Source organism: Nocardioides sp. Soil805 (assembly GCF_001429625.1).
In the GTDB taxonomy this organism is placed as follows: domain Bacteria; phylum Actinomycetota; class Actinomycetes; order Propionibacteriales; family Nocardioidaceae; genus Nocardioides.
This window is the reverse complement of the sequence record NZ_LMSU01000001.1, coordinates 265-451036: the sequence shown is the minus strand read 5'-3', so window position 1 is coordinate 451036 and position 450772 is coordinate 265. Positions and strand designations below refer to the sequence as shown.

Below are 450772 nucleotides of genomic sequence, written 5' to 3'. Positions count from 1 at the left end.
GGCGGGGCCCGTGCCGTGATCACCAGCCTGGACAACATCGTCGAGGCGGTGACGGGATCCCCGACCGGCAGCGCCGGCACCGTCGTCGTACCGAGCTAGACGCACCCACCGAGAGGAACACCCATGCCCAGTGCCATCGAAGTCCGCAAGGTCCCGATCCACTCCGTCGCCGACGCCAGCGAGCTCGCGAAGCTCATCGACGACGGCGTGATGGCGGCCGACCGCGTCATCGCCATCATCGGCAAGACCGAGGGCAACGGCGGGGTCAACGACTACACGCGGATCATCTCCGACCGTGCCTTCCGCGAGGTGCTGGTCGCCAAGGGTGCCCCCGCCGAGCAGGTCGCCCAGGTGCCGATCGTGTGGTCCGGCGGGACCGACGGGGTGATCAGCCCGCACGCCACGATCTTCGCCACCACCGACGCCGAGCCCACCGAGGAGTCCCGGCTGACCGTCGGCTTCGCGATGAGCGAGGTGCTGCTGCCCGAGGACATCGGCCGGGTCGCGATGGTCACGAAGGTGGCCGACGCGGTCCGGGTCGCGATGGGGAAGGCAGGCATCACCGACGTCGCTGACGTGCACTACGTCCAGACCAAGACGCCGCTGCTGACCGTGCACACCATCCGCGACGCCACGTCGCGCGGCAAGACGGTGTGGACCGAGCACACCCACGAGTCGATGGACCTCTCCAACGGCTGCACGGCGCTGGGCATCGCGGTCGCGCTCGGCGAGATCGAGATGCCGGCCGACGAGGACGTCATGCACGACCGGTCCCTCTTCTCGGCGGTGGCGTCGTGCTCCTCGGGGGTCGAGCTCGACGTGGCCCAGGTCGTCGTCGTCGGCAACGCCACCGGCGTCGGCGGGCGCTACCGCGTGGGCCACTCGGTGATGAAGGACGCCCTCGACGCGGACGGCATCTGGGACGCGATCCGGTCGGCCGGCCTCGAGCTGCCCGAGCGTCCGCACCCCACCGACCTCGAGGGCCGCCTCGTCAACGTCTTCCTCAAGTGCGAGGTCTCCCACGACGGGCAGGTCCGCGGGCGGCGCAACGCCATGCTCGACGACTCCGACGTCCACTGGCACCGGCAGATCAAGGCGGCCGTGGGGGGCGTGGCGGCGGCGGTCACCGGCGACCCGGCCGTGTTCGTCTCCGTGTCCGCCGCGCACCAGGGTCCCGACGGTGGCGGACCGGTGGCCGCGATCGTGGACCTGGGGTAGTCCCGGGGTCCTGCCCGCCCGGGCGTGCGACAGGATGACGCCATGCGCGTCCTGATCGCGCCGGACAAGTTCTCCGGCACCCTCACCGCGGTCGAGGCCGCCGAGGCCATCGCCACCGGGTGGGCCCGGCACGCGCCCGACGACGTGCTGGACCTGGCCCCGATGGCCGACGGGGGACCCGGGTTCGTGGACGTCCTGCACGCCGCTCTCGGCGGCGAGCTGCTCGCGGTGACGGTCGAGGCGCCGCACGGCGAGCGGGTCCCGGCCACCGTGCTCTTCGTGGACGACGTCGCCTACGTCGAGAGCGCGCAGGCCGTCGGCCTGCACCTCATCGACGGGGGCGTGGAGTTCGCCAGCAGCAACGGTGTGGGCGAGCTGGTGATCGCCGCGGTCGAGAGCGGGGCCTCGACGGTGGTCGTCGGCCTCGGCGGCTCGGGGACCAACGACGGGGGCGCCGGCGTCCTCGCCGCGCTCGGCGCCGTCTCCGACGGCATCCTCGACAGCGGGGCGATCGCCCTGGACACCGTCACCACCGTCGACCTCGGCCCGGCGCGTGAGCGGCTCGCCGGGATCACCCTGGTCGCCGCCACGGACGTCGACAACCCGCTCACGGGGCTCTTCGGCACGACCAAGTCCTTCGGGCCGCAGAAGGGCATCGCCGAGGAGCAGGTCGCCGAGATCGACGGGTGGCTGGAGGCGTTCGCGATCGCCACCGATCGTCGTACCTCGCTCGAGAAGGGCGCCGGCGCCGCCGGCGGCATCGGCTACGCGCTGCTGGTCCTCGGCGCGCGCCGCGAGCCCGGCATCGCCCTGGTCGCCGAGCACGTCGGCCTCGCCGCCCGCGCCCGGCAGGCCGACCTGGTCATCACCGGCGAGGGGGCCTTCGACTTCTCCAGCCGCTCCGGCAAGGTCCCGTACGGCGTCGCGGAGATCGCCGCGGAGGCCCTGCGGCCGTGCGTGGCCCTGGCCGGGCAGGTGCTCGTGGGCTCACGCGAGATGCGCGCGCTGGGCATCGAGTCGGCGTACTCGCTCGTCGACCTGGTGGGGGAGGAGCGCGCGTTCGGCGACCCGTCCGGTGCTCTCAGCGACCTCGCCGAGCGGGTCGCGCGCACCTGGTCGCGGTAGGGCGCAGCGACTCAGTCGTCGGCGCCGGACTCGTCGTCGCCGCGCTCGGACTCGGTGCCCACGACGGCGAAGTCCTCGTCGAGCTGGACGTCCACCTGCGTCCCGTCGTCCAGGGTGACCTCCACCTCGTAGTAGCTCTCCTCGTCGCCCTCCTCGGTCGCGGTCACCTTCCCTCCGCCGGTCTCGGCCAGCGCGGCGTCCTCGGCCTGCTGCAGCGCGGGCCCCTCGATGGCGGTGTCCGACGCGTCGTCGTCGCCGCCACCGGCGATGGCGACACCGCCGCCGCCGAGGACGAGCGCGGCAGCCGCGGCCCCGGTCAGGGCGAGCTTGGTGCGGTCCATGGGGTGCCTCCTGCAGTGGAACGGGTGGGGAACGTGCCCATCATGCGCTCCGGCGCCTGAATCCACGCTGAAGGAACGCTCGGCCGGCCTTCAGCGCGCATTCAGCCGCGACGTGCCACGGTGTCCTCGTGCGCATCCTGGTGGTGGAGGACGACAAGCGGGTCGCGCGCGCGCTCAAGCGGGGTCTCGAGGGCGAGGGGTTCGCCGTGGACGTGGCCCTGACGGGCGAGGACGGCCGATGGCTCGCCGGCGAGAACCCGTACGACGCCCTGGTCCTGGACGTGATGCTCCCGGGCCTGGGCGGGCTGGAGCTGTGCGCCGTCCTCCGCGAGGCGGGCAACTGGACCCCGATCCTGATGCTCACGGCCAAGGACGCCCCCGAGGACGAGGCGCGAGCCCTCGACGGGGGAGCCGACGACTTCCTGGGCAAGCCCTTCTCGTACCCGGTCCTCGTGGCGCGCCTGCGGGCCCTCCTGCGTCGCGGCGGCGTGGCGCGCCCCGCCGAGCTGGTCGTGGGGGACCTGCGCCTCGACCCGGCGGCCCACCAGGTGTGGCGGGGCGCCACCGAGGTGCCGCTCACGCCGCGGCAGTTCTCCCTGCTCGAGCTCTTCATGCGCCGACCGGGAGAGGTGCTTCCCAAGGCCGAGATCCTCGAGCACGTCTGGGACTTCGCCTTCGAGGGTGACCCCAACATCGTGGAGGTCTACGTGCGCCAGCTGCGCCAACGGATCGACATCCCGTTCGACCGGGCCGCGTTGCAGACCGTGCGCCTGGCCGGCTACCGGCTCGACGCCCATGGCGGCTGAGCGGGACACCGAGCAGACGCGGAGGCGCCTGACGGCGCTCTCCGCCGTGGTGCTGGCGACGATCCTCGTGCTGGCCTCGGTGCTGATCGTGCTGGTCTTCCGGCACTCGGTCCACGCCGCCGCCGACGACCTCTCCCGCACCCGGGCCCTCGACGTGGCCGCCGCCGTCGAGGCGGGCACGCTCACCCGGGTGGTCACCGAGGTGGGTGACGACTCGGTGGCCCAGGTGGTGGCCGCCGACGGCCGGGTGCTGGCCGCGTCGGCGAACCTGGGCGACTCGGGCCCGATCACCGACCGCGTCCCCGACGGTGACGATGCCGAGCAGTACGACCTCCAGGACGTCCGCGACGACGACGAGACCGAGGACTTCCGCGTCTGGGCCGTCAGGGCACGTGCCCCCGGTGGTGGGGCCGTCGTGTACGTCGGCCACAGCACGGAGGCGACCGGCGAGGCGGTGATGAGCCTCCTCGCGTCGCTGGCCCTGGGGCTACCGCTGGTGCTCGTGGCCGCCACCGCGCTGTTGTGGATGCTCATCGGCCGCGTGCTGCGGCCGGTGGAGGAGGCGCACCGTCGCCAGCGGGCGTTCGTGGCCGACGCCGCCCACGAGCTGCAGAGCCCGTTGGCGGCGTATCGCACCTCGCTCGAGGTCGCCCTGGCACGCCCCGGGACCACCGACTGGCCACGCACGGCCCGCGCGCTCCTCGCGGACGGGACGCGGATGGAGCAGCTGGTGCGCGACCTGCTCTTCCTGGCCCGGCAGGACGACGGTCCCGCGCGCCACCGGCTGGTGGACCTCGACGACGTCGTCCTCGAGGAGGTGCGTCGCCTCCGCGCCAGCGGCCGGGTCGACATCGACACCTCGGGGGTCAGCGCGGCCCCGGTGGCCGGTTCGCCGGGCGACCTCGGACGGCTCGTGCGCAACCTGCTGGCCAATGCCGACCGGTACGCCGCCACGCGCGTCACCGTGACGCTGGACACCGACGGCGGCACCGTACGGCTCACGGTGGCCGACGACGGGCCGGGAGTGCCCGCCGATCAGCGCGACCGGGTCTTCGACCGCTTCTTCCGTGGGGACGGGGCCCGGTCCCGCGAGGTGCCCAGCACCGGCCTCGGCCTCGCGCTCGTGCGGTCCGTGGCGGAGCGGCACGGCGGCACCGCCGCTCTGGAGGTCGAGGCGGGGTGGACCGTGTTCGTGGTGGTGCTGCCGGGCGCCTGAGCGGTGGCAGCCGGGCAACGAGGGAATATCCGGGGGTGTGCGACCATTGGTGAGGTAACGAGCACCATTCGACTTCTGAGGAGCACCGCATGACCGAGCAGGTCGAGACCGCCACTGACCGCCGCACCGACCAGATCAACCTGAGCGACGTCGCCGCCTCGAAGGTCAAGAGCCTCCTCGAGCAGGAGGGCCGCGAGGACCTCGCCCTGCGCATCTCCGTCCAGCCCGGCGGCTGCTCGGGCCTGCGCTACCAGCTCTTCTTCGACGAGCGCACCCTCGACGGCGACGTGACCACCGACTTCGACGGCGTGACCGTGGTCGTGGACCGGATGAGCGTCCCCTACCTCAACGGCGCGATGATCGACTTCGTGGACAGCATCGAGAAGCAGGGGTTCACGATCGACAACCCCAACGCCACCGGCTCCTGCGCCTGCGGCGACTCGTTCCACTGATCGAGGCCGCGCCAGCGGACTCGATCGATGGTGGTTGAGCAGCGACCGCGACTGAGGAACGAAGTCGCGACGGAGCGTGTCGAAACCCGGTGAGACGAAGAACCACCTGAACCACGCGAAGGGCCCCCGCCATCGGCGGGGGCCCTTCGTCGTGGATGCGTGCGCGGGGCTACTTGCCGTAGAGCGCCTCGGCCAGCCGCGCGGCCGCCTCGCTGACCCGGATGTCGCGCTTGGCGACCTCGCGCGGGTAGTCCTCGTAGCGCAGGCTCGGGGCCGCGGAGACGGCGGCGCGCGCCGCGCGCTCGAGGCGCAGGTTGCGGGTCGTCGCGCGGCAGTCGTCGGCCATCTCGCTGGTGCTCGCGAGCGGGGCGTGGGTGAGGCGGGCGGCGCCGTCGGGAGGGGTCATGGCGCCGACGCTAGTGGCTACCGTGAGGTATCCCCAGCAGTACTCAGGGGTAGTGTTCGCGCGTGCCTCTGCTGATTGCCGGATCCATCGCGACCGACCATCTGATGTCCTTCCCGGGCAGGTTCTCCGACAGCCTGGTCGTCGACCAGCTCGACAAGCTCTCGGTGTCCTTCCTGGTCGAGGAGCTCGAGGTGCGCCGCGGCGGGTGCGCCGCCAACATCTCCTTCGGCCTCGGCAACCTGGGCCTGCGCCCGGTGCTGGTGGGGGCCGTCGGCGAGGACTTCGCTGAGTACCGCTCCTGGCTCGAGCGCCACAACGTCGACTGCACCGCGGTCCACACGTCGCAGACGCGCCACACCGCCCGGTTCGTCTGCACCACCGACTCCGCGCACGCGCAGATCGCCTCGTTCTACGCCGGCGCGATGAGCGAGGCACGCGAGATCGAGCTGAAGCCGATCGTCGACCGGGTCGGCGCCCCCGACTACGTCCTCATCGGCCCCGACGACCCGCAGGGCATGCTGCGCCACACCGACGAGTGCCGCCAGCGCGGCTACCCCTTCGTCGCCGACCCGTCCCAGCAGCTCGCCTTCGGCGACGGGGACCTCATCCGGCCGCTCATCGACGGCGCCGAGATCCTCTTCTCCAACGAGTACGAGGCCAGCCTCATCGTCCAGAAGACCGGCTGGTCGGCCGAGGAGGTCCTCGAGCGCGTCGGCACGTGGGTCGTGACGCTGGGTGCCGAGGGCGTGCGCATCGACCGCAAGGGCGAGGAGTCGGTGACCGTCCCGGCGGTGCCCGAGATCCGCAAGGTCGAGCCCACCGGCGTCGGCGACGCCTTCCGGGCCGGCTTCCTCGCCGCCCTGGGCTGGGGACTCGACCTCGAGCGCGCCGCCCAGCTCGGCTGCCTGCTGGCCGTCTACGTCGTCGAGCAGGTCGGCACCCAGGAGTACACGCTCTCGCGCGCGGCCTTCCTGCGACGTCTCGAGGCGGCGTACGGCGCGTCCGCTGTCGCCGAGGTCGAGCCGCACCTGCGCACCCTGCACCCCTGACGAGGACGCGCCAGCGGACTCGTCGATGGTGGTCGAGCGAGCGGCGCGCCTGAGGGACGAAGGCGCGACCCGCGTGCCGAGACCCGTCAGGCGCTGCGCCTGACCAGGTAGCGCGGCGCCCCGTCGTCGGCCAGGTCCTCGCCGACGTACTCCTGCCCGCGCATCCGGCACCACGCCGGCACGTCGACGCGCGCGGCGGGGTCGTAGGCCACGACGGCGACCACCCGCCCCGGCTCGACGTCGCCGAGGTGGCGGGCCAGCTCGATCACCGGCATCGGGCAGCGCAGGTCGCGGCAGTCGAGCTCGAGGTCCGGCGCGGTCACAGGCCCACCCGCGCGCGGATCTCGCGGACGACCTCCGGCAGGACGTCGCAGAAGGCGTCCACCTGGGCGCGGGTGGCGTCGCGCTGCAGCGAGAGCCGGACGTTGCCGTGGGTCAGCACGCCCATGGCCTCCAGCACGTGGCTCGGCGCCAGGGTGGACGACGTGCAGGCCGAGCCGCTGGCGATGCCGAAGCCGCGGCGGTCGAGCTCGAGGACCAGCGCCTCGCCGTCGACGTACAGGCAGGAGAAGGTTACCAGGTGGGGGAGTCGCGCATCGGGGTCGCCCACGACCTGCACGTCGGGGACCTCGGCCGCGACCCGGCGGCGTACGACGTCGATGAGCCGGTGGTGGCTGGCGTTGACCTCGTCACGCTCGGCCACCACCGCCTGGAGGGCGGCCGCCGCGGCCAGGGCGGCCGGGACGTTCTCGAAGCCCGAGGAGCGCTCGTCGACGCGGTCGTCGCCGGGGAAGGGGTTGCGCCAGCGGGCGCCCTTGCGGACCAGGAGCACGCCGACGCCGGCGGGCCCGCCCCACTTGTGCGCCGAGCCGGCGGCCGCCGCCCACCCGTCGGGCAGGGGGAGCCGTCCCATCGAGGCGCAGGCGTCGGTGAAGAGCGGGACGTCGTCGGGCAGCTCGAGGGCGCCCACGCCCTGGAGCGTGCCGACCTCGTGGTTGGCGGTCTGCACCGCCACGACCCCCACCTCGGGGGCGGTCGCCTCCCGCGCGAGGTCGCCGAGGTGCACGCGGCCGGTCTCGTCGCAGCCGACCGGGACACCCCGCGCGCCCCACCGGACCGCGTGCAGGACCGCCGAGTGCTCGACCGCGGGGTGGACGACGACGTCACCGCGCCGGGAGCCGCGCACGAGGCCGAGCAGCCCCCGGTGCACGGCGTCGGTGCCGCTGCTGGTGAAGCTCACCTCGTCGGGGCGGACGCCCAGGGCGTCGGCCGTCGCCTCGCGCGCGTTGTCGAGCAGGAGGCGGGCGTCGCGCGCGTGCCGGTGCAGCCGGCGGGGGTCGGCGTACCCCCGCTCGAGCGCGGCGACGAGCACCTCGCGGGCGGCCGGGTGGAGCGGTGTCGAGGAGGCGGCGTCCAGGTCGACCGGGCGCCCGCCCCCGACGTCCGCGGGACCGGCGCCGGACGCATTGCTCACTCGTCGAACCTAGACCATGGGCGGCGGGCCGGGCCGCTGCCGGCTCGTGTGCGCCGCGACACCCCACCCGCCCCTCGCCACCACCCATATTGGCGATAGTGTTCCTCCCGTCGAGACTGACCGAAAGAGAGGCTCGTTCGTGGGTCTGCAACTCCCCAAGCGTGCAGCCGTGCCCGTACGTCGGGTCGCGACTGGTGTGGCGCTGGCCGCCGTGCTGTTGTTCCTGAGCGCGTGCGATGCCGCCGACAGTGACCAGATCGCGCGTCTGGCGATGCCGGAGCCGATCACCGAGCAGGGTCCGGCGACGTTCGACCTGTGGAAGTGGGCGTGGGTCGCCGCCATGGCGACGGGCATCATCGTCTGGGGCCTCATCGCCTGGGTCGTGATCCGCTTCCGCCGGCGCAGCGACGACGAGATCCCGGTGCAGACGCGCTACAACCTGCCCCTCGAGATCTTCTACACGATCGCCCCCATCATGATGGTGATCGTCTTCTTCTACTGGACCGTCAAGGTGCAGGACGACCTCGTCGAGCTCGACCCGCAGCCCGACGTGACCGTGGACGTCGTGGGCCAGCAGTGGTCGTGGACGTTCAACTACACCGAGCAGGGCGAGGGCGGTACGACGCCGTACACCTCCGGCACCGCCACGCAGATCCCGACGCTGGTCCTGCCGGTCGACCAGACCGTGCAGTTCAACCTGCAGTCCCCGGACGTCATCCACGACTTCGGCGTGCCGTCGTTCCTCATGAAGATGGACGTCATCCCGGGCCGGGTCAACAAGTTCCAGGCCACCCCCACGGTCATCGGCGAGTACCGCGGCAAGTGCTACGAGCTCTGCGGCACCTACCACTCGCGGATGCTCTTCAACGTCCGTGTGGTCAGCCAGGCTGACTACGACACCTACCTCGCTGACCTCGCCGACCAGGGCTTCGTCGCCGACGAGCCCCTCCTCGGTGGGGCCGACGCGACCACGCAGGCCGGTCTCGGCGAGGACGACGACCAGGAAGGGAGCCAGGAGTGACCGCCACCGCGACCCCCGGCACCGCCACCACCCCGGCCCCGAGCAAGACCCTGGGCCAGCAGCTGGTCCGGATCATGACCACGACCGATCACAAGCTGATCGGCAAGATGTACCTGATCACGTCGTTCGCCTGGTTCATGGTCGGCGGCCTGATGGCCATGCTGATCCGCTCCGAGCTCGCGTTCCCGGGCCAGCAGGTCGTCAACGACGAGCTCTACAACCAGCTCTTCACCATGCACGGCACGATCATGCTGCTGCTGTTCGCGACGCCGCTGTTCTTCGGCTTCGCCAACGTCATCATGCCGCTGCAGATCGGCGCCCCCGACGTGGCGTTCCCGCGGCTCAACATGTTCAGCTACTGGCTGTTCCTGTTCGGCGGGCTCATCGCCGCCTCGGGCTTCCTGACCCCCTCCGGCGCTGCGAGCTTCGGCTGGTTCGCCTACACCCCGCTGTCCGACGGCGTCCGCTCGCCGGGCGTGGGCGGTGACCTGTGGATCATGGGTCTGTGGATGGCCGGCCTCGGCACCATCCTCGGTGCGGTCAACTTCATCACCACGATCATCTGCATGCGCGCTCCCGGCATGACGATGTTCCGGATGCCGATCTTCGTCTGGAACGCCCTCATCACCTCGCTGCTCGTGCTGATCGCGTTCCCGATCCTCGCCGGCGCGCTGCTGTCCCTCGAGGCCGACCGACTTCTCGGGGCGCACGTCTTCGACCCGTCCCACGGCGGCCCGATCCTGTGGCAGCACCTGTTCTGGTTCTTCGGGCACCCGGAGGTCTACATCATCGCGCTGCCGTTCTTCGGCATCGTGTCGGAGATCCTGCCGGTCTTCAGCCGCAAGCCCCTGTTCGGGTACGTCGGCCTCGTCGGCGCCACGCTCGGCATCGCGATCCTCTCGGTCGCGGTCTGGGCGCACCACATGTTCGTCACGGGCGCTGTGGACCTGCCGTTCTTCTCCGGCATGACGTTCCTGATCGCGGTGCCCACCGGCGTGAAGTTCTTCAACTGGATCGGGACAATGTGGGGGGGATCCCTGTCCTTCGACACCCCGATGCTGTGGTCGATCGGCTTCCTCACGACCTTCCTCTTCGGTGGCCTCACCGGTGTCATCCTGGCCAGCCCGCCGCTCGACTTCCACGTGTCGGACTCCTACTTCGTGGTCGCGCACTTCCACTACGTCGTCTTCGGCACCGTGGTGTTCGCGATGTTCGCGGGCTTCTACTTCTGGTGGCCCAAGATGACCGGCCGGATGCTCGACGAGCGCCTCGGCAAGCTCCACTTCTGGCTGCTGTTCGTCGGCTTCCACACGACCTTCCTCGTCCAGCACTGGCTCGGCGTCGAGGGCATGCCCCGTCGCTACGCCGACTACCTGCCCGAGGACGGCTTCACCACGCTCAACCAGGTCTCCACCATCGGTGCGTTCCTGCTCGGCGCCTCGACGTTGCCGTTCCTCTACAACGTCTACGTGTCGGCGAAGTCCCCGATGGTCGGCGTCGACGACCCGTGGGGCTGGGGCCGCTCGCTCGAGTGGGCGACCAGCAGCCCGCCCCCGCGTCACAACTTCCACACCCTCCCGCGGATCCGCTCGGAGTCGCCGGCCTTCGACCTCCACCACCCGGAGATCGCGATGCTGGAGCTCGCCGAGAACGACGCCGAGCGCAACGGGGGACCGGCCGACGCACCCGAGGTGCACGGTCGCGAGGAGATGCTGCGCGAGCGCGTCAGCGACGACGACACGACCGAAGGAGACGCCCGGTGAAGGCCGAGTCCTGGATCTTCATCATCACCACCATCTTCCTGGTGCTGGTGACGCCGGCCTACTGGCTGCTCGCCGGCGACTGGACGGGCACGTCCGCGCTGACGATGACCACGCTGCTGACGCTGATGATCTCGCTCTACCTGGGGTTCCACGCGTCGAAGATGGACCCCCGCCCCGAGGACCGCAAGGACGGCGAGATCGCCGACGGCGCGGGCGAGCTGGGCTTCTTCCCGCCCTACTCGTGGTGGCCGCTGTGGTGCGCCGCGACGCTCGGCGTGTGCGTCTTCGCCGTGGCGATGGGCGCGTGGTGGCTGTTCATCATCGGTGGCGCGATCGGCATGATCGCCCTCTGCGGCTTCATCTTCGAGTACTACCGCGGAGAGCACGCGCACTGAGCGTGTCGGTGGTGCGTTGATTCTGTGCCCTTCGGGGTCGCGGTTACCCTTGCAGTGACCTGGCACCGCGTCACTCATGGGGGATCGTCCACGCATGCACTCTCTGCTCCGACCCACCACGTCCTCGGTACGTCGTCTCGGTGCGACGCTGGCCGGCGTGCTGCTCTGCACCTCGCTGGCGGCCTGCGACGCGGGCTCCGGCCAGGAGCCGGACGCCGCACCGGGTGACGGCGGCGCCAGCGAGGCCGTGGACAAGCCGGACCCGGTGCGCTTCGCACTGGGGGTGCGCAACGCGCGCGCCGTACCCATCGGAGAGCCGGTCGAGCTGAGCGCCGAGGGTGGCGAGCTCACCGAGGTGAGGGTCGCCGCCGCCGACGGCACCCGCGTCGACGGCACCCTGCGCGACGGCACCTGGCGCTCGACGGGCCGCTTGGAGCCCGGCACCGACTACGTGGCCCGCAGCACCGCCGAGCGCACCGACGGCCAGGCCGTGACGCGTCCCGTGCGGTTCCACACCCAGGACCTCACCCTCGACGAGCAGACCTACCCCTCGGTCGCCCCGCTCGCCGGCGAGACCGTGGGCGTCGGGATGCCCGTCGTCGTCACCTTCGACGTCCCGGTGACGGACAAGGCGAGCTTCGAGAAGCACATGACCGTCACCAGCACGCCGGCGCAGCCGGGCACCTGGCACTGGATCAGCGACAACGAGGTGCACTACCGGCCGCGCACCTACTGGCAGGCCGGCACGGACGTCTCGGTCGACATCGACGTCAACTCGGTCCCCGCCGGCAACGGCGTCTACGGCCAGGAGAGCCGCACCGTGGACTTCCAGGTCGGCGACGCCCACGTCTACAAGGTCAACGCGCAGACCCACCAGATGCAGGTCTTCTCCAACGGCGCGCTCCTGCGCACCCTCCCGATCACGACCGGCAAGCCGGGCTTCACCACCCGCTCGGGCACCAAGGTCATCATCGAGAAGTTCGACGAGAAGCGGATGAACTCCGAGACCGTCGGCATCAACCGCGACGACCCGGAGGCCTACGACATCGACGACGTCCAGTGGGCCATGCGGGTCACCTACTCCGGTGAGTTCATCCACGCCGCCCCGTGGTCGGTGGGCTCTCAGGGCAGCGCCAACGTCTCGCACGGCTGCACCGGCATGTCCACCAGCGACGCCGCCTGGCTCTACGCGATGACGCGGCGCGGCGACGTCGTGGAGTACACCGGCACCGACCGGGGGATGACCCTCACCAACGGCTACGGCGACTGGAACGCCTCCTACGCCGACTACAAGGCCGGCTCCGCCCTGTCCTGACCGGGCACTTCCTGACCGCTCACGACCGCCGACCGGGCACTTCCTGACCGCTCACGACCGTCGACCGGGCACTTCCTGACCTCTCACCACCGCCGACCGGGCACTTGATGACCGCTCGCGACGGGCTCACGTGCACGGATGTGGCCGCTCGACGGGCTCACGTGCCTGGAAGTGCCCGCTCGACGGGCTCACGTGCACGGAAGTGCCCGCTCGGTCGGCTCAGGTGTCGGGAAGTGCCCGCTCGACCCGCCTCAGGTGTCGGGAAGTGGCTGCTCGACCGATTCACGTGCCTGGAAGTGCCCGCTCGGCCGGCTCAGGTGTCGGGAAGTGCCCGCTCGGTCGGCTCAGGTGTCGGGAAGTGCCCGCTCGACCCGCCTCAGGTGTCGGGAAGTGCCCGCTCGGCCGGCTCAGGTGTCGAGAAGTGCCCGCTCGACCGGCTCAGGTGTCAGGAAGGGCCCGCTCGGCCGGCTCCTGCGCCGAGGCCCAGTAGCGGTAGAGGCAGTACGCCGAGACCGCGGTGAGCAGGTGCCACACCGCGTGGCCCTGGACCCACGCGTCGGGGTCGCACAGCGGCGCACCGGTGCGCGACAGGGTCCACGTCACCAGCGCGACGACCATGGCGCCGAGGGCGCCGCCGATCCAGACGAGGTCGCCCGGACGGCCGGCGCTGCCCCGCAGGCGGGCCTCGACGGCCACGGCCACGACCAGCAGGACGCCGAACGCGGCGTTGCCGGCGTTGTTGACGACCGGGAGCGACCCGGCCCGCCCGATCGTGTCGCAGAGGGCCACCAGGGCCCCCAGCAGGACCACGAGGGTGACGACGCCCCGTCCGGTGGCGCGGATGCCGGCGTACGCCACGGCGAAGCCCGCCACGAGGTACATCGAGAGCTGGTCGAGGCGACCGCCCAGCTCGCTCCGGGTCGCGTGCATGGCCATGCTGCCGGGACCGAGCAGGACCACCACGACGGCGTACGTCGTGGCGAGACCACGCCGCGCCAGGCGGCCGCGGGGGCGCCCGGCGTACCAGCCGACGGCCAGGCCGGCCAGCACGAACCCGAGGTTGCTCTGCGTGTTGGCGGGCTGCCGGAGCGCGCCCGGGTGCGGGGCCTCGCAGAACTCGGCTCCCCGGCCCACGTCCGCGCCCAGCCATCCCAGCCGCAGCGCGACACCCAGCAGGAGCAGGGAGAGCACCGCCGACGCCGCGGCGACGAGCAGCGGCCCGGGGGAGCGCCGTGCTGGACGGGGGTCCGACGACGACTCGTCAGCCTGCCCGGAGACGCGACGTGCCCCGGACCCAGTCGGGTCCGGGGCACGCACGACGCTGCTGTGCTGTCCGCTAAGGGTCAGTGACCGCTGCGCAGCGGGGCTTCCTCGACCGTGTGGTCGCTGTGCCCGTCGAACTGGTGACCGTCGGCCGGGTGGTCGAGGCCGGCCTCGAGCTCGTGCTCGTGGGCCGCGTGGTGGTGCGCCTCCTCGATCTCGGCCGCGGTCGGCTTCTGCACGTTGTAGCCGTACATCTTCTCCGACAGCTTGGCCCGCAGCGCCTGGACCCGGGAGCCGGGAGCCGTGACGCCGTTGGCGTCGGTGTCGCCCTCGACCGTGTAGATCTCGTCGCGGTCACGCGCCGTGAGGGTGTACGCCGCCGTCTCGCTGATCGGCAGGTGGCGCTCGGAGTAGCCGCCGTCGGGGGACCGCATGATGATGCCGGTCTCGTAGCCGTGCAGCAGCTTCTCGTTGTCGTGACGCTGCAGCGAGATGCACCAGCGGCGGGTGACGAAGAACGCGATCGCCGGCCCGAGGAAGATCATCACCCGCATGAAGTAGGTGATCTGGTTGATGCTCAGGTCGAACTTGATGGCGATCAGGTCGTTGCCGCCCGCGGCCCAGGCGAGACCGTAGAAGGTCATCAGGGACACCATCACCGCGGTGCGGGTGGGGGCGTTGCGCGGGCGCTGGAGCAGGTGGTGCTCGCGCTTGTCCCCGGTGATCCACGCCTCGATGAAGGGCAGCAGCATCAAGATGACCAGCATCAGCGGCGGCACGATGAGGATCGGGATCATGACGTTCCACGAGATCGTGTAGCCGAAGATCACCGACTCCCAGCCGGGCATGATGCGCAGCAGGCCGTCGGGCCAGCCCATGTACCAGTCGGGCTGCGAACCGGCCGTGACCTTGGTCGGGTCGTAGGGGCCGAACTTCCACACCGGGTTGATCGACAGCAGACCACCCATGAGGGCGGTGACGCCGAAGACGATGAAGAAGAAGCCGCCGGCCTTCGCGGCGTACACGGGCAGCATCGGGAAGCCGACGACGTTCTGCTCGGTGCGGCCGGGGCCGGGCCACTGCGTGTGCTTGTGGTAGACGAGCAGCAGCATGTGCGCGGCGATCAGGCCCAGCAGCAGGCCGGGGATGAGCAGCACGTGGATGATGTAGAGCCGCGGGATGATCGAGTCACCCGGGAACTCGCCGCCGAACAGCAGGAACGACATCCAGCTGCCCAGGACGGGCGTGGCCTTGAGGAAGCCGTCCGCGGCCCGGACGCCGGTGCCCGAGAGCAGGTCGTCGGGCAGCGAGTAGCCGGTGAAGCCCTCGAGGGTGCCGAGGAGCAGCAGCAGGCAGCCGATGACCCAGTTGAGCTCGCGCGGCTTGCGGAAGGCACCCGTGAAGGCGACGCGGAGCAGGTGCACCATCATCGAGGCGACGAAGAGCATCGCGGCCCAGTGGTGCATCTGGCGCATCAGCAGGCCGCCACGCACGTCGAAGGAGATGTTGAGCGTGGAGGCCATGGCCTCCGACATCTCGATGCCACGGAGCTGGTCGTAGGAGCCCTCGTAGTGGACCTCGCCCATGCTGGGGTTGAACCACAGCGTCAGGAAGACACCCGAGAGCAGCAGGACCACGAAGCTCCACAGGGCGATCTCGCCCAGCATGAAGGACCAGTGGTCCGGGAAGACCTTGCGGAGGTTCTTGCGCATGGCACCGGCGAGACCGAGGCGGTCGTCGGCCCACGTGGCCACGCCGCCGATCTTCGACGGCTTGGACGGGGTGGCCGCGCTCGAGCCGTTGCTGCTGGCGACCTTGCTCGTGTCGAGACTCATTCCTTCTCACGCTCCCAGTAGCTGGCCCCGACGGGCTCAGTGAAGTCGCTCTGTGCGATGAGGTAGCCCTCCTCGTCGACTGCCAGGGGCAGCTGGGGGAGGGGTCGGTGAGCGGGTCCGAAGATGACCTTCGCCGCGTCGGCGAGGTCGAACGTGGACTGGTGGCACGGGCAGAGCACGTGGTGCGTGGTCCGCTCGTACAGCGAGATCGGGCACCCGACATGGGTGCAGATCTTGGAGTAGCAGATGATGCCGTTGACGGTCCAGTTCTCCCGTCCCTTGGCGGGGACGATGTCGCCGGGCTCCATCTTGACGACGATGATCGCGCCCTTGGCCTTCTGGACCTGGAGCTCGACCCCCTCGATCTCGGGGTAGCCGTTCTCCTCGGTGGGGAACAGCGCCTCGGGCGCGGCGTTGACCAGGTCGCCGATCTCGAGCTCGGAGGCCTTGATCGGGGTGCCGACGACGTCGCGCACGACACGCATGCCCTTGGTCCAGATGGTGCTGGCCAGCTTGTCCTCCGGGGCGGGACCCAGGTCGCGCAGCAGCACGACTGCCGGCAGGCCCAGGAGGCCGACGGCGCCGAGGAGTGTGTTGCGCACCAGCGGACGACGCCCGATGCCGGACTCCTCGCCGCCGAGGGCGAGCGCCTCGAGCGTGGCCGCGCGGTCGTCCTCGGAGGAGGCGGCCGGGTGGCGCAGCTCGGAGATCTCGTGGTCGCCCATGAGCTTGCGCGCCCACTGGATGATGCCGATGCCGATGAACAGCAGGGCGCCGCCCAGCGCGAGGCCGAGGGCGACCGTGGAGGCACCGAGCCCGAGGAAGGTGTCGAAGTTGTCACCGATCTCGAGCGTGAAGTAGGCGACGACGAAGAGGAACGCGCACACCATGGACAGCGCGAACATCCCGGCGATCTGTCGCTCGGCGCGCTTCTCGGCGCGCTCGTCGACGTCGGTGGGACGCCACTCGTGGGCGGGGAGGCCGGGGTTGGCGATCGGCTCCTCCGGCACTGCCGGAGTGTTGTCGTGCGAGTCGGTCATGCCTTGGCCCCTTCCTTGGTCTTCGAGCTGCGGGTGCTGTGGGCGGCGATCCAGACGCAGAAGCCGACCAGCCCGCCGATGCCGGCGATCCAGGCGAACAGTCCCTCGGAGACCGGGCCCAGCCCGCCGAGGCCGAACCCGCCGTACTCGGGGGTCTCCTCGAGACTACCGAGGTAGGCAATGACGTCGCGCTTCTCGTCGGGGGAGAGGTTGCCGTTGCTGAAGGTCGGCATCGACTGCGGACCGGTGAGCAGGGCCTCGTAGATGTAGCGGGGCTCCACGCCGTGCAGGGTCGGCGCGTAACCGCCCCGCGGCATGGCGCCACCGGCGCCGTTGAAGTTGTGGCAGGCGGTGCAGTTGGTCAGGAAGATCTGGCCACCGCGGGTGATGGCCTCCTCGCGCTCCTGCTCGGAGAGCCCGTCGATGGAGTAGTCCTCCGAGCTCGGGATCGCCGGGCCGGGGGCCAGCGAGGCGACGTACGCGGCGAGAGCGGCGGTCTCCTCCTCGCTGTAGACCGGCTTCTTGCGCGGGGCCTGCTGGCCCGGGTTGGCCAGCGGCATCCGGCCGGTGCCCACCTGGAAGTCGACGGCGGCCGCGCCGACGCCGACGAGCGAGGGGCCGATCTGCTTGCCCTCGCGGGCGGTGGAGATGCCCTCACCGTTCTGGCCGTGGCAGAACGAGCAGCCCACCAGGAAGAGCTCGCGGCCCTGGGCGACGAGCTCCTCGTCGCTGGTGGAGTCGGCCTGGGCCGGCGAGAACGCGGTGTAGAGGCCACCGGTCATGAGCAGGCCGAGCAGCAGCACGACGAGTCCTGCAAGGGGGCCGCGACGGTGCCGGGAGATCCGACCTGCGGAGCGGTTCAACAAGCGCACAGTGAGTCCTAGCTGTCCGGGTCGGGGGGCTTACTTGATGAGGTAGATCGTGGCGAACAGCCCGACCCACACGACATCGACGAAGTGCCAGTAGTAGGACACGACGATGGCGCTCACCGCCTGCTCGTGGGTGAAGCGGCGCGCGATGTAGGTGCGGCCGAGCACGAGGAGGAACGCGATGAGGCCACCCGTGACGTGGATGCCGTGGAAGCCGGTGGTGAGGTAGAACATCGTGCCGTACGCCGAGGACGGGATCGTCACGCCCTCGTGCACCAGCTCGGCGTACTCCAGCGCCTGGCCGCCGATGAAGACCGCGCCCATGACGTAGGTCAGGATGAACCACTCGCGCAGGCCCCAGCCGCTGACCTTGAAGACCGAGCCGGAGCGGCCGACCTGGCCGCGCTCGGCGGCGAAGACGCCCAGCTGGCAGGTGAGCGAGGAGAGCACCAGGATCGCGGTGTTGGCCGTGGCGAACGGGACGTTTAGCAGGCCGGTCTCCTGCGCCCACAGCTCGGGGCTGACGGCGCGGATCGTGAAGTACGCCGCGAAGAGGGCCGCGAAGAACATCAGCTCGCTGGAGAGCCAGATGATCGTGCCCACGCTGACCATGCTCGGTCGGTCGTGGTGCCCGTGCAGTCGGGATGCCGGAATCGCTGTTGCTGTCGCCACGACGCCATTATGTCGGTAGCCGCCCCGGAGGGCACCCCGACCCCCTCACTATCGGCGTCATAAAGTTCACATCGTGATGACCACCGCCTGGACGACCGACCCGGTCCTGCCGAGATTCGCCGTCAGCCGGGTCTTCACCGACTGGGGGATCGACCCGGTGCCCTTCGTCCTGGCCGTCTGGGTGGCGGGCGTCTACCTGGTCGGGGTCGTGGTGCTGACGCGGCGCGGCGACCGCTGGCCGATCGGTCGCACGCTGTCCTTCGTCGGGCTCGGGATGGGCTCGTTCGTCTTCGCCACCGCGTCCGGCCTGGCGCGCTACGACACCACGCTGCTGAGCGTGCACATGGTGCAGCACATGGTCCTGTCCATGGTGGTGCCGCTGTCCCTCGCGCTGGGGGCTCCCGTCACGCTGGCCCTGCGGACCCTGCCCGCCGCGCCGCGGCGCTGGCTGCTCGTCGTGCTCCACTCCCGCGTGGCCCGCGTGCTGTCGTTCCCGCCGCTGACCTTCCTGCTCTACATCACCGCGCCGTGGGCGCTCTACTACACGTCCTGGTACGACGCGTCGCTCGCGTCGCCGTTCGTCCACGAGATGATGCACGTCCACCTCGTCACGGTGGGTGCGCTCTTCTTCTGGCCCCTCATGGGCATCGACCCGTTGCCGGGCCGGGTGGGCTACCCGTTCCGCGTGCTGCTCACGGTGATGACCCTGCCGTTCCACGCCTTCCTCGGCGTCACGATCATGGGGCAGACGACCCTCATCGGGGAGTCGCACTACCTCGCGCTGCGCGAGGGGCCGATGGGGGCGTGGCTCCCGCCCGCGCTGGACGACCAGCACGTCGCCGGCGGGATCCTCTGGGCTTCCGGCGACCTGATCGGCCTCGTCTTCTTCGCGGTGCTGTTCGTGCAGTGGGTGCGCTCCTCGCACAAGGAGGCCGCCCGTGAGGACCGGCGCCTCGACCTGATCGAGGCGCGCGCGGCCCGCAGCGCCGCGTCGCCCGAGCCGCACGGGTAGCATCCGGCACGTGAGCCAGACCACGTCCGACCGCAAGCCGCTCAAGGTGCTCGTCTACAGCGACGACATCGACACCCGGCAGCAGGTCATCCTCGCGCTGGGGCGCCGCCCCCACCCCGACCTGCCCGAGCTGGAGTACGTCGAGGTGGCCACCCTGCCCGTCGTCCTGCAGAACATGGACGCCGGCGGCATCGCCCTGGCGATCCTCGACGGCGAGGCCGTGCCCGCCGGCGGCATGGGGATCGCCAAGCAGCTCAAGGACGAGATCTTCCAGTGCCCGCCCGTGGTGGTGCTGACCGGCCGCCCGCAGGACGCGTGGCTGGCCACGTGGTCCCGGGCCGAGGCGGCCGTGCCCCACCCGATCGACCCGGTGCAGCTCGCGGAGGCGGTCGTCTCACTGCTGCGCCCCCGCGTGCCCGCCACGTCCTGACCCCACCATCATGGTGGCCATGTCCTCCGGCTCGACTCCCGTCCCCACCTGGCCCGACGTCCTCACCACGCTCGTGGCCGGCACGGACCTGACGGGCGAGCAGGCGCGCTGGGCGATGGACCAGGTCTTCGCCGGCGAGGCGACGCCCGTCCAGGTCGCCGGCTTCGTGGTGGCCCTGCGTGCCAAGGGCGAGACGGTCGACGAGCTGTCCGGGATCGCCGACGCGATGCTGGCCGCGGCCAACCCGATCTCCGTGCCCGGGCGGCTGCTCGACATCGTCGGCACCGGGGGAGACCGGTCGATGTCGGTCAACATCTCGACGATGGCCGCCATCGTCGCGGCCGGGGCCGGGGCGACCGTCGTCAAGCACGGCAACCGCTCGGCGTCCTCGAAGTCCGGCTCGGCCGACGTGCTCGAGGCCCTGGGCATCCGGCTCGACCTCCCGGTGGCCCGCGTCGCCGAGATCGCGGGCGAGGCCGGGATCACGTTCCTGTTCTCGGCGGCCTTCCACCCGGCGATGCGGTACGCCGCCGTGCCGCGTCGCGAGCTCGGGATCGCGACCACCTTCAACGTCCTGGGACCGCTCACCAACCCGGCGCGGCCCCAGGCCCAGGCGATCGGGTGCGCCGACCCGCGGATGGCTCCGGTGATGGCGGGCGTGCTCGCCGGGCGCGGCATCGACGCCTGGGTCTTCCGGGGGGACGACGGGCTCGACGAGCTCACCACCACGACGACCTCGACCCTGTGGGCGGTGCGCGACGGCGCGGTGTCGACCCGCACGGTCGACCCCGCGACGTACGGGCTGGCGCTGGCGACCACCCACGACCTGCGAGGAGGCGACGCCGCGCACAACGCCGAGGTCGTACGCCGCGTGCTGGCGGGCGACCGTGGCCCGGTGCGGGACGCCGTCGTCCTCAACGCGGGAGCCGCCCTGGCGGTGTACGACGCACCGGGGGAGCCGGTCGAGGACGCCCTGGCGACGGGCATCGAGCGGGCCGCCGCGGCGATCGACGCCGGCGACGCGCAGGCGGCCCTGGACCGGTGGGTCGAGACGTCCTCGCGCTGACGTCCTAGGCGTAGAAGCCGTAGGCGATCGCGTAGGCGTTGACGACGATCAGGACGGCGAACATCGCGCCGATGATGCGGTTGTCGTTGAGCCAGGCGACGGGGAACATGAGCACTCCTTCGGGTTGGCGTCCTGACCGCCTACCCGAGGTCGTTGAACGTCAAACCTCGACGCGCGTCACACCGACCGCCTCAGAGCGCGAGGACCCACGCGGCGCCGTCGCGCTGGAAGCCGAGCCGGTCGTAGTACGGGCCGACCATCGAGGGTGAGGTGACCACGCGCCGGTAGCCGTGGTCGACGAGCATGCCGCTGCGGCGCCAGACGAACTCGCCGGGGGAGAAGTCGCGGTAGCGGGGGGTGACGTAGTCGAGCAGCACGTGGGCGGTGTCGCCCTCGGCCCGCAGCAGCACCACCCCGACCGTCTCGTCGCCGCGCTGGACCAGGAACGCGTCCTGCCCCTCCGCGGACGGGTCGTGCACGAAGTCGGGGTTGAAGCGCAGGATGTCCGAGCCGTGCACGCGCAGCACGTGCCGGAGGTACTCGTCGTCGCCCCGGACCTCGAGCACCTCGAAGGCCTCGGCGTCGTGGCGATCACGCAGCAGCTGCACGATGAACCAGATGTTGATGGCGCACAGGACGGCGTTCATGCCGACCATCGGCCAGACGCCCACGAAGGCGTTGAAGGCGACCAGGATGACGCACGCGGCGAGGTTGAGCACCCGGAAGCGCAGCACCCTCGTCTGGAGCAGCGAGTACACCAGGAGGGCGCTGCCGCCCCAGCCGAGGATGTCGAGCCAGTGGTCTTCGAGCCAGGTCACCCGCGGAGGTTACTGGCCCCCGCGGGTGTCCGGTGATTCAGCGCGTCAGCGCACGACGTACAGCTTGGTGATCTTGGACTTGGAGCCCGCCGTCGAGCCGTTGCCGATGTAGACGGCCTTGATCTTGTGCTTGCCCTTCTTGAGCTTGGGCAGCTTCCACCCGATCTTGCCGTCCCGGGTGCTGACCAGGGTCAGGGTCTTGAGCTTCTTGGCGCCGTCGAAGACCTTGATGGCCCCCGTCGGGCCGGCGACGCCCGCGACCGCGACCGTGATGCCGATCTTGACCCGCTTGCCGACCGGGACCCGGGTCTTGGACAGCGTCGCGGTGGTCTTCGACGCCATCTTCGGGACGCTGACCGCCACGGCGGTGGCACCGCCGTCGGAGTACCCGGTGCGGGCGGCCAGCACGACGACGGCGATCGAGGTGCCCGCGTCCTCCGGCACGAGGCGGTACGACGAGCGGGTGGCGGACGGGATGAGTGCCCCGTTGCGCAGCCACTGGTACGTCAGCGAGAGCTGCGTCGGCGACCAGGTGCCGGGGGAGACCTGGAGCGTGCTCCCGACCACGGGGGAGCCCGAGATCACGGGGAGCGTGGTGGACACCAGGGCGCCGCCCGCGCTGACCACCAGGCCGTCGCTGACCGACGTGCCGCTGGCGTAGTTGGGCTTGGTCCCGGTGGCCTTGACCGTGATGGTCTTGCCGTAGTCGAGGGCCTGGACGACGTAGCTGGTGCCCGTCCCGCTGCTGGGCGCGGCGCCGTAGATCGGCTGTCCGTCGCGCAGCCACTGGTAGGTGACCGTGACGTCGGTGTGCCCGCCCGCCCAGGTGGGCGCCTGCACCGTGAGGGTGCTGCCCACACCGGTCCCCCCGGGAGCGAGGATCGCCGGCTTGGCGTCGGCGACCAGGACGGCGTTGACGGTGAAGACCGACGAGGCCGTGCCCAGGACGTTGCCGCTGGCGTCCTTCGCGGCCAGGGTCCACCGGTAGTCGCCGCTGGTGAAGCGGCTCGTCGCCGCCCAGGCGGTGGAGACCGTGTTGGCGACCACCGTCGAGCCGCCGGAGACCGGGGTGACGGTGACCGTGTAGAGCGCGGCGGTGGGGATGGGGTCCCACTCCAGGACCGGCCCGTCGGGCGGCTGGATCGCACCGGTGCCCGGGGCGGTGATGGTGGGCGTGCCCGCGGTGACGAAGAAGCGGCCGCCGGCCGACCAGTCCCCGGGGTTGCCGGACGCGTCCACGCGACGCACGCGCCAGCGGTACGCCGACGCGCTGGGCGCCAGGGCCTTGTTCCACGTGTAGGCCGTGGTCAGCAGGCCGGTGCCGCTCGCGACCTTGTTGGCCGCGGAGTAGGTCAGGTCGTCGTTCTTGTAGACCTCGACGTCGTAGCCCTTGGCGTACGGCTGGGCCTGCCAGCGGAACGCGGTGGTGCCCGCGGCGGCGACGCTGTTGACCGGGGCGAGGAGGGTCACCGGAGGGGTCTCCCGGACGAAGGTGGCCTCGCTCGTCGACCACGTCAGGCCGTTGCCGTCGGAGTCGATGGCCTGCACCCGCCACCAGTAGGTGCGGTTGGCGTAGATCTTCGCGGTGCTGGTGAAGGTCGCCTGGTCCACCTCGGCAGAGTCGATGACCGTCGAGGGGGAGAAGGAGGAGTCGGTCGCCACCTCGATGCGGTACTTCATGGCCGACTGGGGCAGGGACTCACCGGTCTGCGCCCAGGTGTCGGTGGTGGCGGTGGACGCGGGGTCGTGCCAGTAGTTGTCCCACGTGAAGGTGGCCTCGGTCTTCTGGGTGAGGCTGCTCCGCAGTCCCGACACGGGCGGGGACTTCTTGAAGAACGTGTGCTGCGCGGAGCCAGACACACCGACCGGGCTGGCGCCGCACTGGCCGACCGCCCGGCACGGGCGCACGAACCAGTAGTAGGGCCGCTCGGTCTGGTTGTCGGCGTAGGTCCAGTCCCGGTTGTCCAGGGCCGGCATGTAGATCGTGTTGGTGGTCGCCGGGAGGGCCGTGGTCGGCTCGAGCAGGTTGGAGAAGCTCGGGTCCTCGGACACGTAGACCATGTAGAAGGCCGTGCCCGGCTCGCGGGACCAGCGGAGCACCGGCGTCGCCGGGACGGTGCACACCCCGGTGGTGGGGGTGCAGGGGGTCTGGCCGGGGTTGTTGGCGTCGAGCGCCCGCCCGCCCAGGGCGACCTTGTGGCCGGTGGCCGGTGCGATGGCGCGGATCTGGAAGGTGCTGGTGGGACCGGCGCCGCCGATCTGCGCGCCGGTGGAGGAGTGCGCGGTGACCCACCAGGTGTAGGTCCCGGCGCGCTTGAGCTCGCTCGAGATGTCGGTCATCGCCGGGAAGGCCACCGGCTTCTCGAAGAGCCCGGACGTCACCAGGATGTTGGTGCCGGGCTTGAGGGCGTGCACCCGGTAGTAGGCCGCGGTCGGCTCGTGCTCCCACGACAGCGACGGGGGGCCGTTGAACTGGGTGGCGGGTGAGGGGCCCAGGGGCGTCAGCGGTGCCGCTCCGGTCGCCGGGATCGACGCCGCCACGTTGAACCTGCGCTGGGGGGCGAGGGACGTGGTGCCCTCGCCCGTGACGGCGTACACCGACCAGGTGTAGGGGTTGTTGGCCGCCGGGAGCCGGGTCTGGCCCTTGGGCGTGTACGACGTGGCGTACGTCGTCTCGGAGTCGACGACCTGGCCGAGGCCGTTGGTGATGGTGACCTTGTAGGTCAGGGCCCCCGGCGCGGAGTCCCAGCTGAGGGTCGGCACCGCGACGGTCGCACCGTTGACCGGCAGGAGGTTGGTCATCGCCAGGCCGGTGTAGGTGAAGCTCCACGTCGGGGACCACAGGCCCTGGACGCCGGGCAGGTCGCCGCCGCCGGGCTTGACGTACGGCCGGTCCAGCGGGCGCACGCGCCAGTAGTTCACCTTGCCCGGCTCGGGGTCGCAGTCCTCGTTGATGCGGTTGGGGAGGACGTTGATCAGGTCGGTGTCGTTGATGGCGAAGATCCCCGGGGTGTACGTGGTGGCGGCCACCCGGCAGGAGTTGTAGGTGTTGGGGGAGAACTCGGCGTCCGTGCCCACCCAGATCTCGTACTCGGAGGCGTTGGTGACCGCGTCCCACTGGAAGTAGAGCGGGTCCGGCACCGTGGTGGCGCCGTTGGCCGGGAACACCAGGTCGGGCGAGATGTCGTAGTGCCGGTTGAAGTCCACGCTGGAGCGGGCCCACTGCGAGGAGTTGCCGGCGGTGTCGACGGCGCGCACCCGCCAGTAGTAGCCGTTGTTGTCGTAGGTGATGGCCGGTGAGAACCGGGTGCCCAGGACGCGGTTGCTCGCTCCGGTCCGGTCCTCGAGCACCGAGCCGGCCGTGAAGTCGCTGTTGGTGGACACCTGGAGCTCGTAGCCGATCGCGCCGGCGACGGGGTTCCAGTCGAGCACGACGTCGATGACGTCGGGGGACACGTTGGCCTGCGGGCCCAGCGGGCCGGTGATCACCGGCGTCGCCAGCGGGTCGATCCAGAAGGTCGAGGTGGTGCTGGGCTGCGACACGATGCCGGGTCCCTTGGACGCGATGACGCGCCAGAACCAGTCCCCGAGCCCGAGAGGCCTGGTGACCACGAGCGAGGTGGTCTCGGTGGTGAACTCCGTGGCGCCCACGAAGTCGCTGTCGCTCGCCACCTGCACGGTGTAGGACTTGGCCCCCGGGGACGCCGTCCAGGAGAGCAGCGGGGCGTTGTCCGGCTGCTGGAGGTGGGCGCCGTCGACGGGGCTGGACGGGACGGGGACGCCCACCTGCGGCGGGTCGAACGGGAGTCCGGTCGCCCAGTCCGACCGGTCGGTGCCCTGGACCGCTCGCACGCGCCAGTAGTTGGTCGCGAGCTTGAGGGCCACCTCGGGCACGTAGACGGAGTTGACCGTGGCGGCGCTGACCTCGGGCGTGCCGAAGCCGGGGTCGTCGTCCACCTGGATCTCGTACTTGTCCGCGCCGGCGGACCGGTTCCAGTTGAACTTCGTCGTCGACGGCAGCGGCTGCGCGACGTTGAGCCCCGAGGGGGCCCCGGGCGCCACGGCGTAGGAGCCGCTCGGCACGGCCAGGACCGCTGCCGCGGCCAGGACCATCAGGGCAGATGCGCGGGCAGTGGCCCGACGTGCGGCAGTGGTGCGTGACATCCCGTGATTCCCCTCGTACGGCCTACGGCGCAGACCCGGGTCACGCTAGGAGCGGCTGCGCGTTTGCGGAGGCGAATGGCGCCGCGTGACCCGAAATGACTAGTCAGGTGTGACCGATCGGGTCGGGCGCCCATCGGCGCTACGGTGGGCACATGATCACCGCCATCGTCTTCGTGAAGGCCGACGTCGCGCGCATCCCGGAGGTCGGCGAGGCGATCGCCGCCCTGGACGGCGTCAGCGAGGTCTACTCCGTGACCGGCCAGATCGACCTGATCGCCCTCGTGCGCGTGAGCAGGCACGAGGACATCGCGGCCGTGGTCGCCGACTCGCTCAACAAGGTCGACGGGGTCACCGGCACCGAGACCCACATCGCGTTCCAGACCTTCTCCCAGGTCGACCTGGAGTCGGCCTTCTCCCTCGGCCTGGACTGACGCGTCACCGCACGGGGCGGTGCACCGTGGCCGGGAGACGGTGCTCGTCGAACGGCACCAGCGAGAGCCGTGACTGGTTGACCGCGTCGTAGAGCGGCAGGTGGCGCGTGGCACCGGCGACGGGGCAGATCCACTCGCCGTCGACGTCGACCAGCCGGATGCCGGGGGACTCGAGCCAGCGCAGGACCTTCTCGGTCTCCTCGGCGGTGGCGGCCGGGACCGGTCCCGGCGCCGTGCGGACGCTCTCGGCGCTCGCCCGCAGCTGACGGACGTAGGTGTGGGCGTCGGTCCCGGGCGGGATCACCCCCGCCGCGGCCAGCCGGCCGTGGCGGACGACGTGGACGCTCCAGCGGCCGTCGTCCTCGCGCCTGGCGGCGACGACCTCGGGGCAGCGGGTGAGGGCGGACAGCCGCTGGGTGCGCGCGGCCGCCCGCACGAACGTGGCCAACCGGTCGCGGTGCACACCCGCCTCCTCGAAGCGCTCGAGCGCCGCCAGGGACGCCATCCGCCGGTTGATCGCGTCGACGACCTCGTCGGGTCGGTGCAGGAGCGTGTCGCGCAGCTGCCGGACCACGGCGGCGTACGTCGCGGTGTCGACGCTGCCGTCGCACGGCGACAGGCACCGGCCCATCTCCGCCAGGACGCACGCCGACCGGGAGGGCTGCCGGGCGAGCTTGTCGGAGCACTGACGGACCGGGAAGGTGTCGTGCAGTGCTGCCAGGCACTTCTCCGCCGTCTTCTTCGACGAGAAGGGCCCGAGGTAGTCGGCGTCGTCGTCGAGCACGCGCCGCACGAGCGACAGGCGGGGCCAGGCCTCCCGGGTGAGCTTGACGAAGTGCACCTTCTCCGGGAAGCGCGAGCGGCGGTTGTACTTCGGCTTGTGCTCGGCGATGAGCCGCAGCTCGCGCACCTCCGCCTCGAGCGGGGTGGCGCAGGGGATCGCGTCGACCGACTCGGCCAGCCCGACCATCTCGCCCATCCTGGTCCGGCTCTCGGAGGCCGTGAAGTAGGAGCGCACCCGGCTGCGCAGGTCCTTCGAGGTGCCGACGTAGAGCACGCGCAACCGCTCGTCGCGGAACAGGTAGACGCCGGGCAGGTGGGGGAGGCCCTCGGCGAGGTGGCGCTTGCGGCGCTGGGCCTGCGAGACCCGCGACGAGAAGGTGGCGAGCTCCTCGAGGGTGTGCACGCCCTGGCCTCCGAGCCGCTCCATCAGCCCGTGCAGCACGTCGACGGTGGCGCGTGCGTCGGACAGGGCCCGGTGGTTGGGCGTGGTCGTGGCGTTGAAGAGCTGGGCCAGCGAGCTGAGCTTGCAGTTGGGCGCGTCGTCACGGGTGACGACCCGACGGGCGAGCTTGGCCGTGTCGAGGACCTCGAACCTCGGCCAGGGGTGCGCCTGCTCGGCGGCGAAGTGCTTGAGGAAGCCGACGTCGAACGGTGCGTTGTGCGCGACCAGCACGCAGCCGGCCGCGAACTCGAGGAAGGCGGGCAGCGCCGACTCGATGGGCGGTGCGTCGCTCACCATCGCGTTGGTGATGCCGGTGAGCACGGCGATGAACGGCGGGATCTCCGAGCGCGGGTTGACCAGGGTCTGGAACTCGCCCAGCACCTCGCCGGCGCGCACCTTGACGGCGCCGATCTCGGTGATCATCGAGCCGCCCGCCGCGGAGCCGCCGGTGGTCTCGAGGTCGACGACGCAGAACGTGACGTCGCGCAGCGGCCGGCCCAGCTCGTCGAAGCTGCGTTGGGCCTCCCAGCGGGAGGTGGTGGGGGCGGCACTGCTCATGGTCGCGACGCTAGATCGCGGCACCGACAACGGACGGGAGGACGCGCCCCGCGCGTCGGTCACTAGGCTGCTCCGGTCGGTCCGACCCACGTCCGTCCCTGCCTGACCCTGTCTGCCCCCTGGAGGCACCGTGCCCGCACAGATCCCCGACGCGACGCACCGCTGGCGCTGCGGAGGTTGCGGCAACCTCACGCGCTTCGACGTCACCCGCACCCGTCGTACGACGGAGTTCTGGCACTTCGACCTCGCCGGCGACCACGTCGTCGAGGAGGAGACCGTGCGCGAGGAGAGCGTGGAGGCGGTGTCCTGCCGCTGGTGCGGACGTGACGACGCGATCGAGCTGGTGGCCCGCAACGAGGCCGGGGCCGACCCGCACGAGCAGCGCTGAGGGCGACCCTCGGCACGGGGTGCTGTGCACCGTGCGACGCACCGCGCGACACGCCCTCCGACACGCCCTCCGACACGGCGGCGACCCCGTTGTCGGTGGCGCCTGTCAGCGTGCGCCGCATGACGACACGCATCGACTGTGACACCTGTGTGGTCCGCGCGCTGGCCTGCCACGACTGCGTGGTGACCGTGCTCCTCGGACCACCCCCCGAGCTCACCCTCGACGACGACGAGCGCGAGGCCCTCGCCGTGCTGGCCCAGGGCGGGCTGGTCCCGCCCCTGCGGCTGGTCGAGCCCGTCGCGGGGCCGGTGGTCGAGTCCGCCTGAGCGGTGTGATCCACCTCACGCGCAGAACACGTTTGAGACTGTGGACCAAAGATTGGTGGACGGTCCCCGGCCGGTCTACAGTGTCGGCTGGTGTGCGTGGCAATGGGCCATACGGGTCCATGCGCAGACCGCGTCTAATCCACACGCCACCGGCGCGAGCCGGGGGTGCCAGGAGCCGGGGAACCACGTCCCACCTGGGGTGAATCGTCCTCGAGAGCAGCCACCGCTGCGGAGGGGACGTAGGGCATGTCGTTGCCCGAACCCGTCAGCTCACCCGGTAGACGTGACGACAATGAGGGAGAACGCCCGCTCGTGACACACGACCGGAAGCGACTCGGCAGCGCCCTGCTGGGAATCACGGCGATCGCCGCCATCGGATTCGTCCCTGCCTCGCCCGCCCAGGCCGAGCCGGACATCAGCGACGTCGAGCAGCGTGTCGACCGGCTCTACCACGAGGCCGAGCAGGCGCAGGAGCGCTACAACGACGCCAAGCTGGACCTCGCCGACCTGCGCGACGAGCTCGGCTCCCTCCGCGCCGACGAGCGCCGTCAGGACGCCCGGCTCGAGGCAGTCCGCGCACAGGTGACCGACTCGGTCCGCCGCCAGTACGAGGGCGAGAGCATCTCCACCGTCGGCCAGGTCGTCGTCTCCGACGACCCCGCCGCCTTCCTCGGCCAGCTGTCGACCATGTCGTCGTACACCCAGCTCCAGGACACCCTCTTCGCCGACTACTCCACCGAGGTCGAGGCCCTCTCGCTGCGCGAGGAGGCCACCGCCGACCGCACCGCGGAGATCGCCGCGACGACCGAGCAGCTCGGCAAGGAGAAGGCGGCCGTCGAGTCCAAGCTCGACGAGGCCAAGGACCTCCTGGCCGACCTCGAGGCCGAGGAGCGCGAGCGCCTCACGAGCACCTCCCGCTCGACCTCCACGAGCCGGATGCCGGCCTCCGTGCCCGCGTCGGGCCGGGCTGCGGCCGCCGTCAGCTACGCCATGGCCCAGGTCGGCGACGCCTACGTCTACGGCGCCACCGGCGACAGCGCCTTCGACTGCTCGGGCCTCACCATGCGGGCCTGGGGCGCCGCCGGCGTCGGGCTCCCGCACTCCTCGAGCGCGCAGTACGGCTCCGGCCCGCACATCGCGGCCAGCGCCCTGCAGCCGGGGGACCTCGTCTTCTACTACAGCCCGATCAGCCACGTCGGCATGTACATCGGCAACGGCATGATCGTGCACGCCGCCAACCCGAGCACCGGCGTCCAGGTCGCCGGCCTCTACTCGATGCCGTACGTCGGCGCGGTCCGCCCTGGCTGATCGCACGACCCCGAGGACCGGTCGCCCACGATGGTGGGTGGCCGGTCTTTCGTTGTCCGCCGGCCTGCTGGTCGTCGTCGCACTGGTCGCGGGCTCGGGTGGGGACACCCGGCGGGTCACCCCGGACGCGCCCGCCTCGGGCGGGCCCCGTCCCGGCGCCGCGTCGGCCACCCTCCACCTGCTCGAGGAGGCCGTCGAGTCGCACGACCCCGACGCCGCACGTGACCTGGCCCCGTCCGGCGACAGCGAGGCCGAGGCGCTGCTGGGCGCGGTGGCCGACAACGCCGAGGACCTCCGGGTCAACGACTTCTCGGCGCGCTACGTCGACGAGACGGGCCCGGTCGCCGACGACGGCTCCTGGACCGCCCAGGTCGCGCTCTCGTGGGCCTTCGAGGGCTTCGACCGCGAGCCCGCCGACGCGGAGGTCGTGGTGACGTTCGCGACGGACGGCGACGAGGTAAGGATCCGCCGGTTCGGCGGTGCCGGCGACGGCATCGAGCCGTTGTGGCTTCAGGGGCCCCTCGAGGTGCGCCGTACCGACGACGCGCTGGTGCTGGTCTCGGCGGGCCGGCCGGGCGCCGCACGCGAGGCCGCGTCGTACGCCCGACGGGTCGGTCGTGGCACGGAGGTCGTCCGCCACGTCCTGCGGGACTGGCGGCCGTCGGTCGTCGTCGAGGTGCCGGCGTCGGCGGCGGCCCTCGATGCCACCCTCGACGCGGCGGACGGCACCTATGCCGGCATCGCCGCGGTCACGACGACCGTCGACGGGTCGGGCAGCCCGGACGCACCGGTCCACGTCTTCGTGAACCCGGACGTCACCCGCGGTCTGCGTGGTGCCGGGGCCCAGGTGGTGATGAGCCACGAGATCACCCACGTGGCGACCGACGCGGCGACCAGTGCCGTGGACCTGTGGCTGCTGGAGGGGTTCGCCGACTACGTCGCGCTGCGCGACGTGCCGCTGCCGCTCACGACCACCGCCGGCCGGGCCATCGACCTGGTGCGGCGGGACGGTCTGCCCCGCAGCCTGCCGGGGCCGGCGGAGCTGGACACCCGGGCCACGGACCTCGAGGCCGCCTACGAGCTGGCCTGGCTGGCCTGCGACACCCTGGCCGACGAGCTGGGGGAGCCGGCGCTGCTGGACGTCTACCGACGCGTCTCGGGAGGCGTGTCCCTGCAGGCGGCCCTGCGCCGGCACGGCACCACCAGCGAGACTCTCGTCCAGGCCTGGAGGGACCGGCTGGCATCGTTGGCGTCGTGAGCGGCTGGGGCGAGCGACGTACGGCGGTGGTCGTCGCGCTGGCCGCCGGTCTCGCCTTCGCGGCACTGGCCGTCCTCGTGCTGCCGTGGCACCCCGTGCCGGGCGGCTCCCCACCCCCCGTCGAGGCGCGCAGCCTGTTCACCGACGCGCAGCTGGCCCGTGCCGAGACCTATGCGCGCTGGAGCCGCGTCTGGGGCTGGAGCGCCCTCGCGGTGTCGCTCGCGGTGGCCTGCGCGCTGGGCTTCAGCCGCTGGGGGCGCCGGCTGGTCGACCGGCTGCCCGGACCCTGGTGGGTGCAGGCCGTGCTCGCGGTGGTGCTCCTGGGACTCCTCGGCCGGCTCGCGACGCTGCCGTTCTCCGTCGCCGGCTACCGCCACCGGCTCGACTACGGCCTCACCACGCAGAGCGCGGTGGGGTTCACGGCCGACGTCGTGCGCAGCGAGCTGGTGGGCGCCGTCGGGACCTCGATCGGCGTGCTGGCGCTGCTCGCCGTCGCCCGGCGCTGGCGACGCGCCTGGACCGTCGCCGCCGGGCTCGCGATGGCTGCCCTCGTGGTGCTGGGGTCCTTCGCCTACCCGCTGGTGGTCGAGCCGGTCTTCAACCACTTCGAGCCGTTGCCCGACGGGGAGCTGCGCACCGAGATCCTGCGGCTCGCGGACGCCGAGGGCGTCCCGGTCGAGGAGGTGCTCGTCGCCGACGCCTCGCGGCGTACGACGTCCCTCAACGCCTACGTGTCGGGCTTCGGCGGCACACGGCGGGTGGTCGTCTACGACACGCTCGTCGCGTCCCTTCCCCAGGACCAGACGCTGGTCGTCGTTGCGCACGAGCTGGCGCACGCGCGCCACGACGACGTGGTCGTCGGTACGGCGCTCGGCGCGCTCGGCGCCGCGGCCGGCGTGGGTGTGCTGGGCCTGCTGGTCGGGTCCCGGCTCAACCGTGGGGGAGCGCGGGCCTCGGAGGCGGCGGTCGTGCCGTTCGTGCTGGCGGCGCTGGCCGTGGGGACGGTGCTGGTGAGCCCCGTGCAGGCCGGTGTCAGCCGTCAGATCGAGGCCCGGGCCGACGTCGACGCGCTGGTCGCGACGCGCGCCCCGGACGCGTTCGTCGAGGTGCAGCGCACGCTGGCGCTGCGGTCGATCGCGGATCCCATCCCACCGGCGTGGTCACAGTGGTGGTGGGGGAGTCATCCGACGGTGCTGGAGAGGGTGGCGGTGGCGCGACGCTGACGTGGCTGCGGCACGACACCGGGCGGAGCCCGTGCTACAGCGAGGACAGGACCGGGGCGAAGAGTGCCGCGATCTGGGTGCCGAACACGGCCACGCTGCCCGAGATGACGACGGCGATCATCGTGCACATGAGCGCGTACTCGACGGACGTCGCTCCGTCCTCGACATCATGTGGTGCCATGGCGATCTCCTGGTCGTGTGGTGGGAGGAAAGGCAAAGGCCGGCGCCGCGAATCCGCGGCGCCGGCCTTGAGGCGCGTCAGCTCAGAGGCTGGAGGTGACCGTGCCGAAGAGGGTGTTGAGGCCGCCGCCCAGCGCCTGGACGGTACCGATGATGGCGACCGCGATGAGCGCGACCATCAGGCCGTACTCGACGGCGGTAGCGCCCTTCTCCTCGTCGCGACCGATGAGCATGAGGGTGATGAACTTCTCGAGCATGATGTATCCCCTGGTTCGTCTGGATGAGTCCGGTTCCGAGCCCCATGTGGACCCGTCATGAAGAATCTTCGTCGTTCCGCCGCAGTGGCGGATCAGGTGATCGGCCGTGAGTGGCTAGTCCCATCTGACTAGCGCCACACCCCCCTCGGGACCCACCGGATGGCCCTGTGGGAGGGCTCTGTGCGAACCCGCACGACGGGACCCCCGACGTGGTAGAGGCGCCCGCCCCACAAGCAGGGGACGGGCGCCTCGAGAGCGGGGGAACGGGCCTCAGAAACGCTGCGGCGAGAGGTGGTCGAGCAGTCCCATCCGCATGGCCGTCACCAAGGCCTGCGCCCGGTTGGCGGCGCCCAGCTTCTGGTAGATGTGCGTGATGTGCGTCTTGGCCGTGGACTCGCTGAGGTACAGGCGACCCGCGATCTCGCCGGTCCCGAGACCATCGGCCAGCAGGGCCAGCACCTCCTCCTCGCGGCCCGACAGTCGCGGCGTCGCAGGTGTCGTGGCGCGACGCACCATGGCGGCGCTGAGCCCGGAGCACAGGAAGGTGCGGGGTGCCACGGCGGCGTGCTTGGCGGCGCTGATGACCTCGGCCGCCCGGCTGTCCTTGCCGACGAAGCCCGACGCGCCCGCCTCCATGGCGGCGAAGATCTGGTCGTCGCCGGCGTGCATGGTGAGCACGACCACCCCGGTGGCGTCACTGACCTCACGCACCGACCGGACGACGTCGAGGCCGTGGCCGTCCGGCAGCTGGAGGTCGGTCACGACGACGTCCGGCGAGAGCTCCGCGTAGGCCGCCCGCGCCTGGGCGACGTTGCCCGCCTGGCCGATCACGGTCATGTCCTGGTCGCGCTCGAAGGCGCGCGCCAGGCCCTGCCGGATCAGCTCGTGGTCATCGACGAGCAGGACTGTGGTGCTCATGGGAGCGGTTCCCTTCTGATGGGGCGTGGTGACGTGTCCGGAGGTCGACGGCGGTGCCGCCGTCGGGCCGCGCGGAGATGCTGAGCTCGGCGCCGATGGTCGCGGCGCGTTCCTCCATGGTCTGCAGGCCCCAGTGACGTTCCTTGGGCAGCGCGTTGCCGACCCCGTCGTCCTCGATCGAGAGCCGCACGCAGGAGCCGTCCGAGACGAGGGTGACCCACAGGTTGGTGGCGTGCGCGTGCCGACGTACGTTGCCGATGGCCTCCTGGGCGATCCGCAGGAGCTCCAGCTCGGTCCGGGACGGCAGGGCCGGACCGGACTCGTCCAGCACGAGGTGGACGCGCAGGTCGCTGCCGTGGCTGACCTCGCGGACGTACTCCGCCAGCGCACCGGAGAGGCGGTGGTCGGCGATCTGGTGGCGGAGGTCGAAGATCGAGAAGCGCAGCTCGGTCACCACCCGGGTGATCTCCTCGCGGAGCGAGGCGGCCAGCTGCTGGGTCTCGGGCTGGTCGGAGACCGACTCGATCTCGTCCACGATGTAGCCGAGGGCGACGATCTCCTGCGCCACTCCGTCATGCATCTCGCGGGCGATGCGGTTGCGCTCCTCGGCGGTGGCCATGAGGCGGACGTCGTCGAAGAGCACCGCGGTGTCGAGGCGCAGCACGAACTCGTCGGCGACCGTGCGAGCGCGAGCCCTCAGGTCGTCGGTCCACGCGGCATCGCGGGCCAGGACGACCGAGCCGAGGCGCTGCCCGCCGCCGTGCAGCCACACGGTCTCCACCATCGGGTCGGACGCCGTGGACTCGCTGGGAGGAGCGAGGACCTCCGCGCCGTACGACGACAGGAGGTCCGGGTCGGAGCGATGCCCGTGGATGAAGACGGCGGACCGGCTCGCACCTGTCTCGGCCCGCAGGGTCGACTCCATCTCGGCGGCCAGCTGCACGCTGTCCAGGCCGACGCTGCCGCGGCTCGCGAGGTTGTGCAGCTGGGACAGGAGCTGGTTGGCGGCGGCGTACGGCGCCTGGCGCGCCTCGACGTCGCGCATCGACCGGGACTGCCAGCTCGCCAGCAGACCGACGCCCATGCCCACCACGACCCACGGTGCCGACTCGGCCACCCGGTCGGGGACGACTCCGGTGTCGGCCACCAGCGCGAGGGTGGCGAGCGTCGTGACCCCGGAGACGAACCCGGCGTTGACCGTGGTGACCCAGCCGTGCCGCACGCCCGCCACGATCGGGGGGACGGCGAGGTAGACCAGCAGGCTGGGCTGGAGCGGGGCGCTGGCCAGGAGGACGGCGACCAGGAACGCCTCGCCGATCGGGATCCAGGGACGGCTGTGGGCAGGAGCGTTCCACTCCAGGGCCGACGAGACGGCACCGATCACCACCAGGGCGACGAGGAGCGGGGCGCCCTCGGTCGCCGACTCCTCGCCCAGCAGGGTGCCCACGATCAGGGCCAGCGCGAAGGCGCGCGCCGCCGTCGTGACCCTCCAGGGCCCGAGGGAGGGGGACGCGACGTACTCGTGCGGCTGCTGGAGCGCCCGAGCCCTCATCGTCACAGGTTGGCGAAGGTGTCGGCGATCTGGATACCGGCCGGGCCGAGGATCACGATGAAGAGGCACGGCAGGATGAAGAGCACCAGCGGGATCATGATCCGCACCGGCACCTGCTGGGCCTTCTCCTCCGCGCGCTGCCGGCGCTTGGTGCGCATCTCCTGGCTCTGGATGCGCAGCACGCGGCCGATCGGGATGCCCAGGCTGTCGGCCTGCACCATCGCGAGGCAGAAGGACTTCAGGTCGGCCAGCGAGGACCGCTCGGCCATGGCCCTCATGGCCTGGGTCCGGCCCACGCCGATCTGCATCTCCTGGAGCAGCCGGGCGAACTCCTGCGACAGCGGACCGGTCGTGTTGCGGGCCACCCGGGCCACGGCGGCGTCGAAGCCCAGGCCCGCCTCGACGGACACGGTGAGCAGGTCGATGGCGTCCGGCAGGGAGTTGCGCATCAGGGTCTCGCGCTTCTGGCCCGCGTTGAACAGCAGGATGTTCGGCAGGACGTAGCCGAAGGCACCCGCGCCCACGGTGCCCAGGATGACGCGGTAGAACGGCCAGTCGGTGCCCGAGATGTAGAGGAAGCCGAGGACGGTGAAGACTCCGAGCCCCAGCACCTTGAGGCCGATGATGCGGTCGACGTCCCAGGCCGGGGGATTGCCGGCGATGTCCAGCCGGTGCTGGAGCTTCGTGGCGGTGTCGGCCCGGACGAGCCGGACGCCGGTCTTGACGAGCCGGTCGCCCAGGGGACCGAGGACCCGCTCGGCGAAGGGCCTGTTCAGCTCGGCCGTGAGGACGTCGGGCGCCGAGTCGAGGGCCTGGATGGCGGCGACGGAACGGGCCACCCCCCGGCGCTCGCTCGTCACGACCCCGATGGTCGCCAACGAGAGCGTCAGGGCGAGGAAGACGAGGCCCGCGCCGAGGAGCAGGATCATGGTGCTCGACATGCTCAGACCTCGACCTTCGCTAGACGTGACATGGCGAACGCGCCGACGCTCAGGAAGACGAAGGCCACGGCGAGGAGGATCATCCCCACGGTGGTCGTGTAGAGCACTTCCAGGTAGGCACGGTTGGCAAAGTACATGTACAGGCCGATCAGGGGTGGCAGGCCCGTCAGGATGTAGCCGGAGAGCCGGCCCTCGGCGCTGAGTGCCTTCACCTGACGACGCAGGTACTCCCGTTCGCGCAGGGTGTCCGCCACGGTGTGCAGGATCTCGGCCAGGTTGCCTCCGACCTCGCGCTGGATCCGGATGGCCATCACGACCCAGCCGAAGTCCTCGCTGTCCATGCGGTGGCCGACCCCCTCGAGCGCGTCGGAGATGTCGATGCCGAGCCGCTGCTCCACCAGGGCCCGCCGCAGCTCGCCGGCCATCGGCTCGTGACCCTCCCTGACCACGCTGTCGACCGCCTGGGGCAGCGACAGCCCGGCCTGGAGGCCTCCGGCCATCAACCCGAGCGTCTGCGCGAGCTGGCCGTTGAAGCGGCTGAGACGGCGGCGGTGCCGCCACTTGAGGTAGACCCACGGGAGCACGAGACCCAGGACCAGGCCGAGCACGGTCATCGGGGGGCCTCCCATGATGAACCCCACGGCCGCACCAGCGACCACCAGTCCTGCGTGCAGCAGCACCCACTCCGACGCGGTGAGCGCGGACCCGGCGCCCGCCAGGCGCTGGGAGATCCGGGTCTCGAGGTCGGCGTTGACGACCTTGGAGGTCATCGCCACCGCCGACTCCCTGAGGTCGGTGGGGCTGTTGCCCGAGGCGCGACGCCGTCCCGGTCGAGCGCCGTCCTCGGCGCCCTCGAAGTACGCGTCGAGCCGACGCTCGGCGTGGGACCGGCCCGGCGTGAGGACGATGACCAGCAGGACGAGCATGCCGAGGAACAGTGCGACGGCGCCGGCCAGCATCACCGGTCGGCTGACGAGTGCCTTGCCCGGCTCGACGACCTCGGGGACCGAGAACCCGGTGTCCGCGAGGGTCACGAAGGCCGAGTCGACGTACGTCGAGCCGTCGGCGTCGGCGCTGACGGTGATCGTGGCCTCGCCGGTGATGTCGGCGGGGGAGTCGAACGTCAGCAGCATCTGCTCCGCGAGGGCATCCGCCTGGGCGGTGAAGACCGCGTCGAGGGCGGCCGGGTCCGCGGGGATGACCGCGCCGCCGGTGTCGTCGGCCAGCGCCGACAGGGCCTCGGCCTTCGCGGCGGTCCCGATGGACACCACGTCGACGACGACGCCGGCCTCGCGGGCGTCGTTGATCGCGACGTCCAGGGTCGCGTCGCTGCCGGTGTCGGCACCGTCCGAGAGGACCAGGAGGGAGCGCGAGCCGTCGTCGCCGACGAGCGCGACGCCCTCGCGGATGGCGTCGTACACGCTGGTGCCCCGGGTCAGGGACACGGCGTCGAGGGCGTCGGCCACGGAGGAGTGGTCGGTGGTCGGGTCGATGGTGTCGACGACGTCGCCCGCGAAGGTGACGAGCCCGATCTTCACGTCCTCGGGAGCGGCGCCGAGGTAGGCGCCGACGGCCGCGGTGGCGGCGTCGAACTTGCCCGCCTGGGCCATGCTGTTGCTGGCGTCGAGCACCAGGACGGTGGACCGCGAGATGTCACCGGCGGCGACGGTCTTCGCCTGCGACGTGACCTCGCGACCGTCCACCTCGACCACGACGCTCGAGGGGTCCACGGTGCCGCTGGGGACACCGTCGACCGACAGCACCATGGAGACGGTGCCGTCGGCGGCCTCGACGTGGTCGATGGTGATCTCGTCCTCGGCGTGCGCCGGCGCGGCGTACAGAAGCGTGCCGAGAGCGACGGCGACCAGCGGGGCGGCGAGGCGGCGCACCCGCAGCGACCGCGTCGTCACAGCCCGCCCCCGGTGGCGAAGACGGACGGGTCGACGTGGACACCGTGGTCGGTGAGCCGCTCGAGGAAGCGGGGACGCAGGCCCATCGACTTGAGGCCACCCTTGAACTTGCCGTTCTCGTCGACGCCTGCGGCGTAGTCGAAGAGGAAGACGTCCTGGGTGGTGATGATGTCGCCCTCCATCCCCACGATCTCGGTGATGGCGGTGATGCGGCGGGTGCCGTCCTTGAGGCGCGTCTGCTGGATGATGAGGTCCACGGCGCTGGCGACCTGCTCGCGGATGGCGCGCACCGGGAGGTCCATGCCCGCCATGAGGACCATGGTCTCGAGCCGGGCGAGGGCGTCGCGCGGCGTGTTGGCGTGCAGGGTCGAGATCGAGCCGTCGTGACCGGTGTTCATGGCCTGGAGCATGTCGAGCGCCGCAGCGTCACGGATCTCACCGACGACCACCCGGTCGGGCCGCATGCGCAGCGAGTTCTTGACGAGGTCGCGGATGGTGACGGCGCCCTTGCCCTCGATGTTGGCGGGGCGGGACTCGAGTCGCAGCACGTGGTCCTGGTGCAGCCGGAGCTCGGCGGCGTCCTCGATCGTGACGATCCGCTCGTCCGCGGGGATGAACGACGACAGGACGTTGAGGGTGGTCGTCTTGCCGGCGCCGGTGCCGCCGGAGACCAGGATGTTGAGGCGGCCCTTGACGCAGCCCTCGAGCAGGTTGGCCGAGGGACGGGTGAGGGACCCGAAGTTGATGAGGTCCTCGACCGTGTAGGGGTCCTCGGAGAACTTGCGGATGGTGAGCTTGGAGCCGTCGAGGGCCAGCGGCGGGATGATCGCGTTGACGCGGCTGCCGTCGGGGAGACGCGCGTCGCACATCGGGCTGGTCTCGTCGACGCGACGGCCGATCTTGCTGACGATCTTGTCGATCGTGCGGCGCAGGTGGGCCTCGTCGTTGAAGGCCGCGTCGGTCTTGACCAGCTTGCCGCTGCGCTCGATGTAGATGCTGTCGAAGGCGTTGACCATGACCTCGGAGAGGTCCGGGTCGCGCAGGAGGGGCTCGAGCGGGCCGTAGCCCAGGATGTCGTCGGCGATCTCCTGCGAGACGCGCGCGCGGTCGGCGCTGGACATCGGCTGGTCGGTCTCGGCCAGCGCCGTCTGGAGCGCGAAGTGCACCTGCTGCTCGAGCTCGGACTGCGTCATGTGCGCGTCGTACAGCTTGGGGCCCAGCGTCTCCACGAGCCGGGCGTGCACGATCCGCTTGACGTCCCCGAAGGGGTCCCGTCCCGCTGTGCGCTTGCCGACCTCGGCCGAGGTGCGGGCGGCGAGGGACCCGCCCGCCGGGGCGGGAGCGCCGGCAGCCTGCTTCGGTTCCGACGCCACGGGTGCGCCGGGCGTCGCGGTGGGGGCGTCGGTCGTGGAGTGCTGCGAGCGCGATCGCTGTGCGGCCGCCAGCCTGTCCGTGAGACTCATGTCATGCCTTCCTCAATCGACGACGGGCGCCCTTCTTGCCCGACACGGCGTCGGAGCGGGTGAACGTCCTGGCGAACTCGACGATGGCCTTGCTGTTCGCGTGGCTCGGGTAGGCCTTGACGAGGGCCTCACCACGGTTGACCGCGGCCAGGACCTCACGGCTGGACACCAGGGTGGCGTCGGCCTTCAGCCCCAGGGTGGACTCGAACTCGGCGACGGTCAGGCCGACCTTGCCGTCGGCCCGGTTGAGGACGAACTTCCAGCTGTCGCGACCGAAGTTCAGCAGGTCGAGCGTGCCGGTCGCCAGCTTGAGGGCCTTGAGCGCCGGGATGTCGAGGGTGCCGACCAGGACGATCGTGTCGGTCCGGTCCAGGGCGGTCAGCGCGTGGTCGTCGAAGACGCCGGAGGTGTCCACGACGATGAAGTCGAACATCCCCTTGAGGGTCTCGATCATGAGCCCGACGTCCGTCGCGGCGGCGTGGTCGGGGGAGTCGAGGCGGACCGGGGCCGCCATCAGGGAGAGACGGTCGGACGCGGTGGTGAGGATCGTGGACAGGGAGTCCGGGTCGATCTGGCCGTTGAAGGCGACGAGGTCGTTGATGGTCCGGGTGGGCGTGAGCTGCAGCATGATCGCGACGTCGCCACTGTTGACGTCGAGGTCCACCAGGCAGACGCGCTGGCCGGCATCGCTGAGCGCGACGCCCAGGTTGGTGGCGACCAGGCTCTTGCCCACGCCTCCCTTGGTGGAGAAGACGGTGATCACCTGCGCCTGCGGTGCGTCCGCGGCGGCCTGGGCGGCGGCCCGGGCGGCCGCGGCCTCGGCGATCGCGGCCTCGGCGGCAGCCCTGGCGTCCTCCTCCAGGGCCTGCGAGATCTCCTTGGCCACGCTGCGCGCCCGGTGGACGGCCGTAGTGAGACCGGCAAGGTCGCGGGCCTCGACGACCTCACGCATGCCGCTGCGCAGGGCGACCGAGAGGGTGTCGCTGTCCACTCCGTGACGGAGCAGGATCACCCCCAGGTCGGGACGGTTGATGCGGGCGTGCTGGGCGAACTCCGTGGCCTCGTGGATGGGGACCGAGGGGCCGAGGACGACGGCGAACTCGTGCGGGCTGTCGTCGAGGTGCCCCTTGAGCTCGGCCATGCTCGTCGTGGCCGTGGAGCCGTGCAGCATCGCGTTCATGATGCCGAGCTGCGCCACGTCGGGCTCGAGGATGGTGGTCACGGCAGGTTCCGGAAGGTCTCGGGGAAGATGTCGCCCGGCGTGGCACCGGGGCCGTCCTCGGTCTTGGTGTCACCGGTGAGGAGCGCGAACGTCAGGTCGGCGCCGCGGTCAGCCTGGATGAGCTTCTCGGCCTCCTCCTGGGTCACCGCCAGGGTGAGGATCGTCTGGGCGACCTGCGCGGTCTCCTCGCCCTCCTCGGTCTTGGTCGTCCGGGAGGTGACGCTGGTGGTGCCGACACCGATGACCGGCGACCGGGGCAGGACGATCCGGGTGACGCTCCCGAGCTTGACCTCCTTGCCGTCCGGGGTGAGCCGGACCGGCGAGAGGGCGGTGGCGAACACCGCGACCTCGGCACCGGGGTTGACGAAGCCGGCGACGCGCTCGAAGTCGGTGAGCTCCACCGACACGGCCATCTTGTCGTCCGGGATGATCAGGTTCTCGGCGGCACCGAGGTTGCCGAACTTCTTGGCCAGGACCTGCTCGCCCGGATAGATCGTGTTGATGGCGACCAGGTCGGCGATCGAGCTGGTCGAGGTGAGCGCACCCTCGACCAGGTCCTCGCGGCGGACCTCGGTCTTCTCGAACTTGCCGGCCTCCTGCGCGACGGAGACCTCTTCGCCCGGATCGATGGTGTCGGTCGCGGTCAGGACCTCGACGAGCTCCTGGCCCGCGGTCGCGCGGGAGTCGATGCCTTGGACGTACAGGACGATGAGCGATGTCCCGACCAGCGCGATCAGGACGGCGACGATGAGGAGGACTGGACGACGGGCCATGAGGCGATCCTTCGCAGAGCAGTGACCGGGGGTTCTGGGGATGCTCAGGTGTGGTGCCCTGTGGGAGAGGTCCCAGATCCCTTCCCGATGCGCGAATCTAGGCAGGCCGGGACCGGCGCGTGGGCTAAACCGGACAAACAGCCCAGAGGTGGCCCGGACACCACCCGATGTGACTAGTCGACCTGGTGGTCGCGTAGCCCGGACGAGGGATTCCGTGCGATCGGCGCGTGGGAGCGCCCGGAAACCGGCTCAGCTGAGGTAGAGGGCCTCGACGTCTTCGCGGAACTCGCGCATGACCACGTTGCGCTTGAGCTTGAGGCTCGGCGTGAGGTGGCCGCCCTCCTCGGTCCACTCCTCGCGGAGGATGGTGAACTTGCGGATCGCCTCGGCCTTCGACACCGCCTTGTTGGCGTCCTCGACGGCCGCCTCGACGGCTGCGTGGAGCTCGGGGTCGTCCAGGAGGTCCTCGAGGGCCCCGGACCTGCCGTGGGCCTCGGCCCATGCCGGGAAGGACTCCCGGTCGATGGTGACGAGCGCGGCGATGAAGGGCTGGCCGTCCCCGACGACCATGCACTGGTCGATCAGGGCGTGCGCGCGCAACCGGTCCTCCAGGACCGCGGGAGCGACGTTCTTGCCGCCGGCGGTCACCAGGATCTCCTTCTTGCGCCCGGTGATGCGGACGAAGCCCTCGTCGTCGACCTCGCCGACGTCGCCGGTGTGGAACCAGCCGTCGCGGGTCAGCGCCTCGTGGGTGGCGTCCTCGTTGCGCCAGTAGCCGGCGAAGACCTGTCCTCCCCGGAACAGCAGCTCGCCGTCGTCGGCGACGCGCACGGACGTGCCCGGGATGGGGCGCCCGACGGTCCCGATCTTCTGCGCCTCGGGAAGGTTCACCGTGAGGGCGGCCGTCGTCTCGGTGAGGCCGTAGCCCTCGAGGACGGTCACGCCGATGCCGCGGTAGAAGTGACCGAGCCGGTCGCCGAGCGGCGCGCCGCCCGACACGGCGTACTGGCAGCTGCCGCCGAGGGCGGTGCGCAGCTTGCCGTAGACCAGCCGGTCGAACAGCGCGTGCTGGGCCCGGACGCGCAGGGGCACCCGGCCACCGTCCTGCGCCCTCGACCAGGTGATGGCGGTCTCGGCGGCGCGGTCGAAGATCTTGCCGCGGCCGTCGGCCGTGGCGCGCTGCGAGGCGCTGTTGAAGACCTTCTCGAACACCCGCGGCACGGCCAGGATGAAGGTGGGCTGGAAGACCTCGAGGTCTCCCAGGAGGTTCTTGATGTCGGCGCTGTGGCCGACCCGGACCCGCTTCTTGATCGCGCCGACCTGGATGATCCGGGCGAACACGTGCGCCAGCGGGAGGAACAGCAGCGTCGAGGCGCCGTCGGTGTCGAAGAGGTGGTGCAGCTCGTCGGTCGCCACCCCCAGCTCGAACATGAAGTTGCCGTGCGTGAGCATGCAGCCCTTGGGGCGGCCGGTGGTCCCGCTGGTGTAGATCAGCGTCGCGAGGTCGAGGGGCGTCACGGACGTACGACGCTCCTCCAGGGCCTCGTCGGAGATGTCCTGGCCCAGTCGGCCCAGCACGTCGACGGCGTTGTCGTCGATGGACCAGACGTGGTTGAGGTCGGTGCCGGCCCCCGCCTGGCGCGCCTCGTTGACGCGGGCCAGGTGCTCCTTGCCCTCCGCGACGACCGCCTTGGCGCCCGAGTCGGTGAGGATCCAGGCGACCTGCTCCGCGGAGGAGGTCTCGTAGACGGGGACGGTGGCGGCCCCGGCGAACCAGATCGCGTAGTCGAGCAGCGTCCACTCGTACCGTGTCTTGGAGATCAGGGCCACGCGGTCGCCCGGCTCGATCCCGGAAGCCATCAGCCCCTTGGCGACGGCGCTCACCTCGGCGAGGAACTGTGCAGCGGTGACGTCGCTCCACGCGCCGTCGACCTTGCGGCTGAAGACCACGGCGTCGGGAGCCTGCCGGGCGTTGGTGACGACGTCGTCGGTGAGGTTGCCCGTCGCGGGGATCTCGATGGTCAGGGGCGTGGAGAACTCACGCACGGGGAACCTCCTAGCTGCGGCCGAGTGCCGGGACGAGCATAGGGGTGCGGCTCTTGTAGTCGGCGTACCCGGGCAGCTCGCGCGACAGCAGCTCCTCCTCCCGCCGCGCGCGCACGACCTGGAAGGTGACGAGCGCCACCATGACGACCCAGGGTCCTGGACCGGTCGCGGCCAGGCACAGGCCCAGCACGTTGACGAGCTCGGCGGCGTAGAGCGGGTGACGGACGCGTGCGTAGGGACCGTGGCTGACGACCTTGCGTGCCTGCGGGACGACGCTGATGTTGGTGCCGAGCGAGCCGAGCGCCCAGAGCATGGCCACGAGACCCAGGCCGAGCACCACGGCAGCCACCAGGGCGAGGGGACCTCCCTCGCGGGGGCCCTGGGAGACCAGCGGGATCGCGAACGGGGCGCACGTGCCCAGGAGCGCCACCAGCCAGGAGCTCCAGCGCATGTCGGTCCGGGAGCTGGGCGCCCGCCGGAGGTAGGCCGCGATGAGCAGGAGGTAGAAGACCAGGGCGAGTCCGGTGTTGACCATCATGAACGCGTGGCCGAACGGCTCCCCGCTCGTGAGGCGCAGGACGTTGAGGGTCAGCAGCAACGTGAACAGCGTCACGGCGACGACCCGTCCCACGTCGATGCGCCGGGTGTCCTGGGGCGCCGGGGCGTGGTCCATGGTCGGTCTCCTCGTGGCGGGGTGGCTCGCGAGGAACGGTAGTGGCGCGAGCGGAGCGTCGGAGGCGTTTCTGGGCACTCCGGCGTCCGGTAGGTTGCGCACATGGCCGAGCAGACCACTTCGTCGATCGTCATCGATGCACCCCCGGCGCAGGTCATGGCGGTGATCGCGGACTTCGAGTCCTATCCCTCCTGGGCCAAGGGCGTGAAGACGGCGCGCGTGGTGGAGCCCGACGCGCTCGGCGGTGACCGGGCCGAGCAGGTCTACTTCGAGCTCGACGTCTCGCCCATCAAGGACGAGTACACCCTCGCCTACGACTGGGACGGCGACCGCGAGGTCACCTGGACCCTCGTCGAGGGCAAGATGCTCAAGGCGCTCGACGGTGCCTACGAGCTGCGCGACCTGGGCAACGGGGCGACCGAGGTGACCTACCGACTCGCCCTGGACGTGTCCATCCCGCTCATCGGCATGCTCAAGCGCAAGGGCGAGAAGATCCTCATCGACACCGCCCTCAAGGGGCTGAAGAAGCGCGTCGAGACGCACTGAGCGCGCCCCGACCTCGTCCTCCACGGCCTCGATCTCCCACGGTGCGCATCCTCCTCTTCACCGGCAAGGGCGGCGTCGGCAAGTCGACCGTCGCGGCGGGCACGGCGGCCCTCGCCGCCGCTCGCGGCCTGCGCACGCTCGTGCTGTCCACGGACGCCGCGCACTCGCTGGCCGACGCCTTCGGCGTCGAGGTCGGTGCCGAGCCCACCCGGGTGGCGCCCGGCCTGCACGTGCAGCAGGTCGACGCCCAGCTGCGCTTCGAGCAGTCCTGGGCGGAGATCCAGGGCTACCTCCTGAGCGTGCTCGACGTCGCGGGCGTGGACCGGGTCGCTGCCGAGGAGCTCGCCGTCCTCCCCGGCGCCGAGGAGGTCCTCGCCCTGCTGGAGCTGCGGGTGCACGCGCTGTCGGGGGAGTGGGACGTCATCGTCGTCGACTGCGCACCGACCGCCGAGACGCTGCGGCTGCTCGCGCTCCCGGAGGCGCTCGGGTGGTACATGGAGCGCGTCTTCCCCGTGGAGCGACGCATCGTCAAGGCGCTGCGTCCGGTCCTGAGCCGGGCCGCGGGGGTCCCGATGCCCACGGACACCGTCTTCGACGCGCTCCAGCGCCTCCACGACGAGCTCGACGAGGTCCACGCACTGCTCACCGGTCCGGAGTCCAGCGTCCGGGTGGTGCTGACCCCGGAGTCCGTCGTGCTGGCCGAGGCCCGGAGGTCGCTCACGATGCTGTCGCTCTTCGGCTACCGCGTCGACGGAGTGGTGGTCAACCGCATCTTCCCGGACGCCGAGGCCGACGAGTGGCGGGCGGGATGGGTCCGCGCGCAGCGGTCGGTGCTGGCCGAGGTGAGGGAGTCGTTCGCCGGAGTGCCGCTGTGGCGCTCCCTCTACCGGGCGGGAGAGCCGATGGGCGTCGACGCCCTGCGGGAGCTCGCCGACGAGGTGTACGACGGGTCCGACCCGCTCGCCGTACCCGCCGGCCGTGGCCCGTTCACGGTGAGTCGGACGGCCGCCGGGCCGGTGCTCGGGCTGAGCCTGCCGCACGCGTCGCTGGACGACGTCGACCTCGCGCGCCACGGCGACGAGCTGGTGGTGACGGTGGGGTCGTATCGTCGCCTCCTGACCCTCCCGCCGGGGCTGGCCCGCCATCGGGTCGCCGCAGCCCGCGTGCAGGACGGGGTGCTGCAGGTGAGGTTCGAGGAGGAGACCGCGTGACACGCCCACACGGTGACGACGGCGCTCCGGACCCCGAGGTCGGCAGCCTTGCCGAGGAGACGGCCAAGCTGCTCGGCGCCCTGTCCGGCTGGGCCCGCGAGCACGGCGCCGATGCCGCCCACGGGACCAGCGGCCTCGCCGACCACCTGGTGGACCAGGTCGCCGGCGCGGCCCACCAGGTCGGCGAGCACCTCGACACCGGGGCCCCCGAGTGCACCGTGTGCCCGATCTGCCGGACCGTGCACGCGGTCCGTCAGCTGAGCCCCGAGGTGAAGGCGCACCTGGCCGTGGCAGCCTCCTCGCTGGTGCAGGCCGCGGCCGGCGTGCTCGCGACGGTCGCCCCCGACCCCGGGAGCGGTCCGGACGCCGAGCCGGACGCCCACCCGCGGCGCAGCAGCGGGCGTCGTACCGACCCTGTGCAGAAGATCGTCCTCGACGAGGACTGGCCCGAGGAGGACTCGTGAGCAGCAACGGACTGGCCTGCGGCATCGACGTCGGCGGCACCAAGATCGCCGGCGGTGTCGTGGACGGTGACGGCCGCATCCTGGAGGAGCTCAAGGTGGAGTCCCCCGCGGAGGACGTCGAGGCCATCGAGCGCGCCATCGCCGGCCTGGTCACCGAGCTCAGCTCGCGCCACGACGTCACCTGTGTCGGGGTCGGCGCGGCGGGCTACGTCGACAACACCCGCTCGCGCGTCTACTTCGCCCCCAACCTGGCGTGGCGCGACATCGACCTCAAGGCCGAGCTCGAGCAGCACGTGGACCTCCCGGTCGTCGTCGAGAACGACGCCAACGCGGCGGCGTGGGGCGAGTTCGCGTTCGGGGCGGGCCGGCACGTCGACGACTTCCTGCTCGTGACGGTCGGCACCGGCGTCGGCGGTGGGATCGTCCTGGACGGCCACCTGCACCGCGGTGCCTTCGGGGTCGCCGCGGAGATCGGCCACATGCGCGTCGTCCCGGGCGGCGTCATGTGCGGCTGCGGCAACCGTGGCTGCCTGGAGTCCTACGGCTCGGGCACGGCGCTCGTCCGCGCGACGCGGGAGGCGGCCCAGGGGCCGTCGTTGCTCGCTCGCGGACTGATCGATCGTGCCGGGGGCGACCCGGCGGCCATCGACGGTCCGATGATCACTGCGGCCGCGCAGGACGGCGACCCGTTCGCGATCGACCAGCTCGCCGACCTCGGCACCTGGCTGGGGGAGGGCATCGCCTCCCTCGCCGCCGTGCTGGACCCGGCCATGGTCGCGATCGGCGGCGGGGTCAGCGAGGCCGGCGACCTGCTCGTCGAGCCGATCCGGACGGCCTTCCGCCGTCAGCTCACCGGCCGGGGGCACCGGCCGGTGGCGGAGGTCGTGCTGGCCGAGCTCGGCAACAAGGCCGGGCTCATCGGTGCGGCCGACCTGGCCCGACGCTGACGGTGGCGGAGCTGCCTCAGCTGGTCAGTCGGCTGCGCCGCAGGCCGCCGTCGCAACCGGCACCCAGCGCACACTCGGACTCGCTGTTGGACCCGCTCGTCCGCGCCTGCGTCAGCTTGATGACGAGGTAGTTGTTGGCGTTGCTCCCGTCGGGGTCCGCGGCCGCGAGGTACGGGTTGCCCGCACACGCCCCGGTCGTGCGGTGGTACTTCTCCCGGTCGCTGAAGTGGTAGCCGCAGACGACGGCGGAGACCAGCTTGTAGACCGGAAAGACGGTGTTGGTGCCGGTGCCGCTGGAGGTGTCGTCGGAGCACTGCGGTGACACGCAGAAGACCGGGAAGATGCTCTCGGTCGAGTTGTCGACGAGGTACTTCCACGACTCGGCGATGTGGCCGGAGTCGAGGCTGCCGGGGTCACCGCTCATGCACGTCTCGGACCCGACGGGGGCCGAGGGGCACGCGTCCTCGAGCACCACGGTGAGGGTGCCCGGGGTGGAGGCGTCCGCCTGTCCCGGGATCACGGAGACGGGCTCACTGCACCCGTTCTTGATCTGCGTCTCGAGCACGGTGGTGGCGCCGCCGCGCTCCTCCGGGCAGTCGAGGGTCCACCAGTTGCCGGCACTCCTGGGCTTCGGGCACTGGGCGGGGGACCGGGTGCCGTTCTCGGGGTAGAAGATCCTGATGAAGTCGCCGGTCTGGTCGACGTACGGCGGCGCCAGGGCGGCCGAGCACAGCGCCAGCGGGCGCACGTTCTGGGTGGCGATGGGTGCCACGTCGACGGTGGCCTCGGCCCGACGATCGGTCCGGATCGTGTTCCCGCTGCCGGCGAGCGGGCCGAAGGAGGACGAGGTGGTGCCCTCGACGCCGTACTCGACGACGAGCACCCTCAGCGCCGGGTCGCAGCGGACCCTGAACTCCGTCTCCGCGGACGCGGGCAGGTAGGTCTCGCGGTTGAGCCGGCGGTACTCGTCCGCGGCGGCGTGGGCCCGGGTGATCGCGGCGGAGTTGGAGATCACGTTGTTGCAGGTGCCCGGGTACTGCGTCAGCACCTGCGCCGCGGCGAGGGCGCCGGCGTCCGCCGCCTTCTGCAGGTTGCGCTTGCTCATGTAGGCCTGTCCCAGGTCGATCGTGAACCCGGACAGCACGAGCAGGATGGTCGCCAGCAGCGCGACGAGCACCAGGGTCGCGCCCTGCTCGTCCCTGGGGCGGCGCCTCATGAGTACTCGCACTGGAACTCCCCCCGGCTGGTCCACGTCATCGTCCTCGGGACTCCCGGCAGCATCCACGGGAAGATGAACTTGGACTTGAAGGTGCCGACGACCGTGATCCGGTCGCCGAAGGCGCTGCCCTCGCAGGTGTTGCGGCCCGAGAACGAGATGGACACGACCTCGCCCTGTCGCGCGATCGCAGAGTCGTTGAAGGACGACGTGGCCTCGGTCGTCGGAGTGGTTCCCGTGTCGACCACGGCGGCTCGCGCCGCCTGGCGCACGGCGTTGTCGAGGGCGAGCTTCTGCGAGAACGCCATCCCGAAGTTGACGATGCCGCCGAGGATCATCAGGAGCGGGATCACGACCAGCGCGAACTCGAGCGCCGCGGCCCCGCGTTCACCACGTCTCCGACGTGAGAGCACTGTGCGCATTCCGACCCCTCGATCACCATGTCCGGCGGATATCAGATCGAGAGTAGGGAGCGCCGGGCGCACCCGGCAGGCATGCGACCCGAAATGACCCGGGTGACCACCCGCAGTAGTCACTTCGGGCCATGCCCGCGGTCCCGGCGGTCTGGACATCGCCGCATGCGACAGGATCGGGGCCGTGACAACCGCGATGGAACGGGTCTGGATCGGCGTCGACGTCGGGGGCACCAAGGTGCTCGCCGGGGTGGTCGACGAGCACGGACGCGTCGTCCGCACGGCACGCCGGGCCACTCCCGGTCGCCGGGTCGACACGGTGCGGGTCGAGGACGCCCTCGTGCAGGCCGTGCTCGAGGTGGCCGGCGGCTCGCCGATCGCGGGCGTGGGCGTGGCCGCCGCCGGGTTCGTCGACGCGTCGGGTGGTCGCGTCATGTTCGCCCCGCACCTCCCGTGGCAGGGCGACGCGGTGCGGGACAGGCTGGCGGACCGCTGGGGCGTTCCGGTCACCCTGGACAACGACGCCAACGGCGCCGCCGTCGCGGAGTGGACGTACGGCGCGGCGCGGGGTGCGCGGTCGGCCATCGTCGTCACCCTGGGGACAGGCATCGGCGGCGGCATCATCATCGACGACCACCTGGTGCGCGGCGCCAACGGCATGGCGGGCGAGTTCGGCCACATGCAGGTCGTCCCGGGCGGCCAGGCGTGCGAGTGCGGCGGGCGGGGCTGCTGGGAGCAGTACTCCTCCGGCAACGCGCTGGTCCGCTTCGCCCGCGCCAGGATGGGGGAGCAGCCGAGCGTGCTGGAGGAGGCGACCGGTGGCAATCCCGAGCTGGTGACCGGTCCGATGGTCACCGCGGCCGCCGAGGACGGCGACCTGGTGGCCCGCCAGGCCTTCGCCAGCGTCGGGGACTGGCTCGGTGTCGGCGTCGCCAACCTCGTCGCGGCGTTCGACCCCGAGGTGGTCGTCATCGGCGGTGGCGTCTCGGCCGCGGGGGACCGGCTGCTCGAGCCGGCCCGCACCGCGCTGGTGCGCTCGCTGGTGGGCGCGGCGCACCGCACGGTCCCGCCACTGGTCGCGGCGCAGCTGGGCCCCGAGGCCGGCCTGGTGGGGGCCGCCGAGCTGGCCCGCCGCCAGGCTCAGGCGCGGCGGTAGTCCGGGACCAGCTCGCCCGCCAGCTGCTCGAGGAAGAGGCCGACGTCGGTGACGATGCCCTTGGCGTGGCTCGACCCGCGGTCGGCGAGCTTGGTCACCGTCGCCGGGTTGATGTCCACGCACACCAGCGGGATCGACGCGGGCAGGATGTTGCCGGTCGCCACCGAGTGCAGCATGGTCGCCACCATCAGGCAGAAGCCGACGTCCTCGAGCTCGGCGCGCATCGCGCGCTGACCGACGATGACGTCGGTGTGGACGTCGGGCAGGGGGCCGTCGTCGCGGACCGAGCCGACGAGGACGAACTTCTTGTCGTGCTTCACCATCGCGTGCATGATCCCGCCGGTCAGCACGCCGGAGTCGACGGCCGCCTTGATGGACCCGGCCTTCCGGATCGTGTTGAGCGCCCGGATGTGGTGCTCGTGCCCGTGCTCGACCCCCTGGCCCTTGGCCAGGTCGACGCCGAGGCTGGTGCCGTACAGCGAGGACTCGATGTCGTGGGTGGCCAGCGCGTTGCCGGCGAAGAGCACGTCCACGAAGCCCGCGTCGACCATCGCCACCATCGCGGGGGCGGCACCAGTGTGCACGACGCCGGGGCCCCCGACCCACAGCACCTTCTTGCCCTCGGCCTTGGCCTCGCGCATGCCGTCGGCGACCTGGCGCACCAGCACGGCCTGCGGCTTCTCCGAGGACACGTCGGACTCCATGAAGCCGAACGCGTCGCTCGCCTTGTCCACCACGGGAGCGGTGACCCGGATGCCGGAGGCGCCGGTGACGACCTGCATGCCGACCTTCACGTCGGACATCGGGAGGGTGTGGATGCGCTCGCCCTCCACGACGAGGCCGCAGTCCATCTCGGGGTTCTCGACGTCGTACCAGCGGCCCTCGAGGCGCACCCGCGTGGGCAGGTTCGTCGTGGAGTAGAAGCCGTCGGGGAAGACGCCGTCCATGTCGGCCTCGGCGGTGCTCGCCTCGCCGGGGTCCGTCTGGTTGACGGCATGGGTCTGCAGCCGCATGAGCAGCCGCTGGAGCGCCTCGTCGTCGTCGGCCGTGACGGTGATCGTGGCGTGGCTGGTGTCGGTCTGCTCGTGCCCCAGGTCGATGTCCTTGATGACCCAGTCGCCGCCGTACTGGCGGATGTCGTCGAGGACGCGCGACAGGATGCCGCTGTCCATCAGGTGGCCGGTGACTTCGACGTTCTCGCTCACACTCACGCGGCCGACGATAGCGCCCGCGGGTCCGGTCAGATGCGGGAGCCGTCGTCCCAGGGCTCGCGCGGCTCGCGCGACATCGTCGCGACGAGGTAGACGAAGCCGCCGACGAACCACCCGAGCAGCAGGTAGTCGATGAGCGTCGGCAGGTCGAGGGTCGCCATGAGGCACACGAGCAGGATCACCGGGACCCCGAAGAGCCCGGCCCAGGCGATGGCCCGCGGGGGCGCCGGGCGGGGGATCGGAGGGGGCGGGGGTGGGACGTAGCGCTCCTCGGCGGCGGGACGCACGACCGCCACCTCGGCCACCGGCTCGGGATCAGGCTCGGGCTCCGGCGCGACGACCCGCGGCTCGGGTGCGGGGGCGTCGTCCACCTCGGGACGCTCGCCGTAGTTGTCGACGATCTCGCGCCAGGCCGCGTCCTCGCGCGTCCGCCGCTCGTCGTCGCCCCGTCCGCTCACGCACACACCGTAGCCCGCTCCCGGTCGTGGCGAGCGGGTCGACGAAGGTGACCTCGTCAGCCGGCGCTCACCCTGGCCACGAAGTCGGCGGACTCGGCGAAGATCGTCTCCGCGTCGTTGTCCAGGGTCGCGACGTGGTAGCTCTCGGTCAGCATCCGCTCGGTGAAGTCCCGCGAGGAGACGTTGCTGCGGATGATGTCCAGCGACGACGGGTCGACGACGTGGTCGACCGTCGACTTGAAGAGCAGCACCGGGGCGGTGACCCGGGCCAGGTCCGAGCGCAGCGGCTTCCAGCCCTCACGCATCATCGAGTCCGCGGCCCGCAGCGGGGTGCGCGTGTAGCCCAGCTCCTCGACGCCCGGCTTCTTGATGTCGTTGGCGATGCCCGGCATCGACGCCACGACCCGCTTGAGGACGGGCAGCGCCTTGACATCGAGGCGGGTGGTGTTGACGGCCGGGTTGACCAGCACCACGCCGGCCACCTCGTCGGGGTGGTCGGCGGCCAGTCGCAGCACGAGCGAGCCACCCATCGACAGACCGCCCACGACGACCGCGTCGTTCTCGGCGCGGAGCCTGGCGAACGTCCGCGACACCGCGTCGTACCAGTCCTGCCACCCGACCGTGTTGCAGTCCTGCCACGACGTGCCGTGCCCGGGCAGCAGCGGCACCTCCACGGCGTACCCCCTCTCGGCGAGGGCGGACCCCCACGGCTTCATCGAGTACGGCGAGCCGGTGAACCCGTGCTGGAGCAGCACGCCGACGCGACGACCGCCGGTCAGCTCGGGGCGCGCGGGCGCCGAGAAGGGGCGGGTGACCTCGGGGTCGACGGGCTCGACGGGGGCGGCCGCGCCGCCGCGCTTCAGGGGATTCCTCACGGGGGAAGTGTGCACCACGTACGGGCCCCCGAGGAGGCGCTTTCGGGGCTAGGCTCACCCCGTGCTGTATTGGTTCCTCAAGTCGGTCGCGCTCGGGCCGATCCTCCGCGTGGTCTTCCGCCCCAAGGCGTACGGCGTCGCCAACGTCCCCGAGGAGGGGGCCGCCATCCTGGCGAGCAACCACCTCTCGTACGCCGACTGGCTGTTCATGCCGCTGACGCTGAGCCGGCGCGTCACCTTCGTCGCCAAGGCGGAGTACTTCACCACCCCCGGCATCAAGGGCTGGTTCCAGAAGAAGTTCTTCTCCGGGGCCGGCCAGGTGCCCATCGACCGCTCCGGCGCCAACGCTGCCGAGGGCGCGATGAAGTCCGCGAAGAAGATCCTCGAGGCGGGCGGCCTCTTCGGCATCTACCCCGAGGGCACCCGCTCCCACGACGGCAAGCTCTACCGCGGCAAGACCGGCGTGGCCCGGCTCGCGCTCGAGACCGGCGCCCCGGTCGTCCCGTGCGCCGTCGTCGGCACCGACGTGGTGGCGCCGACCGGCAAGATCTTCGGCTCGTGGACCCGCCCGGTGGTGCGCTTCGGGCCGCCGCTCGACTTCTCGCGCTACGAGGGCCTGGAGAACGACCGCTACATCCTGCGCTCGATCACCGACGAGATCATGTACGAGATCATGCGGCTCTCCCAGCAGGAGTACGTCGACATGTACGCCAGCAAGGCCAAGGAGCTCTCCAAGGAGCAGGCCAAGGACCAGGCCGCCAAGGACCAGGCCGCCAAGGACCAGGCCGCCAAGGACCAGGCCGCCAAGGACCAGGCCGCCAAGGACCAGGCCGCCAAGGACCAGGCGCCCGAGAAGCAGGCGTCCTGACCGGCACCGCTCCGGGCGTCGACGAGCGGGCCGCGGTCGCGGTCGAGGACCGGCTCCACCGCGCGCTCGCGCTCGTCCGCGTCGTGGTGAGCATCAACATGGTCGCGCTCAACCTGTGGCGGCGCGACAACTTCGACCACCCGGCCCTCGGCGCCGCTGTGGTCGTCGTGGCCGTCGCGTGGACCGGTGTCGCCCTGTGGGGCTACGCCGAGGCACGACGTCGTACGCCGCTGCTCCTGGCCGTCGACCTGGCCGTGGCCGTGGGGGCGGTGGCGCTGACCCCGCTGGCGAAGGGGCCGGACTTCAACGCCACCATCCCCGGCTTCTGGGTGATCGGCGCGCTGCTCGCGTGGGCCGTGCACTGGCACTGGAAGGGCGGTCTCGCCGCCGCGGTGCTCCTCTCCGCGGCTGACATCGCCATCCGGGTCTCGGTGGACCAGCCGCTCGACCAGGGCAACTACGGCAACGTCTTCCTGCTCATGATCGGCGGTCCGATCGTGGGCTACATGTGCGCCTCGCTCCAGCAGATGGCCGTGGAGCGTGACGCCGCCCAGCGGGCCGCGGCGGCGGCCGAGGAGCGCACGCGACTGGCCCGCGCGGTCCACGACGGCGTGCTCCAGGTGCTCTCGCTCGTGCAGCGACGCGCCGGCGAGGCCGGGGGCGACCTCACCGAGCTCGGCCGCCTCGCGGGCGAGCAGGAGCGCAGCCTGCGGTCGCTGATCCGGCAGCAGGACACGGTGACGGCTCCGGGCTCCACCGTCGACCTGGCGGGCGCGCTGGAGCGACTGGCCACCGCGCACGCCGGCCGCGTCGACGTCGCCACCCCGGGGACCCCGGTGCCGGTCCCGGCCCACGTCGGGCACGAGGTGGTGGCGGCCGTGTCGGCCTGCCTGGACAACGTCCGCGTCCACGTCGGCGACGGCGCCCCCGCCTGGGTGCTGCTCGACGCCGTCCCCGGCGAGGTGGTCGTCTCGGTCCGCGACGACGGTCCGGGCATCCCCGCCGGCCGGCTCGAGACCGCGGCCGCGTCCGGGCGCCTCGGCGTGGGCCAGTCCATCCGCGGCCGCATCGCCGACCTCGGCGGCACGGCGCGGCTGGACACCGGGTCGTGGGGGACCGAGTGGGAGCTGACCGTGCCGCTGGAGGCGACCTCGTGACCATCCACTCCGACCACCCGTTCGCCGACCCCGAGGGCTCCCGCGACGCCGCGCGCCGGCTGCGGGGCCGGCTCTCGGCCCGGGTCGGCCTGTGGACCACCGGTTCCGGCCGGACGCGTTGCGGGCTCACCGTCTCGTCCATGCTCGTCGTCGGCGGGGAGCCACCCCTCGTCGTGGGGCTGGTCGACCCCGACTCGGACCTTGGGGAGTCCCTCGAGGTGGGGGACAGGGTCGTCGTGCACCTGCTGGAGTGGCAGCACCGCGACCTCGCCGAGCAGTTCGCCGGCCTGATGCCGGCGCCCGGCGGGACCTTCGCGGCCGCCACGTGGGAGCAGACCCCGGCGGGGCCGCGGCTGGTCGACGCGTCCACGTGGGCAGCCTGCACCGTGACCGACGTACGGCTCCTCGGCTGGTCGCTGGAGGTGGTGTGCACGCTCGACGAGGTCGTCATCGGCGCCGACGAGGAGCCCCTGGTCCACCGGCGAGGACGCTATGTCCGCCCGGCCGCCGAGGACTGAGCGATCACTCCAACGTCACCTGGGCGAGCACCAGGTCGTCGGCCCGCTCGCCGGTGAGGTCGACGGTCCACGCCGTCGCGTCGTCCTGGGTCCCGCACGGTGTGGACGCGGCCCCCGGCACCGGTGGCGAGCAGGCCAGGGACAGCACCTCGGCGGCGAGGACCGAGCGGGTGACGCGCGCCGATGGGGGCTCGTAGGTGACGTCCAGCGACGAGACGCGCACCAGGCCCCGGCCGGGTGCCGACGTGCTGGTCTCGACCGCGCCGGTCAAGCGGTAGCGGACCTGGACCGAGCGGGTCCCGAGGAACGTGTAGGTGCGACTCGGCCCGTCGACGAGGGGAGGGGTCGTCGTCTCCTCTCCGTCCACCGTCACGTGCACGTCCTCGACGCCGACGGTGCCGGTGCCGGTCGCGGACGGCACGGTGAGCTGGACGGTGAACAGCAGCACGCTGCTCTGGATCCACTGGGTGACCTCGAGGTCGCCGGACGGGAGCACCTCGGTGCGGACGTAGGTCTCGTCGGGGGAGAGTGGTCGCGGGGGCGTGGCTGCCCGGGCGGCCTTGCTGCTGAGGGTGAGGGCCGGGGTGTCGCCGGAGGTCAGGCGGACCGCGAGCATGACGAGCGTGGTGACCAGCAGGCCGAGGAACACGGCGCCCACGAGGAGGACGCGCGGGGTTCCGAGGCCGTCGACGTCGCTCATCTGCCCGCGCCCCGGGTGGCGGCGGACACCGGCACGGCCGTGACCACCGCCAGCCGCTGGTAGCCGCCGCGACTGCGGACGTACGGCGGCGCGCAGGTGACCATCGTGAGCCGCCGCGGCCCGCTGGGCGCGAAGAGACCTGTACGACGGGTGAGCGGCCCCTGCGGGACCAGGCGCAGCGAGCGCACCTCGAACGTCTGCGTCAGCCCGTCCGAGTCCAGGCGGACGCGCTCGCCGCCGGCCAGGGTGAGCAGCTCGGCGAACGGTCCGAGGCCCTGCGTGCGCGAGTCGACGTGGGCGGCCACCAGCGTGGAGCCGAAGGGGTCGCCCAGCCGGGCACCGCCGTCCCACCATCCCGCCACCGAGATGTCTCCCGGCACGCCCAGCAGGCCGCTGCGCGTGGTCGACGCGGACCGGACGGGTACGACGACGCCGCTGGGCAGCCGGACGGCCACCGGCCGCTGGGGCCGGACCGCGGAGGTCGCCCGCTGCGCGGGCGTCACCGGCACGGTGGACGCGGATGCGGTGGACCCCGACGCGGGGGCCGGCGACGCGGACGCTGCCGCGGCCGGCTCCCGCGCCTCCTGCCCCTGGCCGGGGCCGGGGGTGCAGCCGGCCAGGGCGAGCAGCACGAGCACCGGGACGGCCGCGGCGCGGCCCCCGGACACGTTCATCTGCCCGGGTGGAAGGCCGTGACCGCGAGGTCGCCGGCAAGGCCCGCCGAGCCGGTGTCGATGGTGGTCGGGCGCACGGCGCCGTCGGCGGCTAGCGTCGAGGTGTGCGCGATGACGTTCATCGAGCCGTCGCGCGGGTTGCCGTAGGCGTAGATCATCGACAGGGTGCGCGCGTCGAGGGGCACCTGCAGCGGTCCGAGGATCGGCTTGCCGGTGCCTCCGGTCGGCAGCAGCGCGACCTCGTGGGTGCCCGCCGGGACCTCGGCCTCGGCGTACTCGCCGTTGGCGATGTTGGTGAAGACGGTCTCGCCGTTGACCTCCACGTCGGCCGGGGCGACCGTCGCGGTGTGCGCGAGCACGACGCGGGCCTTGCCGGGGCCGATCTCGCCGGTCGGGGCGGCGTAGGAGTGGACGACGGGGTCGCCGCCGACCTCCGCCGGCAGGTGCAGCACGACGTCGGTGCTGTCGCCGGCGGTGACGTCCAGGCTCGAGGCCACCTCCATGCCGTCGCCGGTGAAGGTCACCTCGTGGCTGCCCGGTGCGAGGTCGAAGGGCCCCAGCAGGTCACCGACCACGGCGCCCCGCGCCACCGAGCGGCCGTCGACGGAGACGTCCACCGTGGCTCCCGGCACGGCCTGCACGACGGTGAGGTGCGCCGGGGTGGCCTTGCCCGACTGGCCGGCGTGCGCCGAGGGGCCACTGGCCTGGCCCGGCGGGCCGACGCCGATCAGGAGCAGCAGCAGGGCCGACGACGCGGCCAGGGCCAACGACAGTGCACGCCTCATCCGAACATCCCCCGGCAGATGACGGCCCGCGTCCCGAGCCCCGGCCTTCACCACACCACCGGCGGCGTGGGCCGGACAACCCCACGATGGGGTAATCCGCCGCTGAGCGAGCGCCACTGGAGCGGTCGCGGCTCCGGTTGGCGCGGCCTCAGCTGGCGGCGTACGACAGGGCCGGCCGACCGCGGGGGCGGGCGTGGTCTGAACCCAGGGTGGCGGCAGATCGCTGGGTGGTCGTCCAGAGTGGCGGCACATGCTCCGGACGGGGCGGTCATCCCTGCAATGTGCCGCCACCTTGCCGTCGCGCGGGACGGGATCCCGAGCGTGGCCAGACCCAGGCGGCGTACGACGTCTGGAACGCCGATCGGCCAGTCACCGTGGTGTGGACGCCCGACCGGCGTGTGTAGGTTCGCGGTCATGACCAGCGGGACGACCAGTGGGACGACGAGTGGGACGACGAGGGTGATGGTCGTCGACGACCACCCGATGTGGCGCGACGCGGTCGAGCGTGACCTCGCGGCGGCCGGGTTCGAGGTGGTGGCCGTGGCGGCCGACGGGCACCAGGCGCTGGCGCGCTTCCCCGCCGCCCGCCCGGACGTCGTGGTGCTCGACCTGCAGATCCCCGGACCGAACGGGGTCGAGGTCACCGCCCAGGTGCTCCGGCACGACCCGGCGGCGCGGGTGCTCATCCTCTCCGCGTCCGGCGAGCAGTCCGACGTGCTCGAGGCGGTCAAGGCGGGTGCCACCGGCTACCTCGTCAAGAGCGCCTCGCGCGAGGAGCTGCTCGACGCCGTACGCCGCGTAGCCGCCGGCGACACGGTCTTCACCCCCGGCCTCGCCGGGCTGGTGCTCGGCGAGTTCCGCCGGATGGCGGAGGGCCCGACCGACGACCCGCGCGACGAGCTGACGGAGAGGGAGACCGAGATCCTCAAGATGGTCGCCAAGGGCCTGTCCTACAAGCAGATCGCCGAGCGCCTCGTCATCTCGCACCGCACCGTGCAGAACCACGTGCAGAACACCCTGCGCAAGCTCCAGATGAACAACCGTGTCCAGCTCACCCGCTGGGCGATCGAGCACGGCCTCGACGACGATGAGTGACGCCTACCTCGCGCGCCTGGGCATCACCACGCGACCGGCGCCGACGCTCGAGGCGTTGCGCGCGCTCCACCGGGCCCACGTCGAGCGGATCCCCTACGACAACCTCTCCATCATGCTGGGCCGCCCCGATCCGGCGGACGTCGACGCCTGCGTCGAGCGGGCCGGCGGCGGGGGCCGGCTCGGCTACTGCTTCCAGCACAACACCGCGCTGGAGGCCCTGCTCGTCGACCTGGGCTACCGGGTGAGCCGCCGGCACGGCCACGTGTGGACCCGCCCCGAGCAGCGCCTCGACGCCGCCCTCAACCACCTCGTCCTCGTCGTCAGCGGCCTGCCCGACGAGGACAACCCCGGCGGGCACTGGTGGGTCGACGCCGGTCTCGGCGACGGCTTCGCCGAGCCGCTGCCCCTGGTGCGGGGCGAGCACCACCTCGACGGTTTCCGCTACACGATCGGGGCCGGGTACGGCGCCCAGGCCGCCGGTCGTCCCACGGGACCGGCGGCGTGGACCTTCGACCACGACCCGTCCGGCGCGTTCACCGGCGTCGTCGTCACCGAGCGCCCGAGCGACCCCGCGGCCGTCGCCGCGGCGCACCAGCGGCTGAGTGCCGGACCGGACTCGCCGTTCCTCACCAAGCTCGTCGTCCAGCGACGTGACGGCGGGGCCACCCTCACACTCCGCGGGTGCCTGCTCACCGAGCAGACCGCCACCGGCCGCGTCGAGACCGAGCTGACGTCGTACGACGAGTGGCGCGACGCCCTGGTCGGGCGCCTCCTGCTGCCGGTCGGCGCCCACGAGGACCTCACCGGCCTGTGGGACCGGACGCGCGCGAGCCACGCGGCCTGGACCGCGGCGGGACGCCCGTGACGGCCGCGAGCGGCTGGCGCACGGCCGGCCCCGGCGACGCGCCCGGGCTGCGCGACCTCGAGCGGGCGGCCAACCTGGTCGGGCTCGCGCACGTCTTCCCGGCCGACCGCTTCCCGTTCCCCGACGACGCGGTGCTCGCGCGCTGGGCCCTGGTGCTCGACGACCCCGGGGTGGTGGTCGAGGTGGTCGACGGGGAGGCCGGGCTGCTCGCGCTCGCGGCGTACGACGACGGGTCGCTGCGCCACCTCGCCGTGCACCCGGACGCCTGGGGGACCGGGCTGGGCCGCGCCGGCGTCGCCCGCGCGGTGGCGCACGGTGCGCGACGGCTCTGGGTGCTGGACGACAACCACCGGGCCCGGCGTCTCTACGAGCGCCTCGGCTGGGGGCCGACGGGGGTGGAGCAGGAGTGCCCGTGGGTGCCGCACCCCACCGAGCTCGAGTACGCGCTCCTAGGATCGACGGCGTGACCGACCCGCTCCTCGAGCTCGCCGACGGGCTCTACACGCTCCCGCTCGGGGAGTTCACCCCGGCGCGGGACGCGCTGGTCAAGGAGCACAAGGCCGACAAGGAGCTGGCCGCCCGGATCAGGTCGCTGCGCAAGCCGTCGCTCGCGGCGTGGGTCGTCAACCTGCTCGTACGCCGCGACGCCGGGCAGGTCGACCAGGTCCTCCAGGTCGGTACGGCGCTGCGCGAGGCCCAGGCCAACCTCGACGGGGAGGAGCTGCGCGCCCTGACCCGACAACGCCGGCAGCTGACGGCGGCCGTCACCACGCAGGCGCGCGGGCTGGCCCGGGAGGAGGGCGTCAAGGTGACCCCGGCGGTGGCGGACCAGGTCGAGGCGACGCTGACGGCCGCCATGGTCGACGAGGGAGCGGCGCAGGCGGTCCGCAGCGGGATGCTGGTCGCGGCGCTGGTGGCCACCGGCGTCGGCGAGGTCGACGTGGCGCCCGCGCTGGCCGTCCCGGAGGCGCTGGGCTTCACCGCCACGGCGCGCGAGCCGGAGCCGGTCGGACGTCCCGAGCTGCACGTCGTACCCGACCCGGAGGCGGACGCCAAGGCGGTCCGGGCCGCCGAGGAGCGGCTGGAGGCCGCGACCTCCGAGCAGGCCGAGGCGCGTGAGGCGGCGGCCGCGGCGGCGCAGGACGTCGAGGAGCTGCAGGCCCGGTCCCTCCAGCTCCAGGCGGAGCTCGACGAGCTGCGGCGCAAGGTCTCCGAGCTTGAATCCGCCCAGGAGGAGAACGACGACGAGCTGGCCGACGCCGAGGACGTGCGCTCGGAGGCCGACGACACCCTGCGCGAGGCGGAGCGGGCCGTGGCCGCCGCCGAGGCCGCGCTGGAGAAGCTCAGCCGCTGACCGGCTCGAAGCGGCGGTCCAGCGCCCACACGTCGCGCACGCCGTCGAGGGAGTCCCACACCCCGTCGCCGAGCCCGGCGAGCAGCGCGACGCCGAGTGCGGGCGTCCCGCCGGCCTGCCCTCGCTCGACCGGCAGTCCCGTCCGGTCGGCCATGGCCTGGCACGCCACGTCGTCGCCGGCCCCCGCGCCGTCGACGCGCAGGCGCCGCACCGAGGGCACCGCCTCCAGCACGTCCCGCCCACCGAGCGGGCCCTCGAGGGCGTAGGTCGGCTCGCCGACCGGCGAGCGCCACGCGACGGTCGGGAGCAGCCCGGCTACCGGCTGCTCGAGGACGGGGCCCGTGCTGAGGAGGATCGACGGGTCGGGGCCGAGGGCGCACAGGGCGTCCCCGGGCTCGAGGCACCCCCGGGCGACGAGCGCGGCCGACCGGTCCCCGGCGACGCCCGCGATCGGCAGCTCGAGACCGAGGAAGACCCGCGGCTCGGACGCGGCGACCTCGCCCCAGGAGGGGACGAGGTCGGGCAGGGCGTCGCGGGGGACGCCGAACACCCCGCACAGCTCGTCCGACCAGCCGCCGGTGCGCAGGTCGAGGAGGCCGGTGCTGCTCGCGTTGGACACGTCGCTCGCGTGCCAGGTGCCCCGGGTCATCCGGGCGACGAGGTAGGAGTCGAGGGTGCCGACGGCGTACCGGCCGGACTCCACCAGCGCCCAGGTGTGGGGCTCGTGCTCGGCCAGCCACGTCAGCGTGCTGGCGAAGGACGGGCCGAGGCGCAGTCCGGCGACGCGCTCCTGGACTCCCTCGGCCCGCATCCGCGCGACGATCTCGGTCGTACGCCGGTCCTGCGACCCGATCGCGGGTCGCGGGGACCCGAGGGTCTCGCGGTCCCACAGCACCACGGTCCCGCGCTGGTTGGTGACGCCGAGGGCCGTCACGTCGGTGGCGTCGGTGGAGGCGAGGACCTCCCGGGTCGCGCGGAGGGTCGCCTGCCAGATGTCCTCGGGAGCGTGCTCGACCCACCCGGGACGGGGGGCGTGCCGGACCAGCTCGTGGCCGGCGGTGCTGACGATCCGGCCCCGGGGGTCGACCACGACGGCGGTGACCTCCGTCGTGGCGGCGTGGATCGCCAGGAGGCTCACTGCGGGTCGCCGCGCAGGATGGCCAGCACGCGGCGGTCGATCCAGGTGCCGCCGTCGTCGACGCGCATCTCGTAGTTCTCGCTGCCGACCCACGAGCGCAGGTCCGGGTGGCCCTGCGCCTGCACGAGCCCGGCGATCTCGTCGTCGAGCTCGGGGGTGATCGCGACCTTCTCGTCCTCGGTCGAGGCGGTGAGGTAGAGGTCGTTGAGGTCGAGCAGCCGGGCGAGCTCGCCGACCGGCGCCGGGTGGTCGTCGACCCGCAGGTCGACGGCGACGTCGTCGCCCGCGCCGTACCCCGCGTCCTCGCGGACGACGAGGAGGGCCGCGGCCTGGCGTCCCCGCCTGTCGCCGCCGGCCTCGTCGCCGGCGCGCAGCGCGTCGAGCAACCGCCGCTCGATCGGCCGGCCGGCCGACCCCTGCCAGGAGAGCTCCATGGCCCGGACGACCTCGGGCCCGGTGAGGATGTTGCCCTGGATCGCGTAGCCGGGCCCGGTCACGCCGCCCGCCCAGTCGTAGCACTCCGCGCCGGTGTGCGTCGCCGCGTTGCCGTCGGAGTCGACGATCCCGGCCTGGCGGTGCTCGGGCTTGTCGTCCTCCTCGACCAGCCGGGCCAGCGCCACCTCGGCGGTCGCGCCGTCGTCGAGGTGCGCCAGCGCCACGAACTTCCAGGCCACGTTGGCCTCGGCCTGCGTCGCGATGGCCCCCACCTTCGCCACGGCTGCGGGGACGGCCGACCCGACCGCGAGGAACTTGGAGGCGACGGCCACGCCCCAGGACTCGCCGTCGTCGGAGCGGGCCACGATGGAGAACGTCATGGCCCGACCCTAGTGGCGTGGGCCGAGGGGTCGGGAGGCGACACAATGGCGCCATGACGACCCAGGTGCCGCTCGAGTCCCGCCCCATCGAGACGTGGTTGACCGACATGGACGGCGTGCTGGTCCACGAGGAGCACGCCATCCCCGGCGCCGCCGACTTCGTCGAGGCGCTCAAGGCGTCCGGTCGCCGGTTCCTGGTGCTGACCAACAACTCGATCTTCACCCCGCGCGACCTGCGAGCCCGGCTGCTCGGCAGCGGCATCGACGTCCCCGAGACGGCGATCTGGACCTCCGCGCTGGCCACCGCCCAGTTCCTCGCCGACCAGCGGCCGGAGGGCACGGCGTACGTCGTGGGGGAGGCGGGGCTGACCACCGCGATGCACGACATCGGCTACGTGATGACCGACCGCGACCCCGACTACGTGGTGCTGGGGGAGACGCGCACCTACTCCTTCGAGGCGATCACCCGGGCGATCCGGCTCATCGAGGCCGGCGCCCGCTTCATCGCCACCAACCCCGACGTGAGCGGTCCCAGCCAGCAGGGCACCCTGCCGGCCACCGGCTCGGTGGCCGCGCTCATCACCACGGCGACCGGTCGGGCGCCGTACTACGTGGGCAAGCCCAACCCGCTGATGATGCGCAACGCGCTCAACCGCATCGACGCCCACTCCGAGACCACCGTGATGGTGGGCGACCGGATGGACACCGACATCGTCTCGGGCCTCGAGGCCGGGCTGCGCACCATCCTGGTCACCACCGGCTCGACCCGTCCCGACCAGGTCGAGACGTTCCCGTACCGCCCCAGCCAGGTCGTGGACTCGGTCGCCGACCTCGTCGCCATGGTGGCGCCGCCGGCCGAGGACTGACCCGGACCGGCGAGGGTGCGGCCCGCACTTCCGAGCGAGTGCGTGGAAGTGCAGGGTCCTGGCGGGCTGCCGGGGTGTTCTTCCGCTCAGGTGAGTGGAAGTTCAGGGCGGCGTCCGGGCGGCGGGACGGACCCGTTGGCAGCGGAGGTGAGGAGTGACTACGCTCACAAGGTCTTTGATCGATCCAACACGGTCGGCGACCCAGCCAACACAGAGGAGATCAGCATGCGCGTCGGAGTGCTCACCGGAGGTGGGGACTGCCCCGGCCTCAACGCCGTCATCCGGGCGGTCGTCCGCAAGGGCGTGCAGGGTCACGGCTTCGAGTTCGTGGGCTACCGCGACGGCTGGAAGGGCCCCCTCGAGGGACTCACCATGGAGCTCGGCGTCGAGCAGTGCCGCGGCATCCTCCCGCGCGGCGGCACGATCCTGGGCTCGAGCCGCACCAACCCCTTCAAGGTGGACGGGGGCGTGGAGCGCATCAAGGCCAACCTCGAGCGCGACGGCGTCGACGCGCTCGTGGCCATCGGCGGCGAGGACACCCTCGGTGTCGCGACCAAGCTCGCCGACCTCGGCGTCGACGTCGTGGGCGTGCCCAAGACGATCGACAACGACCTGTCGGGCACCGACTTCACGTTCGGCTTCGACACCGCGGTCAACATCGCCACCGAGGCCATCGACCGCCTGCACACCACCGCGGAGTCGCACCACCGCGTCCTCGTCGTCGAGGTGATGGGTCGTCACGCCGGGTGGATCGCGCTGCACTCCGGGATCGCGGGCGGCGCGAGCATGGTCCTCATCCCCGAGCAGCCCTTCGACATCGACGACGTCTGCGCCCGGGTCGAGACGCGCTTCGAGAGCAAGTACGCCCCGATCATCGTGGTCTCCGAGGGCGCCGTGCCGCGCGACGGTGGCGACATGACGCTGGTCAGCGGCGAGCTCGACGCCTTCGGGCACGTCCGCCTGGGCGGCATCGGCGACCGGCTCGCCGGCGAGATCGAGCAGCGCACCGGCAAGGAGGCCCGCGCGGTCGTCCTGGGCCACATCCAGCGCGGCGGCACGCCCACGGCCTTCGACCGCTGGCTGGCCACCCGCTTCGGGCTCAACGCCATCGACGCGGTCGCCGACGGGGACTTCGGGACGATGATGGCGCTGCGCGGGACGAAGATCGAGCGACTCCCGCTCATCGAGGGCACCGGCGAGCTCAAGCTGGTCAGCGAGCAGGAGTACGCCGAGGCGCAGGTCTTCTTCGGCTGACCGCGTCAGCGGGGGTGCTTGCCTTGACCCCCTCGCGAGTCCAGAGTGAGGGAATTCATCACGACTCTCGAGGGGGAGTGGCCATGAGCAGCCGCACTGCCGAGCCCGACGTCAACGGCCCGGAGCCCGACCTCAAGCGGGTGATGGGCCCCAAGCTGCTGTTGCTGTTCATCGTCGGCGACATCCTCGGGGCGGGCGTGTACGCCGTCACCGGCAAGCTGGCCGGGCAGGTCGGCGGCATCGCCTGGCTGCCCTTCCTGGTCGCCTTCGCGGTGGCCACGGTGACGGCGTTCTCCTACCTCGAGCTGGTCACCAAGTACCCCCAGGCGGCCGGTGCCGCGCTCTACACGCACAAGGCCTTCGGCATCCACTTCGTCACGTTCCTGGTGGCGTTCACGGTGGTCTGCTCGGGCATCACCAGCGCGTCGACGTCGTCCAACCTGCTGGCGGCCAACCTGCTGATCGGCTTCGGCAACGACAGCCCGTCGACGACCACCACGCTGATCACCGCGATGCTCTTCATGGTGCTGCTGGCCGCGATCAACCTGCGCGGCGTGGGCGAGAGCGTGAAGTTCAACGTGCTGCTCACCATCGTCGAGATGACGGCACTGGCCATCGTCATCGCCATCGGCTTCTACGTCGTCGGCAAGGGCGACGCCGACCTGGGACGCATCACGGTCTTCGAGAACCCCGATGACAAGGGCCTGTTCATGGCCGTCACCGTCGCCACCGCCATCGCGTTCTTCTCCATGGTCGGCTTCGAGGACTCGGTCAACATGGTCGAGGAGACCCAGGACCCGATGCGCATCTTCCCGCGCACCATGCTCACCGGGCTGGGCATCGCGGTCGTCATCTACATGCTCGTCGCCGTCTCGGTGGTGGCCGTCATCCCGGCGGGCCAGATCGCCGAGCCGACCAACGCCGAGGCCGGGATCCTGCTCGACGTGGTCAAGATCGGGGTGCCGGACCTGCCGATCGACAAGCTCTTCCCGTTCCTCACCGTCTTCGCCGTCGCCAACACCGCCCTGATCAACATGCTGATGGCCAGCCGGCTCATCTACGGCATGGCCCAGCAGGACGTGCTGCCGCGCAGCCTCGGCAAGGTGCTGCCCGGACGCCGCTCGCCGTGGACCGCGATCCTCTTCACCACGCTGCTGGCGCTGGGCCTCATCACGGTGGTGACCCTGATGTCCGACAACTCGGTGGTCGGTGCCCTGTCGGGCACCACGGCCACGCTGCTGCTGGCGGTGTTCACGGTCGTCAACATCGCCTGCCTCGTGCTGCGCCGGGACCCGACACCGGAGAAGGCGTTCCGTGCCCCGACGTTCCTGCCGGTGGTCGGCGCCCTCTGCTGCGCCTACCTGCTCGGCCCCTGGGCGCGCACCGAGGCGGACATGATCCAGTACAAGATCGCGGGCGGCCTGCTGCTGCTCGGCATCGTGCTGTGGGCGCTCACGTGGCTGACCAACCGCGGCATCCGCGCCAAGAAGACCGGCTTCCGCGACATCGAGCGCATGGAGGATGACGCTCGCTGAGCGTGCCGGGCGGGCCGGGGGACCGCCCACCGGTCACGAGTCGGGCCGCGGCGCCCACCCGCCGTACCCTTGAGGGGTGAGCACCATCCCCACCCTCGACCAGCTGCACGCCCTCGGCGCGGCCCAGCAGCCGACGTACCCCGACCAGGCGGCGGTCGGCAAGGCCGTGGCACGGCTGCGCACCGCGCCCCCGCTCGTCTTCGCGGGCGAGTGCGACGAGCTCAAGGACAAGATCGCGGCCGTGAGCCGGGGCGAGGCGTTCCTGCTCGCCGGCGGCGACTGTGCCGAGACGTTCGACGGCGTGACCGCCGACAACGTCCGCAACAAGCTGCGGGTGCTGCTGCAGATGGCCGTCGTGCTGACGTACGCCGCGTCGGTGCCGGTCGTGAAGCTCGGCCGCATGGCCGGCCAGTACGCCAAGCCCCGCTCCAGCGACCTCGAGACCCGCGATACCCCCGACGGCCCGGTCACCCTGCCGGCCTACCGCGGCGACGCCGTCAACGGCTTCGAGTTCACCCCCGAGTCGCGCATCCCGGACCCCCAGCGCCTCGTGGACGTCTACAACTCGTCCGCGGCGACCCTCAACCTCGTCCGCGCCTTCGTGACCGGCGGCTACGCCGACCTGCGCCAGGTGCACACCTGGAACAACGACTTCGTCCGCGAGTCGCCCTACGCCCAGCGCTACGAGCTGATGGCCGGCGAGATCGAGCGCGCGCTGACCTTCATGAAGGCCATCGGCGCCGACCCCGACGAGTTCCACCGCGTCGACTTCCACGCCAGCCACGAGGCGCTGCTGCTGGAGTACGAGCACGCGATGACGCGCATCGACTCGCGCACCGAGCAGCCCTACAACGTCTCGGGCCACATGGTCTGGATCGGGGAGCGCACCCGCCAGATCGACGGCGCCCACGTGGAGTACTTCCGCCACATCCGCAACCCCATCGGGGTCAAGCTCGGCCCGACGGCCACCCCCGACGAGGCGCTCGCGCTGGCGGCCCGGCTCAACCCCGACAACGAGCCCGGCCGGCTCACCTTCATCACCCGCTTCGGTGCGGGCAAGGTCCGCGACGGCCTCCCGCCGCTGGTCGAGAAGGTCACCGCGGAGGGCGTGCAGGTGGCGTGGGTGAGCGACCCGATGCACGGCAACACCTTCGAGGCGTCGACCGGCTACAAGACGCGACGCTTCGACGACGTGCTGGACGAGATCCAGGGCTTCTTCGACGTGCACCGTGCTCTCGGCACCGTGCCCGGCGGGATGATGGTCGAGATGACCGGCGACGACGTCACCGAGATCGTCGGCGGTGGCGAGGAGATCGACGAGCACGGCCTCGCGCACCGCTACGAGTCGGTCGTCGACCCGCGGCTCAACCGGGTGCAGTCCCTCGAGCTCGCGTTCCTCGTCGCCGAGATGCTCCGAGCGCGCACGTCCTGAGGAACGAAGGACGGGCGCGACCGAGGAGGGTCGAGCCAGCCCGCTCGGGCGAGCTCGCGAGCACGGGCGACGGCGGGTCGAGACACAGAGCGCGCACGGCCTGACCCACGCGGATGTCGGCGTTCCCGCCCCGCGGTCGCGACACTGACCCACACTGGGCGCCATGGCGCGCGCACGGGGGACCGAGGTGGCCCACGCCCTCCGGGCCCTGGCCGCGCCCGCGTCGGTCCTCGCGCTCGTCGTGCTGGTCCTCAACGACCACGTCCTGAAGCAGGCGTACCCCGGGATCCTGACCGGCAAGCTGAGCGACGTGGTGGGCCTGGTCGTGGCCCCGCTGCTCCTCGCGGTGCTCCTCGCCGCGCTCGGCCTGCGCCACCCGGCGCCGACCGCGACCATCCTGACCGGGGTCGGGTTCGTCGTCGCGAAGACCTCCGCCACCGGCGCGGCCGCCACCAGCGCGGCCTGGAGCCTGAGCGGCGTGCCCACCCTGATCCGACCCGACGTGACCGACCTCCTGGCGCTGCCCGCGCTCGGAGTCGCGTGGTGGGTCGACCGACAGGTACGACGGTCGCCGGCGCTGCCGTGGCGTCGAGTGGTGGCGGTCGGGTCCGGGATGGCGGTCCTGCCCGTCGCGGTGCTGGCCACGGCTGCGACCGGCTGCGCCGAGGGCATGGCCCTCACCTCGGCGTCCCGCGTCGAGGGCGACTTCCCGGGACGTCCTCGCCGGGTCGAGCAGCGGCTGACGATCGGTGAGCACTCCTCGATCAGCTACACGATCGACGCGACGCGGACGATCGAGCGCCCCGAGGTCCAGCTGTCGTCCGCGGAGCGGAGCGGGCTCCAGCAGTGCGACCCCACCGAGCCGGAGATGTGCTGGCGGATCCTCGACGACGGTGTCACGGTCGAGCACAGCGTCGACGGCGGCCGCGACTGGGAGCCCGAGCTCGACCTGACGCAGGACCAGGTGGAGGCCCTGGTCGAGGAGGTGGGCGACGACTGCGGCGACGAGGCGCACGTCGCGGCGTTCGACCTCGCGCTGCTGCCGACCGACGGGGAGCCCGTCCTGGTCGTCCCCATCGGGCAGGCCGGCGTGTACCTCCGGGGGGAGGACGCGGCATGGGTGCGCTACTCGATCCCGGAGCTGTACGACCTCGTGGCCACGAGCACGATCGAGCCCCCGCGGCCCCGCGTGACGCCGCTGGACCAGCCGCAGGAGGAGCGGGAGCCGGGGGAGCCCGACCCGACCGACGAGCAGACGCCGACGTGCGCCCGGCCGACCCCAACGACGGTGACGCCCCACCCCAGCAACGGCCCGCCGACGACGTACGACGTCTGTCCCTGAGCCACGTGATGGGATGGGCGCGTGATCGACCTGCGCTCCGACACCCTGACCCGTCCGACCGAGTCCATGCGGGCCGCGATGGCGACCGCGGAGGTGGGTGACGACGTCTACGCCGAGGACCCGACCGTCAACGCGCTGGAGGACCGGGTCGCCGCGATGTTCGGCCACGAGGCGGCGCTCTTCACCCCGACCGGGTCGCTGGCCAACGTGCTGGCCGTCCGCAGCATCGTCGGGGTCGGGCAGGAGGTGCTCTGCGAGTCCAGCGCCCACATCGCCCGCGCCGAGCTGGGCGCGCACGGGGCGATCACCGGACTGACCATGCGCACCTGGACGGACCCGCGCGGACAGGTCGACCTGCCCGCGATCGAGCGGCTGTACGCCCCCGACATGGGGCCCTTCTTCGTCGCCACCGCCGCCGTGTCGGTGGAGTGCACGCACAACTTCGCCGGGGGGACCGTGCTGCCCGTCGAGGACCTGCGCGCGCTGCGCGCCTGGGCCGACGGCGTCGACACCCGGATCCACATGGACGGGGCCCGCATCTGGAACGCGCACGTCGCCTCCGGCACCCCGCTCGTGGAGTACGGCGCGGTGGCCGACGTGATGGCCGTGTGCCTGTCCAAGGGACTGGGCGCCCCGGTGGGCTCGCTCATGATCGGCAGCCGCGACGCGATCGCCGAGGCCCGGGTGTGGCGCAAGCGGCTCGGGGGCGGGATGCGCCAGGTCGGCATCCTCGCGGCGGCCGGCCTGCACGCCCTCGACCACCACGTCGAGCGGTTGGCCGACGACCACGCGCACGCCCGGCTGCTCGCGGAGGCGTGCGGCGTCGACCCCGCCACGGTGGACACCAACATCGTGGTGGTCGAGCGCGACGACGCGGCGCGCTTCGTCGCACGGGCCGCCGAGGAGGGCGTGCGGGTCGCGCCCGTCGGACCACGCGCCGTACGCCTCGTGACGCACCTCGACGTCAGCACCGACGACGCCCGGCGCGCCGCTGCCGTGCTCAGCCGGGTCGCCGCCACTCCAGGCGGATGATCTCCTCGCCCTCGTGCAGGCTGGCCCGGTCCCCGGTGTCCACGAAGCCGCACGAGCCGTAGAGGCGCAGTGCGCGGCGGTTGGTGGCGCGGGTCCACACGCTGAGCCGCGTCCACGCCGTGCCCTCCGGCGTCGCCTGCAGCGCCCGGACCAGTGCGCCACCGATGCCGCTGCCCCAGTAGCGGGGATCGACGAAGACCATCGCCACGTGCCCGCAGGCGGGGTCCTCGACCCCGCCCTCGGCGTACGGCTCGGCGACCACCATGCCGGCCGGACGGGCGCCGTACGTCGCGAGCAGGGCGACCGGGCTGTCGCGGACCTTCGCCTCCACCCGCGCGCGACGCTGGCCGGTGGGCGTGCCGCCGACCGCCTCGCGGGCCGAGGCCCACACCTCGACCGCCGCGGCGAGCTGCTCGGGGCCGCTGATGGAGGTGATGACGGTGCGCGGCACGGGACCAGCCTAGGAGGAGCACCTCGGGGGCGACCCCGAGACGACCTCGGGGTGCGGCCGTGGTCGTTCCCAGCGTTGTCCCCGATGTGCGCGGGTGCCCGCCCGGGAGAGCGTGGGGCCCATGATCACAGTCGAGTCACTCACCCGGACGTACCCTTCGACAGGCTCAGGACGGCGCGGCGGCTTCACGGCCGTCGACGACGTCACCTTCACCGCCCGGCCCGGCCGGGTCACCGGCTTCCTCGGACCCAACGGCGCGGGCAAGTCCACCACCATGCGGATCATGGTCGGCCTCACCCCGGCCACCTCGGGCTCCGCCCTCATCGACGGCGTCCGCTTCGTCGACCTGACCAACCCCGGCCACGAGGTCGGGGTCCTCCTCGATGCCTCGGCCCAGCACGCCGGGCGCACCGGTCGCGAGATCCTGACCATCGCGCAGCGCACCATGGGGCTGCCGAAGGGGCGCGTCGACGAGATGCTCGACCTGGTCAGCCTCACGCCGCTGGAGGCGGGCCGCCGGGTCCGCAACTACTCCCTCGGCATGCGGCAGCGGCTCGGCATCGCCGCCGCCCTCATCGGCGACCCCCGGGTGCTGATCCTCGACGAGCCGGCCAACGGCCTCGACCCGGCGGGCATCCGCTGGATGCGCGACCTGCTGCGCGACTTCGCGCAGCGGGGCGGCACCGTGCTGCTGTCCTCCCACCTCCTCCACGAGATCGAGGTGATCGCCGACGACATCGTGGTCATCGGCCACGGCCGGATCGTCGCGCAGGGCACCAAGGCGGAGCTGCTCGCGGGGGCCGGCACCCTGGTCCGCACCCCCGACGCCGAGGTGCTCGGGCAGGCCCTGGCCGCCGCGGGCGTCTCCTGCAGCGCCGTCGACGGCGGACTGCGCACGGACGCCACCCCCGATCTGGTCGGTCGCGTCGCCCTCGGCGCGGGCGTCCCCCTCACCGAGCTGAGGTCCGGCGACGGCGCCGGCCTGGAGGACATGTTCCTCGAGCTCACCTCCGACACCCAGCGAGAAGGAGCAGCGGCATGACCGCCACGACCGTCCAGCCCACGACCCTCCCCACCACGGCTGCCCCGCGCGAGCGCAGGGCGGTCCCACCGATCGGCATGGGCCGGATCGTCGGCGTCGAGCTGCGCAAGATGTTCGACACCCGCGCCGGCTTCTGGATGCTGATGAGCATCGCGATCCTCTCGGTGCTCGCCACCGGGGCGGCGATCCTCTTCGCGCCCGACGCGGACATCGACTTCCAGCTCTTCGCCAGTGCCATCGGGATCCCGATGTCGATCATCTTGCCGATGATCGCGATCCTGTCGGTCACCGGTGAGTACACCCAGCGCACCGGCCTCACGACGTACACGATGATCCCGCGCCGCGGCCGCACGATCGCCGCCAAGGCGATCTCGGCCGTCCTCGTCGGCGTGGTGTCGATGTTCGTCGCTCTCGTCGTCGGAGCGCTCGGCAACGTGGTCGGCTCCGCCATCGCGGGTGTCGACACGACGTGGAACGTGTCGGTGTCGGAGTTCGCCGGCATCGTGCTGGCCCAGGTGCTGGGCATGACCGTCGGCTTCATGCTGGGCGTGCTGCTGCGCAGCTCGGCGGCCGCCATCGTTGCCTACTTCGTCTACTCGCTCGTGCTGCCGAGCCTGCTGATGCTGCTCGCCGGTGCGCAGTCGTGGTTCGCCGACCTCCAGCCGTGGGTCGACTTCAACTACGCCAGCTCCCGGCTCTACGACGGGACCATGACGGGCGAGTACTGGGCCCAGCTCGGCACCAGCAGCGTCGTCTGGCTGGTCGCGCCGCTCGCCGTGGGCCTGGCCCTGGTGATGCGCTCCGAGGTGAAGTGACGCAGGTCGTACGACGCGCGGCCGGGCCCCGGTGGGGTCCGGCCGTCGCGCTGCTCAGGCGGGCGTGCCGGAGAGGACGACCTCGCTGATCGCGGTGTAGTCGCGACCCAGGGGCCCCGCTCCGGGCGGCGTCACGGTGGCGATGCGGAGCTCCACGGTCCGGGTCGTGACCGGGTCGATCCGCACCCGCTGGAGCCGGCGCACCTCGCGGAGGTCGTGGCCCACCGTGGAGCCGTCGTCGAAGACCCACAGGACGCGGGTGATGCGCCGGTTGAGCGGGTACCAGTCGACGAGGGACGACCCGTCGGGCACGGTCTTGGCGTAGCCGTTGACCAGCCCGACGGAGGTCAGTGTGGTGGGCCGCCGCAACGTGAAGGTGATGGTGCTGCCGGTGGCGTCCCCGCTGACGCGCCACGAGGTCTGGGGGACGCCGTCGACCATCTGGTCCGCAGCGAATCCCACGGTGCTGCCGTCGAGGTCGGTCGTGACCGGCGCCGGCGCCGGGGCCTCGATGCGGGCGCGGGGTGCGACGTCGACCGGCCGGCGCTGCCCACCGGCGGTCTCGGGACCCTCGGTCGACGGGCCGCCCGGGGTGCCGGCGGGCTCCGCGGCGTCCTCGTCGCCCCCCAGGCAGGAGACGAGAACGACGAGGAGCAACAGGGCCAGGACCGCGCCGACGACGGCCAGCAACCACGGCGGTCGCAGCGGGCGCGGGGCCGGTCCGGGCGTCGCGGACGTTGCCTCGTCGAGACGGGGGAGCACCTCGGACTCGGGGACGGGCTGGCCGATCGGGTGCCCGCAGTTGGTGCAGAAGCGGCCCACCCCGAGCTCATGGCCGCACCGTGCACAGGTGCTCATGACCCCAGCCTAGGGTGCCGTCCGCGACCCGTCCGCCGATCGCGACGCTCACACGGCGATGTGCGAGACCTCGGCCTCCACCTTGCGCCGCGGCACGAGCTCGACCACCAGCATCGCGGTGAGCACCATCAGCCCGCCGACGACGAGTCGCGCGGTGACGTCCTCCCCGCCCAGCCAGACCGCGAAGGACGCCGCGAAGACCGGCTCCATGCTCATGATGATCGCGGTGCGCGTGGGTGGCAGGTGCGCCTGGGCCCAGGTCTGGCCGAGCATCGCCAGGGCGCCGGCGAAGAGGGCCATGTAGACGACCGAGAGCCAGTCCCGACCGGTCGAGGGCAGCACGATCCCGTCGGGCACGGTGGCGACGAAGCACACGACGGTGATGACGACGATCTGCAGGATCGACATCCCGACGGCGTCCCGCGGGGTCGACCAGGCGCCCAGCCCGACGATGTGGAGCGCGTAGAGGACGGCCGACACCAGGGTCACCGCCTCGCCGTACCCCAGGCTGAGGCCGCTCAGCGTCAGCACGGCGAGCCCGGCGGTCGCGAGGGCCACGGCCGCCCACGTCATCGCCGTGATCCGGGTGCGCAGGATCGCCGCGGCCAGGACCGGGGTCAGCACGACGTACATCCCGGTGATGAAGCCGCTGACGCTGGCCGGGGTGTGCGCGAGCCCGCCGGTCTGGAGGATCTGCGCGACGCCGTACACGAGGCCCAGCACCACCGCGTGACGGCGCACCGTCGGGGACAGCCGGGCGATCGCCCGCGGCGCGACGAGCAGCATCGCGACGCTGGCGATCGCGAACCGCACCGCCAGGAAGTCGAGGGTCGGCACCCGGTCCAGCAGGTCCTTGATCAGGATGAACGTGGATCCCCACATGGCCGTCATGGCCAGCAGGGCCAGCGCGGCGAGGATCGAGGTACGCCGCTCGCTCACGCCGCCGCCTCCGCCCGCAGGCGCCGCAGCACGTCGAGGTCCGGGTTGCCCACGTCGCGCGAGCCCGGCGTCTCCAGGATGAACGGGACGCCCTCGGTCGCCGGGTGCGCGAACAGCTCGCGGAACGCGTCGGTGCCGATGTGTCCCTCACCGATGCGCTGGTGCCGGTCCTTGAAGGCGCCGCGCACGTCCATCGAGTCGTTGGCGTGGATCAGCCGTAGCCGGCCGGGCCCGCCGATCTCCACGATCCGGTCCACCGTCGCGGTCGCCCCGCCGGGCTCGTCGAGGGGCGCGCCGGCGGCGAAGACGTGACAGGTGTCCAGGCAGATGCCCGCCCTCGGGTGGAGGTCGAGGGCGGCGAGGTAGGGCTCGAGGTCGTCGACCCCGGCGCACAGCGACCGCCCCTGGCCCGCGGTGGGCTCGAGCAGCAGCCACGGCGCGTGATCCGGGTCGAGCGTGTCCAGCACCGGCAGCAGCCCCTCGCGGACCCGGCGCATCGCGGCGTCGTACTGCTCCCGCGACCCGGTCGAGTCGACGTACGAGCCTGTGTGGACGACGACGCCCTCGGCACCGATCTCGACCGCACGGCGCAGGGTGTGGGCCACGACGCCGACCGAGCGCTCCCAGGTGAGCGGGGTCGGGGAGCCGAGGTTGACGAGGTACGGCGCGTGGATGAAGGCGCGCAGCCCGCGCCGCGCGCACTCCTCCCGGAAGCGCTCGTCCTCCGCGGGCCTGCCCGGGGAGTGGGCCCAGCCGCGCGGGTTGCCGGTGAAGACCTGGAGCGTCTCGTGGCCCACCGCCTCCACCTGCGCGAGGGCTCCCGCGACGAGCCCCTTGCCGACCGTGACGTGGGTGCCGATCGGGTTGCGGAGCTCGGGTGTCACAGGGGAGAGGCTAGGGGCTCAGATCAGGTAGAGCGTGATCGTGGAGCCCTTGGGCGCCATCGTCCCGGCGGACGGGTCGGAGCTGAAGACGAAGCCGACCCCGATGTACTGGTCGCTGTTCTCGACCTCCACGACGAAGCCGAGGGCCTCGAGCTCCTCGGTGGCGGCGTCGACACCCTTCGCGACGACCCTCGGCACCTCGACGAGCTCCGGGCCACGGGACACCACGAGCTGCACGGTGTCGCCCTTGAAGAGCGGACCGACGGTCGGCTCCTGCGAGATCACGTCGCCCTCGTCGACGGTGTCGCTGTACTCCTCGCCGGTGACCTCGACCACCAGCTTGCGCTTCTCCAGGGCCGCGGTCGCCTGGTCGGCGTCCTTGCCGGTCCAGTCCTTGATGTCGATGGGCCGGCGACCCTTGCTGAGCACCAGGTCGACGGGTGCGTCGGGCTTGAGGACCTCGCCCGCGGGCGGGCTGGTCCGCAGGACCTGCCCCGCGGGCACGGTGTCGCTGAACTTCTCGGTGCTCTCGCCGAACGCCAGGTTGCCCTGCTCGAGCGCGTCCTGCGCCTGGTCCTCCGTCATGCCGGCCAGGGCCGGCACCTCGTAGCGCTCGGGGCCCAGGGACACGACCAGGGTGACCGTGCCGCCGTCGAGGACGCGGTCGCCGGGATCCGGGTCGGTGCCCAGCACCAGCCCGGCGGCCACCGTCTCGGAGTAGCGGGGATCGCCCTCCTCGGCGTCGAGCCCGGCCTTGGCGAGCTCGGCCGTCGCGGTGGTTGCGTCGACCCCGAGCACGCCCGGGGTCACGGTGTAGCGCTCCCACCCGAACCACCACGCACCGCCGCCGAGGCCGGCGACCAGCAGCACGACGAGAACCAGCGCGAGCGGGCCCTTGAGCGACCGCGACCGGGCCGTGGTGACCACGGGCGCGGCGGCGCTGGGCTGCCGCGACGGCCGGCGGGCGGTCGGGGCAGGTGCCGCGGGGGAGGACGTCGGGCCGGCGGCGGGCACCGCCGCCGCGGCCACGGCGGTCCGGTCGAAGGCGGTCGTGTGGTGGCTGTCCCCGACGATCTCGGCCCGCGGGTCGCCGGGGGGCGGCTGCAGGCGGGCGCTCAGGTTGGCCATCTCGACCGGGTCGAAGGGCTCCGGCGTCGTGTCCTCGTCCTGCTGGTCGCTGCCGGCGTCCACGTACGCCGAGGGCGCCAGGTCGGCGGTCAGGTCGGCGTCGTCGGTGACACCCTCGCGCAACGCCTGGGTGACCCGGTGGATCTGGTGCAGCAGCACCCCCGCGTCGGCGGGTCGCTGGGTGCGGTCGCGGCAGGTGGCCCGGGCGACGAGCGCGTCGACGTACGCGGGGAGGCCCGGCTGGACCGTCGACGGCGGAGGGACGTCCTCGTGCACGTGGCGGTAGGCGACCTGGATCGGGCTCTCGCCCTCGTGCGGCTTGCGGCCGGTGAGCAGCTCGTAGAGGACGACGCCGGCGGCGTAGACGTCGGCGCGCGCGTCGGCACGGCCGTCGACCACCAGCTCGGGGGCGAGGTAGGAGACCGTCCCGATCAGGACGCCGCCGGTGGCGGTGTGCTGGGTGTCGGCGCTGACGGCCTTGGCCAGCCCGAAGTCGGCGACCTTGACGCCGCCGCCGTGGGCCTCGTCGGCGATGAGGACGTTCTCCGGCTTGACGTCGCGGTGGATCAGGCCCGCGCGGTGGGCGGCGGCCAGCGCCGAGACGACCGGCTCGAGGAGCGCGAGGGCCCGCAGCGGCGCCATCGGCGGCTCCTTGCGGATGACGTCGCGCAGCGTGTGCCCGGGCACGTACTCCATGGCCAGGAAGACCGTGCCGTCGTCGTCGCCCTGGTCGTAGACCGCCACCACGTGCGGGTGGTTGAGCCGCGCGGCGGCGCGGGCCTCGCGCACGAAGCGCTGGGCGAAGTCGTCGTCGTCCCCGAGGCCGGGGTGCATCACCTTGACCGCGACGGTCCGGTCGAGCCGGATGTCGGTGGCCTCGTAGACGCTGGCCATGCCACCGCGGGCGATGCGTCCCCCGATGCGGTAGCGGCGGTCGAGGAGGCGACCGACCAGCGCGTCGGCAGCACCGCGCGCCGGGCCGCGACCGGGCCCGGTCGGCTCGTCGCGTGACTCCACAGCTCGACCTCCATCGCCGGACGGGGAAGGATCCGGTGGCCCCATCGTACGAATCCGGCGCGCGGACGCGGCCGCTGCGCCCCGCCCCGGCGTGGCGCAGGCCCGCCCGGGGTCGCTGATCGCCCGGGGCGCGTCGTCCGTCGGTACGCCGCTCAGGCCGGCGGGCGGCCGGCCTCGAGGCGCTCCTTGATCGCGAGCACGTTGGCGACGTACGCCTTGGTCTCCCCGTAGAGGCCGTGGGCCTCGAGCGCACCGAGCCCCTGGTAGTAGGCGCCGACCTGGTGGCGGCGGTTGCGGGTGTGGTCGTCGAGCACGCCCAGCAGCAGCACCCCCGCGGTGGCGTTGTCCTTGAGGACCCGCAGCCGCAGGTCGCGACCGGCGTACTGCTCCATCCAGCGCCCGGTGTCGGGCAGGACCTGCATGGCGCCGACGGCGCCGGCGCTGGAGACACGGTGCATCTGCCACCCGGACTCCTGCCAGCTGACGGCCAGCGCGAGCTGCGGGTCCACGCCGCGGTAGTTGGCGGCCCGGGTGATGGTGCGGCGCACCCGGTCGCGCGACGGGTGGCCGGCGGACCCGCCGTCCGAACCGCCGCCGGTGCCCCCGCCGTGCTGGGGCTTGCCCTTGTCCTTGCCCCCGCCGCCCTTGCCCTTGTCCTTGCCCCCGCCGCCCTTGCCCTTCGACGGACCCCTGTCCTTGTCCCGGGCCTTCGTGACGACCGGGATCTCGATCCGCTGCCCGACGCGCAGCCGGCCGGAGGAGTCGAGGTGGTTGTGGGAGATCAGCTCCGCGGTCCAGGCGTGGAAGCGGACGGCGAGCCCGGTGGCGGTGTCACCGGCCTTGACGGTGTAGGTCTTGAGATGGCGTCCCTGGGGGAGTCGCTCGTGGTCCGCGGCGGCCGGCGCGAGCGGCGCGAGCATCAGGGCCGCCGTGGCGGCCGTGGCCGCGATCAGGGGTCGTCGCACGTCGGTTCTCCTCGTCCTCGCCGCGGCGCCCGGTCTCGTCGGAGACCGAGGGGAAGGCATCGCGGCGAGCGCTCGACGTTACGCACCGCGACCCGGTCCAGACCAGCCGACACCGGGTCGGGCGTGTCGGGGACGGCCTCGATCACCCCGCGTGGGCCCGCTCGTGGAAAACTGCGTCCCATGAGCGACGTACCCCTGTCCGAGGCGGATCTGGACGCCCTCGTCCCCGAGTGGCTGAGCTGGGACCAGGCCGGCGCTGCCCTCGGTGTCACCCCCGCCAAGGTGCGCACGATGATCCGCGACCACGAGCTGGCCGGGGCCGTGCCCCGCCCGGGCGCCGGCCCCCAGGTGCCCGCCGACTTCATCCAGGACGGCCTCGTCGTCAAGGGCCTGCCCGGGCTGCTGACCCTGCTGCACGACCGCCACTTCGACGACCGCGAGTGCATCGCGTGGATCTTCACCGACGACGACCTCCCTGGTCGCCCGATCGACGCGCTGCGCGAGAACCGCGGCTCCGAGGTCAAGCGCCGCGCCCAGGTCCTCGGCTTCTGACGCCGGCGGGCTGAGCGGATCATGCGCACGGGGCAGCGGAGCACGATCGCGCTGGTGGTCGCCGTGCTCCTCGCCGCCCTGGTGTGGTGGACCCAGGGCAGCGGCGACACCTCAGCCGACGACGGGGCCCGGCCCGGGACGGACCCCTCGAGCGGGCTGTCACTGGTGCGGCTGGCCGACCTCCCGCCCGAGGCGACCGACACCGTCGCGCTGATCGACGCCGGCGGGCCGTTCCCCGAGGACGAGGACGGCGGCACCTTCGGCAACCGCGAGGAGCTCCTCCCGGACCGCCCCGAGGGCTACTACACCGAGTACACCGTGCCGACCCCCGGCTCGGACGACCGTGGCGCGCGGCGCATCGTGGCCGGACGCGACGGCGAGCTCTACTGGACCGAGGACCACTACGCGTCCTTCGAGAGGATCGAGCGATGAGCGGTCTCGCGGCCCTGCTGGCCGGCCGGGTCGACCCCGGCACCTACCTGTGGCACGGCGCCTTCGACGTCGACGACGTACGCCGCACGGTCGAGCACGCCGGCTGGGCGCTCGCCCACGTCGACGGCTGGGTCGCGGACGGCAAGGCCGAGTTCCTGGCGGCGGTGGGGGAGTCCCTCGACTTCCCCGACTGGTACGGGCAGAACTTCGACGCCCTGGCCGACTGCCTGCACGACATCGGCGCCGGTGCCGAGGGAGTGGTGCTGCTGTGGGACGGCTGGGCGACGCTGGCGCGCGGGGACGAGAAGGCCTTCGGCATCGCGCTCACCGTCCTGGGGTCGCGGGTGCACGCCGACCGCGGGGTGCCCTTCGCGGTGCTGCTGCGCGGCGAGGGGCCCGAGGTGGCCGGGCTGCCCAGCCTGGACTGAGCGGCCGGTCGGCCTCGCCGGGCGTGTACCGCCCATTGCGGGGTGAGTGACGCGATCACCGTGCCGGGCGAGTCGCACGTCGGCAGATCGGCTCGCTCATCGCGCCAGGTCCGCGCATCGCGGGCGACTCAGCAGCTTGATCAGTGCGGCTTGTGCGCGAGCCAGACGGCTCCCGACGCGGGATGCCCGGGGCCGAGCGAGATGGTTGCGTCGACGGCTGGTCCGGCGTCGCGCAGTAGGGCCGCGTAGGAGCCCGGGGAGCGCCGTGCGAAGAGCACGCGCATCGAGAGTCCGCCGTAGCCCTCGGTCTTGACGTACGCGCTGTCGCCCACCGGCGGCGCAAGGTGGTCGATAGGAGCGCTCCCGCGAAGCAAATGCGTGGCCTCTCAGCCCGCTGTGCGTCTAGTCTCGCGCGATGGTCTCAGAATGGGAGCAGGCGATCGTTCAGCCCGCCGTAGGATCGCCGCCGGCATACACCTGCCACGCCCGGACGTCCGCTCCCCGGGGCGGCGTTGAACTACGCCACCTCATCGGGTGCCCGAGGCGCCTGCCGTTGGCGGTCTCGTCGGGGTCGCGCTTCGGCACCGCTTGCCACGTCCGCTGATGGGCTCCAACCTCGCTAGCCGCACCGGGTCGGCCGCGCGGTCTGACGCACGTCTCCTTCGCAGGCCACAAGCCGCAACGACAGACAGGGTTCGATCGTGCTGACGTTCCCCATCCGCACCGAGCGACTGGAGCTCGCACCGCTCACACACCCGGACCGCGACGCCTTTGTTGCGTATCGCCGTATCCCGGAGGTGGCACGCTGGCAGAGCTGGACCCCGGACTTCTCCGAGGCAGACGCGGACAACCTCATCGCCTCCCAGCCCAGCTCGATCGAGTCCAAGTCCGGGCGTTGGCTGCAGATCGCCGTTCGACGCGACGGCACGCTGGTCGGCGACGTCGCCGTACACGCGCTCGCCGAGCAGCCCGACAGCTACGAGGTCGGGGTCACGATCGCGCCAGCCTCCCACGGCTCGGGGTACGCCACCGAGGCGCTGGGTGCTGTGATCGGCGGGCTCTTCGACGCGCAGGGCGCCCATCGGGTGTTCGCTGTCACCGATGCGCGCAACGAGCCAGTCGCCCGGCTGTTCCGGCGGCTTGGATTTCGACACGAAGGACGCAACATCGCCGCTGACTGGTTCAAGGGCGAGTGGACGAGCGTCGACACCTGGGCGGCGCTGCGGACCTAGATCTGCTCCGCGCACGTGCTGCGCCCCGGCTGGGAACCGACCTCGACGTCGCTGGGACCTCAAAGCAGCCAACGCCTACAAGAGCGGCCCCACGGCGGGCGCTCCGAGCGTGGCTATCGGCACGAGTTCAGGAGGTCACGTCCGACACATCGGCGGAGACCGGCGAGCGACTTGGCCGTCTCGGGTACGGGGAGTTCGAGGACTACACGCCTTGGCCCAACATCCGGATCTCGGCGGATCCGTGCGCACCGTGTGACGGTGCCCTCAAGTGCACCCGCGCGAGCTGGCTCCCCGACCGCGGGCGCTGAGGTGAACCGGACGGTGCCGTGGCGATCGACCATCGGGAGCACTTGCGACGTCACGTGGCGGACAGCACCAGATCGGCCGACCGGGCCGGGTCCACCTCTGCCGCGTACGCATGTCCTTCCGGGATCCATTTCGTGTCCCAGAGGTCGAGCTCGGCCTGGTCGTCGCCCTGAAGCAGGTTGCGCGCCTTCGCCCTGGCGCCGGCGACGTCCGGGTCGAGGTCGATCCACACGGTCAGGTCGAACCAGCCGTGCGTGCGGTCGTGGATGAGTCGGATGCCCTCGATGATGAGGACCGGGGGCATCACGTGGTCCTCGACTCCGGTCTGGCCCGTCCACCAGCGATAGTCGAAGCGGAGCCGATCAGGCGCAGGGACGCTGCGTACGGCCTCGACCAGCTCCTCGATGAGTCGCCAGTCATGCTGCTCCCACATACCGGCGCGCGGGCCGCACGTCGTGGCGTAGAAGCAGTCGGTCGGGACGACCTGGTCGGGAGCGAGGCCCAGGTCGGCGCCGAGCCTCTCGGCCAGGGTCGACTTGCCGGAGCCCCCGTGCCCGCTGATCCCGATCACTGGGATGCGATCGGCGGACGCGACCAGCGCTCGGGCCCGTGCCAGGAGGTCGTCGTACGTCGTCGAGGTCGCCATCGCGCGTCATGTTGCCGGGTCGCAGCGGCGATCGCCAGCGGTTTCGTTCGGCGGCGCACGCAGGGCGTCAGCCGGAGAACCGGGACCTGTTCGCCTCGATCCACGCGATCTCTGCCAGCTCTTCCCTCTCGACGCTGCCCTCAGCGACCCAGGTCTTCTGCGGTTCGTGCCCCTGATCCGCGAGGAAGCGGACGTGCTCGATGGTGGCGTGGATGCGTCGAACGACGGCGTCGGCAACGTCGAAGTCGGCCGGAATCCCATACGCGTCGAGGAAGGCCTCGATGCGCGCCCGGCGGTCGGGGACGTGCGGGAAGTGGTGCCATTCAAGGGCCGATTCGTCGTCTCGCATGGGAGCGAACCACCGGAGGGCGTACACCACGTCGTCGAGCCGTGGCGCGCGGTGGAGGAAGTCCCAGTCGATGAGCGCGACTGCCTCTCCGTTCCGCCAGACAAAGTTCCAAGGTCCCGGATCGCCATGGACGAAGACGTCCCCGCCGCCTTCGGCCGCCGGGGCGGCGAAGACCGCGTCGTCAGGTGGGACCCAGCCGGCAGAGGCGTCGTGGATGCGCCGCAGCAAGCGCGCTGCCGACCGCAACCCCTTCTCGTCGTGCTGGTTCTTCCAACCGTCGCCGCCGCTTTCGCCACCGATGAAGCGAAGCGTCTCCGTCTCCTCGTCCAGCGACAGCGGCTCGGGCACGCAGTCCAGGTCCTTCTCGCGAAGATGCCGCAGGAACGAGTGCACGGTCTGGGTGTGCGGCCCGGCCGGTCGAGTGACCGTCTCGGCCGTCAGCTCGATCGGCCGGAACTGCTCGTTCACCTCTGCCGCCCTGCTCCGTGCCTCGTCGTTCGTCATGACGGCACCCTCACACGAGCAGCGGCCGAGTCACGACCGAATTCTCGGCAGCGCGCACGCTCCTCGCCGGATCCGGTCACTGGCGTCGTCGACAGGGACCTACCCGGTCACACGGTGCGCTGGGTGGCGGAGGCGGCCAGCTCGCGCAGCACGCCGCGGGCGACGTCGTCCACGGTGGGCGTGTCCAGGGCCGAGACCGCCCGCTCCGCGAGCGCGCCGATGACCTCCTCCACCTGCGCGTGCGCGCCGGAGCGGTCGATGATGTCGCGCAGCTCGGCCACCGCGGCCTCGTCGAGGCGGGTGCCGAGGGACGCGTCGAGGCGTCGGGCGCCGTCGCGGTCGCTGCTGTCGAGGGCCAGGGCCACGAGCACCGTGCGCTTGCCCTCCACGAGGTCGTCGCCGGCCGGCTTGCCGGTCGCCACCGGGTCGCCGTAGACGCCGAGCAGGTCGTCGCGCAGCTGGAACGCCTCGCCGAGCGGCAGGCCGAAGCGGCTCAGGTCCTCGAGCTGGGCCGGCGTGGCCCCGGCCAGGGCGGCCCCGACGTGCAGGGGCCGCTCGATGGAGTACTTCGCGGACTTGTAGCGCAGCACCGTCATCGCGGTGTCGACGTCCGCGTGCCCGCGCGCCTGGACCGACACGTCGAGGAACTGCCCCGCGATCACCTCGGTCCGGCACAGGTCGAAGACGTCGAGGGCCGGTACGACGCTCGCGAGCGGCAGGCCGCAGCGGCGCAGCAGCTCCTCGGACCAGCCCAGCAGCAGGTCGCCGAGGAGGATGGCCGCGGCGGCGCCGTACTGGTCGGCACGTCCGCGCCACCCGGCGCCGCGGTGCTCGCCCTCGAAGGCGCGGTGGGTCGCGGGCCGGCCGCGGCGGGTGTCGGAGGCGTCCATGTAGTCGTCGTGCACCAGCGCGCTCGCGTGCAGCAGCTCGAGGGCCGCGCAGGCGCGGGCCAGGGCGTCCTCGTCCGGGACGTCGGGCCGGATCGCGCGGTAGCCCCAGTAGCAGAACGCGGCCCGGAAGCGCTTGCCGCCACGGACGCTCGTGCGGGCCTCGGCCATCAGCCGGGAGGCGTCGTCGCCCAGCGGGGCGAGGAGTGCGGCCTGCTCGTCGAGGAAAGCGTCGAGCACCGCCTGGATGCGATCTCGGAAGTCGGCGGGGTCCCACGACGTGCTCACCGGGCTGGTCACCCGGGGAGCCTAACCAGTGGACGCATGCGGTCCGGCACCCGTCGGATACCTAGGCTGGGCGCCATGACCCAGGGACGCGGCCGGATGCGCGCACGCCTCGAGAGCGGCGAGCCCTCCTTCTCCTTCGAGTTCTTCCCGCCCAAGGACGCCGAGGGCGAGGAGCAGCTCTGGAGGGCGATCACCGAGCTCGAGCCCTACGACCCGACGTTCGTCTCCGTGACGTACGGCGCGGGCGGCAGCTCGCGCGACACCACGGTGCGGATCACCGGGCGGATCGCCCGCGAGACGTCCCTCGTGCCGGTCGGCCACCTCACCTGCGTCGGCCACACCCGCGACGAGCTCGAGGGCATCCTCGACAGCTACGCGGCGGCCGGCGTCGGCACCGTGCTCGCCCTGCGGGGCGACCCGGAGGATGGTCCGCGCGCCGAGTGGGTGCCCACCGCGGGCGGGCTCGCCCACGCCAGCGACCTGGTCGAGCTGGCCAGCCGGCGGGGGGACTTCGCGGTCGCCGTCGCGGCGTTCTCGCTGGGCCACCCGTCCGCCGAGTCCCTCGAGCACGACGCCCGGGTGCTGCTGGCCAAGCAGCAGGCGGGTGCGGAGTTCGCGATCACCGACATGGTGTTCTCGGCCGACGACTACGCCGGCCTGCTCGAGCGCTCGAGCGCCGTCGGGGTGGACATCCCGGTGCTGCCGGGGATCATGCCGATCCTCAACCTGCGCCAGGTCTCGCGGATGGCCGAGCTCTCCGGGCACCCCGTGCCGGAGGCGGTGCGCCGCCGCCTCGCGCCCCACGAGCAGGACCCGGCCGCGCTGCGTGCCGAGGGCATCGCGATGGCCGCCGAGCTGTGCGAGGCGCTGCTCGCCGCCGGGGCCCCGGGGCTGCACTTCTACACGCTCAACCGCTCCAAGGCGACGCGCGAGATCTTCACCGCGCTGCGGATCACCGTCTGAGTCGGGCGGGCCTCGACACGGTCGCTACGGTGCATCCATGACCGCCCCCCGCACCGTCACCGTGACCGGTCACGGAGTCGCCACCGTCGTCCCTGACTCGGCCATGGTCCGCGTCTCCGCCGTGCACCGCGCGGCCGGTGTGGCCGAGGCGTTGTCCGGGGTGTCCGCGTCGGCCGAGCGCATCGGCGACGTGGCACGCGAGCGTGGCCTGATGCCCGGCTCGACCGGTCTCAGCGTCTGGCCGTGGCACGACCAGGAGAGCCGCCCCGGCGGCTTCGAGGCCCGGCACTCGCTCGCGGTCCGCTGCCCGACGGTCGCCGAGGCGGGCGACCTGCTCTCCGCGCTGGCCGACGCCGTCGGTGACGCCCTGGTCGTGGACGGCGTCTCCCTCGACGTGAGCGACCCCTCCGACGCCCGGAGCACCGCCGCCGAGGCCGCCTGGGACGACGCCCGCGCCCATGCCGCGCACCTGGCCGCCCTCGCCGGTGCCGAGCTGGGGGACGTGGTGGCCATCGCCGAGGGGATGTCCTCCGCGGGCGGTCCCGTGGTTGCCGGTGCCCAGCTCGGCGCGCGCCTCGAGCCGGGGGAGTCGGCGGTGCAGGGCGCCCTGACGGTCACCTGGGCGCTGGCCTAGTCACACCCCCCGGGGTTCGGCGCCCGCTCTCAGGCGGGGCCGACGGCCTGCGCGACCAGCGCCGCGGAGAGCCCGACGAACGGCAGCCCGGACCCGGGCGTCGCGTGCGCCCCCGCGGCGTACACCCCCGGCACCGGCGTCGTCGGGCCGAGCCGCGCCCGGACCGTCGCCCGTCCCTGCCAGAGCACGCCGAGCGGCGAGCCGCCCCAGGCGTCGACGAGGTCGCGCGGCGACCGGTCGACCCGTACGACGACCCGGTCGCGGACGTCGAGCCGGTGCCGCGCCAAGGCCAGGAGGAGGTCCTCGGCGAGCCGGCCGCGGCCGTGCACGGTCCAGGCGGCCGCCCCCTCGGGCGCCCGCCCGCCGGTGCGGACCACCAGCATCGGGTCGCCGTGCAGGACCACCTCGTGCGGCAGGTCCGGCAGGGCGTCGGCGTCCGAGAGCCCGAGGTGGCAGACCACGGGCGGGATGGCGGGCATGGTGCGCGCGACGTGGGGGGCCAGGGCCGGGAGGCGACGGGGGTCGACGGCGCAGACCACGACGTCGGCGTCGAGCTCGCCGGCGGACGTGGCGACAGCGGCCACGCGCCCCTCGCGCACCACGAGGTCGTGCGCGGTCGTGCCCGTCAGCACGGTCACTCCGCGCGTGCCCAGCCGTTCGGCCAGCACCGTGCCGAGCCGGGCCATGCCGCCCGGGACCGTCCAGGAGCCGAACCGCTGCTCGACGTACGCCAGGACGCCCTGCCACGCCGGGACGTTGCGCAGGTCGTGCCCGTCGGCGACGAAGGGGTGTCCGGCAACGAGCCGCAGCCGCTCGTCGCGGAACGTCCGGCGCAGCCGCCGGTGCAGCACCTCGCGGCCGGTGAGCAGGTCCGTCAACGCCTTCGGGGCCAGCGCCGCGTCCCACGGCCGCTCGAGGTGGTCGCGACGCAGCAGGTCCCAGGCGTCGGAGTAGGACGCGACGTGCGCGACCCACTGCTCGCCCAGCCCCGGGCCCAGTGCGTCGAACGCGGCCAGCTGGGCCGAGCGCGAGCCGCCCGGCAGGCGCAGGACGGACCCGTCCTCGAAGCGGTGCTCGCGGACCAGGTCGCGGGCCACCAGGTCGACGTCGCCGGGCTCACGCTCCAGCGGCCGGCCGGTCTTGCGGAAGAGGTCGCGGACCACGGCGGGCAGCAGGGTGCTGGTCGGCCCGGCGTCCCACCCGAAGCCCTCGTCGGTCGAGACGCTCGACAGCGCGCCACCGAGCGACGGCGACCGCTCGACGAGGGTCACCTTGTGGCCCAGCTTGGCCAGCCGGGCGGCCGACGCGAGCCCGCCGAACCCGCCACCCACCACCACCACCACGCGCGCCATGGCGAGCAGACTAGGCGGCGAGACCCCGACGCACGCCCGGCGGCCCGCCTAGGTCGGGACGGGTTCGCGCTTCTTCCACCGTCGCCAGCCGCGGCGCACGAACCGGCCGACGACGACCAGCATCATCAGGCCCACGGCCAGGAGCACCGCAGCGACCGCCGCGGCCAGCTGAGGGTGCTCGAGCGCCAGCCACACCACGCCGAGCACGGTGAGGTCCTCGGTGACACTGGCGGTGACGTTGGTGACCGGCTCGGGGGAGGAGTTGATGGCCAGCCGGCCCCCGGCCTTGACCAGGTGCGAGAGCAACGCGGTGCCACCGCCGACGACCCCGAGGACGGCCTGGTCGAGCGACGTCGCGTCGCCCGCGAGGAGCACGCCGATCACCGCACCCACGGTCGGCCGGATCGCGGTCGAGATCGCGTCCCACGTGGAGTCGAGGTAGGGGATCTTGTCGGCGACGAACTCGACGGCGAACATGAAGCCGGCCGCCGCGAGGACGTCCCAGCGTCCCAGCACGTCGGGGATGCCCGCGACGTCGCCGACCCGGTCGGCGATCCCCAGCACCAGCACGACGAGGTAGGCGTTGACGCCGCTCGCCCAGCCGCCGGTGAACGCCAGCGAGAGGGACTCCATCAGGCGACGGCGATCTCGGTGGCACCGGTCATCGCGACCAGCTCGTCGTACGTCGTGGAGAAGACGGCGGCGGGGTGGCCCGCGGCGGCCCACACCACGTCGTACGCGCGCAGGTCGGTGTCGATCCAGGTGCCGACGGGCGCCGGGTGGTCGAAGGGGGAGACGCCGCCGATGACCTGGCCGGTGTGCCGACGCACGAAGTCCGGCGTGGCCCGCGCGAGCTCCTGCACGCCGACCGTGGCCGCTGCCTTGCCCACGTCGACCCGGTGGGCGCCCGAGGTGAGGAGGAGCACGGGCACGCCGCCGGCGTCGAAGAGCAGGCTGTTGGCGATCGCGCCCACCTCGCAGTCCAGCGCCGCCGCGGCGAGTGCGGCCGTGTGGACCGCATCGGGCAGGATGACCACGTCACCGGTGCCGCCGCGCCGGGTCAGCTCGTCTCGAAAACTGATGACCGACGGATGCTCGCTCGCCATGCCGGGAGCCTAGCCACCGTTCGACTCCTGAGGGGAACAGCCTTGTTGCGTCGCCAGGTGCCCGCGTCCGTCGACCACGCGCTGAAGGTGCTCATCGCCATCGTGCTCGCCAGTGCGGTCACCGCGCTGATGACGTGGGTGCAGCGCGACGAGGTGATCCTCTCGTGGGCCAAGGGCAACCCGTCCGCCCAGGAGATCCTCAACGCCGGCGGCCTGGAGGCGCTGCGCGAGAGCGCGATCGTGCCCAAGTTCGTGCCGCTGGCCGTGGTCTGGTTCGTCGTCTTCCTGCTGCTGGCGATGGTGCTCGCGGCGTTCCTGGTGGACGGGCACGGCTGGTCCCGGCTGGTCCTGACGCTGATGGCCGTCTTCGGGGTGCTCGTGGCCGCGCTGGGCCTGCTCAACCACCTGCCGGCGCTGTTCGTCGCGCTCTCGGTGCTGACCATGGTGCTCAACGTGCTCCTCGTGTTCTTCCTCTGGCGCAGGGACACCAGCGCCTACCTGCGCGCCCACTGAGGTTTCTCCACCTGCTGCCGTTCGCCTCTTGACCCGCTGTCGGTGGGGGCGTGTACCTTTGGCCGTGTTCGAACACCTGTTCGGACGCGGCCTCGGTGGCGGTGACCTCGACCCCCACCGCCACCGAGGCCGGTGGCGGGGTCGACGAGTGGGCAGGAGGCACGCATGAGGCTGTACGACGACCCCGTCGAGGTGCGACGGGGAGAGACCGAAGGGCCCGACCAGTTCCTCTGGCACGGTCGGTTGTGGAAGGTCCGCGCGGTGCTGGCGCACTGGGTGGAGACGGCGCCGTGGTGGCAGTCCTCCGGGGCCCGCGCCGTGATCGGCTCCGACGACGCCGGCGCCACCCTGACCGCGTCCCCGCCCACGACCGGCGACGACCTGCTCGTCGAGCGTGAGCTGTGGCGGGTGGAGGCCGGCCGGGGCTCCGGGGCGACCGGCGCCGAGCGGTCGGGCGTCTTCGACCTGTCCTTCTCCTGGACCGACGGCACCTGGCAGCTCGTCGGCTGTGCGGACTGAGGTGGACGAGGTGACCCGAGCGACGGCCCCGACCCTCAACCCGCACCTGCTGCCCGCGACCACCCACTCCTACCTCGCCCGCGCGGCCGAGTCCCTGCAGGAGTCGATCTCGGCGCGTGACGTCCCGACCCGCTACGCCTGCGCCCACGTGGCCGCCCTGCGCGCGGCCGCGGCGCTGCTGGCCGCTCGCGCCCACCCGGCTCCCCGGGCCCGCCGCCAGAAGAACGCGTGGGTCCTGCTGGCCGAGGTGGCGCCCGAGCTGGAGGAGTGGGCCCGGTTCTTCGCCGCCGGCGCGAGCAAGCGTGCCGCGGCCGAGGCCGGCTCGACCCGGGCGGTGAGCGAGCGCGAGGCGGACGACCTGGTCCGTGACTCCGACCGCTTCCTGGCCGTGGTCGAGCAGGCGCTGGGCCTCGTGCCCCACGCGCCGGCCCGGACCAGCAGCCTGCCCGGCCACGGCCGCTTCGGAGAGAGCGGTGTCGCCTGACCCGTTCGTCCATCTCCACGTGGCGTCCGGCTACTCCCTGCAGTACGGCGCCTCGCACCCGCACGTCCTCGTGGAGCGCGCCGCGGAGCACGAGATGGACGCGCTCGCCCTCACCGACCGCGACGGCACCTACGGCGCCGTCAAGTTCGCCCAGGCCTGCAGCCAAGCGGGGATCCGGCCGGTCCTGGGGGTCGACCTGGCGGTCGCCCCCGTCGGTCCCGGCGGCCTCGCGGGTCCGGGGGGACGCCCGGGGGCTCCCGGGCGTCCCACGCCCGCGACGGCCCGGGAGCGCGCGCCGGTGCGCGGCGGCGCCCACCGCGACCTGCCCGTCCATCGCGGCGGCCTGCCGCGGGTGACGTTCCTGGCCGGCGGCAAGGCCGGCTGGGCGGCGATCTGCCGGATGGTCTCCGAGACCCACCTGGCCGGGGAGCGGGGCCGGCCGGTGGCCACCCTCGACCTCATCGCCCCGCACCTGGGCGCCGGCGACGTCATGGTGCTCCTCGGCCCCACCTCCGAGCTCGGGGTCGCCGCGGCCCGTCGCCGCGACGACCTCGGGCTGGCGGCGCTGGCGCCGTGGCTCGAGGTGGTGCCCCGCGACAACCTCGTCGTCGAGCTGGTCTCGCACCGGCTCCCCGGCGGGGGCAGTGGCGGCGGTGGCTGGGGTCCCGGCACCTCGCCGCACGCCGCCCGGATGGCCGGGATCGCCCACCGGGCCGGGCTCGGCACGGTCCTGTCCAACGCGGTGCGCTACGCCGACCGCCTCGACGCCCCGACCGTCGACGTGCTCGACGCGGCACGCCGGCTGGTGGCCCTGGACCGGCGCCACGTCGACCGGGCCAACGCCGAGGGCTTCCTCAAGTCCGGCAAGCAGATGCACGAGGTGGCCGAGGAGGTGTGCCGGCTGGCCGGGCTGGCCCACGACAGCGGCACCGAGGCCCGGCGGCTGCTGGCCCGCACCCGCGCCGTGGCCGACCGGTGCGCCCTCGACCCGCGCAGCGACCTGGGGCTGGGCGAGGTGCACTTCCCCGAGTTCGACCGGACGGGGGAGTCGGGCCGGTCGGCGCACGCGGTGCTGCGCGCGCGCTGCGAGGCCGGGATCGGCCGGCGTTACGGCCAGGCCCCCCGCCAGCGCATCTGGAAGCGCCTCGACGACGAGCTCGAGCTGATCCGCGGGCTGGGCTACGCCTCCTACTTCCTCACCGTCGCCGACATCACCGACCTCATCGGCGAGATGGGCGTACGCCGCGCGGCGCGCGGCTCGGGTGCCGGCAGCCTGGTCAACTACCTCCTCGGCGTCTCCGGGGTGGACCCGATCCGCCACGGGCTGCTGATGGAGCGCTTCCTGTCCCCGCTGCGCGCGTCGCTGCCCGACATCGACATCGACGTGGAGTCCGCCCGCCGCCTCGAGGTCTACGAGGTGATCCTCGCCCGCTACGGCGGGGACCGCTGCGTGTGCGTGTCGATGATGGACACCTATCGCGTGCGGCACGCGGTCCGCGACGTCGGTGCGGCCCTGGGCATGCCTCCCGGCGAGGTCGACGCGATCGCCAAGGCGTTCCCGCACATCCGGGCGCGCGACGCCCGCCAGGCCCTGCGCGACCTCCCCGAGCTGCGGGCCAGCGGGCTGGCGAGCGAGCGCCTCGACCTGATGTTCCGGCTGGTCGAGCGCCTCGACGGCCTGCCCCGCCACATCGCCGTCCACCCGTGCGGGGTGCTGCTCTCCGACGACACCCTGCTCTCCCGAACGCCCGTGGAGGCGTCGTACGCCGGGTTCCCGATGAGCCAGTTCGACAAGGACGACGTGGAGGCGCTGGGGCTGCTCAAGCTCGACGTGCTCGGCATCCGCATGCAGTCGGCGATGGCGCACGCGGTCTCGGAGATCTCCCGCGTCGACGGGGTCGAGCTCGACCTCGACGACGAGGTGCAGGTGCCCTTCGACGACGAGGTGACCTACACGATGATCAGCTCGGCACGCACCCTCGGCGTCTTCCAGATCGAGTCGCCCGGCCAGCGCGAGCTGGTGGGCAAGTCGGGCATCGAGTCCTTCGGCGACATCATCACCGACATCTCGCTCTTCCGTCCCGGACCGGTCAAGAGCGACATGATCACCCCCTACCTCGAGGCCAAGCAGGGCTGGAGGACCGTCCACTACCTCCACGACGACCTGCGCCCGATCCTGGAGCAGACCCAGGGCGTGGTGGTCTTCCACGAGCAGGTCATCGAGATCATCGCCCGGTTCGCCGGGGTCTCCTACGCCGAGGCCGACGAGAAGCGCCGCGCGCTCGGCGACGTCGAGGGGATGGCCGAGACCCGGGTGTGGTTCTTCCCGCGGGCACTCGCCCGGGGCTACGACCTCCCCCTGGTCACCCGCATGTGGGAGGTCGTCGCGGCCTTCGCGTCCTTCGGCTTCTGCAAGGCCCACGCGGCCGCGTTCGCCCTGCCCACCTACCAGTCGGCATGGCTCAAGGCGCACTGGCCGGCGCACTTCCTGTCCGGGGTGCTCACCCACGACCCGGGGATGTACCCCAAGCGACTGATCCTCCAGGACGCCCGCCAGTTCGGGGTCGGGGTGCTCGGGCTGGACGTCAACGCCTCCGAGACCTCCTACGTCGTCGAGCGCCTCGAGGACCACACCTACGCCATCCGGCTCGCGCTGGCCGAGCTCAAGGGGATCAGCGAGGCCGAGGTGTCGCGCATCGTCACTGCCCGCGGCGGCACCGGGCCGGGCTGCACGACCCCCTACGTCTCGCTCAGCGACTTCCACGCCCGGGCCCGGGTGTCCCGGCCGGTCCTCGAGCGGCTCGTGCTGGCCGGCGGCTTCGACGACCTCTACCGCATCGCGGGCGGCGACCACGAGGTCCGGCCCCGCGGACGGCTGACGCGTCGCGACCTGCTGCTCCAGGTCGCCGAGCTCGACCGGCACTCCCGGATGCTCGACCGCACCTCCCGCGGCCGCGGCCTGGCGGCCCGCCGTGTCTCGGCGCTGGTGCGTCCCGACGAGACCGCGCAGGACGCCGCCCGGCGCACCAGCTCCGACCCCGCCGTCCGGGCCGCGGCCCAGTCGCGGGCCGCCCGGCCGGTCCGCGAGGCCGACTCGGTCCAGCTCACCCTCCAGCTCGGTGACGAGCCCGGGGCGGGGGAGGTGGTCACCGGCCTGCCCGAGATGACCACCGACGAGCGGATGCGGGCCGAGCTGGAGATCCTGGGCCTCGACGTCAGCCAGCACGCGGTCGCCGCCTACGCCGACTTCCTCGACGCCCTCGGGGCCACGCGCAGCCGCGACCTGCTGCGTCGGCGCAGCCGGGCCGAGCTGCTGGTCGCCGGGGTCAAGGTCGCCACCCAGACCCCACCGATCCGGTCCGGCCGGCGGGTCGTCTTCCTGACCCTGGACGACGGGACCGGTCCGGTCGACTGCACGTTCTTCGAGGACGCCCAGGGCCCGTACGCCGCCACCGTCTTCCACTCGTGGCTCCTGGTGGTGCGCGGCGAGCTGCGACGCACCGGCCGCCGCGGGGTCTCCCTGCGCGCCACCGGAGCCTGGGCCCTGCCCGACCTGCACGCGTTGTGGCAGCGCGAGCGCAGCCGCGACGCCGCCCTGGCCGCGGTGCGCGCCGAGATCGACCGGGTCCCGGTCGGACGGGCCGACCCCGACGAGCCCCCGCACCGGCGGGTGCTGGTGCACTCCAGCGGGTTCCGGCTGTCGCCCTACGCCGACATCAAGCCGGCCGGCGACGACACGAGGGACGTCGCCCGCACGCTGTGGCACCGGAGTCCGGGGAGCCCGGGATGACGCCGGACGTGCCGCCGGCCCGGCCGGCGGCCACACTAGGGTTGCCCCCATGTCAGCCAGCGAGCGCCGCCAGTCCGTCCGCACCGGCGTGGTGTGGACGGCGGTCCGCGAGCTGCTCGACGCACCGGGTGCGTTCCACGAGCAGCAGGCGCGGATCGTCGACATCGGCGGCGGCACAGGCGGGTTCGCCGTCCCGCTGGCCGAGCTCGGCCACCACGTCCGGGTCATCGACCCCAGCCCCGACGCCCTGGCCGCCCTCGACCGCCGGGCCCGGGAGAGCGGCGTCGCCGGCCGGGTCACCGGCCAGCAGGGCGACCTCGGCGACCTCCCGGGCCTCGTGGAGGCCGGCAGCGTCGACCTGGTCCTGTGCCACGGCGTCCTCGAGGTCGTCGACGACCCCGCCGCCGCGCTGGCGGCCATCGCCGGGGTGCTGCGTCCCGGCGGGCACCTCAGCCTGCTCGTCGCCCAGCGCCACGCGGCCGTGGTCGCACGGGCGATGGCCGGTCACTTCCAGGCCGCCCGCGACCTGCTCGACGCGGGCACGCCGAGCGGCCACGCCGGCCGGGGTGGGCATCGCTTCACCCGCGAGGAGCTGGAGCCGCTGCTGTCCGCCGCCGGCCTGGGGACCAGCTCGGTCCAGGCCGTGCGTGTCTTCGCCGACCTCGTCCCCGGCTCGCTGCTGGACCTCGAGCCGGGCGCCACGGCGGCCCTGGTGGCCCTCGAGCAGGCGGTGGCGACCCGTCCCGAGTACTTCCCCCTCGCCACCCAGCTGCACGTCGTCGCCCGCGCCTGAGGGCGGTCCCGCCCGGGCGCCCGACCCCGGGTGGTCGCCGTGACGGCCCGGCCCGTCGAGGACGACCACCTCGACCCCTCGTGGCGCGCCCCGCTGCTGCACGTCGACATGGACGCGTTCTACGCGTCGGTGGCCACCCGCGACCGCCCCGACCTGGCCGACGTCCCGGTGGTCGTCGGCGGCGGCAGCCGCGGTGTGGTGCTCTCGGCCAACTACCTCGCCCGCCAGTACGGCGTCCGCTCGGCGCTGCCGATGACCCGCGCCCGGCGGATGTGCCCGCACGCCGTGGTGATCGCCCCCGACTTCGAGACCTTCGCCGCGGTGTCGTCCTCGGTCATGGAGAACTTCCGCAGGATCACCCCGCTGCTGGAGGTCGTCTCGCTCGACGAGGCCTTCCTCGACGTCCGCGGATCGACCCGGCGCCTCGGCTCCCCACGTGACATCGCCGGGCTGCTGCGCGCCACCATCCAGGACGAGCAGGGCATCACCTGCTCGGTGGGGGCGGCCGCCTCGGTGTCGGTGGCCAAGCTGGCGAGCCGGCGGGCCAAGCCCGACGGAGTGGTGGTCGTGCCTCCCGAGCGCGTCACCTCGTTCCTGCACCCGCTCGACGTGGGCGAGCTGTGGGGGGTGGGCGAGAAGACCCGCGAGATGCTGCACCGGCTCGGGCTGGTCACGGTCGGGGACGTCGCCCACGTGCCGCTGCGCACCCTGCAGCGCGCGGTCGGCGTACACCTCGGGAGCCAGCTGCACGACCTGGCCTGGGGCACCGACCGGCGGACCCTCACGCCGCGCTCGGGACCCTTCGAGCCGGACCGCTCGATGGGGGCCGACGAGACCTTCGCCCGCGACACCGACGACCGGGAGGTGATCGTCCGCGAGCTGCTGCGCCTGTCCCACCGGGTGACCGGTCGGATGCGCACGGCGGGGGTCGCCGGCCGCACGGTGTCGATCAAGGTCAGGTTCGCCGACTTCACCACCATCACCCGCTCGCGCACCCTGCCCGAGGCCACGGACGTCACGGTCGAGGTCTACCGCGCCGCCACCCGTCTGTACGACGCCCTGGGCCTCCAGCGCGCCCGTCTCCGGCTGGTGGGGGTGCGGCTCGAGGGCCTGGTCCCGCGGGACCAGGTGCACCGGCAGCTGGTGCTGGGGGAGCCCGAGCACGGCTGGGCGGAGGCCGACCGGGCGGTCGACCGCGCCACCCGGAGGTTCGGTGCGGCGGCCGTCCGGCCGGCGAGCCTGATGTGATCGGCATCCGAAAGGACCCAATTTCGGCAGGCGCCTACCCGGTTGCCCACCGCGTGCCTAGACTTGTGCACACGGCTGGCACGTCGATGTGTTGGTGGAGGAGGTCGTGATGCCGCTGTCCGAGGAAGAGCTGCGGATGCTCGAGCAGATGGAGCGCGCGCTCGTCGCGGAGGACCCCAAGCTCGCGTCCACGTTGCGCGGCACGGCGATGCAACGCGCCGCCCGTCGTCGCGCGATCGCCTCGGGCGTCGTCTTCGTCGCCGGCATGGCCCTGCTCACCTGCGGTGTCATCTTCACCCAGACGGTCCTGGGCATCGCCGGCTTCCTCGTGATGCTGGCCGCCGCGGCCGTCGCGGTGACCGCGCTCCGCAATCCCGGCGCCTCCGCGCCGCACCGCCGCGACACCCGCCACACCGGCTTCGGCGTGGTCGACGGTGGCCGGGCCGGCAAGTCGTCGCGCTTCTCCCGCACCCGGCGTACCAAGTCCTCCGGCTCCTTCATGGAGCGCATGGACGAGCGGTGGCGCCGGCGCCGCGACAGCGGTCCCTACTGACCCACCCGGCTCCGCCCGCCCTGTCCCGCACCCCGCCGGACGGGGCGCTGCGCAACGTCGTGGATGCGGTCGGTCCCGGCAGCCAGGTCCCACGACGCCGTGACCGTCGCCCTGCCCCCTGACGAGACGTCAGACGTCCGTCACTGCGCGTGGTCGACGAGCTCCCGCTGCTCCTCGGGAGCCCGGACGACGACCTCGGTGGCCGGGCGGTGCGGCGTCGGCCGCAGGGAGCGCGGCCAGCGGCGGGCGCGCCGTGCCACCCGCGGCGAGACGCCGGCGACGAGGGCCTCCTCGACACGGGCGAAGTCCGCCGCCCGCTCGGCGGAGTCACCCTGGGCCGGTGTCCGTGCGTAGCGGCTCTGCTCGACCTCGAGGACCAGCCGGTCGAGTGCCGCGGCCCCCTCCGGCGCCAGCTCGCGCCCCCGGCGCGGGCGGTCCGAGCGCTCGGACTCCTCACCGGGAGCCCCGAGACGCTCGCCGAGCCACGCCCCGATCGCCCGGGGCGAGCGCCCTCCGGGCCAGCCGTGACCGAGGTCGACGCAGAGGTCGCGCAGCTCCTCCCACACCTCCTCGACGCCGGCGACCAGGCGGCGCTCGCGGCGTTGGCGGCGCAGCACACCGGGCAGGAGCAGGACCAGGGCGGCGATGAGCAGCACCGCGAGGGCGATCACGATGGTCGCCCACGGCACCTGGGTGCCCTGGTCGTCGGCCGTGGCGGCCGGGTCCGCTGCCGGGCTCTCGCCACGGTCGGGCAGCGCCTCGGACGAGCGCGTGGCGCCGGGGGAGGCCGACGGCTCCTCGATGGTCGGCAGCTCGCCGCGGGTGTACGTCGGGACGTTGTCGGCGCGCTGGCCCGGGGTGGGCTCGAAGCGCACCCAGCCCGAGCCGGGGAAGTAGAGCTCGGGCCACGCGTGCAGGTCGTGGGAGGAGAACTCCCAGGTGTTGGGACCGGCCGACCGGGGCTCGAGGAAGCCGACCGCCACCCGCGCCGGGATGCCGATGATGCGCGCCATGATCGCCATCGAGGCGGCGAACTGCTCGCAGTAGCCGACCCGCCCGGACTCGTCGAGGAACGAGTCCAGGTCACCGGCGTCGGCGTCGTCGATCGCGGTGTCGTCGTACCGGAAGCCACCGTCCTCGCGGAACCACTGCTGCAGGGCCCGCGCCTTGCGGAAACGGGTCTCGGCGCCGCCCGTGACCGCCGCCGCGAGGCTGCGCACATCGCTCGACACGCTGCTGGGGACCTCGAGGTACGCCGAGCTCACGTCGGCCGCACCGGACACGGCCCGGTCCATGGCGGCGCCGTCGAGCTCGAGGGTGACCCCGGTGAAGTCGTAGGCCTTGCCGGCCGTGGTCAGCTCGTCGTCGGCGCTGATGAAGTCCATCGTCGAGGAGTCGTAGCGCCAGTCGCCGCTCGCCCGGATGTCGCTGACGAGCGCGGTGGTCGGCAGCCACGTCGACTCGAAGTCCGAGGTGATCCGCACGTGGTACGGCGACTCCTGACGCGGCACCGAGACGCCGACCCCGTCGAGGGGCGGCATCGTCCCCAGCGCCACCTGGGTCTCGGGGATGTCGCGGTCGCCGGGCGTCCAGGTGTCGCCGTTGAAGCGGGTGAGCACCGAGAGCCGGAGGTAGGTCGGGCGCTCGTCCGGCGTGGTGACGTACACCAACGGGATGTCCTGCCCGCGCGACAGGTCGCGGCGCAGGTCCACCATCGGGTCGGCGACCTCGATCTCGCGCTTGCCGGGTCCGGCACCCTCGAAGAGGGCGACGTCGAGCGTCGGGATGAGCACCGGCAGTGCGATCGCCATCGCGGTCGCCGTGGCCCCGATCGTGATCGCCGAGCCGCGCACGGCGCCCGTGCGCACGCCGAAGCCGGTCGGGTCCGCGTCCTCCTCGTTGACCTCGCGGCCCCACCGGGTCACCTGCTCCTCGTGCGCGATGAACAGCATCGCCATGAAGCCCCCGGAGGCCAGCACGAAGGTCCACAGCGAGGTGCCCTCGCCGGTCACCGAGACGGGCACGGAGTACGCCGTGAGCAGGACGAGCCCGGCCAGCGGCACCCGCCGCACGGTGCAGGCGAGGAAGTCCGTGGCGAGCAGCGTCAGGGTGCCACCGACGAGCAGCAGGGCGTGGACCGGCGGCACGTTGGGCGGCACGGGCGCCTCGTAGAGCCGCGCCGACTCGAGGCCGGACGAGAACGCGTCGCCGAACGAGGCGAGGGTGGCTCCCGTCGGCAGCGCGGACCCGGTGACGACGAAGAGCAGCCACAGGCCCGAGAGGAGGACCTGCCCCGCCACGATGGCGGTGGCGGGGACCCGCATCGAACGGGCGGTCGCGCCACCGACGGCGATGGCGACGGCCAGCATCAGCAGCGGCATCGTCACCGACGCGGCGTCGGAGGTGAGGATGCGCCACGACAGCAGGGTGAGCCACGTCGTGCCCGCCGCGAGGGCGGCCAGCGTCAGCGCCGGGGCGAACCGGGTGCGGTGGCTCATGCGCCCACCCGCTCCCGCTTGCCGAGCCGCCCGAGCTCCTGCCAGACCACCTCGAGGCGGTCGCGCGGGGTGAGGGTGACGGCCCTCCAGCCGTGGGCGGCCAGGGCGTTGGCGGTGCTGCCGGTGGCCGACGGGGGCAGGTGGGGCGCCCACTTGTCGACGTCGAGGGCGATCGCGGCCGTGGTGCTCGCGTGGTGCTGGAGCCGTTTGAGGAACGGGGCGTCCGCGTCGCCCACCTGGCCGACGACGGCGACCAGCAGGCCGCCCTGGCCGGCCTCGGCCAGCCAGCTCGTGTCGAGGCGGGGGGAGTGGTCGATCTGCACCACGGCGAGGGCCTCCAGCAGCGGGGCGGTGTTGACGGCCGCGCTGCGGGAGTGCCAGGCGGTGCCGGGCTCCTCACCGGAGGCGGTGACGAGGCGCACGGCGTACCCGCGCTGCGCGAGGTGCACGGCGACCGACGCGGCGGTCGAGACGGCGGCCTCCAGCGAGGAGGCGACGCCCTGTCCGCGGTGGGAGACGAGCCGGTTGTCCAGGAAGACGGTGGCCCGCGACTGCCACGGCTGCTCCTCGCGGCGCACCATCAGCTCGCCGACCCGTGCCGAGCTGCGCCAGTGCACCCGGCGCAGGTCGTCGCCGCGGCGGTACTCCCGGACGGTGACGTCCTCCGCGCTCCCGGTGGCGAACGAGCGCGGCCGGTTGTCGCCGGAGCCGGTCCAGGCGCCCCCGAGCATGATCCCCGGCAGCGGGACGGTGCGAGGGGTGACGGTGAGTCCGGCCGTGGTGTGGAAGGCGCGGCCGAGCTCGACGAGGCCGAAGGGGTCGGTGACCCGGACGGTCATCGGGCCGACGTCGAAGTGGCCGCGGACGTCGGAGCGCACCGTGTAGCTGACGTGCCTGCGCCAGCCGTGGCCGATGCCCTCGAGGACGAAGCGCGGGCGCGGGCCCAGCACGTAGGGGAGGTGGTCCTCCAGCAGCAGCACGCCGGTGGGCGTGCGCGCCTCGTTGGTCAGCGTGAGCTGGATCCGCGACGGCTGGCCGGCGGCGACCAGCTGCGGCGAGACGGTGCGCACCAGGGCGAGGCGGTAGCGGGAGCGGCCGATCCACAGCGCCGTGAGCAGCGGCAGCGCGGTGACGAGCACGCCGACCCGCACCAGCGCCGGGTGGCCGACGATGATCGAGCAGACGATCGTGGTGACGCCGGCAGCCAGGAAGGCCCGTCCGCGGACGGTCAGTCCGGCGAGGGCCTCACGCACGGTCCGGCTCGGGGACGGGGACGCCGGCCACGATCCCGTCGAGGATCTGGGTGCTCGAGCGACCACCCATCGCCGCCTCGACGCTCGGCAGCAGGCGGTGGGCCAGCACCGGCTGCGCCAGTCCGTGGAGGTCGTCGGGCAGCACGTAGTCGCGCCCCCGCATCGCGGCCGCGGCCTTGGCCGCCCGCACCAGGTGCAGGGTCGCGCGGGGTGAGGCCCCGAGGTGCAGGTCGGTCGAGGTCCGGGTGGCGGTGGCGAGCGCGACGGCGTACCGCTGGACGGCGGGGGCCACGTGCACCTGCCCGACGATCTCGGTGAGCTTGCGGATCTCACCGGCGTCGGTGACCGCCTCGAGGTCGTCGAGCGGGTTGGCGGTGGTGTGCGAGCTGAGCATTGCCAGCTCGGCCGACGCAACGGGGTAGCCGACCGAGACGCGGGCCATGAAGCGGTCGCGCTGCGCCTCGGGCAGGGCGTAGGTGCCCTCCATCTCGATGGGGTTCTGGGTCGCGATGACCATGAACGGCTTCTCGAGCTGGTACGTCGTGTTGTCGACGGTGACCTGGCGCTCCTCCATGCACTCGAGGAGGGCGGACTGCGTCTTGGGGGAGGCGCGGTTGATCTCGTCGCCGACCACGATGTTGGCGAAGACCCCGCCGGGCCGGAACTCGAACTCGCGGGTGTCCTGGTTGAAGACCGAGACGCCGGTGACGTCCGAGGGCAGCAGGTCCGGGGTGAACTGGATGCGCCGCACGCTGGAGTCGATGCTGCGGGCCAGCGCCTTCGCCAGCTGGGTCTTGCCGACGCCGGGGACGTCCTCGATGAGGAGGTGACCTTCCGCGAGCAGCACGACCAACGCCGCGTTGACCACGTCGGGCTTCCCCTCGATGACGTGCTCGATGTTGGCGCGGACCCGGCCGACCACACGCGCCAGCGTGTCGAGGTCGGCCCCACCCTGGATCGACGTACTCACGTGCTGTTCCCCATTCCTTGGCGGAGGAGGGATTCGGCACGACGCCGGTCCCACGTCCCTCCCACCGTATGACGTGCGCGCAACATACCCGCGCCGTCGCTGTCAGAGGGACGGGCGAGGACGAACTGCGACCGATTCGTTGCCTGGGTCGGCAGCCTGCTCCCCAGTCTGCTCCCCAGCCTGCTCTCCGTGGCGGTCGCCCGGTGCGGTCGCCACGCGAAGTCATCAGGTTGGGGGAGCGCGGGGGAGGACGCGCTGCCGGACGCGGTTCCCCACGATCCGCCCCACTTTCCCCCACCACCGCCCCCCGGTCGCCCCCCTTTCCTCCCCACCGGCGCTCCACCCGGACACCCCCGGACGTCTCGACAGCACCCGGGCAGGGCCCTGACCTGCGGTTTCGCCGTCGTACGCCGCCCGAGCCGCTGGCCGGTCGTCGTACGGCAGGTCCGGCCCGCGGTCGTGGGGGAGCGGCCGATCCGGGCGTGGAAACACGCGTGGAATGGTTGACGGTGGAGCGATGTGGAGTAGAGTGGTGGAAAGTGGGGAACAGGGACGGAGAGGTGGGTGCCAGATGTTCTTCGGCACCTACACACCGAAGCTCGACGAGAAGGGCCGGCTCTTCCTCCCCGCGAAGTTCAGGGACCAGCTGACGGAGGGACTCGTGGTGACCAGAGGGCAGGAGCGCTGTCTGACCGTCTGGTCGATGGACGACTTCTCCGCCCTGACCGACCGGCTCCGCGAGGCGCCGGTCACCAACAAGGGCACCCGTGACTACGTCCGCATGTTGTTCGCGGCGGCGTCGCAGGAGGTCCCGGACAAGCAGGGCCGCATCTCCATCCCGGGGCCGCTGCGGGAGTACGCGTCGCTCACCAAGGACGTCGTGGTCATCGGCTCGATGAACCGCATCGAGATCTGGGACCCGACCGCCTGGACGACCTACTCGGAGGAGCAGGAGCAGAAGTTCTCCGAGCTCAGCGACGAGGTCTTCCCCGGTATCTAGCAGCACCAGCAGCACCCGGCACCGCCGCAGCACCAACTCAACAGCTGATCCGGCACCACAGCACCAGGTCTCGTGCCCGCTCTCCCGTCGCCTTCTGGGGCACTTCCCCGGCACCAGACGGCCTTCCCCATCGAGGGAGCGGGCAGGGACCTGGCGAGGTGGCACCGGATCGGCGGCACACCAGCAGCACCCAGCCAGCACCAGCCATCACCAGCAACGCACCAGTGGGGTCGAGACCATGAGCACCAGCAGCCTGAGCCCCGTCGGGGGGCAGTCCGTCGCCGGCGGTCCGCCGCGCGTACGCGACCAGGCGCGCGACGCGGTCACCCTGATGGCGTTCTCCGCGGCCACGTCGGCCGCACTGGCCATCGGCCTGGTCCTGCTCTCGCACCTGGGCCGTCAGGGCTGATCGGTGACGACCCCCCAGCACGCCCCGGTGCTCCTCGACCGGGTCGTCGCTCTCCTGCAGCCTGCGCTGGAGCGCCCGGGCGCCGTCCTCGTCGACTGCACCCTCGGCCTCGGCGGCCACAGCGAGGCGGTCCTCCAGCGGATCGAGGGCGTCCGCGTCATCGGCATCGACCGTGACCCGGCCGCGCTGGCGCTCGCCGGCGACCGGCTGCGACCGTTCGGCGAGCGCTTCACCGCCGTGCACGCCGTGTACGACGAGATCGCCGACGTCCTCGCCGACCAGGGCCTGGAGTCGGTGGGTGCGGTCCTGTTCGACCTCGGCGTCTCCTCCATGCAGCTCGACGTGCGCGCGCGGGGCTTCGCCTACGCCGAGGACGCCCCCCTCGACATGCGCATGGACGACACCACGGGCACCACCGCGGCCGAGGTCCTCAACACCTACTCCGTCCCCGAGCTGACCCGGGTGCTCCGCGACTACGGCGAGGAGAAGTTCGCCCGCAAGATCGCCCGCGCGGTGGCCCGCGAGCGCGAGGTCGAGCCGTTCACCACCAGCGCCCGCCTGGTCGAGCTGCTGTACGCCGAGATCCCGGCGCCGGCGCGGCGTACCGGGGGACACCCCGCCAAGCGGACCTTCCAGGCCCTGCGCATGGAGGTCAACGACGAGCTGGCCGTCCTCCACCGGGCGATCCCGGCGGCCCTCGACGCCGTCGACGTCGGCGGCCGGGTGGTCGTCGAGTCCTACCACTCGCTCGAGGACCGGCTGGTCAAGCGGGCCTTCACCGCGGCCACCCGCCTCGACGTGCCGGACGACCTGCCCTTCATCCCCGAGGGGAGCGAGCCGGCCTTCCGCAACGTCACCCGGGGCGCGGAGCAGGCCGACGAGCAGGAGATCGAGCAGAACCCCCGAGCAGCCTCGGTGCGCCTCCGCGCACTCGAGCGTGTCCTTCCCCCACGAGGTCCCCACCGAGGAGCCGTCCGATGAGCAGCCCCGCCGTCCAGATCCGTCACCGCGTCCCACGCATCGCCCAGGAGGCCGTCGAGCGGGCCCGGCTCTCCGTCGTCCCGCGGGCCCGCACCCGGGCACCCAAGGTCCCGTTCGTGACCCTTGTCAGCCTGGTGCTGGTCGGGGGCATCGTCGGGCTGCTCCTGTTCAACACCTCCATGCAGCAGGCGTCCTTCGCGGCGACCTCGCTGGAGGACGAGGCCACCAACCTCGCCGCCCGCGAGCAGACCCTGCAGATGGAGCTCGACGAGCTCCGCAACCCGCAGCGGGTCGCCACCCAGGCCCAGCAGATGGGCATGGTCGTGCCGGCCGCCCCGACCTTCCTCACCCTCGACGGCGACGTCGAGGGCGTGAAGACGCCGGCGACCCCCGAGGACCGCCTCAACCTCACGCCGCCCGCGCCGGTCAAGCCGCAGATCCTCGCCCCGGCCCCGACGATCGTGAAGGTGCCGGCGACCGAGGTCCCCGTGCCCGATGCGACCGTGGACGGCACGACGTCGGCCCGCAAGGGCAACCGCAACCGTCGCTGACGGCGCGGCCTGACGGCCAACCCCGGTCCCTGCCGGTAGACATGGGACCAGTCCCACCAGCCACACCAGTCACCAGACACACAGCCAGAGAGCACAGAAGGACGGAGTCGGAGTGCCCGCCAACCGCACCGCACGACGCGGGTCGCCCCAGCTGCGACTGCGCGTCGGGCTCATCCTGATCGCGATGGTGCTGAGCTTCTTCGGCGCCCGGTTGGTGCAGCTGCAGGGCATCGACCCCAAGTCGTACGCCGCGATGGCCGCCAAGGAGGGTGTGCAGACGGTCCTCCTCCCCGCGGAGCGCGGCGACATCCTCGACCGCAACGGGGTCCCGCTGGCCGACTCGATCCAGGGCAAGATGGTCGTCGCCGACCCGCTCATGACCGCCGACGACGCACCGGCGATCGCCCAGATCCTCTCCACGGGACTGGACATCGACTACTTCCGCACCCTCAACGCACTGCGTGGACGTGACGAAGGAAGCCGCTTCGAGTACGTCGCCCGGCGGGTGCCCAGCACGGTGGCCACCGACGTGCTCTCCCAGGTCCAGGAGGCGGGCTACAACGGCGTCGCCGTCGAGGACGACCCCATCCGTGACTACCCGGCCGACGACGTGGCCGCCAACCTCCTCGGCTTCATGGGCACCGACGAGCCGCTGGGCGGCTTCGAGCGCACCTTCGACGAGCAGCTGTCCGGCAAGGACGGCTCGGCCCGCTACACGATCGGCGGCGGCAACCGCGTGCCCCTGGGGGAGAACAGCGTCGTCCCCGCCCGCAACGGCGAGGCACTGCGCACCACCATCGACCTCGACCTCCAGTGGTTCACCCAGCGGGTGCTGACGCAGACCCTGCAGAAGTACCGCGCCGAGAGCGGCGTCGCCCTGGTCATGGACACCCGCACCGGCGAGCTCCTCGCCCTGGCCGACGCGCCGACCTTCGACGCCAACAAGCCCCTCGAGGCCGACAAGGAGGACCTCGGGTCGCGGGCGCTCAGCGACGCCTACGAGCCCGGTTCGGTGGAGAAGGTGCTCACCGCCGCCTCCCTGATCGACGCCGGCAAGGTCACGCCTCGCCAGAAGTTCCGCATCCCCTCGCAGCTCAACCGGCAGGACCGCCCGATCGGCGACTGGTTCGACCACGGCAACATCCGGCTCACGATGACCGGGATCCTGGCCAAGTCCTCCAACATCGGCACCGTCCTGGCCGCCGACGCGTTCACGCCGCAGGAGCTCACGACGTACCTGCGTGCCTTCGGCCTCGGCCAGCGCACCGACGTCGGCGTCCGCGGGGAGTCGCCCGGCATCCTCACCGACGGTGACGTGATGACGTCCCAGACCAAGGACCGCGTGGCGTTCGGCCAGTCGCTGTCGGTCAACGCCGTCCAGATGGCCGCGGCCGTCAACACGATCGCCAACGGCGGCGTCCGCATCGCCCCCAGCCTCATCCAGGGCAGCGCCACCACCGACGAGGGCGTCGCGGTCGGCACCGACAACGCCGAGGCGACCCGCGTGGTGAGCGAGCGGGCCGCTCGCCAGACCGCCCGGATGATGGAGCGCGTCACCCACGAGGGTGCCGGTGTCGCTCCGATGGCCGCGGTGCCCGGCTACCTCACCGCCGGCAAGACCGGCACCGCGCAGCGTGTCGACGACGAGTGCGGCTGCTACGACGGCTCCACCACCGTGTCCTTCGGCGGCTTCGCGCCGGCCGACGACCCCCGCTTCACCGTCTACGTGGCCGTGCACTCGCCGGGCATCGACGGCGGTGGTGCGACGGTGGCCGGCCCCGCGTTCGCCCGGATCCTCGGCTACGCCCTGGGCCGCTACGGGGTCCCGCCGACCGGCGGCAAGGCCTCGCGCCTGCCCGTCGAGTGGTGACCGGACGAGACTAGTCTCCATCCGTGATCGGCAACCCCCAGATCGGCTCCCGGCCCCGTCGGCCCGTCGTCACGCGACTGGCCGACCTGGCCGACTGGCTCGGCACCCTGACCCCCGACCCCGTCGACGTGCGCCGTGAGGGCGACCTCGCGGTCGAGGTCTCCGGCATCTCGCTGAGCACCCAGCGCGTGGTCCCCGGCGACCTGTACGCCGCCCTCCCGGGCTCGCGCGCGCACGGCGCCGAGTTCGCGGACCGGGCCCTCGCCGCGGGAGCGGTGGCCGTGCTGACCGACGAGGACGGTGCGTCCCGCCTCCCGGCCGGCACCCCCGCGCTGGTCGTCGAGCGGCCGCGTGCCGTGCTCGGTTGGTTGGCGGCGCGCGTCCACGGCGATCCCGCCGCCGACCTCACCGTGATCGGCGTGACCGGCACCCAGGGCAAGACCACCACCACCCGGCTGCTGGAGGCTGGCCTCGAGCAGGCCGGCGTACCCGCGTCGGTCGTCGGCACCGTCGGCACCCGCATCCGGGGCGTGGACGTGAAGACCTCCCTCACCACCCCCGAGGCGCCCGACCTGCACGGGCTGTTCGCGGTGATGCGCGAGCAGGGGGTCGTCGCGTGCGCCATGGAGGTCTCCAGCCACGCCCTGGTGATGGGCCGGGTCGACGGCGTGGTCTTCGACGTCGCCACCTTCCTCAACCTCGGACGCGACCACCTCGACTTCCACCCGACCGTCGAGGACTACTTCTCCGCCAAGGCCTCGCTGTTCACCCCCGAGCGCGCGCGCCGGGGCCTGACCAACGTCGACGACGAGCACGGCCGCCTGCTGCTCGAGCGGGCCACGATCCCGATGCAGACCTTCTCCACCGAGGGCCGGGACGCCGACTGGCGCGCGGTCGACGTCGAGCTGGCCGGGGACGGCGCCCGGTTCACCGTCGAGGGGCCCGACGGCCTGCGGGTCGACGCCGGGGTCCCGGTGCCGGGCGCCTTCAACGTCTCCAACGCGCTGGCGGCCATCGCCTCGGCGGCGACGGCGGGCCTCGACCCGCACCGGGTCGCGCGCGGCATCGCCGAGGGCGGGGGAGTGCCGGGCCGCCTCGAGCGGGTCGACGTCGGCCAGGACTACACCGTGGTCGTCGACTACGCGCACAAGCCGGACGCCGTGGAGGCGGTCCTGGCGACCCTGCGCCCCCTGACCGACGGGCAGCTGGTCGTCGTGCTCGGGGCCGGCGGGGACCGGGACCCGGGCAAGCGGTCGATCATGGGCGAGATCGCCGCCCGCCTCGCCGACGTCCTCGTGGTCACCGACGACAACCCCCGCACCGAGGACCCGGCCGCGATCCGGGCCGCCGTGGTGGCGGGCACCACCGGTGGTCGCGCCGAGGTGGTCGAGATCGGCGACCGGCGGGCCGCCATCCGCGACGTCGTACGCCGCGCGCGCCCCGGCGACGTCGTGCTCATCGCCGGCAAGGGGCACGAGACGGGCCAGGAGGTCCACGGCGAGGTCCATCCGTTCGACGACCGCGTGGTCGCCGCCGAGGAGATCGGGCGGGCCCGCCGATGATCGAGATGACCCTCGCCGAGATCGCCGAGGTCGTGGGCGGCGTCGCCCACGGCGAGGCCACCGTCACCGGCGGCGCGTTTATCGACACCCGCACCCCCGAGCCCGGCGGCCTCTTCGTCGCGATCGAGGGCGAGCGGGTGGACGGCCACGCGTACGCCGCCACGGCGCGCGAGGCGGGCGCGGCCGCGGTCCTCGGCAGCCGGCCGACCGAGGTCCCGACCGTGGTGGTCGACGACGTCGTCCGCGCCCTCGGGGTGCTGGCGCGCCACGTCGTGGACCGGCTCCCCGACACCACCGTGCTGGCCCTCACCGGCAGCCAGGGCAAGACCGGCACCAAGGACTACCTCGCCCACGTGCTGGAGGCCGCCGGCCCCACCGTGGCGACCCGTGGCAACTTCAACAACGAGATCGGCGTCCCGCTCACCGTCCTCCGCGCCACCGAGGAGACCCGCTACCTCGTCGTCGAGATGGGGGCCCGGGGGATCGGCCACGTCGGCTACCTGTGCACCGTCGCGCCGCCCTCGGTCGCGGCCGTCCTCAACGTCGGCACGGCCCACATCGGGGAGTTCGGCAGCCGCGAGGCCATCGCGCAGGCCAAGGGCGAGATCGTCGAGGCACTGCCCGCCGACGGCACCGCCGTGCTCAACGCCGAGGACGCGCTCGTCGCGGCGATGGCCGAGCGCACCGTCGCCCGGGTCTCCACGTTCGGTCCCGCCCCGGCCGACGTCGCGGTCAGCGACATCACCAGCGACGAGCTCGGCCGCCAGTCCTTCGACCTCACCCACCGCGGGTCCGGAGCGACCGTGCACCTGGCCCAGGTGGGCGCCTTCCAGTGGCGCAACGCCGCCGCCGCGGCCGCGATGGCGCTGGCCGCAGGGGTCGACCTCGACACGGTCGCCGACGCGCTGGCCGACGCGCGGTCGGCCAGCCGGTGGCGGATGGAGGTCACCGAGCGCGCCGACGGGGTGGTCGTGGTCAACGACGCCTACAACGCCAACCCCGAGTCGATGGAGGCCGCGCTGGAGTCCTTGCACGTCATCGGCCAGCGGTCCGGGCGTCGTACCGTCGCCGTCCTGGGGGAGATGCTCGAGCTCGGCCCCGACGCCGATCTGGCCCATGCCCGCGTGGGCGCCTACGCCCGCTCGGTCGGCATCGACGTGCTGGTGACGGTGGGAGCCGCCGCGGCCGGGACGGCGGCCGGGTTCGGTGGTGAGGCGATCATCACGGCGGGGCGTGACGAGGCACTGCAGTGGTTGCGGGAGAATGTCTCGGCCGCCGACGTCGTCCTGGTGAAGGCGTCGCGGGGGGCGGCCCTCGAAGTCGTCGTCGAAGCACTGTTGGCCCCCGACCCGGGTGGCACCGAAGGGAGCAACGCATGAGAGCGATCCTGCTCGGTGGCGGGCTCTCGCTGCTGATCTCGCTCATCGGCACCCGTTACGCGATCAAGGTGCTGGCGCGCCGCGGCTACGGCCAGGAGATCCGCGACGACGGGCCCACGACCCACCACACCAAGCGCGGGACGCCCACCATGGGCGGCATCGTCATCATCCTGGCCACGGTGGTCGGCTACTTCGGCGCCGCGCTCATCACGCTGCAGGTGCCGTCGGCCTCCGCGATGCTGCTGCTGTTCCTCTTCGTCGGACTGGGCACCGTGGGGTTCCTCGACGACTTCATCAAGATCAGCCGGCAGCGCAACCTCGGCCTGCGCAGCCGCGCGAAGATGATCGGGCAGACCGTGATCGCGGTGGTGTTCGGCTTCCTGGCGCTCTCGCCCGCGTTGGAGGACGACCGGGGCCGCACGCCCGCGTCCGACCACATCTCCTTCATCCGCGACTACGAGGCGTTCGCGCTGCCGACCATCGTGGTCATCGTCCTCATCTGGTTCTTCGTGACCGGCTTCAGCAACGCGGTCAACCTCACCGACGGCCTCGACGGCCTGGCCACCGGGTGCAGCATCCTGGTCTTCGCCGCCTACACGCTGGTCAACATCTGGCAGAACTCGCAGTCCTGCGCCCTCGAGGCCGGCCCCAAGTGCTACGAGGTCCGCGACCCGCTCGACCTGGCGGTGGTGGCGGCGGCGATCACGGGGGCCTGCTTCGGCTTCCTGTGGTGGAACGCCTCCCCGGCCCAGATCTTCATGGGCGACACCGGCTCCCTCGCACTGGGAGGCGCCATGGCCGGCTTCGCGATCATGACCCGCACCGAGCTCCTGCTCGTCATCATCGGCGGGCTGTTCGTCGCCGTCACCCTCTCGGTGATGATCCAGGTGTCCGTGTTCAAGGTGAGCCGCGCCAGCGGGGCGTTCCGCGCGGTCTTCCGCGTCCAGCCGGGCCACCGCGTCTTCCGGATGACGCCCCTGCACCACCACTTCGAGATGCTCGGGTGGGAGCAGGTCACCATCGTCATCCGCTTCTGGATCATCACCGGGCTGTGCGTCGCGGCGGGGATCGGCGTCTTCTACGCCGAGTGGGTCGCGGGCATCGGATGAAGCACCCCATGACGTCCTCCGTCTCCTCCGCTGCGCTCCTCCGACGCACGACGCCCCGGGGACCCCGATGAACCACCCCGACCCCGCCCGCCTCGGCCGTCGCGACTCCTGGGACGGCGTGCGCGCCGTCGTCGCCGGCTTCGGCGTCTCAGGCTTCGCCGCCGCCGACAACCTGCTCTTCCTCGGCGCCGACGTGACCGCCCTCGACGAGGCCACCAGCGACGAGAAGGCCGAGAAGGCCACGCTCCTCGAGAGCCTCGGCGGGCACATCCGCCTCGAGCCCGGCGCCACGGCGACGCTGCCCGACGACGTCGACGTGCTCGTCACCTCGCCCGGGTGGCGCCCCGACGCGCCGCTGCTCGCCCAGGCCGCCGCCCGCGGCGTACCCGTGTGGGGCGAGGTCGAGCTCGCCTGGCGGCTGCGCGACACCGACGACGCCGGGCGCGCGACGCCCTGGCTCGCGGTGACCGGCACCAACGGCAAGACCACCACCGTGCAGATGCTCGACTCGATCCTGCGCGCCGCCGGCCTGCGCAGCGCCTGCGTCGGCAACGTCGGGCGCCCGATCGTCGAGGCGGTCATGGACCCCGAGCCGTACGACGTCCTCGCCGTCGAGCTGTCCAGCTTCCAGCTCCACTACACGCACTCGATGGCCGCGGAGGCCGCCGCCGTGCTCAACGTGGCGCCCGACCACCTCGACTGGTACCCCGGCGGCATGGGCGACTACGCCGCCGACAAGGGCCGGGTCTTCGAGCGGGTCAGCCGCGCGTGCGTCTACAACGTGGCGGATCCCGAGACCGAGCGCCTGGTCGCGGCGGCCGACGTGGTCGAGGGGGCGCGGGCCGTCGGCTTCACCCTCGGGATGCCGTCGGTCGGCATGGTGGGCGTGGTCGAGGACATCCTCGCCGACCGCGCCTTCATCGAGGAGCGCGCGACGAGTGCCGCCGAGCTCTGCACCATCGGCGACCTGGCGTCCCCGGCACCCCACTTCGTGGCCAACGCCCTGGCGGCCGCCGCGCTGGCCCGCTCGCACGGCGTCTCGCAGGAGGCGGTGCGCGACGGGCTGCGGGCCTTCCGCCCCGACGGGCACCGCATCGCCCACGTCGCCGAGCACGGGGGAGTCACCTGGATCGACGACTCCAAGGCCACCAACCCGCACGCCGCCCAGTCGTCCCTCCAGGCCTACGACCCGGTCGTGTGGATCGCCGGCGGGCTGGCCAAGGGGGCCCGCTTCGACGACCTCGTGCAGGCCGTCCGGGGCCGGCTCCGGGGTGTCGTGCTCCTCGGCGCCGATCGGCACGTCGTCGCCGACGCCCTTTCGCGACACGCGCCCGATGTTCCCGTCATCGAGATCGGCGACGGGGAGACTGGGGACCCGATGGAGCGCGTCGTCGACGCGGCTGCCCGGCTCGCCCGCGAGGGCGACACCGTGCTGCTGGCGCCGGGATGTGCCTCCATGGACATGTTCGCCAACTACGGCGCCCGTGGTGACGCCTTCGCCGCCGCGGTCCACCGCCGGATCGAGGGACCCGGCAGCTGAGCCGGGGGGAGGGACCGCCGCGATGACCACCCTGTCCCCGGACGCGGCGCCCGCGGCGAGCCCGGGCGAGGCGGCCCCGAGGGGTTCCGCGCGCGGCCTGCCCCGCCTCCGTGCCCCGCACGCGCTGCCCGGCGTGCGTGGCTTCCGCAGCCTGCGTGACGCGCTCGACCGCCCCCTCTCGTCGTACTACCTGCTGCTCGGCGCCTCCACCCTCCTGCTCACCATCGGCCTGATGATGGTGCTGAGCTCGTCCAGCGTCGACGCCTACAAGACCACCGGCGACTCCTACGCGATCGTCAAGCGCCAGCTGATGTGGGTGCTGCTGGGACTGCCGTGCGCCTTCATCGCGTCGCGGATGTCGCCGCGGTGGATCCGCCGCATGGCGTGGCCGGCGTACATCGTCTCCCTCTCGCTGCTGCTGCTGACCGCCTTCCTCGGCGTCGAGCGCAACGGCAACCAGAACTGGCTGGCCGTCGGGCCGCTGGCCATCCAGCCCTCCGAGGTCGCCAAGCTCGGCCTGGTGCTGTGGGCGGCCAACATCTACGCCCGCAAGGAGCGCCGGCTCGGCCGGGTGCACGAGATCATGATCCCGGTCGTGCCCGGCATGCTGATGGCCACCGGGCTGGTCATCCTGGGCCGCGACCTCGGCACCGCCCTGGTGCTCTTCGCGATCCTGCTGGGGATGCTCTGGGTGGTGGGTGCCCCGCCGCGCTTCTTCGTGCTGAGCATCTCGATCATCGGGGTCGCGGTGATCTTCCTGGCCGCCATGGACACCGAGCGGCTCCAGCGGATCACCAACTTCTCCGACCCGTTCAAGGACTACCTCGACACGGGCTGGCAGCCCGCCCACGGCCTCTACGCGCTCTCCACGGGTGGGTGGTTCGGCCAGGGCATCGGCGCCTCCACGCAGAAGTGGGGCGGCCTGCCCGAGGCCCACAACGACTTCATCTTCGCCGTGCTCGGCGAGGAGCTCGGGCTGGTCGGCACCCTGCTCGTCATCGGCCTGTTCTTCACGATCGCCTTCGCCGCGATCCGGATCGCCTCGCGCACCGCCGAGCCGTTCGTGCGCTACATGTCCTTCGGCATCGTGGTGTGGCTGCTCGGCCAGATGATCATCAACGTGGGCATGGTCCTGGCCGTCATGCCGGTCATCGGCATCCCCCTCCCGCTGGTGTCGTACGGCGGGTCGGCGCTGCTGCCGTCGCTGGTCGCCCTGGGCCTGCTCGTGGGCTTCGCGCGGCGCGAGCCGGAGGCCGCCGCGGCCCTGGCCGCGCGCCGTCGCAACCGGTCGGCGGGGCTGTCGGCTCCGGCCGCGCGCTGACCCGGCACCGGCGATAGGTTTGTCCTGATGCGCGTACTCCTCGCCGGCGGTGGCACCGCCGGCCACACCTCGCCCCTGATCGCCACCGCCGACGCCCTGCGGCGGCTCGACCCGACCGTCGAGGTCCACTGCCTCGGCACCCCCCGCGGGCTGGAGAACACCGTGGTCCCGCGGGCGGGCTACCCGCTGCACCTGGTGCCGCCGGTGCCGCTGCCCCGCAAGCCCTCCGGAGAGCTCCTGCGGGTGCCGCTGCGGCTGCGCGACGCCGTACGCCGCACGCTCGAGGTCTTCGACACCGTGCAGCCCGACGTGGTGGTCGGCTACGGCGGCTACGTCTCGGTGCCCGCCTACCTCGCCGCGCGGCGGCGTGGGGTGCCGGTGGTCGTGCACGAGCAGAACGCCCTGCCCGGCCTGGCCAACAAGCTCGGGGCCCGGCTCGCCGAGCGCGTCGCGGTGAGCTTCAACGGGACGCCGCTGCCGAAGGCCGAGTACGTCGGCCTCCCCATCCGCCGGATGATCTCCACGCTCGACCGGGCCGCTGCCCGGGACGGGGCGCGACGGTTCTTCGGCCTCGACGCCGACCGGCCCACGCTGCTGGTCACCGGCGGCTCCCAGGGCGCGCGCCAGATCAACCAGTCCGTCTCCGCGGCCGCCGAGGCGCTCGCCGCCGCCGGGGTGCAGGTCCTGCACGTCGTCGGACCGAAGGGCGAGGCCGACCCCGTGCCCACCGACGTCCCCTACAAGGTGCTCGACTTCGTCGACCGCATGGACCTCGCGTACGCCGCCGCCGACCTGGTGGTCTGCCGCTCCGGTGCGTCCAGCCTCACCGAGGCGGCCGCGGTCGGCCTGCCGGCCGTCTTCGTCCCGCTGCCCATCGGCAACGGCGAGCAGACCCTCAACGCCCGCACCGTCGTGGACGCCGGGGGAGCGCTGATGGTCGGCAACGACGCGCTGACCCCCGAGTGGGTCCGGGCCACGATCCCGACGCTGATGGGTGATCCCGACCGCCTCGCCCGCATGGGTGCGGCGGCGGCCGCGCTCGTGCCCCGCGACGCCGACGAGGCGCTGGCGCGCATCGTCCTCGAGGTCGCCCGATGAGGGTGCCCGTCCCCGACGTGCTGCTCCCGGCCCAGGCGCTGGGGAGGGTCCACTTCACCGGGATCGGGGGAGCCGGCCTGTCCGCGATCGCCCGGATCATGGCCCTGCAGGGCGTGCCGGTGAGCGGCAGCGACGACCAGGACACCCCCTTCCTGCCGGCGCTGCGCGAGGTCGGCGTCACCTGCCACCTCGGCTACGCGGCCGAGCACCTCGCGGACGCCGACACGGTGGTGGTCACCACCGCCGCCCGCGAGGACAACCCGGAGGTGCTCGCGGCCCGCCGCCGGGGACTGCGCGTGCTCCCGCGCTCGGCCGGCCTTGCCGCCGTGATGGCCGGCCACCGTGTGCTGGCGGTCGCGGGCACGCACGGCAAGACCACGACCACCGGCCTGCTCACCAGTGCGCTGGTCGCGGCGGGTGCCGACCCGACGTACGCCGTGGGCGGTGTGCTCACCGCGACCGGTCGCAACGCCGACGCCGGCACCGACGACCTCTTCGTGGCCGAGGCCGACGAGAGCGACGGCGCCTTCCTGGTCTACCGGCCCCACGCCGCCATCGTGACCAACGTCGAGGCCGACCACCTCGACAACTGGGGCACCGAGGAGGCCTACCACGCCGCCTTCGAGGAGTTCGCCGACACCATCGACCGCGACGGCTTCCTCGTCGTGGTCGGCGACGACCCCGGCGCCGCCGCCCTGGCGACGTACGCCCGCTCGCACGGCCTCGAGGTCGTCACCGTGGGCGAGGGGGAGACGTGCGACCTGCGCCTCGTCGACCTGGCCTTCGAGGGCTCGACCTCCCGCGGCCGCGTGCTGCGCGACGGCGTCGTCGTCGGCGACCTGGTGCTGGCCATCCCCGGTCGCCACTACCTGCTCGACGCGCTGGCCGCGCTGGCCGTCGGGCTGCGCCTGGGGTACGACGCGCCCCGGCTGCTCTCCGGGCTGGCCGGCTTCACCGGCACCGGTCGGCGGATGGAGCTGAAGGGCGAGGAGGCCGGCGTACGCGTCTACGACTCCTACGCCCACCACCCGGTCGAGATCGCCGGGGACCTCCAGGCCGCCCGTGCCGTGGTCGGTGACGGTCGGCTGGTGGTGGCCTTCCAGCCGCACCTGGTCTCCCGGACCCGGATCTTCGGCACCCAGATGGGGGTCGCGCTCGGCGCGGCCGACGAGGTGGTCGTCCTCGACGTCTACCTCGCCCGCGAGGACGCCGACCCGGCGGTCACCGGGGCGCTGGTCGCCGACGCCGTGCCCCTCGACGCCCAGCACGTCGTGTTCGAGCGCGACTTCGACGCCGTGCCGGCGGCGCTGGCCGCCCGGGCCCGCCCCGGGGACCTCGTGCTGACCCTCGGCGCCGGGAGCATCACCGAGCTCGGGCCCCGGGTCCTCGACCTGCTGCGGCGTGACCATGGCTAGCGCGACCAGCACCCGGCCCACCGACGAGGAGCGCCGCGAGCAGCGCGACCGGCAGCGCTTCGCCCGGCGGCAGCGGGCGCGTCGCTGGATGCACTGGCGGGTCCTCGTCGCCGCGTTCGTGGTGCTCGCGCTGGTGGTCACGTCGATCTGGCTGGTCTTCTTCTCCGCCGTCCTGTCCGTCTCCAAGGTGGACGTCGAGGGCAACCGGCTGCTCGGACCGGACCGGATCCGCGCGGTCGCCGACGTGCCGATGGGCGAGCAGCTCGCGCTCGTCGACCTCGAGGCGATCTCGCGCCGGGTCGCGGCCCTGGCCGAGGTCTCGGACGTCGACGTCACGCGGTCGTGGCCCGACGGGGTCTCCATCGACGTCACCGAACGCACCGCCGTCGCGGTCGTCGAGCTCGGCGGCCAGCTGCGCGGGCTCGACGCCGACGGGGTCGTGTTCCGCGACTACCGGACCGCGCCCAAGGGTCTGCCCCGGGTGCGACCCACCACGTCCACCGGCGCGGACGCGCTCGCGGAGGCCGCGGGTGTCGTCGCCGTCCTCCCCGCGGAGCTCGCGGCGCGGGTCGACCACGTCGAGGTCCAGACGATCGACCAGATCACGCTGGTGCTCCGCGACGGGCGCCAGGTGCTGTGGGGGAGCGCGGAGCAGTCCGAGCTCAAGGCACGGGTGCTGCCGCAGCTGCTGGCCGCGCAGCGCGCCCAGGTGTACGACGTCAGCGTCCCCGAGAGCCCGATCACCCGGCCCAGCTGAGGCCGCCCCGCCTCGCCCTTCGGGCCGGCGCGCCCGGACCGCTCGGTCCGACTCGTCCGGCCGGTCCGGCTCGTCCAGGCGGTGCCCACGACCCGACTCGATCGGGGACGCGGAAATTCGCAGTGGCGTGGGCGTGTCGGCGACATCCGTCCTTGCGCCCTGCCTATGGTCTTCTGCAACGCGAGGTTGACATAACTATAACCCTCAGGTTCACGGTTAGAGTTCCGGGTTTCCGAGGGCACCACGGTCGACCAGCACGACAACCCAGCACGACAACGCAGCACGACAACCCAGACTTCGATCCGGCACCCGGCCGGACCAGACCCGAGAGAGGCCTGCAGCCGTGGCAGCAGCACAGAACTACCTGGCGATCATCAAGGTCGTGGGTATCGGTGGAGGCGGCGTCAACGCCGTCAACCGGATGATCGAGGTCGGCCTCAAGGGTGTCGAGTTCATCGCGATCAACACCGACGCCCAGGCCCTCCTGATGAGTGACGCCGACGTCAAGCTCGACATCGGTCGCGAGCTCACCCGCGGCCTCGGTGCCGGCGCCAACCCCGACGTGGGCGCCAAGGCCGCCGAGGACCACGCCGACGACATCGAAGAGGTCATCAAGGGCGCCGACATGGTGTTCGTGACGGCCGGCGAGGGCGGCGGCACCGGCACGGGCGGCGCGCCCGTCGTGGCCCGCATCGCGCGCTCGCTGGGCGCCCTGACCATCGGTGTGGTCACCCGCCCCTTCGCCTTCGAGGGCCGTCGTCGCGCCAACTCCGCGGAGGAGGGCATCAGCCAGCTCCGCGAGGAGGTCGACACCCTCATCGTGATCCCCAACGACCGGCTGCTGTCGATCACCGACCGCAACGTGTCGATCCTCGACGCCTTCAAGCAGGCCGACCAGGTGCTGCTCCAGGGTGTCTCGGGCATCACCGACCTGATCACCACCCCGGGCCTGATCAACCTCGACTTCGCCGACGTCAAGTCCGTCATGGCCAACGCCGGCTCGGCCCTCATGGGCATCGGCTCGGCCCGTGGCGACGACCGCGCGGTCCAGGCAGCCGAGATGGCCGTCTCCTCCCCGCTGCTCGAGGCGAGCATCGAGGGCGCGCACGGCGTGCTGCTCTCCATCGCCGGCGGCTCCGACCTCGGTCTCTTCGAGATCAACGAGGCCGCGGCGCTGGTGTCGCAGTCGGCGCACGCCGAGGCCAACATCATCTTCGGTGCGACCATCGACGACGCCCTCGGCGACGAGGTGCGGGTGACGGTGATCGCCGCCGGGTTCGACGGCGGGATGCCGAAGCGTCGCTCCGAGGGCAACGTGCTGCGACCCCAGGCCCCGGTGCAGACCCAGGCCGAGACCCGGGCCGCCGCCCAGCAGGTCGCCTCCCAGCGGCCCGCGACGCCGGCGCCGACGAGCTTCGAGCCCTCCCGGCCCGCGGCCCAGCCGACCCAGCAGTCCGCGCCGCCCGCGCAGCAGCCGTCCCAGCAGTCGGCCCCCGCGCGCCAGGAGCCGAGCCGCCCGAGCCGTCCCGTGCAGTTCGACGACGACGACCTCGACGTCCCGGACTTCCTGAAGTAGCACGTGTTCGCTTTCCGCGACTCCCGTGAGGGCGACGTCTCCCGGCTCCGGGTGGACGTCGCCTTCACTGATTCCTCCCTCGACCTCCAGGGGCTCCGGGAGGACTTCCCCGAGCTGCTCGCGCGGGTCGAGGACACCGTCGGCGTACCGCTCGCCCGCCTCTCGCAGGTGCACGGCGACGAGGTGCTGGTGGTGGACGCCCCGATGCCGCTCGGCGCGGTGCCCGACGGCGACGCGCTGGTCACCACGACGCGTGGCCTGGGGCTGATGGTCCGGGTCGCCGACTGCGTGCCGGTCGTGCTCGCCGACGCCGAGGCCGGCGTGGTGGGCGCCGTCCACTCGGGCCGCCCGGGGATGGTCCTCGACATCGCCACCCGCACCGTCGAGGTGATGCGCGCCCAGGGGGCCACGGACCTCGTCGCGTGGCTGGGACCGCACGTGTGCGGCTCCTGCTACGAGGTGCCCGAGCAGATGCGGGCCGAGGTCTGCGAGGTCGTGCCCGAGGCGTACGCCGAGACGTCCTGGGGGACGCCCGCGCTCGACATCGGCGCCGGCGTGCGCGCGCAGCTGGAGCGGGAGGGCGTCGAGGTGGTCGACGTCGCGGGCTGCACGCTCGAGGAGCGCGGCCTGCACTCCTACCGCCGCGACGGCGCCGCGGCGGGACGCTTCGCCGGCCTGGTGTGGCTCTCGTGAGCCGCGCCGAGGACGTCGCGGCCCGCCTCGCCGTCGTACGCCGTCGCATGGCGGACGCGTGCGCTGCCGCAGGTCGCGGGCCGGACGAGGTGTCGCTCGTCGTGGTGACCAAGTTCTTCCCGGCCTCCGACGTCCGGGTGCTCGCCGACCTCGGGGTCACCGACGTGGGGGAGAACCGTCACCAGGAGGCGTCCGAGAAGGCCGCCGAGTGCGTCGACCTCGGCCTTCGGTGGCACTTCATCGGGGCCCTGCAGAGCAACAAGGCGTCCGCTGTCGCGGCGTACGCCGACGTCGTCGAGTCCGTCGACCGCCGCAAGCTGGTCGCGCCGCTGGCGCGGGGGGCGGGGGAGCGCGTCGTCGACGTGCTGCTCCAGGTGAGCCTGGACCCGCCGGGTTCCGGGCACCGCGCCGGCGCGGACCCGGCCGGCCTCGCCGAGCTCGCCGACGCGGTGGCGGCGACCGAGCACCTGCGCCTGCGCGGCCTGATGGCGGTGGCGCCCCTCGGGCAGGACCCCGACGCCGCCTTCGCCCGCCTGGCCGCGATCCACGCCGACCTCCTCACCAGCCACCCCGGGGCGACGACCCTGTCGGCCGGGATGAGCGGAGACCTCGAGCAGGCGATCGCCCACGGCGCGACACACGTGCGTGTCGGGTCCGCGGTCCTCGGTCCGAGGCCCGCGGTCCAGTAATGTCCACACCAGTCAAGTGGCGCCCGGACCCGGGCGCCCGGTCTACCGAAGGATCTGTCTCATGAGCGGCGCGATGCGCAAGATCGGCGAGTACCTCGGCCTGCTCGAGGACACCGGCCAGTACGACGAGTTCGACGACGAGACCACCAAGCACGACGTGGTCGCCGAGCAGCCCGCTCGCGAGTCCCGGGACCGCCGTCCCGCCCCTGTGTCCGACATCTCCGAGCGCCGTCGTCCGGCCTCGGTCACCCCTGGAGTGGTCGCCGAGTTGAGCCGCATCACCACGCTGCACCCGCGCAACTACAACGAGGCGCGACTCGTCGGCGAGAACTACCGCGACGGCACGCCCGTCATCATGAACCTCTCCGAGATGGACGACAACGACGCCAAGCGCCTCGTCGACTTCGCCGCCGGCTTGATCTTTGCCACGCGTGGCACCATCGAGCGCGTGACCAACAAGGTCTTCCTGCTCTCCCCGCCCAACGTCTCGGTCTCCACCGAGGACAAGGAGCGGATCGCGGAGAACGGTTTCTTCAACCAGAGCTGAGCGTCAGTCGTGAATATCGTCGGCGAGGTCCTCTACGGACTCGTCTGGGCCTTCATCGCCCTGCTGTGGGTCCGCTTCGTCGTGGACTGGGTCCAGGTGTTCGCACGCCGCTGGTCCCCGACGGGCATCCTGCTGGTCGTGCTCGAGGTCGTCTACACGATCACCGACCCGCCCATCAAGGCGCTGCGGAAGGTCATCCCTCCGCTGCGCCTGGGCTCGGTGATGCTCGACCTGAGCTTCCTGCTGGTGATGCTCGGCGCCTACCTCCTCCTCGTCGTGATCCGTTCGGTCTTCTCCTAGGATCCGTGCGAGGGTGACCCGACCCAGCAGCCCCATGGGTCACTGACACTGCGCCGCGCCGTGGCGCTAGTGTGTCCGGGAACAGCCCGGTTTGCCATCAACGTGAAAGTTTGGGTGACGTCATGCCGCTGACGCCTGAGGACGTGAGCAACAAGCGCTTTACGCCCGTGCGCCTCCGCGAGGGGTACGACATGGGCGAGGTCGACCAGTTCCTCGACGAGGTGGAGGCGGAGCTCGCCAGGCTCACCAAGGAGAACGACGACCTGCGGTCGAAGCTCTCCGCGGCCCAGAGCGGCAGTGCGCCGGCCCCGGCCCGCACGCCCGAGCCCGAGCCCGAGCCGGTCAAGGTGGAGGAGAAGCCCGCCCCGGCGCCGACCCCCACCCCGGCCCCCGCCCCCGTGGCGGCCCCCGCCGCCGCTCCCGCGCAGGCCGCGGGTGTCGAGACCATCCGCGTCGAGACCGTCCCGCAGGCCTCCAACGCGGCCGCTCGACTGCTCGAGCTCGCGACGCGCAACGCCGACGAGCTCGTCGACGAGGCCAAGAACGAGGCCGACGAGATCGTCGGTGCCGCCCGCACCAAGGCCGAGCGCCTCGAGGCCGAGTCCAAGACCAAGGCCGACCGCCTCGAGGCCGACGCCCGTCAGCGCTCGCAGATGCTCGACTCCGAGACGGCCGAGCGTCGCCAGCAGATGTTCGGCGACCTGGAGAAGGAGCGCGACAAGCTCAGCAGCGAGGTGGAGACCCTCCGCTCGTTCGAGCGCGAGTACCGCTCCCGCCTCAAGAGCTACTTCACCCAGCAGCTCGAGGCCCTGCAGGGCTCCAGCTCGATCGCCGACATGCCGGCCGACGGTGCTCCGGCGCCGAAGCGCCTGCGCTCGATCCTGGGCGAGGACGAGAACAACTGACCCACCGGGCCGCGCGGCCCGTCGTACGACCTCGAGAGCGGCCGGTTCCCTGTGGGGCCGGCCGTTCTCCACCCCTGTGGGCGAGCCGCTTGGATGGGTCCACGGCCAGGGGCTACCCTCCCTGCCACTGTGTGGGAGACACCACCACACCTCGGCCCCTAGGAGGCCCGCTGATGGCCAGCACCCGCAAGTCCCTCGCCGGTAGTGCTGCAGCCGCGGCCAAGAAGGTGATCGGACGCCGCTCCGCTACCGCTGCCGCCGACGCGGACACCCCGGCCTCCGCGAAGAAGAGCACCGCGAAGAAGACGCCCGCGAAGAAGTCTCCCGCGAAGAAGTCGCCCGCCGCGACGAAGGCCCCGGCCGCCACGGCGCCCGCGAAGAAGGCTCCCGCGAAGAAGGCTCCCGCCAAGAAGGCGCCGGCCACCAAGGCCTCGGCCACGAAGGCGCCGGCCACGAAGGCGCCCGCGAAGAAGGCTCCGGCGGCGAAGACCGCCAGCGCGACGTCCGCAAGCAAGAAGACCGCCAGCAAGAAGACCGTGACGAAGAAGGCCGCCGTGAAGAAGACCGACACCAAGGTGAGCGCCAAGAAGGCTCCGATGTCCTCCCTGGTGGTCAAGGAGGGTGAGGGCTCCTGGACCAAGGCGGAGCTCGACGAGGTCGTCGCCGACCTCAACACCCAGCGCGACAAGCTGGTCCACGTCCTCGACGAGGCCGAGCACGAGCTGGCAGGCCTCATGCGTGACGCCGGCGACGGTGCCGGCCACGACCAGGCCGACATGGGCGCGACGAGCTTCGAGCGCGACCACGAGCTGACCGTGCTCAACAACGAGCGCGAGATGCTGGCCCAGATCGACCGTGCCCTGGGCCGCATCCACGACGGCAGCTACGGGATCTGCGAGTCGTGCGGGGAGCCGATCGGCAAGATGCGTCTCATGGCTTTCCCGCGTGCCACACTGTGCATGACATGCAAGCAGCGCGAGGAGCGTCGCTGAGCTCCAGCGACCCGGGTACCCACGAAGCGACCGCGCGACCCCGCAGGACCTGGGGGCTGTTCGCCCTCGTGGCCGCTGCGGCGTACGCCGTGGACCTGGGCACCAAGCAGTGGGCCCTGGCCAACCTCGACGACGGCGACATCTCCGTCGTCGGTGACTGGCTGGTGCTTCACCTCACCCACAACCCGGGGGCCGCGTTCAGCACCGGCACCGAGTTCACCATCGTCTTCAGCTGCCTGGCCCTCGTCGCCGTGCTGGTCGTGCTGTGGCTCAGCCGCCGGCTCGGCAGCCCGTTGTGGGCCGTGGGCCTCGGGATGCTGTTGGGCGGTGTGGCCGGCAACCTGACCGACCGGATCGTGCGCGATCCCGGTGTCATGCGCGGCCACGTGGTCGACTTCCTGATGCTGCCCAACTGGCCGGTCTTCAACGTCGCCGACATCTGCATCAACGTCGCGGCCGGCGTCATCATCCTCCAATCGTTCCGGGGCGTGACGCTCGCGGGCGGTCGCGTCCGCAAGGACGAGTCGTGAGCGCGTACGTCGACCAGCGCACCGTGCTCGTGCCCGAGGGGCTCGCGGGTGAGCGCGTCGACGCCGCGATGGCCCGGATGTTCGGCTTCTCCCGGACCCGCGCGGCCGACCTGATCGCCGACGGGCACGTGCGCGTCGACGGCGGCGACGTCGGCAAGAGCGACCGGCTGCACGCCGGCTCGCTGCTCGAGGTCTCGATCCCGGCCGAGGCCGACCCGCTCGAGGTGGTCCCCGAGCTCGTCGAGGGGATCAAGATCATCCACGACGACGAGTCCATCGTGGTGATCGACAAGCCGGTCGGTGTCGCGGTGCACCCCTCGCCCGGGTGGTCGGGCCAGACCGTCGTCGGGCACCTCGCCGGTGCGGGCTTCCGCATCTCCACCAGCGGCGCCAGCGAGCGGCAGGGCATCGTGCAGCGCCTCGACGTCGGCACCTCCGGCGTCATGGTGATCACCAAGTCCGAGCACGCCTACTCGGTGCTCAAGAACGCCTTCCGCCACCGCACGGTCGACAAGACCTACCACGCGCTCGTGCAGGGGCACCCGGACCCGTGGCAGGGCACCGTGGACGCGCCGATCGGTCGTCACCCCAAGCACGACTACAAGTTCGCGGTGATGGCGGACGGTCGCCAGTCGGTGACGCACTACGAGACGCTGGAGGCGCACCGTTTCGCCTCGCTGCTCGAGGTGCACCTCGAGACCGGTCGCACCCACCAGATCCGGGTCCACATGTCCGCCCTCAAGCATCCCTGCGTCGGCGACCTCACCTACGGCGCGGACCCGTCGCTCGCGAAGCGGGTCGGGCTGGAGCGGCAGTGGCTGCACGCCGTCAAGCTCGGCTTCGAGCACCCCGAGACGGGCGAGTACGTCGAGTACGAGTCCGGCTACCCCGACGACCTGGCCCACGCGCTCGAGGTCATCCGTGATGCCCACTGAGGTGTCGCTCCGCCTGGCCGGGCCGGACGACCTGCCCGCCGTCGCCGAGCTCCACCTCGCGGCCCGCCGCGCCGCCGCGCCCCACATGCCTCCCGGCGTGCACCCCGACGACGACGTCCGCCGCTGGGTCGGGTCGTGGGACCTCTCGTCGCTCGAGGTGTGGCTGGCCGAGGCCGACGGCACGGTCGTCGGCTTCGCGGGCCTGACCCGCACCTGGCTGGAGTCCCTGTACGTCGATCCCGCCGCCCAGCGCTCCGGCGTCGGGGCTGCGCTGCTCGAGCTCGCCAAGGCGCAGCGCCCCGACGGCTTCGGCCTGTGGGTCTTCGAGGCCAACGTCCCGGCCCGTGCCTTCTACGCCCGCCACGGCCTGGTCGAGCTGGAGCGCACCGACGGCTCGTCCAACGAGGAGCGCGAGCCGGACGTGAGGATGGTGTGGCCCGGCTCGGACCCGCTCGGGTTCTACCGCGCGATGATCGACGAGGTCGACCTGCTGATCGGCGACGCGCTGGCCCGCCGGGTGGCGCTGACACGGGTGGTCCAGGACCACAAGCGTGAGGTGTCCGCCGTCGCCGACCCGGAGCGCGACGCCGCCCGGGAGCGCGACATCGTGGCCCGCGTCGCCGAGCTCGCCCCCGAGCTGGGCGAGGCGCGGGTCGCGCGGATCATGCACGCGGTCATCTCGGAGTCGCTCGACGCGGCCCGCTCCGGCCAGTGACAGCTCGGCTGGTCCACCTCAACGGGGCGCCGGGGGTCGGCAAGTCCACGCTGGCCCACGCGCTGGTCGCGTCGCGGCCCGGCTGGCTCGACCTCGACATCGACCTCCTGCGGAGCCTGGTCGGGGGCTGGGAGGGTGACTTCGTCGCGACCGGCAGCGTGGTCCGTCCCCTCGCCTTGGCGATGATCTCGGCGCACCTCGACGCGGGGCGCACCGTGGTGCTGCCGCAGCTGCTCGCGGACCCCGTCGAGCTGGAGCGGTTCGTCGCCTCGGCCACCGCGGCCGGGGCGGCGTACACCGGGCTCCTCCTCGACCTCCCCGACCCGACACTGGCTGCTCGCTGGCGTGAGCGGGACACGTCAGGACCAGTGACGTCGGCGAGCAACCGCGTGATCGCCGGCGACGGTGGCGACGCCGTGGTGCTGGGGTGGGCGCAGCGGTTGCGCGAGACCTACGCCGCCCGGCCGGACGTCACGACGATCGGCATCGGGGGACTCGACGTGCACGAGGCGCTCGGGCTCGTCGTGGCCGAGATCGACGGCGGGAGGAGTGCGGCCCGTGGATCGTGACGAGGTCCGGCCGATCCGCCGCCCTGCGCCGTTGCCCCCTCGCTCGGCGGGCGACGCCGGGGGCCTGCCCGAGGGAACGCTAGCGTCCACGGACCGGACCACCCGGGCCGGTCAGGTGCTCGCGCTGCTGGACGCCGACATCCGGGGGATGCGGCGGCAGCTCGAGGTCGAGATCCTCGAGGCTCGCGCGACCGGGGCCGACACCGTCGAGGTCGTCTACCGACACCCGTTGTACGACGGCGTCATCGGGTTGCGGCGAGACGTCAGCGAGCAGGACGTCGACCTCGCTCCCGAGGACCCGTACTACGCCCTCGCGGTCAACGAGAGCTCGCCTCGCGAGATGGCCACCATGCTGCGCGTCGAGCTCGAGGAGCCGCTGGGTCGCACTCGCCTCACGCCGGACGCTGCGGGCATCCAGTGGTGGGGGGAGCCCGCCGGCGGCTAGAAGGTCCGCGGCGTACACGCACGTCCACGACGCCTGGTGGGCTTCGGTGGGTCGGTCCGGACGCGCCGGTTACCCCGCCGGGTGCTGCTGTGGCGGGGTGCGGGGCGTGGTGGTCAGAAGTCCGGCGGGTGCACAGTGTGGGGCTCGGGGCAGGCGCGTCCGAGGGGGCGGCTGCCGGTGTGGTCGCGGAGGTAGGTGTATCCCAAGGGACTGGTCCAGGTGAACACGCCGGGGTCGGTCATCTCGTAGCGCCACCGGCCGTGGGTCTTCAACCGATGATGTCGCCGGCACAGGGCGGCGAGGTTGTCGGTGGACGTCGAGCCGCCCTGGTCGGGGTGCTTGTGGTCGTAGGCCACGATGTGGTCGAGGTCGCAGTGCCTCGCGTTGCGGCCGCACCACGGGAACACGCAGGTCCCGTCGCGGACGATGACGTGCTCACGGATCTTGTCGGTCGGCTGGTAGCCCTTGCACTCGAGGCGCTCGCGCAGGTCGATGACGGGCTTGACGATGACCTGGGCGTCGGGGCGTCCGCACCAAGCGCGGATCTGCTCGACCGACAGCACTCGCTGGCCGGCCTGCTCGATCCGCCCGACCTGGAGCACGACCTGCGTCACGGGAGCAGCGGGCTGCGGGGTCCGATGTCCCTCGACCACTGCGTCACCGTCGTCGTCGAAGCCGATGGTGAGCTGGTGACGCGCCAGGTCGCCGAGTGTGGTGGCCCGGCGCCCGTCGACGGTGTCGGTCGACCCGAGACGGGCGAGGTGCTCCGCCCCTGACTTCACCGCCGCGGCGAGGGCGAGGGCGTCGGGGATCTCCAGGCTGGCCTCCAACGACATGGTGCCGTCGTAGGACGTCTGCTGGGTGTCGAAGGTGACGTGCCGCTTGTCCGCGCTCTTCTCCAGCGACTCCTCGACGGCGTCAGGCATGAACCGGACCCTCGCCTCGTCCACCACCCGACCCAGCTGGGCGGGCGTGAGCCGGGAGGCGCACCAGAACACCTGCCCGTCGACGTACGCGGCCGCTTCAAGCGTCAGGTCGATGGTCGTGTCGGCGACGAGTCGTGCCCGCCACCCCGCGACCAGGCCCGCCTGTGCCCCGCGGAGTCGTTGGTGCGACCGAGCATGGTCGCGAACTCCGGGACGCAGAACTCGTCGATCGCCGGCGACCCCTCACCCGCGAACGTCTTCGGGGAGGTGAAGCAGGCCTCCGCGAACTCCGGGTCCGCCAGGTGCAGGTCGGCCCAGTGCATGCCGAGACGCATCATCTCGACGTCCTCGGCCGCGGCCCGATCACGCGACTCCTTGACCGCGCGCAGCAGCGCGGCCGGGGTTTCCGGCAGCGCGGGTGCGGCGGTCGATGTCATGGCTCAAGCCAAGCAGGGACCACCGACAACGAGACCCCGGAAACAGCCCCCTCGACCGACATGTGGACACCACCGTCGAACAGTTCTTGTCGACCCCGAGAGCGGGGAGCCGTGCGCTGGACGACGTACCGACGTACGAAAGCGCCCGCTCGGCGCGATCCAGGTGACAACAAGTGCCCGCTCGGCATGTCCTACACGCCAGAAAGTGCCCGGTCGGCACCGTCCACGCGCCAACAAGTGCCCGCTCGGCACGTCCCACGCGCCAGGAAGGGGGGAGGTCGGCATGATCCGTCGGGTCGCTCGACGCGGGCCTCGCACCACGCGAGGATCGCTTATGTGACCTGTGAGCTGGAGATCGGAAAAGCAGCGTGACGAGCAGCCTCACGATCGTCTCCGGCGGCCAGTCCGGGGTGGACCGTGCCGCCCTCGACGTTGCCGTTGGGCTCGGGCTGCTGTACTCCGGCTGGTGCCCGGCGGGTGGGGCGGCCGAGGACTCGGCGACGGCGCCAGGCCTGCTGGCGGCGTACCCACACCTGCGCGAGGCCCCGTCCGCCGACCCCGCCGAGCGGACGCGCCTCAACGTCCGCGACAGCACCGCGACCCTCGTCGTGTCGCCGCCGGAGCTGGTCGCCGGAGGCACCCTGCTCACGGTGGACGAGGCGGACCGCCTCGGGCGGCCCTGCCTGGTCACGACCGGACCGGCGGTGCACGTCGCGACCTGGCTGGAGACCCTGGCCGAGCCGCTCGTCCTCAACGTGGCCGGGCCCCGGGCCTCGGAGTGGCGCGAGGGGTACGACGTCGCGCGACGGCTGCTGGACGAGCTGCTGCGGGACCGGTGAGCATGGGCGCGAGCGGCCTCGCCGTCGTACGGACGGCTTCGTAGGATCGGGCGATGCTGCCGGCACCGGGGGAGCTCCTCCACTTCAGCGAGGACGCCGAGATCACCGACTTCGTGCCGCACGTGGCCGCGACCGCCCGACAGTCGGAGGCGTACGTGTGGGCCGTCGACGCCCTCAACGCGCCCTGCTACTGGTTTCCCCGGCAGTGCCCCCGGGTCTGCGCCTGGGGTCCGGACGGCGTGCGCGTCCACGCGGTCGAGGAGGCGTGGCTCCCGGCGATGGCCGAGGTCCCGCTCCACGCCTACCGTTTCGCAGCGCGCGACTTCGAGCCCTTCGGGGATCGCCCGCACGCCTTCGTCGCCACCACCCCGGTGACCCCACTGGGTCCGCCCGTGAGGGTGGCGGACACCCGCGGGCTGCACGAGCAGCACGGGATCGAGCTCCGCGCCGTCCCGGACCTGGAACGGCACTTCGACACGGTGCGGGCCGACGGGTGGGACTTCTCCGCCATCCGGATGCGCAACGTCGGGCGGGGGCCGGCCGCCTTCGGTCACTGACCGCGGCGGCTAGCGTGACGGCCATGCAGATGCGCGGGAGATCGCCGACCGCTACCGGGACTTCGCGACGTACGCGCGCGGCGACAGCCCGACCTTCGTGGCCTGGGCGCTCGGCGTCGCCGACGACCCGGAGGTGCACGCCTGGCTCGCCGACCTGCCCCGCATCAAGCAGCAGCCCAACCTCGTCTTCGCGGCGGCCCGCTGGCACGGCGCACCGGCGCCGGGGAAGTACGCCGCGTTCCGGGCCGTCCTGCTGGAGCGCGAGGAGGCCGTCAAGGCGACGATCCGGGCCCGGGCCACCCAGACCAACGAGGTGGGCCGCCTCGCCGCCCTCACCCCGGTCCTCGGGACCCTCGACGGCCCGCTCGCGCTCGTCGAGGTGGGGGCCAGCGCCGGCCTGTGCCTGTTCCCGGACCGCTACGACTACGACTGGCCCGGTGCCGGTCGCCTCACCGGCAGCGGGGGACCGACGCTGACCGCGACGGCGACCGGACCGGTCCCCGTGCCAGCCACGCACCCGGACGTCGCCTGGCGAGGCGGCGTCGACCTCAACCCGCTCGACGTCACCGACCAGGACGCCACGTCGTGGCTGGAGAACCTCGTCTGGCCCGAGCAGGACGAGCGCCGCGAGCGCTTGCGCGAGGCCGTGGCGGTGGCCCGCCGGGAGCCGCCGTACGTCGTCCGCGGCGACCTCCTCGAACGGCTGCCCGACCTCCTCCGCGAGGCCGGGCGCCACGGCACCCCCGTGGTGCTGCACAGCGCGGTCATCGCCTACCTCGAGGACGACGACCGCGAACGCTTCCACGACGTGATGACCGGCCTGGTCGCCGACGGCGCCTGCCACTGGGTCAGCAACGAGGCTCCCCGGGTCCTGCCCCGGGTGACGGGGGACTTCGCCGTGGGTCCGGGCCGGTTCGTGCTCGCCCTGGACGGGGTGCCGGTCGCTGCCGCGCACGGCCACGGGCACGCCCTGGAGTGGCGTACGACGGGTGGCGCGGGCGGCTGAGGAGGGGCCGGGACGGCACGCCGGAAGCGATGTCGGAACCCCCTGTCACACTGACGTAGGCTGATCGCTCTTCCCCTCCGCGATGATCCCGCGTCCCTCCAGCGAGGTCTGCTGGGCCGTCAGTCGCGACCGTTCCTGCGACCCGTGAAGAAGGTGTGGAAGACCCCGATGTCGGCCGGCTCCAACGACAACTTCGTGCACCTGCACGTCCACACCGAGTACTCCATGCTCGACGGCGCGGCGCGCCTCGGCGACCTCGCCAACCACACCGCCGAGCTGGGCATGCCGGCGATCGCGATGACCGACCACGGCAACGTGTTCGGCGCCTACGAGTTCTACAAGAAGGCCACCGCGGCCGGGGTCAAGCCGATCATCGGCATGGAGGCCTACTTCACCCCCAACATCAGCCGCTTCGAGCGCAAGCGCGTCAACTTCTACAAGGGCGGCCCCGACGACGTCTCCAGCCGCGGCGCCTACACCCACATGACGCTGCTCTCGGAGTCGACCGAGGGCATGCACAACCTGTTCCGCCTCTCGACCGGGGCGTGGCGCGACGGCTTCTTTCAGCACCCCCGCGCCGACCGCGAGCTGCTCTCGCAGCACAGCGCCGGCATCATCGGCACCACCGGCTGCCCGTCGGGCGAGGTGCAGGTCCACCTGCGCCACAACAACTACGACGCCGCCCGCCAGACGGCCGCGGACTACCAGGAGATCCTGGGCCGCGACAACTACTTCCTCGAGCTCATGGACCACGGGCTCGACATCGAGCGCCGCGTGCGCGACGGCCTGCTGCGCCTCGCCAAGGACCTGCGGATCCCGCTGCTGGCCACCAACGACTCGCACTACGTCCACCAGCACGACGCCAAGAGCCAGGAGCACCTGCTCTGCATCAACTCCGGCTCCACGATGGACATCCCGGCCGGCGACGGTCCGGGCCAGCGCTTCGCCTTCTCCGGTGACGGCTACTACATCAAGTCGCCCGCCGAGATGCGCTCCCTGTGGGTCGACAAGTACGACCTGCGTGAGGCCTGCGACAACACGCTGTGGATCGCCGAGCGCTGCGACGTCAAGTTCACCGAGGGCAACGGCACCTACATGCCGCGCTTCCCCTGCCCGCCCGGTGAGAACGAGGACTCCTGGCTGGTCAAGGAGGTCGAGCGCGGCCTCGCGGTCCGCTACCCGGGCGGCGTCCCGGACAACGTCCGCAAGCAGGCCGAGTTCGAGCTCGGCGTCATCACCCAGATGGGCTTCCCGGGCTACTTCCTCGTCGTCGCCGACTTCATCAACTGGGCCAAGGACAACGGCATCCGCGTCGGTCCCGGCCGCGGCTCCGGTGCGGGCTCGATGGTGGCCTACGCGATGCGGATCACCGACCTCGACCCGCTCGAGCACGGCCTGATCTTCGAGCGCTTCCTCAACCCCGACCGCGTCTCGATGCCCGACTTCGACATCGACTTCGACGAGCGCCGGCGCGGCGAGGTCATCCGCTACGTCACCGACAAGTACGGCGACGACCGGGTCTCCTACATCGTCACCTACGGCACCATCAAGGCCAAGCAGGCCGTCAAGGACTCCAGCCGCATCCTCGGCTACCCGTTCGCCATGGGTGATCGCATCACCAAGGCGATGCCGGCCGCGGTGATGGGCAAGGACGTCCCTCTCAAGGACATCTTCGACGCCAACCACAAGCGCTACGGCGAGGGCGGCGAGTTCCGCGGCCTCTACGAGAACGACAACGACGTCAAGCGCGTCGTCGACACCGCCATCGGCATCGAGGGCCTCAAGCGCCAGTGGGGCGTGCACGCGGCCGGCGTGATCATGTCCAGCGAGCCGCTCATCGACGTCATCCCGCTGCTCAAGCGGCCCGCCGACGGCGCCATGATCACCCAGCTCGACTACCCGACCTGCGAGGCCCTCGGCCTCATCAAGATGGACTTCCTGGGGCTGCGCAACCTCACGGTCCTCGACGACGCGGTCAAGAACATCAAGGTCAACAGGGACGAGACGGTCGTCCTGGAGGACCTCACCCTCGACGACCCCGCGACGTACAACCTGCTCCAGCGCGGCGACACCCTCGGCGTCTTCCAGCTCGACGGCGGCCCCATGCGGGCCCTGCTGCGCTCGATGCGGCCCGACAAGTTCGAGGACATCTCGGCCGTGGGCGCGCTCTACCGCCCCGGCCCGATGGGTGCCGACTCCCACAACAAGTACGCCCGACGCAAGACCGGGCGCGAGCCCGTGGAGGCGATCCACCCGGAGCTCGCCGAGGCGCTGGAGGAGATCCTGGGCGAGACCTACGGCCTGATCGTCTACCAGGAGCAGGTCATGGCGATCGCGCAGAAGCTCGCCGGCTACACGCTCGGACAGGCCGACCTGCTGCGCCGCGCGATGGGCAAGAAGAAGAAGGAGGAGCTCGACAAGCAGTTCGAGATCTTCTCCGGCGGCATGGTCGAGCGCGGCTACTCGATGAAGGCCGTGCAGACCCTGTGGGACATCCTGCTGCCGTTCTCCGACTATGCCTTCAACAAGGCGCACTCCGCCGCCTACGGCCTGGTCTCCTACTGGACCGCCTACCTCAAGGCCAACTACCCGGCCGAGTACATGGCGGCCCTGCTGACCAGCACCAAGGACGACAAGGACAAGTCGGCCATCTACCTCAACGAGTGCCGCCGGATGAAGATCCAGGTGCTCCCGCCCGACGTCAACGAGTCGCACGCCAACTTCACACCGGTCGGTCACGACGTCCGCTTCGGCCTCACCGCCGTCCGCAACGTCGGCGCCAACGTCGTCGACGGCATCGTCAGCGGGCGCGAGGAGAAGGGCCGGTACGCCGACTTCAACGACTTCATGGAGAAGGTCCCTGCCCACGTGTGCAACAAGCGCGTGGTCGAGTCGCTCATCAAGGCCGGTGCCTTCGACGAGATGAAGCACAAGCGCCGGGCGCTGGTGACCATCCACGAGACGGCGGTCGACCAGTACATCGACATCAAGAAGAACGAGGCGATCGGCCAGGACTCGCTCTTCGGCGGCCTCGACGAGGCCGACGGCGGGTTCGGCACCAGCATTCCGATCCCCGACATCGACGACTGGGACAAGATGACGCTGCTGGGCCACGAGCGCGAGATGCTCGGCCTCTACGTCTCCGACCACCCGCTCCTCGGGCTCGAGCACGTGCTCTCCAACGGCACCGACTGCACGATCGGCCAGCTCATGCTCGACGAGGAGCGCGCCCACGGCAGCACCCTGACGATCAGCGGGCTGGTGACCAGCGTCCAGCGCAAGATCACCAAGAAGGGCGACGCCTGGGCGACCATCACCCTGGAGGACCTCGACGGCGCGATCGAGGTGCTGCTGTTCCCGAGCGCCTACCAGCTGGCGTCCAACCACCTCGTGGAGGACGCCATCCTCCGGGTCAAGGGCCAGCTCTCCCGCGACAAGGACCAGCCCGAGCTGCGCGCCCAGGAGGTCTCGGTCCCCGACATCTCCGACGGCCCGAGCGGGCCGGTGGCCGTCAACCTGCCGCACACCCGGGTCAACCCCGGCACCGTCGACAGCCTCAAGGACGTCCTCGCCACCCACCCCGGCGTCACCGAGGTGATCCTCCACGTGCGGATGCGCGACCGGACGATCGTGCTCAAGGTCGGCGACCACCACCGGGTGACGCCGAGCCCGGCGCTCTTCGCCGACCTCAAGCAGCTGCTGGGTCCCGGGTGCCTCGCGGGCAAGGACCTGGCGGGATGACGGATGGACGGCTGACGCACGGCGGGACGACCAGCGACGGGCTGCGCGCCGTCGCGGTCCGGGTCGCGGTCGTGCTGGGCACGTTCGCGGTGGTGGGAGCGATCGCCGGGGTGGTGTGGGAGTGGCTGTGGACCCCGCCGCTGGGCATCGTCTACCGCGGTGAGTGGCTCTTCGAGCCCGCCGGTCCCGACTACGCCTTCTCCGGCACCGGCTGGTACGTCGTGGTCGCCCTCGCCGCCGGGCTGATCACCGCCCTCGTCCTCGGGTGGGTGCTGGTGTCCGGCGAGCTGACGACCCTCGCGGCCGTCCTGGTGGGCTCGGTGCTCGCCGGGTGGCTGATGTTCACCGTCGGCCACACGCTCGGCCCGCCCGACCCGCGGCCGCTGGCCGCGGCGAAGGACGACCTCGAGCGGCTGCCCAGCGACCTGCGGGTAGCCACCGACGACCCGGACGGCGCGTCGTACTCCCTCACGTCGAGCGCGTTCGTCGCCTTTCCGCTGGGAAGCACGCTGGGTCTCGTGCTGGTCTGGTTCACCACACGCGGTCGTCGCGTCCGTGGGGTTGATCCCGGTCCTGCTGGGTAGGCTGCGCGTCGTCATCACGTCGCACCACGGGGGTTCCACATGTCGTCCACCACACCGCAGGGCCCCTCGGGTCCCGAGTACCTCGAGTCCTCGTCGGGCAGCCCCGTCGCCGGGTCGTCGGCACACGGCGCCGACCACCGCAAGCGCCTTATCGTCCTCGGCGGCCTGCTCGGCGTCCTGGCGGTGGGTGGCGGTGCGGCCTGGGCCGCGTCGAGCTTCCTGAGCACCGGCTTCCAGCCGGCCGAGGCCCTTCCGGCCGGCACCATCGGCTACGTCAGCGTGGACCTCGACCCCAGCGGTGGGCAGAAGATCGAGGCCATCCGCACGCTGCGCAAGTTCCCCGCGTTCGCCGACAACGTCGACCTCGACACCGACGACGACCTGCGCGAGCGGCTCTTCACCGAGCTGACCGACTCCGGCGAGTGCGAGGGCCTCGACTACGCCGCCGACGTCAAGCCGTGGCTCGGGGACCGGGCCGCGGTCGCCGCCGTCGACACCGGCGCCGAGAGCCCCTCGCCGGTCCTGGTCGTCCAGGTCACCGACGCCGGCGAGGCCGAGGACGGCCTCGCCACCCTGCAGGAGAGCTGCGGCAGCGACGCGGTTGACGCGGCGACCGGTGGCTGGGCCGTCGAGGGCGACTGGGCCGTGATCGGCGAGTCGGTGGAGATCGCCGACCAGGTGGCCGCCGACGCCGGCGAGGACAACCTCGCCGACGACGCCGACTTCCAGCGCTGGACCGAGGAGGCGGGCGACCCCGGCATCGTGAGCCTGTACGTCGCACCGGCCGCCGGGCAGTACATGGCCGACATGATGGGCCTCTACGGCGACTCGCTCGGCTCGATGGGCGGCATGGACGGCATGGGCGGCGAGGGACAGGACCCGCTCACGCCCGAGATGGAGCAGTCGCTCGCCGACTTCCAGGGTGCCGCGGTCACCGTCCGCTTCGACGACGGAGCCCTCGAGGTCGAGACGGCCGGCGACCCCGGCCAGTCGATGATGGCGCTGTCCGGTCTCGACCAGAGCGCCTCCGACCTCGTGGCCGGTCTCCCCGACGACACGGTGGCCGCCTTCGGCGTCGGGTTCTCCGACGGCTGGTTCACGCAGATGGTCGACAACGTTGCCACGCTGGGCGGCAGCGACATGACCTCCGAGGAGATGATGTCGGAGATGTCGCAGGCGTCCGGGCTCGACCTGCCGGCGGACGCCGAGGCCCTGGCGGGTGACGGCGTCGCCGTCTCCATGGGCTCCGGCTTCGACCTCGAGGCGTTCTTCAACGGCGGGCCGGGCGAGCTCCCGGTCGGCGTGACCATCCAGGGCGACCCCGACGCCATCCTGGCCGCGCTCGACAAGGTGAAGGCCCAGATGGGTCCCGACGCCGACATGCTGGAGACCGAGGTCGACGGCGACCGGGTGACGATCAGCCCCAACGCCGACTACCGGTCCAGCCTCGTCGAGGGCGGTTCGCTGGACGAGTCGGAGGCCTTCGACGAGGTCGTCGCGGACGCCGACGAGGCCTCGGCCCTGTTGTTCGTCGACTTCGACGCCGACGACAACTGGCTGGCCCGCCTGGCCGGCGAGGAGGACCCGGAGATCGCCGAGAACATCGAGCCGCTCTCCGCCTTCGGCGTCACCGGCTGGATCGAGGACGGCGTCTCCCACTCGGTCGTCAGGCTCACGACCGACTGAGCGTCACCACCGATCGAGGTTCACCGGCCGATCGGGGCCGTGGTCGCCGAGGTGATCGCGACCAGGTCGGCCGGTGACAGCTCCAGGTCGAGCCCCCGCCGGCCGCCGGAGACGAAGATCGTCGGCCAGGCGGTGGCCGACTCGTCGAGGACCGTGGGATGGGCCCGCTTCTGCCCGACCGGTGAGATGCCGCCGGCGACGTACCCCGTCGCCCGCTCGGCGGCGGCGACCTCGGCCATCACCGCCTTGCTGCCTCCCAGCGCCCGGGCGAGCGCCTTGAGGTCGAGCTGGCGCTCCACCGGCACGATGCCGACGACCAGGGCGCCGCGCCGTCCTGAGCCTGTCGAAGGGTCGAGCGAGGCCATCAGCGTCTTGAACACCCGGGCGGGCTCGACGCCGAGCGCCTCGGCGGCCTCCAGCCCGAACGACGCGGCGCGGGGGTCGTGCTCGTAGGCGTGCAGGGTGACGTCGATGCCCGCCGCGGCCAGCGCGACGGTGGCCGGCGTACCGCCACCGGCCCTCTTCCTGGCCATCCTGCCGGAGCCCCTAGTTGGGGGACCACGCCGTGCGGGCCACCTCGGTGGCCGGCAGCGACGGGATGACGTTGATGGCACGCAGCTCCTCGCGCAGCAGCGAGGTCACCAGCTCCAGCCGCTCCCGCGGCGAGTCGGCCTCCAGCAGCGACTGCCGTTCGGCCATCGGCAGCGGCGCGAGGGCGGCCAGCGTCCACGACAGGTAGCCGGGGTCACGGGGGAGGGAGCCCGAGAACGTGGTGCCCTGCAGCTCGCTGACGGCCGCGCGGTACGCCGTGAACGTCGCCCGTGCCCGGCCCAGCACCTCGTCGGGGACCGGTCCCTCGGCGTCCGGGTGCTCGGCGACGTCACCGACGGCGAACTCGCCGGACGCGTCGAGGCCCTGGAGCACGATGCGCTCGCGCGCGACCGCCTCGATCTCGTAGGTCCCGTCGTCGTTGGCCTCGACGTCGGTCAGCTGGAGCCGGACCCCCACCCGGTACAACGACTGCGAGCCGTGGTCTCCCACCTCGTAGCCCTCCCGGACCGCGACCGTGCCGAAGACGCGCTCGGCGGGGTCGTCGATGCGCAGCAGGTGCTGGACCAGCGCGCGGTAGCGGTCCTCGAAGACGTGGAGGGGCAGCGAGACGCCCGGGAACACCACCGTGCTGAGGGGGAACATCGCCAGGGGAGTGCTCACGCACCGACCCTAGCGCTGTCCGGGCACCGTGCGGGTTCGGTCGGCGCGTGGCCCGGTCCCTAGACTTGGGGCCATGATCCGTCGCATCGACCTCAGGGGAGCAGACCGTGCCTTGGTCGACTACCGCGCCGCCGTGCCGCGCGCGGAGTTCGACGTGGAGGCGGCGACGCATCTGGTGGCCCCGGTGCTGCACGCGGTCAAGGCCCGCGGCGTCGAGGCGATCCGGGAGTTCTCCGCCGAGTTCGACCGGATCGAGATCGAGGACATCGCGGTGCCCCGTGAGGCGATGACCCGCGCCCTCGAGGAGCTCGACCCGACGATCCGGCAGGCGCTCGAGGAGTCGATCCGTCGCCTGCGCGCCACCTGCGAGGCCGAGCTCGAGCACGACGTCGTGAGCAGCCTCGGCGACGGTGCCACCGTCACCCACCGCAAGGTGCCCATCGACCGGGTGGGCCTCTACGTGCCCGGGGGACTCGCCCCGCTGGTGAGCAGCGTGGTGATGAACGTCGTCCCGGCCCAGGTCGCGGGCGTGCGCAGCATCGCGCTCAGCAGCCCGCCGCAGAAGAACACCGGCGGCCTGCCCGAGCCCACCATCATGGCCGCGTGCGAGCTGCTCGGCGTCGACGAGGTCTACTCCGTCGGCGGGGCCCAGGCCATCGGCATGTTCGCGTACGGCGCCGGGCCGTGCCGCCCGGTCAACCTGATCACCGGACCGGGCTCGATCTACGTCGTGGCCGCCAAGCGGCTGGTCAGCGGCAGCGTGGCCATCGACTCCGAGGCGGGACCGACCGAGATCGCGATCCTGGCCGACGACTCGGCCGACGCGGCGTACGTCGCCTCCGACCTCATCAGCCAGGCCGAGCACGACCCGCTGGCCGCGTCCGTGCTGGTGACCGACTCCGAGACGCTGGCCGACGACGTCGTCGCCGAGCTGGAGAAGCAGGTCTTCGCCACCCGCCACACCGGCCGGATCCAGCAGGCCCTCGCCGGTCCCCAGTCCGCGATCGTCATGGTCCACGACATGGAGCAGGGCCTCGACGTGGTCAACGCCTACGCCGCGGAGCACCTCGAGATCCAGACCCGCGACTCCGCGGCGTACGCCGCTCGCATCACCAACGCCGGTGCCGTCTTCGTCGGTCCCTGGGCCCCGGTCTCGCTGGGCGACTACTGCGCCGGGTCCAACCACGTGCTGCCGACCGCCGGCTGCGCGTGCCACTCCAGCGGCCTCAGCGTGCGCGCCTTCACCAAGTCGATGCACGTCATCGACTACTCGCGCGAGGCGCTGGCCGAGGTGGCCGGCCACGTCGTGGCGCTGGCCGACGCCGAGGACCTGCCGGGTCACGGCGCCGCCGTCTCCGTGCGGTTCGAGCAGTGAGGGCGGGCCCTGCGCAGGAGCGGTCGTGGCTGCCCCTGCGGGAGGAGCTGCACGGGATCGAGCCGTACGGCGCACCCCAGCTCGACGTACCGGTCCAGCTGAACGTCAACGAGAACCCCTACGGCCCGTCGCCGGAGGCGGCGGCCGACATCGCGGCGTCCGTGGGACGGGCGGCGACGACCCTCAACCGCTATCCCGACCGCGAGTTCACCGAGCTGCGCGAGGCGCTGGCGGCGTACCTGAACACCTCCGGCGGCCACGGCATCACCGCCGAGCAGGTGTGGGCGGCCAACGGCTCCAACGAGGTCATGCTCCAGCTGCTCCAGGCCTTCGGTGGTCCGGGGCGGACGGCGCTCAGCTTCGCGCCGACGTACTCGATGTACCCCGAGTACGCCCGCGACACCGTCACCGAGTGGGTGGCCGGGCGGCGCGAGGAGGACTTCTCCCTCGACCTCGGGGCCGCCCGTGCGCTGATCGAGGAGAGGCGCCCCAGCGTCGTGCTGCTGCCCTCGCCCAACAACCCGACCGGCACGGCGCTGCCGCCCGAGGCGGTCTCGATGCTGTGCGAGGCGGCTGCCGGTGACGGACGCAACGGCCTCGTCGTCGTGGACGAGGCGTACGGCGAGTTCCGCCGCGCCGGCGTGCCCAGCGCGCTCGAGCTGCTGGACACCCACCGCAACCTCGTCGTCACCCGCACCATGAGCAAGGCGTTCGCCCTGGCCGGGGCCCGGGTGGGCTACCTCGCCGCGGCGCCCGAGATCTGCGACGCGATCCGCGTCGTGCGTCTGCCCTACCACCTCTCCGCGGTGACCCAGGCGACGGCGCTGGCCGCGCTGCGGCACGCGCCCGAGCTGCTGGGCAGGGTGGACGAGCTCCGCGTGGAGCGGGACGCGACGGTCGACTGGCTGCGCGGGCGTGGCCTCGCCGTGGCCGACAGCGACGCCAACTTCGCGCTGTTCGGCACCTTCGAGGACCGCCATGCCGTCTGGCAGGCGCTGGTCGAGCGGGGCGTGCTGATCCGCGAGACGGGGCCCGCCGGCTGGCTGCGGGTCTCGATCGGGACCGCCGCCGAGATGGACGCATTCAAGCAGTCACTGATCCAGGTCATGGAGGACCACCGATGAACCGCACCGCCAAGATCGAGCGGACCACCTCGGAGTCCCAGGTCTCCGTCGAGGTCGACCTCGACGGCTCCGGCCGCGCCGACATCAGCACCAACGTCGGCTTCTACGACCACATGCTCACCGCCTTCGCCCGCCACTCGCTGGTGGACCTCACCGTGCACTCCAACGGCGACACCCACATCGACGCCCACCACACCGTCGAGGACACCGCGATCGTCCTCGGCCAGGCGCTGCGCGAGGCGCTCGGCGACAAGCGCGGCATCCGCCGCTTCGGCGACGCCACCGTGCCCCTCGACGAGGCGCTGGCGCAGGCGGTCGTCGACGTGTCCGGTCGCCCGTACTGCGTGCACACCGGCGAGCCCGAGGGCCAGGTCTACGTCGCCATCGGCGGCAACGACGTCAACGGCGCCGCCTACCAGGGCTCGCTGACCCGGCACGTCTTCGAGACGATCGCCTTCCACGCCCACCTCGCGCTGCACGTGCGGGTGCTCTCCGGCCGGGACCCGCACCACCTCGTGGAGGCGCAGTTCAAGGCGTTCGCCCGGGCCTTCCGCGACGCGATCGCCCTCGACCCGCGCGAGACCGGCGTGCCGTCGACCAAGGGCACGCTGGGAGACGCCTCTTGAGCCCCGCCCCCCAGCAGGTCGTGGTCCTCGACTACGGCTCGGGCAACCTGCGCTCGGTCGTGCGCGCCGCCGAGTGGACCGGCGCCGAGGTGACGTTGACCAGCGACTTCACCACCGCGCTGGAGGCCGACGGGCTCATCGTCCCCGGCGTCGGGGCGTACGCCGCGTGCATGGCCGGCCTGCGCGCCATCAAGGGCGAGCGGATCATCGGGCGCCGCCTGGCCGGTGGCCGCCCTGTGCTCGGCATCTGCGTCGGCATGCAGGTGCTCTTCGCCCGTGGCGTCGAGCACGGCGTGGAGACCGAGGGCTGCGACGAGTGGCCCGGCACGGTCGAGCGGCTCCAGGCACCCGTCGTGCCGCACATGGGCTGGAACACCGTCGAGGCACCCGAGGGCTCTGAGCTCTTCGCCGGCGTCGAGGGGGAGCGGTTCTACTTCGTGCACTCCTACGCCGCCCGCCGGTGGGAGCTGGTCACCAACGACCGCACCCGCGCGCCCCTCGTCACCTGGACCACGCACGGCGGCGACCGCTTCGTCTCCGCGGTGGAGAACGGCCCGCTGTGGGCCACCCAGTTCCACCCCGAGAAGTCCGGCGACGCCGGCGCAGCGCTGCTGCGCAACTGGGTCCGCACGCTCTGAAGGTTGCCCGAAATGCGGGTCGCGCGGGCCGTGGGTCCCGGTCTAGCGTCCGTGGCATGGCCACGATGAGCATGAACAAGATCATCCACGCCGCCGTACGACGCGACGTGTCCCGGACCGAGCAGGCGCTCCGGGCGCTGCCGGAGGGGGACCGGGTCCGGGCCCGGCAGGTGCAGCGCGCGTGGCAGCACCTCGTCAAGGAGCTGACCCACCACCACGAGGCGGAGGACGCCCTGGCGTGGCCCTTCCTGCTGTCCCGGGGCGTGGACCCCGCTCTGATGGCGGCGATGGAGGGCGAGCACGGGGCGATGAAGCTGGCGCTGGTGCGGGCGACCTCGGCCATCGACGCTGTCGTCGCCGATCCCACTACCGTCCGCGCTGCGGGCGCGGCCGACGAGGTGGCGCGCACCCGCACCGTGGTCGATGCCCACCTTGCCCACGAGGAGGAGGACGTCGAGCCGCTCATCGAGGCCTACGAGGACGATCCCGAGTGGAAGGCCGCGGCCAAGGGGATGCGCCCCGCGCGGATCAGCGACGCCGCCGATGCCCTCGTCTGGATGCAGGACGGTGCCGACGAGCGGGAGCGGGCCGCGCTCCGTGCGCACATCCCCGGTCCGGTGATCGCCGTGGTCACGACGGTGTTCGGGCGCCGCTACCGGCGCGAGGTCGCGCCGACCTGGCAGGCCGGCTGACCCCGCGGACGCTCCCCGGCGGGGGTACGCACCCGACCCGGGCCGGGACCCTCAGGAGCGGACCCTGCGCACGAACGACTGGAGGTTGTCGACCAGGCGCTCGACCCGCTGCTCCACGGTGAGCGTCTCGTGCATGCCCGGGGTGCCGGTCTGTCGCTTGCCGCGCACGTAGTGCGAGCAGCTCAGGTCGGAGCAGATGTAGGTCCCGACCGAGTTCCCCTGTTGCCCCGACTTCCCGGCGCGGGGGGCCACCATCAGCGAGACGCCGCCCGACTGCACGGTGATGCACAGCGAGCACATGGCCCGCCGCGCGGCGCCGACGCCGGCCTCGTTGATGCGGAGCACCAGACCGTACGTCGCCCCGTCGACGTCGGCGACGAGGTAGCGGCGCGACGGCGAGCGCGGGTCGGTCCAGCCGAGGTAGTCCAGGTCCTCCCACGGCTGGGTGGCGAGGTCCTGCGGGACGTGGAGGCGCTTGGCCTCTCCCTTCGAGCAGTTCACGAAGGACGCGCGGATCTCGGTCTCGGTCAACGGTTTCACGAGGACGACGCTAGACTACCTACACATATTAGGCAAAAGACTAAAGGAGGCAGGATGGCGCGCGCAGGACTCTCGCCGCAGGTCGTGGTGCGAGCCGGGGCGGACCTGGCCGACGAGGTGGGCTTCGACGAGGTGACGCCCTCGGCGCTGGCCCGGCGCCTCGGCGTCCGCGCGGCGAGCCTGTACTCCCACGTCGGCGGGGCCGACGACCTGCGGACCCGGATCGCCCTGCTCGCGCTCGACGAGCTCGCCGACCTCGCGTCCGAGGCGCTCGCCGGACGGTCGGGCAAGGACGCGCTGGTCGCCTTCGCGGGGTGCTACCGGGACTTCGCCCGCGAGCACCCGGGCCGGTACGCCGCGATGCAGGTCCGGCTCTCGCCGGAGGCCGCTGCGGCGGGGCCCGGCGGCCGGCACGCCGACCTCACCCGGGCGATCCTGCGCGGCTACGGCCTGACCGGGGTCGACGAGACGCACGCCGTGCGCCTGATCGGCAGCGTCGTGCACGGCTTCACCACCCTCGAGCTGGGCGGCGGCTTCGACCACAGCGCACCTCCTCCCGACCGGACCTGGTCGCGGATCCTGGACGGCGTGGACACCGTGCTGAGGTCGTGGGCGGCACCCTCCTAGGATCGGACCCATGTCCTCCCACCTCGAGCTCCTGCCCGCCGTCGACATCAAGGGCGGCCAGGCCGTCCAGCTCGTGCAGGGCGTGGACGGCTCGGAGAAGCGCTTCGGCGACCCGATCGAGGCGGCCCTGCGCTGGCAGGAGGCCGGCGCCGAGTGGATCCACCTCGTCGACCTCGACGCCGCCTTCGGCCACGGCCACAACCGGGAGCTCCAGGCCCGGATCGTCGGTGCACTGGACATCCAGGTCGAGATGAGCGGCGGCATCCGCGACGACGAGTCGCTCGCGGCCGCCATGGCCACGGGCTGTCGTCGCGTCAACATCGGCACCGCCGCGCTGGAGCAGCCCGAGTGGTGTGCCCGGGCCATCGCCGAGCACGGCGACCGGGTCGCGGTCGGCCTCGACGTCAGAGGCCGCACCCTGGCCGCCCGCGGCTGGACGAGGGAGGGCGGCGACCTCTACGACGTGCTCGCCCGCCTCGACTCCGAGGGCTGCGCCCGCTACGTCGTCACCGACGTCAACAAGGACGGCATGCTCCAGGGCCCCAACCTCGACCTGCTGCGCGACGTGTGCGCGGCGACCGACCGCCCGGTCGTGGCGTCCGGCGGCGTCACCACGCTGGCCGACATCGAGGCCCTGATGGGCCTGGTCCCGGACGGGGTCGAGGGCGCGATCGCGGGCACGGCGCTCTACGAGGGCCGCTTCACGCTCGAGGACGCCCTCGCGCTGGCAAAGGGCCGGCCGTGACCCTCGCCGTACGCGTCATCCCGTGCCTGGACGTCGACGGCGGCCGGGTGGTCAAGGGCATCAACTTCACCGAGCTGCGCGACGCCGGCGACCCGGTCGAGCTCGCCCGCACCTACGACGCCGAGGGCGCCGACGAGCTGACCTTTCTCGACATCTCGGCCTCCCACCAGGGTCGCGCCACGACCATGGAGGTCGTCTCGCGCTGCGCGGAGGAGGTCTTCATCCCGCTCACGGTCGGCGGGGGAGTCGGCAGCGTCGAGGACGTCGACCGCCTGCTGCGCGCGGGCGCCGACAAGGTGGCGATGAACACCGCGGCGATCCGCCGCCCCGACCTGATCGCCGAGGTGGCCGACCGGTTCGGCAGCCAGGTGCTGGTGCTGAGCGTGGACGCCCGTCGGGCCCCCGGCACCGACTCGGGCTTCGAGGTGACCACCCACGGGGGTCGCACCAGCGCCGGCATCGACGCGGTCGCGTGGGCGGCCCGCGCGGCCGAGCTGGGGGCCGGGGAGATCCTGCTCAACGCGATGGATGCCGACGGCACCCAGGACGGCTTCGACCTCGAGCTCATCGCCGCCGTGCGCCGCGAGGTCGGCATCCCCGTGATCGCCAGCGGCGGAGCGGGGGCCGTGGAGCACTTCGCGCCGGCCGTGGAGGCAGGGGCCGACGCCGTGCTCGCGGCCACCGTCTTCCACTTCGGCACGCTGCGGATCGGTGAGGTCAAGGCAGGTCTGGCAGCTGCAGGCCACCCGGTGCGCTGAAGCGCCCGCGGCGGTCCGGGCGGACACAGCCGGCCATCGTCCCGACCTTCTCGAAGCCGGTGAGGTCCCCGGCGCCCCACTGGTAGTCGGGGACGTCATACGACGCCGGGTGCATCACCTGTGCCGGGTCCGACACGTGACCGAGGCCCATCGCGTGGCCGAGCTCGTGCATGAGCACGTGCAGGGCCGCGCTGGCGTCCATGTACGGCGTCTGCGAGTCGATCACGACGCCTGCGTTGCGAGCCAGCGCGATCCGGCGACCGCGGGCGTCGCGACCCCACACGGCCTTGCCGGCCCCGCCGCGACCGGCGGTGCCGGGACCGATGTCCAGCGCCGTCTCGGCGTCCGTGGCCCACGAGATGAGCACGTCGGTGTCCTTCGGGACAGACCCGCCGCCACCCTGGAAGACCGCCCCGGTGGGCCCGAGGTAGCGGAACTCCACCCCGGTGGCCTGGGAGATCCGGGCGATCGCCGCGTGCGACAGCGTCTCTGCGGTCGCGGGGTCGGGCAGGCCCTGGGCGGCGTTGACGCGGTAGGTCAGCCGCTGGCAGGGGTTGAGCCGCACGGGGTAGGAGCTGATGTGCGCCCACGCCGCCGGGTCGCCGCCGGCGGCGTAGGGCTCCACCACGGTGACGCGCTGGGCCCGGGTGGCGTCGGCGCGGGCCCGGCCCGTGCGGGCGGCCAGCACGCGGACCTTCGCCGAGCGGGTCCACCACGTGGGGACGGCGAACGAGTAGTCGCCCGCGCTGGTCGTGCGGGCCTTCTCCTGGGTGCGCCACCCGGAGGCGGTCCGCAGCTGGAGGCGCACCGTGCGCCTGCCCCGGACCCGGTCCTTCACCGTGCCGGTGACCGAGACCGGGGTGTCGCGCACGGTGCTGGTGCTCGACCAGCTCGCCGTGGTCTTCGTGCGGGCGGGGCGTCCGGCGTCGGCCGGGGCGCCTGCCAGCAGGCCCGCGACCAGGGCCGTGGTCGCCACTCCGGCGGCGGCCGAGCGGCGTCGTACGGACGGGCGGGCGGTGGACGACCGGGCGGTCGGCGGCATGGTGCTCCCTGTGGGGTGGGTTGGTCGGTGGCGTCGGGCTGGCCTCCTACCCACCGTCGACGAGTTCACACGGTGGCATCGGCACGCATGTGCCCCGTCGCGGACTTACGATTTCGCCATGCGCACCCTGACCCGACCCCTCGTCGCCACCTCGCTGGCCGCGGCCGTGCTCCTGACCGCCTGTGGCGCCCCCCGCGACGAGGCCGACTCCGCCTCCGACTCCTCCACCACCGAGGAGACCGACGCGGCCGCGTCGTGCGACAAGGACTCGCTCGAGACGCGCTCCGACGGCGTGCTGACCGTCGGCACGGACTCCCCGGCGTACGAGCCGTGGTTCGTCGACGACGACCCCACCAACGGCGAGGGCTACGAGTCGGCCGTCGCCTACGCGATCGCCGAGCAGCTCGGGTACGCCGAGGACGAGGTCGAGTGGGTGACCGTGCCGTTCAACGCGGTGGTCAGCCCGGGTGAGAAGAAGTTCGACTTCGACGTCAACCAGGTCTCCATCACCGAGGAGCGCCGCAACGCCGTCGACTTCTCCAGCGGCTACTACGACGTGCGCCAGACCGTCATCACCAACGCCGGCAGCCCCATCGACGGGGTCACCTCGATCGCCGACCTCGCCGACGCCAAGCTCGGCGCCCAGGTGGGCACCACGAGCTACAACGCGATCAGCGACCAGATCGGCAGCAGCCAGCAGGCCGCCGCCTTCGACACCAACGACCAGGCGGTCCAGGCCCTCAAGAACGGCCAGATCGACGGCATCGTGGTCGACCTGCCGACCGCCTACTACATGACGGCCGTCCAGCTCGACGACGGCGTGATCGTCGGCCAGCTGCCGCTGCCCGACGGCGAGGTCGAGCAGTTCGGCGCCGTGCTCGACAAGGACAGCCCGCTCACCGACTGCGTCTCGCAGGCGGTCGACGCGCTGCGCGAGGACGGCACCCTGGACCAGCTCGCCGACGAGTGGCTGGCGCAGCAGGGCGCTCCCGAGCTCTCCTGATGTCGGCCCGGGAGGCCGACGCCGCGCCGCCCGACTGGCAGCCGTCGGAGGTCCAGCGCGAGCGGGACGCCTGGCGGCGCCGACAGACGGTGCGCAGCGCGGCGATCGCTGCCACGTCGACGGTCGTGCTGCTCGGGGTGGTGGCCGCGCTGGTCGTCACCTCGCCCGGGTGGGAGCGGGTGAAGGAGACGTACTTCGACTGGGACAAGGCGGTCGACTCGTTCCCGGCGGTCCTGGCGGGGCTGTGGCTCAACATCCGGGTGATGGTGGTCTGCGCGGTCGTCATCGTGGTGCTGAGCCTCGCGATCGCGGTGATGCGCACGATCCGGGGACCGGTGGCCTTCCCGCTGCGCCTGCTCGGCACGGTGTACGTCGACGTCTTCCGCGGGCTGCCGCTGCTGCTCGTGCTCTTCCTGCTCGGCTTCGGCGGCCCGGCCCTCGACCTGACCGGCCTGCCCACCTCGGCGCTCTTCTGGGGGTGCGCGGCCCTGGTGCTGTCCTACTCGGCGTACGTCGCGGAGGTCTTCCGGGCCGGTATCGAGTCGGTGCACCCCTCCCAGCGCCTGGCGGGACGGTCCCTGGGGCTGTCCTACGCCCAGACGCTGCGCCACGTCGTCCTGCCGCAGGCGTGGCGCCGGGTGCTGCCGCCGTTGATGAACGACCTGGTGTCGCTGCAGAAGGACTCCGGCCTCATCGCCGTCCTCGGCGTCATCGACGCCATCCGGGCCGCCCAGATCGAGACGGCCCGCGACTTCAACTACACGCCGTACGTCGTGGCGGGCTTCCTGTTCATCTGCCTCACCATCCCGATGGCGCGGCTGACCGATCGGTACGCCCGCAAGCAGGGCTTCCACGGCGCGGGAGGAATGCTGTGAGCGACGGAGCCGAGCGAGGGACGAGCGAGCGACCGAGCTCACCCTCGGGCGCTGTGAGCGACGGAGCCGAGCGAGGCACGAGCGAGCTCGTGCTCGAGATGGCCGGCGTGCGCAAGGTGTTCGGCGACCACGTGGTGCTGCGCGACGTCGACCTGTCGGTCGCGCGCGGGCAGTGCGCGGTGCTGATCGGGGCGAGCGGCTCCGGCAAGTCGACCCTGCTGCGGTGCGCCAACCTCCTCGAGACCGTGGACGACGGCGTCATCACCTTCGAGGGGCAGGACGTCACGGACCCTCGCGTGCACGCCGACGCGGTCCGGGCCCGGATGGGCCTGGTCTTCCAGGCCTACAACCTCTTCCCCCACCTCACCGTGCTCGGCAACGTGACGCTGGCGCTGCGCAAGGTGCACGGGGTGGCGAGCGCCGAGGCGGACGCCCGCGGGCTGGAGATGCTGGACCGGGTCGGCCTCGCGGCCAAGGCCGGGGCCCGGCCCGACGACCTCTCCGGCGGCCAGCAGCAGCGCGTCGCGATCGCCCGGGCGCTGGTCGCCAACCCGCGGCTGATGCTCCTCGACGAGGTGACCTCGGCCCTCGACCCCGAGCTGGTGGGCGAGGTGCTGGACCTCCTCACCGACCTCAAGTCCGACGGCGTGACCATGGTCCTCAACACCCACGAGATGGGCTTCGCCCGCGACGTGGCCGACACCGTCAGCTTCCTGCACGACGGGGTCATCCACGAGTCCGGGAGCCCGGCGCAGGTGATCGGCGACCCCCAGCAGGAACGCACCCGTGCCTTCCTGTCGCGGCTGCGGCTGGTCTAGGGACCGGCCGCGCGAGGGCTAGATGCCCCGCTCGGCTCCGCGCAGCCGGGCGATCCGGTCGAGGGGGCCGGTGAGGTCGACGCCGAAGGTTTCGTCGCGCCCGTGCAGGAAGAGCACCAGCTCGCTCGGCAGGCCGTGGACGGTCACCGGCTCGTCGCCGCGGCGCAGGGTGGCCGTCTCGTGGGTGTCGGTGCGTTCGATCCGGACCGGCACCCGGGCCCGGGCGACGAGCCCGCGACCGAGCAGGCGCAGCATGGTCCACAGGACGTCCTCGTCGTGACGGGTGAGCGCGCGCGGCTGCCAACCCGGCTGGGCGCGGCGCAGGTCCTCGTGGTGGACGAAGAACTCCACCGGGTTGACCCGGTCGTCGACCACCTTGAGGGCGACGGGGGTGAGGCGGGGGTGCGGAAGCGCTCGACGAGGACCTCGAAGTCGTCTGACGCCGTACGCCGCATCGCGCGCTCGGTGAGCCCGGCGAGGGGCGGCAGGGCGATGCCGGCGGCGCCCAGCGGGCTGTGCTCGCGCACGAGCAGGTGGGCCAGCAGGTCCTGGGCGTCCCACCCGTCGCACAGGGTCGGGGCGTCGGGGCCGAGGGCTCGCGCGGTGTCGGCCAGGGAGTGACGCTCTGCACGGGCGAGGCTCATGCGTCCACCCTAGGGGCGACCCCGTGAGCACGGCCGCGCGATTGGGCCGCTGTCGGTGGCGGGGAATAGCCTGACCCGTCGGGATGGTTGCGCCGAGCAACCTCCCCAGTGGCGGTCGTGCCTGCGCGCGACGACCCCGCGGGTGGCGATGCGCACGACGGTGGCGCGACGACGGTGTGCAGGACGACGGTACGAACGACGAGGGGGCGGGCGACACAGGTGGCAGGCGAGGACGCGGAGCTCCGGGGATCCACGACGTGGGAGGGCTTCGCCGTACTCGGCCACGCCATCCGGCGCGAGCCCGCCATCTTCATCCTGTCTACCCTGGGCTCGGTGCTCTTCGCGGTGCTGACGGTCGCCGACGCGTGGGTGCTGGGCTGGGCGACCGACCACGTCGTCATCCCCGCCTTCGAGAACGGCGAGATCGCCACCGGCCTGCTCTGGGCGGTGCTCGGGCTGTTCCTGGGCGTCGCGGTCCTGCGTGCCGTGGGCATCGTCGCCCGCCGGCTCGGGGCCGGGGTCATGCAGTTCCGCATGCAGGCCCACACCCGCCGGGCCGTGACCAGGCAGTACCTCACCCTGCCGATGGAGTGGCACCAGCGGCACCCGACGGGGCAGCTGCTGTCCAACGCCTACTCCGACGTCGAGGCCGCCTGGGCGCCCATCGCACCGCTCCCGATGGCGCTCGGGACGGTCGTCATGATGGCCATCGCGGTCGTCCAGATGATCCTCGCCGACATGGTCCTGGCCCTCGTGGGGCTGCTGGTCTTCCCGGCCGTCGTGGTCGCCAACCTCGCCTACCAACGGCTCGCGTCGCCGCTCATGACGCACGCGCAGGCCCTGCGGGCCGAGGTCAGCGAGATCGCCCACGAGTCCTTCGACGGCGCGATGGTCGTCAAGACCCTGGGCCGTGAGGGCGAGGAGACCGACCGGTTCCGCGCCAAGGCTCACGAGCTGCGCGACGTCAACATCCGCGCGGGCCGCATCCGGGCCGCCTTCGACCCCACCCTGGCGTCGCTGCCCAACATCGGGGTGCTCATCGTGCTGGCCGTGGGCACCTCCCGCGTCATGGCCGGTCAGACCGACGCCGGTGACGTCGTCACCGTCGCCTACCTGCTGACCATCGTGGCCTTCCCGATCCGCGCGATCGGCTGGCTGCTCGGGGAGTTCCCCCGCTCGGTCGTGGGCTACCGCCGCACCGAGGCGGTCATCGCCGCGACCGGCTCCATGGAGTACGGCGCGGCGACGCTGCCGTCGGCCGGCCGCGGCGCCGTCCTGGAGGTCGACTCCCTGCACTACGCCTACGACCCCGCCACCCGGCTGCTCGACGGCGTGACCTTCGACGTCCAGCCGGGACGCACGGTGGCGCTGGTCGGCCAGACCGCGTCGGGCAAGAGCACCCTGACCAACCTGCTCACCCGTCTGGTCGACCCCGACGAGGGGCAGGTCCGCATCGACGGGGTCGACCTGCGCGACCTGGCCCGCGGGGAGCTCGCCGGGGCCGTCGCGCTGGTCCCGCAGACGGCGTTCCTCTTCGACGACACCGTCCGGGGCAACATCACCCTCGGGGCCGACATCCCCGACGACGTGGTGTGGGCGGCGCTGCGCGACGCGCAGGCCGACGGCTTCGTCGCCGCGCTCGGAGACGGCCTGGACACCCAGCTGGGGGAGCGGGGGACGTCGCTGTCCGGTGGCCAGCGCCAGCGCATCTCGCTGGCCCGGGCCCTGGTCCGGCGCCCGCGCCTGCTGATCCTCGACGACGCCACCTCCGCGGTGGACCCGGAGGTCGAGGCACGCATCCTCGCGACGCTGCGCGACGGCTCCACGGACACGACCCTGGTGGTCGTGGCCTACCGCAAGGCCACCATCGGCCTCGCCGACGAGGTGGTGCACCTCGACGAGGGCCGGGTCGCGGACCGCGGCACCCACCGCGAGCTGCTCGGCCGCAACCGCGACTACGCGCGGCTCGTCAACGCCTACGAGCAGGCTGCCCACGAAGAGGCCGCCGGCTCCGCCACCGTCCCGAGCAGCGCCGGAGGTGCCCAGTGAGCTCCACGACCACGACCCGCAACCCCACCGCCGGCACCCGCATGGACTCCGGCGAGGACATCGGCGCCATCGAGACCATCCGCCGGGGCATGCGCATCTCGCCCGAGCTCAGCGAGGGCCTCCGTTTCACCCTGTTCCTCGCGATCGTGGCCGCCTGCGGCCAGGTCGTCGTGCCGATCGCCGTGCAGCAGACCCTCGACCGGGGGCTCAACGGCCCCGACGGGCCCGAGCTGGCGTACGTCGTGTGGCTCGGCATCGGCTGCGCGGTGGTGCTCACCATCACCAGCCTCGCGTCGTACACGATGACCAGCAGGCTGTTCTCCACCTCCGAGCGCGGCCTCGCCACGTTGCGCGTCAAGGCCTTCCGCCACGTCCACGACCTGCCGCTGCTCACCCAGAACACCGAGCGCCGCGGTGCGCTGGTCTCCCGGGTCACCAGCGACGTCGACCAGGTGAGCCAGTTCCTCGTGTTCGGCGGCCTGATCTTCGTGGTCAGCATCGGCCAGATGCTGGTCGCCACCGTGATCATGGTCATCTACAGCTGGCAGCTCGCCCTGGTCGTGTGGCTGTGCTTCGCACCGCTCTTCATCTCGATCCGCTACTTCCAGCGCAAGCTCTCGGAGGCCTACGGCGTCGTCCGTCACCAGGTGGGCGTGCTGCTCGGCGCCATCTCCGAGCCGGTGGTCGGCGCCGCGACCGTGCGCTCGTACGCCGTCGAGGACCGCACCCAGCACCGCATCGACTCGGCCATCGACGACTTCAAGTCGGCCAGCACGCGGGCCCAGAAGTTCACCGTCGTGTCGTTCTCCCTCGGCGGGATCTCGGCCGGGCTGGCCAACGCCGGCGTGCTCATCGTGGGCGTGCTCCTGGGCTTCACCTCCGACATGACGGCCGGCAAGGTGCTCGCCTTCGCCTTCCTGGTGACCCTGTTCGTCGGTCCGGTGCAGATGGGCACCCAGATCCTCACCGACGCGCAGAACGCGATCGTGAGCTGGCGTCGCGTGATCGGCATCCTGGAGACGCCGGCCGACCTCGTCGACCCCGGCCCGGACGCCGAGGTGCTGCCGCGGGGACCGATCGACGTGACCTTCGACGACGTCACGTTCGCCTACCCCGGCGGTCCGTCGGTGCTCTCCGACGTCTCCCTGCACATCGACGCCGGCACCCGGATCGCGATCGTGGGGGAGACGGGTTCGGGCAAGTCGACCTTCGCCAAGCTGCTGACGCGACTCATGGACCCGGTCGAGGGCGCCGTCCTGCTGGACGGTCTCGACGTACGCCGCATCGCGCCGGCCTCGTTGCGCCGCAGCGTCGTCCTGGTCCCCCAGGAAGGGTTCCTCTTCGACGACTCGCTGGCGGCCAACGTGCGCTACGGCAAGCTCGACGCGACGGAGAAGGACATCCTCGCTTCGGCCGACGAGCTCGGGCTGCGCGACTGGCTCGACGCCCTGCCGGGTGGGCTCGCGACCCGGGTGGGCCAGCGCGGCGAGTCGCTGTCGGCCGGGGAGCGCCAGCTGGTGGCTCTGCTGCGCGCCCACCTCGCCGACCCCGACCTGCTGGTGCTCGACGAGGCCACCAGCGCCGTCGACCCCCAGCTCGAGATGCGCATCGGGCTCGCGCTGGAACGGCTCATGCAGTCACGCACGTCGGTGACGATCGCCCACCGGCTCTCGACGGCCGAGCAGGCCGACGAGGTGATCGTGGTGGACCGGGGCCGCGTGGTGCAGCGGGGCCCGCACCGCGAGCTCGTCACCCAGGCGGGCACGGTGTACGCCGGGCTCCACGCCTCGTGGGTGGCCCAGCACGACACGCACTGACACCGGTCGCGAGCCCGGCTCCGACCACCGAGGTCGGGAGCCGGGGTCAGATCTCCAGCAGCTGCGCGATCATCTGGTCGACGTCGAGGTGCTCGGCCTCGACACCCGGCGGGCACACGTCGACGGTGCGCCCGATGAAGTGGGTGATGTCGTCGGTGCGGGTCTCGAGGAGCAGGTGCCCGTCGGGGCTGCAGAGCTCGATCTGGACGATCGCGACGCCGTCGTCGTTGAGCGACGGGCAGATCCGCACGTCACCCTCACCGATCGGGTGGGTGATGCCGCGCATCAGCAGGTCGCGACCGAAGGTCCAGGTGACCAGGGGGTCGACGTCGCCGAACGTCATGGTGACGGCGAAGGCGTCGGAGCGGGCGTACCCGAGGACGGCGTCCAGCTCGTAGCACTGGCCGTCGAGGTCCCGGCAGTACATCGTCACGTCCACGGCGACGTCCGAGATGATCTCGCGCATGTGTCTCCACTCTCTCTCGAGGTGCCCGACCACACGGACCCTCCCTCGGTGGGTAGGACGGCGGGGGGACCGACCTATGACGTGGGTTCAACGACCCAGTCCGTGGTGGGCTACGTCTCACGTTGAGCCGTACCCGTAGGGTCATCACGTGAGCGCAGCAAAGCAGGCAGATGCCATCTTCCCTGCACCGACACGCTGGATGAAATCCTGATGGCCGTCCCGGGCGGCGGCGCCGCCAAGCGGCTGGTGCTGGAGACGCTGGGGTGGGTGCTGCTGCTGGCCGGAGTGGCGGCGATCTTCCTGCCCGGACCGGGGCTGCTGGGCATCTTCGCCGGGCTGGCCCTGCTGTCCCAGCAGTACGACTGGGCCGAGCGGCGGGTGGAGCCCGTCCGCATCCGTGCGCTGCGGGGAGCGGCCGAGGGAGTCGAGACCTGGCCGCGCATCGTCGCCTCGGTCCTGGGCGCCCTGGTGCTGGCGGCCTGCGGCGTGCTGTGGATCTACTACCCCCCGGCCCCCGACTGGTGGCCCCTCGCCGACTCCTGGTGGCTTCCCGGCGGACTGTGGACCGGCATCACGCAGATCGCCTCCGCGTTCATCGCCGTGGCGCTCATCGTCTACAGCTACCGGCGCTTCCACGACAAGCCCGAGGCCGTGGCCGCGCTGCGTCGCGAGGGCGATTCCGAGTCGCCTGCGACGATGGGTTAGAGTTCCCCGGCACCCGCACAGCGGGCGATTGGCGCAGTGGTAGCGCGCTTCGTTCACACCGAAGAGGTCACTGGTTCGAACCCAGTATCGCCCACCATCCCCACGCAGCCCCCGACCCGCGAGAGCGCCGGATCGGGGGCTCTTGCGTGGGGTCGCGAGCGGTCACTCCTCGTCGGCGGCCTGCTCGGCCCACCACTCCGCGTCGCGGGCCTCGAGCACGTCCTGGAGGTCGCGCCAGGCCTCGTACTCGTCGTCCTCCGCTGCGGGTCGGATCACGGTGTCATCGTGCTCCTCCAGGACACCGCGCTTCAAGGCCTGGTGCCCACCGGTCCCGGGTGCTGGTCCAGACCGGTGGGACGTCGCGAGCAACCCTCGCGCACCGTGCAGGCGTCCTCCTGCTGCCCCGACACGACGGGGCCAGTACACGAGAAACGGAACACGCCCATGCGCACCACGATCCTGAGCTCGGCCGCCCTGTCGGTCGCCGCCCTGACCCTGACCGTGTCCCAGCTCGCGCCCGCGAGCGCCAACGCCATCGGCGTCGAGGATCCCGCCGACATCGGTCACGGGGTCGACCTGCGCTCGGTCGTCGTCGACCACCGCGCCGACAACGTGGTGGTCACCACCACCCACACCAACCTGCGTCCCTCGTTCCGCACCGGGTCGGCCGGCGCGGTCTACCTCGACACCGACGAGTCGGCCGCGGGTCCGGAGTACGTCTTCGTCGGCGGCTACTTCGACGGCACCGACTACCAGCTGCTGCACACCGACGGCTTCGGCCACAGCTTGTGGGGCGCGCCGGTGGACGGCTCCTACCGGATGCGACTGGACTACGCGAAGGAGCAGGTCCGGATGCGGATCTCGCGCGAGGCGATCGGATCGCCCGAGCAGGTCCGGGTGGCCGTCCGCGTGTCCGGCACCCGCAGTGACGGCACCAGCACGGGCCTCGTCGACTGGCTCGGCGAGCCGCGCAGCTTCACCGAGTGGGTCGCGCAGTAGGCCGGAGCCGGCACTCAGAGGTCGAGGCGCGTGCGCTCGAGCGTGGCGAGGTCGACCGCCGTCGCGGTGTCCTCGGGCACGGGCGTCCAGCCCTCGGGGTCGATCCCGCTGGAGATGACGTGCACGGCGTCGGGGGTGACCCGGAAGTCCATCGCGAAGTAGTCGTCGGTGTGCCGGGGCGGGATCTCGTCGTCGTCGGCGAAGAGCTCCTGCAGGCCCTCGACCGGCGCGGGCGCCCGCGAGTTGATGTGCACCCCGAACATGTGGGTGGGGGTGAGCAGCAGCGCGTTCAGGCTGGCTCGCGGGAAGTGCTGCACCAGCACGCCGAGGGCCTGGCGCAGCCCGTCGGCGTCGTCACCGCGGTCGGCGACGTGCTGGAGGACGAACCGGAAGTACCGCTCGCTGTCGGTGGTGCCGCGCAGTGCCGCGCGCGAGCGCTCGGTGAGCAGGCCCTCGAGCCGGTCGACCGGCGAGATGTGCCCGTTGTGCGCGAACGCGTAGCCGTCCTCGACGAACGGGTGCGTGTTCTCCGGCGTCACCGGGAGCCCCGGGGTCGCCCAGCGCAGGTGCAGCATGCCGGCCCGGCCCAACGACTGGTGGGCCAGTCGCGAGTACGCCGGGTCCTGGGTCGCCGACGAGGCGGACGTCCGGCGGCGGATGGTGTGGTCGTCCGGGTCCTGCCAGGCCATGCCCCACCCGTCACCGTGCACCGCGGTCAGCGCGGTGAAGGCCTCGAACTCGTCCTCGCCGAGCACGTCGACGACCGACGTCGGGCGCCGTGCGACGTAGCCGAGCAGGCGACACATGCGTCCGCGCCCTTCCTGGTCGTCGAACCGGGGACCCCACCCTCGAGCATCCTCGCCGGGCGGCCACGGGGCAACAACGTGCTGACCACGACTCTCCGCCGGACTTGCACGACGTGCGCCGGTCCGTCAGGGTATGCTTGACGCAGTCGTGGGTTGGGTTTCACGGGGGTGAGCCCGACCCACGACTGTCTTCTCAGGCGGTGCTGCTGTTCTTGCGCACCTTGCTGCCGGCGAAGCGCTCCCAGGCCGCCTGGCGGGACACACCGAGCGCCTGGCCGATCTCGGCCCAGGAGAGGTTGCGCTCCCGGGCCATCTGCACCCACTCGCCGAGGAAGCCGTTGACCTGCGTCGCCGTGTCGGCGATCAGCGGGAGCTTGGCCAGGATCTCGGTGTCGGACATCTTGTCCCACGGGGGACGCGAGATGGTCTCGAGGCGCTCCGGCGAGCTGAACTTGTGGTGGTAGAACTCCAGGCAGTCGACGCACATCATGGCGCCGAGCCCGCCGGCGAACCGCGTCTCGGACGTGCCCTGGAAGCCGCAGAAGGAGCACGACTTGTTGGCGGAGTCGAAGTCCATGTCGTGTCCTTTCGAGCGAGCGGGCTGTCCGGAGCGGCAGGTGTGCCCGAGGTCGCCCGCCTGTCCTCCAGCATGGCACAGCGGTGGCCGCGACCACGTACGGCGAGCGGTGTGATCTCGTCCGGTCCACAGAGGTGTGGACCAGGCCCGGTCGGGCAGGGTGGAGCCGTGCAGAGCGCAGCGGAGCGATCAGGGCTGTGGTCCTCGACATCGGGGGAGTCCTCGAGGTGATCGACGACACCGTCTTCCCGGGGCCCTGGCCCGCACGGCTGGGCTTGTCGGCGGACGAGTTCGCCGACCGCCTCGACGGCCTGCCCGGGGACCCGGCGATCGGGGAGGTGACCTGGCCCGAGGTGCTGGACCACTGGCGCATCCGCCTCGGGCTCACCCCGGAGGACGCGGCCGGCCTCGAGGAGGACTACTGGCGCTGGTACGTCGGCACGCTCGACCAGCCGCTGTTCGACTGGTTCGTGGCGCAGCGGCCGCACCGGCTCACCGCGATCTTGTCCAACTCCAGCCCGGGGGCCCGGGAGCGGGAGCGGTGCCACGGCTTCGAGGCGGTCGTCGACGAGCTCGTCTACTCCCACGAGGTCGGGCTGGCCAAGCCGGACCCGGCGGTCTACGCGCTGACGGCGGACCGGCTCGGCGTACGACCCGAGGAGGTCCTCTTCCTCGACGACACCGTGGAACGGGTGGTCGGCGCGCGCGCCGTCGGCTGGCACGCCGTGCACCACGTGTCGACGACGCGCTCCATCGCCGCCATGGAGCGGATCATCGCCGGGCGCGCGTAGCCGTCAGGTGTGGTCGCCGGCAGCGCCCTCGTTGCGCAGCCGCGGCTCGGTGCGCTTCTCGGGGTGCAGGCCGTGCTTGTCGGCGTAGAAGGCGCGGATCAGGTCCATGTCGGCGGCCAGGTCGCCGGTCGGGGTGAACGTCGGGCCCGAGCCGACCGTGCGCGACGGTCCGTCCATGAAGGCCAGCGTGATCGGCAGGCCGGTCTGCTGGGAGAGCCGGTAGAAGCCCGACTTCCAGTGGTCGGTGCGGCTGCGGGTGCCCTCCGCGGCGATGGCGAGCAGGAAGTCGTCGGAGGCCCCGATCTCCTCGATCAGCGCCCGGATGTCGGCGGCGGGGTCGGACCGGTCGATGGACACCGCGCCGGTCGCCCGCATCACCGGGGCGAGCGGACCGCGGAAGAACTCCTGCTTCACCATGATGCGCGGCTGTCGGCCCTGGCTCCAGGCGAGGAGCAGCGAGAAGACCCAGTCCCAGTTGGAGGTGTGCGGGGCGCCCACCACGATGCCGTGGGAGGGCAGTGTCCCCTCGGTGCGCCAGCGCACCAGTCGCAGGACGGCGCGGGCGAGACGGGGGCGGATCACCATGCGGGACATGGGCGCAGGCTACTGGTGGCCGCGCCGAGCCGGGACCGGGCGGCGAAACCGGGGTGAGCCCCCTCCGGTCCGGCCGATAGCATCGAGGAGCCCGCTCACCGAGCCGGCAGTCACGCCACGCCACCACCGCAAGGAGCACCCCGTGTCCGAGATCAAGGTCGTCCGCACCCACGCTGGTCAGCGTGAGGAGCAGACCCTGACGACGGGCACCAAGGCCTGGGAGCTCTTCTCCGACGACGCCGACGTCATCGCGGCCCGCGTCGGCGGGGACCTCAGGGACCTGGCCCACGTGCTGCAGGACGGGGACGAGGTCGAGGGTGTCGAGATCGGCAGCCAGGACGGCCGCGACATCCTGCGGCACTCGACCGCGCACGTGATGGCCCAGGCCGTGCAGCAGATCTGGCCCGAGGCGCGCCTGGGCATCGGCCCGCCGGTGGAGAACGGCTTCTACTACGACTTCGACGTCGAGACCCCGTTCGTGCCGGAGGACCTGGTGAAGATCGAGACCGCGATGCGGAAGATCATCAAGGCCAACCAGCGCTTCGAGCGCCGCGTCACCACCGACGCCGACGCGATCAACGAGCTCCGCGACGAGCCGTACAAGCTCGAGCTCATCGGCCTCAAGGGCGGGGCCGGCACCGCCGACACCGAGGGCGCCAGCGTCGAGGTCGACAGTGGTGAGGGGGCAGAGCTCACCATCTACGACAACATCGGTCGCGACGGCCAGGCGGCCTGGTCCGACCTGTGCCGCGGTCCACACCTGCCGACCACCAAGCGGATCCCGGCGTTCAAGCTGATGCGCAGCGCGGCGGCGTACTGGCGCGGCGACGAGAAGAACAAGCAGCTGCAGCGCATCTACGGCACCGCGTGGGAGTCGAAGGAGGCGCTCGAGGAGCACCTGCACCGGATCGAGGAGGCGGAGCGCCGCGACCACCGCCGGCTCGGCCGCGACCTCGACCTCTTCAGCTTCCCCGACGAGATCGGCTCCGGCCTGCCGGTCTTCCACCCCAAGGGCGGCGTGATCAAGCGCGCCATGGAGGACTACGTCCGCCAGCGCCACATCGACGAGGGCTTCGAGTACGTCGGCACCCCCCACATCGCCAAGGAGGGGCTGTTCCACACCTCCGGGCACCTGCCGTACTACGGCGAGGGCATGTTCCCGGCCCTCGACGTGGACGGGATGGACTACCGCATCAAGGCGATGAACTGCCCGATGCACAACCTCATCTTCCGGTCCCGGCAGCGGTCCTACCGCGAGCTGCCGCTGCGGCTCTTCGAGTTCGGGTCCGTCTACCGACACGAGAAGTCGGGCGTCATCCACGGCCTCACCCGGGTCCGGGGCTTCGCCCAGGACGACTCGCACTCCTACGTCACCCCCGAGCAGGCCCCGGCCGAGGTCCAGCACCTCCTCGAGTTCATGCTGAGCCTGCTGCGCGACTTCGGCATCGACGACTTCTACCTCGAGCTCTCCACCCGGGACGCCTCGAAGGACAAGTTCATCGGCTCCGACGAGGACTGGGCCGCCGCGACCCGGGTCCTCGAGGACGTCGCCACCGCCACCGGCCTCGAGCTCGTGCCCGACCCGGGCGGGGCGGCCTACTACGGCCCGAAGATCTCGGTCCAGGCGCGCGACGCCATCGGTCGCACCTGGCAGATGGGCACCGTGCAGTACGACTTCAACCAGCCCTCGGCGGAGCGCTTCAACCTCGAGTACGTCGCCGCCGACGGCTCCAGGAAGCAGCCGGTGATGATCCACTCGGCCAAGTTCGGCTCGATCGAGCGCTTCCTCGGCGTGCTGGTCGAGCACTACGCCGGCGCCTTCCCGCCCTGGCTCGCGCCGGTCCAGGTCCAGGCGATCCCGATCGCCGAGCGGCACAACGACTACCTGTACGACGTCGCGCGGCAGATGAAGCTGGCCGGGCTGCGGGTCGAGGTCGACGACTCCGACGACCGGATGCAGAAGAAGATCCGCAACGCACAGCTGCAGAAGGTGCCGTTCATGATGATCGCCGGCGACGACGACGTCGAGAAGGGCGCCGTGTCCTTCCGCTACCGCGACGGGCGCCAGGACAACGGCGTGCCCCTCGAGGAGGCCATCGCCCGCGTCCAGCAGGCGGTCGCGTCCCGCGAGCAGGTCTGAGGGCACCGGTCGTCAGTCGCGGGCGAGGTCCTTGACGTAGCGCCGGCACGGCGAGGTGAAGCGCTCGCCGAGGGCGACGACCTCGTAGGGCAGGTCGCCCTCGTCGCGCCATCCCCGACGGGCGTAGAACGACCGGGCCCGCGCGTTGCCGACCACGACGGCGAGCCAGGCCGTCGGGTGGCCCGCCTCGGCGACCTGCCGCTCGGCCTCGTCGAGCAGCACCTCGGCCAGCCCGGTGCCGCGCCACGCCCGGTCGACGTAGACCTGCTCGACCTCGTCCCCCGAGACCATGACGAAGCCCGCCACGACGCCGTCGACCTCGGCCACGGTCGTGTCGGTCGTCTCCGCGATCCGCAGCGCCACGCGCGCGCCGAACGCCTCGGGAGTACGCCGCTGGGTCAGGCCGTCCGGGACGTGGCCACGGTGGCCGTCGTGCCAGCCGCGGTGGAACACGGCGGCGACCTGGTCGGCGTCGTCCGCGGTGGCGGGGCGCAGGACCGGGGTCACGAACGGACCCTACCGGCCCACTAGGCTCCCGGCATGGGTGACAACGGTGAGGAGACGTCCGCCGTGCCGGATCCCGACGGCCTGACCCGGCTGTGGACGCCGTACCGGATGGCCTACGTCCGCTCGGACACGACCGCCGACGGCTGCCCCTTCTGCCGCATCCCCGAGGGGGACGACGAGGGCAGCCTCGTCGTGGCGCGGGGCGAGGCGACGTACGCCGTGCTCAACCTGCACCCCTACAACCCCGGACACCTGATGGTGCTGCCCTACCGGCACGTCGCCGACCTCGAGGACCTCACCGATCAGGAGTCCGCCGAGCTGATGGGGATGACGCAGCGGGCCATCCGCACCATCCGCAGCGTCAGCGAACCGCACGCCTTCAACGTCGGCATCAACCTCGGCGGCCCGGCCGGGGGATCGCTGGCCGACCACCTGCACCAGCACGTCGTGCCGCGCTGGTCGGGGGACGCCAACTTCATCACCGTGATCGGCGGGACCAAGACCCTGCCGCAGCTGCTCGAGGACACCCGCGCACTCCTCGCGGAGGCCTGGGTCGACTGACCAGCCCTCAGGACCGCTCGACCGGGTGGGGGTACTCCGCCGCACGTCCCTGGAAGGACAGGATGGCGGGGTTCTGGATGCGGCCGTCCCGGATCTCGATGGCGCGGCTGATCGGCTCGTTGGCGTCCCAGGCATCGGGCCCGGACATGACCGTCTCCACGAACGGCAGCAGCGCCTCGCTGTTCTCCCAGGTCGCGGAGTTCCACAGGTACGACGGGCTGTGGTCGACCGCGTAGTAGTGCACCCGGTCCGCGACGTCGAACATCGGCTCGTCGAAGGTCGTGGGGACGGCCCACGAGAAGCCCATCCCCTCGTCGCACGAGACGTCCACGATGAGGCTGCCCTGTCGGAACGCGGCGAGGTCCTCGGTGCGCAGGTAGGTGAGCGGCGCGGCCGGGTCCTGGAGCGTGCAGTTGACGACGATGTCGTTCTCGGCGAGGTAGGCGGCCAGGGGCTCGCGGCCCCGGTCGGTGATCACGTGGCTCACGGACGTGTCGACCGGGTCGCGGTCGAACTGGCGGATCAGCACCGAGTGGATGGGGGAGCCGACGGCGGCGACCCCGCGGTTGGTGAGCACGGCAACGTCGCTGACCCCGTGGGCGTTCAGCGCCGTGACCGCCCCGCGGGCGGTGGCGCCGAAGCCGATCACCACGGCGCTGAGCCGGCGACCATAGGTGCCGGTGATGCCGGTGAGCTGCATCGCCTGCAGCACCGAGCAGTAGCCCGCGAGCTCGTTGTTCTTGTGGAACACGTGCAGCCCGAAGCGACCGTCGACCGTCCAGTGGTTCATCGCCTCGAAGGCGATCAGGGTCAGCTCGCGGTCGATCGCCAGCTGCGTCAGCTCCGGGTCCTGCACGCAGTGCGGCCAGCCCCAGAGCACCTGGCCGGGCCGCATGCTCGCCACGTCCTCGTGCTGGGGCTTCGGCAGGACCACCACGTCGGAGCCGGCGATGATCTCGTCGCGGGACGCGAAGCCGGCGACGTGCTCGGCCAGCTCCGCGTCGGATCGCCCGAAGCGCTCGCCGTACCCGTGCTCGAGCGTGACCCGCGCGGCGATCTCGGGAGCGAGCCGGGGCAGGTGCTCGGGGTGGACGGGGAGGCGGTGCTCGTTCTCCTTGGCGGAGGTCCCGATGACGCCGAGGCTGAGCAGGCTCACTGGTGCGGACTCACTTCTTCTTGGGAGTCAGGCCCTCGACGGCGGTGCTCGCCCCGGCGGCCTTCGCGTGCTTCTCGGCCCGCTTCTCCTTGATGGACTTTCCGGACTTCTTGGACATGCCCTGCCGTGGCGACTTGTCGGCCATCGGGACTCCCTGGTCGGAAGCCTGGATGGCTCCGTGCGGCCACAGTACGCCGCCCCGCCACCCGCCGGTCACCGCGTCGACGTCGCGGACCGGTAGCGTCGCGGTCGTGGATGACGCGGACCTGGCCGGATTGCTCGTCCGTGAGGCCGGCACCCTCGCCGCCCGGATGCGCCGGGAGGGCCTCGAGGCCCCCGGCGGCCTGGAGACCGAGCAGAAGTCGCACGTGTCGGACATCGTCACCGCGGCGGACAAGGCGGCCGAGGCCCACGTCGTGGAGACCCTCCGGCGCCGGCGACCCGACGACTCGGTCGTGGGGGAGGAGGGCACCGACGTGGCCGGCGCGAGCGGCCGGGCGTGGGTGATCGACCCGGTCGACGGGACCTACAACTTCCACCGGGGCCTCGACTGGTGGTGCAGTGCCCTCGCCCTGGTCGACGGTGAGGACCTGGTGCTCGGCGCCGTCCACCACCCCGCCCTGGCCGAGACGTTCACCGGCGGGCCGGGCCTGCCGACGACGTGCAACGGCACACCGCTGGCACCGCTCGAGGACCGACCGCTGGCGGAGTCCTGCGCGACGACGTACCTCCACCCGCCCTTCTACGACGGCGAGGTGGGCGCGGCCTTCCAGCGCGCCGTCTCCGGCGTGGCGACCCTGCGGATGATGGGGTCGGGGACCATGGACGCGGTCGCGATCGCCCGCGGCCGGTGCGACGTCCTCTTCCAGCACTCGGTGCCCGACTGGGACCGGCTGCCCGGGGAGGCCCTCATCCGCGGCGTCGGGGGCGATTCCCGGGTCGTGCGCGCGGGCGGGGTCGACTGGTACGTCGCCGGGGTGCCCACCGCGGTGGCCGAGGTCTGCGCGGCGCTCTCGGCCGGGTAGCCTGCCGCCTGTGCTCGAGAGGTTCAAGGCGTTCTGGCAGGGCAAGGCCCTGGCCCCCTTCGTCGACCTCTTCATCCGGCTCGGCATCAGCCCCGACGTCGTGACGCTGGTCGGCACCCTCGGGCTGAGCGTCGGCGCGCTGTGGTTCTTCCCGCAGGGGATGGTGTGGCAGGGCGTCCTGTTCATCACCGCCTTCGTCTTCAGCGACCTCATCGACGGTGCGATGGCCCGCAAGTCCGGGCGCACCGACGACTTCGGGGCGTTCCTGGACTCGACGCTGGACCGCATCGCCGACGGCGCCCTGTTCGCCGGCGCGGCGCTCTACTACGCCTGGGTCGTCGAGGACCAGCTCTTCACGGCGCTGTGCCTCGTGATCCTCGTGATGGGCGCGGTCACCTCCTACGCCCGCGCCAAGGCCGACGTGCTGGCGTACGACGCCAAGGTGGGCATCGCCGAGCGTCCGGACCGCCTCGTGGGCTTCCTGGTGCCCGCCTTCTTCGCCGACGTCCTCGACCTGCCGTGGCTGCTCCAGGCCGCGGTGCTGGTCCTGGCGGTGGCGGCGACCGTCACCGTGTGCCAGCGCATCTGGACGGTCCGCCGGCAGGCCCTCGCCCGGGCGGCCTCCCAGCCCTGATCCCGACGTGGGGTCCGGCGCGTCGCCGCCCTAGGATTGGGGCATGTCCGACTCCCTGCAGACCCCCACCACCGGCACCTCGCGCGTCAAGCGCGGGATGGCCGAGATGCTGAAGGGCGGCGTCATCATGGACGTCGTCACCGCCGACCAGGCCAAGATCGCCGAGGACGCCGGCGCCGTCGCCGTCATGGCCCTCGAGCGGGTCCCCGCCGACATCCGCGCCCAGGGCGGCGTGTCGCGGATGAGCGACCCCGACATGATCGACTCCATCATCGAGGCCGTGTCGATCCCGGTGATGGCCAAGGCCCGCATCGGCCACTTCGCCGAGGCCCAGGTGCTGCAGTCCCTCGGCGTCGACTACATCGACGAGTCCGAGGTGCTGACGCCGGCCGACTACGCCAACCACATCGACAAGTGGCACTTCACGGTGCCCTTCGTGTGCGGTGCCACCAACCTCGGCGAGGCGCTGCGGCGCATCACCGAGGGCGCGGCGATGATCCGCTCCAAGGGCGAGGCCGGCACGGGCGACGTGTCCAACGCGGTCATGCACATGCGCACCATCGGTGCCGAGCTGCGCCGCCTGCACGGCCTCCCCGAGGACGAGCTGTACGTCGCTGCCAAGGAGCTCCAGGCGCCGTACGACCTGGTCAAGGAGGTGGCGCAGACGGGCAAGCTGCCGGTCGTGCTCTTCACCGCCGGTGGCATCGCGACCCCGGCCGACGCGGCCATGATGATGCAGCTCGGCGCCGAGGGCGTCTTCGTCGGCTCGGGCATCTTCAAGTCCGGCAACCCCGCCCAGCGCGCCGAGGCGATCGTCAAGGCCACGACGTTCTTCGACGACCCCGACGTGGTCGCCAAGGTCAGCCGCGGTCTCGGCGAGGCCATGGTCGGCATCAACGTGGACGAGATCCCGCAGCCGCACCGGCTCGCCGAGCGCGGCTGGTGAGGTCCGCCTGACGCGCTCCACCCTGCTTCGACCAAGCCCCGACGCCCTCGGCGTCGGGGCTTCGTCGTACCCGCACCCGCTCGACGTGGAGCTCCACGACGCCCCGCAGATGCCCGCGACGGCCACATGGTCCAGACCACTTCGCGGACGAGGACCACAGCCCGGGAACAGGCGCTCCACGAGCCGTGCACCGGATGACAGCCGCGCCGTCGCGCTCGGTCGCCGGCCACAGGCTTCCGGTCGGGAGCCCGGACCTGGGGCTCCGACGGGGGCACGCTTCTCGGCCCTTGGACCTCATCCGAGTCGAAGGAACTTCCATGAACAAGACGACCAAGGGCGCGTTCGCGGCCTCCGCTGCTGCCGTCCTCCTGCTCGGCGGCGCCGGCTCGCTGGCCTACTGGAGCGACGGCGAGACCATCAAGGGCGGCGACGTCACCGCCGGCAACCTGTCGCTCGACACCCCGTCGTGCGACGCGGACTGGACCTACGCGGGCAGCGTCGCGAACACCGGCACGGTGGTGCGCTTCGTCCCCGGCGACGTGGTCACCAAGAACTGCACGTTCGTGGTCCGCGGCGCGGGTGACAACCTGAAGGCCACCCTCACCGCTCCGCAGACCGTCGCCACCGGCGCCAACGTGAAGGCCGACGTCACCGTCGCCTACAAGCTCGGCGCGGCCGACATGACGTCCCCGGCGGTCGTGACCGCGGCCGACAACGGCAAGACGGTCACGGCGAAGATCACCGTGACGTTCCCGTTCGGGACCGCCGAGACCGGTTCGCCCGCGGTCAACATCAACACCATGCAGGGATCGACCGCGGCCCTCGACGACATCGCCGTCTCCCTGGTCCAGATCGACCCGAACGCCTGAGTCCGGGCCGAGGGGGATCGAGCCGATGAGGTCCGTGCTGGGATGGGCCGGCCAGGTGTTCGCCTGGCTGGTCATCCTGGTCATGGTGTCGCTCCTCGCCGTCGCCGTGGTCGTCCCACGGCTCGGCGGCGCGACGCCGTACACGGTCCTCACCGGCTCGATGCAGCCCGGGATGCCTCCGGGCACCCTGGTCGTCGTCAGGCCCATCGAGCCCGCCGACATCGGGGTCGGGACGGTGATCACCTACCAGCTCGAGTCGGGCAGGCCGACCGTGGTCACCCACCGGGTGACCGGCGTCGGGGTCGACGCCCGCGGCGAGCTCCGCTTCACCACCCAGGGCGACGCCAACAGCGCGCCCGACGCGCGCACGGTCCGGCCGGTCCAGGTCCGGGGCGCGCGCTGGTACTCCGTGCCCCACCTGGGTCGGGTCAACCTCCTCATGAGCGGGCAGCAGCGGCAGCTGGCGGTGTACGTCGCGGCGGCCCTGCTCCTCGGCTACGCCGGCTACCAGTTCGTCAGCGCCTCGACCCGGCCGCGCCGACGGCGCCAGGATGCCCTCGCGGAGAGTGCCGCGTGAGGCGCCTCGTCGCAGCGACGGCGCTGGGCCTGCTGGGCCTGCTGGCGACCGTCCTCCCGGCCGCCGCCGCCGATGAGCAGCTCGAGCTGAGCCGCGACGGCCGCTCCTGGTCCCACACGCTCGGCGGAGGCGTCCTCGACGCCGGCGTCCGCTGGGTGCCGGGGGACACCAGGGTGGTGGCGTTCCACGTCCGCAACGGCGGCGAGACGTCCGCGGACTTCTCCCTGGCGGTCCTGAGCGACGACCCGGACGGACTGCTCGGCCACGGGCTGGTCACCATCCACGCGCGGCTCGACGACCAGGCGTGGACCGCCGTCGAGGACCTCGACACCGACTACCGGCTCTCGACCGAGGACCTGCCCGTCGACGGGAGCGCCCGCGTCGAGGTGCGGCTGGCGTTCACCGACGCCGGCAACGAGGCGCAGGACCTCGTGCTCCCGGTCGACTTCCGGCTGCGGCTCACCGACGCCACCGTGCGGCAGGACGACGGCACCGAGGACGGGACCACCGAGGGTGGGGCGACCGGCGGCGGGTCGACCGGCGGCGGGTCGACGACGCCGGACGGGGTCCTGCCGGCGACGGGAGCACCCGAGGTCCGGGCGTCCCTGCTCGGCGCCGCGGCGCTGATCGGCGCCGGTCTGGCACTCGTCCTCGCCCGGCGTCGTCGCGAGGGCGACGTGGACGGGACCTGGCATGCGACTGCCTGAGCTCCGCCGTCCCCGGCACGTGCCCGGGACCATCCGGTCGGTACGGTTCCGTGCCGTCCTCGCGCTGGGCGTCCTCGTCGCGCCGCTCGGGGTCAACACCATGGCCTCCTGGTCGTCGAGGGCCGTGATCAGCGCGGGCCCCGTCGTCGCCGGCTCCTTCGACCTCAAGGTCAACGGCGGCGACGCCCTGGCCGAGGCCGGCCTCCGCGTCGACGCGATGATCCCCGGCACCAGCACCGCCGCCGTCTTCACGATCAGCAACGCCAGCGTCGCCGACCACGCGACCATGCTCTACACGATCGCTGCCACCGCCGCGGACGGCTCCCCGGCCGGGACCACCGCCGCCCTCACCGCCAAGGTCACGACCGACGGTGCGACCACCACCACCGGCGGCGGCCTCACGTGCGCCGGCACCGGGATCCAGACGGGCACGTCGTTCAACGGGACGCTCGTGGGCACGCCCCGCACCCTGGTCCCCGGCGCGAGCCAGAAGATCTGCATCCAGGCCACTCTCGCCCCGACCGCACCCGCGAGCGGCTCGTCCACGATCACGGTCACCTTCCGTGCGGTTCAGAAGGACCCCCAGACGCCATGACCGACACGTCCTCCACGGTCGACCCGACGACCACCCACGGCCTTCCCATCGAGCTGACCACCACGCCGACGACGTCGTACCCCCGCAGGGTCGGCGGCCTCGCCCTGACGGTCGCCGCCGTCGCCGGCGCGCTCTCGCTCGCCGTGGCGCTGCTCTTCGCCGTCACGGGGGTGACGCCGCTGGTCTTCCAGTCGGGCTCGATGGGCCCCGCGATCCCCACCGGCTCCCTGGCGCTGGCCCGGACCGTGGACGCGGAGGACCTCACGGTGGGCGACGTCGTCTCCGTCCGGGACGACGCCGGGACCCGGGTCACCCACCGCGTCGCCGCGATCGCCGCCGACGGCGCGCTCACGCTCAAGGGCGACGCCAACCTCAGCGCCGACGCGGAGACGTACCTCCTCGGCTCGGCGGACAGGGTGTTCGTCTCGGTGCCGCGTGCGGGAGCGGTCCTGTCGGCACTGACCGGACCCGCGGGCCGCGGACCGGCCGCGGTCCTGGGCGTGGCCGTCGTGCTGGTGCTGGTGTCCCTTCGCGCCGGGGCTCGTCCGGGGCGGGCGGAACGGGTCACGGTGCTCGGCGCCCTGGTCGTGGTCCTGGGCGTGGGGGTCGGGGTGGCCCGCGCGCCCGAGGGCACCTCCGCCTTCTGGACCGACAGCGTGGCGGGCACCAGCAGGATCACCGTGGCGGCCCCGGCCCTGCCCGAGAAGCCCGTGCCCACCTCGTGCACCCGCACGGGCAGCTCGATCAGGCTCACGTGGACCTCGACGTCGAGTCCCCAGGGCTTCCAGATCAGGCACACCAACCCCACGACCGAGCCCACGATCGCCGGGACCCTGCGCGCGGCCACCACCCAGAACGCCAACTTCAACAACTCGGTCGGGGAGGTGTGGGTGGTGGCGATCTCGAACGGGCTCGAGTCGGAGTCCGCCCACTACCGCTTCAGCGGCAACGGCAGCGGCGCGAGCTGCGCACCGGTGCGCTGACGACCCGTGGTCAGCGCAGCGCCTCGGTGACGACGCGCGCCGCGTCCGCGAAGCCGTACGCCGCCCGGTCCGACAGGTCCGGCCGGCCGAGGCGCACCACGACGGTGCCCGAGCGCGGGTCCACGAGCAGCACCTGGCCGCCGAGCCCCAGGGCGGCGTACGTGGAGGCGGGCGCCCCGGGCGCGAGCTGCCCGGTCATCGGCGCCACGGGCTGGCCCTGCGCGTCGACCGCGTCTGTGGCACCACGCAGCGGCCCGGGTCGGTTGAGCCACCACAGCAGTCCGTACGCCGCGTTGTGCACGGTCGACGAGACGCCGACGGACCGGCGCACCCAGCCGCGCGACAGGATCCGCCGGCCGTCGACGGCCCCCCGGCCGAGGTAGAGCCGCCCGAACCGGGCCAGGTCGAGGCAGGTGGTCTGGAGGCCGAAGAACACCGAGGTCGAGCGGCCGCTGGCGTCGCGTCCCATCCGGGTGTGGCGCATGGCGAGCGGCGCGAAGAGCCGTCGTGCGGCGTACCGGTCGACGGGCGTGCCGGTCGCGCGGCGCAGCACCGCCTCGAGCACCTGGATGGCCGCGTTGTTGTAGGCCCAGGCGCTGCCGGGCGGGTACTGCTGGGGCAGTCCGACGGCGTAGCGGGTGCGGTTGCGCGCCTGCACGAGGGCGCCGTAGTCGGAGTCGAGGGACCAGAATCGGCCGCTGTCGTTGGAGAGCAGGTTGCGGACCGTCACGGTCTCCGACGCCGTGCCGCGCCACTGCGGGACGTAGCGCGAGACCCGGTCGTCGAGCCGCAGCGACCCGTCTCGCACCGCGATGCCGACCAGGGCGCTGGTGACCGACTTGGTGATCGAGAAGACCTCACGCGGGGTGGTGCGCGCCGTGCCCCAGTTCCAGTCCCGGGCCAGGCGGCCGTGACGGACCACGGCGTAGCAGGTGGAGTCGGCGGCCCGCGCCCCGGCGGCCAGTGCGTCGAGCCGGGCGGGACGCAGGCCCAGCGACGAGGGGCTCGCGGTGGCCCAGCCGTCGACCCGGTCGCGTGGTGCCGCCGGTGCCGCTGCTGCCGCTGCCGAGGCCGGGACCGCCGGGGCGGCGCCGAGGACGAGCAGCGCCGACGCGACCACGGCTGCGGGGCCGCGCAGGAACCTCATGGGGGTGAGGATACGGACGAGGCGGTCCGTAGGATCCCCGGTCGTGACCCAGACGATCGGCGTGCTCGCCCTCCAGGGCGACGTGCGCGAGCACCTGCGGGCCCTCGCCGCGTGCGGCGTCGCCGCGACCGCCGTACGACGCCCGGCCGAGCTCGCGGCCGTCGACGGCCTGGTCCTTCCCGGGGGGGAGTCCACCACCATGGTCAAGCTGGCCCGCATCTTCGAGCTGCTCGAGCCGCTGCGGACGCGGGTCGCCGAGGGGTTGCCGGTCTTCGGCACCTGCGCCGGGATGATCCTGCTGGCCGACCGGGTCGAGGACGGTGCGCCGGGCCAGGAGACGATCGGCGGCCTCGACGTCACGGTGCGGCGCAACGCGTTCGGCCGCCAGGTCGACTCGTTCGAGGAGGACCTGCACGTCGAGGGGATCGCCGACCCGGTGCACGCCGTCTTCATCCGCGCCCCGTGGGTGGAGGAGGTCGGTCCGGGCGTCGAGACGCTGGCACGCGTGGCCGCCGGTCCGGCCGCCGGTAGGATCGTCGGCGTTCGCCAGGGTCACCTCATGGCGACCTCCTTCCATCCGGAGGTCGGCGGGGACACCCGGGTCCACGAGCTGTTCGTGGACCTCGTGCGCAGGGGCTGACCGCGCGGACCACGCCGTACTGCACCGGAAGAAGAGGGACCCATGTCTGGCCACTCCAAGTGGGCGACCACGAAGCACAAGAAGGCCGCGATCGACGCCAAGCGCGGCAAGCTGTTCGCCAAGCTCATCAAGAACATCGAGGTGGCGGCCAAGCAGGGCGGCCCCGACCCCACGGGCAACCCGACGCTCTTCGACGCGATCCAGAAGGCGAAGAAGAACTCGGTCCCCAACGACAACATCGACCGCGCGCTCAAGCGCGGCTCGGGTGCCGAGGCGGGTGGCGCGGAGTACTCCACGATCATGTACGAGGTCTACGGCCCTGCCGGCGTCGCCTTCCTGGTCGAGTGCCTCACCGACAACAAGAACCGCGCGGCCATGGAGGTCCGGACGGCGGTCACCCGCAACGGCGGGACGCTCGCCGACCCGGGCTCGGTGTCGCGCCTGTTCGCCCGCAAGGGCGTCGTCGTCGTGCCCAAGGCGCAGGAGACCCGCGAGGTGTCCGAGGACGACGTCCTCGAGGCGACCCTCGACGCGGGTGCCGAGGAGGTCAACGACCTCGACGAGGCGTTCCAGGTGCAGTCCGAGGCCACCGACGTGGTCGAGGTGCGCACCGCGCTCCAGGCGGCCGGCATCGACTACGACTCCGCCGACGTCGAGTTCGTGGCGAGCATGGAGATCCCGGTCGGCGACAGCGACGCGGCCGGCAAGGTGTTCCGCCTCGTCGACGCCCTCGAGGACCTCGACGACGTCCAGAACGTCTTCACCAACGTCGACGTCCCCGACGAGGTGCTCGCCCAGCTCGAGGACGCGTAGCGCCGGACCGGCGTGTCGGCGCCCGGCCGTGCGGTCGCCGAACGTAGCGTGGGCGACCGAACACCTGTTCGTACGGAAGGGTCCCCATGCGCGTGCTCGGCATCGACCCCGGCCTCACCCGCTGCGGCGTGGGCGTGGTCGAGGGATCCCTCGGGCGACCGCTGACCCTCGTCGACGTCAACGTGCTGCGCACCAGCGCCGGCATCCCGGTCGCCGAGCGGCTGGTGACCATCGAGAAGGGCCTCGACGCCTGGCTCGACGAGTTCCGGCCGGACGCGGTGGCGGTCGAGCGGATCTTCGCCCGCTCCGACGTCAGCACCATCATGGGCACCGCGCAGGCCAGCGGCATCGCGCTCGTCGTGGCCGCCCGCAGGGGCCTGCCGGTCGCCCTGCACACCCCCAGCGAGGTCAAGGCGGCCGTCTCCGGCAGCGGGCGCGCCGACAAGGCGCAGGTCACCGCGATGGTGACCCGCATCCTGCGCCTCGACGCACCGCCCAAGCCTGCCGACGCCGCCGACGCGCTGGCGCTGGCCATCACCCACATCTGGCGCGGCAGCGCCCAGGCACGCATCGACGCCGCGCTCGCCGCGGCCGGGAGGAAGCAGTGATCGCATTCGTCCGGGGCGAGGTCGCCGCCGTCACCCTCACCAGCGCCGTCCTCGAGGTCGGCGGGGTGGGGCTCGAGCTGATGTGCACGCCCGGCACGCTGGCCACGCTGCGCGTCGGCCACCAGGCCGTCCTGCCCACGAGCATGGTCGTCCGCGAGGACTCGCTGACCGTCTTCGGCTTCCTCGACGAGGACGAGAAGCAGGCCTTCGAGCTCGTCCAGACCGCCTCCGGCGTCGGTCCCAAGCTGGCCCAGGCGATGTTGGCGGTGCTCACGCCCGACGACCTGCGCCTCGCCGTGGCCACCGAGGACGTCAAGACGCTCACCCGGGTGCCCGGCATCGGCCAGAAGGGCGCCCAGCGGATCATCCTCGAGCTCCGCGACCGCATCGGCCCGCCGGTCGGCCCGACCGGTCGTACGTCGCCCGCAGCGGGCGGTGCCCCGTGGCGCGACCAGGTGCAGCAGGGTCTCGTGGGCCTGGGCTGGTCGGCCAAGGAGGCCGACAAGGCGGTCGAGGCGGTCTCCGACCAGGCCGGCGCGAGCCCCGACGTCCCCGCCCTGCTGCGTGCCGCGCTGCGCACGCTGAGCAAGGCCTGAGGGGGCGGCCGCGATGCCCATCGACTGGGACGACACCGACGACGGCGACCTCGATGTCTCCGACGCCGACCTGACCGCGGCGGAGGCCGCGCACTTCCGGCGCCTGACCGACGCCGACGCCGACGGGGACGAGCGCGCGGTCGAGGCCGCGCTGCGCCCCCGCAGCCTCGACGAGGTGGTCGGCCAGACCCGGGTCCGCGACCAGCTCGGCCTGGTGCTGGAGGCGGCGCGCCGACGGGGCAAGGCCCCCGACCACGTGCTGCTGTCCGGACCTCCGGGCCTCGGCAAGACCACGCTGGCGATGATCATCGCGGGGGAGATGTCCTCACCCCTGCGCCTCACCAGCGGTCCCGCCATCACCCACGCCGGCGACCTGGCCGCGATCCTCTCGGGCCTCAACGAGGGCGACGTGCTGTTCGTCGACGAGATCCACCGGATGTCGCGACCGGCGGAGGAGATGCTCTACATGGCGATGGAGGACTTCCGGGTCGACGTCGTCATCGGCAAGGGGCCCGGTGCCACCGCGATCCCGCTGGAGATCCCCCCGTTCACCCTGGTCGGCGCCACCACGCGGGCCGGCCTGCTGCCGGGACCGCTGCGCGACCGCTTCGGCTTCACCGCCCACCTCGAGTTCTACGAGCCCCACGAGCTCGACCTCATCGTGCACCGCTCCGCCGGCCTGCTCGGCGTCGAGCTCACCTCCGAAGGCTCCTCGGAGATCGCCTCCCGGTCGCGGGGGACACCCCGCATCGCCAACCGCCTGCTGCGCCGGGTGCGCGACTTCGCGCAGGTGCGCGCCGACGGCGTGGTCACCCTGCCGGTGTCCCGCTCGGCCCTCGAGCTCTACGAGGTGGACGAGTCCGGCCTCGACCGGCTCGACCGGGCCGTGCTCGACGTGCTGTGCCGTCGCTTCGGCGGCGGGCCCGTCGGGGTCGCCACCCTGGCCGTCGCCGTCGGCGAGGAGCGGGAGACCGTCGAGGAGGTCGCCGAGCCTTTCCTGGTCCGCCTGGGCCTGCTGGCCCGCACACCGCGCGGCCGGGTCGCCACGCAGGCCGCGTGGCGCCACCTCGGCCTGTCGATGCCCGCCGGGGCCGGCGTCGAGGGCTCCTTGTTCGACGAGCCGTGACCCGGCTCGCGCCCTGACACGTACACTCCTGCGTTGGTCCGCCCCGTGCGCGTCAGCAGCCCGTCCGGACCGCCGTCTCACTCCCTGACTCGCGAGGTACTCGACCGTGACGGAGCTCGTCTCCTTCCTGCCCCTGGTGGCCATTGCCGTCCTCTTCTGGCTGATGGTGGTGCGCCCCGCATCCCGTCGCCAGAAGGAGCTGGCCCGCATCCAGTCCGCGCTCCAGCCCGGCCAGCGCGTGATGCTGTCCTCGGGAATCTTCGGGACCGTGGTGTCCGTGGTCGACGACCGCGTCCGGGTCGAGATCGCCCCCGGCGTCGAGGTCGAGGTCGTCCGGCCCGCCATCGGCTCGGTGGAGCCGATGGCCGAGGACGACGCCACGACCCCGCCGACGACCCCGCCGACGACCCCGCCCGCCTCGCCCGACGGCGAGGCCTGAGGTGGCGCGTCGCCCCCATCCCGGTCGCACGCTGGTCGTCTTCTTCCTCGGCCTGCTGCTGTCCTACGGGCTCGTCGCCGTCGCCGGCGTCTGGACGCCCAAGCTGGGTCTCGACCTGCAGGGCGGCACCCGGATTACCCTGATCGCCCAGGGCGACGTCTCGACCGACCGCCTGGCCGAGGCGCGCGGCATCATCGAGGACCGCGTCAACGGCTCGGGCGTCGCCGAGGCCGAGGTGTCCACCCAGGGCAACAAGTACGTCGTCGTCGAGATCCCCGGGGAGAGCCGCCGCGACCTCGTCGAGACCGTCAAGCGCCAGGCACAGATGCGCTTCCGCCTCGTCGCCGCGCAGGCCGCCGGGACCGCCGGATCGGGCACCGGAGCCGGCACGGGGCAGGGGACCGTGCCGGGCACCCCCGACACGGGTACGGGCACCCAGCCGCAGGTCACCCCCTCCGGCGCGCCGACGTCGGCGCCCAAGCGGCGTGCGCCGTACGCCTGGAGCGACCAGACCTCCAGCGAGACGCCGAGCCCCAGCGGCACGCCCACCCCCGCGCCCGAGCAGGGCGCCGGCGGGGACACGGGCGGTGGCACCGGGTCGCAGGGCGCCGTCGACGACCCGCTCACCTGGATCGACAACCCCGACGCCGCGTCGCTCAAGGCGTTCGAGGAGTTCAGCTGCCCGACCGACGGCCAGCCGGCAAAGGTGGTCGACGACCCGGACAAGCCGCTCGTCACCTGCGACCAGTCCGGCCGCAAGCTGCTGCTGTCGGTCGCCATGATCGAGGGCACCGACCTCGCGGGCGCCAGCACGCGTCCGCCGGACAGCCAGAGCGTCGAGTGGGGCGTCGACCTCGACTTCGACCGCCAGGGCACCGAGACCTTCGCGGAGATCTCCCGGGCCCTGGTCAACACCCAGAAGCAGTTCGCGATCGTCCTCGACGGGCAGGTCATCTCGGCGCCGACGATGAACGGGTTGATCCTCGACGGCAACGCGCAGATCACCGGCCAGTTCACCCAGACCGAGGCCGACAGCCTGTCGACCAGCCTCAAGTACGGTGCGCTGCCGATCGCCTTCGAGAAGGACCCGCCGGTCGAGCTGGTCGGTCCCTCGCTGGCCGGCAACCAGCTCCAGGCGGGCATCACCGCCGGGCTCGTCGGCCTGGTGCTGGTCATGCTCTACTGCCTCGCCTACTACCGGGGCCTGGGACTCGTGGTCATCGCCTCCCTGCTCGTGGCGGCCGCGCTGACGTACGCCATGGTCGTGTTGCTGAGCGAGGCTGCGGGCTTCACGCTGTCCCTGCCCGGCATCGCGGGACTCATCGTGGCGGTGGGCATCACCGCTGACTCGTTCATCGTCTTCTTCGAACGCATCCGGGACGAGATGCGCGACGGCAGGTCGATGCGGGTCGCGGTGGAGGCCGGCTGGGTCCGGGCCCGCAACACCTGCCTGGCCGCCGACGCGGTCTCCCTGCTCGCCGCGGTGGTGCTCTACGTCTTCGCCGCGGGGGTCGTGAAGGGCTTCGCGTTCGCGCTCGGCCTCTCCACGGTCATCGACCTGGTGGTGTTCTTCTGGTTCACCAAGCCGGTGGTGTCCTACCTGGCCCGCTACCCGTTCTTCAACCGCGGGCACGCCCTGTCCGGCCTCAGCCGCGACACCCTGGGCCTCGAGCCCCGCCCGGCAGGAGGGACCGCCTGATGGGCGCCTTCTCGAGGCTCGGCAACGAGCTCTACACCGGCAAGCGCTCGATCGACTTCGTCGGTCGCCGCTGGCTCTGGTACGCCGTCTCCGCCCTGATCGTGGCGGTGGCCGTGCTCGGCCTGTGGTCCAAGGGCCTCAACATGGGCATCGAGTTCACCGGCGGCGCGGAGTACCGCGTCACGCTGCCGGCCGACCAGGTCACCCAGGACACCGCCGACGAGCTGCGGACCGCCGTGGCCGGTTCCGGGGTCGAGAGCGCCAGCGCCCCGGTCGTCACCACGTCGGGCTCCGAGGCGATCATCGTCCAGACCGAGCCGGTCGACGACGCGGAGAGCCAGGCGATCGTCACCACGATCCTGGACACCACGGGCGCGAGCTCCCAGGACATCTCCCAGACCGAGATCGGCCCCAGCTGGGGCAAGGAGGTCGCGCAGCGGTCGCTGCTGGGCCTCGCGGTCTTCCTGGTCCTGGTCGTCCTGTTCATCTGGGCCTACTTCCGCGAGTGGAAGATGTCCGTGGCCGCGATCGTGGCCCTGGCCCACGACGTCCTCATCACCGTCGGCGTCTACGCGCTGTCGGGGTTCGAGGTGTCGCCGGCGACGGTCACCGGCCTGCTCACGATCCTGGGCTTCTCGCTCTACGACACCGTGGTGGTCTTCGACAAGGTCCGGGAGAACACCCACCAGCTCCGGAAGAGCCGGCTCTCGTACGCCGAGGCGGCCAACCTGGCGGTCAACCAGACGCTGGTCCGCTCCATCAACACCTCGATCGTGGCCCTCATCCCGGTCGCCGCGATCCTGTACGTCGGGGTGGCCCAGCTGGGCTCGGGCTCGCTCAAGGACCTGGCCCTGGCCCTCTTCGTCGGCATGGCCGCCGGCGCCTACTCCTCGATCTTCATCGCGACCCCGCTGCTGGTGCAGCTCAAGGCCCGCGAGAAGGACGTCGACCACGACGAGCGTCGGGCCGCGGCCCGGCGCCGCGAGGCGGCCGCGGACCCCTACGCCCGGGTCAGCGCGGCCGACCGCGACGCCACCCCGCCGCCGGACCCGCGCAACGTGGACGCCGACGGCACCGTGCGGCGCCGTCCGGTCACGGCGCCGCCGCGCCGCCAGGAGGCCTACGGCAAGGGCCGCGTCGCCCCGCCCGCCCACGGTCCGGTCAAGCAGAGCGCCGCGTCGGGCCGCGTGCAGCCCACCCGGCAGTCCCGGTCCAAGCGGGGCAGGAAGTGAGCACCGAGGCCCGCGAGCACCTCGACCGGCTGATCGTCGACGTCCCGGACTACCCGGAGCCGGGGGTCGTCTTCAAGGACATCACCCCGCTGCTGGCCGACCACGAGGCGTTCGGCTCCGTGGTGAGCGCGCTGGCGGCCGCCGGACGCGACGGCTCGGGCGGCCGCGCCGTCGACAAGGTGGTCGGGATGGAGGCCCGCGGCTTCATCCTGGCCGCGCCCGTCGCCCTGGAGCTGGGGGCGGGCTTCGTGCCGGTGCGCAAGGTGGGCAAGCTGCCGCGTGCCACGCACGCCGTCTCCTACTCCCTGGAGTACGGCGAGGCCACCCTGGAGGTGCACCGCGACGGAATCGCCCCCGGCGACCGGGTCCTCCTGGTCGACGACGTGCTGGCCACCGGCGGCACCGTCGCGGCCACCCGCGAGCTCGTGGAGCGGTGCGGCGGGACCTGCGTCGGGGTCGCGGTGCTGATGGAGCTGAGCTTCCTGCCGGGGCGCGACGGCGTCGGTGGGCTGCCGCTCACCGCCCTGATGACGGTCTGACCTCGACGGTCCGGCGTCCGCGCCCTCGCGGTCGTCACTAGACTGGTCCAATGGCCGAGGACATCACGACACCGGTGCCGCGGGAGCGGTCCGCGGACGTGCCCGTCTCGGCCCGGAGCATGCGGGCCCGGCTGGCCCGGATCGGGGCCAAGGCCCCGTCCGGCAACCCGGTCCTCGAGCCGCTCTTCCGTGCCGTCCGGGCCAACCACCCCAAGGCCGACCTGGCGTTGCTGGAGCGGGCCTACGGCATCGCCGAGCAGATGCACGGCTCGCAGATGCGCAAGAGCGGCGACCCCTACATCACCCACCCGCTCGCGGTCACCACGATCCTCGCCGACATCGGCATGACCGAGCCGACCCTGGTGGCGGCGCTGCTGCACGACACGGTCGAGGACACGCCGTACACCCTCGAGCAGCTGCGCAAGGACTTCGGCGACGAGGTCGCCGTGCTCGTCGACGGGGTCACCAAGCTCGACAAGGTCCAGTACGGCGACTCGGCGCAGGCCGAGACCATCCGCAAGATGATCGTCGCGATGTCGCGCGACATCCGGGTGCTGGTCATCAAGCTGGCCGACCGACTCCACAACATGCGCACCCTGCGCTACCTCAAGGCCGAGACGCAGGAGCGCAAGGCCCGCGAGACCCTCGACATCTACGCCCCGCTCGCGCACCGCCTCGGCATGAACACCCTCAAGTGGGAGCTCGAGGACCTCGCGTTCGCGACGCTGCACCCGAAGATGTACGACGAGATCGTCCGCCTCGTCGCCGAGCGCGCGCCCTCTCGCGACCAGTTCCTCGCCGAGGTGATCGCCGACGTCGAGTCGGACCTGCGCGACGCCAAGATCAAGGCCAAGGTCACCGGGCGCCCGAAGCACTACTACTCGATCTACCAGAAGATGATCGTCGGCGGCCGGGAGTTCTCCGACATCTACGACCTGGTCGGGATCCGGATCCTCGTCGAGGAGGACCGCGACTGCTACTCGGTGCTCGGCGTCCTGCACTCCCGGTGGAACCCGGTGCTCGGGCGCTTCAAGGACTACGTCGCGATGCCGAAGTTCAACATGTACCAGTCGCTGCACACGACGGTCATCGGCCCGCAGGGCAAGCCGGTCGAGCTGCAGATCCGCACCTTCGCCATGCACCGTCGCGCCGAGTACGGCGTCGCGGCGCACTGGAAGTACAAGGAGGACGGCAAGGCCGGCGTCGACACCGACCGGCCCGGCGACCTCGACGACATGTCGTGGCTGCGCCAGCTCATGGACTGGCAGAGCGAGGTCGAGGACCCGGGGGAGTTCCTGGAGTCGCTGCGCTTCGAGATGAACCGCGCCCAGGTCTACGTCTTCACCCCGCGGGGCGACGTCATGCCGCTGCCCGTCGGCTCGACCCCGGTCGACTTCGCGTACGCCGTCCACACCGAGGTCGGCCACCACACCATCGGGGCCCGGGTCAACGGGCGCCTGGTGCCGCTGGAGTCGTCGCTGGACAACGGTGACGTGGTGGAGGTCTTCACCTCCAAGGCGCCCGGCGCCGGCCCCTCGCGCGACTGGCTCAACTTCGTCAAGTCGCCCCGCGCGCGCTCCAAGATCCGCCAGTGGTTCACCAAGGAGCGGCGCGAGGAGGCGATCGAGCGCGGCAAGGAGCAGATCGGCCGGATGATGCGCAAGGAGGGCCTGCCCCTCAAGCGCCTCATGACCCACGAGTCGCTGTCCCTCGTCGCCGCGCACTTCAACCATGCCGACGTGTCGGCCCTGTACGCCGCGGTGGGGGAGGGCAACCTCAGCGCCCAGGCCGTCGTACGCAAGGTCATCGACCTGCACGGGGGCGACGACGGCGCCGCCGAGGACCTTGCCGAGGGCGTCACGATCACCGGCCGCCGCGGCCGCACCAAGCCGACCTCCAGTGACGCGGGTGTCATCGTCAAGGGCGTCGAGGACCTGTGGGTCAAGCTGGCCAAGTGCTGCACCCCGGTGCCGCCCGACCCGATCCTCGGCTTCGTGACCAAGGGCGGCGGCGTCTCGGTGCACCGCAAGGACTGCACCAACGCCGGCGACCTGGAGAACCAGCCCGAGCGGCTGCTCGAGGTCGAGTGGGCGCCGACGTCCCAGTCGACCTTCCTGGTCAACATCCAGGTCGAGGCCCTCGACCGGGCCCGGCTGCTGTCCGACATCACCATGGTGCTCTCGGACGCCCACGTGAACATCCTCAGCGCCACCCTCTCCACCACCCGCGACCGGGTGGCCAAGAGCCGCTTCAGCTTCGAGATGGCCGACGCCTCGCACCTCGACAGCGTCCTGCGTACCGTGCGCTCGGTGCCGGGGGTCTTCGACGCCTACCGCGTCACCAGCTGACCCACGACGTCGGTCCTTTCCGGTGGTTGAGGTGCGAGCGGCCCCCCGGTGGTTGAGGTGCGAGCGCAGCGAGCCTCGAAACCCCGGCGTCGGTCCTGTCCGGTGGTTGAGGTGTGAGCGGAGCGAGCCTCGAAACCCCGGCGTCGGTCCTGTCCGGTGGTTGAGGTGTGAGCGGAGCGAGCCTCGAAACCCCGGCGTCATCTGTCCCGAGGCCGCCCGGCCCGCCGCCGCGCGGCTGCCACGACCTCGTCGTAGTCGCCCCTGATGAGCGCCTCACGCTTGCGCCGACTCCATCCCTGAATCTGCTTCTCGAGCCGGAACGCCTCTCCGATGAGCTCGGTCTCGGCGCTCCAGACGAGCATCACGGGCCGTCTGCGACGGGTGTACGCAGCACCGAGGTCGGGGGAGTTGTGCTGGGAGATGCGCGCGTCGAGATCGGTGGTGCTTCCGACGTAGAACGAGCCGTCGGAGCAGCGGAGCATGTAGACCCAAGGCATGCGTACGGGTCTGCCTCCGGAGCGCGGCTCGCACACCTGGGGCTTCACATCTGTGGATGACTGGGTTTCGAGGCTCGCTGCGCTCGCACCTCAACCATCGGGATGGCGGGCTCGTGCTTCGACTACGGGGGGCCGACGTCGTGGGGTTTCGACGCTCGCTGCGCTCGCACCTCAACCACCGGGGGCCGCTGACACCTCAACCACCGGAACGGACCGACGCCGGGGTTTCGAGGCTCGCTGCGCTCGCACCTCAACCATCGGGGTGGCGGGCTCGTGCTTCGACTACGGGGGGCCGACGTCGTGGGGTTTCGAGGCTCGCTGCGCTCGCACCTCAACCACCGTGGTGCCGGGCTCGCACCTCAACCACCGGAACGGACCGACGCCGGGGTTTCGAGGCTCGCTGCGCTCGCACCTCAACCACCGGGGTGGCGGGCTAGCACCTCAACCACCGGGGTGGGGGCTCGCAGCCCTACCGGAAGGCCGTCAGGCGCCGAACTCCTCGGACGCCTTGCGGGCCATGTCGAGGAAGGCCTCCTTGTTGGCCAGCTCGGACTCGAGGTCCTTGGCCCGCTTGGCGTCGCCCGCCGTCTGGGCCTTCTCCAGCTTGGTACGGGTCTCGGCGATGCCGGCCTCGAGCTTGGAGACCAGGTCGTCCGCGCGCGCCGACTTCTCCGGGTCCGAGCGCTTCCACTGGTCGTCCTCGACCGAGCGGATGGCCTGCTCGACCTTGCGGATGCGGCCCTCGAGGTCCTTCATCCGGTCGCGGGGGACCTTGCCGGCCTCGTCCCAGCGGTCGGCGATGTCGCGGAACGCCTTTTTGGCCGCCTCGAGGTCGGTCACCGGGAGGAGGGCCTCGGCCTCGACGAGCAGGGCCTCCTTGACCTCGGCGTTGGCGGCGAACTCCTGGTCGAGCTCGGCGTTGGCCGCATCGCGGGCACCGAAGAACGTGTCCTGGGCGCCCCGGAAGCGCTGCCACAGCTGGTCGTCGACCTCGCGCGGCGCGGGTCCGGCGGCCTTCCACTCGCGCATGAGGTCGCGGTAGCGGCCCGCGGTCGGTCCCCAGTCGGTGGACGTGGCGAGGGCCTCGGCCTCGGTTGCGAGGCGCTCCTTGACAACGCGGGCGCTGTCGCGGCGGCCGTGCTCCTCGGCGAAGTGCGCCTTGCGGCGGCGCGTGTACGTCGTCCTGGCCGAGGAGAACCGGCGCCACAGGGCGTCGTCGGTGGCCCGGTCGAGCCGGGGGAGTGCCTTCCACGCCTCGAGGAGGTCCCGCAGCCGGTTGGCGCCGTTGCGCCAGTCGTTGCCCTCGGCGAGCTTCTCGGCCTCGGAGACGATCTTGTCCTTCTCGGCGCGCGACTCGGCGCTGCGCTGCGCCTTCTCGGCGCGCTTGGCGTCGCGCTGGATCGCGATGACGGGGCCCGTGGCGTCGAGCCGGGCGGCGAGGCCGTTGAGGTCACCGACGGCGTTGGCCTCGACGACCTGCTCCCGCAGCGCCTTGACCGTCGTCGTGGCCTCCTCGGGGCTCAGCTTGCCCGCCCCGATGCGCTGCTCGAGGAGCTGCACCTCGAAGGCGAGGGCGTCGTAGCGGTCGGTGAAGAACTTCAGCGCCTCCTCGGGAGTCCCCTCGGGGTACTGCCCCACGGAGCGCTCCCCATCGACGGTCCTGACGTACACGGTGCCGTCCTCGGTGACCCGGCCCCACTCGGAAGCCTGCGGCGAGGACTGCTTGTCGGCGCTCATGGTCGCCCATCGTAGTCACCCCCCTCTCGGGCCTCGGTAGGCTGACTCCTCGCCGTACCCACCGACTCGCTGCTGAGGACTGTTGCCCCGTGCTGATCGCCGGCTTCCCCGCTGGACCCTGGGGCACCAACTGCTATGTCGTCGCCACCGGAGCGGGCAACGAGTGCGTCGTGATCGACCCCGGCAAGGACGCCGCCGCGGGCGTGGCCGAGGTCGTGCGCGAGCACCGGCTCAAGCCGGTCTCGGTGCTGGTGACCCACGGCCACGTCGACCACATGTGGTGCGTCGCTCCCGTCGCCGGGACCTACGACGCCACGGCCTGGATCCATCCGGCCGACCGGCACCTGCTGACCGACCCGATGGTCGGGATGAGCCGGGAGACCACCGCGATGCTGCTCGGCGGCAGCTACGAGTGGGCCGAGCCCGACGACGTCCGCGAGCTGTCCGACCTGCAGGAGGTCGAGCTGGCCGGCCTGCGCTTCGTCGTCGACCACACGCCGGGTCACACGGAGGGGTCGGTCACCTTCCGGACGCCGTACGGGCAGCAGAGCATCAGCGACCTGATGTTCTCTGGCGACCTGCTCTTCGCCGGCTCCATCGGCCGCACCGACCTGCCGGGGGGTGACCACGCCACCATGCTGCGCAGCCTCACCGACAAGGTCCTCCCGTTGGCCGACGACGTCGTGGTGCTGCCCGGCCACGGCGAGCAGACGTCCATCGGCCGCGAGCGCGCCACCAACCCCTACCTGCTCGACCTCCAGCGCGGGGACGAGACAGGGCGAGTCACACGAGGTCTGTAGACACCATGAGCAAGCCCACGCCCCTCAGCGGGTTCCCCGAGCTGCTGCCTGCGCAGCGCGTCGTCGAGCAGGAGGTCATCGACACCCTGCGCCACACCTTCGAGCTGCACGGCTTCGCCGGCATCGAGACCCGGGCCGTCGAGCCCCTCGACCAGCTGCTGCGCAAGGGCGACACCTCGAAGGAGGTCTACCTGCTGCGCCGGCTCCACGAGGAGTCCGCGGAGGGCCACGCCGGCCTGGGCCTGCACTTCGACCTGACCGTGCCGTTCGCCCGCTACGTCCTGGAGAACGCCGGCAAGCTGGACTTCCCGTTCCGCCGCTGGCAGATCCAGCGCGCCTGGCGGGGCGAGCGTCCGCAGGAGGGCCGGTTCCGGGAGTTCACCCAGGCCGACATCGACATCGTGGGACGGGACTCGCTGGCCTTCCACCACGACATCGAGGTGACCCGGGTGATGGTCGACGCCCTCACGCGCCTCGACTTCCTGCCGGCCTTCCGCCTCCAGGTCAACAACCGCAAGCTCATCCAGGGCTTCTACGCCGGTCTCGGCATCCACGCCTCCGACGGCCAGGGCGACGAGGTGATGCGCCTGGTCGACAAGCTCGACAAGCTGCCCGTCGACAAGGTCCGCGACCTGCTGCTGCAGGACGCCGGTCTGTCGGTGGAGAACGCCGACCGCGTCCTCGAGCTCGCCACCATCCGCTCCGACGACGACGGCTTCGTGGGCGCCGTGCGCGCCCTCGGCGTCGAGCACGAGCTGCTCGACGAGGGCCTCGCCGAGCTGTCGGAGCTGGTCCGCGGCTGCGCCGACCTGGTCTCCGACCGGGTCCGGGTCACCGCCGACCTGTCGATCGCCCGCGGGCTCGACTACTACACCGGCACCGTCTTCGAGACCCGTCTCGACGGCTACGAGTCGATGGGCTCGATCTGCTCCGGCGGGCGGTACGACGCGCTCGCCAGCGACGGCCGTACGACGTACCCGGGCGTCGGCATCTCGCTCGGGGTGAGCCGGGTCGTCGTACCCCTGCTCGCGCGCACCGGCCTGACCGCCTCCCGCTCGGTGCCCAGCGCCGTGCTGGTCGCCGTCGCCGACGAGGGCTCGCGCCCCGCGAGCAGCGCCGTGGCCGCCGACCTGCGCCGCCGCGACGTCGCGTGCGAGGTCGCCCCGGACGCCGCGAAGTTCGGCAAGCAGATCCGCTACGCCGAGCGCCGCGGCATCCCGTTCGTCTGGTTCGTCCAGACGGCCCCCGACGGAGGCGTCACGCACCAGGTCAAGGACATCCGCTCCGGTGAGCAGGTCGAGGCCGACCCCGCCACCTGGACCCCGCCGGAGGCAGACCTCCGGCCCGGCATCAGCCCCCCGGGTTTCGAGGCTCGCTCCGCTCGCACCTCAACCACCGACAACAACACCGAGGAGAACCAGTGATCCGCACCCATGACGCCGGCGCCCTGCGCGCCGAGCACGTCGGCCAGACCGTCACCCTCGCCGGGTGGGTGGCCCGGCGCCGTGACCACGGGGGAGTGGCCTTCCTGGACCTCCGCGAGGCGAGCGGGGTCGTGCAGGTCGTCGTCCGCGACGAGGCCGTGGCCCACTCGCTGCGCAGCGAGTACTGCCTGAAGGTCGTCGGCGAGGTCGTGGCCCGCAAGGCCGGCAACGAGAACCCCCAGCTGGCGACGGGCGACATCGAGGTCGTCGCGACCGACATCGAGGTCCTGAGCGCCGCCGCACCGCTGCCCTTCCCGATCGACGACCACGTCGACGTGGGGGAGGAGGCCCGGCTCAAGCACCGCTACCTCGACCTGCGGCGCAGCGGTCCCAACGAGGCCCTGCGCCTGCGCTCGAAGATCAACAAGGCCGCGCGCGACGTGCTGGACGCCCACGCGTTCGTCGAGGTCGAGACGCCCACGCTGACCCGGTCGACGCCCGAGGGCGCCCGCGACTTCCTGGTGCCCGCGCGCCTGCAGCCCGGCAGCTGGTACGCCCTGCCGCAGAGCCCGCAGCTGTTCAAGCAGCTGCTGATGGTCGCCGGCATGGAGCGCTACTACCAGATCGCGCGCTGCTACCGCGACGAGGACTTCCGCGCCGACCGGCAGCCGGAGTTCACCCAGCTCGACATCGAGATGAGCTTCGTGGACCAGGACGACGTCATCGCGCTCATGGAGGACGTGCTGGCCGCGATGTGGCGCCTCATCGACGTCGAGATCCCGCGCCCGCTGCCCCGCATGACGTACGCCGACGCCATGCGCCGCTTCGGCTCCGACAAGCCCGACCTGCGCATGGGCCTCGAGCTCGTCGAGTGCACCGAATACTTCAAGGACACCCCGTTCCGGGTCTTCCAGGCGCCGTACGTCGGCGCGGTGGTCATGCCCGGTGGCGCCGGCCAGCCCCGCAAGAAGCTCGACGCGTGGCAGGACTGGGCCAAGCAGCGCGGCGCCAAGGGGCTGGCCTACGTGCTGGTCCAGGAGGACGGCGAGCTCACCGGCCCGGTGTCGAAGAACATCACCGACGAGGAGAAGGCCGGCCTGGCCGCCCACGTCGGCGCCGAGCCGGGGGACTGCATCTTCTTCGCCGCCGGTCCCGCCAAGTCCAGCCGGGCCCTGCTGGGTGCCGCGCGCCTCGAGATCGGTCGCCGCGGCGGCCTGATCGACGAGTCCGCGTTCGCGTTCACCTGGGTCGTCGACGCCCCGATGTTCGAGCCCAGCTCGGACGCCGTCGAGAGCGGCGACGTCGCCGTCGGTGCCGGGGCCTGGACGGCCGTGCACCACGCCTTCACCGGCCCCAAGCCGGAGTTCGCCGACACCTTCGACACCGACCCCGGCAGCGCCCTGGCCTATGCCTACGACATCGTCTGCAACGGCAACGAGCTGGGCGGTGGCTCGATCCGGATCCACCGCGAGGACGTCCAGAAGCGCGTCTTCGCGGTGATGGGGCTCACCGAGGACGAGGCGCAGGAGAAGTTCGGGTTCCTCCTCGACGCCTTCAAGTTCGGCGCCCCGCCGCACGGCGGCATCGCGGTGGGCATGGACCGCATCTGCGCGCTCCTCGCGGGCACCGACTCGATCCGCGACGTCATCGCGTTCCCCAAGTCCGGAGGCGGCTACGACCCCCTCACCGCGGCCCCTGCGCCCATCTCGCCCGCACAGCGCAAGGAGGCCGGTGTGGACGCCGAGCCGGCGGAGGATGTGTCGTCCCCGGCCTGATCCGGGAGTGATTCTGCGGCGATCCGGACACGGTGGTCGTGTCCGGATCGTTACGCGTCAGTGATCGCCTGTGCGGTACGCGTCACATAGAGTCCCGTCTCGGCAAGCCCCCCGACGACCTGTCAGGGCAGCCCGGACACCACCGAGAGACCCCCCCGAGAACCCCCCCAGCATCCCGGCCAGATAGGGAGAGCATGTCGCAGCCGACTGCACCCGAGACCTTGGGCTCGTTGACCGACGAGACCCCGGTCGACCCGAACAGCAAGGCCTCGCAGGAGATCGCCGGCAAGTCGCCGCTGCGGATCGCCGCCGGCCGACTCCTGAAGGACAAGATCGCGATGGCCTGCGCCTTCGTCATCCTGTTCTTCATCCTGATCGCGATCTTCGCCGGGGTGATCAGCGACTTCTTCGGGGTCAACACGGACACGCAGTCCCCGAGCCAGTTCCTCGACGTGCTCAACGGCGGCATGCCCAAGCCGGAGTACGGCCCGCCCAACGGTGGGTTCACGATGGACCACCCGTTCGGCATCGCGCCCCGCTCGGCCGACGACAACCTGGCCTACTGGCTCTACGGCGCTCGCACGTCGCTGATGATCGCCACCGGTGCGACGCTGTTCGCCACGATCGTCGGCATCGTCGTCGGCCTCCTCGCCGGCTTCCTCGGCGGCGTCGTCGACCGCGTCCTGTCGTTCTTCGTGGACACCTTCCTCACGGTCCCGTTCATCCTCGCCGCGCTGACCATCGCGCCGATCCTCAACGAGCGGTTCAACGACAGCGACAACTACCCCACGATCCAGAAGTTCAGCCTGGTCGCCGTCCTGGCGCTCTTCGGCTGGATGGGCATGGCCCGCCTGATCCGTGGCGAGGTGCTGTCGCTGCGCGAGCGCGAGTTCGTGCAGGCGGCCCGGGTGCTCGGCATGCCGACCTCGCGCATCCTGTTCAAGGAGCTCATGCCCAACCTCGCGGCGCCGATCATCATCAGCGTCTCGCTCATGCTGCCGGCCTTCGTGGCCGCCGAGGCCGGCCTGGCCTTCCTCGGCATCGGTGTCACCGACGGCGCCTCGTGGGGTCGGACCATCAGCTTCGCGACCACCTACTTCGAGCAGTACCCGCTCTACCTGTGGGAGCCCCTGATCGGCGTCGTGCTGCTGGTCCTCTCCCTCAACCTCCTCGGCGACGCCATCCGCGACGCCCTGGACCCCAAGACTCGTCGCTGACCACTCGGTCTCGACGCGGAACGCTGCCGACAGCACCTGCCGCCGGCACGATCACAGATAAGAAAGGCTGGACAGCATGAAGCGGAACAAGCCGCTCGCGCTCGTGGCCGGCGTTGCTCTCCTCTCCCTTGCTGCCTGTGGCGGCGGGGGCGACGACAGCAGCTCCTCCGGCTCGGGTAGTGACAGGAGCTTCGGCGAGCAGACCGGGGGCACCAAGGACGCCAAGCGTCAGGGCCCCGCGGCCGAGGTCGACGGAGCCACCGCTGGTGGGACCGTCACGGTCTACCTCCCCGGTGACCCCGGCCCCAACTCGCTGGACCCGACCGACGGCTGGTCCGTCACCGGCAACTCGATCCAGCAGGCCCTCACCCACCGCTCGCTCACGCAGTACGTGCGTGACAGCGAGACCGGTGACCCGGTCCTGGTCCCCGACCTGGCGACCGACCTGGGCACGGCCAACGAGGACTACACCGAGTGGACGTTCACGATCCGTGACGACGCCACGTGGGAGGACGGCAAGCCCGTCACCGCGGAGGAGGTCGCCTTCGGCATGCAGCGCTCGCTCGACGCCGACACCTTCCCCTCGGGCCCCGGCACCGAGTACTCCAAGCAGTACTTCCTGGACGGGGACTCCTACGGCGGTCCCTACACCGACAAGGGCAAGAAGTACGACGGCATCACCGTCAACGGCCAGGACGTGACCATCAAGATGGCCACCCCCTTCCCGGACATGGACTACTGGGGCGCCTTCATGGCGATGGGCCCGGCCCCGCTCGGCAACGCCTCCAAGCCGCCGAACTACGGCCAGGACCCGCTGTCCAACGGTCCCTACATGATCGAGGACTTCCAGCCCAACCAGGAGCTCACCCTCGTCAAGAACGAGCAGTGGGACCCGAACTCCGACCCGGGCCGTCACCAGTACGTCGACAAGTGGGTCTTCAAGTTCAACCAGGACCAGGCCAAGGTCGACCAGATCATGCTGTCGGACAACACCGACTCGCAGACCGCGATCTCGACCGCGCTGGGCTCGGACAAGTACACCGAGGCCAACGACGCCCTGGGTGACCGCCTGGTGCAGCAGACGTCGCAGTGTGTCTCCACGCTGACGCCGGACTACACCAAGATCACCGACATCAACGTGCGCAAGGCCCTTGCCTACGCCTACCCGTACGAGGACGTGTGGTTCGCGACCGGCGAGGTTCCCGGCGTCACCCGCATCCCGGCCAACTCCGTCATGCCCCCCGGCATGGCCGGCAAGAAGGACTTCCAGGTCGACGGTGAGCAGATCACCTACAACCCGGAGAAGGCCAAGGAGCTGCTCGCCGAGGCCGGCGAAGAGGGCTACGAGATCACGATGGTCTACTACGAGGTCGACCCGCTCGCCGTGGCCGGTCAGAAGCAGATCACCAAGGGCTTCGAGGAGGCCGGCTTCAAGGTCAAGGCGATCCCGGTCCAGGTCTCGCCGTACGACATCTGGCTCGACCCCGACAACAAGACGAACAAGCAGCTCAACCTGCGTGGCGTCAACTGGTGCTCGGACTGGCCCGCCGGTTCGACGATGCTCCCGCCGCTCCTCAAGACCGACGCCGTGTACAACACCGCGCAGTTCTCCGAGGACGCGATCGACCAGAAGATGAAGGACATCGCCACCTTGCCGCTCGACGAGCAGGGCGACGCCTGGGGTGCGCTGGACGAGGAGATCATGACGGACTACTTCCCGATCATCCCCACCGCGTTCCGCAACGACCTGTTCGTCTTCGGGTCCAAGATCGGCAACCCGACCGGCGACGGTGCCCTCGGTGCCCCGAACTACAAGGACGTCTTCGTGATGCAGTGAGCCTTGCGCCCACGCACCATCAGATGAACCCTGTAGTGCCAGCACCACTGCTTCACGCAACGCTGTTCGACACATAGCAAGAACTGACGGGTGGGGGTCCCAGACCGGGGCCCCCACTCGGCAGCCCAGACACTTCCACCACCCCCGGAGAGGCTGAGATGTTCGCCTATCTCGTCAAGCGGTTGATCTCAGGTGCGCTCGTCCTCACCTTGGTCTCGATGGCCATCTTCCTGCTGTTCTGGTACGGGCCCTCGAGCCCGGCGCAGACCATCTGTGACCGTGAGACCAGCAACCGGTGCGGCAACCGCATCGAGATCTACGAGCGGACCCTCGGCTTCGACAACCCCGTCCACGAGGAGTACCTCAAGTGGGCCAAGGGCGTCTTCGTCGGTCGTGACATCCAGATCGCGTCCACCACCTACGAGTGCGACGCTCCCTGCCTCGGCGTCTCCTACCTGACCAAGCAGCCGGTCTCCGAGGAGCTCGTCGAGCGCCTGCCCGCCACCGTCTCGGTGGCCATCGGCGGCGCCTTCCTCTACCTCCTGTTCGGCATCCCCATCGGTGTGGCGGCCGCGCGAAGACGCGGCAGCGTCGCCGACAAGGCGCTGGTGTCGAGCTTCCTGTTCCTCAGCTCCATCCCGTACTACCTCTTCGCGCTGCTGACCTGGCTCTACCTCACCGTGCTGTGGGAGGCGCCGTTCGTCAGTGACACCGGCTACTTCCCGATCACCGAGAACCCCGCCAAGTGGTTCGGTGGCATGTTCCTGGCCTGGGTGGCGCTCGGCATCTTCGGATGCACGCAGTACACCCGGTACTCGCGCGGGTCCATGGTCGAGGCGCTCAGCGAGGACTACATCCGTACGGCGCGGGCCAAGGGCCTGCCGGAGCGCACCGTGGTCTACAAGCACGGCCTCCGTGCGGCCCTGGTGCCCGTCGTGACGATCTTCGGCATCGACTTCGGCACCCTGCTCGCGGGCACGATCTTCACCGAACGTATCTTCGACATCAACGGCATCGGCTTCTGGAGCCTCCAGGCGGTCCAGGCAAAGGACCTCCCCGTGGTGGCTGCCACCGCCCTGTTCAGTGCCGTACTCCTGATCATCTCCAACTTGATCGTCGACGTGATCTACAGCGTCCTCGACCCGAGGGTGAGGCTTTCGTGACCACGACCCCTTCCGAGACCCACGTCGGGCAGCGCGAGCGCCCGCAGTCCGACGGCCCGATCCTCGTGGTCGAGGACCTCTCCGTGACGTTCCCGACCCAGGACGGGCCGGTGACGGCCGTCAAGGGACTCAGCTACTCCGTCGAGATGGGCAAGACCCTCGGCATCGTGGGTGAGTCCGGCTCGGGCAAGTCGGTCTCCAGCCTCGCCGTCCTCGGCCTGCACGACGCCAAGGCGAGCAAGATCACCGGCTCCATCCGCGTCGCCGGCACTGAGGTCGTCGGCCTGTCCGAGGCCCGCATGCGCAAGCTGCGCGGTAACTCGGTGTCGATGATCTTCCAGGACGCCCTCGCCGCGCTGCACCCGTTCTACAAGATCGGCAACCAGCTCTCCGAGGCCTACCTCGTGCACCACCCGAGCGCCTCCAAGCGCGACGCGCGCCGCAAGGCCATCGAGATGCTCGACCGTGTCGGCATCCCGCAGCCGGACCGTCGCGTCGACGACTTCCCGCACCAGTTCTCGGGCGGTATGCGCCAGCGGGCGATGATCGCCATGGGCCTGATCAACGACCCGTCGCTGCTCATCGCCGACGAGCCGACGACCGCCCTCGACGTCACCGTCCAGGCGCAGATCCTCGACCTGCTGCAGGACCTCCAGCGGGAGTTCAACTCCGCCGTCGTGATCATCACCCACGACCTCGGCGTCATCGCCGAGACGGCCGACGACGTGCTGGTCATGTACGCCGGTCGCGCGGTGGAGTACGGCACGGTGAAGCAGATCCTGACCAAGCCCGAGATGCCCTACACGTGGGGGCTGCTCTCCAGCATCCCGGACGTGGCGGCCAGCACCGACGCGCGGCTCATCCCCATCCCGGGCAACCCGCCGAGCCTGCTCAGCCCGCCGTCCGGGTGCTCCTTCCACCCGCGCTGCGCGCACGTGGACAAGGTCCCCGGTGGCCTGTGCGCCACGGAGCTCCCCGCCCTCACCGCCGCGTCCGGGGCCAACCACCTCAAGCGCTGCCACCTGCCCAACCCCGAGCTGATCTACCGGACCGAGATCCTCCCGGAGATCGCGCCCGACCTGGTCGAGGAGATCCGATGACCCAGGACCCCAACGTCCGCGCCGAGATCGAGCCCACCGAGCTGGGTGCGGACGCGGCCGAGAGCGGCGAGCGTGACCTGCGCACCGACGAGCACGCCGACGCCTACAGCGACAACGAGGTGCTCGTCCCGGGTGCCTTCGAGGGCCACGTCGCCAGCCGGCTCGACCCGGACGCGCCCGCGGTGCTCGAGGTCGAGGACCTCAAGATGTACTTCCCGGTGAAGTCGTCGGGACTCGTGCGCCGCACCATCGGCCACGTCCAGGCCGTCGACGGCGTCTCGTTCCAGGTGCCCAAGGGCGGCTCCCTGGGCCTCGTGGGGGAGTCGGGCTGCGGCAAGTCGACCACCGGTCGCCTCATCACGCGCCTCTACACGCCCACCGCCGGGTCGATGATGTTCGAGGGCCAGGACCTCGCCAAGCTGTCCAGTCGCGCCATGAAGCCGCTGCGCCGTGACGTGCAGATGATCTTCCAGGACCCCTACACCTCGCTCAACCCGCGGCACACCGTCGGCGCGATCGTGGGGGCGCCGCTCCAGGTCCACGGCATCGTGCCGAAGAACAAGGTCCTCTCCCGCGTCCAGGAGCTGCTCGAGGTCGTCGGCCTCAACCCGGAGCACTACAACCGCTACCCCAACGAGTTCTCCGGCGGCCAGCGCCAGCGCATCGGCATCGCCCGCGCCCTGACGCTCAACCCCAAGCTGCTCGTGGCCGACGAGCCCGTGTCCGCGCTCGACGTGTCGATCCAGGCGCAGGTCATCAACCTTCTGCAGGACCTGCAGAAGGAGTTCGACATCGCGTTCCTCTTCATCGCCCACGACCTCGCGGTGGTGCGCCACTTCTGTCCCGAGGTCGCGGTGATGTACCTCGGCAAGATCGTCGAGATCGCCGACCGCGAGACCCTGTACGCCGCGCCGTTCCACCCCTACACGCAGGCGCTGCTGTCGGCGGTGCCGGACGTCAAGCAGGCCGCCATCGGCGGTCGTCGCGAGCGCATCCGCCTCGAGGGCGACGTTCCGAGCCCGATCAACCCGCCGTCCGGGTGCCGGTTCCGCACCCGGTGCCCGCTGGCCCAGGAGATCTGCGCCAAGGTCGAGCCGCCTCTGCTCCAGGTCGGCCCGCGCCACAAGGTCGCCTGCCACTTCGCCGGCGAGCTCGGTCAGCACCCGGCCACGCCGGTCACCGCGGGCCTGCTCGGCGTCGACGACCAGGGCAGCCCGTCGTCCACCGGTCCCGAGGCCGTCCAGGTCCCGACCGGTCCCGGCTACGAGAAGGACTGGTTCGACGTCAAGACCCGCCGGATGACCTCGCAGGCGGGCCCCGCCTGACGGTGGAGGGCCTCTTCGACATTCCCGGGTCCGGGGGACCACCCCCGGGCACGGGATCTCTGTCGGCCAACACGCACTCGTCTGCGCCGCTGGCGGTGCGGATGCGTCCGCGCACCCTCGACGAGCTCGTCGGGCAGTCGCAGCTGCGGGCTTCCGGCTCGCCGCTGCGCCAGCTCATCGAGGGCGACCGGTCGATGTCGCTGCTCCTGTGGGGCCCGCCCGGCACCGGCAAGACGACGATCGCCTCCATCGTCAGCCAGCAGACGCAGCGCCGCTTCGTCGAGGTGTCGGCGGTGGCCGCCGGCGTCAAGGAGGTCCGCGCCGCCATCGACAGCGCCCGCGCCGAGCTGGCCCGGGGCGGGCAGGAGACGGTGCTGTTCGTCGACGAGGTGCACCGCTTCACCAAGGCCCAGCAGGACGCCCTCCTGCCCGGGGTGGAGAACCGCTGGGTGACGCTGGTGGCCGCCACCACCGAGAACCCTTTCTTCTCCGTCATCTCCCCGCTGCTCTCCCGCAGCCTGCTGCTGCGCCTCGAGTCGCTCACCGACGACGACGTCTCCGCGGTGGTCGACCACGCGCTGGCCGACGAGCGCGGCCTGGCCGGCGACTACACGCTCGACGACGACGCCCGGGCGCACCTCGTCCGGCTTGCCGGGGGAGACGCCCGTCGCGTGCTCACCTACCTGGAGGCCGCGGCCGGCGCTGCCGCCGAGACGCACATCGACCTGGCCACCGCCGAGACCGCGGTCGACCAGGCCGCGGTGCGCTACGACCGCCAGGGCGACCAGCACTACGACGTCATCAGCGCCTTCATCAAGTCCATCCGCGGCTCCGACGCGGACGCCGCGCTGCACTACCTCGCCCGGATGATGGAGGCAGGGGAGGACCCGCGCTTCATCGCCCGCCGCCTGGTCATCTCGGCGAGCGAGGACATCGGCCTGGCCGACCCCACGGCGCTCACCACCGCCGTGGCGGCTGCCCAGGCGGTGCAGCTCATCGGGATGCCCGAGGCACGGCTCAACCTGGCGCAGGCCACGATCGCGCTCGCCGTGGCGCCCAAGTCCAACGCCGTCACCATGGCGATCGACGCCGCCAGCGCGGACGTGCGGGCCGGGCGGATCGGGCAGGTCCCCCCGCACCTGCGCGACGCCCACTACGCCGGCGCGCAGAAGATCGGGCACGGCAAGACCTACGTCTATCCCCACGACGAGCCCTTCGGCGTCGCCGAGCAGCAGTACGCCCCGGAGGTCGTCGAGGACGCGACCTACTACCGCCCGACGGCGCTGGGCGCGGAGGCCGCGGTCAAGGAGCGGTGGGAGCGGATCCGGCGCCTCGTGCGCGGACGATAGGGTCGCCGGGTGAGCTCCGAGCAGATCTGGCCGGCAGCAGGAGGCGCCGTGGCGCTGCTCCTGCTCGTCGTCGTGCTCGCCCTCGCCCTCGCCGTACGACGCTCCGGCCGGCGGCAGGACGCGCTGGCCGATCGCGTCGCCGCCCTCGAGGCCGCGCTCGCCGAGCGGGGCGAGCGCGCCGCGGCGCGCGAGCCGCACCCGGCCGAGCCGGCGGCGTCGTACGTCATCACCGGCATCACCGACCCCGACGACGACCGCGACGGGGGCTTCGACGACCGGCGCCCCGACGCCGTGCCGGGGCGCATCGACCGGGCGGTCTTCGCCGACATCGTGGCCCGCGAGGGCGTCATCAAGGCGGCCGGCCTCGCCCACGGGCTGCGGCGCGCGATGGCCCCCGAGGCGCGCAACCGCATCCGCTTCGAGGTGCGGCGCGAGGTCAAGCGGTCGCGCAGGCAGCGGCGCAGCGACCTCAAGGCGGCGCTGCGCGACCTGCAGGCACGCGAGCGAGCCCGGATGGCCGGGGCACGCGACGAGGGGGACGCTGCCTGATGGCCAGGACGTTCTGGTTCGTCGCCGGAGCGGGAGCAGGTGCCTATGCCCTCACCCGCGCCCGCAGGGTGGCCGAGTCCCTCACCGCCGACGGCCTCCGGGACCGCCTCAGCGGTCTGGCGGTCGGCGCGCGGATGTTCCGCGACGAGGTCGCGGCGGGACAGGCCGAGAAGGAGACCGAGCTGCGCGAGCGCCTGGGCCTGGTGCCCCACGGCATCCCCGAGCTGACGGGTGCTCGCACCACCACGACCGACACAGAGGAAGACACCTGATGGACACGTCCGAGATCCGCCGCCGCTTCGTCTCGCACTTCGAGGCGGCAGGGCACACGGCCGTGCCGTCCGCGAGCCTCCTCGCCGACGACCCCAACCTGCTCTTCGTGCCGGCCGGGATGGTGCCCTTCAAGCCCTACTTCCTGGGCCAGGAGACGCCGCCGTACACCCGCGCGACCAGCGTGCAGAAGTGCGTGCGCACGCCCGACATCGAGGACGTCGGCAAGACCACCCGGCACGGCACGTTCTTCGAGATGTGCGGCAACTTCTCCTTCGGCGACTACTTCAAGGAAGGTGCCATCGAGCTGGCGTGGGACCTGGTCACCAAGTCCGTTGCCGACGGCGGCTTCGGCCTCGAGGCGGACCGGCTGTGGCCGAGCATCCTCCAGGGCGACGACGAGGCCCTCGAGCTGTGGATGAAGGTCACCGGCCTGCCGTCCAGCCGGATCGTCAAGCTCGGCCCACGCGAGAACTACTGGTCGATGGGCGTCCCCGGCCCCGGCGGCCCGTGCTCGGAGATCCTCTACGACCGCGGCGACGAGTACGGGCCCGACGGCGAGTTCGCGACGACCACGCGCCTGTCGATGCCCGAGAAGCTCGAGGACCGCTACCTGGAGATCTGGAACCTCGTCTTCATGCAGGACGAGCTCTCCGCGGTGCGGTCCAAGGAGGACTTCGACATCGCGGGCTCGCTGCCGAAGAAGAACATCGACACCGGCATGGGCCTCGAGCGGGTCGCCTACCTGCTCCAGGGCAAGGCCAACATGTACGAGATCGACGTGATGTTCCCCGTGATCGAGCGCGCGATGGAGCTCTCCGGCAAGCGCTACGGCGTCGACCACGACGACGACGTCCGCTTCCGGGTGGTCGCCGACCATGTCCGCTCCTCGATGATGCTCATCGGCGACGGTGTGACCCCGGGCAACGAGGGCCGCGGCTACGTCCTGCGCCGGCTGCTGCGCCGGGCCGTGCGCTCGATGCGCCTCCTCGGGTACGACGACCCGGCGCTGCCCGAGCTGATGCCGGTCAGCCGCGACAAGATGGCCGAGACCTACGGCGACCTGACCCGCGACTGGGAGCGGATCGCGCGGGTGGCCTACGGCGAGGAGGAGACGTTCCGCAAGACCCTCCAGGCCGGCACCCAGATCTTCGACCTCGCGGCCGGCGAGGTGAAGCAGACCGGAGGCACCACCCTGTCCGGGGAGCGCGCCTTCGCCCTCCACGACACCTACGGCTTCCCGATCGACCTGACCCTGGAGATGGCCTCCGAGCAGGGTCTGTCCGTCGACGAGGTCGGCTTCCGGGGCCTGATGGCCGAGCAGCGCGAGCGCGCCAAGGCCGACGCCCGCGCGAAGAAGGGCGGGCACACCGACACCGGCCTCTACCGGGGCATCCTCGACGCGCACGGCCCCACCGAGTGGTTGGCCTACGAGACCCTCGAGACCGAGTCGCGGGCCCTGGCCGTGCTGAGCGGCGCCTCCGCCGTGCCCGCGCTCGCCGAGGGCGAGGTCGGCGAGCTGGTCCTGGACCGCACCCCGTTCTACGCCGAGTCCGGTGGCCAGGTGGCCGACGCCGGCACCATCGACTTCGACGGCGGCCGCCTCGAGGTCCTCGACGTGCAGCGCCCGGTGCGCGGCCTGGTCGTGCACCAGGTGCGGGTGGTGGAGGGCGAGCTCCACCCCGACGCCCTGCTCCACGCCCGCGTCGACCCCGAGTGGCGCACCGGTGCCCGCCAGGCGCACTCCGGCACGCACGTGGTGCACGCCGCGCTGCGCGAGGTGCTCGGCCCCACGGCGCTCCAGTCGGGCTCGTACAACCGGCCCGGCTACCTGCGCCTGGACTTCGGGTGGACCCAGGCGCTGAGCCCTGAGCAGGTCCGCGACATCGAGCAGGTCTCGCAGCAGGCGCTGCGGGCCGACCTGCCGGTGGGCTGGCAGTACATGACCCTGGAGCAGGCCAAGGAGTGGGGCGCGATCGCGCTCTTCGGCGAGACCTACGACAACACCAAGGTGCGGGTCGTGGAGATCGGCGGCCCCTGGTCGCGCGAGCTCTGCGGCGGCACGCACGTCGAGCACTCCTCGCAGATCGGCACCGTCGTTGTGACCGGTGAGGCGAGCGTCGGCTCCGGCAACCGCCGCATCGAGGCGCTGACCGGGGTGGAGGGCTTCGCCTACCTCGCCCGCGAGCGCGACGTGGTCGCGCAGCTCACCGGGCTGCTGAAGACCCAGCCCGACGACCTCGTCGGTCGGGTCCAGGACCTCACCGAGCGGCTGCGCGCCGCGGAGAAGGAGCTGGACCGCGCCCGCACCTCCCAGCTGCTCGCCGGCGGCGGCCAGCTGGCCGCGCAGGCGGTCGACGTCGACGGCGTGGCCGTCGTCGTGCACCGGGCCGAGGGCATCGGCGGCGGCGACGTCCGCACCCTGGCCCTCGACGTGCGCGGGCGGCTCGAGCGCGCCGGGGCCGTGGTGGTCGCCGGAGTCGTCGACGGCAAGGTGGCGCTGGTCGCCGCGGTCAACGACGCCGGGCGCGAGCGCGGGGTCAGCGCCAACGAGCTGGTCCGCACCGTGGGCGGCCTCATCGGCGGTCGCGGCGGTGGCAAGGACGACGTCGCCCAGGGCGGTGGGTCCGACGCGACCCGCCTCGACGAGGCCCTCGGCCTGGTCCCGGGCGAGGTCGCCCGGATGGCCGGCCAGGGCTAGAGGCGGGAGAGGGACGTGCGCACCGGCGTGAGGGTCGGCATCGACCCCGGGGACGCCCGGATCGGGGTCGCGCGCAGCGACCCCTCCGGCTTCCTGGCCACGCCCGTGGAGACCGTCCGCCGCGGGCGGGGCGACCTGTCCCGGCTGCGCCGGATCATCGCCGAGGAGGAGGCCGTCGAGGTCGTCGTGGGGCTGCCCCGGTCGCTCTCCGGCGGCGAGGGCCCGGCGGCGGCTAAGGTCCGCGACTTCGCGGCGCGGCTGGCGCGGCAGATTGATCCCGTGCCCGTGAGGCTGTGTGATGAGCGCTTGACCACGGTGTCGGCGGAGTCCATGCTCCGCGACCGGGGTCGCAAGGGAGCAGCACGGCGTGCCGTGGTGGACCAGGCGGCTGCCGTCCTGATCCTCCAGCACGCCTTGGACACCGAACGGGCCAGTGGCAACGCGCCCGGAGAGATCGTCGAGGTCAGCGATGAATGACGAGCAGCAGTACTCCGACGAGGTCGTCGAGACCGAGGAGGCCGACGAGGCCCTCGAGACCGACGAGACGGTCCCCTACGAGGGGGGCCGGCGCCGCAAGAAGCGCGGCGTCTCCGGCTGCCTCGCCGTCATCGTCGCGCTCGCGGTGCTCGTCGGCGGGTTCTACGTCGCCGTCACCCGCGGCGTCGACTGGGTCTCCGACCAGTTCTCCTCCGCCGAGGACTACCCGGGCCCGGGCCGGGGCTCGGTGACCTTCGAGGTCGAGGAGGGCGACACCACCGCCGAGATGGGCCGCAACCTCAAGGCCAAGAACGTCGTCGCGTCCGTGCAGGCGTTCCTCGACGCGGCCGCTGCCGACCCCGACTCCGCCGGCATCCAGGTGGGCTTCTACGAGCTGAAGAAGGAGATGAAGGCCGACGACGCGCTCGAGGTCCTCCTCGACCCGGGCAACCAGGTCAAGAGCACAGTCACGGTGCCCGAGGGCATGCGTGTCGAGGACGTCGTCACGCTGCTCGGCGAGGAGACCGACTTCGGGGCCGCGAAGTGGCGCAAGGCCCTGACCCAGGACATCGGGCTGCCCGACTACGCCGGCGGCAACCCGGAGGGCTACCTGTTCCCCGCGACGTACGAGATCGGTCCGAAGGACAAGCCCAAGGACGTCCTCACCGCCATGGTCGCCCGGTGGCGCCAGGCCGCCGACGACGCGGGCCTGGAGGAGGCCGCCGCCGAGCTGGGCAAGACGCCGGCCGAGCTGATGGTCATCGCCTCGCTCGTCGAGGCCGAGGGTCGCGGCGACGACATGCCCAAGATCGCGCGGGTCATCTTCAACCGCCTCGACGGTCCGGGCGACAAGGCCGGCACCAACGGGCTGCTGCAGATCGACGCCAGCGTCAACTACGGACTCGACCAGGAGCTGGGGGTGGCGCTGACCACCGAGCAGCTCCAGCAGGACACGCCGTACAACACCTACACCCGGGCCGGACTGCCCCCGACGCCGATCGAGGCCCCGGGCGACGACGCCATCGCGGCAGCGGCCGACCCGGAGCCGGGGGACTGGTACTACTACGTGACGGTCGACCTCGCGACCGGCGAGACCAAGTTCGCCGAGACCTACGACGAGTTCCTCACCTACAAGGACGAGTACACGGAGTACTGCACCACCTCCGACGCCTGCTGATGGGGGTGCTGGAGGGCCGGGCGCGCCGGTGCGGCGTGCTGGGCGACCCGATCGCCCACTCGCTGTCGCCGACGCTGCACCGGGCCGGCTACGCCGAGCTGGGACTGGACTGGGAGTACGACGCGCACCGCGTCGCCTCCGGCGGGCTCGCGGACTTCGTGGCCGGCCTGGGGCCGCAGTGGCGCGGGCTGTCGCTCACCATGCCGCTCAAGCGTGAGGCCGTCGCGCTGGTCGACGACCTCACCGAGCGGGCCCGCCTCGCGGGCGCGGTCAACACCGTCCTGCTCGAGGACGGCCGCCTGCTCGGCGACAACACCGACGTACCGGGAGCCATCGCCGCGATCCGCCAGCGCACCGGCGCCCACCTCGCCTCCGCCGCGATCCTGGGCGGGGGGGCCACGGCGACCTCCGTCGGCCTGGCCCTGGCCGACCTGGGGGTGCGGTCGCTGGCGCTGCTGGTCCGCGACCCGGCGCGGGCGGCGGAGACGCGCGAGGCGCTCGCCGGCCACCCCGGCCGGCCCGACGTGGTGGTCGGGCTGCTCGACGACCCCGCCCCCCTCGAGGTCGACCTGGTGGCCTCGACCGTCCCGGCCGACGCCCAGGACCACCGACTGGTGGCGCGGTGCCGAGACGCCGGCGTCGTCTTCGACGTGCTCTACCACCCGTGGCCCACGCCGCTGGCCGCGTCGGCGGGCGATCGGGTCCTGGTCAGCGGTCTCGACCTGCTCATCCACCAGGCCGCGGTGCAGTTCGAGCTGTTCACCGGCCAGCCCGCCCCGGTGGCCGCCATGCGGGCGGCCGGGGAGCGGGCGCTCGCCGAGCGGGCGGTCCCGTGAGCGACGTCCTGCTCGCGGCCGTCGTCGCGGGCGTCCTGTCCGGCGCCCTCGGGCTGCTGGTGCCCCGGTTGGTCGCCGCGATCCCGGAGCCGGCTCCGCGCGATGACCCCGGACCCGAGCCCGTGGACGCCGGGCTCGAGGACGCCGGGTCCGAGGACGCCGGGTCCGAGGACGCCCGGCCCGAGCCGGCACGCCCGGTGGCCGAGGACCCCAAGCCGCTGTACGCCGACCTCGCGGCCCGGCCGCACCTGGCCGTGACGGCGGCGCTCGTGTCACTGGTCTCCGGCGCGGTGATCGGCGCGGCGACGGGGTGGGACTGGCCGCTGGTGTGGCTGGTGCCCCTCGTGCCGGTCACCGTGGCCCTGTCCTGGATCGACTGGCACACCCGGCTGCTGCCCCGGGTCGTCGTGCTCCCGGCCACCCTGGCCGCGGTCGTCGCCGTGGTCGCGGTCGGGCTGGCGACGGGGGAGCGGGACGCCCTGGTGCGGGCGCTGGTGGCGATGGTCGCCGTCCGCTCGTTCTTCTGGCTGCTGTGGTTCGTGCGGTCGGCGGGCATGGGGTTCGGCGACGTCCGCCTGGCCGCCCTGGTGGGCCTCGTCCTCGGCTGGGTCGGGTGGGGGACGGTGGCCATCGGGGTGTGGGTGGGCTTCGTGGGCTTCGCGGTCCCCGGCCTGCTGCTCGCCGTCGTACGCCGCGACCGGGCGCTGCTGCGCCAGGCGTTCCCCTTCGGCCCCTTCATGGCCGGGGGCGCGCTCGTCGGCCTGGTCTGGGGCCCCGCGCTGGCCGGCGTCCTCTGGGGCTGATCTCGCCGCCCGAGGACGGGCGTCGGCGCCGTCGTACCGCGTGAAAGACTGACCGCATGCTGCGTTGGCTCACCGCGGGCGAGTCCCACGGCCCCTCCCTGGTCGCCATCCTCGAGGGGATGCCCGCCCATGTCCGTGTCACCTCCGACGACATCTCCGACGCCCTGGCGCGACGCCGGCTGGGCTACGGCCGGGGCGCGCGGATGAAGTTCGAGGCCGACGAGGTCACCGTCGTCGGCGGCGTCCGCCACGGCGAGACCCAGGGTGGGCCGGTCGCCATCCAGGTCGGCAACACCGAGTGGCCCAAGTGGGACAAGGTCATGTCGGCCGACCCGGTCGACCCCCTCGAGCTGGACGCCCTGGCCCGCAACGCGGCCCTCACCCGGCCCCGTCCCGGCCACGCCGACCTCGTCGGCATGCAGAAGTACGACTTCGACGAGGCCCGGCCCATCCTCGAGCGCGCGTCCGCGCGCGAGACCGCCGCCCGGGTCGCCCTGGGTCGCGTCGCCACCCACTTCCTGCACCAGGCGGTCGGCGCCGAGGTGGTCAGCCACGTCGTCGAGCTCGGTGGCGTGGCCGCGCCGGCGGGATCGGTGCCCGGGCCCGGTGACCAGGAGCGGCTCGACGCCGACCCGGTGCGCTGCCTGGACCCCGAGGCCAGCGCGGCGATGGTCGCCCGCATCGACCAGGCCCACAAGGACGGCGACACCCTCGGCGGCGTCGTCGAGGTCGTCGTCCACGGCCTGCCGCCGGGCCTGGGCTCGCACGTCCACTGGGACCGGCGCCTCGACGCGCGGCTGGCCGGTGCCCTCATGGGCATCCAGGCCATCAAGGGCGTCGAGGTCGGCGACGGCTTCGACCTCGCCGCCACGCCGGGGTCGCTGGCCCACGACGAGATCGTCCCCACCCCCGACGGGCTCCGCCGCACCACGGGGCGCTCCGGCGGCACCGAGGGCGGGATGACCACTGGCGAGGTGCTGCGCGTGCGGGCCGCGATGAAGCCGATCGCGACCGTGCCGCGCGCCCTGCGCACCGTCGACGTCGCGACCGGCGAGGAGGCGGTGGCCCACCACCAGCGCTCCGACGTCTGCGCCGTGCCCGCCGCCGGGATCGTCGCCGAGGCGATGGTCGCCCTGGTGCTCGCCGACGCCGTGCTGGAGAAGTTCGGCGGGGACTCCGTGCGCGAGACCCGGCGCAACGCCGAGAGCTACCTGGACACGCTGAGGTTCCGATGACCCACCCCGTGAGCGAGCCCGTGTCCGAGCCCGCCACCGGTCCCCGGGTCGTGCTCGTCGGGCCGATGGGAGCGGGCAAGTCCACCGTCGCGGCCCTGCTGGGCGAGGCCTGGGGGCTCGAGGTCCGCGACACCGACACCGACATCGAGGCGATCTCCGGCCGCACCATCGCCGACATCTTCGTCGAGTCCGGTGAGAAGCACTTCCGCGCCCTCGAGGCGATCGCGGTCGCCGACGCCCTCGCCACACACGACGGCGTCCTCGCCCTGGGCGGCGGGGCCGTGCTGGACCCGGCCACCCGGTCGATGCTGACCGGCCACCGGGTCGTCTTCCTCCGGGTGGGCCTCTCCGAGGCCGTCAAGCGCGTCGGGCTCGGGGTCGGCCGGCCGCTGCTGCTGGGCAACGTGCGCTCGCGCATCAAGACGCTGCTCGACGAGCGCACCCCCGTCTACGAGTCGGTGGCCACCCTGGTCGTCGACACCGACGACCGCACCCCCGACGAGGTCGCGGCCCGGATCACGGAGGCCCTGTCATGACCACGAGCGACACCGTCCTGCACGTCGGCGGCGCCTCGACGCGCCGTCCTGAGCCCGCCGAAGGGTACGACGTGGTGGTGGGCCACGGCCTCGCCGACCGGCTGCCGGAGGTGCTGGGCACGTCCGTCCAGCGGGTCGCGGTCCTGTACGCCGGACAGCTCGGCGAGCTCGTGCAGCCCGTCGTCGACGCGCTCGTCGACCACTACGACGTGCTCGCCCTGGGCCTGCCCGAGGGCGAGGCGGCCAAGACCGCTCCGGTCGCCTCCGACTGCTGGGAGGCCCTGGGGGAGGCGGGCTTCACCCGCTCGGACGCCGTGGTGACCTTCGGCGGTGGCGCGACCACCGACCTGGGCGGCTTCGTGGCCGCGACCTGGCTGCGCGGCGTACGCGTCGTGCACGTGCCCACCACCGTGCTCGGCATGGTGGACGCGGCCGTCGGGGGCAAGACCGGCATCAACACCGGCGCCGGCAAGAACCTCGTCGGCTCCTTCCACGAGCCCGCCGGGGTGCTGTGCGACCTGGACCTGCTGGCGTCGCTGCCCGCCGAGGAGCTGGCGTCCGGCCTGGGGGAGGTCGTCAAGTGCGGCTTCATCGCCGACCCGGCGATCCTCGAGCTCGTGGAGACCACCGACCCCGCCGACCTGACCGCGGGCTCGGCGGTGCTGCGCGAGCTCGTCGAGCGCGCCATCCGGGTCAAGATCGACGTCGTCGTCGACGACCTGCGCGAGACCGGCGGCCGCGACGGCCACCCCGGCCGCGAGGTCCTCAACTACGGGCACACGCTCGCGCACGCGATCGAGCGGGCCAGCGGGTACGCCGTCCGGCACGGCGAGGCCGTGTCCATCGGGAGCGTGTACGTCGCCGAGCTGGCCGCCCGGGCGGGGTCCCTCGACCCTGCCCTGGTCGAGCGGCACCGTGCCGTCTTCGGCCGCGTCGGGCTGCCCACGGGCTACGCCGGCGCCTCCTTCGACGAGCTGCACGCGGCGATGAAGGTCGACAAGAAGTCCCGCGGCGACCAGCTGCGCTTCGTGGTGCTCGACGACCTGGCCGTGCCGCGGATCCTGGCGGGCCCCTCGGAGGAGCACCTGCGTGCCGCGTGGACCGCCATCGGCGGCGACCGGTGACGTCGGCGCGCACCGTGCTGGTGCTCAACGGCCCCAACCTCGGACGCCTCGGCCGCCGCCAGCCGGAGATCTACGGGCGCACCACCCACGACGAGCTCGCCGCGCAGTGCGAGGCGTGGGGCCGCGAGCTCGGGCTCGCCGTCGAGGTGCGCCAGACCAACCACGAGGGCGAGCTGCTCGACTGGCTCAACGCCGCCGCCGACGAGGGCCACGCCGTGGTCCTCAACGCCGGCGCCTGGACGCACTACTCGCTCGCACTGTGGGACGCGTGCGCCCAGCTGACGGCGCCACTGGTCGAGGTGCACATCTCCGACCCGAAGCAACGGCCCGAGGAGTTCCGGCACCACTCGGTCGTGGAGCCGCACGCGGTGGCCACGATCGCGGGACAGGGAGTCGACGGCTACCGGCAGGCGCTCGAGCTCGTCGTCCGTCCCGCCTGAGCGCCACGAGCCGGTTCGTGGATTCGCCGACGCGTCGATAGACTTCGCGGTCGGCGCCGACGCGCGCCGTACTCCCGTTTGACAACAGACAACCGATGGCGAAGGCAGGCCGGACCCCACCATGGCAACCACCAACGACCTCAAGAACGGCATGGTCCTCAACATCGAGGGCCAGCTCTGGACCGTCATCGAGTTCCAGCACGTCAAGCCCGGGAAGGGCCCGGCCTTCGTGCGGACCAAGCTCAAGAACGTCGAGTCCAACAAGACGGTCGACAAGACCTTCAACGCCGGCACCAAGGTCGAGACGGCCAACGTCGACAAGCGGACCATGCAGTACCTCTACAACGACGGCACGTCCTACGTCTTCATGGACACCTCGACGTACGACCAGATCGAGATCGCGCCCGAGATCGTCGGCGCCGCCAAGAACTTCATGCTGGAGAACCAGGACGCCATCGTGGCGACCAACGAGGGCCGCGTGCTCTTCGTCGAGCTCCCCGCCTCCGTCGAGCTGCTGATCAGCCACACCGACCCGGGCCTCCAGGGCGACCGCTCGACCGGTGGCACCAAGCCCGCCACCCTCGAGACCGGCCACGAGATCCAGGTGCCGCTCTTCATCACCAGCGGCGAGAAGGTCAAGGTCGACACCCGCGACTCGTCGTACCTCGGCCGCGTCAAGGGCTGACGCGTGTCAGCTCGCGGCAAGGCACGCAAGCGCGCCCTGGACGTCCTGTACGCCGCCGAGATGCGCGGTGAGCGGCCGGTCGAGGCCCTCGAGCGCACCATCGAGGCGGGCGACGGCCCGACCAACGACTACACGTCGGTCCTCGTCCACGGCGTCGCCGAGCACCAGGCGCGCATCGACGAGCTCCTCGGCACCTACGCCCAGGGGTGGACCCTCACCCGGATGCCGGCGGTGGACCGCAACGTCCTGCGCCTCGGTGTCTACGAGCTGCTGTACGTCGAGGACGTGCCCGACGGCGTGGCGGTCTCCGAGGCGATGAACCTCGTCCGCGAGCTGTCGACCGACGACTCCCCGAGCTTCGTCAACGGTCTCCTCGGCAGCATCGTGCGGGACAAGGCCGACCTCGTCTGATCCGCCCGCGCGGCGCCTCCCCAGGGTGAGGCGCCGCAGCGGTGGCGGCCCTAGGGTGTCCCGCATGGGAGAGGTCGCCGACAAGGCACAGCACGCAGGTCAGCAGGCGCACCACAGCGAGTGGCTGGACCACGCGATCCGGGCGGGACTGGTCGCCTACGGCATCGTCCACCTGATGGTCGCCTGGCTCGCGGTCCAGCTGGCGCTGGGGGACAAGTCGGAGAACGCGTCCAACTCGGGTGCGCTGCACGCGCTCGCCGAGCAGCCGATGGGCGGCGTCCTCATCTGGATGATCGCCGTCGGCATGATCCTGCTGGTGGTGTGGCGCCTCCTGGAGTTCGCGATGGGCTACCAGGACGAGACCGACGACGCCAAGCGGTGGCGCAAGCGGGCCGGCTCGCTCGGCAAGGCGATCCTGTACGGCGTCCTGGCCTGGAGCGCGATCAAGGTCGCGGTGGGCGAGGGGTCGAAGGGCGGCACCGACTCCACCACCTCCAAGCTCATGCAGCTGCCGGGCGGGCAGCTCATCGTGGGCGCCGTCGGGCTCGCGATCATCGCCTACGGCGGCCTGCTGGTCTACCGCGGCTGGAGCGAGAAGTTCACCGAGCACCTCGACGCCCAGGGCCAGTCCGGCAAGGACGGCTCGGCGTACGTCATGTTCGGCAAGGTCGGCTACATCGCCAAGGGCATCGCCATCGCGATCGTGGGCGGCCTGTTCGGCTACGCCGCGATCACCCACGACGCGAAGGAGTCGGGTGGCCTCGACCAGGCCCTGCAGACCGTGCTGGCGCAGCCTTTCGGACAGGTGCTGCTGATCGCGATCGCGATCGGCATCGCCTGCTACGGGCTGTTCTGCTTCGCCCGCGCCAAGCACCTGTCGCGCTGACGTGGGGACCCGCGTCGCCTGTGACGTCATCGTTCTCGGGCTCGGCCCCGGTGGGCAGGAGCTGGCCACCGGGCTCGCGGAGGCGGGCCTCGACACGGTCGGCGTCGAGATGCACCTCGTGGGCGGGGAGTGCCCGTTCTACGGGTGCACCCCCACCAAGATGATGATCCGGGCGGCCGACCACGTCGCCATGGTGCACCGCGCCGACCACCTCGCCGGCCCGGCCACCGTCGCGCCCGACTGGTCGCGCCCCGCGGGCCGCATCACCGACGAGGCCACGAAGGGCTGGACCGACGACGCCAACGCCAAGGCCGTCCAGGAGGCCGGGGTCCGGCTCGTGCGCGGCCACGGCCGGCTGGTGGCGCCCGGCGTGGTCGAGGTCGAGGGCGTGGAGTACGAGGCGTCGCGGGGCGTGGTGCTCAACACCGGCACCGAGCCCCTGGTCCTGCCGATCGACGGGCTGGCGGACACGCCGTACTGGACCAACCGCGACATCGTGCAGCTCACCGAGCTGCCCCGCAGCCTGGCCGTGCTCGGCGGCGGCCCGATCGGGTGCGAGATGGCGCAGGCGCTGGCCCGCTTCGGGGTCGAGGTGACGGTCATCGAGTCCGCCGACCGGCTCGCGGCGGTCGAGGAGCCCGAGTCCAGCGCGCTGATCACCCGCCTCTTCGAGGCCGAGGGGATCACCGTGCACACCGGGGTCGAGGTCGACCGGGTCGAGCACGACGGCGACTTCGTGCTGACCGCCGGCGACCTGGTGGTGCGGGCCGAGCGGCTGCTCGTCGCTGCCGGACGCAGCAACAACATCCGCGACGTGGGCCTCGAGACCGTGGGGCTGGACCCGGACGCGGACACGGTCGAGACCGATGAGCGGATGCGTGCCGGCGACCGGCTGTGGGCCATCGGCGACATCACCGGCCACGGTCGCTACACCCACGTCTCGAGCTACCAGGCCGAGGTGGCGAAGGCCGACATCCTCGGTCAGGACGGGCCGGTGGCCGACTACCGGGCGGTGAGCCGGGTGACGTTCACCGACCCCGAGATCGGCTCGGTCGGGCTGACCGAGGAGCAGGCCCGCGAGCAGGGGCTGGACGTCCGTACCGGCTTCGCGGACCTCAGCGGCTCGGCCCGCGGCTGGCTGGACGCGGAGGGCAACGAGGGGCACGTCAAGCTGGTCGCCGACGCCGGGTCGGGACTGATCGTCGGCGCGACCGCCATGGGGCGCACCGGGGGAGACCTGGTCGCGATGCTGGCGCTGGCCGTCCACGCGAAGGTCCCGCCGTCCGTCGTACGCCGGATGCACTTCGCCTTCCCGACCTACCACGGGTCGGTGATGACGGCCCTGGACGACCTGGGGTTGTGAGGCCCGGCCCCCCGGCGCTGCACTTCCACGCCCGTGCGTGGAAGTGCAGGGGAGGATCCGCGACCGGGCACGAAGATCCACGCAGGTGCGTGGATCTTCAGGACCGGCGGGTCGAGGCCGAGAGGGCGGTCGCGACGAGGAAGTCGCGCACCTGCTCCGGCGACACCGCGCCGACCGTCGGGATCCCCGGCGCGGACTCGCCGACCAGGATGCCGACCCGGGCCAGCTGGAGGCCGCCGAGCGCGCTGGCGTAGAGCTGGTTGGCCAGCAGGTTGGTGTCCTCTACCTCGAAGTCGCCGGCAGCGACCCCGTCGTCGATGACGCTGGACAGGACCGAGAGGCAGCCGGAGATGCTCCGGCCGAGGCGGAAGAGCGCGCTCTCGCTGATCTCGTCGAGCAGCTCGGGGCCGGTACGCCGCATCAGCGTCTGCGCGCAGTCGACGAACGCGGGGTGGGCCAGGCCGTAGTCGACGAAGGCTGTGACGAGGGCGGTCAGCCGGGCCGCCGGATCCCCGTCGTGGCCGGCGCCCTCGGCCAGGGCGTCGCGCAGCTCGTCCAGGTAGCCGGTCAGGGTGAGCGCGAAGAGCTCCTCCTTGCCGGTGAAGTGCCGGTAGACGATCGCCCGGTTGATGCCCACCGCCCGCGCGATGTCCTCGATCTGGGCGTCCCGCACCCCACGCTCGTCGAAGAGGGCCCGGGTCGCGTCGAGGATCTCGCGCTCGCGCTGCCGGCGACGGGCCGCTGCCGCGGAGCGGCGCCCGTCGACCCGGGGTGCCTGCTCGCTGGACGTGGACGCCATGGGAGAAGTGTAGGGCGCGTGCAAACGGGAGTTGCACGACTGTGACGCCCTCCGCGGCGGGTCCCGACGGGGTCCCGGGCCCCGAGCCCGCTGTAACGCGCCGTGACAGTGACTCCACACCCCACCGGTGGGGTGTGGAGGTTGGTGGACGGCGCGTTACAGCGACAGAGCGGGGTCCGGGGACGGCCCGTCGGGGGAGACTGTGCAGGTGTCCGAGGACCGCACCACGGAGATCGCCTGGAACCGGAGGCTCTGGGCGATCGTCAACGAGCGCTTCACCGACGGCGCGGCCGAGGGCATGTGGCGCCGGCCGGAGATGGTGTGGGGCCTGTTCTCCGCACCCGAGCGAGAGCTCGGGGTGCTCGGTGACGTGCGCGGCCTGGACGTCCTGGACCTCGCGTGCGGGACGGCGTACGTCGCCGCCTGGCTCGCGCGCGCAGGAGCCCGGCCGGTCGCCCTGGACTTCTCGGGTGAGCAGCTCGCCACCGCCCGGCGCCTCCAGGCCCGGCTGGGTCCCGGCTTCCCCCTCGTGCAGGGCGACGCCGAGCGGGTCCCCCTGGCCGACGGGCGCTTCGACCTCGTCGTGAGCGAGCACGGGGCGGCCGCCTGGTGCGACCCCGAGCGGTGGCTGCCCGAGGCCGCGAGGGTCCTGCGGCCGGGTGGGCGCCTGGTGTTCCTGACCAACAGCACCCTGTCGACGCTCTGCGTCCCGGCGGACGGCGGGGTGGCGGGGGACCGGCTGCTGCGCGGCCAGCGCGAGGCCCACCGCGTGGAGTGGCCCGGAGGCGGTTTCGAGTTCCATCCCTCGCACGGGGAGTGGGTCCGGCTGCTCCGCGGTGCGGGCTTCGTCGTCGAGGCCCTGCACGAGATGTACGCACCGGCGGACGGCCTCGACCACCCGTTCTACGAGATCGTGTCGCAGGAGTGGGCGACCCGGTGGCCGGCCGAGGAGCTGTGGGTGGCGACCCGCCGGTGACGCCGCGCGCCGGGGCGCGTTCCGCGAGCCGTCAGCGGGCAGGATCGGGCCCATGACGTCCCAGCCTCCCACCATCGTCTCCGTCGCCGAGTACGACGGCGAGGAGGCGATCCGGGTGCGGGCGACGCAGCTCGGCACCGGGTACTCGGCCTCAGCCGCCCGTCGTGTCGTGGCGGACTGGGTCACGTTCCTCGCGGCGGGGTCGTCGCCGATCAGGCGACTGGAGCTCACCAGCCGGACTCCGGCACGGCTGTTCGAGGCACTGGCCGGGCAACAGCAGCTGGAGTCCCTCTCGGTGAAGTGGGGTGACTACTCGGACCTGTCGCCCCTGGGCGGCATGTCGCACCTGCACGACCTCTCCCTGCGAGGCGCGTCGCGGGTGACCACGGTCGAGCCGCTCGCCGTCCTCCCGGAGCTGCGGTCGCTGGCCATCGAGGGCTTCCGGGAGATCGAGCACCCGTCACCGATCGGTCGGTTGACGACCCTGACGAGGCTCGAGCTCGGTGGCAGCTGGACGACGCCGAGGAACGCCCACCTGCCGTCCATCGGCTTCCTGCGCGAGCTGCGCGTGCTCACCGACCTGCTGCTCCACACGGTCGTCGTCGACGACAAGGACTATTCGCCCCTGATGGACCTCCCACGCCTGGAGCGGGTCCGGGTCATGGCGGTCGACGGCATGGATCCGTCCATCGAGGACCTCACGGCGAGCCTGCCGTGGGACGGCTGATCAGAGGAGTGCGCGCACGTCCTCGATCGTGTCCGCCTCGTGCGCCTGCTTGTCGTCGCGGTAGCGCAGCACCCGCGCGAACCGCAGGGCCACACCGCCGGGGTAGCGGGTCGAGCGCTGCAGGCCGTCGAAGGCGATCTCCACGACCTGCTCGGGACGCACGTGCACGACGTACTCGCTGCGGTCGGCGGGGGATGTCGCCAGCTCGGTGAAGCGCTCGGTCTGCCAGGCGAGCATCTCGTCGGTCATGCCCTTGAACGTCTTGCCCAGCATGACGAAGCCGCCGCCCTCGGGGTCCCGGGCACCGAGGTGGATGTTGGAGAGCCAGCCCCGCCGCCGGCCGCTGCCCCACTCGACGGCGAGCACCACCAGGTCGAGGGTGTGGACCGGCTTGACCTTGATCCAGCCGGCACCGCGGCGACCGGCCTCGTAGCGGGCGTCGAGGTCCTTGACGACGACCCCCTCGTGGCCGGCGGCCAGGGTGGCGGCGACGAACTCCCGGGCCGCGTCCGCGTCGTCGGTGACCAGCCGGCCGACGCGGTGCTGCTCGGGGACCAGGCCGTCGAGGACCGCGAGGCGCTCGTGGCCGGGCTCGTCGAGCAGGTCGCGGTCGTCGACGTGCAGGACGTCGAAGAAGTACGGCGCGACGACGCCGCCGCCGGCCTGTGCGGTGCGGGACGAGGTCTCCTGGAAGGGCCGGGGGCGGCCGTCGTCGGCCAGCACCAGCGCCTCGCCGTCGAGGACGAACCGGCGCGCGGGCAGCGAGCGGGCGATCTCCACGACCTCGGGCAGCCGGCCGGTGATGTCGTCGAGGCTGCGGGTGACCACGAGGACCTCGTCGCCGTCGCGGTGGACCTGGATGCGGATGCCGTCGAGCTTGGCGTCGATGGCGACCGGGCGGCCGGCCATCTTGTCGAGCGCCGCCGCCACGTCGGGGGCGCTCGAGGCCAGCATCGGCAGCACTGGGCGACCCACCTCCAGGCCGATGGCGGCCAGCGCCTCCTCGCCCCCGTGGAAGGCGGCGACCGCGGCGGCGAGGGTGCTGCCGGCGAGCATCGCGGCGCGGCGGACGGACGCCAGGGGGACCTCCGCGACCGCGGCCACGGCCTCCTGGACCTGCGCGTCGAGGGCGCCCTGCCGGACCTCGCCGGTGACGAGGCCGCGCAGCCACGCCTGCTCGTCGACGGTGGCGCGGCCGAAGAGGTCGGCGACGGCAGCCTTGCGCCGCGCCTGGGACCCGGCGCCGGCGATCCGGCTGATGTCCTCGAAGGTCTGGTGCACCTCGCTCACCGTCAGGGTCGGTGCGTCGGCGGGCTCCGGGAGGTCGCTGACGCCGCGCCACCCCAGGCCGGTGCGCCGCTGGCGCAGGGTGCCGCCGAGGTAGGCCACCACGGTCTCGAGCTCGTCGGGCTCGGCGCGCCGCAGCGCCGCGGCGAGGGACTCGGCCTTGGCCTTGCGCGAGCGGGTGGCGCCCACGGCCTGCGAGGTGGCGACGAGGTCGGCGAGGAACATGGGGCCATCCTGCCTCCGACCACCGACAACGGGGCTCACCCGCCGGGACCGTCGGGCCACGCCGTTCGCCGGGGTGGCACGATGCGGCGCGTGCGGAGGACGACGAGGGTGCGGGAGCGCTTCAGCGGCCGGATCGCCGGCGTCGGCAGCGCGAGCGGCGTACGCGTCGTCGTCGGCCGCTGGGACGACGGCCCGTGGGGACCCTTCGCCGACCTGATGGTCGAGGACGCCGCGGGGCACCGGGTGCTCCTCGCCCCCGACGAGCGCACCCGGGACTTCGTGTCCGCGACCTACACCTTCGACGAGGTCGTCATCGCGCCCGTCGAGGTCCGCGACACCCAGCACGGGTGGCGGGTGGGGTCGGGACCGCTGGCCCTGGACCTGACCATCGGTGGCCGCACTCCGGTCGGCGTGCTGCTGGGGCTCGTGCCGGCCCGGGTCGCCACCTCGCCCGCCTGGTGCGCCCTGACGGACCCGGTCGCCCGGGTGGTGATGCGTGGCGTCCGCACCCGCGGGACCGCGGGTCAGGAACGCCGGGAGTGGTACGGCGCGACGTCGGCGCGGGCGGTGACGGCGCTGGCCGGCACGTGGCACGGCCGGGACCTCGGCGCGCTCGCGCCCGTCGACCCGCCGTGCCGCTTCGGCTTCTCCTCGGCCCCGCGCCGCCCGTCGGTCACCGACGTGGTCACCACGATCGAGCGCGGCGCCTGACTCACTCCCCGACGCGCGTGCGCACCGCGAACAGCTCGGGGAAGAACGTCAGGTCCAGCGCCCGGCGCAGGAAGTCGACGCCGCTGGAGCCGCCGGTGCCGACCTTGTGGCCGATGGTCCGCTGCACGACCTGCAGGTGGCGGAAGCGCCACTGCTGGAAGTTGTCCTCCACGTCGACCAGCTCCTCGCAGGTCTCGTAGATGCCCCAGTGCTCCGACGGCGCGGCGTAGACGGTCGCGAAGACGTCGACGAGGCCGGGGGAGAGGGCGTGCGGGACGGTCACGTCGCGGTCCAGGACGTCGGCCGGGACGGCGTACCCCTGCCGCGCGAGGAGGCGGAGGAACTCGTCGTACAGCGAGGGCTCGGCCAGCAGCGCGGAGAGCGCGCCGTGCGCCGTGGGGTCGTGGCCGAAGACGCGGACCATGTCGGCGTCCTTGTTGCCGAGCAGGAACTCGACCTCGCGGTACTGCGCGGACTGGAAGCCCGACGAGGTGGCCAGGAAGGGCCGGATCTCGGCGTACTCGCTCGGGGTGAGGGTGGCCAGCACCGCCCACTGGTCGGTGAGCACCCGCTGGATGTGCTTGACCCGGGCCAGCCGCTTGAGCGCGGGCGCGAGGTCGTCGGAGGCCAGCAGGTCCCGCGCGGAGCGCAGCTCGTGGACCATCAGCTTGAGCCACAGCTCGCTGGTCTGGTGCTGGACGATGAACAGCAGCTCGTCGTGCTGCGGCGGGTCGCTCTGGGGCCGCTGGGCGGCGAGGAGCAGGTCGAGGCGCAGGTAGTCGCCGTACGACATCTGGCTGCTGAAGTCGCGCTCGATGGTCGGCTCGATCTCGCGCCGGTTGCCGCTCTCGCCGGTCCTGGATTCACCCATGGCAGGAAGGTAGTCGGTGGGGTCGTCTACCGTCGCGGTGTGGGTGAGGCACTGACCAGGGAGTGGCGGCCGGAGTGGCCGTGCGACGCGACGTCGGTCCTGGCCCAGCAGCGGCGCGGGGCCGGGGACCCGACCCAGCGCACCGACCTGCGCGGGCGCGTGTGGCGCGCCACCCGCACCCCCGACGGGCCCGCGACGCTGTGCGTGGAGCCGCGTCCCGCCGACGGCGTCGTGGTCGGTACGGCGTGGGGCGCGGGCGCGTCGTGGGTCCTGGAGTCCATGCCCTCGCTGCTGGGCGCGGCGGACGACCCGGAGGGCTTCGAGCCGCTCCACCCGGCCGTGGCGGAGGGCTGGCGGCGGCGGCCGCACTGGCGCCTGGGCGCCAGCCGGCGGGTCATGGAGGCGCTGGTGCCCTCGATCCTGGAGCAGAAGGTGACCGGCAAGCAGGCGTTCGGGGCGTTCCGCCAGCTGGTGGTGCGCCACGGCGAGCCGGCTCCCGGGCCGGCCGCGGTGGTCGGGGAGCTGCGCCTGCACGTGCAGCCCGAGCCGGAGGCGCTGGCCCGGATCCCGTCCTGGGAGTGGCTGCGCCTGGGCGTCGAGCCGGCCCAGTCCCGCACCCTGGTCACCGCGTGCCGGGTCGCGGCCTCCCTCGAGCGGCTGGTCGACGCACCGCCCGCCGAGTTCGACCGGCGGATCCGGTCGGTGCGGGGCATCGGCGTGTGGACGAGCGCCGAGGTGCGCCAGCGGGCGCTGGGTGATCCCGACGCCGTGAGCTTCGGCGACTACCACCTGGCCAACCACGTCGGCTGGGCGCTCTTCGGGCACGACATCACCGACGAGGAGTTGGCCGTGGCGCTCGAGCCCTACCGTCCGCAGCGCGGGCGGGCCGCCGCGCTGGCGTGCGCCGGCGGGCAGTCCCGGCCGCGACGGGGTCCGCGGATGAGCGTCCCGACGCACCTGCCCACCGGCGGCACCGGGCGTCGTACGCCCTGACGACCCCCATTTGTGGGGTCGCTGCGACCCGACCGCGCGAGTAGCGTCGACGCCACTGCTGGAGGCGTCGGAGGGGGGCCCACCATGGAGGACCTCGATCCCGTCCTGCTGCTGGCCACCACCGACCCCACCTCCCGCGAGGTGCTCGCCGCGGAGCTGCGCCGGCGCTACGGCGGCGACTACGAGGTCGTCGTGTGCGCCGACTACGCCCACGCCCGTGCGGTGCTGGAGGGGTTGCGGCGGTGGCACCGCCAGGTGGCCCTGGTCATCGGCTGCTACGGCCCCGGCGACCGCGACGGGCTCGACTTCCTGCGCCGCGCCTACGCCCTGCACCCGTCCGCCAAGCGGGTGGTCGCGGCGGTCTGGGGTGACTTCGAAAGCACCTCCACGGTCTTCGCGGCGATCGCGCACGGCCATGCCGAGCTGCTGGTGCTGCGGCCGGAGCGACGCCGCGACGAGGAGTTCCACGGCGCCCTGGTCGACGCCCTCGACGACTGGCACCTCGCCCAGGGCATCGGCTTCGAGGCGGTGCGGCTCATCGGGGAGCAGCGCGACGAGCGCACCCACTCCCTGCGCGACTCCTTCGGGCGCAACCACATCCCGCTCGCCTTCCACGACGCCGGCACCGACGCGGGCCAGCGGATGCTGGCCGACCTCGGCCTGGAGGACCCGGACCTGCCGGTCGTGGTCCTGGCCTTCACCTCGCCGCCCACGACGCTCGTCGCGCCCACCGACCTGGAGATCGCCGACGCCTTCGGGCTCACCCGCCCGCCCCCGGCCGACCACGTGTACGACGTCGTGGTCGTCGGCGCCGGTCCGAGCGGCCTCGCCGCGGCGGTCTACGCCTCCTCGGAGGGCCTCTCCACCCTGGTCGTCGAGCAACAGGCGGTGGGGGGTCAGGCCGGGACCTCGTCGCTGATCCGCAACTACCCCGGGTTCTCGCGCGGGGTCAGCGGGGCGCACCTGGCCTACCGCTCCTTCCAGCAGGCGTGGGCCTTCGGGACCGAGTACTCGTTCATGCGGCAGGTCCAGGGCCTGGGCGCGGAGGGGATGCTGCGCACCGTCTCGATGTCCGACGGCAGCGTGGTGCGGGGCAGGAGCGTGGTGATCGCCACCGGCGTCGACTACCGCCGCCTCGACGTCCCCGAGCTCGAGGGGCTCGTCGGCCGCGGCGTCTACTACGGCGCCGCCGTCTCCGAGGCGCCGTCGATGACCGGACAGGAGGTGTACGTCGTCGGCGGGGGCAACTCGGCAGGCCAGGCGGCCCTGCACCTCGCCCGCTACGCGCGCCACGTCACGCTCCTGGTCCGTGGTCCCACGCTGGCCGCGAGCATGTCCGACTACCTCATCGCCCAGCTGGAGGCGACCCGCAACGTCGCGATCCGCTACCGGTCGGCCGTGCTGGGCGGACGCGAGGCCGACGGCTGCCTGGCCGGCCTCACCGTGGGGGACCCGCGCGGCGGCGGGACCGAGGAGGTCCCCGCGGCGGGCCTCTTCGTGCTCATCGGGTCGGTGCCGCGCACGTCCTGGCTGCCCGACGAGGTCGCCCGTGACGACGCCGGCTTCGTGCGCACCGGCCCCGACCCGGCCGACGCCGCCGGGATGGCGCAGGGACAGGCCCGGCTCCCGCTGGAGACCAGCCTGCCCGGGGTCTTCGCCGTCGGCGACGTGCGGTCCGGGTCGATCAAGCGGGTCGCGACCGCGGTGGGGGACGGGGCCACGGTGATCGCCCTGCTCCACGGCTACCTGGCGGCGCACCCGCTCGAGCGGTCCGCCGCCGCGTCCTCGGGGGCGCACCCGTGACCGGGCGGGACGTCGCGGTCGTCCGGCCGATGCGGGTCATCCTGGTGGTGGCCGCGGTCCTGGTGTTCCTGGCCGGGCTCCAGCTCACCGTCTTCCCGCTGCGCACGGCCGACTGGTTCGCCTGGACGATCGACGTGCCGATGACCGCGGTCTTCCTCGGCGCGGCGTACTGGTCGAGCGCGGTCCTGGAGATCGCCGGAGCGCGGTCGCCGGGGTGGGGACGGGCGAGGCTCACCGTGTGGACGGTGCTGGTCTTCACCTCGCTCACCCTCGTCGTGACCCTCGTCCACCTCGACAAGTTCCACCTCGGCCCCGGCTTCGCCACCAGCGCGCGGCTGGTGACGTGGGGCTGGCTGGCGATCTACGCGGGCGTGCCCGTCGCCATGCTCGTGGCCCTCGCCCTCCAGGCGACGACCCGCGTCCCCGGCCCGCGCGCGACCCTGCACCGGCTGCCCGCCGGGCTGCGGCTGCTGCTCGTCGTCCTGGCCGTCGTCCTGCTCGCGGGCGGGGTGGCGCTGCTGCTCGCGCCCGGGTGGGCCGCCGACGGCTGGCCGTGGGCCCTCACCGACCTCACGGCGCGCGCCGTCGGTGCCTGGCTCGTCGGCCTGGGGTGGGCGGCGGCCCACGCCCGGCTGATCGACGACGTCGACCGGGTGCAGCCGCTCGGCCTCACCGGGGTCGCGTTCCTCGTCCTCGAGGTCGTCGCCCTGCTCCGGTACGGCGACGCGCTGGACTGGACGGGAGGGCCCGGCGTCGCCTTCGTCCTCGTCCTGGCCGCGATCGGGGTCGCGGGGACCTGGATCCTGGTGCTCGGCCGGAGCGTGCGGCGTACGCACCGCGACAACAGCGGCGGTGTCGGCGGCAGTGGCGTCGGCGGTGTCGGCGGCGGCGGGGCGGACGAGGTCAGAGAAGGGGACGCAGCGGCGCGAGGACGTACTCGGTGAACTTGCGGTGCAGGTCCCGCGCCTCCCACTCGCCGAGCGTCAGCTCCAGCGAGTTGGACTCGTCGGCCAGGAAGATCTCCTCCAGCACGGCCGCCATCGACTCGTCGATGACCTCGACGTTGATCTCGTAGTTGCCCTGCAGGCTGAGCCGGTCGACGTTGGCGGTCCCGACGGTGGACCAGTTGCCGTCGATGGTCGAGGTCTTGGCGTGCACCATCGCGTCGCGGAAGCGCAGGATGCGCACCCCGGCCTGGAGCAGCTGGCCGAAGTAGCCGCGCGAGATCCAGTCGGCCACGATGTGGTTGGACTTGAGCGGCAGCAGCAGCCGCACGTCCACCCCGCGACGAGCGGCGTCGCGCAGGGCGTCCACGAAGTCCTGGTCGGGGATGAAGTAGGCGTGCGTCATCCAGATGTTCTTGGTGGCGCGGTTGATCGCGTCGAGGTACATCGACCGGATGGGGAAGACCCACAGTCGCGGGACGTTGCGCGCGAAGCGGATCCGCGGCTCCCACACCGAGGCCGTCTCCAGCAGCAACGGGCGCTCGGAGCGGCCGATGCGCTTGCGGCGGTTGAGGTTCCAGAAGTCGGCGAACGCGCGCTTGAGGTCCCAGACCCCGGGGCCGGTGATCCGGACGTGGGTGTCGCGCCACTCGGTCGCGTAGGCGGTGCCGATGTTGTAGCCGCCGACGAAGCCGACCTCCTCGTCGACGACGAGGATCTTGCGGTGGTCGCGGCCGTAGCGGCGCAGGTCCCAGAAGCGGAAGCCCGCCGAGTAGACCGGGTAGCGCAGCACCTTGAGCGACGCCGGGAAGCGCCGGAAGCGCGGGGAGACGACGAGGTTGGCGAAGCCGTCGTAGATGCAGTAGACCTCCACGCCCCGGTCCGCGGCCGCGACGAGGGCGGCCTTGAAGCGCTCGCCGACCTCGTCGCCCTTCCAGATGTAGGTCTCGAGGAGCACCTGCTTCTGGGCGCCGTCGATGGCGGCGAGCATGTCGTCGAAGAGGTCCTGCCCGAAGGTGTACGTCGTGAGGGTGCCGTCACCGACCTCGACGGTCCGCGGCGGCGTGACCGGGAACGGCTTGGGCTTCTTGCCGCGCCGGCGGTAGGAGTCCACCAGGGACAGGGCGAGGGCGAGGAGGAGCTGGAACCCGACGACCGACAGCAGCGTCCGGCGGACGACGGTCAGCACGCGGGCGGCAGTCACACGGACAAGATAGCGACGCCGCGCGAGGGGTGCTCCGGGGCCGGTACGACGCGCCCCACCGTGGCTGGCAGCATGACGGCATGCGCCGACTCGTCTACCTCGTCGCCGTCACGCTCGACGGCTTCATCGCCGGACCCGAGGGAGGGGACCCGAGCGGGAGCGACGCCTTCCCGATCACCCCGGACCTCGTGGAGCTCCTCGCCTCGACCTATCCCGAGACCCTGCCCGGCCCCGCGCGCGCCGCCATGGGGATCGAGGGGCCGGGACGCCACTTCGACACGGTCGTGGAGGGTCGCGCGTCGTACCAGCTGGGGCTGGACGCGGGCCTCGACGACGCCTACCCGCACCTGCGTCACCTCGTGGTCTCCCGCTCGCTGGCCGGGCGCGACGACCTGCCGGTGGAGGTCGTCGCCGACGACCCGCTCGCCCGGGTGCGCGAGCTCAAGGCCGAGGACGGTCTCGACGTCTGGCTGGTCGGCGGCGGCACCCTCGCGCACGCGCTGCTGCCCGAGGTGGACCGCCTCGTGCTCAAGGTCAACCCCACTGTCCTCGGCTCGGGCATCTCCCTGTTCGCGGGCCCGGAGACGTCCGCGCGGTTCACGCCCGTCGACCAGGTCGACCTCGCCGGCGGGGTCCGGGTCGTCACCCTCGACCGCGTCCGCTGACCGAGGCCGGGAACGGCGGGGCCGCCGCGCTCGTCCGACCGGCGTGAGACGCCCACCGCTCCTCCTCGTCCTCGGGCTGCTGGGCCCGTTGCTCGCTGCGCTCCTGGTCGCGTGCGACTCGGGCGCCGAGGTGGTGGACGCGCCCGGACCGGGGAGCAGCACCGACGCCGGCGACGGGTGGGTGCGTCTCCCCGACGCGCCGCTGTCAGCGCGGAGCAGGTCGCTGGTCGAGGCCGTGGGGGACCGGGTGGTCGTCGTCGGGGGGTGGGAGCTGTTGTGCCCGCCCACGGCGGACTGCGCCTTCCCCGAGGAGCCGCTGCACGCCGATGGTGCCGTCCTCAACACCCGCACCGACGAGTGGTCGCCCATGGCCCCGGCGCCGTTCGGCCTCGTGGGGGAGCAGCGGCAGACCGCTGCGCTGGGAGGCTCGGTCTTCACCGTGACCGGCTGCCGCACCGGCATGGGCTGCGCGGGCGCCCCCGAGCTCCTCGAGTACGACGTGGCCGCCGACCGCTGGCACGAGCACGGCCGGGTGCCCGGGTTCCGTTCGTCGTACGTCGCCCTCGTCCCCGTCGGGGACCGACTCGTGGTGCACCGGGCGTCGGACGAGCAGGGTCGTCCCGCCGATCTCGTCTTCGACCCCGGCGCCGGGTCCTGGGACAGGCTGCCGGCCGATCCGCTGCCCGAGGTCTACGACCGGTTCGCCGTCGCGGTCGGCGACGACCTCGTCCTGGCCGGCTCGCCCACGGCCGCCCTGGACGACGGCGGGGTGCCCGACACCAAGCTGCTGGCCCGGCTGGACCTGGAGACCGGGACGTGGACGCGGCTCCCGGACGCCCCGGGCCCCGGCTACCAGCTGTGGGCGGCCGGGGACGAGCTGCTGCTCAACGGTCACTACCGCCCGGTCTGGCTGCTCGACCCGGAGACCGGTCGCTGGCGCGAGGGACCGTCCGTGGAGGGCGATCGCGGCGTCGACGTCTACGGCGCCGTCGACGGCGACCGCTCGACGTACGAGCTCTACTCCGTCGGGTCGCTGGGGAGCGACGGGCGGGCGCGTCTCTACAACGTCGGCACGGGCGACCTGCTGACCGTCGCGGCGCCACCGGGGCGCGAGGACGCGTACGACGACACCTCGACCGCCGTGGGGTCGTCGCTGTTCGTCTTCGGCGGGCAGGAGTGGACGGGCTCCCGCGAGGGGACGCTGCTGCACGACGCCTGGCTCTGGACCCCGCCGGAGGGGTGACCCCCGAGCCTCGCTGCCGAGCCCGTTGTCGGTGGTCGGTCGTAGGCTCGACGCATGCGTCCAGTCACAGACCTCGAGCGCCGCGTCGCCCCCTTCAAGGTCGTCTCCGACTACCAGCCGTCCGGCGACCAGCCGGCGGCCATCGAGGAGATCACGCAGCGCATCCAGGGCGGCGAGCAGGACATCGTGCTGCTCGGTGCGACCGGCACCGGCAAGACGGCCACCGTCGCGTGGGTGGCCGAGCAGCTGCAGCGGCCGATGCTGGTGCTCCAGCCCAACAAGACGCTGGCCGCGCAGTTCGCCAACGAGCTGCGCCAGCTCTTCCCGGACAACGCCGTGGAGTACTTCGTCTCCTACTACGACTACTACCAGCCCGAGGCCTACGTCCCCCAGACGGACACCTACATCGAGAAGGACTCCTCCATCAACGAGGAGGTCGAGCGACTCCGGCACAGCGCGACCAACAGCCTGCTGACCCGGCGCGACGTGATCGTTGTCAGCACCGTGTCCTGCATCTACGGCCTCGGCACCCCGCAGGAGTACGTCGACCGGATGCTGCGGCTGCGCGTCGGCGAGGAGCACGACCGCGACTCGATCCTGCGCCGCCTCGTCGAGATCCAGTACACGCGCAACGACATGTCCTTCACCCGCGGCACCTTCCGGGTCCGCGGCGACACCCTCGAGATCTTCCCGGTCTACGAGGAGCTCGCGGTGCGCATCGAGTTCTTCGGCGACGAGGTCGAGCGGCTGATGACCCTGCACCCCGTCACCGGCGAGGTCATCACCGAGGACCAGGAGCTGCACGTCTTCCCGGCCACCCACTACGTCGCCGGCCCCGAGCGGATGGAGCGCGCGATCAAGGGCATCGAGCTCGAGCTGGAGGACCAGCTGGCCACCTTCGAGCGGCAGGGCAAGCTGCTCGAGGCCCAGCGCCTGCGGATGCGTACGACCTACGACATCGAGATGATGCGGCAGGTCGGGTCCTGCTCGGGCATCGAGAACTACTCGATGCACATGGACGGCCGCTCCCGCGGCTCGGCGCCCAACACGCTGCTCGACTACTTCGCGGAGGACTACGTCCTCGTCGTGGACGAGTCGCACGTGGCGGTGCCGCAGATCGGCGGGATGTACGAGGGAGACATGTCCCGCAAGCGCAACCTCGTCGACCACGGCTTCCGGCTGCCCAGCGCGATGGACAACCGGCCGCTGCGCTGGGAGGAGTTCCTCGAGCGGATCGGCCAGACGATCTACCTCTCCGCCACGCCCGGCAACTACGAGCTCGACAAGGTCGGCGGCGTCGACAACACCGTCCAGCAGATCATCCGCCCCACCGGCCTCATCGATCCCGAGGTCGTGGTCAAGCCGACCAAGGGCCAGATCGACGACCTCATCCACGAGATCCGCACCCGCTCCGACAAGGAGGAGCGCGTCCTGGTCACGACGCTGACCAAGAAGATGTCCGAGGACCTCACCGACTACCTCCTCGACGCCGGCATCCGCACCCGCTACCTGCACTCCGAGGTCGACACCCTCAAGCGCATCGAGCTGCTGCGCGACCTCCGGCTGGGGGAGTACGACGTCCTGGTCGGCATCAACCTGCTCCGCGAGGGCCTCGACCTGCCCGAGGTGTCGCTGGTGGCGATCCTCGACGCCGACAAGGAGGGCTTCCTGCGCTCCGACAAGTCACTCATCCAGACCATCGGTCGTGCCGCCCGCAACGTGTCCGGCCAGGTCCACATGTACGCCGACAAGATCACGCCCTCCATGGAGGCCGCGATCGACGAGACCAACCGACGCCGCCAGATCCAGGTCGACTACAACACCGAGCACGGCATCGACCCGACCCCGCTGCGCAAGAAGATCGCCGACATCACCGAGATGCTCGCCCGCGAGGACGAGACCACCCAGGAGCTCCTCCAGACGTGGGCCGACGTCGGACAGAAGGGCCGGGCCGGTGGGGTCAAGGCCAAGTCGCCGACCCCGTCGCTGTCCAAGATGCACTCGGACCTGCCCGACACGGCCGGGATCCCGTCCAGCGACCTCGCCGAGCTCATCCAGGGCCTCACCGAGCAGATGAAGACCGCGGCCGCCGAGCTCCAGTTCGAGGTGGCCGCGCGGCTGCGCGACGAGATCAGCGAGCTCAAGAAGGAGCTCCGCCAGATGATGGAAGCGACCAAGTGAACGTCCGGCACGCACGCACCGGACCTCCACTCCGGGGTGGCTCGGCCTGATGGACGTCGCCGACCTCGAGGCGCACTGCGCGGCCAAGCCGGGCGCGTGGCCCGACAACCCGTGGGACCACGAGCTGCCGGTCTACAAGGTCGGCGCGGGGGAGCGCGGCAAGATCTTCGCGTTCCTGGGTCGCGACGGCGTCGGCGTCAAGGCGGGGGCCAGCCGGGAGGCCGCCGACGAGTGGCTCGACCGCTACCCAGGGGCGGCCTCGGTGATGGCCTACATCGGCCGGAGCGGATGGAACGACCTCTCCCTGGACGGCACCATCCCCGACGACGAGCTCCTCGAGGCTGTCGACGAGTCCTACCGGCTGGTGGTCTCCAGGCTCCCGGTGAAGGTCCGCCCTGCGGGTTGGGACGGCTGACCCCGGGCGGTCGCCGGGCTCAGTCGTCGCCCGGCCCGGCGTCGGTGTCGGGTCCGAGCTCGGTGGTCCGCTTCCGGAGCAGCCTGCGTTCGTGCCGCTCGACGATGTCCTGCTTCTGCAGCTGGGTGCGCAGCAGGACCGCGGCCTGCGCCACCATCGGGAAGACCGGCCACGGGAAGCCGCCGAACATGACGACGGCCCAGATCGTCCAGCAGATGAGGGAGACGGTGAGCAGACCGGTGACGGCCTCTCGCCGGTCCCGGGCCCAGCGGTCCACGGCCTGGCGGTGCAGGTCGCTCGCGGGCTGCAGCGTGCCCCGGTCGGGGACCGGGAGTCCGGCGGCCGGCACGAGGTCCTCCAGCTGCGGCGGCAGCTCACCGAGGGTCTTCGCCGAGACCACCGCGGCCGCACGGTCGTCGTACTCCTCGCGCGCGAGCCGTCCGTCGGCGTACGCCTCGCCGAGCACCTCCAGCGCCACGTCGCGGTCCCGGTCCGAGGCACGCAGCCCGGCTGCGTCCGCCGAGCGCGGGTCGTGCTCGAAGCGGTCCCAGGAGCTCGACGCCATGCGGCCAGCATAGGCAGCGATCCGCTCGTTACGGTGTGGCCATGAGCACCTCCATCGACCTCGGTCGCCCGGTCTCGGGCGACGTCATCGACCTGATCCTCGACGACCACCGGCGCTTCGAGGCGCTGCTGCGCGACCTGCGCGACAGCACCTCGGACCGCGACGCCGTGCGCCGGGCGCTGGCCGCCCTGCACGTCGCGCACGCCGAGGCCGAGGAGAAGCACATCTATCCCACGCTGAAGCGCAAGGACGCCGTCAGCGAGCGCGAGGCGGAGCACGGCGAGGAGGAGCACGCCGAGGGCCACGAGGCGATGCTCGCCGTGCTGGAGCTCAAGGGCACCGACACGCAGGCGTTCGACGACGCCGTCGAGGAGCTCGCCCAGGCGCTCAACCACCACCTGACCGAGGAGGAGCTCACCATCCTCAACCCGGCCCGCGAGGAGGTCTCCGAGCGGGTGCGCGCCGACCTCGGCGCGGCGTTCGCCACCGAGCGCAACGCCCGGCTGGACGCGGACTGCGGCAACATCGACAACGTCCGCCGGATCGTCGCCGCCGCCGAGCGCGAGGGGCTGCTCGACGACGACGAGGAGTGACCCGGGCGGTCGCCGCCCGTTCGGGCCCGTCACCTGCCACGATGCCCCCATGACCCGACCGAGCGGCGGTGCCGCCTCGTGAGCGCCCGCGTCAACGTCGGCCTGGTGGTGCTGGTGCTCCTCCTCGGCGCCGCGCTCGCCACCCTGGCCCTGCGTGAGCAGGACACGACCGCGGCGGCCCCCGCCGACTCCGTCGCCGTCCGGCAGGACGCTGCGCAGCGGGCGGCCGCCGACCAGGTCCGGGCCTTCCTCGACATCGACCACACCGACGTCGACGCCCAGCTGGAGGAGATGCTCGAGACCACGACTCCGCGGTTCCGGCGCCAGTTCGCCCCTCAGGTGCGCACCATCACGGCCGAGACCCGCCGCCGGCAGTCCACCGCCGACGTCACGCTGCTCCGCGTCGGGCTCAGCAGCTGGGCCGACGGCGCCGCCACCGCCCTGGTCGCGGCGGACACCGCGGTCACGAGCGCGGCCGGTGGGACCGACGGGCGCCGTACCGTGCCATGGCGCATCGAGGTCGACCTCGTCGAGGACGGTGGCCGCTGGCTCACCGACGGCCTGAGGTTCGTGAACTGACGTGCCGGACCAGGCTCCCCGCACCAGCGAGACCTCCGCGCTCGCCAGCCCCTGGCTGACCGCGCTGCTCGGCGTCACTGCCACGGTCCTGGCCGTCCTCGTGGCCCTGCAGGTCCACGACGACCGCCAGACGGCACCGACGCGGGTCGCGACGGGCGCGGCCCTGACCGACGCTGGCGCCCGCGATCGGCTCCTGGACGTGGCGGCCACGGCCGGGACACGGGTGCTCAGCTACCACCACGACACCTTCGACGCCGACGTCACGGCGACGCAGCGTTCCCTGACCGCGGACTTCGCCGACGAGTACGCCGCGGCCATGCAGCAGGTCCGCGCCGACACCGTGCGCGACGAGATCGACCAGGAGACGACCGCCGTGTCGTCGGCCGTCGTGTCGGCCACCGACGCGCGCGCCGAGGTGCTCGTCTTCGCCAACCAGCAGACCACCGCGGGCGCGAGCGGCGCCCGTCGCGTCCGACGCACGCGGCTCGTGGTGCGGCTGGTCCGGGAGGAAGGTCGCTGGACCGTGGCAGGGGTCACCGCGCTCGGCTAGGTTGGCAGCGTCCTGACGGCGACGAAGGAGTGACCGGGTGCCCGAGGTCGATCTGCTCATCATCGGGGCCGGTCCCACCGGGCTCTACGCCGCCTACTACGCGGGCTTCCGCGGGATGAGCGTCGCGGTCGTCGACTCGTTGCCCGAGCTCGGCGGGCAGATCACGGCGATGTACCCCGAGAAGGCGATCCTCGACGTCGCCGGCTTCCCGACGATCAAGGGCCGCGACCTCGTCGAGGGGCTCGTCGCCCAGGCCGCGACCGCGGACCCGCACTACTTCCTCGACCGCACCGCGCAGACCCTCGCCCACGGCGACGGGCACGTGGTGGTCGGCCTGGACGACGGTACCGAGATCACCGCCAGCGCGCTGCTGGTCACGGCCGGGATCGGCAAGTTCAGCCCGCGCCCACTGCCGGCCGCCGATGGCTGGGTCGGGCAGGGCGTCGAGTTCTTCGTGCCGTCCTTCGCGCCGTACGCCGGCAAGGACGTGGTCATCGTCGGCGGCGGCGACAGCGCCTTCGACTGGGCCCAGCACCTCGAGCCGGTGGCCTCCTCGGTGACCCTCGTCCACCGCCGGGACGCCTTCCGCGCCCACGAGCGCACGGTCAAGGCCGTGCGCGACTCCAGCGTCGAGATCATCACCCGGGCCCAGGTCACCGCGCTGCGCGGTGCGGACGCCGACGGGGGCGGCCACGTCGCCGAGGTCGAGATCACCGTCGACGGGCAGGACCCGCTCGTCCGACCGGCGCAGGCCGTGGTGGCCGCGCTCGGGTTCGTCGCCGACCTGGGCGCCCTGCAGACGTGGGGACTGGAGACCGACAAGCGGCACGTGGTCGTGGACAGCGCGATGCGCACCACCGTCGAGCGCGTCTTCGCCGCCGGCGACATCACCGAGTACCCCGGCAAGGTCCGGCTCATCGCGGTGGGCTTCGGCGAGGCGGCGACGGCGGTCAACAACGCGGCCGTCGTGATCGACCCGTCGGCGCACGTCTTCCCCGGCCACTCCAGCGAGGCCTGAGCCCCTCGGCCTCGCCGGACGGGTGCTGCGGCGGGAGGTCCCGACCGCTCGTCGACCGCGCTCCGGAGTGCCCCGACGACGTTGCTACGGTCGACGCCACGGAGGCGTCGTCCGACGGCTCCGGGGCAGATCCCGTTTCCCGTCAGAGAGTTGGTCCGGATGCCTCAGCGCGTCGCCGTCGTCGGAGCCGGGATCGTCGGCCTCTCCACCGCCTGGTTCCTCCAGGAGCACGGGGTCGACGTCACCGTCCATGAGCGCCGGCACGTCGCCGCGGGCTCGTCGTGGGGCAACGCCGGGTGGCTCAACCCCTCGATGACCGCGCCGATGCCGGAGCCGTCGGTCCTGCGCTACGGCGTGCGCGCGATGCTCAGCCCCTCGTCGCCGGTCTACGTCCCGCTGCGCCCCGACCCGCACCTGCTGCGGTTCCTGACCGGGTTCGCGCGCCACAGCACCGCTCGCCGGTGGGCGACTGGGATGCGTGCCTACGCTCCGGTCAACCGGGCCGCGGTGGCGGCCTTCGACGAGCTCACCAGTGGCGACGTCGACGCGAGCACGTACGCGGCGGACCCGTTCCTCGCCTGCTTCCGCACGCCGGAGGAGAACGCGGGACTGCTGGAGGAGCTCGAGGACATCCGGGCGTCCGGCCAGGACGTGGGGTACGACGTCCTCACCGGGTCCGAGGCCCGCGACGCGGAGCCGAGCCTGTCCACCGCGATCGGCTCCGCGGTGCTGCTCCACGACCAGCGCTACGTCAACCCGCCGGTGTTCCTCGCGGCCCTCGCCGACGCGGTCCGGAGGCGTGGCGGGCGCATCGTCGAGGGCGCCACCGTCACGGACGTGCAGGACGTCCCGAGCGGCGTCGTCGTCACCACCGCGGAGCAGGGCGGCGAGCAGTTCGACCAGGTGGTGCTCGCCCACGGCGCCTGGCTGGGTGGCCTGGCGCGCCGCTTCGGGGTCCGGCAGCCGGTCCAGTCCGGGCGTGGCTACTCGTTCAGCGTCGCCGGGGACCAGGTCCCGCGCGCGCCGCTCTACTTCCCGAGGCAGCGGGTGGCGTGCACCCCCCTCTCGACGCCCGAGGGCACGCGGCTCCGCGTCGCCGGGACGATGGAGCTCCGCGACCCCGACGCGGCAGCGGACCCCCGTCGCATCGAGGCGATCGTCGAGGCGGTCCGCCCCCTGCTGAGGGGTGTGGACCTCGACGATCGGGGCGAGGAGTGGGTCGGTGCGCGACCGTGCACGGGCGACGGGCTGCCGCTGGTCGGCCCGACCCGGTCACCCAGGGTCTTCGTGGCGGGCGGCCATGCGATGTCGGGGATCTTCCTCGGCCCCGTCACGGGCAAGCTGCTCGCGCAGGGGCTCGTGACCGGCCACACCCCTGCCGAGCTGGTGCCCTTCGACCCGCTGCGCTGATCGCCGCGAGGCGGGTGCTGCGCGGGCCGACCTCAGCGCAGGACGAGGCGCACCGCACGCTCGAGGTGGGCCTGCGTCTGCTCGGCGTCGCTGCGGCCGGTCACCCACGCCATCAGCGACGCCAGCCACACGTCGCCGATGACGCGCGCGATCGCCAGCTCCTCGTCGGTCGCGTCCCGCTCGGGATCGACGACGTCCGAGCGCACGGCGCGGGTCAGGATCCGCGCCAGCAGTGTCCCGACGTGGTTGATCTCGTGCCGGGCCGACCGGTCGGCGAACATGAACGCCCGGGTGAGGGCCTCGGTCAGGTGCGGGTCGTCCTGGAGACCGCGGGTCATCGCGCGCAGCACGTGGACCACGCGGTCCGCCGCGGTGTCGCCCGGCACCGGGTTGGCCGCCATCGCGGCGTCGGCCCGCTCGAACTCGCGGGCCAGCGCGGAGACGAGCAGGTGGATCTTGGAGGGGAAGTAGCGGTAGAGCGTCCCCAGGGCCACGTCGGACTGCTCGGCCACCGCTCGCATCTGCACCGCCTCGAAGCCACCCCGGGACGCCAGGGTGATCGTGGCGTCGAGGATGCGGGTACGGCGCTCTCGCTGGACGGGCGATGCTGGGTCGTCGTTGGCCACGTGCGCCATGATAGGAACACGTTCCACTTCGAGAAAGGTCGCAGCACGTGCGCATCGCCATGCTGTCCTACCGCAGCAAGCCCCACTGTGGCGGCCAGGGGATCTACATCCGGCACCTGAGCCGCGAGCTCGTGCGGCTCGGCCACGACGTGGAGGTCTTCTCGGGGCAGCCCTACCCGGAGCTGGACGAGGGCGTGCGGCTCACCAAGGTGCCCAGCCTCGACCTCTACCGCGAGCCCGACCCGTTCCGTACGCCGCGACCCAGCGAGATCCGCGACCTCATCGACGTCGAGGAGGTCCTCACGATGTGGACCGCCGGCTTCCCCGAGCCGAAGACGTTCTCGCGCCGGGTGGCCCGCGTGCTCCGCGAGCGGCTCGACGACTTCGACGTCGCCCACGACAACCAGGTCCTCGGCTACGGGATGCTCGACATCGAGAGGATGGGGCTGCCGATGCTGACCACCATCCACCACCCGATCACCTTCGACCGCCGCATCGACATCGCCTCCGCACCCACGCTGCGCAAGAAGCTGAGCCTGCGTCGGTGGTACGGCTTCCTGCGGATGCAGGCCAAGGTGGCTCGGCAGGCCCGCACGATCGTGACCCCCTCCGACACCTCGGCCAGGGACATCGCCCGCGAGTTCGGGGTCGACCCCGCACGGATGCGCACGGTGCTGCTCGGCGTCGACGAGTGCTTCGTGCCGCCGACCGCCCCCCGCGTGCCCGGCCGGATCCTGGCGATGGCCAGCGCCGACGCCCCGATGAAGGGGATCGCGACGCTGCTCGAGGCCTTCGCCAAGCTGCGTACCGAGCGCGACGTCTCGCTCGTGCTCGTCACCCGCCCCGAGCCCGGCGGGCGCACCGAGCAGCTCGTCGACCGGCTCGGGATCGCGGACTCGGTGCGCTTCGTGAGCGGGGTCAGCGACGCCGAGCTGGTGGAGGTGATGGGGTCGGCCGAGGTCGCCTGCGTCCCGTCGCTCTACGAGGGCTTCTCCCTGCCGACGGCCGAGCTGATGGCCTGCGAGACGCCGCTGGTCGCTTCGCGCGCGGGCGCGATCCCCGAGGTGGTCGGCGAGGACGGCGAGTGCGCCGTGCTCGTCGAGCCCGGCGACGTCGGCGAGCTGGAGCAGGCCCTGGCCACCCTGCTCGACGACCCCGCCCGCCGCGAGCGGATGGGCCGGGCCGGTCGTCGCCGCGTCCAGCGGCTCTTCACGTGGCGGGCGGTCGCCGAGGCCACCGCCGCGGCGTACGAGGACACCATCGCCAGCTACCGTGCCGAGCAGGCACCTGTCCCCGACATCAGCCAGTCCGACCCCAGCCAGCCCGATCCCAGCCAGCCCGATCCCAGCCAGCCCGACCCCAGCCAGGAGGACCTCCGTGCTGACCGTTGACTTCGACCGACTCGGGCTCCGCCCGGGCGAGCGCGTGCTGGACATGGGCTGCGGCGCCGGCCGCCACGCCTTCGAGATGTACAAGCGCGGCGCCGACGTCGTCGCCTTCGACCAGGACGCCGACGAGCTGGCCACCGTGCGCGAGTGGTTCGCCGCGATGCGCGACGCCGGCGAGGTGCCGGCCGGCGCCGAGGCCGACGTCAAGGAGGGCGACGCACTGTCGCTGCCCTTCGCCGACGGCGAGTTCGACCGGGTCGTCGCCGCCGAGGTGCTGGAGCACGTCCCCGCCGACATCCAGGCCATCCACGAGCTGGTGCGGGTGCTGCGTCCCGGTGGGACGCTCGCGGTCAGCGTGCCGCGCTGGTTCCCGGAGATCGTCAACTGGAAGCTCTCCGACGACTACCACAACACCCCCGGTGGCCACATCCGGATCTACACCGACAAGGAGCTGGTCGACAAGGTGACCAAGGCGGGCATGGACTTCGAGGGCAAGGACCACGCCCACGGCCTCCACGCGCCGTACTGGTGGATCAAGTGCGCCGTCGGCGTCCACAACGACGACCACCCGCTCGCCAGGGCCTACCACCGGCTGCTGGTCTGGGAGATCATGAAGAATCCGAAGGCCCTGCAGGTCGCCGGCAAGCTGCTCGACCCGGTGATCGGCAAGAGCATGGTGCTGTACTTCCGCAAGCCTGATGCAGCCTGAGTCGCACTCCTCGCTGCCCGCGCACCAGGGGCACGACGTCCTGACCGCGGCCCAGGTCGAGGAGACCGCCGCGTCGATCGCCGCCATGCAGGAGCCCGACGGTGCGATCCCGTGGACGGTCGGGGAGCACACGGACGTGTGGAACCACGTCGAGGCGGCGATGGCGCTCGTGGTGGGCGGACAGGTCGAGGCGGCCGAGCGCGCCTACGCGTGGGCCGCGCGCACCCAGCGGGCGGACGGCTCGTGGCCGATGAAGCTGGTCGCCGGCGAGGTCGAGGACCACAGCGGCGAGACCAACATGTCGGCGTACCTCGCGGTCGGCGTCTGGCACCACTGGCTGGTACGCCGCGACGAGGGGTTCGTGCGCCGGATGTGGCCCGTCGTGCGCCGCGGCCTCGACTGGGTGGTCGGCATGCAGCTGCCGTTCGGCGGGATCGCCTGGTCGCAGGAGTGGACGGACGGGAGGCCCGCGAAGGTCAACGCCGACGCCCTGCTCGCCGGGTCGTCCAGCATCTACCAGAGCCTGCGCGCGGGCGTCGCCCTCGCCGAGCTGCTCGACGAGCCCCAGCCCGGCTGGGAGCTGGCCGGCGGGCGGCTCGGCCACGCGCTGCGACGGCACCGCGACCTGTTCCTCGACAAGTCCGAGTTCTCCATGGACTGGTACTACCCGGTGCTGGGCGGCGCGGTCCGCGGCGACGCCGGCCGGGCCCTGCTCGCCGAGGGCTGGGACACCTTCGTCGAGCCCGGCCTCGGTATCCGGTGCGTCTCGACGAACCCGTGGGTCACGGGAGCGGAGACCTGCGAGCTGGTGATGGCCCTGGACGCGCTCGGCGACCGTCCGCGCGCGCTGCGGCTGCTCGCCGACATGCAGCACCTCCGCGCGGAGGACGGGCGCTACTGGACCGGCTACGTGTTCCCCGACGACGTCAACTGGCCGGTCGAGCAGACCACCTACACGGCCGCCGCGGTCGTGCTCGCCGTGGACGCGCTCTCCGGTCGCAGCGCCGGCTCCGACGTCATGCGGGGCACCTCGCTGGCCGCGGACTTCGCCGAGCTGGCCCTGGAGTGCGGCTGCGGGTCAGCGGACCGGGTCGCCCGCGTCCCCTGAGGTCCGCCGCAGCACCCGCACCGACCCCAGCGCCTCGACCTCGGTGAAGTCGCCGCTGTCCAGCGCACGCAGGAAGACGTGGTACGGCGGTCGCCCGCCGTCCGCCGGGTCGGGGAAGACGTCGTGGATCACCAGCAGCCCGCCGTCCATCAGCCACGGCGCCCAGCCGGTGTAGTCGTTCTGGGCGTGCTCCTCGGCGTGCCCGCCGTCGATGAAGAGCATCGACAGGGGAGTGCGCCACAGGGCGCTGACCGTCGTCGAGCGGCCGATGACCGGGACGACGTGGTCCTCGAGCCCGGCGCGCTCGATGGTGCGACGGAAGACCGGCAGGGTGTCCATGAGGCCGGACTCCTCGTCGACGAGGCTCGCGTCGTGGTGCTCCCAGCCGGCCTGGTTCTCCTCCGACCCGCGGTGGTGGTCGACGGTGACGACCACGCCGCCCACCTCGCGGGCCGCGGCCCCGAGGTAGATCGCGGACTTGCCGCAGTAGGTGCCGACCTCGAGGACCGGGCCGTGCGCGAGCCGTTCGCGGGCCACCCGGTGCAGCAGCAGTCCCTCGTCCTCGGGCATGAACCCCTTCGCCTCGCGCGCGTGGGCGAGCAGGTCCTCGGGCATGCCGGCATGCGGCTCGGCGCGGTCCGGTGGGGTGGTCGCACGGGGGCTCACGCTGGCGCTCACACCGGGAGACACTAGTGGCATGAGCCATCCCGTATCGCTGCCCCCGCCCGTCGAGACCGGTGCGCGGGTCGCCGTCGTCTCGCCGTCCTGGTGCGCCCCCGCGCACTACCCGGCGGTGCACGAGCAGGCGCTCGAGCGCATCCGCGACCTGGGCCTCGACCCCGTCGAGTACCCCACCACGCGCCGCCAGGGGTCGCCGCGGGAGCGCGCCGAGGACCTGATGGCCGCCTTCGAGGACCCCACGATCGGCGCCGTGATGGCGACCATCGGGGGCGACGACCAGGTGACCGTCCTGCGCCACCTCGACCCGGGCCGGATGACCGCCGTCCCGAAGCGCTTCCTCGGCTACAGCGACAACACACACCTGGCCAACTGGCTGTGGGACCACGGCATCGGCTCCGTCTACGGCGGCTCGACCCAGGTCCACCTCGGTCCGGGACCGGCCGTCGACCCGCACCACCTGGCGTCCCTGCGCGCCGCCCTCTTCGGCGGCACCCTCGAGGTCGAGGCGGTGCCCCGCACCCACGACGTCGGCCTGCGCTGGGACACCCCCGAGGCGCTGACCGAGCAGCCCCCGGACGCGCCCGCCGAGCCGTGGACGTGGGCCGGCCCGTCCGTCCGCGTGGCCGGGCGGACCTGGGGCGGTTGCCTGGAGTCCGTGGCCGAGACGATGCAGGTCGGGCGCTGGATGATGCCGGGGGAGTCGTACGCCGGGTCGGTGCTGCTGCTGGAGCCGTCCGAGGAGCGCCCGGACCCCGAGGCGTGCTTCCGGGTGCTGCGGGTCCTGGGGGAGCGCGGCGTCCTCGGTGTCGCCGCCGCGCTGCTGTGGGCCCGGCCGCCGGTCGGGGACCACGACCACACGCCGACCCCGGAGCAGGCCTCGGCCCGCCGCGCCGAGTACCGGGAAGCCGTGCTGCGCGCGGTCTCCGAGTACGCCCCGGAGCTCGTCGTTGCGATGGACGTCGACTTCGGGCACACCTCGCCGCAGGTGGTGCTGCCGTACGGCGGGCAGGTCACCGTCGACGGCGACCGACGGCGGATCAGCGCCGACTTCGGCTGACCCGTCACATCCTGGTGGACCCGCTCGTCAACGATTCGAACCAGCCAGCACCGGGAGGACCCGGTCGACCCAGGAGGACCCCATGACCGTCAGCTCCATCGTGATCCCCGTCAAGGACGTCGCCACGGCGACCGCCTTCTACCGCACCGTCTTCGGCGCCGAGCCGCACACCGAGACCCCCTACTACGTCGGCTTCAACCTCGACGGCCTCGAGATCGGGCTCAACCCGAACGGCCACGCCACCGGCATGGTCGGCCCCACCGCCTACCACGCCACCGACGACGTGGAGGCCGGCGTCGCGACCCTGGTCGAGGGCGGCGGCACCGTCGTCTCGCCCGCCACCAGCGTCGGGGGCACGACGGTCGTCGCGATCGTGGCGGACGCCGACGGCAACCACGTGGGGCTGATCAGCACCTGACGGCGGGCTAGGCGTCGCGCGGCTGGTCGCCGGTGCCGGGCTCGTCGCCCGGCGCCGCGCCGGCGTCCACGGCACGGCCCTGCCGCCAGGAGTTCCAGTGCCAGTTGAGGTAGCGCTCGATCGCGCGCACGACGTGGGCCGAGCGGATCGAGGGGAACGTGTCGAACGCGTGCTGGGCGCCCGGCAGCTCGGCGTACACCACCGAGTTCTTCGACACCTCCCGCAGCCGGTCCACGAAGGCGCGGGCCTGGCCCACGTCCACGAGGGTGTCGCTGGCCCCGTGGATGACGAAGAAGTCGGGCTCGTCGCCGTCGACGCGCAGGATGGGGGAGGCGGCCTCGAACTTCTCGGGGTCGCGCTGCCACGTCGTCCTCAGCACCCGCGGTGCGAGGAAGCCGTCGCGCATCGCGACCGCGCTGCGCAGCCCGGTCGATCCCGCGAAGTCGTAGACGCCGTAGTGCGGGACGGCCGCCTGCACCGTGGTGTCCACCTCTTCGAAGCCGGGCTGCCACTCGGGCTCGTTGGGCGTCACCGCCGCCAGGGCGCACAGGTGGCCGCCCGCCGAACCGCCCGTGATCACGATGTAGTCGGGGTCGCCGCCGTACTCGTCGATGTGCTCCTTGATCCAGGCGATCGCGCGCTTCACGTCGACGATGTGGTCCGGGAAGACGGCTCGTGGCGAGAGTCGGTAGTTGATGGCCACGCAGACCCAGCCGCGGGCGGCCATGTGGTGCATGAGCGGGATCGCCTGGCGGTCCTTGCGGCCGGTCATCCACGCCCCGCCGTGCACCTGCAGCAGCACGGGGGCCTTCGTGGTGTCACCGTGGGCGGGACGGTAGATGTCGAGCATCCCCCGGCGTCCGTACGTCGCGTAGGCGATGTCGCGGTCCACGTGGACCCGCGGCTCGCGCATCCACAAGGGGTTGAAGAGGTAACGCCACGGGGTGGCCAGCTCGGCCGGGGTGGGCGGCGCGTCCAGCTGCTCGATGTACTCGACCCCGAGTCCCTCCACCAGCGCGTCCTCGACGTGGTGCCGGGCCTGCTGGCTCTGCCGGATCAGGTGGGCGAGGCCGAGCGCGCTGGCGCCGGCCAGCGCGAGGCCGACCCGGCTGCGGGGGCCGCGGTGCAGGGGGGACAGGTGCAGGGCCGCGTCGGCGGCGGTGAGGGCCAGCACCTGGGGCGCCAGCTCGCCGTACATCCAGCCGGCGGCGAAGGCGGGGATCCCGGCGCGCTGGCCGGTGAGGGGGCGCAGGGCGTTGGCGGTGAGGGCGGCGATCACGCCCTGGCGGCGGAGGAAGCTCACGTACCGATGGTATCCGGCGCAGTAGAACCTGTTCTCATGATGTGGTCAGCGGCACGTGGACTCAGCCGGTCAGCTGCGCCAGGACGATGCGCGCAGCCTCGTCGGCCGTGAGCGGATCCGTCGTGTCGATGACCGTGGTCGGCACCGGCCACGGCGTCCAGGACGCCCGCAGGTCCTGCACGCGCTCCCACGGCACCACCCGCAGCTCGTGGCCGCGCGACTCGAGGCGACCGCGGTGCAGGGCCTCGTCGCTGCAGCGCACCTCGAGGACGACCACCTCGTGGCCGTGCTCCTGCGCCAGGTCCAGCCAGGCCCGACGGGCGTCCGGATGGGCGTTGACAGCGTCGGCGACGACGCTGTGGCCCAGCGCCAGCTGGACCGCCACGACCCGGTTGGCAACGGCGTACGCCGCCAGGCCCAGGGGCTGGGTCGGGTCGACGCCGGCGTCGTGGAGGCCGCGCTCGACCGTGTCGACGGAGACCACCGCGCAGCCGAGGCCACGGGCCAGGGCCGACGCCACCGTGCTCTTGCCGCTGCCCGGCAACCCGGACATCACCACCAGCGTCATGCGCGCAGGTGCTCGGCGAGGAACGACAGCACCGCGTCCACGGCCTCCTGCTGTCGGTGCGCGGTGACGGTCGAGTGCCCCTTGCCCTCGAGCTCGACGCGGATGAAGGCGTCGCCCAGCTCGCGGGTGAGGGTGTCGAACCGCGTCCCGACGGCCGGGTCGGAGCGGTAGCGGAGCCCCAGCACCTGCTGCCCGGCGGCGCACCGGCCCTTCACGACGTCGAGGTCGCCGGGGGAGAGGTTGACGTCGGCGGCCCGCTTGCTGCCGACGGCGAAGGGGGTGCTCGGCTGGCACAGCACTGGCGCCGCGACCGCCGGGTCGACGGCCATGGCCAGCGCGAAGCCGCCGGTGAAGCACATCCCGAGCGCCCCGACGCCGGGCCCGCCCAGCTCGTCGTGCAGCTCCCGGGCCAACGAGCGCAGCCAGCCGGCGACCGGCGTGGTCTCGCCGGTCCGGAACTTCGTGAACTCGCGGCTGATGCAGACCCGCGCGATCGAGGCCGCCACGGTGCGGGGCGTCATCGGGGCGCCGTCGGTGCCGAACAGGCTCGGCATCACGACCGTGAAGCCGGCGTCGACGACCTCCTCGGCGAACGTCGCCACCTCCGGGGTGATGCCGGGGATCTCGTGGATCACGATCACGCCCGGTCCCGTCCCCCTGCGGTACGTCGCGTGCGTGACGCCGTCGTGGGTGTGCGAGCCGCGGGTCCAGCCGTCCGGGAAGGTCATGCGCGCCAGTCTGTCGCCCCTGTCCAGCACCGACCTGTCCAGCGCCGACCTGTCCGGCGGTGCCGTGGTCCGGGAGCGCCGGTCTGTCACCGCATGCGCCGCGCGACGACGGACCGACACACATTTGTCCGGCCCAGCCGTAGCCCGAACGGCCCCCTCGCGCTTAGGTTGACCGGACCACTGCTCACCACCCGAAGGGATCACCACCCATGCGTCCCACGCGCCTCCTCCGGACGGCCGCCGCCGCCGGCGTCCTCGCCCTCGCCCCCCTGACCTTCGCCGCCACCCCCGCCTTCGCCGCCGTGGCCTCCGACGGCACCGTCGCCTGCGAGGACGGCACCTCGGGTGCTCGTGTCGCGAAGGGCGCCACCGCCAAGGAGCCGGCCCTCTACTCGCCCAACGACGCGAAGAAGTACGGCGTCATCAAGGACCTGCCGCAGCTAGCCGCCGGCTCCGTCCACGTCGAGACCGTCTTCCACGTGATCACCGGCTCCGACGCGACCCAGGCCGACCGTGACCGGCTCGGGACCCTGGTCCAGGCCCAGATGAAGGTCCTCAACGACTCCTACTCCGGCGTCACGTCCGCCGACGCGGCCGACACCCCGTTCCGCTTCGACCTCACGGACGTCAACTACGTGACCAACGACGCGTGGGTCAACGTCGCCCCCGGCAAGACCGAGTACGAGATGAAGAGGGCGCTGCGCGTCGGCGACTCCGAGACGCTCAACATCTACACCGCCGACATCGGCGGCGGCCTCCTCGGCTGGGCCTACTTCCCCAAGGGCTACAACAACGGCCAGGACTACAAGGACGGCGTGGTCATCCTCGACGAGTCGATGCCCGGCGGCACCGCCGGCAAGTACGCCCTCGGCGACACGCTGACCCACGAGGTCGGCCACTGGATGATGCTCGAGCACACCTTCGCCGGGGCCTGCTCGGCCAGCGGTGACGGCGTGGCCGACACCCCGCGCGAGGCCTACCCGCAGTTCGACTGCCCCGTTGGCGCCGACACCTGCGCGGCTCCCGGCCTCGACCCGATCCACAACTTCATGGACTACACGCAGGACTCCTGCATGGACATGTTCACCGAGGGCCAGTCGGCGCGCATGAGCGACGCCTGGCAGGCCTTCCGCGCGGGCGGCAACGGCTGACGCCTCCGCTCGACGCACCCTCGCGACGCAGCACCGCGGCGTCGACCGGTCCCGCACCGGTCGGCGCCGCGGTCGCGTCGTCTGGAAGGATCGCGCCCCATGATGGCCTTCCCGCGGCACGGATTCGTGCTGCTGGCCATGCCCAAGTGCGCCTCGACGTCGCTCGAGGCCGCGCTGGCGCCGTACGCCGAGCTGGTCGTCGACCGACCGCCGGGCCTCAAGCACGTCGGCGCCTCCGGCTTCACCCGGCGCATCGCCCCGCGCCTGGCCGCGGACGGCTACGAGCGCGACTCCTACGAGCTGGTCACGATGTTCCGTGACCCGGTCCGGTGGCTGGAGTCCTGGTGGCGCTACCGCGCCCGCCCCGCGTCCGTGCGGCACCGGCCCGGCGCGGACAGCTCGGCGCTGTCGTTCGACGAGTTCGCCCGGCTGTACGTCGCGGGCGACCGCGACGCGCCGACCCCGCGCGGGCGCCCGGGACAGTTCCTGACGATCGACGACGTGGTCGAGGTGGACCGGGTGCTCTCGGTCGAGCGCCCTGACGCCTGGGAGCCGTGGTTCAGCGCCCGGATCGGCATGCCGGTCGAGTTCGGCCGGCGCAACGTGTCGCCACCGGCCGACCCCGAGCTGGCGGGGTCCACCCGCGCCGCACTGGTCGACTTCTTCGCCCCCGAGTACGACGTGTGGGCGCGGCTGCAGGAGACCGGCAGCTGGTCGGGCGCCCGCGGGACCCGGCTCGTCGTACCACCGCGAGCCGGCTGACCAACCCGGCTCAGAAGCGGTAGCCGAACTCCGCGACGTCCTTGGCGTAGACCTCGCCGATCCGGTCGCGGGTGGCCGGGGTGTAGTAGTCGCGCCACGACCCGCTGGAGCGGGCGTTGCGGTGCGGCAGCTCGATGGGCGGCAGGTCGAGCTCGCGCTGGAGCGTGCCGATGTCCTCGGCCAGGTGCTCGGTGCGGCCGATGAAGTCGGCCCGGTGGTCCTCGCCGACGAGGTAGTCGACCTGCGGCATGGCGAGCCGGTCGTGCTCGGCGGTGCCGCGCAGGACGAACTCGTCGAAGTCGGCGTACGCCGCGACCGCCCGCCACAGCGGGTTGCCGTCGCGGGTCGAGCCCCACTGGCCGTCCTGCGGGCGACCGGAGGCGGGCCCCCAGCGGTGGTTCCAGGTGTCGATCATCGAGTACCACGACACCATCCGCGACCACGGGTTGCGCACGAAGCCGAACGAGTAGTAGTCGGCCAGCCCCGGCTCGTGGCGCAGGATCCGCTGGAGCCGTGCGTGGCGCTGCCTGCCGACCGTGCGGGCGTCCGGGCAGGCCTCGCGGAGCAGCTGCTCGACCGACGCCCCGCCCGTCTTGGGGATGTGGACGAACAGCATCCGGCGGTCGTCGGAGATCAGCACCCGAGCAGGCTAGACGACGGGCGGGCGACCCGCGGCGGGACGGGCCGTCGGGATGTGCACCCCCGCCACCTACGCTGGCCGGGTGAACCGCTTCCGTGCCCGCAACCAGTCCGAAGCCACGCTGCGCTCCTCGCAGGACAAGGTGTGGGACGTCCTCACCGACCCGGTGCTGCTGACGAAGCTCACGCCGTACCTCAAGCGTATCGACGTCGACGGCAAGCGCTGGACCTGGAACCTCACCCACATCCCGGTCATGAGCGCGACCGTGGCTCCCGTCTTCACCGAGGTGATGACCTTCGACGAGCCCACCCGCATCACGTTCGAGCACGACCCCGAGCGCCCCGACGAGCGCACCGGCGTGGAGGGGGAGTACCTCCTGCGCCCGGAGGGGGAGGGCACGCACGTCGCCATCGACCTGGAGATCTGGTGCGACCTGCCGCTGCCGAAGATCTCGCGGGTCCCCGTGGAGACCGTCATGCACGGGGTGGTCGCGGCCATGGGCCGCCGCTTCGCCTCCAACATGCTGCGCCACCTGGGGGAGTGATGGCACCCGACTCCCGCCGGGTCCTCGTGCTCGGCGCCACCGGCTACATCGGCTCGCGGCTCGTCCCCGAGCTCCTCGACCGCGGCTACCTCGTCACCGCGGCGTCGTCGCGCCAACCCACCCCCGAGCGATTCTCGTGGGGCCACCACGTGGACTGGGTGCGCTGCGACGTCACGGACGCCGACGACGTCGCCGTCGCGCTCGAGGGCGTGGACGCCGTCTGCTACCTGGTGCACTCGCTCAGCTCGCGCGGGTTCTCCGACAAGGACCGCCTCGGCGCCCGGACCGTACGCCGCGCCGTCGACGCCGCGGGCGTCGGCCGGATCGTCTACCTCTCCGGGCTCGTGCCGCAGGTGCCGCGCGAGGAGCTCTCCGAGCACATCACCTCGCGCCTCGAGGTCGAGGAGGAGCTGCTCGCCTCGTCCGCCTCGTCGGTCGCGCTGCGCGCCGGTGTGGTCATCGGGGCCGGCTCGACGTCGTTCGAGGTGATCCGGCAGATCGGGACCCTGCTCGTCCTCCAGCCCATCCCGCTGTGGCTGCGTTCGCGCGTGCAGCCGATCGCGGCCACCGACGCGGTGCGCGCGCTGGTCGAGGCGCTCGAGCCCGGCTCGACGCTGACCGGTGCCGTCGACATCGGCGGGCCGGACGTGCTCCGCTACCCGCGGCTCCTGGCGGCGTACGCCCGCGCCGCCCGGCTGCTGCGCATCCGGGTGCCGGTCGCGCTGATCCCGACCCCCGTCGCGGCGGCCGGCACGGCCGGCCTGGTCCAGGCACCCTTCTGGACGGTCAACGCGCTGGTGGAGTCGCTGCACCACGACATGGTCTGCCGGCCCGGGGCGACGTGGGAGCCGGCCGACGGCGGGCGGCTGCTCGGCGTCCGCGAGGCGATGCACCGCGCGGTGCGGGGCGAGGCGGGCACCGCGGAGGCCCCGCTGCCCAGCGATCCCGACTGGACCCGGCAGCGCGCGCCGGTCCTCGACGCCCTGCCCGCGCCCCGCAGCGTGCGGGCCGGTGCCAGCCTCGCCTGGCACCGGCTGCGTCAGCTGACCGACTGAGTCGGCCGACCGACGGAGTCGGCTGAGCCGGCCGACCGATGCCTACTCTGCGCCGATGCGGCGCAGCAGGTGGGCCAGGTCCGGGTCGCCACCGCGGAAGCCGCGGTAGGACTCCATGGCGTCGACCGACCCACCCGGTCCGAGCAGCGTCCGGCGGAAGTGCTCGCCGGCCCTGCGGTCCATGCCGCCCTGCTCGCCGAACCACGCGACCGTGTCTGCGTCCATGATCTCCGACCACAGGTAGGAGTAGTAGGCCGCCGAGTAGCCGCCACCGAAGATGTGGTGGAAGTACGCCGAGCGGTAGCGCGGCGGGACGGGGGCGTAGCGCACGCCCGCGCGCTCGAGGGCCGCGAGCTCGAAGGCCTCGACGCCGGCCGCGTCGCTCGGCAGCTCGTCGGGCGGGGTCTGGTGCCAGGCCTGGTCCAGCAGCATCGCGCTCAGCAGCTCGGCGTACCGGTAGGTCTCCTTGCCGGAGGTGGCGAGCAGCTGCTCGACCCACGCGGCAGGCATGGGCTCGCCGGTCTCGTGGTGCACGGCGTAGCGCGCGAGGAGGGAGGGCTCGTAGGCCCAGATCTCGTTGACCTGGCTGGGGAACTCCACGAAGTCGCGCGGCACCGACGTGCCGGAGCGCGACGGGAACCGGACGTCGGACAGCAGCCCGTGCAGGTCGTGGCCGAACTCGTGGAAGAGCGTGATCACGTTGTCCCACGACAGCAGGCTCGGGGCGCCGGGGGCCGGCGGTGGGAAGTTGCAGGTGTTGGTCACCACCGGGGCGTCGTCGAGCAGGTGGCTCTGGTCCACGATGCTCGTCATCCAGGCGCCGCCCTGCTTGGACGGGCGGGTGTAGGGGTCGATGACGACGACGCCGAGGTGGCTGCCGTCCTCCTCGCGCACCTCGTAGACACGGGCGACGTCGGTGTAGCCGACGAGGTCCTCGCGCCGGTGGAAGGTGATGCCGTAGAGCGCGCCCGCCGCGGCGAAGACCCCCTCGACGAGCACCCGGTCGAACTCGAGGTAGGGCCGCAGGGCACCGGGGTCGAGGGCGGCCTCCTCGCGGCGCAGCTGCCCGTCCACGTACGCCCAGTCCCAGGGCTCCAGCGTCGTGCCGGGATCGGTGGCGTCGAGGTGGGCCTGGAGCTGCTCGCCGCGGGCACGCACCAGTCCGTACGCCGCGGGGCCGAGCCGGCCGAGGATCTCGTTGACGGCCTCGGTGCTGCCCGCGCAGCCGTCCTCGGCGGCGTACGCCGCGTGGTGCGGGTAGCCGAGCAGCACGGCGCGCTCGTGGCGCAGGCGGGCCATGGTGAGCAGCACCGCACGGGTGTCGGTGGCAGCGGCGTGGTCATCGGCGTGGTCATCGGCGTGGGCGCCGGCCGCGCCCAGGCCGCGCTGCGCGCTGGCGCGGAAGACCCGCTCGCGGGTCGGGCGGTGGGTGAGTGAGCCGAGCACCGGCTGGCCGGTGGTGTTGGTGATGGTGAGCAGCCAGCCGTCCTGGCCGGCGTCCTGGGCGGCCTCGTGGGCGGCGGCCCTCTGGCCGTCGTCGAGGCCGTCGAGCTCGGCCTCGTCGGTGACGTGCACGGCCGCGGCGTTGCGACCGGCCACCAGCATCTGGTCGAAGCGGGTCGACAGCGTCGCCAGCTCGGTGTTGAGCTCGCGCAGGCGCGCCTGCTCGTCCTCGGGGAGCGCGATGCCGCCGCGCTCGAAGTCCTTGAGCCGCTCGGTCAGCAGGTGCGTCTCCTGCTCGTCGAGGGTGACCTCGCCGGCATCGCGCCGGGCCGCCAGGGACGTGAGCCGGCCGTAGAGCCGGGCGTCGAGGAGGATCGCGTCGGAGTGCTGCGCGAGCCTCGGCGCCATGTCCTCCTCGATCGCGTCCCGCGCGTCGTTGGTGTCGGCGGACTTGGCGACCCAGAAGGCGTTCATCGCCCTCGTCAGCAGGGCGCCGGACCGCTCCCACGCCTCGAGGACGTTCGCGACGGTGGCGGGGGAGTCGTCGGTCGCGACGGCGTCCAGCTCCGCCAGGTGCTCGCTCATGCCCTGCTCGATCGCCTCGCGGTAGTCGGCGTCGGTCAGGTGGGCGTAGTCCGGCAGGCCGAACGGCAGCGTGGAGGGGCTCAGGAGGGTGTTGGTCATGGGCCCATCCAAGCAAAGGCGCGACCCGCCGCGTCACCCCCGCGCAGGGGAGGCGGCGGCGACGGTCAGTCGCAGTTGTCGCAGACCTTGGTGGCCGGCAGCGCCATGTTGCAGGTGGGGCAGGTGTCGATCGGCTTGGCGAGCGCGGAGGCCTTGCGGGCCCGGGTCCGGGCGGCGCTGACCTTCTCGGTCAGGGTCGGGACGCCGCCGTCGGCGGGCAGGTCCGGCGCCTCGAAGTAGGTGTGGCAGGCCAGCCGCTCGCGAGCCGCGTGGTCGTCGGAGTCGCCGATCTCCTCGCCGCGGGTGTCGAGCACGGTCGAGGCGTACGCCGCCCCGATGCTGCCCTGGGCGTTGACGGCGAGGGACGCGAGGTTGGGCTCGTTGCGCTCGGCGCACTCCGTGGCCACGCGGTGCAGGACGTCGGCCATCCAGTGCTGCATGGGCTGACGGGTCGAGACGCCCGTGGCCTCCTGCATCTGTGCCGCGAGGTCCTTGTAGCTGATCATCGCGCGGTAGCGCTGGGCGACCTTGACGAGGATCGGGCGGGCCGCCTCGGCCCACGACGCTCGCGTCGCCTCGGTCGGCGGACCGGTCAGGTCCTCCTCCTGCTCGATCTGGTCAACAGCGTCGAGCTCGAGGTCAGTCATACCTCGACAGTAGCCCCCGAAGGGTGGTCCGGTCGCTTCGGGACCTGTCGGCCACCGGTGGCCGCGCGCGGGCACGTGTGCTTCCGAGTGGCCCGCTCCTACGTCCGCCGGTGGAAGCGGACGCTGCCGTCGGGCAGTCGGGTGGTGTCGTAGCGGGGGTCGTGGATCACGCGGTGGTGGCGGTGGCACAGCAGGCGTGCGTCGTCGAGGTTGGTGGGTCCGCCGCGGGACCACGGGGTGTCGTGGTGGGCGTGGCAGGCGGCCGGTGGCAGGTCGCAGCCCTCGGCGGTGCAGCCGCCGTCGCGGAGCGCCAGGGCGACCCGTTGTGCGCCGGAGTGGTAGCGGCGGCTGCGGCCGAGGTCGAGGACCTGGGAGGCGCCGCCGAGGACGGCAGGGAGGATGCCGGCCTCGCAGGCCAGACGACGGGCCTCGCCCGCGCTGATGCGGGTGCCGGTGTCGAGCGACGCTGCTGCGAGGCCTCCCAGCAGGGTGTCGTGGCTCATGGTCACCACGACCGTGGCGCCCACGCCGCCGCTGGTGGGCAGGGCCTGCGCGGGGTAGGTCTCGATCCACTCCACCAGCGCCCATCCGAGCCGGGTGGTCAGCGGCCGGTCGTCGGGGTCGGTCACGGCGCTGGTCTCGCCGTCGTCGGCGGTGTTGCGACCTGGGCCGTCGTGGTCCGTGGCGCGCTGGCGCCGGGGGTCGGCGAGGGCGAGGAGCTGCTTGCGCAGCGCCTCTCCGGCGGCGACCGGGACGGTGAAGCGCCCGTGGACCGAGCCGTGGCCGTCGTCGCGCAGGCGCAGGCAGACCTTCGTGGCGGCGGCCGCCTCCTCGCGGGCGAGCGCCTGCGCCTCGGCGTGCTCGCCGACCTCGGGAGCCACGATGTCCAGGACGCGGCGGCCCAGCACCTTGAGCGCGTGGGCGTCGTGGTCGGACGCGAGGGCCAGGAGGTGGTCGCGGGCCCGGGCCTTCAAGGCGGCCGGAGCGTCGGCGCCGGCGGGGAGGTCCTCGGCCCTCGACGGGATGGCGTCGACGGCCGCGACGATCACGGCGGCCTGCTCCGCATGCAGCGAGCCGGCGGTGAGGGCGTCACGCACCGGGCGGTGCAGCTCGTGGGCCAGGCGGCGCCCCAGGCGGGCGGCGCGGCCGGCCTCCGGGCGGGTCAGGCGAGAGCGCCGGGCCCACCACTGCCCGGTGTGCCGTGCCCCGATGGCGTCCCCCAGCCGGCGGTGGTCGGCCTCACCGACAGCGGTCGCGGTGAGGCCAGCGACGCGGGCCGTGACCCGGGTGAGGTGGTCCAGCAGGCGCGCCACATCGTCATCTCCGAGCGGCTCGACCGCCACCCCGGCCAGCGCGTCGAGCGCGGTGTCGAGGCGGGCCGTCGCCTCGGCCAGCACCGGCGACGGGGGCACGGGGACACCCGGTGCACGCCACTCGTCGTCGGTCGCCGCCACTGCACACCCCTCGCTGGTCCACCCCCGACCGTGATGTCGGGGGAGGGTCCCGGGGCTCGACCCGGTGAGCGCACAGTGGCCGACCACAGCTCGTGGGAGCTGTCATCGAAGGAGCAGGCCATCGTCCACCGGTGGAGCCGGACGCGGCACCCCAATCGTACAGGTGTTCGAAGGGAGGGGCAAGGTGTTCTGCACAGTTGCCGGCGCCGGGTGGCTGGCTTCCGTTGGGCGTGCGACGGGCTGGCGACGGACTGGCGACACCGCGCCGAGCACGTGGGCGACTACGAGCGGGAGGGGCCACGCAGGACGGCGCCGACCCGCTGTGCCAGGTCGGCCGGGTCGACCAGTCCGAGCTCGGTCGTGTCGACGTGCACGACCTGCTCCGCGGGAAGCACTGGCTGGTACGGCGAGGCGTAGTAGTCGAGGTCGTTGACGCTGAACCGTGCCTTGATCTCGTGCACCTGCCCGCTGGCCGCGCGCACGCGTGCTCGCTCGAGAAGGACGTCGGGGTCACCGTGGAGCGCGACCTCGACCATCGGCACCTCGATCCGAGCAGCGGCCGACCGGAACATGCTGCGGTTCCAGTCGTGGTTGAACGGCGTGTCGGCGACCACCGGCACGCGGGTGGTCGTGCGCTGGAGCATCCACAGGAAGAGCTCCCACACGACCGATCCCTCCTGGTAGGTCGAGGCGCCGACGCGAGGGTCGTAGGTCTCTGAGGTGAGCGCCGGGTGCCGGGGTTGCCACCCCGCGTAGACCATCTCGTGGATGTGGTCACGGCTGATCCACAGGGCGTCGAGCTCGTCGGCCAACCTCGGTGCGAGGGTCGTCTTCCCGGCGGCTGCGAAACCGGTCACCAGGACCAGGAACCGCTCCGGCGCGTCCGTGTCCACGGGTCCGATCATGGCAGCACCCGCGTACACGTGCGGTGCGCTCGCGTCCCGGCCCTACTCGCCCGTGGCACCGTCGATGCGCTCGCGCAGTATGTCGGCGTGGCCGTTGTGGCGTGCGTACTCCTCGATCAGGTGGAGGTAGATCCACCGCAGCGTGTCGCGCTCGCCGGGGACGACGTCGTCGAGAGCCCGGTCCCTGACGGCTCGCCGCGACCGCTCGACGCTCGCCAGGTAGCTGGCCAGGTCGTCGTCGGCCCGGTCCGCGGTGACGCCGCTGAAGCCGTCGCTGGCGCCCGGCACGTAGTTCCAGAAGAACTGGTGGTCGGGCCGGCCGTCGTAGCCGTGGAACCAGGCCTCGACCCCGGACAGGTGACGGACCAGACCGAGCAGCGAGATGTTCGACGGTGGCGCCGACTGCTGCACCAGCTGGTCAGGAGTGAGCCCGCCGCACTTCACCAGGAGCGTCGTGCGCTGGTAGTCGAGTCGGTCCTCGAGGGCGGTGCGCTCGTCGACCGGTTCGTGGGACGGCTCGCGTCGCTCGGGCGTCATCCACGGAGGCACTCCGCGAAGGTACCTGTCTGCAAGGGCAGTGTCGCGGGCGGTCATCGGTGGGCCGAACGCCAGGGGGACATGTCGAGGCGCGGGTACCGCTGGGCCACGCCGGCGAGCGTCTCCGAGGTCCAGTAGTCGTGACCCGGGGGAGGGAAGCCGAAGAGCTCCAGCTGCCGAGGACCGGCCTGCTCGACGAACCGGTACCAGTGCGGGTCGTGGCTGCGGTCGGCCCAGGCGTGGCGCTGCGCCCATTCGGCCGCCGCCGGCCGGTAGCTGAGGTGCATCGAGAACCGCGCGCCGCGCGGTCGGGTGACGGCGGAGCCGCGGTGCACCGTCTGCGGCTGGAACGCGACGACGGTCCCTGCCGGTCCGGTCGCCGCGACCTCGTCCGCGTACAGGTCCGGACGGCCGGTCGGTGCGACGAACCCCTCGTCGGTCTCGCTCGTGTCGATCCGGGGGAAGAAGTTGGGCCTGGCAGGCAGGTCGTCGGTGGCGGAGGACCGCGGCACCATCCGGGGTGCCCCCATCTCGACGGTGACGTCGGACAGGAAGACGAAGAACTCGACCTGCCGGAAGGCCGGGGCGCTGGAGGGCACCAGGATCGTGTGGTTCAGGAAGTCGCGGTGCAGGTCCTGGTCGTAGTCGGCAGCTCCTGCGTACTTCGCCCACGCCTCTGCGGAGTAGAGGCGGACGTCCGGTGCGCCGAGGAGGCTCGTGGCGAGCGTGACGAGTGCGTCGCACACCGGGATGCGGTTCAACGCGAGGCTTGCGAAAGGGAAGCTGTCGATGCCGTTGAACTCGTCGCCGACGAAGCGGGCGTTGCGGTCCGGGGCGACGTCGTCGTGGAAGTCGTCCGCCGACGGGAACACCGAGTCCAGCTCGCGCACGGCCGGGTCGAGGACCTCGGCGGGCAGGTGTCCCGGCAGGATCACGAAGCCGTCGTCGATCCAGGATTCCGTCGCTGCCGTCAGGTCCATGCGTTCGAGTCTTGCCCGTGTACGCAGCACAAGCACCCGGTTTTCGCGGCTCCGCCCTGCCCGCGCGCGGCCTCGGTGATCGACGGTCAGGAGTGGGTGGCCAGCTGTCGCCGCACGACACGCCGCCGCAGGGTGGGCGAGGCCACCACCTCGTACCCGGCCTCGAGGAAGACCTGCAGCAGCCCGACCGAGGCCTCGTCCCAGATCACCGACTTCCCCGGAGCCGGCTCGATCGGGTACCCCTCCAGCACGCGAGCGCCGACCTGCTCGCCGTACTCGACGGTGGCAGCGGCGAGCTCGTAGGTCAGCCCCGACTTGCGCCGGCCCGTGGCCACGACGAAGCACGTGACCGACCAGACGCCCTCGAGCTCGGGGTCCATCCGCATCCACGCCTGCTTCCGGCTCCACAGGCGGGGGTAGTTCTCCCGTGGCTCGACCGCGACCCAGCCGGCCGGCTCGCCGTCGACGTACCCGATCAGCCCCGACGTCGGTCCGGCGGTGCCGCAGGCGGTCTGCTCCAGCAGGGCGGCGTCCCGCTGCTCCTGGGTGGTGTCGCGCCAGATCCAGCCCGGCACCTTCAGCGCCTGGCACCGGCACTTGCGGGCGCCGCTGGTGGCGAAGACCGCCTCGACGTCTTCCGTCGCTGCGCGGTTGGCGGGGAGCCACGTGAAGTCGGGCATGCGGCGACCCTAGGTGTCAGCCAGGGTCGGGTACAGGTGGACGCCGGATCAGGGGTGGCCGATGAGGCGCAGCAGGGTGCCGTCAGGATCCAGGAGGGCACCGATGCGCAGCCCGGACCCGTCCTGACGCGGCGGATGGAGTCGGGGGAACCCGCGGGTGGACTCCGGGAGCCCCACCCCCAGACACACCCGGTAGAAGGCGTCGACGTCATCCAGTCGAAGACAGCAGCCGAAGGAGCTCTCGGCCGGCTCGAGGTCAGGGAAGGGGAAGAACTCCAGCACGAGCTCGCCGCGCTCGAGGATCATCCAGCCCTCGTCCCGGTAGGCCTCCGAGAAGCCGAGCCGGTCGTAGAAGGCGGAGGTGGTCGCGAAGTCGCGCGAGGGGAGGTTCGGGGTGGCGATGTCCGGCATCCGTACACGCTAGGTGCTGCCCGCGGCTGGCGCGGGAGTAGGACGCACCCGGCAGGAGCGTGCGCGGGACTCGTCAGGACGGCGGCTGCCCGCCCTGGTGCCGGGCCACCCAGACCGCGGCTCCCACCAGCGCGCCGCCGGTCACGATGAGCGTGAGCGCGGCCGACAGGGCGCCGGGGAACCAGGCGCCGGCCGCACGGGGCATCGTCCAGAGCAGGGCGATCGCCGCGACGCCGAGCCACGGCAGGCTGCGGTCCCACAACGCCGCGACCACGGCGGCGACCGCGGTCGCCAGTCCGAGGGCGATGCCGACGTCGGAGGCAATCGTCATGGCTCCCAGGACGGCCCCGAGGACGCCCATGGCCACGCCACTGGTCCGTGGCTCGAGCCGACCGGTCCAGGAGAGGGCCGCCCAGGCCACCGCGACGGCCCACATGGCGGCGCCGCCCCACGACGAGCTGGTCGAGGTGAGCTCCATGCCGATGCCCGTGGCGGAGAGCATCAGCGGCACGAACAGGGCCAGCTGCTGGAGCCAGGTGGGTCGGAGCCACCACAGGATGCCGGCCACCAGCGCCGTGCACGGACCGATGACGACCAGTGCGTGCTCGTCGTACCGGTCCAGCACCTCGGCGCTGAAGACGCCGAGGAACCCGGCGGTGGCCGCGACGCCGGCGGCCCAGAGCACCGAGCGCAACCGGCCCGCCGCATCGCCGAGGCGGTCCGGCACCGCGAAGCCGGCGCCCACCAGGCAGAGCGCGGTCGCACCGATGAGGACCAGGCGCAGCGGCACCGACAGGTCCGCCCAGTACATCCCGACCAGGATCCCGGTGCCGACGAGCATCACGACGCCGCCGAGGTAGCCGAGCGCCTCGACGACGAGGGACGGACCGGCCTCGGGTGTCGTCGCCCGGGCGACGGGGGAGCCGGCCGCGTGACCCTCGGCCTCGTGCCGTCGGATCGCACGCGACTGCTCCGGGCTGATGAGACCCGCGTCCACCCATCCCTCGAGCACGTCGGACAGGGAGACGTCCGGTGACGGTTGATGGATCGTGCTCCGCATGGCGTTCTCCCGGGGACGAGTCGGGACAGGAACCGGTCCCGCACTCACCATGCTTCTCGGCTCGGCCTCGGCCCACCAGAACCGAAAGTGCCGTCGGCGCGGGACCTTCTCCCCGACCGGCCCGTGCCGGGTGCTGTCGCGGGCAGGGCTACCGTGGGTGGTGCACCATCCGACGGCCACGGTGAGGATGACCACATGGCGCGCATGGCTCCGCAGAAGGTCGTGCTCCACGGTCATGAGCTCTCGTACGTCGACAGCGGGTCGGGGCCCGTGGTGCTCTTCATCCACGGGATCCTGGGCTCGCAACGGCAGTGGTCCCGCCTCGTCGACGAGATGGACGACGACCACCGCGTGCTGGTGCCCGACCTCTTCGGCCACGGCGAGTCGGCCAAGCCGATGGGGGACTACTCGCTGAGTGCGCACGCCGCGACCATGCGCGACCTCCTCGACCGGCTCGGGATCGACCGGGTGACGCTCGTCGGGCACTCGCTCGGGGGCGGCATCGCGATGCAGTTCTACTACCTCTTCCCCGAGCGGGTCGATCGTCTCGTCCTGGTCGCCAGCGGCGGCCTGGGACGCGAGGTCAACCTGGTCCTCCGAGCCGCCACCCTGCCGGGCGCCGAGCAGGTCCTGAGCGTCGTCGCCTCCGCCCCCGTGACCTCGCGTGTCGAGGCCCTGGGCCGTGGCGCGTCGAAGGTCGGCTGGCGACCCGGCGCGGACATCGGCGCGATCTGGCGGGGGTTCAGCTCGCTCGCGGACCGCGAGAGCCGACGCGCCTTCCTCGCCACCACCCGGGCCGTCATCGACCTCGGCGGCCAGAGCATCAGTGCCCACGACCACCTCGAGGGGACGCTGCCGATCCCGACGCTGATCGTCTGGGGCTCCAAGGACCGGATGATCCCCGCCTGGCACGCCCTCAGCGCGCAGCGCGCCGTCCCGGACTGCCGCGTCGAGCTGTTCGAGGGCGCCGGGCACTTCCCGCACCTCGACGACCCCGACCGCTTCGCGCGGGTGCTCCGCGAGTTCATCGCCGACGACCGGCACGGGGAGCAGCCGAGCGCGATCGAGGGCTGACGCGCCGCGGGGAGCCGGCGCGACGGGGCGCGGACTCCCGGTCTGCGAGGGTGTGCCGGTGGTCTCCCTGACGCAGCCCGACGAGACGTCCTCGCAGTTCCGCCGCTTCTGGTGGGGCGAGGCGGTCTCCGGGATGGGGAGCGCGATCACCACCCTGGCGTTGCAGACCCTGGTGCTGGTCAGCCTGCAGGGCGGCGCCGTGCAGGTGGGGTGGCTCGTCTCCGCACGCTGGCTGCCGTACCTGGTCCTCGGCCTGGTCGTGGGAGCACTCGTCGACCGCGTCCGTCGTCGGCCGGTCATGGTGGTCACGGACCTCGCCCGCGCCAGCCTGCTGGGGCTGGTCCCACTGGCGTGGTGGCTCGACGTGCTCACGTTCCCGCTGCTGCTCGTCGTCGTCGTCCTGTTCGGCACGGCCTCCCTGGTCAACGACGCGGCCTCCCTGTCCTTCGTCCCGCGGCTGGTGCCTCGCGCCCGGCTCCAGCGGGCGCACGCGCGGCTCGACGGCGCCGACGCGGTGGCCCAGACCGCCGGTCCGGCCCTCGCCGGGGCGCTCATCCGCGTCGTGGGTGCGCCCCTGTCGGTGCTGGTGGACGCCCTGACGTACCTGTTCTCGGCGGTGATGGTCGCGTCGCTGAGGGGAGTCGCGGAGCCGACCCCCGCGCCCGCCGCGGTGGGGGCGCGCGCGTTGGCCCGGGAGGTGGGGGACGGAGCGCGCTGGGCGTACGGCGCGTCCGGCCTGCGCCGCCTCGCACTGGCCACCCACGTGTGGTTCGCGGGGCAGGCGATCCTGGCGGTGGTCGTCGTCCCGTACGGCTACCTCGTGCTGGACCTCTCGGCGCTGCAGCTGGGACTCGTCTTCGCGGTCGCCGGCCTGGGTGCGCTGCTCGGTGCGGCTCTGAGCACCCGGGTCGGCGTCCGGCTGGGCACCGGCGGCGCGATCATCTGCTCGTACTCGGTCACCGTGGTCGGGGTCCTGGTCATGGCCGCGGCCGCCTGGGCGCCGACGGGCTGGGCCGGGGCAGCCGTCCTGGCCGTCGGCCAGCTGTGCCACGGCTGGGCCATGGGCAACAGCAACTCCCACGAGATGGCCTTCCGACAGTCCCGCACCCCCGACGAGCTCCAGGCACGGACCAACACGACGCTGCGCTCGCTCAACCGCGCCGTGATTGTCGCGGTCTCACCGCTGGCCGGGCTGCTCGCCGAGGTCGTCGGCTACGGCCCGGCGCTCGGCGCCGCCGCAGCGATCTTCACGGCCTCGGCGCTGATGCTGGCGCTGTCGCCCTTCCGTCGCGCGAGCGTGGAGTAGCAGCGGCACGCGCGGTACACCGCGGTCAGCCCACTCCCGCCGGCTCGCGGACGACGTCGCGGGTCCGGACCACGCGTCGTACGGCCTCAACGAGCACGCAGGCGCTCGCGAGCACCGTCAGCACGCCCGAGATCGCCTCCCACCACGGCTGGGCGTCGAAGGGGCCGATCGCGTAGGTGAAGCCCGCGACCAGCGGCGACGCCAGCACCAGCAGCACCGCCGCGGCGCGCGCCGCCCACCCGGGGGACAGCACGGCGATACGTCCGAACAGGACGGGTGGGACCAGGAACCAGAGCCACATCACGAGGTCGTCGGCGACCGGCCGGACGACCTCGCCCGCGAGGCCCGAGCGCAGGGTCGCCAGCCCCACGGCGACCACGGCCAGCACGGTGAGCAGGAGCCCCACGGCGGAGCCCGGCCCGGGCCGGCGCCCGGTCAGGGCCCACGGCAGGGGAACGAGGGCGAGCGCCAGGACGAGGAGGGACGAGCCGGCGAGCTGTGCCGCGTCCCCGGCGGGCGTCCACGGCTCCGACGGCGCCAGGAAGTCGTAGAGGTGGTCCATCCGTGTCCAGCACGCCGGGGTGTCCTGGTCCCCGTCCCACGGGCAGGCGCCGACCCAGCGCTGCCACGAGGCGGCGTACATCAGACCGCCGGACACCATCAGCGCCAGCGCGACCCAGACCCGCACGATCGCCAGCACCATGGCTCCCCCTCACGCACCCGTGGGGGGAGGGTGCCACGCGATGGGGCCACCGTCCACCACGTCAGCGGGTCGTCGGGGGGAAGACGGCGTCCCAGTCGTCGGCCATGCTGACGACGGTCCACCCCAGTCGCGCGCCGACGTCGGTGATCGGCTCCGGCTCGGCGACGGTCTCCGCCGTGCTGACGTAGGAGAACTCCCGCGTCGCGTCGTCGTGGTCGACGAGCAGCGCCAGGGTCGGGCCGCCGGCGGACGCGGCCCACTCGAGCATCTCCCGGTCGCCCCCGGAGTTGCCGGCGGCCAGGATCGGGCGTCGCCCGAGCTGGGTCTGGATGTGGGTGACCTTGGCGGCACCCTCGTTCGCGGTGCCGACCAGCCGGTCGGCCCGGGTCAGCCGCGGGCCGGAGCCCGCGGTCGTGGGGGCGAAGTCGTAGTCGATCAGGCTGCCGACGACGGCCTCCGGCGGTACGCCGTACAGCTGCTGGCTGAGGGCGCGGACGAACTCGGTCCCGCCGCCGGTGACCACGAAGACCGTGAAGTCGATGCGCCGCAGCGCGGCGATGAGCTCCAGCATCGGCAGGTAGGTCGTGTCCCGCAGGGGGCGGCTCAGGGTCGGGTGCACCGCGCGGGCGGCGAACTCGCGGACCCGGGCCGTGAAGTCCTCGGGCGTGACGCCCCGGAAGAGACCGGTGAGGGCGAGCGCGATCCGCTCCAGCCCGATCTCGCCGATGGCTGCCCGGTCACCGCCCAGCACGGCCGCCAGCTCCGGGGCGTCGGCCAGTCCCGGATCCGCCCGCACCGCGGTCGTGAGGGCGTCGACGAAGAAGTCGAGCTGGGGGTAGCGCGGGCGTTCGCACCACAGGGTGCCGTCGTTGTCGAAGCAGGCCACCCGTTGCTCGACCGGCACGGACGGGGCGGCGTCGAGGAAGGCCAGGACGGCGTCGCGGGTCGGACCCGGTCGCCAGGACGGCAGGCGCCCGGTGTCGGCGGTGCTCACGGTGCGCCCTCGCCGCGGCGGACGCACCGGAAGCCCTGGTGGCTGGTGCCGGTGTCCACCATCTGCGGTCGCCGCGCCGCGGGTCGGTAGCGCAGGCAGTAGCTGTCCGCGCACAGGTGGGAGCCGCCCTTGACCACCTTCCGCCCGATCCGGAACTGCGGCTGGGCAGGGTCGTAGCTGCGCTCGAGGTCCCCGCCACGGGGGTTGCTGGGCAGGCAGCAGGGCTTGTCGACCGCGTCGGGGTGACGCTCGGTCCACCAGTCGTCGGTCCACTCCCAGACGTTGCCGGCCATGTCGAGGAGGCCGTAGCCGTTGGCCGGGAAGCTCCCCACCGGTGCGGTGCGCAGGAAGCCGCTCTCGCCGCTGCTGCGCCAGGGGAAGTCGGGGCCGTCCCACGTGTTGGCCATGATCCGGCCGCCCGGCCGGGGCTCGTCGCCCCACGTGAAGTCGACTCCCTCCAGACCGCCCCGGGCGGCGTACTCCCACTCGGCCTCGGTCGGCAGCGAGCCGCCCACCCACGCGGCGTACGCCTGCGCGTCCTCGTGGGCGACGTGCACGACGGGGTGGTCGAGCAGCGCGTCGATCGAGCTCCGCGGACCCCGCGGGTGCCGCCAGCTCGCGCCCGGCTTCCACCGCCACCACTGGCTCAGGTGCCGCAGGTCCACGGGGCCGCGGGTCGGCGTGAAGACCATCGACCCCGGCTGGAGGTTCTCGGCGGGGGCGTCCGGGTAGTCGGCCGGGTCGGGCTGGCGCTCGGCGACGGTGACGTAGCCGGTGGCCGAGACGAAGGCGGCGTACTCGGCGTTGGTCACCGCGGTCGCGTCGATCGAGAAGGCGTCGACACGCACCCCGTGCGTCGGCGCCTCCTCGGGGTAGTGGCGGTCGGAGCCCATCGTGAACGTGCCACCGGGCAGGTCGACCAGCACGTCAGCTGCTCCCGACGCCGGCCTTGAGCTTCTCCATCAGACGCTCCAGGTTGAAGCTCGCCGGCTCCTGGCGGGGCGGGAACTCGACGATGCTCTGGATCATCCGGGCGACGTACGCCTGGGCCGGGACGAACGCCCAGGCGTGGTCGAGCACCCAGTCGTAGTAGGTGTTCGACGTGACGTCCGCCCGCTCGTACGGGTCGGTCCTCAGGTTGAAGAGCTTGGGGAAGCGCAGCTCGGTGAACGGCTCCGCCCAGATGCGCAGCGTGCCGCTCGCACGTTGCTCCAGGAAGACGAACTTCCAGTTGTCGTACCTCAGCGCGGTCAGGTCGCCGTCGTCGGAGACGTAGAAGAAGTGCCTGCGCGGGCTCTCGTCGGTCACGCCGGTGACGTAGTCGAGCTGGTCGTGCCCGTCGAGGTGCACCTTGTACGCCGTCCCGGCGAGGTCGGTGCCCTGCCTCAGCCGTGCGGCGACGTCCTTGTCGCCCGCCGCGGCGAGCAGGGTCACGAACCAGTCGGCGTGGCTGACGATCCCGGTGCGCACCTCGCCAGCGGGGATGCGTCCCGGCCACCGGACGAGGGCAGGAACCCGGAAGGCCCCCTCCCAGTTGGTGTTCTTCTCGCTCCGGAACGGCGTCATCCCCGCGTCGGGCCAGCTGTTCATGTGGGGACCGTTGTCGGTGGAGTACATGACGATGGTGTTGTCCGCCAGGCCCTGCTCGTCGAGGAAGTCGAGCACCGTCCCGACCAGGTCGTCGTGGTCGCACATCGTGTCGTGGTACTCCGACTGCCAGCGGCCGGCCCGGCCGCGGCTGCCGTCCTTGACGTGGGTGCGGAAGTGCATGTGGGTGGTGTTGAGCCAGAGGAAGAACGGGGTGTCGCTGTCCTGGGCGTCGCGCATGAAGCGCAGCGCCTCGGGGACGATCTCGTCGTCGATCGTCTTCATCCGCTCCCGGGTGAGCGGCCCGGTGTCCTCGATGCGCTGGGTGCCGTCCGGCTCGGCCCACGAGTGCATCACCCCGCGGGGGCCGAAGTTCTTGCGGAAGTCCGGGAACTCATCCTCCGACGGGTAGTCGTAGAGCTCCGGCTCCTCCTCGGCGTTGAGGTGGTACAGGTTGCCGAAGAACTCGTCGAACCCGTGGGCGGTGGGGAGGAACTCGTCGCGGTCGCCGAAGTGGTTCTTGCCGAACTGGCCGGTCGCGTACCCCAGTGACTTCAGTGCCGTCGCGATGGTCGGGTCCTCGGCGCGCAGGCCGATGTCGGCCCCGGGCATGCCGACCTTGGTCAGCCCGGTGCGATACGGGTTCTGGCCGGTGATGAACGCCGCGCGACCCGCCGTACAGCTCTGCTCGCCGTAGTAGTCGGTGAACCGGACGCCCTCCTGGGCGATCCGGTCGATGTGCGGTGTGCGGTACCCCATCAGGCCGTCGCTGTAGCAGCTCAGGTTGCTGATGCCGATGTCGTCGCCCCAGATGATCAGGATGTTCGGTCGGTCGGACACGAGAGCTCCCTCGGCGTGCGGGTCGTCGACGCCTCACGGATCGAGACGTCCCGGCAGGCTAGGTCGCACCCCGGACGGGCGGCCTCATCCGCAGTGGGTGAGGAGCGAAGCGCGCCCCGGTTGTCGGTGGTCCGCGGCACAGTGCGCCCATGATCGATCTCGAGACCCCCCACGACACGACCGCGAGGCTCGAGGCCTACGCCGAGGTCGAGGAGCTCGCCGAGTGGTCGGGGTGGGCGCCCTTCGCCGAGGCGCTGCCGTGGGCGCCGCGGCTGCCCGGCGTCTACCTCTTCCGCGAGCACGACTCCCACCACGTCCGGTACGTCGGCAGCGCCGGCGAGCGCGTCGGCACCGGTCGCCCCCAGGGCCTCTACGGCCGCCTCTCGGTCCATCGCACCGGGTCGGCGCCGGTGTCCGGCTTCGGCGAGGCGGCCCTGGACCGCGCGCTGGCCGACCCGGCGTGGGTGCAGGACCGGCTCGACGGCCTGCGCGCGGGTCGTGCCGGGCGGGCCCGGGACTGGGCGCGCGAGGCCTTCGTCCGGCTCGCCCCGGAGGTCAGCTGGGCCGCCTGCCCCGAGCGCGCCGACGCTCGGCACCTCGAGGGGCAGGTGGAGGCCCTGCTGCGACCGTTCGGCCTCTGGGCCCGATGAGCGGACGAGGTGCCCTCAGGCCTGCTCCTGCGAGCAGAACCACGTCGTGCGGCCGCCGACCGTGGCGCGCTGCATCGGAGCCCCGCAGCGGGGGCAGTGCCCGCCCGCCGACCGGTGCTCGATGACCTCGCCGGTGTGCACCCCGCCGCGGCGGATCGCGGCGCGGGTCGCCTTCCTCAGCGAGGAGTGCAGGGCGGTGAGCGTGTCGTGGTCGAGGCTGTCGACCCGGCGGCGCGGGTCGAGCGCGGCCTGCCACAGCGTCTCGTCGGCCAGCAGGTTGCCGACCCCGGCGATGACTGACTGGTCGAGGAGCCGGGCCTTGACCGGTGCAGTGCCGCGGCCGACCCGCTCGCGGAACTCCGCGACCCCCACCTCGGCGGCGTCCGGGCCCAGGCGGGTCAGGTCGGGGTCGAGCCGCACCCGGCCCAGCCTGCGCTTGTCGAAGAGCCGCAGCTCGCCGCCGTCGGCGAAGCGGATCGTGAACCGGTCCCACGCGGGGTCCCGGTCGGGCGAGGTGGCGGTCAGGCCGCGGACCCGGTCACCGCCCTCCACGGGGGCCCCGGAGCCGTCGGTCACCACCATGCGTCCGCTCATGCCCAGGTGGAGGCCGAGCACCGCACCGTCGTCCGAGGTCTCGCACCACATGCTCTTGCCGCGGCGCAGGGCTGCCGTCAGCCGGCGGCCGACGAGGGCGTCGCGGATCTCGCCGGGGGAGTGCGGCCGGCAGACCCAGGTGTCGGAGTCGTCCACGTCCGAGATCTCGCGCTCGAGCGCCCCGGCCTCGACGACCGCGCGTGCGCTCTCGACCTCGGGCAGCTCGGGCACGCCGGTCAGTCCCGGGCGGTGAGGACGATCGGGCCGTCCTCGGTGATCGCGATGGTGTGCTCCATGTGCGCGCCGCGGGACCCGTCGGTGCTGCGCAGCGTCCAGCCGTCGGGGTCGGTGAAGATCTCGTCGGTGGTGTGCAGGAACCACGGCTCGATGGCGATGACGAGGCCGGGCTTCAGCGGGAAGCCGCGACCCGGCGAGCCGTCGTTGGCGATGTGCGGGTCGCCGTGCATCGTGCGGCCGACCCCGTGCCCGCCGAACTGCATGTTGATGGCGAGGCCCGCCTCGCGGGCCACCGACCCGATCGCGTGGCCGATGTCGCCGATCCGGTTGCCGGCCTGGGCCGCCGCGATCCCGGCCTCGAGGGCCCGTCCGGTGACCTCGATGAGGCGCAGGTCCTCCGCGCGCGGCGTGCCCACGACGAAGGACAGCGCCGAGTCGGCCACCCACCCGTCGACGGACACCGCGAAGTCGAGGGTGAGCAGGTCCCCGTCGGCGAGCGCGTAGTCGTGGGGGAGCCCGTGCAGCACCGCGTCGTTGACCGACGTGCAGATGACCTTGCCGAACGGCGATGCCCCGAACGACGGGTGGTAGTCGATGTAGCACGACTCGGCGCCGCGCTCCCGGATCATGTCGTGCGCCATCGCGTCGATCTCGAGGAGGTTCGTGCCGACGTCGACGACGCCCGAGAGGTGCGTCAGCACCTCGGCCACGAAGCGTCCCGCGGGACGCATCTGCTCGATCTGGGTGGGGCTGCGCAGCTCGATCACACCCGTCAGCCTAGGGGCGGCACCACAGGGGTCGCGCAGCCCCCACGGCCGCCCTAGCGTGGCGGCATGACCGCCACCCCCTCCACGTTCACGTCCCCCTCCGACGACACCGTGCTCGCGACGTACACCTGGGACGATGTCGACGACCCGGTCGGCGTCGTCCAGGTCGCCCACGGCCTCGCCGAGCACGGCGCGCGCTACGACCGCCTCGCCCGCGCCCTCAACGCCGCCGGGTACGTCGTGCACGCGACCGACCACCGCGGCCACGGGGCCTCGATCACCGGGACGCCGGGCGACTTCGGGGTCGCCGGCTTCGAGGGCCTGATCGCCGACGTCGCGGCGTACGGCGCCTCGGTGCGGGAGTCCGCCGGCGAGCTGCCCGTCTTCCTCGTCGCCCACTCGATGGGCTCGTTCGCGGCGCAGTCGGTGCTCCTCGAGCACTCCGACCTCTACGACGGCGTGGTGCTCTCCGGCTCGACGGCCCTCGACCTGATGGCCGCCGGGCTGGCGCAGGCGGAGGGCCCGGTCGGCCTCGAGGCCTTCAACGCCGGCTTCGAGCAGCGCACCGGCTACGAGTGGCTCTCCCGGGACGAGGCCGAGGTCGACGCCTACGTGGCGGACCCGCTGTGCGGCTTCGACCTCCCCGACGACACGGTGCCCGCGCTGTTCGGTGCCGCCGCGACGCTGGCCGATCCCGCGGCACTGGCCCGGATCCGCAGCGACCTGCCGCTGCTGGTGGTGTCGGGCGCCGCGGACCCGCTGGCCGGCGGGGGAGACCTCGTGCAGGTGCTCGCGCAGCGCTACCGCGACGCGGGCGTCGCCGACGTCACGGTGCGCCTGTACGACGACGCCCGCCACGAGGTCTTCAACGAGACCAACCGCGACGAGGTCACCCGCGACGTGATCGCCTGGCTCGACGCGCACCGGTGACGCCACCGGTGTCCCGCCGCGCTCGGGGACGACACCCCGGGCGCGACCGGGTCACCGGTCGAGCGGCCAGCCGCGCTGTGCCCAGCCGGCGGTGCCGTCGGTCACGTTGACCGCGTCGACCCCGTTGGACTGGAGGTACTCGGTGATCGCACGGCTGCGCCCGCCGCTCTGGCAGATGACGTGGACGCGTCGGTCGGTGGGGATCTCGGCCAGCCGCTGCGGCACGTCGTTCATGGCGATGTGCACGGCGCCGGGCACGTGGCCCCCGGCGAACTCGTCGGTCTCGCGCACGTCGAGGACGTAGCCGCCGTCGGCGTGCTGCGCGGCGAAGGTGTCCAGGTCGAGCTCGTCCGGGTGCGCCTCGGCCTCGGCGATCTGGGCGCGGATCGCGTCCATGTCGAGCTCGCGGGCCTGCTCGATGACGCCCTCGAGCGCCTGGGGCGGCAGGGCGCCGGCCTGGTTGAACAGCAGGATCCCGTCGCGGAAGAGCATCAGCGTCGGGATCGAGGAGATGCCCGCCATCCCGGCCAGCTCGCGCTCGGCCTCGGTGTCGACCTTGCCGAAGACGATGTCGGGGTGCTTCTCCGACGCGGTCTCGAAGATCGGGCCGAACTGCTTGCACGGCCCGCACCACTCGGCCCAGAAGTCGATGAGGACGATGCCCTCACCCACCACGGTGTCCTCGAAGGTGGCAGCGGTCAGCTCGCGGGTGCTCATGCGGACCAGCGTAGGAGGTGGGTCCGCACGAGCCATGGACGCACCCCCGGACCGGACGTAGCGTCCGAAGGTGGGGCCCACGGGGGTCCGGGAAGCAGGGATCGTCATGTCAGCACAGGAGAACATCGAGAGGACCAAGCGGGCCTACGCGGCCTTCAGCGCAGCAGACGTCGACGGCGCGAGCGAGGCGATCGACGACGACGTCGAGTGGATCGTCGCGGGCGACAGCGCGATCTCGGGCACGTACCACGGGAAGGAGGAGGTGCTCGGCTTCTGGATGACGCTGGCGGGCAAGGAGTTCGCCACGCGTCCGCAGTACTTCCTCGGCGACGACGAGAGGGTCGTGGTGCTCACCTCGGTCACCGTCGGTGGCGAGACGTCGGACCAGGCCGACGTGCTCACCTTCCGTGACGGCAAGGTCGTCAAGTTCCAGTCCGCCGGCGACACCGCCATGCAGGAGAGGGTCTGGGGCAGGAAGTAGCGACGGGCCCGCCGTGCGGCCGACCCCCGCCGTCCGCGTCGGGGGTCAGTCCCGCGGTGGCCGGGGGTCGGAGGGGAGCAGGCTCCAGAGCTGGGTGTCGGCACGCACTCCCGGCTTCCAGTACTCCGAGCGCAGCACCCCCTCGAGCCGGTAGCCGCACCGCTCCGCGACCGCCTGGGACGCGGGGTTGGCGACCGCGATGTGGAGCACGACGCGCTCGGCGCCCAGCTCGAGGGCCCGGTCGGTCAGCAGCGACAGGGCCCGGGTGGCGACGCCACGCCGCCGCACTCCGGGCGAGACGATGTAGCCGATCTCGACCGTGGCCGACTGCCGGTCGATGACGGGCAGCATCCCGGCCCCCAGGAAGGCGCCGCCCTCGTCGACGAAGGCGTAGGCCTCGCGCTCGCCCCGCTCGCGCCCCTCGACGTACCGCTCGACCCAGGTCGTGGCGAAGCCGTCCGGCGGGGGCTCGGGGATGCGGGTGAAGCGCAGCGACTCGGGGTCCAGGGTGAGCTCGGTCATCCCGGCCACGTGCTCGTGCGAGAGGGGGACGAGACGCAGGTCCCGGATCGGCTCGGGCATGGGGTGACCCTAGCGAGCCCGTGCCGTCGACGCAGCGCGACGGCCGGGCAGCGCCAGGAGGTCCAGGTGGTCCACGCCGACGGCGAGCGCTCCCGCCTCCAGCTGGGCGCGCCGGCGCCGGACGTACGCCGCGGCGTGGTCGTGGAGCCCGGGGTCCTGCTCGGCCGCGGCCCCGACCCATCCGTCCAGCCAGGCCGCCGCCAGCGCGGCGGACCCGGGACCCAGGTGCCAGGGGCTGGGCCGCACCACCACCCGGAGTCCCGCCTCGCGGAAGGACGCGACGGCCCGCGCCACCGCGTCGGGGCCGAGGAGGCGGCCGCCGGGACGGGTGCGCCGCTGGTGGTCGTCGAAGGCCCTTCCCATCCGCCCGTCCAGCGGGTCGCCCGGCGTCAGCGCGACCCGGCCCACCACGCTGAGCGTCACCAGCACCGGGCACCCGACGCCGGCGCAGGCGGCGACGAACCGCGCCAGCTCGTCGGTGGTGAACATGTCGAGCAGTGCCGACGCGGTGACGAGCGACGCACCGGCGAGCCCACCCGGAGCCAACCGGGTGATGTCGTCGAGGCGGGTCTCCACCGTGACCTCCGAGCCGTCCGCCGACCTCGGCGCCGGCATCGCCGAGGCGAGGTCGAGCAGCTCGGCGTCCCGGTCGTGCAGCACCCAGTGCTGGGTGCCGGCCAGCCGCGGAGCCAGCCACCGTGCCGTCGAGCCGGTGCCGCTGCCCAGGTCGTGCACCACCGAGGCGGTCGGCGGCAGCAGCGGCCGCAGCAGCCCCACGAGCTCGTCGCTGCGGGCCTCGGCGTCCGCCGGCTCCCGCAGCGCCAACCACGCCGAGCCGGCCCGCACGGGCTCCGTCGCCATCGCACCTCCCGCAGCGGGTGAACCGGACGCCGACGTCCGTCGTACCCCACCGTAGACGCCGATCCAGGAGGCCCCGGTGACCTCAGTCCGCCACGCACTGACGGCCGGTGCCGCCGCGCTGGTCGTCCTCCTCGCCCTGCTCACCGCGACGGCGGGAGCAGGTCCCGTCGGCTGGTCGGTCGGCCTCGGCTGCGGCCTCGTGCTCGTCGTCGCCACCTCTCGCGCCGCGGCGAGGGAGCAGGTGACCCGGATGGGTCCCGCCGACCTCGTCACCCTCTCCCGGGCGACGCTCTCCTGCGGCGTCGCGGCCCTGGTGGCCCAGTCCTGGTCGAGCGCGACCGACGTCGACCCGCTGGTGTCGCTGGCCACGCTCGCGCTGGTCCTCGACGCCGTGGACGGGCGGGTGGCACGGGCGACCAGGACCAGCAGCGCGTTCGGCGGCCGCCTGGACGGGGAGGCGGACGCCTTCCTCATGCTCGTGCTCAGCGTGCACGTCGCCGCCTCCGCGGGGACATGGGTGCTGGCCATCGGCACGGTCCGCTACGTGTTCGCCGCCGTGGGCTGGTGGCTGCCCTGGATGCGGGCCGCCCTCCCGCCGCGCTACTGGCGCAAGGTCGTGACCGCCACCGCGGGGATCGCGCTCACGTTCGCCGCCTCGGACCGGGGCCCGGTCGTGGCGGCGTACGCCGGGCTGGTCCTCGCCGTGCTGCTGCTCGCCGAGTCCTTTGGCCGGGACGTGTGCTGGCTGTGGTGCCGCCGGGCCACCACCACGGCCACGACGGCGCCCGCAGTCGCCACGGCGCCCGCGGCCACCACCGCGCCCGCACGCGCCGAGGCGTCGTGACCGGCGTCGCGCGCAGGACGTACGACGACGCCCTGCTCCGGGCCCGGAGCGCTGCCTGGGCTCCCGGGGAGCTCGTCGGGCAGGAGGGCTTCATGTCCGGCAGCGAGATCCTCGGGCTCGCCCGGCGGGCCGGGGTGGGGCCGGGCGTCCGCGTGCTCGACCTGTGCTGCGGCGTGGCCGGGCCCGGTCGGCTGGTCGCCGCGACGCTGGGGTGCCGCTACCTCGGCGTCGACCGCCGGGCCGACGCCGTCGACGTCGCCCGCGACCGGGCGGTCGGCCTCGACTGCCGCTTCGAGGCGGGCACGGTGCCTCCGGTGCGCTTCGGCACCTTCGACGTCGTCCTCCTGCTGGAGGCGTTCCTGGCCTTCCCGGACAAGCCGGCCCTGCTCCGCGAGGTCTCCCGGGCGCTGTCACCGGGTGGGCGGTTCGCGTTCACGGTGGAGGTGGGCCGGCCGTTGACGGAGCCGGAGCGGGGGGACATGCCCGGGGCCGACACCGTCTGGCCGGTCCCGCTCGCGGAGCTGGTGTCCATGCTCACGGCCGTCGGGCTGGACCTGCGCTGGACCGGGGACGGCACCCGCGCCCACCGGCTCGCGGCCGACGCGCTCGCCGATGCCTTCGAGGCGGACCGGGCAGCCATCTCCGCCGAGCTGGGGGAGGAGGTCGTCGACCGTCTGGTCGCCTCCCACCGGCTCTGGAGCGACTGGATGGCGACCGGTCGGATCCGCAAGGTCGCGGGGGTGGCGCAGCTGGTCGACGGAGGTGCCGGACCGCCCTGAACCGGATGGCGGAGCGCTGCGTCTTCCCGGACAGGACATCCTCACTCCGGATCGGTGGTCGTCATGCGCTACCTGGCAGCAGCAGCAGTCCTCGTGTCGGCGGCCGTCCACCTCTACCTGTGGTCGGACGGGATGCGCGACGCGGACGTCGTCGGTCCCGCCTTCCTCCTCAACGCGGTCGGGGGCGCGGCCATCGCCGTGCTGCTGGTGACGTGGCGGCACTGGGTCCCGGCGTTCCTGGCGGTCGGTTTCGGGCTGTCGACGTTGACGGCGTTCGTCCTCGCAGCCACGGTCGGCCTGTTCGGCGTCGACGAGGGTTGGACGGGGTGGGCGGTGTGGACCGCGGCGGCCGCCGAGGTGGTCGCGGTGGTGGCGGGTGCACGGCTCCTCCTCGCGGACGACCCGCTGCGCTCACGCCCGTAGCCGCAGCACCACGAGGCCGCTGGTCGTGCGTACCTCCACGGACCGGATGTCCGACCGGACGACGGAGGTGGCGGCCGGCACCTGCATGGTCGTGCCGCTGACCGAGCGCCAGCTGCCGACCTGCTCCGTGCGGCCCCCACGGGTCCGGACGAAGAGGAGGTAGTCGACCTCGGCGGGCAGGCCGTACTCCACCGAGCTCGGCTCGTAGGTGCAGGTGAGCAGCAGGCGGGTGCCCCACGCGACCCGCTCGAGGCCGAGGGTCGCCACGACGGGGACGTCACCCTGCGGGACCATCGCACGGGTCTCGACGCCACCCGGGGCGGCAGTCGACCCGGCACCGGGTGTGGACGCGGGAGCGTCCCCGTCGGTCAGGTTCGCCACCATCGGGATGCTGAGGGCGGCCACCGTGGCGGCCGCCGCGGCCAGCCCGGCGATCGCGAACGTCCGCCGCCGCCGGCCGCGACCGACCTCCCGGGTCAGGGCGGGCAGCAGGGTGGCCGGGAGCGGCGGATGGTCGACGGGGTGCTCCAGCACGGTGGCGTCGACGCGGTCCAGCAGGCCGGGCAGTCCGGCGAGGGCCCGCACCGAGCGGCCGCAGTCCTCGCACGTGGCGAGGTGCTTCTCGTAGGCCAGTCGCTCGAGGGGGCTGAGCGCGCCCAGCACGTAGGCGCCGTCGTCGTGGGCGAAGGAGCAGGTCATGCGCTCACCCCCATCTCCTCCAGTGCGAGCCTGAGCGCACGCAGGGCGTAATGGGTGCGTGACTTGACGGTGCCCTCCGGGACGCCGAGGCGCCGGGCCACCTCCGCGACCGGTCGGCCGCGGTAGTAGCACTCGAGGAGCACCGTGCGGTGGTCCGCCGAGAGGTGGGTCAACGCCTCGGCGACCACCCACGAGAGCAGGAGCTGGTCGCTCGCGTCGTCCTCCTGCGAGCGCCGCTGCTCCGGCACGTCGGCGACCGTCGTCTCCGGGTGGGAGCGTTGCCGGCGCCAGTCGTCGATGACGATGTTGCGGGCCACGGTGAACAGCCAGGAGCGGACGGCGGCGGGCGGGCCCTCGAGCACCGAGGGGTGGCGCCACGCGCGGAGCAGCGTCTCCTGGGTGACGTCCTCGGCGTGCCCGCGGTCGTTGCCCACCAGGCTCAGGCAGAAGCGCCAGAGCACGTCGGCGTGCTCGTCGTGCACCTGCTGCATCAACGCGACCTCGTCCTTCGTCACCTCACCCTCCTGCCGGGTAGACGCTCGGGGCTCCCCGTCGGTTCAGCGCGGGCTCGCGGGCCCGGTCCCAGTGTCGCCGTCGGGGCCGTACGCCGCGAGGAACCGGTCGCGGAAGGCGTCCATCCGCCAGACCGGCGCGTCGGCGCCGGGGCGCAGTCCCGGGTCCCAGCCCCAGCCGGCGATCCGGTCCGTGACGTCGGGGTCGCGCGCGACCAGCGCGACCGGGACGTCGTTGCCGGGGTCCTGGCCGGAGACGATGCTCGCCGGCTGGTGGTCCCCGAGCACCACCACGACGGTGTCGCGGTCGGCGTACGCCGTCAGGAACGACAGCAGCGCCTGCAGGGAGTACTCGATCGAGCGCCCGTACGCCGCCCGCACCCGGTCGGCGTCCGGCCAGATGTCGGTCTCCGAGGCGAGCGTCTCCGGCATCCCGGTGAAGACTGAGCCGTCGCCCACCGAGCTCCGGGCGACCATCCGCGGGGTGCGGGACCACGGGGCGTGGCTGGTGATGAGGTCGATCTCGGCCATCACCGGTGCGCGGTCCCGCGGTGCGAGCTCGAGGCGGTGGAAGGCCTCCAGCGTGTACTGGTCGGGCATCGTCGGGTAGCCGAAGCGCGGTCCGCGGTAGCCGACGTCACGCGAGTCGTAGACGTGGTCGAAGCCGTAGAAGGCGCCCTGGGGCCAGTCCCGGTCGTTGGCCGGCACGTCCGCCACCGTGCGCCAGCCCGCGCGGGCGAACAGGCTGGTGAGGGTCTGTCGCGAGCTGGTCACGAGCTGGTCGTAGCGCTGCTGGCTGTCGACCCACAGGCCCGACTGGAGCGTCGCGTGCGCCAGCCAGCTCAGGGCGCCGAAGGTGGGGGAGGTGAGGTACGCGCTGCGCGTGGTGAGGCCCCGTCGGGCCAGCCGACGCGTCCCGGTGTCCAGCACCTCGTCGATGCGGGGGGAGACGGTGCTGCCCTCCACCGCCACGCGCCCGTAGCTCTCCACGAACACGACGAGGACGTCCTTGCCGCGCAGCGCGGTGAGCAGCTCGTCCGCCGGCACGTCCCGCACCGGGTCGGCCGCCGCAGCCCGGGCGAACTCCCGCCGGTCGCGCAGCTCGGACGGGACGCGGCCGACCTGGGCGACCACGTAGCCGGCTGTCTCGGCGGAGGCGACGGTGCCGGCCCCGGCCCGTACGCCGAGCAGGCTGAGCACCAGCCAGAGCGGGAGGAGCACGGCGACCAGCCGGCCGGAGGCCGTCCGGTGCCGCGCCGCGACGCCGGTGACGCGCAGCACCGACAGGGGCACCAGCACGAGCACGGCCACGACGACGGTCGCGGCCGCCACGAGCAGGACGGTGCCCAGGGCGCCCTCGACGGAGCCGCGCACCGTCTCGACCAGGTCGCCGGCGTAGCGCCAGTCGACGAGGGGGTCGAAGGGCCGGTTGAGGACCTGGAGGAAGCCCACGTCGAGGAGCTTGAAGACCACCACCAGCGCCAGCAGGACGCCGCCCGCGAGCGCCACCACCCGGCGTACCCCCGCCAGACGCGGCGGCAGCGCCAGCACGACCACGAGGTAGGCGAGCGGCTCGACGGGCAGCCGGACGAGGTGGGCCGGCGTCACGCCCTCGAGCCGCTCCGGGACCGCGAGCGCGAGCAGCACGAGCGCCGTCGCCGCGACGGTGAGGGTGGCCCTCGCGACGCCCGCGCGACGCGGCGGGGGACGGTGTTGAACCTCGGGCACGGCCCCTCCGTTCAAGGAGTCAGGAAGCCTCACCGGAGGGAACGTGCCCGGGGCCCCGCCGGTTCACGAGGGCGAGGTCACCGGAGCGGGACGGAGCGCGATGTCAGCACAGGCCCGGGCGTTCTGGGTGCGCGAGCCCGGCGTCGGCGAGATCCGTCCCGAACGGCTCCGGCGACCGGGGCCGCAGGACCTGCTCGTGCGGACCCTGCGGAGCGCCGTCAGCCGGGGCACCGAGGCCCTCGTCTTCGGCGGCCACGTGCCGCGGGACCAGTACGACTCGATGCGCGCGCCCTTCCAGGACGGAGCGTTCCCCGGGCCGGTCAAGTACGGCTACCTCAGCGTCGGCCTCGTGGACGCCGGCCCGGCACGACTGCGCGGTCGGACGGTGTTCTGCCTGCACCCCCACCAGACGGCCTACGTCGTGCCCTCGTCCGCTGTCGTCGCCGTCCCGGACGGCGTCCCGGTCGCGCGCGCGGTCCTCGCCGGCATCGTGGAGACGGCCGTCAACGCCCTGTGGGACGCCCCGCCGCTGGTGGGGGACCGGGTGGCCGTCGTCGGGGCCGGCCCGCTCGGCTGCTGCGTCGCCCGGTTGGTCGCGCGCGTGCCGGGCGCCTCGGTGACCCTCGTGGACGTCGACCCCGCTCGGGCCGCCGCGGCCGCGGCCCTGGGGGTGGAGTTCGCCCTCCCCGACGACGCTGCGGGAGGGTGCGACCTGGTCGTGCACGCCAGCGCCTCGTCGGCCGGCCTGCAGCGCTCCCTCGACCTGCTGGCGCCGGAGGGCACCGTGCTCGAGCTCAGCTGGTACGGCGACGCGACGACCACGCTCTCGCTCGGGGGCAGCTTCCACTCCGGCCGGCTGAGCCTGCGCGCCAGCCAGGTCGGCCGGGTGGCGCCGGCCCGCCGCGAGCGTCGTACGACGTCGCAACGGCTCGCGCTGGCCCTCGAGCTCCTCCACGACGACGCCTTCGACTGCCTGCTCACCGGGGAGTCGGCCTTCGCGGACCTTCCCGCGGTGATGCCCCGCCTCGCCTCCCGCGAGCTGCCCGCGCTCTGCCACGCGGTGACCTACGACGAGGAGGCGCCGTGTTCGAGGTGACCGTCCGCGACCACATGATGGTGGCGCACAGCTTCCGGGGGGAGGTCTTCGGTCCCGCCCGGCGGATGCACGGGGCGACGTTCGTGGTCGACGCGACCTTCCGCGGCGAGGTGCTCGACGACGACGGGATCCTCGTCGACATCGCGTGGGCGACCGAGGCGCTGCGCGCGGTGGTGGGCAGCCTGACCCTCCGCAACCTCGACGAGGACCCGACGTTCGCGGGCCGCAACACCACGACCGAGGTGCTCGCCCAGCACGTCGCCGACCGGTTGGTCGAGGCCGTCCGCGCCGGTGGCCGGGCTGGTGACGGCGGCGTCGCCGCGGTCCGCGCGACCCTGCACGAGTCCCACGTCGCCTGGGCGAGCTTCGAGCGGTCGCTGTGACCGCCCACCGCGTCCACGCGCTCGTGCCGCAGAGCATCGCGGACCCGCGGTGCCCGAGCGGGGGCAACACCTACGACCGTCGGGTCTGCGACGCGTTGGGCCGCGCCGGGTGGAGGATCCGCCTCGTCGAGGTGGACGGCGGCCGGCCGTGGTCGTGCGCGGTCGGACGCGACGCGCTGGCCGACGCGCTGGGGCAGGTGCCCGACGGCTCGGTGGTCCTGCTGGACGGACTGCTGGCCACTCGCCTGCCCGGCGTGGTCGTGCCGGCGTCGCGCCGCCTGCGACTCGTGCTCGTGCTGCACCTGCCGGTCGGCGTGGAGGACGACAGCGACGAGGTACGCCGCGCGGAGCGGGAGGTCGTGTGCTGCGCGGCCGCCGTCGTGGTGCCGAGCAGGTGGTGCCACGACTGGGTGCGGACGACGTACGGCCCGGACCTCGAGAACGTCCACGTCGTCAGCCCCGGGGTCGACCCCGCAGGGCTCGCCACCGGCACCGCCGACGGCACGGCCCTGCTCAATGTCGGGACCCTGGCGCCGGTCAAGGGGCAGGACGTGCTGCTGGCCGCCCTGGCCGAGGTCGCCGACCTGACGTGGCGCTGCGCGTGCGTCGGCCCCCTCACCGCGGTGCCGGCCTTCGTGACCGGCCTGCAGCGGCGCGCAGTCGAGCACGGGCTCGAGGACCGGTTCCTCCTCCTGGGCCCCCGGACCGGTCCCGATCTGGATGCGGCGTACGCCGGGGCCGACGTCCTCGTCCTCCCCAGCCGGGCGGAGACCTACGGGATGGTCGTCACCGAGGCGCTGGCCCGCGGGATCCCGGTGATCGCGTCCCGGGTGGGAGGCGTCCCGGAGGCGGTGGGCAGGGTCGACGGCGACCTGCCCGGCATCCTGGTCCCGCCGGGCGACCCCGTCGCCCTCGCGGGCGCCCTGCGGCGGTGGCTCTGCGACCGTGGCCTCCGCCGTGCGCTGCGTGCCGCGGCCGTGGGCCGGCGCGCGGAGCTGACGGGGTGGCCGACGGCAGCCCGCGAGCTCGGGCACGTCCTCCTCGAGGCGGCGTCGTGAGGCGGCCGTCCTCGTCGCGGGCGCACCGGTCCCGGATGCCCTGGCGGTGGCTGGTCGGGGCGGGGATCCTCGCGCTCGTGCTGCACCGGACCGGGAGCGGTCCCGTCCTCGCGGGCCTGCGGGCCCTCGACCTGCCGACCGTGGCCCTGGCCTGCGCCGTCACCGTGGTCACGACCGTCGCGTGCGCGTGGCGGTGGCGACTGGTCGCAGGTGAGCTCGGCGTGGCCATCGGGCTGCCGATGGCCGTCGCGGCCTGCTACCGCGCCCAGCTCCTCAACACGGTGCTCCCCGGAGGCGTGCTCGGCGACGTGCACCGCGGGGTCGCCCACGGACGCTCGGTGGGTGCCACCGGCGCCGCCCTGCGCGCCGTCGGGTGGGAGCGCTTCGCGGGCCAGGTGGTGCAGGCGGTCCTGGCGATCGTGGTGCTGACGATTCTGCCGTCGCCCGCGCGGCCGGTGCTTCCCGCGGCCGCCGGGCTGGTGCTCGCGTGCCTGGCCGCCCTCGCATGGCTGGCCCTGCGGACGCCCGGGGGAGGCGGGCGGTGGTGGCGCAGGTCGCTCCACGCGATCCACGACGACGTGCGCCTCGGCCTGCTGGTGCGACGGTCCTGGCCGGGGGTGGTGGTCGCGTCGGCGGTGGCGACGGTCGGGCACGTCACGGTCTACCTGCTCGCCGTACGGGCGGTCGGCGTGAGCGCTCCACCGGCGACGGTCCTCCCGCTCGCCGTGCTCGTCCTCGTGGCGGCGGGCCTTCCGCTCAACCTCGCCGGCTGGGGTCCCCGGGAGGGCATGGCCGCCTGGGCCTTCGCCGCGGCGGGGCTCGGGGCCGGGCCCGGCGTGGCTGCCGCCGTGGCGTACGGCGCGGTCGTGCTGGTCGCGAACCTGCCCGGCGCGGTGGTGCTGCTCGCCGTACGGGGTCGGCACGCTCCCGGACCCGCGGGGGAGCACCCGGCTCCCGCCCCCCGGACCCCGCTGGCCGTCGGGGGCGGGTCCGATGCCTGAGCGGCCGTACACGATCCTCAGCTGCAGCGTCTCCCTCGACGGCTACCTCGGTGGTGCGACCCAGGAGCGCCTGGTGCTCTCCAACGAGGCGGACCTGGCCCGGGTCGACGAGGTGCGAGCGGCGTGCGACGCCATCCTCGTGGGGGCGGCGACGGTGCGTGCGGACAACCCCCGGCTGCTGGTGCGCAGCCCGCAGCTGCGCCGGGAGCGCCGTGCCCGCGGGCTGCCCGAGTCGCCGACCAAGGTCACCGTCACCGAGCGGGCGCACCTCGACGCGCGCAGCGACTTCTTCGCAGCCGGGGACGGCGAGAAGATCGTCTACTGCGCCAGCGAGGCGGTGCCGGTCGCCCGCCGGCGCCTGTCGAGGGTGGCCACCGTCCTCGACGGCGGCCGGCACGTGGAGCTCGGCCGGCTGTCCGAGGACCTGCACGACCGCGGGGTGCGGCGGCTCATGGTGGAGGGCGGCGGACGGGTGCACACGCAGTTCCTCACCAGCGGCGCCGCCGACGAGCTCCACCTCGTGGTCGCGCCGTTCTTCGTGGGCTCCTCGCGAGCACCCCGCTTCGTCGGCGACGGCGCCTTCCCGTGGCACCCCGGCCACCGCGCCCGGCTGGTCGAGTGCCGCCAGATCGGCGACGTGGTGCTGCTGCGCTACGCCCTCTCGGCACGGTTCGGGGCGACCGCATGAGCAGCGGGCCGGCGGTCGTGGCCACCGTCCGCAGGGCCGTCTCGTTGCCCGTGCGCGTCCCCGACGGCTCCTCGGTCCCGGCACGACTGCTCACCTTCGACGGCCTGGTCGACGGGGGTGAGCACGTGGCCCTGGCGCTCGGGGATCGCGTGGGGCACCCGGCCGTGGGCGCTGCGGGGGTCCCCCTGGTGCGACTGCACAGCGAGTGCCTGACCGGGGACGTCCTCGGCAGTGAGCGGTGCGACTGCGGGCCCCAGCTCGACGAGGCGGTGGCCCGGATCGCGGCGTCGGGCGGCTACCTGCTCTACCTGCGCCAGGAGGGGCGAGGCATCGGCCTCTACAACAAGGTGGACGCCTACGCCCTGCAGGAGGCGGGCCTCGACACCTACGAGGCCAACGTGGCGCTCGGCTTCGACGAGGACGAGCGCGACTACTCGGTCGCCGTGCAGATGCTGCGGGCCCTGGACGTCGACCGGGTGCACCTGCTCTCCAACAACCCGGACAAGGCTGCCCAGCTCGCGGCGGGAGGGGTCCGGGTGGAGCGGCTCGTGCCGACCCGGGTGCACCTGTCCCGGGCCAACGGCGGCTACCTCGCCGCCAAGCTCACCCGCGGGCGGCACCGGCTCCTGCTGTGAGGGGACCTACCACCCGCGGGTGCGCCACTCGTCGAGGTGCGGGCGTTCGGCGCCCAGCGTGGAGTCCCCGCCGTGCCCGGGGTAGAACCACGTGCCGTCCGGGAGGGCGCCGAAGAGCTTGGCCTCCACGTCGCCGAGCAGCTGTCGGAAGGCGTCGGCGTCGCCGCGGGTGTTGCCCACCCCGCCGGGGAAGAGGGAGTCGCCCGTGAGGAGGTGCCCGCCCCCCTCCGGCCAGTACAGGCAGATCGAGCCCGGCGTGTGGCCGGCCACGTGGATCACCTCGAGGTCGCACGTGCCCACGGCGATGCGGTCGCCGTCGCCGACCCGACGGGTCACCTCGACCCCGGTCTGCTCGGTGATGGCGTCGGCGTCGGCCTCACCGGCGACGACCATCGCCCCGGTCGCGGCCACGACCTCCGCGAGCGCACGGTGGTGGTCCCAGTGCTGGTGGGTGGTGACCACGGTGGTCAGCGACCCGTCTCCGACGAGCTCCAGCAGCCGGGGTGCGTCGGCCGCGGCGTCGACGAGGACGAGCTCGTCGGTCTCCGTGCACCGCAGCAGGTAGCAGTTGTTGGACATCTGGGGGTCCACCGCCAGCTTGGTGAGCGTGATGCCCCCGATGCGGCGTACGCCGGGCGGGCCGCCGGGCGAGACGTCTCCGGTGTAGCCGCTGTCGTCCACGCTGTCGTTCACCACGAGGGCACCTCCGGGAGTCGGTCCTGGTCCACGGTCAGGTCGGCACCGTCGCCGCGGCCGGTGAGCCACCACCCCAACGAGGAGGCGTCGCCGGTGACGTTGGCCACGGCGGGGCCCTCGCCGAAGTCCCACGTCCGGGCGAGGTCGCGGGCCAGCACGCGGAACGGCTGGGGGTACGGGCGCCTGGTCATCGACTCGACGAGGACGGCGCAGAACGCCGGCGGCCAGTCGGCCGCCGTGTAGCCGGCCCCGAGGTCGGCGTGGTGGATCTCCACCTCCCTCAGGCGCATCAGGGGGACGGTGGCGACGGACAGTGTCGAGCCGGCACCGGGCGTGCGCTCGAAGCGCCGCTTCCAGTCCTCGCCCGCCACCGCCTCCGCCCCCCGGTCGAAGCAGTGGGTGGAGGCCAGCACGCGCTCCCGCAGCTCGCTGACCTGCGCTTTCGCCAGCTCCTCGATGTCGGCGTCCCGCGCCTCCTGGGAGGCGTACATCGGTCGCGACTCGCCCCGGGCCGCAGCGCTGAGCACCTCCTCGAGGGCCTCGGCGTTGAGCGCGAGGTGGGCCACGACGTGGGCGCGCGTCCAGCCCGGCAGCAGCGACGGCCGGGCCATCTCGTCGGCGTCGAGGGCGTCCACCGTGCGCACCAGTCGCTGGTTGGCCCCGGCGAGCAGCTCGAGCTGGGTGGGCACCCACGGCGGGGCCTCGGCCCCCGGGTCGGGGGGAGCGGTGTGCGTCATGGCTGTCATTCAACACACACGTAGGGGTGCTGTGCAGCCCCGTAGGATCGAGAATCGACCGCGCGGCGGGTTGCAACCCGGCGCGGCGTGACGAACACTTGTTCGAACCCACCCTTCCTGCTCGAGCGACCGCTCGGACACGGACCCCCCTGCGCAGTGAGGACTACTGTGGCCGACCAGCTGATCATCCGCGGTGCCCGCGAGCACAACCTCAAGGACGTCTCGCTCGACCTCCCGCGTGATGCGCTCATCGTCTTCACGGGCCTGTCGGGCTCGGGCAAGTCGAGCCTGGCCTTCGACACGATCTTCGCCGAGGGACAGCGCCGCTACGTCGAGTCGCTGTCGGCGTACGCCCGGCAGTTCCTCGGCCAGATGGACAAGCCGGACGTCGACTTCATCGAGGGGCTCTCGCCCGCGGTCTCGATCGACCAGAAGTCCACCTCCAAGAACCCGCGCTCCACCGTCGGCACCATCACCGAGGTCTACGACTACCTGCGCCTGCTCTACGCCCGCGCCGGCCGTCCGCACTGCCCCGTCTGCGGCGCCCCGATCGAGCGCCAGACCCCGCAGCAGATCGTCGACAAGGTCCTCACCCTGGAGGAGGGCGCCCGCTTCCAGGTCCTGGCGCCGGTCATCCGCGGCCGCAAGGGCGAGTACGTCGAGCTGTTCCGCCAGCTGCAGACCGACGGCTTCAGCCGCGCCCGGGTCAACGGCGAGACCTACCCGCTGGCCGAGCCGCCCAAGCTCGACAAGCAGAAGAAGCACACCATCGAGGTCGTCGTCGACCGGCTCGCGGTCAAGGAGTCGAGCAAGCGCCGGCTGACCGACTCGGTCGAGACCGCGCTGCGGCTCGCGAGCGGCCTGGTGGTCTTCGACTTCGTCGACCTCGACGCCAAGGACCCGGGCCGCGAGCTGCGGTTCTCCGAGCGGATGGCCTGCCCCAACGAGCACACCATCGACACCGACGAGCTCGAGCCCCGCTCCTTCTCCTTCAACTCGCCTTTCGGCGCCTGCCCGCAGTGCCACGGCCTCGGCACCCGGATGGAGGTCGACCCCGAGCTGGTCGTCCCCGACTCCCGCGCGACCCTGGGCGAGGGCGCGATCCAGCCGTGGAGCAACGCGCACGTCGCGGACTACTTCCTGCGCCTGATGAACGCGCTCGGCGAGGAGCTCGGCTTCGACCTCAACACCCCGTGGGACGAGCTGTCGGCGAAGGCCCGCACGGCGATCCTCGACGGCCACAAGACCAAGGTCCACGTCGTCACCAAGAACCGCTACGGCCGCCAGCGGTCCTACTACGCCGCGTTCGAGGGGGTCCGTCCCTACATCGAGCGCCGCCACCAGGAGGCCGAGTCCGACACCAGCCGCGAGCGCTTCGAGGGCTTCATGCGCGAGGTGCCCTGCCCGGCCTGCCGGGGCAGCCGCCTCAAGCCCGTCTCGATGTCCGTGACCCTCGGCCCCCTCGAGCAGGGCGGCAAGAACATCGCCGAGGTCTGCGCCCTGCCGATCAACGAGGCCGCCGACTACCTCCGCACCGTCGAGCTCTCCCAGCGCGAGAAGCAGATCGCCGAGCAGGTGCTCAAGGAGATCCAGCAGCGGCTCGCCTTCCTCCTCGACGTCGGCCTCGACTACCTCTCGCTGGACCGGCCGTCCGGGTCGCTGTCCGGGGGAGAGGCGCAGCGCATCCGGCTCGCCACCCAGATCGGTGCCGGGCTCGTCGGCGTCCTCTACGTCCTCGACGAGCCCTCCATCGGCCTGCACCAGCGCGACAACCAGCGGCTCATCGAGACGCTCGTCCGGCTCAAGGACCTCGGCAACACCCTGATCGTGGTCGAGCACGACGACGACACCATCCGCACCGCCGACTGGGTCGTCGACATCGGTCCGGGCGCCGGCGAGCACGGCGGCCAGGTCGTCCACAGCGGCAGCGTCAAGGACCTCTACGAGCACCCCGACTCGATCACCGGGCAGTACCTCTCCGGCCGTCGCGAGATCCCGGTCCCCGAGGTACGCCGCCCGCGGACCAAGGGTCGTGAGCTCACCGTGCACGGGGCCAAGGAGCACAACCTGCGCAACGTCGACGTGAGCTTCCCGCTCGGCGTCTTCTGCGCGGTGACCGGGGTCTCCGGCTCGGGCAAGTCCACGCTGGTCAACGACATCCTCTACACCTCGCTGGCCAAGCAGATCTACAACGCCCGCACCGTGCCCGGCCGGCACACCCGGATCAGCGGCACCGAGCACGTCGACAAGGTCATCCACGTCGACCAGTCGCCGATCGGCCGGACGCCGCGGTCCAACCCCGCGACGTACACCGGTGTCTTCGACCACGTCCGCAAGCTCTTCGCGGCGACCCCCGAGGCCAAGGTGCGCGGCTACCTCCAGGGCCGGTTCTCGTTCAACGTCAAGGGCGGCCGGTGCGAGGCGTGCTCCGGCGACGGCACGATCAAGATCGAGATGAACTTCCTGCCGGACGTCTACGTCCCGTGCGAGGTCTGCCACGGTGCCCGCTACAACCGCGAGACGCTCGAGGTGCACTACAAGGGCAAGACCATCGCCGAGGTCCTCGACATGCCGATCGAGGAGGCCGCCGAGTTCTTCGCGGCCGTCCCGCCGATCGCGCGACACATGAAGACGCTGTGCGAGGTCGGCCTCGGCTACGTCCGGCTCGGCCAGCCCGCCACGACGCTGTCCGGCGGCGAGGCGCAGCGCGTCAAGCTCTCCAGCGAGCTGCAGAAGCGCTCGACGGGCCGCACGGTCTACGTCCTCGACGAGCCGACCACGGGCCTGCACTTCGAGGACATCCGCAAGCTGCTGCTGGTCCTCGGCAAGCTCGTGGACGCCGGCAACACGGTGCTGGTCATCGAGCACAACCTCGACGTCATCAAGACGGCCGACTGGCTGGTCGACATGGGTCCCGAGGGTGGCTCGCGCGGCGGCATCGTGGTCGCGGAGGGCACGCCGGAGACGGTCGCCGCCCACCCCGAGAGCCACACCGGCCGCTACCTCGCGCCGCTGCTCGAGGGCCGGGCCGCCAAGCAGCCGCGCGGTCGGGTGGCGCCGAAGGAGGAGCCGCCGACGCGGTTGGCCAAGAAGGCCGCCCGCAACGCGGCGGCCAAGAAGTCCGCGGCCAAGCGCAAGGCCACCGGGTAGGCCACCGGCCGGTCCACGGGCGCGGCTGGGGACGGTGTCCTACCGTGGTGGCACCCGTTGACCTGATCGAGAGGCCACCCGCATGAGCACCGAGCACCCCCTCTCCCGTCGCCGCTTCGCCGCGACCGCCTCCGCCGGGCTGGCCCTCCCCGTCCTCGCGGCCTGCGGGTCCGGGGACTCGGGGTCGGCGTCCGACTCCTCGTCCTCCGGCTCGGGCGCGGGTGGCGGGGCCGGCGCCACCCCCGGGACCGTGCTGACCAGCACCTCCGACGTCGAGGTCGGCGGGGCGGTCTTCCTCGAGGAGCCCAGCGTCGTCATCACCCAGCCGGCGAAGGGGGAGTTCAAGGCCTTCAGCCGCACCTGCACGCACCAGAAGTGCCCGGTGACCGACATCGTCGACGGCAAGATCCACTGCTCCTGCCACGGCAGCCTCTTCGACATGACGACCGGTGACAACGTGGGAGGGCCGGCACCCTCACCGCTGGCCGAGGTCTCCATCACCGTCGAGGGCGACAACATCACCCTGGCCTAACGGGCCGCCCCGGGGCCGTTCGGGGACGCCGTCCACCACCCCGCGGGGACTGTCCCCGGTCGCCCGTAGGGTTGTCGAGTGGCCACCCCCAGCACCTATCGACCCGCCCCCGGGTCGATCCCCACCGACCCGGGTGTCTACCGGTTCCGCGACGCCAAGGGCCGGGTGATCTACGTCGGCAAGGCCAAGAGCCTGCGCCCGCGCCTGTCGTCGTACTTCCAGGACATCGGCAACCTGCACCCGCGCACCGCGAGCATGGTGACGACCGGCGCCAGCGTCGAGTGGACGGTCGTGAAGACCGAGGTCGAGGCCCTCCAGCTGGAGTACAGCTGGATCAAGGAGTTCGACCCCCGCTTCAACGTCAAGTACCGCGACGACAAGTCCTACCCGTGGCTGGCGGTGACCGTCGGCGAGGAGTTCCCGCGGGTGATGGTGGGCCGCGGCGCCAAGCGCAAGGGCACCCGCTACTTCGGCCCCTACGGCCACGCCTGGGCGATCCGCGAGACGGTCGACCTGTTGCTGCGGGTGTTCCCGATGCGCTCGTGCAGCAACGGCGTCTTCAAGCGCTCCAGCCAGATCGGGCGCCCCTGCCTGCTCGGCTACATCGACAAGTGCGCGGCGCCCTGCGTCGGCAACGTCACGCCCGAGGAGCACCGGCGCATCGTCGACGACTTCTGCGACTTCATGGCCGGCAACACCAACGCCTTCGTGCGCCGCATCGAGCGGGAGATGTACGCCGCGTCCGAGGCGATGGACTTCGAGAAGGCCGCCCGGCTGCGCGACGACCTCGGCGCCATGCGCAAGGCCCTGGAGAAGCAGGCGGTGGTGCTGGGCGACGGCACCGACGCCGACGTCATCGCCCTCGCCGAGGACCCGCTCGAGGTCGCCGTCCAGATCTTCTACGTCCGCGGCGGCCGCATCCGCGGCCAGCGGGGCTGGGTGGCCGACCGCTCGGACGACAGCGACACGGCCGGGCTGGTGCAGGAGTTCCTGCTCCAGCTGTACGGCGGCGCCGCGGCCGACGACGACGCCTCCGTCATCCCGCGGGAGGTGCTCGTGCCCGCCCTGCCGCCGGACGCCACCGTCCTGGAGGACCTGCTCAGCGACATCCGGGGGAGCCGGGTGGCCATCCGGGTGCCCCAGCGCGGGGACAAGAAGGCCCTGCAGGAGACCGTCGGCCGCAACGCCTCGCAGGCGCTCGCGCTCCACAAGACCAAGCGGGCCAGCGACCTCACCACGCGCAACCGCGCCCTGGAGGAGATCCAGAAGGCGCTCGGCCTCGACGAGGTGCCCCTGCGCATCGAGTGCTACGACGTCTCCAACCTCCAGGGCACCGAGGTGGTGGCCTCCATGGTGGTCTTCGAGGACGGCTTGCCCCGCAAGGGCGAGTACCGCCGGTTCGTCATCAAGGGCGAGGACGGCACCGACCAGGACGGCCAGGTCGGCCAGAACGACGTCGCCCACATGCACCAGGTCATCACCCGCCGGTTCCGTCGACTCCTCGACGAGCAGGCCCGCTCGGCCCTTCGAGACGGCTCGTCCCTCGCCTCCTCAGGAACCGGCGAGGCGGGCGGTCCGATGCTGGTCGACCCCGAGACAGGACGGCCCCGCAAGTTCGCCTACGCGCCCGGACTCGTGGTCGTCGACGGCGGCCCGCCGCAGGTGGCGGCGGCCCAGCAGGCCCTCACCGAGCTCGGCATCGACGACATCCCGGTCTGCGGCCTCGCCAAGCGGCTCGAGGAGGTGTGGCTGCCCGACGAGGAGGACCCGGTCATCATGGCCCGCACCAGCGAGGGCCTCTACCTCCTCCAGCGGGTGCGCGACGAGGCCCACCGCTTCGCGATCACGCACCACCGCTCGCGACGCTCCAAGACCATGGTCGAGAGCCTGCTCGACGACGTGCCAGGACTGGGGGAGGTGCGGCGCAAGACGCTGCTCAAGCACTTCGGGTCCCTCAAGAAGCTCCGCGAGGCGGACATCGACGAGATCGCGCTGGTGCCCGGCATCGGGCCCCGCACCGCGGCGTCGATCAAGGAGGCGGTCGCGGGCGCGGCCGCCGACCGCAAGACTGGCAACCCGCGGATCAACACCGCCACGGGCGAGATCGAGGAGGACTGATGGATCCCCAGCCGGCCGAGCTGGTCATCGTGACCGGCATGACGGGCGCCGGGCGCAGCACGGCGGCCAAGGAGCTCGAGGACCTCGGCTTCTTCGTGGTCGACAACCTGCCGCCGACCCTGGTGCGCGACGTCGTACGCCTCGTCGACGACAACCACGGGATCAGCCAGCCGATCGCCGTGGTCGTCGACGTGCGATCGGGGTCCTTCTTCGACTCCCTGCAGGCCAACCGCCACCAGGGCGTCACGGGACGGCCCACGACGCTGCTCTTCCTCGAGGCCAGCGACGAGGTGCTGGTCCGCCGCCAGGAGGCGGCCCGGCGCCCCCACCCGCTGCAGGGCAGCGGCCGGCTCCTGCACGGCCTGCAGCGCGAGCGCGACGTGCTCGCCGAGCTGCGGGGCGACGCGGACGTGGTGATCGACACCACCAACCTCAACGTCCACCAGCTCACCGACCGCATCGCGGAGGCCTTCGGCACCGCGGAGTCGACGCGGCTCAAGGTCACCGTCACCAGCTTCGGCTTCAAGTACGGCATCCCCGTCGACGCCGACTTCGTGGCCGACATGCGCTTCCTGCCCAACCCCTTCTGGGTGCCCGAGCTGCGGGCGCTCAACGGGCGCGACGAGCCGGTGGCGACGTACGTCAAGGAGCGTCCCGGCGCCGCCGAGTTCCTCGAGCAGTACCTCCCCGTGCTGGAGACGGCGGCGCAGGGCTACCTGCGCGAGGGCAAGCGGTTCATGACCGTGGCCATCGGCTGCACCGGCGGCAAGCACCGCAGCGTGGCGATGACCGAGGAGATCGCGGCCCGGCTGCGCGAGCGGGGCTACGACACCGGGGCGCGCCACCGCGACCTGGGCCGGGAGTGAGCTGATGGCACGCGACACCGCCCAGGCCGCCGTCGCCCTGGGCGGCGGGCACGGCCTGTTCGCCACGCTGAGCGCCCTGCGGCGGCTCGAGGCCGACCTCACCATCGACTCGCTGACCGCGATCGTCACCGTCGCCGACAACGGCGGCTCGTCGGGTCGGCTGCGCGGCGAGTTCGGCGTGCTGCCGCCGGGCGACCTGCGGATGGCGCTGGCGGCGCTGTGCCGCGACGATGAGTGGGGGCGCACCTGGGCCGACGTCGTCCAGCACCGGTTCGCCGGCGAGGGCGACATGCAGGGCCACGTCATCGGCAACCTGCTCATCGTGGGGCTCTGGGAGCTGATGGGGGACCCCGTCCGCGCCCTCGACTGGGTCGGCCGGCTGCTCGGCGCCCAGGGCCGGGTGCTGCCGATGGCGGTGACCCCGATGGACATCACCGCCGAGGTGCGCGGGCTCGACCCCGCGGACCGCGCGCTCACCACCACCGTCCGCGGCCAGGTCGAGGTCGCGACGACCGAGGGCGACATCGTCTCGGTCGCGTTGGACCCGGTCGCGCCGGCCGCCTGCCAGGAGTCGGTGCAGGCCATCCTGGCCGCCGACTGGGTCTTCCTCGGGCCGGGCTCGTGGTTCACCTCGGTGATCCCGCACCTGATGGTCCCCGGGCTCCGTCGGGCCCTGGTCGAGACGCAGGCGCGGCTGGTGGTCGTCCTCAACCTGGAGCCCCAGGAGGGCGAGACCCCGGGCTTCGGCCCCGAGGACCACCTCGCCGCCCTCTTCGAGCACGCTCCGGACCTCCACATCCACATCGTGCTCGCCGACCGCGGCAGCGTGGCCCATCCCGACCGGCTGCGCGGCGTCGTCTCCGACGCGGGTGCGGAGCTGGTGCTGGCCGACGTGGCCGCCGACGACGCCTCCGACCGGCACGACCACGAGCGGCTCGCGGCGGCGTTCGAGCAGATCGTGTCGCGCCCCTGAGCGACACGCCCGACGCATCCGGGGTGTGACGCCCCTCATGGGTGGGCCTCGGTGCCGTCGCCTGATGCGCGAGCGTGATTGACGTGCATGGCAGGATCGGGACCATGGCGATGACGGCACAGGTGAAGGCGGAGCTCGCCAACACCCAGATCACCAAGACCTGCTGCCGGAAGGCCGAAGTGGCCTCCATGTTGCGCTTCGCGGGCGGCCTGCACATCGTGAGCGGGCGGATCGTCGTCGAGGCCGAGCTGGACACCGGAGCGGCCGCCCGGCGACTGCGCAAGGACATCGCGGAGGTCTACGGACACCAGTCCGACGTGGTCATGGTGCAGGGCAACGGCATCCGCCGGGGCAGCCGCTACATCGTCCGCGTGGTCAAGGACGGTGAGGCCCTCGCGCGCCAGACCGGCCTGCTCGACCAGCGAGGCCGTCCCGTCCGCGGCCTCCCGCCCGCCGTCGTGTCCGGCGGTGGCTGCGACGCCGTCGCCGCGTGGCGGGGGGCCTTCCTGGCCCACGGCTCGCTGACCGAGCCCGGCCGGTCCTCCTCCCTGGAGATCACCTGCCCCGGCCCCGAGGCCGCCCTCGCCATCGTCGGCGTGGCCCGGCGCCTGGGCATCTCCGCCAAGGCACGTGAGGTCCGGGGCGTCGACCGGGTCGTCATCCGCGACGGGGACGCCATCGGTGCCCTGCTCACCCGCCTGGGCGCCCACGAGTCGCTCATGGCCTGGGAGGAGCGCCGCATGCGCCGCGAGGTCAGGGCCACCGCCAACCGGCTCGCCAACTTCGACGACGCCAACCTGCGCCGGTCCGCCCGCGCGGCCGTGGCCGCCGGAGCCCGTGTCGAGCGGGCCCTCGAGATCCTCGCCGAGGAGGTCCCCGACCACCTCAAGCTAGCCGGCCACCTGCGCCTCGAGCACAAGCAGGCCAGCCTCGAGGAGCTCGGCCAGCTGCACGACCCGGTCCTGACCAAGGACGCGATCGCCGGCCGCATCCGCCGCCTGCTGGCCATGGCCGACAAGCGCGCCGAGGAGCTCGGCATCCCCGACACCGAGGCGTCCCTGACGCCGGAGATGCTGGCCGAGGAGGCCTGAGCAGGGCCGCACCACCGTCGGAGCACGGGTCCGCCGTGAGCCGTCGCGGGCCCGTCCCGGGTTACCCGCACGTACGCCGATACGGCCCCCGGCACGCGACGACGCAGCGCGATAGGGTCGGGCACGACGCCGACGTGCGCGCTCGCGTGCCGTCGTGCCACCTGATCCAGCACACGCCCGTTTCCTGAGGAGAACCGCAGTGACTGTTCGCGTAGGTATCAACGGCTTCGGCCGCATCGGCCGCAACTTCTTCCGCGCCGTGCGTGCGTCGGGTGCCGACATCGAGATCGTCGGCGTCAACGACCTGACCGACAACGCCTCGCTCGCCCACCTGCTCAAGTACGACACGATCCTGGGTCGCCTGGACGCCGACGTGTCGAGCGACGACACCTCGATCAAGGTCGGCGACCAGACGATCACTGCCTTCGCCGAGCGCGACCCGGCCAACCTCAAGTGGGGCGAGCTGGGCGTCGACGTCGTCGTCGAGTCCACCGGCTTCTTCACCGACGCGACCAAGGCCCACGCCCACGTCGACGCCGGCGCCAAGAAGGTCATCATCTCTGCCCCCGCCTCCAACGAGGACATCACCGTGGTGATGGGCGTCAACCACGAGCTCTACGACCCGGCCAAGCACACGGTCATCTCCAACGCGTCGTGCACCACCAACTGCCTCGCCCCGATGGCCAAGGCGCTGCACGAGGAGTTCACGATCGTCAAGGGCCTGATGACGACGGTGCACGCCTACACCGCCGACCAGAACCTGCTCGACAACATCCACAAGGACCCGCGTCGCGCCCGGGCCGCCGCCCTCAACGTGGTGCCCACCTCGACCGGTGCCGCCAAGGCCATCGGCCTCGTCATGCCCGAGCTCAAGGGCAAGCTCGACGGCTACGCCCTGCGCGTCCCGGTGCCGACCGGCTCCGCCACCGACCTCACCTTCGAGGCCGGTCGCGAGACCTCGGTCGAGGAGGTCAACGCGGCGGTGCAGAAGGCCGCCGACGGCCGCTACCTCAAGTACTCCACCGACCCGATCGTCTCCTCCGACATCGTCACCGACCCGGCGTCGTGCATCTTCGACGCACCGCTGACCAAGGTCATCGGCAACCAGGTCAAGGTCGTCGGCTGGTACGACAACGAGTGGGGCTACTCCAACCGCCTCGTCGACCTCATCGGCTACGTCGGCGAGACCCTCTGACGTGTCGGACATCGCCTCCCTGGGGGACCTGAGCGGCAAGCGCGTCCTGGTCCGCTCGGACCTCAACGTGCCGCTGGACGGCAGCACCATCACCGACGACGGCCGCATCCGCGCGAGCGTGCCGACCATCGCGCAGCTCTCCGAGGCCGGCGCCCGCGTCGTCGTGGTGGCCCACCTGGGCCGTCCCAAGGGCGAGCCGGACGCGGCGTACAGCCTCGCCCCGGTCGCCGCCCGCCTCGGCGAGCTGCTCGGACAGGACGTGGCGTTCGCGACCGACACGGTGGGCGAGAGTGCCACCGAGACGGTCGCCGGGCTCCAGGACGGGCAGGTCGCCCTGCTGGAGAACGTCCGCTTCAACTCCGGCGAGACCAGCAAGGACGACGAGGTGCGTGCCTCCTTCGCCGGCCAGCTGTCCCAGCTCGCCGACGCCTTCGTGTCCGACGGCTTCGGTGTCGTGCACCGCAAGCAGGCCAGCGTGTACGACGTGGCGCTGCGGCTGCCGTCGGCCATGGGCGGGCTCGTGGCCACGGAGATCGACGTGCTGCGCCGCCTCACGGTCGACCCGGAGCGCCCGTACGTCGTCGTGCTCGGCGGCTCCAAGGTCTCCGACAAGCTGGGGGTCATCGACAACCTGCTGGGCAAGGCCGACAAGCTGCTCATCGGTGGCGGCATGGTCTTCACCTTCCTCAAGGCCCAGGGCCACGAGGTCGGCAAGAGCCTGCTCGAGGAGGACCAGCTCGACATCTGCCGGCGCTACCTCACCGAGGCCGAGGAGCGGGGCGTCGAGATCCTGCTTCCGACCGACGTCGTGGTCGACACCGCGTTCCCGTCCGGCGACCGTGAGCCCGAGCCCCGGGTCGTGGCCGCCGACGCCATCCCGGCCGACGCGCTCGGCCTCGACATCGGTCCCGACTCCGGCGCCGCGTTCGCGGCCGCGCTGGCCGACGCCAGGACGGTCTTCTGGAACGGACCGATGGGGGTCTTCGAGGTCGACGCCTTCGCGGAGGGCACCCGTGCCGTCGCGCAGGCGCTGACCGAGGTGGACGGGCTGTCCGTGGTCGGCGGTGGCGACTCCGCCGCCGCGGTCCGCAAGCTCGGCTTCGACGAGGCCGCGTTCGGCCACATCTCCACCGGCGGCGGCGCCAGCCTCGAGTTCCTCGAGGGCAAAGAGCTGCCCGGCATCGCCGTACTCGAAAGGAACTGATCCCATGAGCCGCACCCCGATCATGGCGGGCAACTGGAAGTGCAACCTCAACCACCAAGAGGCCGTGGTGCTCGTCCAGAAGCTCGCGTGGACCCTGTCGGACAAGCGCCACGACTACGGCAAGGTCGAGGTGGTCGTGGTGCCGCCCTTCACCGACCTTCGCTCGGTGCAGACGATGGTGGACGGCGACCGGCTCTCGCTCAAGTACGGCGCCCAGGACGTCTCGACGCACGACGGGGGCGCCTACACGGGGGAGATCTCGGCGGCGATGCTGGCCAAGCTCGGCTGCTCGTACGTCGTCGTCGGCCACAGTGAGCGCCGCGAGCACCACGGCGAGTCCGACGAGACCGTGAACGCCAAGGCCCACAAGGCGCTGGCGGCCGGCATGACCCCGATCGTCTGCGTCGGGGAGGGGCTCGAGGTCCGCAAGGCCGGCGAGCAGGTGACCTTCACGCTGGCGCAGGTCGACGGCTCGCTGGCGGGCTTCACCGCCGAGCAGGTCGCCGGTCTGGTGGTCGCCTACGAGCCGGTGTGGGCCATCGGCACCGGCGAGGTGGCCACGCCCGACGACGCCCAGGAGGTCTGCGGCGCCATCCGCGAGCGCATCCGCGAGGTGCACGGCGACGCCGCCGCGGACGGCGTACGCATCCAGTACGGCGGGTCCGTGAAGGCCGCCAACGTCGCCGGGATCATGGAGAAGCCGGACGTCGACGGGTGCCTCGTGGGCGGCGCGAGCCTCCAGGCGGAGGAGTTCGGCGGAATCTGCCGGTTCTACGAGATGCCGGTCCTCTGATCCGTGTCGGTGTGACGTAGGCTTCCGCTCGTGATTCCGCTCTTCACCATCCTGCTCGTCATCACGAGCCTGATCCTCATCCTGCTGGTGCTGCTCCACAAGGGTCGCGGCGGCGGACTGTCGGACATGTTCGGTGGTGGTGTCTCCAGCACCCTGGGAGGCTCCTCGGTCGCCGAGCGCAACCTCGACCGGTTCACCATCGGGGTCGGCATCATCTGGTTCGCCTGCATCATCGCGCTGGGCCTGCTCAAGGCCTACACCTGACGTTCTGTTGACGGGGATCGTGGCCCGGGCGACGCTGTCGCCCGGGTCGTCTTGGCAAAGGAGAAGCACGTGGCTGGTGGTGGCGGAAACGCGATCCGAGGGAGCCGGGTCGGTGCCGGCCCGATGGGCGAGGCCGAGCGTGGCGAGGCGGCTCCTCGCCAGGCGGTGACCTACTTCTGCTCGCACGAGCACCGGTCGGTGGTGACGTTCTCGGTCGAGGCCAACGTCCCCGAGTCGTGGGACTGCCCCAAGTGCGGCCTCCCGGCCAGCCTGGACAGCGACAACCCCCCGCCGGCGCCCAAGATCGAGCCCTACAAGACGCACCTCGCCTACGTGAAGGAGCGTCGCTCCGAGACCGAGGCGGCGGACATCCTCGACGAGGCGATCCAGCTGCTCCGCAGCCGCCGGAAGTCCGGCGACATCATCTTCTGACCGCTGACCGGGCACTTCCTGTCACCTAGCACCTGCCGACCGGGCACTTCCTGACACCTGGATCGTGCCGAGCGGGCACTTCCTGGCAGGTAGAACGTGCCGAGCGGGCACTTCGGTGCACGTGGCAGCCGGCCTGTGGATGACGCCGGACGCCCGACGGCGGATTCGGGCACCGTGGTGCCATGGTCAACCGGCTGCCCACCTGGTGTCGCGACGCGGTCCTCCTCGGCGCGGACGCGCCGTTCCCGATCGAGCGTCCCTTCACGGCGGTGTACGCCGACTCGGTCGGCGTCGGCGCGCGACTGCGACGTCGTCTGGTCGAGACCGGGCTCCTGCGTCCCGTGCTGCGTGGCGTGTTCGTCGCGACGCAGGTCCAGGACTCGCTGAGGTTGCGGGTCAGTGCCGTCCGGCTCGTCGTCCCGGAGCACGTCGTGGCCGTGGACCGCCTGGCAGCGTGGGTGCACGGTGTCGATGCGCTCCCGCGGACTGCGATCCACGAGATGCCGACGCTCGACGTCTTCAGCCAGGCGGGCAGCCGGATGCGCCGCGACAGCATCCGGAGCGGCGTACGGACGTTGACGGCTCGGGACGTCTGCACCATCGACGGACTCCGGGTCACGACTCCGCTGCGCACCGCATGCGACCTCGGCCGGTCGTTGTGGCGGTACGACGCGTTGGCGGCGATCGACGGCTTCCTGCGACACGGCGTCGATCCGGCGCAGCTCCTGTCGGAGTCCGAGCGCTTCAAGGGCCATCGAGGGGTCGTCCAGCTCCGCCGCATGGTGGCTCTCGGCGATCCGGGCGCCGAGTCCCCGCCCGAGAGCGCCCTGCGGCTGCACTGGCACGAGGCCGGGCTGCCGTGGCCCGAGACGCAGATCTGGGTCTACGACGGTGACGTCCCGCGGTACCGGATCGACCTGGGCGACGAGCAGACGCGGTACGGAGCGGAGTACTTCGGTGAGGAGTTCCACGACGAGGACCAGCGCGAGCACGACGAGGGCCGCATCACGTGGCTCGAGACCGAGCGGGACTGGGTGATGGACGTCTTCGTCAAGCAGCACGTGTACGGGCTCGATCCTGCGTCGCTGCGACTGCGACAAGGGTTCGAGCGAGCGCGCCGTCACCTGGGTCTGCGCGGGACGGCGTACATCGATCTCGGACGCTGAGGTGTCAGGAAGCGCCCGGTCGGCAGGCGTGAGGTGTCAGGAAGCGCCCGGTCGGCGGGCGTGAGGTGTCAGGAAGCGCCCGGTCGGCGGGTCCCACCTGTCAGGAAGTGCCCGGTCGGCGGGTCCCACCTGTCAGGAAGCGCCCGGTCGGCGGGTGTGAGGTGTCAGGAACTGCCCTCTCACGTCAGAGGGAGGAGGCGGCGGCCTCGTCGAGCAGCCACAGCGTCTCGTCCGTGCCGACGACGCCCCGGGCGGGGATCTCGTGCACGTCGCCGCCCGCGAGCGCGGCGGCGACGGCGTCGGCCTTGCCGTCCCCGCTCACCAGGAACCACACGGCGCGCGCGCGGTCCATCGCCTCGAAGGTCAGCGAGACCCGGTCCGGGGGCGGCTTGGGGGAGTCGTGGACGGCGACGGCGATCGCGTCCGTGGCGTCCAGGCCCGGGTGGCCGGGGAAGAGCGAGGCGATGTGGCCGTCCGGCCCGACCCCCAGCATCAGCACCTCGAAGAAGCCGGCGCCCTGCGTGCGCATCGCCTCCGAGTACGCCGCAGCGGCGTCCTCCGCCGTCGCCACGACGTCCGCAGCGGGCACCTCGTGCACGCGACCGGGGTCGATGCCCAGCCCGTCGAGGAACGCCTCCCGCGCCTGGCGCGCGTTGCGGTCGGGTGACCCTGCCTCGACGAAGCGCTCGTCCCCCCACCAGAAGTCGACCCGCGACCAGTCCACCGAGGAGTCGACCGCTCGCCGGGCGACCTCGCGGTGGATGGCGTCGGCGATCGTGCCGCCCGTGAGCCCGACGTGCGGGACCTCACCGCGCGCCTGGGCTGCCTCGAGGCGGTCGAGCAGCATCGAGGCGACGTCACCGGCGAGCGTCTGGGCGTCCTCGTGGACGACGACGCGCGGATCCGCGGCCACGCTCAGGACTCCTTGTCCAGGGCCACCAGCCGCTTGGCGGTGGCCGCGTAGATGTCGTCCTCGTCGAGGCGTCGCAGCTCCTCGGTCAGCAGGGCGGGGACCTCGCGGCGCTTGAGCGCGACGGGCCGGTCCGGACGCTCGGGGGAGGAGAAGGTGGCCATCCGGCCGTCGTCGCGGGAGATGGTGATGGGGCCCTGCTTGGTGTCCATGACGACCTGGGTGATGCCGGGACCGTCCGAGGTGTGCCGCTCGACGGGCACCTTGAGCCGGTCGTTGAGCCAGGCCACCAGGAGATCGGCGCTGGGGCTGATGCGCTCGGCGGCCACCGACGCACGGGTGACCTTGAGCGGGTGCTGGTCGAGCGCGGCGGCGAGCAGGGCGCGCCACGGGGTGAGTCGGGTCCAGCTCAGGTCGGTGTTGCCCGGCGCGTAGGCCTGGCACTGCCGCAGCATCACCGACGACTTGCCGCGCTTGGCGGCCGCGGAATCGGTGATCCGCCGCTTCGCCAGCGCCCCCAGCGGGTCGTCGGCCGGGTCGTCCGGCGGCTCGGTGGGCCACCAGATGGCGACGGGGGAGTCGGGCAGCAGCAGCGGCAGCACGACGGACTCGGCGTAGCGCACCACCTCGCCGGTCAGCCGGATGAGCGCGGTCTCGCCGCCCCACCCGCCGCCGGTGGCGACGGTGGCGTCGACCTGGGCCTTGCCGCGACCGTCACCGAGGATGACGCCCAGCACCCGGGCGGGGTGCTCGCGCGACGCGCGCTGCGCGGCCTGCATCGCGGTCTCGGCGTCGGTGTCGGGCACGACGATGATGAGGGTCATCACCATCCCCATCGCCGGTGAGCCGGCGCGGGTGCGGGCCCGCACGAACTCCGCGGCGATCCCGGAGGCGTTGGTGTTCTCGAGCTCGAACGTGGTCATGGTCGCCTCCAGGTGCGTCCGTCACGAGAAAGCATCTTGTCGGCCGACTCCGGCCCCCAGGTGCCGGCGGGGTAGGCCTCCGGCTTCCCCTTGCGGGCCCAGTGCTCGAGGATCGGGTCGAGGATCTTCCACGACAGCTCGACCTCCTCGTGGCGGGGGAACAGCGGCGGGTCGCCGAGCAGCACGTCGAGGATGAGCCGCTCGTAGGCCTCGGCGCTCGCCTCGGTGAAGGACCCGCCGTACGCGAAGTCCATGTTGACGTCGCGGATCTCCATCGCGGTGCCGGGCACCTTGGAGCCGAAGCGCATGGTGAGGCCCTCGTCGGGCTGCACCCGGATGACCAGCGCGTTCTGGGTGAGCTCCTCGGTGGAGGTCGCGCTGAACGGCAGGTGCGGCGCCCGCTTGAACACCACGGCCACCTCGGTGACCCGGCGCCCGAGGCGCTTGCCGGTGCGCAGGTAGAACGGCACCCCGGCCCAGCGGCGGGTGTCGACGTGCAGGGTGATGGCGGCGTACGTCTCGGTCTTCGAGGTCCGCTTGATGCCCTCCTCCTCGAGGAAACCGATGACCTTCTCGCCGCCCTGCCAGCCGGGGGAGTACTGCCCGCGGGCGGTCGTGGTGTCCAGCCGCGGGGGCAGGACGACCGAGGAGAGCACCTTCTGCTTCTCCAGCCGCAGCTGCTCGGCGTCGAAGGACGTCGGCTCCTCCATGGCGACCAGCGCCATCAGCTGGAGGAGGTGGTTCTGGATGACGTCGCGGGCGGCGCCGATCCCGTCGTAGTAGCCGGCCCGGCCACCGATGCCGATGTCCTCGGCCATGGTGATCTGCACGTGGTCGACGTAGTTGGCGTTCCAGATCGGCTCGAACATGTTGTTGGCGAAGCGCATCGCCAGGATGTTCTGGACCGTCTCCTTGCCGAGGTAGTGGTCGATCCGGAAGATCGACCCGGACGGGAAGACCGAGTCGAGAACGTCGTTGAGCTCGCGCGCCGACTCGAGGTCGTGCCCGAACGGCTTCTCCACGACGACGCGCCGCCACGACGGCATGCCGGTGGAGTCGATGCTCGGCTCGGCCAGGCCGTGCTCCTTGAGCTGACCGACCACGGTGCCGAAGAACGCGGGCGGGATGGCCAGGTAGAACGCCGTGTTGCCGCCGGTGCCCCGGGCCTCGTCGAGCTCGATCATCGTCCGCTTGAGGGTGGCGAACGCCTCGTCGTCGTCGAAGTTGCCGGAGACGAACCGGAACCCCTCGGACAGCTGGCGCCACACCTCCTCGCGGAAGGGGGTGCGGGCGTGCTCCTTGACCGCGTCGTACACGATCTGGGCGAAGTCCTGGTCGGCCCAGTCGCGGCGCGCGAAGCCGACCAGCGAGAACCCCGGCGGCAGCAGCCCGCGGTTGGCCAGGTCGTAGATCGCCGGCATGACCTTCTTGCGGGACAGGTCGCCCGTGACGCCGAAGAGCACCAGGCTCGACGGTCCCGCGATGCGGGGCAGCCGCCGGTCCTGGGGGTCCCGGAGGGGATTGGTGCGCATCTCGCCGCCGATCAGCCGCGGTGGGCCAGGTAGTAGGAGACCAGGGAGCGGGTGGAGGCGTCCTGCGCGGCCAGCGCGTCGGCGTCCCCGGCGACGGCCGGGCTCACCTGCTGGGCCAGCTGCTTGCCGAGCTCGACGCCCCACTGGTCGAAGCTGTCGATGCCCCACACCACGCCCTGGGTGAAGGTGATGTGCTCGTAGAGCGCGACGAGCTGCCCGAGCACCGAGGGGGTCAGCGCGGGCGCCATGATCGAGGTGGTCGGCCGGTTGCCGGTGAAGACCCGGGCCGGGACGACGGACTCCGACGTCCCCTCGGCGCGCACCTCGTCGGCGGACTTGCCGAAGGCCAGCGCCGCCGTCTGGGCGAAGAAGTTGGCCAGGAACAGCTCGTGCACGTCGGACTCGCCGTCACGCAGGGGGTACGCCGGGGTGGCCACCGCGATGAAGTCGGCGGGCACGAGCCGTGTGCCCTGGTGGATCAGCTGGTAGAACGCGTGCTGGCCGTTGGTGCCGGGCTCGCCCCAGAAGACCTCTCCCGTCCCGGAGGTGACGGGGGTGCCGTCCCAGCGCACGCCCTTGCCGTTGGACTCCATGGTCAGCTGCTGGAGGTACGCCGGGAAGCGGTGCAGCAGCTGGCTGTAGGGCAGCACGGCGTGGGTCTCGGCACCCAGGAAGTTGGTGTACCAGACGTTGAGCAGCCCCATCAGCGCCGGCACGTTGTGCGCCAGGTCGGTGGTGCGGAAGTGCTCGTCCATGGTGTGCATGCCCGCGAGCAGGTCGGCGAAGGCCTCCGGACCGATCGCCACGACCAGCGAGGTGCCGATGGCGGAGTCCAGCGAGTAGCGCCCGCCGACCCAGTCCCAGAAGCCGAAGGCGTTGTCGGGGTCGATGCCGAAGTCGGCGACCTTGTCCAGGGCGGTGGAGACCGCGACGAAGTGCCGGGCCACCGCCTCGGCGTCGTCGTCCCCGAGCGACCCGGCCTCGCGCAGCCCGTCGAGGAGCCACGCCTTGCACAGCCGGGCGTTGGTGAGCGTCTCCAGGGTCCCGAAGGTCTTGCTGGAGACGATGAACAGCGTGGTCGCCGGGTCCAGCCCGGCGAGCGTGGTGGCGCAGTCCGTCGGGTCGATGTTGCTGATGAACCGGCACTCCAGGCCGTCCTGGACGTGCGGCGCCAGCGCCTCGTACGCCATGACCGGTCCGAGGTCGGACCCGCCGATGCCGATGTTGACGACCGTGGCGATGCGCTCCCCGGTCACGCCGGTCCACTCGCCGGAGCGGACGCGCTCGGCGAAGGCGTAGACCCGCTGGAGCACCTCGTGCACGTCGGGTACGACGTCGTGCCCGTCGACCTCCACGACCGCGCCGGCCGGCTGACGCAGGGCGGTGTGCAGGACGGCCCGGTCCTCGGTGACGTTGATCCGCTCGCCGCGCAACATCGCGTCGCGCCGCTCGGCCAGGCCCACCTGCTCGGCCAGCGCGAGCAGCGAGGAGAGGACCTCGTCGTCGACGAGGTTCTTGGACAGGTCCACGAAGAGGTCCCCGGCCGTGTGCGTGTAGCGCTCGACCCGGCCCGGGTCCTCGTCGAACCAGGCCCGGAGGTCGGGCGAGGAGCTCGCCGCGAGGGCGGCGAGCTCCGACCACGCCTCGGTGGCCACCGCGTCGACGGGCGACGAGGTCACGCCGACGCGCCCTCGCCCGCGGACTTGAGCTGCCCCGAGACCGTGTCGAGCAGCTCGGACCACGAGGCCTCGAACTTCTCCACGCCCTCCTGCTCCAGGGCGGCGATGACGTCGTCGTAGTCGATGCCCACGGCCGCGAGGCTCTCCATCACCGACTGGGCCTCGGCGTACGTCGTGGTGACCCGGTCGCCCTCGACCTCACCGTGGTCGGCGAAGGCCTCCATGGTCTTCTCCGGCATGGTGTTGACGGTGCCGCGGACCACCAGGTCGGTGATGTACATCGTGTCGCGGTAGTCGGGGTTCTTCACGCCCGTCGAGGCCCACAGCGGTCGCTGCCTGTGGGCACCGGCCGCAGCCAGGGCCTCCCAGCGGTCACCCGAGAAGAACTCCTCGAAGTCGCGGTGGGCCAGGACCGCGTTGGCCACGCCGGCCTTGCCGCGCAGGGCCAGGGCGTCGTCGCTGCCGATGGCCTCGAGCCGCTTGTCGATCTCGCTGTCCACGCGGGAGACGAAGAACGAGGCGACCGAGTGGATGCGGGACAGGTCGTGGCCGTTGTCGCGCGCCTCCTCCAGCCCGGCGACGTACGCCTCCATCACTCCGCGGTAGCGCTCGAGGCCGAAGATCAGCGTCACGTTGACGCTGATGCCCTCGCCCAGCACGGTGGTGATCGCCGGGGCGCCCTCGGTGGTGGCGGGGATCTTGATGAGCAGGTTGTCGCGGTCGACCTCGGACCAGAGCGTGCGCGCGGCCTCGGTCGTGGCCCCGGTGTCGAAGGCCAGCGTCGGGGCGACCTCGATCGACACGCGACCGTCCACGCCGTTGCTGGCGTCGTACGCCGGCCTCAGGATGTCGCAGGCCTGGCGCACGTCGGTGGTGGTCAGCGCGAACACGGTGGCGTCCACGTCGGCGCCCTCGGCGGCGAGCTCGCGCACCTGGGCGTCGTACCGCTCGCCCTCGGCCAGGGCGGCGGCGAAGATCGAGGGGTTGGTGGTGACACCGACGACGGAGCGCGACTCCATGAGCTCGGCGAGGTTGCCGGTCTCGATGCGCTCGCGGGACAGGTCGTCGAGCCAGATGGACACGCCCGCGTCTGCGAGTGCCTTCATGCGGTCAGTCATGGTTCCTCCTGGGGTGCTGCTGGGGGGTGGCGTGGTCCGGGGTCCTCAGTCGGTGGAGACCCGGATGCTGTCGCGGGCGGCGTCGGCGACGGCCTCGCCGGTCAGGCCGTACTCCTGGTAGATCCGGGCGTAGTCGGCGGAGGCGCCGTAGGTGTCGATCGACACGATGCGGCCGTGGTCGCCGACGATCTCGCGCCAGCCCTGGGCGACGCCGGCCTCGACGGAGACGCGCGCCTTGACGGTGGGCGGGATGACGCTCTCGCGGTAGGCCTGCTCCTGCTCGTCGAACCACTCGCGGCACGGCATCGACACCACCCGGGCGCGGATGCCGTCCTCGGCGAGCAGGTCGCGGGCGGCCACGGCGATCTGGACCTCGGAGCCGGTGCCGACCAGGACAACGTCGGGCAGGCCGCCCTCGACGTCCAGCAGGACGTAGCCACCGCGGTGGACGTTGCTGGTGTCGCTGTAGCCGTCGGTGCCCCGCGGGAACACCGGGACGTTCTGCCGGGTCAGGGCGATGCCGGCCGGGCGGTCGGTGTGCTGGAGCACCGCGTGCCAGGCCGCGGCGGTCTCGTTGGCGTCCGCGGGACGGACGACGTCCAGGCCCGGGATGGCGCGCAGCGCGGCCAGGTGCTCGATCGGCTGGTGGGTCGGACCGTCCTCGCCGAGACCGATGGAGTCGTGGGTCCACACGTAGGTCACGGGCAGGCCCATGAGCGCCGCGAGGCGGACCGAGCCGCGCATGTAGTCGGAGAACGTGAGGAAGGTCCCACCGAAGACGCGGGTGCCGCCGTGCAGCGTGATGCCGTTCAGGATCGCGCCCATGCCGTGCTCACGGATGCCGAAGTGCAGCACGCGGCCGGCCTCCGGGTCGCCGTCCCACTGGTCGGTCGAGCGGTCCTTGGGGATGAACGACGGTGCGTCGGTGATGGTGGTGTTGTTGGACTCGGCCAGGTCGGCGGAGCCGCCCCACAGCTCGGGCATGAGGGCGGCGACGGCGTTGATGACGGCGCCGGAGGCCTTGCGGGTGGCGACGCCCTTGGGGTCGGCGTCGTACGTCGGGAGCGCCTCGGCGAGGCCGTCGGGCAGGGCCCGGGTCTGCATGCGCTCCCACGTCGCGAGCGTCTCCTTGGACGCGGCGTCGCGCCAGGCCTCGAGCTGCTCGTCCCAGGCGGCCTGGGCCTCCTTGCCCCGCGCGACGAGGGACCGGGTCCGCTCGATCACCGCGTCGGGGACCTCGAAGTGCTGCTCGGGGTCGAAGCCGAGGATCTTCTTGGTGGCCGCGACCTCATCCGCGCCGAGGGCGGAGCCGTGCGAGGCGCCGGTGCCCTGCGCGTTCGGCGCGGGCCAGGCGATGACGGTGCGCAGCACGATCAGGCTGGGCTGGTCGGTGACGGCGTCGGCCGCGCGGACAGCGTCGTGGAGCTGCTGGACGTCCTCGACGTACTCGGTGCCGTCGTGGGTCCAGTCGACGGTCTGCACGTGCCAGCCGTAGGCCTCGTAGCGCTTGCCGACGTCCTCGGTGAACGCGACGTCGGTGTCGCCCTCGATGGAGATGCGGTTGGCGTCGTAGATGACGGTGAGGTTGCCGAGCTTCTGGGTGCCGGCGATCGAGGAGGCCTCGGCGCTCACGCCCTCCTGCAGGTCGCCGTCGCTGCAGATCGCGTAGACGTGGTGGTCGAAGGGCGACTGGCCCTCGGCGGCACCCGGGTCGAGGAGGCCGCGCTCGCGGCGGGCGGCCATCGCCATGCCGATCGCGTTGCCGACCCCCTGGCCGAGCGGACCGGTCGTGGTCTCGACGCCGGCGGTGTGGCCGTGCTCGGGGTGGCCCGGGGTCTTGGAGCCCCAGGTGCGCAGCGCCTTGAGGTCCTCGAGCTCGAGGCCCCAGCCGCCCAGGAAGAGCTGGGTGTAGAGGGTGATGGAGCTGTGGCCGGCCGACAGCACGAACCGGTCGCGACCGGCCCAGTGCGGGTCGGCGGGGTTGTGCCGCATGACCTTCTGGAACAGCAGGTACGCCGCGGGGGCCAGGCTCATCGCCGTGCCGGGGTGGCCGTTGCCGACCTTCTGCACGGAGTCCATGGCCAGGACCCGCGCCGTGTCGACGGCCTTCGAGTCGAGTTCGTTCCAGTCGAGCGCGGGGGGAGTGGAAGGCACAGAGATCCTCTCGGACGTTCATGGGCAGGCACCTCCGAGCCTACTCATGACGCGGGCTAGACTCGACAACGCATCAGTTCCCCTTCCCTGAGGTTCCATACCGTGTCCCACGCCGGCCGATCGGCCTCCGCTGCCGTGCCGTCGACACCCTCGGGGGACGCCGGACCGGACGCGGGTCGCGCCTCCTTCCGCGACGTCGTCGCGGCGTACGTCGGGCTCACCAAGCCCCGCGTCATCGAGCTGCTGCTGCTGACCACCGTGCCGGTGATGTTCTTCGCCGAGCGTGGCATCCCGGCGCTGGGCCTGGTGGCCGCGACCGTCGTCGGAGGGTCCCTGTCGGCCGGCTCCGCGTCGGCGTTCAACTGCGTCTACGACCGCGACATCGACGAGCAGATGCGCCGCACCCGGCGCCGGGCGCTGCCGCGGCACATCGTGTCGCCGGTGTCGGCGCTGGTCTTCGCCACCGTGCTGGCCGTGCTGTCCACGGTCGTGCTGGCCGTGTGGGTCAACTGGCTCTCCGCCGCGCTCTCCCTGGGCGCCAACGCCTTCTACGTGATCGTCTACACGATGATCCTCAAGCGCCGGACCACCCAGAACATCGTCTGGGGCGGGCTGGCCGGGTGCTTCCCCGCGCTGATCGGCTGGACCGCGGTGACCGGCGAGCTCGCGTGGACGCCCGTGGTGCTCTTCCTCGTGGTCTTCTTCTGGACGCCGCCGCACACCTGGGCGCTGGCCCTGCGCTACCGCGAGGACTACGCCGGCGTGGACGTGCCGATGCTCCCGGTGGTGGCCCCAGCGGACGTCGTGGCCCGCCAGATCGTCATCTACAGCTGGGTGATGGTGGCCACGTCGCTGCTCCTGTGGCCGGTGGCCGGCACCAGCTGGTTCTACCCGCTGGCCGCGACGGTGCTCGGCGCCGTCTTCCTCGTCGAGGCGCACCGCATGTGGCGCCGGGCCAAGGCGTCGGACCAGCTCTCCGACATCGCCCCGATGCGCCTGTTCCACCACTCCAACCTCTACCTCAGCCTGCTGTTCGTCGCGGTCGCCCTCGACCCGCTCATCGGCTGAGGCCGGCGCCCGCGCGGACCGTCAGGCGCCGTCCCCGTCCAGCGGCGGACCCGTCAGGCGCGGTGGCGCCCGCGCCCGGCGAGGACGACCCACGTGACGCTGGCCGAGACCAGGGCGGCCCCGAGCATGTGGATGCCGACCAGCACCTCGGGCAGGTCGGTGAAGTACTGCACGAAGCCGACCACCCCCTGCGCCAGCTCGAGGACCAGCAGGACCAGCGCGGCGTGGGCCAGCGTCGGCGAGCCGACGCGGCGGGCCAGGACGACCAGGGCGACCGTCAGGGCGAGCAGCAGGTAGACGGCGGCGGCGTGGACGTGGGACATGACCTGCGGGTCCAGGCCGGTACGCCGCGAGTCGAGGTCGCCCGAGTGTGGACCGCTGCCGGTCACCACGGTCCCGAGGTAGAGGACCACCCAGGTCACGGCGAAGACCGCCCAGGTCAGCGGCGCCAGCCGGGGGGACGCGTCGCGGTCGGGGGAGCGCAGCTCGTCGAGGAGCACCACGCAGACGGCGATGATGGCCATAGAGACGAGCAGGTGCAGCGACACGATCCACGGGTTGAGGTCGGTGTGCACGGTGATGCCGCCGATGACCGCCTGGGCCGGGATGCCGAGCACCACGACGGTCGCGAGCCAGAACGGGCGCCAGGCCCGCCGGCCGCGCCAGGTGCGGACGAGGCCGACCAGCATGGTCACCCACAGCGCGATCGCGAGGACGACCAGCACGAAGGTCAGCATCCGGTTGCCGAACTCGATCGCGCCGTGGATGCCCAGCTCGCCGTGGGCGACGTACGACTCGTCGGTGCAACGCGGCCAGGTGGGGCAGCCGAGGCCGGACCCGGTCAGACGTACGGCACCGCCGGTGACGACGATGCCGATGTTGGCGACGAGGTTGGCCACGGCCAGGGCCCAGGCCAGTCGTCGGAAGCGGGTCGAGGGGTGCAGGGGGGTCATGGTCATTCCCAGGTGAAGGTGCGCGCGGTCAGCAGGGTGCCGACGACACCCCAGGCGATCAGGACGAGGAGGGCGGTGGCGTCGAGGTGGGCGTCGACGAGCGCGCTGCGCATGGCGTCGCCCAGGGCCGCGGACGGTAGCCACTGGATCGCGCCCGACGCGGCGCCGTACGACGACGTGGGCAGCACGACGCCGCCGCCGGCCATCAGGAGCAGGTAGACGAGGTTGGCGAGCGCCAGGACGGCCTCGGCCCGCAGGACCCCGGCGACGAAGAGCCCCAGCGAGGCGAAGGCCCAGGTGCCGGCGGCGACCGCCAGCACCGCCGAGGCCAGGGAGACCGCCGGGTGCTCGAGGGTCGGTCGCCAGCCGAGCAGCAGCCCCACGACGACGAGGGACACGAGCTGGAGCGCCACCACGTTGAGCAGCGCCAGGACCTTGCCGAGCAGCAGGCCGTGGCGCGGCAGCGGGGACGCCCCGAGCCGCTTGATGACGCCGTACCGGCGCTCGAAGCCGGTGGCGATGGCGACCGAGGTGAAGGCCGTGGACATCACGGCCAGGGCGAGCACGCCCGGGGTGAGGACGTCGACGGCCCGGTGGCCCTCCAGGTCGAGACCGAGGCGGTCCGCGCCGGCGACGCCGCCGACGAGCACGATGACCGGGATCACGATGGCCAGGAGCAGCTGCTCGCCGTTGCGCAGCATCAGCCGCGACTCCATGCGCGCCTGGGCGGCCACCTGGCGGTGCAGCGGAGCCGCCCCGGGGCGGGGGGCGAAGGTGCTCGTGGGGGGCGGGCTGCTCATCCGACCAGCTCGCGCCCGGTCAGCTCGAGGAAGACGTCCTCGAGGGTGCGGCGCCCGAGCGAGAGCGACTCGGGCAGCACGTCGTGGCGCTCGCACCACGCCGAGACGGTGCCCAGCGTGCTGCCGTCCGCCGGTCCGGTGATGAGCATGCTGACCGCGTCCAGCTGGGTCACCTCGGTGTGCGGTCCGAGCGCCGTCCGCAACGACTCGGGGGCGCCGTCGGGGAAGGGACGGGTCACGACGAGGCGGATCGTCGCCGACCGGCCGCCGCTGGTGAGCTCGGTCGGCGACCCGGAGGCGATCAGCCGGCCGTGGTCGATGATGTGGATCGTGTCGGCGAGGTGCTCGGCCTCGTCCATGTGGTGGGTGGTCAGCACGACCGTGACCCCGTCGCGCCGCAGCTCCTCGAGCAGCTCCCACGTGGCCCGCCGGGCCTGCGGGTCCATCCCGGCCGTGGGCTCGTCGACGAAGACCAGCTCCGGACGGCCCACGAGCGCCATCGCCAGTCCGAGCCGCTGCTGCTGGCCGCCCGACAGGCGCCGGTACGGCGTGCGGCCGCACTCGCCCAGCCCGAGCCGGTCGCTGAGCATCGCGGTGTCCAGCGGGTGGGCGTGCAGGGAGGCGACGTGGTCGAGCATCTCCATGGCCCGCACCCCCGACCAGGCGCCGCCGGCCTGCAGCATGACCCCGATGCGGGGGAGCAGCTCCCGGCGGTCGGCGTGCGGGTCCAGCCCCAGCACCCTGACGGTGCCGGACCGGGGGCGGCGGTAGCCCTCGCAGGTCTCGAGCGTCGTCGTCTTGCCGGCGCCGTTGGGACCCAGCACCGCGGTGATGGTGCCGCGCTCGACCCGCAGGGAGAGGCCGTCGACGGCCACCTTGTCGCCGTACCGCATGACCAGGTCCTCCACCTCGACGGCGGGGCCGTGGGCGGGGGAGTCGGCAGGCACGCTGGAAGTCTAGGAGCGGCCCCGAGGAAAAGCGGACGCGCCCTGTCCGTGGCAGTGGCTACCGTGATCCCCATGACATCGGCCCACGCCATCGAGGCGGAGCACCTGGTCAAGCACTTCGGCGACACCGTGGCGGTGGACGACGTGTCCTTCGTGGTCCCGCAGGGGACCGTCCTGGGCCTGCTCGGGCCCAACGGCGCCGGCAAGACCACCACGGTGCGGATGATGACGACGCTGACCGCCCCCACCGCCGGCACCGCCCGGGTGGCCGGGCACGACGTGCTGACCGACCCGCGGTCCGTACGCCGCAGCATGGGGCTCACCGGGCAGGCGGCCACGGTCGACGAGCTGCTCACCGGCCGGGAGAACCTCCGCCTCATCGGCCAGCTCTACGGGCTCGACTCCCGCTACATCAAGCGGGCCAGCGACGACCTCCTCGAGCGGTTCTCCCTCGCCGACGCGGGGGACCGGATCGCCAAGACCTACTCCGGCGGCATGCGCCGTCGCCTCGACCTGGCGGTCAGCCTGATCGCGACCCCGCCGGTGCTCTTCCTCGACGAGCCGACGACGGGCCTCGACCCGCGCTCGCGGGTGGAGCTGTGGGACGTGCTGCGCGAGCTGGTCGCCGACGGGACCACCCTGCTCCTGACCACGCAGTACCTCGAGGAGGCCGACCAGCTGGCCGACAACATCGTGGTCATCGACCGGGGCACCGTCATCGCGGAGGGCACGCCCCTGGAGCTCAAGGACCAGTCCGGCGCGGCCGCCCTGGTCGTCACCGTCTCGCAGGCCCGCGACCTCGAGGCGGCCGAGGCCCTGATGCGGCCGCACGTGCGTGAGGTGCACGTCGACGCCGGGGCCCGCCAGCTCACCGCCCCCGCCGAGGGCCTGGGCCACATGACCCGCGTCGCCGCGATCTTCGACGAGAGCGGGATCGTGCTCGACGACATCGGGCTCAAGCGACCCAGCCTCGACGACGTGTTCCTCCACCTGACCGGCCACCGGGCCGAGGAGCGCGGTGCCGCCGACCCGGCCACCGCGCCGGAGACCGGCGACGCCGGTGCCGGCGACACCGACCACAGCAGGGAGACCGTGCGATGACCACCCTGGAGCGTCCCGAGATCCGTCCCACCAGCCTGATGGCCCAGTCCTGGTCCATCGCCCGCCGCAACTTCCTGCACATCCGGCGGATGCCCGAGATGCTGATGGACGTCACCATCCAGCCGGTGATGTTCGTGCTGCTCTTCGCGTTCGTCTTCGGCTCGTCGATCGCCGTCGACACCCCGGCGGGCTACCGCGCGTGGCTGCTCCCCGGGATCATGGCCCAGACGGTCGCCTTCGCGTCCTTCATCGTCGCCGTGGGTCTCACCGCCGACCTCGACAAGGGCATCGTCGACCGGATGCGCTCGCTGCCGATCAACTCCGCCGCCGTCCTGGTCGGGCGCAGCATCTCCAGCCTGGCGCACTCCTCGATCGGCCTGGTCGTGATGTCGCTCACGGGCCTGCTCATCGGATGGCGCATCCACACCAGCGTGCCCGAGGCGGTCCTCGGCTACCTGCTGCTGCTCGGGTGGGGCTTCGCGATGATCTGGGTCGGCATCTGGGTCGGCTCGGCGATGCGCTCGGTCGAGGCGGTCAACGGCGTCATGTTCGCGACGATGTTCCCGATCACCTTCCTCGCCAACACCTTCGCGCCGACCGACCAGATGCCCACCGTGCTGCGCTTCATCGCCGAGTGGAACCCGATCTCGTCGCTGACCCAGGCGGTCCGGGTGCTGTGGGGCAACGACCAGCCGCTGGCGCCGGGCGCGGCCTTCCCGATGCACCACCCGATCCCGTTCACGATCGGCTGGATCCTGCTCATCACCGCCGTGGTGGCCCCGCTGGCGATCCGCGCGTTCCGCCGCCGCACCGCCGCCTGAGGACCGGGATGCCGCAGGGTTAGGCGACCCTTGCTTGAACACGCGGAAGCATTAACGTCACACTGGTGTTGTGCAATTCGTGAGGACGACTGCTGCGGCGCCCGACAGGGACGCCCCGACCCGTGAGCGGGTGGCTCGGTCGATCCTCGAGAACGGACCCTCCACGGCCGTGTCCCTGGCCGAGCGGCTCGAGCTCACCCCGGCCGCCGTACGCCGGCACCTCGAGCACCTGGCCGAGAGCGGCACCGTCGAGGGACGTGAGCAGAAGGTCTACGGCAGCCGGGGCCGCGGGCGCCCCGCCCGGGTCTTCGCGCTGACCGACGAGGGGCGCGACGCCTTCGACCAGCAGTACGACGACCTCGCCGTCGCCGCGCTGCGATTCCTCGCCGAGACGCAGGGCGACGACGCGGTCATGGAGTTCGCCCGCCGCCGGGTGGCCTTCGTCGAGCGCGACTACGCCGCCGTGACCGCCCAGGACCCCACGCTGACCCCGGCCGAGGCGCTGGCCCACGTCTTCACCGCCGGTGGCTACGCCGCCACCGTGCGCGACCTGCCCATCGGCGACCAGCTGTGCCAGCAGCACTGCCCGGTCGCCCACGTGGCCCACGAGTTCCCGCAGCTGTGCGAGGCCGAGACCGAGGCCATCGGCCGCGTCCTCGGCACCCACGTGCAGCGGCTGGCGACCATCGCCCACGGCGACGGCGTCTGCACGACCTGCATCCCCAGCACGACCGGTTCGACCGGCACGACCGGTTCGACCAGCACGACAGGTTCGACCAGCACGACCCAGACCACGAGGACCACCTCGAGCACCACGTCGACCAACAAGGAGAAGGCATGACCTCCATCGAAGAGCTCAACCCCGAGCTCCAGGGCATCGGCCGCTACGAGTTCGGCTGGGCCGACTCCGACGCCGCCGGCGCCACCGCGACGCGCGGGTTGAACGAGGACGTCGTCCGCGACATCTCCGCCAAGAAGAGCGAGCCGCAGTGGATGCTCGACCTGCGGCTGAAGGGCCTCAAGCTCTTCCACCGCAAGCCGATGCCGACCTGGGGCTCCGACCTCAGCGCGATCGACTTCGACAACATCAAGTACTTCGTGCGCTCCAGCGAGAAGCAGGCGACCTCGTGGGAGGAGCTCCCCGAGGACATCAAGAACACCTACGACAAGCTCGGCATCCCGGAGGCGGAGAAGCAGCGCCTCGTCGCCGGTGTCGCCGCGCAGTACGAGTCCGAGGTCGTCTACCACTCGATCCGTGAGGACCTCGAGGAGCAGGGCGTCCTGTTCCTCGACACCGACACTGCGCTCAAGACGCACCCGGAGCTCTTCCAGGAGTACTTCGGCACCGTGATCCCGGTCGGCGACAACAAGTTCGCCGCGCTCAACACCAGCGTCTGGTCGGGCGGCTCGTTCATCTACGTGCCCAAGGGCGTCCACGTGGACATCCCGCTGCAGGCCTACTTCCGGATCAACACCGAGAACATGGGCCAGTTCGAGCGCACGCTGATCATCGTCGACGAGGACGCCTACGTGCACTACGTCGAGGGCTGCACCGCGCCGATCTACTCCTCCGACTCGCTGCACTCCGCGGTCGTGGAGATCATCGTCAAGAAGGGTGGTCGCTGCCGCTACACGACCATCCAGAACTGGTCGAACAACGTCTACAACCTCGTCACCAAGCGCGCCACCTGCGAGGCCGGCGCGACCATGGAGTGGGTCGACGGCAACATCGGCTCCAAGGTGACGATGAAGTACCCCGCCATCTACCTCATGGGCGAGCACGCCAAGGGCGAGACGCTGTCCATCGCGTTCGCGGGCGAGGGCCAGCACCAGGACGCCGGCGCCAAGATGGTGCACGCCGCCCCCCACACCTCGAGCTCGATCCTGAGCAAGTCGGTGGCCCGCGGTGGCGGCCGTACGTCGTACCGCGGCCTCATCCAGGTCAACGAGGGCGCCCACGGCTCCAAGTCCAACGTGCTGTGCGACGCGCTGCTCGTCGACCAGATCTCGCGCTCGGACACCTATCCGTACGTCGACATCCGCGAGGACGACGTGTCGATGGGCCACGAGGCGAGCGTCTCCAAGGTCTCCGACGACCAGCTCTTCTACCTGATGTCTCGCGGCATGGAGCAGGACGAGGCGATGGCGATGATCGTGCGTGGCTTCGTGGAGCCCATCGCCAAGGAGCTCCCGATGGAGTACGCCCTCGAGCTCAACCGCCTGATCGAGCTGCAGATGGAGGGCGCGGTCGGCTGATCCTCCGGGATCGGCACCACCCCGCCCCACCCGCATCCGAAGAAAGAGAAGTAGTGACTGTCACGGATTCCGTTCGCTCCGCCCTCGAGGTGGACAAGGTCGAGAGCCACCTGCACCCGCAGGGCTCCTTCGACGTCGCCTCCCACGTGGTGCCCACCGGCCGCGAGGAGATCTGGCGCTTCACCCCGCTCAAGCGGCTCAAGGGCCTGCACGCCGACGCCGAGTTCCAGCCCAGCGCCACGGCGTGCACCTGGAACACCCCGGCCGGCGTGCGGGTCGAGGGCGTCGACGGCGACGAGGCCCGCGCGCTGCGCGGGGTCAGCGGCCTGGTGCCCAACACCCGCTTCGCGGCCAGGGTCCTCGCCGAGGTGCCCTCGACCCTGCTCGTGGACGTGCCGGACGACGCCGACGTCACCGAGCCGGTCGTCGTCGAGCTGGCCGGCTCGGACGCGGGTGTCACCGAGGCGGGCCACGTCGTGCTCCGCTTCGGCAGGCACTCGCGCGCCACGGTGGTGCTTAACCACACCGGCCACGCGTCCATGGCGCAGGTCGTGGAGGTCGTCGTGGGCGACGGCGCCCAGGCCTCGGTCATCTCGCTCCAGGACTGGGCCGACGACGCCGTGCACCTGACGCACCACCAGACGCTGGTCGGTCGCGACGCGACGTACAAGCACGTCGCGGTCAGCTTCGGCGGCGACGTCGTCCGGATGGACACCAACGTGACGTACGACGGTCCCGGCGGCTCGGCCGAGCTCCTCGGCCTCTACTTCGCCGACGCCGGCCAGCACATCGAGCACCGCCTCTTCGCCGACCACGACGCCCCGCGCACCAAGAGCAACGTCATGTACAAGGGCGCGCTCCAGGGGCAGGGCGCCCACACCGTGTGGGTCGGCAACGTGCTGATCCGCAAGGTCGCCGAGGGCATCGAGACCTACGAGGAGAACCGCAACCTCGTGCTGAGCGACGGCTGCCAGGCCGACTCGGTCCCCAACCTGGAGATCGAGACCGGCGAGATCGAGGGGGCCGGTCACGCCAGCGCGACCGCCCGCTTCGACGACGAGCAGCTGTTCTACCTCCGCGCGCGGGGGATCGACGACAAGGAGGCCCGCCGCCTCGTCGTGCACGGGTTCTTCAACGACCTGATCCGCCGCATCGGCGTGCCCTCCATCGAGGGCCAGCTGATGAGCACGGTCGAGGCCGAGCTCGCCAAGAACGTGCTGAGGGACGTCTGATGGCCTTCGTCCGTGCCTGCGCGCTCGCCGACGTCCGCGACGACGAGGCCCTCGCGGTCACCCTCGGCGACCACGAGGTCGCGGTCGCCCGCAACGGCGACGAGGTCTTCGCGATCCAGAACGAGTGCTCCCACGCCGCGGTCGCGCTGAGCGAGGGCGACGTCGCCGACTGCACGGTCGAGTGCTGGCTGCACGGCTCGCGCTTCGACCTGAGGACCGGCAAGCCCATCGGCCCGCCGGCCACCGAACCCGTAGCAACCTTCCCCGTCGAGGTCCGCGACAACGACGTGTACGTCGACACCACCACCACCCTGAACGGAGTCACCCCCGCATGAGCAAGCTCGAGATCACCGACCTCCAGGTCTCCGTCGAGACCGAGGACGGCCCCAAGCAGATCCTCAAGGGCGTCACCCTGACGATCAACGACGGCGAGACCCACGCGATCATGGGTCCGAACGGGTCGGGCAAGTCCACGCTGGCCTACTCCATCGCCGGTCACCCGAAGTACACGATCACCGGCGGCACGGTGACCCTCGACGGCCAGGACGTCCTCGCGATGTCCGTCGACGAGCGCGCCCGCGCCGGCCTCTTCCTGGCCATGCAGTACCCCGTCGAGGTCCCCGGCGTCTCGGTGTCCAACTTCCTGCGCACCGCCAAGACCGCGATCGACGGCGAGGCCCCCAAGCTCCGCACGTGGGTCAAGGACGTCAACGCCGCCCTCGAGCAGCTCAACCTCGACCCGACGTTCGGCACCCGCAACGTCAACGAGGGCTTCTCCGGCGGTGAGAAGAAGCGCCACGAGATCGCCCAGCTCGAGCTGCTGAACCCCCAGGTCGCGATCCTCGACGAGACCGACTCCGGCCTCGACATCGACGCGCTCAAGGTCGTCAGCGAGGGCGTCAACCGCTTCCGCTCGCAGGAGGGCAAGGGTGTCCTGCTGATCACCCACTACACCCGCATCCTGCGCTACATCACCCCCGACTTCGTCCACGTCTTCGTCGACGGCCGGATCGCCGAGCAGGGCGGGCCCGAGCTGGCCGACCAGCTCGAGGCCGAGGGCTACGACAAGTACACCAAGGCTGCGTCGGTCTGATCGACCTCCCGCACCCCACGACGTACGACGAGAGGAGACCAGCGATGAGCATCCCGGGACTGCTTCCCGAGCTGGAGGTCATCCGCAAGGACTTCCCCATCCTCGAGCGCGTGCTCGACGGTGGGCGCCCGCTGGTCTACCTCGACAGCGCCAACACCTCGCAGAAGCCGCAGGTCGTCATCGACACGATGGTCGACCACCTCGAGCACCACAACGCCAACGTGGCCCGCGCGATGCACCAGCTGGGCGCGGAGTCCTCGGAGGCCTTCGAGGCCGCCCGCGACAAGGTGGCGGCGTTCATCAAGGCGCCGAGCCGCGACGAGGTGATCTTCACCAAGAACGCCACCGAGGCGCTCAACCTCGTCGCCAACACCCTGGCGTGGCGTGGTGACCTGCAGGTCGGCGAGGGCGACGAGGTCGTCATCACCGAGATGGAGCACCACTCCAACATCGTGCCGTGGCAGCTCCTCACCGAGCGCACGGGCGCGACGCTGCGCTGGTTCGGGCTGACCGACGACGGTCGTCTCGACCTGTCGGACATCGACGAGCTCATCACCGAGCGCACCAAGGTGGTCTCGCTGGCCTGGGTGTCCAACATGCTGGGCACCATCAACCCGGTCCGCGAGATCGCCGACCGGGCGCACCAGGTCGGGGCGATCGTGGTCGTCGACGCGTCCCAGGCAGCTCCGCAGCTGCCGGTCGACGTGGTGGCCAGCGGCGCGGACGTGCTCGTCTTCACCGGCCACAAGGTGGTCGGGCCGACCGGCATCGGCGTGCTCTGGGGGCGCCGCGAGGTGCTCGAGGCGCTGCCGCCGTTCCACGGTGGCGGCGAGATGATCGAGACCGTCCGCATGGAGCGCTCGACGTACGCCGGGATCCCGCACAAGTTCGAGGCCGGTACGCCGCCGATCGTCGAGGCCGTGGGCCTCGGTGCCGCGGTGGACTACCTCGGCCACGTCGGGATGGACGCGATCCACGCCCACGAGCAGGCCATCACGGCCTACGCGCTCGAGGGGCTGCGGACCGTGCCCGGACTGACCGTGATGGGCCCGCTCGACGCGGCCTCGCGCGGGGGCGCGATCTCCTTCGAGATCACCGGCGTGCACCCGCACGACGTGGCCCAGGTCCTCGACTCGCGCGGCATCGCCGTCCGCGCCGGCCACCACTGCGCCAAGCCGGCGCACGCCCGCTTCGGGGTGCAGAGCTCGACGCGGATGTCGTCGTACCTCTACACGACCCCGGCCGAGATCGACGCCCTCGTCGACGGGCTGAACTACACCCGTTCCTACTTCAAGCTGGGGGAGTGATGGACCTCGACTCGCTCTACCAGGAGATCATCCTGGACCACTACAAGCACCCCCACCACGCGGGCCTGCGCGACCCGTACGAGGCGGAGGTGCACCACGTCAACCCCACCTGCGGCGACGAGCTGACGCTCCGCGTCCACCTCGCCGACGGCGTGGTCTCCGACGTGTCGTACGACGCCATGGGTTGCTCGATCTCGCAGGCCTCCGCCTCGGTGATGGCCGACCTGCTCATCGGCAAGGACGTCGACGAGGCCATGTCGATCCACCAGACGTTCCTGGAGCTGATGCAGGGCAAGGGCCAGGTCGAGCCCGACGAGGACGTCCTCGGGGACGGCATCGCGTTCGCCGGCGTCGCCAAGTTCCCCGCCCGCGTCAAGTGCGCCCTCCTGTCCTGGATGGCGTGGAAGGACGCGACCGCACAGAGTCTCGAGAAGGAGAAGGCATGACCAACGACAGCACCGGTGCCCCGGCCCAGACCGCCGCGCACCCCGTCGACCACGGCGACCTGCCCGACGTGCCCGCCGCCGGCGGTGGCACCAGCACCGTCACCGTCGACGACGTCACCGAGGCGATGAAGGACGTCGTGGACCCCGAGCTCGGGATCAACGTCGTCGACCTCGGCCTGGTCTACGGCGTGCACGTCGACGAGGGCAGCAACGCCGTCATCGACATGACGCTGACCTCGGCGGCCTGCCCGCTGACCGACGTCATCCAGGACCAGACCAACTCCGCCCTGGAGGGCCTCGTCAACGACGTGGCCATCAACTGGGTGTGGATGCCGCCGTGGGGCCCGGACAAGATCACCGACGACGGTCGCGAGCAGCTGCGGGCGCTGGGCTTCAACGTCTGAGCTCGTGTACCGGCGAAGCCGGGACGCGAACGCGAAGCGGTTGAGCGAGCCCCGCGGCCGAGCACGCGAGGTCGCGACGGGCGGGTCGAAACCCGTGCCCCATGGCTGCGGCTAGGGTTCGGGCATGAGTGACGCCGACGCGACCCTGGCCGAGCCGGACCACCCGGAGGTCCGCGCCTTCTGGGACGTCGCGCGCATGCACGCCAAGCTCAACGCCGCACCGTCGTACTTCGGGCCCACGCCGCTCGAGTCGGTCCCGCCGCCGGCCTGGTCCTACGGCGCCGACCCGGCCGAGGCCGAGGCGTTCGTCACGGCGGCGCTGGCCGACGAGGAGGGCACGACCACCGCCCCGCTCGCCGACCACGCCGGCGTGCTGCCGGAGGAGGGCGTGCTCTCGATCCTGTGCGACGGCGAGGGCCGGCCACGGGCGCTCGTCGAGGTCACGGCCGTTGAGGTCGTCGACGGCGAGGTGCGCGAGAGCTTCCGCGTCGTCTACCAGGGCGCCTGACCCGTGGCCGGGCGCACGACGTACCTCCTCGTCGACGGCGAGAACATCGACGCGACCCTCGGCAACTCGATCCTCGGACGTCGCCCGCGACCCGAGGAGCGACCCCGCTGGGACCGGCTCCTGGAGTGGACCGAGCGCGCCTTCGACCAGGACGTCACCGGCCTCTTCTTCCTCGCCGTCGGCTCGGAGCTGCCCACCACCTTCGTCCAGGCCCTGATCGCGATCGGCTTCAAGCCGGTCCCGCTCAGCGGGCCGGGCAAGGTCGTCGACATCGCCATCCAGCGCACGGCCGAGGCGCTGGTCGAGCGCGACGCCGACGTCGTCCTGGTCAGCCACGACGGTGACTTCGTCGACCAGGTGTCGCGGCTGTGCGACGGCAGCCGGCAGGTCGGGGTCGTCGGCTTCAACGAGTTCGTCAACGGGTCCTTCCGCGGGCTGCCCGGCCTGCGGATCATCGACCTCGAGCACGACGTCGGCGCCTTCACCTCCGCGCTCCCGCGGGTGCGCGTCATCCCCATCGACCAGTTCGACCCGCTCGACTTCCTCTGAGCCGTGCCCCTCGTCCTGGTCCCGCCCGCGCGCCTCGAGCGCTGGGTCGACAACTTCGTGGCCCGGCACGGCCCGACCTCGTACGCCGTCGTGGGCGGAGCGCTGCGCGGGGAGGCCGACGACGGCTCGTCGTTCGTCGCCCGGCTGCCGCTCGCGGCGTCGTACGACGGCGTCCCCGACGTCGCGGGCCTGCTCGCCGCGGCGACTCCTCCGGACCGGTGGGGGGTGCTGCTGGTGCGCAAGGGCGGCTTCGCCGTGGCCCGCCTCGAGGGGCCGCGGATGGTCGAGCACAAGATCGGCCAGCGCCACGTCCAGGGCCGGACCAAGGCCGGCGGGCAAAGCCAGCAGCGCTTCGCGCGCCGGCGCGACAACCAGGCCCGGCAGGCCTACGAGGCGGCCGCCGAGCACGCGGCCCGCATCCTGCGTCCCGGGCCGGTGGTGACCGGGGGAGACCGCACCGCCGTCGAGGAGGTGCTCGGCGACGTCCGGCTGACCGGGCTGCGGGTCGTCGAGCCGTGGCTCGCCGTGCCGGACCCGCGCCGCGCGGTGCTCGACCAGGCGGTCGCGGACGGACAGTCGCTCGGCGTCGACGTCACCAACGCCTGATCGACCGCGGCGCCGGCCCCGCGGGCCGTAGCATCGGTCCCGTGGCTGATCCCATCGAGATCTCCGGCCTGGTCAAGACGTTCGGGCACGTGCGTGCCCTGGACGGCCTGGACCTCGACGTCGCGCAGGGCGAGATCCACGGCTTCCTGGGACCCAACGGCTCGGGCAAGTCCACCACCATCCGGGTGCTGCTCGGCATGCTGCGCAAGGACGGCGGTGAGGTGCGGCTGTTCGGCAGCGACCCGTGGGCCCACGCGGCGGACCTGCACCGCCGGCTGGCCTACGTCCCGGGCGAGGTCAACCTGTGGCCCTCCCTGACCGGAGGCGAGGTCATCGACCTGCTCGGCCGGCTCCGGGGAGGCCTGGACGAGCGTCGGAGGGCCGAGCTGCTCGAGCGCTTCGAGCTCGACCCGACCAAGAAGGGGCGCGCCTACTCGAAGGGGAACCGGCAGAAGGTCGCCCTGGTGGCCGCCCTGGCCAGTGACGTCGAGCTCCTCGTCCTCGACGAGCCGACGAGCGGGCTGGACCCGCTCATGGAGTCGGTCTTCCAGGAGTGCGTCGACCACTTCCGCGACAGCGGGCGCACGGTGCTGCTCTCCAGCCACATCCTGGCCGAGGTCGAGAGGCTGTGCGACCGGGTGAGCATCATCAGGGCCGGGCGCCGGGTCGAGACCGGCACCCTGAGCGAGCTGCGGCACCTCACGCGCACCTCCGTGGCGGCCGAGACGGTGCGCCCCCTGGCCGGTCTCGACGGGCTGTCCGGTGTGCACGACCTGGAGATCGACGGTCACCGGGTCTTCTTCGAGGTCGACACCGCCCGGCTCGGGGAGGCGCTGGGGATCATCCAGGAGGCGGGTGTGGCGTCCCTGACGGCGACGCCCCCGACGTTGGAGGAGCTGTTCCTGCGCCACTACGGCGACCACACGAAGCCGCCCCCGTGACCGGGACCTGGACCCTGCTGCGCCACTTCCTGTGGCGGGACCGCTGGATGCTGACGTGGTGGTCGCTGGGCACGACGGTGCTCTACTGGTCACAGGCCGTGAGCGTGAAGGGCCTCTACGCCACGCAGGCCGAGTTCGACGCGGCGGCGGCCAGCATGGAGGGCAACGCCGCACTCATCTCGATGGCCGGCCCGGCACGCGCGCTCAACACCGTCGGGGGACAGGTGACCTGGCAGGCGACGGCCTTCGGGGCGATCGTGGTGGGCCTCATGTCGATGTTCCTCGTCGTGCGGCACACGCGGGCCGAGGAGGAGTCGGGGCGCGACGAGCTGCTGCGCGCGGCCGCCATCGGGCGCGCGGCGCCGACGGTGGCCGCCGTGCTGGTGGCGCTCGTCGCCAACGTGCTGGCCGGCGCCCTCGTGGCGGCCAGCCTCGTCTCCGTGCCGCTCGCGGTGGCCGACTCGGTCGCCCTCGGCGTCGGCCTCGCCGCGGTGGGCGCCGTGTTCACGGGCACCGCGCTCCTCGCGGCCCAGCTGACCGGCGGCGCCCGCGCGGCGTACGGGCTGGCGGGCGCCGTGCTCGCCGTCGCCTACGTGCTGCGCGCCATCGGTGACGTGGGCACCCCGTTCCTCACCTGGATCTCGCCGATCGGCTGGTACCAGGGGATGTACGCGTTCTCAGGGCTGCGGTGGTGGCCGATGCTGCCGCTGCTCGCCGCGGCCGTGCTGGCCCTCGCCGCGGCCCTGTGGGTCTTCGCGCGCCGTGACTTCGGCGCCGGGGTGCTGCCGACGCGTCCCGGACCGGCCCGCGCGTCCGCCGCGCTGACCCGCGGCCTCGGCCTGGCCACGCGCCTCCAGCGGGGCTCCGTCATCGGCTGGGCGATCGGGATGTGGCTGATGGGGCTGGCCTACGGGTCCATGGGCTCGGACGTGGGCGACCTGATCGGCGACAGCGAGCTCAGCCGCGACATGTTCGCCCGCGGCGCGGGCGACCTGGTGGACGGCTTCTACGCCACGGCCATCGTGCTGCTGGCGCTGATGTCGTGCGGCTTCGCCGTCAGCAGCGCCCTGCGCCCGCGCGGCGACGAGGACGTGGGGCGCGTCGAGGTGCTGCTCGCGACCGGCCTGTCCCGGACCCGGTGGCTCCTGGCCTCCATGGCGGTCACGGTGGCGGGCTCCGTCGTCGTCGTGCTGGCCGCCGGGCTCGGGCTCGGCTCCGGCTACGCCCTGGTGACCGGGGACGACGCCGCGGTGGTCGACCTCACCGTCGCCACCGTGCCGTACGTCGCGCCGGTGCTGGCGACAGCCGCCGTGGCCAGCCTGCTCTTCGGGCTGGCGCCGCGCCTGGCCGGCCTGGCCTGGCTGGTGCTCGGGTATGCGGTCGTGGTGCTGATGTTCGGCGAGCTCCTCTCCATCCCCGAGCGGCTGCAGGGGTTGTCCCCGTTCCACCACCTGGCGCTGGTGCCGGCCGAGGACTTCCGGTGGGCCCCCTTCCTCGCTCTCACGGCGCTCGCCGCCGTGCTGGGCGGGGCCGGGGTCGCGGCGTTCACGCGCCGCGACGTCGAGGTCCGCTAGCGTCCTCGCCATGTGGCAGCCCGAGCCCGGTTGGCAGCGCCTCCCGGGCGCCGGCCCGTCCACGTTCGGGGTGTGGTCCGCGGTCGAGGACGGTCGCGAGGTCGTGGTCAAGCGGCTGGCCGCCCCGGAGCCGCCCGACCCGCCCGGCCTGTCCGATCCCCGCGACGCCAACTACTGGCGCCGGGCCGCCGACGTGGCGCTCGCGGGCGTCGTACGCCGCACGCCCGGACTGCGGGAGGCGGTGGTCGTGCGCATCGAGGAGGACGACGACGGCGTGACGGTCGTGCACGAGCGGGTGGTGGGCGAGGCGCCCACCGGCCTGTTCATCGCCCACAGCCTCGGCCGCTTCGCGGGTGCGGACCTCGGCGGCGAGCCCTGGCTGGCCAGCGGACAGCTGCGCACCCGGCTGGCGCTCGTGGAGCGGCGCGGCGGGTGGCGCACCCTGGCGCGCACACCGACCGCCGACATCGCCGAGCACCTCTGGAGCCGTCGCGAGTCGTGGCTCGGGCGCTGCGACGAGCTGCCGCGCGTCGCCCAGCACGGGGACCCGGTGGCGGCCAACGTGCCGGTGCGCGCCGGCGACGACGCCGTCGCCATCGACTGGTCGCACCTGGGCACCGGCCCGGTGGGCGCCGACCTCGGCTACCTGTCCCTCTCGTCGCGCGAGGGCTTCGAGCCGCTGCTGGACGCCTACGTCGAGGGCCTCCCCGCGGGGCTCGCGACCCGGGAGCAGGCCGCGCTCGGAGCCCAGGTGACGGCCGTCTACACCGCGCTCACCCGCGTCGACTGGGCGCTGAGCCGGGTCGCCGACGGGGAGGGCGCGCTCGCCGGCAAGTTCCGCCACCCCGCCGTCGCGCCGTACATCGTCGCGATGCAGCGCCAGGTGACCCAGATCGAGGCCCTGCTCGGCTGAGACCGGGCCGGCGGCTGGGTAGTCCGTGACGATCGGACCCTCGAACCGGGCGGTCCGGGGTCCGATCGTCACGGACTACGCCGAGATGAGGCTCAGAGCTGGTCGGCCGCGAACGTGTCGCAGGCCTGCAGCGTGCCCTGCTCGTAGCCCGTGGTGAACCAGCGCACGCGCTGCTCCGACGACCCGTGGGTCCAGCCCTCGGGGTCGACGCGCTGGCCCGACTTCTGCTGGATGCGGTCGTCGCCGACGGTCTTGGCCGAGTCGATGGCCTCGTTGATGTCGCCCTCGTCGAGGTCGGCGAGGATGCCGTCACCGTCGCTGGCGTCGCGAGTCCACATGCCGGCGTAGCAGTCGGCCTGCAGCTCGAGCCGCACCGCGTCGGACTCGGGTCCCTGCTGGGTGCGGACCCGGCCCATCGTGCCGAGGAGGTTCTGGATGTGGTGGCCGTACTCGTGGCCGAGGACGTAGGGCTCGACGAAGTCGCCGCCCTGGCCGCCGAGCTGGCCCTCGAGCACGTCGGAGAAGAACGTGGTGTCGAGGTAGACCTGCTGGTCGGCCGGGCAGTAGAACGGGCCGACCTGGGAGGTGGCCTGGCCGCACCCGGTGCCGACGCCGCCGCTGAAGGTGATGATCTGGGCCGGCGTGAACTCGGTCCCGCCCTGCTCGGGCAGGGTCTTCGCCCAGTACTGCTCGAGGGAGTAGGCCACCGCCTTGCGGGCGCAGTCGACGTCGTCGTTGGCGTCGGCGCCGGTCTTGCAGTTGGCGTAGCGGTCGCTGTCCTCGTCGAGGCCCGAGGGGTTGCCGCCCTGGCCGGACGGGTCGATCCCGGTGCCGGTGCTGCCGCCGCCGCCCATGCACTGGGTCAGCACGAGGAACAGGATGATCACCAGGATGCCGCCGATGCCGCCGCCCGCCTTGGTGCCGCCGGGCATCGGGATCCGCATGGGGCCGCCGCCCCCGCCACCGCCGCCGCCACGGCCGGCATCGCCGACGCGACCCCCGCTGATGTCAGCCTTCGGGTTGAACCGCATGAGGAGCGCCTTTCGACGGAGCAGGGTGGTCGGGGGGCAGGCTAACGCGCCCGCGGCCGATCGTGCGTCAGCGCCGATTCCAAAGGGTGGGTCGGATCTCCGTAGACTGGGCAGCGATGATCACCGCCCAGCAGCTCGAGGTCCGCGCGGGCGCTCGCCTCCTCATGGAGAACGTCTCCTTCCGCATCGCGGCAGGCGACAAGGTCGGCCTCGTCGGCCGCAACGGCGCCGGCAAGACCACCCTCACCAAGATCCTCGCCGGCGAGGCCCAGCCGGCCTCCGGGACCGTCCTGTCGAAGGGCGAGATCGGCTACCTGCCGCAGGACCCGCGCATCGGCAACCCCGAGGTCCTGGCCCGCGAGCGGATCCTGTCCGCCCGAGGTCTCGACGACGTCGTACGCCGCCTGCGCGACGCCGAGGTCGAGATGGCCTCCGAGGACCCCGCGGTCCACGAGCGCGGCATGAAGCGCTGGACGCGGGCCGACGCCGAGCTGCACGCCGGGGGCGGTTACGCCGCGGAGTCCGAGGCCGCTCAGATCGCCAGCAGCCTCGGCATCGAGACCCGGCTGCTCGACCAGCCGCTGAAGACGCTGTCCGGCGGCCAGCGCCGACGCGTCGAGCTCGCCCGCATCCTGTTCTCCGGCGCCGAGACGCTGCTCCTCGACGAGCCCACCAACCACCTCGACGCCGACTCGATCGTCTGGCTGCGCGGCTTCCTGGCCTCCCACCGCGGCGGCCTCATCGTGATCAGCCACGACAACGCCCTGCTCGAGGCGACGGTCAACAAGGTCATGCACCTCGACGCCAACCGCGGCGTCATCGACGTCTACAACATGGGTTGGAAGAACTACCTCACCCAGCGCGAGACCGACGAGCGTCGCCGCAAGCGCGAGCGGGCCAACGCCGAGACCAAGGCCAAGACCCTCACCGACCAGGCCAACAAGATGCGCGCCAAGGCCTCCAAGGCCACCGCCGCGCAGTCGATGCTCAAGCGGGCCGAGAAGATGATGGCGGGCCTCGAGGGCGAGCGTGCCTCCGACAAGGTGGCGCGGATCAAGTTCCCCGCCCCGGCCGCTTGCGGCAAGACCCCGATCACCGCCGAGGAGCTGTCGAAGTCCTACGGCTCGCTCGAGGTCTTCACCGACGTCGACCTGGCCATCGACCGCGGCTCGCGCGTGGTGATCCTGGGCCTCAACGGCGCCGGCAAGACCACGATGCTGCGGATCCTGGCCGGCGTGGACGAGGCCGACACCGGTCGGGTGCTGCCCGGCCACGGCCTCAAGGTCGGCTACTACGCCCAGGAGCACGAGACCCTCGACACCGGTCGCACGGTCCTGGAGAACATGCAGTCGGCGGCACCCCAGCTCACCGACAGCGAGGCGCGCAGCGTGCTGGGCTCCTTCCTCTTCTCCGGCGATGACGCGCACAAGTCCGCGGCCGTGCTCTCCGGCGGCGAGAAGACCCGGCTGGCCCTGGCCGCCCTGGTCGTCTCCAGCGCCAACGTGCTGCTGCTCGACGAGCCCACCAACAACCTCGACCCGGCGTCGCGGGAAGAAGTGCTGGCCGCGATCCGTTCCTACGAGGGAGCGATCATCCTCGTCACCCACGACGAGGGGGCCGTGCGGGCCCTCGAGCCCGACCGTGTCCTGCTGCTCCCCGACGGGGACGAGGACCTGTGGAACGAGGGCTACCTCGACCTCGTCTCGCTCGCCTGAGCAGGAGCACCGCCGACTTGTCCTCATGTGGACATGAAGTCCTAGCCTCCCGATCGGGACGTGACGTAGCAGGACCTGAGGAGGTCACATGTCGATGATGGGTGGCGCCGGTGGCGCCGGACGAGGTGCGGTCTTCCGGCACATGCGCACGGACCGGTCGGAGGTGCCGCGAGGCGTGAGCCGCGAGACCGTACGCCGCGTGCTGTCGTTCGCGCGCCCGCACCGGCGGCTGATCGCGGTGTTCCTGCTGCTCACCGTCGTCGACGCGTGCCTCGTGGTGGTCAACCCGCTGCTGGTGCAGCGTCTCGTCGACGACGGCATCACGGGGCAGAACGGCACCCTGGTCACCCTGCTGGCCCTGGCCATGGCCGGGGTCGCGGTGGTCAGCGCGGGACTTGCGGTGCTCGGCGGCTGGTTCTCCTCCCGGATCGGCGAGGGCCTCATCTTCGACCTCCGCACCCAGGTCTTCGGCCACGTGCAGCGCCAGAGCCTGGCGTTCTTCACCCGCACCCAGACCGGCGCGCTGGTCTCGCGGCTCAACAACGACGTGATCGGCGCCCAGCGGGCCTTCACCTCGACCCTGTCGAGCACCGTCTCCAACTCGATCTCGGTGGTCGTGGTCGGCATCGCGATGCTGGCCCTCAGCTGGCAGGTCACCCTGCTGTGCCTGCTGCTGTTCCCGATCCTGCTGATCACCTCGCGCGTGGTGGGCACGAAGCTGGCCGGCCTGACCCGCAACCAGATGGACGGCAACGCCGACCTCGGCAACGCCATGACCGAGCGCTTCAACGTCGGCGGGGCCATGCTGCTCAAGCTCTTCGGCCGCCGCGACGAGGAGGACGCCGTCTTCGCGCAGAAGGCCGGCGTGGTCCGCGACCTCGGCGTGCGCATCTCGCTCATCACCCGCATCTTCGGTGCCGCGATGATGCTCGTCCCGGCGCTCGCCACGGCGCTGGTCTACGGCGTCGGCGGCCACCTGGCGCTGCGCGACGCGCTCACGGTCGGCACCCTCTTCGCCCTCGCCACGCTGCTCCTGCGGCTGCTCGGGCCGCTCCAGGGGCTGTCCAACGTGCGCATCGACGTTATGACGGCGCTGGTCAGCTTCGAGCGCGTCTTCGAGGTGCTCGACCTGCCGTCGCTGGTCGCGGAGAAGCCCGACGCCCTGGTGCTGCCCCGCACGGCGTCGCGCCTGGAGTTCGACGACGTGTCGTTCACCTACCCCGGCGCCGACGAGGTCTCGCTGGCGTCGCTGGAGAACGTCGCCCGGCTCGAGTCCCGGGACAACGGCGAGGTCCTCAGCGGCATCTCCTTCGTCGCCGAGCCCGGGCAGATGGTGGCGCTGGTCGGTCCGTCCGGGGCCGGCAAGACGACGGTCACCCACCTCGTCGCCCGCCTGTACGACGCCACGTCCGGCACCGTCCGCGTCGGCGGCCAGGACGTCCGGGACGTCACCCTGGACTCGCTGGAGGACGCGGTCGGCTACGTCACCCAGGACGCGCACATGTTCCACGACACGATCCGTGCCAACCTCGTCTACGCCCGTCCGGGCGCCGGGGACGAGGAGATCTGGGCGGCCCTCGAGGCGGCTCAGGTGGGTGCCCTCGTCCGCGGTCTGCCCGACGGCCTCGACACCGTCGTCGGCGACCGCGGCTACCGGCTCTCCGGCGGCGAGCGACAGCGGCTGGCCATCGCGCGGCTGCTGCTCAAGTCGCCGGCGATCGTGGTGCTCGACGAGGCCACAGCGCACCTCGACAGCGAGTCGGAGGCCGCCGTCCAGCGCGCCCTCGACGCGGCCCTGGAGGAGCGCACCTCGCTGGTCATCGCCCACCGGCTCTCCACGGTGCGCAACGCCGACCAGATCCTGGTGATGGAGGACGGCCGGGTCGTGCAGTCCGGCACCCACACCTCGCTGCTCGCCGAGGGCGGTCTCTACGCCCTGCTCTACGCCACGCAGTTCCAGGACGACGTGGCGCCCGCCGAGGCGTGAGCGGCCCCTAGGGTTCGGGGCATGGACCTGTCGCTCACCGATCGCGTCTTCGTCGTCACCGGGGGAGCGCGCGGCCTCGGCCGCGCCACCGCCGACTGCCTGGTCGCCGAGGGGGCGCGGGTCGTCCTCTCGGGGCGGTCGGCCGAGGCCCTGGGGGCTGCCGCCGGCGACCTCGGCGACGCGGCGACCACGGTCGAGGCCGACAACGCCGACCCGGGCACCCCGGCCCGGCTGATCGCCGCCGCCCACGAGCGTTGGGGCCGCCTCGACGGCGCCCTGATCTCGGTCGGGGGGCCGCCCAAGGGCCCGGTCGCGGACATGACCGACGAGCAGTGGACCACCTCCTTCGGCTCGGTCTTCCTCGGCGCCGTCCGGCTGGCCCGGGAGATCGGCTCCGTCCTGGACCACGGCGGGTCGCTGGCCCTGGTGCTGAGCTCCAGCGTGCGGGCGCCGCTGGCCGACATGGCCATCTCCAACGGGCTGCGGCCCGGGCTGGCGATGGTCGCCAAGACCCTCGCCGACGAGCTGGGCCCCCGGGGCGTGCGGGTCAACGGCCTGCTGCCGGGGCGGGTGGCGACGGACCGCGTCGCCGAGCTCGACGCGCTCTCGGGTGACCCCGACCGGGCCCGGGAGGCCGCCGAGGCGACCATCCCGCTGCGCCGCTACGGCGAGCCGGAGGAGTTCGGCCGGGCCGCGGCCTTCCTGCTGTCGCCGGCGGCGTCGTTCGTCACCGGCGTCATGCTGCCGGTCGACGGCGGGATGCTGCGCTCGCTCTGAGCGTCCCCGGGCTGCGATCCGCGGCCGTCGGGGGCGGGGCTCCGCCGCGATCCACGCACCGGTCCGCGGCCGCCGCGGGCCTCGTCGTACACGAGGTAGCCGAAGCCGAAGAGCGCCAGCAGGCCGAAGAACCACCACTGGAGGCCGTAGAAGAAGTGCGGTCCGTTGTCGAGCTCGGGCAGCTCGGCGGGGGCGAGCGCCTGGTCGGCCTCGGGGGACTCCGAGCGGATGTCGACGAAGCCGGTCAGCACGTCCTGGTCGATCGCGCGGCCGATCTCGGCGCTGCTGATCGCGCGCGTGGAGCGGTCGGTCACCTCGGTGCTGTCGCCCGTGGCGTCGAGGCGGACCCAGCCCTCGACGTCCACCTCGCCGGATGGGGGAGCCGGGACGTCCTGGGGGGTCGTCCCGCGGTTGTCGGTGGCGAACCAGCCGCGGTCGACCAGCAGGCTGGTGCCGTCGGCGAGGACCAGCGGCACGACCACGTCCACCCCCGAGGCGCCGTCGCGGGTGCGGTAGCGGACGACGACGGTGGAGTCGGCGTCGTACGTGCCGGTCGCGGTGACCTGCGTCCACTCCTCGTCGGAGGTGAGCGGGCGGTCGACGCCCATCACGTCGGTGACGGGCACCGGCTCCTGCGTCTCGTTGCGCTGGATGACGGAGTTGCGGTCCTTGCGGTCGTCCAGCCGGTGGAACTGCCACTCGCCGAGGCGCCAGGCCACCCACGCGAGCGCGAGGACGGTCAGCAGGAAGAGCACCCAGCGTCTGCTGAGCAGGAAGCGGAACCGACGCACGGCCCGAGGCTATCCGGCGCCCCCGCACGCGGGGTCGCCGAGGCCGCCCGAAAGGCGGTGCCTGCGTCCGAGCACGGCGGTGCCGGACCCCCCACCACCTAGACTGGGCAGGTGACGACCCGGATGCTGCCCCTCGCGGACGCCTACGGTCGTGTCGCGACCGACCTGCGCGTCTCCCTGACCGACCGCTGCAACCTGCGCTGCTCCTACTGCATGCCGGCCGAGGGCCTCGACTGGCTGCCCGACGACCAGACGCTCACCGACGACGAGGTCGTCCGGCTGGTCACCATCGGGGTACGCCGCCTCGGCGTGCAGGAGGTCCGCTTCACCGGCGGCGAGCCGCTGGTGCGCCGCGGCCTGGTCGACATCGTGCGCCGCACCCACGACCTCGGCGTCGAGACGTCGCTCACCACCAACGCCCTCGGCCTGCAGCGCAACGCGCAGGCGCTCCGCGACGCCGGCCTCGACCGGATCAACGTGAGCCTCGACAGCGTGCGGCGCGAGACCTTCCACGAGGTCACCCGCCGCGACCGGCTCGACGACGTCATCGCCGGGCTGGAGGCCGCCCGGGCCGCCGGCCTGGGCCCGCTCAAGCTCAACGCGGTCCTGCTGCGCGGGCTCAACGACGACCAGGCGCCCGAGCTGCTGGCCTGGGCGATCGAGCGCGGCTACGACCTGCGCTTCATCGAGCAGATGCCGCTCGACGCCCAGCACGGCTGGAGCCGCGCGGAGATGATCACGGCCGACGAGATCTACGCCGCGCTGAGCGCCGAGTTCGAACTGACCCCCCACGGTGAGCCGCGGGGGAGTGCCCCGGCGGAGCTGTTCGACGTGGACGGCGGGCCGGCGACGGTGGGCATCATCGCCTCGGTCACCCGCCCCTTCTGCGGCGACTGCGACCGGGTCCGGCTGACCGCGGACGGGCAGGTGCGCAACTGCCTCTTCGCCCGCGACGAGTCCGACCTGCGTACGGCGATGCGCGCCGGCGCCACCGACGAGGAGCTCGCCGATCGCTGGGTCGTCGCGATGGCCGGCAAGCTCCCGGGGCACGGCATCAACGACCCGAGCTTCCTCCAGCCGGACCGTCCCATGTCCGCCATCGGCGGGTAGCAGCCACCGGCGGGCGCACCGCCCGCGCTGTCCCCGTCAGGCGGGGTGGGGGACGACGTCCTTGAGGAAGCCGCGCGCCCCCAGGAAGTCACCCAGGGTGGTGCGGTGCTCGTCGCACGCCAGCCACGTCTTGCGCCGCTCCGGCGTGTGGATCTTGGGGTTGTTCCACAGCAGCGCCCAGGTCGCGGGTGCCGTGCAGCCCTTGGCGGAGCAGGTGTCGGGGAGCTCCTCGCTCAACCTCGACCACCCTCTCGCACGCGAATGCACCCCGGAAATGGAGGCGGTGCCGGACAGCCACGGGGGAAGCCGTCCGGCACCGCTGGTGCCACCTCAGACGGGGGATGCTGGGTGGCGAAGTTGATTCTTGCACGACGCATCGGCAAAACCAACAACCGGTTACCGGCGAGTGGCGGACGGCGGAAGCTCGCGCGTGGTCTGCGAACCACGCAGCTCGAAGCTGTCGTCCTTGCGCGACTCGGGGTTGGCCATGACGACCGCCACGTAGGGCAGGAGCACCGCCCCGGCGACCAGCACCCAGCGCAGCCAGCCGGGTCCGACGGCGACCGCGCCGACGAAGCACAGGGTGCGGATCGTCATGGAGATGACGTAGCGCTTCTGACGTGCGGCGATGTCCGCGTGGTGGCTCGTCGCCGCGGTGGTGATGCGCACGGGAACGCTCGGATCCTCACGGCGGGCCATGACCTTCACTGTACGTCGGGTGGCCCAACGCCCCGCCCGTCCTCGCTAGGCTCCGGAGCACTGCCCGAGCCCACGCAGCACCCACTCCAGGAGGACCCGTGTCCAACCGCACCTACCGCGTCACCGAGATCGTCGGCACCTCACCCGACGGCGTCGACCAGGCCATCCGCAACGGCATCGAGCGTGCCGGCAAGACGCTGCGCCACATCGACTGGTTCGAGGTCACCCAGATCCGCGGCCAGGCCAAGGACGGCCAGGTCGAGCACGTCCAGGTCGGCATGAAGGTCGGCTTCCGTCTCGAGGACGAGTGATCGCGGCGAGGTCTTTTCGTGTACCGCGGGGTAATCACTAGCGTCGAGCAGCATGAGTGACGACATCCGGCCCGAGCCCCGTTCCGTCCTGGTGACGGGCGGCAACCGCGGCATCGGCCGCGCCATCGCCGAGGCCTTCATCGCCCAGGGCGACAAGGTCGCCGTGACGACCCGCAGCGGGGGTGCGCCCGAGGGGGCGCTCGACGTCCGCTGCGACATCACCGACCCCGACGCGGTCGAGGCGGCCTTCAAGACCGTCGAGGAGGCCCACGGCCCCGTGGAGGTGCTGGTCGCCAACGCGGGGATCACGGCCGACACGCTGGTGCTGCGGATGTCGGAGGACGACTGGTCCAGCGTCATCGACACCAACCTCACCGGGTCCTTCCGGCTGGCCAAGCGGGCCGCGAAGGGCATGCTGCGGCTGCGTCGTGGCCGGATCATCTTCATCTCCTCGGTCGTCGGGCTGCTCGGCTCGGCCGGCCAGGTCAACTACGCCGCCTCCAAGGCGGGCCTCGTCGGCATGGCCCGCTCGCTGGCGCGGGAGCTGGGATCGCGCTCGATCACGGCCAACGTGGTCTCGCCCGGCTTCGTCGAGACCGACATGACCGACGTGCTCACCGACGAGCAGAAGCAGATGATCAAGGCGCAGGTCCCCCTGGGGCGCTACGCCGCCACGACCGAGGTCGCCTCGGCCGTGACCTGGTTGGCGTCGGACGGCGCCGCCTACGTGACTGGAGCCGTCATCCCTGTTGACGGCGGACTCGGAATGGGGCACTGACAATGGGACTTCTCGACGGCAAGCGGATCCTCGTGGCCGGCGTGACGATGGACTCCTCCATCGGCTTCGCCACGGCCAAGGTGGCCCAGGAGCAGGGCGCCACGGTGCTCATCTCCAACTTCGGGCGGGCGCTGGGCATCACCCGGCGGATCGCCAAGCGGCTCCCGGTGGAGCCGCCGGTGCTCGAGCTCGACGTGACCGACGAGGAGCACCTCGCCGGGCTCGCCGACCAGGTGCACGAGCACGTGGACGGCCTCGACGGCGTCGTCCACTCGATCGCCTACGGCAACCCCGAGACCCTGCTGGGTGGCAAGTTCATGGAGGGCCCCTGGGAGGACGTCGCCCAGGCGGTGCAGGTCTCGGCGTACTCGCTCAAGTCGCTCGCCGTCGCCACCCGCCCGCTCATGTCGCGCGGCGGCTCCATCGTCGGGCTGACCTTCGACGCGACGTCGGCCTGGCCGGCGTACGACTGGATGGGCGTCGCCAAGGCGGCGCTGGAGAACACCTCGCGCTACGTCGCCCGCGACCTCGGTCCCGAGGGCATCCGCTGCAACCTCGTGTCCGCCGGCCCGCTCAAGACGCTCGCGGCCAAGGCGATCCCCGGCTTCGAGGCCCTGGAGTCGTCGTGGAAGGACCGCGCCCCGCTCGGCTGGGACGAGACCGACCAGGTCCCCACCGCCCAGGCCGTGTGCGCGCTGCTCAGCGACTTCTTCCCGGCGACGACCGGGGAGATCGTGCACGTCGACGGCGGTTTCCACGCGATGGGGCTCTGACCCCACCACACGCGCGCACGGGTGGCGCCCGGTCGAGCCGGAGCGCCACCCGTGGCCGTGATCAGCTGAGCGTGCAGCCCAGGTTGTTGTCGGCGTCGAGCCGGCTGGCCAGGGCCAGCATTGTGGCGCGGTCGCCGCTGGCGTACGCCGCGTCGACCGCCTCGACGAGCGGCGGACGACCGTCCTTGCCCGCGAGGTAGCGACGCCACGGGTAGCCGACGCCCTCGTGTGCGGCGTTGAGGAACGCCGCGGCCGAGGCGCGGGCCAGGATCTCGGCGGCCCCGTCGGCCCCGGGTCCTCCCCGCGCCGACAGCGCCCCGAGGAAGGTGAGCCCGGCGACGTTGGCCCGGGCGTCCACGAAGGTGGCGCCGTAGAGCTGGTCGGGCGTCATCTCCTGCCAGTTGTCGGTGTGGTTCTTCCAGTAGCCGGGCGTGCAGCCCTCGTAGCCGATGTTGGTGGCCTGGGCGGCGGGTGTGGCGCCGAACGTCGCAAGGGCGGCCAGCACCATGGCCACCGCGACGAAGATCTTCCTCATGTGTGCAGTCCCTTCGGATTCCGGTGGGCGCGAGACGACGGACGTCCCCCGAGCGGCCACGGCCCCGACCTGGGGCCTGCTCCTGCAGCATCCGTCCGGACGACACCCGGCACATCTCCGAATCTGGGTATGTGCGGACATCGGGTCGCGCCGCCGGCTTCGGTAGCGTGCGCGGGTGAACTCTCTCGTCGAGCTCAGGGTCCTGGAGGGCCCCAACCTCTACTTCCCCCGCGCCGCCATCAAGCTGACCCTCGACGTCACGACGATCGCGGAGGCGTCGGAGGAGACGGCGCTGCGCTTCGCGCGCCGGATCGGTCTGCGCAGCACCCGTCCGGGCGCGCCGGGCAGCGGCTTCCGCCAGCGCTTCTCCATGCGGGCCGTCGAGCGGTTGGTGCGCGCGATCGCCGCCGAGTCCGGTACGACGCGGCTGGCGGTGCGGGTGCGTCCGACCAGCGACCCGGACCGCCTCGTGGTGGCCTTCCCGTGGCGGCACCGGGGCCGGGCCGAGTCGCTCGGCCGGGCCGTGGCCGACGCGTTGGACGCGCTGCCGACCCCCGACCTGGAGGCCGCGGTCAGCGCGGCCGCGGACTCGGTGGCCGCGGCGGAGGCCGGTGACGGCCCCACGACGCTGACCCCGCGCGTCCCCGTCGTCGCCGTGACCGGCACCAACGGCAAGACGACCACGAGCCGGATGATCGCCCACATCGCCCGCACCCACGGGCTGCTCACCGGGTGGTCCAACACGGACGGCATCTACATCGACGGCGAGCTCGTCGAGGCGGGGGACTACTCCGGTCCCAGCGGCGCCGGGCGGGTGCTGGCCCACCCGCAGGTCCAGCTGGCAGTGACCGAGACGGCTCGCGGCGGGATCCTGCTCAAGGGCATCGGCCTGCGCCACAACGACGTGTCGGTGGTCACCAACGTGACCGCGGACCACCTCGGCCTCCAGGGGATCGACACCGTCGACCAGCTCGCTGAGGTGAAGTCCGTCGTCCCGCAGATCACCCGCAAGGACGGTTGGGCGATCCTCAACGCCGACGACCCCCGGGTGCTCGCGATGCGCGCGGTGACCAGGGCCAGGCCGTGGGTCTTCTCCCGCGACCCCGACTCTCCCGCGATCCGCGAGGTCGTCGGCCACGGTGGCCGGGCGACCACCGTCATCGACGGCTGGGTCACGGTGCTGCGGCCCGGGAGCGACCCCGAGCCGCTGGTCGAGCTCGTCGACGTACCCATGACCCTCGCCGGCCTGTCGCGCTTCAACGTCGAGAACACGCTGGCCGCCGCGTCGGCGGCCCTGGCCATCGGCCTGCCCGCCACGGCGGTGGTCGAGGGGCTGACGTCCTTCCTGCCGGACGCCGAGCACAACCCCGGCCGGATGAACTTCTTCACCCTGCCCGTGGACGGTGACGGGGTCTCGGTGGTGATGGACCTCGCCCACAACGAGGCCGGGCTGGAGGCCCTTCTCGAGATCATGAGCGGCGTACGACGCCCGGGCGCGCGGCTGCTGCTCGGCCTCGGCGCGGTGGGGGACCGGACGGACGAGCTCATCGACGCGCTCGGGGAGATCGGCGCCAAGGGCAGCGACGTGGTGGCGATCGGCCACAAGGAGCACTACCTGCGCGGGCGCACCATGGACGAGATCGACGCCCTGCTCCGCGCCGGTGCGGCCCGGGTCGGGGTGGAGGACATCGAGACCTACGACACGGAGGTCGCGTGCCTGGCCGCCCTGGTCGCCCGGGCCCGACCGGGCGACGTCGTCGGGCTCATGTGCCACGCCGAGCGCCAGGAGGCCTACGACTGGATCGCCGCGCACGGGGGCACCCCCGACTCGCCGGAGGACCTCGCCGCGAAGGTGCGCGCCGCCTCGGCGTGAGGACGCCCCGGCCACACCGGCCGCCCGGCCCGCGTGTGCACCAGCCTGTCTGTACCGGCAGCCACGAATGCTGCGAAGACGTCCCCCGCGCCTGGTCCGCGGCTAACTTGTCGAGCGTGCCGACCACCCAGTCCTCGCCGCACCGCGGCCGCAGCCGCCTCCCGCTCGTCCTGGGAGGGCTTGCGGTCGTGCTTGCGGTGGTCGGTGCAGTTGGGTGGCTCCTCACCCCCCGAGGTCTCCCGACCGGCGCGGACAAGGAGTCGTTCTGCGGGTGGGTGGACCAGGCGATGACGGCTGACGATGACGACACCGTGCGCAAGGCCACCGACAACATCGAGGACGGTGGCGTGCCGGCAGGACTGGACGGCACGGCCGCGCAGCACGGCGTCGAGGTCTTCATCGACATGACCGCGAGCGTCGGTGCGGCGGGAAGGGACTACTGGTCCGACCAGACCGTCGCTGACAACCGCACCGGGCAGGACCGCGACGACCTCGCTGCCTTCCTCTACTACGCGTACACCGAGTGCGGAGCCCCCAGCATTCCCTCCTCGTCCTGACCTGCCAGGAAGCGCCCGGTCGGCCCGATCCACGTGCCAGGAAGCGCCCGGTCGGCGCGATCCACGTGCCAGGAAGTGCCCGGTCAGCGGGTGAGGGGCGCGGCGGCGACCGAACGCGTGCGGGTCCCCTGGGCGCCCACGACCGCGACCAGCCCGGCGGCGACGGCGACCAGGTAGGCCGCGGAGGCGCCGTGGTGGTCGACGACGAACCCCGCAGCCGCGGCGCCGGGGGCCACGCCGGCCATCAGGCCGGTGTGCAGGACGGCCATGCCCTCGGTCAGGCGGCCGTGGGGGACCGTCTGCTCGGTGAGCGACATGGTGGCGATCAGGGTCGGCGCGATCGAGCAGCCGCCCACCAGGAGGGCCAGGAACATGAGCGGGAAGCCCTCGACCAGCACGGGCGGCACCATCGCCAGCATCATCGCGAAGGACCCCCAACGGACCCGGACGGCCGGGCCGCGCCTCCAGACCACGGCCCCCGTCACGATGCCGGCCAGCATGCTCCCCAGGGCCCAGGTGGCCAGCAGCCACCCGGACACGGCCCGCGCCCCGGTCTCCTCGGCGAACGCGACGGTCGTGACCTCGGCGGAGCCGAACAACGCTCCCAGGGACAGGCAGACCAGGCCGAGGGGCAGCACGGTGCGCCACGGCATCGGCAGCCGCAAGGCACCGTCGCGGTGCCGGCCCGAGGGCGGCTCGGTGGCGCGCTGGGCGGCGAAGGCGTAGGTCCCGACCAGCCCGGCGGCGGTGGCGACCACCAGCCCCGCCACCGGGTGCCACAGCACGGCCAGCATCGTCGCCAGCACCGGCCCGACGACGAAGGCCACCTCGTCGAGGACCGACTCGAGGGCGTACGCCGTCTGCACGTCGCGCGGCTGGTCGAGCAGGTGCGACCACCGGGTCCGCACGCACGCGCCGACCTGGGGGAGGAGAGCCCCGGTCAGCGCGGCGAAGAGGTAGACCAGCGGCATCGCCCAGTCGCTGCCCACCGCGGTGACCAGCAGCGTCATGGACACCGCGAAGCCGGTGATCGCGATCGGCAGCACCCGACCCTGGCCGTACTGGTCGACCAGCCGGCCGTGCAGGACGGCGCAGGCCGCCTCGCCGAGCACGACGACCCCGGAGACGGTCCCGGCCAGGCCGTAGGACCCGGTTCGGTCCTCGACGAGCAGCACCACTCCCAGCGTCACCATCGAGATGGGCAGGCGCGCCAGCAGGCCGGCGGAGCTGAAGCGCAGCGCACCGGGCCGGGAGAGCACGCGGCGGTAGGAGTCGAGCATCGCCTCGGATGCTAGGCCTCCGTAGGCTGGCGCCATGAATCCCGACGTGTCGCCGTACGACGCCCTCCTGCTCCTGTCCTTCGGTGGACCCGAGAAGCCGGACGACGTCGTGCCCTTCCTCGAGAACGTCACCCGCGGGCGGGGCATCCCGCGCGAGCGCCTGGAGGAGGTGGGGGAGCACTACTTCCTCTTCGGCGGTCGCAGCCCGATCAACGACCAGAACCGGGCCCTCCTCGCCGCGATCCGCGAGGACCTGGCCGGCAGCGGCATCGACCTGCCCGTCTACTGGGGCAACCGCAACTGGGACCCGTACCTCGCCGACGCGCTGCGCGAGATGCGCGACGACGGCATCCGTCGGGCGGCCGTGATCACCACCTCGGCGTACTCCTCGTACTCCTCGTGCCGGCAGTACCGCGAGAACCTCGCCGACGCCGTGGCCGAGGTCGAGGGCGCGCCCCGCCTGGACCGGCTGCGGCAGTACTACAACCACCCTGGCTTCGTGGAGCCCGTCGTTGACGCGACCCTCGCGGCGATGGCCGACCTGCCCGACGCCGTGCGGGAGGGCGCGGAGCTCGTGTTCGTCACGCACTCGATCCCGACCGCGATGGCCGAGACCAGCGGTCCGCCCCTGGAGGGCGGCAACGCCTACGTCCGCCAGCACCTGGCGGTGGCGGAGGAGGTCACCGCCCGGGTCCGCCAGGAGACCGGCCGCCGCCACAAGCACGAGCTCGTCTACTGCTCCCGCTCCGGCTCGCCGCGCATCCCGTGGCTGGAGCCGGACGTCAACGACCACCTGGCCGCGATGGCCAGGCGCGGCGCCACGGCCGCGGTGATGATCCCGGTCGGGTTCGTCTCCGACCACATGGAGGTCATCTACGACCTCGACACCGAGGCCATGGCCACCGCGGAGAAGCTCGGCCTCGAGGCGGTCCGTGCAGCCACCCCCGGCATCGACCCGCGCTTCGTGGCGATGGTGCGCGACCTCCTGGTCGAGCGGGCCGCCGTCGAGCGGGGCGAGGAGGTCGCCCGGAGCACCGTGGGGGACCAGCCTGCGTGGCGCGAGGTGTGCGCCGTCGGCTGCTGCCCCAACCCCCGCGGCGAGCGCCCCGCCCTCTGCGGGGCGGACGCGTGACCCACGACCCGGTCGCACTGAGGGACCTCGCCTCGGCGGTGGCGCGCGAGGGGGCCGACCTGGCCCGTCGGATGCGGGCGGAGGGCATCGACGTCGCCGACACCAAGTCCAGCGCCGTCGACGTCGTGACCGCGGCCGACCGGGCCGTCGAGGCGCTCGTGCGCCGACGCCTGCTCGAGGTGCGGCCCGACGACTCGATCCTGGGGGAGGAGGGCGACGACCACACCGGCACCAGCGGCGTCCGATGGGTCGTCGACCCGATCGACGGGACCGTCAACTACCTCTACGGGCTGCCCGACTGCGCGGTCTCGGTGGCCGCCGAGGTCGACGAGCAGGTCGTCGCCGGCGTGGTCGTCACCATCCCGACCGGCGTGGAGTACGCCGCCGCGGTGGGCCGCGGCGCCACCCGCGACGGCGTACCCATCTCGGTCCGGGCGACGCCTCCGCTGGCCGAGCGACTGGTCCTCACCGGTTTCGGCTACCGCGCGGAGATCCGCGCGCACCAGGCCGCCTCGGTCGCCGCGCTGCTGCCCCGCGTGCGTGACGTTCGTCGCATGGGCTCCTGCTCCCTGGACCTGTGCCACGTGGCCGACGGCAGTGCGGACGCGTACGTCGAGGAGGGCCCGGCGCGCTGGGACTGGGCCGCGGGATCCCTGGTGGCATCCGAGGCCGGAGCCGTGTTCGCCCGCCTGCCGGGCCGGATGAGCGACCACCTGGCCCCCGTCCGGGCGCGGCTGGATGCCGATCCCGACTGGCCCGAGCGTTCGGTGGTCGCGGCCGCGCCGGCCGAGGGCTGGCAGGAGTTCGTCGCGGCCCTGAGGTCCGCGGGCTTCGTGGCCTCCGACGGCTGAGGAGACGGGGAATACGCGCGCCCCGGGTGGCGTTGCCGCGACACGTCCGGACCGGCGTGGCGCATGCGGCGGTCATGGTGCACAATCCACCCCGCGACGAAGAGGATGAACGATCCAATTTTGCGCAGACTGACGTGGATCGCTCGGCATGGGAGAGGGAGCAATGGCTACTGACTACGACGCGCCACGCAAGACCGAAGAGGACCAGAGCGAAGAGAGCATCGAGGAGCTCAAGGCGCGGCGCCACGACAAGAACTCGGGCAAGGTCGACGAGGACGAGGCCGAGGCGGCCGAGTCCTTCGAGCTGCCCGGTGCCGACCTGTCGCACGAGGAGCTCGCCGTCGAGGTGATGCCTCGGCAGGAGGACGAGTTCACCTGCATGAGCTGCTTCCTGGTCCACCACCGTTCGCAGCTGGCGGACGAGAAGAAGCTCATCTGCCGCGACTGCATCTGAGTCCGGCAGCACCACACACGTCGAAGGCCGCGGACCCCTCGGGGGTCCGCGGCCTTTCGTGCGTCCGGAGTGGGGCGCCGGTCAGGTGGTGGGGGCGTCGGCCTTGTCGGCGTCCTGGCCGTCCTTCTGGAGGCCGGGGGGCAGGTGGCCGGTGGACCTCGCGTAGTAGTTGGCCGCCCGGCGGGTGGCCAGCATGCGGGCGATCGCGATGAGCGTGCCGCTCACCGCGGCCCACGCCACCGCCTCCCACACGTCGACGTCGGGGTCGGCCGGGTTGGCCGGCGGGTTCTTGCCGGTCGCGGCCCGCCACGTCGTGTTGAGCCCCTTCTTGGCCACGGCGGCGGCGCCGAGGGCCGCTGCGAGGGAGAAGACCGACCAGACCTTGCTGTTGCTGGATGCCATGTCGGCACCCTACCCAGCGGAGCGGGTTCCCATGAGCGCCGCCGCGAGCCGGTCGGGACGGCGCGAGCTGATCAGCCAGTACGGCGCGGGGTCGGCGGGGTCGGTGATCTCCACCCTGACCCCACGCTTGAGGTAGGGGCGCAGCAGCAGGTAGGCCCGCGCGTCGGCGTCCTGACCGGCCTGGCGGCGCATCGCCTCGGCGTCGAGGGTGGTGACCTCGCCGACGTGCTCGAGGCCGATGCGCGCCTTGCCGGCGTGCAGGCGGCCCTCGGACACGGTCACCCGCGCGGAGCCGTAGGACACGAAGGCCAAGGCCAGCCCGGCGAGCGCGACGGTGGTGACCACCCACGCCACGGCAGGCGGGGTCGCGACCACCACGGCCAGCCACAGCGTGGCCACCAGCATGGTCCCCTGCACCCACCAGCGCAGCGGGACGCCCAGTCGTTCCGCGTACTCCACGCCGCAGAGCCTAGGCGGCGACCCGGCGGGTAGATTCACCGCCCGTGCCCGACCAACCGATGACCACCGACCTCGAGGTCGCGATCGTGCGTCTCGACACCGACCTGCCACCGCCGTCGTACGCCCATCCCGGCGACGCCGGGGCGGACCTGCGCACCACCGTCGACGTGTCCCTGGCGCCGGGGGAGCGGGCGCTGGTGCCGACCGGCATCGGCATCGCCCTCCCCGAGGGGTACGTCGCGCTGGTGCACCCGCGCTCGGGGCTCGCGGCGCGCCACGGGCTCTCGATCGTCAACACGCCGGGCACCGTCGACGCCGGCTACCGCGGCGAGGTCAAGGTCATGCTGATCAACCACGACCCGGTCTCCGCGGTCGAGCTGCGGCGGGGCGACCGGATCGCCCAGCTCGTCATCCAGCGCGTGGAGCGGGCCCGCTTCGTCGAGGTCGGGGAACTCCCTGCGTCGGTGCGCGGTGACGGGGGTTACGGTTCTACAGGAGGCTTCGGTCGGTCCTGACCGATGGCCTCCGGTCCCCAGTGGGCCGCGACGATGCCCCCGGCCCCACGAGGGGTCGGCATGAAGGAGTGATGGTTCGTGAAGTTCCGCCGCAAGGCCGAGCCCACGCAGGCGACGGACGGGCCCGACCCGGTCGCCGACGCGCCTGCTGCTGCCCCGACCGGGACCGGTCCCTTCGACGAGTCCGAGGTCGCCGGTGACGGCGTCGAGCGCGTCGACCTGGGCTCCCTGCTCGTGCGTCCGACCCCGGGTCGTGAGCTGCGGCTCCAGGTCGACGAGCCGACCGGCACCGTGCAGGCCGTGATGCTCGCCGGACCGGACGGAGCGCTGGAGTTCCAGGCGTTCGCGGCCCCCCGCCACGGCGACCTCTGGTCCACGGTGCGCCCGCAGATCGCCGCCGACATCGCCGCGCGCGGCGGGACGGCCACCGAGCGCGAGGGCCGCTTCGGCACCGAGCTGGTCTGCCAGGTGCCCGTCCAGCGCCCCGACGGCACCCAGGCCACCCAGCCGTCGCGGATCATCGGCGTCAACGGCGACCGCTGGATGCTGCGCGCCTCGCTGCTCGGCCGGCCCGCGCTCGAGCCCGACGGGTCCGGCGAGTGGGAGGACGCGCTGGCGCAGGTCGTCGTACGCCGCGGCACGACCGCCATGCCCGTCGGCGAGCCGCTCCCGGTCGTGCTCCCCGAGCAGGCCCGACGGGTCAACTGAGCGCCATGCCCGACTCCACCGGTCCCTCGCCACACCGCAGCCGGCTGCGGCGCAGCCTGTCGCGCTGGGCCGACTCCGAGGACCAGCACGCGCGCGACCTGCGCAAGACCCACGCCGGGGGCGCGGACGAGACCTGCATCGGGGACGCACCCGACCGCGAGCACGTGCGGCTGCGCGGCACCGTCAAGACCGTCACCCTGCGACCGCGGGGCGGGGTGCCCGCCCTGGAGGCCGAGCTCGACGACGGCACCGGGGTCATCCTGCTCATCTGGCTGGGGCGACGGCGGATCGCCGGGGTGGGTCCGGGACGCGCGATGTACGTCGAGGGCCGCATCGGCACCGCGACGGGGCACCGGGTCCTGTTCAACCCCCGCTACGAGCTGATCCCGTGACGGAGTCCCACCCACCCGCATCGGTGGAGACCGTCGAGGAGGTCGTGCGTCGCCAGCTCTCCCAGGCCCTTGGCGGGCGTCGGGGGATGATCGAGGCGGCCGTGCCCACCATCGTGTTCACGGTGCTGTGGCTGACCACCCGCGAGCTCCAGCTCGCGCTGTCGGTCAGCGTCGGAGCGGCGCTCGTGCTCCTCGCCGTGCGCCTGGTCCAGCGCTCGAGCATCCAGTTCGTCGTCAACGCGCTGGTCGGCATCGGGATCGGCTGGTTCTTCGTGCAGCGCTCGGCCGCGGCCGGGGGCAGCGCTGACGACCAGGCACTGGCCTACTTCCTGCCCGGCATCCTCTACAACTCCGCCTACACGGTCGTGCTGGCCTTCACCTGCCTCATCGGCTGGCCGATGGTCGGCTTCATGGTCGGCAGCGTGACGGGCGATGCGACCGCGTGGCACCGCGACAAGCAGGTAGTGCGGCTGTGCTCGCTGCTCACCTGGATGCTGGTGCTGCCCTGCCTGCTGCGGGTGCTGGTCCAGGCGCCCGTGTGGCTGGCCGGGTCGTCGGGGTCGATGGACGCCGACACCGCCGTCGCAGTGCTCGGGATCATGAAGATCGCCCTGGGGTGGCCGCTGCAGCTCGCCGCGCTCGGCGCGATGGTGTGGTTGCTGGCCCGCAACCACACCCCGATGGAGCCCGCCGCCGCCCAGGAGTGAGGCGCTCTGCTCAGCCGCCGTGGCCCTGCGGCGACAGGAGCCGCTCGAGCGTCTCCTCGACGTCGGCCGGCACCACGAAGAGCAGCTCGTCGCCGGCCTCGAGCGGCTGCTCGGCGGTCGGCGGGTAGACCTGCCCGTCGCGCAGGATGGTCACCAGCGCGCAGTTGTCCGGGAAGGGGACGAGACCGCTGGGCGTGCCGACGTACGGCGACTCCGGCGGCAGCGTCATCTCGACCAGGTTGGCGTTGCCCTGGCGGAAGGTGAACAACCGCACGAGGTCGCCGACCGAGACGGCCTCCTCGACCAGGGCCGACATGATCCGCGGGGTCGACACGTTGACGTCCACGCCCCAGGCCTCGGTGAAGAGCCACTCGTTGTTGGGGTGGTTGACCCGGCCCACGGTCCGCGGCACACCGAACTCGGTCTTGGCCAGCAGCGAGGTGACGAGGTTGGCCTTGTCGTCGCCGGTGGCCGCGATCACGACGTCGCACTTGTCGAGCTGGGCCTCGTCGAGGGAGGACATCTCGCACGAGTCGGCGAGCAGCCACTCCGCGTGCGGGACCCGCTCGGGCCGGATCGCCGAGGGGGCCTTGTCGATGAGCAGGACCTGGTGGCCGTTGTCGATCAGCTCCCGGGCGATGGAGCGGCCGACGGCGCCGGCTCCGGCGATGGCGACGCGCATCAGTTCTCCTCCGGGCCGTGCTCGAGGACGGCGTACGCGTGGGCCGCGCCCTCCTCGCGGATGACGAGGTGCAGCATGTCGCCCTCCTGGATGACGGTGTCGCGGGTGGGCAGCATGCCCTCGCCCAGGCGGTCGATCCACGCGATGCGGCTGCGCGACTGCTCCTGGAAGTGGATGGTCCGCTGTCCCACCCAGGCCTCGGGGACCTGGATGTGGTCGACGCGGATGGTGCCCGACGGGTCGCGGAAGTCCGGCTCGGCGCCGGCCGGCAGGATCCGGCGCAGCACCTGGTCGGCGGTCCACTTGACCGTGGCGACGGTGGTGATGCCGAGGCGCTGGTAGACCTCGGCGCGGCCGGGGTCGTAGATCCGGGCGACGACCTGCTGGATCCCGAAGGTCTCGCGGGCGACGCGCGCGGCGATGATGTTGGAGTTGTCACCGCTCGAGACGGCCGCGAAGGCGTCGGCGCGACGGATGCCGGCCTTCTCCAGGACCTCCTGGTCGAACCCGTAGCCGGTCACCTTGTCACCGTTGAACGTGGGCCCGAGGCGCCGGAACGCGTCGGGGTCACTGTCGATGACGGACACCGTGTGGTTGCGATCCTCGAGGCTGCGGGCCAGCGTGGAGCCGACCCGGCCACATCCCATGATGACGACGTGCACGCACGCACCGTATCCCAGGTGGAGCGGCGATCCCGGCGCCCCGCCCGACCATGGCTAGGCTGCGGTCCGTGGGTGTCGGCGACGTATCGAAACGGATCCTGCTCGGGCGCAAGCTCCGCAGCAGCCAGCTGGGGGAGACCCTGCTGCCCAAGCGCATCGCGTTGCCGGTCTTCGCCTCCGACGCGCTCTCCTCCGTGGCCTACGCGCCCGACGAGATCTTCATCATGCTGGCGGTCGCCGGCGCGACGGCGTACGCCTGGTCGTGGAAGATCGGCCTCGCGGTCGCGCTGGTCATGCTCACCGTCGTGACGTCGTACCGGCAGACGGTGCACGCCTACCCCTCGGGCGGCGGCGACTACGAGGTCGCCACGGTCAACCTCGGTCGCACCGCCGGCATCACGGTGGCGAGCGCGCTGCTCGTGGACTACGTGCTGACGGTCGCGGTGTCCATCTCGTCGGCCTCGCAGTACGCCGCCGGCGCCGTCCCGGCGCTGGTCGGTCACGAGGCGGTGGCGGCCTGCGCGGCGGTGGTGGTGCTGACTGCGCTCAACCTGCGGGGCGTCCGGGAGTCGGGCACCTTCTTCGCCGTCCCGACCTACCTCTTCATGGTCTCGATCCTGGGCATGTGCGCCTACGGGCTCGTGCAGCTCCTGTCCGGCGACCTCCCCGAGGCCGAGAGCGCCGGCCTGCAGATCCAGCCCCAGGAGGGCTGGGACGGCCCGCTCACGCAGGTCGCGCTCTTCTTCCTGCTGGCCCGAGCCTTCTCCTCCGGCTGTGCGGCGCTCACCGGCGTCGAGGCCATCTCCAACGGCGTGCCCGCCTTCCGGCGGCCCAAGAGCCGCAACGCGGCCACCACCCTCCTGCTGCTCGGCATGATCGCGATCAGCATGATGATGAGCGTCATCGTGCTGGCCAACCAGATGCACATCCGGTACGTCGACCCGCACGAGCTCGAGCGGCTGAAGACCGCCGCCGGGGCCGCCCTCCCGGCCGGCTACGAGCAGAACCCGGTGATCTCGCAGATCGCCTCCGGGGTGTTCGACCACTTCCCGCCCGGCTTCTACTTCGTCGTCACCGTCACCGGCGTGATCCTGGTGCTCGCCGCCAACACGGCCTTCAACGGCTTCCCGGTGCTCGGCTCGATCCTGGCCCAGGACGGGCTGGCCCCGCGGTCCCTGGGCTCGCGTGGCGACCGCCTCGCCTACAGCAACGGCATCGTCTTCCTCGCCGCCATGTCGATGCTGCTGATCTGGATCTTCGACGCCGAGACGACCAAGCTCATCCAGCTCTACATCGTCGGCGTCTTCGTGTCGTTCAACCTCAGCCAGCTCGGCATGATCAAGCACTGGACGCGACACCTGAAGAGCGAGCGGGACCCGGCCACACGGCGCCGGATGATGCGCTCGCGGGCCATCAACACCTTCGGCCTCGGCATGACGGCGATCGTGCTGGTGATCGTGCTCCTGACGAAGTTCCTCGCCGGCGCCTGGATCACCATCCTGGCGATGATCTTCTTCTTCCTGATCATGCAGGGCATCGCGCGCCACTACGACCGCGTCGAGCTCGAGCTCGCGGCCGACGAGCAGGACAAGGTCATGCCGACCCGCGTCCACGCCATCGTGCTGGCCTCCAAGCTGCACAAGCCGACGCTGAGGGCGCTGGCCTTCGCCAAGGCGACCCGGCCCAACGCGCTGGAGGCGATCTACGTCTCGACCGACGACGCCGCCACCACCCGGCTCCTCGAGGAGTGGGACGAGCGGCGCATCGACGTGCCGCTGAAGGTCCTGCACTCGCCGTACCGCGAGGTGACCCGGCCGATCGTGCAGTACGCCCAGGAGATCCGGAAGGCCAACCCGCGCGGGGTGGTCGCGGTCTACATCCCCGAGTACGTCGTCGGGCGCTGGTGGGAGCAGCTGCTGCACAACCAGACGGCGCTGCGCCTCAAGGGCCGGCTGCTCTTCGCCCCGGGCGTCATGGTCATCTCGGTGCCCTACCAGCTGCGCTCGTCGCGGATCGCCCTCGAGCGCGAGGAGGCCGCGGAGGGTCGGGTGCACGCCGGCGACCTGCGCCGCGGCCGGGTCACGGACCGTTCCCGGGACGACCTGTGAGTCGCCACCCCCGCGCCCGGAAGTCCCGCGGCCCCTCCCGCGCCGGTGAGCGCTTCGAGGCCGAGGTCGGGCCTGTCGCGCACGGCGGCCACTGCATCGTCCGGCTCCCCGAGCCCGAGTCGCGCGTCGTGTTCACCCGGCACGCGCTGCCGGGGGAGCGGGTGGTCGTGGAGATCACCGAGGGCAGCGACGGGGACCGGTTCTGGCGCGGCGACGCCGTCGAGGTGCTCTCGGCCTCGCCGGAGCGGGTCGCGGCGCCGTGCCCCGTCGCCGGGCCGGGCCTGTGCGGGGGCTGCGACTTCCAGCACGTCGCCCTGCCGGCACAGCGCGACCTCAAGGCCGACGTCGTGCGCGAGCAGCTGGTCCGGATCGGCCGACTCCCCGCCGACCACCCGCTGGTGTCCGGCCTCGTCGTCGAGCCGGTGCCGGGGGACGACCACGGCCTGCGGTGGCGCACCCGGATGCAGTGGGCCCGCACCGACGACGGACGCCGGGGGCTGCGCGCGCACCGCTCGCGGCGCGTCGTGCCCGTCGACGACTGCCTCATCGCCCACCCGGACGCCCGCACCCCCGAGCCGGGGCCGCCGATCGTGGAGACGGTCGAGGGACGCGACTTCACCGTCGAGCCGGACGGCTTCTGGCAGGTGCACCCCGGCGCCCCGTCCGTGCTGGTGTCCACGGTGCTGGACCTCCTCGACCCTCGGCCGGGGGAGCGGGTGCTCGACCTGTACGCCGGGGTCGGGCTCTTCGCTCGCTTCGTCGGCGAGGTCACCGGGTCCCGGCTCGTCGCGGTCGAGGCCGACCGCGCCGCCTGCGGCCACGCCCGCGGCAACCTCGCCGGGCACGAGGGCGCGGTCGTCGAGTGCGGCCCCGTCGACCGGGTGCTGGCGTCGTCGTACGACGAGCCCTTCGACCTCATCGTCCTCGACCCGCCGCGCGAGGGCGCCAAGCGCGTCGTCGTCGAGCAGGTCGTCGACCGGGCGCCGCGGGCCGTCGCGTACGTCGCCTGCGACCCCGCCGCGCTCGCCCGCGACCTGGCGATCTTCGCCGAGCACGGCTACCGGCTCGAGCGGCTGCGTGCCTTCGACCTCTTCCCGATGACCCACCACGTCGAGTGCGTCGCGCTGCTGGAGAAGACCGGCTCTGACCTGCGGTGACGCGAGTCGGAGTGGCGTGCCTTCTGGCACCGCGTCCGTCGTGCACGACGACCCGGCCCTGCCGGCCGCCGGAAGCCTGACGGAGCTGGAGCCGGACGCCGGAAGCGGGCTGAGACCTACGGCACGCGCCGCAGTGTGCCGTGCAGGCTGCCGTCGTAGCCGGTCTTGTACGACAAGACATCGTCACCGAGCACGAAGTAGTCGCCACCCCCGGTGCGGAGGTCGCACGACGACGAGCTGTCACTGGTGAAGGATCCGGTGGCGAAGTCGAAGGCGGGCCCGTCGTCGATCTTGACCAGGGTGATGTTGCCGACGCACGGCAGCAGGTCCGACGTCATGGTGCCGCACGGACCACCTTCCACGCAGGAGCTCGTGATGACGAGAGTGAGGGTGAAGGGCTCGGATCCGGACATGACCTGTCCCGACCACGTGCCCGTGAGCTTCTCGAGCAGCGCCGAGCGCGGGGCCGAGCCGGACGACGGCGCGCGTGTGGCCGTCGACGGTGAGTCCACCGGAGTGGTGGCTTCCGAGCTCGCGTCCCTGGTCGACAGGGCCGTCGCGGACTGGTCGTCCGGCGCCTCGGAGGGAGGCAGGAAGTGCGTCGTGAGGGACACGGCGCCGGTGATCGCCGCAGCGCCGAGCGTGGCGACGGCGGCCCACATGCCCGTGGAACGGCCGCCGCGCGCCGAGGTCGCGGCCGCGGTCTCCTCCGGATCTTCGGGTTCGGCCATGAGGCACCTGTCCTGATCGTGCCCGAGGGGATCAGGATACCTAGGCACGGGCATCCGGAGGTGTCGACACCTGGCTAGGGGACTCGTGCGAAGGGGCCGCCGGTGGTGTCGGCGACGACCTCGACGAAGGCCTCACCCTGGTCCAGGTCGTCGGTGGAGATCAGCGAGGCAACCTGTTCGAGCGCGGTCACCAGGGTGGCTCGGGGTACGGCGGTGGCCTCGGTGCTGCCGTGCACGTCCGGGCGCGTCGACATCAGCGCGGTCAGGCGGGGCAGCGTGGCTGGTCGTTCGGCCCACAGAGCATGTAGGGACCGCGGTGTCGCGTTGCGGCTGCCGTGGTGGCCGACCTTGTAGAGGTCGATCTCGGCGAGCCTTCTCCTCAGCTCGGGCTCGTGGGGGAGCCGGTCGAGGGTGAACTGCCAGTCCTCGATCTGTGCGTCCCCGGGGAACAGCATGCTCAGACCGCCGACCTCCATGAGCAGGACCAGGCTGGTGTTGTTGAGGGCGTCGTCGAGCTTGCGCACGAGGCGGGTGACCGAGTGGAGCTTCTGCTGGGCGAGCCGGTCCACCAGCCAGCGCACGGGCCCGGGGCCGATGTGGACCGTCGGCTCGGCTCCCGAGGCGCCGTACGCCGCGTCTGCGGCTGCGTGGTGGAGAGAGGCGCGCAGGGCGAGCATCCAGTACTGGGGGTCGTCGTCGCGCTTCTTCGCGACGCGGGGATCCTGCTCCACGGTGGGGGGACCGAGCACGGTGATAGTCAGCCCGGGCAGCACCGTGGCCGTGTCCGGGTCGGCGCCGGCGTACAGGTAGCGGCCGCGGCCGTCGGCGGAGAGGTCATCGAGGAGCGCGATCGCGTCCGTGTTCTTCAACTGCTCCTCGGCCGCCGCCTTGAGCGCGGCGTGCAGTCCGGGTCGTGACCCGAGATGGTCGACGGCGGCCTGGGCCTCGGAGAGGTTCCGGGCGAACTGGGCCGAGGCCGATCCGAGGGCGGAGGCGGGGGCTGCGACTGCTGGGTTGTCCGCCGTCGCGGACAGGTCAGGACGCTCTGTCCATGGGCGCAGGACCAGCTTGGGCCTGAGGTCGCGGATCGTCGTGTCCCCGGTGTCGTCGGAGAACCCGAACAGGTGGTCCTTGTGGCGATGGGTGAGCACGACGACATCGAGCTCGCCGTGGGTGTGCTCGGCGATCAGCTTCGCGACGTCACTCATCCTCCCCTTGGCGCGGTGCTCGCGCGCCGACCTGGTGGAGCCGTAGTCGACGAGCACGTGCCGCTCGGCCCGACCGTCGGACAGCGGCGCGTCGTACTCCAGGGACATCAGGAAGCAGTCCCCGAAGCCCACCTGGTACATCCGGATCCTGACCCGCACCACCGTGCTCACCACGCCTCCCCGGAGTTGAGCTCGGTGTTGTGCAGCTCAGCGAACGCCTGCCCGCGCGCGGCACCGTCGGAGAAGCCCAGGCGCTTGCTGCGGTCGCTGCGGCCAGTGCGGTGGAGGTACTCCACGCGACGCAGCTGGCGGCGCCAGTCGTCGAGGTCCTTGTGGATGTGCAGCTTCAACCGTCCGAACTGGTCGAAGACCAGGGTTCCGCCACCGAGCAGCTGGAGAGGCGTCTCGGGGTCCAGGTCGTCGGGGATGTTCAGCTCGGTGATCTCCTCGAGCTCCTCCGCGCTGACGTCGAGCAGCTGGACGTAGGTGGCGACGGTCTCCACCACGATCAGGCCGTCCGGGGCGATGCGCTGGCTGGGGCGGACGGACTCGATGGACGTGAAGTACTTCGTGGCTATGCCGAGCCGAAGCGCGTTCTGCCACAGGAAGCGGAAGATCTCATCCCGATCGCTCCGCAGGGCCGCGAAGTTGAACCCCAGGTAGTGCGGCGCGACCTCGGCGTCGAGCACGTCGGTCACGCTGTTCCTGGGTCGGTGGATGCCGGCCTTCTCGAACCGGTCGACGAGGATGTCCCGGTAGCCGAGGTCGTCGTCGGGGACCACCTCGGCGTCGGCGAGGAGCACGGCGTCGAGCAGGTCGCCGAACTCGAACTCCACCGGTGGCAGGTAGTCCAGCCCGCGGATCAGCATGGTGAGCAGCTGCGAGGCCGCCCGCGCGCCCTCCTCGGCCGCGCGGACGCGGTCGAGCGTCGCCACGTTGGTCTCTTCTGGCGCCAGGAGGGGTTCCAGGCGCTTGACCCAGATGTCGATCAGGAGGTCGAGGACGACGGCGACCAGCACCTCGCCGCGTCGGTGCGGTTCCTGGAACTGCGGGAGGTCGGCCCAGTCGGCGGGGGGCGGGTGCATCGCGGAGCGCCGCAGGGCGCCGCGGCCCTGGGTCAGGACCTGCCCGATCTGCTCGGCGACCCCGGCCAGGACGCCGCTGCGCAGCTGCGCGGGCTCGACCTGGCGGCGCTCGATCCGTCCGGCCTTGTCGGCCCTGCCCAGGCACTGCTCGACCACCGGTCGCATCGAGAAGACCGACAGCAGCGCGACGATGTCGGCGAATCCCTCGTGGAACCCTGCCTGGTCGGGGAGACCGGGCTCGAGGAACCGGCTCCGCAGCCCGTCCAGCACCGCGTGCGTGGTCTCGTGCACGACCACGTCGTAGCTCAGGCAGGTGTAGGTCGGCCTCCCCGCGATCGCCGGCACGTAGCCGAAGAGCAGGGCGCGGTCCTCGGAGGCGTAGTAGGCATTGGCCTCGGCGAAGGCGTGTGGGACCAGGTGGAGGTGGTGGCCGTTGAATCCCCACGAGAGGCGCCGCCCGAGCGCCGACTCGAAGGTGGCCAGGGTGCGCGAGGCGGCGGCGTACACCTGCTGGGCGTGGAAGCCGTAGTCGGTCTCGAGCACCCTGTCGGCTGCGTCCGCGAACGCGTCGTCGTTGGGCAGGCCCGGATGCTTGACGTACCTCCCGGTCGAGGCGTCGAAGTCGACGACGTGGAAGCGTGCCCCGCGGGGCCCGTCCTCCATCCGCGACCACGGGATCTTGACCGCCGCGGTCAGGATCGTGCCGTCGTCGCCCGTGACCGAGGGGTCCTGGGCGATGATCCGCAGCGTGATCTGGTTGCGGGGGGCGTCCGGCGCCTCGGTGAACTCGACACCCTCGGGCACGACTACCCCCCGACCCGGGGGCGGTAGGGCTTCGCGGAGCCGGCGGTGCCGTCGATGCGTTGCTGGACCGACGGGTGCAGGACGTCGGCCGGGGTCAGGACGCGCGCCTTCCAGCCCATCCCGAGCAGCGCCCAGTAGAGCTCGTGGCGATGGACCTGTCCGTCCACCGCGTTCGAGGCCGGGAGCGGCGTGCCGGGCGGTACGCCGACCAGGTGCTCGTACCGCTGAGCATCGATCCTGAGTCCCGCGGCTCCCGCCTCGTCGGCCATCCAGCCGAGCGCGATGTCGGAGAGGAGGTGCTCCTCGTACTGGCCACCGACGTCGCTGTGCACGCCCGCGAACCAGACCTCCTTGAGGGCCTCGGGACGCTCGGCGACCTGCCTGGGGTCGAACCGGTACGACGGGAACGGGCGTCGGTTCTCGTCGATCGCGATGGCCAGTCGACCCGCGGCGACGTTCTTGACGTTGCGGGTGAACGGCCAGTGGGCCTGTTCGAACCTCGCCCGAGCGTTGAGCCAGCCCACCGACTTCACGGTGTCCCACAGGCCGAGGAAGGTGATGTTCTGGGCGAACCGCTCGAACTCCGGGTTGCCGAACTTGCGACCGAACTCGCCGCGCGTCTCCCAGTACTTCTTGTCCTCGGCCTCGCTGACGCTGCGCGAGGTGTTGCGCGCATAGAGCTTGATCGCGTAGGGCACCAGGTTCTCCGCGCCCGCGCTGAGCAGACCGACGGTCCTGAGCATGCCGGCCAGCGCCAGCGCCGTGTAGGCGCCGCGGCTGAACCCGAACACGTAGATCCGGTCACCGTGGCGATAGTTCGCCATCAACCACCGGTAGGCATCGACGATGTTGTCGCGCACGCCGTAGCCGGCGACCAGTCCGGCGAAGCGGGTCATCGACCTGCCCACCGACGTCGTGGCGCTGCGCGCTCCCATGGTCCCCACGCCCGGGTCGTAGTAGACGAGCTGGTCCTCGTCCTTGATCGCCATGTCGAAGAGACGGGCCACGTTCGTGACGTCGGCCTCGGGCTCGTTGCTCGTGCCGTCGAGGCACAGGACCAGGTTGCGACCCGGAACGTCGGGGAGCTGGTGCGCCATCAGGGCCTCGCAGGGCGATGGGTGTTCCTACCGAACAGGACAGGCGTGATGTCACCTGGTGTTGAGGCCGTCCGAGACCCGAGTGGCCGGCCGAGTGCTGACCGCGATCCAGGTCGACGATACGTCTGGCCACGCCGATTCGAGAACCACGACTTCGCTCCCGGCCGGTTCCAGCGGCAGCCCCAGGCTCCGTGCTCGAGCCCCAGAGCCCCCGTGCCCGCGGTCATCGTCCGGGAGTGAGCAGTGCCCGCGACGTCATGCCGACGGTGTGCGCCAGACCGTCCAGGAAGCGGTCACGCAGGGGGCTGGCGCGGCCCAGTGCCCAGATCGTCTCGGCGGTCACCCAGGCGAGGTCGCGGGCCTTGTCGATGTTCCAGGTGCTGAGCAGGTGGACGACCGGGCCGATCCGGTCGTCGGCCTGTGTGCCGATGGCGTCGAGGAAGGACCGCCGGATCGGGGACTCGACCTGGGCGAGGACCAGGTTGACCGTCTCGTAGTCGCGGTGGATGTCCTCGGGCCGGAGACCACGCGCGCGACACGTGCTCACCACGGCAAGAGGCAGGTCGTGCTCGATGTGCGCGTTCATCCCGGCGAGGGCGTACTGGATCGGCAGGAGCCCGGCGACGCGTGCCTGGAACAGCGGTCTCCACGCGGCCGGGACGTCACCCGCTGCGGCGTCTGCGGCGTACGCCTCCAACCAGAGGTCGGCGAAGCGGACATCGAGCTCAGCCATCGTCGCCGCGTCCCGGAACATGGTCGGGTCCGTGGCAGGATCAGCGATCATCGCGGCTATGCGTTCGGTGACGGTGAGGTACATGCGGTTGAACACCGCAACCCCGTCGCGCTCAGCCAGCTCCGCGTCGATCTCCCGCATCCGGGAGATGACGGCGTCGACCGTGGTCGGCGGGCTCACCGAGGACGCCGGATCAGATCGGTTCGGGTTGGGCGCCGAACGAAGGAGCTGAGGCTGTCGTGTCCTCGGCCGGCTCCGTGGGCGCCGAGGGCGCGGGACGGGGCAACGGCCGCTCGGGTCGCGTCGCTCCGGTGGCCTTCCCGGGGGCGTTGCTCAAGATGGTGCGGGCCTGCTTGTCGACGAGCCCGGTGAACAGCTGCTGGGCCACTCCGAAGCCGAAGGCGTAGGCCAGGATCTGCGCCTGCGAGTCCAGGTTGGAGAAGCCGGGGATGAAGTCGCCGCGGATGGCGATCAGCGCCCCGACGGCGGTGACGGCACCCAGGGGGAGCTTCAGCAGCGCGAGCGCCTGGGGGACGTTGTACGGCGATGCCGTGGCCTGCATGTTCTTGATCGCCAAGATGGCGGCCAGGAGTCCTCCGAGTGTCCCGAGCAGGGTCACCGTGATGACGTCGTGGCCCGAGGGCACGGAGGATCCGGAGGCGCAGATCGCCCCGTCGGCACCCTCGAAGCAGAAGGGCACGTCCGTCGGGTTCGCGTAGACGTACACGACGAACGCCACGAGCAGCACCGACATGGCGCAGGCTCCGCCGAGGACGGTGTTCCGGAAGTTGCGCAGCCTCAGGTACTCCGCGTCCGAAGCGCCGAAGCCGATCTCGACGGCCTTCGCCAGGCGCGCGGTACGGCCCCTGTCGGTGGGTGAACCAGCCAGGAGCTGCAGTGCCGCCAACCGGCGGGGGTCGTCACGGTCGAGTCCGGCCTCGACCCGGGCGACGGCCTCGGGGACCTCGGCCTCGATGTCATCGGGACCGTAGATGCCCACGATCATCGACTCGGCGGCGTGCAGGTTCTGGTAGGCCGCGTCGATCAGGGTTCCTCGCCACCAGTTGCTCAACCTGCCCGGGGCCGGGTCGCGACGCACGGTCGCGCTACGGGCGGCGGCCAGTCGCTTTCGCACGCCGTCCTCGATGGCCTGCTGCGCCGGCGTCCAGGTCGTGGTCGAGACCCGCAGCTCGTCGACCTTGGCCTCCATCATCGCCGCCGCGACGTTCACGTCCTGAGCCCACACCCGCTTGCAGGCTCTTGGTTCTCCGTCCTTGCTGGTGAACACGACCCCTCCCTAGTGACCTCGGCTCGAGATGCCTCCAGTGACCATGAGTCGGAACCACGCGTTGCGATACAGCATAGGGTGAGAAAGCCTCGATGAACCCGGTCACGGCTCCCCACCTCCGCACCGCGCTTCTCGGGCACGCGAGTCCTCGAGCCCCTCGACCTGTCGGTCCGGCGTGGGTAGCGTCGCGGCCATGAGCGAGACCGGCATCGACCCGAGCGTCCCACCGAGCGGGCCGGGGTGTGTGGAGTGTGAAGCGGCGGGCGGCTGGTGGGTGCACCTGCGGCGGTGCGCGCAGTGCGGCCACGTCGGCTGCTGCGACTCCTCCCCGTCCCAGCACGCGACGGCCCACCACGGCGAGACCGGGCACCCGGTGATGCAGAGCTACGAGCCGGGGGAGGACTGGTTCTGGGACTTCGCGCGACAGGAGAGCCTCGACGGCCCGGAGCTGGCGCCACCGACCTCGCACCCGGACGACCAGCCTGCGCCCGGCCCCGCCGGGCGGGTGCCGGGCGACTGGCGCGACCACGTCCACCGCTGACCCGGCCGCCGGTTGCACGATTGTGCCGCGCCGGCGCCGCGACGTACCTAGCATCACGGCATGGGGGATCGGCGGCTGGCCTGCGCACTGGCGGTGCTCGTCCTGAGCGGGTGCTCGGCGGGCGGGGGAGAGGACGTGGCCGGGGCCTCACCCGGCCCCGCGCCGACGACGACCGTCACCGCCACGGCCACGGCGACGGTGACCGAGACCGAGACGGTCACTCCTGACGCTGCCCTGCTCCCGGCTGAGTCGATCGCCGTCGAGCCGCCGCAGCTCGAGCTCGAGGTCTACGAGGACGGGTGCGGCGTGATCCGCACCGAGGCCGAGCCCGGCGTCACCTACGACAACCTGACCTGGTCGGTGAAGGACACGGGCGGCTTCCAGGTCCTGGGGCGGGTGGCGGAGAACGAGACCCGCTACCGCTACTACCTGGGGGGCCGCTACACGGTGGTGCTCGAGGCGTCCTGGGGCGGGGGCTACCACCCGGTGAGCAACGAGGTCACCATCAACTGCTGACCGTTGCCTCCCCGGCTCCGGCGGGACAAGGTGGGGCCATGGCGACGTACACCGTCAACGCAGCCGCGGTCGAGCACGCCCGCCGCCTGATCGAGTCCCGGCAGTACGTGCTCGACAGCGACTGGGGCGCGACCCAGCCCGACGCGGCCGCGCAGAACGCGTACCTCGAGCGCCACACGTGGGAGGAGTACGCCGCGTGGCACCTCGGGCTGACCGAGGGCGCCACGGACGGCACCAAGGCCCGCTACGCGTTCGTGTACGGGGACCTGCGCCGCATCCACCGCAGCGGCCTCATCGCCTGCGTCTACCGAGCCGCGGAGTGGCGGCACAAGCAGGTGGAGCTCGCCGCGCACGACCTCCTCCAGCGTCTCGACGCACGGGCCGGTGTCGCGTGACTCCTCTCTCGTCATCATGTATCTTGATGTCGAGATAAACACCCGCACCCGCACTTAGGGGTGCCTTGCTTCCGCGAGATCGACGGACGTGGGCAAGATGGGTGGCAGACCCCGACGACTCAACAGGAGATGTGGCGGATGGCCAGTCAGGACAGCTTCGGCGCCAAGAGCACCCTCGATGTGGACGGGAAGTCCTACGAGATCTTCCGCCTCGACAAGGTGGTGGGCGACGGCCTCGACGTCGAGTCGCTCCCGTTCAGCCTCAAGGTGCTGCTCGAGAACCTCCTCCGCACGGAGGACGGCGCGGACATCACCGCCGACGACATCAAGGCGATCGCCGGCTGGGACGCGGACGCGGACCCCAGCAAGGAGATCCAGTTCACCCCGGCTCGCGTGATCATGCAGGACTTCACCGGCGTCCCGTGCGTCGTCGACCTCGCCACGATGCGTGAGGCGATGGCCGAGCTGGGCGGCGACGCGACCAAGATCAACCCGCTCGCCCCCGCCGAGATGGTCATCGACCACTCCGTGATCGCCGACGTCTTCGGCACGCCGGAGTCCTTCGAGCGCAACGTCGAGATCGAGTACGAGCGCAACCGCGAGCGCTACCAGTTCCTGCGCTGGGGCCAGGGCGCCTTCGACGACTTCAAGGTCGTCCCGCCCGGCACCGGCATCGTGCACCAGGTCAACATCGAGCACCTCGCCCGCACGGTCTTCACCCGCGAAGTCCCTTCGACGGGCTCAGGACAGGCGACGGTGCTGCAGGCCTACCCCGACACCTGCGTCGGCACCGACTCCCACACCACCATGGTCAACGGCATCGGCGTCGTCGGCTGGGGCGTGGGCGGCATCGAGGCCGAGGCCGCGATGCTCGGCCAGCCGGTCAGCATGCTGATCCCGCGCGTGGTCGGCTTCAAGCTCAACGGCGACCTGCCCGAGGGCGCGACCGCCACCGACCTCGTCCTCACGATCACCGAGATGCTGCGCGAGCACGGCGTCGTCGGCAAGTTCGTCGAGTTCTACGGCCCCGGCGTCTCGGCGCTCCCGCTGGCCAACCGCGCCACGATCGGCAACATGAGCCCGGAGTTCGGCTCGACCATCGCGGTCTTCCCGATCGACCAGCAGACCGTCGACTACCTGCGCCTCACCGGTCGCTCCGAGGAGCAGCTCGCGCTCGTCGAGACCTACGCCAAGGAGCAGGGCCTCTGGCACGACCCGGACGCCGAGCCCCGCTACTCCGAGAAGCTCGAGCTCGACGTCTCCACCGTCGTCCCCTCGCTGGCCGGCCCCAAGCGCCCCCAGGACCGCGTCGAGGTCACCGAGGCGAAGGCCTCCTTCCGCAACGCGCTCAAGGACTACGTCTCCGAGGGTGACACCGACCCCGACGACGCCGCCGAGGCGACCGGGTACGACGAGGCGGTCGAGGAGTCCTTCCCGGCCTCCGACTCGCCGTCGCACGCCGGTGGCAACGGTGCGCCCGTGCACGCCGACTCCAGCCCGTCCGCCGGTCGTCCGAGCAACCCCGCGACGATCTCGCTCGACGGCCAGGAGGTGCAGGTCGACCACGGGGCCGTGGCGATCGCCGCCATCACCTCGTGCACCAACACGTCCAACCCCAGCGTGATGATCGGGGCCGCGCTGCTGGCGAAGAAGGCCGTGGAGAAGGGCCTGACCCGCAAGCCGTGGGTCAAGACCACCCTGGCGCCCGGCTCGAAGGTCGTCAGCGACTACTACGAGCGGTCCGGGCTCACGCCGTACCTCGACAAGCTCGGCTTCAACCTCGTCGGCTACGGCTGCACCACCTGCATCGGCAACTCCGGCCCCCTCATCCCCGAGGTGTCCAAGGCCGTGCAGGACAACGACCTCGCGGTCGTCTCGGTGCTCTCGGGCAACCGCAACTTCGAGGGCCGGATCAACCCGGACGTGAAGATGAACTACCTGGCGTCCCCGCCGCTGGTCGTGGCCTACGCCCTCGCCGGCTCCATGGACGTCAACCTGTTCGAGGACCCGCTGGGCCAGGACACCGACGGCAACGACGTGTTCCTCAAGGACATCTGGCCGAGCCCCACCGAGGTGGAGGAGACCATCGCCCAGGCGATCACCTCCGACATGTTCGGTGAGTCCTACAAGGACGTCTTCGCCGGCGACGAGCGCTGGCAGTCCCTGCCGACCCCCGAGGGCGACACCTTCGAGTGGAACCCGGAGTCGACCTACGTGCGTCGTCCTCCGTACTTCGACGGGATGCCCGACGAGCCCACGCCCGTCGAGGACATCGAGGGGGCGCGCGTCCTGCTCAAGCTCGGCGACTCGGTCACGACCGACCACATCAGCCCCGCCGGTGCGATCAAGAAGGACAGCCCGGCCGGTCGCTACCTCGCCGAGCACGGCGTCGAGCAGCGTGACTTCAACTCCTACGGCTCGCGCCGAGGCAACCACGAGGTCATGATCCGCGGCACGTTCGCCAACATCCGGCTGCGCAACCAGCTGGCCCCCGGCACCGAGGGTGGCGTGACGCGCGACTTCACCGCCGACGGCGAGGTCACCAGCGTGTTTGAGGCGTCCGAGCACTACATCGCCGCGGGCACCCCGCTCGTCGTCCTGGCGGGCAAGGAGTACGGCTCCGGCTCGTCGCGCGACTGGGCGGCCAAGGGCACCTCGCTGCTCGGCGTGAAGGCCGTCATCGCGGAGTCCTACGAGCGCATCCACCGCTCCAACCTGATCGGCATGGGCGTCATCCCGCTGCAGTTCCCGCAGGGGGAGAGCGCCGAGTCGCTCGGCCTGACCGGCGAGGAGACGTTCTCCATCACCGGGATCACCGCCCTCAACGAGGGCTCGACGCCCAGGACGGTCACGGTCCGCGCCGGCGACACGGAGTTCGAGGCGGTCGTCCGCATCGACACCCCGGGTGAGGCCAACTACTACCGCAACGGCGGGATCATGCAGTACGTCCTGCGCAACCTGCTCAAGGGCTGACCCTGCGCACGTTCCACGCCCCGGCACGGGCGGTCGCCACCACTGGCGGCCGCCCGTTCCTGCGTACGCCGGCCCTGACCGGGTGAGCGCGCTCCTCGCGTCCACCTGGGTCGGCGTACCGGTCTGGACGATCGTCCTGATCGGGGTGATCGTCCTGGCCGGGGCCTTCGTGCAGGCGACCATCGGGCTGGGACTGGGCCTGCTCGGTGCACCGCTGATCGCGCTGCTGGAGCCGCAGCTGGTCCCGACCCTGCTGCTGCTGCTCGCCGTGCCCATCTCGACCGCCGTGCTGGTGGTCGAGCGGCGCCACATCGACTGGCGGGTGATCGCGTGGGCGCTGCCCGCCCGGGTGCCCGGCACCCTGCTCGGCGTCTGGCTGGTGAGCACCATCGCCGGTCGCTGGCTCGGGGTCGCCGTCGCCGTGATGGTCCTGGTCGCGGTGGCACTGGCCCTGCACACCGTCGAGGTCCGGCAGACGCCCGCCACCCTCGTCGGAGCCGGCTTCGTCGCCGGCACGGCCGGCACCGCGGTGGCCGTCGGCGGGCCACCGATGGCCATCGTCATGGCGCACCGCCCGCCGCGGGAGGTGCGCGGCACGCTGTCGCTGTTCTTCGTCGTGGGCTCGGTGATGAGCGTCGTGTGGTTCGCGGTGGCGGGGGAGCTGCCCCGGTCCTCGATGGCCCTCGCGCTCGCCTACCTGCCGCTGCTCGCGGTGGCGTTCCCGCTGGGCAGCCTGGCCAACCACCGGCTGCCCCGCGAGCAGTTCCGGCGCGGGGTCCTGGCCCTGTGCGCGGTCTCGGCGGTCGTGCTCTTGGTGCGCTCGCTGGTCGGGTGAGTCCTCGCGCCTTCCGGCGCCCCCGTAGCCTGACGCGGTGAGCGAGACCGAGGCCGAGAACGACGACCGGACGGCACGCCGCTCGCCGGTCCTCCTGGTGCTGTCGGTCGTCGTGTCCCTGGTGCTGCTCGGAGGGGCGCTGGCCGCGCCGCTGATCGCCCGCGTCGCCGGCTACGAGGCCGCCGCGGTCGACCTGGGCGACGTACGGACCTGGAAGATCGAGGACACCCGGCACACCGACGACGACGTCGACTACCCGCAGACTCCGCCTGCCGGGGGACCGCACGCACCCGTCTGGCTCGACTGCGGGGTCTACGACGAGCCGGTGCGCGACGAGAACGCCGTGCACGACCTCGAGCACGGGACGGTGTGGATCACCCACGACCCGTCGCTGACCGGGCGCGACCTCGAGGAGCTGGCGGAGCAGCTGCCCGACAACGGCATCATGTCGCCGCGCGAGGACCTGCCCTCCCCGGTCGTGGTCACCGTGTGGGGAGCGCAGCTGGCGCTCGACGGGGCGCGCGACCCGCGGTTGCGCCTCTTCCTCGAGGAGTACGGCGACGGCCACACCGCGCCGGAGTTCGGCGTGACCTGCAACGGCGGCACCCCGGACCCGACCGGTGCGGTGCCGGAGCCGGGCATCGGGGCCTGAGCTCAGGGACGCACCGTCCGGTGGCCGGGGTGCACGCGGGTCATGTCAGCGGCGGGTGTCAGCGGGCGAGGAAGTCCAGCAGCGCCCGGTTGAACTCCGTCGCGTGGCTGACGTTGAGGCCGTGCGGCGCGCCCTCGACGACGACCAGCTCGGAGCCGGGGATCGCCTCGTGGGTGCGCCTGCCCGAGCCGTCGAAGGGCACGGTGGCGTCGCCGTCACCGTGGATGACCAGGGTGGGCACCGTGACCTTCGTGAGGTCGTCGCGGAAGTCCGTCGTACCGAACGCCTCCATGCAGCCCAGCGCGGCCTTCTGGTCGCTCTGGTGGCTCAGCCCGATGGCGTCCTGGCGCTGCTCCTCGGTGACCTTGAGCTCCCCGTCGACGGAGAAGAAGTCCTTCGTGAACCCGTCGAAGAAGCTCGTGCGGTCGTCCTCGAGGCCCTGCTCCATCTCGGCGGCCGCGTCCTTGGTCAGCGGTCCGTCCGGGTTGTCGTCGGTCTGGAGGAGGTACGGCGGGACGGCGGCGGCGAAGACCACCGAGTGGAGCCGCTCCTGGCCGTGCCTCGCGACGTACCGGGCGACCTCGCCGCCGCCCATCGAGAAGCCCACGAGCGTGACGTCGGTCAGCTCGAGCTCGGACAGCACGCCGTCGAGGTCGTCGGCGAGCGTGTCGTAGTCGTAGCCGCCGGAGGGCTTGTCGCTGCGGCCGAAGCCGCGGCGGTCGTAGGCGACGACGCGGTAGCCCGCGTCGCGCAGCGGGCCGACCTGCTCGCTCCACGACTCGGCCGACAGCGGCCAGCCGTGGATCAGGACGACCGGACGGCCGCTGCCGCCGGTGTCGTCCACGTGCACCTTCGTCTTGCCGAGCAGTCCGGAGCTGGCGGTGACCTCTGCCACGTCTGTTCCTCTCGTCGTGGCGCCCGGTCCGGGCGCCTGTCCAGCCAACGTAGGCACGCCCGGTGCGCGGGTGTTCCACCCGTGCGGGTGCCCGGCAGAAATCTCGCGGCGCCACCCCTCCGGATGCCCTGCTCGTGGCGTGTGGACGTGTGAGGCTTTCCCGGACCCAGGAGCACCCCCAATGACCATGCACGTGAAGGACCGGCTCGAGCGGCTCTCCGACGAGGCGCCGCGCGAGCTGGGCGCGCCCGCGGACCTCTGGCGTCGCGGTCGGCGGCGCCAGGCCCGCCAGTGGCTCGCCGGGGTGGGGGCGCTCGTCGTGGTCGCCGTGGTCGGGGGTGTCGTGGCGGACCCGGTGCTCGCGCCGGGACGCGTCGAGGTGGCGACCCCGTCGGCGGAGCTCCGGCTCCCGGACGTGTTCCGCCAGCCCGGTGCCTGGGAGCCCGCCTTCGACGGGCCGCCCGGGCCACTGGCCGCCGTCGGTCCCGGCGTCAGGGGTGGCCTGCTCACCGAGCGGAACGCCTGGTGGGGGGTCTCCGGCACGACGGGGGAGTCCCGCTTCCTCGACCTGCCCGACGCGGTCGTCGGGTCGGAGGCCGACCCGGCGCTGTCGGAGGACGGTCGGCAGCTCGCCTACTGGTACACCGGGGCGACCGCCGACGAACCGATCGTCCAGGGCGACGCGGAACCGGCCGTGGGCGTGGCCGTGCTCGACCTGGTCACGGGGGACGTCCAGCGCTGGGACACCGGGACCCCGCACGGCCTCATGACCGCCGGTCTGGTGTGGGCCGGAGAGGTGCTGTGGTGGGTCGGCGGGGACTTCTCCACGGGTGGCACGGACGAGGAACGCGATGGCCAGAGCTCGGCACGCCTGGTGGTGCACACGTGGGAGCCGAGGTCGGACGATCGCGGGACCCCGGAGGGCGTGGGAGTATCGATGTACGCGAGCGGCAGCGCGCCCGGTGGGGCGCTGGTGCCCGGGCGGGCCGGGTCGCTGCGCCTGCTCGTGGGGGACGAGGTCGCCCGCAGGATCTCGTTCGACCAGGACCTCCTGTTCCAGCAGAGCACAACCCCTGCCCTCAGCCCGTCGGGCCTGCTCGCCGGGGTGCTGCACGAGGACCCGTCCGTGTACGACGACGCCCCGCACCCGGTCCTGGTGGGAGAGGTGGACGCCGACACCGGCGCGGTCCTTCTCGCGCCGGTGGGAGACGTGCTGGCCTGGTCCGTGCTCGGCTGGCGGGGGCCGACCGAGGTGCTGGTCGACGCGACCGCCACGTCGGACGGCACGCAGCGCGTGATCGCGCAGGTCGTGGACGTCCGCTCGGGAGATGTCCTCGGGCCCCTCGCGGAGTTCCACGGCAACGTGCCCGACAGCTTCGCGTCCGGGGTCTGGTCCGCCGACGTGGTGGACGCGCCGGACGCACCCTTCGCCCCTGACCACCGGCTCGTCGGGCTCGCCCTCGCCGGGGCGGTCCTGCTGCTCGTCCGTGCGGGGCTGGCGGTGAGGCGTCGTCGTGACCGCTCCTGACTCGTTCGAGGCATTCGTGGTGGCCCGCCAGGCCGCGTTGCTGCGCACCGCCTACCTGCTGACCGGGCACGCCCAGGACGCGGAGGACCTCGTGCAGACGGCGCTGGTCAAGGTGGTGCCGCACTGGCGCAAGATCGCCGACGACCCCGAGCCCTACGTCCGCCGTGTCCTCGTGCGGGAGAACATCTCCCGCTGGCGGCGCCGGCGGTGGCGGGAGGTCACGTCCGACGCGCTGCCCGAGGTGCTCGCCGAGGCGTCCGACCACGACGAGCTGCTCTGGGTGCGCGCTGCCCTGGCCGGGCTCGCGCCGCGCCAGCGGGCAGTGGTGGTGCTGCGCTACTACGAGGACCGCACCGAGGCCGAGACGGCTGACCTGCTCGGCATCTCCGTCGGCACGGTCAAGTCGCATGCCCGCGATGCCCTGGCCCGGTTGCGCTCTGGGCTGGCGCGCGAGTCGGTCGAGCGGACCTGACACGCGGAGCGAGCGCCGGGTGCCTGCGTCGTACGGTGGCGTCATGCTCGTTGCCTTCTCGATCTCTCCGACGTCCAGCGACCCGAGCGGGTCGGTCACCGAGGCGGTCGCCGCCGCCGTGCGCGTGGTGCGCGAGTCCGGGCTGCCCCACCGGACCGACGCCATGTTCACCACCGTCGAGGGGGAGTGGGACGAGGTGATGGCCGTGGTCAAGCGGGCCGTCGACGTCGTCGCCGAGGCGTCCCCGCGGGTCGGCCTCGTGCTCAAGGCCGACATCCGGCCCGGGTACGACGGGCAGCTCACCGCCAAGGTCGAGCGCATCGAGGAGGCGCTGCGTGGAGAGTGAGGTGCGTTCCTACCGGACCGGTGGCGACGAGGTCGTCCTCGACCTGACCCCCGACGCCGCGTCCTTCGTGGACGGGCGGGGCGACGGTCTGCTCCACGTCTTCGTCCCGCACGCCACCGCCGGGCTGGCGATCCTGGAGACCGGTGCCGGATCGGACGACGACCTCCTCGCGGCCCTGGGTGACCTGCTCCCGGCCGACGACCGCTGGCGGCACCGGCACGGGTCGCCGGGGCACGGGCGCTCGCACGTGATGCCGGCCCTGGTGCCGCCGTACTGCTCCGTGCCCGTCCTCGGTGGCGAGCTCGCCCTCGGCACGTGGCAGAGCATCTGTCTGGTCGACCTCAACGTCGACAACACCGTCCGCGACGTGCGCTACTCGTTCCTGGCGGGATGAGGTCGTGGTCGAGGCGATCGAGCTGCGTGCCGCGACCGAGGACGACCACGAGGGCATCGACCGGGTGATCCGGGACGCCTTCGGGGCCGAGGACCCGGCCGGCGGCGAGAAGGTCGGGGCGTTGTGGCCGGACGTCCGCGCGAGCGGGCACGTGCTGGCCGAGGTGGTGGCCGTCGCGGAGGACCGCGTCGTCGGGCACGTCGGGGTCAGCCGCTGCTGGATCGATGCCCGACGCACGCTCGTCGACGCGGCGATGCTGAGCCCGCTCAGCACGGCGCCCGACGCGCAGGGACAGGGGATCGGCACGGCGCTCGTGACCGCGGCCGTGCGCGCGTCCGAGGAGCTCGGTGGGCCGGCGCTCCTCCTGGAGGGCAGCCCGGCGTTCTACGGCAGGCGGGGCTTCTCGCGCGGCAGCACGCACGGGTTGGAGGCGCCGTCACGGCGTACCCCGGATGCCGCCTTCCAGGTGGTGCTGCACGCGGGCTTCGAGGAGTGGATGGCCGGCCGCGTCGTCTACCCGGAGGTCTGGTGGCGCCATGACTCCGCGGGCCTGCGCGACCCCGACCTGGCGTTCCTCGAGGAGCTGTTGGCGCGCGAGTTTCCACCGCCCTCCTGAGCCACCCGTCGACCACAGGGTCGGTTCGGCACGGTCTCCCCGCCGGTGTGGTGCGGGACGCTGCCGCCCGGATTGCATCGAACAGGTGTTCGAGGGACGATGGTGCCCATGAGATCCGTCGCGCCCCCCGGCTGGCCCCGTGAGGTCCGCCCGCCGGACGCGCCGGACTGGGAGACCACCGCGGCGAGCTGGCTGCTGGACCTGTGCCCGGCGGAGTACCGGCGCTATCCCGGACTGCGCCGGCACGTCGTGGTGCTCGCCCGCTTCGCCGTGCTGCACGTCGAGGCCCAGCAGGCCGCCTGTCGTCGGGGCCTGAGCCAGATCCGGGCCGACCTCAAGGACGTGGCGTCCCTGGAGGTGGTCGATGCCGCCGTCCAGACCTTCCAGCTCGACGACGCCCGTCTCCAGTCGACCCGGCGGGCGGTCGGGCTCGTGGAGGAGGCGCTACGCGGACGCCGCTACGTCGCGCGGCTCTGACGACCGACCGGGCACCCAGCGGGGGAGCACGGCGGGCCACCAGCGCCTCAGGGTCCAGACGTACAGGATCGTGAGCGGCACCCAGCCCAGCAGTGCGTGGCCGAGCGGGTGGACCGTGCGCGGGAAGTCGAAGCCGCCCTGCCCGTCCGCCTCGCACACCGTCGGCACCTCACCGGCCAAGCACGGGGTCACCACATGGGGCACCACCGCGGCACCGGCGAGCACGACGAGGGGGCCGGCGACCAGCAGGACGCACTGCACCACCTCGGGGCGTGTGCGCGAAGCGGAGAGCACCAGCGCGGCGGAGGCGAGGGCCAGGACGAGGGCGACGGCCACCAGCACGGTGGGCAGGATCGGCAGGTCGGCCACCCGGTCGACCCGGGACGGGACGGACCCTGCCTCCGCAGCGTCGTCGCCGAGGTCCGGGAAGACGAAGCCAAGCAGCGCCACGGCCGTGCCTGCCGCGATCGCCGTCGCGGCGGCGAGCACGGTGAACGACACCGACACGCGCCCGGCCTGCAGGGCCCTCGTCCCCCGGGTAGCCATGGTCCCCATGGTGCCGCGGGTGACGCGTCCCTGTCATGCCCCAGGTCGGGCACCTGCCCGGTCCTCGTCGCTAGGGTCGCGATCATGCACACCTTCGCCGACGTGGCCGTCCTCGACAGCCGGGGGTGGCTGCTGATGCAGGAGCGCGACGAGCACGCGCCGCACGACCCCGAGCGCTGGGGACTCCCCGGTGGCGACCTCGAGGACGGGGAGGACTTCCGCGCCGCCGCCGTCCGGGAGCTGGCCGAGGAGACCGGGCTGGTCGTCGCGCCCGACGAGCTCGCGTCGCTCGGGACCACCCGCTTCCGCAGTGACTCGTGCGGGGGTGACGACGAGTTCGAGCTGTTCGCGGTCCGCCTGGACGTGACGGACGCCGACCTGGTGTGCGGGGAGGGACGGCGGGTGGTGTTCGTCGATCCGTCGACGATCGCCGCGCTGGACCTGCACCAGGGCACGGCGATGGTCCTCCCGCGCGTGCTGCGGTGGCGCGACGAGACGCCCGGCGACGGCTCCGCCCACCTCTTCGCCGGCGTGCTCCTCGTGGACCGTCGCGGCCGGCTGCTGCTGCAGGAACGCGACGAGCACCCGCGCATCGACCCCGAGAAGTGGGGACTGCCCGGCGGTCACCTCGATCCCGGCGAGGACTTCGCGCCGGGTGCGTACCGCGAGCTGGAGGAGGAGACGGGGGTCCGTCTCGCCCCCGGTGCGCTCGAGCTCTTCGGCGAGTTCGTCGTGGACCACCGGCACGCCTACGGCACCTTCGACCGGATGCAGGTCTTCGCCGCCGCGACCGACCTCGCCGACGCCGACATCGAGTGCCACGAGGGTCGCCGGATCGTCTTCGTCGAGCCCGAGCGGGCCCGCGGCCTCGACCTGAGCAGCGCGGCGGCCGACATCGTGCCGGCCTTCCTCGACTCCGACGTCTACCGACGCCTCACCCGACCCGTGCCCGACCCGACAGCGCAGGAGAACCCATGACCTTCACCGTGCACCCGGTCCCCGGCCCCGGCGCCGAGGACGTCGTCGTCGCCCCCGACGGGCACGTCTACACCGGCACCGAGGACGGCTCGATCTTCCGCCTCAGCCCCGACGGCCAACGCGTCGAGAGGGTCGCGCAGACCGGCGGTCGACCGCTGGGGCTCGAGCTCTTCGCCGACGGTGACCTGCTGGTCTGCGACGCCCACCGCGGCCTCCTGGTGGTGCACGTGGCGGACGGGACGGTCGAGACGCTCACCACGCAGGTCGACGGCGTCCCCATGCGCTTCTGCAACAACGCCGCCATCGCCGGCGACGGCACCATCTGGTTCAGCGACTCCTCCACCCGCTACGGCGTCGAGCAGTGGAAGGACGACTTCGTCCAGGACACCCGCACCGGCCGGCTGCTGCGCCGCGACCCGGACGGCACCGTCGTGGTCGTGCTCGACGGGCTCGCCTTCGCCAACGGGGTCGCGCTCAGCATCGACGAGCGGTTCGTCGCGGTCGCCGAGACCGGTGCGCGCACCGTCGTACGCCACTGGCTCGTCGGCCCGCGTGCCGGTGAGCGCGACCTGCTGGTGGACGACCTGCCCGGCTACCCCGACAACATCGCCCGTGGCAGCGACGGCCTGATCTGGGTGACCATCGCCAGCCCGGTGGACCCCTTGGTCGAGCGGCTGCAGAGGGCGCCGCTGCCCGTCCGCAAGGCGGTCACGATGATCCCCGAGCGCCTCCAGCCGAAGCCGAAGCGGACGATCCGGGTCCAGGCGTACGACGACCAGGGGGCGCTGGTCCACGACGTCGACCTGGACGAGCCCGGCTACCACATGGTGACCGGGGTGCGGGAGCACGCGGGACGGGTCTGGATGGGCAGCCTCCACGAGCCGGCCGTGGCGGTCCACGACGTGGGCTGACAGGGGCGTCGATAGACTGCGCGCCATGGGTCATCTCGAGTCGATCACGTCCCCGCAGGACCTCCGCGGGCTCAGCGACGAGCAGCTCACCGAGCTGGCGGCGGAGATCCGGGACCTGATGATCCGGACCGTGGCCACCAACAGCGGCCACCTCGGCCCCAACCTGGGCGTCGTCGAGCTCACGCTCGCGATCCACCGGGTCTTCGAGAGCCCGCACGACCGCGTCGTCTTCGACACCGGCCACCAGTCCTACGTCCACAAGCTCGTCACCGGTCGCCGGGAGGCCTTCGGCACGCTCCGCAAGGAGGGTGGCGTCAGCGGCTACCCGAGCCAGGCCGAGTCCGAGCACGACATCGTGGAGAACTCCCACGCCTCGACCGCCCTGTCGTACGCCGACGGGCTGGCCAAGGCCTACGCCATCCAGGGCCAGGACCGCCACGTCGTGGCGGTCATCGGCGACGGAGCCCTCACCGGCGGCATGGCCTGGGAGGCGCTCAACAACATCGCGATCAACCCCCAGAGCCGGCTCGTCATCGTGGTCAACGACAACGGCCGCTCCTACACCCCGACCATCGGCGGGCTGGCCACCGCGCTCACCACGCTGCGCACCGACCCGCAGTACGAACGCGTCCTCGAGGTCGTCAAGCGCCGGCTCAACGCCGTCCCCGGCATCGGCCACGCGGCGTACGACGCCCTGCACGCGGTCAAGAAGGGGATGAAGGACGCCCTCGCGCCCCAGGGCCTCTTCGAGGACCTCGGCCTCAAGTACGTCGGCCCCGTCGACGGCCACGACCGGGCGGCCATGGAGAACGCGCTGGGGCGCGCCAAGCGCTTCGGCGGGCCGGTCATCGTGCACGCGATCACCCGCAAGGGCTACGGCTACGACCCCGCCGAGCGGCACGAGGCCGACCAGTTCCACGCGCCCGGGCCCTTCGACGTCCAGACCGGCGCGGAGAAGCCCAAGGGACGCATCTGGACCGACCACTTCTCCGACGCGATCGTCGAGGTCGGGGAGCGCCGCAAGGACGTCGTGGCCATCACCGCAGCGATGATGCACCCGGTCGGGCTCGACACGTTCGCGGCGAGGTTCCCCGAGCGCACCTTCGACGTGGGCATCGCCGAGCAGCACGCGACCACGTCGGCCGCCGGCCTCGCCATGGGCGGGCTGCACCCGGTGTTCGCGGTCTACGCGACCTTCCTCAACCGTGCCTTCGACCAGGTCCTGATGGACTGTGCGCTGCACCGCTGCGGGGTCACCTTCGTGCTCGACCGCTCCGGCGTGACCGGTGACGACGGCGCCAGCCACAACGGCATGTGGGACATGTCGATCCTCCAGGTGGTGCCCGGCCTGCGCCTCGCCGCACCCCGTGACGTCACCCGGCTGCGGGAGCTGCTCGACGAGGCGGTCGACGTCTCCGACGCCCCGACCGTGGTGCGCTTCCCCAAGGGCCCGCCGCCCGAGGACATCGACACGATCGAGAAGGCCGGGGGCGCCGACGTGCTCGTGCGCACGGGTGAGCAGGACGTGCTGGTGGTGGCTGTCGGGTCCATGTGCACCGTCGCCGTCGACGTGGCCGCGCGGCTCACCGCCCAGGGCATCGGCGTCACCGTCGTCGACCCGCGGTGGGTCAAGCCGGTCGACCCCGCGATCGTCGAGCTGGCCCGCCGGCACAAGCTCGTCGTCAGCGTGGAGGACAACGGCCGTGTGGGCGGGTGCGGCGCGACGCTGCTCCAGACGCTCAACGACGCGGGCGTCACGACGCCGTTCCGGCTGCACGGCATCCCGCAGGAGTTCCTCGACCACGCCAAGCGCGACGTGATCCTGGCCCGCATCGGCCTCGACGCCCAGACCATCGCGCGGGGCATCGTCGAGGACGTGACGGCGCACGACGACGGCCGGGTGTCCGTGGACGCCCACCAGCCGGGCTGACGCGCCGGATGACTCGCCAGTAGCCGTCCGCGCTCGGTAGGTTGCCCGGATGAGCAGCCTCTTCCGGACGAAGTCTGTCGAGCAGTCCATCGCCGAGACCGAGGAGCCGGAGCACCGGCTCAAGAAGAACCTCGGCGCCCTCGACCTGACGATCTTCGGCGTCGGCGTCATCATCGGCGCCGGCATCTTCGTCTACACCGGCGTGGTGGCCGCCACCAACGCCGGCCCCGCCATCGCGATCTCCTTCGCCATCGCCGGCGCGGCCTGTGCGCTGGCCGCGCTCTGCTACGCCGAGTTCGCCTCCACCGTGCCGGTGGCCGGCTCGGCGTACACCTTCAGCTACGCGACGTTCGGTGAGCTGGTCGCCTGGATCATCGGCTGGGACCTGGTGCTGGAGTTCACCGTGGGTGCCTCGGCGCTGTCGGTGGGCTTCTCGGGCTACCTCCAGAACGTGCTGGAGGGCACGCCCTTCGAGGTCCCGGCGTCGATCGGCTCCGCCGCCGAGGGGGTGGTGGACCTGCCCGCGATGATCATCGCGCTGCTGGTGGCCGGGGTGCTCATCGGCGGCGTCAAGCTCTCGAGCCGGGTCAACCAGATCGTCGTGGCCATCAAGCTCGCCGTGGTCGCGCTGGTCATCGTCGTCGGCGTCACGTACGTCAACACCGCCAACTACAGCCCCTTCATCCCGCCGAGCGAGCCCACCGGCGGCGCCGAGGGCGGCTTCTGGAAGACCCCGCTCATCAGCAGCATCTTCGGCCTCGAGCCGGCGGTGTTCGGCGTCGCCGGCGTCATCGCCGGCGCCGCGATCGTGTTCTTCGCCTTCATCGGCTTCGACGTCGTCGCCACCACCGCGGAGGAGACCCGCAACCCCCAGAAGAACGTGCCGATCGGCATCCTCGGCTCGCTCGCGATCGTCACCGTGCTCTACATCGCGGTCTGCCTGGTGATCACGGGCATGCAGGACTACCGCGACATCGACCCCAACGACCCGGCGCCCCTCGCGACCGCCTTCGACAAGGTCGGCGTGGAGTGGATCGGCAACATCATCGCCGTCGGCGCCACCATCGGGCTGACCGTCGTCGTGCTCATCCTGATGCTGGGCCAGACCCGGGTGGCCTTCGCGATGGCCCGCGACGGCCTGCTGCCCCCGGCCCTCGCCAAGGTGCACCCGCGCTTCGGCACGCCGTACGTCATGACGGCCATCACCGGCACCGGCGTCGCCCTGCTGGCGGGCTTCGTCGACTTCGCGACGCTGGGTGACCTGGTGAGCATCGGCACCCTGTTCGCGTTCATGCTCGTCTCGGTCGGCGTGCTGGTGCTGCGGCGCACCCGCCCGGACCTGCCGCGGGCCTTCCGCACCCCTGCGGTGTACGTCGTGGCGACGCTGTCGGTGCTGCTGTGCGGCTACCTGATGCTCAACCTGATCGGCGAGACGTGGGTGCGGTTCTTCATCTGGATGGCCATCGGGTTGGTCGTCTACGCCGCCTACGGGCGCACCCACAGCCGGCTCGCGCGCGCCGAGCGGGCATCGGAGCGCGCGAGCAGCTGAGGACCTGGTCGCCCGGTCCGGTCGGACCGCCCCTCACCAGCCCTCGGAGATCGGCAGGACGAGTCCGTCCTCGACGGAGGCCGGACGCCCGACCGCGAGGGTGCAGGCGCCGGTGGCGACCTCGCAGGTGAGGAGGTCCGGGGTCGTCGACTCCATCGTCGCCAGCCCGAGGCCGGCGTAGGTGTCCTCGTCCAGCCACCGGTAACCCACCAGGAACGCGTAGCCACCCTCGTCGAACGGCAGCCGCCGGCCGTCTGCGGTGTCGTAGACGTGGTTGACGTCGGCGGTCTCGGAGATCAGGTGCCCCCCGTCGGGGGAGAGCCGACCGCCCCAGACGGGGAGGACCCGTCCGGTGCGCAGGTCGGTGCCGACCCGGAACTCCTCGGTCTTGGCCGCCGGCGTGCCGCCGCGCACGTGGTAGGCGAACACGCCGTTCTGGACGTCCACGACCTCCACCTCGGCGCCGTCGGGGCCGGCGACCAGGGACGTCCCTCCCGACCCGAAGGGGTCCCAGGCGAGCACGCCGCGCCGGTCGCTGACGTAGACCGTGCGCCCGTCCACGGCGGCGACCTGGGCGGCGCCGCCGAGCTCGCGCTCGACCCCCGCGACGACGGTCCGGCCCGGCCAGCTCGCCAACGCGACCTCGACGGTCGTGCCCTCCGACACGTCCAGGGCGGCGATGCTCCCGCCGTCGCTCGCGTCGACCCACGCCACCAGGTCACCGTCGGTCTGGAAGCGAGGGTGCTCGCCGTCGGCAAGGCGTCCGACCCGGTCGGTCCCCTCCCCGGAGACGACGAGGACGTCTCCGGCCGCATCGCTCACGACGTACCCGCTCTCGGTCTGGACGAGCGCGCGGATCCTGACGCCCGTGTCGATCACGGTGTCGCCGTCGTGGATGGACGTCCCCACGGCGTAGACGAGAGGTTCCGCCCGGGGCTGGACCGCGACCGTGGAGCCGGGCTCGCGGTCCGGGAGCACTGCCGGGACGGCGAGGGCGCCCACCACTGCCACGGAAGCCGCCACGGCCGCGATCACCCCCACGCGTCCTCGGCGGGCCCGACGTTCACCGTCGCGGACCATGGCGGCCACGTCGAGGTCGGGCGCGGCCAGGGAGTCGGCACGGTCGTGCAGGACGTCCTCGAGGATTCCGGTCATCGGGTCACCGCCATCAGGTCGTGGGGGAGCAGCTCGAGGTGCTCGCCGCCGTGGGAGTCGAGGGTCGTACGGAGGGTGGCCAGGGCCGCGTGCACCTGGCTCTTGACGGTGCCGACGGCGCAGCCCATCGCCGCGGCCGTCTGAGCCTCGGTGAGGTCCTCGTAGTAACGCAGCACGACGGCGGCCCGCTGGCGCGGCGGCAGGGCCTGCAGCGCGGCCCACACCCAGTCGCGGCGGGCCTGGTCGTCGGCCATCCCCGCCGCGGACTCCTCGGTGGACCGCTCCGGGATGGTGTCGCTGGGACGCTCCTGCCAGGACTTGCGGCGGTACCAGGAGATCGCGGTCGTGGTGATCACCTTGCGGGTGTACGCCTCGGCCCTGGCCGGGTCACGCAGCGTGGGCCACGCGACGTACGTCTTGGTGAGGGCCTCCTGCAGGAGGTCCTGGGCGAGCTGCCGCTCGCCGACCATGAGGTACGCCGAACGGTGCAGGGCGGCGGACCGGGCGGCCACGAACTCGGCGAAGGCCGCCGGATCGCGTCGGGACATCGGGGCTCCTGGGGGAGTCGTCGGGGTGGGTCACCCGACATGACGACCCGACTGTGCCAAAAGGTTCGGGGACGACGGGAGAGGGGTGCCGGACCGCCCGGTCCGACACCCCTCGCCCCCTGGTCGTGCTACTTCAGCTGGAAGCTGGCGGACACGCTGGAGCCGTCGGCCGTCGTGGTGCTGACGGAGTAGCAGGCGCCTGCCTTCTTGGGCGTCTGCCAGTTCTGGACGAACTGGCCGCCCGTCGCGTCGTACCGGAAGCTCGTGCCACCGGTCGTGGTCAGCTCGACGTCGTCGGTGGGCGTGCTCGCGCCCGGGCAGGTGATGCCCTTGACCGAGAACACCGCTGCCACCGCACTGGTGCTGGTGAGCTCCGTGGAGCCGGCGAAGACCTCGAACTTGAGCGGCACGGTCGAGCCGTTCTTGACGGTGTTGAGCACGCCGTTCATGTCGACGGGCTTGTAGAAGCCGCCGATGGTCCAGGCGCGGACCGTGTAGGTGCTGCGCAGGGCGGACTCGTTGCCGGCCACGTCGGTCGCGGTGGCCGTGACCGTGTGCGTGCCGACCGAGGTGAGGTGGCCGGTGACCGAGCACCCGCCGGAGAGCCCGGACAGCTGGTCGGACGCCGTGCACCCGGGCGCCGAGGGCACCGACCCGAAGTAGAACGAGGCCCCGTCGGCGATCGGAGCCGTCCAGGACACGGTGGGAGCGGTCTTGTCGACGTCGACGTCACTCACCTGGCCCGAGGCCGTGTTGCCGGCGAGGTCGGTGCACGTGCCCGAGGCGGACTGGTCGGCACCCTCTCCCAGCACGGTCGACCCGCCCTCGTCGGTGGGACCCGAGAGTTCGTCGGTGCAGGTCCAGGCGACGGTGACGTCACCGTTGTTCCAGCCGGCGGCGTTGGCGGCGGGGTTGCGGCCGATCGAGATCGCCGGTGCGGTGAGGTCGACGGCGATGCCGTCGACCGTGTCGCTGGCGGAGTGGCCGGCACGGTCCGTGCACGTACCGGTCAGGGACAGCGAGGCGCCCTCGCCGGCGGTGGTCCCCGAGACGGTCTCCGACAGGACCCCGGTGCCGGCGTCGGCGCAGGCCCACGTCGCGGTCACGGGGCTGCTGTTCCAGCCGGCCCCGTTGGCCGCCGGCAGCACCGAGACACGCTCGATCGTCGGGGCCAGTGTGTCGGCCGTGGAGTACGACGCGGACGCGCTGGAGGTGAGTCCGCCGCGGTCGGTGTAGCTGCACGTGGCGGTGGTGGTGCCGATGCCGAGTGCGTCGAGCACCGGGGTCACCGTGGGCGACGCGGACTCTCCGCTGTCCTCGGCGTCCTGCACCGAGCAGCCCGGGGTGGGCAGGGTGTCGACGCCGAGCTCGTAGCTCGCACCGTCGGCGAAGCCGGTCACTCCGACGACGGGCGGCGTGTTGGTGGCGACGGGAGCGGAGACCGTCACCGCGAAGGTGGCCGGGGCGACGTTGAAGGTGCCCTGGGAGCTGTTGGCGGTCTGCCTGAGCGTGATCGTGGCACTGCCCGCGGCGTGCGGGGTGACCGTGACGGTCTTCACCTCTCCGCAGGACGCGAACGTCACCGAGGCCGGCGAGACGGTCGCGGCGGCGGCGTTCGAGGTGTTGAGCTCGAAGGTCGCGGTCGTCTGGGCCGTCAGGTTGCAGCCCGACTTGCCGTCGCCGTTGGCCGGTGCGACGACGAGCGTGGTGCTCCCATTGACGCCTCCGGCGGTGAGCGACATCTGCTCGGCCGCGGCGTCGACGCTGGCGTCGATGGTGTTGGCGACGTCGTCGGCGTACGCCGCGGTCGTCGTGGCGGCAGCGAGGAGGACCCCCACTGCCGATGTCGCGAGGACGCGACGGATTCGTACGTGCATGTGGGCCCCCCGGCCTCGGTGTGGCGTCCTGGTGACGGCACTCCTCGCGACCGTAGGCCTGTCAGGAGATCCTGGGCAGGGTCCTAACGGGTGTCTCCGGCTGACCCGGAATGACCATGCCGGGCACGCCTCCGGGCCGGCCCACGAGGAGGTGGAGCCGGCCCGGAGCTCGTGCGGGGTGGATCAGTGGAAGCGGGTGCCGTTGACCTTCTCGGAGATGCCCGAGATGTCGAGCAGCATGGTCAGGCCGCCGTTCCAGAACGAGAACCCGGCGCCGGTGATCATCGCCAGGTCCAGGTCCTCGGGGGCGGCGACGACGCCCTCGTCGAGCATCAGCCTCGCCTCCTGGGCCAGGCCGGACAGGACCCGCTCGCGGACCTCGGGAGCGCTCAGCTCCACCGGCGGGGCCGGCTTCTCGAGCATGTCGAGGACCTCGGGGTCCAGCGCGCCGTCCGCGCCGTAGTAGCCGGGCTTGCGTGCCGCCACGACCCGCTCGAGGGCGGGGGAGACGTAGAAGCGCTCCGGGAACGCCCGGTGCAGCGTCTCGTTGTTGTGCAGCGCGATCGCCGGACCCACGAGCGACAGCAGCATGAAGGGTGGCATCGGGGCCACGCCCGCGAACGCGCTGTCCGCCACGTCCACGGGGGTGCCCTCGTCGACGATCCGGCCGACCTCGCCCATGAAGCGGCCGAGGAGGCGGTTGACGATGAAGGACGGGCTGTCCTTGACCAGGATCGTCGTCTTCTTCAGCGCCTTGCCGGTGGCGAAGGCCGTGGCCAGCGTGGCGTCGTCGGTCTGCTCGCCCTTGACGATCTCGAGCAGCGGCATCACCGCGACCGGGTTGAAGAAGTGGAAGCCCACGACCCGCTCGGGGTGCTCGAGCTCGGCGGCCATCTCGGTGATCGACAGCGACGACGTGTTGGTCGCCAGCACGCACTCGCTGCTGACGACCTTCTCGACGTCGGCGAACACGGACTTCTTGACCGACATCTCCTCGAAGACGGCCTCGATGACGAAGTCGGCGTCGCCGAAGGCGGCCTGCTTGTCGGTGGCCCCGGTGACGAGCGCCTTGTGCCGGTTGGCCTTGTCCTGGTTGTAGCCCCGGCCCTTGGCGAGCAGCTTGTCGATCTCGGCGTGCACGTAGGCGACGCCCTTGTCGGCGCGCTCCTGGTCGAGGTCGGTGAGGACCACGGGCACCTCGAGGCGGCGTACGAACAGCAGCGCCAGCTGGCTGGCCATGAGCCCGGCGCCGACGATCCCGACCTTCGTGACCGGACGGGCCAGGGCCTTGTCGGGAGCACCGGCGGGCCGCTTGGCCCGCTTCTGCACGAGGTCGAAGGCGTAGAGGCTGGCGATCAGCTCGGGGGTGCGCGACATCGCCTCGAGGGCGTCGTCCTCGGCGGCGAAGCCCGCGTCCCGGTCGGCGTCGCGGGCGCCGGCGATCAGCTCGACGGCCTTCCTCGCGGCCGGCGAGGCGCCACCGGTCTTCGCGGCGACGATGCCCTCGGCGCGGGTGATCGCGGCGTCCCAGGCGTCCCGGTCGACCTCCGGACGCTCGACGGTCACGGTGCCGGCCAGCACGCGCGAGGCCCACAGCAGCGACTGCTCGAGGAAGTCGGCGCCGCCGAACACGGCGTCGGCCAGGCCGAGGTCGTACGCCGCCTTCCCGCCGAGGGTCTTGCCGTTGTTGAGGGGGTTCTCGAGGATCACCGTGACGGCCTTGTCGGGGCCGACGAGCTGCGGCACCAGGTAGGCGCCGCCCCAGCCGGGCACGAGGCCGAGCATGACCTCGGGCAGGCCGAGGGCCGGCGCGGAGTCCATGACGGTGCGGTAGGTGCAGTGCAGCGCCACCTCGAGGCCGCCGCCGAGCGCGAGCCCGTTGATGAAGCCGAACGACGGCTTGCCGCCCTCGCCCAGCTTGCGGAAGACCGCGTGGCCGAGCTCGGCGACGACGCGCACCGCGTCGGGCCCGCCGCCCTGGATCGAGGTGAGGTCGGCGCCGGCGGCCAGGATGAAGGGCTTGCCGGTCACGCCGATCGCGGTGATCGTGTCGTCGGCCAGCGCCTCGTCGATGGCGGCGTTGAGCGCCAGCAGCGAACGGGGGCCGAAGGTGTTCGGCCTGGTGTGGTCCTCGCCGTTGTCGAGGGTGATCAGGCCGATCGTCGAGGTCGTGCCCTCGACGGGCGGCAGGGCGACCTTCCGCAGGTGGGCGGCGGTCACGCGCTCGGCGTCGGAGGAGATCTCCTCGGCACGGGCGAGGAGGCTGGTCAGGTCGGGCGTGCTCACTTGGTGTCTCCCTCGGTGGTGTCGGCGCCGTCCTGAGCCTGTCGAAGGGTCCAGTGCGGGTTCTCCCAGATCACGGTGCCGCCCATGCCGATGCCGATGCACATGGTGGTGAGGCCGTAGCGGACCTCGGGGCGCTCCTCGAACTGGCGGGCGAGCTGGGTCATCAGGCGCACGCCCGAGGAGGCCAGCGGGTGACCCATGGCGATGGCGCCGCCGTAGGGGTTCACGCGGGTGTCGTCGTCGGCGATGCCGAAGTGCTCCAGGAAGGCGAGCACCTGCACGGCGAACGCCTCGTTGACCTCGAAGGCCTGGATGTCGTCGATGGTGAGGCCGGCCTGGGACAGCGCCTTCTCGGTCGCCGGGATCGGGCCGGCGCCCATGACCTCGGGCTCGACGCCCACGAACGAGAAGGACACCAGGCGCATCCGGACCGGGAGGCCGAGCTCGCGCGCGGTCTCCTCGTCGGCCAGCAGCGCGGCGGTGGCGCCGTCGTTGATGCCCGCGGCGTTGCCGGCGGTCACCTTGCCGTGCGAGCGGAACGGGGTCTTGAGGCTCGCCAGGGTCTCCATGGTCGTCTCGGGCCGCATGGGCTCGTCGCTGGTGGCCAGGCCCCAGCCGGCCTCGGCCGAGCGGGTGGCGACCGGGACGAGGTCGCGCTGCAGCGTGCCCGCGTCGTACGCCGCCTTGGTCTTCTGCTGCGAGCGCACGGCGTAGGTGTCGACGCGCTCCTTGGTGATCGAGGGGTAGCGGTCGTGGAGGTTCTCCGCGGTCTTGCCCATCACGAGGGCGTCGGGGTTGACGATCCGCTCGGAGAGGATGCGCGGGTTGGGGTCCACGCCCTCGCCCATCGGGTGGCGGCCCATGTGCTCGACGCCGCCGGCGATGGCGACGTCGTAGGCACCGAAGGCGATGCCGGAGGCGGTGGTGGTCACGGCGGTCATCGCGCCGGCGCACATCCGGTCGATGGCGAAGCCGGGGACGCTCTGGGGCAGGCCGGCCAGCAGGGCGGCCGTGCGGCCGATGGTGAGGCCCTGGTCGCCGATCTGCGTGGTGGCGGCGATGGCCACCTCGTCGACCCGCTCGGGGGGCAGCGACGGGTTGCGACGCATGAGGTCGCGGATGCACTTGATGACGAGGTCGTCGGCGCGCGTCTCGGCGTACTGGCCCTTGGCCTTGCCGAACGGGGTGCGCACGCCGTCGACGAAGACGACCTCTCGCAGCTGACGGGGCACGTGTTCTCCTGAGGACAGGGGGAGTGGACGGCGCTACGTTACCCCTCGGTAACAAGATCGGGGCGACAACCCGGGTGTGTGCCCGCTCACGCGGCGCGGCTCACTAGGCTGGGGGCATGTCAGAACCCTCGCGGCTGGTGCACATCGTCGACGACGTCGAGGGCATCGGCGAGCCCGGCGGGCTCACCATGGTCGTCGTGCTGACCGGCTTCCTCGACGCCGGCCAGTCCGCGGAGGTCGCGGCACGCCACCTGCAGTCGCTGTCCGAGGGGCGCGTGGTGGCGACCTTCGACGTCGACGCGCTCCACGACTACCGCGCCCGGCGCCCGCCCGTGTCCTTCGTGCGCGACCACTACGAGGGCTACGAGGCGCCCCGGCTGCTGGTGCGAGCGCTGCGCGACAGCGGCGGCACGCCGTACCTCCTGCTCACCGGGCCCGAGCCGGACATCCGCTGGGAGGGCTTCGCCCGCGCGGTGCGCGAGGTCGTCGAGCGCCTCGGCGTACGCCGGGTGGTCAGCCTCGGCGCCGTGCCGATGGCCGTCCCGCACACCCGCCCCATCGCGATCACCCCGCACGCCAACCGCGCCGAGCTGCTGACTTCGGAGAGCCCGTGGCGCGGCGAGCTCCGGGTGCCGTCGAGCGCCCAGTCGCTGCTCGAGATCCGGCTGGGGGAGTGGGGCCACGACGCGCTGGGCTACGTCGTGCACATCCCGCACTACCTCGCGCAGATGGAGTACCCGCAGGCCGCGACCGTGCTGCTGGAGCAGCTCGAGCTGGGCGGCCAGCTGGCCTTCGACCTGACCGAGCTGCGCGAGGCCGCGGAGATCACCGAGACCGAGATCGAGCGCTACCTCTCGACGCACGAGGAGGTGGGCGAGGTCGTCCACGGCCTCGAGCGCCAGTACGACGCGTTCCGCGACGCCGAGGAGTCCGGCAGCTCCCTGCTGGCCGCGGACCAGCCGCTGCCCACCGGCGAGGAGATCGGGCAGCAGTTCGAGCAGTTCCTGGCCGGCCTCGACGACGAGAAGGGCCAGGACTGATGGCCGGCTCCGCCGCGGAGCTCGTATCCCTGCTCGTGCTCGAGGAGCTCGACGTCGACCTCTTCCGGGGACTCCAGCCCGACACCGAGCGCCAGCGCGTCTTCGGCGGCCAGGTGGCCGCGCAGTCCGTGGTGGCCGCCAACCGGAGCGTCGACGACGTCTTCGTGATGCACTCGCTGCACTCGTACTTCCTGCGACCCGGCGACCCGAGCGTGCCGATCGTGTACGACGTCGAGCGGATCCGCGACGGCCGGTCCTTCGCCACCCGCCGGGTGATGGCGCGCCAGCACGGCCGGCCGATCTACTACCTCACCGCCAACTTCCAGAAGCCCGAGGACGGCTTCGAGCACCAGGACGCGATGCCCGACGTGGTGGGCCCCGAGCGCGGGGTCAAGATGGCCGACCTGGCCCGCCAGCGCGGGGCCGAGGCCGGCCAGGAGTGGGAGCGCGAGTGGTCCGCGCTCGACGTGCGCTACCTCGGCACGTCGGCGATGGGCCTGCCGGAGGACCCGGCCCACCCGGCGCGGGCGCAGCTGTGGCTGCGCATCGCCGGGGACCTCGACGACGACCCGCTGACCCACCAGGCGGCCTTCACCTACGCCAGCGACCTGACCCTGCTCGGCGCGTCGTTGGTGCCCCACGGCGTCCACTTCGGGACGCCCGGCATGCAGATGGCCTCGCTCGACCACACGGTGTGGTTCCACCGGCCGTTCCGGGCCGACCGGTGGTGGCTCTACGACCAGGTGTCGCCGACGGCGGTCGGTGGCCGCGGCCTGGCCACGGCCCGGGTGTTCACCGAGGACGGGACCCTGGTCGCCACGGTCGCCCAGGAGGGCCTGATCCGGCTGCGCCAGGGCTGAGCCGCTCGGCATATAGCACTACAGCGGTGTAATTCGGCGCATTTGAATGACAGACACGCCGAGCGGTGGTTACGGTTGAGCGCTCGTGTGGCGGTTGTGACCTCTGTGGAGGGTGTGACTGTCGGTACTCGCGGGCGTCCGCCGTCCCCGTGACCGAGAGTGACCCCGCGTGCGCCCCCTCACCCGCCCCGCCCTGACGGCCGCCGCCTCCACCGTGTGCCTGGCCCTCGTCGCGACCGCGTCGCCGGCCTTCGCCGTGCCGTTGACGCCGTACCAGATGCCCTTCCCGTGCGGTCAGACGTGGACGGGCTCGACGCGCAGCGGGCACAGCCCCAGCAGCAGGTCGATCGACTGGAACCGCACGGACGACGCGGGCTCGGCCGTGGTCGCCGCCGCCCCCGGGGTCGTGACCACCGCCGACGCGACGAGCCGCTCGGGCTACGGCCACCACGTGGTGGTCGACCACCAGAACGGTGAGTCCACCGTCTACGCCCACCTCGACGCCGTGGTGGTCGCCGCGGGCCAGCGCGTCGACCAGGGCGCGCAGCTCGGCACCGTCGGCGCGACGGGCAACGCCCGGGGCACGCACCTGCACTTCGAGGAGAAGTCGGGCCGCGCGGTGATCGCGGCGTGGTTCGCCGGGACGCCGTACGCCTACGGCGTGGCCACCTCCGCCAACTGCGTCGACGTCCCGATCGCGGGCAACTTCGTGGGCGACGCCGCGGCCGAGGTCGGGGTCTACCGCCGCGCGAAGCGGTCCACCTTCCTCGTCAACGACCCCGCCGGCACCGCCCGGGTGGTGCCCTTCGGCCGCTCCATCGACGAGCCGGTCGTCGGGGACTGGGACGGCGACGGCGCCAGCAACGTCGGCATCCGCGTCGCCAAGGCCTCGAAGTTCAAGCTGCAGACGCCCACGGGCATCCGCAAGATCGTGTTCGGCACCTCCTCGGACCGTCCCGTCGCGGGCGACTGGAACGGGGACGGCACCTTCGAGGTGGGCGTGCACCGGTCGTCCGCCGCGACCTTCTACCTGCGCTCGGCCGACGGGACCATGGGGTCGGTCGCGCTCGGCGACACCGACGACGTGCCGGTCACCGGCGACTGGAACGGCGACCGGATGACCGACGTCGGGGTCTACGACCAGGCCACCGCGACCTTCACGCTGCGCCTCGTCGACGCCCAGGGCCAGGAGTGGACCGCGGCCGTGCAGCTCGGAGCCGCCTGGGACCTGCCGGTCGCGGGCGACTGGGACGGCAACGGGATCACCGACCTCGGCGTGTGGAGCCCGGCCACGGCGACCTTCGTGCAGAGCCGCACCGCGCCGATGGTGATGCAGACGACGACCAGCCAGCGCATGGACGTCACCACGATCCGGTTCGGGCGCCCCCGCCGCTGAGGGTCGTCCCGGCGCTGAGGGAGCCCCTCGGGCGGGCGTGGCCCGGCCGAGGTCCCACCCGTCGCAGGGAACCCCGCCGCGGCGGGGTTTCCTGCACATCGTGGTGGTTGCAGAGGCCACGGACCGTGGGAAGAGACCACCAGGTCGTACGCCGAGCCGCTCGCGCCGCCCGTCAGGCGGTGGTGGTGCGCCGAGAGTCCGGGATGGCCCCGGATGCGGCCGGGGACCTCGTCAGACGGGCGTGGCCCGGCCGACCAGGTGCGGCGAGCCGTCGCGCGGATCGGTCATCGCGAACGTGTGCACCCCGCCCTCGGCAGTGTCGGCGAACGCCACCGTGCCCGGCAGGAACACCGGCCGCTTGAAGGCCACGGCCACGGTGACCGCGTCCGGCAGCCGGTTCTCGATCGCGGCGACCGAGCGGGCCAGGGTCCACATGCCGTGCGCGATCTGGCGGCGGAACCCCAGCGCCCGCGCCGTCAGCGGGTAGAGGTGGATCGGGTTGTGGTCGCCCGAGACGCGGGCGTAGCGCCGGCCGAGGTCGGCGGGCAGCCGCCACTCCACTCCTCCGGTCGGGGCGCCGTCGACGACCAGGCCGCCGGCCGCGTCCGCGTCGCCGCGGCCCCGGCGCAGGTATGTCGAGGTCTCGTCCCAGACGGTCTCGTCCCCGACGGTCGCGGTGGTGACGAAGTCGAGCAGGCTGCCCTTCGGGTGCGGCCGGGGAGCTCCCACCGACGTCTCCAGGTCCAGCACCTCGCCGACGCCGATCGCGCGGTGCGCGGTGATCGAGTTCTCCAGGTGCACGGTCCCGATCGCGGGGTAGGGGAACGCCGGGTCGCCCATGATCGCCATGTGCAGGCCGAACGCCAGCAGGTGCGGGTAGGGGAGCGGGACGGTGTCCTTGCGCGGGAAGCCGCACACCGCGGCGTACTGCTCGACCGCGGAGCGGCGGACCTCGACGCGGCGGCGGGCGTAGGCCAGACCGGTGAAGGCCGAGACGGGGCCCTTGCGGACGCCGGGCAGCAGGTTGAGTCCCGGTACGGCGGGCAGCGCGGCCCGCAGCAGGCTGCGCGCGCCGCTGGGCTCGCCGGTCACCACGACGGGTTCGGGGGCGGCCACCTCAGGCGCCCAGCATCATCTGGCCGCAGACGCGCACGACGTTGCCGTTGACGGCGGTGGAGGCGGGGTTGGCGTACCAGGCGATCGCCTCGGCGACGTCGACCGGCAGGCCACCCTGGCTCAGCGCGTTGAGGCGCTGGCCGACCTCGCGGGTGGCGAACGGGACCGCCGCGGTCATCGCGGTGATGATGAAGCCCGGGGCGACGGCGTTGATCGTGATGCCGTCCTCGAGCTCGTCGGCGAGGCTGTCGACGAGACCGATCACGCCGGCCTTGGAGGCGGCGTAGTTGGTCTGGCCGACGTTGCCGGCGATGCCGGCGATGGAGGCGACGCCGACGATGCGGCCGTTGGGGTGCACGACCCCCTCGTCCAGCAGGACGCGGGTGATCCGCTCGGGGGCCGTGAGGTTGACCCCGATGACGCTCTCCCAGCGGTCGGTGCCCATGTTGGCCAGCTTCTTGTCACGCGTGATGCCGGCGTTGTGCACCACCACGTCGACGCCGCCGTGCTCGGTGCGCAGGTGGTGCGCGATCCGCTGCGGGGCGTCCTTGGCCGTGATGTCCAGGACGAGGTGGTCGCCGTCGAGCCCGCGCATCAGCGCCTGGAGCTCGCTGGCCGCCTGCGGGACGTCGACGCCCACGACTCGCGCACCGTCGCGGTGCAGGGTCCGGGCGATCTGCTCGCCGATCCCGCGGCTCGCGCCGGTCACGAGGGCGACCTTGCCCTGGAGCGGGAGGCTCCAGTCGGCCACGGTCTCGGCGGTCGTGGACCCGTGGGCGCCGATGCGGACGACCTGCCCGGAGACGTAGGCGGACTTGGGGGAGAGCAGGAACCCGAGCGTGGAGGCGAGGGCGCCCTCGGCGCCGGCCGACACGTGGACCAGCTGGACGGTGCCGCCGCGCCCGATCTCCTTGCCGAGCGAGCGGGTGAAGCCCTCGAGTGCGCGCTGCGCGACCCGCTCGCCGCCGCTCACCGACTCCGGGGTCGTGCCCAGCACCACGACGCGCGGGCACGTCGCGAGCCGTCGCACCAGCGGCGTGAAGAACTCCTGCAGCGCGACCAGGCCCGTGGTGTCCGTGATCCCGGTGGCGTCGAAGACCAGCGCCTTGTACGTCGCGTCCTCCGCGTCGGTCGTGGCCGACCCGATGCCGAGCTCGCCGAGGACCGCGGGCAGGTCGGCGACCAGACGGCCGGCGCCGCCGACGAGGACGGTGCCGTCCACCAGCGGGTCGCCCGCGCGGTAGCGCTCGAGCCGGGTGGGGCTGGGCAGGCCGAGGTTCGTGACGAGCAGCTTGCCGAGGGGGGAGGACGCGAAGCCCTGGTAGCGGTCGCTCATGGCGTGAAGGTCCTCCGGGTGAGGTGACGGGGTACGTGGGTGCGGTGCGTCCTAGATGTAACGCGACGTGTAACTCCGCGTCCACAGTTCGTGACGTGGCCCTCAGAGCATTCCCCCGACGGGGGGCGGCAGACAAGGATAGGAGCATGAACTCCTCGACCCGTCGCGTCGCCGTGCTCGGTGGCAACCGCATCCCGTTCGCCCGGTCCAACACCGTCTACGTCGACGTCTCCAACCAGGAGATGCTGACCGCCGCCATCGACGGACTGGTCAGCCGCTACGGCCTCGAGGGGGAGCGGCTCGGCGAGGTGGTCGCCGGCGCGGTCCTCAAGCACGCCCGCGACTTCAACCTGGCGCGTGAGTCGGTGCTGGGCTCGAAGCTGTCCGCCGAGACCCCCGCCACCGACATCCAGCAGGCGTGCGGCACCGGCCTCCAGGCGGCCATCCAGGTCGCGGACAAGATCGCCCTGGGGCAGATCGACGTCGGCATCGCCGGCGGCACCGACACCACCTCGGACGCCCCCGTCGCGATCAGCGACCGGCTCCGCAAGAAGCTGATGCGGGTCAACGCCGCCCGGGACACCAAGGGCAAGCTGACCGCCCTCGGCCGGATCCGCCCCGGCGACATCGGCCTGGAGATCCCGCAGAACGGCGAGCCCCGCACCCGGCTGTCGATGGGCGAGCACGCCGCGCTCACCGCGCTGGAGTGGCGGATCAGCCGCGAGGCGCAGGACGAGCTGGCCGCCTCGTCGCACCAGAAGATGGCGGCGGCGTACGACCGTGGCTTCTTCGACGACCAGGTCACGCCGTTCCGCGGCGTCGAGCGCGACAACAACCTGCGCCCGGACTCGACCGCCGAGAAGCTCGCCACCCTCAAGCCGGTCTTCGGCAAGGGCGAGGCGGCCACCATGACGGCCGGCAACAGCACCCCGCTCAGCGACGGCGCGTCCGCTGTGCTGCTGGCCTCGGAGGACTGGGCCGAGGAGCACGACCTCCCGGTCCTCGCGTGGTTCGTCGACCACGAGACCGCGGCCGTCGACTACGTCAACGGCCACGAGGGCTTGCTGATGGCCCCGGCGTACGCCGTGCCGCGGATGCTGGCGCGCAACGGCCTGTCGCTGCAGGACTTCGACTTCTACGAGATCCACGAGGCCTTCGCCTCCCAGGTGCTCTCGACGCTCGCCGCGTGGGAGGACCCGGTGTTCTGCAAGGAGCGCCTGGGGCTCGACGAGCCGCTCGGTGCGATCGACCGGGACAAGCTCAACGTCACCGGGTCCTCGCTCGCCGCGGCGCACCCCTTCGCCGCGACCGGCGGCCGGATCATCAGCACCCTGGCCCACCTGCTCGACGAGCGGGCCGCCTCGACCGGCGAGGGCGGCCGCGGCCTGATCTCCATCTGCGCCGCCGGCGGACAGGGCGTGGTGGCCATCCTCGAGCGCTGACCGGGCACTTTCGTGCGCGTGCGGAGCGCCGAGCGGGCGTTTTCGTGCGCGTACGGCGTGCCGGGCGGTCAGGAAGTGCCCTCTCGGCCGGTCTGAGCGGTCAGGAAGTGCCCTCTCGGTCGGTCCCAGCGGTCAGGAAGTGCCCGGTCGGCGGTCGCCAGGTGCACGGAAGGGGGGAGGTCAACGGGGTCAACACGCTGGTAGGGTCGGCGTCGATCAACCCTGCAGCGACATCCTTTAACGATCCGTCCCGTGAGGCGGAGAAGGAGGTCCTGGCCGCATGGCCGACCCTCGTATCGTGCTCGACTCCGGTGACGTCGCCCGGGCGTTGACCCGCATCTCCCACGAGATCCTCGAGCGCAACAAGGGCGCCGACGATCTCGTCCTCCTCGGCCTCCACACGCGTGGCGTGCCGCTGGCGCGTCGCATCGGCGAGCGCATCGCCAGCGTCGAGGGCACCGCGGTCGCCGTGGGGGAGCTCGACGTGACGATGTACCGCGACGACCTGCGCACGCAGCCGACCCGGCGCTCGCACAAGACCGAGATCCCGCCCGGTGGCATCGACGGCAAGGTGGTGGTGCTCGTCGACGACGTGCTGTTCTCGGGGCGCACCATCCGGGCCGCCCTCGACGCGCTCGCCGACCTCGGCCGGCCCTCCGCCGTACGCCTGGCGGTGCTGGTCGACCGCGGCCACCGCGAGCTGCCCATCCGCGCCGACCACGTCGGCAAGAACCTCCCCAGCGCGCGCTCCGAGCGGGTCAGCGTGCGGCTGGCCGAGGTCGACGACCTCGACGAGGTGACGATCGCGTGAAGCACCTGCTCTCCATCGACGACCTCTCCGTCGACGCCATCGCGGAGATCTTCGAGACCGCCGCCGACATGCACGACGTGCAGCGCCGCGAGGTCAAGAAGCTCCCCGCGCTGCGCGGCCGCACGGTCATCAACATGTTCTTCGAGGACTCGACCCGCACCCGCTCGAGCTTCGAGATCGCCGGCAAGTGGCTCTCCGCCGACGTCATCAACATCTCGGCCAAGGGCTCCAGCGCCTCCAAGGGCGAGAGCCTGCGCGACACGGTCCTCACCGTCTGCGCCATGGGCGTCGACGGCCTGGTCATCCGCCACCCCGCCTCCGGTGCCGCCCACCAGGTGAGCCAGTGGGTCGACGCCGTGGTGGTCAACGCCGGCGACGGGATGCACGAGCACCCCACCCAGGCGCTGCTCGACGCCTACACCCTCCAGCGGCGGCTCGGCTCCCTCGAGGGCCGCCACGTCGTGCTCGTGGGCGACCTGACCCACAGCCGGGTCTTCCGCTCCAACGTGCTGTGCCTGACCAAGCTGGGCGCGCGGGTCACCGTGGTCGCCCCGCCCACGCTGATGCCGAGCGGCATCGGCCCGTGGTCGGCCGCGGCCGGCTTCGAGACGTCGTACGACCTGGATGCGGTGCTGCCGGACGCCGACGCGGTGATGATGCTGCGGGTCCAGCGCGAGCGGATGTCGGGCGGCTACTTCCCGACCGCGCGGGAGTACACGGTCGGCTACGGCCTGACCCGCGACCGGCTCGCGACCCTCAAGCCCGACGCCCCGATCTGCCACCCCGGGCCGATGAACCGCGGCCTCGAGATCGCCGCCGACGCCGCGGACGCCGCCCAGTCGGTCGTCCTGGAGCAGGTCTCCAGTGGCCTCGCCGTCCGCATGTCCGTGCTCTACCACCTGCTCGCCGGAGAGGAGTCCTGATGGGCGCGACACGTGGACTGGTGATCACCGGCGCCTCGCTGCTGGGCGAGAGGAGCGGGGACCTGTACGTCGACGACGCGGGCCTGCTCGTCGACGAGGCGCCCGCGGGGGCCGAGGTCCTCGACGCCGACGGCCTCGTCGCGCTGCCGGGTCTCGTCGACCTGCACACGCACCTGCGCGAGCCCGGGCGCGAGGACGCCGAGACGATCCTCACCGGCTCCCGGGCCGCCGCGGTCGGGGGCTTCACCGCCGTGCTGGCGATGGCCAACACCTCGCCGGTCACCGACACCGCCGAGGCGGCCCTCCGCGTCCTCGACCTCGGCCGCGAGGCCGGGCTCGTGCACGTCCAGCCGGTCGGCGCGGTCACCCGCGGACTCGGCGGCGAGGAGCTCGCCGAGCTCGGCCTGATGGCGCGCTCGCGGGCCCGGGTCCGCGTCTTCTCCGACGACGGCAAGTGCGTCCACGACGCCCGGGTGATGCGCCGCGCGCTGGAGTACGTCAAGGCGTTCGGCGGCGTGGTGTCCCAGCACGCCCAGGACCCGACCCTCGCCGGACCGACGTCCTGCTGCCACGAGGGTGAGCTGTCGGGCCGTCTCGGCCTGCCGGGCTGGCCCGGGATCGCCGAGGAGGTCATCGTGGCCCGCGACGTGATGCTGGCCCGCCACACCGGCTCGCGCGTCCACATCGCCCACGTCTCGACGGCCGGGTCCGTCGACGTGCTCCGCTGGGCCAAGGCCCAGGGCATCGACGTGACCGCCGAGGTCACTCCGCACCACCTGCTGCTCACCACCGACCTGCTCACCGGGTACGACCCGACGTACAAGGTCAACCCGCCGCTGCGCCCCCAGGAGGACGTCGACGCGCTGCGGGAGGCGCTCGCCGACGGCACCGTCGACGCCGTCGCGACCGACCACGCCCCGCACGCGCGCCACGACAAGGAGCACGCGTTCGTGGACGCGGCCTTCGGGATGCTCGGGCTGGAGACTGCGCTGGGCGTCGTCCGCACCGCGCTGCCGGACCTGTCCTGGGCCCGCGTCGCCCAGGTCATGTCGACCACCCCGGCCCGCATCGCCGGACTGGCCGACCACGGCTCGCTCGCGATCGGGAGCCCGGCGCACGTCACGCTGGTCGACCCGGCGGCGACCACGACCGTCGATCGCGCCACGTCCGTCTCGCTGTCGCGCAACAACCCGTGGCACGGCCGCACCCTCGCCTCGCGCGTCGTGCACACCGTGTACGGCGGCCGGCTCACGGTCCGCGACGGCGCTCTGCTCTGATCCCTGCCGGCCACCGTAGACACGCGGACATTGGTCCCTCCGGCCACCGCCGGCCACGCTCGGAGGTCGGGCGAGGCCCGAGTTGTGTCCGCGTGTCTCCGAGCCAGGAGTCCTAGGCTCGGCCCATGGAGATCACCACCGTCGAGCAGCTCGAGGCCATCGTCGGCGAGCCGGGGGAGCGGGCTGCCACCAAGGAGCGCTCCGCGCTGACCGACATCGACCGGGCCTGGCTGGCGGCGACACCGTTCTGCGTGCTGGCCACCGCGGACGACCGGGGTCGCTGCGACGCCAGCCCCAAGGGGGACCCGCCCGGGCAGCTCGTGCACGTCGTCGACGACCGCACGATCGCCCTGGCCGAGCGGCCCGGCAACCGGCGGGTCGACGGCTACCGCAACGTCCTGGCCAACCCGCACGTCGGCCTCGACTTCCTCATCCCGGGTCGGGGCGACACCCTGCGCATCAACGGCCGGGCCCGGCTGTTCGACGACGCGCCCTTCTTCGACGACCTGGCGGTCCACGGCAGGCGCCCGATCCTGGCGATGGTCGTCGAGATCGAGACGGTCTTCTTCCACTGCGCCAAGGCGTTCTCCCGCTCCCGGCTCTGGGACCCCGAGTCCTGGAACCCCACGGCGAGCGTGCCCCGCCGGGCCGTCATCGCCCAGCAGCTGGAGCCCGTGGCCGGGCAGTCGCTGGCCGACCTCGACGACTACTACCGCTCCGAGAACTACGACAAGGGCCTGTACTGATGGCCCACCCCCAGCTGCTGCACACGGTCCTCGACGCCGTCGACGTCCGCCGCGAGGCCGAGTTCTGGCGCGACCTGCTCGGGCTGGTCTACCGGCCCGGGGACGAGATGTCCGACGGGCCCGGCACCGTCGACGATCTCGACTGGTTGGTCCTGACGGACGCGGGCGGGCGGCGCGTGCTGGCCTTCCAGCAGGTCGCCGAGCAGGCGCGCACCACCTGGCCGAGCCAGGAGGTCCCGATGCAGCTCCACCTCGACCTCACCGTCCCCAGCACCGAGGAGCTCGCCGCACAGCACGACCGCGCGCTGGCGCTCGGTGCGACGCTCCTGCTGGACCGCACCGACGACGAGGACGAGCCCCTCTACGTCCTCGCCGACCCCGAGGGGCACCCCTTCTGCATCTTCGTCGCCTGAGGAGGCGTCATGGGCACGCCGTACGACATCCCGCTGGGTTCCGGTGAGGGGACCTACGACTTCCGCATGCTTCCCACCGACGAGTTCGAGGCCGGCGGGTCGTCGGTGACGGTGGCCGAGGCCGCGTCCGGCCGGGCGCTGCTGGTGTCCTACACCTGGACGCACGCGGACGACGGCCCGCAGGAGGGGACGCTGGTGCTCGGTGTGCCCGACGAGGACGGCACGGTCACCGCGGCGTGGGTGGACAGCTGGCACCAGCGCGACGTCGTGCTGCTGACCGGGCTCGGGTCCGGCTCGGGCGCCACCGTCGGCTACGAGTACGCACCGGGGTGGACCTGGGAGATCTCCGTCCAGGTGCACGAGGGGGCCCTGCAGGTGGTCATGCGCAACGGCGTCCCGGCGGGTGAGGACGGACCCGCGACGCTGTACGACGTGCTGCGCGGCCGGTGGTCCTAGCCGACCCTCTCAGCGCTCGACGACCAGGCCCAGCCAGCGGCCGAGCGAGGCGATCTCGCCGTCCACCGCCTCGCGCAGCGCCCGGCTCCACCGCCCGTCCTCGTGCACCGCGTCCACGCGGAGCACCCCGTCGTCCCGGTCGGCGGTCGCGTCGACCTTGCCGACGAGCGTGTCCCCGTGCAGCACCGGGAGCGCCCAGTAGCCCCACCGCCGCTTGGCCACCGGCTTGTACATCTCCAGCTGGTAGTCGAAGTCGAACAGCTCGGCCATCCGCTTGCGGTCGAAGACCAGCCGGTCGAGGGGGGAGAGCAGTGCGGTGCGCCCCTGGAACGCGTCGGTGTCCTCGAGGTCCTCGAGGTACGCCGGGTCGACGCGCCACGTGCGGCGGGTGCCCTCGACGGTGGCCTCCTCGCCGGCGGGTCCGACGTCGTTGGGCTCGCCGGGGGAGACGGTGGCGCGGAGCCGGGCGATGCCCAGCGCCCGCAGGCGCCGCTCACCGCGGATCCGGAACGCCTCCTCGAGGGGCACCGGCGGCTCGTCCGGGTAGACCCGCTCGGCGAGGTCCCAGAGCTTGTCGCGCCCCTCGGCGCCGGCGACCGCCACCTCGCCGCGCTGCACCATCATGTCGAGCAGGCGTCGTACGTTGCGGTCGTCGTTCCACCCGCTCGAGCGCCACGGGACCAGGGTCGTGTCCGGCATCTCCCGCGCCGTGCACGGCCCCTCGTCGTGGAGCTGGGCGAGGATGTCGCGGCGCGTGTCGTCGTTGGCCTCCACCCAGCCCGCGAGGTCGGCCTGCCACTCCGTGAGCTCGCCCGCGCCCGGCCACACGGCCATCTCGGCGCGGTAGAGCGCGAGGTCCTCCGCTGGGCGGAGCATCGAGTGCAGCTCGACCAGTGACCCGTCGGCCACCAGGTCGTCGAGCACCGACGTCCGGTACGCCGCGCCCAGGCGCGACCACGCCACCACGTGCGCGCTGGGCGCCACCGCCGCGGTCGGCTCGACCTGGAGCAGGGTGAGGTGCCGGACCGCCGCGAGCAGGTCGGTCGGGCGGGGGGCGTCGAGGAGCTGGGCGCGGACCGCGATCCGCCGCGCCTGCTCGCGGGTGAGCTCGTGCACGCACCGACGATAAGGGCGCGACAGGACGAGGGGCGTCCGGATACGCTCGCCCCATCATGTGGATCACGGCCTGACCTGACTCGCGCCCGCGGCCGACCTCCCCCGAGGTGCCCGGCGAGTCACCGCACTCCCGCGAAGGCCCGCCCATGTCCGCACTCCAGCCCCTCGTCGTCCGCGACCTCTGTGTGTCGTACGCCGCCCGCCCCGTCCTGACCGGCGTCGACCTGCTCGCCCAGCCCGGCCGCCGCATCGGCCTGGTCGGGGAGAACGGCGTCGGCAAGTCCACCCTGCTGCGAGCGGTGGCCGGACGGCTGCCCGCCACCGCCACGGTGGCCGGCACGCTCGAGCGCCCCGACGACCTCGTCATGCTCGGCCAGGAGCCGCCCTTCCCCGACGACGCCTCGATCAGCGACGTGCTGGCCCGGACGCTGGCCCCGCTGCGCCGCGCGGTGGCCGATGTCGAGCGGCTCGCCGCCGCGCTCGACGACCCGGAGCTCGACCCCCAGGAGTCCGCGGCGGCGTACGACCGCGTCCTGGAGCAGGCCCTGGCCCACGACGCGTGGGACGCCGACCGGCGCGCCGAGCTGGCGGCCGCCCGCCTCGGCCTGGACGGCCTCGAGCCGGAGCGCCGGGTCGGCACGCTCTCGGGGGGCCAGCGCACCCGGCTCGCGCTCGCCACGATCATGACGACCCGGCCGACCTGCCTGCTGCTCGACGAGCCCACCAACCACCTCGACGACGCGGCGCTCGAGGTGCTGACCGGCTTCCTCGTCGACCTGCCCGGCGTGGTGCTCTTCACCAGCCACGACCGGGTCTTCCTCGACGACGTGGCCACCGACCTGGTCGACCTCGACCCGAGCGCGTTCGGCACCGACGGGGAGGGCGGGCGCCGCTTCGGCGGCGGCTGGAGCGCCTACGAGGAGCACCGGCGCGACGCACGCCGCCGGTGGGAGGAGGCGTACGCCGCCCAGCAGGACGAGCTCGAGGCGCTGCGGGCCGCGACCAGGATCGGGACCGGGCCCATCGCGCACAACCGCGGGCCGACGGACAACGACAAGTTCATCCACGCCTTCAAGGGCTCCCGGGTCGATCGCACCCTGGCCCGCCGCAAGAAGGACGCCGGCCGTCGCCTCGCGGTCGCCGAGCGCGACCAGGTCCGCAAGCCGCCCGAACCGCTGCGCTTCGGGGGCCGCCTGGCGGACGCAGGGGCGGGCGGCCGGCTGGTGCTGGTCCGCGACCTCGCCGTCGACGGCCGCTTACGGCTGGACCGGCTCGACGTCCACGCGGGCGAGCACCTGCTCGTCAGCGGCGGCAACGGGGCGGGCAAGTCGACCCTCCTGGGCGTGCTCGCGAGCCGGCTGGTCCCCGACCGCGGCACCGTGCAGGTGGGGGCCCGCCGGGTGGCCGAGCTGGCCCAGGACGTGGTGTTCGACCGGATGGGCCGCACCGCGCAGGCGACGTACGACGCCCTGGCCGGCGGCGTCGCGCGACCCCTGCGCGAGCTGGGGCTGCTCCACCCCCGTGACCTGGTCCGTCCCGTCGGCGCCCTGTCGGTCGGCCAGCGCCGACGGCTCGGGCTGGCGGTCGCCGTGGCGACCGGGCCGGACCTGCTGCTGCTCGACGAGCCGACCAACCACGTGTCGCTGGCCCTGGCCGGCGAGCTCGAGGAGGCCATCGGCGCCACCGCCGGGACCGTGGTCGTGGCCAGCCACGACCGGTGGCTGCGGCGCCGGTGGCAGGGGAGCGGGCTCCTGCTGGGCTGAGCGCGCTCAGCGACCCCCGCCCGGGGGCTGGCACACGGGGCACCAGAAGATCCGCCGGGCGCCGAGCTCGCCGTCGACGACCTCCGTGCCGCAGACCCGGCACGGCAGCCCGGCCCGTCCGTAGACGTAGTGCGCGTCGCTCCTGCGGACCCGCCCGGCGGGACGCTCGCGGTGCTCCGCCTCCGTCGTGACGATCCGGCCCGACCGGACCCCGCCGCGCATCAGCCGCACGAGGTCGTCCCACGCGCCGGCGAGGGCGCCGGGGTCAGTCTCGCGTCCGGGCAGGTGGGGGTCGAGGCCGTGGCGGAACAGCAGCTCGGCGCGGTAGACGTTGCCGATGCCGGCGACCACCGACTGGTCGAGCAGCAGCGTGCCCAGCGGGGCCCGGCTGCGCGCCGTCCTCGCCAGCCACGGTCCGGGGTCGGTGCCCCGCCGCAGCGGGTCGGGGCCGAGCCGGGCCAGCAGCGCGTCACGCTCGGGGGCGGCGATGAGCTCGCACGCGGTGGGGCCGCGCAGGTCGAGCCACCGCGCGTCGTCCCCGTCCCCGGTGACCAGTCGCAGGCGGAGGGCACCGCGGGGCTCGTCGGGCTCCCCGGTGCCCTCGCGGAACTTCCCGTAGAGGCCGAGGTGGACGTGCAGCACCAGCGGGTCGCCGCCGGGGTGGTCGGCGTAGGAGTGGAACAGGTGCTTGCCCCACGCGTCCGAGCCGACCATGAGTGCGCCGTCGATCAGCGCGGCGCCCTCGGCGAAGCGCCCCTGCGGGCTCGAGGCACGCACGTGCCGGCCCAGCAGCAGTCGGCGGTGCCGTCCGGCCAGGCGGTGGATGCTGTGACCTTCGGGCACGGCGTCATCATGCCCGAGGGGTGATCACCGGCGCGGGACGGCGACCACGTTGCCGGAGCCGGACACGCGCATCCGCGGGCGGGTGCGGGTGACCTCGACGGAGTTGCCGTTCCCCCGCACGCGGAGCCGGTCCAGGCGCCGGTGGCTAAGGGTGTTGGCGTCGCCGATCACCCGGGTGGTGAAGCCGCGGCGGGCGCTGGCCGCGTTGCCGGACCCGCGGACCACGAGCTCGTGGACGCGGTCGGCGGCCACGGACGCGCCCGAGGTGGTCACCCGGACGTGCTCGACGAGTCCCGGCGAGGTGACCGCGGACCCGGCGCCGGAGACGAGCAGGGACGCCGCCGAGGTGAGGTCCACGTGGTTGTCGGTGCCGGCCACCACGACCTCGCCCTGCGACTTCGCCGAGACCCGGGTGCGCTCGCCGGTGACGAACAGGTGCGTGGCGGTCGGCATGGTGACGACCGCGTCGTCGGCGGTGATCCGCACGGTCCCGCAGACCCCCTCGACGACGTACGTCACGTCGTCGTACGCCAGCACCAGCCCGTCCTCGCCCTCGAGGGCGCAGTTGACCGGGACGGTCAGCCCCGCGTGCGCGGGGACGGCGCCGAGCACGGTGCCGAGCCCGCCGGCCAGCGCGCACGCGGCGAGCAGCGCGCCGACGGCTACGGGTCGGGTGCGGGAGGGGGTGCGGGTCATGGGGGCTCCGAGCGCTCGGGGGAGGAAGTGCGGCAACGGCATACCGGGGGTATGCACAGCCACCCTGCCCGGCCCGGCGCCCGTCCAGCCACACCGTGGTGCGTGGTCTCGGACACACGCCCGGCGCTGATAGGGTCACCGACGCAGAAACATCCTTTAACGATCCGTCCTGTGAGGCGGAGAAGGAGGTCGGCGTTGCCTGTACGCGCGCCCGCACTGCTCGTCCTCGAGGACGGGCGCACCTTCCGAGGCGATGCCTTCGGAGCCGAGGGTGAGACCTTCGGTGAGGCGGTGTTCTCCACCGGCATGACCGGCTACCAGGAGACCCTCACGGACCCGAGCTACCACCGCCAGGTGGTCGTGATGACCGCCCCCCACGTCGGCAACACCGGCATGAACGACGAGGACCCCGAGTCCTCGCGGATCTGGGTCGCCGGCTACGTCGTCCGTGACCCCGCCCGGGTCACCAGCAGCTGGCGCTCGCAGCGCACGCTCGACGACTCGCTGCGCGAGCAGGGGGTGGTCGGCATCTCCGGCGTCGACACCCGCGCCCTCACCCGCCACCTGCGCGAGCGCGGCGCCATGCGGGTCGGGATCTCCACCACGGAGACCGACCCGGCCGCCCTGCTCCGGCGGGTGCAGGAGTCCGCCGAGATGCGCGGGGCCAACCTGAGCGAGGCCGTCTCCACCCGGGAGGCGTACGTCGTCCCCGCGGTCGGCGAGCGGCGCTTCACCGTCGCGGCGATCGACCTCGGCATCAAGGCCAACACCCCGCGGATGATGAGCGAGCGCGGCATCGAGGTGCACGTGCTGCCGGCCACCGCGTCGATCGACGAGGTCGTGGCCACCGGCGCCGACGGGCTGTTCTTCTCCAACGGCCCCGGCGACCCCGCCGCGACCACCGGCCAGGTCGAGCTGCTGCAGGCCGCCCTGGAGCGCGACCTGCCCTACTTCGGCATCTGCTTCGGCAACCAGCTCTTCGGCCGGGCGCTCGGGTTCGGCACGTACAAGCTGACCTACGGGCACCGCGGCATCAACCAGCCGGTGATGGACCGCACCACCGGCAAGGTCGAGGTCACCGCGCACAACCACGGCTTCGCCGTCGACGCTCCCCTCGAGGGCAGCACCAGCACGCCGTACGGCGAGGCGACGGTGAGCCACGTCTGCCTCAACGACGACGTGGTCGAGGGCCTCGAGCTGCGCTCGCGGGACGGCGAGCTGCTCAGCTTCTCGGTGCAGTACCACCCGGAGGCGGCGGCCGGCCCGCACGACGCGGCGTACCTCTTCGACCGTTTCGTCCACCTGATGACCGAGCGGAAGGGAGCCTGACATGCCGAAGCGCGAGGACATCCGGAGCGTGATGGTCATCGGCTCCGGGCCGATCATCATCGGCCAGGCGTGCGAGTTCGACTACTCCGGCACCCAGGCGTGCCGGGTGCTCAAGGAGGAGGGCCTGCGGGTCATCCTGGTCAACTCCAACCCGGCCACGATCATGACCGACCCCGAGTTCGCCGACGCCACCTACATCGAGCCGATCACGGCCGAGTACGTCGAGAAGGTCATCGCCCAGGAGCGTCCCGACGCCCTCCTGGCGACCCTCGGCGGCCAGACCGCGCTCAACTGCGCGATGGCGCTCGACGAGCAGGGCGTCCTGGAGAAGTACGGCGTCGAGCTGATCGGCGCCAGCATCGAGGCCATCGACCGCGGCGAGAACCGCGAGGTCTTCAAGAAGATCGTCGCCGACCTCGGCGGTGAGAGCGCCCGCTCGGTCATCTGCCACTCGATGGACGACCTGATCGCGGCCGCCGACGACCTCGGCTACCCGATGGTGGTGCGCCCGTCCTTCACCATGGGCGGCACCGGCTCCGGGATGGCGTACGACGAGCAGGACCTGCGCCGCATCGGCGGCGCGGGACTCGCCGCCAGCCCGACCACCGAGGTGCTCCTCGAGGAGTCGATCCTCGGGTGGAAGGAGTACGAGCTCGAGGTCATGCGCGACACCGCGGACAACGTGGTGATCATCTGCTCGATCGAGAACCTCGACCCGATGGGCGTCCACACCGGCGACTCCATCACCGTCGCGCCGGCGATGACCCTGACCGACCGCGAGTACCAGAAGATGCGGGACCTGGCGATCGCGATCATCCGCGCGGTCGGCGTCGACACCGGCGGCTGCAACATCCAGTACGCCGTCAACCCCGAGGACGGTCGCCTGATCGTCATCGAGATGAACCCCCGCGTCTCCCGCTCCAGCGCCCTCGCCTCCAAGGCCACCGGCTTCCCGATCGCCAAGATCGCCGCCAAGGTGGCCATCGGCTACACGCTCGACGAGATCCGCAACGACATCACCCGCGAGACCCCGGCGTCGTTCGAGCCCACCCTCGACTACGTCGTGGTCAAGGTGCCGCGGTTCGCGTTCGAGAAGTTCCCCGGCGCCGACACCACCCTGACGACCCACATGAAGAGCGTCGGCGAGGCGATGGCCATCGGCCGCAACTTCACCGAGGCGCTGCAGAAGTCGCTGCGCTCCCTGGAGAGCAAGGCCGCGGTCTTCGACTTCGCCGAGCCCGTGGGCGACGTCGTGGAGCTCCTCGAGACGTCCCGGCGTCCCACCGACGGCCGGCTGCGCACCGTGATGGACGCGATCCGCGCCGGCGCGACGCGCGAGCAGGTCTTCGAGCACACCGCGATCGACCCGTGGTTCGTCGACCAGCTCTTCCTCGTCAAGGAGGTCGCCGACGAGGTCGCGGCCGCGCCCGAGCTGGACCTCGAGACGCTGCGCCTGGCCAAGCGGCACGGCCTCTCCGACGCCCAGGTCGCGGGCATCCGCGGCATGCGCGAGGACGTCGTGCGCGGGGTGCGCCACGCGCTGGGGCTGCGACCCGTCTACAAGACCGTGGACACCTGCGCCGCCGAGTTCGCCGCGACGACGCCGTACCACTACTCCTCCTACGACGAGGAGACCGAGGTGGCGCCCCGCGAGCGCGAGGCGGTCATCATCCTGGGCAGCGGCCCCAACCGCATCGGCCAGGGCATCGAGTTCGACTACTCGTGCGTGCACGCCTCCCTCGCGCTGAGCGAGGCCGGCTACGACACGATCATGGTCAACTGCAACCCCGAGACGGTCTCGACGGACTACGACACCTCCGACCGGCTCTACTTCGAGCCGCTCACCCTGGAGGACGTGCTGGAGATCGTGCACGCGGAGGAGCAGGCCGGCCCGATCGCCGGGGTCATCTGCCAGCTCGGCGGGCAGACGCCGCTCGGGCTCGCGCAGGGCCTGGCCGACGCCGGGGTCAAGATCGTCGGCACCACGCCCGAGGCGATCCACCTGGCCGAGGAGCGCGGTGCCTTCGGCAAGGTCCTCGCCGACGCCGGGCTGCCGGCGCCCAAGCACGGCATGGCCGTCACGTTCGCCGACGCCAAGCAGATCGCCGACGACATCGGCTACCCGGTGCTGGTGCGCCCGTCGTACGTCCTGGGCGGTCGCGGCATGGAGATCGTGTACGACGACGACCGGCTCAAGGCCTACATCGACGCGGCGACCGAGATCAGCCCCGAGCACCCGGTGCTCGTCGACCGCTTCATCGACGACGCGGTCGAGATCGACGTCGACGCGCTGTACGACGGCCACGAGCTCTTCCTCGGCGGCGTGATGGAGCACATCGAGGAGGCCGGCATCCACAGCGGCGACTCGTCCTGCGCGCTGCCGCCGATCACCCTCGGGGAGACCGAGGTCGACCGCATCCGTCGTGCCACCGAGGCGATCGCCCGGGGCGTCGGGGTGCGGGGGCTCATCAACATCCAGTTCGCGCTGAGCTCCGACGTCCTCTACGTCCTCGAGGCCAACCCGCGGGCCAGCCGCACGGTCCCGTTCGTCTCCAAGGCGACCGCGACCCCGCTGGCCAAGGCGGCGGCCCGGGTCATGCTCGGCGAGACCATCGCCGACCTGCGCGCCGTCGGCCTGCTCCCGCACGACGACGGGGGGCGGCTGCCCGCCGACGCGCCGATCGCGGTCAAGGAGGCGGTGATGCCCTTCAACCGCTTCAAGACCATCGACGGGCGCAACGTCGACACCGTGCTGGGCCCGGAGATGAAGTCGACCGGTGAGGTGATGGGCTTCGACGCCGACTTCGGCACCGCGTTCGCCAAGGCCCAGGCCGCGGCGTACGGCTCGCTGCCCACGACGGGCCGGATCTTCGTGTCGGTCGCCAACCGCGACAAGCGCAACATGATCTTCCCGATCAAGGTGCTGGCCGAGCGCGGCTTCGAGATCCTGGCGACCAAGGGCACCGCCGAGGTGCTGCGCCGCAACGGGGTGAGCGTCACGGTGGTGCGCAAGCACCACGAGGGCGAGGGTCCGGAGGGGCAGAAGACCACCGTCCAGCTGATCCGCGACGGGGACATCGACCTGGTCATCAACACGCCGTACTCGACCGGTGGGTCGGCCCGTCTCGACGGCTACGAGATCCGTACGGCGGCCGTGCTGGCCGACATCCCGTGCATCACCACGGTGCAGGGACTCGGGGCCGCGGTGCAGGGCATCGAGGCGATGACCGCCGGCGAGATCGGCGTCCGCAGCCTGCAGGACTGGCAGCGGGGGAGGACCGCGCGCTGATGGGTCGTCCCTACCGCCTGCTCTTCGACCACGTGCTGACCCGCAGCGACCCAGAGCGCGCCCACCACGCGGCGTTCCGCGCGATCCGGGCCGCGGCGCCGGTGACCCGGCGGGTGCCGGCCGTCGCGGCGGAGCCGGTCGAGGCGATGGGACTCCGCTTCCCGCACGCGTTCGGGCTGGCGGCCGGGTTCGACAAGAACGGCGTGGGCATCGACGCGCTCGGGGCGCTCGGCTTCGGCCACGTCGAGATCGGCACGGTGACCGGGGAGCCGCAGCCGGGCAACCCGCGTCCGCGCCTGTTCCGGCTGCCGCAGGACCGGGCGGTCGTCAACCGGATGGGCTTCAACAACGAGGGCGCCGAGGCGGTCGCCACCCGGCTGGCGCGCCGCGGACGTCCCGAGGGCGGGCCCGTCCTGGGCATCAACATCGGCAAGACCAAGGTGGTCCCGGCCGAGCACGCGATCGCCGACCACGAGAAGTCCACCGGGCTGCTCGCGCCGCACGCCGACTACCTCGTCGTCAACGTCAGCTCGCCCAACACCCCCGGGCTGCGCGACCTCCAGGCCGTCGAGCTCCTCGAGCCGCTGCTGGGGGCCGTCCGACGCCGTGCCGACCAGGTGCGCCCCGACGACCGGGTGCCGCTGCTGGTCAAGATCGCGCCGGACCTCAGCGACGAGGACGTGCTGGCGGTGGCCGACCTGGCCGTCGCCATCGGCCTCGACGGCCTCATCGCCACCAACACCACCATCACGCGTGACGGCCTGCGCACCGACGCCGCCACCGTCGAGGCCATCGGGGCCGGTGGACTGAGCGGCGCCCCGCTGCGCGAACGGGCCACCGCGGTGCTGCGGATGGTCCGCGAGCGGGTCGGTCCCGACCTCACGCTCGTCGGCGTCGGCGGCATCACCACCGCCGCCGACGCGCGGGCGCGGCTCCACGCCGGCGCCGACCTCGTCCAGGGCTACACCGGCTTCGTCTACGAGGGCGCCCTGTGGCCACGGACCGTCGTCGCCGGGCTCTCCTCGGCATGACGTCTGCGATCCACGTCGTCGGAGAGGTGCTGGCCACCAAGCGGGCCGGCGCCTACCGCCACCTGACCATCGCCGCCCCCGGCATCCCGGAGCGCTTCCGGGCCGGCAACTTCGTGGCCGTCAGCGTCGGCGACGACCTGCTCGCGCGCCGCCCGCTGTGGATCCACCGGGTCAAGGAGACGGGCGCCTACGGCCCCACGCTCGACGTCGTGGTCCAGCCGCGGGGACCCGGCAGCACCCGGCTGGCCGAGCTCCCGGTCGGCGCCCGCCTGCCTGTCACCGGGCCCCTCGGCCGGCCGTTCGCGCTGCCCCGGGAGCCGGTGTCCTGCGTGCTGGTCGGCGAGGGGTACGCCGCCGCCCCGCTCTTCCCGCTGGCGGCCCGGCTGCGCGAGCGGGGGTGCCCGGTCACCCTCGTCCTCGCGGCCGACGACGAGGCGCACCTGCTCTCCGCCCTCGAGGCCCGGCGCAGCGCCCGGTCGGTCAGCGTCGTCACGCGCGACGGCTCGGTGGGCGCGCGGGGCGACGTCACCTCCCAGGTCGACGCCGTGCTCGAGCGGGCCGACGCCGACGTCGTCTACGCCGCCGGTCCCACCGCCACCCTGGCCGCCGTGGCGGCGGCTGCCGAGCGTCGCGGCGCGTGGAGCCAGGTCGCGCTCGAGACGCCGATGGCCTGTGGCACCGGGCTGTGCCAGGGCTGCCCGGTCCCTGTCGTCGCCGAGGACGGGGTGACCCGCCGGGTGCGCGCCTGCGTCGACGGCCCGGTGATCCGCGGCGACCGCGTGCACTGGGGTGAGCTCGGATGAGCCCCGCGGTCCCGTGGGGGCGCGTGATGGTCGCCAGCGGCTGCGGCGGCACCGGCCGCGAGCTCGCGCCGTACGCCGACCTTGAGGGCCTCGACTTCGTGACCCGCTCCATCACCCTCGACCCCCGGGCGGGCGGCCCGTCGCCCCGCGTCGCCGAGACCCCCAGCGGGCTCGTGCACGCCGTCGGCCACCAGAACCCCGGCCTCGAGCACTTCCTGGCCACCGAGCTGCCCTGGCTGGTGCGCGCCGGTGCCCGGGTGCACGTGTCGATCGTCGGCGGCGCCATCGGGGAGTACGCCGAGCTGGCCCGCCGCCTGAGCCGTGCCCCCGGCGTCGCCGGGCTCGAGGTCAACCTCGGTGCGACCGACCAGGCCGGGGAGGGCCTGTTCGAGGTGCGTGAGCCGTACCACGCGGCGAGCGTGGTGGCGGCGGTGCGCCGTGAGTTCCCCGCCGACCGTCCGGTGCTCGCCAAGCTGCGCCCCGACCTGTCGCGAGCGGTGGAGGGAGCCCGGGCCGTCCACGACGCCGGAGCCAGCGCCGTCGTCCTCGGCGACGCCGTCCCTGCCGCCCTGCCCGACGGCCGACCCGCGGGGCTCTCCGGGCCGGCGATCACGCCCGTGGCGCTGCGCTGCGTCCACGAGGTCGTCGCCCGGCTGCCGGAGGTCGCGGTGGTCGGGGGCGGGGGCGTCGACGGACCCGCGACCGCCCGGGCCTTCCTCGCCGCCGGTGCCGTCGCCGTGCAGGTCGGCGCCGCGCTCCTCCACGACCCGACGACGGTGGCGCGGATCCGCGCCGACCTCGAAGCCCAGGACCCGCACGACCACTCCGGGAGGACCGACCGTTGACCGAGCACCTCGAGGGCAGGCACTTCGGAGCACGGCTGCACGCGGCCATGCAGGAGCGTGGACGCTTCTGCGTCGGCATCGACCCGCACGCCGCGCTGCTGCGCGACTGGGGGCTGCCGGACGACGTGGCGGGGCTGGAGACCTTCGCGCGCACCGTGGTGGAGGCGGTCGCCCCGGAGGTGAGCGTCGTCAAGCCGCAGAGCGCCTTCTTCGAGCGGTTCGGCAGCCGCGGCGTGGCGGTGCTCGAGCGAGTGATCGCCGACTCGCGGGCCGCGGGCGCCCTCGTGCTGCTCGACGTCAAGCGCGGCGACATCGGCTCGACCAGTCAGGCGTACGCCGACGCCTACCTCGACCCCGCGTCGCCGCTGGCCTCGGACGCGATCACCGCCAGCCCGTACCTCGGCTTCGGGTCCCTCGACCCGATGGTGGCCACGGCCCGCCGGCACGGCGCGGGAGTCTTCGTCCTCGCCCTGACCTCCAACCCCGAGGGCCCGGAGGTGCAGCACGCGAGGGTCGGGGACTCGACGGTCGCCGGCACCGTGCTCTCCCACCTGCGCGCCCGCAACGCGGGGCTCACGCCGCTCGGCGACCTCGGGGCGGTCATCGGCGCCACCATCGGCGAGAGCGCCGAGGAGCTCGACTTCAACGGGCCGGTGCTCGCCCCGGGCTTCGGGGCCCAGGGTGGGACGGTCGAGGACCTGCGCCGGATCTTCGGCCCCGTCGCCCGCCACGTCCTGCCGAGCTCGTCGCGCGAGGTGCTCGCCGCCGGCCCCGACGTGACGGCGCTGCGCGACGCCGCCCGCCGCGGCAACGACGCGGTCGCCGCGCTCGGGGACGCATGAGGCGGACCCTGCTGCCCGTCGCGGCGCTGGTGCTGGGACTCACGGCCGCCGGCTGCAGCAGCGAGCAGGAGACCTACTGCCAGGCGGTCGAGGAGCACCAGCCCGAGCTGACCGACATCGCCGCCAGCGCGGAGCCCGGAGCCGTCCTGGACGCGCTCGACGCCTACCGCGACCTGCGCGAGCAGGCGCCCGACGACCTGCGCGACGAGTGGACCCAGGTCGTCACCCGGCTCGAGGCCCTCCGGGGCGCCCTCGACGACGCCGGCGTCGACCCCGCGTCGTACGACCCGAAGGTGACGCCGGAGGAGCTCGCGCAGGACGATCGGCGTGCCGTGGAGTCGGCCGCCCGGGCGCTGGGGGAGACCGCCACGATCAAGGCGATGGGCGGCATCGAGCAGCAGGCGCTCGACGTGTGCGGGACCCCGCTGAGCCAGTAGCCGACCGGTCGGCGGGCGCCGGTGTGGTGCCCGTCTCGCGGCACGCGCGGCGTCCCACCCCGCATTGCAGGGCGTCCGTCGTTCTGACTAGATTGACCGCGTTGCCCCAGCCTCCGGCCACGAGCCGGCCCACAGCCCAGAAGGACCCGTTTCGTGGCCTTGCCCCCTCTCACGCCCGAGCAGCGCCAGGCGGCCCTCGACAAGGCCGCCGCCTCCCGACGGGAGCGCGCCGAGGTCAAGAACCGGCTCAAGAACTCGGGAGCCTCGCTCATGGACGTCGTCCGCGAGGGCCAGGACAACGAGGTCGTCGGCAAGATGCGCGTCGTCGAGCTGCTCCAGTCGATGCCCGGCCTCGGCAAGGTCCGCGCGCGCCAGGTGATGGAACGCCTGGGCATCGCCGAGAGCCGCCGCGTGCGCGGGCTCGGCATCAAGCAGGTCGCCGCTCTCGAGCGTGAGTTCGGCCCCCGCGAGGAGTCTTGAGCGAGCCGCGCAGGTCCCGCCTGATCGTGCTCGCCGGTCCCACGGCCGTCGGCAAGGGGACCGTGGCCGCCGAGGTGCGCCGCCACCACCCCGAGGTCTGGCTGTCGGTCTCGGCCACGACGCGTGACCCGCGTCCGGGCGAGGAGAACGGCGTCCACTACTGGTTCGTCTCCGACGACGACTTCGACGCGATGGTGGAGCGCGGCGACCTCCTCGAGTGGGCGACCGTCCACGGCACCCACCGCTACGGCACCCCCCGCGGCCCCGTGGAGCTCGCCCTGGCGTCCGGTCACCCCGCGATGCTCGAGATCGACCTCCAGGGCGCACGACAGGTCCGGCAGACGATGCCCGAGGCGCTGTTCGTCTTCCTCAAGCCGCCGTCGTGGGACGAGCTCGTACGCCGCCTCGTCGGTCGCGGCACCGAGACGGAGGCCCAGCGCGAGCGCCGCCTGGCCACTGCGCGCGACGAGCTGGCGGCCGAGTCGGAGTTCGACGTCACCGTCGTCAACCACGAAGTTCACGCTGCTGCGGACGAGTTGGTAACCTTGATGAGGATCGACCCCGTGTCGGACCCTGCCCAGGACTGATCCTCCGCAGGACCGGCCACCTTCGTACGTCTCCTGCACCAACCGACTCTGTGAGGCTCCCAGCTGTGTCTGCCCCCAACATCGCCGCCGAGGGCGTGACCAACCCCTCGATCGACGACCTGCTCACCAAGACCGACAGCAAGTACAAGCTGGTTCTCTACAGCGCCAAGCGCGCCCGCCAGATCAACGCCTACTACTCCCAGCTCGGCGAGGGCCTGCTCGAGTACGTCGGCCCCCTCGTCGACACCGTCGTCCAGGAGAAGCCGCTGTCGATCGCGCTCCGCGAGATCAACGAGGACCTCCTCACCTGCGAGGACGTCGACCCCGCCGAGCTCGCCGCCGAGGAGGCTGCCGCCGCAGCCGCGCGCGCCGAGGCGTCCACCTTCTCGGAGTGACGTGACCTCCCCGGACGACTCCGTCCGAGACCCATCGCACGACGTGGCCGCTCCCCGCACCGGGGAGCGGCCTCGCGTCGTCCTCGGGGTCGCGGGTGGCATCGCGGCGTACAAGGCCTGCGAGCTGCTGCGACGCCTGACCGAGTCCGGGCACGACGTGACCGTGGTGCCCACGGCCGCCGCCCTGGAGTTCGTCGGCGCGCCCACCTGGGCGGCCCTGTCCGGCAAGCCGGTGGCCACCGACGTGTGGAGCGACGTCCACGAGGTCCCGCACGTGCGCATCGGCCAGTCGGCCGACCTCGTCGTGGTGGCGCCCGCCACCGCCGACCTGATGGCGAAGGCGGCGCACGGGCTGGCCGACGACCTGCTCACCAACACGCTGCTCACCGCGCGCTGCCCCGTCGTGCTGGCCCCGGCCATGCACACCGAGATGTGGGAGCACCCCGCCACCACCGCCAACGTGGCGACCCTGCGCAGCCGCGGCGTCGTCGTCGTGGAGCCCGCCGAGGGCCGCCTGACCGGCAAGGACACCGGCAAGGGCCGGCTGCCCGAGCCGTCGGAGATCTTCGAGCTGGCCGTGGAGGTGCTGGCGCGCGGTGCCGCCGTGCCCGACCTCGCCGGACGGCGGGTCGTGGTGAGCGCGGGCGGGACCCGGGAGTACCTCGACCCCGTGCGCTTCCTCGGCAACCGGTCCTCGGGCCTCCAGGGCTACGCCCTCGCCCGCGCGGCCGCCGCCCGCGGCGCCGAGGTCACCCTCGTCAGTGCCAACGTCACGCTGCCCGACCCGGCCGGCGTCAAGGTCGTGCGTGTCGAGACGACCGCCGAGCTGCGCGCCGAGGTCGTCCTGGCCGCCGGCTCCGCCGACGCGGTCGTGATGGCCGCCGCACCGGCCGACTTCCGCCCGACGGCGGTCAGCGAGGCGAAGATCAAGAAGACCGTCGACGGCTTCGCGCCGGCCATCGAGCTCGAGCAGAACCCCGACATCCTCAAGGAGATCTCGCACGGGCGCCAGCGTCCCGGCGCGGTCGTGGTCGGCTTCGCCGCCGAGACCGGCGACGACACGGGCGACGTCCTCGACCTCGCCCGCGCCAAGCTGGCCCGCAAGGGCTGCGACCTGCTCGTGGTCAACGACGTCAGCGGGGGCGCCGTCTTCGGCAGTCCCGACAACGAGGCGGTCATCCTGGCCTCCGACGGGGCCACGATCGACGTGCCCCACGGCACCAAGACCGCCCTCGCCCACGTCATCTGGGACGAGGTCGTGGGGCGATTCGCCCGCTGAGACGGGCATCTTGCATAGTGAGCCACCGTTATCGTGGCTCGTACACCTGAGCACCTCGACAGGAGCACCGACTGTGGCTGGACGCCTCTTCACCTCCGAGTCCGTGACCGAGGGTCACCCGGACAAGATCGCCGACCGGATCAGCGACTCGGTCCTCGACTACCTCATGGAGCACGACTCCGACCCGGAGAACCTGCGGGTCGCGGTCGAGACGCTGCTGACGACCGGGCTCGTCGTCGTCGCCGGAGAGGTGCGCACGGACGCCTACGCCCCCGTGGCCGACCTGGTCCGCAAGGCCATCCTCGACATCGGCTACGACTCCTCGGACAAGGGCTTCGACGGCACCACGTGCGGGGTCCAGGTGGCGATCGGCGCACAGTCGGTCGACATCGCGGCCGGGGTCGACAGCGGTCACGAGTCCCGGGTCGGGTCCTCCGAGGACGACCTCGACAAGCGCGGCGCCGGTGACCAGGGGCTGATGTTCGGCTACGCGTGCGACGACACCCCCGAGCTGATGCCGCTCCCGATCATGATCGCCCAGCGCCTCGCGCAGCGGCTGACCGAGGTCCGCAAGGACGGCACGCTCGCCTACCTGCGTCCCGACGGCAAGACCCAGGTCACGATCGAGTACGACGAGCAGGACCGGCCGGTGCGCATCGACACCGTGGTGCTGTCCACCCAGCACGCCGAGGACGTCGAGCACGCCACCCTCGAGGCCGACATCAAGCAGCACGTCATCGACGTGGTGCTGGCCGGGTTCGACATCCCCTCCGAGGGCTACCGCCTGCTGGTCAACCCGACCGGCAAGTTCGTCGTCGGCGGCCCGATGGGCGACGCCGGCCTCACCGGTCGCAAGATCATCGTCGACACCTACGGCGGCATGGCCCGCCACGGCGGCGGTGCCTTCTCTGGCAAGGACCCGTCCAAGGTCGACCGCTCCGCGGCGTACGCCATGCGCTGGGTGGCCAAGAACGTCGTCGCCGCCGGGCTCGCCCGACGCTGCGAGGCGCAGGTCGCCTACGCCATCGGCAAGGCCGCCCCGGTGGGGGTCTTCATCCAGACCTTCGGCACCGGCATCGTGTCCGACGAGGCGATCCAGGCCGCCGTGCTGGAGGTCTTCGACCTGCGTCCGGCCGCGATCATCCGCGACCTCGACCTGCTGCGCCCGATCTACGCCCAGACGTCGGCCTACGGCCACTTCGGGCGCGAGCTGCCCGACTTCACCTGGGAGCGCACCGACCGCGCCGACAAGCTGAAGGCCGCCGCCGGCGCCTGATCGGGGCGGTCGCGGGAGAGTCCCCGCCCAGCCGGGGAGTCCGCCACCGTGTCACCGTTGCAACGGTCACACGGTGACGGACTCGCGGACAGAGTCCGCACCGGTCGGTGCGCTGTCGGTCCGCATTGGTTGAATGCCGACCATGACCAACCACGAGGCCGGAGCAGCAGAGATGCTGCCCGGCCTCCGCGCGTCCGTGGCCGACGGCAAGGCCCGCGCCGCAGCCACCCGGGCGCGCAGGGCGGCCGAGTTCGAGCCGGCCGAGGTCGACCCCGTCGCGCGCGTCCTGGTCGACGTCCCCCTGGCCCACCTCGACCGCACCTTCGACTACGCGGTCCCGGTCGCCCACGCCGCGGCCGCCGTCCCCGGCGCGAGGGTCAAGGTCCGCTTCGCCGGGCAGGACGTCGACGGCTACGTCGTCGAGCGCGTCGCCACGACCGACCACACCGGTCGTCTCCAGCCGCTACGACGCGTCGTCAGCCCCGAGCCGGTCCTGAGCCCGGCGGTCGCCGACCTCACCGCGGCGGTGGCAGCCCGCTACGCCGGGGCCCGCGCCGACGTGCTCCGCCTCGCCGTCCCGCCCCGGCACGCCAAGGTGGAGGCCGAGCCCTGGGAGCCGGCCCCCGCCCCGTCCGTGGCCCCCACGGGGGAGACGTGGCAGCACGTCACCCACGGCGACGTCTTCCTGGGCCACCTCGCCGAGGGGGCCGCCCCCCGGGCCGTGTGGTCCGCAGCGCCCGGCGACGACTGGCCGGCCATGGTCGCCGCGGCGGTGGCCGCGACCCGCGCCGGGGGCAGGGGAGTGCTGGTGTGCGTTCCCGACCAGCGCGACGTCGACCGGGTCAGCGCGGCCCTGGACGCGGCCCTCGGCCCCGACCAGCACGCCACCCTGACCGCCGACCTCGGTCCGTCGGCGCGCTACCGCGCCTTCCTGTCGGTCTCCCGCGGCGCACGGCGCGTGGTCGTGGGCACCCGCTCGGCCGCCTTCGCGCCCGTCCACGACCTGGGCCTCGTGGTGCTCTGGGACGACGGCGACGACCTGCATGCCGAGCCCCGCGCGCCGTACCCGCACGTCCGGGAGGTCCTCGGCCTGCGAGCCGAGGCGGAGGGCACCGCGATGCTGCTCGGCGGCTTCGCCCGCTCGACCGAGGCCGCGATGCTGCTGCGCTCGGGGTGGGCGCGCGAGCTCACCGCCGACCGCGCGGTGGTCCGCGCCCGCGCCCGCATCGACGTGGCCCCCGCCGAGGACCGGGCGGTCGGCTCGCGGCTGCCGCGGCCCGCCTTCGAGGCCATCCGTGCGGGCCTGGCCCACGGACCGGTCCTGGTGCAGACTCCCCGCGCCGGCTACGCGCCGGCGCTGGCGTGCGAGCGGTGCCGCACCCCGGCGCGCTGCGGGCGGTGCGCGGGCCCGCTGGTCCTGCCGGGGCCGACGCAGCCGCCGACCTGCCGCTGGTGCGGCACGGCCGACGAGCGCTGGGCCTGCCGCGAGTGCCGCCACCGTGGCCTTCGGGCGCCCGTGCGGGGCGAGGCCCGCACCGCCGAGGAGCTCGGCCGCACCTTCCCCGGGACGACCGTGCGCAGCTCGAGCGGCGACCGGGTGCTGGCGAGCGTGGGGGAGCGGGCCGACATCGTCGTCGCCACCGTCGGCGCCGAGCCGGTCGCGCAGACCGGCTACGCCGCGGTGGTCCTCCTCGACACCTGGCTGACCCTGGCCCGCGAGGACATGCGTGTCCAGGAGGAGGCCGTACGCCGCTGGCTCGCCGCCGCGGGGCTGGTGCGGCCCGGTGGGCACGTCGTCGCCGTGGGGGACCCCGCCCACCCGGCGCTCCAGGCGCTGGTCCGGTGGGACCCGGCCGGGTTCGCCGAGCGCGAGCTGGTCGAGCGGGGCGAGGCCCACCTGCCGCCGACCGCGCGGATCGCGACGATCACCGGCGAGCCGGGGGCGCTCGACGACGCGGTGACCCTGCTCGACCTCCCCGAGCCCGCCGAGGTCCTCGGGCCGGTGCCGGTCTCCGCCGACGAGCAGCGGGTGGTGGTCCGGGTGCCGCTCGTCCACGGGGCCCGGCTGTCGGCGGCGCTGGGTGAGCTGCAGCGGGTCCGGTCGGCGCGCAAGCTCGACGCGGTCCGCATCCAGGTCGACCCGCCGAGCATCTGAGGCGCTCCCTAGACTGGGGCGCGCATCCCCCGACCGAGGAGTTCCAGCACCCCGATGGCAGTCCAGCCGATCCGCCTGTTCGGCGACCCGATCCTGCGCAGTCGCGCGATCGAGGTCGACGACTTCGACAAGGAGATCCGCCAGCTCGTCACGGACCTCACCGACACCATGCTGGCCGCTCCCGGCGCCGGCCTCGCCGCCCCGCAGATCGGCGTGGGGCTGCGCGTCTTCACCTGGAACGTCGAGGACCAGGTCGGCCACCTCGTCAACCCCTCGCTCGAGCTGAGCGACGAGACGCAGGACGGGGCCGAGGGCTGCCTCTCCCTCCCGGAGCTCACCTACGACTGCCTGCGTGCCCTGTCGGTCGTCGCCACCGGCTTCGACATGTACGGCGAGCCGGTGCGCATCGAGGCCTCCGAGTACCTCGCCCGCGCCATGCAGCACGAGACCGACCACCTCGACGGGATCCTGTTCATCGACAAGCTCGACACCGCCGCCCGCAAGGCGGCGATGAAGGAGATCCGCGAGTCCGACTGGTTCGGCCTCGAGCGCCCGACCGTGCGGGTGAGCCCCCACGCGACCGGCGGGCTGGGCCGCTGATGCGCATCGTCTTCGCCGGCACCCCCGAGGTCGCCGTCCCCGCCCTCGACGCGTTGCACGCCTCGGGCCACGAGCTCGTCGGCGTGGTCACCCGCCCCGACGCCCCGTCGGGTCGCGGCCGCAGGCTCGTCGCCAGCCCGGTGGCGCTGCGCGCCGAGGAGCTCGGGGTCCCCGTGCTCAAGCCCGAGCACCCGCGCGACCCCGACTTCCAGGCAGCGCTGCGCGACCTGCGCCCCGACGCGTGCCCCGTGGTCGCCTACGGTGCCCTTCTCCCGCAGTCGGCCCTCGACATCCCCGAGCACGGCTGGATCAACCTGCACTTCTCGATCCTGCCCGCCTGGCGCGGGGCCGCGCCGGTCCAGCACTCGATCTGGGCGGGCGACGAGATGACCGGTGCGACGACCTTCCGGATCGTCAAGGAGCTCGACGCCGGCCCGACGTACGGCGTGATGACCGAGCGCATCCGACCCACCGACACCGCCGGCGACCTCCTCGAGCGGCTCGCCGAGGGGGGCGCGACCCTGCTGGTGCGCACCCTGGACGGCATCGAGGACGGGTCGCTGGAGGCCCGCGAGCAGCCGGCCGAGGGCGTCAGCCTGGCCCCCAAGATCCTGGTCGACGACGCCCGCATCGACTGGACCGACCCGGCCGTCGGAATCGACCGCCAGGTGCGGGCCTGCACGCCGGGCCCCGGCGCCTGGACGACCTGGGAGGGGGAGCGGTTCAAGGTCGGGCGGGTCACCGTCGCCGCCGACCACGACCGTCTCGAGCCCGGGGTCCTCGAGGTCACCAAGAACGCCGTCTTCGTCGGGACCGCGACCCACCCGGTCGAGCTCGGCGACGTCAAGGCGTTCGGCAAGAAGCAGATGCGCGCGGCCGACTGGGCGCGCGGGGTCACCGTGCCCGAGGGGGCCCGCCTCGGCGGCTGAGACACACCTGGGGGTGTGGTGCGTCACATTTCAACGACTGGCGCGCTAGCCTGCGCAAAACCCCCCCCATCGTCTCGGAGGTCACCCCTGTGGCTGTTCTGGAAATCCTCGATCGCCGCCACACCGTGGCGCCGTACTCCTACAACCGCTGGCTGATCCCGCCCGCGGCGCTCGCCGTCCACCTGTGCATCGGCCAGGTGTACGCGACCAGCGTCTACAAGAACTCGCTCATCGAGCACTTCGACACCTCTCAGACCGCGATCGGCTTCGTCTTCTCCATCGCCATCGTCATGCTCGGCCTCAGCGCCGCGGTCTTCGGCACGTGGGTGGACCGCGTCGGCCCGCGCCGCGCCATGTTCACCGCAGCCTGCTGCTGGGCGGCCGGCTTCCTGGTCGGCTCCCTGGGCATCGCCTCGGGCCAGCTGTGGCTGCTCTACCTCGGCTACGGCGTGATCGGCGGCGTGGGCCTGGGCATCGGCTACATCTCCCCGGTGTCGACGCTCATCAAGTGGTTCCCGGACCGGCCGGGCCTGGCCACCGGCATGGCCATCATGGGCTTCGGCGGCGGTGCGATGGTCGCGGCCCCGCTCTCGCGCCAGCTGCTGTCGTTCTACGACCCGGCGTACGACCCCACCGACGCGGCGTCGCTCGCCGACGGCCACGCGCTGACTTTCCTGTTCATCACGCTCGGCATCGTCTACTTCGCCATCATGATGCTCGGCGTCGCGAACATCCGGGTTCCTTCGCCCGGCTGGCGCCCCGACGGCTTCGACCCCTCGACGGTCAAGCAGAAGGCGATGGTCACCGAGGAGAACGTGTCGGCCGCCAACGCGATCCGCACGCCCCAGTTCTGGCTGCTGTGGACCGTGCTGTTCTGCAACGTCACCGCGGGCATCGGCATCCTGGAGCAGGCCAGCCCCATGATCCAGGACTTCTTCCGCGAGGGCGGCGACTCCAGTGTCACCGTCGCCGCCGCCGGCGGGTTCGTGGGCCTGCTGTCGCTGTTCAACATGGCCGGGCGCTTCGTGTGGTCCAGCACGTCCGACTACATCGGCCGCAAGCCCATCTACATGGTCTACCTCGGCGTCGGCATCGTCCTGTACGTCGCGCTGGCACTCGTCGGCTCGACGTCCACCGCGATCTTCGTGCTCATCGCCGCGATCATCATCTCCTTCTACGGTGGCGGCTTCGCCACCATCCCGGCGTACCTGCGCGACCTCTTCGGCGTCTTCCAGGTCGGGGCGATCCACGGCCGGCTGCTGACGGCGTGGTCGGCCGCGGGCGTCGCGGGACCGCTCATCATCAACGGCTTCCTGGACTCGGCCGGCGGTGCGGGCTCGCTCGACGCCGACTCCTACCGTCCGGCGCTCTTCACCATGGTCGCGATCCTGGGGGTCGGCTTCGTGGCCAACCTGCTGGTGCGCCCGGTGGCGGCCAAGTTCCACGAGGACATGTCCGCGCACGAGTCGCAGGTCGAGGCCGACCGCGAGGCCGGCAAGGCCGAGGAGGCCGCGGCGGGCGGCTCCGGCGGCAGCAGCACCGTCCGGCTGGTGCTGTCGTGGGCCGTGGTGGGCCTCCTGCTCGCGTACGGCGTCTTCCAGACGCTCACGACCGCCCTCAAGCTGTTCTCGTGAGCGTGCGGACCGCCTGAACGTTTCGACGGTCCCGCCGCGGTGACGTACCGTCGGGCGCCATGACCTCCCCCCTGGTTGCCCGAACCCGTCCCCGGCGGGGCCGTGCCGCGGTGCTCGCCGCGGCCGTCCTCGCCACCGTCCTGTCGCCGGTGCTCACCTCCACGAGCGCCTCGGCGGACCACGCCGGCGCCGAGCCCGGACCCGTCCACGCCGGCAACACGTACGGCTGGTGGGACAAGGGCATCGTGTGGCGCGAGGAGTTCGAGCAGCCGTACTCCGGCCCGACGGGGGCGCAGTGGCGCGCCTCCGGCCAGGGCGAGGTCGTGCACCAGAACGGCATGCTGACCCTCAACACCACCACGCAGGGCAGCCTCAGCGCCGAGCTGGGCTTCTCGGGCGCCGAGGTGGGCCGCTGGGAGACGCGGCTCCGCAGCCGCCAGTACGGCCGCGGCGGCGCCCGCTACCGGGTGATGACCGAGCTCGTCCCGGCCGGTGACCGCGACCAGCACTGCGGCGCCCAGAACATCGCGCTGGAGAGCTACCGGATCGGCACCAGCAAGGCCAACCTGTACGCCCGCTCCCTGCCGAACGTCGCCTGGAAGGGCGAGCGGGCCGGCATGGACCTCGGCCGCGACCGCTGGCACACCTACGCCGTCGAGGTGACCCGCGACCGCATCTCGTGGTTCGTCGACGCGCACGTCGTGCAGACGGAGCGTCGTCCCGAGATCTGGTCCGGCGTCCCCCTGGTCCCGCGCTTCACCATGCAGGCCAAGGACGGCAAGACGATGAACGTCAGCCGGATGCAGATGGACTGGATCCGGCACTGGAGCCTCGAGGCCCCCAACGACCTCCCCGTCGACGCTCCGCCGACCCGCCAGGGCACCTACGGGAAGGCCTGCTGAGCACCGTCGCCGCCGCGACTACGCTGACCCGCGTGAGCAGGAAGGCGCGTCCGGCGGACATCGACGAGATCTGTGCGGCGCTGCCCGAGACGGAGCTGGGCACCTCCTGGGGCGACCGACCGACCTGGAAGGTCCCGCGCGGGCCGAAGGGCAAGGGGTTCTGCCTCTACCGGATGCCGCACAAGACCGCGGTGGACCCCGACACGGGAGAGATGTACGACGACCTCGTCGTGATCGTCACCCCCACCGAGGCCGACAAGGTGGCGCTCGTCGAGGACGAGTCGACCCCGTTCTTCACCATCGACCACTTCCGTGGCTACAACGCCGTGCTCGTGCAGCAGTCGCGCCTGGGGGAGATCACCCGCGACGAGCTGGCCGAGGTCATCACCGACGCGTGGGCCCACCGCGCCCCGAAGCGTCTGGTCCGCGAGCTGTTCGATGAGTGAGCGCCGCTCCCGTGGGGGGCGCATCGACCCGGCCCGGCTCGCCGCCCTCGAGGTCCTCAAGGCCGTGCGGGTCGACGACGCCTACGCCAACCTCGCGCTGCCCAGGGTCCTCGCCGAGCACGGGCTGTCGGGCCGGGACGCGGCGTTCGCCACCGAGCTCGTCTCCGGCACGATCCGGCTGCAGGGCACGTACGACGCGATCATCGACGCCTGTCTCACCAAGCCGCGCCTGGAGGCCAAGGTCCGCGACGTGCTGCGCCTCGGTGCCCACCAGCTCCTCTCGATGCGGGTCCCGGACCACGCGGCCATCAGCTCCTCGGTCGAGCTGGCCCGTGCGCGCATCGGTGTCGGCCCGGTCGGGCTGGTCAACGCCGTGCTGCGCAAGGTGGCCGCCCACGACCTCGACGGGTGGATCCGCCGGGTCGCACCCGACCCCGGGTCCGACCCGTTCGGCTACGCCGCCGTGGCACATTCCCATCCCCGCTGGGTGGTGGAGGAGCTGGCCGACGCACTCGCCTCCGCCGTCCAGCTGGAGGACCTGCTCGCCGCCGACAACGCGCCGCCGCGGGTCGTGCTCGTCGCCCGGCCCGGGCTCGCCACCGTCGAGGAGCTCGTCGCCGCGGGCGGCACGGCCAGCACCCGCTCGCCGTACGCCGTGGAGCTGGGCGCCGGCGGCGACCCCGCGACGATCCCCGCCGTCGCCGAGGGGCGCGCGGGCGTGCAGGACGAGGGGTCGCAGCTGGTGGCGCTGGCGCTGGCCGGGGCCGAGCTCGAGGGCCGCGACGAGCGGTGGCTCGACGTCTGCGCGGGCCCGGGCGGGAAGTCCGCGCTCCTCGCGGCGCTGGCCGCCCAGCGCGGCGCACGGCTGCTCGCCAACGAGCGCCAGCACCACCGCGCGCGGCTCGTGGTCCGGGGTTCCCGTGCGGCCGCCGAGGGCCTGGCCGGTGTGGTCACCGGCGACGGCACCCGGCCGCCCTGGCGCGACGGCACCTTCGACCGGGTGCTGGTCGACGCCCCCTGCTCGGGGCTGGGGGCGCTGCGTCGCCGCCCGGAGTCCCGCTGGCGCCGTACCCTCGCCGACCTCGACGCGCTCGTCCCGCTCCAGCGTGACCTCCTCGGCCACGCCCTGGACGCGGTCCGTCCCGGCGGTGTCGTCGTCTACGCGACCTGCTCGCCCGTCCTGGCCGAGACCAGCGAGGTGGTCGAGTCCGTGGTCGGCTCGCGCGACGACACCACCGTCGTCGCGACGCAGCAGCTGTGGCCGCACCGGGACGGCACGGACGCGATGTTCATCGCCACGATGCGCAGGGGCTGACCCAGTCCCCCCAAAAGGGGGGACACGACGGCGTCGCCTGTTCCCTCATCACCACCGGTCGTGGATGATGGGCCGCGTCGGCCACCGGGTCGACGGGGGACGGAAAGAGCGCGCAGTGCGACGGAGTTCAAGAGCAGCGGCCCTGGTCGCGCTCGCGAGCCTGCTGGTGGGTGTGGCTCCCACCGCCGGCGCCGACGGGTCCTCGGTCCGCAGCGGCCCCGGCAGCGCCGCGGACGGCATGTTCTTGACCTACGTCGGTTGCGACTCGTTCTTCGGCCCGTCCTCGGCTCCCGGGACCCGCGTCAACCTCGGCCCCGGGACCGCCCCGCTGGGTCGCCGCAGCTTCGGCCTCGTGCCGACCGCCGCCGGGACCGCGTCCGGCCCCTACGTGCCCTTCCTGTCCCTGGCCGGGGCGGGCGCCTCGGTGGCCGTGACCGCCCGGGCCGGTACCAGCGGCGCGTCGTACATCTGGACCTCGGCACCGGACGCCCCGTCCGGCCACGCGTGGCTCGGCCGCGCGGTCGTGAGCGTCCCCGCCGGGGGCTGGCACACCGTCGACACCGCCACCCTGCGCTACGACTGGCAGCTGGTCGACCTGGTGACCGGCTCGGCGACCCCGGGCGGGTCCGCGTCACCGGCGGAGTTCGTGGCCGCGCACGGTGACGGCACCGGCTACGTGGTGACCGGCTTCGGGTGCGACGGCCACGCCTTCAACGTGGACGCGGTGCGCGGCGCGGGCCAGACGTGGGACTTCGAGGGCACCACGCTCCAGACCGCCATCTCCGCCTCCGCCCCGCAGGTCGAGGTGGGTCAGGACGTGGTGGTCAGCGGGCACGTCACCGATGCCTCCGGCCGGGTGACCGGCGATCCCGTGGTCCTCCAGGCCCGCACTCCCGGGGTGGGGGAGTGGCGCACGGTCTCCGACCTCACGCTCGTCGGTCCCGACGGATGGTCCCGCGCGAGCGTCACGGTCACCGAGGACACGGAGTACCGCTGGTTGCGGCCCGAGGGCCAGTACGCCGACGCGGGCTCGAGCGCGTCCGTGGTCGTGCGCGTCGTCCCGTCCACCACCGCGACCCCGGACCCGCAGGAGCCTGCTCCCTCGTCACCGACCCCCTCGGCTCCCACGCCTTCCGTGCCGGCGCCGTCCAGCCCGCCGCAGTCCAGCCCGGCTGGCTAGGTTGGGGCGCATGGCCCCCACCGGCACGAGCTCCAGCATCGAGATCGACGTGGGTCCCCACGTCGTGCGCGTCAGCAACCCCGACCGGGTCTACTTCCCCGACTCGGGGGCGACCAAGCGGGACCTGGTCGACTACTACCTGGCCGTGGGCCCGGGCATCGTCAACGCCCTGTACGAGCGCCCGTGCATGCTGCACCGCTTCCCGAAGGGCCTGGCCGGCGCCAAGGTCCACCAGAAGCGGCTCCCCGCCGGGGCGCCGCCGTGGGTCGAGACCGTGCGGCTGCACTTCCCGCGCTGGAACCGCACGGCCGACGAGCTGTGCGTCACCGAGCTGGCCAGCGTGATCTGGGCCGTGCAGATGTCGACGGTCGAGTTCCACCCGTGGAACAGCCGCCGCGCCGACACCGAGAAGCCCGACGAGTGGCGCATAGACCTCGACCCCGGCCCCGAGTGCGACTGGGAGACGGTCCAGCGGGTCGCCGGCATCACCCACGAGGTGCTCGACGAGCTCGGCGCGGTCGGCTTCCCCAAGACCAGCGGCGGCTCGGGCCTGCACGTCTACGTCCGGATCCCGCCCACGCACGGCTTCGGCGACGTACGCCGCGCTGCCCTGGCCTTCGCCCGCGAGGTGGAGCGCCGTGCGGACGGCGACGTCACGACCGCGTGGTGGCGCAAGGACCGCGAGCCCGACCAGCTCTTCGTCGACTACAACCAGAACGCCCGTGACCACACCATCGCGGCCGCCTACTCGGTGCGCGGCGTCCCGACCGCCCGGGTCTCGGCCCCGGTCCGCTGGGACGAGGTCGACGACTGCGAGCCGGAGGACTTCACGATCTTCACCATGCCGGCGCGCTTCGCCGAGATCGGTGACCTGCACGCCGACATCGACGAGCACGTCTTCGACATCGCGCCCCTGCTGGAGTGGGCCGGGCGCGACGAGGCGCAGGGCGCCGAGCCGCCCGTCGACCCGGACGAGTGAGCCGGGCCTAGACTTCCCGCCCGTGGGTATCCAGATCACGCCGAGCATCCTCAACGCCGACTTCTCCCGCCTGGGCGAGGAGGTGGGTCGCATCGGCAGCGCCGACTGGGTGCACGTCGACGTGATGGACAACCACTTCGTGCCCAACCTGACGTTCGGGCCCACGATGGTCGAGGCGCTCAGCCGGGCCACGGACATCCCCCTCGACGCGCACCTGATGATCGAGGACTGCGACACCCACGCCCCGGCGTACGTCGAGGCGGGGGCGTCCAGCGTCACCTTCCACGTCGAGTCGACCAAGGCCCCCATCCGGCTGGCCCGCGAGATCCGCGCGAAGGGTGCGCGCGCGAGCATGGCCCTCAAGCCCGCCACGCCGATCGAGCCCTACGAGGCCCTGCTGCCCGAGCTCGACATGCTGCTGCTCATGACCGTGGAGCCCGGCTTCGGCGGCCAGAAGTTCCTCGACCTGTGCCTGCCCAAGATCCGCACCGCGCGCGCCATGATGCGCAAGCACGGCGTCGAGACCTGGCTGCAGGTCGACGGGGGAGTCTCCCTGGAGACCATCGAGCGCTGCGCCGAGGCCGGGGCCGACGTCTTCGTGGCCGGCTCGGCCGTCTACTCCGCCGACGACCCGGACGCCATGGTCCGCGAGCTCAAGGCGTCGGCCGAGGCTGCCGCGTCCTGAGCACGACGGTCCGGGGACCTCAGCGCGCCCGGACCTGCCGGAACGTCGCCGCGTCGTCCCTCGACACGTAGAGCCGGCTGTCCCACGTGCGCACCCAGGCCACGTCCTGCCGGGCGTCGAGCGCGACGACCGGTGACCAGCCGCCCGGGGCCGGCCCGAGCGGCGGCTCGAACTCCGCCCGGTGGGGTGCGTACGTCGACCAGTCGCCGCCGTCGCTGGCCCACAGGCCGTGCCAGCGGTCCGCCGGCCGGGCGAGCGTCTCGTCGCTGAAGTGGTCGAGGAGCACCAGGAGCCGGCCGTCCGCGAGACCGACCGCCCCCGACTGGTAGGCGAGGACCTCGCCGCCGAGGTCGACGTCGTACGTCTCCCAGGACCCTCCGTGGTCGGTGGTCCGGGCGGCGACCTCGAACGGCAGCAGCGTGGCCCCGTCACCGCCCGCCACCACGACCTGCGTCCCCTCCGCGCCACCGGGCGCCATCGACCTCACCGGCTGCTGGAGCAGGCCGTCGAGGGCCGGCACCGAGGGGACCGCGTCGCGCGCCCCGGCGTACGCCTGCCAGCGGCGCCGGCTCCAGGGCTCGTACGACGCCGTGGTGAGGCCGTCGTCGCTGGTGGCGACGGTGGCGATGGCCCGGCGCCCGCGGCACCCGGTCTCGACGCAGCCCCACCAGGAGACGACCCGCAGCCCGTCCGGCCGGGGCGTCACCACGACGTCGAGCAGGACCGACCGCTCGTCGAGGGAGATCTCCTGCGGTGTCGGCCTGGCCACGGTGGCGGCGGACTGCGCGCTCGAGGGCAGCGGCGCTGCGGCCCGCCGCCCCTCTGGGGCGGGGCCGTGCGATCCGCCGCCACCCTGCGCAGCACCGCCCGGCCCGCACGCCGCGGTGAGGGCGGCGACGACCAGCACGGGGACGAGGAGTCTTCTCATGCCGCTCTGACGCGGGGGAGGCCGCCGGAGTTGTCGATCGCGACGGTGGGGTGCGGCGGTCGGCGAGTGGTCCACGCCACGCGGACACCCCGTCCGGGAATGCGCCGGGGTGTGGCAGAGTTCCGTCCACGAGCAAGCGTGCTCTGGGGGCGGTGAAACTCCGCACCGGCGGTCACAGTCCGCGACCCGACCACTGCCAGTGGCCGGTTGACCAGGTGGAACTCCTGGACCGACGGTCACAGTCCGGATGAGAAGTGCACGCAGGCGACGCACCCGTCCCGACGCGGCGCGCGCGCCCGCACCCCCCGGAGTCCGAGACCACGGACGAGAGGGACGGCGATGGGTGCGACACCGGCGGAGACCGCCGCGATGCGGCGCGCCCTGCAGATCGCCGCCACCCCCGGCGTCCCGCTCGGACCCAATCCCCGGGTCGGCTGCGTGCTGCTGGCCGACGACGGCACCGAGGTCGCGGAGGGCTTCCACCGCGGAGCCGGTACGCCGCACGCCGAGGTCGCCGCCCTCACCGAGGCCGGTGACGCCGCGCGCGGGACCACCGCCGTCGTGACCCTGGAGCCGTGCAACCACACGGGACGCACCGGCCCCTGCGTCGAGGCCCTCCTCGCCGCCGGCGTGCGCCGCGTCGTCCTCGCCCAGGCCGACCCCAACCCCGAGGCGGCCGGCGGCGCCGAGGCGCTGCGCGCCGCCGGGGTGGAGGTCGAGGCCGGCGTGCTCGCCGACGAGGCTGCGCGGCTCAACCGGGCCTGGACGTTCGCCATCGAGCACGACCGCCCCTTCGTCACGTGGAAGCTCGCCACCACCCTCGACGGCCGCAGCGCCGCCGCCGACGGCACGAGCCGCTGGATCTCCAGCGAGCCGGCCCGCCAGGACACGCACCGGCTCCGTGCCGAGTGCGACGTGCTCATGGTCGGCACCGGCACGGTCGAGGTCGACGACCCGTTGCTGACCGTCCGCGACAACTGGGACCGCCCGGTGCGCCACCAGCCCCTGCGGGCCGTGATGGGGCTGCGGGACCTCGCCCCCGACCGGCGGATCCTCAACAACCACGCCGAGACCCTGCAGCTGCGCACCCGTGAGCCCGCCGAGGCCCTGCGCGAGCTCCACGAGCGCGGCCGCAGGCACGTGTGGCTGGAGGGCGGGCCGGCCCTGGCCGCGGCCTTCCTGTCCGCCGGCCTCGTCGACGAGGTCGTCGCCTACGTCGCCCCCAGCCTGCTGGGCGCCGGGACGAGCACGGTGGGCGACCTCGGCATCACCACCATCGCCGACCAGATCCGCTTCCGGATCCGGCAGGCCGCGGTCGTCGGCACCGGCGCCGACGCCAACGTCCGACTGACCCTCGAGAGGACCCCCTGATGTTCACCGGCATCGTCGAAGAGCTCGGCACCGTCGCCGCGATCGAGGACCAGGGCGACGCCCTGCGGCTCTCCATCAGCGCCGCGACGGTGCTCGAGGACACCCGGCTCGGCGACTCCATCGCCGTCAACGGCTGCTGCCTGACCGTCACCGACCTCGGCGACGGCACCTGGTCGGCCGACGTGATGGCCGAGACCCTCGACAAGACCTCGCTGGCCGGAGCCCGGCCCGGCGACACGGTCAACCTCGAGCGCGCCGTCACCCCGCAGACCCGCCTGGGCGGCCACATCGTCCAGGGCCACGTGGACGGTGTCGGAGAGGTCCTCCGGCGCACCCCCAGCGAGCACTGGGAGGTCGTCGAGGTCTCCCTGCCGCCGCACCTCGCGCCGTACCTCGTCGACAAGGGCTCGATCACCGTCGACGGCGTGAGCCTGACCGTCGTCGAGGCGGGGGAGCAGAGCTTCACCGTCTCCCTCATCCCCGAGACGCTGGCCCGCACCACCCTGGGCCGGCGCGCGGTCGGCGACCGCGTCAACCTCGAGGCCGACATCATCGCCAAGCACGTCGAGAAGCTGCTGCAGGGCGGCCTCATCCCCACGCAGGACAGGAAGCAGGACCGATGAACCTCCTCGAGTGGCTGATCCACGGCACCATCGCCGTCCCCCGAGGGACGCTCAGCGTCCCCGAGGTGATCGGCAACCTCTTCGGGCTCGCCAGCGCGATCCTCGGCATGAAGCGGCTCGTGTGGGCGTGGCCCATCGGGCTGGTCGGCAACGTGCTGCTCTTCGTGGTCTTCGCCTCGGGCGAGCTCAGCGGCGTCGTGGCCGAGCCCCTGTGGGGTCAGGCCGGACGCCAGGTCTTCTTCGCCGCGGTGGCGCTCTACGGCTGGGTGCGCTGGTCGCGCTCGCGGCGTGCCGGCGGCGCCGCCGACGGCGGGGCCATCACCCCGCGGTGGGCGACCTGGACCGAGCGCGGCCAGCTGCTGGCCAGCGGGGTCGTGGCGTACGCGGTGGCCTTCGTCGTCCTGCGCGAGATCGGCTCGTGGGGGCCGGCCACCGAGGCGTGGATCCTCGCCGGGTCCATGCTCGCGACGTACGGCATGGCGCGCGGCTGGGTGGAGTTCTGGATCGTGTGGATGCTGGTCGACGTCGTCGGCGTGACGACGCTCGTCCAGGCCGGCTACTACCCGACCGCCACGATGTACCTCGTGTACGCCGCCTTCGTGGTGATCGGCTTCATCGTGTGGATGCGTGCGAGCGCGCGCAGCGCGGCGCCGACCGACCCGCAGGTCGAGACGGTGGCGGCATGAGCGCCCCGGGACGCGTCCGGCTGGACCCCGTCGAGCGGGCGGTCGCGGACATCGCGGCGGGCCGGTGCGTGGTCGTGGTCGACGACGAGGACCGCGAGAACGAGGGTGACATCATCTTCGCGGCGTCGAAGGCGACCCCGGAGCTGATGGCCTTCACCATCCGTCACTCCAGCGGCGTCATCTGCGTGCCGATGCCCGGCGACATGCTGGAGCGTCTCGAGATCCCCCTGATGACGCCCCACAACAAGGACAAGCTGCGCACCGCCTACACCATCTCGGTGGACGCCAAGGACGGCGTCAGCACGGGGATCAGCGCCGCCGACCGTGCCCACACCGCACGTGTGCTGGCCGACTCGGCGACCGAGCCCGGCGACCTCACCCGGCCCGGCCACGTCTTCCCGCTGCGCTACCGGGAGGGAGGGGTGCTCGTACGCCGCGGCCACACCGAGGCGGCCGTCGACCTGGCCACCCTCGCCGGCCTGACCCCCGCGGGCGTGCTGGTCGAGGTGGTCAACGACGACGGCACCATGAAGCGGGCCCCCGAGCTGCGGGCCTTCGCCGACGAGCACGGGCTGGCGATGATCTCCATCGAGGACCTCGTGCGCTACCGACGCCGGCACGAGCGGCACGTCGAGCGGGTGGCCGAGACCCGGCTGCCCACCGCGCACGGCGACTTCACGGCGTACGGCTATCGCATCACCATCGACGACAGTGAGCACGTCGCGCTCGTCCACGGCGACCTGTCCGGCGACGAGCCCGTCCTCACCCGGGTGCACTCGGAGTGCCTCACCGGCGACGTCTTCGGCAGCCACCGCTGCGACTGCGGTCCCCAGCTCCAGGAGGCGATGGCCCGCATCGTGGAGGAGGGACGCGGCGTGGTCGTCTACCTGCGCGGGCACGAGGGTCGTGGCATCGGCCTGGTGGCCAAGCTGCAGGCCTACGAGCTCCAGGACGGCGGGCGCGACACCGTGGACGCCAACCTCGACCTCGGCCTGCCGGCCGACGCCCGGCACTACGGCACCGCCACCCAGGTGCTGCGCGACCTCGGGGTGACCCGGGTCCGGCTGCTGACCAACAACCCCGACAAGACCGCCAGCCTCGAGGACTTCGGCATCGAGGTGGCCGAGCGGGTGCCGCTCGCCATGCACCCCACCGACGCCAACCGCGCCTACCTCGAGACCAAGCGCGACCGCATGGGCCACGACCTGCCCGGCCTGGGCGGCCTCCACGACCCCGACGCCGACCCCGACGCTGCGACCATCACCGAGGAGCTGCACCAATGATCCGCACCCCAAGACCTTCTTCGCCTCCCCCGCTTCGCTCCGCCGTCGAACAACGCCTCGGGGACCCCGCATGAAGCACGGAGCCCCCGCCGAGGCGGCGTTCGACGCCAGCGACTTCAGCGTGGCCGTGGTGGCCGCCAGCTGGCACACCGAGGTGATGGACGGGCTGCTGGCCGGCGCGCAGCGCGCCCTCGACGCCCACGGCGTCACCGATGCGGAGATCGTCCGGGTCCCCGGGACCTTCGAGCTCCCGGTCGTCGCCGACGCCCTCGCCGAGGACTACGACGCCGTGGTCGCCCTGGGTGTCGTCATCCGTGGCGGCACCCCGCACTTCGAGTACGTCTGCTCGGCCGCCACCGACGGCCTCACCCGGGTCGCCCTCGACCACGGCATCCCCGTCGGGTTCGGCGTCCTGACCTGCGACACCGACGAGCAGGCGCTGGACCGGGCCGGTCTCGAGGGCTCCAGCGAGGACAAGGGCTGGGAGGCCACCGCCGCGGCGCTGGCCACTGCCCGGACCCTCGCCGGGCTCGCCTGACCCGCGCCCGTAGGCTTGCCACCCGTGAAGACGTTCGAGGAGCTCTGGGCCGAGCTCAACGAGAAGGCCCAGACCCGACCCGAGGGATCCGGCACCGTGCAGCAGCTCGACGCGGGTGTCCACGCGATCGGCAAGAAGCTCGTCGAGGAGGCGGCCGAGTCGTGGATGGCCGCCGAGCACGAGGGCAAGGAAGCCACCGCGCTGGAGCTCAGCCAGCTGCTCTACCACGTGCAGGTGCTGATGATCGCCGCCGACATCACGTTGGAGGACGTCTATGAGCACCTCTGAGACCGGCCTCCTGCGTGTCGCCGTCCCCAACAAGGGCGCCCTGTCGCTGGCCGCGTCGGAGATCCTCAAGGAGTCCGGCTACCGCCAGCGCAGCGACTCCAAGGAGCTCGCGCTCGTCGATGCCGACAACGGCGTCGAGTTCTTCTACCTCCGCCCGCGCGACATCGCGCTGTACGTCGGCGAGGGCACCCTCGACGTCGGCATCACCGGTCGCGACCTGCTGCGCGACTCCGGCGCGAAGGCCGTCGAGGTCCGCGAGCTCGGCTTCGGTCGCAGCCGTTTCCACTTCGCCGGCCCGGCCGGGCGCTACTCCACGCTCGAGGAGCTCGAGGGCACCCGCATCGCCACGTCGTACGTCGGGATCGTGCGGTCGTTCCTCGCCGAGCGCGGCATCGACGCGACCGTGACCCGGCTCGACGGCGCGGTCGAGACGAGCATCCAGCTCGGGGTCGCCGACGTGATCGCCGACGTGGTGGAGACCGGCTCGACCCTGCGCGCGGCCGGCCTCGAGACCTTCGGCGAGGTGGTCCTGGACTCCCAGGCCGTGCTCATCTCCCGCAACGGCGACACCCCGCCCGGCTTCGAGGTCTTCATGCGGCGCATCGAGGGCGTCCTCGTGGCCCGCAGCTACGTGATGATGGACTACGACATCTCCCGCGACCGGCTCGACAAGGCGGTCGCGATGACGCCGGGGCTGGAGGGGCCCACGATCTCCCCCCTCGGCCGCGAGGGCTGGGTCGCGGTGCGCGCCATGGTGCCGCGGGCGGGAGCCCAGCGACTCATGGACGAGCTCTACGACCTCGGGGCCCGGGCGATCCTGCTCACCGACATCCATGCCTGCCGCATCTGAGGGGGCCATCGTGGCGCTCCCGCACACGTGGCGCCCGTTGGGCGTGCGCCTCGCCGTGGTCTTCTTCGGCGGGATGCTGGTGGCCATCTGCGCGTTCGCGTGGTTCGGCTTCGACCCCTCGATCCGGGCCCGGTTCACCTTCTTCCAGCGGTCCACGCTGGTCGCGCTCGGCCTGCTCGCCGGGTCGGTGGCCTACGCGCTGGCGCGCTCCCGCGTGGTGGCCGACGAGGTCGGGCTCACGGTGGTCAACGGCTACCGCCGCCACGTCTACGACTGGGCGCAGGTGGTGGCCGTGAGGCTGCCGCAGGGAGCGCCGTGGGCGACCCTGGACCTGGCGGACGGCACGACCATGTCGGTGCTGGCCATCCAGGGCTCCGACGGCGACCGCGCCCGCACCGCGGTGCACGCGCTGCGGGCCCTCATCGATCGCTGAGTCTTCGCCGGGGCGTCACCGTCCGGACACGGGGGGCTGGTGGGGTCGGCCCATGCGCCTGCGAGCCCGCCACCTGACCCTTGCCGCCGTGACCGTCCTGCTCACCGGCACGACCGGCACGGTCGGTCCCGCGTCCGGGCAGCCGCACGGCTCGCCCGCCGACCCGGGTGGTGCGGTCCTCTCCGCGTGGTCGGTGCTCGACGCCGAGACCTACGTCGCCGACAGCGAGCCCAGCGGCCATTTCGTCACCGGTACGACGGCGGTGCCGCGGCCCTACCCCGGCCAGCCGGTCCAGGGCTTCTCGGGCACCCACGCCCTCGGCGACGGGTCCTTCCTGGTCCTGTCCGACAACGGGTTCGGGGCCAAGGCCAACAGCGCCGACTTCCTGCTGTCCGCGCATCGGATCACCCCCGAGACGGACGCCGCGGACGGCGACGGCACCACGACGTACGACGAGACCGTGCTCACCTTCAGCGACCCGGACCGCCTCATCCCCTGGCCGACGTGGCGCGACGGCGGGTGCGCAGCCGCGGCGTCGCTGCCTGCGGGCTACACCTGCCCCGCGCCGGACCGCCTGCTCACCGGGTGGGACTTCGACCCCGAGTCGATCCAGGTCGCGCCGGACGGGTCGATCTGGGTGGGCGAGGAGTTCGGGCCCTACCTGCTCCACCTGGACGCCGACGGCGTGCTCCTCGAGCCGCCCGTCGCCACGCCGGGCGTGAAGAGCCCGTCCAACCCGACGCTGGGGACGGCGACGCCCAACCTGCCCGGCTCCAAGGGCTACGAGGGCTTGGCGATCAGCCCCCACGGTCGGGTCCTGCACCCGATGCTGGAGGGCGCGACCGCCGAGGACGTCGCCGCCGGGATGGACCGGGCGCTGCGGATCTACACGGTGCGCAAGGGTGAGTTCGAGGACGACGTCCTGCGCTACCAGATGGAGAGCAAGGCCCACGCGCTCGGCGACTTCGTGATGGTCAACCAGCACGAGGCGCTGGTGATCGAGCGCGACAACGAGCAGGGGCCCGCGGCGGCGTTCAAGCGGATCTACCTCGTCGACCTGCGCGACACCGACGGCGACGGCTGGGTCTCCAAGCGTCTGCTCGTGGACCTGATGGACGTCGCCAACCCGGACGGCCTCTCGCCGTACGGCGACCCGTTCACCTTCCCGTTCTTCACCATCGAGGACGTCGAGCTGATCGATGCCCGCACGATCGCGGTGATGAACGACAACAACTTCCCGGCCACGGGTGGGCGCTCGACCACGGAGCCGGACGCCAACGAGTACCTCGAGATCACCCTGCCGCGGCCGCTCAGGGTCGACCGCCGCCTGCTGCCCCGCGGCTGAGCGGCAGTGGCCCTCAGTCGGTCTCGTCGCTGGCGAGCAGGGCCTGGATGCCCCACGTCACCGACAGCTCGTCGCCCGCCTCGCCGCCCGGCGCCAGCGTCACCAGGTCGACGCCCGAGTTGAAGGCGTCCGCGGGCGCGGTCATCGGCTCCACCGCGAGCGAGCGGCGCTCGCGCCCGGCCGCGTCGTCGGCGCTGTAGACCTGGAGCCAGGGGAGCCGCTCGTCCACCCACAGGGCCACGCCGTTGCCGGTCCCCGGGTCGCGCAGCGTCGCGGTGGCGACGCCGTCGGTGCGCGACAGGTCGCCGTACGCCTCGTCGAAGGCGGTCGTCCCGACGACTCGGGCGGTGCGGAAGTCGTGCTCGGCGTCCACCGGCACCGTCTCCACGGGGATGAGCCGGTCGTCGGCGACGGTGCGGGTGCCGGCGGGCAGGGTGAGCTCGAGGTGGTCGATGCCGTCGCCCACGCACAGGTAGGGGTGGGCCCCGCAGGCGTACGGCGCGGGCTCGCCGCTCAGGTTCGTCGCCGTCTGGGTGACCGTCAGCCCGTCGGCGCCGAGGTCGTAGAGCACGTGCAGGTCCACGGCCCACGGGTAGCCGCTCTGCGCCATCACGCGGTAGACCAGCGACACCGAGTTGGCGGTGTGCTCCTCCAGCGTCCACGCCGCCCACCGGGCCAGGCCGTGGGAGGCGTGGGAGCGTTTCGGCTCGGTGAGGGCGAGCTGGTGGTCGCGTCCACCGAAGGAGTAGCGGCCGTCGCGGATGCGGTTGGTCCACGGCATGAGCAGCTGGCCGCGGCCGCCCGCGGACATCTCGTCCTCGCCGAACCCGTCGACCAGGGCGCGCCCGCCGTGCTCGAGGACGCGCAGGGCGCCCCCGCTCTCGGTGACCACCGCCCGGTACCCGGCGGCCGTGATCTCGTACTGGTCGCCGCTCGGCGCGACACGGTGTGAAGAAGACATGCGCGACACCCTAGGGGGGTCAGCGGCGCAGCTGCTCCAGCTCGGCCAGCACGTCCTGCACCGTGTCGGCGAGACGCTCGATCCGCTCGCGGTCGGGCGGTGCCCCGTCGCGGGCGGACGGCGGCATCGCCTCGACGTCGAACGCCGCCTGGTCGCCGCGGTGCCACGTCGAGAACTCCTCCAGCGTGGCACCGTCCCGGTCCACGCTGCGACCCTCGAGCAGGAGCAGCGGGGAGCCCTCGACGACGCCGAGACGCTCCGCCAGCCGCTGGGTCGCGGCCACCGCCCGGATCTGGTTGCGGCCGCCGGCGACCTGTCGTCCGAGGCGCTCGGCGAGGAGCTGGTGCAGGGACGCGTCCTCGAGGTCGGCCTCCGCGACGGCGTCCGCCACGTCCGCGGGCAGCCAGGTGCGGATGTAGCTGAGCACCACGTCGCCCACCGACCGCACCCGGCCGAGCTCGAGCACCTCGTCGCCGGTGATCGAGTGCAGGTGGTCCGGGCGCGGGACCAGCCCGTACGACGTCACCCTGGTGCGGACGAGCCCCTGGTGACCGGGGCGCAGCGTGAGGCCCGGCGAGAGCACGTCTCGGTGCACCTCGCTGTGGTCGGCCACCACCGACCCCCGTCCCTGCACCTTGTGGATGAGGCCGTCGGCCTCCAGGCTCGCCAGCGCCTGGCGCACGACGGAGCGTGACACGCCGAACTCCTCCTGGAGCGCGGCCTCGGTCGGGAAGAGGTCGCCCGGACGCAGGTCGCGGCTCTCGAGGCGCTGGCGCAGCGACTGCGCCACCTGGGAGTGCAGCGGGACGCGTCGGGGAGTCGCGGACGGGCTCACGCGCGCCAGCCTAGGGGTGCGCTCACACGCTGACCTGGGAGGCGGTCCTCCACACCGCGTCCCAGCCCGGTGCCAGGGCCGCTGCCCGCCGCGCGGCCAGCACCAGGCTGGCCTCCCGGGCGATGCCCTGGCCGGCGATGTCGAAGGCGGTGCCGTGGTCGACCGAGACCCGGACCACCGGGAGCCCGACGGTGATGTTGACGCCGTCGTCGCCGTACACCGCCTTGAACGGCGCGTGGCCCTGGTCGTGGTAGCAGACCACCACCAGCTCCCACTTCCCGCGGACGGCCTGGGGGATGAGGGCGTCGGCGGGCAGGGGACCCCGCGCGTCGATGCCCCGCTCGCGCGCCGCCTCGATGGCCGGGGCCAGCACATCGGCGTCCTCGTCCCCGAAGAGCCGGTCCTCGCCGGCGTGCGGGTTGAGCCCGGCGACGCCGATCGGCGTCTCCGGGCGCCCCAGCGCGTCCGCGAAGGCGTGCGCGAGGTCGAGGACGTCACGGGTGCGCTCGGGGGTGACGCCTCCGATCGCGTCCCGCAGCGAGACGTGGGTGGTGAGGTGGAAGAAGTACAGGTCGCCGGCGGAGAGCACCAGGGAGAAGTTCTCGACGCCGAACTGCTCGGCCAGCAGCTCGGTGTGGCCGGGGTACTTGTGGCCGCCGGCGTGCATCGCGGCCTTGTTGAGGGGAGCGGTGACGATGCCGTCGATCGCCCTCTCCTTGGCCAGGTCGCAGGCCGCGACGACGAAGCGGTAGGACCCGTCGCCGGCCTCCGGGCTGAGCTCGCCCACCGGCACCGCGGTCATCGGCTGGCCCACCTGCACGACCTCCACGATCCCGGGGTCGTTGGTCGCCTCCCGGGGGTGGGCGATCGCGACGACGACCGAGGGGTCGACCCCGACCGCCGGGGCGGCTCGACGCAGGGCGCCGACGTCGCCGAGCACGACGGGCACGCACTCCGCGCGCAGGTCGTCGTGCTCCAGCAGGGTGCGCAGGGTGATCTCGGGGCCGATGCCGGCGACGTCGCCGAGGGTGAGGCCGAGGACGGGAAGGGTCATGAGGTTGCTCCTAGGGCGCGGACTGCGGTGAACAGGCGGATCAGGGTGGAGGGGTCGCCGAAGCCGCCGGCCTTGGTGGCGACGGCCAGCCCGTCGTGGCGACCGCCGACGACGGCGCCCAGGGGGACGCCCTCGACGGGGGCGTCGACGACCCGGATGCCGGTGGCACCCAGAGCGGCGAGGGTGGCGGCGGCGCCGTCCCCGCCCACGAGGACGAGCAGGTCGTGCTCGCCGCGGTCGAGGGTCGCCGCGGCCTCGGCGGCGAGGGCGTGGGCGCGCCGGTCGGCGGCGCCGTGCTCCGCCTCCTCGGGCGTGATGAGCAGGTCGACGGCGTCGCCTGCGTGGTCCCGGGTGAGGGTGGCGGCCTGTGCCCGGGCGACCTCGTGGAGCGACGACACCACGAGGAGCGCCCGACGGGTGCCGGACGCTGCGATCGACTCCGCGGTGACGGGCCGGTCCGGTCGCCAGGCCCGGGCGAGGGCTCCGGCGAGCCCGGCCGAGCCGACGGGCAGCGCGTCGGGGCCCACGTCGGCGACGGCGGCGGCGACCCGCTCGACGTCCGCGGCGTCGCGCGCGTCGACGACGACGACGTCGTGGGACGCGCCCGCCGTCCGCAGCGCGGCCGCCAGGTCGCCGTCGGCGTCCACCCGCACGCTGCCGGGCAGCAGCCGGGTGAGGTCGGACTCCGTGACCGGGGTGACCGGGTCCCGGCCGGCGGCACCCTCGTGCACCGGCGCCCCGTCGACGAGCACGACACCGTCGACGACCGTGCGCCCCATCGCGGGGTAGGCCGGGCACACGACGGCGTACGCCGCGGGACGGTGCCGCCGGTAGCCGGCCAGGGCACCGCGCACCTGCTCGGCGACGCGCCCCCGGACGGTTGAGTCGACCTTGAGGTAGAGCGTCCCGGTCGTCAGCTCCGCGGCGGCTCTTGCCGTCACGCGCTCGGCGTGCGGGTCGCGGCGCGTGTCCAGGGTGAGGGCCACGGCCTCCTCGACCGGCTCCTCGCGCCACCCGCCGGAGACCGAGAGCAGCGAGGACCACCCGGCGCGGGCGAACTGGACGACGGTGTCGGAGGCTCCCGTGAGGTCGTCGGCGAGGACGAGCACCTTCACAGCTGCGGCTCCTTGACGCCGAGCTCGAGGTCGTCGATGCGCGCGACCTCCTCCTCGGTGAGCAGGCCGCCCTGGCGCTTGAGCACCGCGGAGGCGAGGAGCGGGGCGATGATCGCCGTGACGAGCACGGACGCCGCCACCTGCGCGGTCGCCGTCTCGACGTACGGCTCGAAGCGCGGGTCGGCCAGCGCGATGATCGCGGGGGTGGCGATCGCGTTGCCGGCCGTCGTGCCCGCCGCGAAGCCGATGCCCGAGCGGTAGCCGCGGCGCAGCAGGAAGCGGTAGCCGAGGTAGGTCAGCAGTCCGGTGACCGGTGCGACCACGATGCCCACGGCGATGCCGGCGGCCCCGCCGGTGACGATGTTGTTGAGGTCGATGCCGGTGCCCAGGGCGAGTGCGAAGAACGGGATCACGATGGCGGGGGTGGGGCGGAGGACCTCGCGCCAGTACGGGTTGAGGTTGCCGACGACCATCCCGAGCACGAACGGGATGACCGCGGCGACCATGGCGCTCACCGGGATCGCGGCCAGGCCGGAGACCCCGAGGAACAGCATCGAGAAGAACGGCCCGTCGTTGAGGGCCGAGGCGATGTAGGCGCCGCGGTCGCGCTTGTCGCCGTACCGGCCGGTGAAGGCCAGCCACAGCCCGCCGTTGCTGTTGTCGACCGCGACCAGCAGCGCCAGGATCGAGACGCCGAGGATCCCGTCGATGCCGACCACGGTGCCGAGCAGGATGACGAGGGTGGCCGGGATGATGCTCTTGCAGAGCAGGACCGTGCCCGCCGTGGCGAGCACCGGCCCGCTCGTCCTCAGCGTCACCTGGGTGCCGGTGGCGAAGATGAGCAGCGCGATGAGCGGCAGCGCGCTGTCCTGGAACAGGGCCGTGGTGAACGAGCCGAGGCCGAGGAAGCCCGGGGCGAACGTGCCGAGCACCGACCCGATCACCAGCGGGATCAGCATCAGGCCGCCGGGGATGCGGTTCATCGTCTGGTAGATCGGGAGGACCTCGCGGTCGGAGGTGGTGGTCGTCATGAGGAGTCCGTTCTGGTCGATCCAATAGTACGTACAACGTGTACGTACAAATCACTCTGACACGGGCGCGCCGCGAGTGTCAACGGTCACACGCGCGCACCTCGGCCCCTACGCTGCCGCCATGGCCCTGACCCACCGCCCGGTGACCGCCGCGGACGCTGAGGAGGTGGCGTCGCTGATGACGCGGATCGCCGCCGACCACCCGACCGGCTTCGAGCTGTCGGCCGCGGAGGTGCGCGAGCTGCTCGCGGACTTCCCGGGCGTGGTGTGCGAGGGCGGGTGGGACGGCGGCGACCTGGTCGCCTACACGACGATCCTGCCGCGGGCTCCCCACGACGGCAGCCAGCACTTCCTGCTCTTCGGTGACGTCGACCCTGCACGCCTCGGGGAGGGGTTCGGCACCGCCATGCTGGGCCGGGCGCTCGAAGCGGCACGGCGGCTGCACGCCGAGCACGCCCCCACGTGCCGGGCACGCTTCCACACCCGCGCGCTGGCCGGTCGGGCGGACCAGGCGCGCCTGCTGGCGGACCACGGCCTGGTCGTGGACCGCCACAACTTCCTGATGTTCTCCGACCTCACCGGGCTGCCACCGGTCGACCTGCCCGAGGACCTCGAGCTGGCCTCCTTCGACCCGGCCACGGCCGAGGAGCTGCGGGCCGCGCACAACGAGGCCTTCCGCGACTACCCCAACGGCACCGCCCTCGACGAGCAGACCTGGGCCGGGTTCATGGTCAAGGCCGCCCACACCCGCCACGAGCAGTCCTTCGTCCTGCGTGATCCGCGGGCCGGCGGGCAGGTCGCGGCGTACGTCTTCGTCCACGAGTACGACCTGGCGCCCTCGGGCGAGCCGGGCCGCGAGGCGTACGTCGCCTACGTCGGCACGCTCGCGGCGCACCGCGGCCGGGGGCTGGCCACGCACCTGCTCGCGCACACGCTGCACGCCTGCCGCGAGGCAGGCTTCGACACCTCGAGCCTCGACGTCGACACCCAGAACCCGACCGGCGCCCTGGGGATCTACGAGCGTGCCGGGTACGCCGTGCGCCACCGCCAGGACAACTACGCGCTGGAGGAGGGGCCGGTCACATAGACCAGGTCGGCCCGGTCGCGGGTGCGCTCACCGGCGTGGAGGGCGGCCTCGTCGTCGAGCCAGCGCAGCCACCGGGGGCGCATGTGCTCCCCGTCGCGCGCCAGGCCCCGGAGCAGCCGCTCCTCGCGGGGCGCCTCGACCCAGACCAGGGTCGTCACGAGGTCGTCCACGCGGAGGGGGGCGGACCCGACGCCTTCCAGCACCAGCAGCCCGCCGGGGGAGAGCGGGTGGGACTCCGCCCATCCGGAGGCGTGCCAGTCCCACCGGGTCCAGGCCGAGGGGCCTCCGGCTGCCAGCGGCCGCAGGACCGCCTCGAGGGTCGCGCCCAGCCCGGGCAGGCCGTCCCACCCCTCCAGCAGCTCGTCGGTGTGCACGACCTGCGCCCCCGCGACGGCCGCCAGCGCCAGGGCCAGGGTGGTCTTCCCGGCCCCGGCCAACCCGTCGACGCACACCAGCCGTCCGGGACCGAGCGTGGGCGGGCGCGCGAGCGCGTGCGCCAGGACCTCGGCGGGGTCGATCGCCGCCGTCACCAGGCGTGGCCCAGGCCGCGGTAGGTCGGCACCGTCTCGACGATCCGGTCCCCGCGCACGAGGTGCACGTCGTTGACGTGCTCGAAGAGCTCGCCGGACTTGGCGTGCCGGAACCACACGAGGTCCCCGATGCCCAGCCGCGAGGCGGCGTGGCCGGTGAGCGGGGTCTGCACCTCCCCGGCGCCCTCGAGGCCGGTCAGGTGCAGCCCGGGCGGGGCCCACGGGGCCGGCGCCCGGTCGTCGCCCACGGGTCCGGAGGCGATGAGGCCGCCGCCGTGCACGGTGGCCAGGGTGGGGGAGGGCTTGCGGCTGACCCGCAGTCCGAAGAACGCGGCGGGGCGGGGTGTGAAGGACTGGTAGTGGTCGAAGAGCCCGGGCGCCAGCAGGCCCGATCCCGCGGCGACCTCGGTCACGACCGGGTCGGCGACCGTCGACTCCACCGAGCCGGACCCGCCGGCGTTCCAGAACTCGAGGTCGACCAGGCCCCCCAGCACGTCCACCACCTCGCGGCGGCGGACCTCCAGCTGGGCGACCGACGCCTGCTTGAGGCGACGGACCAGCAGCGACCGGGTGCGCTGGCCGGGTACGTCGTCGGGGACCCCGGCCACCTGGCCCTCGTAGGTCATCGCCCCGACCAGGACGAAGCCCGGCCGGGAGACGACGGTGCGGGCCAGGTCGCCCACGGCGGCGGCGTCGTACAGGGGGGAGCGCTTGGGCCCGACGTGCTGGCCGCCCACCCGCAGGCCCGCGTCCACGTCGATCGCGACCCGCACGTCCACGCCGGCGCCGCGGCGTACGGCGTCGACCGCGTCCAGGTGGGCCACGTCGTCGACCATGATCGTGATGGCGGCCGCGGCGTCCGGCGAGCCGACGAGCCGGGCCAGGGCGCCCTGGTCGACGCTGGGGTAGGCGACCACGACGTCGTCGCTGATCCCGGTGTCGTGGAGGTGCAGCGCCTCGGCGAGCGTGTAGGCCAGCACCCCGGAGAACCCGTCGTGGGCCAGCGCGCGAGCCACCAGGCCGGGCACCCGCAGGGACTTGGAGGCGACCCGCACGGGCTTGCCCGCGGCCCGGCGGGCGAGGTCGTCCGCGTTGGCGTCGAAGGCGTCGAGGTCGACCACGGCCAGCGGGGTCGGCAGCGGGTCCGGGTGGGAGGCGACCGCCGCGCCCAGGCGGGCCCACAGCCGGTTGCGCTCGACCAACGCCTCCACCGGCGCCTGGCTCACTGGATCCCGCGCTTCTTCAGCAGCGCCTCGATCTCGGCCATCTCGTCGTCGACGACGGGCTGCTGGCGCGGGGCGCGGGTCGAGCTCGCCTCCGGGAGGTCCCGTCGGGTCGACGACGACGCCACCTCGCCGGCAGCGCCCGTGCCGGTGGCCCGCGCGATCTGCCGGTCCCTCAGGACGCCCGCGAGGACGATGAGCACCACGCCCGTGCCGGCCAGCCCGATCCCGGCCCAGGTGAACGGGTTCAGCACGAGGCCCGAGGCCCAGTCGGTGACGGAGCCCGCGATCTCGGTGAACATCTCCAGGGTGCCGGTGAGGAACGCGGCGGCCGGGAGCAGCGTGAAGCCGAGCGCGCGCATCGCCCCGACGGCACCGCGCCGTCGGAAGGAGACCCACGTCCACACGAGTCCCAGCAGGGTCAGGGTGGCGGCGAGTGCCGCCCAGGTTGCCTCGTCCACACCTCCAGAGTTCCACAGTGCTCCACGGAAGGGGGACAATGACGGGGTGGAACGACACATCCCCGACCCCGGGTTCGCCGGTGACGACGGTCGCGCGGACCCTGCCGTGCGCTCGGCCCTCGCCCTGCCGACCGACGACCCCGCGTCGTACGGCGCCGCGTTGCTGGCCTTGCAGGACGCCCGCCTGCTCGTCCCGGTCGTGGCCGTCCTCGGCGAGGTGGAGGTCGACGAGCACGGGCTGGCGCACGACAAGACCTCCGACATGGCGGCCGTCCTGATGACCGGCGCCGACGGCCGGCGCGCCCTGCTGGCCTTCACCGGCTCCGACAGCCTCGCCGACTGGGACGCCGAGGCCCGGCCCGTGCCGGTCCCGACCCGCCTGGCGGCGCAGTCCGCGGTGCAGGACGGCGCGGCGGCCCTCGTCGTCGACATCGCCGGACCGGCCACCACGGTGGTCGAGGGCGACGACCTCACCCGGCTGGCGGCCGGGTGGCGGGTGGTGCGCCTCCAGGACGGACGCGGTGGGCAGGGGGACCAGCTCGGCTGGATTGGCCCTGCGGCGGAATGATCCGTTAGCCTTCGGTGTTGACCGATCAGTTCCACTCTGCCCCCACGGGGAGCGGGACCGATCCTCCAAGCGGGAATAGCAGCATCGTTCCCCACCCGCACCGGCCGCACTGCACCACAGGTCGTCGGGTCACGGTCCGGATGAGGCGCACGCCCGGCGTGCGTCACTGCGGCTCCCGCTTGGTCCACAGCGGGAGCCATTGTTCATTTCGGGACGTGTCTCCGGCCAGGGTCACCCAACCACTGAGTCACTGGAGGACACATCAGCACCGAGCTGCGCATCAACGAGCGGATCCGGGTTCCCGAGGTCCGTCTTGTCGGGCCCAATGGCGAGACGGTCGGCATCGTTCCGACCGACCAGGCGTTGAAGCTTGCCCAGGAGGCAGACCTCGACCTGGTCGAGATCGCTCCCCAGGGCCGGCCGCCAGTCTGCAAGCTCATGGACTACGGCAAGTTCAAGTACGAGAACGCCCAGAAGGCTCGTGAGGCGCGTCGCAACCAGACGAACGTGATCATCAAGGAGATGAAGCTTCGTCCCAAGATCGACGCGCACGACTACGAGACGAAGAAGGGCCACGTCGTCCGGTTCCTGAAGGCCGGCGACAAGGTCAAGATCACCATCATGTTCCGCGGCCGTGAGCAGCACCGCCCCGAGCTGGGCTTCCGGCTCCTGCAGCGCCTCGCCGAGGACGTCACCGAGCTCGGCTTCATCGAGTCGTCGCCCAAGCAGGACGGGCGCAACATGATCATGGTGCTCGGCCCGCACAAGAAGAAGGCCGACGCCAAGATCGACGCCGCCGCCGCCAAGGACGCGAAGGCGGCCCAGCGCGAGGCGGCCGTGGCCGAGGAGCAGGCCGAGCGGGAGGCCGCCCACGCGGCCGGTCCGGTGGCCGCCAAGAAGGAGCGCGGGCGCTCCGAGAACCTCGACGACGACATCGAGGCGTGAGCCTGCGGCTCCCCGCAGACCCAGCACACACGTCGTCACCAGGCGTCGCACCCCGTCGCCTCCCACCGACGTCCCAGACATCCAGCAGCAGAAAGTAGAGAGAGATGCCGAAGAACAAGACGCACTCCGGTGCCAGCAAGCGCTTCCGCGTGACCGGCTCGGGCAAGATCCTTCGCGAGAAGGCCGGCAAGCGCCACAACCTCGAGAAGAAGGCCTCCAAGGTCACCCGTCGCCTCACCGGCACGGTCGAGGTCGCCAAGGCCGACAACGCGCGCGCCAAGAAGCTGCTGGGTCGCTGACCCACGAGGCCGCCTCCGGCGGTCGGTTGCACCACCTTTCCGAGTTTTGAGCACCAAGGAGTAAGAAATGGCACGCGTCAAGCGGGCAGTCAACGCCCAGAAGAAGCGCCGGGTCGTCCTCGAGCGCGCCTCCGGCTACCGCGGTCAGCGTTCGCGCCTGTACCGCAAGGCCAAGGAGCAGGTCACCCACTCGCTGGTCTACAGCTACAACGACCGCCGCAAGAACAAGGGCAACTTCCGCAAGCTGTGGATCCAGCGCATCAACGCCGCCGCGCGTGCGCAGGGCATGACCTACAACCGCTTCATCCAGGGCCTCAACCTCGCCGGTGTCGAGGTGGACCGCAAGATCCTGGCCGAGCTGGCCGTCAGCGACATCGCCGCGTTCAACGCGCTCGTCGAGACCGCCAAGGCCGCCCTCCCCGAGGACGTCAACGCTCCCAAGGTGTCTGCCTGAGCATGAGCACCCCCCTGACGGGCACCCCACTCACGGTGGGCAACAGCCGCGTCAAGGAGGCTCGCAAGCTGAGCCGCCGCCCGGCCCGTTCCGAGCGGCGGCTCTTCCTTGCCGACGGCCCGAAGGCCGTCGAGGGTGCGCTGTCGGTGTCCGGCTGCGTGGTCGAGGTCTTCGCCACCGCGGACGCCCGGCACCGGTACGCCGACCTGCTCGGCGCCGCGGACGTCGTCACGACCGTGGACGACCGCGCCCTCGCGTCGCTCTCCGAGTCGGTCAGCCCGGCCGGCCTCGTCGCGGTCTGCCGTCACCTGGACGTACCCCTGGGCGGTGCCCTGAGCGGGTCGCTGGTCGCGATCTGCGCCGACGTCCGCGACCCCGGCAACGCCGGAACGGTCATCCGCACGGCCGACGCCGCGGGTGCCGGTGGCGTCGTGCTGGCCGGGAGCTCGGTCGACGCCTACAACCCCAAGACCGTGCGGGCCACGGTGGGCAGCCTGTTCCACCTGCCCGTGGCCGTGGAGGCCGACGCCGCCGCGGCCGTCGCTGCTGCCCAGGCGGCGGGCTACACGGTGCTGGCGGCCGACGGCGCCGGGGACGTCGACCTCTTCGACGCCGACCTCACCGGTCCCACGGCCTGGCTGTTCGGCAACGAGGCGTGGGGCCTGCCGGCCGAGCTGGCGGCGCTCGCCGACCAGCGGGTCGCCATCCCGATCCACGGCCGCGCCGAGAGCCTCAACCTCGCGACCGCGGCCGCGGTGTGCCTCTACGCCAGCGCCCGCGCGCACCGGTCCTGACGAGGTCCCGACCGTGATCCTCATCGACCCGCCGGCCGTGCCACGCTGGGGCCGCACGTGGTCGCACCTGGCCAGCGACACGTCGTACGACGAGCTGCACGCGTTCGCGCTCGCCCACGGCGTCCCGGAGCGGGGCTTCGACCGCGACCACTACGACGTACCGGCGGAGTTCCACGACGCCATGGTCGCCGCCGGGGCGGTCCCCGTGACCAGCCGCGAGCTGGTCGCCCGGGTGCGTGCCGCCGGGTTGCGCCGTCCCAAGGCGGCCCGCCCGGACTAGGGTGAGCCGGTGCCCCGCATCGTCGAATCCCGGCCCACGCGGCTGCAGTCGCTGGCCGACCTCTACCCGGACGGGATCCTCGGGGCCACCATCGCCGGCGAGATCACCTTCATCAACGACCACGCGGCCCGGCTCCTGGGCACCACGGTCGAGCAGGCGATGGGCGGCCGGCTGGACGAGGTGCTGCTCCTGCAGGACCAGGACGGGCAGACGTGGCTGGACGTCAACCGGCCGGACCGGAGCATCTCCACTCGCACGGGCATCCCCGAGCAGTCCTGGTTGAACTCCGGCGGCGAAGAGGTGCTGACCACCGCCCGCATGGTGCGCGAGCGCCCGCTGGCGCCGGTGGTGGGCGTCGCGATCGGCATCCGCAACGGCCGGGGCCGGGCGCGCCTCGACCGCGAGCGCTCCGACCTGGTCGCCACGGTGGCCCACGAGCTGCGCTCGCCTCTGACCGGCGTCAAGGGGTTCGTCCAGGCACTGCTCAACCGCTGGGACAAGCTCAACGACGAGCAGCGCAAGCTGATGCTCACCACCGTCAACGCCGACGCCGACCGGCTGGTGCGCCTCATCGCTGAGCTGCTCGACGTGGCCCGCATCGACACCGGCCGCCTCTCGCTCTACCCGCGGGAGTCCGACGCCGTGGTGCTGGCCAGGCGCGTGGTCGACTCCGTCGGGGCCGGCACAAGCCGGGTCATCGAGCTGGAGGCCGCCGAGGGACTCCCGGAGGTCTTCGCCGACCCCGACAAGTTCACCCAGGTCGTCACCAACCTCGTCGAGAACGCCGTGCGCCACGGCCAGGGCCGTGTCGTCGTCTCCCTCGCACTGACGCCCGAGGCGTCGGACGTGGACGGCGTGCGGATCTGCGTCGACGACGAGGGCGAGGGCATCCCCGAGGAGATGCGGCGCCGCGTGTTCACCAAGTTCTGGAAGCACGGGTCCAGTGGCGGGTCGGGGCTGGGCATGTACATCGTGGGCGGCCTCGCGCGCGCCCACGGCGGCTACGTGACGGTCACCGATGCGGACGGTGGGGGAGCCCGCGTGATGGTCGACTGGCCGCGTGAGGACCGACGCCCCGAGTGAGGCGAGGCGGTCGGCTCACTCGGCAGCGGCCATGGTCGCGCCCAGGCCGATCATCATCACGCCCCCGGCCGCACCCATGGCGTCGAGCCGCTCGGGGCGGCGGGCGAACCACGCCCGCGCCGCACCCGCGGCCATCGCCCACACCGAGTCGCTGGCCACGGCCAGCACCGCGAACAGCAGTCCGAGCAGTGCCACCTGGAGCCCCACCGGCCCGGACGGGTCGGTGAACTGGGGGAGGAACGCCACGAAGAACACGATCGTCTTCGGGTTGCCCATCCCGACGAGCAGCCCCGTGCGGACGGCGGCCCCGGGACGTTCCGGCGTCCGCTCGCCGGCGTTCAGGGCCACGCGCGCGTCCTTGCGGTGCCGGATCGCCGAGATGCCGAGCCACACGACCCACGCCGCCCCCGCCAGCTTGAGGACGGTGTACGCCGTCGCGCTGGCCGCCACCACGGCGCCGAGCCCCAGGGCGACCATCAGCACCTGCACCAGGAGGCCGAGGCCGTTGCCGACCACCGAGAGCAGCGCCTCGCGGCGCCCCACGCTCAGCGCCCGGCCGATGGTGAAGAGCAGGCTCGGGCCCGGCACCTGGATGAAGAGGATCGAGGCGAGCACGAAGGCGAGCAGCTGGCTGGTGGTTGGCACCCGACAAGGCTAGGGCCCCGGGAACGCCCTCGCCTCCCCGTTCCGCGGGCGGTCATCTGCACACAACCTCCACGCGTCGTCCGCACCTCGTGCGCGGTCCGGCTCCTAGGGTCGACCCATGAGCACGACGGGGACACGACGACGGGTGCTGGTGGTCGAGGACGAGCGGGTGATCAACGACCAGCTCGCCGAGCGGCTCCGGGCCGAGGGGTACGACGTCACCCAGGCGTACGACGGGTGGGCCGCGGTCCGCGAGGCCGGCGCCGCCCAGCCCGACGTGGTCGTCCTCGACGTGATGCTGCCCGGCCTCGACGGCCACGAGGTGTGCCGCCGGCTCCAGGCCGTGCGCCCGGTCCCCGTCCTCATGCTCACCGCCCGCGACGACGAGGCCGACATCCTGGTGGGGCTGGGCGTCGGGGCCGACGACTACCTCACCAAGCCGTTCCGGATGCGCGAGGTGGTCGCGCGGGTGGCAGCGCTGGTGCGCCGGGTCGAGCGGGCCGCCGAGCTGGCGGTGGCCCCGGACCGCGAGCCGCTGGTCCTCGGATCACTCACGGTCGACCCCGGTCGCCGGCGTACGACGCGCGACGGCACCGAGGTCCACCTGACGCCCACGGAGTTCGACCTGCTGGTGTGCCTGGCCCGCGAGCCGGGCCAGGTGCTGACCCGCGAGCGACTGCTCGCCGACGTGTGGGGGTGGGCGGAGTCGGGGCTCACCGGCGTCGCGACCCGCACGGTGGACAGCCACGTCAAGGCGCTGCGGCACAAGCTCGGCGCCGCCTGGATCCGCACCGTGCACGGCGTGGGCTACGCGCTGGAGCCCGGGGAGGCCGCCCCGTGAGCGCGGCCCTCGACCCGGTCACCAGCATCAAGGTCAAGCTGGGCGCCCTGGTCGCGGCGTCCGTCGTCGTGGCGGCCCTCCTCGCCAGCCTCGGGTCGGCAGCCGGCGTCCCCGCGCTGCTGACCGTCCCGGTCGCGGTGGCGCTCGCCCTCGGGGTGACCCAGCTGCTCGCCGCCGGGATGGTGGCACCCCTGCGCCAGATGACGGACGTCGCGCAGCGGATGGCCCGCGGCGACTACTCCGGGCGGGTCCGCACCTCGGCCACCGACGAGGTCGGCCGCCTGGCGGAGGCCTTCAACCGGATGGCCGCCGACCTCGAACAGGTCGACGCCGAGCGTCGCGACCTCATCGCCACCGTCTCCCACGAGCTGCGCACCCCCCTCGCGGCGATGACCGCCGTCCTGGAGAACCTCGCCGACGGCGTGGTGCCCGCCGATCCCCACCACCTCGCCGACGCGCTGTCCCAGGCCGAACGGCTGCGCGACCTGGTCGCCGACCTGCTGGAGCTCTCCCGGCTCGAGGCGGGTGTGATCCGCCTGGAGGTCCGCGAGGTCGCCCTCGCCGCACTCGTCGACGACTGCGTGCGCGAGGTGACCCACGCGGGCCGGACGACGTCGTACGACGTGGGGCTGGATCGCGACCTGGTGGTCGAGGCCGACCCCGCCCGGTTGCGCCAGCTGCTCGTCAACGCCCTCGACAACGCCGGGCGCCACAGTCCCGTCGACGCGGCCGTCCGGGTCACCGCCGGCACCGCCGACGACCACTGGTGGCTGGAGGTCCTCGACCACGGCTCCGGGCTCGCGCCTGCCGACCGCGAGCGGGTGTTCCAGCGCTTCGGTACCAGCGCGGCCGGTGGCGGGACCGGGCTGGGGCTGGCGGTCGCGCGCTGGGTCGCCCAGCTCCACGGCGGCACCCTGCGCTTCGTGGACCCCGCCGCCGGCTCCGGTGCCTGCCTGCGGCTCCACGTCCCGCTCGAGGTCCCGCTCCAGGTCCAGTCCGAGAAGCCCCTCCAGGAGGCCGTCGTGCCCAGCCCGTCCCACCCGCCCGCGCCGGGCAGCACCACGGACCGCCCGGTCGCCCCGGTCCAGCAGCCTGCCGCGCCTGCCCCGGGCCTCGACTCGCTCTTCGGGGCCTTCTGGCCCGAGGCGCCCCGGTCGGCGGCGTTGCGGGTCGTCGTGGCGAGCGTACTGGTGGGCGTCCTCGCCGGCGCGACGATGACGTTCGTCGGCCCCGGGCTCGCGTGGACGCTCGTCCTCGCGGCCGCCGGGGGAGCGGCGTACGCCACCGCTCGGCACCGTCGGGACCCGTTCGTCGTCGGGGCCACCGCGCTCGGCCTGCTGCTCGTCGTCCCGCTCACGATCCTCGACAACGCCGCCATCGCGTTGCTCTGCGTCGTCGCCGCGATCGCGGTCTTCCTGGTCGCGGTGACCCGCGCTGCCACGCTGTCCGGGTTCGTGCTGGCCGGTCTGTCCTGGCCGCTGTCCTCGGTGCGGGGGCTGCCGTGGTTCGGGCGCAGCCTGCGCCTCGTCGGCACCGGCGGGCGCACCCCTGCGCTGGCCCGCACCGCCGCGCTGTCCCTGCTCGGGCTGGTCGTCTTCGGCGCCCTGTTCGCCTCCGCCGACGCGCTCTTCGCCAGCTGGGTCGACGCGGTGGTGCCCAACCTGACCTTCGGCGACCTCGTGGCGCGGGTGTTCGTCGCCGTCGCGGTCTTCGGCCTGAGCCTCGCCGGCTCGTACGCCGCCCTCAACCCACCGCGCGTCGAGGCTCCCCGCCGACCGGTCGAGCCGCTGCCCAACCGCTTCGAGTGGCTCGTGCCCGTGCTCATCGTGGACGGCGTCTTCCTGGTCTTCCTCGCAGCGCAGGCCACCGTGGCATTCGGGGGCCACGACTACCTCGAGCGGACCACGGGCATCACCTACGCCGACTACGTCCACCAGGGGTTCGGGCAGCTCACCGTGGCCACCGCCCTTACCCTCCTCGTCGTGTGGGCCGCGGCCCGCCGGGCCGGCGACGAGCCGCGCGACCGGCTCTGGCTGCGGGTCTCGCTGGGCCTGCTGTGCCTGCTGACGCTCGTCGTGGTGGCCTCCGCGATCTACCGGATGCACGTCTACCAGGAGGCCTACGGCTTCACCACGCTGCGCCTCGTCGTCGACGTCTTCGAGGGTTGGCTCGGACTCGTCGTGCTCACGGTGATGGTGGCCGGCGTGGTCGGCGGCGGGCACCGGGTCCCGCGCATCGCCCTGGTGACCGGCGCGGTCGCGACCCTCGGCCTCGCCGTGCTCAACCCCGACGCGTGGGTTGCCGGTCGCAACATCGACCGCTACGAGGCGACCGGCTCCCTCGACCTGCGCTACCTCCAGTCGCTGTCCGCCGACGCGGCGCCGGTGGTGGCCGAGCGGCTGCCGGAGCGGGTCGCCGGCTGCGTCCTGCAGCACCTGTCGACCAACCAGCTCGACGAGGAGGACGCCACCCTCTGGGGCTGGAACCTCGGACGCGAGCGGGCCCGCGACGCCCTCGACGGCGTCGAGATGCCCCCCTCGCCCGACGCCACGGGCGACCCGTGCGCCGGTGTCTACGAGGAATTCGGCGAGCCCTCCGGGTCGGCGGTCGGCTAGCATCGCGGCCATGGAGCCCCGTCAGCGATTTCTCCGCCCCGGACCGGTCGTCGGTCCGGGGGCCGCAGGAGTCCGGGGCGCGTCGGCCTGACCGACGGCTGGTCGCACCGGCAGGCTCTCGTACGACGCCGGGTCCGGGGAGCTGCCCCGTCCGACCCATCTTCTACGATCGGCGCGTCCACGAAGACGTGAGGAAAGGGAGCCATGTCCGGCCCCAACACCGAGTACGACCCCGTCGAGGTCACCCCGCTGAAGGCCGACGAGGTCGAGGCGATGCGTGACGCCGCGATCGCGGCGATCTCCGCAGCACCCGACCTCGAGGCGCTCAAGACCGTCCGGCTCGAGCACGTCGGCGACCGCTCGCCGCTCGCCCTGGCCAACCGCGAGATTGGTGCGCTGCCGCCCCAGGCCCGCAAGGACGCCGGCCAGCGCGTGGGCCAGGCCCGCGGCGCGGTCAACAAGGCGCTGGCCGAGCGCCAGGTGCAGCTCGAGGCCGAGCACGAGGAGCGGATGCTGGTCGAGGAGACGGTCGACGTCACCCTCCCCACCGACCGCGTGCGACGCGGCAGCCGGCACCCCATCACGCTGCAGTCGGAGCTGGTGGCCGACATCTTCGTGGCGATGGGCTGGGAGATCGCCGAGGGCCCGGTGGTGGAGGCCGAGTGGCTCAACTTCGACGCCCTCAACCTCGGCCCCGACCACCCCGCCCGCACCATGCAGGACACCTTCTGGACCGAGCCGGCCGACCACCACGTCGTGCTGCGCACCCAGACGTCCCCGGTGCAGGCGCGCACCATGCTGACGCGCAAGCCGCCGATCTACGTCGCCTGCCCCGGACGGGTCTTCCGCACCGACGAGTACGACGCGACGCACAGCCCGATGTTCCACCAGGTCGAGGGCCTCGTCGTCGACGAGGGCATCACCATGGCCCACCTCAAGGGCTCGCTCGACCACCTCGCCTCCCAGCTGTTCGGCGACGGGATCGACACGCGGTTCCGCCCGTCGTACTTCCCCTTCACCGAGCCCTCGGCCGAGGTCGACGTCCGCTGCTTCGTCTGCCGCGGGATCGACAGCGCCTCGTGCCGCACCTGTCGCGGCGAGGGCTGGATCGAGTGGGGCGGCTGCGGCGTCGTCAACCCGCGGGTGCTCGTCGCGTGCGGCATCGACCCGGACACCTACTCCGGCTTCGCCTTCGGCATGGGCATCGACCGCAGCTTCATGTTCCGCCACACCCTGGAGGACCTGCGCCCGCTCTTCGAGGGCGACGTGCGCTTCTCCTCCGCCTTCGGCTCCGAGATCTGAGAAGGACTCCTTCGTGAAGACCCCCCTGTCCTGGATCACCGAGTACGTCGACGTGCCCGACCACGTCACCACCGACGAGCTCACCGCCCGCCTCACCCTCACCGGCCTCAAGCTCGAGGGCATCGCCAGCCCGGGCGCCGAGATCACCGGGCCGCTCGTGGTCGGCCGGGTGCTCACCATGGAGCCCGAGCCGCAGAAGAACGGCAAGACCATCAACTGGTGCACCGTCGACGTCGCGGACGCCAACGGGAGCGGTGAGCCGCAGGGCATCGTCTGCGGCGCCCACAACTTCGCGCCCGGCGACCTGGTGGTCGTCGTGCTGCCCGGCGGCGTGCTGCCCGGCGGCTTCGAGATCTCCGCGCGCAAGACCTATGGGCACGTGTCCTCCGGCATGATCTGCTCGGCCGCCGAGCTGGGCCTGGGCGACGACCACGACGGCATCATCGTGCTCCCCGCCGACGCCGGCGAGCCGGGCCAGGACGTACGGCCCCTGCTCGGGCTCGACGAGGAGATCATCGAGTTCGAGATCAACCCCGACCGCGCCTACGCGCTCTCCCTGCGCGGCATCGCCCGCGAGGTGCTCGTCTCCGTCGAGGGTGCCTCCGGCTTCCGCGACCCCGCGCTGCGCGAGACCCCGCCCGCCAACGACGCCGGGCACCCCGTCGTGGTCGAGGACGAGGCGGGCTGCCCGGTGTTCGTGGCCCGCAAGATCACCGGCTTCGACCCGTCGGCGCCGACCCCGGAGGTCATCGCACAGCGCCTGACCGCGGCCGGCATGCGGCCGATCTCGCTCGCCGTCGACGTCACCAACTACGTGATGCTCGAGACCGGCCGGCCGATCCACGGCTACGACGCCGACCTGCTGCAGGGACCGATCGTCGTACGCCGCGCGCGGGAGGGCGAGACCCTCACCACCCTCGACGGCACCGCACGCACCCTGTCGGCCGAGGACCTCGTCGTCACCGACGACTCGGGCATCATCGGCCTCGGCGGCGTGATGGGCGGGCAGACGACCGAGATGTCGGCGACCACGACCAGCGTCCTGGTCGAGGCGGCCCACTGGGACGCCACGTCGATGTTCCGCACCGGCCGTCGCCACCGCATCACCTCCGAGGCCGGCAAGCGCAACGAGCGCGGCGTCGACGCCACCATCTGCGAGGCCGCGGCCGACCGTGTGGTCGAGCTGCTGACGACGTACGGCGGCGGGCAGGTCGATCCCGGCGTCACCGTCGTGGGGACGCCGCCGTCGATGCCCACGATCACCGTGGCCGGCGACCGGGCCGCGCGCGTCTCGGGCCTCGACATCAGCGAGGAGCGGGCCGTCGCGGCGCTGCGTGCCGTCGGCTGCGAGGTCTCCGGCACCGGGACGCTCGAGGTCGTGCCCCCGCCGTGGCGCCCCGACCTCACCGACCCGCAGGACACCACCGAGGAGGTCATCCGCCTCGTCGGCTACGACACCATCCCGTCGGTGCTGCCCCAGGCGCCCGGCGGCCGCGGCCTGACCCGCACCCAGCTGCTGCGCCGCCGCATCGGGCGCACCATGGCCGGTGCCGGGTTCGTCGAGGTCGTGACCTTCCCGTTCGTGGGCGACGCCGACCTCGACGCCCTGGGACTGCCGGGTGACGACCCGCGGCGTACGACGCTGCGCCTGTCCAACCCGCTCAGCAGCGAGGCGCCGGGGATGACGACCACCCTGCTGCCGGCCCTGCTGCGCACCGCCGGCAGGAACGTCGGGCTGGGCGCGACGTCGCTGGCCATCTTCGAGGCAGCGCCCGTGACGGTGCCCCGCGCGAGCGGCCCGGCGCCGATCCTGCCCGTGGACCGCCGCCCCACGGACGCCGAGCTCGACGCACTGGACAAGGCCCTGCCCGACCAGCCGCTGCACCTCGGCCTCGTCGCTGCCGGCGAGCACGAGCAGGCCGGCTGGTGGGGTCCCGGACGGACCGTGACGTGGGCCGACGCCGTCGACGCCGTGCGCACCGTCGCCGGTGCGCTCGGCCTCGAGCTGGCCACGCGGCCCGCCACCACCGCCCCGTGGCACCCCGGGCGGTGCGCGGCGCTCCTGCTCGGCGACGTGGTCGTCGGCCACGCCGGGGAGCTCCACCCCCGCGTGTGCACGGCCTTCGGCCTGCCACCGCGCTCGGTCGCCGCCGAGGTCGACCTCGAGGTGCTCCTCCAGCACGCCGTGCACCTGCGCCCCGCGCCGAGCTTCTCGGGCTACCCGGTCGCCAAGGAGGACGTGGCCCTCGTGGTCGACGAGACCGTGGCCGCGGCCGACGTCGAGGCGGCGCTGCGCGAGGGGGCCGGCGAGCTGCTCGAGTCGATCCGGCTCTTCGACGTCTACACCGGCGAGCAGGTCGGCCCGGGGAAGAAGTCGTTGGCGTTCGCGCTGCGCTTCCGGGCCCCCGACCGCACGCTCAAGGAGGGCGAGTCCGCGGCCGCTCGCGACGCCGCCGTCCGCGTCGCCGGAGAGCGGACCGGGGCCGTCCAGCGCTGAGGGTGCCGGCTCAGTTGATCGGGGTGGCCACGATCGCACGGAAGCGGTCGAGGACGCCTTGGTCGCCGACCACCGACAGGTGCCTCTCGTCGCCCCGGTGCCAGAGCCAGGCATCGAGGGCGGCGGCCGGCCCGTCGACGACGACGTCGGGCTCGAGGTCCTCGGGCGCCTCGACGAGGTGGCAGTCCTCCTCGCCCGCGATGACCTGGCCGCTGTCCGGGTCGGTGCCGCTGAACAACCCCAGCTGGGCCCACAGCTCGTCGCCGGTGTCCGTGCAGTCGAGGCGGACGTGGTGGGGGAGCGGCTCCCACGAGCCCCACGGCGGGCACCCGCCGTACATCACGCCCACCACCTCGGCCACGCCGTCGGCCGCGAGCCTGGGGTCCACCTCGGACGCGGTGCCGGCCGCCAGCTCCGCGTCCATGCGGTGGACCAGCGCCTCGTGGGCCTGGCGGCGCAGGATGAAGCCGACCGTGTGGTCGTCCGACCAGGTCCAGGCCTCGGCGCCGGGATCGACACCCTCGAGGGACTCGGCCAGGGTCGCGCTCGCCACGTCGTAGGCGGCGAGGAGCTCGGCGTACGCCGCCGGTCGCTCGGCGTCGTAGGCCTCCTCGCCCTCCACCGGCGCGGCCGGACGATCGGCGACCCGTCCCGCCCAGAACCGCTGCACCTTGGTCAGGTGCCACAGCAGGTCGGCGGCGTCCCAGTCGGGGCACGACGGCACCCGCGCACCGGGGTCGCAGTCGGCGAGGACCTCGCGGAAGCGTGCGGACTCGGAGCGGATGTGGTCGAGGTAGCCCTCGGGCGTCAGTCGCGTCATGCCGACACGCTAGGCGTCGGCACCGACAGGGCGACAGCCGTTATCGGCGTCGCCACCCCCGACGGCGGGGGACCGGCTCGATCTCGTGGTCGAGCGACCGTCGCAGGATCCGTACGGCGTCCGGCTCCCCGCTCAGCGTGACGTGCTCGCCGACCTCGTGGTCGTGCAGCCACCACAGCAGCGCGGTGGCCGGTCCCGCCACCACCACGACGGGCTCGCCGCCCGCCCCTGGCCGGACGGCGCCGACGTCGCCGCGCCGGTCCTGGCCGAAGCACACCGGCCACTCGTCCGCGGTGTCCGTGGCCCGCAGCAGCGCGGGACGGGGCTGCCACATGACGTCGGCGTCCGGCTCCGCCCAGTGTCCGAGGGCCCGGTCGATCCCGTCCGCGGCCACCGCCGGGGTCACCATGGGGGCGCCACGCCCGGCCGCGAGGCTGGCGGCGTGCGCGACACCGACGGCCTCGTGGGCCAGCAGCCGTGCCACGTCGCCGGTCGTCCCCGGTCGCCCGAAGAAGTCGAGGTCGGCCTCGGGCCCGGTCGCCAGCAGCAGGTCCTCGAGGTGGCTGATCTCCGTCGCGATCGCGGCGACCACGTCGCCGTGCGCCTGCGGCGGGGACGGCTCCACGCGCTGGCTCCAGTACCGGCCCGGGTGCTCCAGGGTCCAGGCCCAGATCTCCAGCGTCGCCCAGTGCTCGCGTGTCGCCGCGTGCGCCGGGACGCCGTGGGGTGGCAAGGTGTCGGCAGGTCCCAGCTGGGCCAGGCTCGCGACCGCCGCGCGCCCGTGCAGGTCCAGCAGGTCCAGGTGCTCCGCGAAGACGATGTCCACGGCGCAGACCCTAGTGAGGCATGATCATGCATGTCGATGTATAGTCATGCACATGAGCTTCTCCGTCGCCGTCGCCGGTGCCAGCGGGTACGCCGGGGGCGAGGTGCTGCGCCTCCTCCTGGGCCATCCCGACGCGCGCATCGGCGCGCTGACGGCAGGGTCCAACGCCGGGGAGGCCCTCGGCGGCCTCCAGCCGCACCTGCTGCCCCTGGCCGACCGGGTGCTCGAGGAGACCACCCCCGAGACGCTCGCGGGCCACGACGTGGTCGTCCTCGGCCTGCCGCACGGTCAGTCGGCCCCGATCGCCGAGGCCCTCGGCGACGACGTGGTGGTCATCGACTGCGGAGCCGACTTCCGGCTCACCGACGCGGCCGCCTGGGAGCGGTTCTACGGCGGCACCCACGCGGGCTCCTGGCCCTACGGCCTGCCTGAGCTGCCCGGCCAGCGCGAGCAGCTGCGCGGTGCCCGACGCATCGCCGTGCCCGGGTGCTACCCGACCGTCTCCACCCTCACCATCGCTCCGGCGCTGGCCGCCGGACTCGTCGAGCCCGACATCAGCGTGGTGGCCGCGAGCGGGACGTCGGGCGCCGGCAAGGCCGCCAAGGCGCACCTGCTCGGCAGCGAGGTGATGGGCAACGCCAGTGCGTACGGCGTCGGGGGAGTGCACCGGCACACGCCCGAGATCACCCAGAACCTCGGACGCGTCCACGACGGCGACGTCCGGGTCGGCTTCACGCCGTTGCTGGTCCCGATGTCGCGGGGCATCCTGGCCACCGTGTCCGCGCCGCTCGCCCGTGACGCCGACGCCGACGAGGTGCGCGCGGCCTACCTCGCGGCGTACGCCGACGAGGCCTTCGTGCACGTGCTCCCCGACGGCCAGTGGCCGCAGACCCAGTCCGTGCTCGGCTCCAACGCCGTGCACGTGCAGGTCACCGTCGACCCCGCCGTACGCCGCGTCGTCGCGGTCGGCGTGGTCGACAACCTCGCCAAGGGCACCGCCGGCGCCGCCGTGCAGTGCCTCAACCTCGCGCTCGGCCTCGACGAGACCACCGGGCTCTCCACGATCGGACTCGCACCATGAACGACCAGACCCCCGAGACGACCGAGCCGATCGAGCCGTCCGCCGACACGACCCAGTCACAGGTCGACACGACCGGGCACTCCGGTCCGACGTTCACCCTGCTCAAGTTCCCCGAGAAGCTCGCGATCGTGCGCCTCGGCCCGGGCGCCGAGATCCCCCAGTGGGCCGAGTCGGCGAGCCTCTTCTCGATCACGGCCACCGCGACCGAGACCAGCCTGGTGTGCGCGACTCGGTCGGTGCCGACCAAGACCCCCAGCATCAAGCCGCTCACGGCCTTCCAGGTCGGGGGTCCGCTCGACCCGGATGCGATCGGCATCCTCGCGGGCCTGCTGGTCCCGCTCGCCGAGGCGCAGATCCCGGTCTACACGCTGTCCACCTTCGACACCGACTGGGTGATGGTGCGCCTCGTCGACGCCGGCAAGGCGGCCGAGGCGTGGCGCCGCCGCGGCCACACCGTGACGGACGCCGTGCCCGCCAAGCCCGCCCGCGACAAGGGGCGTGACCGGCCGCGGGGCGACCGGGGCAAGGGCGACCGGGGCAAGGGCGACACCTCCCGCGAGGGGGCGAAGAAGAAGTGACCACGACCCACCCGGCGGGATTCACCGCCGCCGGTGTCGAGGCCGGGCTCAAGACCAGCGGCGGCAAGGACCTGGCCCTGGTCGTCAACGCCGGGCCGAGGTTCGACTCCGCCACCGTCTTCACCGCCAACCGCTGCAAGGCCAACCCGATCCTGTGGAGCCAGGAGGTGGTCAAGGACGGCGTCGTCCGGGCCGTCGTCCTCAACTCCGGCGGTGCCAACTGCTACACCGGGCCCGACGGCTTCCAGACCACCCACGCGGTGGCCGAGCGCGTCGCCGACCGGCTCGGCATCGGCGCGATCGACGTGGTCGTCTGCTCGACCGGACTCATCGGGCTCGCCAACGACCGCGAGGCGCTCCTCGCCGGGGTGGACGCCGCCCACGCGGGCCTCAGCACCGACGGCGGGACCGACGCTGCCGAGGCGATCATGACCACCGACTCGGTGAGCAAGCAGGTCGTCGTCGAGGGCGCCGGCTGGTCGATCGGCGGGATGGCCAAGGGCGCCGGCATGCTGGCCCCCCAGCTCGCCACGATGCTGGTCGTGCTCACCACCGACGCGGTCGTCCCCGCCGCCGACCTCGACGCCGCCCTCCGGGCCGCCACGCGGGTGTCCTTCGACCGGCTCGACTCCGACGGCTGCATGTCGACCAACGACACCGTGACCGTGATGGCGAGCGGGGCCAGCGGCATCACCCCGACGCCGGACGACTTCACCGAGGCGCTGACCCAGGCCTGCACCGACCTGGCCATGCAGCTGCTCAAGGACGCCGAGGGCGCCGACCACGAGATCGCCATCACCGCGCTCCACGCCGCGTCCGAGGACGAGGCGGTGGAGGTCGCCCGCAGCGTGGCCCGCTCCAACCTCTTCAAGGCCGCGGTCTTCGGCAACGACCCCAACTGGGGACGCGTGCTGGCCAGCATCGGCACGACCGGGGCGGCCTTCGACCCCGCCGATCTCGACGTCGCCATGAACGGCGTCTGGGTCTGCCGCCGGTCCACGCCCGCCGAGGACCCGGCCGGCGTCGACCTGACCGGCCGGGAGGTCAGCGTCACCATCGACCTCAAGGCCGGCGACGCCCGGGCCACCGTCTGGACCAACGACCTCACCCACGCCTACGTCCACGAGAACAGCGCCTACAGCTCATGACCACTCACGCCAGCTCCCAGAACCGACCCGACCCCGCCAAGGCGCGCACGCTCGCCGCGGCGCTGCCGTGGCTCAAGCGCTACCACGGGCGCACGATCGTGGTGAAGTACGGCGGCAACGCGATGACCGACGACACCCTCAAGGCCGCCTTCGCCGAGGACGTCGCGTTCCTGCGCTTCGCCGGCTTCAAGCCCGTCGTCGTCCACGGCGGCGGCCCGCAGATCTCCGCGATGCTCAAGCGCCTCGACATCACCTCGGAGTTCCGCGGCGGCCTCCGGGTGACCACGCCCGAGGCGATGGACGTCGTCCGGATGGTGCTGGTCGGCCAGGTGCAGCGCGAGCTCGTGGGCCTCATCAACCAGCACGGACCGCTCGCCGTCGGCCTCTCCGGTGAGGACGCCGGCCTCTTCACCGCCAAGGCCACCAACACGGTGGTGGACGGCGAGGAGGTGGACCTCGGCCTGGTCGGCGAGGTGGCCAAGGTCCGCCCGGAGGCCGTCCAGGACATCGTCGAGGCCGGTCGCATCCCGGTCATCTCCAGCGTCGCCCCGGACGAGGACGGGGTGGTCCACAACGTCAACGCCGACACCGCTGCCGCCGCCCTGGCGGTCGCGCTGGGCGCCGAGAAGCTGCTCGTCCTCACCGACGTGGAGGGCCTGTTCCGGGACTGGCCGCACAGTGACGACGTGATCCAGGAGATCAGCCCCGAGTCGCTCGAGGCGATGCTGCCCTCGCTGGCCAGCGGCATGGTCCCCAAGATGACCGCCTGCCTCCAGGCGGTGCAGGGCGGCGTGCCCCGCGCCACCGTCGTGGACGGGCGCGAGCCGCACGCGGTCCTGCTCGAGATCTTCACCGACGAGGGCGTCGGCACCCAGGTGCTGCCCGGCGTCGAGACCGTCCTGCGCAAGGCGCACACCACCCCGGAGGTCAAGGCATGAGCTGGCAGGAGCGCTACGAGGGCGCCCTCATGGACACGTTCGGCACCCCGCGGCTCAAGCTCGAGCGCGGCGCGGGCGTCCGGGTCTGGGACGACGCGGGTCGTGAGTACGTCGACCTGTACGCCGGAATCGCCGTCAATGCGCTGGGCCACGCCCACCCGGCGGTCGTCGAGGCGGTGACCACCCAGCTGCGGACGCTGGGCCACGTCTCCAACTTCATGGCCTCCGAGCCCCAGCTCGCCCTTGCCGAGCGACTTCTGCAGCTCCTCGGCGGGCCCGGTCGGGTCTTCTTCTCCAACTCCGGGGCCGAGGCCAACGAGGCCGCCTTCAAGCTGACCCGGCGTACCGGTCGCACGCACCTCGTCGCCGCCATGGGCAGCTTCCACGGCCGCACCATGGGCGCGCTGGCGCTGACGTCGAAGGCCGCCTACCGCGAGCCCTTCGAGCCGCTGCCCGGGCACGTCACGTTCGTCGAGTACGGCGACGAGGCCGCCCTCGCCGCCGCGGTCACCGACGAGACCGCCGCCGTCGTCCTCGAGCCGATCCAGGGGGAGGCCGGCGTGCACGTCGCGCCGGACGGCTACCTCGCCGCGGCCCGGGAGATCACCACCCACCACGGCGCGCTGCTGTGGCTGGACGAGGTGCAGACCGGCATCGGCCGCACCGGTGCCTGGTTCGCCCACCAGCTGCCGTTCGCCGGGGGCGTCACCCCCGACGTGGTCACCCTCGCCAAGGGACTCGGTGGCGGCATCCCGATCGGCGCCACCGTCGCCCTGGGCGAGGCAGGCTCGCTGCTCCGGCCCGGCAACCACGGCACCACCTTCGGCGGCAACCCGGTCGCCTGCGCCGCGGCGCTGGCCGTGCTCGACACCATCGAGCGCGACGGGCTCCTCGAGCACGTGGAGCACGTCGGCAAGCGCCTCGCGGACGCCCTGGCCGACCAGCCGGCCGTCACCGAGGTGCGCGGCCACGGCCTGATGCTCGCCGCGGACCTCGACGCCGAGGACGCCGCCGCCGTGGTCGACGCCGGACGCGACGCCGGCTACCTGCTCAACGCGACGGGCCCCTCCACGCTGCGCTTCGTGCCGCCGCTGGTGCTCTCCGAGGCCGACGTCGATGCATTCGCGGCCGCCTTCGGCGGGATCGTCGCCGGTGCCCGCGCCGATGACGGAGGGGGAGCCTGATGCGCCACCTCCTCGCCGACGACGACCTCACCCCGGCCGAGCAGGCCGAAGTCCTCGACCTCGCGGCCGCGATCAAGGCGGACCCCTTCGCGCTGCGTCCCCTCGAGGGTCCCCGCACCGTCGCGCTGGTCTTCGACCGTCCCACCCTGCGCACGCAGGTCTCCTTCTCGGCGGGCATCGCGGAGCTCGGCGGGCACGCGATGGCCGTCGACGGCGGTCTGGCCGCCATGGGGGAGCGCGAGTCCTTCGAGGACGTCGCCCGCGTGCTCGGGCGCCAGGCCGCGGCGGTCGTCTGGCGCACGGCCCACCAGGCCGACCTCGTCACGATGGCGGAGCACGCCGGCGTGCCCGTGGTCAACGCGCTCACCGACGAGTTCCACCCCTGCCAGCTGCTGGCCGACCTGCAGACGGTCCGCGAGCACGTCGGCACCCTGGCCGGCACCCGGGTCGCCTTCGTCGGCGACGGGGCCTGCAACATGGGCAACTCGTGGGTGCTCGCCGGCGCCACCGCCGGCATGCACGTCGCCGTCGGCGCCCCCGAGGGCTACGAGCCCGATGCCGCCGTCCTCGCCCGGGCCGGCGAGATCGCGTCTCGCACCGGCGGCTCGATCACCCTCGAGCGCGACCCGGTCGCCGCTGTCACCGATGCCGCGGTGGTCGTCACCGACACCTGGGTGTCGATGGGCCGCGAGGAGGAGGCGGCCGACCGGCTGCGCCTCTTCACGCCGTACTCGCTGACCGCCGGCCTGCTCGCGCACGCCGCACCGGACGCGATCGTCATGCACTGCCTGCCCGCCTACCGCGGCACCGAGATCGACGCGGCCGTCATCGACGGCGCGCAGAGCGTCGTGTGGGACGAGGCGGAGAACCGTCGTCACGCCCAGAAGGCGATCCTCACGTGGCTCCTGGAGCGCGCATGAACGACACCGCCACCAGCCCCACCACCAAGAGCGCGCGCCACCAGCGCATCATCGACCTCGTGACCCACCACGACGTCCGCTCGCAGACCGAGCTGGCCGAGCTCCTCGCCGACCACGGCGTGCACGTCACCCAGGCGACCCTGAGCCGCGACCTCGTCGAGCTCGACGCCGTCAAGATCCGCAGCGCCTCGGGCGCCCTGGTGTACGCCGTCCCGGCCGAGGGCGGCGACCGGTCCCCGGGCGCGACCCGCGAGACGGCGTCGGCCATCGACCGGCTGGCGCGGCTGTGCGGCGACCTGCTGGTCAGCGCCGACGCGAGTGCCAACCTCGTCGTGCTGCGGACCCCGCCCGGCGCCGCCCAGTTCCTCGCCAGCGCGTTCGACAAGGCCGACCTCGGCGACGTCCTCGGCACCATCGCCGGCGACGACACCGTGCTGATCATCGGCCGCGACGCCGCCGGGGGAGAGGCGCTCGCCCGGCGCTTCCTCGCCCTGGCCAACCACGACACCACCAGCCGGGACACGACATCCCCCCACCCCGCAAAGGACGTCCACTGAGATGAGCAAGGTCCTCACCTCCCTCCCCGTCGGCGAGCGCGTCGGCATCGCCTTCTCCGGCGGCCTCGACACCTCGGTGGCGGTGGCCTGGATGCGCGCCAAGGGCGCCGTCCCGTGCACCTACACCGCCGACATCGGCCAGTACGACGAGCCGGACATCTCCGGGGTCCCCGGTCGCGCCCTCGAGTACGGCGCCGAGATCGCCCGCGCCGTCGACTGCCGCACCTCGCTGGTCGAGGAGGGCCTCGCGGCCCTGGCCTGCGGGGCCTTCCACATCCGTTCCGGTGGTCGCGCCTACTTCAACACCACGCCGCTCGGTCGCGCCGTCACCGGCATGATGCTGGTGCGGGCGATGCACGAGGACGACGTCGACATCTGGGGCGACGGCTCGACCTTCAAGGGCAACGACATCGAGCGGTTCTACCGCTACGGCCTGCTGGCCAACCCCGAGCTGCGCATCTACAAGCCGTGGCTGGACGCCGACTTCGTGCACGAGCTCGGCGGGCGCACCGAGATGAGCCAGTGGCTCACCGAGCGCGGCCTGCCCTACCGCGACAGCAAGGAGAAGGCCTACTCCACCGACGCCAACATCTGGGGCGCCACCCACGAGGCCAAGACCCTCGAGCACCTCGACGTCTCGCTCGAGACCGTCCAACCCATCATGGGCGTGAAGTTCTGGGACCCGTCCGTCGAGATCGCCACCGAGGACGTCACGATCCGCTTCGAGCAGGGCCGCCCGGTCGCGATCGGCGGCACGTCGTACGCCGACCCGGTCCAGCTGGTGATGAAGGCCAACGAGATCGGTGGTCGCCACGGCCTCGGCATGTCCGACCAGATCGAGAACCGGATCATCGAGGCCAAGTCGCGGGGCATCTACGAGGCCCCCGGCATGGCGCTGCTGTGGATCGCCTACGAGCGCCTGCTGAACGCGGTGCACAACGAGGACACCATCGCCAACTACCACCACGAGGGCCGCCGGCTCGGCCGCCTGCTCTACGAGGGCCGCTGGCTGGACCCGCAGGCGCTGATGATGCGCGAGTCGATCCAGCGCTGGATCGCCTCGCTGGTCACCGGCGAGGTCACCCTGCGCCTGCGTCGTGGCGAGGACTACACGGTCCTCTCGACCGACGGCCCGGCGTTCTCCTACCACCCCGACAAGCTGTCGATGGAGCGCACCGACAACGCCGTCTTCGGACCCACCGACCGGATCGGCCAGCTCACCATGCGCAACCTCGACATCGCCGACTCGCGCGCCAAGCTCGAGCAGTACGCCAGCCAGCCGCAGGACCAGGGCCACGTGCTGGTCGAGAACGGCAACCTCTTCGGGGAGATCGAGCCCGGGGGCGCTGACCGGATCGCGCGGCGCAACGGAGCCGACCAGCTCGACGACGAGGCACTGGACCACGCCGCGCTCGAGGTCGGGACCGACTGATGGCCGAGGAGGTCGGCGCCGGAGGGACGACCAACCAGGGCGCGCTGTGGGGCGGACGGTTCACGTCCGGTCCGTCGCCGGAGCTGGTCAAGCTGTCGCGCTCGACGCACTTCGACTGGCGGCTCACCCCCTACGACCTCGCGGGGTCGCGGGCGCACGCCAACGCGCTGCACGGCGCCGGGCTGCTCACCGACGCCGACCACGCCGAGCTCCTCCGCGGGCTGCACGTGCTGGGGGAGCGGTACGCCGCCGGCACCCTGCACCCCGACCCCACGGACGAGGACGTGCACGGGGCCCTGGAGCGGTTGCTGCTCGAGGAGGTCGGTCCCGACGTGGGTGGCCGGCTCCGGGCCGGTCGCTCCCGCAACGACCAGGTCGCGACGCTGTTCAAGGCGTTCCTGCGCGACCACGCCGCGATCGTCGCCGGGCAGGTGCTCGACCTCGTCGACGCGCTGGTCGTCCAGGCGGGCCGGCACCTCGACGCCGTGATGCCCGGTCGCACCCACCTGCAGCACGCCCAGCCAGTGCTGCTCTCGCACCACCTGCTCGCGCACGCCTGGCCGCTGCTGCGGGACGTCGCGCGGCTGGCCGACTGGGACGCCCGCGTCGCCGGTGACTCGCCGTACGGCTCCGGTGCGCTGGCCGGCTCCTCGCTGGGCCTCGACCCGACGGCCGTGGCGCACGAGCTCGGCTTCACCGGCTCCACCGCCAACTCCATCGACGGCACGGCTGCCCGTGACTTCGTCGCCGAGCTGGCCTTCGTGACCGCGATGATCGGCGTCGACGTCTCCCGGCTGGCCGAGGAGGTCATCCTCTGGACGACCCGGGAGTTCGACTTCGCCCGGCTGCACGACTCCTGGTCGACGGGGTCGAGCATCATGCCGCAGAAGAAGAACCCCGACATCGCCGAGCTCGCCCGCGGCAAGGCCGGCCGGCTGGTCGGCAACCTCGCCGGGCTGATGACCACGCTCAAGGCGCTCCCACTCGCGTACAACCGCGACCTCCAGGAGGACAAGGAACCGGTCTTCGACTCGGTCGACACCCTCGAGGTGCTGCTGCCGGCGTTCACCGGGATGATCGCCACCCTGGAGTTCAACACCGACCGGATGGCCGAGCTCGCCCCTCAGGGCTTCTCGCTGGCGACCGACGTGGCCGAGTGGCTGGTGCGCGAGGGGGTTCCGTTCCGGGTCGCCCACGAGGTCGCCGGTGCCTGCGTACGCCGCTGCGAGGAGCTCGGCGTCGAGCTGCACGAGCTCACCGACGAGCAGCTGGCCGAGATCTCGCCGGAGCTCGGCGCCGGTGTCCGCGAGGTGCTGACGGTCGAGGGATCGGTGGGCTCGCGCACCGGTCGCGGCGGCACGGCGCCGTCCCGCGTCCGCGACCAGCTCGACGAGCTCGCCGGCCGGGTGGCCGCGCACCGTGAGCGCCTCGCCTGACCTGCTCGACCTGCTGGGGGGACCGGTCCACGAGGTGGCGCCGCTCCTCCTCGGCTCCGTGCTGACGCACGGTGGCGTCAGCGTGCGGCTCACGGAGGTGGAGGCGTACGGCGGCGACGACGACCCGGGCTCCCACGCGTACCGCGGGAGGACGCCGCGCAACGCGGTGATGTTCGGGCCCGCCGGTGTCCTCTACGTGTACTTCACCTACGGCATGCACCACTGCGCCAACGTCGTGTGTGGTCCCGAGGGAACGGCGTCGGCCGTGCTCCTCCGGGCGGGCGAGCTGGTGGACGGCCTCGACAGCGCCCGGGTACGCCGCCCCGGGGCGAGCGACCGGGACCTGGCCCGCGGACCGGCCCGGCTCTGCAAGGCACTCGGCATCGACCTGGAGCTCGACGGCGCGCGGCTCGACCAGGGGCCTGTGCGGCTCGAGGTCGTCGACACGCCCGGAACCGAAATCGTCTCGACCGGTCCGCGCGTGGGACTGCGGGGCGCCCCGGACCGGCCGTGGCGGTACTGGCTGACGGGGGAGCGGACGGTGTCGGCGTACCGGCCGGCGACCGCTCGTCCGCGGCCACAACGCTCTGACCTGCGGAAACAGTGAAGATCCGACCCCGATTTGTCAGCGGTTGAACGAGGGGTCTAATGTTTCACCTGTCGCCGCAAGCGGCCAGCGAAACACCGGCCTCACCGGCTGGAAGAAGCGGGTTCTTGCATGCGCGGCGGGTGTGGGTCCGGCCGAGATTGACGAGGCGGACCCGGACCGGTAAGTTACTGCAGGTTGTCCCAAGACAAGAACCGAGAGGTTCGCACTTGGGTGCGTCTGATGTTTGAGAACTCAACAGTGTGTCATAGTCGACGAATTAGTTTGTTATGCCCCGTCACCATGGCTTTTTGGTCGTGGTGGTGGTTTCTTTNTGCGTCTGATGTTTGAGAACTCAACAGTGTGTCATAGTCGACGAATTAGTTTGTTATGCCCCGTCACCATGGCTTTTTGGTCGTGGTGGTGGTTTCTTTGGTTAACGATAATTTCTGACATTTGTCAGTGATTGTCTGATGCTGGGGGATGTGGCTCTCTTTTTCTCGCGCTGGCTTTGGTTGGTGTGGGGTTTGTTTTTCGATGGAGAGTTTGATCCTGGCTCAGGACGAACGCTGGCGGCGTGCTTAACACATGCAAGTCGAGCGGAAAGGCCACTTCGGTGGTACTCGAGCGGCGAACGGGTGAGTAACACGTGAGTAATCTGCCCCCCACTTTGGGATAGCCACCGGAAACGGTGATTAATACCGGATATGACCTCGATCCGCATGGGTTGGGGTGGAAAGTTTTTCGGTGGGGGATGTGCTCGCGGCCTATCAGCTTGATGGTGGGGTAATGGCCTACCATGGCTTCGACGGGTAGCCGGCCTGAGAGGGTGACCGGCCACACTGGGACTGAGACACGGCCCAGACTCCTACGGGAGGCAGCAGTGGGGAATATTGGACAATGGGCGGAAGCCTGATCCAGCAACGCCGCGTGAGGGATGACGGCCTTCGGGTTGTAAACCTCTTTCAGTACCGACGAAGCGAAAGTGACGGTAGGTACAGAAGAAGCACCGGCCAACTACGTGCCAGCAGCCGCGGTAATACGTAGGGTGCGAGCGTTGTCCGGAATTATTGGGCGTAAAGGGCTCGTAGGCGGTTTGTCGCGTCGGGAGTGAAAACACTGGGCTTAACTCAGTGCTTGCTTTCGATACGGGCAGACTAGAGGTATGCAGGGGAGAACGGAATTCCTGGTGTAGCGGTGAAATGCGCAGATATCAGGAGGAACACCGGTGGCGAAGGCGGTTCTCTGGGCATTACCTGACGCTGAGGAGCGAAAGTGTGGGGAGCGAACAGGATTAGATACCCTGGTAGTCCACACCGTAAACGTTGGGCGCTAGGTGTGGGGTCCATTCCACGGATTCCGTGCCGCAGCTAACGCATTAAGCGCCCCGCCTGGGGAGTACGGCCGCAAGGCTAAAACTCAAAGGAATTGACGGGGGCCCGCACAAGCGGCGGAGCATGCGGATTAATTCGATGCAACGCGAAGAACCTTACCTGGGTTTGACATACACCGGAAAGCCTCAGAGATGAGGCCCCTTTTGTCGGTGTACAGGTGGTGCATGGCTGTCGTCAGCTCGTGTCGTGAGATGTTGGGTTAAGTCCCGCAACGAGCGCAACCCTCGTCCTATGTTGCCAGCACGTCATGGTGGGGACTCATAGGAGACTGCCGGGGTCAACTCGGAGGAAGGTGGGGATGACGTCAAGTCATCATGCCCCTTATGTCCAGGGCTTCACGCATGCTACAATGGCCGGTACAAAGGGCTGCGATGCTGTAAGGCGGAGCGAATCCCAAAAAGCCGGTCTCAGTTCGGATTGGGGTCTGCAACTCGACCCCATGAAGTCGGAGTCGCTAGTAATCGCAGATCAGCAACGCTGCGGTGAATACGTTCCCGGGCCTTGTACACACCGCCCGTCACGTCATGAAAGTCGGCAACACCCGAAGCCGGTGGCCCAACCCTTGTGGAGGGAGCCGTCGAAGGTGGGGCTGGCGATTAGGACGAAGTCGTAACAAGGTAGCCGTACCGGAAGGTGCGGCTGGATCACCTCCTTTCTAAGGAGCACACGCCCTGACTGGCAGCGAATGTCTGTCCAGCAATGCGGTGTCTCACTAGTGGAATCGTCGATGAATGTCTGCCCGGAGCTCGTCGGGCCGTTAGTACTACCTGGTCGCATCCCTTGTGGGTGTGGGTGGGTGTGGAACGTGGTCTGGTGTGGTGAGGGGTTGGGTTTGGCACACTGTTGGGTCCTGAAGCATCAGGCCCTCATACGCACTGGTTGTGTGTGGGGTTCGGTGGTTCTGGTTCCTCCCTTTGTCCTGGCGTCGTTTCGGCGGTGTCGGGGGGTTGGTGGGGTTGTTGTTTGAGATCTGCATAGTGGACGCGAGCATTAATTAATCTTTCGTAGTGATTTGTTTTGACGTTGTTGAGACAAGCTATGAAGGGCACATGGTGGATGCCTTGGCATCAAGAGCCGATGAAGGACGTAGGAGCCTGCGATAAGCCCTGGGGAGTTGGCAACCGAGCTGTGATCCGGGGGTGTCCGAATGGGGAAACCCAGCTGGAGTCATGTCCAGTTACCCACATCTGAACACATAGGGTGTGTGGAGGGAACGTCGGGAAGTGAAACATCTCAGTACCGACAGGAAGAGAAAACAAAAGTGATTCCGAGAGTAGTGGCGAGCGAAATCGGATGAGGCCAAACCTGATGCGTGTGATACCCGGCAGGGGTTGCGCATCAGGGGTTGTGGGGCCGCTTGGCAGGTGCTGCCGTACCTGCACGGAGTAAGAAACTTGTGTGGAAGTTGAAGCCGGTTGGAAAGCCGGGCCGTAGAGGGTGATAGCCCCGTAGACGCAATGCACAAGCTCCGTAGCGTTACCCCAAGTAACACGGAACCCCTGAAATTCCGTGTGAATCTGGCGGGACCACCCGTTAAGCCTAAATACTCCTTGATGACCGATAGCGGACAAGTACCGTGAGGGAAAGGTGAAAAGTACCCCTGGCGGGGAGTGAAATAGTACCTGAAACCGTGTGCCTACAATCCGTCGGAGCCTGTAAGGGTGACGGCGTGCCTTTTGAAGAATGAGCCTGCGAGTTTGCGGTGTGTTGCGAGGTTAACCCGTGTGGGGAAGCCGTAGCGAAAGCGAGTCCGAATAGGGCGATTCAGTAGCGCGCTCAAGACCCGAAGCGAAGTGATCTATCCATGGGCAGGTTGAAGCGTCGGTAAGACGACGTGGAGGACCGAACCCACTTAGGTTGAAAACTGAGGGGATGACCTGTGGATAGGGGTGAAAGGCCAATCAAACTTCGTGATAGCTGGTTCTCCCCGAAATGCATTTAGGTGCAGCGTTGCGTGTTTCTTGCCGGAGGTAGAGCACTGGATAGCCGATGGGCCCTACAAGGTTACTGACGTTAGCCAAACTCCGAATGCCGGTAAGTGAGAGCGCAGCAGTGAGACTGCGGGGGATAAGCTCCGTAGTCGAGAGGGAAACAGCCCAGACCATCAGCTAAGGCCCCTAAGCGGTGACTAAGTGGAAAAGGATGTGGAGTCGCAGTGACAACCAGGAGGTTGGCTTGGAAGCAGCCACCCTTGAAAGAGTGCGTAATAGCTCACTGGTCAAGTGATTCCGCGCCGACAATGTAGCGGGGCTCAAGTCATCCGCCGAAGCTATGGCATTCACGCGTGTATCTAGCATCGACTTGATCGGTGTTCAGGTGTGTGGATGGGTAGGGGAGCGTCGTGTGGGCAGTGAAGCGCCGGAGTGATCCAGGTGTGGAGGCCACACGAGTGAGAATGCAGGCATGAGTAGCGAATGACGTGTGAGAAACACGTCCGCCGAATGATCAAGGGTTCCAGGGTCAAGCTAATCTGCCCTGGGTAAGTCGGGACCTAAGGCGAGGCCGACAGGCGTAGTCGATGGACAACGGGTTGATATTCCCGTACCGGCAAAGTAGCGCCCATGACGAACCCGGTGATGCTAACCACCCAAAGCCAGGTTGACCGACCCTTCGGGGAAGGCGATCTGGTGGAGCGTGGGACCCGATCTGGTAGTAGTCAAGCGATGGGGTGACGCAGGAAGGTAGCCCAGCCGTGGCGATGGTAGTCCACGGGTAAGCATGTAGGACGGGATCTAGGCAAATCCGGATTCCATATGTCTGAGATGTGACACGGAGCCGTTTGGCGAAGTGGGTGATCCTATGCTGTCGAGAAAAACCTCTAGCGAGCTACGCGCCGCCCGTACCCCAAACCGACTCAGGTGATCAGGTAGAGAATACCAAGGCGATCGAGATAACCATGGTTAAGGAACTCGGCAAAATGCCCCCGTAACTTCGGGAGAAGGGGGGCCCGGAGCGTGAACCACCTTGCGTGGGGAAGCGTGAAGGGCCGCAGAGACCAGGCCCAAGCGACTGTTTACTAAAAACACAGGTCCGTGCGAAGTTGTAAGACGATGTATACGGACTGACTCCTGCCCGGTGCTGGAAGGTTAAGAGGACCTGTTAGACGCAAGTCGAAGCGGAGAATTTAAGCCCCAGTAAACGGCGGTGGTAACTATAACCATCCTAAGGTAGCGAAATTCCTTGTCGGGTAAGTTCCGACCTGCACGAATGGAGTAACGACTTGGGCGCTGTCTCAACCATGGACTCGGCGAAATTGCACTACGAGTAAAGATGCTCGTTACGCGCGGCAGGACGGAAAGACCCCGGGACCTTTACTATAGTTTGGTATTGGTGTTTGGTACTGCTTGTGTAGGATAGGTGGGAGACTGTGAAGGCCAGACGCCAGTTTGGTTGGAGTCAACGTTGAAATACCACTCTAGTAGTATTAGATGTCTAACCTAGGTCCGTAATCCGGATCAGGGACAGTGCCTGATGGGTAGTTTAACTGGGGCGGTTGCCTCCTAAAATGTAACGGAGGCGCTCAAAGGTTCCCTCAGCCTGGTTGGCAATCAGGTGTTGAGTGTAAGTGCACAAGGGAGCTTGACTGTGAGACAGACATGTCGAGCAGGGACGAAAGTCGGAACTAGTGATCCGGCGTCGGCATGTGGAAGCGACGTCGCTCAACGGATAAAAGGTACCCCGGGGATAACAGGCTGATCTTCCCCAAGAGTCCATATCGACGGGATGGTTTGGCACCTCGATGTCGGCTCGTCGCATCCTGGGGCTGGAGTAGGTCCCAAGGGTTGGGCTGTTCGCCCATTAAAGCGGCACGCGAGCTGGGTTTAGAACGTCGTGAGACAGTTCGGTCCCTATCCGCCGCGCGCGCAGGAAACTTGAGAAAGGCTGTCCCTAGTACGAGAGGACCGGGATGGACGAACCTCTGGTGTGCCAGTTGTCCCGCCAGGGGCACGGCTGGTTGGCTACGTTCGGAAGTGATAACCGCTGAATGCATCTAAGCGGGAAGCACGTTTCAAGATGAGGTTTCCCACCCGTTATGGGGTAAGGCCCCCCACAGAACATGGGGTTGATAGGCCGGAGGTGTACAGCAGCAATGCCTAGCCGACCGGTACTAATAGGCCGAGGGCTTGTCCCAACACCGTACAAAACACATCACCACAAGATCGATACACACAC

At 72.4% G+C, this 450772-nt stretch carries 458 protein-coding genes, 1 tRNA gene, 2 rRNA genes, 1 pseudogene and 2 riboswitches (1 of these 464 cut by a window edge); of the genes and pseudogenes, 312 read left to right on the top strand and 150 right to left on the bottom strand.

The annotated features are described in order from the left end of the window. The 3 genes in view from ASG94_RS02290 to ASG94_RS02280 are tightly spaced (at most 42 nt apart) and all read left to right on the top strand, a layout consistent with a single transcriptional unit that may run on beyond the window. On the top strand, positions 1–99 hold the 3' end of the coding sequence (locus tag ASG94_RS02290; protein WP_056924810.1) for a carbamate kinase. 846 nt of this gene lie to the left of the window's left edge; 99 of the gene's 945 nt are visible here — the last part of the coding sequence; its start codon lies off the left edge, out of view; it ends in the stop codon at positions 97–99. 24 nt (positions 100–123) lie between these two features. Beyond that, a complete protein-coding gene (locus tag ASG94_RS02285; RefSeq protein WP_056924809.1) occupies positions 124–1218 on the top strand; it encodes a ring-opening amidohydrolase in 1095 nt (364 codons plus the stop codon). A 42-nt stretch (positions 1219–1260) separates the two neighbouring features. Beyond that, positions 1261–2343: a glycerate kinase family protein gene (locus ASG94_RS02280; RefSeq protein WP_056924808.1), complete on the top strand. Its 1083-nt coding sequence runs from the start codon at positions 1261–1263 to the stop codon at positions 2341–2343. An 11-nt stretch (positions 2344–2354) separates the two neighbouring features. Here ASG94_RS02280 and ASG94_RS02275 read toward each other — a convergent pair whose 3' ends face one another. Next, positions 2355–2684: a PepSY domain-containing protein gene (locus ASG94_RS02275; RefSeq protein ID WP_056924807.1), complete on the bottom strand. Its 330-nt coding sequence runs from the start codon at positions 2682–2684 to the stop codon at positions 2355–2357. A gap of 128 nt (positions 2685–2812) precedes the next feature. Between ASG94_RS02275 and ASG94_RS02270 the strand changes: the two genes are divergently transcribed. The 3 genes from ASG94_RS02270 (at position 2813) to erpA (ending at position 5158) form a co-directional block, all read left to right on the top strand. Further along, complete coding sequence (locus tag ASG94_RS02270; RefSeq protein WP_056924806.1) at positions 2813–3490, top strand: response regulator transcription factor; 678 nt, start codon at positions 2813–2815, stop codon at positions 3488–3490. After that, on the top strand, positions 3480–4706 hold the full coding sequence (locus ASG94_RS02265) for a sensor histidine kinase (protein ID WP_056924805.1): 1227 nt from the start codon (positions 3480–3482) through the stop codon (positions 4704–4706). The genes ASG94_RS02270 and ASG94_RS02265 overlap by 11 nt, the downstream gene beginning before the upstream one ends. Before the next feature lie 89 nt (positions 4707–4795). Further along, entirely contained in the window at positions 4796–5158 is a 363-nt protein-coding gene (gene erpA, locus ASG94_RS02260) for an iron-sulfur cluster insertion protein ErpA (protein ID WP_056924804.1), read from the top strand. A 169-nt stretch (positions 5159–5327) separates the two neighbouring features. Here the strand turns inward: erpA and ASG94_RS02255 are convergent, their stop codons facing one another. Beyond that, on the bottom strand, positions 5328–5564 hold the full coding sequence (locus tag ASG94_RS02255) for a hypothetical protein (RefSeq protein ID WP_056924803.1): 237 nt from the start codon (positions 5562–5564) through the stop codon (positions 5328–5330). 62 nt (positions 5565–5626) lie between these two features. Between ASG94_RS02255 and ASG94_RS02250 the strand changes: the two genes are divergently transcribed. Continuing rightward, positions 5627–6613: a carbohydrate kinase family protein gene (locus ASG94_RS02250; RefSeq protein WP_056924802.1), complete on the top strand. Its 987-nt coding sequence runs from the start codon at positions 5627–5629 to the stop codon at positions 6611–6613. A gap of 86 nt (positions 6614–6699) precedes the next feature. On the opposite strand, the gene ASG94_RS22120 is transcribed toward ASG94_RS02250, so the two are convergent. Next, positions 6700–6936, bottom strand: a complete 237-nt coding sequence (locus ASG94_RS22120; protein ID WP_056924801.1) for a sulfurtransferase TusA family protein — start codon at positions 6934–6936, stop codon at positions 6700–6702. After that, the gene (locus ASG94_RS02240; RefSeq protein ID WP_056924800.1) at positions 6933–8087 is read right to left on the bottom strand and encodes a cysteine desulfurase family protein; all 1155 of its coding nucleotides are present in this window, start codon (positions 8085–8087) and stop codon (positions 6933–6935) included. The genes ASG94_RS22120 and ASG94_RS02240 overlap by 4 nt, the downstream gene beginning before the upstream one ends. Positions 8088–8256: 169 nt before the next feature. Between ASG94_RS02240 and ctaC the strand changes: the two genes are divergently transcribed. The 4 genes from ctaC to ASG94_RS02220 all read left to right on the top strand — a co-directional run bounded on the left by ctaC (position 8257) and on the right by ASG94_RS02220 (position 12581). Continuing rightward, a complete protein-coding gene (ctaC, locus tag ASG94_RS02235; protein ID WP_235537095.1) occupies positions 8257–9108 on the top strand; it encodes an aa3-type cytochrome oxidase subunit II in 852 nt (283 codons plus the stop codon). Beyond that, positions 9105–10871 (top strand): aa3-type cytochrome oxidase subunit I, encoded by a 1767-nt coding sequence (gene ctaD, locus ASG94_RS02230; protein ID WP_056924798.1) that lies wholly within the window; start codon positions 9105–9107, stop codon positions 10869–10871. The genes ctaC and ctaD overlap by 4 nt, the downstream gene beginning before the upstream one ends. Then, positions 10868–11266, top strand: coding sequence for a cytochrome c oxidase subunit 4 (locus ASG94_RS02225; RefSeq protein ID WP_056924797.1), 399 nt, complete (start codon positions 10868–10870; stop codon positions 11264–11266). Before ctaD ends, ASG94_RS02225 begins: the two co-directional genes overlap by 4 nt. A 94-nt stretch (positions 11267–11360) precedes the next feature. Beyond that, the gene (locus ASG94_RS02220) at positions 11361–12581 is read left to right on the top strand and encodes a L,D-transpeptidase (RefSeq protein ID WP_082623879.1); all 1221 of its coding nucleotides are present in this window, start codon (positions 11361–11363) and stop codon (positions 12579–12581) included. A gap of 438 nt (positions 12582–13019) precedes the next feature. Here the strand turns inward: ASG94_RS02220 and ASG94_RS02215 are convergent, their stop codons facing one another. From ASG94_RS02215 to ctaE, 5 genes are read right to left on the bottom strand one after another with little or no spacing between them, the layout of a single operon-like run. Then, complete coding sequence (locus ASG94_RS02215) at positions 13020–13898, bottom strand: ceramidase domain-containing protein (RefSeq protein WP_235537094.1); 879 nt, start codon at positions 13896–13898, stop codon at positions 13020–13022. Between the two features lie 26 nt (positions 13899–13924). Next, positions 13925–15679, bottom strand: a complete 1755-nt coding sequence (qcrB, locus tag ASG94_RS02210) for a cytochrome bc1 complex cytochrome b subunit (protein WP_056924796.1) — start codon at positions 15677–15679, stop codon at positions 13925–13927. Then, positions 15676–16719: a cytochrome bc1 complex Rieske iron-sulfur subunit gene (gene qcrA, locus ASG94_RS02205; protein WP_056924795.1), complete on the bottom strand. Its 1044-nt coding sequence runs from the start codon at positions 16717–16719 to the stop codon at positions 15676–15678. Before qcrA ends, qcrB begins: the two co-directional genes overlap by 4 nt. Beyond that, positions 16716–17591 carry a cytochrome bc1 complex diheme cytochrome c subunit gene (qcrC, locus tag ASG94_RS02200; RefSeq protein ID WP_156411382.1) on the bottom strand — a complete coding sequence of 292 codons (876 nt, stop codon included), beginning with the start codon at positions 17589–17591 and terminating at the stop codon, positions 16716–16718. Before qcrC ends, qcrA begins: the two co-directional genes overlap by 4 nt. Positions 17592–17621: 30 nt before the next feature. Continuing rightward, positions 17622–18260, bottom strand: a complete 639-nt coding sequence (gene ctaE / locus ASG94_RS02195) for an aa3-type cytochrome oxidase subunit III (RefSeq protein WP_056924793.1) — start codon at positions 18258–18260, stop codon at positions 17622–17624. 76 nt (positions 18261–18336) lie between these two features. On the opposite strand from ctaE, the gene ASG94_RS02190 reads away from it, so the two are divergent. The 3 genes from ASG94_RS02190 to trpD are packed head-to-tail and all read left to right on the top strand — an operon-like array spanning position 18337 to position 20768. Then, positions 18337–19272 carry a cytochrome c oxidase assembly protein gene (locus ASG94_RS02190; protein ID WP_056924792.1) on the top strand — a complete coding sequence of 312 codons (936 nt, stop codon included), beginning with the start codon at positions 18337–18339 and terminating at the stop codon, positions 19270–19272. 10 nt (positions 19273–19282) lie between these two features. After that, positions 19283–19702: an Rv3143 family two-component system response regulator gene (locus tag ASG94_RS02185; RefSeq protein ID WP_056924791.1), complete on the top strand. Its 420-nt coding sequence runs from the start codon at positions 19283–19285 to the stop codon at positions 19700–19702. A 19-nt stretch (positions 19703–19721) separates the two neighbouring features. Next, on the top strand, positions 19722–20768 hold the full coding sequence (gene trpD / locus ASG94_RS02180; RefSeq protein ID WP_056926230.1) for an anthranilate phosphoribosyltransferase: 1047 nt from the start codon (positions 19722–19724) through the stop codon (positions 20766–20768). A gap of 191 nt (positions 20769–20959) precedes the next feature. Here the strand turns inward: trpD and ASG94_RS02175 are convergent, their stop codons facing one another. Beyond that, positions 20960–21586 carry a YgjV family protein gene (locus tag ASG94_RS02175; protein ID WP_056924790.1) on the bottom strand — a complete coding sequence of 209 codons (627 nt, stop codon included), beginning with the start codon at positions 21584–21586 and terminating at the stop codon, positions 20960–20962. Between the two features lie 45 nt (positions 21587–21631). After that, the gene (locus ASG94_RS02170) at positions 21632–25750 is read right to left on the bottom strand and encodes an Ig-like domain repeat protein (RefSeq protein ID WP_156411380.1); all 4119 of its coding nucleotides are present in this window, start codon (positions 25748–25750) and stop codon (positions 21632–21634) included. A 152-nt stretch (positions 25751–25902) separates the two neighbouring features. Between ASG94_RS02170 and ASG94_RS02165 the strand changes: the two genes are divergently transcribed. Continuing rightward, positions 25903–26181, top strand: coding sequence for an Lrp/AsnC family transcriptional regulator (locus ASG94_RS02165; protein WP_056924788.1), 279 nt, complete (start codon positions 25903–25905; stop codon positions 26179–26181). Between the two features lie 4 nt (positions 26182–26185). Here the strand turns inward: ASG94_RS02165 and ASG94_RS02160 are convergent, their stop codons facing one another. After that, positions 26186–27964: a DEDD exonuclease domain-containing protein gene (locus ASG94_RS02160; RefSeq protein WP_056924787.1), complete on the bottom strand. Its 1779-nt coding sequence runs from the start codon at positions 27962–27964 to the stop codon at positions 26186–26188. Positions 27965–28094: 130 nt separating this feature from the next. On the opposite strand from ASG94_RS02160, the gene ASG94_RS02155 reads away from it, so the two are divergent. From ASG94_RS02155 to ASG94_RS02135, 5 genes are all read left to right on the top strand, one after another. Next, a complete protein-coding gene (locus ASG94_RS02155) occupies positions 28095–28352 on the top strand; it encodes a hypothetical protein (protein ID WP_056924786.1) in 258 nt (85 codons plus the stop codon). A 119-nt stretch (positions 28353–28471) separates the two neighbouring features. Next, positions 28472–28678, top strand: a complete 207-nt coding sequence (locus ASG94_RS02150) for a hypothetical protein (RefSeq protein ID WP_056924785.1) — start codon at positions 28472–28474, stop codon at positions 28676–28678. 132 nt (positions 28679–28810) lie between these two features. Then, a riboswitch (cyclic di-AMP (ydaO/yuaA leader) is annotated at positions 28811–28961 on the top strand. A gap of 29 nt (positions 28962–28990) precedes the next feature. Continuing rightward, positions 28991–29986 (top strand): C40 family peptidase, encoded by a 996-nt coding sequence (locus ASG94_RS02145; protein ID WP_056924784.1) that lies wholly within the window; start codon positions 28991–28993, stop codon positions 29984–29986. Between the two features lie 37 nt (positions 29987–30023). Next, positions 30024–31244, top strand: coding sequence for a hypothetical protein (locus ASG94_RS02140; RefSeq protein WP_156411379.1), 1221 nt, complete (start codon positions 30024–30026; stop codon positions 31242–31244). After that, positions 31241–32467 carry a M48 family metalloprotease gene (locus ASG94_RS02135; RefSeq protein ID WP_056924782.1) on the top strand — a complete coding sequence of 409 codons (1227 nt, stop codon included), beginning with the start codon at positions 31241–31243 and terminating at the stop codon, positions 32465–32467. Before ASG94_RS02140 ends, ASG94_RS02135 begins: the two co-directional genes overlap by 4 nt. Positions 32468–32501: 34 nt before the next feature. Here ASG94_RS02135 and ASG94_RS21560 read toward each other — a convergent pair whose 3' ends face one another. The 11 genes from ASG94_RS21560 to ASG94_RS02090 all read right to left on the bottom strand — a co-directional run bounded on the left by ASG94_RS21560 (position 32502) and on the right by ASG94_RS02090 (position 44402). Beyond that, on the bottom strand, positions 32502–32648 hold the full coding sequence (locus ASG94_RS21560) for a Flp family type IVb pilin (RefSeq protein ID WP_156411378.1): 147 nt from the start codon (positions 32646–32648) through the stop codon (positions 32502–32504). 82 nt (positions 32649–32730) lie between these two features. Next, positions 32731–32904: a Flp family type IVb pilin gene (locus tag ASG94_RS21200; protein ID WP_082623878.1), complete on the bottom strand. Its 174-nt coding sequence runs from the start codon at positions 32902–32904 to the stop codon at positions 32731–32733. A gap of 270 nt (positions 32905–33174) precedes the next feature. Further along, positions 33175–33822, bottom strand: a complete 648-nt coding sequence (locus tag ASG94_RS02130; protein WP_056924781.1) for a response regulator transcription factor — start codon at positions 33820–33822, stop codon at positions 33175–33177. Beyond that, on the bottom strand, positions 33794–35374 hold the full coding sequence (locus ASG94_RS02125; protein ID WP_056924780.1) for a histidine kinase: 1581 nt from the start codon (positions 35372–35374) through the stop codon (positions 33794–33796). Before ASG94_RS02125 ends, ASG94_RS02130 begins: the two co-directional genes overlap by 29 nt. 2 nt (positions 35375–35376) lie before the next feature. Then, positions 35377–36315 carry a type II secretion system F family protein gene (locus ASG94_RS02120; protein ID WP_056924779.1) on the bottom strand — a complete coding sequence of 313 codons (939 nt, stop codon included), beginning with the start codon at positions 36313–36315 and terminating at the stop codon, positions 35377–35379. A 2-nt stretch (positions 36316–36317) separates the two neighbouring features. Further along, on the bottom strand, positions 36318–38225 hold the full coding sequence (locus ASG94_RS02115) for a type II secretion system F family protein (RefSeq protein ID WP_056924778.1): 1908 nt from the start codon (positions 38223–38225) through the stop codon (positions 36318–36320). Further along, complete coding sequence (locus tag ASG94_RS02110) at positions 38222–39688, bottom strand: CpaF family protein (RefSeq protein WP_056924777.1); 1467 nt, start codon at positions 39686–39688, stop codon at positions 38222–38224. The genes ASG94_RS02115 and ASG94_RS02110 overlap by 4 nt, the downstream gene beginning before the upstream one ends. A gap of 1 nt (position 39689) precedes the next feature. After that, the gene (locus ASG94_RS02105) at positions 39690–40910 is read right to left on the bottom strand and encodes an AAA family ATPase (RefSeq protein WP_056924776.1); all 1221 of its coding nucleotides are present in this window, start codon (positions 40908–40910) and stop codon (positions 39690–39692) included. Continuing rightward, positions 40907–41683 (bottom strand): Flp pilus assembly protein CpaB, encoded by a 777-nt coding sequence (gene cpaB / locus ASG94_RS02100; protein ID WP_056924775.1) that lies wholly within the window; start codon positions 41681–41683, stop codon positions 40907–40909. Before cpaB ends, ASG94_RS02105 begins: the two co-directional genes overlap by 4 nt. A gap of 249 nt (positions 41684–41932) precedes the next feature. Continuing rightward, on the bottom strand, positions 41933–43729 hold the full coding sequence (locus ASG94_RS02095) for an AMP-dependent synthetase/ligase (protein WP_056924774.1): 1797 nt from the start codon (positions 43727–43729) through the stop codon (positions 41933–41935). A gap of 10 nt (positions 43730–43739) precedes the next feature. Further along, complete coding sequence (locus tag ASG94_RS02090) at positions 43740–44402, bottom strand: methyltransferase family protein (protein WP_056924773.1); 663 nt, start codon at positions 44400–44402, stop codon at positions 43740–43742. A 102-nt stretch (positions 44403–44504) separates the two neighbouring features. Here ASG94_RS02090 and ASG94_RS02085 point away from each other — a divergent pair, with 102 nt between their 5' ends. The 4 genes from ASG94_RS02085 to ASG94_RS02070 are packed head-to-tail and all read left to right on the top strand — an operon-like array spanning position 44505 to position 47570. Further along, entirely contained in the window at positions 44505–44948 is a 444-nt protein-coding gene (locus ASG94_RS02085; protein WP_056924772.1) for an SRPBCC family protein, read from the top strand. Between the two features lie 41 nt (positions 44949–44989). Continuing rightward, positions 44990–46159, top strand: coding sequence for an ArsA family ATPase (locus ASG94_RS02080; protein WP_056924771.1), 1170 nt, complete (start codon positions 44990–44992; stop codon positions 46157–46159). After that, the gene (locus ASG94_RS21935; protein ID WP_056924770.1) at positions 46156–46623 is read left to right on the top strand and encodes a hypothetical protein; all 468 of its coding nucleotides are present in this window, start codon (positions 46156–46158) and stop codon (positions 46621–46623) included. The genes ASG94_RS02080 and ASG94_RS21935 overlap by 4 nt, the downstream gene beginning before the upstream one ends. Beyond that, a complete protein-coding gene (locus tag ASG94_RS02070; protein ID WP_235537092.1) occupies positions 46620–47570 on the top strand; it encodes an ROK family glucokinase in 951 nt (316 codons plus the stop codon). Before ASG94_RS21935 ends, ASG94_RS02070 begins: the two co-directional genes overlap by 4 nt. 16 nt (positions 47571–47586) lie before the next feature. Here ASG94_RS02070 and ASG94_RS02065 read toward each other — a convergent pair whose 3' ends face one another. Beyond that, the gene (locus ASG94_RS02065; RefSeq protein WP_056924769.1) at positions 47587–48786 is read right to left on the bottom strand and encodes a pilus assembly protein TadG-related protein; all 1200 of its coding nucleotides are present in this window, start codon (positions 48784–48786) and stop codon (positions 47587–47589) included. Then, complete coding sequence (locus ASG94_RS02060) at positions 48783–49208, bottom strand: TadE family protein (RefSeq protein ID WP_056924768.1); 426 nt, start codon at positions 49206–49208, stop codon at positions 48783–48785. The genes ASG94_RS02065 and ASG94_RS02060 overlap by 4 nt, the downstream gene beginning before the upstream one ends. A 175-nt stretch (positions 49209–49383) precedes the next feature. On the opposite strand from ASG94_RS02060, the gene ASG94_RS02055 reads away from it, so the two are divergent. Continuing rightward, positions 49384–50355 (top strand): ROK family protein, encoded by a 972-nt coding sequence (locus tag ASG94_RS02055; protein ID WP_235537091.1) that lies wholly within the window; start codon positions 49384–49386, stop codon positions 50353–50355. Here the strand turns inward: ASG94_RS02055 and ASG94_RS02050 are convergent. The 3 genes from ASG94_RS02050 to ASG94_RS02040 are packed head-to-tail and all read right to left on the bottom strand — an operon-like array spanning position 50340 to position 52899. Further along, complete coding sequence (locus ASG94_RS02050; protein ID WP_082623876.1) at positions 50340–51566, bottom strand: ornithine cyclodeaminase; 1227 nt, start codon at positions 51564–51566, stop codon at positions 50340–50342. The two genes, ASG94_RS02055 and ASG94_RS02050, sit on opposite strands and share 16 nt — an antisense overlap. Positions 51567–51595: 29 nt before the next feature. Beyond that, entirely contained in the window at positions 51596–52024 is a 429-nt protein-coding gene (locus tag ASG94_RS02045; protein WP_156411377.1) for a hypothetical protein, read from the bottom strand. A gap of 56 nt (positions 52025–52080) precedes the next feature. Beyond that, complete coding sequence (locus ASG94_RS02040; RefSeq protein WP_235537090.1) at positions 52081–52899, bottom strand: alpha/beta hydrolase; 819 nt, start codon at positions 52897–52899, stop codon at positions 52081–52083. A gap of 61 nt (positions 52900–52960) precedes the next feature. Between ASG94_RS02040 and ASG94_RS02035 the strand changes: the two genes are divergently transcribed. The 3 genes from ASG94_RS02035 to ASG94_RS02025 are packed head-to-tail and all read left to right on the top strand — an operon-like array spanning position 52961 to position 55442. Next, a complete protein-coding gene (locus ASG94_RS02035) occupies positions 52961–53767 on the top strand; it encodes a lysophospholipid acyltransferase family protein (RefSeq protein ID WP_056924765.1) in 807 nt (268 codons plus the stop codon). Beyond that, positions 53764–54924, top strand: coding sequence for a MacS family sensor histidine kinase (gene macS / locus ASG94_RS02030; RefSeq protein WP_056926226.1), 1161 nt, complete (start codon positions 53764–53766; stop codon positions 54922–54924). The genes ASG94_RS02035 and macS overlap by 4 nt, the downstream gene beginning before the upstream one ends. Continuing rightward, the gene (locus ASG94_RS02025; RefSeq protein ID WP_056924764.1) at positions 54921–55442 is read left to right on the top strand and encodes a flavin reductase family protein; all 522 of its coding nucleotides are present in this window, start codon (positions 54921–54923) and stop codon (positions 55440–55442) included. The genes macS and ASG94_RS02025 overlap by 4 nt, the downstream gene beginning before the upstream one ends. Before the next feature lie 4 nt (positions 55443–55446). Here ASG94_RS02025 and ASG94_RS02020 read toward each other — a convergent pair whose 3' ends face one another. Genes ASG94_RS02020 through ASG94_RS02010 form a run of 3 tightly spaced genes read right to left on the bottom strand, consistent with a single transcriptional unit; the run spans position 55447 to position 57601 of the window. Then, the gene (locus tag ASG94_RS02020) at positions 55447–56142 is read right to left on the bottom strand and encodes a hypothetical protein (protein WP_056924763.1); all 696 of its coding nucleotides are present in this window, start codon (positions 56140–56142) and stop codon (positions 55447–55449) included. After that, complete coding sequence (locus ASG94_RS02015) at positions 56139–56816, bottom strand: class F sortase (RefSeq protein ID WP_056924762.1); 678 nt, start codon at positions 56814–56816, stop codon at positions 56139–56141. The genes ASG94_RS02020 and ASG94_RS02015 overlap by 4 nt, the downstream gene beginning before the upstream one ends. After that, positions 56813–57601: a DUF4397 domain-containing protein gene (locus tag ASG94_RS02010; RefSeq protein ID WP_162260776.1), complete on the bottom strand. Its 789-nt coding sequence runs from the start codon at positions 57599–57601 to the stop codon at positions 56813–56815. Before ASG94_RS02010 ends, ASG94_RS02015 begins: the two co-directional genes overlap by 4 nt. Positions 57602–58015: 414 nt before the next feature. On the opposite strand from ASG94_RS02010, the gene ASG94_RS02005 reads away from it, so the two are divergent. From ASG94_RS02005 to ASG94_RS01990, 4 genes are read left to right on the top strand one after another with little or no spacing between them, the layout of a single operon-like run. Further along, positions 58016–58696, top strand: coding sequence for a response regulator (locus tag ASG94_RS02005; RefSeq protein WP_056924760.1), 681 nt, complete (start codon positions 58016–58018; stop codon positions 58694–58696). After that, positions 58689–59561: an arylamine N-acetyltransferase family protein gene (locus tag ASG94_RS02000; protein ID WP_056924759.1), complete on the top strand. Its 873-nt coding sequence runs from the start codon at positions 58689–58691 to the stop codon at positions 59559–59561. The genes ASG94_RS02005 and ASG94_RS02000 overlap by 8 nt, the downstream gene beginning before the upstream one ends. Beyond that, the gene (locus ASG94_RS01995) at positions 59558–60028 is read left to right on the top strand and encodes a GNAT family N-acetyltransferase (protein WP_162260775.1); all 471 of its coding nucleotides are present in this window, start codon (positions 59558–59560) and stop codon (positions 60026–60028) included. Before ASG94_RS02000 ends, ASG94_RS01995 begins: the two co-directional genes overlap by 4 nt. Further along, a complete protein-coding gene (locus ASG94_RS01990) occupies positions 60025–60915 on the top strand; it encodes a hypothetical protein (RefSeq protein WP_056924757.1) in 891 nt (296 codons plus the stop codon). The genes ASG94_RS01995 and ASG94_RS01990 overlap by 4 nt, the downstream gene beginning before the upstream one ends. Here the strand turns inward: ASG94_RS01990 and ASG94_RS01985 are convergent. Continuing rightward, positions 60905–62053 (bottom strand): FGGY family carbohydrate kinase, encoded by a 1149-nt coding sequence (locus ASG94_RS01985; protein WP_082623873.1) that lies wholly within the window; start codon positions 62051–62053, stop codon positions 60905–60907. The genes ASG94_RS01990 and ASG94_RS01985 overlap by 11 nt on opposite strands. Beyond that, positions 62050–62868, bottom strand: a complete 819-nt coding sequence (locus ASG94_RS01980; RefSeq protein WP_056924756.1) for a DUF1028 domain-containing protein — start codon at positions 62866–62868, stop codon at positions 62050–62052. The genes ASG94_RS01985 and ASG94_RS01980 overlap by 4 nt, the downstream gene beginning before the upstream one ends. A 53-nt stretch (positions 62869–62921) precedes the next feature. Here ASG94_RS01980 and ASG94_RS01975 point away from each other — a divergent pair, with 53 nt between their 5' ends. The 6 genes from ASG94_RS01975 to ASG94_RS01950 all read left to right on the top strand — a co-directional run bounded on the left by ASG94_RS01975 (position 62922) and on the right by ASG94_RS01950 (position 70329). Next, positions 62922–63734, top strand: a complete 813-nt coding sequence (locus tag ASG94_RS01975) for an HAD-IIA family hydrolase (protein WP_056924755.1) — start codon at positions 62922–62924, stop codon at positions 63732–63734. 225 nt (positions 63735–63959) lie between these two features. Continuing rightward, positions 63960–64988, top strand: a complete 1029-nt coding sequence (locus ASG94_RS01970) for a 6-phosphofructokinase (protein ID WP_056924754.1) — start codon at positions 63960–63962, stop codon at positions 64986–64988. A gap of 83 nt (positions 64989–65071) precedes the next feature. Continuing rightward, on the top strand, positions 65072–66523 hold the full coding sequence (locus ASG94_RS01965; protein ID WP_056924753.1) for an APC family permease: 1452 nt from the start codon (positions 65072–65074) through the stop codon (positions 66521–66523). A 76-nt stretch (positions 66524–66599) separates the two neighbouring features. Continuing rightward, the gene (locus ASG94_RS01960; RefSeq protein ID WP_056924752.1) at positions 66600–67955 is read left to right on the top strand and encodes a class II 3-deoxy-7-phosphoheptulonate synthase; all 1356 of its coding nucleotides are present in this window, start codon (positions 66600–66602) and stop codon (positions 67953–67955) included. A gap of 163 nt (positions 67956–68118) precedes the next feature. Next, positions 68119–69297 carry a hypothetical protein gene (locus ASG94_RS22115; RefSeq protein WP_056924751.1) on the top strand — a complete coding sequence of 393 codons (1179 nt, stop codon included), beginning with the start codon at positions 68119–68121 and terminating at the stop codon, positions 69295–69297. Positions 69298–69318: 21 nt separating this feature from the next. Continuing rightward, a complete protein-coding gene (locus ASG94_RS01950) occupies positions 69319–70329 on the top strand; it encodes a threonine aldolase family protein (protein WP_082623872.1) in 1011 nt (336 codons plus the stop codon). Here ASG94_RS01950 and ASG94_RS01945 read toward each other — a convergent pair. Further along, positions 70298–70780, bottom strand: a complete 483-nt coding sequence (locus tag ASG94_RS01945) for a GNAT family N-acetyltransferase (RefSeq protein WP_056924750.1) — start codon at positions 70778–70780, stop codon at positions 70298–70300. The two genes, ASG94_RS01950 and ASG94_RS01945, sit on opposite strands and share 32 nt — an antisense overlap. A 121-nt stretch (positions 70781–70901) precedes the next feature. On the opposite strand from ASG94_RS01945, the gene ASG94_RS01940 reads away from it, so the two are divergent. Both ASG94_RS01940 and ASG94_RS01935 read left to right on the top strand, forming a co-directional pair. Next, positions 70902–71822 (top strand): ABC transporter ATP-binding protein, encoded by a 921-nt coding sequence (locus ASG94_RS01940; RefSeq protein WP_056924749.1) that lies wholly within the window; start codon positions 70902–70904, stop codon positions 71820–71822. After that, positions 71819–72637 (top strand): ABC transporter permease subunit, encoded by an 819-nt coding sequence (locus tag ASG94_RS01935; RefSeq protein WP_056924748.1) that lies wholly within the window; start codon positions 71819–71821, stop codon positions 72635–72637. Before ASG94_RS01940 ends, ASG94_RS01935 begins: the two co-directional genes overlap by 4 nt. Before the next feature lie 54 nt (positions 72638–72691). Here ASG94_RS01935 and ASG94_RS01930 read toward each other — a convergent pair whose 3' ends face one another. From ASG94_RS01930 to ASG94_RS01910, 5 genes are all read right to left on the bottom strand, one after another. Continuing rightward, the gene (locus ASG94_RS01930; protein WP_156411376.1) at positions 72692–73495 is read right to left on the bottom strand and encodes a zinc ribbon domain-containing protein; all 804 of its coding nucleotides are present in this window, start codon (positions 73493–73495) and stop codon (positions 72692–72694) included. A 48-nt stretch (positions 73496–73543) separates the two neighbouring features. Further along, the gene (locus ASG94_RS01925) at positions 73544–74434 is read right to left on the bottom strand and encodes a DMT family transporter (RefSeq protein ID WP_082623871.1); all 891 of its coding nucleotides are present in this window, start codon (positions 74432–74434) and stop codon (positions 73544–73546) included. Then, positions 74431–75318, bottom strand: coding sequence for a deoxyribonuclease IV (locus tag ASG94_RS01920; RefSeq protein WP_056924746.1), 888 nt, complete (start codon positions 75316–75318; stop codon positions 74431–74433). The genes ASG94_RS01925 and ASG94_RS01920 overlap by 4 nt, the downstream gene beginning before the upstream one ends. 18 nt (positions 75319–75336) lie before the next feature. Next, complete coding sequence (gene pknB, locus ASG94_RS01915; RefSeq protein ID WP_056924745.1) at positions 75337–77463, bottom strand: Stk1 family PASTA domain-containing Ser/Thr kinase; 2127 nt, start codon at positions 77461–77463, stop codon at positions 75337–75339. Positions 77464–77615: 152 nt separating this feature from the next. Beyond that, positions 77616–78428 carry a lytic transglycosylase domain-containing protein gene (locus tag ASG94_RS01910; RefSeq protein ID WP_056924744.1) on the bottom strand — a complete coding sequence of 271 codons (813 nt, stop codon included), beginning with the start codon at positions 78426–78428 and terminating at the stop codon, positions 77616–77618. 180 nt (positions 78429–78608) lie between these two features. Between ASG94_RS01910 and ASG94_RS01905 the strand changes: the two genes are divergently transcribed. The 3 genes from ASG94_RS01905 to ASG94_RS01895 are packed head-to-tail and all read left to right on the top strand — an operon-like array spanning position 78609 to position 79840. Continuing rightward, positions 78609–78980: an Rv2175c family DNA-binding protein gene (locus ASG94_RS01905; RefSeq protein WP_056924743.1), complete on the top strand. Its 372-nt coding sequence runs from the start codon at positions 78609–78611 to the stop codon at positions 78978–78980. Between the two features lie 21 nt (positions 78981–79001). Continuing rightward, the gene (locus ASG94_RS01900) at positions 79002–79412 is read left to right on the top strand and encodes a ribonuclease domain-containing protein (protein ID WP_056924742.1); all 411 of its coding nucleotides are present in this window, start codon (positions 79002–79004) and stop codon (positions 79410–79412) included. Beyond that, positions 79409–79840, top strand: coding sequence for a barstar family protein (locus ASG94_RS01895; protein ID WP_056924741.1), 432 nt, complete (start codon positions 79409–79411; stop codon positions 79838–79840). Before ASG94_RS01900 ends, ASG94_RS01895 begins: the two co-directional genes overlap by 4 nt. A gap of 140 nt (positions 79841–79980) precedes the next feature. On the opposite strand, the gene ASG94_RS01890 is transcribed toward ASG94_RS01895, so the two are convergent. Further along, positions 79981–80172: a hypothetical protein gene (locus ASG94_RS01890; protein WP_056924740.1), complete on the bottom strand. Its 192-nt coding sequence runs from the start codon at positions 80170–80172 to the stop codon at positions 79981–79983. A gap of 369 nt (positions 80173–80541) precedes the next feature. Between ASG94_RS01890 and ASG94_RS01885 the strand changes: the two genes are divergently transcribed. Further along, entirely contained in the window at positions 80542–81072 is a 531-nt protein-coding gene (locus tag ASG94_RS01885; RefSeq protein WP_162260774.1) for a GNAT family N-acetyltransferase, read from the top strand. Between the two features lie 358 nt (positions 81073–81430). Here the strand turns inward: ASG94_RS01885 and ASG94_RS01880 are convergent, their stop codons facing one another. The 3 genes from ASG94_RS01880 to ASG94_RS01870 form a co-directional block, all read right to left on the bottom strand. Further along, positions 81431–82024 carry a hypothetical protein gene (locus tag ASG94_RS01880; RefSeq protein WP_056924738.1) on the bottom strand — a complete coding sequence of 198 codons (594 nt, stop codon included), beginning with the start codon at positions 82022–82024 and terminating at the stop codon, positions 81431–81433. 67 nt (positions 82025–82091) lie between these two features. Further along, positions 82092–82877 carry a phosphotransferase gene (locus tag ASG94_RS01875; RefSeq protein WP_056924737.1) on the bottom strand — a complete coding sequence of 262 codons (786 nt, stop codon included), beginning with the start codon at positions 82875–82877 and terminating at the stop codon, positions 82092–82094. A 107-nt stretch (positions 82878–82984) separates the two neighbouring features. Further along, on the bottom strand, positions 82985–84064 hold the full coding sequence (locus ASG94_RS01870; protein WP_235537088.1) for a polyprenyl synthetase family protein: 1080 nt from the start codon (positions 84062–84064) through the stop codon (positions 82985–82987). Between the two features lie 63 nt (positions 84065–84127). Here ASG94_RS01870 and ASG94_RS01865 point away from each other — a divergent pair, with 63 nt between their 5' ends. Both ASG94_RS01865 and ASG94_RS01860 read left to right on the top strand, forming a co-directional pair. Next, positions 84128–85015, top strand: coding sequence for a methylenetetrahydrofolate reductase (locus ASG94_RS01865; protein WP_056924735.1), 888 nt, complete (start codon positions 84128–84130; stop codon positions 85013–85015). Between the two features lie 37 nt (positions 85016–85052). Continuing rightward, a complete protein-coding gene (locus ASG94_RS01860; RefSeq protein WP_056924734.1) occupies positions 85053–85649 on the top strand; it encodes an SIMPL domain-containing protein in 597 nt (198 codons plus the stop codon). Between the two features lie 29 nt (positions 85650–85678). Here ASG94_RS01860 and ASG94_RS01855 read toward each other — a convergent pair whose 3' ends face one another. From ASG94_RS01855 to ASG94_RS01845, 3 genes are read right to left on the bottom strand one after another with little or no spacing between them, the layout of a single operon-like run. Continuing rightward, positions 85679–87001 (bottom strand): phytoene desaturase family protein, encoded by a 1323-nt coding sequence (locus ASG94_RS01855; RefSeq protein ID WP_056924733.1) that lies wholly within the window; start codon positions 86999–87001, stop codon positions 85679–85681. Positions 87002–87049: 48 nt separating this feature from the next. Further along, entirely contained in the window at positions 87050–87634 is a 585-nt protein-coding gene (locus tag ASG94_RS01850; protein WP_056924732.1) for a DUF4126 domain-containing protein, read from the bottom strand. Beyond that, positions 87634–88107, bottom strand: a complete 474-nt coding sequence (locus ASG94_RS01845; protein WP_056924731.1) for a YbaK/EbsC family protein — start codon at positions 88105–88107, stop codon at positions 87634–87636. The genes ASG94_RS01850 and ASG94_RS01845 overlap by 1 nt, the downstream gene beginning before the upstream one ends. A gap of 57 nt (positions 88108–88164) precedes the next feature. Between ASG94_RS01845 and ASG94_RS01840 the strand changes: the two genes are divergently transcribed. From ASG94_RS01840 to ASG94_RS01810, 7 genes are all read left to right on the top strand, one after another. Continuing rightward, positions 88165–88620 (top strand): hypothetical protein, encoded by a 456-nt coding sequence (locus ASG94_RS01840; RefSeq protein ID WP_056924730.1) that lies wholly within the window; start codon positions 88165–88167, stop codon positions 88618–88620. Between the two features lie 165 nt (positions 88621–88785). Further along, positions 88786–89139: a DUF6504 family protein gene (locus tag ASG94_RS01835; RefSeq protein WP_056924729.1), complete on the top strand. Its 354-nt coding sequence runs from the start codon at positions 88786–88788 to the stop codon at positions 89137–89139. Positions 89140–89149: 10 nt separating this feature from the next. Further along, positions 89150–89623: an SAV_6107 family HEPN domain-containing protein gene (locus ASG94_RS01830; RefSeq protein WP_056926223.1), complete on the top strand. Its 474-nt coding sequence runs from the start codon at positions 89150–89152 to the stop codon at positions 89621–89623. Next, entirely contained in the window at positions 89613–93413 is a 3801-nt protein-coding gene (locus ASG94_RS01825; RefSeq protein WP_056924728.1) for a DNA polymerase III subunit alpha, read from the top strand. Before ASG94_RS01830 ends, ASG94_RS01825 begins: the two co-directional genes overlap by 11 nt. A gap of 49 nt (positions 93414–93462) precedes the next feature. Next, a complete protein-coding gene (locus ASG94_RS01820) occupies positions 93463–94206 on the top strand; it encodes a methyltransferase domain-containing protein (RefSeq protein WP_056924727.1) in 744 nt (247 codons plus the stop codon). Between the two features lie 39 nt (positions 94207–94245). Continuing rightward, entirely contained in the window at positions 94246–95454 is a 1209-nt protein-coding gene (dinB, locus tag ASG94_RS01815) for a DNA polymerase IV (protein WP_235537087.1), read from the top strand. A 109-nt stretch (positions 95455–95563) separates the two neighbouring features. After that, a complete protein-coding gene (locus ASG94_RS01810) occupies positions 95564–96007 on the top strand; it encodes a DUF3040 domain-containing protein (RefSeq protein ID WP_056926221.1) in 444 nt (147 codons plus the stop codon). 140 nt (positions 96008–96147) lie between these two features. Here ASG94_RS01810 and ASG94_RS01805 read toward each other — a convergent pair whose 3' ends face one another. The 3 genes from ASG94_RS01805 to ASG94_RS01795 are packed head-to-tail and all read right to left on the bottom strand — an operon-like array spanning position 96148 to position 100728. Continuing rightward, complete coding sequence (locus tag ASG94_RS01805; RefSeq protein ID WP_056924726.1) at positions 96148–98505, bottom strand: transglutaminase family protein; 2358 nt, start codon at positions 98503–98505, stop codon at positions 96148–96150. Further along, the gene (locus ASG94_RS01800) at positions 98502–99758 is read right to left on the bottom strand and encodes a DUF58 domain-containing protein (protein WP_056924725.1); all 1257 of its coding nucleotides are present in this window, start codon (positions 99756–99758) and stop codon (positions 98502–98504) included. The genes ASG94_RS01805 and ASG94_RS01800 overlap by 4 nt, the downstream gene beginning before the upstream one ends. Then, complete coding sequence (locus ASG94_RS01795) at positions 99751–100728, bottom strand: AAA family ATPase (RefSeq protein ID WP_056924724.1); 978 nt, start codon at positions 100726–100728, stop codon at positions 99751–99753. Before ASG94_RS01795 ends, ASG94_RS01800 begins: the two co-directional genes overlap by 8 nt. A 571-nt stretch (positions 100729–101299) precedes the next feature. Between ASG94_RS01795 and mraZ the strand changes: the two genes are divergently transcribed. From mraZ to ASG94_RS01670, 25 genes are all read left to right on the top strand, one after another. Beyond that, entirely contained in the window at positions 101300–101728 is a 429-nt protein-coding gene (gene mraZ, locus ASG94_RS01790; protein WP_056924723.1) for a division/cell wall cluster transcriptional repressor MraZ, read from the top strand. A gap of 238 nt (positions 101729–101966) precedes the next feature. Then, the gene (locus ASG94_RS21555; protein WP_156411374.1) at positions 101967–102137 is read left to right on the top strand and encodes a hypothetical protein; all 171 of its coding nucleotides are present in this window, start codon (positions 101967–101969) and stop codon (positions 102135–102137) included. Between the two features lie 3 nt (positions 102138–102140). Beyond that, positions 102141–103118 carry a 16S rRNA (cytosine(1402)-N(4))-methyltransferase RsmH gene (rsmH, locus tag ASG94_RS01785; protein ID WP_056924722.1) on the top strand — a complete coding sequence of 326 codons (978 nt, stop codon included), beginning with the start codon at positions 102141–102143 and terminating at the stop codon, positions 103116–103118. After that, positions 103115–103669, top strand: coding sequence for a hypothetical protein (locus ASG94_RS01780; protein WP_056924721.1), 555 nt, complete (start codon positions 103115–103117; stop codon positions 103667–103669). The genes rsmH and ASG94_RS01780 overlap by 4 nt, the downstream gene beginning before the upstream one ends. A 112-nt stretch (positions 103670–103781) precedes the next feature. After that, on the top strand, positions 103782–105539 hold the full coding sequence (locus tag ASG94_RS01775) for a peptidoglycan D,D-transpeptidase FtsI family protein (RefSeq protein ID WP_235537086.1): 1758 nt from the start codon (positions 103782–103784) through the stop codon (positions 105537–105539). Between the two features lie 107 nt (positions 105540–105646). After that, on the top strand, positions 105647–107101 hold the full coding sequence (locus ASG94_RS01770) for a UDP-N-acetylmuramoyl-L-alanyl-D-glutamate--2,6-diaminopimelate ligase (protein ID WP_442938475.1): 1455 nt from the start codon (positions 105647–105649) through the stop codon (positions 107099–107101). Then, positions 107098–108480: a UDP-N-acetylmuramoyl-tripeptide--D-alanyl-D-alanine ligase gene (locus tag ASG94_RS01765; protein WP_056924720.1), complete on the top strand. Its 1383-nt coding sequence runs from the start codon at positions 107098–107100 to the stop codon at positions 108478–108480. The genes ASG94_RS01770 and ASG94_RS01765 overlap by 4 nt, the downstream gene beginning before the upstream one ends. After that, positions 108477–109589, top strand: coding sequence for a phospho-N-acetylmuramoyl-pentapeptide-transferase (gene mraY / locus ASG94_RS01760; protein ID WP_056924719.1), 1113 nt, complete (start codon positions 108477–108479; stop codon positions 109587–109589). Before ASG94_RS01765 ends, mraY begins: the two co-directional genes overlap by 4 nt. 67 nt (positions 109590–109656) lie before the next feature. Continuing rightward, positions 109657–111129, top strand: a complete 1473-nt coding sequence (gene murD / locus ASG94_RS01755) for a UDP-N-acetylmuramoyl-L-alanine--D-glutamate ligase (protein ID WP_056924718.1) — start codon at positions 109657–109659, stop codon at positions 111127–111129. A gap of 22 nt (positions 111130–111151) precedes the next feature. Then, a complete protein-coding gene (gene ftsW, locus ASG94_RS01750) occupies positions 111152–112450 on the top strand; it encodes a putative lipid II flippase FtsW (protein ID WP_082623867.1) in 1299 nt (432 codons plus the stop codon). Positions 112451–112477: 27 nt separating this feature from the next. Continuing rightward, on the top strand, positions 112478–113548 hold the full coding sequence (gene murG, locus ASG94_RS01745; protein WP_056924717.1) for an undecaprenyldiphospho-muramoylpentapeptide beta-N-acetylglucosaminyltransferase: 1071 nt from the start codon (positions 112478–112480) through the stop codon (positions 113546–113548). Further along, on the top strand, positions 113545–114963 hold the full coding sequence (gene murC / locus ASG94_RS01740) for a UDP-N-acetylmuramate--L-alanine ligase (protein WP_056924716.1): 1419 nt from the start codon (positions 113545–113547) through the stop codon (positions 114961–114963). The genes murG and murC overlap by 4 nt, the downstream gene beginning before the upstream one ends. After that, a complete protein-coding gene (locus tag ASG94_RS01735) occupies positions 114956–115720 on the top strand; it encodes a cell division protein FtsQ/DivIB (RefSeq protein ID WP_056926217.1) in 765 nt (254 codons plus the stop codon). The genes murC and ASG94_RS01735 overlap by 8 nt, the downstream gene beginning before the upstream one ends. Before the next feature lie 343 nt (positions 115721–116063). Then, positions 116064–117296 (top strand): cell division protein FtsZ, encoded by a 1233-nt coding sequence (gene ftsZ / locus ASG94_RS01730; RefSeq protein WP_056924715.1) that lies wholly within the window; start codon positions 116064–116066, stop codon positions 117294–117296. A gap of 3 nt (positions 117297–117299) precedes the next feature. Beyond that, positions 117300–117989, top strand: coding sequence for a polyphenol oxidase family protein (locus ASG94_RS01725; protein ID WP_056924714.1), 690 nt, complete (start codon positions 117300–117302; stop codon positions 117987–117989). Next, complete coding sequence (locus tag ASG94_RS01720) at positions 117986–118678, top strand: YggS family pyridoxal phosphate-dependent enzyme (protein WP_327152766.1); 693 nt, start codon at positions 117986–117988, stop codon at positions 118676–118678. The genes ASG94_RS01725 and ASG94_RS01720 overlap by 4 nt, the downstream gene beginning before the upstream one ends. 61 nt (positions 118679–118739) lie before the next feature. Continuing rightward, positions 118740–119225: a cell division protein SepF gene (locus ASG94_RS01715; RefSeq protein ID WP_056924713.1), complete on the top strand. Its 486-nt coding sequence runs from the start codon at positions 118740–118742 to the stop codon at positions 119223–119225. A gap of 9 nt (positions 119226–119234) precedes the next feature. After that, positions 119235–119525: a YggT family protein gene (locus tag ASG94_RS01710; protein WP_056924712.1), complete on the top strand. Its 291-nt coding sequence runs from the start codon at positions 119235–119237 to the stop codon at positions 119523–119525. 122 nt (positions 119526–119647) lie between these two features. Further along, positions 119648–120430: a DivIVA domain-containing protein gene (locus ASG94_RS01705; protein WP_056924711.1), complete on the top strand. Its 783-nt coding sequence runs from the start codon at positions 119648–119650 to the stop codon at positions 120428–120430. Between the two features lie 173 nt (positions 120431–120603). After that, positions 120604–121422, top strand: coding sequence for a TraR/DksA family transcriptional regulator (locus ASG94_RS22300; protein WP_082623865.1), 819 nt, complete (start codon positions 120604–120606; stop codon positions 121420–121422). Next, complete coding sequence (gene lspA / locus ASG94_RS01690) at positions 121395–121952, top strand: signal peptidase II (RefSeq protein ID WP_056924708.1); 558 nt, start codon at positions 121395–121397, stop codon at positions 121950–121952. Before ASG94_RS22300 ends, lspA begins: the two co-directional genes overlap by 28 nt. Then, the gene (locus tag ASG94_RS01685) at positions 121949–122887 is read left to right on the top strand and encodes an RluA family pseudouridine synthase (protein WP_056924707.1); all 939 of its coding nucleotides are present in this window, start codon (positions 121949–121951) and stop codon (positions 122885–122887) included. Before lspA ends, ASG94_RS01685 begins: the two co-directional genes overlap by 4 nt. Next, a complete protein-coding gene (locus tag ASG94_RS01680; RefSeq protein ID WP_082623864.1) occupies positions 122877–123602 on the top strand; it encodes a GNAT family N-acetyltransferase in 726 nt (241 codons plus the stop codon). The genes ASG94_RS01685 and ASG94_RS01680 overlap by 11 nt, the downstream gene beginning before the upstream one ends. Next, the gene (locus ASG94_RS01675; RefSeq protein ID WP_056924705.1) at positions 123599–124171 is read left to right on the top strand and encodes an AAA family ATPase; all 573 of its coding nucleotides are present in this window, start codon (positions 123599–123601) and stop codon (positions 124169–124171) included. The genes ASG94_RS01680 and ASG94_RS01675 overlap by 4 nt, the downstream gene beginning before the upstream one ends. Continuing rightward, complete coding sequence (locus ASG94_RS01670; protein WP_156411373.1) at positions 124161–124616, top strand: hypothetical protein; 456 nt, start codon at positions 124161–124163, stop codon at positions 124614–124616. Before ASG94_RS01675 ends, ASG94_RS01670 begins: the two co-directional genes overlap by 11 nt. A 113-nt stretch (positions 124617–124729) precedes the next feature. Here the strand turns inward: ASG94_RS01670 and ASG94_RS01665 are convergent, their stop codons facing one another. Both ASG94_RS01665 and ASG94_RS01660 read right to left on the bottom strand, forming a co-directional pair. Then, the gene (locus ASG94_RS01665) at positions 124730–125542 is read right to left on the bottom strand and encodes an HNH endonuclease signature motif containing protein (RefSeq protein WP_156411372.1); all 813 of its coding nucleotides are present in this window, start codon (positions 125540–125542) and stop codon (positions 124730–124732) included. 104 nt (positions 125543–125646) lie between these two features. Next, the gene (locus tag ASG94_RS01660; protein ID WP_056924702.1) at positions 125647–125979 is read right to left on the bottom strand and encodes a hypothetical protein; all 333 of its coding nucleotides are present in this window, start codon (positions 125977–125979) and stop codon (positions 125647–125649) included. 368 nt (positions 125980–126347) lie between these two features. Between ASG94_RS01660 and ASG94_RS01655 the strand changes: the two genes are divergently transcribed. The 6 genes from ASG94_RS01655 to ASG94_RS01630 all read left to right on the top strand — a co-directional run bounded on the left by ASG94_RS01655 (position 126348) and on the right by ASG94_RS01630 (position 134392). Beyond that, positions 126348–126818 (top strand): YpsA SLOG family protein, encoded by a 471-nt coding sequence (locus ASG94_RS01655; RefSeq protein ID WP_056924701.1) that lies wholly within the window; start codon positions 126348–126350, stop codon positions 126816–126818. 53 nt (positions 126819–126871) lie between these two features. After that, positions 126872–127375, top strand: a complete 504-nt coding sequence (locus tag ASG94_RS01650; RefSeq protein ID WP_056924700.1) for a DUF6886 family protein — start codon at positions 126872–126874, stop codon at positions 127373–127375. Positions 127376–127415: 40 nt separating this feature from the next. Next, positions 127416–128381 (top strand): DUF2332 domain-containing protein, encoded by a 966-nt coding sequence (locus ASG94_RS01645; protein ID WP_056924699.1) that lies wholly within the window; start codon positions 127416–127418, stop codon positions 128379–128381. A 168-nt stretch (positions 128382–128549) separates the two neighbouring features. Then, positions 128550–132122, top strand: a complete 3573-nt coding sequence (gene dnaE / locus ASG94_RS01640) for a DNA polymerase III subunit alpha (RefSeq protein ID WP_056926215.1) — start codon at positions 128550–128552, stop codon at positions 132120–132122. After that, on the top strand, positions 132119–132706 hold the full coding sequence (locus ASG94_RS01635; RefSeq protein ID WP_056924698.1) for a hypothetical protein: 588 nt from the start codon (positions 132119–132121) through the stop codon (positions 132704–132706). Before dnaE ends, ASG94_RS01635 begins: the two co-directional genes overlap by 4 nt. 39 nt (positions 132707–132745) lie before the next feature. Continuing rightward, positions 132746–134392 (top strand): DUF3352 domain-containing protein, encoded by a 1647-nt coding sequence (locus ASG94_RS01630; RefSeq protein WP_056924697.1) that lies wholly within the window; start codon positions 132746–132748, stop codon positions 134390–134392. A 20-nt stretch (positions 134393–134412) separates the two neighbouring features. On the opposite strand, the gene ybaK is transcribed toward ASG94_RS01630, so the two are convergent. Both ybaK and ASG94_RS01620 read right to left on the bottom strand, forming a co-directional pair. After that, entirely contained in the window at positions 134413–134925 is a 513-nt protein-coding gene (gene ybaK / locus ASG94_RS01625) for a Cys-tRNA(Pro) deacylase (protein WP_056924696.1), read from the bottom strand. Positions 134926–134938: 13 nt separating this feature from the next. Next, on the bottom strand, positions 134939–135604 hold the full coding sequence (locus tag ASG94_RS01620; RefSeq protein WP_056924695.1) for an LON peptidase substrate-binding domain-containing protein: 666 nt from the start codon (positions 135602–135604) through the stop codon (positions 134939–134941). A 73-nt stretch (positions 135605–135677) separates the two neighbouring features. Here ASG94_RS01620 and hisD point away from each other — a divergent pair, with 73 nt between their 5' ends. The 5 genes from hisD to ASG94_RS01595 are packed head-to-tail and all read left to right on the top strand — an operon-like array spanning position 135678 to position 140059. After that, positions 135678–136979 (top strand): histidinol dehydrogenase, encoded by a 1302-nt coding sequence (hisD, locus tag ASG94_RS01615; protein WP_056924694.1) that lies wholly within the window; start codon positions 135678–135680, stop codon positions 136977–136979. Then, positions 136976–138103: a histidinol-phosphate transaminase gene (locus ASG94_RS01610; protein WP_056924693.1), complete on the top strand. Its 1128-nt coding sequence runs from the start codon at positions 136976–136978 to the stop codon at positions 138101–138103. The genes hisD and ASG94_RS01610 overlap by 4 nt, the downstream gene beginning before the upstream one ends. Continuing rightward, positions 138100–138729, top strand: a complete 630-nt coding sequence (hisB, locus tag ASG94_RS01605) for an imidazoleglycerol-phosphate dehydratase HisB (RefSeq protein WP_056924692.1) — start codon at positions 138100–138102, stop codon at positions 138727–138729. The genes ASG94_RS01610 and hisB overlap by 4 nt, the downstream gene beginning before the upstream one ends. Then, positions 138726–139367 carry an imidazole glycerol phosphate synthase subunit HisH gene (gene hisH / locus ASG94_RS01600; RefSeq protein WP_056924691.1) on the top strand — a complete coding sequence of 214 codons (642 nt, stop codon included), beginning with the start codon at positions 138726–138728 and terminating at the stop codon, positions 139365–139367. Before hisB ends, hisH begins: the two co-directional genes overlap by 4 nt. 56 nt (positions 139368–139423) lie before the next feature. Further along, positions 139424–140059, top strand: a complete 636-nt coding sequence (locus ASG94_RS01595; RefSeq protein WP_056924690.1) for a hemerythrin domain-containing protein — start codon at positions 139424–139426, stop codon at positions 140057–140059. Positions 140060–140110: 51 nt separating this feature from the next. Here ASG94_RS01595 and ASG94_RS01590 read toward each other — a convergent pair whose 3' ends face one another. Next, positions 140111–140599: an FBP domain-containing protein gene (locus ASG94_RS01590; RefSeq protein WP_056924689.1), complete on the bottom strand. Its 489-nt coding sequence runs from the start codon at positions 140597–140599 to the stop codon at positions 140111–140113. Positions 140600–140653: 54 nt separating this feature from the next. On the opposite strand from ASG94_RS01590, the gene ASG94_RS01585 reads away from it, so the two are divergent. Genes ASG94_RS01585 through hisF form a run of 3 tightly spaced genes read left to right on the top strand, consistent with a single transcriptional unit; the run spans position 140654 to position 142729 of the window. After that, complete coding sequence (locus tag ASG94_RS01585; protein ID WP_056924688.1) at positions 140654–141226, top strand: TetR/AcrR family transcriptional regulator; 573 nt, start codon at positions 140654–140656, stop codon at positions 141224–141226. Positions 141227–141236: 10 nt separating this feature from the next. Continuing rightward, complete coding sequence (gene priA, locus ASG94_RS01580) at positions 141237–141971, top strand: bifunctional 1-(5-phosphoribosyl)-5-((5-phosphoribosylamino)methylideneamino)imidazole-4-carboxamide isomerase/phosphoribosylanthranilate isomerase PriA (protein WP_056924687.1); 735 nt, start codon at positions 141237–141239, stop codon at positions 141969–141971. After that, positions 141968–142729, top strand: a complete 762-nt coding sequence (hisF, locus tag ASG94_RS01575; RefSeq protein ID WP_056924686.1) for an imidazole glycerol phosphate synthase subunit HisF — start codon at positions 141968–141970, stop codon at positions 142727–142729. Before priA ends, hisF begins: the two co-directional genes overlap by 4 nt. Here the strand turns inward: hisF and ASG94_RS01570 are convergent. After that, positions 142689–143771, bottom strand: a complete 1083-nt coding sequence (locus ASG94_RS01570; protein WP_056924685.1) for a matrixin family metalloprotease — start codon at positions 143769–143771, stop codon at positions 142689–142691. The genes hisF and ASG94_RS01570 overlap by 41 nt on opposite strands. Positions 143772–143889: 118 nt before the next feature. On the opposite strand from ASG94_RS01570, the gene ASG94_RS01565 reads away from it, so the two are divergent. From ASG94_RS01565 to ASG94_RS01555, 3 genes are all read left to right on the top strand, one after another. Next, positions 143890–144774, top strand: a complete 885-nt coding sequence (locus ASG94_RS01565) for an ABC transporter substrate-binding protein (protein WP_056924684.1) — start codon at positions 143890–143892, stop codon at positions 144772–144774. Further along, positions 144774–145649 (top strand): amino acid ABC transporter permease, encoded by an 876-nt coding sequence (locus ASG94_RS01560; RefSeq protein ID WP_056924683.1) that lies wholly within the window; start codon positions 144774–144776, stop codon positions 145647–145649. Before ASG94_RS01565 ends, ASG94_RS01560 begins: the two co-directional genes overlap by 1 nt. A 98-nt stretch (positions 145650–145747) precedes the next feature. Beyond that, positions 145748–146467 carry an amino acid ABC transporter ATP-binding protein gene (locus tag ASG94_RS01555; protein ID WP_056926214.1) on the top strand — a complete coding sequence of 240 codons (720 nt, stop codon included), beginning with the start codon at positions 145748–145750 and terminating at the stop codon, positions 146465–146467. An 18-nt stretch (positions 146468–146485) separates the two neighbouring features. On the opposite strand, the gene ASG94_RS22295 is transcribed toward ASG94_RS01555, so the two are convergent. Both ASG94_RS22295 and ASG94_RS22615 read right to left on the bottom strand, forming a co-directional pair. Next, positions 146486–146842 carry a hypothetical protein gene (locus tag ASG94_RS22295; RefSeq protein ID WP_056924682.1) on the bottom strand — a complete coding sequence of 119 codons (357 nt, stop codon included), beginning with the start codon at positions 146840–146842 and terminating at the stop codon, positions 146486–146488. A 35-nt stretch (positions 146843–146877) separates the two neighbouring features. Further along, positions 146878–147111 (bottom strand): annotated as a pseudogene (locus tag ASG94_RS22615) (maleylpyruvate isomerase N-terminal domain-containing protein); the annotation flags it as partial. A gap of 219 nt (positions 147112–147330) precedes the next feature. Between ASG94_RS22615 and ASG94_RS01545 the strand changes: the two are divergent. Next, positions 147331–149160, top strand: coding sequence for an ABC transporter ATP-binding protein (locus ASG94_RS01545; RefSeq protein ID WP_056924681.1), 1830 nt, complete (start codon positions 147331–147333; stop codon positions 149158–149160). Continuing rightward, a complete protein-coding gene (locus tag ASG94_RS01540; RefSeq protein WP_235537084.1) occupies positions 149157–150977 on the top strand; it encodes an ABC transporter ATP-binding protein in 1821 nt (606 codons plus the stop codon). Before ASG94_RS01545 ends, ASG94_RS01540 begins: the two co-directional genes overlap by 4 nt. 46 nt (positions 150978–151023) lie before the next feature. Here ASG94_RS01540 and ASG94_RS01535 read toward each other — a convergent pair whose 3' ends face one another. Next, on the bottom strand, positions 151024–151443 hold the full coding sequence (locus ASG94_RS01535) for an SsgA family sporulation/cell division regulator (protein ID WP_056924680.1): 420 nt from the start codon (positions 151441–151443) through the stop codon (positions 151024–151026). 210 nt (positions 151444–151653) lie between these two features. On the opposite strand from ASG94_RS01535, the gene ASG94_RS01530 reads away from it, so the two are divergent. From ASG94_RS01530 to ASG94_RS01520, 3 genes are all read left to right on the top strand, one after another. Then, positions 151654–152148, top strand: a complete 495-nt coding sequence (locus ASG94_RS01530) for a PGPGW domain-containing protein (protein ID WP_056924679.1) — start codon at positions 151654–151656, stop codon at positions 152146–152148. Between the two features lie 22 nt (positions 152149–152170). Then, positions 152171–152245: transfer RNA gene (locus ASG94_RS01525), tRNA-Val, on the top strand. Positions 152246–152592: 347 nt separating this feature from the next. Next, positions 152593–153147, top strand: a complete 555-nt coding sequence (locus ASG94_RS01520) for a hypothetical protein (RefSeq protein WP_056924678.1) — start codon at positions 152593–152595, stop codon at positions 153145–153147. 14 nt (positions 153148–153161) lie between these two features. On the opposite strand, the gene ASG94_RS01515 is transcribed toward ASG94_RS01520, so the two are convergent. Together ASG94_RS01515 and ASG94_RS01510 are read right to left on the bottom strand one after the other, a co-directional pair. Next, a complete protein-coding gene (locus tag ASG94_RS01515; RefSeq protein WP_056924677.1) occupies positions 153162–153953 on the bottom strand; it encodes a class II glutamine amidotransferase in 792 nt (263 codons plus the stop codon). Positions 153954–154146: 193 nt separating this feature from the next. Next, positions 154147–154530 carry an AsnC family protein gene (locus ASG94_RS01510; RefSeq protein WP_056924676.1) on the bottom strand — a complete coding sequence of 128 codons (384 nt, stop codon included), beginning with the start codon at positions 154528–154530 and terminating at the stop codon, positions 154147–154149. A gap of 197 nt (positions 154531–154727) precedes the next feature. On the opposite strand from ASG94_RS01510, the gene ASG94_RS01505 reads away from it, so the two are divergent. Further along, positions 154728–155321: an HAD-IA family hydrolase gene (locus tag ASG94_RS01505; RefSeq protein ID WP_056924675.1), complete on the top strand. Its 594-nt coding sequence runs from the start codon at positions 154728–154730 to the stop codon at positions 155319–155321. Between the two features lie 3 nt (positions 155322–155324). Here ASG94_RS01505 and ASG94_RS01500 read toward each other — a convergent pair whose 3' ends face one another. Then, positions 155325–155915, bottom strand: coding sequence for a 1-acyl-sn-glycerol-3-phosphate acyltransferase (locus ASG94_RS01500; RefSeq protein WP_056924674.1), 591 nt, complete (start codon positions 155913–155915; stop codon positions 155325–155327). A 142-nt stretch (positions 155916–156057) separates the two neighbouring features. On the opposite strand from ASG94_RS01500, the gene thrS reads away from it, so the two are divergent. After that, positions 156058–158055 carry a threonine--tRNA ligase gene (gene thrS, locus ASG94_RS01495; protein WP_056924673.1) on the top strand — a complete coding sequence of 666 codons (1998 nt, stop codon included), beginning with the start codon at positions 156058–156060 and terminating at the stop codon, positions 158053–158055. Positions 158056–158067: 12 nt separating this feature from the next. Here the strand turns inward: thrS and ASG94_RS01490 are convergent, their stop codons facing one another. Then, positions 158068–158562 (bottom strand): GNAT family N-acetyltransferase, encoded by a 495-nt coding sequence (locus ASG94_RS01490; protein WP_056924672.1) that lies wholly within the window; start codon positions 158560–158562, stop codon positions 158068–158070. Between the two features lie 33 nt (positions 158563–158595). Between ASG94_RS01490 and ASG94_RS01485 the strand changes: the two genes are divergently transcribed. Then, positions 158596–159123, top strand: a complete 528-nt coding sequence (locus ASG94_RS01485; protein ID WP_056924671.1) for an HIT family protein — start codon at positions 158596–158598, stop codon at positions 159121–159123. Between the two features lie 7 nt (positions 159124–159130). Here the strand turns inward: ASG94_RS01485 and ASG94_RS01480 are convergent, their stop codons facing one another. Beyond that, positions 159131–160279: a N(5)-(carboxyethyl)ornithine synthase gene (locus tag ASG94_RS01480; RefSeq protein ID WP_056924670.1), complete on the bottom strand. Its 1149-nt coding sequence runs from the start codon at positions 160277–160279 to the stop codon at positions 159131–159133. A gap of 10 nt (positions 160280–160289) precedes the next feature. Beyond that, positions 160290–160424, bottom strand: a complete 135-nt coding sequence (locus ASG94_RS22510; protein ID WP_268788551.1) for a hypothetical protein — start codon at positions 160422–160424, stop codon at positions 160290–160292. Between the two features lie 106 nt (positions 160425–160530). Here ASG94_RS22510 and ASG94_RS01475 point away from each other — a divergent pair, with 106 nt between their 5' ends. The 8 genes from ASG94_RS01475 to ASG94_RS22110 all read left to right on the top strand — a co-directional run bounded on the left by ASG94_RS01475 (position 160531) and on the right by ASG94_RS22110 (position 166615). Beyond that, positions 160531–161304: an inositol monophosphatase family protein gene (locus ASG94_RS01475; protein ID WP_056924669.1), complete on the top strand. Its 774-nt coding sequence runs from the start codon at positions 160531–160533 to the stop codon at positions 161302–161304. A gap of 10 nt (positions 161305–161314) precedes the next feature. Next, a complete protein-coding gene (gene pgsA, locus ASG94_RS01470; protein ID WP_056924668.1) occupies positions 161315–161938 on the top strand; it encodes a phosphatidylinositol phosphate synthase in 624 nt (207 codons plus the stop codon). Between the two features lie 43 nt (positions 161939–161981). After that, positions 161982–162884, top strand: a complete 903-nt coding sequence (gene pdxS / locus ASG94_RS01465; protein ID WP_056924667.1) for a pyridoxal 5'-phosphate synthase lyase subunit PdxS — start codon at positions 161982–161984, stop codon at positions 162882–162884. A gap of 317 nt (positions 162885–163201) precedes the next feature. Then, the gene (locus ASG94_RS01460) at positions 163202–163753 is read left to right on the top strand and encodes an alternate-type signal peptide domain-containing protein (protein WP_056924666.1); all 552 of its coding nucleotides are present in this window, start codon (positions 163202–163204) and stop codon (positions 163751–163753) included. Between the two features lie 25 nt (positions 163754–163778). Then, positions 163779–164330 (top strand): signal peptidase I, encoded by a 552-nt coding sequence (locus tag ASG94_RS01455; RefSeq protein ID WP_056924665.1) that lies wholly within the window; start codon positions 163779–163781, stop codon positions 164328–164330. Next, positions 164327–165037: an LPXTG cell wall anchor domain-containing protein gene (locus tag ASG94_RS01450; protein WP_056924664.1), complete on the top strand. Its 711-nt coding sequence runs from the start codon at positions 164327–164329 to the stop codon at positions 165035–165037. The genes ASG94_RS01455 and ASG94_RS01450 overlap by 4 nt, the downstream gene beginning before the upstream one ends. Beyond that, entirely contained in the window at positions 165024–165632 is a 609-nt protein-coding gene (locus ASG94_RS01445; RefSeq protein ID WP_056924663.1) for a hypothetical protein, read from the top strand. Before ASG94_RS01450 ends, ASG94_RS01445 begins: the two co-directional genes overlap by 14 nt. After that, positions 165629–166615 carry a signal peptidase I gene (locus ASG94_RS22110; protein WP_056924662.1) on the top strand — a complete coding sequence of 329 codons (987 nt, stop codon included), beginning with the start codon at positions 165629–165631 and terminating at the stop codon, positions 166613–166615. Before ASG94_RS01445 ends, ASG94_RS22110 begins: the two co-directional genes overlap by 4 nt. A gap of 10 nt (positions 166616–166625) precedes the next feature. Here the strand turns inward: ASG94_RS22110 and ASG94_RS01435 are convergent, their stop codons facing one another. Next, a complete protein-coding gene (locus ASG94_RS01435; protein WP_082623859.1) occupies positions 166626–167762 on the bottom strand; it encodes a serine hydrolase domain-containing protein in 1137 nt (378 codons plus the stop codon). On the opposite strand from ASG94_RS01435, the gene pdxT reads away from it, so the two are divergent. The 10 genes from pdxT to ASG94_RS01385 all read left to right on the top strand — a co-directional run bounded on the left by pdxT (position 167761) and on the right by ASG94_RS01385 (position 177802). Beyond that, the gene (gene pdxT, locus ASG94_RS01430; protein WP_056924660.1) at positions 167761–168402 is read left to right on the top strand and encodes a pyridoxal 5'-phosphate synthase glutaminase subunit PdxT; all 642 of its coding nucleotides are present in this window, start codon (positions 167761–167763) and stop codon (positions 168400–168402) included. The genes ASG94_RS01435 and pdxT overlap by 2 nt on opposite strands. Before the next feature lie 42 nt (positions 168403–168444). Then, positions 168445–169215 (top strand): YebC/PmpR family DNA-binding transcriptional regulator, encoded by a 771-nt coding sequence (locus ASG94_RS01425; protein WP_056924659.1) that lies wholly within the window; start codon positions 168445–168447, stop codon positions 169213–169215. An 86-nt stretch (positions 169216–169301) separates the two neighbouring features. Beyond that, positions 169302–169823, top strand: coding sequence for a crossover junction endodeoxyribonuclease RuvC (gene ruvC, locus ASG94_RS01420; protein WP_056924658.1), 522 nt, complete (start codon positions 169302–169304; stop codon positions 169821–169823). Then, positions 169820–170419: a Holliday junction branch migration protein RuvA gene (gene ruvA, locus ASG94_RS01415; RefSeq protein ID WP_056924657.1), complete on the top strand. Its 600-nt coding sequence runs from the start codon at positions 169820–169822 to the stop codon at positions 170417–170419. Before ruvC ends, ruvA begins: the two co-directional genes overlap by 4 nt. 13 nt (positions 170420–170432) lie before the next feature. Continuing rightward, positions 170433–171545: a Holliday junction branch migration DNA helicase RuvB gene (gene ruvB, locus ASG94_RS01410; RefSeq protein ID WP_082623858.1), complete on the top strand. Its 1113-nt coding sequence runs from the start codon at positions 170433–170435 to the stop codon at positions 171543–171545. Positions 171546–171651: 106 nt separating this feature from the next. Next, the gene (yajC, locus tag ASG94_RS21185) at positions 171652–171984 is read left to right on the top strand and encodes a preprotein translocase subunit YajC (protein WP_082623857.1); all 333 of its coding nucleotides are present in this window, start codon (positions 171652–171654) and stop codon (positions 171982–171984) included. A gap of 1 nt (position 171985) precedes the next feature. Beyond that, positions 171986–173683, top strand: a complete 1698-nt coding sequence (gene secD, locus ASG94_RS01400) for a protein translocase subunit SecD (RefSeq protein WP_056924656.1) — start codon at positions 171986–171988, stop codon at positions 173681–173683. Further along, positions 173683–174915: a protein translocase subunit SecF gene (gene secF, locus ASG94_RS01395; protein WP_056924655.1), complete on the top strand. Its 1233-nt coding sequence runs from the start codon at positions 173683–173685 to the stop codon at positions 174913–174915. The genes secD and secF overlap by 1 nt, the downstream gene beginning before the upstream one ends. After that, positions 174912–175454, top strand: a complete 543-nt coding sequence (locus ASG94_RS01390; protein ID WP_056924654.1) for an adenine phosphoribosyltransferase — start codon at positions 174912–174914, stop codon at positions 175452–175454. The genes secF and ASG94_RS01390 overlap by 4 nt, the downstream gene beginning before the upstream one ends. Before the next feature lie 119 nt (positions 175455–175573). Beyond that, positions 175574–177802 carry a RelA/SpoT family protein gene (locus ASG94_RS01385; protein ID WP_056926211.1) on the top strand — a complete coding sequence of 743 codons (2229 nt, stop codon included), beginning with the start codon at positions 175574–175576 and terminating at the stop codon, positions 177800–177802. Positions 177803–177999: 197 nt separating this feature from the next. Here ASG94_RS01385 and ASG94_RS01380 read toward each other — a convergent pair whose 3' ends face one another. Together ASG94_RS01380 and ASG94_RS01375 are read right to left on the bottom strand one after the other, a co-directional pair. Beyond that, a complete protein-coding gene (locus tag ASG94_RS01380) occupies positions 178000–178299 on the bottom strand; it encodes a GIY-YIG nuclease family protein (protein ID WP_056924653.1) in 300 nt (99 codons plus the stop codon). Between the two features lie 483 nt (positions 178300–178782). Further along, positions 178783–180036 (bottom strand): DUF349 domain-containing protein, encoded by a 1254-nt coding sequence (locus tag ASG94_RS01375; RefSeq protein WP_056924652.1) that lies wholly within the window; start codon positions 180034–180036, stop codon positions 178783–178785. 89 nt (positions 180037–180125) lie between these two features. Between ASG94_RS01375 and ASG94_RS01370 the strand changes: the two genes are divergently transcribed. The 24 genes from ASG94_RS01370 (at position 180126) to ASG94_RS01255 (ending at position 205519) form a co-directional block, all read left to right on the top strand. Next, complete coding sequence (locus ASG94_RS01370; protein WP_056924651.1) at positions 180126–180836, top strand: MBL fold metallo-hydrolase; 711 nt, start codon at positions 180126–180128, stop codon at positions 180834–180836. Between the two features lie 5 nt (positions 180837–180841). Then, complete coding sequence (gene hisS / locus ASG94_RS01365; RefSeq protein WP_056924650.1) at positions 180842–182260, top strand: histidine--tRNA ligase; 1419 nt, start codon at positions 180842–180844, stop codon at positions 182258–182260. Then, a complete protein-coding gene (aspS, locus tag ASG94_RS01360) occupies positions 182257–184035 on the top strand; it encodes an aspartate--tRNA ligase (protein ID WP_056924649.1) in 1779 nt (592 codons plus the stop codon). Before hisS ends, aspS begins: the two co-directional genes overlap by 4 nt. Positions 184036–184229: 194 nt before the next feature. Next, positions 184230–185252 (top strand): ABC transporter permease, encoded by a 1023-nt coding sequence (locus ASG94_RS01355; protein WP_056924648.1) that lies wholly within the window; start codon positions 184230–184232, stop codon positions 185250–185252. A 76-nt stretch (positions 185253–185328) separates the two neighbouring features. Beyond that, entirely contained in the window at positions 185329–187089 is a 1761-nt protein-coding gene (locus ASG94_RS01350; protein ID WP_056924647.1) for an ABC transporter substrate-binding protein, read from the top strand. 158 nt (positions 187090–187247) lie between these two features. Next, positions 187248–188252, top strand: a complete 1005-nt coding sequence (locus tag ASG94_RS01345; RefSeq protein ID WP_056924646.1) for an ABC transporter permease — start codon at positions 187248–187250, stop codon at positions 188250–188252. Further along, positions 188249–189352: an ABC transporter ATP-binding protein gene (locus ASG94_RS01340; protein WP_056924645.1), complete on the top strand. Its 1104-nt coding sequence runs from the start codon at positions 188249–188251 to the stop codon at positions 189350–189352. Before ASG94_RS01345 ends, ASG94_RS01340 begins: the two co-directional genes overlap by 4 nt. A gap of 206 nt (positions 189353–189558) precedes the next feature. Then, positions 189559–190677 carry a dipeptide ABC transporter ATP-binding protein gene (locus ASG94_RS01335; protein WP_235537205.1) on the top strand — a complete coding sequence of 373 codons (1119 nt, stop codon included), beginning with the start codon at positions 189559–189561 and terminating at the stop codon, positions 190675–190677. After that, complete coding sequence (locus tag ASG94_RS01330; RefSeq protein ID WP_200958053.1) at positions 190674–192026, top strand: replication-associated recombination protein A; 1353 nt, start codon at positions 190674–190676, stop codon at positions 192024–192026. The genes ASG94_RS01335 and ASG94_RS01330 overlap by 4 nt, the downstream gene beginning before the upstream one ends. Positions 192027–192035: 9 nt before the next feature. Beyond that, positions 192036–192575 carry a hypothetical protein gene (locus tag ASG94_RS01325; protein ID WP_156411369.1) on the top strand — a complete coding sequence of 180 codons (540 nt, stop codon included), beginning with the start codon at positions 192036–192038 and terminating at the stop codon, positions 192573–192575. Continuing rightward, entirely contained in the window at positions 192575–192847 is a 273-nt protein-coding gene (locus tag ASG94_RS01320; protein ID WP_056924643.1) for a DUF6167 family protein, read from the top strand. The genes ASG94_RS01325 and ASG94_RS01320 overlap by 1 nt, the downstream gene beginning before the upstream one ends. Next, positions 192847–195546 (top strand): alanine--tRNA ligase, encoded by a 2700-nt coding sequence (gene alaS, locus ASG94_RS01315; RefSeq protein ID WP_056924642.1) that lies wholly within the window; start codon positions 192847–192849, stop codon positions 195544–195546. The genes ASG94_RS01320 and alaS overlap by 1 nt, the downstream gene beginning before the upstream one ends. A gap of 15 nt (positions 195547–195561) precedes the next feature. Beyond that, on the top strand, positions 195562–196023 hold the full coding sequence (gene ruvX / locus ASG94_RS01310; protein WP_056924641.1) for a Holliday junction resolvase RuvX: 462 nt from the start codon (positions 195562–195564) through the stop codon (positions 196021–196023). Then, positions 196016–197200, top strand: coding sequence for an endolytic transglycosylase MltG (mltG, locus tag ASG94_RS01305; RefSeq protein ID WP_056924640.1), 1185 nt, complete (start codon positions 196016–196018; stop codon positions 197198–197200). The genes ruvX and mltG overlap by 8 nt, the downstream gene beginning before the upstream one ends. Then, positions 197200–198036 (top strand): shikimate dehydrogenase, encoded by an 837-nt coding sequence (locus ASG94_RS01300; protein ID WP_056924639.1) that lies wholly within the window; start codon positions 197200–197202, stop codon positions 198034–198036. The genes mltG and ASG94_RS01300 overlap by 1 nt, the downstream gene beginning before the upstream one ends. Further along, positions 198033–198839 carry a prepilin peptidase gene (locus tag ASG94_RS01295; RefSeq protein WP_056924638.1) on the top strand — a complete coding sequence of 269 codons (807 nt, stop codon included), beginning with the start codon at positions 198033–198035 and terminating at the stop codon, positions 198837–198839. The genes ASG94_RS01300 and ASG94_RS01295 overlap by 4 nt, the downstream gene beginning before the upstream one ends. A gap of 56 nt (positions 198840–198895) precedes the next feature. Further along, positions 198896–200074: a chorismate synthase gene (gene aroC / locus ASG94_RS01290; protein ID WP_056924637.1), complete on the top strand. Its 1179-nt coding sequence runs from the start codon at positions 198896–198898 to the stop codon at positions 200072–200074. A gap of 8 nt (positions 200075–200082) precedes the next feature. Further along, positions 200083–200610, top strand: a complete 528-nt coding sequence (locus tag ASG94_RS01285) for a shikimate kinase (protein WP_442938453.1) — start codon at positions 200083–200085, stop codon at positions 200608–200610. Next, complete coding sequence (gene aroB / locus ASG94_RS01280) at positions 200607–201734, top strand: 3-dehydroquinate synthase (RefSeq protein ID WP_056924635.1); 1128 nt, start codon at positions 200607–200609, stop codon at positions 201732–201734. The genes ASG94_RS01285 and aroB overlap by 4 nt, the downstream gene beginning before the upstream one ends. Beyond that, positions 201731–202174 (top strand): type II 3-dehydroquinate dehydratase, encoded by a 444-nt coding sequence (locus ASG94_RS01275; protein ID WP_082624049.1) that lies wholly within the window; start codon positions 201731–201733, stop codon positions 202172–202174. The genes aroB and ASG94_RS01275 overlap by 4 nt, the downstream gene beginning before the upstream one ends. Positions 202175–202295: 121 nt before the next feature. After that, positions 202296–202859: an elongation factor P gene (gene efp / locus ASG94_RS01270; RefSeq protein ID WP_056924634.1), complete on the top strand. Its 564-nt coding sequence runs from the start codon at positions 202296–202298 to the stop codon at positions 202857–202859. A gap of 3 nt (positions 202860–202862) precedes the next feature. After that, entirely contained in the window at positions 202863–203270 is a 408-nt protein-coding gene (gene nusB, locus ASG94_RS01265; protein WP_056924633.1) for a transcription antitermination factor NusB, read from the top strand. A gap of 64 nt (positions 203271–203334) precedes the next feature. Beyond that, positions 203335–204156, top strand: coding sequence for a DUF1206 domain-containing protein (locus ASG94_RS01260; protein WP_056924632.1), 822 nt, complete (start codon positions 203335–203337; stop codon positions 204154–204156). A 1-nt stretch (position 204157) separates the two neighbouring features. After that, positions 204158–205519: a dihydrolipoyl dehydrogenase family protein gene (locus tag ASG94_RS01255; protein ID WP_056924631.1), complete on the top strand. Its 1362-nt coding sequence runs from the start codon at positions 204158–204160 to the stop codon at positions 205517–205519. A 97-nt stretch (positions 205520–205616) separates the two neighbouring features. Here ASG94_RS01255 and ASG94_RS01250 read toward each other — a convergent pair whose 3' ends face one another. After that, positions 205617–206318, bottom strand: coding sequence for a TetR/AcrR family transcriptional regulator (locus tag ASG94_RS01250; protein WP_056924630.1), 702 nt, complete (start codon positions 206316–206318; stop codon positions 205617–205619). Positions 206319–206526: 208 nt separating this feature from the next. On the opposite strand from ASG94_RS01250, the gene ASG94_RS01245 reads away from it, so the two are divergent. Both ASG94_RS01245 and ASG94_RS01240 read left to right on the top strand, forming a co-directional pair. Next, entirely contained in the window at positions 206527–207294 is a 768-nt protein-coding gene (locus ASG94_RS01245) for a class I SAM-dependent methyltransferase (RefSeq protein ID WP_056926207.1), read from the top strand. A 52-nt stretch (positions 207295–207346) separates the two neighbouring features. Beyond that, positions 207347–208021: a hypothetical protein gene (locus ASG94_RS01240; RefSeq protein ID WP_056924629.1), complete on the top strand. Its 675-nt coding sequence runs from the start codon at positions 207347–207349 to the stop codon at positions 208019–208021. Here the strand turns inward: ASG94_RS01240 and ASG94_RS01235 are convergent, their stop codons facing one another. Further along, positions 208022–209533, bottom strand: coding sequence for an ATP-dependent DNA ligase (locus ASG94_RS01235; RefSeq protein ID WP_056924628.1), 1512 nt, complete (start codon positions 209531–209533; stop codon positions 208022–208024). Between the two features lie 90 nt (positions 209534–209623). Between ASG94_RS01235 and ASG94_RS01230 the strand changes: the two genes are divergently transcribed. After that, positions 209624–210244: a hypothetical protein gene (locus ASG94_RS01230; RefSeq protein WP_235537081.1), complete on the top strand. Its 621-nt coding sequence runs from the start codon at positions 209624–209626 to the stop codon at positions 210242–210244. A gap of 1 nt (position 210245) precedes the next feature. Here the strand turns inward: ASG94_RS01230 and ASG94_RS01225 are convergent, their stop codons facing one another. Beyond that, positions 210246–211115, bottom strand: a complete 870-nt coding sequence (locus ASG94_RS01225) for a tryptophan 2,3-dioxygenase (RefSeq protein WP_056924626.1) — start codon at positions 211113–211115, stop codon at positions 210246–210248. 39 nt (positions 211116–211154) lie between these two features. Here ASG94_RS01225 and ASG94_RS01220 point away from each other — a divergent pair, with 39 nt between their 5' ends. The 3 genes from ASG94_RS01220 to ASG94_RS22105 all read left to right on the top strand — a co-directional run bounded on the left by ASG94_RS01220 (position 211155) and on the right by ASG94_RS22105 (position 214855). After that, on the top strand, positions 211155–212108 hold the full coding sequence (locus ASG94_RS01220; protein ID WP_056924625.1) for a DNA-3-methyladenine glycosylase family protein: 954 nt from the start codon (positions 211155–211157) through the stop codon (positions 212106–212108). 84 nt (positions 212109–212192) lie between these two features. Beyond that, positions 212193–213911: an FAD-dependent oxidoreductase gene (locus ASG94_RS01215; protein ID WP_056924624.1), complete on the top strand. Its 1719-nt coding sequence runs from the start codon at positions 212193–212195 to the stop codon at positions 213909–213911. Beyond that, positions 213908–214855 (top strand): hypothetical protein, encoded by a 948-nt coding sequence (locus ASG94_RS22105; RefSeq protein ID WP_200958000.1) that lies wholly within the window; start codon positions 213908–213910, stop codon positions 214853–214855. The genes ASG94_RS01215 and ASG94_RS22105 overlap by 4 nt, the downstream gene beginning before the upstream one ends. Here ASG94_RS22105 and ASG94_RS01205 read toward each other — a convergent pair. After that, the gene (locus ASG94_RS01205) at positions 214815–216059 is read right to left on the bottom strand and encodes a phospholipase D-like domain-containing protein (protein ID WP_056924623.1); all 1245 of its coding nucleotides are present in this window, start codon (positions 216057–216059) and stop codon (positions 214815–214817) included. The genes ASG94_RS22105 and ASG94_RS01205 overlap by 41 nt on opposite strands. A gap of 80 nt (positions 216060–216139) precedes the next feature. Between ASG94_RS01205 and ASG94_RS01200 the strand changes: the two genes are divergently transcribed. From ASG94_RS01200 to ASG94_RS01185, 4 genes are read left to right on the top strand one after another with little or no spacing between them, the layout of a single operon-like run. After that, positions 216140–216724, top strand: coding sequence for a dihydrofolate reductase family protein (locus ASG94_RS01200; protein WP_056924622.1), 585 nt, complete (start codon positions 216140–216142; stop codon positions 216722–216724). A 43-nt stretch (positions 216725–216767) separates the two neighbouring features. Then, positions 216768–217967: a hypothetical protein gene (locus ASG94_RS01195; RefSeq protein WP_056924621.1), complete on the top strand. Its 1200-nt coding sequence runs from the start codon at positions 216768–216770 to the stop codon at positions 217965–217967. A 54-nt stretch (positions 217968–218021) separates the two neighbouring features. Next, positions 218022–220148: an excinuclease ABC subunit UvrB gene (gene uvrB / locus ASG94_RS01190; protein ID WP_056924620.1), complete on the top strand. Its 2127-nt coding sequence runs from the start codon at positions 218022–218024 to the stop codon at positions 220146–220148. A gap of 49 nt (positions 220149–220197) precedes the next feature. Continuing rightward, positions 220198–220563, top strand: a complete 366-nt coding sequence (locus ASG94_RS01185; protein ID WP_056924619.1) for an MmcQ/YjbR family DNA-binding protein — start codon at positions 220198–220200, stop codon at positions 220561–220563. Between the two features lie 19 nt (positions 220564–220582). Here ASG94_RS01185 and ASG94_RS01180 read toward each other — a convergent pair whose 3' ends face one another. Continuing rightward, positions 220583–221128 carry a DUF1707 SHOCT-like domain-containing protein gene (locus tag ASG94_RS01180; protein WP_056924618.1) on the bottom strand — a complete coding sequence of 182 codons (546 nt, stop codon included), beginning with the start codon at positions 221126–221128 and terminating at the stop codon, positions 220583–220585. Between the two features lie 41 nt (positions 221129–221169). Here ASG94_RS01180 and ASG94_RS01175 point away from each other — a divergent pair, with 41 nt between their 5' ends. The 5 genes from ASG94_RS01175 (at position 221170) to ASG94_RS01155 (ending at position 225278) form a co-directional block, all read left to right on the top strand. Continuing rightward, positions 221170–221721 (top strand): hemerythrin domain-containing protein, encoded by a 552-nt coding sequence (locus ASG94_RS01175; protein WP_056926206.1) that lies wholly within the window; start codon positions 221170–221172, stop codon positions 221719–221721. A gap of 78 nt (positions 221722–221799) precedes the next feature. Then, positions 221800–222300, top strand: a complete 501-nt coding sequence (locus tag ASG94_RS01170) for a hypothetical protein (protein ID WP_056924617.1) — start codon at positions 221800–221802, stop codon at positions 222298–222300. 1 nt (position 222301) lies between these two features. Then, positions 222302–222850, top strand: coding sequence for a hypothetical protein (locus ASG94_RS01165; protein WP_056924616.1), 549 nt, complete (start codon positions 222302–222304; stop codon positions 222848–222850). A gap of 37 nt (positions 222851–222887) precedes the next feature. Continuing rightward, positions 222888–223868 (top strand): NAD(P)/FAD-dependent oxidoreductase, encoded by a 981-nt coding sequence (locus ASG94_RS01160; RefSeq protein ID WP_056924615.1) that lies wholly within the window; start codon positions 222888–222890, stop codon positions 223866–223868. Between the two features lie 159 nt (positions 223869–224027). Continuing rightward, positions 224028–225278: an NAD(P)/FAD-dependent oxidoreductase gene (locus ASG94_RS01155; RefSeq protein ID WP_056924614.1), complete on the top strand. Its 1251-nt coding sequence runs from the start codon at positions 224028–224030 to the stop codon at positions 225276–225278. Between the two features lie 32 nt (positions 225279–225310). Here the strand turns inward: ASG94_RS01155 and ASG94_RS01150 are convergent, their stop codons facing one another. Beyond that, a complete protein-coding gene (locus ASG94_RS01150; RefSeq protein ID WP_235537080.1) occupies positions 225311–225904 on the bottom strand; it encodes a TetR family transcriptional regulator in 594 nt (197 codons plus the stop codon). Positions 225905–225951: 47 nt separating this feature from the next. On the opposite strand from ASG94_RS01150, the gene ASG94_RS01145 reads away from it, so the two are divergent. Genes ASG94_RS01145 through ASG94_RS01135 form a run of 3 tightly spaced genes read left to right on the top strand, consistent with a single transcriptional unit; the run spans position 225952 to position 229109 of the window. Beyond that, positions 225952–227295, top strand: a complete 1344-nt coding sequence (locus ASG94_RS01145) for a glycosyltransferase family 4 protein (protein ID WP_200957999.1) — start codon at positions 225952–225954, stop codon at positions 227293–227295. Next, a complete protein-coding gene (locus tag ASG94_RS01140) occupies positions 227282–228001 on the top strand; it encodes a class I SAM-dependent methyltransferase (protein WP_082623854.1) in 720 nt (239 codons plus the stop codon). Before ASG94_RS01145 ends, ASG94_RS01140 begins: the two co-directional genes overlap by 14 nt. Continuing rightward, positions 227991–229109, top strand: a complete 1119-nt coding sequence (locus ASG94_RS01135) for a prenyltransferase (RefSeq protein ID WP_056924612.1) — start codon at positions 227991–227993, stop codon at positions 229107–229109. The genes ASG94_RS01140 and ASG94_RS01135 overlap by 11 nt, the downstream gene beginning before the upstream one ends. Here the strand turns inward: ASG94_RS01135 and ASG94_RS01130 are convergent. Further along, on the bottom strand, positions 229080–229787 hold the full coding sequence (locus ASG94_RS01130; protein WP_235537079.1) for a class I SAM-dependent methyltransferase: 708 nt from the start codon (positions 229785–229787) through the stop codon (positions 229080–229082). The genes ASG94_RS01135 and ASG94_RS01130 overlap by 30 nt on opposite strands. 19 nt (positions 229788–229806) lie before the next feature. Between ASG94_RS01130 and ASG94_RS01125 the strand changes: the two genes are divergently transcribed. Continuing rightward, positions 229807–230847: a S66 family peptidase gene (locus ASG94_RS01125; RefSeq protein WP_056924610.1), complete on the top strand. Its 1041-nt coding sequence runs from the start codon at positions 229807–229809 to the stop codon at positions 230845–230847. Positions 230848–230929: 82 nt separating this feature from the next. Continuing rightward, positions 230930–231265 carry a VOC family protein gene (locus ASG94_RS01120; protein WP_056924609.1) on the top strand — a complete coding sequence of 112 codons (336 nt, stop codon included), beginning with the start codon at positions 230930–230932 and terminating at the stop codon, positions 231263–231265. A 7-nt stretch (positions 231266–231272) separates the two neighbouring features. Here the strand turns inward: ASG94_RS01120 and ASG94_RS01115 are convergent, their stop codons facing one another. From ASG94_RS01115 to ASG94_RS01105, 3 genes are all read right to left on the bottom strand, one after another. Then, a complete protein-coding gene (locus tag ASG94_RS01115; RefSeq protein ID WP_056924608.1) occupies positions 231273–232568 on the bottom strand; it encodes an alpha/beta hydrolase in 1296 nt (431 codons plus the stop codon). Positions 232569–232629: 61 nt separating this feature from the next. After that, positions 232630–233136: an AAA family ATPase gene (locus tag ASG94_RS01110; protein ID WP_056924607.1), complete on the bottom strand. Its 507-nt coding sequence runs from the start codon at positions 233134–233136 to the stop codon at positions 232630–232632. Continuing rightward, a complete protein-coding gene (locus ASG94_RS01105) occupies positions 233133–233864 on the bottom strand; it encodes a dienelactone hydrolase family protein (protein WP_056924606.1) in 732 nt (243 codons plus the stop codon). The genes ASG94_RS01110 and ASG94_RS01105 overlap by 4 nt, the downstream gene beginning before the upstream one ends. A 209-nt stretch (positions 233865–234073) precedes the next feature. Here ASG94_RS01105 and ASG94_RS01100 point away from each other — a divergent pair, with 209 nt between their 5' ends. After that, complete coding sequence (locus tag ASG94_RS01100; protein WP_056924605.1) at positions 234074–235015, top strand: zinc metalloprotease; 942 nt, start codon at positions 234074–234076, stop codon at positions 235013–235015. A gap of 99 nt (positions 235016–235114) precedes the next feature. Next, positions 235115–235777 carry a hypothetical protein gene (locus ASG94_RS01095; protein WP_056924604.1) on the top strand — a complete coding sequence of 221 codons (663 nt, stop codon included), beginning with the start codon at positions 235115–235117 and terminating at the stop codon, positions 235775–235777. Positions 235778–235787: 10 nt separating this feature from the next. Here the strand turns inward: ASG94_RS01095 and ASG94_RS01090 are convergent, their stop codons facing one another. Further along, positions 235788–236417 carry a sulfotransferase family 2 domain-containing protein gene (locus ASG94_RS01090; RefSeq protein WP_056924603.1) on the bottom strand — a complete coding sequence of 210 codons (630 nt, stop codon included), beginning with the start codon at positions 236415–236417 and terminating at the stop codon, positions 235788–235790. A gap of 82 nt (positions 236418–236499) precedes the next feature. Between ASG94_RS01090 and ASG94_RS01085 the strand changes: the two genes are divergently transcribed. Together ASG94_RS01085 and ASG94_RS01080 are read left to right on the top strand one after the other, a co-directional pair. Beyond that, positions 236500–236961 carry an SRPBCC family protein gene (locus ASG94_RS01085; RefSeq protein ID WP_162260773.1) on the top strand — a complete coding sequence of 154 codons (462 nt, stop codon included), beginning with the start codon at positions 236500–236502 and terminating at the stop codon, positions 236959–236961. Beyond that, positions 236961–238016, top strand: coding sequence for an NAD(P)H-binding protein (locus ASG94_RS01080; RefSeq protein WP_056924601.1), 1056 nt, complete (start codon positions 236961–236963; stop codon positions 238014–238016). The genes ASG94_RS01085 and ASG94_RS01080 overlap by 1 nt, the downstream gene beginning before the upstream one ends. Positions 238017–238058: 42 nt before the next feature. Here the strand turns inward: ASG94_RS01080 and ASG94_RS01075 are convergent, their stop codons facing one another. From ASG94_RS01075 to ASG94_RS01035, 9 genes are all read right to left on the bottom strand, one after another. Further along, the gene (locus tag ASG94_RS01075) at positions 238059–240143 is read right to left on the bottom strand and encodes a M3 family metallopeptidase (RefSeq protein ID WP_056924600.1); all 2085 of its coding nucleotides are present in this window, start codon (positions 240141–240143) and stop codon (positions 238059–238061) included. Positions 240144–240208: 65 nt separating this feature from the next. After that, on the bottom strand, positions 240209–240790 hold the full coding sequence (locus ASG94_RS01070; protein WP_056924599.1) for a hypothetical protein: 582 nt from the start codon (positions 240788–240790) through the stop codon (positions 240209–240211). Positions 240791–240888: 98 nt separating this feature from the next. Then, positions 240889–242244 carry an HNH endonuclease signature motif containing protein gene (locus ASG94_RS01065; protein WP_056924598.1) on the bottom strand — a complete coding sequence of 452 codons (1356 nt, stop codon included), beginning with the start codon at positions 242242–242244 and terminating at the stop codon, positions 240889–240891. A gap of 281 nt (positions 242245–242525) precedes the next feature. Further along, positions 242526–243137 (bottom strand): AAA family ATPase, encoded by a 612-nt coding sequence (locus tag ASG94_RS01060; protein ID WP_162260772.1) that lies wholly within the window; start codon positions 243135–243137, stop codon positions 242526–242528. Between the two features lie 54 nt (positions 243138–243191). Next, positions 243192–243698, bottom strand: a complete 507-nt coding sequence (locus ASG94_RS01055) for a DinB family protein (protein WP_235537078.1) — start codon at positions 243696–243698, stop codon at positions 243192–243194. A gap of 41 nt (positions 243699–243739) precedes the next feature. Continuing rightward, positions 243740–244666 (bottom strand): phytanoyl-CoA dioxygenase family protein, encoded by a 927-nt coding sequence (locus tag ASG94_RS01050; protein WP_056924595.1) that lies wholly within the window; start codon positions 244664–244666, stop codon positions 243740–243742. 86 nt (positions 244667–244752) lie between these two features. Continuing rightward, positions 244753–245346, bottom strand: a complete 594-nt coding sequence (locus ASG94_RS01045) for a hypothetical protein (RefSeq protein WP_056924594.1) — start codon at positions 245344–245346, stop codon at positions 244753–244755. Positions 245347–245394: 48 nt separating this feature from the next. Next, complete coding sequence (locus ASG94_RS01040) at positions 245395–245757, bottom strand: bleomycin resistance protein (protein WP_056924593.1); 363 nt, start codon at positions 245755–245757, stop codon at positions 245395–245397. A gap of 73 nt (positions 245758–245830) precedes the next feature. Then, positions 245831–246817, bottom strand: a complete 987-nt coding sequence (locus ASG94_RS01035) for a DUF2157 domain-containing protein (protein ID WP_056924592.1) — start codon at positions 246815–246817, stop codon at positions 245831–245833. Positions 246818–247012: 195 nt separating this feature from the next. Here ASG94_RS01035 and ASG94_RS01030 point away from each other — a divergent pair, with 195 nt between their 5' ends. Continuing rightward, positions 247013–247891 carry an alpha/beta fold hydrolase gene (locus ASG94_RS01030; protein ID WP_200957998.1) on the top strand — a complete coding sequence of 293 codons (879 nt, stop codon included), beginning with the start codon at positions 247013–247015 and terminating at the stop codon, positions 247889–247891. Between the two features lie 58 nt (positions 247892–247949). Further along, positions 247950–249197, top strand: coding sequence for an MFS transporter (locus tag ASG94_RS01025; protein WP_056926203.1), 1248 nt, complete (start codon positions 247950–247952; stop codon positions 249195–249197). Between the two features lie 25 nt (positions 249198–249222). On the opposite strand, the gene ASG94_RS01020 is transcribed toward ASG94_RS01025, so the two are convergent. The 4 genes from ASG94_RS01020 to ASG94_RS01005 all read right to left on the bottom strand — a co-directional run bounded on the left by ASG94_RS01020 (position 249223) and on the right by ASG94_RS01005 (position 253321). Beyond that, positions 249223–249900, bottom strand: coding sequence for a hypothetical protein (locus ASG94_RS01020; RefSeq protein ID WP_056924591.1), 678 nt, complete (start codon positions 249898–249900; stop codon positions 249223–249225). Between the two features lie 61 nt (positions 249901–249961). Continuing rightward, positions 249962–250894 carry an HAD family hydrolase gene (locus tag ASG94_RS01015; protein ID WP_056926202.1) on the bottom strand — a complete coding sequence of 311 codons (933 nt, stop codon included), beginning with the start codon at positions 250892–250894 and terminating at the stop codon, positions 249962–249964. Then, positions 250891–251820, bottom strand: a complete 930-nt coding sequence (locus ASG94_RS01010; RefSeq protein WP_082623852.1) for a formylglycine-generating enzyme family protein — start codon at positions 251818–251820, stop codon at positions 250891–250893. Before ASG94_RS01010 ends, ASG94_RS01015 begins: the two co-directional genes overlap by 4 nt. Before the next feature lies 1 nt (position 251821). Then, positions 251822–253321 (bottom strand): arylsulfatase, encoded by a 1500-nt coding sequence (locus tag ASG94_RS01005; RefSeq protein ID WP_056924590.1) that lies wholly within the window; start codon positions 253319–253321, stop codon positions 251822–251824. A gap of 149 nt (positions 253322–253470) precedes the next feature. On the opposite strand from ASG94_RS01005, the gene ASG94_RS01000 reads away from it, so the two are divergent. Then, positions 253471–253971 carry a hypothetical protein gene (locus ASG94_RS01000; RefSeq protein WP_056924589.1) on the top strand — a complete coding sequence of 167 codons (501 nt, stop codon included), beginning with the start codon at positions 253471–253473 and terminating at the stop codon, positions 253969–253971. Positions 253972–253986: 15 nt separating this feature from the next. Here the strand turns inward: ASG94_RS01000 and ASG94_RS00995 are convergent, their stop codons facing one another. Beyond that, entirely contained in the window at positions 253987–254796 is an 810-nt protein-coding gene (locus ASG94_RS00995) for an Fpg/Nei family DNA glycosylase (RefSeq protein ID WP_056924588.1), read from the bottom strand. A 5-nt stretch (positions 254797–254801) separates the two neighbouring features. After that, complete coding sequence (gene map / locus ASG94_RS00990) at positions 254802–255569, bottom strand: type I methionyl aminopeptidase (RefSeq protein WP_056924587.1); 768 nt, start codon at positions 255567–255569, stop codon at positions 254802–254804. 66 nt (positions 255570–255635) lie between these two features. Here map and ASG94_RS00985 point away from each other — a divergent pair, with 66 nt between their 5' ends. Beyond that, on the top strand, positions 255636–256499 hold the full coding sequence (locus tag ASG94_RS00985; RefSeq protein WP_056924586.1) for an alpha/beta fold hydrolase: 864 nt from the start codon (positions 255636–255638) through the stop codon (positions 256497–256499). 51 nt (positions 256500–256550) lie between these two features. Here the strand turns inward: ASG94_RS00985 and trxA are convergent, their stop codons facing one another. After that, the gene (gene trxA / locus ASG94_RS22585) at positions 256551–257216 is read right to left on the bottom strand and encodes a thioredoxin (protein ID WP_082623851.1); all 666 of its coding nucleotides are present in this window, start codon (positions 257214–257216) and stop codon (positions 256551–256553) included. Positions 257217–257322: 106 nt separating this feature from the next. On the opposite strand from trxA, the gene ASG94_RS00975 reads away from it, so the two are divergent. Further along, positions 257323–257697, top strand: coding sequence for a nuclear transport factor 2 family protein (locus ASG94_RS00975; RefSeq protein ID WP_056924585.1), 375 nt, complete (start codon positions 257323–257325; stop codon positions 257695–257697). Between the two features lie 45 nt (positions 257698–257742). Here the strand turns inward: ASG94_RS00975 and ASG94_RS00970 are convergent, their stop codons facing one another. Both ASG94_RS00970 and ASG94_RS00965 read right to left on the bottom strand, forming a co-directional pair. After that, positions 257743–258279, bottom strand: coding sequence for a GNAT family N-acetyltransferase (locus ASG94_RS00970; RefSeq protein ID WP_056924584.1), 537 nt, complete (start codon positions 258277–258279; stop codon positions 257743–257745). Between the two features lie 9 nt (positions 258280–258288). Next, positions 258289–259140 (bottom strand): class I SAM-dependent methyltransferase, encoded by an 852-nt coding sequence (locus tag ASG94_RS00965; protein ID WP_056924583.1) that lies wholly within the window; start codon positions 259138–259140, stop codon positions 258289–258291. A gap of 76 nt (positions 259141–259216) precedes the next feature. Here ASG94_RS00965 and ASG94_RS00960 point away from each other — a divergent pair, with 76 nt between their 5' ends. The 3 genes from ASG94_RS00960 (at position 259217) to ASG94_RS00950 (ending at position 261186) form a co-directional block, all read left to right on the top strand. After that, a complete protein-coding gene (locus ASG94_RS00960) occupies positions 259217–259984 on the top strand; it encodes a CDP-alcohol phosphatidyltransferase family protein (RefSeq protein WP_082623850.1) in 768 nt (255 codons plus the stop codon). Further along, positions 259981–260763, top strand: a complete 783-nt coding sequence (locus tag ASG94_RS00955; RefSeq protein ID WP_200957997.1) for a class I SAM-dependent methyltransferase — start codon at positions 259981–259983, stop codon at positions 260761–260763. Before ASG94_RS00960 ends, ASG94_RS00955 begins: the two co-directional genes overlap by 4 nt. A gap of 63 nt (positions 260764–260826) precedes the next feature. After that, positions 260827–261186, top strand: coding sequence for a hypothetical protein (locus ASG94_RS00950; RefSeq protein WP_056926199.1), 360 nt, complete (start codon positions 260827–260829; stop codon positions 261184–261186). On the opposite strand, the gene ASG94_RS00945 is transcribed toward ASG94_RS00950, so the two are convergent. Genes ASG94_RS00945 through ASG94_RS00935 form a run of 3 tightly spaced genes read right to left on the bottom strand, consistent with a single transcriptional unit; the run spans position 261175 to position 264125 of the window. Beyond that, positions 261175–261885 (bottom strand): anti-sigma factor family protein, encoded by a 711-nt coding sequence (locus ASG94_RS00945; RefSeq protein WP_056924582.1) that lies wholly within the window; start codon positions 261883–261885, stop codon positions 261175–261177. The two genes, ASG94_RS00950 and ASG94_RS00945, sit on opposite strands and share 12 nt — an antisense overlap. Further along, positions 261882–262400, bottom strand: coding sequence for a sigma-70 family RNA polymerase sigma factor (locus ASG94_RS00940; RefSeq protein WP_056924581.1), 519 nt, complete (start codon positions 262398–262400; stop codon positions 261882–261884). Before ASG94_RS00940 ends, ASG94_RS00945 begins: the two co-directional genes overlap by 4 nt. Positions 262401–262442: 42 nt before the next feature. Further along, entirely contained in the window at positions 262443–264125 is a 1683-nt protein-coding gene (locus ASG94_RS00935) for a sulfatase-like hydrolase/transferase (RefSeq protein ID WP_082623849.1), read from the bottom strand. A gap of 100 nt (positions 264126–264225) precedes the next feature. Here ASG94_RS00935 and ASG94_RS00930 point away from each other — a divergent pair, with 100 nt between their 5' ends. Genes ASG94_RS00930 through ASG94_RS00905 form a run of 6 tightly spaced genes read left to right on the top strand, consistent with a single transcriptional unit; the run spans position 264226 to position 268986 of the window. Beyond that, positions 264226–265221: a zinc-dependent alcohol dehydrogenase gene (locus ASG94_RS00930; RefSeq protein WP_056924579.1), complete on the top strand. Its 996-nt coding sequence runs from the start codon at positions 264226–264228 to the stop codon at positions 265219–265221. Further along, the gene (locus ASG94_RS00925; RefSeq protein WP_056924578.1) at positions 265209–265604 is read left to right on the top strand and encodes a 6-pyruvoyl trahydropterin synthase family protein; all 396 of its coding nucleotides are present in this window, start codon (positions 265209–265211) and stop codon (positions 265602–265604) included. Before ASG94_RS00930 ends, ASG94_RS00925 begins: the two co-directional genes overlap by 13 nt. Then, positions 265601–266662 (top strand): glycosyltransferase family 4 protein, encoded by a 1062-nt coding sequence (locus ASG94_RS00920; RefSeq protein ID WP_056924577.1) that lies wholly within the window; start codon positions 265601–265603, stop codon positions 266660–266662. Before ASG94_RS00925 ends, ASG94_RS00920 begins: the two co-directional genes overlap by 4 nt. Further along, on the top strand, positions 266659–267663 hold the full coding sequence (locus ASG94_RS00915; RefSeq protein WP_200957996.1) for a lysylphosphatidylglycerol synthase transmembrane domain-containing protein: 1005 nt from the start codon (positions 266659–266661) through the stop codon (positions 267661–267663). Before ASG94_RS00920 ends, ASG94_RS00915 begins: the two co-directional genes overlap by 4 nt. Continuing rightward, a complete protein-coding gene (locus ASG94_RS00910) occupies positions 267656–268351 on the top strand; it encodes a RibD family protein (protein WP_056924575.1) in 696 nt (231 codons plus the stop codon). Before ASG94_RS00915 ends, ASG94_RS00910 begins: the two co-directional genes overlap by 8 nt. Further along, positions 268348–268986 carry a GTP cyclohydrolase II gene (locus ASG94_RS00905; protein ID WP_056924574.1) on the top strand — a complete coding sequence of 213 codons (639 nt, stop codon included), beginning with the start codon at positions 268348–268350 and terminating at the stop codon, positions 268984–268986. The genes ASG94_RS00910 and ASG94_RS00905 overlap by 4 nt, the downstream gene beginning before the upstream one ends. 6 nt (positions 268987–268992) lie before the next feature. On the opposite strand, the gene ASG94_RS00900 is transcribed toward ASG94_RS00905, so the two are convergent. Together ASG94_RS00900 and ASG94_RS00895 are read right to left on the bottom strand one after the other, a co-directional pair. Then, positions 268993–269679, bottom strand: coding sequence for an MBL fold metallo-hydrolase (locus ASG94_RS00900; protein WP_235537077.1), 687 nt, complete (start codon positions 269677–269679; stop codon positions 268993–268995). After that, positions 269676–270419: a maleylpyruvate isomerase family mycothiol-dependent enzyme gene (locus tag ASG94_RS00895; protein ID WP_056924573.1), complete on the bottom strand. Its 744-nt coding sequence runs from the start codon at positions 270417–270419 to the stop codon at positions 269676–269678. Before ASG94_RS00895 ends, ASG94_RS00900 begins: the two co-directional genes overlap by 4 nt. A 168-nt stretch (positions 270420–270587) precedes the next feature. On the opposite strand from ASG94_RS00895, the gene uvrA reads away from it, so the two are divergent. The 12 genes from uvrA (at position 270588) to ASG94_RS00835 (ending at position 284203) form a co-directional block, all read left to right on the top strand. Then, the gene (uvrA, locus tag ASG94_RS00890; RefSeq protein ID WP_056924572.1) at positions 270588–273569 is read left to right on the top strand and encodes an excinuclease ABC subunit UvrA; all 2982 of its coding nucleotides are present in this window, start codon (positions 270588–270590) and stop codon (positions 273567–273569) included. Between the two features lie 82 nt (positions 273570–273651). Continuing rightward, positions 273652–274101, top strand: coding sequence for a Rieske (2Fe-2S) protein (locus ASG94_RS00885; RefSeq protein ID WP_056924571.1), 450 nt, complete (start codon positions 273652–273654; stop codon positions 274099–274101). 78 nt (positions 274102–274179) lie between these two features. Further along, the gene (uvrC, locus tag ASG94_RS00880; RefSeq protein ID WP_056924570.1) at positions 274180–276219 is read left to right on the top strand and encodes an excinuclease ABC subunit UvrC; all 2040 of its coding nucleotides are present in this window, start codon (positions 274180–274182) and stop codon (positions 276217–276219) included. After that, positions 276219–277085 (top strand): RNase adapter RapZ, encoded by an 867-nt coding sequence (gene rapZ, locus ASG94_RS00875; protein ID WP_056924569.1) that lies wholly within the window; start codon positions 276219–276221, stop codon positions 277083–277085. Before uvrC ends, rapZ begins: the two co-directional genes overlap by 1 nt. A gap of 4 nt (positions 277086–277089) precedes the next feature. Then, positions 277090–278058: a gluconeogenesis factor YvcK family protein gene (locus ASG94_RS00870; RefSeq protein WP_056924568.1), complete on the top strand. Its 969-nt coding sequence runs from the start codon at positions 277090–277092 to the stop codon at positions 278056–278058. Positions 278059–278162: 104 nt separating this feature from the next. Beyond that, positions 278163–279149 (top strand): DNA-binding protein WhiA, encoded by a 987-nt coding sequence (gene whiA / locus ASG94_RS00865; RefSeq protein WP_056924567.1) that lies wholly within the window; start codon positions 278163–278165, stop codon positions 279147–279149. Between the two features lie 199 nt (positions 279150–279348). Beyond that, positions 279349–280344: a type I glyceraldehyde-3-phosphate dehydrogenase gene (gap, locus tag ASG94_RS00860; protein ID WP_056924566.1), complete on the top strand. Its 996-nt coding sequence runs from the start codon at positions 279349–279351 to the stop codon at positions 280342–280344. 1 nt (position 280345) lies between these two features. Continuing rightward, positions 280346–281548, top strand: a complete 1203-nt coding sequence (locus ASG94_RS00855; protein WP_056924565.1) for a phosphoglycerate kinase — start codon at positions 280346–280348, stop codon at positions 281546–281548. A gap of 4 nt (positions 281549–281552) precedes the next feature. After that, a complete protein-coding gene (gene tpiA / locus ASG94_RS00850) occupies positions 281553–282341 on the top strand; it encodes a triose-phosphate isomerase (protein ID WP_056924564.1) in 789 nt (262 codons plus the stop codon). A gap of 30 nt (positions 282342–282371) precedes the next feature. Continuing rightward, positions 282372–282605, top strand: coding sequence for a preprotein translocase subunit SecG (secG, locus tag ASG94_RS00845; RefSeq protein WP_056924563.1), 234 nt, complete (start codon positions 282372–282374; stop codon positions 282603–282605). A 69-nt stretch (positions 282606–282674) separates the two neighbouring features. After that, positions 282675–283037 (top strand): RNA polymerase-binding protein RbpA, encoded by a 363-nt coding sequence (locus ASG94_RS00840; protein ID WP_082623847.1) that lies wholly within the window; start codon positions 282675–282677, stop codon positions 283035–283037. A gap of 182 nt (positions 283038–283219) precedes the next feature. Further along, positions 283220–284203, top strand: coding sequence for a hypothetical protein (locus ASG94_RS00835; protein WP_056924561.1), 984 nt, complete (start codon positions 283220–283222; stop codon positions 284201–284203). A 184-nt stretch (positions 284204–284387) separates the two neighbouring features. On the opposite strand, the gene pgl is transcribed toward ASG94_RS00835, so the two are convergent. Genes pgl through tkt form a run of 6 tightly spaced genes read right to left on the bottom strand, consistent with a single transcriptional unit; the run spans position 284388 to position 292444 of the window. After that, positions 284388–285116, bottom strand: a complete 729-nt coding sequence (gene pgl / locus ASG94_RS00830) for a 6-phosphogluconolactonase (RefSeq protein WP_056924560.1) — start codon at positions 285114–285116, stop codon at positions 284388–284390. 2 nt (positions 285117–285118) lie between these two features. Beyond that, positions 285119–286036, bottom strand: a complete 918-nt coding sequence (locus ASG94_RS00825; RefSeq protein ID WP_056924559.1) for a glucose-6-phosphate dehydrogenase assembly protein OpcA — start codon at positions 286034–286036, stop codon at positions 285119–285121. After that, positions 286033–287568, bottom strand: a complete 1536-nt coding sequence (zwf, locus tag ASG94_RS00820; RefSeq protein ID WP_056924558.1) for a glucose-6-phosphate dehydrogenase — start codon at positions 287566–287568, stop codon at positions 286033–286035. The genes ASG94_RS00825 and zwf overlap by 4 nt, the downstream gene beginning before the upstream one ends. Positions 287569–287579: 11 nt before the next feature. Continuing rightward, positions 287580–289247 (bottom strand): glucose-6-phosphate isomerase, encoded by a 1668-nt coding sequence (gene pgi, locus ASG94_RS00815; protein ID WP_056924557.1) that lies wholly within the window; start codon positions 289245–289247, stop codon positions 287580–287582. Further along, positions 289244–290365 (bottom strand): transaldolase, encoded by a 1122-nt coding sequence (tal, locus tag ASG94_RS00810; RefSeq protein WP_056924556.1) that lies wholly within the window; start codon positions 290363–290365, stop codon positions 289244–289246. Before tal ends, pgi begins: the two co-directional genes overlap by 4 nt. Before the next feature lie 45 nt (positions 290366–290410). Further along, positions 290411–292444, bottom strand: coding sequence for a transketolase (gene tkt / locus ASG94_RS00805; protein ID WP_235537202.1), 2034 nt, complete (start codon positions 292442–292444; stop codon positions 290411–290413). 210 nt (positions 292445–292654) lie between these two features. Between tkt and ASG94_RS00800 the strand changes: the two genes are divergently transcribed. Further along, positions 292655–293587 (top strand): heme o synthase, encoded by a 933-nt coding sequence (locus ASG94_RS00800; protein WP_156411505.1) that lies wholly within the window; start codon positions 292655–292657, stop codon positions 293585–293587. A 53-nt stretch (positions 293588–293640) separates the two neighbouring features. Here ASG94_RS00800 and ASG94_RS00795 read toward each other — a convergent pair whose 3' ends face one another. Genes ASG94_RS00795 through ASG94_RS00785 form a run of 3 tightly spaced genes read right to left on the bottom strand, consistent with a single transcriptional unit; the run spans position 293641 to position 296287 of the window. Next, positions 293641–294540, bottom strand: a complete 900-nt coding sequence (locus ASG94_RS00795) for a COX15/CtaA family protein (protein ID WP_056924553.1) — start codon at positions 294538–294540, stop codon at positions 293641–293643. Between the two features lie 2 nt (positions 294541–294542). Further along, a complete protein-coding gene (locus tag ASG94_RS00790) occupies positions 294543–295340 on the bottom strand; it encodes an ABC transporter permease (protein WP_056924552.1) in 798 nt (265 codons plus the stop codon). Further along, positions 295337–296287 (bottom strand): ABC transporter ATP-binding protein, encoded by a 951-nt coding sequence (locus ASG94_RS00785; protein ID WP_235537076.1) that lies wholly within the window; start codon positions 296285–296287, stop codon positions 295337–295339. Before ASG94_RS00785 ends, ASG94_RS00790 begins: the two co-directional genes overlap by 4 nt. Positions 296288–296359: 72 nt before the next feature. On the opposite strand from ASG94_RS00785, the gene ASG94_RS00780 reads away from it, so the two are divergent. From ASG94_RS00780 to ASG94_RS00705, 16 genes are all read left to right on the top strand, one after another. Beyond that, entirely contained in the window at positions 296360–297388 is a 1029-nt protein-coding gene (locus ASG94_RS00780; protein WP_056926196.1) for an ATP-binding cassette domain-containing protein, read from the top strand. Next, complete coding sequence (locus ASG94_RS00775; RefSeq protein ID WP_056924551.1) at positions 297385–298209, top strand: ABC transporter permease; 825 nt, start codon at positions 297385–297387, stop codon at positions 298207–298209. Before ASG94_RS00780 ends, ASG94_RS00775 begins: the two co-directional genes overlap by 4 nt. 79 nt (positions 298210–298288) lie before the next feature. Next, on the top strand, positions 298289–299050 hold the full coding sequence (locus tag ASG94_RS00770) for a helix-turn-helix transcriptional regulator (protein ID WP_235537075.1): 762 nt from the start codon (positions 298289–298291) through the stop codon (positions 299048–299050). Further along, positions 299047–300465: a Fe-S cluster assembly protein SufB gene (gene sufB / locus ASG94_RS00765; RefSeq protein ID WP_056924549.1), complete on the top strand. Its 1419-nt coding sequence runs from the start codon at positions 299047–299049 to the stop codon at positions 300463–300465. Before ASG94_RS00770 ends, sufB begins: the two co-directional genes overlap by 4 nt. Positions 300466–300518: 53 nt before the next feature. Further along, positions 300519–301697: a Fe-S cluster assembly protein SufD gene (gene sufD, locus ASG94_RS00760; RefSeq protein ID WP_056924548.1), complete on the top strand. Its 1179-nt coding sequence runs from the start codon at positions 300519–300521 to the stop codon at positions 301695–301697. Beyond that, on the top strand, positions 301697–302032 hold the full coding sequence (locus tag ASG94_RS00755) for a non-heme iron oxygenase ferredoxin subunit (RefSeq protein ID WP_056924547.1): 336 nt from the start codon (positions 301697–301699) through the stop codon (positions 302030–302032). The genes sufD and ASG94_RS00755 overlap by 1 nt, the downstream gene beginning before the upstream one ends. Continuing rightward, a complete protein-coding gene (gene sufC / locus ASG94_RS00750) occupies positions 302029–302790 on the top strand; it encodes a Fe-S cluster assembly ATPase SufC (protein ID WP_056924546.1) in 762 nt (253 codons plus the stop codon). Before ASG94_RS00755 ends, sufC begins: the two co-directional genes overlap by 4 nt. A 44-nt stretch (positions 302791–302834) precedes the next feature. Further along, entirely contained in the window at positions 302835–304097 is a 1263-nt protein-coding gene (locus ASG94_RS00745) for a cysteine desulfurase (RefSeq protein ID WP_056924545.1), read from the top strand. Next, positions 304097–304543 carry a Fe-S cluster assembly sulfur transfer protein SufU gene (sufU, locus tag ASG94_RS00740; protein ID WP_056924544.1) on the top strand — a complete coding sequence of 149 codons (447 nt, stop codon included), beginning with the start codon at positions 304097–304099 and terminating at the stop codon, positions 304541–304543. Before ASG94_RS00745 ends, sufU begins: the two co-directional genes overlap by 1 nt. Further along, positions 304540–304947 carry a metal-sulfur cluster assembly factor gene (locus tag ASG94_RS00735; RefSeq protein ID WP_056924543.1) on the top strand — a complete coding sequence of 136 codons (408 nt, stop codon included), beginning with the start codon at positions 304540–304542 and terminating at the stop codon, positions 304945–304947. Before sufU ends, ASG94_RS00735 begins: the two co-directional genes overlap by 4 nt. Positions 304948–305071: 124 nt before the next feature. Further along, positions 305072–305455, top strand: a complete 384-nt coding sequence (locus ASG94_RS00730) for a hypothetical protein (protein ID WP_056924542.1) — start codon at positions 305072–305074, stop codon at positions 305453–305455. A gap of 3 nt (positions 305456–305458) precedes the next feature. Beyond that, entirely contained in the window at positions 305459–306004 is a 546-nt protein-coding gene (locus tag ASG94_RS00725; RefSeq protein ID WP_056924541.1) for an NYN domain-containing protein, read from the top strand. Positions 306005–306007: 3 nt separating this feature from the next. Next, complete coding sequence (locus ASG94_RS00720; RefSeq protein WP_056924540.1) at positions 306008–306610, top strand: acVLRF1 family peptidyl-tRNA hydrolase; 603 nt, start codon at positions 306008–306010, stop codon at positions 306608–306610. A 41-nt stretch (positions 306611–306651) separates the two neighbouring features. Beyond that, a complete protein-coding gene (locus ASG94_RS00715) occupies positions 306652–307551 on the top strand; it encodes an ABC transporter ATP-binding protein (RefSeq protein WP_056924539.1) in 900 nt (299 codons plus the stop codon). Next, complete coding sequence (locus tag ASG94_RS00710; protein ID WP_056924538.1) at positions 307548–309125, top strand: ABC transporter permease; 1578 nt, start codon at positions 307548–307550, stop codon at positions 309123–309125. Before ASG94_RS00715 ends, ASG94_RS00710 begins: the two co-directional genes overlap by 4 nt. 10 nt (positions 309126–309135) lie before the next feature. Next, on the top strand, positions 309136–310038 hold the full coding sequence (locus ASG94_RS00705) for a phosphotransferase (protein ID WP_056924537.1): 903 nt from the start codon (positions 309136–309138) through the stop codon (positions 310036–310038). Positions 310039–310130: 92 nt separating this feature from the next. On the opposite strand, the gene ypfJ is transcribed toward ASG94_RS00705, so the two are convergent. Beyond that, entirely contained in the window at positions 310131–311069 is a 939-nt protein-coding gene (gene ypfJ / locus ASG94_RS00700) for a KPN_02809 family neutral zinc metallopeptidase (protein WP_056924536.1), read from the bottom strand. Between the two features lie 116 nt (positions 311070–311185). Between ypfJ and ASG94_RS00695 the strand changes: the two genes are divergently transcribed. From ASG94_RS00695 to ASG94_RS00685, 3 genes are all read left to right on the top strand, one after another. Beyond that, a complete protein-coding gene (locus tag ASG94_RS00695) occupies positions 311186–312784 on the top strand; it encodes an ABC-F family ATP-binding cassette domain-containing protein (RefSeq protein ID WP_056924535.1) in 1599 nt (532 codons plus the stop codon). A gap of 88 nt (positions 312785–312872) precedes the next feature. After that, on the top strand, positions 312873–314771 hold the full coding sequence (locus tag ASG94_RS00690; protein WP_056924534.1) for an ABC transporter ATP-binding protein: 1899 nt from the start codon (positions 312873–312875) through the stop codon (positions 314769–314771). Between the two features lie 21 nt (positions 314772–314792). Further along, a complete protein-coding gene (locus ASG94_RS00685; RefSeq protein ID WP_056924533.1) occupies positions 314793–315548 on the top strand; it encodes an SDR family oxidoreductase in 756 nt (251 codons plus the stop codon). Here the strand turns inward: ASG94_RS00685 and ASG94_RS21175 are convergent. After that, on the bottom strand, positions 315434–316339 hold the full coding sequence (locus ASG94_RS21175) for an SURF1 family cytochrome oxidase biogenesis protein (RefSeq protein ID WP_082623846.1): 906 nt from the start codon (positions 316337–316339) through the stop codon (positions 315434–315436). The two genes, ASG94_RS00685 and ASG94_RS21175, sit on opposite strands and share 115 nt — an antisense overlap. 123 nt (positions 316340–316462) lie before the next feature. Between ASG94_RS21175 and moaA the strand changes: the two genes are divergently transcribed. Further along, complete coding sequence (gene moaA, locus ASG94_RS00680; protein WP_056924532.1) at positions 316463–317449, top strand: GTP 3',8-cyclase MoaA; 987 nt, start codon at positions 316463–316465, stop codon at positions 317447–317449. A gap of 36 nt (positions 317450–317485) precedes the next feature. On the opposite strand, the gene ASG94_RS00675 is transcribed toward moaA, so the two are convergent. Then, positions 317486–317686 carry a hypothetical protein gene (locus tag ASG94_RS00675; RefSeq protein WP_056924531.1) on the bottom strand — a complete coding sequence of 67 codons (201 nt, stop codon included), beginning with the start codon at positions 317684–317686 and terminating at the stop codon, positions 317486–317488. 159 nt (positions 317687–317845) lie between these two features. Further along, positions 317846–318148, bottom strand: coding sequence for a DUF3099 domain-containing protein (locus tag ASG94_RS00670; protein ID WP_056926195.1), 303 nt, complete (start codon positions 318146–318148; stop codon positions 317846–317848). A 98-nt stretch (positions 318149–318246) separates the two neighbouring features. Between ASG94_RS00670 and ASG94_RS00665 the strand changes: the two genes are divergently transcribed. The 3 genes from ASG94_RS00665 to fabI are packed head-to-tail and all read left to right on the top strand — an operon-like array spanning position 318247 to position 320010. Beyond that, on the top strand, positions 318247–318459 hold the full coding sequence (locus tag ASG94_RS00665; RefSeq protein ID WP_056888659.1) for a dodecin: 213 nt from the start codon (positions 318247–318249) through the stop codon (positions 318457–318459). Positions 318460–318511: 52 nt separating this feature from the next. After that, the gene (locus tag ASG94_RS00660; protein WP_056924530.1) at positions 318512–319237 is read left to right on the top strand and encodes a beta-ketoacyl-ACP reductase; all 726 of its coding nucleotides are present in this window, start codon (positions 318512–318514) and stop codon (positions 319235–319237) included. A 2-nt stretch (positions 319238–319239) separates the two neighbouring features. Then, on the top strand, positions 319240–320010 hold the full coding sequence (gene fabI, locus ASG94_RS00655; protein ID WP_056924529.1) for an enoyl-ACP reductase FabI: 771 nt from the start codon (positions 319240–319242) through the stop codon (positions 320008–320010). Positions 320011–320071: 61 nt separating this feature from the next. Here fabI and ASG94_RS00650 read toward each other — a convergent pair whose 3' ends face one another. Beyond that, positions 320072–320545: a hypothetical protein gene (locus ASG94_RS00650; protein ID WP_056924528.1), complete on the bottom strand. Its 474-nt coding sequence runs from the start codon at positions 320543–320545 to the stop codon at positions 320072–320074. Positions 320546–320720: 175 nt separating this feature from the next. Here ASG94_RS00650 and ASG94_RS00645 point away from each other — a divergent pair, with 175 nt between their 5' ends. Further along, positions 320721–322418: a Mur ligase family protein gene (locus tag ASG94_RS00645; RefSeq protein ID WP_056924527.1), complete on the top strand. Its 1698-nt coding sequence runs from the start codon at positions 320721–320723 to the stop codon at positions 322416–322418. Between the two features lie 116 nt (positions 322419–322534). Further along, the gene (locus ASG94_RS00640; protein ID WP_056924526.1) at positions 322535–322975 is read left to right on the top strand and encodes a hypothetical protein; all 441 of its coding nucleotides are present in this window, start codon (positions 322535–322537) and stop codon (positions 322973–322975) included. Positions 322976–323058: 83 nt separating this feature from the next. Here ASG94_RS00640 and ASG94_RS21530 read toward each other — a convergent pair whose 3' ends face one another. Then, positions 323059–324255, bottom strand: a complete 1197-nt coding sequence (locus ASG94_RS21530; protein WP_056924525.1) for an MFS transporter — start codon at positions 324253–324255, stop codon at positions 323059–323061. Between the two features lie 34 nt (positions 324256–324289). Between ASG94_RS21530 and ASG94_RS00630 the strand changes: the two genes are divergently transcribed. The 3 genes from ASG94_RS00630 (at position 324290) to ASG94_RS00620 (ending at position 326692) form a co-directional block, all read left to right on the top strand. Continuing rightward, on the top strand, positions 324290–325387 hold the full coding sequence (locus tag ASG94_RS00630; RefSeq protein ID WP_056924524.1) for a ferrochelatase: 1098 nt from the start codon (positions 324290–324292) through the stop codon (positions 325385–325387). Further along, entirely contained in the window at positions 325384–326238 is an 855-nt protein-coding gene (locus tag ASG94_RS00625; RefSeq protein WP_056924523.1) for an inositol monophosphatase family protein, read from the top strand. Before ASG94_RS00630 ends, ASG94_RS00625 begins: the two co-directional genes overlap by 4 nt. Positions 326239–326401: 163 nt before the next feature. Then, on the top strand, positions 326402–326692 hold the full coding sequence (locus ASG94_RS00620) for a DUF4193 domain-containing protein (protein WP_056924522.1): 291 nt from the start codon (positions 326402–326404) through the stop codon (positions 326690–326692). A gap of 81 nt (positions 326693–326773) precedes the next feature. Here the strand turns inward: ASG94_RS00620 and ASG94_RS00615 are convergent, their stop codons facing one another. Both ASG94_RS00615 and ASG94_RS00610 read right to left on the bottom strand, forming a co-directional pair. After that, positions 326774–327094 (bottom strand): DUF4235 domain-containing protein, encoded by a 321-nt coding sequence (locus ASG94_RS00615; protein WP_056924521.1) that lies wholly within the window; start codon positions 327092–327094, stop codon positions 326774–326776. Between the two features lie 9 nt (positions 327095–327103). After that, entirely contained in the window at positions 327104–327553 is a 450-nt protein-coding gene (locus ASG94_RS00610) for a DUF3093 domain-containing protein (protein ID WP_056924520.1), read from the bottom strand. 59 nt (positions 327554–327612) lie between these two features. Between ASG94_RS00610 and dut the strand changes: the two genes are divergently transcribed. The 4 genes from dut (at position 327613) to ASG94_RS00590 (ending at position 329875) form a co-directional block, all read left to right on the top strand. Beyond that, a complete protein-coding gene (gene dut, locus ASG94_RS00605) occupies positions 327613–328068 on the top strand; it encodes a dUTP diphosphatase (protein WP_056924519.1) in 456 nt (151 codons plus the stop codon). 78 nt (positions 328069–328146) lie between these two features. After that, a complete protein-coding gene (locus ASG94_RS00600; protein ID WP_056924518.1) occupies positions 328147–328776 on the top strand; it encodes a DUF3710 domain-containing protein in 630 nt (209 codons plus the stop codon). Between the two features lie 5 nt (positions 328777–328781). Next, positions 328782–329168, top strand: a complete 387-nt coding sequence (locus tag ASG94_RS00595; RefSeq protein ID WP_056924517.1) for an OB-fold nucleic acid binding domain-containing protein — start codon at positions 328782–328784, stop codon at positions 329166–329168. Then, a complete protein-coding gene (locus ASG94_RS00590) occupies positions 329165–329875 on the top strand; it encodes a DUF3159 domain-containing protein (protein ID WP_056924516.1) in 711 nt (236 codons plus the stop codon). Before ASG94_RS00595 ends, ASG94_RS00590 begins: the two co-directional genes overlap by 4 nt. A 10-nt stretch (positions 329876–329885) precedes the next feature. On the opposite strand, the gene ASG94_RS00585 is transcribed toward ASG94_RS00590, so the two are convergent. Both ASG94_RS00585 and ASG94_RS00580 read right to left on the bottom strand, forming a co-directional pair. Next, on the bottom strand, positions 329886–330557 hold the full coding sequence (locus ASG94_RS00585) for a potassium channel family protein (RefSeq protein WP_056924515.1): 672 nt from the start codon (positions 330555–330557) through the stop codon (positions 329886–329888). Then, positions 330557–331219: a potassium channel family protein gene (locus ASG94_RS00580; RefSeq protein ID WP_056924514.1), complete on the bottom strand. Its 663-nt coding sequence runs from the start codon at positions 331217–331219 to the stop codon at positions 330557–330559. Before ASG94_RS00580 ends, ASG94_RS00585 begins: the two co-directional genes overlap by 1 nt. A gap of 50 nt (positions 331220–331269) precedes the next feature. Between ASG94_RS00580 and ASG94_RS00575 the strand changes: the two genes are divergently transcribed. Both ASG94_RS00575 and ASG94_RS00570 read left to right on the top strand, forming a co-directional pair. Next, the gene (locus tag ASG94_RS00575; RefSeq protein ID WP_056924513.1) at positions 331270–333327 is read left to right on the top strand and encodes an APC family permease; all 2058 of its coding nucleotides are present in this window, start codon (positions 331270–331272) and stop codon (positions 333325–333327) included. Further along, positions 333324–334484 (top strand): class I SAM-dependent RNA methyltransferase, encoded by a 1161-nt coding sequence (locus ASG94_RS00570; RefSeq protein WP_056924512.1) that lies wholly within the window; start codon positions 333324–333326, stop codon positions 334482–334484. The genes ASG94_RS00575 and ASG94_RS00570 overlap by 4 nt, the downstream gene beginning before the upstream one ends. 116 nt (positions 334485–334600) lie before the next feature. Here the strand turns inward: ASG94_RS00570 and ASG94_RS00565 are convergent, their stop codons facing one another. From ASG94_RS00565 to ASG94_RS00540, 6 genes are all read right to left on the bottom strand, one after another. Then, positions 334601–335215, bottom strand: coding sequence for a hypothetical protein (locus ASG94_RS00565; RefSeq protein ID WP_056924511.1), 615 nt, complete (start codon positions 335213–335215; stop codon positions 334601–334603). Between the two features lie 74 nt (positions 335216–335289). Then, positions 335290–336594, bottom strand: coding sequence for a hypothetical protein (locus ASG94_RS00560; protein WP_056924510.1), 1305 nt, complete (start codon positions 336592–336594; stop codon positions 335290–335292). After that, positions 336591–338312 (bottom strand): hypothetical protein, encoded by a 1722-nt coding sequence (locus ASG94_RS00555; RefSeq protein WP_056924509.1) that lies wholly within the window; start codon positions 338310–338312, stop codon positions 336591–336593. Before ASG94_RS00555 ends, ASG94_RS00560 begins: the two co-directional genes overlap by 4 nt. A gap of 2 nt (positions 338313–338314) precedes the next feature. Beyond that, complete coding sequence (locus ASG94_RS00550) at positions 338315–339409, bottom strand: DUF2235 domain-containing protein (RefSeq protein WP_056924508.1); 1095 nt, start codon at positions 339407–339409, stop codon at positions 338315–338317. 223 nt (positions 339410–339632) lie between these two features. After that, the gene (locus tag ASG94_RS00545) at positions 339633–340322 is read right to left on the bottom strand and encodes a DUF5995 family protein (protein ID WP_200957995.1); all 690 of its coding nucleotides are present in this window, start codon (positions 340320–340322) and stop codon (positions 339633–339635) included. 13 nt (positions 340323–340335) lie between these two features. After that, entirely contained in the window at positions 340336–341430 is a 1095-nt protein-coding gene (locus tag ASG94_RS00540) for a hypothetical protein (RefSeq protein WP_156411366.1), read from the bottom strand. 193 nt (positions 341431–341623) lie between these two features. On the opposite strand from ASG94_RS00540, the gene ASG94_RS00535 reads away from it, so the two are divergent. From ASG94_RS00535 to ASG94_RS00510, 6 genes are all read left to right on the top strand, one after another. Then, entirely contained in the window at positions 341624–341971 is a 348-nt protein-coding gene (locus ASG94_RS00535; protein WP_056926193.1) for a UBP-type zinc finger domain-containing protein, read from the top strand. A gap of 60 nt (positions 341972–342031) precedes the next feature. Next, a complete protein-coding gene (locus ASG94_RS00530; RefSeq protein ID WP_156411365.1) occupies positions 342032–342487 on the top strand; it encodes a hypothetical protein in 456 nt (151 codons plus the stop codon). A 38-nt stretch (positions 342488–342525) separates the two neighbouring features. Continuing rightward, entirely contained in the window at positions 342526–342882 is a 357-nt protein-coding gene (locus ASG94_RS00525; RefSeq protein WP_056924505.1) for a hypothetical protein, read from the top strand. 138 nt (positions 342883–343020) lie between these two features. Then, positions 343021–345855, top strand: coding sequence for an aconitate hydratase (locus ASG94_RS00520; RefSeq protein ID WP_056926192.1), 2835 nt, complete (start codon positions 343021–343023; stop codon positions 345853–345855). An 82-nt stretch (positions 345856–345937) separates the two neighbouring features. Next, a complete protein-coding gene (locus tag ASG94_RS00515) occupies positions 345938–346690 on the top strand; it encodes a sulfite exporter TauE/SafE family protein (protein WP_056924504.1) in 753 nt (250 codons plus the stop codon). Between the two features lie 37 nt (positions 346691–346727). Next, positions 346728–347342, top strand: a complete 615-nt coding sequence (locus tag ASG94_RS00510; RefSeq protein ID WP_056924503.1) for a DUF3105 domain-containing protein — start codon at positions 346728–346730, stop codon at positions 347340–347342. A gap of 58 nt (positions 347343–347400) precedes the next feature. On the opposite strand, the gene ASG94_RS00505 is transcribed toward ASG94_RS00510, so the two are convergent. Then, positions 347401–348237, bottom strand: coding sequence for an alpha/beta fold hydrolase (locus ASG94_RS00505; protein WP_056924502.1), 837 nt, complete (start codon positions 348235–348237; stop codon positions 347401–347403). Between the two features lie 181 nt (positions 348238–348418). Between ASG94_RS00505 and ASG94_RS00500 the strand changes: the two genes are divergently transcribed. The 6 genes from ASG94_RS00500 (at position 348419) to ASG94_RS00475 (ending at position 352070) form a co-directional block, all read left to right on the top strand. Then, a complete protein-coding gene (locus ASG94_RS00500; RefSeq protein ID WP_056924501.1) occupies positions 348419–349765 on the top strand; it encodes a hypothetical protein in 1347 nt (448 codons plus the stop codon). Further along, a complete protein-coding gene (locus ASG94_RS00495) occupies positions 349752–350237 on the top strand; it encodes a SigE family RNA polymerase sigma factor (RefSeq protein WP_056924500.1) in 486 nt (161 codons plus the stop codon). Before ASG94_RS00500 ends, ASG94_RS00495 begins: the two co-directional genes overlap by 14 nt. A gap of 43 nt (positions 350238–350280) precedes the next feature. Further along, the gene (locus ASG94_RS00490) at positions 350281–350583 is read left to right on the top strand and encodes a thiamine-binding protein (protein WP_056926191.1); all 303 of its coding nucleotides are present in this window, start codon (positions 350281–350283) and stop codon (positions 350581–350583) included. Next, entirely contained in the window at positions 350573–350977 is a 405-nt protein-coding gene (locus tag ASG94_RS00485; protein ID WP_056924499.1) for a YjbQ family protein, read from the top strand. Before ASG94_RS00490 ends, ASG94_RS00485 begins: the two co-directional genes overlap by 11 nt. A gap of 4 nt (positions 350978–350981) precedes the next feature. Next, positions 350982–351593, top strand: coding sequence for a GNAT family N-acetyltransferase (locus tag ASG94_RS00480; RefSeq protein WP_056924498.1), 612 nt, complete (start codon positions 350982–350984; stop codon positions 351591–351593). 108 nt (positions 351594–351701) lie between these two features. Further along, positions 351702–352070, top strand: a complete 369-nt coding sequence (locus tag ASG94_RS00475) for a hypothetical protein (RefSeq protein WP_056926190.1) — start codon at positions 351702–351704, stop codon at positions 352068–352070. Here the strand turns inward: ASG94_RS00475 and ASG94_RS00470 are convergent. Then, on the bottom strand, positions 352038–352616 hold the full coding sequence (locus tag ASG94_RS00470) for a hypothetical protein (RefSeq protein WP_156411364.1): 579 nt from the start codon (positions 352614–352616) through the stop codon (positions 352038–352040). The two genes, ASG94_RS00475 and ASG94_RS00470, sit on opposite strands and share 33 nt — an antisense overlap. Positions 352617–352700: 84 nt before the next feature. Between ASG94_RS00470 and ASG94_RS22285 the strand changes: the two genes are divergently transcribed. The 4 genes from ASG94_RS22285 to ASG94_RS00450 are packed head-to-tail and all read left to right on the top strand — an operon-like array spanning position 352701 to position 357984. Then, positions 352701–353594, top strand: a complete 894-nt coding sequence (locus ASG94_RS22285) for an NUDIX domain-containing protein (RefSeq protein WP_082623842.1) — start codon at positions 352701–352703, stop codon at positions 353592–353594. Continuing rightward, entirely contained in the window at positions 353591–354505 is a 915-nt protein-coding gene (locus tag ASG94_RS00460; protein WP_056924496.1) for an SMP-30/gluconolactonase/LRE family protein, read from the top strand. Before ASG94_RS22285 ends, ASG94_RS00460 begins: the two co-directional genes overlap by 4 nt. Before the next feature lie 25 nt (positions 354506–354530). Next, positions 354531–356435 carry a 1-deoxy-D-xylulose-5-phosphate synthase gene (gene dxs, locus ASG94_RS00455; RefSeq protein ID WP_056924495.1) on the top strand — a complete coding sequence of 635 codons (1905 nt, stop codon included), beginning with the start codon at positions 354531–354533 and terminating at the stop codon, positions 356433–356435. A gap of 49 nt (positions 356436–356484) precedes the next feature. Beyond that, positions 356485–357984, top strand: a complete 1500-nt coding sequence (locus ASG94_RS00450; protein ID WP_056924494.1) for an amino acid permease — start codon at positions 356485–356487, stop codon at positions 357982–357984. 33 nt (positions 357985–358017) lie between these two features. Here the strand turns inward: ASG94_RS00450 and ASG94_RS00445 are convergent, their stop codons facing one another. The 5 genes from ASG94_RS00445 to ASG94_RS00425 all read right to left on the bottom strand — a co-directional run bounded on the left by ASG94_RS00445 (position 358018) and on the right by ASG94_RS00425 (position 365082). Then, positions 358018–359139, bottom strand: coding sequence for a hypothetical protein (locus ASG94_RS00445; RefSeq protein ID WP_056924493.1), 1122 nt, complete (start codon positions 359137–359139; stop codon positions 358018–358020). Beyond that, the gene (locus ASG94_RS00440; protein ID WP_082623841.1) at positions 359136–359687 is read right to left on the bottom strand and encodes a SigE family RNA polymerase sigma factor; all 552 of its coding nucleotides are present in this window, start codon (positions 359685–359687) and stop codon (positions 359136–359138) included. Before ASG94_RS00440 ends, ASG94_RS00445 begins: the two co-directional genes overlap by 4 nt. Positions 359688–359815: 128 nt before the next feature. Further along, the gene (locus ASG94_RS00435) at positions 359816–361564 is read right to left on the bottom strand and encodes a PxKF domain-containing protein (RefSeq protein ID WP_156411363.1); all 1749 of its coding nucleotides are present in this window, start codon (positions 361562–361564) and stop codon (positions 359816–359818) included. A 183-nt stretch (positions 361565–361747) separates the two neighbouring features. Further along, positions 361748–363850 (bottom strand): 3-hydroxyacyl-CoA dehydrogenase NAD-binding domain-containing protein, encoded by a 2103-nt coding sequence (locus ASG94_RS00430; protein ID WP_056924491.1) that lies wholly within the window; start codon positions 363848–363850, stop codon positions 361748–361750. Next, positions 363847–365082 carry a thiolase family protein gene (locus ASG94_RS00425; protein WP_056924490.1) on the bottom strand — a complete coding sequence of 412 codons (1236 nt, stop codon included), beginning with the start codon at positions 365080–365082 and terminating at the stop codon, positions 363847–363849. Before ASG94_RS00425 ends, ASG94_RS00430 begins: the two co-directional genes overlap by 4 nt. A gap of 116 nt (positions 365083–365198) precedes the next feature. Between ASG94_RS00425 and ASG94_RS00420 the strand changes: the two genes are divergently transcribed. The 3 genes from ASG94_RS00420 (at position 365199) to ASG94_RS00410 (ending at position 368378) form a co-directional block, all read left to right on the top strand. Continuing rightward, positions 365199–366122 (top strand): PAC2 family protein, encoded by a 924-nt coding sequence (locus ASG94_RS00420; protein WP_082623840.1) that lies wholly within the window; start codon positions 365199–365201, stop codon positions 366120–366122. Next, a complete protein-coding gene (locus ASG94_RS00415; RefSeq protein ID WP_056924489.1) occupies positions 366122–366982 on the top strand; it encodes an acyl-CoA thioesterase in 861 nt (286 codons plus the stop codon). Before ASG94_RS00420 ends, ASG94_RS00415 begins: the two co-directional genes overlap by 1 nt. A gap of 169 nt (positions 366983–367151) precedes the next feature. Continuing rightward, positions 367152–368378, top strand: a complete 1227-nt coding sequence (locus ASG94_RS00410) for a VCBS repeat domain-containing M23 family metallopeptidase (RefSeq protein WP_056924488.1) — start codon at positions 367152–367154, stop codon at positions 368376–368378. Between the two features lie 231 nt (positions 368379–368609). On the opposite strand, the gene ASG94_RS00405 is transcribed toward ASG94_RS00410, so the two are convergent. Together ASG94_RS00405 and ASG94_RS00400 are read right to left on the bottom strand one after the other, a co-directional pair. Continuing rightward, positions 368610–369494, bottom strand: coding sequence for a MaoC family dehydratase (locus tag ASG94_RS00405; protein WP_235537074.1), 885 nt, complete (start codon positions 369492–369494; stop codon positions 368610–368612). Position 369495: 1 nt separating this feature from the next. Beyond that, entirely contained in the window at positions 369496–370830 is a 1335-nt protein-coding gene (locus ASG94_RS00400; RefSeq protein ID WP_056924487.1) for a 3-oxoacyl-ACP reductase, read from the bottom strand. 146 nt (positions 370831–370976) lie between these two features. Between ASG94_RS00400 and ASG94_RS00395 the strand changes: the two genes are divergently transcribed. The 7 genes from ASG94_RS00395 (at position 370977) to ASG94_RS00365 (ending at position 376898) form a co-directional block, all read left to right on the top strand. Next, complete coding sequence (locus ASG94_RS00395) at positions 370977–372272, top strand: acetyl-CoA C-acetyltransferase (protein WP_056924486.1); 1296 nt, start codon at positions 370977–370979, stop codon at positions 372270–372272. 280 nt (positions 372273–372552) lie between these two features. Beyond that, on the top strand, positions 372553–373083 hold the full coding sequence (pyrR, locus tag ASG94_RS00390) for a bifunctional pyr operon transcriptional regulator/uracil phosphoribosyltransferase PyrR (protein ID WP_056924485.1): 531 nt from the start codon (positions 372553–372555) through the stop codon (positions 373081–373083). Beyond that, the gene (locus tag ASG94_RS00385; protein ID WP_056924484.1) at positions 373080–374006 is read left to right on the top strand and encodes an aspartate carbamoyltransferase catalytic subunit; all 927 of its coding nucleotides are present in this window, start codon (positions 373080–373082) and stop codon (positions 374004–374006) included. The genes pyrR and ASG94_RS00385 overlap by 4 nt, the downstream gene beginning before the upstream one ends. After that, positions 374006–375283 (top strand): dihydroorotase, encoded by a 1278-nt coding sequence (locus ASG94_RS00380; protein ID WP_056924483.1) that lies wholly within the window; start codon positions 374006–374008, stop codon positions 375281–375283. Before ASG94_RS00385 ends, ASG94_RS00380 begins: the two co-directional genes overlap by 1 nt. Positions 375284–375408: 125 nt before the next feature. Beyond that, positions 375409–376029 carry a pyridoxamine 5'-phosphate oxidase family protein gene (locus ASG94_RS00375; RefSeq protein WP_056924482.1) on the top strand — a complete coding sequence of 207 codons (621 nt, stop codon included), beginning with the start codon at positions 375409–375411 and terminating at the stop codon, positions 376027–376029. Continuing rightward, positions 376029–376442: a VOC family protein gene (locus ASG94_RS00370; RefSeq protein WP_235537073.1), complete on the top strand. Its 414-nt coding sequence runs from the start codon at positions 376029–376031 to the stop codon at positions 376440–376442. The genes ASG94_RS00375 and ASG94_RS00370 overlap by 1 nt, the downstream gene beginning before the upstream one ends. A gap of 9 nt (positions 376443–376451) precedes the next feature. Then, entirely contained in the window at positions 376452–376898 is a 447-nt protein-coding gene (locus ASG94_RS00365) for a hypothetical protein (RefSeq protein ID WP_056924481.1), read from the top strand. A 9-nt stretch (positions 376899–376907) separates the two neighbouring features. Here ASG94_RS00365 and ASG94_RS00360 read toward each other — a convergent pair whose 3' ends face one another. Beyond that, complete coding sequence (locus tag ASG94_RS00360) at positions 376908–378014, bottom strand: DNA glycosylase AlkZ-like family protein (protein WP_056924480.1); 1107 nt, start codon at positions 378012–378014, stop codon at positions 376908–376910. A 146-nt stretch (positions 378015–378160) separates the two neighbouring features. Here ASG94_RS00360 and ASG94_RS00355 point away from each other — a divergent pair, with 146 nt between their 5' ends. Further along, the gene (locus tag ASG94_RS00355; RefSeq protein WP_056924479.1) at positions 378161–379777 is read left to right on the top strand and encodes an ABC-F family ATP-binding cassette domain-containing protein; all 1617 of its coding nucleotides are present in this window, start codon (positions 378161–378163) and stop codon (positions 379775–379777) included. Between the two features lie 6 nt (positions 379778–379783). Here the strand turns inward: ASG94_RS00355 and ASG94_RS00350 are convergent, their stop codons facing one another. Both ASG94_RS00350 and ASG94_RS00345 read right to left on the bottom strand, forming a co-directional pair. Continuing rightward, a complete protein-coding gene (locus tag ASG94_RS00350; RefSeq protein ID WP_056924478.1) occupies positions 379784–380620 on the bottom strand; it encodes an Fpg/Nei family DNA glycosylase in 837 nt (278 codons plus the stop codon). A gap of 24 nt (positions 380621–380644) precedes the next feature. Then, the gene (locus tag ASG94_RS00345; RefSeq protein WP_056924477.1) at positions 380645–381316 is read right to left on the bottom strand and encodes a hypothetical protein; all 672 of its coding nucleotides are present in this window, start codon (positions 381314–381316) and stop codon (positions 380645–380647) included. 195 nt (positions 381317–381511) lie between these two features. Between ASG94_RS00345 and carA the strand changes: the two genes are divergently transcribed. From carA to rpe, 22 genes are all read left to right on the top strand, one after another. Beyond that, positions 381512–382645, top strand: coding sequence for a glutamine-hydrolyzing carbamoyl-phosphate synthase small subunit (gene carA, locus ASG94_RS00340; RefSeq protein WP_056924476.1), 1134 nt, complete (start codon positions 381512–381514; stop codon positions 382643–382645). Position 382646: 1 nt separating this feature from the next. Beyond that, complete coding sequence (gene carB, locus ASG94_RS00335; protein ID WP_056924475.1) at positions 382647–385934, top strand: carbamoyl-phosphate synthase large subunit; 3288 nt, start codon at positions 382647–382649, stop codon at positions 385932–385934. After that, positions 385934–386965 (top strand): quinone-dependent dihydroorotate dehydrogenase, encoded by a 1032-nt coding sequence (locus ASG94_RS00330; protein WP_056924474.1) that lies wholly within the window; start codon positions 385934–385936, stop codon positions 386963–386965. Before carB ends, ASG94_RS00330 begins: the two co-directional genes overlap by 1 nt. Beyond that, positions 386962–387768 carry an iron-sulfur cluster-binding protein gene (locus ASG94_RS00325; RefSeq protein WP_082624043.1) on the top strand — a complete coding sequence of 269 codons (807 nt, stop codon included), beginning with the start codon at positions 386962–386964 and terminating at the stop codon, positions 387766–387768. The genes ASG94_RS00330 and ASG94_RS00325 overlap by 4 nt, the downstream gene beginning before the upstream one ends. Next, complete coding sequence (locus tag ASG94_RS00320) at positions 387765–388613, top strand: tRNA-dihydrouridine synthase (RefSeq protein ID WP_082623837.1); 849 nt, start codon at positions 387765–387767, stop codon at positions 388611–388613. The genes ASG94_RS00325 and ASG94_RS00320 overlap by 4 nt, the downstream gene beginning before the upstream one ends. Continuing rightward, the gene (pyrF, locus tag ASG94_RS00315) at positions 388610–389455 is read left to right on the top strand and encodes an orotidine-5'-phosphate decarboxylase (protein WP_268788545.1); all 846 of its coding nucleotides are present in this window, start codon (positions 388610–388612) and stop codon (positions 389453–389455) included. Before ASG94_RS00320 ends, pyrF begins: the two co-directional genes overlap by 4 nt. Beyond that, entirely contained in the window at positions 389452–389892 is a 441-nt protein-coding gene (locus ASG94_RS00310; protein WP_056924472.1) for a hypothetical protein, read from the top strand. Before pyrF ends, ASG94_RS00310 begins: the two co-directional genes overlap by 4 nt. Before the next feature lie 153 nt (positions 389893–390045). Further along, positions 390046–390372, top strand: a complete 327-nt coding sequence (gene mihF, locus ASG94_RS00305; RefSeq protein WP_056924471.1) for an integration host factor, actinobacterial type — start codon at positions 390046–390048, stop codon at positions 390370–390372. Further along, positions 390369–390959: a guanylate kinase gene (gene gmk / locus ASG94_RS00300; protein ID WP_056924470.1), complete on the top strand. Its 591-nt coding sequence runs from the start codon at positions 390369–390371 to the stop codon at positions 390957–390959. The genes mihF and gmk overlap by 4 nt, the downstream gene beginning before the upstream one ends. Positions 390960–391024: 65 nt before the next feature. Further along, on the top strand, positions 391025–391354 hold the full coding sequence (gene rpoZ, locus ASG94_RS00295; protein WP_056924469.1) for a DNA-directed RNA polymerase subunit omega: 330 nt from the start codon (positions 391025–391027) through the stop codon (positions 391352–391354). A 43-nt stretch (positions 391355–391397) separates the two neighbouring features. Next, complete coding sequence (gene coaBC, locus ASG94_RS00290) at positions 391398–392633, top strand: bifunctional phosphopantothenoylcysteine decarboxylase/phosphopantothenate--cysteine ligase CoaBC (protein WP_056926184.1); 1236 nt, start codon at positions 391398–391400, stop codon at positions 392631–392633. A 73-nt stretch (positions 392634–392706) separates the two neighbouring features. Beyond that, complete coding sequence (metK, locus tag ASG94_RS00285; protein ID WP_056924468.1) at positions 392707–393909, top strand: methionine adenosyltransferase; 1203 nt, start codon at positions 392707–392709, stop codon at positions 393907–393909. A 142-nt stretch (positions 393910–394051) separates the two neighbouring features. Then, the gene (locus ASG94_RS00280; RefSeq protein ID WP_082624042.1) at positions 394052–396064 is read left to right on the top strand and encodes a primosomal protein N'; all 2013 of its coding nucleotides are present in this window, start codon (positions 394052–394054) and stop codon (positions 396062–396064) included. Positions 396065–396118: 54 nt separating this feature from the next. After that, positions 396119–396664 carry a peptide deformylase gene (gene def / locus ASG94_RS00275; RefSeq protein WP_056924467.1) on the top strand — a complete coding sequence of 182 codons (546 nt, stop codon included), beginning with the start codon at positions 396119–396121 and terminating at the stop codon, positions 396662–396664. After that, positions 396664–397593, top strand: coding sequence for a methionyl-tRNA formyltransferase (gene fmt / locus ASG94_RS00270; RefSeq protein WP_056924466.1), 930 nt, complete (start codon positions 396664–396666; stop codon positions 397591–397593). Before def ends, fmt begins: the two co-directional genes overlap by 1 nt. A gap of 89 nt (positions 397594–397682) precedes the next feature. Further along, positions 397683–399227: an OFA family MFS transporter gene (locus ASG94_RS00265; protein ID WP_056924465.1), complete on the top strand. Its 1545-nt coding sequence runs from the start codon at positions 397683–397685 to the stop codon at positions 399225–399227. A 59-nt stretch (positions 399228–399286) separates the two neighbouring features. Continuing rightward, complete coding sequence (locus ASG94_RS00260; protein WP_156411362.1) at positions 399287–400129, top strand: family 16 glycosylhydrolase; 843 nt, start codon at positions 399287–399289, stop codon at positions 400127–400129. 32 nt (positions 400130–400161) lie between these two features. Next, positions 400162–400575: an MmcQ/YjbR family DNA-binding protein gene (locus ASG94_RS00255; RefSeq protein WP_056924463.1), complete on the top strand. Its 414-nt coding sequence runs from the start codon at positions 400162–400164 to the stop codon at positions 400573–400575. Further along, complete coding sequence (locus ASG94_RS00250; protein ID WP_056924462.1) at positions 400568–401890, top strand: RsmB/NOP family class I SAM-dependent RNA methyltransferase; 1323 nt, start codon at positions 400568–400570, stop codon at positions 401888–401890. The genes ASG94_RS00255 and ASG94_RS00250 overlap by 8 nt, the downstream gene beginning before the upstream one ends. Before the next feature lie 115 nt (positions 401891–402005). After that, positions 402006–403070, top strand: a complete 1065-nt coding sequence (locus ASG94_RS21515; RefSeq protein ID WP_156411361.1) for a hypothetical protein — start codon at positions 402006–402008, stop codon at positions 403068–403070. 10 nt (positions 403071–403080) lie between these two features. Further along, positions 403081–404049 (top strand): non-homologous end-joining DNA ligase, encoded by a 969-nt coding sequence (gene ligD / locus ASG94_RS00240; RefSeq protein WP_056924460.1) that lies wholly within the window; start codon positions 403081–403083, stop codon positions 404047–404049. A gap of 22 nt (positions 404050–404071) precedes the next feature. Continuing rightward, the gene (rpe, locus tag ASG94_RS00235; protein ID WP_056924459.1) at positions 404072–404734 is read left to right on the top strand and encodes a ribulose-phosphate 3-epimerase; all 663 of its coding nucleotides are present in this window, start codon (positions 404072–404074) and stop codon (positions 404732–404734) included. 19 nt (positions 404735–404753) lie between these two features. Here the strand turns inward: rpe and ASG94_RS00230 are convergent, their stop codons facing one another. Beyond that, positions 404754–405662, bottom strand: a complete 909-nt coding sequence (locus tag ASG94_RS00230) for a hypothetical protein (protein ID WP_156411360.1) — start codon at positions 405660–405662, stop codon at positions 404754–404756. 134 nt (positions 405663–405796) lie between these two features. Further along, a riboswitch (FMN riboswitch) is annotated at positions 405797–405926 on the top strand. A gap of 75 nt (positions 405927–406001) precedes the next feature. On the opposite strand from ASG94_RS00230, the gene ribD reads away from it, so the two are divergent. The 9 genes from ribD to ASG94_RS00185 all read left to right on the top strand — a co-directional run bounded on the left by ribD (position 406002) and on the right by ASG94_RS00185 (position 413079). Continuing rightward, positions 406002–407033: a bifunctional diaminohydroxyphosphoribosylaminopyrimidine deaminase/5-amino-6-(5-phosphoribosylamino)uracil reductase RibD gene (gene ribD, locus ASG94_RS00225; protein ID WP_056924457.1), complete on the top strand. Its 1032-nt coding sequence runs from the start codon at positions 406002–406004 to the stop codon at positions 407031–407033. Then, complete coding sequence (locus ASG94_RS00220; RefSeq protein WP_056924456.1) at positions 407033–407656, top strand: riboflavin synthase; 624 nt, start codon at positions 407033–407035, stop codon at positions 407654–407656. The genes ribD and ASG94_RS00220 overlap by 1 nt, the downstream gene beginning before the upstream one ends. Next, the gene (gene pnuC, locus ASG94_RS00215) at positions 407653–408342 is read left to right on the top strand and encodes a nicotinamide riboside transporter PnuC (protein WP_056924455.1); all 690 of its coding nucleotides are present in this window, start codon (positions 407653–407655) and stop codon (positions 408340–408342) included. The genes ASG94_RS00220 and pnuC overlap by 4 nt, the downstream gene beginning before the upstream one ends. Further along, the gene (locus tag ASG94_RS00210) at positions 408339–409625 is read left to right on the top strand and encodes a bifunctional 3,4-dihydroxy-2-butanone-4-phosphate synthase/GTP cyclohydrolase II (RefSeq protein WP_056924454.1); all 1287 of its coding nucleotides are present in this window, start codon (positions 408339–408341) and stop codon (positions 409623–409625) included. The genes pnuC and ASG94_RS00210 overlap by 4 nt, the downstream gene beginning before the upstream one ends. A gap of 70 nt (positions 409626–409695) precedes the next feature. Next, a complete protein-coding gene (gene ribH, locus ASG94_RS00205; RefSeq protein WP_056924453.1) occupies positions 409696–410163 on the top strand; it encodes a 6,7-dimethyl-8-ribityllumazine synthase in 468 nt (155 codons plus the stop codon). A gap of 24 nt (positions 410164–410187) precedes the next feature. Beyond that, a complete protein-coding gene (locus ASG94_RS00200; protein WP_056924452.1) occupies positions 410188–410451 on the top strand; it encodes a phosphoribosyl-ATP diphosphatase in 264 nt (87 codons plus the stop codon). Next, positions 410438–411301 (top strand): ATP phosphoribosyltransferase, encoded by an 864-nt coding sequence (gene hisG / locus ASG94_RS00195; RefSeq protein WP_056924451.1) that lies wholly within the window; start codon positions 410438–410440, stop codon positions 411299–411301. Before ASG94_RS00200 ends, hisG begins: the two co-directional genes overlap by 14 nt. Before the next feature lie 10 nt (positions 411302–411311). After that, a complete protein-coding gene (locus ASG94_RS00190; protein ID WP_235537072.1) occupies positions 411312–411734 on the top strand; it encodes a PH domain-containing protein in 423 nt (140 codons plus the stop codon). 52 nt (positions 411735–411786) lie between these two features. Then, positions 411787–413079 (top strand): esterase-like activity of phytase family protein, encoded by a 1293-nt coding sequence (locus ASG94_RS00185; protein ID WP_056924449.1) that lies wholly within the window; start codon positions 411787–411789, stop codon positions 413077–413079. Between the two features lie 13 nt (positions 413080–413092). Here ASG94_RS00185 and ASG94_RS00180 read toward each other — a convergent pair whose 3' ends face one another. From ASG94_RS00180 to ASG94_RS00160, 5 genes are read right to left on the bottom strand one after another with little or no spacing between them, the layout of a single operon-like run. Then, positions 413093–414040, bottom strand: coding sequence for an aldose 1-epimerase family protein (locus ASG94_RS00180; RefSeq protein ID WP_056924448.1), 948 nt, complete (start codon positions 414038–414040; stop codon positions 413093–413095). A 19-nt stretch (positions 414041–414059) separates the two neighbouring features. Further along, complete coding sequence (locus ASG94_RS00175; protein WP_056924447.1) at positions 414060–414875, bottom strand: GntR family transcriptional regulator; 816 nt, start codon at positions 414873–414875, stop codon at positions 414060–414062. A 22-nt stretch (positions 414876–414897) separates the two neighbouring features. Beyond that, positions 414898–415929 (bottom strand): 4-hydroxythreonine-4-phosphate dehydrogenase PdxA, encoded by a 1032-nt coding sequence (gene pdxA, locus ASG94_RS00170; protein WP_056924446.1) that lies wholly within the window; start codon positions 415927–415929, stop codon positions 414898–414900. Further along, the gene (locus tag ASG94_RS00165) at positions 415926–417044 is read right to left on the bottom strand and encodes a four-carbon acid sugar kinase family protein (protein WP_056924445.1); all 1119 of its coding nucleotides are present in this window, start codon (positions 417042–417044) and stop codon (positions 415926–415928) included. Before ASG94_RS00165 ends, pdxA begins: the two co-directional genes overlap by 4 nt. Beyond that, positions 417041–418075 carry a 2-keto-3-deoxygluconate permease gene (locus tag ASG94_RS00160; protein ID WP_056924444.1) on the bottom strand — a complete coding sequence of 345 codons (1035 nt, stop codon included), beginning with the start codon at positions 418073–418075 and terminating at the stop codon, positions 417041–417043. The genes ASG94_RS00165 and ASG94_RS00160 overlap by 4 nt, the downstream gene beginning before the upstream one ends. A gap of 121 nt (positions 418076–418196) precedes the next feature. Here ASG94_RS00160 and ASG94_RS00155 point away from each other — a divergent pair, with 121 nt between their 5' ends. Next, the gene (locus tag ASG94_RS00155; RefSeq protein ID WP_056924443.1) at positions 418197–419162 is read left to right on the top strand and encodes a GNAT family N-acetyltransferase; all 966 of its coding nucleotides are present in this window, start codon (positions 418197–418199) and stop codon (positions 419160–419162) included. Here the strand turns inward: ASG94_RS00155 and ASG94_RS00150 are convergent. From ASG94_RS00150 to ASG94_RS22280, 3 genes are read right to left on the bottom strand one after another with little or no spacing between them, the layout of a single operon-like run. Beyond that, positions 419132–419692 (bottom strand): 4-amino-4-deoxy-L-arabinose transferase, encoded by a 561-nt coding sequence (locus ASG94_RS00150; RefSeq protein WP_235537071.1) that lies wholly within the window; start codon positions 419690–419692, stop codon positions 419132–419134. The two genes, ASG94_RS00155 and ASG94_RS00150, sit on opposite strands and share 31 nt — an antisense overlap. Next, positions 419689–420918 carry an amino acid deaminase/aldolase gene (locus tag ASG94_RS00145; protein WP_200957994.1) on the bottom strand — a complete coding sequence of 410 codons (1230 nt, stop codon included), beginning with the start codon at positions 420916–420918 and terminating at the stop codon, positions 419689–419691. Before ASG94_RS00145 ends, ASG94_RS00150 begins: the two co-directional genes overlap by 4 nt. After that, positions 420915–421376 (bottom strand): hypothetical protein, encoded by a 462-nt coding sequence (locus ASG94_RS22280; protein ID WP_056924442.1) that lies wholly within the window; start codon positions 421374–421376, stop codon positions 420915–420917. The genes ASG94_RS00145 and ASG94_RS22280 overlap by 4 nt, the downstream gene beginning before the upstream one ends. Before the next feature lie 46 nt (positions 421377–421422). Here ASG94_RS22280 and ASG94_RS22275 point away from each other — a divergent pair, with 46 nt between their 5' ends. The 7 genes from ASG94_RS22275 to ASG94_RS00105 all read left to right on the top strand — a co-directional run bounded on the left by ASG94_RS22275 (position 421423) and on the right by ASG94_RS00105 (position 425799). Further along, entirely contained in the window at positions 421423–421944 is a 522-nt protein-coding gene (locus ASG94_RS22275; protein WP_056924441.1) for an SseB family protein, read from the top strand. Positions 421945–422205: 261 nt separating this feature from the next. Then, a complete protein-coding gene (gene infC / locus ASG94_RS00130) occupies positions 422206–422889 on the top strand; it encodes a translation initiation factor IF-3 (protein ID WP_056924440.1) in 684 nt (227 codons plus the stop codon). A gap of 104 nt (positions 422890–422993) precedes the next feature. Beyond that, a complete protein-coding gene (rpmI, locus tag ASG94_RS00125; RefSeq protein WP_056924439.1) occupies positions 422994–423188 on the top strand; it encodes a 50S ribosomal protein L35 in 195 nt (64 codons plus the stop codon). Between the two features lie 67 nt (positions 423189–423255). Continuing rightward, positions 423256–423642, top strand: a complete 387-nt coding sequence (gene rplT / locus ASG94_RS00120; RefSeq protein WP_056924438.1) for a 50S ribosomal protein L20 — start codon at positions 423256–423258, stop codon at positions 423640–423642. Between the two features lie 2 nt (positions 423643–423644). Continuing rightward, positions 423645–424436 (top strand): TrmH family RNA methyltransferase, encoded by a 792-nt coding sequence (locus ASG94_RS00115; RefSeq protein WP_056924437.1) that lies wholly within the window; start codon positions 423645–423647, stop codon positions 424434–424436. 13 nt (positions 424437–424449) lie between these two features. Then, positions 424450–424716, top strand: coding sequence for a DUF4031 domain-containing protein (locus ASG94_RS00110; protein ID WP_056924436.1), 267 nt, complete (start codon positions 424450–424452; stop codon positions 424714–424716). Positions 424717–424725: 9 nt separating this feature from the next. Next, a complete protein-coding gene (locus tag ASG94_RS00105) occupies positions 424726–425799 on the top strand; it encodes a sensor histidine kinase (RefSeq protein ID WP_235537070.1) in 1074 nt (357 codons plus the stop codon). Between the two features lie 15 nt (positions 425800–425814). On the opposite strand, the gene ASG94_RS00100 is transcribed toward ASG94_RS00105, so the two are convergent. Further along, positions 425815–426444, bottom strand: a complete 630-nt coding sequence (locus ASG94_RS00100; RefSeq protein ID WP_056924435.1) for a LysE family translocator — start codon at positions 426442–426444, stop codon at positions 425815–425817. Positions 426445–426562: 118 nt separating this feature from the next. On the opposite strand from ASG94_RS00100, the gene ASG94_RS00095 reads away from it, so the two are divergent. The 4 genes from ASG94_RS00095 to pheT all read left to right on the top strand — a co-directional run bounded on the left by ASG94_RS00095 (position 426563) and on the right by pheT (position 433699). Further along, entirely contained in the window at positions 426563–427285 is a 723-nt protein-coding gene (locus ASG94_RS00095) for a response regulator transcription factor (protein WP_056924434.1), read from the top strand. After that, a complete protein-coding gene (locus ASG94_RS00090; protein ID WP_056924433.1) occupies positions 427282–429900 on the top strand; it encodes a DUF4153 domain-containing protein in 2619 nt (872 codons plus the stop codon). The genes ASG94_RS00095 and ASG94_RS00090 overlap by 4 nt, the downstream gene beginning before the upstream one ends. A gap of 204 nt (positions 429901–430104) precedes the next feature. Further along, the gene (gene pheS / locus ASG94_RS00085; RefSeq protein WP_056924432.1) at positions 430105–431202 is read left to right on the top strand and encodes a phenylalanine--tRNA ligase subunit alpha; all 1098 of its coding nucleotides are present in this window, start codon (positions 430105–430107) and stop codon (positions 431200–431202) included. Between the two features lie 13 nt (positions 431203–431215). After that, on the top strand, positions 431216–433699 hold the full coding sequence (gene pheT, locus ASG94_RS00080; protein ID WP_056924431.1) for a phenylalanine--tRNA ligase subunit beta: 2484 nt from the start codon (positions 431216–431218) through the stop codon (positions 433697–433699). A 10-nt stretch (positions 433700–433709) separates the two neighbouring features. Here the strand turns inward: pheT and ASG94_RS00075 are convergent, their stop codons facing one another. Further along, a complete protein-coding gene (locus ASG94_RS00075; protein WP_056924430.1) occupies positions 433710–434519 on the bottom strand; it encodes a maleylpyruvate isomerase family mycothiol-dependent enzyme in 810 nt (269 codons plus the stop codon). 40 nt (positions 434520–434559) lie between these two features. Further along, complete coding sequence (locus ASG94_RS00070; protein ID WP_056924429.1) at positions 434560–435345, bottom strand: hypothetical protein; 786 nt, start codon at positions 435343–435345, stop codon at positions 434560–434562. A gap of 52 nt (positions 435346–435397) precedes the next feature. Between ASG94_RS00070 and argC the strand changes: the two genes are divergently transcribed. The 12 genes from argC (at position 435398) to ASG94_RS00010 (ending at position 450731) form a co-directional block, all read left to right on the top strand. Continuing rightward, positions 435398–436426, top strand: a complete 1029-nt coding sequence (gene argC / locus ASG94_RS00065) for an N-acetyl-gamma-glutamyl-phosphate reductase (RefSeq protein ID WP_056926179.1) — start codon at positions 435398–435400, stop codon at positions 436424–436426. Beyond that, positions 436423–437004: an ACT domain-containing protein gene (locus ASG94_RS00060; protein ID WP_056924428.1), complete on the top strand. Its 582-nt coding sequence runs from the start codon at positions 436423–436425 to the stop codon at positions 437002–437004. Before argC ends, ASG94_RS00060 begins: the two co-directional genes overlap by 4 nt. Further along, entirely contained in the window at positions 437001–438152 is a 1152-nt protein-coding gene (argJ, locus tag ASG94_RS00055; RefSeq protein ID WP_056924427.1) for a bifunctional glutamate N-acetyltransferase/amino-acid acetyltransferase ArgJ, read from the top strand. The genes ASG94_RS00060 and argJ overlap by 4 nt, the downstream gene beginning before the upstream one ends. Continuing rightward, on the top strand, positions 438149–439090 hold the full coding sequence (argB, locus tag ASG94_RS00050; protein WP_056924426.1) for an acetylglutamate kinase: 942 nt from the start codon (positions 438149–438151) through the stop codon (positions 439088–439090). Before argJ ends, argB begins: the two co-directional genes overlap by 4 nt. Next, the gene (locus ASG94_RS00045; RefSeq protein ID WP_056924425.1) at positions 439087–440274 is read left to right on the top strand and encodes an acetylornithine transaminase; all 1188 of its coding nucleotides are present in this window, start codon (positions 439087–439089) and stop codon (positions 440272–440274) included. Before argB ends, ASG94_RS00045 begins: the two co-directional genes overlap by 4 nt. After that, positions 440271–441194, top strand: coding sequence for an ornithine carbamoyltransferase (gene argF, locus ASG94_RS00040; protein WP_056924424.1), 924 nt, complete (start codon positions 440271–440273; stop codon positions 441192–441194). Before ASG94_RS00045 ends, argF begins: the two co-directional genes overlap by 4 nt. Then, on the top strand, positions 441191–441751 hold the full coding sequence (locus ASG94_RS00035; RefSeq protein ID WP_056924423.1) for an arginine repressor: 561 nt from the start codon (positions 441191–441193) through the stop codon (positions 441749–441751). Before argF ends, ASG94_RS00035 begins: the two co-directional genes overlap by 4 nt. 1 nt (position 441752) lies before the next feature. After that, positions 441753–443183: an argininosuccinate synthase gene (gene argG / locus ASG94_RS00030; RefSeq protein ID WP_056924422.1), complete on the top strand. Its 1431-nt coding sequence runs from the start codon at positions 441753–441755 to the stop codon at positions 443181–443183. Beyond that, entirely contained in the window at positions 443183–444619 is a 1437-nt protein-coding gene (gene argH, locus ASG94_RS00025; RefSeq protein ID WP_056924421.1) for an argininosuccinate lyase, read from the top strand. Before argG ends, argH begins: the two co-directional genes overlap by 1 nt. Next, positions 444603–445226: a DNA-3-methyladenine glycosylase gene (locus tag ASG94_RS00020; RefSeq protein WP_056924420.1), complete on the top strand. Its 624-nt coding sequence runs from the start codon at positions 444603–444605 to the stop codon at positions 445224–445226. Before argH ends, ASG94_RS00020 begins: the two co-directional genes overlap by 17 nt. Positions 445227–445739: 513 nt before the next feature. Further along, a 16S ribosomal RNA gene (locus ASG94_RS00015) occupies positions 445740–447254 on the top strand. Between the two features lie 374 nt (positions 447255–447628). After that, positions 447629–450731 (top strand): 23S ribosomal RNA (locus ASG94_RS00010). The 16S and 23S rRNA genes sit together here, the layout of an rRNA operon. The last annotated feature ends 41 nt before the right edge of the window (positions 450732–450772 follow it).

Bases quoted from the DNA above. Each gene is read 5' to 3' on its own strand.
- ASG94_RS02285 (WP_056924809.1), top strand. From the start codon at position 124: ATGCCCAGTGCCATCGAAGTCCGCAAGGTCCCGATCCACTCCGTCGCC.
- ASG94_RS02280 (WP_056924808.1), top strand. From the start codon at position 1,261: ATGCGCGTCCTGATCGCGCCGGACAAGTTCTCCGGCACCCTCACCGCG.
- ASG94_RS02275 (WP_056924807.1), bottom strand. From the start codon at position 2,684: ATGGACCGCACCAAGCTCGCCCTGACCGGGGCCGCGGCTGCCGCGCTC.
- ASG94_RS02265 (WP_056924805.1), top strand. From the start codon at position 3,480: ATGGCGGCTGAGCGGGACACCGAGCAGACGCGGAGGCGCCTGACGGCG.
- erpA (WP_056924804.1), top strand. From the start codon at position 4,796: ATGACCGAGCAGGTCGAGACCGCCACTGACCGCCGCACCGACCAGATC.
- ASG94_RS02255 (WP_056924803.1), bottom strand. From the start codon at position 5,564: ATGACCCCTCCCGACGGCGCCGCCCGCCTCACCCACGCCCCGCTCGCG.
- ASG94_RS02220 (WP_082623879.1), top strand. From the start codon at position 11,361: ATGCACTCTCTGCTCCGACCCACCACGTCCTCGGTACGTCGTCTCGGT.
- qcrB (WP_056924796.1), bottom strand. From the start codon at position 15,679: ATGAGTCTCGACACGAGCAAGGTCGCCAGCAGCAACGGCTCGAGCGCG.
- qcrA (WP_056924795.1), bottom strand. From the start codon at position 16,719: ATGACCGACTCGCACGACAACACTCCGGCAGTGCCGGAGGAGCCGATC.
- ASG94_RS02190 (WP_056924792.1), top strand. From the start codon at position 18,337: ATGACCACCGCCTGGACGACCGACCCGGTCCTGCCGAGATTCGCCGTC.
- trpD (WP_056926230.1), top strand. From the start codon at position 19,722: ATGTCCTCCGGCTCGACTCCCGTCCCCACCTGGCCCGACGTCCTCACC.
- ASG94_RS02170 (WP_156411380.1), bottom strand. From the start codon at position 25,750: ATGTCACGCACCACTGCCGCACGTCGGGCCACTGCCCGCGCATCTGCC.
- ASG94_RS02165 (WP_056924788.1), top strand. From the start codon at position 25,903: ATGATCACCGCCATCGTCTTCGTGAAGGCCGACGTCGCGCGCATCCCG.
- ASG94_RS02160 (WP_056924787.1), bottom strand. From the start codon at position 27,964: ATGAGCAGTGCCGCCCCCACCACCTCCCGCTGGGAGGCCCAACGCAGC.
- ASG94_RS02150 (WP_056924785.1), top strand. From the start codon at position 28,472: ATGACGACACGCATCGACTGTGACACCTGTGTGGTCCGCGCGCTGGCC.
- ASG94_RS21560 (WP_156411378.1), bottom strand. From the start codon at position 32,648: ATGGCACCACATGATGTCGAGGACGGAGCGACGTCCGTCGAGTACGCG.
- ASG94_RS21200 (WP_082623878.1), bottom strand. From the start codon at position 32,904: ATGCTCGAGAAGTTCATCACCCTCATGCTCATCGGTCGCGACGAGGAG.
- ASG94_RS02130 (WP_056924781.1), bottom strand. From the start codon at position 33,822: ATGAGCACCACAGTCCTGCTCGTCGATGACCACGAGCTGATCCGGCAG.
- ASG94_RS02125 (WP_056924780.1), bottom strand. From the start codon at position 35,374: ATGAGGGCTCGGGCGCTCCAGCAGCCGCACGAGTACGTCGCGTCCCCC.
- ASG94_RS02120 (WP_056924779.1), bottom strand. From the start codon at position 36,315: ATGTCGAGCACCATGATCCTGCTCCTCGGCGCGGGCCTCGTCTTCCTC.
- ASG94_RS02110 (WP_056924777.1), bottom strand. From the start codon at position 39,688: ATGAGTCTCACGGACAGGCTGGCGGCCGCACAGCGATCGCGCTCGCAG.
- cpaB (WP_056924775.1), bottom strand. From the start codon at position 41,683: ATGGCCCGTCGTCCAGTCCTCCTCATCGTCGCCGTCCTGATCGCGCTG.
- ASG94_RS02090 (WP_056924773.1), bottom strand. From the start codon at position 44,402: ATGGACCACGCCCCGGCGCCCCAGGACACCCGGCGCATCGACGTGGGA.
- ASG94_RS02085 (WP_056924772.1), top strand. From the start codon at position 44,505: ATGGCCGAGCAGACCACTTCGTCGATCGTCATCGATGCACCCCCGGCG.
- ASG94_RS02065 (WP_056924769.1), bottom strand. From the start codon at position 48,786: ATGAGGCGCCGCCCCAGGGACGAGCAGGGCGCGACCCTGGTGCTCGTC.
- ASG94_RS02060 (WP_056924768.1), bottom strand. From the start codon at position 49,208: ATGCGCACAGTGCTCTCACGTCGGAGACGTGGTGAACGCGGGGCCGCG.
- ASG94_RS02020 (WP_056924763.1), bottom strand. From the start codon at position 56,142: ATGAGCGACGTCGACGGCCTCGGAACCCCGCGCGTCCTCCTCGTGGGC.
- ASG94_RS02015 (WP_056924762.1), bottom strand. From the start codon at position 56,816: ATGAACGTGTCCGGGGGCCGCGCCGCGGCCGTCCCGGTGCTCGTGCTG.
- ASG94_RS02010 (WP_162260776.1), bottom strand. From the start codon at position 57,601: ATGAGGCGTGCACTGTCGTTGGCCCTGGCCGCGTCGTCGGCCCTGCTG.
- ASG94_RS02005 (WP_056924760.1), top strand. From the start codon at position 58,016: ATGACCAGCGGGACGACCAGTGGGACGACGAGTGGGACGACGAGGGTG.
- ASG94_RS02000 (WP_056924759.1), top strand. From the start codon at position 58,689: ATGAGTGACGCCTACCTCGCGCGCCTGGGCATCACCACGCGACCGGCG.
- ASG94_RS01980 (WP_056924756.1), bottom strand. From the start codon at position 62,868: ATGACGTTCTCCATCGTGGCCCGCTCCGACGACGGCGAGTCCTGGGGC.
- ASG94_RS01975 (WP_056924755.1), top strand. From the start codon at position 62,922: ATGACGACCCAGGTGCCGCTCGAGTCCCGCCCCATCGAGACGTGGTTG.
- ASG94_RS01970 (WP_056924754.1), top strand. From the start codon at position 63,960: ATGCGCGTCGGAGTGCTCACCGGAGGTGGGGACTGCCCCGGCCTCAAC.
- ASG94_RS01965 (WP_056924753.1), top strand. From the start codon at position 65,072: ATGAGCAGCCGCACTGCCGAGCCCGACGTCAACGGCCCGGAGCCCGAC.
- ASG94_RS22115 (WP_056924751.1), top strand. From the start codon at position 68,119: ATGGCGCGCGCACGGGGGACCGAGGTGGCCCACGCCCTCCGGGCCCTG.
- ASG94_RS01940 (WP_056924749.1), top strand. From the start codon at position 70,902: ATGATCACAGTCGAGTCACTCACCCGGACGTACCCTTCGACAGGCTCA.
- ASG94_RS01935 (WP_056924748.1), top strand. From the start codon at position 71,819: ATGACCGCCACGACCGTCCAGCCCACGACCCTCCCCACCACGGCTGCC.
- ASG94_RS01930 (WP_156411376.1), bottom strand. From the start codon at position 73,495: ATGAGCACCTGTGCACGGTGCGGCCATGAGCTCGGGGTGGGCCGCTTC.
- ASG94_RS01905 (WP_056924743.1), top strand. From the start codon at position 78,609: ATGAGCGACGTACCCCTGTCCGAGGCGGATCTGGACGCCCTCGTCCCC.
- ASG94_RS01900 (WP_056924742.1), top strand. From the start codon at position 79,002: ATGCGCACGGGGCAGCGGAGCACGATCGCGCTGGTGGTCGCCGTGCTC.
- ASG94_RS01895 (WP_056924741.1), top strand. From the start codon at position 79,409: ATGAGCGGTCTCGCGGCCCTGCTGGCCGGCCGGGTCGACCCCGGCACC.
- ASG94_RS01880 (WP_056924738.1), bottom strand. From the start codon at position 82,024: ATGGCGACCTCGACGACGTACGACGACCTCCTGGCACGGGCCCGAGCG.
- ASG94_RS01875 (WP_056924737.1), bottom strand. From the start codon at position 82,877: ATGACGAACGACGAGGCACGGAGCAGGGCGGCAGAGGTGAACGAGCAG.
- ASG94_RS01865 (WP_056924735.1), top strand. From the start codon at position 84,128: ATGACCCAGGGACGCGGCCGGATGCGCGCACGCCTCGAGAGCGGCGAG.
- ASG94_RS01860 (WP_056924734.1), top strand. From the start codon at position 85,053: ATGACCGCCCCCCGCACCGTCACCGTGACCGGTCACGGAGTCGCCACC.
- ASG94_RS01855 (WP_056924733.1), bottom strand. From the start codon at position 87,001: ATGGCGCGCGTGGTGGTGGTGGTGGGTGGCGGGTTCGGCGGGCTCGCG.
- ASG94_RS01850 (WP_056924732.1), bottom strand. From the start codon at position 87,634: ATGGAGTCCCTCTCGCTGGCGTTCACCGGCGGCTGGGCGAGCGGCGTC.
- ASG94_RS01845 (WP_056924731.1), bottom strand. From the start codon at position 88,107: ATGGCGAGCGAGCATCCGTCGGTCATCAGTTTTCGAGACGAGCTGACC.
- ASG94_RS01835 (WP_056924729.1), top strand. From the start codon at position 88,786: ATGAGGCTGTACGACGACCCCGTCGAGGTGCGACGGGGAGAGACCGAA.
- ASG94_RS01820 (WP_056924727.1), top strand. From the start codon at position 93,463: ATGTCAGCCAGCGAGCGCCGCCAGTCCGTCCGCACCGGCGTGGTGTGG.
- ASG94_RS01810 (WP_056926221.1), top strand. From the start codon at position 95,564: ATGCCGCTGTCCGAGGAAGAGCTGCGGATGCTCGAGCAGATGGAGCGC.
- ASG94_RS01805 (WP_056924726.1), bottom strand. From the start codon at position 98,505: ATGAGCCACCGCACCCGGTTCGCCCCGGCGCTGACGCTGGCCGCCCTC.
- mraZ (WP_056924723.1), top strand. From the start codon at position 101,300: ATGTTCTTCGGCACCTACACACCGAAGCTCGACGAGAAGGGCCGGCTC.
- ASG94_RS21555 (WP_156411374.1), top strand. From the start codon at position 101,967: ATGAGCACCAGCAGCCTGAGCCCCGTCGGGGGGCAGTCCGTCGCCGGC.
- ASG94_RS01780 (WP_056924721.1), top strand. From the start codon at position 103,115: ATGAGCAGCCCCGCCGTCCAGATCCGTCACCGCGTCCCACGCATCGCC.
- ASG94_RS01765 (WP_056924720.1), top strand. From the start codon at position 107,098: ATGATCGAGATGACCCTCGCCGAGATCGCCGAGGTCGTGGGCGGCGTC.
- mraY (WP_056924719.1), top strand. From the start codon at position 108,477: ATGAGAGCGATCCTGCTCGGTGGCGGGCTCTCGCTGCTGATCTCGCTC.
- murD (WP_056924718.1), top strand. From the start codon at position 109,657: ATGAACCACCCCGACCCCGCCCGCCTCGGCCGTCGCGACTCCTGGGAC.
- ftsW (WP_082623867.1), top strand. From the start codon at position 111,152: ATGACCACCCTGTCCCCGGACGCGGCGCCCGCGGCGAGCCCGGGCGAG.
- murG (WP_056924717.1), top strand. From the start codon at position 112,478: ATGCGCGTACTCCTCGCCGGCGGTGGCACCGCCGGCCACACCTCGCCC.
- murC (WP_056924716.1), top strand. From the start codon at position 113,545: ATGAGGGTGCCCGTCCCCGACGTGCTGCTCCCGGCCCAGGCGCTGGGG.
- ASG94_RS01735 (WP_056926217.1), top strand. From the start codon at position 114,956: ATGGCTAGCGCGACCAGCACCCGGCCCACCGACGAGGAGCGCCGCGAG.
- ASG94_RS01715 (WP_056924713.1), top strand. From the start codon at position 118,740: ATGAGCGGCGCGATGCGCAAGATCGGCGAGTACCTCGGCCTGCTCGAG.
- ASG94_RS01705 (WP_056924711.1), top strand. From the start codon at position 119,648: ATGCCGCTGACGCCTGAGGACGTGAGCAACAAGCGCTTTACGCCCGTG.
- ASG94_RS22300 (WP_082623865.1), top strand. From the start codon at position 120,604: ATGGCCAGCACCCGCAAGTCCCTCGCCGGTAGTGCTGCAGCCGCGGCC.
- lspA (WP_056924708.1), top strand. From the start codon at position 121,395: ATGCAAGCAGCGCGAGGAGCGTCGCTGAGCTCCAGCGACCCGGGTACC.
- ASG94_RS01680 (WP_082623864.1), top strand. From the start codon at position 122,877: ATGCCCACTGAGGTGTCGCTCCGCCTGGCCGGGCCGGACGACCTGCCC.
- ASG94_RS01665 (WP_156411372.1), bottom strand. From the start codon at position 125,542: ATGCCTGACGCCGTCGAGGAGTCGCTGGAGAAGAGCGCGGACAAGCGG.
- ASG94_RS01660 (WP_056924702.1), bottom strand. From the start codon at position 125,979: ATGACATCGACCGCCGCACCCGCGCTGCCGGAAACCCCGGCCGCGCTG.
- ASG94_RS01650 (WP_056924700.1), top strand. From the start codon at position 126,872: ATGCTGCCGGCACCGGGGGAGCTCCTCCACTTCAGCGAGGACGCCGAG.
- dnaE (WP_056926215.1), top strand. From the start codon at position 128,550: ATGTCGGCCGGCTCCAACGACAACTTCGTGCACCTGCACGTCCACACC.
- ASG94_RS01635 (WP_056924698.1), top strand. From the start codon at position 132,119: ATGACGGATGGACGGCTGACGCACGGCGGGACGACCAGCGACGGGCTG.
- ASG94_RS01630 (WP_056924697.1), top strand. From the start codon at position 132,746: ATGTCGTCCACCACACCGCAGGGCCCCTCGGGTCCCGAGTACCTCGAG.
- ybaK (WP_056924696.1), bottom strand. From the start codon at position 134,925: ATGGCCAGGAAGAGGGCCGGTGGCGGTACGCCGGCCACCGTCGCGCTG.
- hisD (WP_056924694.1), top strand. From the start codon at position 135,678: ATGATCCGTCGCATCGACCTCAGGGGAGCAGACCGTGCCTTGGTCGAC.
- hisB (WP_056924692.1), top strand. From the start codon at position 138,100: ATGAACCGCACCGCCAAGATCGAGCGGACCACCTCGGAGTCCCAGGTC.
- ASG94_RS01595 (WP_056924690.1), top strand. From the start codon at position 139,424: ATGGCCACGATGAGCATGAACAAGATCATCCACGCCGCCGTACGACGC.
- ASG94_RS01585 (WP_056924688.1), top strand. From the start codon at position 140,654: ATGGCGCGCGCAGGACTCTCGCCGCAGGTCGTGGTGCGAGCCGGGGCG.
- priA (WP_056924687.1), top strand. From the start codon at position 141,237: ATGTCCTCCCACCTCGAGCTCCTGCCCGCCGTCGACATCAAGGGCGGC.
- ASG94_RS01570 (WP_056924685.1), bottom strand. From the start codon at position 143,771: ATGCCGCCGACCGCCCGGTCGTCCACCGCCCGCCCGTCCGTACGACGC.
- ASG94_RS01565 (WP_056924684.1), top strand. From the start codon at position 143,890: ATGCGCACCCTGACCCGACCCCTCGTCGCCACCTCGCTGGCCGCGGCC.
- ASG94_RS01560 (WP_056924683.1), top strand. From the start codon at position 144,774: ATGTCGGCCCGGGAGGCCGACGCCGCGCCGCCCGACTGGCAGCCGTCG.
- ASG94_RS01555 (WP_056926214.1), top strand. From the start codon at position 145,748: ATGGCCGGCGTGCGCAAGGTGTTCGGCGACCACGTGGTGCTGCGCGAC.
- ASG94_RS01535 (WP_056924680.1), bottom strand. From the start codon at position 151,443: ATGCGCGAGATCATCTCGGACGTCGCCGTGGACGTGACGATGTACTGC.
- ASG94_RS01530 (WP_056924679.1), top strand. From the start codon at position 151,654: ATGGCCGTCCCGGGCGGCGGCGCCGCCAAGCGGCTGGTGCTGGAGACG.
- ASG94_RS01520 (WP_056924678.1), top strand. From the start codon at position 152,593: ATGCGCACCACGATCCTGAGCTCGGCCGCCCTGTCGGTCGCCGCCCTG.
- ASG94_RS01515 (WP_056924677.1), bottom strand. From the start codon at position 153,953: ATGTGTCGCCTGCTCGGCTACGTCGCACGGCGCCCGACGTCGGTCGTC.
- ASG94_RS01510 (WP_056924676.1), bottom strand. From the start codon at position 154,530: ATGGACTTCGACTCCGCCAACAAGTCGTGCTCCTTCTGCGGCTTCCAG.
- ASG94_RS01500 (WP_056924674.1), bottom strand. From the start codon at position 155,915: ATGTCCCGCATGGTGATCCGCCCCCGTCTCGCCCGCGCCGTCCTGCGA.
- ASG94_RS01485 (WP_056924671.1), top strand. From the start codon at position 158,596: ATGGGTGACAACGGTGAGGAGACGTCCGCCGTGCCGGATCCCGACGGC.
- ASG94_RS22510 (WP_268788551.1), bottom strand. From the start codon at position 160,424: ATGGCCGACAAGTCGCCACGGCAGGGCATGTCCAAGAAGTCCGGAAAG.
- pdxS (WP_056924667.1), top strand. From the start codon at position 161,982: ATGTCCGACTCCCTGCAGACCCCCACCACCGGCACCTCGCGCGTCAAG.
- ASG94_RS01460 (WP_056924666.1), top strand. From the start codon at position 163,202: ATGAACAAGACGACCAAGGGCGCGTTCGCGGCCTCCGCTGCTGCCGTC.
- ASG94_RS01455 (WP_056924665.1), top strand. From the start codon at position 163,779: ATGAGGTCCGTGCTGGGATGGGCCGGCCAGGTGTTCGCCTGGCTGGTC.
- ASG94_RS01445 (WP_056924663.1), top strand. From the start codon at position 165,024: ATGCGACTGCCTGAGCTCCGCCGTCCCCGGCACGTGCCCGGGACCATC.
- ASG94_RS22110 (WP_056924662.1), top strand. From the start codon at position 165,629: ATGACCGACACGTCCTCCACGGTCGACCCGACGACCACCCACGGCCTT.
- pdxT (WP_056924660.1), top strand. From the start codon at position 167,761: ATGGGGGTGAGGATACGGACGAGGCGGTCCGTAGGATCCCCGGTCGTG.
- ASG94_RS01435 (WP_082623859.1), bottom strand. From the start codon at position 167,762: ATGAGGTTCCTGCGCGGCCCCGCAGCCGTGGTCGCGTCGGCGCTGCTC.
- ASG94_RS01425 (WP_056924659.1), top strand. From the start codon at position 168,445: ATGTCTGGCCACTCCAAGTGGGCGACCACGAAGCACAAGAAGGCCGCG.
- ruvC (WP_056924658.1), top strand. From the start codon at position 169,302: ATGCGCGTGCTCGGCATCGACCCCGGCCTCACCCGCTGCGGCGTGGGC.
- ruvB (WP_082623858.1), top strand. From the start codon at position 170,433: ATGCCCATCGACTGGGACGACACCGACGACGGCGACCTCGATGTCTCC.
- secF (WP_056924655.1), top strand. From the start codon at position 173,683: ATGGGCGCCTTCTCGAGGCTCGGCAACGAGCTCTACACCGGCAAGCGC.
- ASG94_RS01385 (WP_056926211.1), top strand. From the start codon at position 175,574: ATGCGGGCCCGGCTGGCCCGGATCGGGGCCAAGGCCCCGTCCGGCAAC.
- ASG94_RS01380 (WP_056924653.1), bottom strand. From the start codon at position 178,299: ATGCCTTGGGTCTACATGCTCCGCTGCTCCGACGGCTCGTTCTACGTC.
- ASG94_RS01375 (WP_056924652.1), bottom strand. From the start codon at position 180,036: ATGAGCGCCGACAAGCAGTCCTCGCCGCAGGCTTCCGAGTGGGGCCGG.
- hisS (WP_056924650.1), top strand. From the start codon at position 180,842: ATGAGCAAGCCCACGCCCCTCAGCGGGTTCCCCGAGCTGCTGCCTGCG.
- ASG94_RS01355 (WP_056924648.1), top strand. From the start codon at position 184,230: ATGTCGCAGCCGACTGCACCCGAGACCTTGGGCTCGTTGACCGACGAG.
- ASG94_RS01350 (WP_056924647.1), top strand. From the start codon at position 185,329: ATGAAGCGGAACAAGCCGCTCGCGCTCGTGGCCGGCGTTGCTCTCCTC.
- ASG94_RS01345 (WP_056924646.1), top strand. From the start codon at position 187,248: ATGTTCGCCTATCTCGTCAAGCGGTTGATCTCAGGTGCGCTCGTCCTC.
- ASG94_RS01335 (WP_235537205.1), top strand. From the start codon at position 189,559: ATGTACTTCCCGGTGAAGTCGTCGGGACTCGTGCGCCGCACCATCGGC.
- ASG94_RS01320 (WP_056924643.1), top strand. From the start codon at position 192,575: ATGGCCAGGACGTTCTGGTTCGTCGCCGGAGCGGGAGCAGGTGCCTAT.
- alaS (WP_056924642.1), top strand. From the start codon at position 192,847: ATGGACACGTCCGAGATCCGCCGCCGCTTCGTCTCGCACTTCGAGGCG.
- mltG (WP_056924640.1), top strand. From the start codon at position 196,016: ATGAATGACGAGCAGCAGTACTCCGACGAGGTCGTCGAGACCGAGGAG.
- ASG94_RS01300 (WP_056924639.1), top strand. From the start codon at position 197,200: ATGGGGGTGCTGGAGGGCCGGGCGCGCCGGTGCGGCGTGCTGGGCGAC.
- aroC (WP_056924637.1), top strand. From the start codon at position 198,896: ATGCTGCGTTGGCTCACCGCGGGCGAGTCCCACGGCCCCTCCCTGGTC.
- aroB (WP_056924635.1), top strand. From the start codon at position 200,607: ATGACCACGAGCGACACCGTCCTGCACGTCGGCGGCGCCTCGACGCGC.
- efp (WP_056924634.1), top strand. From the start codon at position 202,296: ATGGCAACCACCAACGACCTCAAGAACGGCATGGTCCTCAACATCGAG.
- ASG94_RS01260 (WP_056924632.1), top strand. From the start codon at position 203,335: ATGGGAGAGGTCGCCGACAAGGCACAGCACGCAGGTCAGCAGGCGCAC.
- ASG94_RS01250 (WP_056924630.1), bottom strand. From the start codon at position 206,318: ATGGCGTCCACGTCCAGCGAGCAGGCACCCCGGGTCGACGGGCGCCGC.
- ASG94_RS01240 (WP_056924629.1), top strand. From the start codon at position 207,347: ATGACGTCCCAGCCTCCCACCATCGTCTCCGTCGCCGAGTACGACGGC.
- ASG94_RS01235 (WP_056924628.1), bottom strand. From the start codon at position 209,533: ATGTTCCTCGCCGACCTCGTCGCCACCTCGCAGGCCGTGGGCGCCACC.
- ASG94_RS01225 (WP_056924626.1), bottom strand. From the start codon at position 211,115: ATGGGTGAATCCAGGACCGGCGAGAGCGGCAACCGGCGCGAGATCGAG.
- ASG94_RS01215 (WP_056924624.1), top strand. From the start codon at position 212,193: ATGGAGGACCTCGATCCCGTCCTGCTGCTGGCCACCACCGACCCCACC.
- ASG94_RS01200 (WP_056924622.1), top strand. From the start codon at position 216,140: ATGCGCCGACTCGTCTACCTCGTCGCCGTCACGCTCGACGGCTTCATC.
- uvrB (WP_056924620.1), top strand. From the start codon at position 218,022: ATGCGTCCAGTCACAGACCTCGAGCGCCGCGTCGCCCCCTTCAAGGTC.
- ASG94_RS01185 (WP_056924619.1), top strand. From the start codon at position 220,198: ATGGACGTCGCCGACCTCGAGGCGCACTGCGCGGCCAAGCCGGGCGCG.
- ASG94_RS01180 (WP_056924618.1), bottom strand. From the start codon at position 221,128: ATGGCGTCGAGCTCCTGGGACCGCTTCGAGCACGACCCGCGCTCGGCG.
- ASG94_RS01175 (WP_056926206.1), top strand. From the start codon at position 221,170: ATGAGCACCTCCATCGACCTCGGTCGCCCGGTCTCGGGCGACGTCATC.
- ASG94_RS01155 (WP_056924614.1), top strand. From the start codon at position 224,028: ATGCCTCAGCGCGTCGCCGTCGTCGGAGCCGGGATCGTCGGCCTCTCC.
- ASG94_RS01135 (WP_056924612.1), top strand. From the start codon at position 227,991: ATGCAGCCTGAGTCGCACTCCTCGCTGCCCGCGCACCAGGGGCACGAC.
- ASG94_RS01125 (WP_056924610.1), top strand. From the start codon at position 229,807: ATGAGCCATCCCGTATCGCTGCCCCCGCCCGTCGAGACCGGTGCGCGG.
- ASG94_RS01120 (WP_056924609.1), top strand. From the start codon at position 230,930: ATGACCGTCAGCTCCATCGTGATCCCCGTCAAGGACGTCGCCACGGCG.
- ASG94_RS01110 (WP_056924607.1), bottom strand. From the start codon at position 233,136: ATGACGCTGGTGGTGATGTCCGGGTTGCCGGGCAGCGGCAAGAGCACG.
- ASG94_RS01105 (WP_056924606.1), bottom strand. From the start codon at position 233,864: ATGACCTTCCCGGACGGCTGGACCCGCGGCTCGCACACCCACGACGGC.
- ASG94_RS01100 (WP_056924605.1), top strand. From the start codon at position 234,074: ATGCGTCCCACGCGCCTCCTCCGGACGGCCGCCGCCGCCGGCGTCCTC.
- ASG94_RS01095 (WP_056924604.1), top strand. From the start codon at position 235,115: ATGATGGCCTTCCCGCGGCACGGATTCGTGCTGCTGGCCATGCCCAAG.
- ASG94_RS01080 (WP_056924601.1), top strand. From the start codon at position 236,961: ATGGCACCCGACTCCCGCCGGGTCCTCGTGCTCGGCGCCACCGGCTAC.
- ASG94_RS01075 (WP_056924600.1), bottom strand. From the start codon at position 240,143: ATGACCAACACCCTCCTGAGCCCCTCCACGCTGCCGTTCGGCCTGCCG.
- ASG94_RS01070 (WP_056924599.1), bottom strand. From the start codon at position 240,790: ATGACTGACCTCGAGCTCGACGCTGTTGACCAGATCGAGCAGGAGGAG.
- ASG94_RS01050 (WP_056924595.1), bottom strand. From the start codon at position 244,666: ATGGACCTGACGGCAGCGACGGAATCCTGGATCGACGACGGCTTCGTG.
- ASG94_RS01045 (WP_056924594.1), bottom strand. From the start codon at position 245,346: ATGCCCGACTTCACGTGGCTCCCCGCCAACCGCGCAGCGACGGAAGAC.
- ASG94_RS01040 (WP_056924593.1), bottom strand. From the start codon at position 245,757: ATGCCGGACATCGCCACCCCGAACCTCCCCTCGCGCGACTTCGCGACC.
- ASG94_RS01035 (WP_056924592.1), bottom strand. From the start codon at position 246,817: ATGCGGAGCACGATCCATCAACCGTCACCGGACGTCTCCCTGTCCGAC.
- ASG94_RS01030 (WP_200957998.1), top strand. From the start codon at position 247,013: ATGGCGCGCATGGCTCCGCAGAAGGTCGTGCTCCACGGTCATGAGCTC.
- ASG94_RS01020 (WP_056924591.1), bottom strand. From the start codon at position 249,900: ATGGTGCTGGCGATCGTGCGGGTCTGGGTCGCGCTGGCGCTGATGGTG.
- ASG94_RS01000 (WP_056924589.1), top strand. From the start codon at position 253,471: ATGATCGATCTCGAGACCCCCCACGACACGACCGCGAGGCTCGAGGCC.
- ASG94_RS00985 (WP_056924586.1), top strand. From the start codon at position 255,636: ATGACCGCCACCCCCTCCACGTTCACGTCCCCCTCCGACGACACCGTG.
- trxA (WP_082623851.1), bottom strand. From the start codon at position 257,216: ATGAGCACCCGCGAGCTGACCGCTGCCACCTTCGAGGACACCGTGGTG.
- ASG94_RS00975 (WP_056924585.1), top strand. From the start codon at position 257,323: ATGTCAGCACAGGAGAACATCGAGAGGACCAAGCGGGCCTACGCGGCC.
- ASG94_RS00970 (WP_056924584.1), bottom strand. From the start codon at position 258,279: ATGCCCGAGCCGATCCGGGACCTGCGTCTCGTCCCCCTCTCGCACGAG.
- ASG94_RS00965 (WP_056924583.1), bottom strand. From the start codon at position 259,140: ATGGCGACGGAGCCCGTGCGGGCCGGCTCGGCGTGGTTGGCGCTGCGG.
- ASG94_RS00950 (WP_056926199.1), top strand. From the start codon at position 260,827: ATGCGCTACCTGGCAGCAGCAGCAGTCCTCGTGTCGGCGGCCGTCCAC.
- ASG94_RS00945 (WP_056924582.1), bottom strand. From the start codon at position 261,885: ATGACCTGCTCCTTCGCCCACGACGACGGCGCCTACGTGCTGGGCGCG.
- ASG94_RS00930 (WP_056924579.1), top strand. From the start codon at position 264,226: ATGTCAGCACAGGCCCGGGCGTTCTGGGTGCGCGAGCCCGGCGTCGGC.
- ASG94_RS00910 (WP_056924575.1), top strand. From the start codon at position 267,656: ATGCCTGAGCGGCCGTACACGATCCTCAGCTGCAGCGTCTCCCTCGAC.
- ASG94_RS00905 (WP_056924574.1), top strand. From the start codon at position 268,348: ATGAGCAGCGGGCCGGCGGTCGTGGCCACCGTCCGCAGGGCCGTCTCG.
- ASG94_RS00895 (WP_056924573.1), bottom strand. From the start codon at position 270,419: ATGACGCACACCGCTCCCCCCGACCCGGGGGCCGAGGCCCCGCCGTGG.
- ASG94_RS00885 (WP_056924571.1), top strand. From the start codon at position 273,652: ATGAGCACCGAGCACCCCCTCTCCCGTCGCCGCTTCGCCGCGACCGCC.
- rapZ (WP_056924569.1), top strand. From the start codon at position 276,219: ATGGATCCCCAGCCGGCCGAGCTGGTCATCGTGACCGGCATGACGGGC.
- ASG94_RS00870 (WP_056924568.1), top strand. From the start codon at position 277,090: ATGGCACGCGACACCGCCCAGGCCGCCGTCGCCCTGGGCGGCGGGCAC.
- whiA (WP_056924567.1), top strand. From the start codon at position 278,163: ATGGCGATGACGGCACAGGTGAAGGCGGAGCTCGCCAACACCCAGATC.
- tpiA (WP_056924564.1), top strand. From the start codon at position 281,553: ATGAGCCGCACCCCGATCATGGCGGGCAACTGGAAGTGCAACCTCAAC.
- ASG94_RS00835 (WP_056924561.1), top strand. From the start codon at position 283,220: ATGGTCAACCGGCTGCCCACCTGGTGTCGCGACGCGGTCCTCCTCGGC.
- ASG94_RS00825 (WP_056924559.1), bottom strand. From the start codon at position 286,036: ATGACCACGTTCGAGCTCGAGAACACCAACGCCTCCGGGATCGCCGCG.
- zwf (WP_056924558.1), bottom strand. From the start codon at position 287,568: ATGCGCACCAATCCCCTCCGGGACCCCCAGGACCGGCGGCTGCCCCGC.
- tal (WP_056924556.1), bottom strand. From the start codon at position 290,365: ATGACTGACCGCATGAAGGCACTCGCAGACGCGGGCGTGTCCATCTGG.
- tkt (WP_235537202.1), bottom strand. From the start codon at position 292,444: ATGGACTCCGTGCAGAAGGTCGGCAACGGCCACCCCGGCACGGCGATG.
- ASG94_RS00795 (WP_056924553.1), bottom strand. From the start codon at position 294,540: ATGACCCCCCTGCACCCCTCGACCCGCTTCCGACGACTGGCCTGGGCC.
- ASG94_RS00790 (WP_056924552.1), bottom strand. From the start codon at position 295,340: ATGAGCAGCCCGCCCCCCACGAGCACCTTCGCCCCCCGCCCCGGGGCG.
- ASG94_RS00780 (WP_056926196.1), top strand. From the start codon at position 296,360: ATGACATCGGCCCACGCCATCGAGGCGGAGCACCTGGTCAAGCACTTC.
- ASG94_RS00775 (WP_056924551.1), top strand. From the start codon at position 297,385: ATGACCACCCTGGAGCGTCCCGAGATCCGTCCCACCAGCCTGATGGCC.
- sufB (WP_056924549.1), top strand. From the start codon at position 299,047: ATGACCTCCATCGAAGAGCTCAACCCCGAGCTCCAGGGCATCGGCCGC.
- ASG94_RS00755 (WP_056924547.1), top strand. From the start codon at position 301,697: ATGGCCTTCGTCCGTGCCTGCGCGCTCGCCGACGTCCGCGACGACGAG.
- sufC (WP_056924546.1), top strand. From the start codon at position 302,029: ATGAGCAAGCTCGAGATCACCGACCTCCAGGTCTCCGTCGAGACCGAG.
- ASG94_RS00745 (WP_056924545.1), top strand. From the start codon at position 302,835: ATGAGCATCCCGGGACTGCTTCCCGAGCTGGAGGTCATCCGCAAGGAC.
- sufU (WP_056924544.1), top strand. From the start codon at position 304,097: ATGGACCTCGACTCGCTCTACCAGGAGATCATCCTGGACCACTACAAG.
- ASG94_RS00735 (WP_056924543.1), top strand. From the start codon at position 304,540: ATGACCAACGACAGCACCGGTGCCCCGGCCCAGACCGCCGCGCACCCC.
- ASG94_RS00730 (WP_056924542.1), top strand. From the start codon at position 305,072: ATGAGTGACGCCGACGCGACCCTGGCCGAGCCGGACCACCCGGAGGTC.
- ASG94_RS00705 (WP_056924537.1), top strand. From the start codon at position 309,136: ATGTGGCAGCCCGAGCCCGGTTGGCAGCGCCTCCCGGGCGCCGGCCCG.
- ypfJ (WP_056924536.1), bottom strand. From the start codon at position 311,069: ATGCGGTTCAACCCGAAGGCTGACATCAGCGGGGGTCGCGTCGGCGAT.
- ASG94_RS00695 (WP_056924535.1), top strand. From the start codon at position 311,186: ATGATCACCGCCCAGCAGCTCGAGGTCCGCGCGGGCGCTCGCCTCCTC.
- ASG94_RS00690 (WP_056924534.1), top strand. From the start codon at position 312,873: ATGTCGATGATGGGTGGCGCCGGTGGCGCCGGACGAGGTGCGGTCTTC.
- ASG94_RS00685 (WP_056924533.1), top strand. From the start codon at position 314,793: ATGGACCTGTCGCTCACCGATCGCGTCTTCGTCGTCACCGGGGGAGCG.
- moaA (WP_056924532.1), top strand. From the start codon at position 316,463: ATGCTGCCCCTCGCGGACGCCTACGGTCGTGTCGCGACCGACCTGCGC.
- ASG94_RS00670 (WP_056926195.1), bottom strand. From the start codon at position 318,148: ATGGCCCGCCGTGAGGATCCGAGCGTTCCCGTGCGCATCACCACCGCG.
- ASG94_RS00660 (WP_056924530.1), top strand. From the start codon at position 318,512: ATGAGTGACGACATCCGGCCCGAGCCCCGTTCCGTCCTGGTGACGGGC.
- fabI (WP_056924529.1), top strand. From the start codon at position 319,240: ATGGGACTTCTCGACGGCAAGCGGATCCTCGTGGCCGGCGTGACGATG.
- ASG94_RS00650 (WP_056924528.1), bottom strand. From the start codon at position 320,545: ATGAGGAAGATCTTCGTCGCGGTGGCCATGGTGCTGGCCGCCCTTGCG.
- ASG94_RS21530 (WP_056924525.1), bottom strand. From the start codon at position 324,255: ATGCTCGACTCCTACCGCCGCGTGCTCTCCCGGCCCGGTGCGCTGCGC.
- ASG94_RS00630 (WP_056924524.1), top strand. From the start codon at position 324,290: ATGAATCCCGACGTGTCGCCGTACGACGCCCTCCTGCTCCTGTCCTTC.
- ASG94_RS00620 (WP_056924522.1), top strand. From the start codon at position 326,402: ATGGCTACTGACTACGACGCGCCACGCAAGACCGAAGAGGACCAGAGC.
- ASG94_RS00615 (WP_056924521.1), bottom strand. From the start codon at position 327,094: ATGGCATCCAGCAACAGCAAGGTCTGGTCGGTCTTCTCCCTCGCAGCG.
- dut (WP_056924519.1), top strand. From the start codon at position 327,613: ATGACCACCGACCTCGAGGTCGCGATCGTGCGTCTCGACACCGACCTG.
- ASG94_RS00595 (WP_056924517.1), top strand. From the start codon at position 328,782: ATGCCCGACTCCACCGGTCCCTCGCCACACCGCAGCCGGCTGCGGCGC.
- ASG94_RS00585 (WP_056924515.1), bottom strand. From the start codon at position 330,557: ATGCGCGTCGCCATCGCCGGAGCCGGCGCCGTCGGCCGCTCCATCGCC.
- ASG94_RS00575 (WP_056924513.1), top strand. From the start codon at position 331,270: ATGGCTAGGCTGCGGTCCGTGGGTGTCGGCGACGTATCGAAACGGATC.
- ASG94_RS00565 (WP_056924511.1), bottom strand. From the start codon at position 335,215: ATGGCCGAACCCGAAGATCCGGAGGAGACCGCGGCCGCGACCTCGGCG.
- ASG94_RS00550 (WP_056924508.1), bottom strand. From the start codon at position 339,409: ATGGCGCACCAGCTCCCCGACGTTCCGGGTCGCAACCTGGTCCTGTGC.
- ASG94_RS00535 (WP_056926193.1), top strand. From the start codon at position 341,624: ATGAGCGAGACCGGCATCGACCCGAGCGTCCCACCGAGCGGGCCGGGG.
- ASG94_RS00530 (WP_156411365.1), top strand. From the start codon at position 342,032: ATGGGGGATCGGCGGCTGGCCTGCGCACTGGCGGTGCTCGTCCTGAGC.
- ASG94_RS00525 (WP_056924505.1), top strand. From the start codon at position 342,526: ATGGCGACGTACACCGTCAACGCAGCCGCGGTCGAGCACGCCCGCCGC.
- ASG94_RS00520 (WP_056926192.1), top strand. From the start codon at position 343,021: ATGGCCAGTCAGGACAGCTTCGGCGCCAAGAGCACCCTCGATGTGGAC.
- ASG94_RS00500 (WP_056924501.1), top strand. From the start codon at position 348,419: ATGACCATGCACGTGAAGGACCGGCTCGAGCGGCTCTCCGACGAGGCG.
- ASG94_RS00490 (WP_056926191.1), top strand. From the start codon at position 350,281: ATGCTCGTTGCCTTCTCGATCTCTCCGACGTCCAGCGACCCGAGCGGG.
- ASG94_RS00475 (WP_056926190.1), top strand. From the start codon at position 351,702: ATGAGATCCGTCGCGCCCCCCGGCTGGCCCCGTGAGGTCCGCCCGCCG.
- ASG94_RS00470 (WP_156411364.1), bottom strand. From the start codon at position 352,616: ATGGCTACCCGGGGGACGAGGGCCCTGCAGGCCGGGCGCGTGTCGGTG.
- ASG94_RS22285 (WP_082623842.1), top strand. From the start codon at position 352,701: ATGCACACCTTCGCCGACGTGGCCGTCCTCGACAGCCGGGGGTGGCTG.
- ASG94_RS00460 (WP_056924496.1), top strand. From the start codon at position 353,591: ATGACCTTCACCGTGCACCCGGTCCCCGGCCCCGGCGCCGAGGACGTC.
- dxs (WP_056924495.1), top strand. From the start codon at position 354,531: ATGGGTCATCTCGAGTCGATCACGTCCCCGCAGGACCTCCGCGGGCTC.
- ASG94_RS00450 (WP_056924494.1), top strand. From the start codon at position 356,485: ATGAGCAGCCTCTTCCGGACGAAGTCTGTCGAGCAGTCCATCGCCGAG.
- ASG94_RS00445 (WP_056924493.1), bottom strand. From the start codon at position 359,139: ATGACCGGAATCCTCGAGGACGTCCTGCACGACCGTGCCGACTCCCTG.
- ASG94_RS00440 (WP_082623841.1), bottom strand. From the start codon at position 359,687: ATGTCCCGACGCGATCCGGCGGCCTTCGCCGAGTTCGTGGCCGCCCGG.
- ASG94_RS00435 (WP_156411363.1), bottom strand. From the start codon at position 361,564: ATGCACGTACGAATCCGTCGCGTCCTCGCGACATCGGCAGTGGGGGTC.
- ASG94_RS00420 (WP_082623840.1), top strand. From the start codon at position 365,199: ATGTCAGAACCCTCGCGGCTGGTGCACATCGTCGACGACGTCGAGGGC.
- ASG94_RS00415 (WP_056924489.1), top strand. From the start codon at position 366,122: ATGGCCGGCTCCGCCGCGGAGCTCGTATCCCTGCTCGTGCTCGAGGAG.
- ASG94_RS00400 (WP_056924487.1), bottom strand. From the start codon at position 370,830: ATGAGCGACCGCTACCAGGGCTTCGCGTCCTCCCCCCTCGGCAAGCTG.
- ASG94_RS00395 (WP_056924486.1), top strand. From the start codon at position 370,977: ATGAACTCCTCGACCCGTCGCGTCGCCGTGCTCGGTGGCAACCGCATC.
- pyrR (WP_056924485.1), top strand. From the start codon at position 372,553: ATGGCCGACCCTCGTATCGTGCTCGACTCCGGTGACGTCGCCCGGGCG.
- ASG94_RS00380 (WP_056924483.1), top strand. From the start codon at position 374,006: ATGGGCGCGACACGTGGACTGGTGATCACCGGCGCCTCGCTGCTGGGC.
- ASG94_RS00375 (WP_056924482.1), top strand. From the start codon at position 375,409: ATGGAGATCACCACCGTCGAGCAGCTCGAGGCCATCGTCGGCGAGCCG.
- ASG94_RS00370 (WP_235537073.1), top strand. From the start codon at position 376,029: ATGGCCCACCCCCAGCTGCTGCACACGGTCCTCGACGCCGTCGACGTC.
- ASG94_RS00365 (WP_056924481.1), top strand. From the start codon at position 376,452: ATGGGCACGCCGTACGACATCCCGCTGGGTTCCGGTGAGGGGACCTAC.
- ASG94_RS00355 (WP_056924479.1), top strand. From the start codon at position 378,161: ATGTCCGCACTCCAGCCCCTCGTCGTCCGCGACCTCTGTGTGTCGTAC.
- ASG94_RS00345 (WP_056924477.1), bottom strand. From the start codon at position 381,316: ATGACCCGCACCCCCTCCCGCACCCGACCCGTAGCCGTCGGCGCGCTG.
- carB (WP_056924475.1), top strand. From the start codon at position 382,647: ATGCCGAAGCGCGAGGACATCCGGAGCGTGATGGTCATCGGCTCCGGG.
- ASG94_RS00330 (WP_056924474.1), top strand. From the start codon at position 385,934: ATGGGTCGTCCCTACCGCCTGCTCTTCGACCACGTGCTGACCCGCAGC.
- ASG94_RS00325 (WP_082624043.1), top strand. From the start codon at position 386,962: ATGACGTCTGCGATCCACGTCGTCGGAGAGGTGCTGGCCACCAAGCGG.
- ASG94_RS00320 (WP_082623837.1), top strand. From the start codon at position 387,765: ATGAGCCCCGCGGTCCCGTGGGGGCGCGTGATGGTCGCCAGCGGCTGC.
- ASG94_RS00310 (WP_056924472.1), top strand. From the start codon at position 389,452: ATGAGGCGGACCCTGCTGCCCGTCGCGGCGCTGGTGCTGGGACTCACG.
- ASG94_RS00280 (WP_082624042.1), top strand. From the start codon at position 394,052: ATGACCAACCACGAGGCCGGAGCAGCAGAGATGCTGCCCGGCCTCCGC.
- def (WP_056924467.1), top strand. From the start codon at position 396,119: ATGGCAGTCCAGCCGATCCGCCTGTTCGGCGACCCGATCCTGCGCAGT.
- fmt (WP_056924466.1), top strand. From the start codon at position 396,664: ATGCGCATCGTCTTCGCCGGCACCCCCGAGGTCGCCGTCCCCGCCCTC.
- ASG94_RS00260 (WP_156411362.1), top strand. From the start codon at position 399,287: ATGACCTCCCCCCTGGTTGCCCGAACCCGTCCCCGGCGGGGCCGTGCC.
- ASG94_RS00250 (WP_056924462.1), top strand. From the start codon at position 400,568: ATGAGTGAGCGCCGCTCCCGTGGGGGGCGCATCGACCCGGCCCGGCTC.
- ligD (WP_056924460.1), top strand. From the start codon at position 403,081: ATGGCCCCCACCGGCACGAGCTCCAGCATCGAGATCGACGTGGGTCCC.
- ASG94_RS00230 (WP_156411360.1), bottom strand. From the start codon at position 405,662: ATGAGAAGACTCCTCGTCCCCGTGCTGGTCGTCGCCGCCCTCACCGCG.
- ribD (WP_056924457.1), top strand. From the start codon at position 406,002: ATGGGTGCGACACCGGCGGAGACCGCCGCGATGCGGCGCGCCCTGCAG.
- ASG94_RS00220 (WP_056924456.1), top strand. From the start codon at position 407,033: ATGTTCACCGGCATCGTCGAAGAGCTCGGCACCGTCGCCGCGATCGAG.
- pnuC (WP_056924455.1), top strand. From the start codon at position 407,653: ATGAACCTCCTCGAGTGGCTGATCCACGGCACCATCGCCGTCCCCCGA.
- ASG94_RS00210 (WP_056924454.1), top strand. From the start codon at position 408,339: ATGAGCGCCCCGGGACGCGTCCGGCTGGACCCCGTCGAGCGGGCGGTC.
- ribH (WP_056924453.1), top strand. From the start codon at position 409,696: ATGAAGCACGGAGCCCCCGCCGAGGCGGCGTTCGACGCCAGCGACTTC.
- hisG (WP_056924451.1), top strand. From the start codon at position 410,438: ATGAGCACCTCTGAGACCGGCCTCCTGCGTGTCGCCGTCCCCAACAAG.
- ASG94_RS00185 (WP_056924449.1), top strand. From the start codon at position 411,787: ATGCGCCTGCGAGCCCGCCACCTGACCCTTGCCGCCGTGACCGTCCTG.
- ASG94_RS00180 (WP_056924448.1), bottom strand. From the start codon at position 414,040: ATGTCTTCTTCACACCGTGTCGCGCCGAGCGGCGACCAGTACGAGATC.
- pdxA (WP_056924446.1), bottom strand. From the start codon at position 415,929: ATGACCCTTCCCGTCCTCGGCCTCACCCTCGGCGACGTCGCCGGCATC.
- ASG94_RS00160 (WP_056924444.1), bottom strand. From the start codon at position 418,075: ATGACGACCACCACCTCCGACCGCGAGGTCCTCCCGATCTACCAGACG.
- ASG94_RS00155 (WP_056924443.1), top strand. From the start codon at position 418,197: ATGGCCCTGACCCACCGCCCGGTGACCGCCGCGGACGCTGAGGAGGTG.
- rpmI (WP_056924439.1), top strand. From the start codon at position 422,994: ATGCCGAAGAACAAGACGCACTCCGGTGCCAGCAAGCGCTTCCGCGTG.
- rplT (WP_056924438.1), top strand. From the start codon at position 423,256: ATGGCACGCGTCAAGCGGGCAGTCAACGCCCAGAAGAAGCGCCGGGTC.
- ASG94_RS00115 (WP_056924437.1), top strand. From the start codon at position 423,645: ATGAGCACCCCCCTGACGGGCACCCCACTCACGGTGGGCAACAGCCGC.
- ASG94_RS00095 (WP_056924434.1), top strand. From the start codon at position 426,563: ATGAGCACGACGGGGACACGACGACGGGTGCTGGTGGTCGAGGACGAG.
- pheS (WP_056924432.1), top strand. From the start codon at position 430,105: ATGTCCGGCCCCAACACCGAGTACGACCCCGTCGAGGTCACCCCGCTG.
- ASG94_RS00075 (WP_056924430.1), bottom strand. From the start codon at position 434,519: ATGACGCGACTGACGCCCGAGGGCTACCTCGACCACATCCGCTCCGAG.
- argC (WP_056926179.1), top strand. From the start codon at position 435,398: ATGAGCTTCTCCGTCGCCGTCGCCGGTGCCAGCGGGTACGCCGGGGGC.
- ASG94_RS00060 (WP_056924428.1), top strand. From the start codon at position 436,423: ATGAACGACCAGACCCCCGAGACGACCGAGCCGATCGAGCCGTCCGCC.
- argB (WP_056924426.1), top strand. From the start codon at position 438,149: ATGACCACTCACGCCAGCTCCCAGAACCGACCCGACCCCGCCAAGGCG.
- ASG94_RS00045 (WP_056924425.1), top strand. From the start codon at position 439,087: ATGAGCTGGCAGGAGCGCTACGAGGGCGCCCTCATGGACACGTTCGGC.
- ASG94_RS00035 (WP_056924423.1), top strand. From the start codon at position 441,191: ATGAACGACACCGCCACCAGCCCCACCACCAAGAGCGCGCGCCACCAG.
- argG (WP_056924422.1), top strand. From the start codon at position 441,753: ATGAGCAAGGTCCTCACCTCCCTCCCCGTCGGCGAGCGCGTCGGCATC.
- argH (WP_056924421.1), top strand. From the start codon at position 443,183: ATGGCCGAGGAGGTCGGCGCCGGAGGGACGACCAACCAGGGCGCGCTG.